This window comes from Pedobacter aquatilis (genome assembly GCF_030409415.1).
In the GTDB taxonomy this organism is placed as follows: Bacteria; Bacteroidota; Bacteroidia; order Sphingobacteriales; family Sphingobacteriaceae; genus Pedobacter; species Pedobacter aquatilis.
The window spans coordinates 1-386076 of sequence record NZ_JAUFPW010000036.1 but is presented as its reverse complement, the minus strand read 5'-3'; the positions used below and the strand labels follow the sequence as shown (position 1 = coordinate 386076).

At 35.4% G+C, this 386076-nt stretch carries 340 protein-coding genes, 7 tRNA genes, 1 other RNA gene and 1 pseudogene; 194 read left to right on the top strand and 155 right to left on the bottom strand.

From position 1 onward, the window contains the following. Positions 1–304: 304 nt before the first annotated feature. On the bottom strand, positions 305–703 hold the full coding sequence (locus tag QWY86_RS20030; protein ID WP_290244769.1) for an SRPBCC family protein: 399 nt from the start codon (positions 701–703) through the stop codon (positions 305–307). Positions 704–732: 29 nt separating this feature from the next. Then, positions 733–1398, bottom strand: coding sequence for an orotate phosphoribosyltransferase (gene pyrE / locus QWY86_RS20025; RefSeq protein ID WP_290244768.1), 666 nt, complete (start codon positions 1396–1398; stop codon positions 733–735). Between pyrE and QWY86_RS20020 the strand changes: the two genes are divergently transcribed. Further along, the gene (locus tag QWY86_RS20020; protein ID WP_290244767.1) at positions 1397–2008 is read left to right on the top strand and encodes an NUDIX hydrolase; all 612 of its coding nucleotides are present in this window, start codon (positions 1397–1399) and stop codon (positions 2006–2008) included. The genes pyrE and QWY86_RS20020 overlap by 2 nt on opposite strands. 107 nt (positions 2009–2115) lie before the next feature. On the opposite strand, the gene QWY86_RS20015 is transcribed toward QWY86_RS20020, so the two are convergent. The 5 genes from QWY86_RS20015 to QWY86_RS19995 all read right to left on the bottom strand — a co-directional run bounded on the left by QWY86_RS20015 (position 2116) and on the right by QWY86_RS19995 (position 5388). Further along, positions 2116–2730 (bottom strand): hypothetical protein, encoded by a 615-nt coding sequence (locus QWY86_RS20015; protein ID WP_290244765.1) that lies wholly within the window; start codon positions 2728–2730, stop codon positions 2116–2118. Next, a complete protein-coding gene (locus QWY86_RS20010) occupies positions 2711–3217 on the bottom strand; it encodes an RNA polymerase sigma factor (protein WP_290244763.1) in 507 nt (168 codons plus the stop codon). Before QWY86_RS20010 ends, QWY86_RS20015 begins: the two co-directional genes overlap by 20 nt. A 159-nt stretch (positions 3218–3376) precedes the next feature. Beyond that, the gene (gene coaD / locus QWY86_RS20005) at positions 3377–3838 is read right to left on the bottom strand and encodes a pantetheine-phosphate adenylyltransferase (RefSeq protein ID WP_290244761.1); all 462 of its coding nucleotides are present in this window, start codon (positions 3836–3838) and stop codon (positions 3377–3379) included. A 219-nt stretch (positions 3839–4057) separates the two neighbouring features. After that, on the bottom strand, positions 4058–4594 hold the full coding sequence (locus QWY86_RS20000) for an RsmD family RNA methyltransferase (protein WP_290244759.1): 537 nt from the start codon (positions 4592–4594) through the stop codon (positions 4058–4060). Then, positions 4585–5388, bottom strand: coding sequence for a DUF3822 family protein (locus tag QWY86_RS19995; RefSeq protein WP_290244757.1), 804 nt, complete (start codon positions 5386–5388; stop codon positions 4585–4587). The genes QWY86_RS20000 and QWY86_RS19995 overlap by 10 nt, the downstream gene beginning before the upstream one ends. A gap of 260 nt (positions 5389–5648) precedes the next feature. Between QWY86_RS19995 and QWY86_RS19990 the strand changes: the two genes are divergently transcribed. From QWY86_RS19990 to QWY86_RS19980, 3 genes are all read left to right on the top strand, one after another. Next, on the top strand, positions 5649–6794 hold the full coding sequence (locus QWY86_RS19990; protein WP_290244755.1) for a putative sensor domain DACNV-containing protein: 1146 nt from the start codon (positions 5649–5651) through the stop codon (positions 6792–6794). A 690-nt stretch (positions 6795–7484) separates the two neighbouring features. Continuing rightward, entirely contained in the window at positions 7485–8918 is a 1434-nt protein-coding gene (locus tag QWY86_RS19985; RefSeq protein ID WP_290244754.1) for an ATP-dependent DNA helicase, read from the top strand. Between the two features lie 362 nt (positions 8919–9280). Next, the gene (locus QWY86_RS19980; protein ID WP_290244752.1) at positions 9281–9946 is read left to right on the top strand and encodes an MCP four helix bundle domain-containing protein; all 666 of its coding nucleotides are present in this window, start codon (positions 9281–9283) and stop codon (positions 9944–9946) included. Between the two features lie 73 nt (positions 9947–10019). Here QWY86_RS19980 and QWY86_RS19975 read toward each other — a convergent pair whose 3' ends face one another. Then, complete coding sequence (locus QWY86_RS19975) at positions 10020–10865, bottom strand: CvfB family protein (protein WP_290244751.1); 846 nt, start codon at positions 10863–10865, stop codon at positions 10020–10022. 465 nt (positions 10866–11330) lie between these two features. On the opposite strand from QWY86_RS19975, the gene QWY86_RS19970 reads away from it, so the two are divergent. The 3 genes from QWY86_RS19970 (at position 11331) to QWY86_RS19960 (ending at position 15794) form a co-directional block, all read left to right on the top strand. Beyond that, a complete protein-coding gene (locus tag QWY86_RS19970) occupies positions 11331–13067 on the top strand; it encodes an ABC transporter ATP-binding protein (protein WP_290244749.1) in 1737 nt (578 codons plus the stop codon). Further along, positions 13051–14811 carry an ABC transporter ATP-binding protein gene (locus tag QWY86_RS19965; protein WP_290244747.1) on the top strand — a complete coding sequence of 587 codons (1761 nt, stop codon included), beginning with the start codon at positions 13051–13053 and terminating at the stop codon, positions 14809–14811. Before QWY86_RS19970 ends, QWY86_RS19965 begins: the two co-directional genes overlap by 17 nt. Before the next feature lie 92 nt (positions 14812–14903). Then, positions 14904–15794 carry an SMP-30/gluconolactonase/LRE family protein gene (locus QWY86_RS19960; protein WP_290244746.1) on the top strand — a complete coding sequence of 297 codons (891 nt, stop codon included), beginning with the start codon at positions 14904–14906 and terminating at the stop codon, positions 15792–15794. On the opposite strand, the gene QWY86_RS19955 is transcribed toward QWY86_RS19960, so the two are convergent. From QWY86_RS19955 to QWY86_RS19915, 9 genes are all read right to left on the bottom strand, one after another. Then, positions 15795–17396: a tetratricopeptide repeat-containing sensor histidine kinase gene (locus QWY86_RS19955; protein WP_290244745.1), complete on the bottom strand. Its 1602-nt coding sequence runs from the start codon at positions 17394–17396 to the stop codon at positions 15795–15797. 581 nt (positions 17397–17977) lie between these two features. Next, positions 17978–19618, bottom strand: coding sequence for a TldD/PmbA family protein (locus QWY86_RS19950; protein ID WP_290244744.1), 1641 nt, complete (start codon positions 19616–19618; stop codon positions 17978–17980). 156 nt (positions 19619–19774) lie between these two features. Beyond that, positions 19775–21091 (bottom strand): TldD/PmbA family protein, encoded by a 1317-nt coding sequence (locus tag QWY86_RS19945; protein WP_290244743.1) that lies wholly within the window; start codon positions 21089–21091, stop codon positions 19775–19777. A 2-nt stretch (positions 21092–21093) separates the two neighbouring features. Continuing rightward, on the bottom strand, positions 21094–22728 hold the full coding sequence (locus QWY86_RS19940; RefSeq protein ID WP_290244742.1) for a TldD/PmbA family protein: 1635 nt from the start codon (positions 22726–22728) through the stop codon (positions 21094–21096). 80 nt (positions 22729–22808) lie between these two features. Further along, the gene (locus tag QWY86_RS19935; protein ID WP_290244741.1) at positions 22809–24611 is read right to left on the bottom strand and encodes a hypothetical protein; all 1803 of its coding nucleotides are present in this window, start codon (positions 24609–24611) and stop codon (positions 22809–22811) included. A gap of 1 nt (position 24612) precedes the next feature. After that, positions 24613–26748, bottom strand: a complete 2136-nt coding sequence (locus QWY86_RS19930) for a DUF4175 family protein (protein ID WP_290244740.1) — start codon at positions 26746–26748, stop codon at positions 24613–24615. Then, complete coding sequence (locus QWY86_RS19925) at positions 26732–28099, bottom strand: BatA domain-containing protein (RefSeq protein ID WP_290244739.1); 1368 nt, start codon at positions 28097–28099, stop codon at positions 26732–26734. Before QWY86_RS19925 ends, QWY86_RS19930 begins: the two co-directional genes overlap by 17 nt. Next, positions 28099–28986, bottom strand: coding sequence for a DUF58 domain-containing protein (locus QWY86_RS19920; RefSeq protein WP_290244738.1), 888 nt, complete (start codon positions 28984–28986; stop codon positions 28099–28101). Before QWY86_RS19920 ends, QWY86_RS19925 begins: the two co-directional genes overlap by 1 nt. Beyond that, the gene (locus QWY86_RS19915) at positions 28986–29984 is read right to left on the bottom strand and encodes an AAA family ATPase (protein WP_290244737.1); all 999 of its coding nucleotides are present in this window, start codon (positions 29982–29984) and stop codon (positions 28986–28988) included. Before QWY86_RS19915 ends, QWY86_RS19920 begins: the two co-directional genes overlap by 1 nt. Positions 29985–30133: 149 nt before the next feature. Here QWY86_RS19915 and QWY86_RS19910 point away from each other — a divergent pair, with 149 nt between their 5' ends. From QWY86_RS19910 to ssrA, 4 genes are all read left to right on the top strand, one after another. Then, positions 30134–30763, top strand: a complete 630-nt coding sequence (locus QWY86_RS19910) for a DUF4159 domain-containing protein (protein WP_290244736.1) — start codon at positions 30134–30136, stop codon at positions 30761–30763. Between the two features lie 22 nt (positions 30764–30785). Further along, positions 30786–31559 carry an NIPSNAP family protein gene (locus tag QWY86_RS19905; RefSeq protein WP_290244735.1) on the top strand — a complete coding sequence of 258 codons (774 nt, stop codon included), beginning with the start codon at positions 30786–30788 and terminating at the stop codon, positions 31557–31559. 88 nt (positions 31560–31647) lie between these two features. Further along, positions 31648–32007, top strand: coding sequence for a response regulator transcription factor (locus QWY86_RS19900; RefSeq protein ID WP_290244734.1), 360 nt, complete (start codon positions 31648–31650; stop codon positions 32005–32007). 83 nt (positions 32008–32090) lie between these two features. Next, positions 32091–32459, top strand: a transfer-messenger RNA (tmRNA) gene (gene ssrA / locus QWY86_RS19895). Positions 32460–32960: 501 nt separating this feature from the next. On the opposite strand, the gene QWY86_RS19890 is transcribed toward ssrA, so the two are convergent. From QWY86_RS19890 to QWY86_RS19870, 5 genes are all read right to left on the bottom strand, one after another. Beyond that, the gene (locus QWY86_RS19890; RefSeq protein WP_290244732.1) at positions 32961–33485 is read right to left on the bottom strand and encodes a hypothetical protein; all 525 of its coding nucleotides are present in this window, start codon (positions 33483–33485) and stop codon (positions 32961–32963) included. Between the two features lie 52 nt (positions 33486–33537). Further along, positions 33538–34089, bottom strand: coding sequence for a hypothetical protein (locus QWY86_RS19885; RefSeq protein WP_290244731.1), 552 nt, complete (start codon positions 34087–34089; stop codon positions 33538–33540). A 93-nt stretch (positions 34090–34182) separates the two neighbouring features. Then, complete coding sequence (locus QWY86_RS19880) at positions 34183–35655, bottom strand: hypothetical protein (protein ID WP_290244729.1); 1473 nt, start codon at positions 35653–35655, stop codon at positions 34183–34185. Positions 35656–35689: 34 nt separating this feature from the next. Next, positions 35690–36247 carry a DUF4082 domain-containing protein gene (locus QWY86_RS19875; protein ID WP_290244728.1) on the bottom strand — a complete coding sequence of 186 codons (558 nt, stop codon included), beginning with the start codon at positions 36245–36247 and terminating at the stop codon, positions 35690–35692. Between the two features lie 139 nt (positions 36248–36386). Then, positions 36387–37487, bottom strand: a complete 1101-nt coding sequence (locus tag QWY86_RS19870; RefSeq protein ID WP_290244726.1) for an OmpA family protein — start codon at positions 37485–37487, stop codon at positions 36387–36389. Between the two features lie 261 nt (positions 37488–37748). Between QWY86_RS19870 and QWY86_RS19865 the strand changes: the two genes are divergently transcribed. From QWY86_RS19865 to cobA, 4 genes are all read left to right on the top strand, one after another. Continuing rightward, positions 37749–38543: a helix-turn-helix transcriptional regulator gene (locus QWY86_RS19865; RefSeq protein ID WP_290244724.1), complete on the top strand. Its 795-nt coding sequence runs from the start codon at positions 37749–37751 to the stop codon at positions 38541–38543. Between the two features lie 135 nt (positions 38544–38678). Next, positions 38679–39689 carry a bestrophin family protein gene (locus QWY86_RS19860; protein WP_290244722.1) on the top strand — a complete coding sequence of 337 codons (1011 nt, stop codon included), beginning with the start codon at positions 38679–38681 and terminating at the stop codon, positions 39687–39689. An 80-nt stretch (positions 39690–39769) separates the two neighbouring features. Continuing rightward, positions 39770–40231, top strand: a complete 462-nt coding sequence (locus QWY86_RS19855) for a hypothetical protein (RefSeq protein WP_290244720.1) — start codon at positions 39770–39772, stop codon at positions 40229–40231. Positions 40232–40418: 187 nt separating this feature from the next. Beyond that, the gene (gene cobA / locus QWY86_RS19850; RefSeq protein ID WP_290244718.1) at positions 40419–41213 is read left to right on the top strand and encodes a uroporphyrinogen-III C-methyltransferase; all 795 of its coding nucleotides are present in this window, start codon (positions 40419–40421) and stop codon (positions 41211–41213) included. A 62-nt stretch (positions 41214–41275) separates the two neighbouring features. On the opposite strand, the gene QWY86_RS19845 is transcribed toward cobA, so the two are convergent. Genes QWY86_RS19845 through QWY86_RS19810 form a run of 8 tightly spaced genes read right to left on the bottom strand, consistent with a single transcriptional unit; the run spans position 41276 to position 46829 of the window. Continuing rightward, positions 41276–41923, bottom strand: a complete 648-nt coding sequence (locus tag QWY86_RS19845; protein ID WP_290244717.1) for a 1-acyl-sn-glycerol-3-phosphate acyltransferase — start codon at positions 41921–41923, stop codon at positions 41276–41278. Next, positions 41920–42744 carry an alpha/beta fold hydrolase gene (locus tag QWY86_RS19840; protein ID WP_290244715.1) on the bottom strand — a complete coding sequence of 275 codons (825 nt, stop codon included), beginning with the start codon at positions 42742–42744 and terminating at the stop codon, positions 41920–41922. Before QWY86_RS19840 ends, QWY86_RS19845 begins: the two co-directional genes overlap by 4 nt. Continuing rightward, positions 42744–43136 (bottom strand): holo-ACP synthase, encoded by a 393-nt coding sequence (locus tag QWY86_RS19835; RefSeq protein WP_290244713.1) that lies wholly within the window; start codon positions 43134–43136, stop codon positions 42744–42746. The genes QWY86_RS19840 and QWY86_RS19835 overlap by 1 nt, the downstream gene beginning before the upstream one ends. Then, positions 43126–43938: an enoyl-ACP reductase FabI gene (locus QWY86_RS19830; RefSeq protein WP_290244711.1), complete on the bottom strand. Its 813-nt coding sequence runs from the start codon at positions 43936–43938 to the stop codon at positions 43126–43128. The genes QWY86_RS19835 and QWY86_RS19830 overlap by 11 nt, the downstream gene beginning before the upstream one ends. Next, on the bottom strand, positions 43939–45288 hold the full coding sequence (locus QWY86_RS19825) for a beta-ketoacyl-[acyl-carrier-protein] synthase family protein (protein ID WP_290244709.1): 1350 nt from the start codon (positions 45286–45288) through the stop codon (positions 43939–43941). It abuts the gene before it with no gap. Further along, positions 45288–45548: a phosphopantetheine-binding protein gene (locus QWY86_RS19820; protein WP_290244707.1), complete on the bottom strand. Its 261-nt coding sequence runs from the start codon at positions 45546–45548 to the stop codon at positions 45288–45290. The genes QWY86_RS19825 and QWY86_RS19820 overlap by 1 nt, the downstream gene beginning before the upstream one ends. Next, on the bottom strand, positions 45541–46107 hold the full coding sequence (locus tag QWY86_RS19815) for a hypothetical protein (protein ID WP_290244705.1): 567 nt from the start codon (positions 46105–46107) through the stop codon (positions 45541–45543). The genes QWY86_RS19820 and QWY86_RS19815 overlap by 8 nt, the downstream gene beginning before the upstream one ends. After that, positions 46107–46829 (bottom strand): SDR family oxidoreductase, encoded by a 723-nt coding sequence (locus QWY86_RS19810; protein ID WP_290244703.1) that lies wholly within the window; start codon positions 46827–46829, stop codon positions 46107–46109. Before QWY86_RS19810 ends, QWY86_RS19815 begins: the two co-directional genes overlap by 1 nt. A 165-nt stretch (positions 46830–46994) precedes the next feature. Between QWY86_RS19810 and QWY86_RS19805 the strand changes: the two genes are divergently transcribed. The 3 genes from QWY86_RS19805 to QWY86_RS19795 all read left to right on the top strand — a co-directional run bounded on the left by QWY86_RS19805 (position 46995) and on the right by QWY86_RS19795 (position 52158). Beyond that, positions 46995–48407: a glycogen synthase gene (locus QWY86_RS19805; RefSeq protein ID WP_290244701.1), complete on the top strand. Its 1413-nt coding sequence runs from the start codon at positions 46995–46997 to the stop codon at positions 48405–48407. An 8-nt stretch (positions 48408–48415) separates the two neighbouring features. After that, the gene (locus QWY86_RS19800) at positions 48416–49684 is read left to right on the top strand and encodes a glucose-1-phosphate adenylyltransferase (protein ID WP_290244699.1); all 1269 of its coding nucleotides are present in this window, start codon (positions 48416–48418) and stop codon (positions 49682–49684) included. Positions 49685–50373: 689 nt separating this feature from the next. After that, positions 50374–52158, top strand: coding sequence for a glycoside hydrolase family 15 protein (locus QWY86_RS19795; RefSeq protein ID WP_290244697.1), 1785 nt, complete (start codon positions 50374–50376; stop codon positions 52156–52158). A 209-nt stretch (positions 52159–52367) separates the two neighbouring features. Here QWY86_RS19795 and QWY86_RS19790 read toward each other — a convergent pair whose 3' ends face one another. The 3 genes from QWY86_RS19790 to QWY86_RS19780 form a co-directional block, all read right to left on the bottom strand. Beyond that, complete coding sequence (locus tag QWY86_RS19790) at positions 52368–54557, bottom strand: bifunctional alpha,alpha-trehalose-phosphate synthase (UDP-forming)/trehalose-phosphatase (RefSeq protein WP_290244695.1); 2190 nt, start codon at positions 54555–54557, stop codon at positions 52368–52370. Between the two features lie 483 nt (positions 54558–55040). Further along, positions 55041–56399, bottom strand: a complete 1359-nt coding sequence (locus QWY86_RS19785) for a sensor histidine kinase (RefSeq protein ID WP_290244693.1) — start codon at positions 56397–56399, stop codon at positions 55041–55043. A 132-nt stretch (positions 56400–56531) separates the two neighbouring features. Beyond that, positions 56532–57902: a sigma-54-dependent transcriptional regulator gene (locus QWY86_RS19780; RefSeq protein ID WP_290244691.1), complete on the bottom strand. Its 1371-nt coding sequence runs from the start codon at positions 57900–57902 to the stop codon at positions 56532–56534. 279 nt (positions 57903–58181) lie between these two features. Between QWY86_RS19780 and QWY86_RS19775 the strand changes: the two genes are divergently transcribed. The 14 genes from QWY86_RS19775 (at position 58182) to QWY86_RS19710 (ending at position 77267) form a co-directional block, all read left to right on the top strand. After that, entirely contained in the window at positions 58182–59453 is a 1272-nt protein-coding gene (locus QWY86_RS19775; RefSeq protein WP_290244689.1) for an efflux RND transporter periplasmic adaptor subunit, read from the top strand. Between the two features lie 161 nt (positions 59454–59614). After that, positions 59615–60313, top strand: a complete 699-nt coding sequence (locus tag QWY86_RS19770; protein WP_290244687.1) for an ABC transporter ATP-binding protein — start codon at positions 59615–59617, stop codon at positions 60311–60313. A gap of 227 nt (positions 60314–60540) precedes the next feature. Continuing rightward, on the top strand, positions 60541–62910 hold the full coding sequence (locus QWY86_RS19765; protein WP_290244685.1) for an ABC transporter permease: 2370 nt from the start codon (positions 60541–60543) through the stop codon (positions 62908–62910). A 77-nt stretch (positions 62911–62987) separates the two neighbouring features. Next, a complete protein-coding gene (locus QWY86_RS19760) occupies positions 62988–65378 on the top strand; it encodes an ABC transporter permease (protein ID WP_290244683.1) in 2391 nt (796 codons plus the stop codon). Between the two features lie 76 nt (positions 65379–65454). Further along, positions 65455–67836 (top strand): ABC transporter permease, encoded by a 2382-nt coding sequence (locus tag QWY86_RS19755; protein WP_290244682.1) that lies wholly within the window; start codon positions 65455–65457, stop codon positions 67834–67836. Between the two features lie 69 nt (positions 67837–67905). Continuing rightward, positions 67906–70296 carry an ABC transporter permease gene (locus QWY86_RS19750; protein WP_290244680.1) on the top strand — a complete coding sequence of 797 codons (2391 nt, stop codon included), beginning with the start codon at positions 67906–67908 and terminating at the stop codon, positions 70294–70296. A 74-nt stretch (positions 70297–70370) separates the two neighbouring features. Continuing rightward, positions 70371–71063: an ABC transporter ATP-binding protein gene (locus QWY86_RS19745; RefSeq protein WP_290244679.1), complete on the top strand. Its 693-nt coding sequence runs from the start codon at positions 70371–70373 to the stop codon at positions 71061–71063. 57 nt (positions 71064–71120) lie between these two features. Continuing rightward, positions 71121–71918 (top strand): helical backbone metal receptor, encoded by a 798-nt coding sequence (locus QWY86_RS19740; RefSeq protein WP_290244677.1) that lies wholly within the window; start codon positions 71121–71123, stop codon positions 71916–71918. Between the two features lie 60 nt (positions 71919–71978). Next, entirely contained in the window at positions 71979–72281 is a 303-nt protein-coding gene (locus QWY86_RS19735) for a hypothetical protein (RefSeq protein WP_290244674.1), read from the top strand. Between the two features lie 126 nt (positions 72282–72407). Then, positions 72408–72489, top strand: a tRNA-Leu gene (locus tag QWY86_RS19730). Positions 72490–72628: 139 nt separating this feature from the next. Continuing rightward, positions 72629–73978 carry a trigger factor gene (gene tig / locus QWY86_RS19725; RefSeq protein WP_290244672.1) on the top strand — a complete coding sequence of 450 codons (1350 nt, stop codon included), beginning with the start codon at positions 72629–72631 and terminating at the stop codon, positions 73976–73978. A gap of 346 nt (positions 73979–74324) precedes the next feature. Next, positions 74325–75032 (top strand): ATP-dependent Clp endopeptidase proteolytic subunit ClpP, encoded by a 708-nt coding sequence (gene clpP, locus QWY86_RS19720; protein WP_290244670.1) that lies wholly within the window; start codon positions 74325–74327, stop codon positions 75030–75032. Further along, on the top strand, positions 75016–76254 hold the full coding sequence (gene clpX / locus QWY86_RS19715; protein ID WP_290244669.1) for an ATP-dependent Clp protease ATP-binding subunit ClpX: 1239 nt from the start codon (positions 75016–75018) through the stop codon (positions 76252–76254). Before clpP ends, clpX begins: the two co-directional genes overlap by 17 nt. A 149-nt stretch (positions 76255–76403) precedes the next feature. Further along, a complete protein-coding gene (locus QWY86_RS19710) occupies positions 76404–77267 on the top strand; it encodes an AMP nucleosidase (protein ID WP_290244667.1) in 864 nt (287 codons plus the stop codon). An 85-nt stretch (positions 77268–77352) separates the two neighbouring features. Here the strand turns inward: QWY86_RS19710 and QWY86_RS19705 are convergent, their stop codons facing one another. After that, positions 77353–78012: an ATP-binding cassette domain-containing protein gene (locus QWY86_RS19705; protein WP_290244666.1), complete on the bottom strand. Its 660-nt coding sequence runs from the start codon at positions 78010–78012 to the stop codon at positions 77353–77355. A 401-nt stretch (positions 78013–78413) separates the two neighbouring features. Then, complete coding sequence (locus QWY86_RS19700; RefSeq protein WP_010601359.1) at positions 78414–79274, bottom strand: sigma-70 family RNA polymerase sigma factor; 861 nt, start codon at positions 79272–79274, stop codon at positions 78414–78416. Between the two features lie 306 nt (positions 79275–79580). On the opposite strand from QWY86_RS19700, the gene QWY86_RS19695 reads away from it, so the two are divergent. The 3 genes from QWY86_RS19695 to QWY86_RS19685 are packed head-to-tail and all read left to right on the top strand — an operon-like array spanning position 79581 to position 81133. Next, complete coding sequence (locus tag QWY86_RS19695; protein WP_290244652.1) at positions 79581–80096, top strand: DUF2975 domain-containing protein; 516 nt, start codon at positions 79581–79583, stop codon at positions 80094–80096. Between the two features lie 2 nt (positions 80097–80098). After that, positions 80099–80905 (top strand): DUF2975 domain-containing protein, encoded by an 807-nt coding sequence (locus tag QWY86_RS19690; RefSeq protein WP_290244650.1) that lies wholly within the window; start codon positions 80099–80101, stop codon positions 80903–80905. A gap of 21 nt (positions 80906–80926) precedes the next feature. Further along, entirely contained in the window at positions 80927–81133 is a 207-nt protein-coding gene (locus QWY86_RS19685) for a helix-turn-helix domain-containing protein (protein WP_290244648.1), read from the top strand. 511 nt (positions 81134–81644) lie between these two features. On the opposite strand, the gene sucC is transcribed toward QWY86_RS19685, so the two are convergent. The 5 genes from sucC to QWY86_RS19660 form a co-directional block, all read right to left on the bottom strand. After that, positions 81645–82844, bottom strand: coding sequence for an ADP-forming succinate--CoA ligase subunit beta (gene sucC, locus QWY86_RS19680; RefSeq protein ID WP_290244645.1), 1200 nt, complete (start codon positions 82842–82844; stop codon positions 81645–81647). Positions 82845–83185: 341 nt separating this feature from the next. Continuing rightward, complete coding sequence (locus QWY86_RS19675) at positions 83186–83494, bottom strand: hypothetical protein (protein WP_290244643.1); 309 nt, start codon at positions 83492–83494, stop codon at positions 83186–83188. Positions 83495–83538: 44 nt separating this feature from the next. Then, a complete protein-coding gene (locus QWY86_RS19670) occupies positions 83539–85113 on the bottom strand; it encodes a DUF4153 domain-containing protein (protein ID WP_290244641.1) in 1575 nt (524 codons plus the stop codon). A 54-nt stretch (positions 85114–85167) separates the two neighbouring features. Next, positions 85168–85464 (bottom strand): winged helix-turn-helix domain-containing protein, encoded by a 297-nt coding sequence (locus tag QWY86_RS19665; RefSeq protein ID WP_290244639.1) that lies wholly within the window; start codon positions 85462–85464, stop codon positions 85168–85170. 72 nt (positions 85465–85536) lie between these two features. Next, positions 85537–86187 carry a hypothetical protein gene (locus tag QWY86_RS19660; RefSeq protein ID WP_290244637.1) on the bottom strand — a complete coding sequence of 217 codons (651 nt, stop codon included), beginning with the start codon at positions 86185–86187 and terminating at the stop codon, positions 85537–85539. A 210-nt stretch (positions 86188–86397) separates the two neighbouring features. On the opposite strand from QWY86_RS19660, the gene QWY86_RS19655 reads away from it, so the two are divergent. The 7 genes from QWY86_RS19655 to QWY86_RS19625 all read left to right on the top strand — a co-directional run bounded on the left by QWY86_RS19655 (position 86398) and on the right by QWY86_RS19625 (position 93082). Further along, positions 86398–87048: an ABC transporter ATP-binding protein gene (locus QWY86_RS19655; RefSeq protein ID WP_290244635.1), complete on the top strand. Its 651-nt coding sequence runs from the start codon at positions 86398–86400 to the stop codon at positions 87046–87048. Positions 87049–87167: 119 nt separating this feature from the next. Then, entirely contained in the window at positions 87168–87644 is a 477-nt protein-coding gene (locus tag QWY86_RS19650) for an ATP-grasp domain-containing protein (RefSeq protein ID WP_290244633.1), read from the top strand. Next, positions 87644–88252: an HAD hydrolase-like protein gene (locus tag QWY86_RS19645; RefSeq protein WP_290244631.1), complete on the top strand. Its 609-nt coding sequence runs from the start codon at positions 87644–87646 to the stop codon at positions 88250–88252. The genes QWY86_RS19650 and QWY86_RS19645 overlap by 1 nt, the downstream gene beginning before the upstream one ends. A gap of 3 nt (positions 88253–88255) precedes the next feature. Further along, positions 88256–89761: a S41 family peptidase gene (locus tag QWY86_RS19640; RefSeq protein ID WP_290244629.1), complete on the top strand. Its 1506-nt coding sequence runs from the start codon at positions 88256–88258 to the stop codon at positions 89759–89761. Between the two features lie 146 nt (positions 89762–89907). Further along, positions 89908–90174 carry a hypothetical protein gene (locus QWY86_RS19635; RefSeq protein ID WP_290244627.1) on the top strand — a complete coding sequence of 89 codons (267 nt, stop codon included), beginning with the start codon at positions 89908–89910 and terminating at the stop codon, positions 90172–90174. A 57-nt stretch (positions 90175–90231) separates the two neighbouring features. After that, the gene (dprA, locus tag QWY86_RS19630; protein ID WP_290244625.1) at positions 90232–91326 is read left to right on the top strand and encodes a DNA-processing protein DprA; all 1095 of its coding nucleotides are present in this window, start codon (positions 90232–90234) and stop codon (positions 91324–91326) included. Between the two features lie 394 nt (positions 91327–91720). After that, positions 91721–93082, top strand: coding sequence for a pyridoxal-phosphate dependent enzyme (locus tag QWY86_RS19625; protein WP_290244624.1), 1362 nt, complete (start codon positions 91721–91723; stop codon positions 93080–93082). Positions 93083–93399: 317 nt separating this feature from the next. On the opposite strand, the gene murA is transcribed toward QWY86_RS19625, so the two are convergent. From murA to sppA, 7 genes are all read right to left on the bottom strand, one after another. Next, entirely contained in the window at positions 93400–94725 is a 1326-nt protein-coding gene (gene murA, locus QWY86_RS19620; RefSeq protein ID WP_290244621.1) for a UDP-N-acetylglucosamine 1-carboxyvinyltransferase, read from the bottom strand. 91 nt (positions 94726–94816) lie between these two features. After that, on the bottom strand, positions 94817–95494 hold the full coding sequence (locus QWY86_RS19615) for a DUF4290 domain-containing protein (RefSeq protein ID WP_290244619.1): 678 nt from the start codon (positions 95492–95494) through the stop codon (positions 94817–94819). Positions 95495–95947: 453 nt separating this feature from the next. Further along, positions 95948–96445 (bottom strand): SixA phosphatase family protein, encoded by a 498-nt coding sequence (locus QWY86_RS19610; RefSeq protein WP_290244617.1) that lies wholly within the window; start codon positions 96443–96445, stop codon positions 95948–95950. Further along, a complete protein-coding gene (locus tag QWY86_RS19605) occupies positions 96438–97469 on the bottom strand; it encodes a glycosyltransferase family 9 protein (protein ID WP_290244615.1) in 1032 nt (343 codons plus the stop codon). Before QWY86_RS19605 ends, QWY86_RS19610 begins: the two co-directional genes overlap by 8 nt. Positions 97470–97546: 77 nt before the next feature. Then, entirely contained in the window at positions 97547–98152 is a 606-nt protein-coding gene (locus QWY86_RS19600) for a DUF4254 domain-containing protein (protein ID WP_290244613.1), read from the bottom strand. 112 nt (positions 98153–98264) lie between these two features. Beyond that, complete coding sequence (locus tag QWY86_RS19595) at positions 98265–99950, bottom strand: DNA polymerase/3'-5' exonuclease PolX (RefSeq protein ID WP_290244611.1); 1686 nt, start codon at positions 99948–99950, stop codon at positions 98265–98267. Between the two features lie 139 nt (positions 99951–100089). After that, on the bottom strand, positions 100090–101856 hold the full coding sequence (sppA, locus tag QWY86_RS19590) for a signal peptide peptidase SppA (RefSeq protein ID WP_290244609.1): 1767 nt from the start codon (positions 101854–101856) through the stop codon (positions 100090–100092). Between the two features lie 50 nt (positions 101857–101906). Here sppA and folK point away from each other — a divergent pair, with 50 nt between their 5' ends. Both folK and QWY86_RS19580 read left to right on the top strand, forming a co-directional pair. Then, positions 101907–102401, top strand: a complete 495-nt coding sequence (gene folK, locus QWY86_RS19585) for a 2-amino-4-hydroxy-6-hydroxymethyldihydropteridine diphosphokinase (protein WP_290244608.1) — start codon at positions 101907–101909, stop codon at positions 102399–102401. A 17-nt stretch (positions 102402–102418) separates the two neighbouring features. Further along, positions 102419–102802, top strand: a complete 384-nt coding sequence (locus QWY86_RS19580) for an Hpt domain-containing protein (protein WP_290244606.1) — start codon at positions 102419–102421, stop codon at positions 102800–102802. 3 nt (positions 102803–102805) lie between these two features. On the opposite strand, the gene pssA is transcribed toward QWY86_RS19580, so the two are convergent. Both pssA and rho read right to left on the bottom strand, forming a co-directional pair. Continuing rightward, on the bottom strand, positions 102806–103492 hold the full coding sequence (pssA, locus tag QWY86_RS19575; protein ID WP_290244605.1) for a CDP-diacylglycerol--serine O-phosphatidyltransferase: 687 nt from the start codon (positions 103490–103492) through the stop codon (positions 102806–102808). 74 nt (positions 103493–103566) lie between these two features. Beyond that, entirely contained in the window at positions 103567–105288 is a 1722-nt protein-coding gene (gene rho, locus QWY86_RS19570; protein WP_290244604.1) for a transcription termination factor Rho, read from the bottom strand. A 425-nt stretch (positions 105289–105713) separates the two neighbouring features. Between rho and pyrF the strand changes: the two genes are divergently transcribed. From pyrF to QWY86_RS19545, 5 genes are all read left to right on the top strand, one after another. Next, entirely contained in the window at positions 105714–106544 is an 831-nt protein-coding gene (gene pyrF, locus QWY86_RS19565) for an orotidine-5'-phosphate decarboxylase (protein ID WP_290244603.1), read from the top strand. A 195-nt stretch (positions 106545–106739) separates the two neighbouring features. Next, positions 106740–107642, top strand: a complete 903-nt coding sequence (locus QWY86_RS19560) for a DMT family transporter (RefSeq protein WP_290244602.1) — start codon at positions 106740–106742, stop codon at positions 107640–107642. Positions 107643–107769: 127 nt separating this feature from the next. Further along, complete coding sequence (locus QWY86_RS19555; RefSeq protein WP_290244601.1) at positions 107770–109053, top strand: DUF2851 family protein; 1284 nt, start codon at positions 107770–107772, stop codon at positions 109051–109053. Between the two features lie 50 nt (positions 109054–109103). Continuing rightward, positions 109104–109319, top strand: coding sequence for a hypothetical protein (locus QWY86_RS19550; protein ID WP_290244600.1), 216 nt, complete (start codon positions 109104–109106; stop codon positions 109317–109319). A 115-nt stretch (positions 109320–109434) separates the two neighbouring features. Further along, entirely contained in the window at positions 109435–109653 is a 219-nt protein-coding gene (locus tag QWY86_RS19545; protein ID WP_290244599.1) for a PspC domain-containing protein, read from the top strand. A 132-nt stretch (positions 109654–109785) separates the two neighbouring features. Here QWY86_RS19545 and QWY86_RS19540 read toward each other — a convergent pair whose 3' ends face one another. Continuing rightward, the gene (locus tag QWY86_RS19540; protein WP_290244598.1) at positions 109786–110439 is read right to left on the bottom strand and encodes an ankyrin repeat domain-containing protein; all 654 of its coding nucleotides are present in this window, start codon (positions 110437–110439) and stop codon (positions 109786–109788) included. A gap of 508 nt (positions 110440–110947) precedes the next feature. Here QWY86_RS19540 and QWY86_RS19535 point away from each other — a divergent pair. The 5 genes from QWY86_RS19535 (at position 110948) to QWY86_RS19515 (ending at position 115698) form a co-directional block, all read left to right on the top strand. Continuing rightward, positions 110948–113539 (top strand): FtsK/SpoIIIE family DNA translocase, encoded by a 2592-nt coding sequence (locus QWY86_RS19535; RefSeq protein WP_290244597.1) that lies wholly within the window; start codon positions 110948–110950, stop codon positions 113537–113539. Between the two features lie 60 nt (positions 113540–113599). Further along, positions 113600–114250, top strand: coding sequence for an outer membrane lipoprotein periplasmic chaperone LolA1 (gene lolA1, locus QWY86_RS19530; protein WP_290244596.1), 651 nt, complete (start codon positions 113600–113602; stop codon positions 114248–114250). A gap of 232 nt (positions 114251–114482) precedes the next feature. Next, positions 114483–114755, top strand: coding sequence for a hypothetical protein (locus tag QWY86_RS19525; RefSeq protein WP_290244595.1), 273 nt, complete (start codon positions 114483–114485; stop codon positions 114753–114755). Between the two features lie 49 nt (positions 114756–114804). Further along, positions 114805–115569, top strand: coding sequence for an MBL fold metallo-hydrolase (locus tag QWY86_RS19520; protein WP_290244771.1), 765 nt, complete (start codon positions 114805–114807; stop codon positions 115567–115569). 45 nt (positions 115570–115614) lie between these two features. Beyond that, positions 115615–115698, top strand: a tRNA-Leu gene (locus QWY86_RS19515). Positions 115699–115766: 68 nt separating this feature from the next. Here the strand turns inward: QWY86_RS19515 and QWY86_RS19510 are convergent. After that, entirely contained in the window at positions 115767–116324 is a 558-nt protein-coding gene (locus tag QWY86_RS19510) for a hypothetical protein (RefSeq protein ID WP_290244594.1), read from the bottom strand. Between the two features lie 264 nt (positions 116325–116588). Between QWY86_RS19510 and QWY86_RS19505 the strand changes: the two genes are divergently transcribed. The 7 genes from QWY86_RS19505 to QWY86_RS19475 all read left to right on the top strand — a co-directional run bounded on the left by QWY86_RS19505 (position 116589) and on the right by QWY86_RS19475 (position 127130). Beyond that, positions 116589–116987 (top strand): hypothetical protein, encoded by a 399-nt coding sequence (locus QWY86_RS19505; RefSeq protein WP_290244593.1) that lies wholly within the window; start codon positions 116589–116591, stop codon positions 116985–116987. Positions 116988–117136: 149 nt separating this feature from the next. Next, positions 117137–121468, top strand: a complete 4332-nt coding sequence (locus QWY86_RS19500) for a CusA/CzcA family heavy metal efflux RND transporter (protein ID WP_290244592.1) — start codon at positions 117137–117139, stop codon at positions 121466–121468. Position 121469: 1 nt separating this feature from the next. After that, complete coding sequence (locus QWY86_RS19495) at positions 121470–122597, top strand: efflux RND transporter periplasmic adaptor subunit (protein WP_290244591.1); 1128 nt, start codon at positions 121470–121472, stop codon at positions 122595–122597. Positions 122598–122821: 224 nt separating this feature from the next. Beyond that, a complete protein-coding gene (locus QWY86_RS19490; RefSeq protein WP_290244590.1) occupies positions 122822–123133 on the top strand; it encodes a hypothetical protein in 312 nt (103 codons plus the stop codon). 163 nt (positions 123134–123296) lie between these two features. After that, complete coding sequence (locus QWY86_RS19485) at positions 123297–124301, top strand: ABC transporter transmembrane domain-containing protein (RefSeq protein WP_290244589.1); 1005 nt, start codon at positions 123297–123299, stop codon at positions 124299–124301. Beyond that, positions 124294–125655, top strand: coding sequence for an HlyD family secretion protein (locus QWY86_RS19480; protein WP_290244588.1), 1362 nt, complete (start codon positions 124294–124296; stop codon positions 125653–125655). Before QWY86_RS19485 ends, QWY86_RS19480 begins: the two co-directional genes overlap by 8 nt. A gap of 14 nt (positions 125656–125669) precedes the next feature. Then, positions 125670–127130, top strand: a complete 1461-nt coding sequence (locus tag QWY86_RS19475) for a TolC family protein (RefSeq protein ID WP_290244587.1) — start codon at positions 125670–125672, stop codon at positions 127128–127130. Between the two features lie 178 nt (positions 127131–127308). Here QWY86_RS19475 and katG read toward each other — a convergent pair whose 3' ends face one another. Both katG and QWY86_RS19465 read right to left on the bottom strand, forming a co-directional pair. Then, entirely contained in the window at positions 127309–129585 is a 2277-nt protein-coding gene (gene katG, locus QWY86_RS19470; protein WP_290244586.1) for a catalase/peroxidase HPI, read from the bottom strand. A 151-nt stretch (positions 129586–129736) separates the two neighbouring features. After that, positions 129737–130279 carry a GrpB family protein gene (locus QWY86_RS19465; protein WP_290244584.1) on the bottom strand — a complete coding sequence of 181 codons (543 nt, stop codon included), beginning with the start codon at positions 130277–130279 and terminating at the stop codon, positions 129737–129739. Positions 130280–130487: 208 nt separating this feature from the next. On the opposite strand from QWY86_RS19465, the gene QWY86_RS19460 reads away from it, so the two are divergent. Genes QWY86_RS19460 through QWY86_RS19450 form a run of 3 tightly spaced genes read left to right on the top strand, consistent with a single transcriptional unit; the run spans position 130488 to position 136185 of the window. Next, positions 130488–131570 (top strand): efflux RND transporter periplasmic adaptor subunit, encoded by a 1083-nt coding sequence (locus QWY86_RS19460; protein ID WP_290244582.1) that lies wholly within the window; start codon positions 130488–130490, stop codon positions 131568–131570. Between the two features lie 21 nt (positions 131571–131591). After that, on the top strand, positions 131592–134765 hold the full coding sequence (locus QWY86_RS19455) for an efflux RND transporter permease subunit (protein WP_290244580.1): 3174 nt from the start codon (positions 131592–131594) through the stop codon (positions 134763–134765). Then, entirely contained in the window at positions 134755–136185 is a 1431-nt protein-coding gene (locus QWY86_RS19450) for a TolC family protein (protein ID WP_290244579.1), read from the top strand. The genes QWY86_RS19455 and QWY86_RS19450 overlap by 11 nt, the downstream gene beginning before the upstream one ends. Positions 136186–137027: 842 nt before the next feature. Here the strand turns inward: QWY86_RS19450 and QWY86_RS19445 are convergent. Then, complete coding sequence (locus tag QWY86_RS19445; protein ID WP_290244578.1) at positions 137028–137990, bottom strand: GlxA family transcriptional regulator; 963 nt, start codon at positions 137988–137990, stop codon at positions 137028–137030. A gap of 132 nt (positions 137991–138122) precedes the next feature. Between QWY86_RS19445 and QWY86_RS19440 the strand changes: the two genes are divergently transcribed. The 5 genes from QWY86_RS19440 to QWY86_RS19420 all read left to right on the top strand — a co-directional run bounded on the left by QWY86_RS19440 (position 138123) and on the right by QWY86_RS19420 (position 141081). Beyond that, positions 138123–138617: a DinB family protein gene (locus QWY86_RS19440; protein ID WP_290244575.1), complete on the top strand. Its 495-nt coding sequence runs from the start codon at positions 138123–138125 to the stop codon at positions 138615–138617. Positions 138618–138680: 63 nt separating this feature from the next. After that, entirely contained in the window at positions 138681–139085 is a 405-nt protein-coding gene (locus tag QWY86_RS19435) for a hypothetical protein (RefSeq protein WP_290244573.1), read from the top strand. A 63-nt stretch (positions 139086–139148) separates the two neighbouring features. After that, positions 139149–139526, top strand: a complete 378-nt coding sequence (locus QWY86_RS19430; RefSeq protein WP_290244571.1) for a DoxX family membrane protein — start codon at positions 139149–139151, stop codon at positions 139524–139526. 100 nt (positions 139527–139626) lie between these two features. Further along, the gene (locus QWY86_RS19425) at positions 139627–140058 is read left to right on the top strand and encodes a DUF2147 domain-containing protein (RefSeq protein WP_290244569.1); all 432 of its coding nucleotides are present in this window, start codon (positions 139627–139629) and stop codon (positions 140056–140058) included. A gap of 6 nt (positions 140059–140064) precedes the next feature. Next, complete coding sequence (locus QWY86_RS19420; protein ID WP_290244568.1) at positions 140065–141081, top strand: WD40/YVTN/BNR-like repeat-containing protein; 1017 nt, start codon at positions 140065–140067, stop codon at positions 141079–141081. A 12-nt stretch (positions 141082–141093) separates the two neighbouring features. Here QWY86_RS19420 and QWY86_RS19415 read toward each other — a convergent pair whose 3' ends face one another. The 12 genes from QWY86_RS19415 to QWY86_RS19360 form a co-directional block, all read right to left on the bottom strand. Further along, positions 141094–142668 carry a hypothetical protein gene (locus QWY86_RS19415; RefSeq protein WP_290244566.1) on the bottom strand — a complete coding sequence of 525 codons (1575 nt, stop codon included), beginning with the start codon at positions 142666–142668 and terminating at the stop codon, positions 141094–141096. Positions 142669–142679: 11 nt separating this feature from the next. Further along, complete coding sequence (locus QWY86_RS19410; protein WP_290244565.1) at positions 142680–143531, bottom strand: dienelactone hydrolase family protein; 852 nt, start codon at positions 143529–143531, stop codon at positions 142680–142682. Between the two features lie 129 nt (positions 143532–143660). Continuing rightward, positions 143661–144071 (bottom strand): SRPBCC family protein, encoded by a 411-nt coding sequence (locus QWY86_RS19405; protein ID WP_290244563.1) that lies wholly within the window; start codon positions 144069–144071, stop codon positions 143661–143663. 98 nt (positions 144072–144169) lie between these two features. Continuing rightward, positions 144170–146749 carry a PAS domain S-box protein gene (locus QWY86_RS19400; protein WP_290244561.1) on the bottom strand — a complete coding sequence of 860 codons (2580 nt, stop codon included), beginning with the start codon at positions 146747–146749 and terminating at the stop codon, positions 144170–144172. 147 nt (positions 146750–146896) lie between these two features. Continuing rightward, positions 146897–146980 (bottom strand) — tRNA-Leu (locus QWY86_RS19395). 49 nt (positions 146981–147029) lie between these two features. After that, a tRNA-Gly gene (locus QWY86_RS19390) sits at positions 147030–147102 on the bottom strand. A 133-nt stretch (positions 147103–147235) separates the two neighbouring features. Further along, positions 147236–149866 carry a hypothetical protein gene (locus tag QWY86_RS19385; RefSeq protein ID WP_290244559.1) on the bottom strand — a complete coding sequence of 877 codons (2631 nt, stop codon included), beginning with the start codon at positions 149864–149866 and terminating at the stop codon, positions 147236–147238. Between the two features lie 47 nt (positions 149867–149913). Further along, positions 149914–150750: a GLPGLI family protein gene (locus QWY86_RS19380; RefSeq protein ID WP_290244558.1), complete on the bottom strand. Its 837-nt coding sequence runs from the start codon at positions 150748–150750 to the stop codon at positions 149914–149916. 50 nt (positions 150751–150800) lie between these two features. Continuing rightward, positions 150801–151118, bottom strand: a complete 318-nt coding sequence (locus tag QWY86_RS19375; RefSeq protein WP_290244556.1) for a hypothetical protein — start codon at positions 151116–151118, stop codon at positions 150801–150803. Between the two features lie 363 nt (positions 151119–151481). Beyond that, positions 151482–151565, bottom strand: a tRNA-Leu gene (locus QWY86_RS19370). Between the two features lie 68 nt (positions 151566–151633). Next, positions 151634–151709 (bottom strand) — tRNA-Gly (locus QWY86_RS19365). 93 nt (positions 151710–151802) lie between these two features. Next, positions 151803–152291, bottom strand: coding sequence for a regulatory protein RecX (locus QWY86_RS19360; protein WP_290244555.1), 489 nt, complete (start codon positions 152289–152291; stop codon positions 151803–151805). A 61-nt stretch (positions 152292–152352) separates the two neighbouring features. On the opposite strand from QWY86_RS19360, the gene QWY86_RS19355 reads away from it, so the two are divergent. The 3 genes from QWY86_RS19355 (at position 152353) to arsC (ending at position 155937) form a co-directional block, all read left to right on the top strand. Further along, a complete protein-coding gene (locus QWY86_RS19355; RefSeq protein ID WP_290244554.1) occupies positions 152353–154812 on the top strand; it encodes a bifunctional UDP-N-acetylmuramoyl-tripeptide:D-alanyl-D-alanine ligase/alanine racemase in 2460 nt (819 codons plus the stop codon). Positions 154813–154994: 182 nt separating this feature from the next. Continuing rightward, a complete protein-coding gene (locus QWY86_RS19350; protein WP_290244553.1) occupies positions 154995–155585 on the top strand; it encodes a DUF502 domain-containing protein in 591 nt (196 codons plus the stop codon). A 7-nt stretch (positions 155586–155592) separates the two neighbouring features. Then, positions 155593–155937, top strand: coding sequence for an arsenate reductase (glutaredoxin) (arsC, locus tag QWY86_RS19345; RefSeq protein WP_290244551.1), 345 nt, complete (start codon positions 155593–155595; stop codon positions 155935–155937). A gap of 32 nt (positions 155938–155969) precedes the next feature. Here the strand turns inward: arsC and QWY86_RS19340 are convergent, their stop codons facing one another. The 3 genes from QWY86_RS19340 to QWY86_RS19330 form a co-directional block, all read right to left on the bottom strand. Then, on the bottom strand, positions 155970–156464 hold the full coding sequence (locus QWY86_RS19340; RefSeq protein WP_290244550.1) for a hypothetical protein: 495 nt from the start codon (positions 156462–156464) through the stop codon (positions 155970–155972). A 246-nt stretch (positions 156465–156710) separates the two neighbouring features. After that, entirely contained in the window at positions 156711–157418 is a 708-nt protein-coding gene (locus tag QWY86_RS19335) for an LOG family protein (RefSeq protein ID WP_290244548.1), read from the bottom strand. Between the two features lie 17 nt (positions 157419–157435). After that, positions 157436–158944: a sodium:solute symporter gene (locus tag QWY86_RS19330; RefSeq protein ID WP_290244546.1), complete on the bottom strand. Its 1509-nt coding sequence runs from the start codon at positions 158942–158944 to the stop codon at positions 157436–157438. A 141-nt stretch (positions 158945–159085) separates the two neighbouring features. Here QWY86_RS19330 and recR point away from each other — a divergent pair, with 141 nt between their 5' ends. Both recR and QWY86_RS19320 read left to right on the top strand, forming a co-directional pair. Further along, positions 159086–159703 carry a recombination mediator RecR gene (gene recR, locus QWY86_RS19325; protein WP_290244545.1) on the top strand — a complete coding sequence of 206 codons (618 nt, stop codon included), beginning with the start codon at positions 159086–159088 and terminating at the stop codon, positions 159701–159703. Positions 159704–159838: 135 nt separating this feature from the next. Then, the gene (locus QWY86_RS19320; RefSeq protein ID WP_290244543.1) at positions 159839–160651 is read left to right on the top strand and encodes an SDR family oxidoreductase; all 813 of its coding nucleotides are present in this window, start codon (positions 159839–159841) and stop codon (positions 160649–160651) included. Positions 160652–161053: 402 nt separating this feature from the next. Here QWY86_RS19320 and QWY86_RS19315 read toward each other — a convergent pair whose 3' ends face one another. Further along, entirely contained in the window at positions 161054–163138 is a 2085-nt protein-coding gene (locus QWY86_RS19315; RefSeq protein ID WP_290244542.1) for an HRDC domain-containing protein, read from the bottom strand. A 311-nt stretch (positions 163139–163449) separates the two neighbouring features. On the opposite strand from QWY86_RS19315, the gene QWY86_RS19310 reads away from it, so the two are divergent. The 7 genes from QWY86_RS19310 (at position 163450) to QWY86_RS19280 (ending at position 169554) form a co-directional block, all read left to right on the top strand. Beyond that, positions 163450–163683 carry a hypothetical protein gene (locus tag QWY86_RS19310; protein ID WP_290244540.1) on the top strand — a complete coding sequence of 78 codons (234 nt, stop codon included), beginning with the start codon at positions 163450–163452 and terminating at the stop codon, positions 163681–163683. Between the two features lie 89 nt (positions 163684–163772). Further along, complete coding sequence (locus QWY86_RS19305; RefSeq protein ID WP_290244539.1) at positions 163773–163976, top strand: hypothetical protein; 204 nt, start codon at positions 163773–163775, stop codon at positions 163974–163976. A 100-nt stretch (positions 163977–164076) separates the two neighbouring features. Next, positions 164077–165282: an HlyD family secretion protein gene (locus tag QWY86_RS19300; RefSeq protein ID WP_290244537.1), complete on the top strand. Its 1206-nt coding sequence runs from the start codon at positions 164077–164079 to the stop codon at positions 165280–165282. Then, positions 165279–167495: a peptidase domain-containing ABC transporter gene (locus QWY86_RS19295; protein ID WP_290244535.1), complete on the top strand. Its 2217-nt coding sequence runs from the start codon at positions 165279–165281 to the stop codon at positions 167493–167495. The genes QWY86_RS19300 and QWY86_RS19295 overlap by 4 nt, the downstream gene beginning before the upstream one ends. Positions 167496–167571: 76 nt before the next feature. Next, positions 167572–168165, top strand: coding sequence for a DUF4142 domain-containing protein (locus QWY86_RS19290; RefSeq protein ID WP_290244534.1), 594 nt, complete (start codon positions 167572–167574; stop codon positions 168163–168165). Positions 168166–168300: 135 nt separating this feature from the next. Further along, complete coding sequence (locus tag QWY86_RS19285; RefSeq protein ID WP_290244533.1) at positions 168301–169068, top strand: SDR family NAD(P)-dependent oxidoreductase; 768 nt, start codon at positions 168301–168303, stop codon at positions 169066–169068. Between the two features lie 96 nt (positions 169069–169164). After that, entirely contained in the window at positions 169165–169554 is a 390-nt protein-coding gene (locus tag QWY86_RS19280; protein WP_290244531.1) for a LytR/AlgR family response regulator transcription factor, read from the top strand. A 41-nt stretch (positions 169555–169595) separates the two neighbouring features. Here the strand turns inward: QWY86_RS19280 and QWY86_RS19275 are convergent, their stop codons facing one another. Next, the gene (locus QWY86_RS19275) at positions 169596–170009 is read right to left on the bottom strand and encodes an HlyD family secretion protein (RefSeq protein ID WP_290244530.1); all 414 of its coding nucleotides are present in this window, start codon (positions 170007–170009) and stop codon (positions 169596–169598) included. 21 nt (positions 170010–170030) lie between these two features. Between QWY86_RS19275 and QWY86_RS19270 the strand changes: the two genes are divergently transcribed. From QWY86_RS19270 to QWY86_RS19255, 4 genes are all read left to right on the top strand, one after another. Next, complete coding sequence (locus QWY86_RS19270; protein ID WP_290244529.1) at positions 170031–170348, top strand: LytR/AlgR family response regulator transcription factor; 318 nt, start codon at positions 170031–170033, stop codon at positions 170346–170348. Positions 170349–170429: 81 nt separating this feature from the next. Beyond that, positions 170430–170618, top strand: a complete 189-nt coding sequence (locus QWY86_RS19265; protein WP_290244528.1) for a LytTR family transcriptional regulator DNA-binding domain-containing protein — start codon at positions 170430–170432, stop codon at positions 170616–170618. After that, complete coding sequence (locus QWY86_RS19260; protein WP_290244526.1) at positions 170590–170715, top strand: LytTR family transcriptional regulator DNA-binding domain-containing protein; 126 nt, start codon at positions 170590–170592, stop codon at positions 170713–170715. The genes QWY86_RS19265 and QWY86_RS19260 overlap by 29 nt, the downstream gene beginning before the upstream one ends. Positions 170716–170832: 117 nt before the next feature. Continuing rightward, positions 170833–171048, top strand: coding sequence for a hypothetical protein (locus QWY86_RS19255; RefSeq protein WP_290244525.1), 216 nt, complete (start codon positions 170833–170835; stop codon positions 171046–171048). 24 nt (positions 171049–171072) lie between these two features. Here QWY86_RS19255 and QWY86_RS19250 read toward each other — a convergent pair whose 3' ends face one another. Further along, complete coding sequence (locus QWY86_RS19250; protein WP_290244523.1) at positions 171073–171303, bottom strand: hypothetical protein; 231 nt, start codon at positions 171301–171303, stop codon at positions 171073–171075. Between the two features lie 193 nt (positions 171304–171496). Between QWY86_RS19250 and QWY86_RS19245 the strand changes: the two genes are divergently transcribed. From QWY86_RS19245 to QWY86_RS19215, 7 genes are all read left to right on the top strand, one after another. Beyond that, positions 171497–171841, top strand: coding sequence for a hypothetical protein (locus QWY86_RS19245; protein WP_290244521.1), 345 nt, complete (start codon positions 171497–171499; stop codon positions 171839–171841). Positions 171842–171943: 102 nt separating this feature from the next. Further along, entirely contained in the window at positions 171944–174358 is a 2415-nt protein-coding gene (locus tag QWY86_RS19240) for a TonB-dependent receptor (RefSeq protein WP_290244520.1), read from the top strand. Between the two features lie 16 nt (positions 174359–174374). Next, complete coding sequence (locus QWY86_RS19235) at positions 174375–175298, top strand: DUF4625 domain-containing protein (protein ID WP_290244519.1); 924 nt, start codon at positions 174375–174377, stop codon at positions 175296–175298. 57 nt (positions 175299–175355) lie between these two features. Further along, the gene (locus tag QWY86_RS19230) at positions 175356–175826 is read left to right on the top strand and encodes a DUF4625 domain-containing protein (RefSeq protein WP_290244517.1); all 471 of its coding nucleotides are present in this window, start codon (positions 175356–175358) and stop codon (positions 175824–175826) included. Between the two features lie 29 nt (positions 175827–175855). Then, entirely contained in the window at positions 175856–177094 is a 1239-nt protein-coding gene (locus QWY86_RS19225; protein WP_290244516.1) for a hypothetical protein, read from the top strand. A 97-nt stretch (positions 177095–177191) separates the two neighbouring features. Continuing rightward, the gene (locus QWY86_RS19220; RefSeq protein WP_290244514.1) at positions 177192–177344 is read left to right on the top strand and encodes a hypothetical protein; all 153 of its coding nucleotides are present in this window, start codon (positions 177192–177194) and stop codon (positions 177342–177344) included. A 280-nt stretch (positions 177345–177624) separates the two neighbouring features. Next, positions 177625–179712 carry an FUSC family protein gene (locus QWY86_RS19215; protein WP_290244513.1) on the top strand — a complete coding sequence of 696 codons (2088 nt, stop codon included), beginning with the start codon at positions 177625–177627 and terminating at the stop codon, positions 179710–179712. A gap of 20 nt (positions 179713–179732) precedes the next feature. On the opposite strand, the gene QWY86_RS19210 is transcribed toward QWY86_RS19215, so the two are convergent. Continuing rightward, entirely contained in the window at positions 179733–181409 is a 1677-nt protein-coding gene (locus QWY86_RS19210; protein WP_290244511.1) for a carboxylesterase/lipase family protein, read from the bottom strand. A 108-nt stretch (positions 181410–181517) separates the two neighbouring features. After that, on the bottom strand, positions 181518–181787 hold the full coding sequence (locus QWY86_RS19205) for a hypothetical protein (protein ID WP_290244510.1): 270 nt from the start codon (positions 181785–181787) through the stop codon (positions 181518–181520). Positions 181788–182280: 493 nt separating this feature from the next. Between QWY86_RS19205 and QWY86_RS19200 the strand changes: the two genes are divergently transcribed. The 7 genes from QWY86_RS19200 to QWY86_RS19170 all read left to right on the top strand — a co-directional run bounded on the left by QWY86_RS19200 (position 182281) and on the right by QWY86_RS19170 (position 192362). After that, on the top strand, positions 182281–183657 hold the full coding sequence (locus tag QWY86_RS19200; RefSeq protein WP_290244509.1) for a YeiH family protein: 1377 nt from the start codon (positions 182281–182283) through the stop codon (positions 183655–183657). Between the two features lie 53 nt (positions 183658–183710). Continuing rightward, positions 183711–184340 (top strand): class I SAM-dependent methyltransferase, encoded by a 630-nt coding sequence (locus QWY86_RS19195; protein WP_290244507.1) that lies wholly within the window; start codon positions 183711–183713, stop codon positions 184338–184340. Between the two features lie 8 nt (positions 184341–184348). Next, on the top strand, positions 184349–185047 hold the full coding sequence (locus QWY86_RS19190; RefSeq protein ID WP_290244505.1) for a DUF1826 domain-containing protein: 699 nt from the start codon (positions 184349–184351) through the stop codon (positions 185045–185047). A gap of 24 nt (positions 185048–185071) precedes the next feature. After that, complete coding sequence (locus QWY86_RS19185; RefSeq protein WP_290244503.1) at positions 185072–185860, top strand: SGNH/GDSL hydrolase family protein; 789 nt, start codon at positions 185072–185074, stop codon at positions 185858–185860. Between the two features lie 537 nt (positions 185861–186397). After that, positions 186398–189706, top strand: coding sequence for a SusC/RagA family TonB-linked outer membrane protein (locus tag QWY86_RS19180; protein WP_290244501.1), 3309 nt, complete (start codon positions 186398–186400; stop codon positions 189704–189706). A gap of 25 nt (positions 189707–189731) precedes the next feature. Then, entirely contained in the window at positions 189732–191510 is a 1779-nt protein-coding gene (locus tag QWY86_RS19175) for a RagB/SusD family nutrient uptake outer membrane protein (protein ID WP_290244500.1), read from the top strand. Positions 191511–191522: 12 nt separating this feature from the next. Then, the gene (locus QWY86_RS19170; protein ID WP_290244498.1) at positions 191523–192362 is read left to right on the top strand and encodes an endonuclease/exonuclease/phosphatase family protein; all 840 of its coding nucleotides are present in this window, start codon (positions 191523–191525) and stop codon (positions 192360–192362) included. Positions 192363–193683: 1321 nt separating this feature from the next. Here the strand turns inward: QWY86_RS19170 and QWY86_RS19165 are convergent. Then, on the bottom strand, positions 193684–194118 hold the full coding sequence (locus QWY86_RS19165) for an EamA family transporter (RefSeq protein WP_290244497.1): 435 nt from the start codon (positions 194116–194118) through the stop codon (positions 193684–193686). 662 nt (positions 194119–194780) lie between these two features. Between QWY86_RS19165 and QWY86_RS19160 the strand changes: the two genes are divergently transcribed. Further along, on the top strand, positions 194781–195383 hold the full coding sequence (locus QWY86_RS19160) for a hypothetical protein (protein WP_290244495.1): 603 nt from the start codon (positions 194781–194783) through the stop codon (positions 195381–195383). Between the two features lie 417 nt (positions 195384–195800). Here the strand turns inward: QWY86_RS19160 and treY are convergent, their stop codons facing one another. The 3 genes from treY to QWY86_RS19145 all read right to left on the bottom strand — a co-directional run bounded on the left by treY (position 195801) and on the right by QWY86_RS19145 (position 202919). Continuing rightward, positions 195801–199865: a malto-oligosyltrehalose synthase gene (gene treY / locus QWY86_RS19155; RefSeq protein ID WP_290244493.1), complete on the bottom strand. Its 4065-nt coding sequence runs from the start codon at positions 199863–199865 to the stop codon at positions 195801–195803. Next, entirely contained in the window at positions 199866–201722 is a 1857-nt protein-coding gene (gene treZ / locus QWY86_RS19150) for a malto-oligosyltrehalose trehalohydrolase (protein ID WP_290244492.1), read from the bottom strand. It abuts the gene before it with no gap. Positions 201723–201791: 69 nt separating this feature from the next. Then, positions 201792–202919, bottom strand: coding sequence for an AI-2E family transporter (locus QWY86_RS19145; RefSeq protein WP_290244491.1), 1128 nt, complete (start codon positions 202917–202919; stop codon positions 201792–201794). A 272-nt stretch (positions 202920–203191) separates the two neighbouring features. Between QWY86_RS19145 and QWY86_RS19140 the strand changes: the two genes are divergently transcribed. The 3 genes from QWY86_RS19140 (at position 203192) to QWY86_RS19130 (ending at position 206261) form a co-directional block, all read left to right on the top strand. Then, positions 203192–203983, top strand: coding sequence for a TspO-related membrane protein (locus QWY86_RS19140; RefSeq protein ID WP_290244490.1), 792 nt, complete (start codon positions 203192–203194; stop codon positions 203981–203983). A 212-nt stretch (positions 203984–204195) separates the two neighbouring features. Continuing rightward, complete coding sequence (locus QWY86_RS19135) at positions 204196–204729, top strand: PRC-barrel domain-containing protein (protein WP_290244489.1); 534 nt, start codon at positions 204196–204198, stop codon at positions 204727–204729. Positions 204730–204860: 131 nt separating this feature from the next. Beyond that, positions 204861–206261, top strand: coding sequence for an MFS transporter (locus QWY86_RS19130; RefSeq protein WP_290244487.1), 1401 nt, complete (start codon positions 204861–204863; stop codon positions 206259–206261). A 379-nt stretch (positions 206262–206640) separates the two neighbouring features. Here the strand turns inward: QWY86_RS19130 and QWY86_RS19125 are convergent, their stop codons facing one another. Then, positions 206641–207078, bottom strand: coding sequence for a DUF1810 domain-containing protein (locus tag QWY86_RS19125; protein WP_290244484.1), 438 nt, complete (start codon positions 207076–207078; stop codon positions 206641–206643). Between the two features lie 261 nt (positions 207079–207339). On the opposite strand from QWY86_RS19125, the gene QWY86_RS19120 reads away from it, so the two are divergent. Continuing rightward, positions 207340–208497 (top strand): zinc-dependent alcohol dehydrogenase, encoded by a 1158-nt coding sequence (locus QWY86_RS19120; RefSeq protein ID WP_290244482.1) that lies wholly within the window; start codon positions 207340–207342, stop codon positions 208495–208497. A gap of 456 nt (positions 208498–208953) precedes the next feature. Here QWY86_RS19120 and QWY86_RS19115 read toward each other — a convergent pair whose 3' ends face one another. Next, complete coding sequence (locus QWY86_RS19115) at positions 208954–209460, bottom strand: tetratricopeptide repeat protein (RefSeq protein WP_290244481.1); 507 nt, start codon at positions 209458–209460, stop codon at positions 208954–208956. A gap of 168 nt (positions 209461–209628) precedes the next feature. On the opposite strand from QWY86_RS19115, the gene QWY86_RS19110 reads away from it, so the two are divergent. Then, on the top strand, positions 209629–210405 hold the full coding sequence (locus QWY86_RS19110) for a DUF72 domain-containing protein (protein WP_290244480.1): 777 nt from the start codon (positions 209629–209631) through the stop codon (positions 210403–210405). A 343-nt stretch (positions 210406–210748) separates the two neighbouring features. Here the strand turns inward: QWY86_RS19110 and QWY86_RS19105 are convergent, their stop codons facing one another. After that, positions 210749–211018 carry a hypothetical protein gene (locus QWY86_RS19105; RefSeq protein ID WP_290244479.1) on the bottom strand — a complete coding sequence of 90 codons (270 nt, stop codon included), beginning with the start codon at positions 211016–211018 and terminating at the stop codon, positions 210749–210751. 198 nt (positions 211019–211216) lie between these two features. On the opposite strand from QWY86_RS19105, the gene QWY86_RS19100 reads away from it, so the two are divergent. From QWY86_RS19100 to QWY86_RS19070, 7 genes are all read left to right on the top strand, one after another. After that, positions 211217–212773 (top strand): PAS domain-containing protein, encoded by a 1557-nt coding sequence (locus tag QWY86_RS19100; protein ID WP_290244477.1) that lies wholly within the window; start codon positions 211217–211219, stop codon positions 212771–212773. Further along, the gene (locus QWY86_RS19095; protein WP_290244475.1) at positions 212763–213152 is read left to right on the top strand and encodes a response regulator; all 390 of its coding nucleotides are present in this window, start codon (positions 212763–212765) and stop codon (positions 213150–213152) included. Before QWY86_RS19100 ends, QWY86_RS19095 begins: the two co-directional genes overlap by 11 nt. 566 nt (positions 213153–213718) lie before the next feature. Then, positions 213719–214147, top strand: a complete 429-nt coding sequence (locus QWY86_RS19090) for a S24 family peptidase (RefSeq protein WP_290244474.1) — start codon at positions 213719–213721, stop codon at positions 214145–214147. After that, entirely contained in the window at positions 214131–215375 is a 1245-nt protein-coding gene (locus QWY86_RS19085; RefSeq protein WP_290244473.1) for a Y-family DNA polymerase, read from the top strand. The genes QWY86_RS19090 and QWY86_RS19085 overlap by 17 nt, the downstream gene beginning before the upstream one ends. Before the next feature lie 28 nt (positions 215376–215403). Next, the gene (locus QWY86_RS19080; RefSeq protein WP_290244472.1) at positions 215404–216084 is read left to right on the top strand and encodes an SOS response-associated peptidase; all 681 of its coding nucleotides are present in this window, start codon (positions 215404–215406) and stop codon (positions 216082–216084) included. Positions 216085–216088: 4 nt separating this feature from the next. Next, positions 216089–216712: an alpha-ketoglutarate-dependent dioxygenase AlkB family protein gene (locus QWY86_RS19075; protein WP_290244471.1), complete on the top strand. Its 624-nt coding sequence runs from the start codon at positions 216089–216091 to the stop codon at positions 216710–216712. Then, the gene (locus QWY86_RS19070; protein ID WP_290244470.1) at positions 216709–217206 is read left to right on the top strand and encodes a hypothetical protein; all 498 of its coding nucleotides are present in this window, start codon (positions 216709–216711) and stop codon (positions 217204–217206) included. The genes QWY86_RS19075 and QWY86_RS19070 overlap by 4 nt, the downstream gene beginning before the upstream one ends. 35 nt (positions 217207–217241) lie before the next feature. Here QWY86_RS19070 and QWY86_RS19065 read toward each other — a convergent pair whose 3' ends face one another. Further along, the gene (locus QWY86_RS19065; protein WP_290244469.1) at positions 217242–217748 is read right to left on the bottom strand and encodes an RNA polymerase sigma factor; all 507 of its coding nucleotides are present in this window, start codon (positions 217746–217748) and stop codon (positions 217242–217244) included. Positions 217749–217975: 227 nt separating this feature from the next. On the opposite strand from QWY86_RS19065, the gene QWY86_RS19060 reads away from it, so the two are divergent. Then, positions 217976–218647, top strand: coding sequence for a DUF4142 domain-containing protein (locus tag QWY86_RS19060; protein WP_290244468.1), 672 nt, complete (start codon positions 217976–217978; stop codon positions 218645–218647). 130 nt (positions 218648–218777) lie between these two features. Here QWY86_RS19060 and QWY86_RS19055 read toward each other — a convergent pair whose 3' ends face one another. Beyond that, positions 218778–219071 carry a hypothetical protein gene (locus QWY86_RS19055; protein WP_290244465.1) on the bottom strand — a complete coding sequence of 98 codons (294 nt, stop codon included), beginning with the start codon at positions 219069–219071 and terminating at the stop codon, positions 218778–218780. A gap of 411 nt (positions 219072–219482) precedes the next feature. Between QWY86_RS19055 and QWY86_RS19050 the strand changes: the two genes are divergently transcribed. Genes QWY86_RS19050 through QWY86_RS19030 form a run of 5 tightly spaced genes read left to right on the top strand, consistent with a single transcriptional unit; the run spans position 219483 to position 225517 of the window. After that, the gene (locus QWY86_RS19050; protein WP_290244463.1) at positions 219483–220868 is read left to right on the top strand and encodes a mercuric reductase; all 1386 of its coding nucleotides are present in this window, start codon (positions 219483–219485) and stop codon (positions 220866–220868) included. Continuing rightward, on the top strand, positions 220868–221827 hold the full coding sequence (locus tag QWY86_RS19045; RefSeq protein ID WP_290244460.1) for an ABC transporter ATP-binding protein: 960 nt from the start codon (positions 220868–220870) through the stop codon (positions 221825–221827). Before QWY86_RS19050 ends, QWY86_RS19045 begins: the two co-directional genes overlap by 1 nt. After that, the gene (locus QWY86_RS19040; RefSeq protein ID WP_290244459.1) at positions 221820–223388 is read left to right on the top strand and encodes an ABC transporter permease/substrate-binding protein; all 1569 of its coding nucleotides are present in this window, start codon (positions 221820–221822) and stop codon (positions 223386–223388) included. The genes QWY86_RS19045 and QWY86_RS19040 overlap by 8 nt, the downstream gene beginning before the upstream one ends. Further along, on the top strand, positions 223388–224539 hold the full coding sequence (gene egtB / locus QWY86_RS19035) for an ergothioneine biosynthesis protein EgtB (RefSeq protein WP_290244457.1): 1152 nt from the start codon (positions 223388–223390) through the stop codon (positions 224537–224539). Before QWY86_RS19040 ends, egtB begins: the two co-directional genes overlap by 1 nt. 9 nt (positions 224540–224548) lie before the next feature. Continuing rightward, positions 224549–225517, top strand: a complete 969-nt coding sequence (locus QWY86_RS19030) for an L-histidine N(alpha)-methyltransferase (protein ID WP_290244455.1) — start codon at positions 224549–224551, stop codon at positions 225515–225517. Here the strand turns inward: QWY86_RS19030 and QWY86_RS19025 are convergent. Further along, a complete protein-coding gene (locus QWY86_RS19025; RefSeq protein WP_290244453.1) occupies positions 225514–226584 on the bottom strand; it encodes an aminotransferase class V-fold PLP-dependent enzyme in 1071 nt (356 codons plus the stop codon). The genes QWY86_RS19030 and QWY86_RS19025 overlap by 4 nt on opposite strands. Before the next feature lie 113 nt (positions 226585–226697). Between QWY86_RS19025 and QWY86_RS19020 the strand changes: the two genes are divergently transcribed. Beyond that, complete coding sequence (locus tag QWY86_RS19020; protein ID WP_290244452.1) at positions 226698–227174, top strand: DinB family protein; 477 nt, start codon at positions 226698–226700, stop codon at positions 227172–227174. 16 nt (positions 227175–227190) lie between these two features. After that, positions 227191–227577, top strand: a complete 387-nt coding sequence (locus tag QWY86_RS19015) for a VOC family protein (protein ID WP_290244451.1) — start codon at positions 227191–227193, stop codon at positions 227575–227577. Between the two features lie 51 nt (positions 227578–227628). Here the strand turns inward: QWY86_RS19015 and QWY86_RS19010 are convergent. Then, a tRNA-Ile gene (locus QWY86_RS19010) sits at positions 227629–227702 on the bottom strand. Between the two features lie 304 nt (positions 227703–228006). Between QWY86_RS19010 and QWY86_RS19005 the strand changes: the two genes are divergently transcribed. The 5 genes from QWY86_RS19005 (at position 228007) to QWY86_RS18985 (ending at position 238718) form a co-directional block, all read left to right on the top strand. After that, on the top strand, positions 228007–229233 hold the full coding sequence (locus tag QWY86_RS19005) for a Pycsar system effector family protein (RefSeq protein ID WP_290244449.1): 1227 nt from the start codon (positions 228007–228009) through the stop codon (positions 229231–229233). Next, positions 229233–231275: a polyphosphate kinase 1 gene (gene ppk1 / locus QWY86_RS19000; RefSeq protein ID WP_290244447.1), complete on the top strand. Its 2043-nt coding sequence runs from the start codon at positions 229233–229235 to the stop codon at positions 231273–231275. Before QWY86_RS19005 ends, ppk1 begins: the two co-directional genes overlap by 1 nt. Positions 231276–231285: 10 nt before the next feature. Continuing rightward, positions 231286–232179, top strand: coding sequence for an SdiA-regulated domain-containing protein (locus QWY86_RS18995; protein WP_290244446.1), 894 nt, complete (start codon positions 231286–231288; stop codon positions 232177–232179). A gap of 72 nt (positions 232180–232251) precedes the next feature. Next, positions 232252–235857, top strand: a complete 3606-nt coding sequence (locus tag QWY86_RS18990) for a BamA/TamA family outer membrane protein (protein WP_290244444.1) — start codon at positions 232252–232254, stop codon at positions 235855–235857. 467 nt (positions 235858–236324) lie between these two features. Then, the gene (locus tag QWY86_RS18985) at positions 236325–238718 is read left to right on the top strand and encodes a GAF domain-containing protein (protein ID WP_290244442.1); all 2394 of its coding nucleotides are present in this window, start codon (positions 236325–236327) and stop codon (positions 238716–238718) included. 53 nt (positions 238719–238771) lie between these two features. On the opposite strand, the gene QWY86_RS18980 is transcribed toward QWY86_RS18985, so the two are convergent. Beyond that, positions 238772–239377, bottom strand: a complete 606-nt coding sequence (locus QWY86_RS18980; protein WP_290244440.1) for a GIN domain-containing protein — start codon at positions 239375–239377, stop codon at positions 238772–238774. Between the two features lie 253 nt (positions 239378–239630). On the opposite strand from QWY86_RS18980, the gene QWY86_RS18975 reads away from it, so the two are divergent. Further along, positions 239631–239987 carry a response regulator gene (locus QWY86_RS18975; protein WP_290244439.1) on the top strand — a complete coding sequence of 119 codons (357 nt, stop codon included), beginning with the start codon at positions 239631–239633 and terminating at the stop codon, positions 239985–239987. Here QWY86_RS18975 and QWY86_RS18970 read toward each other — a convergent pair. Continuing rightward, the gene (locus QWY86_RS18970) at positions 239984–241285 is read right to left on the bottom strand and encodes an ABC1 kinase family protein (RefSeq protein ID WP_290244437.1); all 1302 of its coding nucleotides are present in this window, start codon (positions 241283–241285) and stop codon (positions 239984–239986) included. The two genes, QWY86_RS18975 and QWY86_RS18970, sit on opposite strands and share 4 nt — an antisense overlap. After that, positions 241286–241945, bottom strand: coding sequence for a TetR/AcrR family transcriptional regulator (locus tag QWY86_RS18965; RefSeq protein ID WP_290244435.1), 660 nt, complete (start codon positions 241943–241945; stop codon positions 241286–241288). Positions 241946–242148: 203 nt separating this feature from the next. On the opposite strand from QWY86_RS18965, the gene QWY86_RS18960 reads away from it, so the two are divergent. Genes QWY86_RS18960 through QWY86_RS18950 form a run of 3 tightly spaced genes read left to right on the top strand, consistent with a single transcriptional unit; the run spans position 242149 to position 243416 of the window. After that, entirely contained in the window at positions 242149–243003 is an 855-nt protein-coding gene (locus QWY86_RS18960; protein ID WP_290244434.1) for an HD domain-containing protein, read from the top strand. 52 nt (positions 243004–243055) lie between these two features. Continuing rightward, the gene (gene tatA, locus QWY86_RS18955) at positions 243056–243196 is read left to right on the top strand and encodes a twin-arginine translocase TatA/TatE family subunit (protein WP_290244432.1); all 141 of its coding nucleotides are present in this window, start codon (positions 243056–243058) and stop codon (positions 243194–243196) included. Between the two features lie 46 nt (positions 243197–243242). Next, positions 243243–243416: a hypothetical protein gene (locus tag QWY86_RS18950; RefSeq protein WP_290244430.1), complete on the top strand. Its 174-nt coding sequence runs from the start codon at positions 243243–243245 to the stop codon at positions 243414–243416. 1 nt (position 243417) lies between these two features. Here QWY86_RS18950 and QWY86_RS18945 read toward each other — a convergent pair whose 3' ends face one another. Then, positions 243418–243828, bottom strand: a complete 411-nt coding sequence (locus QWY86_RS18945) for a hypothetical protein (protein WP_290244428.1) — start codon at positions 243826–243828, stop codon at positions 243418–243420. A gap of 288 nt (positions 243829–244116) precedes the next feature. Here QWY86_RS18945 and QWY86_RS18940 point away from each other — a divergent pair, with 288 nt between their 5' ends. Continuing rightward, the gene (locus QWY86_RS18940) at positions 244117–247644 is read left to right on the top strand and encodes a PKD domain-containing protein (protein ID WP_290244427.1); all 3528 of its coding nucleotides are present in this window, start codon (positions 244117–244119) and stop codon (positions 247642–247644) included. 2 nt (positions 247645–247646) lie between these two features. Then, the gene (locus QWY86_RS18935) at positions 247647–248660 is read left to right on the top strand and encodes a PorP/SprF family type IX secretion system membrane protein (protein ID WP_290244424.1); all 1014 of its coding nucleotides are present in this window, start codon (positions 247647–247649) and stop codon (positions 248658–248660) included. A gap of 85 nt (positions 248661–248745) precedes the next feature. Here the strand turns inward: QWY86_RS18935 and rpoN are convergent, their stop codons facing one another. After that, a complete protein-coding gene (rpoN, locus tag QWY86_RS18930) occupies positions 248746–250218 on the bottom strand; it encodes an RNA polymerase factor sigma-54 (RefSeq protein WP_290244423.1) in 1473 nt (490 codons plus the stop codon). Between the two features lie 169 nt (positions 250219–250387). Here rpoN and mscL point away from each other — a divergent pair, with 169 nt between their 5' ends. Continuing rightward, on the top strand, positions 250388–250777 hold the full coding sequence (mscL, locus tag QWY86_RS18925; protein WP_290244422.1) for a large-conductance mechanosensitive channel protein MscL: 390 nt from the start codon (positions 250388–250390) through the stop codon (positions 250775–250777). 40 nt (positions 250778–250817) lie between these two features. On the opposite strand, the gene QWY86_RS18920 is transcribed toward mscL, so the two are convergent. Further along, complete coding sequence (locus tag QWY86_RS18920) at positions 250818–251690, bottom strand: ChaN family lipoprotein (protein ID WP_290244420.1); 873 nt, start codon at positions 251688–251690, stop codon at positions 250818–250820. A gap of 131 nt (positions 251691–251821) precedes the next feature. On the opposite strand from QWY86_RS18920, the gene QWY86_RS18915 reads away from it, so the two are divergent. The 7 genes from QWY86_RS18915 (at position 251822) to tsaB (ending at position 256266) form a co-directional block, all read left to right on the top strand. After that, the gene (locus tag QWY86_RS18915; RefSeq protein ID WP_290244418.1) at positions 251822–252574 is read left to right on the top strand and encodes a LiaF transmembrane domain-containing protein; all 753 of its coding nucleotides are present in this window, start codon (positions 251822–251824) and stop codon (positions 252572–252574) included. A gap of 87 nt (positions 252575–252661) precedes the next feature. After that, positions 252662–253723, top strand: coding sequence for a sensor histidine kinase (locus QWY86_RS18910; protein ID WP_290244417.1), 1062 nt, complete (start codon positions 252662–252664; stop codon positions 253721–253723). Next, entirely contained in the window at positions 253701–254435 is a 735-nt protein-coding gene (locus QWY86_RS18905) for a LytR/AlgR family response regulator transcription factor (protein WP_290244415.1), read from the top strand. Before QWY86_RS18910 ends, QWY86_RS18905 begins: the two co-directional genes overlap by 23 nt. 227 nt (positions 254436–254662) lie before the next feature. After that, the gene (gene rpmH, locus QWY86_RS18900; RefSeq protein WP_010601723.1) at positions 254663–254821 is read left to right on the top strand and encodes a 50S ribosomal protein L34; all 159 of its coding nucleotides are present in this window, start codon (positions 254663–254665) and stop codon (positions 254819–254821) included. Positions 254822–254887: 66 nt separating this feature from the next. Beyond that, positions 254888–255286, top strand: coding sequence for a ribonuclease P protein component (locus QWY86_RS18895; RefSeq protein WP_290244410.1), 399 nt, complete (start codon positions 254888–254890; stop codon positions 255284–255286). Further along, positions 255270–255500, top strand: coding sequence for a membrane protein insertion efficiency factor YidD (yidD, locus tag QWY86_RS18890; protein WP_290244409.1), 231 nt, complete (start codon positions 255270–255272; stop codon positions 255498–255500). The genes QWY86_RS18895 and yidD overlap by 17 nt, the downstream gene beginning before the upstream one ends. Positions 255501–255579: 79 nt before the next feature. Then, positions 255580–256266 (top strand): tRNA (adenosine(37)-N6)-threonylcarbamoyltransferase complex dimerization subunit type 1 TsaB, encoded by a 687-nt coding sequence (tsaB, locus tag QWY86_RS18885; protein ID WP_290244408.1) that lies wholly within the window; start codon positions 255580–255582, stop codon positions 256264–256266. A 6-nt stretch (positions 256267–256272) separates the two neighbouring features. Here the strand turns inward: tsaB and QWY86_RS18880 are convergent, their stop codons facing one another. Together QWY86_RS18880 and QWY86_RS18875 are read right to left on the bottom strand one after the other, a co-directional pair. After that, entirely contained in the window at positions 256273–257679 is a 1407-nt protein-coding gene (locus tag QWY86_RS18880) for a DUF5723 family protein (protein ID WP_290244407.1), read from the bottom strand. Between the two features lie 27 nt (positions 257680–257706). Then, positions 257707–259275, bottom strand: a complete 1569-nt coding sequence (locus QWY86_RS18875) for a hypothetical protein (protein WP_290244405.1) — start codon at positions 259273–259275, stop codon at positions 257707–257709. 93 nt (positions 259276–259368) lie between these two features. Here QWY86_RS18875 and QWY86_RS18870 point away from each other — a divergent pair, with 93 nt between their 5' ends. Both QWY86_RS18870 and priA read left to right on the top strand, forming a co-directional pair. Next, positions 259369–259755, top strand: a complete 387-nt coding sequence (locus QWY86_RS18870; RefSeq protein ID WP_290244404.1) for a DUF423 domain-containing protein — start codon at positions 259369–259371, stop codon at positions 259753–259755. Continuing rightward, on the top strand, positions 259755–262235 hold the full coding sequence (gene priA / locus QWY86_RS18865; protein ID WP_290244403.1) for a replication restart helicase PriA: 2481 nt from the start codon (positions 259755–259757) through the stop codon (positions 262233–262235). The genes QWY86_RS18870 and priA overlap by 1 nt, the downstream gene beginning before the upstream one ends. On the opposite strand, the gene QWY86_RS18860 is transcribed toward priA, so the two are convergent. After that, complete coding sequence (locus QWY86_RS18860; RefSeq protein WP_290244400.1) at positions 262232–262912, bottom strand: hypothetical protein; 681 nt, start codon at positions 262910–262912, stop codon at positions 262232–262234. The two genes, priA and QWY86_RS18860, sit on opposite strands and share 4 nt — an antisense overlap. Before the next feature lie 211 nt (positions 262913–263123). Between QWY86_RS18860 and QWY86_RS18855 the strand changes: the two genes are divergently transcribed. Beyond that, positions 263124–263780, top strand: coding sequence for a protein-L-isoaspartate(D-aspartate) O-methyltransferase (locus QWY86_RS18855; RefSeq protein WP_290244398.1), 657 nt, complete (start codon positions 263124–263126; stop codon positions 263778–263780). Positions 263781–263888: 108 nt separating this feature from the next. On the opposite strand, the gene smpB is transcribed toward QWY86_RS18855, so the two are convergent. Beyond that, positions 263889–264338, bottom strand: coding sequence for an SsrA-binding protein SmpB (gene smpB / locus QWY86_RS18850; RefSeq protein WP_290244397.1), 450 nt, complete (start codon positions 264336–264338; stop codon positions 263889–263891). A gap of 180 nt (positions 264339–264518) precedes the next feature. On the opposite strand from smpB, the gene QWY86_RS18845 reads away from it, so the two are divergent. After that, positions 264519–264995 (top strand): TlpA family protein disulfide reductase, encoded by a 477-nt coding sequence (locus tag QWY86_RS18845; protein WP_290244395.1) that lies wholly within the window; start codon positions 264519–264521, stop codon positions 264993–264995. Here the strand turns inward: QWY86_RS18845 and QWY86_RS18840 are convergent. Both QWY86_RS18840 and QWY86_RS18835 read right to left on the bottom strand, forming a co-directional pair. After that, on the bottom strand, positions 264985–266847 hold the full coding sequence (locus QWY86_RS18840) for an Nramp family divalent metal transporter (RefSeq protein WP_290244393.1): 1863 nt from the start codon (positions 266845–266847) through the stop codon (positions 264985–264987). The genes QWY86_RS18845 and QWY86_RS18840 overlap by 11 nt on opposite strands. Beyond that, the gene (locus tag QWY86_RS18835; protein ID WP_290244391.1) at positions 266834–267496 is read right to left on the bottom strand and encodes a metal-dependent transcriptional regulator; all 663 of its coding nucleotides are present in this window, start codon (positions 267494–267496) and stop codon (positions 266834–266836) included. The genes QWY86_RS18840 and QWY86_RS18835 overlap by 14 nt, the downstream gene beginning before the upstream one ends. Positions 267497–267621: 125 nt before the next feature. On the opposite strand from QWY86_RS18835, the gene QWY86_RS18830 reads away from it, so the two are divergent. Next, positions 267622–268092, top strand: a complete 471-nt coding sequence (locus QWY86_RS18830; RefSeq protein WP_231459874.1) for an Lrp/AsnC family transcriptional regulator — start codon at positions 267622–267624, stop codon at positions 268090–268092. A gap of 118 nt (positions 268093–268210) precedes the next feature. Here the strand turns inward: QWY86_RS18830 and QWY86_RS18825 are convergent, their stop codons facing one another. The 3 genes from QWY86_RS18825 to QWY86_RS18815 form a co-directional block, all read right to left on the bottom strand. Further along, positions 268211–268474 carry a GxxExxY protein gene (locus QWY86_RS18825; RefSeq protein WP_290244386.1) on the bottom strand — a complete coding sequence of 88 codons (264 nt, stop codon included), beginning with the start codon at positions 268472–268474 and terminating at the stop codon, positions 268211–268213. Positions 268475–268637: 163 nt separating this feature from the next. Continuing rightward, complete coding sequence (ung, locus tag QWY86_RS18820) at positions 268638–269315, bottom strand: uracil-DNA glycosylase (protein WP_290244384.1); 678 nt, start codon at positions 269313–269315, stop codon at positions 268638–268640. A 27-nt stretch (positions 269316–269342) separates the two neighbouring features. Next, positions 269343–269861, bottom strand: coding sequence for a thioredoxin family protein (locus QWY86_RS18815; protein ID WP_290244383.1), 519 nt, complete (start codon positions 269859–269861; stop codon positions 269343–269345). Positions 269862–269975: 114 nt separating this feature from the next. Between QWY86_RS18815 and QWY86_RS18810 the strand changes: the two genes are divergently transcribed. Continuing rightward, positions 269976–270515, top strand: a complete 540-nt coding sequence (locus QWY86_RS18810; protein ID WP_290244381.1) for a DUF2892 domain-containing protein — start codon at positions 269976–269978, stop codon at positions 270513–270515. 307 nt (positions 270516–270822) lie between these two features. Then, positions 270823–271377, top strand: coding sequence for a pyridoxamine 5'-phosphate oxidase family protein (locus tag QWY86_RS18805; protein ID WP_290244380.1), 555 nt, complete (start codon positions 270823–270825; stop codon positions 271375–271377). Between the two features lie 28 nt (positions 271378–271405). Here the strand turns inward: QWY86_RS18805 and QWY86_RS18800 are convergent, their stop codons facing one another. From QWY86_RS18800 to QWY86_RS18770, 7 genes are all read right to left on the bottom strand, one after another. Continuing rightward, on the bottom strand, positions 271406–271618 hold the full coding sequence (locus QWY86_RS18800; protein WP_290244378.1) for a hypothetical protein: 213 nt from the start codon (positions 271616–271618) through the stop codon (positions 271406–271408). A 100-nt stretch (positions 271619–271718) separates the two neighbouring features. After that, positions 271719–273428, bottom strand: a complete 1710-nt coding sequence (gene lysS / locus QWY86_RS18795; protein WP_290244376.1) for a lysine--tRNA ligase — start codon at positions 273426–273428, stop codon at positions 271719–271721. A 288-nt stretch (positions 273429–273716) separates the two neighbouring features. Then, positions 273717–274172 (bottom strand): MaoC family dehydratase, encoded by a 456-nt coding sequence (locus tag QWY86_RS18790; protein WP_290244375.1) that lies wholly within the window; start codon positions 274170–274172, stop codon positions 273717–273719. A 122-nt stretch (positions 274173–274294) separates the two neighbouring features. After that, the gene (locus QWY86_RS18785) at positions 274295–276211 is read right to left on the bottom strand and encodes an AMP-dependent synthetase/ligase (RefSeq protein WP_290244372.1); all 1917 of its coding nucleotides are present in this window, start codon (positions 276209–276211) and stop codon (positions 274295–274297) included. 160 nt (positions 276212–276371) lie between these two features. Continuing rightward, complete coding sequence (locus tag QWY86_RS18780; RefSeq protein ID WP_290244370.1) at positions 276372–276698, bottom strand: HesB/IscA family protein; 327 nt, start codon at positions 276696–276698, stop codon at positions 276372–276374. Between the two features lie 99 nt (positions 276699–276797). Then, positions 276798–277211 carry a Fe-S cluster assembly scaffold IscU gene (gene iscU, locus QWY86_RS18775; protein ID WP_290244368.1) on the bottom strand — a complete coding sequence of 138 codons (414 nt, stop codon included), beginning with the start codon at positions 277209–277211 and terminating at the stop codon, positions 276798–276800. Between the two features lie 122 nt (positions 277212–277333). Continuing rightward, the gene (locus QWY86_RS18770; RefSeq protein ID WP_290244366.1) at positions 277334–278545 is read right to left on the bottom strand and encodes an IscS subfamily cysteine desulfurase; all 1212 of its coding nucleotides are present in this window, start codon (positions 278543–278545) and stop codon (positions 277334–277336) included. A 119-nt stretch (positions 278546–278664) separates the two neighbouring features. On the opposite strand from QWY86_RS18770, the gene mce reads away from it, so the two are divergent. From mce to QWY86_RS18710, 12 genes are all read left to right on the top strand, one after another. After that, entirely contained in the window at positions 278665–279072 is a 408-nt protein-coding gene (gene mce, locus QWY86_RS18765; RefSeq protein WP_290244364.1) for a methylmalonyl-CoA epimerase, read from the top strand. 218 nt (positions 279073–279290) lie between these two features. Then, on the top strand, positions 279291–279581 hold the full coding sequence (locus tag QWY86_RS18760; RefSeq protein WP_290244363.1) for a hypothetical protein: 291 nt from the start codon (positions 279291–279293) through the stop codon (positions 279579–279581). A gap of 38 nt (positions 279582–279619) precedes the next feature. Next, positions 279620–280633 carry a tetratricopeptide repeat protein gene (locus QWY86_RS18755; RefSeq protein WP_290244361.1) on the top strand — a complete coding sequence of 338 codons (1014 nt, stop codon included), beginning with the start codon at positions 279620–279622 and terminating at the stop codon, positions 280631–280633. 130 nt (positions 280634–280763) lie between these two features. Next, positions 280764–281375, top strand: a complete 612-nt coding sequence (locus tag QWY86_RS18750) for a sensor histidine kinase (RefSeq protein WP_290244360.1) — start codon at positions 280764–280766, stop codon at positions 281373–281375. Positions 281376–281428: 53 nt separating this feature from the next. After that, positions 281429–282076 (top strand): response regulator transcription factor, encoded by a 648-nt coding sequence (locus tag QWY86_RS18745; RefSeq protein ID WP_290244359.1) that lies wholly within the window; start codon positions 281429–281431, stop codon positions 282074–282076. Positions 282077–282297: 221 nt separating this feature from the next. Next, entirely contained in the window at positions 282298–282999 is a 702-nt protein-coding gene (locus QWY86_RS18740; protein ID WP_290244358.1) for a hypothetical protein, read from the top strand. Positions 283000–283235: 236 nt separating this feature from the next. Next, positions 283236–283484, top strand: coding sequence for a type B 50S ribosomal protein L31 (locus QWY86_RS18735; protein WP_025142617.1), 249 nt, complete (start codon positions 283236–283238; stop codon positions 283482–283484). 73 nt (positions 283485–283557) lie between these two features. Further along, complete coding sequence (locus tag QWY86_RS18730) at positions 283558–284730, top strand: putative sugar nucleotidyl transferase (RefSeq protein ID WP_290244356.1); 1173 nt, start codon at positions 283558–283560, stop codon at positions 284728–284730. A gap of 35 nt (positions 284731–284765) precedes the next feature. Further along, the gene (gene tpiA, locus QWY86_RS18725; RefSeq protein WP_290244355.1) at positions 284766–285527 is read left to right on the top strand and encodes a triose-phosphate isomerase; all 762 of its coding nucleotides are present in this window, start codon (positions 284766–284768) and stop codon (positions 285525–285527) included. Beyond that, complete coding sequence (gene prmA / locus QWY86_RS18720; protein WP_290244353.1) at positions 285528–286367, top strand: 50S ribosomal protein L11 methyltransferase; 840 nt, start codon at positions 285528–285530, stop codon at positions 286365–286367. It begins immediately after the preceding gene. 123 nt (positions 286368–286490) lie between these two features. Then, positions 286491–287843, top strand: coding sequence for a UDP-N-acetylmuramate--L-alanine ligase (locus tag QWY86_RS18715; protein ID WP_290244350.1), 1353 nt, complete (start codon positions 286491–286493; stop codon positions 287841–287843). Then, positions 287843–288163, top strand: a complete 321-nt coding sequence (locus QWY86_RS18710; protein ID WP_290244348.1) for a helix-turn-helix domain-containing protein — start codon at positions 287843–287845, stop codon at positions 288161–288163. Before QWY86_RS18715 ends, QWY86_RS18710 begins: the two co-directional genes overlap by 1 nt. Before the next feature lie 118 nt (positions 288164–288281). On the opposite strand, the gene QWY86_RS18705 is transcribed toward QWY86_RS18710, so the two are convergent. The 5 genes from QWY86_RS18705 to QWY86_RS18685 all read right to left on the bottom strand — a co-directional run bounded on the left by QWY86_RS18705 (position 288282) and on the right by QWY86_RS18685 (position 294325). After that, positions 288282–289400 carry a GNAT family N-acetyltransferase gene (locus QWY86_RS18705; RefSeq protein WP_290244346.1) on the bottom strand — a complete coding sequence of 373 codons (1119 nt, stop codon included), beginning with the start codon at positions 289398–289400 and terminating at the stop codon, positions 288282–288284. Positions 289401–289472: 72 nt separating this feature from the next. Beyond that, complete coding sequence (locus QWY86_RS18700) at positions 289473–289664, bottom strand: hypothetical protein (RefSeq protein ID WP_290244345.1); 192 nt, start codon at positions 289662–289664, stop codon at positions 289473–289475. An 89-nt stretch (positions 289665–289753) separates the two neighbouring features. Continuing rightward, positions 289754–290320 carry an SMC-Scp complex subunit ScpB gene (gene scpB, locus QWY86_RS18695; protein ID WP_290244344.1) on the bottom strand — a complete coding sequence of 189 codons (567 nt, stop codon included), beginning with the start codon at positions 290318–290320 and terminating at the stop codon, positions 289754–289756. 251 nt (positions 290321–290571) lie between these two features. Further along, positions 290572–293553 carry a sensor histidine kinase gene (locus QWY86_RS18690; RefSeq protein WP_290244342.1) on the bottom strand — a complete coding sequence of 994 codons (2982 nt, stop codon included), beginning with the start codon at positions 293551–293553 and terminating at the stop codon, positions 290572–290574. Next, a complete protein-coding gene (locus QWY86_RS18685; RefSeq protein WP_290244340.1) occupies positions 293540–294325 on the bottom strand; it encodes a LytR/AlgR family response regulator transcription factor in 786 nt (261 codons plus the stop codon). Before QWY86_RS18685 ends, QWY86_RS18690 begins: the two co-directional genes overlap by 14 nt. A gap of 128 nt (positions 294326–294453) precedes the next feature. Between QWY86_RS18685 and QWY86_RS18680 the strand changes: the two genes are divergently transcribed. Continuing rightward, a complete protein-coding gene (locus QWY86_RS18680) occupies positions 294454–295170 on the top strand; it encodes a ferritin-like domain-containing protein (protein ID WP_290244338.1) in 717 nt (238 codons plus the stop codon). 20 nt (positions 295171–295190) lie between these two features. Then, positions 295191–296048: a ferritin-like domain-containing protein gene (locus tag QWY86_RS18675; protein WP_290244336.1), complete on the top strand. Its 858-nt coding sequence runs from the start codon at positions 295191–295193 to the stop codon at positions 296046–296048. Positions 296049–296377: 329 nt separating this feature from the next. Here QWY86_RS18675 and QWY86_RS18670 read toward each other — a convergent pair whose 3' ends face one another. Next, complete coding sequence (locus QWY86_RS18670) at positions 296378–297502, bottom strand: CofH family radical SAM protein (protein ID WP_290244334.1); 1125 nt, start codon at positions 297500–297502, stop codon at positions 296378–296380. 162 nt (positions 297503–297664) lie between these two features. On the opposite strand from QWY86_RS18670, the gene QWY86_RS18665 reads away from it, so the two are divergent. Then, positions 297665–298909, top strand: a complete 1245-nt coding sequence (locus tag QWY86_RS18665; RefSeq protein ID WP_290244333.1) for a M16 family metallopeptidase — start codon at positions 297665–297667, stop codon at positions 298907–298909. Continuing rightward, on the top strand, positions 298902–300173 hold the full coding sequence (locus QWY86_RS18660; protein WP_290244331.1) for a M16 family metallopeptidase: 1272 nt from the start codon (positions 298902–298904) through the stop codon (positions 300171–300173). The genes QWY86_RS18665 and QWY86_RS18660 overlap by 8 nt, the downstream gene beginning before the upstream one ends. A gap of 34 nt (positions 300174–300207) precedes the next feature. Here QWY86_RS18660 and ppnP read toward each other — a convergent pair whose 3' ends face one another. After that, positions 300208–300489 (bottom strand): pyrimidine/purine nucleoside phosphorylase, encoded by a 282-nt coding sequence (gene ppnP, locus QWY86_RS18655; RefSeq protein ID WP_290244329.1) that lies wholly within the window; start codon positions 300487–300489, stop codon positions 300208–300210. Between the two features lie 182 nt (positions 300490–300671). Here ppnP and guaB point away from each other — a divergent pair, with 182 nt between their 5' ends. The 4 genes from guaB (at position 300672) to QWY86_RS18635 (ending at position 306826) form a co-directional block, all read left to right on the top strand. After that, positions 300672–302141, top strand: a complete 1470-nt coding sequence (guaB, locus tag QWY86_RS18650) for an IMP dehydrogenase (RefSeq protein WP_290244328.1) — start codon at positions 300672–300674, stop codon at positions 302139–302141. Between the two features lie 812 nt (positions 302142–302953). Beyond that, positions 302954–305530, top strand: a complete 2577-nt coding sequence (locus QWY86_RS18645) for a TonB-dependent receptor (protein WP_290244327.1) — start codon at positions 302954–302956, stop codon at positions 305528–305530. Positions 305531–305712: 182 nt separating this feature from the next. After that, on the top strand, positions 305713–306306 hold the full coding sequence (locus tag QWY86_RS18640) for an LOG family protein (RefSeq protein ID WP_290244326.1): 594 nt from the start codon (positions 305713–305715) through the stop codon (positions 306304–306306). Between the two features lie 55 nt (positions 306307–306361). Further along, positions 306362–306826, top strand: a complete 465-nt coding sequence (locus tag QWY86_RS18635; RefSeq protein ID WP_290244324.1) for a MaoC family dehydratase — start codon at positions 306362–306364, stop codon at positions 306824–306826. 41 nt (positions 306827–306867) lie between these two features. On the opposite strand, the gene QWY86_RS18630 is transcribed toward QWY86_RS18635, so the two are convergent. Next, entirely contained in the window at positions 306868–307311 is a 444-nt protein-coding gene (locus QWY86_RS18630; RefSeq protein ID WP_290244323.1) for a DUF2721 domain-containing protein, read from the bottom strand. Between the two features lie 331 nt (positions 307312–307642). Between QWY86_RS18630 and QWY86_RS18625 the strand changes: the two genes are divergently transcribed. From QWY86_RS18625 to QWY86_RS18605, 5 genes are all read left to right on the top strand, one after another. Continuing rightward, a complete protein-coding gene (locus QWY86_RS18625) occupies positions 307643–309271 on the top strand; it encodes an acyl-CoA carboxylase subunit beta (RefSeq protein ID WP_290244322.1) in 1629 nt (542 codons plus the stop codon). A gap of 238 nt (positions 309272–309509) precedes the next feature. Then, on the top strand, positions 309510–310466 hold the full coding sequence (gene trxB, locus QWY86_RS18620; protein WP_290244321.1) for a thioredoxin-disulfide reductase: 957 nt from the start codon (positions 309510–309512) through the stop codon (positions 310464–310466). Positions 310467–310804: 338 nt separating this feature from the next. Next, the gene (locus QWY86_RS18615; protein WP_290244320.1) at positions 310805–312715 is read left to right on the top strand and encodes a beta-N-acetylhexosaminidase; all 1911 of its coding nucleotides are present in this window, start codon (positions 310805–310807) and stop codon (positions 312713–312715) included. A gap of 63 nt (positions 312716–312778) precedes the next feature. Next, positions 312779–313384 carry a hypothetical protein gene (locus tag QWY86_RS18610; protein WP_290244319.1) on the top strand — a complete coding sequence of 202 codons (606 nt, stop codon included), beginning with the start codon at positions 312779–312781 and terminating at the stop codon, positions 313382–313384. 2 nt (positions 313385–313386) lie between these two features. Continuing rightward, positions 313387–313758 carry a diacylglycerol kinase family protein gene (locus tag QWY86_RS18605; RefSeq protein WP_290244318.1) on the top strand — a complete coding sequence of 124 codons (372 nt, stop codon included), beginning with the start codon at positions 313387–313389 and terminating at the stop codon, positions 313756–313758. On the opposite strand, the gene QWY86_RS18600 is transcribed toward QWY86_RS18605, so the two are convergent. From QWY86_RS18600 to QWY86_RS18590, 3 genes are read right to left on the bottom strand one after another with little or no spacing between them, the layout of a single operon-like run. Beyond that, positions 313747–314313 (bottom strand): DUF922 domain-containing protein, encoded by a 567-nt coding sequence (locus tag QWY86_RS18600; protein ID WP_290244316.1) that lies wholly within the window; start codon positions 314311–314313, stop codon positions 313747–313749. The genes QWY86_RS18605 and QWY86_RS18600 overlap by 12 nt on opposite strands. 39 nt (positions 314314–314352) lie before the next feature. Further along, a complete protein-coding gene (locus QWY86_RS18595; RefSeq protein ID WP_290244314.1) occupies positions 314353–314946 on the bottom strand; it encodes a hypothetical protein in 594 nt (197 codons plus the stop codon). Continuing rightward, a complete protein-coding gene (locus QWY86_RS18590) occupies positions 314933–315430 on the bottom strand; it encodes an RNA polymerase sigma factor (protein WP_138821654.1) in 498 nt (165 codons plus the stop codon). The genes QWY86_RS18595 and QWY86_RS18590 overlap by 14 nt, the downstream gene beginning before the upstream one ends. Positions 315431–315591: 161 nt before the next feature. Here QWY86_RS18590 and QWY86_RS18585 point away from each other — a divergent pair, with 161 nt between their 5' ends. The 4 genes from QWY86_RS18585 (at position 315592) to QWY86_RS18570 (ending at position 319454) form a co-directional block, all read left to right on the top strand. Next, complete coding sequence (locus QWY86_RS18585) at positions 315592–316968, top strand: dicarboxylate/amino acid:cation symporter (protein WP_290244312.1); 1377 nt, start codon at positions 315592–315594, stop codon at positions 316966–316968. 40 nt (positions 316969–317008) lie between these two features. Beyond that, positions 317009–317509 (top strand): hypothetical protein, encoded by a 501-nt coding sequence (locus QWY86_RS18580; RefSeq protein ID WP_290244310.1) that lies wholly within the window; start codon positions 317009–317011, stop codon positions 317507–317509. Between the two features lie 105 nt (positions 317510–317614). Then, positions 317615–317977: a BlaI/MecI/CopY family transcriptional regulator gene (locus QWY86_RS18575; protein ID WP_290244308.1), complete on the top strand. Its 363-nt coding sequence runs from the start codon at positions 317615–317617 to the stop codon at positions 317975–317977. A 118-nt stretch (positions 317978–318095) separates the two neighbouring features. Further along, positions 318096–319454, top strand: coding sequence for a M56 family metallopeptidase (locus tag QWY86_RS18570; RefSeq protein WP_290244307.1), 1359 nt, complete (start codon positions 318096–318098; stop codon positions 319452–319454). A gap of 36 nt (positions 319455–319490) precedes the next feature. Here QWY86_RS18570 and QWY86_RS18565 read toward each other — a convergent pair whose 3' ends face one another. After that, positions 319491–322154: a TonB-dependent receptor gene (locus tag QWY86_RS18565; protein WP_290244305.1), complete on the bottom strand. Its 2664-nt coding sequence runs from the start codon at positions 322152–322154 to the stop codon at positions 319491–319493. Next, complete coding sequence (locus QWY86_RS18560; protein WP_290244304.1) at positions 322151–323107, bottom strand: GLPGLI family protein; 957 nt, start codon at positions 323105–323107, stop codon at positions 322151–322153. The genes QWY86_RS18565 and QWY86_RS18560 overlap by 4 nt, the downstream gene beginning before the upstream one ends. Before the next feature lie 546 nt (positions 323108–323653). On the opposite strand from QWY86_RS18560, the gene rplU reads away from it, so the two are divergent. Then, a complete protein-coding gene (gene rplU / locus QWY86_RS18555; RefSeq protein ID WP_010601215.1) occupies positions 323654–323965 on the top strand; it encodes a 50S ribosomal protein L21 in 312 nt (103 codons plus the stop codon). A gap of 51 nt (positions 323966–324016) precedes the next feature. After that, positions 324017–324433 (top strand): 50S ribosomal protein L27, encoded by a 417-nt coding sequence (gene rpmA / locus QWY86_RS18550; protein ID WP_290244302.1) that lies wholly within the window; start codon positions 324017–324019, stop codon positions 324431–324433. Positions 324434–324551: 118 nt separating this feature from the next. On the opposite strand, the gene QWY86_RS18545 is transcribed toward rpmA, so the two are convergent. From QWY86_RS18545 to QWY86_RS18525, 5 genes and pseudogenes are all read right to left on the bottom strand, one after another. Then, positions 324552–325526 (bottom strand): polyprenyl synthetase family protein, encoded by a 975-nt coding sequence (locus QWY86_RS18545; protein ID WP_290244300.1) that lies wholly within the window; start codon positions 325524–325526, stop codon positions 324552–324554. Between the two features lie 48 nt (positions 325527–325574). Then, positions 325575–327707 carry a ribonuclease R gene (gene rnr / locus QWY86_RS18540; protein ID WP_290244298.1) on the bottom strand — a complete coding sequence of 711 codons (2133 nt, stop codon included), beginning with the start codon at positions 327705–327707 and terminating at the stop codon, positions 325575–325577. An 81-nt stretch (positions 327708–327788) separates the two neighbouring features. Further along, a pseudogene (locus QWY86_RS18535) lies at positions 327789–328619 on the bottom strand (sialidase family protein); the annotation flags it as partial. Positions 328620–328818: 199 nt separating this feature from the next. After that, on the bottom strand, positions 328819–330522 hold the full coding sequence (locus QWY86_RS18530; protein ID WP_290244297.1) for an ABC transporter ATP-binding protein: 1704 nt from the start codon (positions 330520–330522) through the stop codon (positions 328819–328821). Beyond that, the gene (locus QWY86_RS18525; RefSeq protein ID WP_290244296.1) at positions 330522–331235 is read right to left on the bottom strand and encodes a 3'-5' exonuclease; all 714 of its coding nucleotides are present in this window, start codon (positions 331233–331235) and stop codon (positions 330522–330524) included. Before QWY86_RS18525 ends, QWY86_RS18530 begins: the two co-directional genes overlap by 1 nt. An 82-nt stretch (positions 331236–331317) precedes the next feature. On the opposite strand from QWY86_RS18525, the gene QWY86_RS18520 reads away from it, so the two are divergent. Beyond that, entirely contained in the window at positions 331318–331815 is a 498-nt protein-coding gene (locus QWY86_RS18520; protein ID WP_290244295.1) for a DUF1579 domain-containing protein, read from the top strand. 69 nt (positions 331816–331884) lie between these two features. Here the strand turns inward: QWY86_RS18520 and QWY86_RS18515 are convergent, their stop codons facing one another. From QWY86_RS18515 to QWY86_RS18505, 3 genes are all read right to left on the bottom strand, one after another. After that, entirely contained in the window at positions 331885–332784 is a 900-nt protein-coding gene (locus tag QWY86_RS18515; RefSeq protein ID WP_290244293.1) for a DUF72 domain-containing protein, read from the bottom strand. 176 nt (positions 332785–332960) lie between these two features. Next, positions 332961–334349: an arginine decarboxylase gene (locus QWY86_RS18510; protein ID WP_290244291.1), complete on the bottom strand. Its 1389-nt coding sequence runs from the start codon at positions 334347–334349 to the stop codon at positions 332961–332963. Between the two features lie 473 nt (positions 334350–334822). Further along, positions 334823–335185 carry a hypothetical protein gene (locus QWY86_RS18505; RefSeq protein WP_290244290.1) on the bottom strand — a complete coding sequence of 121 codons (363 nt, stop codon included), beginning with the start codon at positions 335183–335185 and terminating at the stop codon, positions 334823–334825. 182 nt (positions 335186–335367) lie between these two features. Here QWY86_RS18505 and QWY86_RS18500 point away from each other — a divergent pair, with 182 nt between their 5' ends. Beyond that, a complete protein-coding gene (locus tag QWY86_RS18500; RefSeq protein WP_290244288.1) occupies positions 335368–335601 on the top strand; it encodes a hypothetical protein in 234 nt (77 codons plus the stop codon). Between the two features lie 104 nt (positions 335602–335705). On the opposite strand, the gene QWY86_RS18495 is transcribed toward QWY86_RS18500, so the two are convergent. From QWY86_RS18495 to QWY86_RS18485, 3 genes are all read right to left on the bottom strand, one after another. Further along, positions 335706–336284, bottom strand: a complete 579-nt coding sequence (locus tag QWY86_RS18495; RefSeq protein ID WP_290244287.1) for a PhnA domain-containing protein — start codon at positions 336282–336284, stop codon at positions 335706–335708. A gap of 112 nt (positions 336285–336396) precedes the next feature. Then, positions 336397–337308: a citrulline utilization hydrolase CtlX gene (gene ctlX / locus QWY86_RS18490; RefSeq protein WP_290244286.1), complete on the bottom strand. Its 912-nt coding sequence runs from the start codon at positions 337306–337308 to the stop codon at positions 336397–336399. Positions 337309–337379: 71 nt separating this feature from the next. After that, positions 337380–338825, bottom strand: coding sequence for an arginine deiminase family protein (locus QWY86_RS18485; RefSeq protein WP_290244284.1), 1446 nt, complete (start codon positions 338823–338825; stop codon positions 337380–337382). 310 nt (positions 338826–339135) lie between these two features. Between QWY86_RS18485 and argS the strand changes: the two genes are divergently transcribed. Both argS and QWY86_RS18475 read left to right on the top strand, forming a co-directional pair. Then, positions 339136–340908, top strand: a complete 1773-nt coding sequence (argS, locus tag QWY86_RS18480) for an arginine--tRNA ligase (RefSeq protein WP_290244283.1) — start codon at positions 339136–339138, stop codon at positions 340906–340908. 135 nt (positions 340909–341043) lie between these two features. Then, positions 341044–341808 carry a sulfite exporter TauE/SafE family protein gene (locus QWY86_RS18475; RefSeq protein WP_290244281.1) on the top strand — a complete coding sequence of 255 codons (765 nt, stop codon included), beginning with the start codon at positions 341044–341046 and terminating at the stop codon, positions 341806–341808. 70 nt (positions 341809–341878) lie between these two features. Here QWY86_RS18475 and QWY86_RS18470 read toward each other — a convergent pair whose 3' ends face one another. Continuing rightward, the gene (locus tag QWY86_RS18470; protein ID WP_290244280.1) at positions 341879–343003 is read right to left on the bottom strand and encodes an AI-2E family transporter; all 1125 of its coding nucleotides are present in this window, start codon (positions 343001–343003) and stop codon (positions 341879–341881) included. Between the two features lie 515 nt (positions 343004–343518). On the opposite strand from QWY86_RS18470, the gene mnmE reads away from it, so the two are divergent. Continuing rightward, entirely contained in the window at positions 343519–344877 is a 1359-nt protein-coding gene (gene mnmE / locus QWY86_RS18465; protein WP_290244278.1) for a tRNA uridine-5-carboxymethylaminomethyl(34) synthesis GTPase MnmE, read from the top strand. Positions 344878–345285: 408 nt separating this feature from the next. Beyond that, positions 345286–345660 carry a helix-turn-helix domain-containing protein gene (locus tag QWY86_RS18460; protein ID WP_290244276.1) on the top strand — a complete coding sequence of 125 codons (375 nt, stop codon included), beginning with the start codon at positions 345286–345288 and terminating at the stop codon, positions 345658–345660. Here QWY86_RS18460 and QWY86_RS18455 read toward each other — a convergent pair. After that, positions 345618–346286: an ion transporter gene (locus QWY86_RS18455; RefSeq protein WP_290244274.1), complete on the bottom strand. Its 669-nt coding sequence runs from the start codon at positions 346284–346286 to the stop codon at positions 345618–345620. The two genes, QWY86_RS18460 and QWY86_RS18455, sit on opposite strands and share 43 nt — an antisense overlap. 79 nt (positions 346287–346365) lie before the next feature. Here QWY86_RS18455 and nhaA point away from each other — a divergent pair, with 79 nt between their 5' ends. After that, positions 346366–347715, top strand: coding sequence for a Na+/H+ antiporter NhaA (gene nhaA, locus QWY86_RS18450; protein ID WP_290244273.1), 1350 nt, complete (start codon positions 346366–346368; stop codon positions 347713–347715). A gap of 656 nt (positions 347716–348371) precedes the next feature. Here the strand turns inward: nhaA and QWY86_RS18445 are convergent. Beyond that, a complete protein-coding gene (locus QWY86_RS18445) occupies positions 348372–348569 on the bottom strand; it encodes a hypothetical protein (protein WP_290244272.1) in 198 nt (65 codons plus the stop codon). A gap of 323 nt (positions 348570–348892) precedes the next feature. Between QWY86_RS18445 and QWY86_RS18440 the strand changes: the two genes are divergently transcribed. The 3 genes from QWY86_RS18440 to QWY86_RS18430 all read left to right on the top strand — a co-directional run bounded on the left by QWY86_RS18440 (position 348893) and on the right by QWY86_RS18430 (position 352885). Further along, entirely contained in the window at positions 348893–349120 is a 228-nt protein-coding gene (locus QWY86_RS18440; RefSeq protein ID WP_290244271.1) for a hypothetical protein, read from the top strand. Positions 349121–349761: 641 nt separating this feature from the next. Beyond that, positions 349762–350121 carry a helix-turn-helix domain-containing protein gene (locus tag QWY86_RS20180; RefSeq protein ID WP_353958928.1) on the top strand — a complete coding sequence of 120 codons (360 nt, stop codon included), beginning with the start codon at positions 349762–349764 and terminating at the stop codon, positions 350119–350121. A 463-nt stretch (positions 350122–350584) separates the two neighbouring features. Beyond that, positions 350585–352885 (top strand): histidine kinase dimerization/phosphoacceptor domain -containing protein, encoded by a 2301-nt coding sequence (locus QWY86_RS18430; protein ID WP_290244269.1) that lies wholly within the window; start codon positions 350585–350587, stop codon positions 352883–352885. Positions 352886–353180: 295 nt separating this feature from the next. Here QWY86_RS18430 and QWY86_RS18425 read toward each other — a convergent pair whose 3' ends face one another. Together QWY86_RS18425 and QWY86_RS18420 are read right to left on the bottom strand one after the other, a co-directional pair. Further along, positions 353181–355145 carry a sigma 54-interacting transcriptional regulator gene (locus QWY86_RS18425; RefSeq protein WP_290244267.1) on the bottom strand — a complete coding sequence of 655 codons (1965 nt, stop codon included), beginning with the start codon at positions 355143–355145 and terminating at the stop codon, positions 353181–353183. A gap of 16 nt (positions 355146–355161) precedes the next feature. Next, on the bottom strand, positions 355162–357420 hold the full coding sequence (locus QWY86_RS18420; protein WP_290244265.1) for a histidine kinase dimerization/phosphoacceptor domain -containing protein: 2259 nt from the start codon (positions 357418–357420) through the stop codon (positions 355162–355164). A gap of 209 nt (positions 357421–357629) precedes the next feature. Between QWY86_RS18420 and QWY86_RS18415 the strand changes: the two genes are divergently transcribed. The 3 genes from QWY86_RS18415 (at position 357630) to QWY86_RS18405 (ending at position 362136) form a co-directional block, all read left to right on the top strand. After that, positions 357630–360191 (top strand): BamA/TamA family outer membrane protein, encoded by a 2562-nt coding sequence (locus QWY86_RS18415; RefSeq protein WP_290244262.1) that lies wholly within the window; start codon positions 357630–357632, stop codon positions 360189–360191. A 318-nt stretch (positions 360192–360509) separates the two neighbouring features. After that, a complete protein-coding gene (locus QWY86_RS18410; RefSeq protein ID WP_290244261.1) occupies positions 360510–361493 on the top strand; it encodes a type I glyceraldehyde-3-phosphate dehydrogenase in 984 nt (327 codons plus the stop codon). A 25-nt stretch (positions 361494–361518) separates the two neighbouring features. Continuing rightward, positions 361519–362136: a pyridoxamine 5'-phosphate oxidase family protein gene (locus QWY86_RS18405; RefSeq protein ID WP_290244260.1), complete on the top strand. Its 618-nt coding sequence runs from the start codon at positions 361519–361521 to the stop codon at positions 362134–362136. A 114-nt stretch (positions 362137–362250) separates the two neighbouring features. Here QWY86_RS18405 and QWY86_RS18400 read toward each other — a convergent pair whose 3' ends face one another. The 5 genes from QWY86_RS18400 to QWY86_RS18380 all read right to left on the bottom strand — a co-directional run bounded on the left by QWY86_RS18400 (position 362251) and on the right by QWY86_RS18380 (position 366075). Then, positions 362251–363255: an alpha/beta fold hydrolase gene (locus tag QWY86_RS18400; RefSeq protein ID WP_290244258.1), complete on the bottom strand. Its 1005-nt coding sequence runs from the start codon at positions 363253–363255 to the stop codon at positions 362251–362253. A 99-nt stretch (positions 363256–363354) separates the two neighbouring features. Beyond that, positions 363355–363765, bottom strand: coding sequence for a nuclear transport factor 2 family protein (locus QWY86_RS18395; RefSeq protein ID WP_290244256.1), 411 nt, complete (start codon positions 363763–363765; stop codon positions 363355–363357). Between the two features lie 23 nt (positions 363766–363788). Next, on the bottom strand, positions 363789–364568 hold the full coding sequence (locus QWY86_RS18390) for an MBL fold metallo-hydrolase (protein WP_290244255.1): 780 nt from the start codon (positions 364566–364568) through the stop codon (positions 363789–363791). 96 nt (positions 364569–364664) lie between these two features. Beyond that, a complete protein-coding gene (locus QWY86_RS18385) occupies positions 364665–364883 on the bottom strand; it encodes a hypothetical protein (RefSeq protein WP_290244252.1) in 219 nt (72 codons plus the stop codon). A gap of 154 nt (positions 364884–365037) precedes the next feature. After that, positions 365038–366075: a proline iminopeptidase-family hydrolase gene (locus QWY86_RS18380; protein ID WP_290244250.1), complete on the bottom strand. Its 1038-nt coding sequence runs from the start codon at positions 366073–366075 to the stop codon at positions 365038–365040. A 771-nt stretch (positions 366076–366846) separates the two neighbouring features. Between QWY86_RS18380 and QWY86_RS18375 the strand changes: the two genes are divergently transcribed. Both QWY86_RS18375 and QWY86_RS18370 read left to right on the top strand, forming a co-directional pair. Further along, on the top strand, positions 366847–367446 hold the full coding sequence (locus QWY86_RS18375) for an FMN-dependent NADH-azoreductase (RefSeq protein WP_290244248.1): 600 nt from the start codon (positions 366847–366849) through the stop codon (positions 367444–367446). A 6-nt stretch (positions 367447–367452) separates the two neighbouring features. Then, on the top strand, positions 367453–368901 hold the full coding sequence (locus QWY86_RS18370; protein WP_290244246.1) for an alginate export family protein: 1449 nt from the start codon (positions 367453–367455) through the stop codon (positions 368899–368901). Between the two features lie 165 nt (positions 368902–369066). Here the strand turns inward: QWY86_RS18370 and QWY86_RS18365 are convergent, their stop codons facing one another. The 3 genes from QWY86_RS18365 to QWY86_RS18355 all read right to left on the bottom strand — a co-directional run bounded on the left by QWY86_RS18365 (position 369067) and on the right by QWY86_RS18355 (position 372624). Continuing rightward, the gene (locus QWY86_RS18365) at positions 369067–370851 is read right to left on the bottom strand and encodes an amidohydrolase (protein WP_290244244.1); all 1785 of its coding nucleotides are present in this window, start codon (positions 370849–370851) and stop codon (positions 369067–369069) included. A 54-nt stretch (positions 370852–370905) separates the two neighbouring features. After that, positions 370906–371595: a hydrolase gene (locus tag QWY86_RS18360; protein ID WP_290244243.1), complete on the bottom strand. Its 690-nt coding sequence runs from the start codon at positions 371593–371595 to the stop codon at positions 370906–370908. Between the two features lie 156 nt (positions 371596–371751). Next, positions 371752–372624, bottom strand: a complete 873-nt coding sequence (locus QWY86_RS18355; RefSeq protein ID WP_290244242.1) for an alpha/beta fold hydrolase — start codon at positions 372622–372624, stop codon at positions 371752–371754. A 444-nt stretch (positions 372625–373068) separates the two neighbouring features. On the opposite strand from QWY86_RS18355, the gene QWY86_RS18350 reads away from it, so the two are divergent. Both QWY86_RS18350 and QWY86_RS18345 read left to right on the top strand, forming a co-directional pair. Then, positions 373069–373905, top strand: a complete 837-nt coding sequence (locus QWY86_RS18350; RefSeq protein WP_290244240.1) for an alpha/beta hydrolase — start codon at positions 373069–373071, stop codon at positions 373903–373905. Positions 373906–373994: 89 nt separating this feature from the next. Beyond that, complete coding sequence (locus QWY86_RS18345; protein ID WP_290244238.1) at positions 373995–374921, top strand: LysR family transcriptional regulator; 927 nt, start codon at positions 373995–373997, stop codon at positions 374919–374921. A gap of 585 nt (positions 374922–375506) precedes the next feature. Here the strand turns inward: QWY86_RS18345 and QWY86_RS18340 are convergent. From QWY86_RS18340 to QWY86_RS18290, 11 genes are all read right to left on the bottom strand, one after another. Further along, entirely contained in the window at positions 375507–376700 is a 1194-nt protein-coding gene (locus tag QWY86_RS18340) for an MFS transporter (RefSeq protein ID WP_290244236.1), read from the bottom strand. A 66-nt stretch (positions 376701–376766) separates the two neighbouring features. Next, the gene (locus tag QWY86_RS18335; RefSeq protein ID WP_290244235.1) at positions 376767–377126 is read right to left on the bottom strand and encodes a cupin domain-containing protein; all 360 of its coding nucleotides are present in this window, start codon (positions 377124–377126) and stop codon (positions 376767–376769) included. Positions 377127–377135: 9 nt separating this feature from the next. Beyond that, complete coding sequence (locus QWY86_RS18330) at positions 377136–377771, bottom strand: alpha/beta hydrolase (RefSeq protein WP_290244233.1); 636 nt, start codon at positions 377769–377771, stop codon at positions 377136–377138. A 7-nt stretch (positions 377772–377778) separates the two neighbouring features. Further along, positions 377779–378714 (bottom strand): ring-cleaving dioxygenase, encoded by a 936-nt coding sequence (locus tag QWY86_RS18325; RefSeq protein WP_290244231.1) that lies wholly within the window; start codon positions 378712–378714, stop codon positions 377779–377781. Between the two features lie 25 nt (positions 378715–378739). Then, the gene (locus tag QWY86_RS18320; protein ID WP_290244230.1) at positions 378740–379300 is read right to left on the bottom strand and encodes a DsbA family protein; all 561 of its coding nucleotides are present in this window, start codon (positions 379298–379300) and stop codon (positions 378740–378742) included. A gap of 359 nt (positions 379301–379659) precedes the next feature. Beyond that, positions 379660–380022, bottom strand: a complete 363-nt coding sequence (locus tag QWY86_RS18315) for a response regulator (RefSeq protein WP_290244228.1) — start codon at positions 380020–380022, stop codon at positions 379660–379662. Between the two features lie 110 nt (positions 380023–380132). Continuing rightward, a complete protein-coding gene (locus QWY86_RS18310; protein WP_290244226.1) occupies positions 380133–380525 on the bottom strand; it encodes a Rid family hydrolase in 393 nt (130 codons plus the stop codon). 112 nt (positions 380526–380637) lie between these two features. Continuing rightward, a complete protein-coding gene (locus QWY86_RS18305; protein ID WP_290244224.1) occupies positions 380638–382299 on the bottom strand; it encodes an NAD(P)/FAD-dependent oxidoreductase in 1662 nt (553 codons plus the stop codon). Between the two features lie 29 nt (positions 382300–382328). Beyond that, positions 382329–383726 (bottom strand): ATP-binding protein, encoded by a 1398-nt coding sequence (locus tag QWY86_RS18300; RefSeq protein ID WP_290244221.1) that lies wholly within the window; start codon positions 383724–383726, stop codon positions 382329–382331. 35 nt (positions 383727–383761) lie between these two features. Then, positions 383762–384748 (bottom strand): alpha/beta hydrolase, encoded by a 987-nt coding sequence (locus QWY86_RS18295; RefSeq protein ID WP_290244220.1) that lies wholly within the window; start codon positions 384746–384748, stop codon positions 383762–383764. A gap of 169 nt (positions 384749–384917) precedes the next feature. Next, entirely contained in the window at positions 384918–385775 is an 858-nt protein-coding gene (locus QWY86_RS18290) for an alpha/beta hydrolase (RefSeq protein ID WP_290244218.1), read from the bottom strand. Positions 385776–386076 lie beyond the last annotated feature (301 nt).

Below are 386076 nucleotides of genomic sequence, written 5' to 3'. Positions count from 1 at the left end.
TTTCTCCTCGTCTAGATAACCTAAGATCGTTAAAAAGTTTACTGTAATCTGTTCCAAACATGAAACAAAAATAAAAATAAAGATGTGGGTACACGGTAGGCTGCAATCGGGTTTAGGTGGCGCAGCTTCTGCATCTATTTAAGAAAAACTATAACGCATAAAAAAAGCATCAGCGTTTTATTTGCAGATGCTTTTTTATCAGTTGTCTGTTTTCAGTTTTCTGTTGCCTGTTCAATTAACTAATTTAGCAAGTCAACAATTAACCAATTCAAAAAATTTAGCAATAAACCAATTAACCATCGTTCTATCCTAAAATCTCTTTTAGTTTTTCTGTCTGGTGGTCAGTTAACTTTTGCAGCGGAGCAGAAGCCAACATTTTCATCATCATATTCAAATCAGCAGAAATAATAAGCTTTGCTGTTGTAGAACCATTGCCGTTATCAGTTACTGTCCACTTTAATTCTAAGTCAAATGGTGGTTTTTCAGTTGGAATTGCAACAAGTTCTTGATTTTCGATACGACTAGAAATCTTGATGGCTAATTTTGCCATATTTTGAATGGTAAATTTCGCCTCATCTTCGGTCGATTCCCAATTGTAAATGTTTTCAGGCATTAACCCCTGGTGGTTGTTCATATTTGAGAGAAAGGCATAAACCTCATTTGTAGGTTTATTAATTTCTACTGCACTTTCAATAATTGTCATTAGTAGATATTTGGTTTTAAGGTTATTCTTTACAATTCTGAGTTTAGAATTTCATTTTGTCCCCATTCTGATGGGTTTAGGCGCCATTTACTTAACAATTCCATATCACTTTTTGCAATTATACTATGCTCTGCAGCATATTCGATTAATGCACCGTAATTAGATAATGTTAAATAACGGCATTTAGCTGCTGCAAAATTTTCGTCTGCCTGAGCAAAGCCATAAGTAAAAATTGCCGCCAAACCTGCAACAGATAAGCCTGCATTTCTTAAGGCTTCAACAGCTTGTAAACTGCTTTTTCCTGTAGAAATTAAATCTTCTATTACCACAACACGCTGTCCTTCTACAACTTCGCCTTCTATTAAGCTTCCGGTGCCATGTTCTTTGGCTTTTGCACGTACGTAAATAAATGGCAAACCTAATTCTTGCGCTACCAAAACACCTTGTGGAATGCCCGCGGTTGCAACTCCTGCAATAACATCAACCGAACCAAACTCTTCTTGAATGGCTTGCGCTAACTTTTGACGAATGTAAGTTCTTACCTGTGGGTGAGAGAGGGTAATTCTGTTATCGCAATAAATTGGCGATTTCCAACCAGATGCCCAAGTAAAAGGATTATTAGGTTGTAATTTAATTGCCTTTATTTGTAATAAAAATTCCGCTACCTTTAATTCAATATCACTTTTATTATACATGGCCCAAAATTACAGAATTTATATCAACGATAACACTTTGTTTATATCAGATGTTTTGCCTGAGCAAAAGGAAAAAATTCAACAGCTTGAAATTCAGGATTTTGATTTGCAAATATTTTACAAAAAATTAAAAAATGGGTCTAAAAAAAGCTACATTTTCTTAACAAAAAACCCCAAAGAAACCTTTAAAAAGCTGAAAAAGAATTGCGAAATTATAAAGGCAGCAGGTGGTTTGGTAGAAAGCAGTAATGGTAATTTTTTATTTATTTTTAGAAATAAGAAATGGGATTTACCCAAAGGGAAGCTTGAAGATGGAGAAAATATGAAAGAAACTGCTGTTAGGGAAGTCGAAGAAGAATGTGGAATTAAGGTTTTTAAACGCGAAGCGAAATTGTGCAGAACTTATCATGTTTACCCTAATGGCTCAAAAATGGTTATTAAAAAAACCAATTGGTATAGCATGAAGGTAAAAGGCGAACCGAAATTAGTTCCTCAAAAGGAAGAAGGTATAGATGAAGCGGTTTGGTTAGATAGAAACCATATTTCTCCAGTGGTAAAAAATACATTTCCATCAATTATGGATGTGCTTAGGGCAGGAGGGGTTTTGTAGGTTTTGCACTAACCGTCTTTCAACCGTAGTGGAGAAATCTTTGAGCATAAATTATAAGATTCCACTCCCAAAGTTCAGCCATGCTCCGATCGAAATGATGACAAAAATTAATTCTCGTAATCTAATTCATCAATCACTTTTTTGAGCCGTAGAAGATACCTTCCATAATAACGCCAAGCCCAAAGTTCAGTAATCGCACCAATAATCAGAATAGAAATAAAACAATTTAGCAGCAGGTAAATTGGAGAGATATTGCTCATAATTTTTGAATAGATAGAAGTTTTTTCTAAAACCAGATAAACTACAAAAAAGGATAAGCCTATGAATGTTATGATGTAAGTTAATGCTTTATAAAGTTCAATATTCATTTTCATTTCGTAATAAAACCAAAGAATATTTTTACGGCTATCCATACTCATGTCGTAAGAATTTTTATAGAATCGATAAAATTTAAAGAAATAATAAGCGGTAAAACCACATGAAATGGCATAAAAAATAAAATAGATAAATTTCATTTCTGTAGATAAACCAAAAATATATGGGAATAAACCCAAAATCACGAGTGCCAAAATTTGATAATTAAACTCATGTTTCATTTTTCTCCTTATGATATCTATAGGAGTATAGGCTTGCTTAATTTTAAGCATATCCTCAGATATATTAGCTTCCGATGCATTTTCAGCATTCCACTCGTTTTTTAAATCATCCAAATTCATAGCCATTTTCCTTTATGATTAATTGTAATTTCTCTTTTGTTCTGTTGAGTTTTACCCGGGCATTTACTTCGCTTATACCTAAATTTTGAGCAATTTCTCTATGCGATTGATTTTCCAGAAAAAGAAATATTAAAGCTTTTTCTACTGAATTTAATTGTTGAACTGCTTTATACAAATAGTCCAATTTTTCTTCCTTTGAATCGTTTTCATTGGTGTCAACTACATCAATATTTTCATCAAGTGGGGTTTTGTCGACCTTGCGACTATCTTTTTTAAAATAAACCAATGCTGTATTAAGCCCTACACGATACATCCAGGTTGAGAATTTGCTATTTCCCTTAAAAGTTGGGTATGCTTTCCAAAGCTGCATTACGATTTCCTGGAAAAGATCTTGCTGATCTTCAGCGCCATCCATATACATTTTAGAAATTTTATGTATAATCGCTTTGTGCTGATTAATCAGATAAAGGAATATCGATTCAGTTTCTTTCATCTAAGGCGTTTTTACAGACTTAATGAACTGAATTTTTTTGTGTGGATAAGAGGCCTATTCTGCTAAAAGTTTTTGAGATTCGAGTATTCATAAATTCATTTTATACTCTATAAGTAATCGATTTTTAGAAACGTTACATTTCAGAAAAGATTTTTTTTATTAAAGAAAACTTAAGGCTTCTTTTGGTACAAACGGACTTACATCGCCATGATTTCTTAAAATATCGCGAACAATTGTTGAGCTTATCGCAGAATATTCGGGTTTGCTTAAAAGCAATATGGTTTCTACTTCAGGCATCATGGTTTGATTAATTTGAGCGATAGCTCTTTCGTATTCAAAATCTGATGCTGAACGTATGCCACGAACCATATAGGTTGCATTAATTTTTCTGCAAAAATCAACGGTTAAACCCTCGTAAGTTTTAATTTCGATGTTTTTATAACCTTTAAAAACAGTTTCTAAAATCTGTAAACGCTGCTCTGCAGTTAGAAAATTTTGCTTTGAGCTATTTAATCCAATACCAATAACAATTTTATCAAAAAGTGGGGTAGCACGTTGTAAAATGTTAACGTGTGCAATCGTTATCGGGTCAAACGAACCTGGGAAAAGCGCTATCTTCATAATTCAAATATAGATTTTTAGGCTGAAAGGAGAAAGGTTAAATACGAAGTCATTGCGAGGCACGGCCTGTCTTGAAAGGTCGGGATAGGCTGTGTTTCGCAATAAAGACCGTTTATAGCAAGTTTTTTGGGTCGTTCGTAACCGTTAATTTAGTTCAGGGTCTTTTTTCTATGAAATGCTGATCCCGAATATTCGAGACAGCATGAAGAAATCCGAAAGCTAAGAAAATTCAAAAAAACTAAAAGAAGAATTTCCGTACTTACGGGTTTCAGTGTAGCCTGGCTGGCTATTTAATTTCATATTACTCTGATGTTCCACTATAAGCAAACCATCTGGCTTAAGCAATTTCTGCGTGGCAACCATTAACGGAATTTGAGGAATATTTGGCATGTTATACGGTGGGTCGGCAAAAATTAAATCGTAAGAACCCGTTATTTGTTTCAGCAATTTAAAAACATCACCCTTTCTAACATCTATCTGATTGAAGTTATGTTTTGCTGCAGTTGTTTTAACCCAATTGATGCAACCATAATCCATATCTACAGCGAGAATGCTTTCTGCATTTCTTGAAGCAAATTCAAAAGTTAAATTACCAGTACCACAAAATAAATCTAAAACAGTACAAGCTTCAAAATCGAACTTATTGTTTAAAATGTTAAATAAGGCTTCTTTGGCCATATCTGTTGTAGGGCGAACCGGTAAATTTGCGGGTGGCTGCAAGCGGATTCCCTTTAATCTACCTCCAATTATTCGCATAAATCTAAAGCAAGTAAACCGCTGAAATAATGTTGTGGCATATCCGACAGCAGCTCATTATTATCTTTTGCAGCAGGTAAAAAGAAATATAAATTATTAAAATATTTCAGCAAACAATTGTAATGTTCATCATCTTCATTAATAATTCCTTGTAGATAAACAGGAACATTATCGTTTAAATTAAGTTGCTCAATTATTAGTAACAAAAAGTAATTAAATTCTTCTGCAGTTTCAGATTGATAATGATTTTGGAAAATAACTTTTTTATCCTTTACGTATAGAACATTAAAAGAAAGTGCCGTGAAATCTATTAGTAATGATTCATCAGCCAAATGTTTAAACAAAGCAATTAAAGGTTCTGATTGAGGGAAAACTAAAGAATGTTTAGGTAAAACAACTTTAACTTCTTCATTAAGGCAATAAATTGTATTAAAACCTAAATCATTAGATTTGGCGTAAACCTGATTTTTTGAACCTAAATATTTAGCATAAACTGCCAGGTTTTCACAATCAAACCACTCATCCGGAATAAAAATGAAATTTGAAGTATGAATTGAGGCTTTTACAGCAGCATAATTTAAACTTAAATGAGCATCATTTGCAAAGGCACTTTTTACATCATTTTCTATAAAATCGCAGCCCTGTTTGTCAAATATCGCGTTAATTCTGCCAGAATTTTTATCTACCAAGGCATAAGAAAAGCTGTCGTTCGTTATTTTTAATAATAAATTACAGTTTACCGATGCATCAGTTTTAAAATTAGGGTCGACCAATAAAAGACTGTTTTCGCTCATTGAAACAAAAATAGAGTTTTTTGAGAATTAACCGCAAATGACACAAAGTTTTTTCGCAAAGGATATAAAGTTGTTTGTATAATTTTAAGATATGCCACTGAATCACGGATGAATGCGGAAGTTTATTTTTTTATTAATTATTCCCAGATTTCTGTGTTTCCGTGGTAAACTGGTTTATAGCTAAAGCATCACAAAATCTTTTTACTAAATACAAACTTTTTGGAAGCTGAAAATTTAAAAATTCAGCTTAAATTCGAAACATGAGCTACCAACCAACCTACAAAGCGGCAAATACAATTGCAGCAACAATTGAACAACATTTTATTAAGCTACATCAAAATGCAATTGCGCAAGGCGAGGTTGATTTGGCAACGCAGCCAGATAAATTTACGATTGAGGCTTTAATTGACGTAGCTTTTTGGAGCAGTTTGCGAAAGGAGGAAGGGCATTCGCCAAGAATTTCGATTGCTTTTTTACCCCCAGACCAAACTTCAAATCCATTATTGTTCGCCAAAAAACTTCCATTAAATGCAAACACATTAACTAAAATTGCTCCAGGTATAGAGCGTTCGGGCATACATTTAGGCGTTTGGATGGAAAATGGCGAACTTTACATTTGGGGCACAACTTTAAATATTCCTAATTTTTGCTTTGTGGTTGATGTTTCTGAGCCAGGTTTAATTGTTATAAAACATCGCCGAATTTACGGTATTGGCAAGTTTACCAACGTAGCTGTTTTAAAGGGCGAACAAATTAGAATAGTTGATGATACGAGTTGCTCTAATTCCAATAAAGATTGCCCGCCGATTTTAAAAGCATTGCTTGATTTAACTGTTTTAGCAAGTTGGAACGATCCTATAAATATTTTAATTCAGTTTTCGGTTTCTATGCGTGCTCATGGCCGTGGAGGTGCGCTTTTAATTGTACCAAAAGATGATATTAAATGGGAAGAATCTATAATTCATCCAATACAATATTTGATAGAGCCACCATTTTCAGGTTTATCAAATCTTGCGAAGCAAGGTGGTAACCAAACTGAAATATTCTCTCAAGGTGCATTAAGGCGTGAAGTTGAGCATTTGGCTGGCTTAACAGCTGTTGATGGCGCTACAATTATAAATGAAGACTTTGATTTGATTGCTTTTGGTGCCAAAATTGGTAGGGCAAAAGGTAAACCAACTGTTGAGCAAATTGCTTTTTCAGAACCTATTATTGGCGGAGAAGATAAGATTCTTTTCCCGGGGCAGTTGGGTGGAACAAGGCATTTTTCAGTTGCACAGTTTGTAAACGACCAACCTCAATCTATAGGTTTAGTCGCTTCTCAAGATGGTCATTTTACTATTTTTAGCTGGAGCAAAAAGCAAGATGTTGTTATGGCGCATCGTATTGAGACGTTGTTGTTGTAGGTGGTTAAAGTCACATTTATTTTTTTACGCGTGAGCCTCTAAGTTTTTTGTTTGTCCTGGTCGGACGGGCTTTTACTTTTTGACAACAAAAAGTAACAAAAATTGCTGGCTGAAAATTTTTCTATTGAAGTTGGTGGTTTGGCTTTTTCAGTGCTTCCCGAAAAATTTGTTAGGCCGGGTTTAAGTAGAACGGGGATTTTGTGGTGAGGCTTTGTTGGATGGCAACTGAAGATGGCTTTGCAAATGTTTTCAAGCCGTCATTCTCGCGTATGCGGGAACCTCGAAGTTTTTTTTGTTTTTTTTGTCCTGGCCGGACAGGCTTTTACTTTTTGACAACAAAAAGTAACAAAAATTGCCGGCTGAAAATTTTTCTATTGAAGTTGGTGGTTTGGCTTTTTCTGTGCCTCCAGAAAAATTTGTTAGGCCGGATTTAAGTAGAACGACGATTTTGTGGTAAGGCTTTATTGTATTGAATGCCAGGATGTTTATACATCTTGCTAAACAAACATTAAAAATAGCTTCTATCTTTGCAATCTAAACCGTATTGAAGCGGCATCCCCCGATTTTTCATCGGGGATATAGCGGAAAGACGGACTATCGGAACCGATTAGCATAGCAATTGCTTTCCAAAAAATCGTTTTCTATAAACAATTATACTATTGGGCAGTTAAAATAATTAAACATTAATACATGTACATCGATAAAAGTCAGGTAATTGCTCAAGCTTACACCCATTCGCCTACTACAGAACAGCTTCTTTTTTGCGAACGGATGTCGGTTTTTTTGCAAGATGATGATGAATACAAGTGTTTTGTTTTGAAAGGTTATGCCGGAACGGGTAAAACTACATCAGTTGCAGCATTAGTTAAGGTTTTGGCAAAGTTTAATTTGCGAAGCGAGCTTTTAGCACCAACAGGTAGAGCCGCGAAAGTAATGAGCCAATATTCGTATAGGAAAGCATTAACGATTCACAAAAGAATTTATAGGAAACGTTCTGCAGCATGGCCCGAAATGCAGTTTCAGTTAGCACCAAATTTATCAGAAAATACGCTTTTTATTATTGATGAAGCGTCGATGATTGCTGATGAATTTAATGAAACCGGTTCTTCTACATTAAAGGATTTACTTGAGTTTGTTTATAATTCTAAAAATTGTTTCTTACTTTTTGTAGGTGATACTGCGCAATTGCCGCCTGTTGGTAGTTTGGATAGTCCGGCGTTGAACGAACAATACTTGAAGGATAAATTTGCGCTAACTATTTCTTCTGTAGAGTTGAAGGAAGTAGTTAGACAAGAAAAAAAATCGGGAATTTTGGCTAATGCAACCATGCTTAGAAACCAGATTAGTAAAAATCCTGATAACCCATTGCCAAAATTTCTGACTAAAAATTACAAAGATATTTTCAATATGGCGGGTGCGAGATTGGTTGAAGGGCTGGAATATGCTTATCGCAAATTTGGCATGGAAAATACTTTGGTTGTTTGCCGGTCTAATAAATCTGCAAATATTTACAACCAGCAAATTAGGGCAAGATTACTTTACAGGGAAGAGGAACTTACCGGTGGCGACCAGATAATGGTGGTTCGTAATAATTATTTTTGGTTGCCAGATAATGATGAAACTGCTTTTATTGCGAATGGTGATATGGCAAAAGTTATTCGGGTTAGAGGCGAAGAGGAACGCTACGGTTTCCGTTTTGCTGATGCTACGCTTGAATTTATGGATTTCCCCGCTGCGGGCCAAGTTAGCTGTAAAGTAATGCTTGATACATTGAATTTGGAAACTGCAAATTTGCCATACGAGCAAAATAAAAAGCTTTTTGATGGATTAAATGAAGATTACGGACATATTGCAAATAAAAGACAACGGATGCTTGCGATAAAACAAGACCCATTTTATAATGCCTTACAGATTAAGTTTGCATATGCTGTAACTTGCCATAAAGCGCAGGGCGGTCAGTGGGAAGCTGTTTTTGCCGACCAGGGTTATTTAACGGAAGAAATGATTGATGTAGATTTTCTTCGCTGGCTTTACACCGCAGTTACCAGGGCAAAAAAGGAACTTTATCTGGTTAATTTTGCACCGCAACTGTTTGCTAAGACTGCACAGGAAGATTACTTTTAGTTTTTTTAGCCACAGATTAGCAGATTTTTTGAATGAGATTTTACCACCTAAGACACCTAAGTTCATCTTAGTTTATATTTTTTATATGATGAGGTAGTTGAAAGTTTAACCATGTAAGACATTTATGTTCATTTAAGCTTATATTTTCTTACATACCTTTGGTAAAGATTAAAACGAACTCACTAATAAAGTTTTATGGCTATGCTATTAAAAGCCATTAGCTTAAACTTTCTTAGGTGTCTCAGGTGGTAAAAAAATATCATATCTAATCTGTTAATCTGGGGCTAACTGTAAAAAAAAATCTATAATCAGCAGCTAAAACAGCTTAAATTCTTACCTTGATATTTTAACCAAATGATATTATGAAATTTGCTTTTTCACTTAAGAATAAGATAAAAATAGCTTTTTTGTTATTCTGCATAATGTGTTGCACTTTGCTCATCCGTTTTCTGGAAGATAAAAGCGTAAAAAAAATAAACGAATCATTTATATCAATGTATAAAGACAGGCTGGTTCCGGCTACGGATTTATATTTTATTGCTGAAAATTTATACCATAAAAGCTCGGTTATCCAAAATGTATTGAGTAAAGATATTCCATCAAATTCGGCTTTGGCATTGGTTAAAATACATAATTTAAAAATCGATTCGGTAATAAACAAGTACGAATTAACTATGTTGGTTAAGCAGGAAAAAAGTTTCTTGTCAGAATTAAAAAAAGCTTTATTGCATCAAAACAATATTGAAAATAAAATATTAATTGCTGCTGAAGAAGAAGGCTTAAAACTTTATGATTCGATTGGCAGAGTTGCATCAAATACAACATTAAATAAACTATCATCATTAATTAAAATTCAATCTGCCGTTGGCGATGAACTTATTAACGATTCAAAAATATTTGTATCAGGTACAAAAGTCTACTCTACATTTCAAATTATTCTGGCAATTGCGATTGGTGCGTTGATTGTCGGCATAGTTTCTGCCTCGAATGCAGTTAAAATTCAGCAAGATAAATTTAACCTGAATTAGAAGAAAGAAAACCACAGATTAACAGATTTTTTGAATTAAGTAATCTGTTAATCTATGGCTAAAATTTAATAAATTATTCTGCGTCCTCGTCGGTAATTAACCTTATCGAATCATCAGAAAGCATAATTTTACGCTCCTTATAAAGTGAGCCAATAGTCTTTTTGAAAGCACTTTTACTTATCTGAAAACGATGATAAATTTCTTCGGGCGTACTTTTATCACCCAATTCTATTACCCCACCGCTCTTTTTCAACTCAGCTAACATCATTTCTTTCGAATCAAGAATATGTCCATAACCGCTAGGTTGTAAAGTTAAATCAATTTTACCCTCAACGCGTATCTTTTTAATCCAGCCTTTACGCTGCTCTCCAACTTGTATATTATCAAAAACTTCGTTGTGGTAAAGCAAGCCAATATTTGTATTGTTTATAATCGCGTTGAAACCTAAATCTGTTTCTTCTGTAATTAATAAACTAACTTCATCTCCCTCCTCAAAATCAAAATCTTCTTCCTCTACAAAATCATACAATTTCGATGAAGCAAGTAAACGGTCGTTATTTTCATCCAAATAAATATAAACTACATATTTATAGCCTTTTTGCATTGGTCTTTTTTGTTCTCGCTGCGGTACATAAACATCTTTATCAATACCTAAATCCATAAAAACTCCATCTTCTCCATCAGATACTACCTTTAAGAAAGCAAAATCTCCAACTTCTGCAAAAGCCTTTTGGGTTGTTCCCGTTAAGCGACCATCTTTCTGTATAAAAACGAAAACATTCAAATTTTCGCCAATTTCGGCGTTACGTGGAACGTACTGGTAAGGTAGTAAAACTAACTTATCACCATCCGTTAAATTTAGTCCGGCTTCTGTTTTACTTAAAATTCTTAACTCGTTGTATTTACCTATTTCAATCATTCTATTTTGGGTTATACCATTTTCTTCAATGGCGCAATTACAAAGGTAGCAATGTTTATTAGTAAATGGTTTTTAATTGATTTGGAAAGGTACTGTTGCTTTCCATCGGAAAAAGCAATCGGGCTGTTCGCTAAATCCCCGATGAAAAATCGGGGGATACCGCTACCATCCCGTTTAATAACAACGGTTGTTTCATAAAACTACGGTCTGTTGAGTAAATTAATAGCATTACATAAAAATGTAAGCTACAAATTATCATATTTTGGTTTTAAAAATAATTTATAAAGCTTCACTAAATAAAATATAAAAGAAACTTCCGTGTCAATCTGTGTTTCCGTGGCAAAACAAAGCAATATGCGATAATCAGTAAATCTGTGGCTAACAAAATAAATCTAAAGGTCAAAAACTCAAATTAAAAATCACCTATTCAAATAAATGGGTTAAATTTGGCTAATATTCAAATGTATGAACAACCCCAAAAAAGCTAAAAAACCAAGTGTTTTTAGTCTGCTGGCTGATTATAAAGGACTGATTTTTTTACTGATTTTATTCGCCCTGTTAAGTAATGGTATTAATCTTTTAATACCTAAAATTATTGCCAATGGAATAGATTCTTATTCTGCCAAAAGCTTTAAGGTAGAAACAATTTTAGCGCAATTTGCATTGGCAATTGTGCTGGTTTTTATTTTTACTTACCTGCAAAGTATTGTACAAACTTATGCTTCTGAGCGAGTAGCAAGAGATTTAAGAACCAAACTTTCCGACCAAATTTCGAGGCAAAACCACGCCTATGTTTTGCAAGCTAATCCGGCAAGGCTACTAACCAATCTTACTGCCGATGCCGATTCTATTAAAACGTTTCTATCGCAGGCAATTGTTTCTATCGCTTCATCTTTATTTTTAATAATTGGTGCAAGTATTTTGCTATTAATTATAAACTGGAAACTTGCATTATGCGTAATCGTTATTGTACCAATAATTGGCGGCGCTTTTTTCTTTGTGTTAAGCAAGGTAAAAGTTTTATTTATAAAAAGTCGCGAGGTTATCGATTGGCTAAACAAGGTAATTAGCGAAAGCATTTTAGGTTCCGCACTTATCAGGGTAATTAATTCGCAGCAGCTCGAATACAATAAATTTTTAGATGCTAATGCAAAAGCTCGCGATTTGGGTTTGTCGATTTTGAAACTTTTTGCCGGTTTAATTCCAATAATTGTATTTACCGCTAATCTCTCAGGTTTAAGTATTTTGGTGCTCGGTGGTCATTTTGTAATTACCGATTCGATGACTTTGGGAGAATTTGCCGCTTTTAGCAGTTACCTTACGATGATAATTTTCCCGATTCTGGTAATTGGGTTTATGAGCAATGTAATTGCTCAGGCAACAGCATCTTATCAAAGAATTGAAACTGTCTTAAATGCGCCAAAGGTTGAACATTTGGGCAAAATAACCCAAAAATTAATTGGTGATGTTGAAGCTAAAGATATATCATTAAATTTTGGGCAAAAACTAATCCTCAAGAATATATCATTTAAGGTAGAAGCAGGCTCAAAAGTTGCAATTATTGGCCCTACCGCAGCTGGTAAATCTCAGTTACTACATATTTTAACTGGCTTAATTGCGCCTACCAGTGGAGATGTTTTTTACGATGGTGAAACCATCAACAGCTACAACCAGGAAAATTTTTATAAGCAAGTGGGCTTCGTTTTTCAAGACAGCATCATTTTTAATCTGAGCATCCGCGAAAACATTGCTTTTAGTGATACCGTAACCGATGAATATTTAGCCAAAGCAATTGAAACAGCTGAACTAAAAGATTTTATTGATGCTTTGCCAGAAAAGCTCAATACAATTGTTTCTGAAAGAGGCAGTAGTTTATCAGGCGGGCAAAAGCAAAGAATAATGCTTGCCAGGGCTTTGGCAATTAATCCGCAGATTTTACTACTCGATGATTTTACAGCCCGAGTTGATACCAATACCGAAACTCGCATTTTAAAGAACATTCAGAAAAATTATCCTGGGATTAGCTTAATTTCTGTAACGCAAAAAATTGCTTCAGTTAAACATTACGATAAAGTAATTTTATTAATGCAAGGCGAAAACATTGCCGAAGGGAAACATGCGGATTTGCTGGAAACAAGTCCGGAATATGTTCAAATTTTTAATTCACAACAGAGTACCAGCAATTATGAAATACAATCTTAATCAGCTTAGTCAGCAGCAGGAAAAGCAATCGACTTACAAGGCTTTAAAAAGATTGCTTAAATTAATTTCTGCGGAATGGAAGAACCTCTGGCTGGCTTTAATCGCAATTTTATTTAACTCAGGTTTGCTTTTACTTGGCCCGTTATTAATTGGCCATACTATTGATACTTACATCCGGACGAAACAATTTCACGGCGTTTTAATATTTGGGGCAATACTTTTGGGCATATACCTGGTTGCAATGGTAACTGGTTATCTGCAAACAAAATTAATGGGTAGTGTGGCGCAAAGAATGCTTTATACCTTGCGTAACGCCATTTTTAACAAGTTACAGGAATTACCAGTTTCCTTTTTTAATCAAAATAAGGCAGGTGATTTAATTTCAAGAGTAAATAACGATACAGACAAAATAAATCAGTTTTTTTCTCAATCATTAGTTCAGTTTATTGGAAGTATTGTAACCATGATTGGCGCTGGTGTTTTCTTACTTTCCATCAATTTAGAATTAGGTGCAGCAGCACTATTTCCTGCAATTTTAATTGTAGCATTTACTGTAGTTTTTTCTCCGTGGGTAAAAAGAAAAAATGCAGTTAATCTAAAAAGTGTTGGAGGGATGAGTGCCGAGATACAAGAAAGTTTAAACAATTTTAAAGTCATCATCGCTTTTAACCGAAGAGATTATTTTAGGAAAAAATTCGATGATGCGAATCAAGAAAACTATAAGACCGCAATTGGTGCAGGTTTGGCAAATAATATCTTTGTACCGGTATATGGTCTTTTCTCTAGCGCTGCTCAACTTATCGTTTTACTTTTTGGCATTTACTTAATTTCAAAAGGTAGTTTTACACTAGGATTATTGGTGAGTTATATTGCCTATACAACAAGTTTCTATAATCCACTCCGCCAATTAGCTGCGCTTTGGACAAGCTTTCAGGTTGCTATGGCAAGTTGGGATAGAATTTCGCAAATTTTGCTGATGAATAATGATTTGAAGCAAATTGAAGATTCTGTTGGTTTGAAATCTGATGCATTGCTGGAATTCAAGAACGTTTACTTTTCTTATGACGAAAGTAAAGAAATTCTCCACAATATTAATTTACGTTTCGAAAAAGGTAAAACTTACGCATTAATAGGACCGACAGGTGGTGGAAAAACTACAACTGCATCTTTAATTGCCCGGTTATACGATGCTACAAAAGGTCGTATTTTACTTGATGGAAAAGATATTAGAACGTTTTCTGCTGAGAAACGTACTCAAAAGATTGGTTTTATTTTGCAGGAACCATTTTTATTTAGTGGAACAGTTAAGGAAAATATTCTTTATGGCAACGGTAAACTTAAAAATTTAAGTGATATTGAGTTAGAACAAATCATTAAAAATGCAGGTTTGGATGAAATTTTGGACGTTTTTGATGAAGGATTGAATACAGCTATTACGTCTGCATCTGATGGAATTAGTTTAGGACAAAAGCAATTAATCGCTTTTATGCGTGCTGTTTTACGTAATCCTGAAATATTAATTCTGGATGAAGCAACAGCTAACATCGATACGATTACTGAACAGCTTCTCGGCAACATCCTGAACAAATTATCTAAAGAAACAACACTTGTTATTATTGCCCATCGCTTAAATACAATTGAAAATGCAGACGAAATATACTTTGTAAATGAAGGCAAAGTACAAAAAGCAGGAACATTAACTGATGCTTTGGATATGTTATTAAAAGGGAAAAGAGCAAGTTAAGTAGCGTTCCTTTTCTTGATAAAACACTACACAACAATTTTACTTGCAATCTAACAGATTAATCTACACATTGCTGAACCAAATATTCTGCCATGAAAAAGTATATGCTATTTTCCTTCATAGTGTCCGTTTATGCAATTTCATCTTATGCCCAATCAGCCAATCCCATTTTTGTTCAGGATAGTTTAAAACTTATATCATCCCAGTTTGAATTTACAGAAGGAGCATCTGTTGATAAGGAAGGCAATATTTTTTTTACAGACCAGCCAAACGATAAAATTTGGAAGTATGATATCAATGGAAAGCTAAGTTTATTTATGGAGAAATCTGGGCGTGCGAACGGAACATACTTTGATAAAAATGGTACTTTGATTGTTTGTGCTGATGAAAACAACCAAATCTGGTCAATCGATAAAAACAAAAAAGTAAAAGTGCTTTTCACCGATTTGAATGGTAAAAAGGTAAATGGTCCGAATGATATTTGGTTAGATTTAAAAGGTGGAATTTATTTTACAGATCCTTACTACCAACGAAGTTATTGGACGAGAAAAGCATCTCAACTTGATGGAGAAAAAGTTTATTATATTCCAAAGGGAAGTAAAAAGGCCATTCTGGTAGCAGATGGTTTTGCAAGACCAAATGGAATCATAGGTACTCCGGATGGAAAGTTTTTATATGTTGCGGATAGGGTTGCTGATGTTACTTATCGCTACGAAATTAATACTGATGGTTCGTTGAGCAATCGAAAGTTAATGTTTAGACAAGGTTCTGATGGAATGACCTTAGATAGCAGTGGAAATATTTACATTACTGGTAAAGGGGTTGATATTTACAATCCGCAAGGTGAAAAAATCGGGCACATTAATGTACCCGAAAGTTGGTGTGGCAATATTTGTTTTGGGGGGAAAAATCGAAATATTTTGTTTATTACAGCTTCAAAATCTCTGTATTCGATTGTAACGAGTGCAATGGGAGTTGAGTAGTTAATCTACAGGCAGCTCAACATAAAATATTGTTCCGATATTTGGGGCGCTTTCAAACCAAATCTTGCCGCCGTGGGCCTCAATAATTTGTTTGGATATAAATAAGCCCAAGCCATAAGATTTTTCACCCATTGTACCTTCTCGTTGAATTTCTACGCTTGAGCTAAAAATATTTGTTCGCATATGCTCAGGAATACCAATCCCATTATCGCTAACAGAAATGATAACAGAATGATTATTTTGCTTTGCCAAGATATTGATCAAACTATTTTTATCGCTAAACTTAATTGCATTGTTTATCAGATTACTAATCACACGCCAAATTTTTTCACGGTTAATTTTTATCACCACCGGATCGCAAACTAAGCTAATCTTTTGAAGTTTTTCTTCAATTTTATATTTAGATATGCTAATGCAGTATTTTAAAAGTGAGTGAAGTTCTACTGATTCCTTAATTACATGATTTTCAGCTCCTTCTTTATTTAAAAGGTCGTTAATTAATTTAATTGAATCAGTAGCTGATGATTTTATTAAGCGGACTGCGTGTTTGTCTTTTTCAGGGAATTCATCTTCATTAATTAATAACCCTGAGAGGCTTGCAATTGCTCCCAGTGGACTTCTTAAATCATGTGCAATAATTTTCATTATTTTTTTATTTTCCTGCTCGCTCTGCTCAAATGCCAAAATTGCCTCCTGTAAACCAAAATTTTGTTCAGTAATTTGTTTATTTAATGCATTTAACGATTTATTATTTCTCTTGGAATTTTGCCAATTTCGCCAAATTTGATACAATAAAACAAATAGCATTATAGAAAAAATGCCAATAAGCAATATATATAGAGACCTTAGTTGATTTTCTTTTTTTAAAAGATTGAGTTCATAGTCTTTCTGTAGATTATAGAATTGTTTACGCACATCTATTTTTGTTCTCTCGTTACTTTCTTCTTCATGCTTATTTTTTAAAATTAAATATGAAGGCAACATTAGGTTAGCCTGGTTATAGTTTCCAATTTGGTTAAAATAATCAATTTTAAGCTTAGCGAAATGAAGCCGATTGTCAAAATCAGAAATAGAATCAATTGATTTTTCTAAAAATGATATTGTCGATTTAACATCCTTGTACTTTCCTGTTGCTAGATATAATTTAGCTAATTTTATTGCGGCAGCCTGAGCATTAGTTACCTCTGAACTATTGCTTTTATTGATTTCAATACTTTTTTTGAAATAACCTTCAGCATTTAAATACTCTTCTTTAGCCAGATAAACTTCTGCAACATTTGAATAAATAACACCCTTCGTACTTATTGTATAACTTTTTCTTTGTGGGAAAAGATGTTCATTCTTATCAAGAAAATTTAAGGCTTCTTTAAAACAAACCATCGCACTATCGGTCATTTTTATTTTTAAATATGATATACCGGCATTACTTAATGCACCTTGAATCTGACCATACTTTCTGCTATCAAGAACACATTGTTTATTATTTTTATATTCCTGGACAAAATAATATGCAGCTTCCCTGTAATAGCCCTGACTATAATTTAAAGCAGCAAAACGACTGTTGAAAACGGCATTTTCGCAAGTATTGTAATTTTTTTCCATTAAGATTTTACCCTTATGAAACATTTGATACGCTTCCTGAAAATTTTGCAATTCTAACAAAACATCGCCTTTTGAGAAATACGAATTGGCTAATTCTCGAGAGTAATCGTATTTTGATGCCGTTGTGTTCATCAAATTTATCATGCTATCTGCATATTTAGCAGATGTATCCAAATCTGTATTATTTTTATTTAAACGTCCTTTCCAGTAATATCTTTTTTGTTTAAAATTTAAGATTTTCCATTTATCTCCAATTGTTTGATTTGGAAGGTTTTTGATAGAGGAGTCTAAAAAACGAAAAGCAGGTTTCAGGTTGTTATTTTCAGACAATATCTCTGCACTGTCAACTAATTTACTAACAATAGCATTATATTTTGCGGTCTCGTTATTAGATGATTTACAGGAAAGGAATATAAGAAACAGTAAAAGATATAATCTTCTATCCGTAACAGACATTGGGATGATTGTTGATTTGTTTAATAAAATTATAATTTTTTATGAAAACTTAAAATTATTTCATAAAAAAAAGCCACTCATATTGATGAGTGGCTTTTGTACAATAGGTAAAAAGTAATTTTAAATTACCCTAACTTTCTGCCGGTATTAATTACATTAACACCATTAAAACGTGTAGTAGGGCTACCGTGTGATACGGCGCTTGCTTGTCCGGGTTGTCCTTTTCCATCAGAAAAAGTTCCGCCTAAACGATAATCATTTTTATCGCAACGCTGAACACATGAATTCCAAAACTCTTGAGTATTGGCTTGGTAGGCAGCATCTTTAAACATTCCAACTATTTTACCATCCTTAATCTCATAAGCCAATTGCGCACTGAATTGGAAGTTGTAACGTTGCTGGTCGATAGAATAAGAATTTCTGCCGAACATGTAAATGCCTTTCTCTACATTTTTAACCATATCTGCTGCACTTAAGGCTGCATTTCCTGGTGCTAATGAAACATTTGGCATTCTTTGAAATTGTATGCTGTCCCAACTATCTGCATAACAACAGCCTTGTGATTCTTTCAAGCCTAGAATATGTGCCTGGTCTCTAATGGTTTGGTAATTTACCAAAATTCCATCCTTAATGATATCCCAATTTCCACATTTTACGCCTTCGTCATCATAACCTACAGCGCCCAAAGAACCTGTTTCGGTTTTATCAGCCAGAATATTTACTTCCTTGCTACCAAAATTAAATTTTTTAGATTCCCATTTATCTAAGGTAAGAAAACTTGTTCCGGCGTAGTTTGCTTCATAACCTAAAACACGGTCTAACTCAGTCGGGTGTCCAACAGATTCGTGTATGGTTAAGAATAGGTGAGAAGGGTCTAAAACCAAATCGTACTTGCCTGGAGGTATTGGTTTAGCTTTCAGTTTTTCATCAACATGAACTGCTGCCTCACGAACATCTTCCAGAATGTCATAACGTTTTTTGTACATTGTTACCGGACCGCCTTTAATTTTTTCTTCATCCTTTGGTTTTAGGTATTCAAATCCCATACCCATTGGTGCGCTTAAAGCATTTCTGGTTTCGAATTTACCACTTGCTGCATCCGTTTTGGTTAAGGTAAAAGTTGGCCAGATTCGGTGTATATCCTGGTCTATGTAAGAACCATCGGTAGAGGCGAAATACTTCTGTTCATTTATCATAAACAGATTAGAGTTAATGTATTTGGCACCACCTTTCAGGGCTTCGTTATTTACATTTAAAAGCAAATCGACTTTGTCTTTTATCGGTACTTCAAATGCGTTGATTTCTATTGGTGTTTTCCAACTTACTTCTCCATATCCTTTCTGAGCTGCAAGTTGAACAGGTTCTTCCATAAGTTTTGAATTACCTTTGGCAATTGCTACCGCGGCCTCGGCAGCTTTGGCAATGCTTGCGTTATCAAGGTTATTGGTTGCAGCGAAACCCCAGGCTCCGTTTGCAATAACACGAACACCTAAGCCATAAGATTCTGCGTTTGAAATGTTTTCTACGCGATTTTCGCGAGTGGCTACAACCTGATTTAAATACCTGCCAATTCTCACATCAGCATAAGTTGCACCCTTGCTTTTTGCTGCATTTAGCGCAACATCAGCCATTTTTTTCTTTAAAGCAACATCAACAGGCGTTAATGCTTCATCTACAGAAATAATTTTACCAAAGGCAGAAAGGTTCGGAAGCATCGTTGTCCCAACGCCAACGCCTGTCATGTATAGAAAATCTCTTCTTCTCAATTTTAGTGTTTTTAATATAATTAGCCACTACTTTGGTGGTCGTCATTGCGAAGTACGAAGCAATCTTTAACGGAAAGTAGATTGCTTCGACTCGCTCAGAACCAGTCTCGCAATGACGAGAACTGAGTCTAGGTAACTATGAATTAAAGAATATGATTAAATCGCATCTGATAAAGATGTAAATGTAAAATCACGAATTTTCATTGGTGGAATTAAACCGCTTCCTGTTCTCACAGGTTTACCTAATGCTTCCACATTGTTTAGCATAATAACCGGGCTTTCATTAAACCTAAAGTTTTTAATTGGGAATTTAATCTCACCGTTTTCAATGTAAAAAGTACCATCACGTGTTAATCCAGTTAATAATAATGTTTGTGGATCAACCGAACGGATGTACCAGAATCTGGTAACTAAAATGCCTTTTTCTGTGCTTTTGATTAAATCTTCAAGAGATTGTGTACCACCCTCCATAACAATACTACGGCTGAAAGGTAACGGTTGCGCATTTTTTTGAGCTGCCCAGTATCTTGAATATGAAAGGTTTTTAACCACACCTTTTTCTACCCATTGCGTTCTTTTCAATGGCAAGCCATCACCACTCCAGGTAGATGAGGGAACTTCAGAATTCAACGGGTCGGAATAAATATTTACATTTTCTGAGAAAAGTTGCTCACCTAAACGCGTACCGCCACCTTTTTTACTCATGAAACTTCTGCCTTCATCTGCACTGCGGGCATCAAATCCTCTGAACATATTGCCAAGCATATCGCTTGCCGCAAGTGGCTCTAAAATAACGGTATATTTTCCTGGCTCAATTGCTTTTGCGCCAGCCGAGCCATTAGCTTTACTCGCTGCAATTTTACTCAAAGCAAGTGTATCCATTTTGGATAAATCGTTAAAATCTTGCTCTACATAGCCAGAACCTGTTCCTTGCTTATTTCTAACCGTTACTGAAAAAGAAACACCCGTACCTTTATTGTATGCGAATAAACCTTTTGAATTCATTATTGCGCCAAAATTAGTCGAGTTTTCTAAGAAACCTGCTGCATCCAAGCCAGCTGCTTTTGATACACTTAAGCTTTTAGCAACCATTTCAGCCCTTGTATCTGGCGTCATTGCTGCGGTATTTGCATTGTAAGTTTTAGATTCTGCAAATGTTTGCGGACCTAAAAGTGGCATGAATTCCGGATTTTCTGGTGCCAACATGGCCAATTCTTCGGCACGTTTTACAACTTTTTGTAATGATGCATCATCGAACTCATTAATGGTTGCCGAACCTGTCTTTTTACCATAGGTTGAGCTTACCCCTAAACTCATTGTGCTTATTTGTCCTGCGGTTGATACCGCATTACGGGCATAACGAATATTTCCACCATCAGAACCTCGTAAACTGACCTCACAGAAATCGGCTTTAGAGAAACTGATTACCTTTTTTAATATCGCCTGGGCTTCTTCTTTACTTAATATGGCCATAATTATATTTTTCTTGCTGTATTAATAACATTAACTCCATTAAATCTTGTAGTTGAGCTTCCGTGAGAAACTGCGCTACTCTGGCTTGGTTGTCCTTTACCATCGTTAAATGAACCACCTAAACGATAATCACTTTCATCGCAAATTGCATTACAAGAATTCCAAAACTCTTGCGTATTTGCCTGATAAGCCACATCGTTTAACATGCCCACAATTTTCCCTTCCTTAATTTCGTAGAAAATTTGTCCGCCAAACTGGAAGTTATAACGTTGCTGATCGATTGAGAAACTACCATCGCCAATAATATAAATGCCTTTTTCAACATTTTTAATCATATCATCAACCGAAAGTTTTTCTTTACCTGGTTGAAGTGAAACATTTGGCATACGCTGGAATTGAACGTCATCCCAACCTTGCGAATAGCAGCAACCATTAGATTCGGTTAAGCCAATAATGTGTGCCTGATCTCGAATGGCTTGGTAACTTACCAAGGTACCATCCTTAATTAAATCCCATTTTTTACATTTTACACCTTCATCATCATAACCAACAGCACCTAAAGAGCCAACTTGTGTTTTATCAGCAACAATATTTACCTTATCGCTACCAAATTTGAATTTTTTCGATTCCCATTTATCAAGCGTTAGGAAACTAGTGCCTGCATAATTTGCTTCGTAACCCAAAACGCGGTCTAATTCTGTTGGGTGACCAACAGATTCATGAATGGTTAACCAAAGGTGAGAAGGGTCTAAAACCAAATCATATTTACCCGGTTCAACCGATTTAGCTTTAATCTTTTCAGAAGCAACACGAGCCGCTTCCTTAACATCTTCAAGCATATCGTAACGGCCTTTGTAGCGGGTTACAATGCCACTAACTTTATCTTCCGGGCGAGCATGCATATACTCGTAACCTTTACCCATTGGTGAGCTTAAGGAGTTACGAGTTTTAAATTGTCCTGAAGCCCTGTCGATTCTGGTTACATTAAAGTTGGGGTAAATTCTGTGTACATCCTGATCAATGTAAGAACCATCTGTTGAGGCAAAATACTTTTGCTCATTAACGGCAAAAATTACAGAGTTTACGAAGTTTGCACCATTTTGCATGGCCACATCGTTAACGTTTAAAAGCAAATCTACTTTTTCCTTAACAGGTACTTCAAAGGCATTAATTTCTATCGGCGTTTTCCAGCTAACTTCGCCAAAGCCCTTTTGCGGAGCTAGTTGAACAGGTTCGCCCTGAATTTTTGAATTGGCTTTTGCTACAGCAACCGCTTGCTCAGCAGCTTTTGCAATTGCATCTTTAGTTACGTTGTTTGTTGCAGCAAAACCCCAGCATCCATTAGCGAGTACACGAATACCAACACCGTAAGATTCGGTATTTGCAACGCCCTGCACACGTTTTTCTCTGGTGGCAACAAATTGATTTAAGTAACGGCCAATGCGAATATCGGCATAAGTGGCGCCTTTTGATTTTGCAGCATTAAGCGCAACATCGGCCAGTTCTTTTTTAATCTTTACATCAACACCATCAAGGGCTTGCAGCGGGTCGATTGGTGTTCCAAATGCGGAAAGATTGGGCAACAACAAGGCACCCATACCCATTCCGGATAAGTAGAGGAAATCTTTTCTTTTCAATTGGTTCAGTTTAGGTGATTACGATTACAAGATAGCTATTTATGCACTTGATTCCCTATTTTATGTATAACATTTTAGTTTCAAACGTAAATATTTTTAAGGATTCTCGATTCGACCCACAAAAATCCGGCAGATAATAAAAACAACGTAAAAAACCACCACTTTGAAACTTCATTTTCAGTGCTTTGCTCAGAAATGGTGTTTTTTATCGGTTGATTTTTGGTATTTTGTATAAATTGGATTGTCTGTTGTGTTTTCTTGTGATTTCTTAAAGTTTGCCAATCTTGCTTTGCAAAAATAAATAGTTCTTCGATTGCTTGGTTGATTTTTAGTGTATTCCAACCTTTAGTATTTGGCCAATCCGTAACCATCCATTGAAAAGGCAATTCCATATTTTGGATAGGAGGAAGCTTTAAATCATTCATTTTGATGGCTGGAATTTTATTGCTCTCAGGTAAATCGATTATAATATTCATTTTCTGCTCAACGATAGGAAAATCCGGCTGCGTCCTTAATGCTAAATTTTCTGCCTTTGTTTGGGCGGTTTTAGATAATAATGCAGACCAATAAGTTGCATAATCTAATTCTTTGCCACTAAGCATCCAGTTATAACTTGAGGCAAGTGTGGATGCTGTTAATTTACCTAAGCCATTTATTTTACTTGCAGCTAAAATTTTTCCAGTAGATTCAATAATTATAGATTGACTATTTTCAGATGGGTTGAGAAAAAGAGATTGGTCGACAGGTAATTTACTGAGTTTTGCTGCTTCATCTTTATAGGTTGATATTAAACCTTTGTCTTTTTGAATTGGCGACTCAAAACGGGCAAATTTATCACTCAAAAAACCGCTTGATTTTGAATTGGAAATTCTAATGATAACACCCAAACCGTTATTCATAGCTGTTTGAATTGATGCCTTTTCTCCAGCCGACAAAACAGAGAGTTCATCTTCATCAATTATCAATACATCAAACTGTTTTAAAGTAGAAGAGTTAATCGTATTTAAACTTAAGTTGCTCAAATTTAGATAATCGGTTGTGTATTTATCTTTGCTGATTTTGCCTCTGAAAGCCAAAGGGTAATGATTGTCAAAGAGCCATTTCTTTAAAAATTTATATTCAAAATCTGGAAACGAAGCTAGGATTAAAACCTTCATCTCTGGTTGCTCATTTACAACAAATGGAACCGGCTCATTGGAAATTGTATCTTTACCGTTTAGGGCAATTAGATTAAAAATGGCCTTGCCAATTTGCTTAGGCTGACTTTTGAACGAAAAGTTAGTTTCTGTATTTGGTTTTACATTAATCGAATCGATCGATTTGCCTAAACCTTTAAGAAGCAATTTGATACTGGCTTTTTCTGTATTTTTATAGATGCCCTGGATTTGGAATTTTTCAGTAACTTTTAATTTTGATGGCCAGTTTGCTGAAATAATTCCACTAATTCTTTCAGATTGATGAAAATCTATCTGTAAGCCTTTTATGTTTTCCAGTTCAGAGGCGCTAAAACCATAACCGTAAAGATTTATTTTATTAATCTCCGGATGCGATTTTAAGAAATAAGCTAAATCCGGTATTTGAACGGTCTTGATATTTTTTAACTCAAGATATTTGTAGCTCGCTAAACTATATCTGTTACCTTGAATTTTTAAGGCTGTGTCGATTTCTGTGCCTTCCGTTAGTAAGTTTATTTCATTTAAATTTTGCTTTACTACAGTTTTGTATTTTAGCGGAATGAGTAGAAAAAGAAATGAAGCAACAGCAAAAATGCTGGCTAAAATCCGCCAGGTTAAACGTGATTTATCTTTTCTGCTGATTTCTTTATACGATAAAAAAATCAGCATTAGCGAGCAAATTATGATGGCTATTAATTTAAAATCCATGTTATCTGCCCGATTTATTTAAGTTATTGAAATAGTTTTGATATAATGCTGATGCAGGCAAAGTTGTTTTATGTTGCGGCTTTAGTGGTTCAAACTTTATCATTTTTTGAATGCCACTTTGCACAGCATCAATATCTTTTGAATTTGGTTTAGAAGCTGATGAAACCCTTCTTAAGCTGGTTAACGCGGATAGGAATGAGGCTGGATTATCAGCTGCTGCGCCAATCATATATTTCTCAGTTTCGTTCAACATCAGCTTTTCATTGGCTGTGAATTTCTTACCATTTCTTCTGCCCTCTAAAATTGAAAGTGAGGTTTTTAAATGTATAGTTCGTAATTCTTTCTGCTCAAAACTCATTTTTTGAACAGGTTGAAGAATTTTATCCAATTCACCACTTAATCTTTTTTCGGGTTTTAATGATGCCGTTTTTACTGTGGTTTTGGCTACGTATGCCCTTGATTTTTGCTGTAAATCTTTCAGTAAGCGTAGAGCCTTGTATTCGTAGGGTAATGCTTCTTGCGGTTTATAAGTTCGTAAACGTAATTCTGAATTCCACATTTCAGTCAATACAGCTTTTAATTGAGCCTTCATTTCGGGTTCAAAAAATGTTGCATCTTCAGCAATATCGTGCTTGTGGGCATATTTATCCATAATGGCAGTTACATCGCCAAACTTTTCTTCCCCGCCCTTATGTTCCTCATGTTCATCGTGATCGTCATGGTCGCCACCAATTTCAGTTTCATTTTCCTCACCTAAAAACTGTCCGTAACGCAAACGAAGTAGTTTCTGGTCGATACCTAAGTTATTTGCCCGTGTTTTAAAAGTTTCTGCAGGAATCGAAGCTTGTTCTTTTAGCAATTTTTCAGTGTCGATAATAATTTGCCGCTGGCTTCTAAAATATTCAGGAACCAGATTAACACCATTTGTCATTCCAGATAAACTCATTAATTCGGTTGTATCTACTATCGAAACAAAATATACATCCGAGCGACTTGATTGCCCGTGGTTGTCCATTGCTTTGATGAAGAAATATAACTCATCACCAGGCTTCATACCAAGCGATTTCAAATCTATATTTTTGGTTAATGAAACATTTTTCTGGTTGCCAAAATTTGTTTCGAATGATAATTTTTTCTCGGTAAAACTAACGCCTTCACCTTTTCCGCTGGCCATGGTTGCAGATATAAATGCATCGCTAATGCCGTAATCATCAGTTAAGTTAGCTTTTAATGTGAATTTTTGTGGTTGGCCAATGTCAATTGTGGTGTGTTGTTTGGGTTGACTAATTTTAATCGATACTGGCAAATCGGCAATGATTTCTATTTGGTATAAATCAGATTTTTTACCATCAATTACCACTTGATAAAAACCAGATTTGTTAATCGCTTTTGAGAAGGCCCATGATTTATTCTTGCCATCAGTTGGTTTTAAATTGATGTATTCTTTATCATTAAAAACAAACTGAAGCTGTTTTATCGCAATATTTGTTTCGATTTGCCAGTTTGCTTTTGCGCCATTTTCTGCTTTAATCGTAAAAACGCTTTGTGTTCTGGTTCCTTTCCTTGTGTAAGCCGGTGGCGTAATGATAAGCGTGAAATCAGAAATTTCCGGTAAAATATTTTCCTTAACTACTGGAACGGTTGTTTCAGTATCCGGCGACTGAATTAATCTAGAGTTTATTCTTGGTATTTTGGTAATGCCATAACTAAGAATTAGCCCAATAGCCAAAATTGCAACGGAGCTGTAAATTTTGGCGTAAAGTTCTTTAGGTTGTGTTAATGATGGTATTATTGCCTCAATTTTATTCCTTTGGAACTGTTGAAGAAATGATAATTCTTCAGGATTTTGTAACAGTAAATCAGCACTTTCTTCAACTTCAGGATATTTGTTATTTACGAACCTCGAAACATCTGCATAGCTTGTTTTCCAAAATTGTTTAAAAAACAACAATAAAATTAATGCCGCTAAAAATAACAGTGTTACCAGCCACAATTCAACCTGAAAGAATTTGATCGCAATTGTACCAATTACAATTGAAATCGCTAAAGAAATGGCAATTATTCTTAAAAGTCGAACGCTTATCCACCTCGTTCTTAAGTTACGTATCCAATTAAATCCTTCAGTTTTTTGCATCATCTATTTTATTTCTGAATGATAAAATTCTTTCCGTAAGGAAAATTATTAAAGCCGCAATCCAAAAGTAGTTTATAATAGATTCCTTTATTACGATTTCTGTGTCTTTCTGCTTTAAATCATGATGCTCTTGAGTAAGCTGATTGGCTTGTAAAGTTCTTTGGTCGTTTAAATTATCTTCAAAACCGAAGGTTTTAGATTTTTCGCTCTGCAAAACGATTGGCATTAAGGCCTTTAAAAATGCTTCGTTCCAAACCAATTCATTCCATTGCGGATTCAACCTGGTGTAAAAGCTTAAAATTGTTAGTTTACCACTGTTTTCTTTTGATAAAAGTGAATTGCCAAATCCATCGACCCAAAGATTAGAAGATTGATTTTTTATGTTAATGCGTTTGGAAAGTGGAATGTCTTTCCCTTCAATTTGAATAAATGAATGTATTGATTCGGCTTTGCCAGAAGCATATTTAAACAAAGTTCCATTTTCAATTATTGAAGATTTAAAGTTGCTTGTAATAGGTTTATCTGAAAGCCAAAAACCAATTTGATTATTATTTCCTTTTGAATTTAGTACAATTTTTCGTTTACTAAAATCAGAAATAGCATTTAGTGCGGCATTAAGGTACTTGTCATCATTGTTACTTGCCTCATTATAAATCGCCACTGAAATGGGAGCAGGGTTTTGATTATTCAGTTTTTCGTAGGTTGTATATTCTGGTGTAGATTTAGCCTCTAATTTTTTACCTGCAAAATCTGTAACCCAGGTTTTCATGGAATCTGAGTTGTTTAAAAAATTCCAATGGATGTTAAATTGTGTTTTTGGTAATTCATCGCCAAAATTATTCTGTTGTAAATTTTGGTAAACGAAAACATTTGTGCCGCTAGGTAGCGTTTGATTAAGTTGATTGAATAAACTTGTGTAATTTGGATTTGTGTTAGTTTGGTTATTAGCGATAGTATCTTCCAAGTTTAAAGCAGCAAAACCATAATTAAAATCGTGTATTTGATAACGGATTTTAAGTAAAGAATCTATTGTTTTTTTATTCTGCTGATAAGCTGACTTAAAGTTTAATTTATCGACTAAAATCCAACCGCCCTTTTCTTTTGAGTTTAGCTTTTTGCTTAAATATGGCTCGGCAATGCAAAAACCAATTAAAATAATAAGCAGGCAACGAAGTACAAACAGAAGCCAATCTGCTATCTTAAAGCTTTTTGAACTTGCCCGAGAACTTTCTCCTAAAAGTGAAATACTTCCAATTTTTAAAGTTTTGCCTTGCTTAATATTCCACAAATGGATGATGAGCGGGATAATTAAGCCTGCAAGCGCCAGTAAACCGATGGGATAAAAAAACTGCACTAAATTTTTAATTTACTTCTTTGTTTTAAAAAATCTCTCAAAGCCTGGTCTAAAGGTTCTTCGGTAGATATTGTTCTGTATGCAATTCTTCTATCGAGCATTTTAACCCTAATGTCTTCGAGGTGAGCACTGAATTTAATCTTGTATTCTGCTCTGGCTTTCGCTTGGTCTATTTGGATGGTTTTGCCAGTTTCCAAATCCTCAAAAGTGGTATAGCCTTTAAAATCTAAATCAACTTCGTTTTTGGCTAACAGATGGAAAACCAAAATCTCATGTCTAAGTGTGTTTAAAGTTTCCAGCAGATTCAATATTTCATTATCAAGTTGATATAAATCGGTGACAAAAATTAAGAGTTCACGTTTTTGTGTACCTGAAAAAAGTTCCTTGTAGTGGGTTGGCTTTGTAAATATTCCTGTCGGATTGATATTTTCCAGCTGATAAAATAATCGGGCCAAGTGTTGGTAATCCTGTTTCGGGGTCATTGAAAAAATCCCCGAATTTTTAAATACGTATAAACCAATTGCATCGCCCTGCAAATTTGCCAAATAAGCCAAAGATGCGCCAAGGTAACGGGCATATTCGATTTTTGTGAAATCGCCATCGCTGTGGTTCATAGATGCGCTTGCATCAATTAAAATACGTACAGAAATATTTGTTTCCACTTCCGATTCGCGGATATAATACCTATCCGAACGTGCAAACATTTTCCAGTCCAGCGAACGTAAATCATCGCCCGGCTGGTAACTTCTGTATTGGCTAAACTCTAATCCGGCACCCTTTAAGGTACTTTTATTAATGCCGCTCATAAACCCATCTATCGTCATTTTAGCCGATAAATTCAGGTCTTTAATCGCCATTAATATTTTTGGATCTAAAAGCCTGCTCATTAAATATTTGCTGTCGGTTTCGAGATTGCTCTAATTAATTCATCAGTTACTTTATCTGAGGAAACATTTTCCGCTTCGGCTTTAAAATTCATTAAAACCCGATGGCGTAAAACCGGATAAGCCATGGTTTGCAAATCTTCGGTGATTACAGCATAACGACCATAAAATAAGGCTCTGGCTTTTGCCGTTAAAATTAAGGCTTGCCCAGCCCGCGGACCAGCGCCCCATCTTACCCATTCTTTTACAAAAGGAACCGTTGTAGTATCAGGTCTAGTGGCACGAATCAGCTCGCTTACGTAATTAATTAAATCATCGCTAATGCTTACCTCACGGGTTATTGCTTGTAATTCTTTAATCTCTTCAGCCCCAATAATCGGATTTATGGTTGCTTTTTTGGCACCCGTTGTACTGCTTAAAATTCTGGATTCTTCAGCAGCAGTTGGATAACCAATTTTTATGTAGAGCAAAAATCTGTCTAGTTGCGCTTCCGGAAGCGGATATGTTCCGGCTTGTTCTATCGGGTTTTGGGTTGCAAGAATAAAAAATGGTCTGTCTAAAGGGTAAGTCTGACCGCCATACGTTACTTCAAACTCCTGCATGGCTTCCAACAGTGCAGATTGTGTCTTTGGTGGCGTTCTGTTTACTTCATCAGCCAAAACAATATTTGCAAATAATGGTCCTTTATTAAACTTGAAAAAACGTTTACCGGTTACGTGGTCTTCCTCTAAAATTTCGGTTCCCACAATATCTGTTGGCATTAAATCGGGTGTAAATTGTATTCTTCTAAAAGATAAATCTAAAGCTTGTGACATTGTTCTAACCATTAAAGTTTTGGCCAGACCAGGTACACCTTCTAATAAACAATGTCCGCCAGCCATTAAGGCGATGAGCATTTCTTCTATAATTACATCCTGACCAACAATTATTTTTTGTATTTCGCTTTTTAATTGGGAGATTTTGCCAATCAATAATTTTAAGTTAGTTTCTGAACGCTCCAAAACAATTTTTTTTAGTTTGTATGAATTTTGTTGTTAATATAGGGCATTATGAGGCAAAATTTTAATCCACAGTAAAAGAATATCAAAAAATTTACAAGATTATCAACTCAAAAACCAGAATTAACGAAAATTGAAGCTAATTTAGGGCGATGCAAAGAACCAAATTCACATTTGCGAGATTAAAATACACTTCCGGCGATTGGGATACCGACCAGCGAATGCCATCCAATATCTTAAATTCATTGTTGGAATACACCACCATTCCGCTTGAAGAAGAAGAAAAAATAGTAGAATTAAGTAGTATGGATTTATTCAAATATCCATTTTGCTATATGAGCGGGCATAAATTGGTTCAATTTAATCAGCAAGAAGCAGCAAACTTTAAGGCTTATGTTAAAAATGGTGGTTTCGTTTTTGTAGATGATTGCAACCATGACATTGATGGCTTGTTTGCCCGGTCTTTTGAAACACAAATGAGCAACTTATTCGGCGCATCAGCATTGAAAAAAATCGCAAACAACCATCCGATTTACAATTCATTTTTCAAGTTTGAAAAAGGTCCGCCAACTACTTCTTTTGAGTTAAATGGTTGGGGCGATGATTTGGTACATGATTATTTAAAAGCCATTACCATAAACAACCGAATTGGTGTTTTATATAGCAATAAAGATTATGGTTGCGAATGGGATTACGATTTTCGAAATAAACGCTTTTTAGCCGAGGATAATACTAAATTTGGTGTTAATATTATTTTATACGCGATGGGCGTGAATAGTTAGTTCAATCTAAAACCAATATATTGTGAAATCTTTCCTAACCAAATTACTTTTTTTAGCGATTACTTTAATTGCTTTTTCGGCAACTGCATTTGCTGTGAAAACATCCTATTATTACCAAATCAAAGTTTATCATTTGAAGACAAAAGTACAAGAAGCTACTTTAGATGAATATTTGAAAAACGCTTTCATTCCGGCTTCTCACAGGGCAGGCGTGAAGGATATTGGTGTTTTTAAACCGATTGCTCAAGATACCTCAGAAAAACTGATTTATGTTTTTATTCCATTTAAAAAGCTTGCTGATTTAGATAAAATTAATGAGCTTGTTATTAAGGATAAACAATACATCGAAGCTGGAAAAAATTATTTAAATGCTACCTATAACGAAGCACCGTATACCAGAGTTGAATCAATAATACTAAAAGCTTTTTCGGCTATGCCTGAATATGCGTTGCCAAGTTTAACTTCTCCAAAAAGTGAGCGTGTATATGAATTGAGGAGTTATGAAGCGGCTACAGAAAACCTTTCTTTGAACAAAATTGGCATGTTTAACGATGCGGAAGTAGATATTTTTACAAAGCTGAATTTTAATGCTGTGTTTTATGGTCAGGTTATTTCTGGTAGTAAAATGCCAAATTTAATGTACCTAACAACCTTTAATAATAAGGCAGATAGAGATAATCACTGGGCCGCGTTTGGGCCTGAATATAAAAAAATTAGTGGCTTGCCGCAATATCAACACAATGTTTCTAAAAATGTAACCCTGTTTTTATATCCAACCGATTATTCTGATTTCTAAGCGACATAAACTACTCTGCTAAGTTTTATATACTAACATTCAAAACATTATCAGTGTTAATTAGTTAGTAATTAAATAATTATCAAATATGGGAAAGCGAATTTGTGTTTTAGAAGATAACGAAGATATCAGGGATATCATTGGATATATACTTAGTGAAGGGGAATACGAGGTTAAATACTTCGCGAATATAGCCGACTTTAAAAGCGGAGCGACTGAATTTAATGCAAATTTGTTTTTGCTGGATGTTATGTTGCCAGATGGAAATGGAATTGATTTATGTTGTGAACTCAAGGCAGACGAAAAAACGCAACACATGCCTATAGTGATGATGTCGGCTAACTTTTCGTCAGCTGAGATGAAAAGTAAATGCAAAGCCGATGATTTTATACCCAAACCCTTTGATATTGATGATTTTGTGCATAGGTTAGATGCTCAAATACATTAATGTTTTGTTTTCATCATTAAAAGAAGCGATAATATTCTTATATTTGTCGTCCTGTTTTGCAATGCCATTTGTAAAACGAAAATGGGGCCGTTCTTGGATTTGACAGGGTGGCGAAGGTTATGTTAGCATGCAGTGCGTTGTACGGAGAGCACTTTAAAGAGAACGTTCAAAACAATAGTTGGCGAAAATAACTACGCCTTAGCTGCCTAATTTAGAATTAGCATAGCTTTTGTTCCTCTAACTGCTGCATTGTTAGGTTAGAATCTGGAGCATCGAAATAACAGCGCTGGCCTTAAGAAGATATGGCTTAAGGTGAGATAAAGTATCTAAGGATTTAAACAAGGTCGGTTTTCAGCCCGTTTATTTCTCGAAAATTAATTGAAAAATAAGCATGTAGAAGGTATAAGTTATCTCACAACTGGACAAGGGTTCGACTCCCTTCGGCTCCACAAATCTTTAAAGAATCCGCGAAATTTTAATAATCTCGCGGATTTTTTTATGCCTAAAATCATAATTTTATTTAAAAACATAAAAGACAAATTGTTACTGCCCAATTTTATATCGTTGTTTTAAGGATTAGTTATTCTGGTAGTAAACTGAATAAATGTAGTATGTGGTTGGCCAATAAAATTATCAGGTTTTGTGGGTTGGCCTAAATAATTTTCACCTCTAAATGGACCCACTTGTATAAAATCTAATTTATACGGCACGGTCCTTTCTTTATATCCCGTTTGCACATCATAGGGCAAATCCATTTTTACTTAATCGGCAGTTTTCATCTCAACATCCCATGTTATATCTGTATAAGAAATACAATGTTTATGTGCTGAACCTATTTTAACGTAAGCAGTAAAGCGGTACTTATTCTTTAAAAGCATAAATTACTAAATGACTAACTAATTTCCTTCAGCTTCTCTTTTTTTTCTTCTTTCTTCGGCAGCACGTTCGCGAGCTCATCTTTGTCTTTCTTCTCTAGCGCTTTGTGCAGCTGCCTTTTGGGGGTCGTTCCTTTGTGGCGATGCTTCTCTTTGCAGCTGTCTGTTAATGTTTGCATCTCGTTGTCTGCGTCTTTCTTCTGCTCGCTTTTCTTTATCTATTTGCGCATTTAATGCATTTCGTTGTCGATCATCTTCTCTACGTACAGTTTCTCTACGTCTTTCTTCTGTTCTTTTTTCTTGGTCAATTTGCTTATTCCTCTCATTTTGCTTTCTTTGTTCTTCTTGCTGCTGCAATCTTTCTTGTCGTATTTTTTCGGCTTCTTGGGCACGCTCTTTTAGCCTCGCTTCTCGTTGTTTTTTGCATTCTACATACTTTCTCGTCTCTTCGTTCACTTGGGCAGAAGTTTGTCCTTTTTTAAACTCTGGAAGCGGACAAGGTGTATCAAATATTACTACATCTGGTTTCTTTTTTTCTTGCGCCATAGTTACTGTAGCCCATCCAAATAGAATAATCAGCGCTGATAATTTTAAAGTTTTCATAATAGTGAATTTTAAAAATGTTGATTTTTAGCCATATACTACAGTTTAATAATTATTGAACGCTCTTGTAAATGGTTACCTCTTCAGATTGGTTGTTTTTTAAAGAAAGTTCTGGCTGACTACCCGCACCAGTAGTTACAATGGTTAAACCAACTTTAATGTCTTTGCCAAAAGCTTGTTCTGGTGTGTTTTCAAAATAGAATGTAAGTTTAAATAACTCGTCTTTTCTGCTTTTAATTGCTGGTATAGGTAACTCTGCAGAATTGAAGTGCCTCATGGTTTGCACCATTTCTGTACCTACTCTTTGTGTACCTAAAAAGCTGTAAGTGGCATAAACTTTAGTAGGTTTTGAGTTAACCACGCCAATATTTTTTACAATAAAATTGATGTCCATTTTTACGGTGGCTTTGGTTCCCAAAACTCGCTCCAATGGGTCGCCACCAGCAAGTACCACAGGTATCAAATCGAAAGTTAAATCTGGTAATGCTTTAACAACAGCCGAATTTGGATTTGCCATTACACCAGTTTGTATTTTGCCTTTTTGGGCATTTGCACTTAAAACCATACTTGTTACAAGTGCAATTGTTATCACAATATTTTTCATCTGTATATAATTTGTTTTTTAATGTTGATGAAGCTATCAGATTTATTCATTCCACTTTGTGATTTGAAAAAATCATGATGGTTTCATAGCTTATTATCTTAAAATTTGAAGTGTTTTTGAGCGAAGTTCTCCGGTAAAGTAATGTATTGGCGCACCAACTTGGTCAACCAAAACTCTTGTTTCGCCGGCAATGGTTAGTGTAATTTTTAGTTTATCTAAATACCAATTATCGGCGCCAATGCCACCTCCGCCAGTGTGTCTAAGTGCAATTTCTTTAATATCATCAAAAGTAAAAGCAGGAGCGGTTATAGATTTAGTTACGATATGTTCTGTAAAATTATCCCACTTTTCACGGTTATTAAGGTTGCTTACGGTAATTGTTCTTGCAGGAGTTGTATTTAATCTAATCATTAGATTTACATTATCATTGCCACCACGTAAATCATCGCCTCCGGTTAAGGTTTCTATTTTTATTTTTGGCGGGGCATTTACAACATTGGGTGAGTTGCTGGTACTCGTGCCATTGCCTACATTACTTAAAAAACCCTTAAAAACCTGTCCTTCGTTCCTGCCATTACCACCTTCGTAAACAAACCTAAACATTGGGTTTGAGCCTGTTGAGCTTATAAAATCTGCAAAGCGATACATTTTTAGCACGCCATTAACTTTTATTCTTGCTGTAGATGTGATTTTATCAACATTCCAATTGTCTTTTTCGGCGATGTTAAAAACGGTTGTAGTTGGTGTACCACCCAGCTTTCTATTTCTGTAAACATGCAATTCTTTAATATCATCAACGGTAATATCGGCAGGTAATGGTACGGTAACTCGTTTGATAGAATTGTTTGGCCAGTTTTGGTCTTTATTGGCGTTTTGTAAAATGGCATCGGCTCTGTTTTTTAAAACCACATGTATTTCTACATTATCCTGAAAAGGTTTCATTTCCAAATTATCGGCACCTGTTTTAAAATCAACTTCTAGTTTATTATCTGAAGGTGGCTCTACAACAACTGATGGGCTAGCTTGTGGAGCTAACGGTGTAATAGGTGGCGTAAAAATCCAAGCGTCTTGTACGTTTCTAAACTCGGTTTCACCTTTTTTAAATAATCCTACAGCATTGTATGCACCAGGATGTACTGTCGCACTTAAAAAGAAATTGTTAGGTGTAGCATCATCAAATGCTGGTTGAATTTGATAACTTCCTTTATCATTAATAATGAAATTAAATAACTGATATTTTTCCTTCAGCCTTGGGTATCGTGGCTGTAACGATAACTGTAGCTTAATTGCGTTTTCGTTCGGGTCGTCCCATGTAAGGTACTTACCACTGCCCGTTAAAATTATTTTAAACGTAGTAGCATTAATACTTGTAGTTACAATTTGCCACACCTGTTTGCCACAGTTTGGAGTTCTATCTCTACAATCGTCTGCAACCCTTATAAAATTACTGTTGTTGAGTTCCATTTTTAGGTTCCCAGGAATTAGTTGGAATTTATACAATCCGGGCCTTACTTGTGCAAATACAATTGTTGGGAAAATCAGTAATAGGAAAATGAGCTTTTTCATTGTTTTATATTTTTTAGGTTGATGATGTTTTTGGTTAATCTATTTTAAACTCTGCATCTATATCAATTATGCCGTGGTAAACCGATGCTACATTTTGCCCGGGAAACCGCTGATATGGCGTTTCTTCATAAACGCTGTACAGCAAACTCACATCATTACTATGTAAAGGCAATGGGTTAAATGGCAATTTGTAGTAGTAATATTTTAGTACGTTGATAGAAATTGTATAGGTTTTATTGGCTATTAAAGGCATTTGGATATAAAAAAAGTTATAATCCACCGTGTCGCTAATGTTTACATTTGTGCTTTGTATGAGCTCACGCGTATCGGCATCCCAAATAGAAAGGCGAACGTAACCTTTTGTCGGGTTTTTAATTCTGATGCCTTTAATTCTTCCATCTTTGTGTGGTTTTATGGCAATACCCAACTCAACCGCCGATGCCCTGTAATCAACTTCTTTGTATTCGGTTTTAAAGGTTCGGTTAAAATGCTTGCCGAAAATTCTATCCTCACCTAAGTAAGAGGTGCCGTTTTTTAATACGGTGCAACTGCTAAGTGCAATCATCAGTAATAGAAATAGTCGGTTCATCATTTTAATTTTAGATTTTAGTCCTGATAGCTATCGGGATACGATTTTAGATTTTTTGCATGTATAAACTTGGTTGATTTAAGTATTTCGCTTTTAAACCTTTGAATTTCTGCCCGTCTACTGGCAGAAAACTGGCAACTACTTACATTTTTATAAACTCTACCCGTCGGTTTTTTGCTTTACCTTCGGCAGATGAATTGTCGGCAGCTGGTTTACTTTCGCCTAAACCTTCGGTAGTTAAGCGAGTGCTTTCAATACCCAAACTCATCATTTTAGCTTTTACGGCATTGGCTCTTTTTAAACTTAAAGCCATGTTTTTAGCATCATCGCCATCGCTATCTGTGTGACCAATAATTTTAACTTTTGCACTTGCATTTGCTTTCATAGCCACAACAAGCTCGTTAATTATAGCATTACTTTCTGGTAGTAAGGCATCGCTGTTTACTTTAAATTTTATAGCAGTTGTACTTGCTCTGCCCATTTCAAATAAATCTTTAACAACTTTACTACGAGCATCTTTACCGGTTTCGGCAAGTGTAAAATTACTGACGTAGAAATAACTGGTTTTGGTTTCTTGCCAACCATTAGTTGGGCTATTTAAATAAATATTTTTGCGGTAACTGTTTAAAAATTGCGTAGGTAAATCGAGCATTTTTACACCATCAATAAATAGGCGTAGGCGAGTACCGTTAATCATAAAACCGATGTGTATTTTTTTGTTGATTTCGGGTGTATAATCTATTTTGTTTAGCGTTGTACTTGTACTGTAATTGCCATACAATAATTTGTTACCATAACCCTTTCTGTCACTACGAATTAGGGAAAACTGTAATCCATTTCTACGAGTTATAATAATATCGAGCTTTTCTAGCTTTGCACCAAAGCAGATTGTTGGCACAACAGTTCTTTCATCAGCAGGCAAAACAATGTCGTAATCTAAAGTGAAATCTTGCGGAAGCGGTTTAGTTAATAAAAGGTTAATGATACTTCCTCCGGGTACTTTTAAAAATTTTTCTTCAAAACCATCAATATTATTTATTTCTCCACCTTGTGTACTACTCCATCTGGCAGGAAAATCGCCTATGGCATCCTTGCTAAAGTTGTCGGTAAAAATTAGTTTGTTGCCTCTTATAAAGTTGTTAGCTTCTTCGGTATTTTGGGCAAAGCCGATGTTTATATAAAATAAAAAAGCAGTAATCAATATGTAGGATTTATTAAATTCTGATCGACGGTTATTTTTCATGAGGTTAGTTTTATTTTAAATGATGTTACTTTTTTTAATTACCTGGAAAAAGAATAGATGAATTATGTGTAAAGGTTTACCTGTAAGTAAAATTATTTTATCTCTTGGGATGATAAAATGTTCCATTAATTCTATCAAATGGCTTTCTTGGTGATATAATAACTCAAATTTAATGTTTAACAAACGCTCAAAAAATAGTAGATATCTATCATTTTTAATTGATGATGTAAAAGATTATATTAGTTAAATCTAACCTACGCTATGAAAATTTTACAACCATTAACTACAGAACAGTTTACTAATAATGCCAAATCTGACAAGGAATTAGGTATTATTAATTACGAAGCGTTTTTCGAAACACAGATAAAAGAAGCGCATAATTTTGCCATCGGTCCGTATTATTGGTTTATTGGCGACAATGCAAACATGCTAATTACAGTGGCCAGCCAAAACATTGGCGAGCTTAGTCCGTTTAGCAAAGCCGATTGGGAAAATAAATCGGCCTTCTTTTTTGTAGAAAATATTCATCCTGATGATAGTTTTTATGTGCTTTCGGCCATACAATATGCCATGGATAGGATTATCGAATTGCCAACAGAGAAACAAGATAACATTCGCATTAACATATACGCCAGAATGTTAAACGCCCAAAAAGCTTACCGTTGGGTGCTGATACAAATGCCCGGTTTGTATGTAAACAGCCAAAATTTAACCACTTGTGGCTTAATGATGGTTACTGATTTAACACATTTTAATTTTAATGAAAGACCGATTTTAATGACATTGGTTAATGTGATAGATGGTAAAACAGAATATTACCATTTGGCCATGGGCGATATTGTGACGCTAAAAAATGTGAATTTACCAAGCATCACCAAACGGGAAAAGCAATTGCTAAATTTAATGTTAAGAGGTTTTAACAGTCCGAAAATTGCTGATGAGTTAAATATATCGTACTCAACGGTAGAAAACCACAAGAAAAATTTACGTACAAAAACCAATACCAAAACCTCTGCGGAGTTGGTACATTTTGTAATGAGTAATAATTTAGTATAGAGTAGATAATTATATATCTTGTTAAGAAAATATTTTTTCTGATTAATAAAATCAATAGTGATTTTGGTACTTACTCTCAAATTTTTATACCTTCGCCAACCCTCAGAGAACATCCCTAAATAAAATTTTAATCTCATGCACGCTGGAAAGAAATATTCTTTAAAAGAATTTATCCTTTGGACACGTAGGGATATTTTAAGGCTAAGTATTTTGGCTATTATACCAACTGTTCTTTATCATTTTTGTGGTTTTACATTTCTATCAATTTCCTGGGTTCCGGTAGCTCTATTAGGAACTGCTGTTTCCTTTATAATCGGATTTAAAAATAATGCAAGTTATGCAAGGCTTTGGGAAGCACGCCAAATTTATGGCGGCATTATAAATGCAAGTCGCTCTTTTGCTGTAATGGTTAGAGATTTTTTATCATCAAAAGATAAAAAGCAAGATGTGCAGATAATTTTTTACCGCCACTTTGCCTGGTTAACAGCTCTACGTTTTCAACTTAGAGAGCCTCGTGTTTGGGAAAACATGGATGACCCCAGAAATTTAGAATATGCGAAAAACTATCACATTGCAGAAAGAACGGATAAGCTTGAAGAAGTATTAACAAATTATCTATCTGATGAAGAATTGAAGTATGTTTTAACCAAAAAAAATAGAGCAACGCAGATAATGGCTTTACAATCTAGTCACATTAATAAATTGGCGGCTGAAAAAGTTTTTACTGATTTACAACTTCAATCTTTACAGGCTGGAATAACTAATTTTTACGATAATCAAGGTAAGACAGAGCGGATTAAAAATTTTCCATACCCACGGCATTTCTCTTCAATTGCCAATATAATGTTAAATCTTTTCGTTTTTCTTGTGCCTTACGGCCTATTAAACGATTTTAACAAGTTAGGTATTGGAACAGTAATAGAAGGATTCTCTATATGGTTAAATATTCCATTTGCGATACTTTTGACATGGGTTTTTAATACATTAGATGTTGTGGGCGATAGTTCTACAAATCCGTTTGAAGGCAGTGCGAATGATGTGCCAATAACAAACATATCTAGGACTATCGAAATTGATATGCGGGATATGCTCAATGAAATTGATTTGCCACCTGCGATCGTTCCAGAAAATAATATTTTACTGTAAAGATTAAATTGTGGAATTTAAACAAACATTTCATCCTTAATTTATATTTAGGTAATATCCTCAAACTTAAAATCTTTAATATGAATAAAAACATCCTTTATCTAGCACTTGCGGCAATTCCGTTTGTGTTTGCCTGTAATCAATCAGAAAAAAAAGCTGAGGCAAAAAAAGATTCTGTTCTAAGTGAAACCTGTTATGCTGCTGCTTTCGAAAAAGATAGTGCATCAATGATTATAAAAACAATGTCATCTGGAAAAATTACGGGTGCATTGTTGGTAAAATACGCTGAAAAACCACATAATAACGGTCAGCTTGATGGTAAGTTTAATGGTGATACTCTTTTAGTTGATTATCGTTTTAACACCGGCAAAGATTCAACCAAAACATTTACCAATCCTTTAGCTTTTCTTAAAAAAGATGGGAAATTGGTTATGGGAGTAGGGCAGATTGAAACCACTTTAGGTCGCTCTTATTTTGTAAAAGGCAAACCAATTAATTTCGAAAGGGGAAAATTTACCTTTGAGGAAGCGCCTTGTAAGTAGTTTATAGTTTTTATTCATGTCGTCATTGCGAGACAGGAAGCATTCTTATATACAAGAGATTGCTTCGTGCCTCGCAATGACGTTTAACCAAGTAGTGGAATTATTTTAAAATAAATTACTACAATTTCTATAGACTTTATATATTTGTATAATTAATAGGAATTATCACGAGCTAATTATTGTTGCTATGATTTTAAGTAAAGTAGAAAAAGCGAACATTGAACCAAAAATCACATTAATAGGTGCTGGTCCTGGCGACCCGGATTTATTTAGTTTAAAAGGTGTTAAAGCATTAAAAACCGCTGATGTTGTTTTATACGATGCAAATGTGAACGAAGCTTTACTTTGTTATGCTCCCGAAGGCATTCCGAAGGTTTATGTTGGCAAACGTAGCGATGATGAAGATTTCTCTCAGGATGCAGTAAATAAGTTAATTATTGATTATGCCTTAAACTATGGTCATGTTGTTCGTTTAAAAAGTGGCGACCCGTTTTTCTTTGCCAAAGGTTACGAAGAAATTGATGTAGCTGAATCCTACAGCATCCCAACAGAAATTATTCCAGGTATTTCAAGCGCTACAGGTGCGCCAAGTTTGCAGAAAATCCCAATGATATACAAAGACTTGAGCGAAAGTTTTTGGGCAGTAACTGGTACAAATTCGAAAGGAGAAATTTCTGAAGATTTATACATTGCCGCTAAAACCAAAGCAACAATTGTTGTTTTAAATGGAATTGAAAAGGTAAAAGAAATCGCTGCTATTTTTCAGGCTGAAAACAAAGGACTACTGCCTGTTGCAGTGATTCAAAATGGTTCTACAACTCAAGAGAAAATTGCGGTTGGCATTGTAGAAACGATTGCAGAGGTTGTAGAAGATAAAAAAATAACTGCACCAGCATTATTGGTTTTCGGAGATGTTGTGTCATTGCATCCGCAGTTTCAGCCGATTAGAGATTTCTACGAAATTATTGCTGAAGAATACTAATCAGATGGAATTTCATATTCATTTTGTTGTTAAAGCCGCGGGTTTACTTGCGGCTTTTATTTTTATGGCTCTTCTGTAAACCTGAAATTCTTTTTCATCGATGCCAGATGATGTAAATTCACTTCTTTTTTAAACTGTTCAAAATCGAAATCGTGGTTCGTGCCTGCATCCATTAGGTTGAAATAAACTCTGGGTTTTAAGCCTTCAAAAAACTCAATAAAGTTAGAACTCCAGATTAACTGGCAATTTGATTTTACCTTCGGAATGATTGAATTTATTCCATCCTTAAACTTAATATACCTGATAAACATCGATTCTAAATTTCCCTGCGGAAAAATGATTAAAACATTACCAGGTTCGTTTAAAACATCAACGGCATAATCTAAACTTTCTTTAGCCTTAATGCTTTTCGGCGCAATTGAAAAACAACCAATATATTTCAACCATTTATTCATTTGCATCTGTTTCTCCAAAACCATTATTTTCATGGCTTTTAACCGCTGTTTTTTGTCAATAGCATTAACGACAATAAAGCAAGCTAATAATCCATCCCAAAAACTGAAATGATTGCACATTAAAAGATAGGAGTTATTTGGCTTGATTTCTATCCCATCAAGTACTATTTTCTTGAATTTTCTGCTTATAAACCAGGAAAGCAATTGCCCGCCAAATCGTAAAAAAGCATCTGGAAGCGGTTTATCCTTTATCATAATAATCGTTTAGTTAATTCTTCTACAAAAGATTGGTTCAGCATTTCGTGGTTTTCGTTTAAAACTATCAATTGCGCATTCGGTAAATCTTTACAAAATATTTGCGCTATTGCAGGTGGGTACATTTTATCTCTGCTACCTGATATAAAAATAGCATTGATTGGATATGACTTTAACACCTGCAATAATTGATTTTTATCTGTATCTAAAAACCGTAAATACGTAAAACTTGCATATAAACTTAACCTTAAATCTGGCGTATTGATTTCTTTAAGCAGAATGTTATAGCCAACATCATCCACAAAATTAAATCGTTTGCTAAGTTTTAACAGATTAATCAACGCTTTTTCAGAAAGTATCAGTTTTTCCAGAATTTTATTTCCGATTTTATTTTTGGAGAAAAATTCAACTAATTTACCAGGTTTTAATGCAGCAGGCGCAATAATAATAAAATTATCAATTCGATTATATAGAATTTCAGTAAGGGCAACGGCATAATGTGTACCCATCGAATAACCAATTACTGAAAACTTATCGATTTGCTGATTTTTGCAGAAATCGGATATAAATTTTGCCAACATTGCTTTGCTTATGCCTTTTTTAATTGATGCTAAGTCATTGCTTTTTAAACGGGTTTCTTTATGGAAAAATAAATCCAAACCATAGAAAGTGTATTCGCTCCCCAAATTTTCTTCAAGCATTTTAAACTGCTTGCCATGCATGCCATATCCATGAAAACAAAGCATTACTTTAGTTCCCGATCCAAACTTGTAGTAGTTTAGATGTGCCAGTTCATGGTCAAAATGTTGCTGCGTAATCATTAATTAATGCTGATGATTGCAATTGCCCAAACGTAATCCCCATCGTGAGAAATGCTTAAACTGATGTTGGGTTGATTTAGCCACTTTAATAAATGGGCAATTGGCTTACCTGCAACTTTATTTCGGCTAATCTCAATGGTGTTGAAAGGTAATGGCTCAGTACTATTTTGTTTAACGGCTTTATAAACTGCTTCTTTTGCTGCCCAGGTAGAGGCATATCTCAAAAAAGAATTATCAAACTGATTACAATAACTTATTTCGTTTTCAGTATAAACCTTCTTTTTGAATAATTCTGAAAATGTTTTCTCGAAATCGGGCAGGAAAACAATATCGTTACCAACATAAAACTGTGTACTAGTTTCAATATCAATATTTCCGACTTTATTCTTCATCAACAGAAACACCCATAATATTAAAGCCACCATCAACATAATGGATGTTTCCGGTTACTTTCTTAGATAAATCAGAAAAATAATATAAAGCTGCATCGCCAACATCGTTTGAGGTGATATTGCCAAGTGGAGCAGTAATTTTGCCCATCTTGCGTAATTTCCGAACCCCATTTATTCCACCAGCTGAGGTTGTCATAACCAATCCAGCAGAAATTGCATTTACCCTGATTTGCTTATCACGTAAAACATTGGCCAGGTAAATCATTATATTTTCAAGCGCAGCTTTATTTATGCCCATGCCTGCATAACCCGGGAAAACTCTTTGCGAGGCATTATAAGTAAGTGTTAATATTGATGCATTTTTCGCCAGAAATGGCTCTGCAACCCGGCAAATTCTCAATAATGAATACGCACTAATGTTAAAGGCATCCATTAATTCATCAAATGGGATATCTAAATAACTTGGTGCGGGTTCATTGCTGTTTGGTAAACTGTAGCACATAACCTGCTGACTACCATAAGCCACGCCGTGTAATATGTAATGGATTTCGCCAAATTTTTCTGCTATACCTTTGGTAAATGCTGAAACCTGATCTTCCACGCGAACATCAACAAACATCGACAAAGAATTGTCCATCCCTGCTTTTTCCATTAAGTATAACACTTCATCTTTCGTATCGTCCAGGTAACTTAAGGCTACTTTGCAGCCCGATTGATGCAGTTTTAAGGCAATGCTCCAGGCAATCGAACTTTCGTTCCGAACGCCATAAATTAAGGCAACTTTATTTTCGTTATTGAGCATTTAGTTATCTTTTGAAATCATTATGGCACTGTTTGTGCCTCCAAAGCCATAGTTAAGGCAAGTAATCGTATTTATTTCTTTTTTAAAGCTTTGCTGAGGGATTAAATCCCTGAAAGCTGCCAAAGGTTGTTTTGGTCCAGCCCAATTTTCATTAACTTGAAAAACTTCTGGATTTTGGTTTAGCTCATCAGAATTTAAGCAAGGCAATACGGTTTGGTTTTCTAACATCAAAACAGAAGCAATAAATTCGACAGATCCGGCTGCACCAAGCATATGCCCGAATTGAGATTTGGGTGCCGAAATATGATAGCCACTATCACCCAAAGCATCCACTACACTTAAAAGCTCAATTGCATCTCCGGCAGGAGTGGAGGTTCCGTGTACTTTTACAACATCAGGTTTTTTCGATGTGTTTTTTAGCAAACCTTTCCATAAGCGTTGTTGACCAGAAAATGAAGGTGCAAACATATCACCATCGCCATCAGAATTGTTGAAATATTCATCAATTACGGCTAGTATTTTTGCGCCACGAGCCTTTGCCAAATCATAATCTTCTAAGGCGACAACACCACCGCCAAATGCGCATACAAAGCCATTTCTATTAACATCAAAAGGTCTCGAACTTTTATCAGGACTAAAACCCTTGCTTAAAACCTGCATCGAATCGAAGCCTAAAAATGTTTCGAATGAAGTGCCTTCTACGCCGCCAGCAATAACTCTGTCTTGTAAGCCAAATTTTATTAAGCGATAGGCATAACCAATGTTTCCCAAACCGGTTGCGCAGGCAGAACCTATTGATTCGCAAACCCCTTTGTTTTTTATCAGGCAGGATACGTTTGCCGCATCACGATAAACCATTGCTCTATCTACATTATGCGAACCAGCTAATCTGGATTTCTTTTTTAGCTCAAAAAAGTTGTGCCATGCCGATCTTAATATTTCATGCCCTGCACCGCCCGAACCAATAACTACTCCAGTTTCTTCCGATTGTGTTTCTTTATCAGTCCAGCCTGCCATTTTTATCGCATCGAGCGAACTAAGCATGGCCCAAATGCTGCCAACATCAGCAGTTGCAAGATTATTGGCTGATATTCGGTTAAGCTTATCAATATAAGTTTCCGGATAGTTTTCCATAATGGAAGATGGAACAATTTCAAGATTCATTTCATCTTCAGTTACGAAACCTGCAACCGTAGAGCGAATGTTTTTACCATGAATAGTGGCTTTTTCCCACTCTCTGATTAAACTTTTATTGGCAAATAGTTTATCCCTGAAATCATTTAAATCGGTACAGGTTGGAAAAACTCCAGCCATACCAACTACGGCAACTTTTTTGAGCGCATTTTGCATTAGGCTTTTTCCTTGGTAGCAATGATTAAATCCACAATATCTTTAACTTTTGAACCTAAATCGTCTATGTCATCATCTTCGAATTCAATGTCAAATTTTTGTTCAACCTTTGCAGCGATGTTTATCATTTCTGTAGATGGCGTATTCAAATCTGCAATAAAGTCGGTTTCTTCGGTAATGTTATTTAGTTTTTCTGGCTCTATCGTTCTAACAGTTTTTAATATTTCAACTATATCGGCAATTATTTCTTGTCTATCCATTTTTAATTTCTTGATTAATTTTTTCTTTTTTTATCGCTCTACCGGTTACATCAAATAATTCAGCAACAAGTTTAAAGTCCTCGCTAAGTTCGTATTTTAATAATTTATCTTCGTTAAAATCAGCAAAATATTCGTCTAAATTTAGGCTTTTTGTGGTGATTTTGTAAATTCTCCCATCGCAAACCATTTGCCTAAATTTATTAAACTTAATTATTCCTAAGCTTACAAATGTTTCTCCTTCTTCTATATAATGATGGAAATTAACATTGCCGATGCTAATAAATACGGGTAGAAATTTATTTTTAACATCTTCGAAGCTGTTGTTTTGTTTTTTGTATTCTAAAAAACCTGCGCAGGAAACAATTGATGCCTGTGCAAAAGCTTCTATTTGGTCTACACCTCTAAATAACCCAAAATGATCCTTAACATCGTGCTGATTTGGAGTATAACTGGCAACAATACCAACAGTTGGTTCGTGCCAATGGTATTTGTGTAATAGCTGTTTACTTGGTCCGTGAAGGAGAACGTTTTCTGGTGAAACGCCAATTAAATTATCCATTATAATATCCCACCATTAATTTGAATATTCGAACCATTGATGTATGAAGCCTCATCAGATATTAAAAACGATACTGCCGAGGCAATTTCATCGGCTTTACCAAAACGACCAGATGGAACCATCTTTAAGTAATTTGCCTTTTCAGCATTCGGAATTTTATCTGTCATATCTGATTCTATAAAACCTGGAGAAATACTCAGAACCCGAATATTGTGTTCCTGATTTAACAGTCCAATTTCTTTAGCTATTGATTTAGAAAAAGCAATTAAACCTGCCTTTGTTGCTGCATAAATAGATTGGAATGCATTACCACTTTCGCCAACACAAGAACTAACGTTTATAATTACACCGCTTTTATTCAATCCGAAAATTTTCATAGCCGTTTTGCAAATCAATATTGGCGTTTTCAAATTAACCTGTATCATTTTATCAATTTCTTCTTCAGGTTGGAAGATTAAAGATTTATCGAAAGTTACACCTGCATTATTTATAACTGCATATAATTCTTTCCCATGAAGTTTTTTTAAGGTTTTGCAGAAATTATTTACTTCATCGGGTTTAGAAAAATCGGCGCAGAGTAAGCTGCTGTTTGGTAAGATTTCGGTAAAACTTTGCTCAGTTGTGGCGTGTAAAATTAAATCATACTTGCCATGCAATTTTTTGGCAATAGCTAATCCAATTCCTCTGCTTGCCCCGGTTATCAAAACCTTACGTTTTTCCATAATTATACCTTTTCCGTTCGAAAATATAAAAAATAGATGAATCCTTAAATCATACAATTATTTGATCCTGATTTGATTGATTTTTTTTCTTATTAAAAAGCTCGCTTTATTTCTAAATAAGAAAACAATTACTAACTTAACAGAGTTATCTACACCAAATATTTGATGGAAATTATACATATAAGCGCCGAGTGTTACCCTGCTGCAAAAGTTGGCGGATTAGCTGATGTGGTTGGGGCTTTACCAAAATATCAAAACAGAATAGGCCACATTGCCAAAGTGGTTGTGCCTGCTTATGATACAAAATTTATCCGCGAAAGCGAGTTTGAAGTGGCTTACGATGCCTGGTCAAACTACGGCAATCATCATTTTCAATATAGAGTATTTAGGGAAAAGACTAATAAATTAGGCTTCGATTTATACATTATTCATATCCAAGGTTTAACCGATAGACCAAATGTTTATGGCTATCATGATGATACAGAACGTTTTGTTGCTTTTCAGATTGCTACTTTAGATTGGATTACGCAATGGGAACATCGCCCAGATATTATTCACTGCCACGATCATCATACTGGTTTAATTCCATTTATGGTCGCTAATTGCTTAAAATATCAGAATATTAGCAAAGTTCCTACTGTTTTAACCATTCATAATGCCCAATATCAGGGGCAGTTTGGCTGGGATAAATTATACTATCTACCCGCTTTCGATTTGTGGAAGGGCGGTTTATTAGGTTGGGAAGATGCTATTAATCCATTAGCCGCTGCCATAAAATGTGCATGGCGGGTAACCACGGTTTCACCGAGTTATTTAGATGAAATGATGGATAATGCACGTGGATTGGAAAGCTTGTTAAGGCAAGAAAGATGGAAATCGAGCGGAATTTTAAATGGAATTGATAGTGAAGTTTGGAACCCAGAAACCGACCCAATGCTTGGTAAAAGTTACAATTTAAAAACAGTCGAAGCTGGAAAAGCAGCAAACAAAAAGGCGCTTTGCGATGTTTTTCAACTAGATTCTTCTAAGCCACTTTTTACTTTTATTGGTAGATTAGTTGATGAGAAAGGTGCTGATTTGCTTCCTGATATTTTTTACACAGCTTTGCAACAGCATGGTGATAACATCAACGTATTGGTTTTAGGTTCTGGTGATAGCTGGGTGGAAGGGAGATTGAATCAACTTAAAGATATTTATGAAGGAAAGTACAACGCATATATTGGTTACAACGAACAAGTTTCGCACGAGATTTATGCAGGAGCAGATTTCCTTTTAATGCCTTCGAGGGTAGAGCCTTGCGGTTTAAATCAACTTTATGCATTGCGTTATGGCACTGTGCCAATTGTACGTAGAGTAGGTGGTTTAAGAGATACCGTAATTGATATTGGAGATGGTGGTTTTGGTTTATGCCACGATCAAACAAGCATCTGGGATGTTACCCATGCAATAAATCGAGCAGTAGAATTATTTAATGATAAAAAAGCGTTTAAAGCTGTTAGGAAAACGATGATGAAGATTGACCATTCTTGGGATAAAGCAGCAAAAAATTATATAGAATTATACCAAATATTAAAATAAGCTTAAACATGACTGACAAAGTTTTAGGCGTTATCCTTGGCGGTGGCCAGGGCTCTAGATTATCGCCACTCACACAAACACGTTCTAAGCCGGCAGTTCCAATTGCTGGTAAGTATCGGTTGGTAGACATCCCAATTTCTAATTGCCTAAATTCTGGCATCCACCGTATGTTTGTGCTGACACAGTTTAATTCGGCATCCCTAAATAAACACATTAAAAACACGTATCACTTTAGCCATTTTAGCACGGCTTTTGTTGATATTCTTGCGGCTGAGCAAACGGTACAAAACGCTGGTTGGTTTCAAGGAACTGCAGATGCGGTGCGTCAATGTATGCACCACATCGTTTCGCATGAGTTCGATTACATTTTAATTCTTTCTGGCGACCAATTGTACCAGATGGATTTTAAAGATATGATTGAAAAACACATCGAAGCCAATGCAGAAATTACCATTGCAACTATCCCGGTTACGGCTAAAGATGCAACCGATTTCGGTATTTTGAAAGCCGATGAGGAAAACATGATTACCTCTTTCATCGAAAAACCTAAAACAGGCTTGGAAGATTGGGTTTCAGATACCGGTGCAGAAATGCAGGGTGAAGGTCGTAACTTTTTGGCCTCGATGGGTATTTACGTTTTCAATCGCGACTACCTAATCAACATTTTAAACGAAAACGAAGAGGAGAAAGATTTTGGCAAAGAAATTTTGCCAAGAGCAATTACTGAAAGTAGAGTGTTGAGTTACCAATACGAAGGTTATTGGACAGATATCGGTAATATTTCATCATTTTTTGAGGCTAATTTAGGCTTAACCGATGAAATTCCGAAGTTTAACATGTTCGATAGCAATCATACTATTTTTACCAGAGCAAGGATGCTACCACCTTCGAAAATTTCGGGTACAACCCTAGAAAAGGCAATTATTGCTGAAGGTTGTATTGTGCAGGCGAGTAGGGTAGAACATGCTGTTTTAGGTATTCGTGCTCGCATTGGTAAGCACACCGTAGTTACAAATGCTTACATTATGGGTAGCGATCGTTATCAAACTTTAGAAGAAATTCAATCGGAAACGAGTAAAGGAAATTCCCTAATTGGTATTGGAGATAGATGTTACATCAATAATGCCATCATTGATAAAAATTGCAGAATTGGAAATGATGTTAAAATTAATGGGGGTCCACATTTAGAAGATGGCGACCACGAACTTTATGCCGTTAAAGATGGTATTGTAGTTATCAAAAAAGGTGCTGTTTTACCAAGCGGAACAGTAATTTAAAGTAATTATTATCATTAATTAAACCAGTTTCGATATTCGGGACTGGTTTTTTTTGGCCTACAATTCTCCATTGCGAAGTACGAAGCAATCTTTTAATAGACACTAAAAGGTTTTTTGAAAGTGAACTTTCTGTATTTCATTGCCGAATGCAGCCCTGCTTTCCGTTACAATCTTTTTTGTAAACTTCTAACACTACAAGTTATGAAGAATCTTTTCATCGGTTACAGTGTAACAGATATTCTAAGTTGCTGCAAACAAAAAATATTTCCACTTCAATCAGGCTTATTTAACAAAGTTTGTTCCCAGCAAAACGGTTAAGTAACCTTATTGAATATGATTTTTTATATCAATTTCAATATTCTATAATTAATTTGGGCATGAAAATTTTTTATTTTCATCTAGCTAAGCCTAAGCAGCAAATCTTCGTTTTACTTTAAACCGGCCCAACAAATTTTTGGGCAAGCACTGTCAGAGCCGAAACACTAACTTTAATACAAAAATTTTCAGCCGGCAATTTTGTTTCTTTTGTTGTCAAAAAAGCCCGTCTGGCTAAGACAAATAAACAAACTTCACTTCATTAGAAAAGACACCAAAACGGTCAAATTAACTTTATTAAATAGGGTTTTTCACATTCCCGCCAACATTTTCGGCATAGGCTTGTTAGTTCATAAACATATAAAAAATTGCTCATGGCCGAAAAACATCTGTATCAAACAGGAATAATTGGAAATTGTGCTTTTATGGCACACGTAAACAAAAACACTGATATATCTTGGCTTTGCTGGCCACGTTTCGATAGTTCCTTTGTATTTGGAAGTTTATTAGACAAGAAAGAAGGGGGTGAATTTTCAATTTTGCCAAAGGGTGAATTTTCGTCAAATCAATATTATATTGAAAATACCAATGTTTTAAGGACAGAAATTACTGCCGATGATGGGACATATCGTATTACAGATTTCGCACCACGTTTTCAACTTTACGATAGATATTTCAAGCCGCTAATGTTTATCAGAAAGATAGAACCGCTAGTGGGCAATCCTCGCATCACCATAAAATGCACACCAGTTTGCAACTATGGGAAAGATAAAATGAAACGTAGTCGCGGAAGCAATCACATAGATTATTTAGGCTGTGATGAGAATATACGCTTAAGTACCAATGTTTCTTTAAGTTATATTATTGATGAAAAGGCGTTCGTATTAAACGAATCGAAATACCTTATTATGACTTACGGACAAAATTTGGAAGCTCCGGTGGTAACTACTGCCGAAAATTTTCTCCGTGATACGGTTGCTTATTGGAGACGATGGATTAAGCACTCTTCAATTGCCGGATTTTATCAACCGTTCGTAATTCGTTCTGCTTTGGTTTTAAAAATACATCAATATGAAGATACAGGCGCTTTTATTGCAGCGAGTACAACCAGTTTACCAGAATCTCCAGGTAGTACAAGAAACTGGGATTATCGCTATTGTTGGTTAAGAGATTCGCATTATGTGCTTACATCTTTAAATCACATCGGTCATTTTGAGGAGATGGAAAAATATTTTAATTATCTATCAGATATTTCTCATGCCGAAGACGAACGTTACCAACCTTTATACGGTATTGCTGGCGAAAGAGGAATTGTTGAAACAACCTTAGATCATTTAGAAGGATATATGGGCGAACAACCCATTCGAATCGGGAATCAGGCTTATGAACATATTCAAAATGACATTTACGGTCAGGTTTTAATATCTATGTTACCACTTTACACTGATCATCGTTTTGTTTTTTCAGAACGCAGTGACTCAGTAAAATGGATTGAAAGCGTTTTATCTAAAATTGAAAGAACCATTGATGAAAAGGATGCCGGTATCTGGGAGTTTAGAAATATGGCAAATATGCATTGCTACAGTAATTTATTTCAGTGGGCAGGTGCGCAAGCTGCTCTAAAAATGGCGAAAACTATTGGAAGTAAAGATTTTGAAAATAGAGCACAGATTTTAATCGATAAGGCATCGGCTCATATTGAAGCCTGTTACGACCCGGAAAGAAAAGTTTATACTAACGCAGTCGGGAGCAATCATTTAGATGCGAGTACTTTGCAACTCATTATGATGGGGTATTTGGACCCAGCATCTCAAAAAGCTAAAGATCATTTAATCGCTTTAGAAAACGAATTGAAAACTGAAGATGGATTATTCTATCGCTATTTACACGCGGATGATTTTGGTAAACCAAAAACTACTTTCCTAATATGTGCTTTTTGGTATGTTGAAGCTTTGGCTTGCGTTGGCAGAATTGATGAAGCTATAAAGGAATTTGAAAATATCATTAAATATTGCAATCATTTGTTGCTTTTTAGCGAAGATGTAGATGCTAAAACTGGTAGTCAGTGGGGTAATTTTCCACAAGCGTATAGCCATGTTGGTTTAATGAATGCTGCTTATCGCATTGCGATTAAACTAGATAGGCCAGTGTTTTTATAATTTATTCCCCGAAGATTTTAAGAAGATTTATGCAGATTAAAATTTGCGTAAATCTTCTTAAATCTGAAGGATTTTTTTTCAAGATAACTTCTGTTGAGAAACAGACCTTGGCATTAGTTTTTTTATATTACTTATAAATGTTTTCACATTATAATTGTCTAAGTGTTTGCGTAAAAGTCTTCATCAAGCTTAATGTGTAACAATAAAAGCTATTTTCTTTCAACAAATTCTTCTTTAACCAAACTCCATAGCAGTTTTCTAACTTCTCTAAAATCATTTAAATAATATTTTGCTTCAGATAAGTTGTTGCCAACCTTCACGGTAATTGCATCTTCTGGTAACGCCCTGAAAATATCCTCATCTGTATGGTCGTCACCAAGAGCGATTATAAAATCCGGATGTTTTTCGTACAACCAATTCAGTGCTGCTTTTCCCTTATTAACTTCTATGTTTTTAAATTCTATAACTTTATTTCCGGGCATAAGTTGCAACCCCTTATCAGCAGCTAAAATTTTCATGTGACTCACAATTTCGTTTGCTCTCAATTCGCCTAAACCTTCTTCTGCCTTTCGGTAATGCCAAACCAAAGAGTAACTTTTTTCTTCAATAAAAGAACCAGGAGTTCTATCTGTATAGGTTTCTAAAAGCGATCTGATTTCGCTTTTCCATTGGTCTGTTAGTAAAGGCAAGCTATTCCATTTATCGCCATAAGTTTTTTGCCATGCGCCATGTTCTGCAATTAAATCAACCTTCATATGTCCAAACCAATTTTCGAGTGTTTCATTTCTTCTTCCACTAATAATTACCACAGTATTCTTGGTATCTAGTGTTAGATTTTCAATTAAATCGTATAATTCATCATCAGGCGATGCATCATCAATGTTTCCTGTAAAATCTACCAATGTTCCATCGTAATCGAGAAACAAAACCCGATTACTTGTATTTGCATATTGTGAAGCAATAATTTCGTTCACCGAATTTACCGCATGTTTTGTTTGTAATGATTTTTGTGAATCTTTCACTTCGTTAAGTCTTAAAATAAAATTATTAACCCAATGTTTTACATTAAATTTTTCTACTGTTGCTCGCATAGCTTTCATGCGTTGCTGTTGTTCTTCTAGAGGCATTTTTAAGGCAGTTAAAATTGCCTCCATAATATCGCCAAGGTTGTTCGGATTCACGACCAAAGCATCTGTTAATTCTTTTGATGCACCTGCCATTTCACTTAAAATCAGCACACCGTCTTCATTGTTTCTACTAGCCACATATTCTTTACTTACCAAATTCATTCCATCTCGCATTGGCGTAACCAGACAAACATCAGCAGATGAATAAAGTGCGGAAAGTACTTCAATTGGAAAAGAGCGGTAAAAATAATTTACCGGAATCCAGTCCATGGAGCGATATCTGGCATTCAAATTTCCAACAAATTGGTCAATTTGATCCCTTAAATCGCTGTATTGCGGTACACTATCTCTAGATGGTACCACAATCATGAACAATTCCAGTTTTCCAATAAATTCAGGATGCATTTGCAACAGTAATTCCAGCGCTTTTAATCGTTCTAAAATGCCCTTACTGTAATCCAATCTATCAATAGAAAGAATAATTTTCATGTCTTCCTTTCCATTTCTAAAATAGTCAATTTCCTTTTTCACCTCTGCTGTTGAGGTAAGGGATGCAAATTTTTCATAATCAATGCCCATGGGGAAAGCTTCAATCACAATTTGCCTTTCGTTACTGTTTAGTACGTTAGATGATGAGTTTACCGTTAGCAATCTTGTAGCCGTACTAATAAAATGGCGAACATCATCATAGGTATGGAAGCCAATTAAATCTGCACCAATTAAGCCGTTAAGCAATTCTTCACGCCAGGGAATTAATCTGAAAATTTCGTATGATGGAAAAGGAATATGCTGGAAAAAACCGATTGTTGAATTTGGAAATTTTTCTCTCAGAATCCCCGGTAATAAAAGTAGCTGATAATCCTGAATCCATATTTTATCTTGCCTATTAAGCACTTGCATCGCACTTTTTGCAAATTTCTCATTAACAGATTTATAGCAATCCCAATAGCTTTGTTCGTAATGTGCGTAGGTAACGAGGTAGTGAAAAACTGGCCATAAAACTTCGTTAGAAAACCCCTCGTAATATAAATTAATTTCTTCCTGCGTTAAAAAAACAGGGTATAGATTAAATTCACCTAATTTCTGAATCACCTCTTCTTGCCGTTCCTCCGGAACTTCAATTCCTGGCCAGCCAACCCAAATAGAATTGCCTGTTTTGTACACGTCGCCAAGGCCGGTAGCCAAGCCACCTTCGCTAGGAATAAACGTGTACTCGTTATTTTTTTCAATGATTTTAACGGGTAGTCTGTTCGATATTATAACTGTCTTCATGCTTGTATTTAATGTATCCACATAAATAAAAGCGCATTAAACGTTTTTTGTTTCAATTTTGTTTTAAAACAAACATTCAAATGATTTAACACTATCCCATTAAAATGCAATAAGGTGATGATGTAAGAACGGATTTTTTGGAAATCAGGTTTCTTTGTCTTCGGTTAAATCAGTCCTGCTTTCCGCTTTATTTCGCTGCGCTTCATGCTCGCTGCAATCAGGTTTATGAAACAAAAACTTGTGGTTCTTTTGAAAGTTTTACCGAGCAACATGTCGAGTTTTAAGCTTCCCGCCTGAGTGGGAATGACGACATTTTTTAGGCTTTCGTCATGCTCAACTTGACTTGGGCATATTAATACATTTGCTATTTCTTTAGGATTCCCGCCTGCGTGGGAATGATGGCAAGGGAGACAATTTGATTGGGGAACCTAAAATTCACGCTACCTCGCAATGACGGCCAAGGTGTTACTCCAAAAAAATCACTTAAACATAATTAAATAACAAAGAAAAAGTAGTTTTTTCATTAGGTAATGAAACCACCTCAATACTACCTCGGTGCATTTTCATAATATTACGACTAATGGTTAAACCAATTCCAGAACCATTTTTTCGGGTTGTGTAAAATGGAACAAAAATTTTTTCTAAATCATCGGGTTCAATTCCTTTTCCATTATCACTAACATCAATATAGAGTTTAGTATTTTCTAAGCGGTAATTTACGTAAATGTGTGGATTCGGAATTTCTTCTACAGAATAAATACTATTGGTAATGAGGTTAATCAATACCTGCTCAATTAATTTTAAATCGAGTTGAACCGTAATTTTTGATGAAGTTTGCTCTACATCTAAAACCACATTTTTAACTTTGGCGAAAGGTTGCATAAGTACCTTTATGTGTTTCAAAATTTCGCCAATAGTGTGTAATTGTAGGTTTGGCGTTGGCAATTCTGCTATTAAACGGTAATCTTTCACAAAATCTAATAGTCCGGCAGAGCGACGTTTAATAGTTTGCAAAGCCGTTTTTAAATCTTCCATCTCTTCAACATCCAAATTTTCCTTATCGGTTACCATGGTGTTAATGGTATCAGATAAAGAACTTATTGGCGTAATAGAATTTAAAATTTCATGAGAAATAACGCCGATTAAGCGATTCCAAGCTTCGGTTTCCTTTTGCTCAATTTCATCTTTAATATTCTGGAAACTGATAATTGTGTAGTTTTTTCCATAAAGATTAAGTGGAATCACTTCCATAGAAAGCTGTATCAGTTTATCCAGAATTTTTAATTCCAAAAACCTTTTCCCTCCATCTGCTATTTGTTCAATCTCTTTAGAAAAAGCAGGTAAATGTTGCTTTAACCGATGCCAGTATTTATAAGCCGGTACACCCAAAAGGTTAGATGCTGCCTGATTGAAAAAAGCGATTTCTTCGTTGTCTTGGGCCGTTTTGGTATTGTTAATCACCATTACACCAACAGGCACCTGCTCTAAAATAGTTTTTATCAATTGAAACATGGCATCTTGTTCCAGTCGAATTTGCTTATGTACCTGCAAAATTTCTCCAAAGGATTCATATAATTCCGGGAAACTTCCTTTTGTAGTTTTATTCTTGAAATTTAAAGTATGGTCGAGAGTTTTAACGGCCAATATAAAACGCTTAATGTCTGATCTGATTTCATTAATATAGAAATAAAGCGAGATAATTGAGCCAAACAGAATCAGGCTTACTCCAATAATTGTAAACCAAAGTTGTGTATTTCGTATTAAATAGAAAAGCAAATAACCCAGCAGATTAATAATTATCAATCTGAATATTAAACGAAAAGTAAAGCGTTTATAAAACATGTTTTGAAGGTGTAAGGAGCAATAAATAAGGAAAAGATAAAGATATGAAGCCTAAAAATATTTTGTAATAAAGTTTAAATCTCTAATCCGTTATGGTTTTAATCTTTGTTCTTTATTCCTTACTCTTTAATCTCAAATCCCAAATTTCTCAATTCTTCTATATAAAGCTGCACGGGTTAAACCTAATTCTGCGGCAGCTTTAGATATGTTTCCTTTGTGTTTATCTATGGCCTTTTGTATCATCAATTTTTCCATGTCGCCCAAAGCCATTTCTTCAGGGATAGTATTATTCTGGGCAAAACGTTGTGGACTTAATTGCAAATCCTGTTCAGTAATTTCATTTCCATCGCTCATAATCACCGCCCGTTCTAATACATGTTGCAACTCCCTAACATTTCCGGGCCAGCTGTAATTTAGTAATACATCTTTGGCTTGTGTAGCTAAACTTCGCAATTCTTTATGATATTTGGAACTGAAAACCTGCATAAAATGATTAGCCAAAAGCAAAATATCATTTCCGCGTTTGCGCAAAGCGGGTAATAATAATTCTACAGTGTTAATTCTAAAGAGTAAATCCTGGCGGAAGGTATTTTTAGAAACCATTTCGTTAAGCGGCATATTTGTAGCCGTTATTAAGCGAACATTCACTTTCCGTTCTTTACTTTCTCCTAAACGTGTTACAGTTCGATTCTGTAAAACACTTAACAACTTTGCCTGTAGCGGAAGGGTTAAATTTCCAATTTCATCTAAAAAAATAGTCCCACCGTCGGCCAGTTCAAATCTGCCTGGTTTATCTTCTTTTGCATCGGTAAAAGCACCTTTTGCGTAGCCAAATAGTTCGCTTTCAAATAAATTTTCATTAAGTGAGCCTAAATCTACATGCATAAAAACTTGATTTTTGCGCTGCGATTTTCCATGTATTTCATAAGCAAAAACTTGTTTTCCAGTACCATTTTCGCCCAATATTAAAACATTTGCATCTGTTGGCGCAACTTTTAGTAATGTACTTTGAAGGTTCTTAATAACATCAGCTTCACCAACAATATGTTCAAAGCCCCGAGTCAAATCTTTTTGTAAAGAAGTATGTATTTTCTCTAACTTTTTAACTTTCCTATTCGATTCACCTAGTTTAGATGCTGCAGAAATCGTAGCAAAAAGCTTCTCGTTTTCCCAAGGTTTAAGGATGAAATCTGTAGCGCCTTTTTTAATGGCTTTTACTGCCAATTCTACGTTTCCAAAGGCTGTCATTAAAATAACAACGTAATCTTTATCGATTGATAAAATGTGCTCTAGCCAATATAAGCCCTCTCTGCCATCACTTGCACCTTTCTGGTAATTCATATCAAGCAGAATAATATCTACCTCGTTTTTACTTAATAACACATTAATTTCTTTGGGCGATTTGCAGGTGATAACCTGTTTTACCTGTTGTTTCAGAAATAAACGGGCACTTAATAAGATGTCATCATCATCGTCGATTATTAAGACTGTGGCGTCAAGCATAATTTTTATTATAAGTTGTTAAAAGATGTGGTTATCAATGTTTAGCTATTTTCCGTCATTGCGAGGTACGAAGCAATCTTTTTTTAGGAAGAGAGATTGCTTCGTGCCTCGCAATGACGACTTATTAATTGATTTTTATCCGGGGTAAATTTACTCAAACTGTCCGCTCCCGCACATAAACTGTTCGATAATGAACATCGTAATTTTTTAAAAAATTATAAGTATCTGATTTATTGTGTTTTAAATTGTATTCTTTCTTTTGGCACAAGCTTGGTTATTATGGAAACCGAACAGTACAACCAAGCAATGGATAAGAAAATTGAGAAGAAAAGATTTAGCACAAAAACCATGATGATAATTGGTGGAACGATTGCTTTTATAGTTGTTGTGGTTTATGGCTACACCTTATCATTAAAAAAAACATATAGTGCAGATGCCGAAAAATTAACCATTAGTAAGGTAGAATATGGCGATTTCGAAGATGTTGTTTTGCTAAATGCAAGTGTTGTACCATTAACATCTGTAATTGTAAGTTCTTCAGAAGGTGGCACAGTTGCACAAATTTTTACAGAGAATGGTGCATCTGTTGTTAAAGGAACACCACTTTTGAGAATAGAAAATTCTAACGCTATGATGGGCTATACATCTCAACAAACTGCAGCTACTGAGCAAATCAATCAGTTGCGTAAATCGAGATTAGATTTAGAGCAAAATCAAAGAATTTTAAATCAGGATGTTTTGGATGTGGAAAATAACTTACGTACAGCAACCCGACAATATAAATTAGATAGTTCTCTGTTTGCTAAAAAAGTAATCACACTTCAAGAATTTAATAAATCGAGCCAGGATTACGAATACTATCAAGGCAAACTAAAAATTGTTAAGCAAGCAATCAAGCAAGAAAACCAGAGTCGTAAAATGCAGCTTGCGCAAATTGACCAATCAATGGGGCAGATGAACGAAAGCTTGGAAATGATTCGCCGAAACATCGAAAATATGACGATTAAAGCGCCGGTTTCTGGTAAGCTTTCTTCTTACGACCCCGTAATCGGAAAATCATACAATTCGAATGAAATGATTGGTAAAATCGATGTAATGCAAGGCTATAAATTACAAGCTGGCGTTGATGAATATTACATTAATCGGGTGAAAGAAGGGCAAACCGCAACTTGTGAATTTAATGGTAAAACCTATAATTTAACGGTTAGTAAGGTTATACCTGAGGTTACGACGGGGCAGTTTCAAGTTGAAATGGTTTTTAAGGGTAGTGCTCCTGATGGTTTACGTCGTGGTTTGTCGCTTCAAACAAAATTAACCTTATCTGATAACAGTAAATCATTATTACTTGCTCAGGGTCAGTTTTTTCAAAGCACAGGCGGCTCGTGGGTTTTTGTGGTAAACAATGGTAAAGCGACTAAGAAAAACGTTAAAATTGGCAGAAAAAATTACCTCTATTACGAAATATTAGAAGGATTAGCCAAAGGCGATGAAGTAATTACATCATCTTACGACCAATTTGATAAATACGACCAGGTGGAGATTAATAGGTAAGGATGGTTGATGCGAAAGGGATGATGGGAGATGGATGAAGGAAAGCGAATGACGAATAACGTTTAAAAATAAGAATACAAATAAGCAAAAATACACTCAGGTCTTGATACTTGATACTAAATACTTGATACTAAATATTAACACTCGATACATAAAAAGCTATGATTAAAATAGAAAATCTGGAAAAAGTTTACAAAACTGAAGAAGTAGAAACTACAGCGTTAAACGGAATTAATCTTCATGTTAAAGAAGGCGAATTTGTATCGATTATGGGGCCTTCCGGTTGTGGTAAATCTACCTTATTAAATGTAATGGGTTTGTTGGATAAACCTGAAAGTGGTAGTTATAAGTTTATTGATACCGAACTTTTAACATTAAATGATAGAGAACGCTCAAATTTCCGCAAACGAAATATGGGTTTCGTATTTCAAAATTTTAACCTAATTGATGAGTTGACTGTTTTCGAAAACATCGAATTGCCACTGATATATAATAAAATCCCTGCTGGAGAACGTAAAAAACTGGTTAACGAAATCATCGAGAGAATGAATATTGTAAACCGAAGTGGTCACTTCCCACAGCAACTTTCTGGCGGACAGCAGCAGCGTGTTGCTGTGGCAAGAGCCTTGGTTACCAAACCAAAATTAGTTTTAGCCGATGAGCCAACAGGTAATTTAGATAGTTCTCATGGTAATGAAGTAATGGAACTCCTTTGCGAATTAAATGAAACCGGGACTTCAATTGTAATGGTTACGCATTCTAGTCACGACGCAAGTTTTTCAAACAGAATTATCAACCTAAAAGATGGCCATGTAATTTCTGAAAAAATAAATAAAAGCAGAAGCGAGGAGTTGATATAAGAAAGGTTTAAGGTGAAAGGTATAAGGCGTAAGGTTGAGCGTTAGTACCTTAAACCCCATACCTTAAACCCTCAACCTCAAAGAAAATAGTTTTAGTTAATGATAAGCCGACCGAAATCTTCCTGGATGGGGAGATTCGGGTAAGGCGCTCAAAGGTTAAAAGTCATACGTAGTAAGTTTTACGTGCTGTACTTATAACCTAAAACGTACCACGTAAAACTCAAAAAATGTTCAAAATAAATTTAAAAATCGCATTGCGGAATCTTTGGAAAAACAAGGGGTTTTCTCTGATTAATATTGGTGGATTGGCCATTGGTTTGGCAAGTTGTATGCTTTTATTGCTATATGTTTCTTACGAATGGAGTTTTGATAAGCAATATACAAATAGCGATAAAACCTATGTTGTTTATCAAAATTCGCCAGCAAATGGTAAGATTTACAGCTGGGCATGGACACCGAACGCTATGGCAGATGAAGTTGCGGCTAAAATACCAGGCGTCAAATACACGTCGCATTCTAGTTATACAAGTTCAAAATTAATCTCCTTTGGAAACAATAGAATAAGTGCCAGATTAAATTTTGCAGACCACAATTTTATTAAAATATTCGATTATAAATTTATTAAGGGAAGTGTTGAGCAGGCTTTAAAGAATGTAAATTCAATCATCTTAACAAAATCATTAGCTGAAAAGCTTTTTGGAAATGATGATCCGATCAATAAAACTGTTAAGTTAGAAAACCATGATGTACTAAAGGTGGAGGGTGTAATTGAAGACGTTGAAACAAATAGTAGCCTCACATTTGAATGTTTAGCACCTTGGTCGCTGTTTTTACAGCGTGAATCTTGGGCCCGTGAACCGAATTGGGGCAATAACATGTGCCTAACAGTTGTTCAACTGAAGGACAATAAGTTTTTTGCGAATGCAAATGCCGATATAAAAGATATTTACAAACGCAATCAGCAAGGAAATACTGCCGAAGCACTATTGTTTCCATTAAATAAATGGCATTTGTACGATACTTTTGAAAATGGAAAATCTGTAGGGGGTAAAATAGAACAGTTAAAAATATTTCTGTTACTTGCTTTCTGTATTCTGTTAATTGCTTGTGTAAATTTCATGAATCTATCTACTGCCCGTTCTGAGCGTAGGGCAAAAGAAGTTGGTATTCGCAAAGCGATTGGTTCTACACGTAAATCACTTATCGGTCAGTTTTTGTTGGAGTCTGTTTTTATAACGGTGATGGCGGGCGTTTTTGCATTCATTTTAGTAGAAGTTAGCTTACCGTATTTTAATAACCTATTGAATATCAAACTCCAAATAGATTATAATAGCATTGCTTTTTGGGGAACTCTTTTTGGCTTGATGGTTTTTACAGGTTTCATGGCCGGAAGTTATCCGGCATTATACCTTTCCTCTTTCGAACCGATTAAAGTATTGAAAGGACTCAAGATTAAATCCGATTCATCGGTTTCAATCCGCAAAGTTTTAGTAGTTATACAGTTTGTTTTTGCGGCTTGTTTAATTGTTTGTACTTCAGTTATTTACCAGCAATTAAAGTATGTGAAAAATAAGCCGATAGGTTATGATAAATCCAATCTTATACAAATTGCTGTTGAAGGCAAAATGGCAAACAGCAGTAAACTTGATTTGCTAAAAAATCAGATGCTTAGTTCTGGCGCTGCAACAGGTGTAACATTTTTTAGTAAGGATATGACGGAAGGTGGTAATAATACTACAGATGTTCAGTGGCAGGGCAAAACCACAGGCGAATCTATTTTATTCAATAATAGAGGTGTTGGGGATGATTTCATTAAAACCATTGGTACAGAAATGATTGCAGGAAGGGAAATTTCAGTAAAAAATAAAGTAGATAGTAATAGCATCATGCTAAACGAATCAGCGGTGCGTATGATGGGGCTAAAAAATCCCGTAGGGGCCAAAATTAGATATTGGGGACAAGAGAAAACCAATATTGGGGTGGTTAAGGATTTTGTTGTAGAAAGTGCTTATCAAAGGGTTTCGCCGATGATTTTTTACCCGAGTTATATGGATGGAGTTCAGGTTATTATCGCCCGTTTAAATCCAAATCAGAACATCAGCTCTTCTCTTGAGAAAATTGATGAATTGGTGAAACAAATTGAGCCTGATTACCCGGTGAACAGAAAATTTGTTGATGAATCTTTTGAGTTAAAATTTGCGAATGAAAGACTTTTGGGCATTTTATCCAATTGGTTTGGTGGCTTCGCAATTTTCATTTCTTGTTTAGGTTTGCTGGGTTTGGCTTTGTTTATGGCCGAGCAGCGCAAAAAAGAGATTAGTATTCGTAAAGTATTAGGTGCAAGCACCAGTAACATACTTACGTTATTAAATAAAGATTTTATAAAGCTGGTGGCGATTGCAAACTTAATTGCCTTTCCGTTGGCTTATGTCATCATTAACAAATGGTTATCTGCTTTTGAGTATCGGATATCAATATCTGCGTTACCATTTATTGTGGCCATTTCATTATCTGTTTTAATCGCCATTTTAACAGTAAGTATTCAATCTATAAAAGTGGCAAAATCCAATCCTGTTGATGCGCTGAAATATGAATAAGGCTAAAGGTTTAGAGGTTGAGGGCGTAAGGTTAAAGCGTCCAAACCCTAAACCTTTTACCTCTAAACCTTAAACCTATGTTTAGATTAAACTTAAAAATCGCTTTGCGAAACCTTTGGAAAAATAAGGGCATTACTGCAATTAACATTGGTGGTTTGGCTATTGCTTTAGCTGCTTTTATTTTAGTGATGATGTTTTTTACTTATGAAACCAGTTTTGATAAGTCGAATCCTAATTATAAAAATATTTATGTTGTGGGAAGGATATATCCCGAATTTAAAACCAACTATACGCCCCCACCATTGGTTAAAGCCATTAAACAAAATTTTCCGGAAGTAGAAAATGGAGGAATCACCAAAGGTGGTTTTTTTGAACTGACTTTAAAAAACGGGAAAAACACGGTGTATGCAAAGAATTTTATGCAGGCTGATTTTAATGCTGCTAAAATATTAAATTTTAAACCAACTGGTGGTTTGCAAAAGCCAGCAGGCGATACAGAACGACTTTCATATTTGAGTGTAGAAAACATGAAAGCTTTATTTCCTGATAAAAAAGATAACAAACCTGAAATGGTTGGAATGGGCGCTAGTAACTCTGGTATAACAAGTTTATTTAATGGCTCTATTGTAAATGACCCACATTCTAATCTGAATTTTGATGGGATTTCGATAATGGCTGAATTAGGAAAGGATGAAAATTATGGTTACAATAATTATACAACTTACATCAAAGTAAAACCCGGTACAGATGTAGCACACCTTGAACAAAAAATTACAGAATTATATCGAAAAGAATTATTAAAAGGAGAAACTGATTTAAAAACTATTCAAGAAATTAAATCTGTATCAACATTTTTAGATCCCCTGGCTAATATGCATTTGAAGCCTAAAGCCGGGAACGATGCGCCATATAAAATTCTGGTTGCACTTTCGGTTTTAGGAGTTTTGATTTTAATAATTGCATCCATCAATTTTACTAATCTAAGTATTGCTCAAGCAACAAAAAGAGCAAAAGAAGTTGGTGTAAAAAAGGTAATGGGCGCTTTCAGAGCTCAACTAACTACTCAGTTTCTCACCGAAATATTTATTCAATGCTTAGCAGCAACAATATTCTCCTTAATTATTGCTGAGCTTTTATTGCCTTCTTTTAATAATTTATTTAAAGTGCCTTTATCTATCTGGCAATTTGAAAACAACTTGTTTTGGCAGTTACCCTTGGTTCTTTTAACAATCACATTAATTGCAGGTATTTATCCGGCATTGGTATTATCAGGTTTTAAGCCTGCACTAGTGCTAAAAGGCAATTTTTCTACAAGTAAGCAAAGTTCGTGGTTGAGGAATGGTTTGTTGGTTTTTCAGTTTAGCATTGCGGTAACATTTATTATCGGCTTACTAATTATTAATTCGCAGCTAAAATATATGCGCACTCAAGATTTAGGTTTTACTGCTAACCAAGTAGTTAGCATAAAAAACTTAACACTTTTTAATAATCCGGTAAAAATGGGTTCATTAAGTTTCGAAACGGTTAGAGAGCGACTTTTAAAAATCCCGGGCGTTAAATCTGCTACGGTAGCCAGTGATATTCCAAATGGAGCTGAAAATGGAAGTAATAACTACATAAGCAACGGAATAGATGCCAATATCGATTTTGTTGATGTAGAGTTTGATTATTTTGAAACTCTAAATATTAAACTTGAGAAAGGTCGATTCTTTTCAAAGGGTTATAAAACCGATACCGCCAATGCTGCAGTTATAAATGAAAGTGCTGTTGCAAAATATGGTTTAAAAAATCCGATAGGTAAAATAATCCGTGGTTGTAATATAGATTATAAAATTGTTGGAGTAGCTAAAGATTTCAAGGCTCAAGGTTTTGAAAATGCAGTTCAGCCAACTATCTATACCATTAAAAATCCTTGCGGAAATTATAAAACGCAAATTATGGTTAAAATTGAGGAGAACAAAATGGCTGATGCACTGGCTGCTATTAAAGCTCAGTGGCCGAAAATCAATCCTAAAGATGGCGAGGATTTTAGGTACGAGTTTTTGGATGAACTTTATGGCCGTTTATTCAAAAAGCAAGAGCAGCTTCAATCGGTGTTTTTTGCTGCGGCATTGCTAACCATTTTTATCGCGATTTTAGGCTTATTTGCGTTTGCAAAATACATCACCAGTGGTAGAATAAAAGAAATTGCTGTACGTAAAATATTGGGCGCAAGCGATATTCAGATTTTCAAGTTAATTAATTCATCATTTTTTATAATGGTACTTGTGGCCAATTTAATATCGTGGCCAATTGCCTACATTTTAACCAAGAAATGGCTCGAAACCTTTGCCTATCGAATCGATTTGCCTGTTTTACCATTTATAGGCAGTTCATTAATCACAATTTTATTAACAGTAATTACAGTAAGTGTGCAAGCCAGGAAAGCAGTAAAAGCAAATCCGGTTGATGCGCTAAAATATGAATAAGGCTAAAGGTTTATAGGTTGAGGGCGTGAGGTTAAAGCGTCCAACCCTAAACCCTTTACCTCTAAACCTTAAACCTATGTTTAGATTAAACTTAAAAATCGCTTTGCGAAACCTTTGGAAGAATAAAGGATTTACGCTTATAAATATTGGCGGACTTGCTATAGGCATGGCCTGTTGTTTAATGTTGTTGCTGTATGTTAATTACGAATTGAGTTACGACAGGCAATTTAAAAACATTCATAATACCTACATAACAGCTTTAAATTTAAAAATGAATGGAAAGATAGCCACAACAATGGCGCTTCCAAATAAATTATCAAAGGCAGCTTTAGAAGAGCTTCCAGGCTTTGAAAGAAGTGCTCGTTTATCTTTTGATAGAGCGCCGAAACTATATAGTAGTAACAGAGAAAATTTTAAGCTTGTACCGCACTATGTAGATTCTGATTTTATAAAAATTTTTGATTATAACTTTATTTATGGCGATGCAAAGAAAGCGCTTGATGAGCCAAACGCAGTTATTATTAATGAAAGCAGTGCAAAAAAATTATTTGGAAATACTAATCCCGTTGGGCAAAGAATAAGGTACGATGGAGTTAAAGAATTAAAAGTTACTGCAGTAATAGCAGATTTACCAAAAAATCAGAGCATGCAGTTTGATGTTCTTCACCCATGGTCATTTTTTGAGCAGTTAAATCCCGATAGTAAAAATTATGGTTGGGGCGCCATAACCTGTATGACGTATTTCCAATTGAAGGATAATGTTTCGATGGAAGCAACAAATAAATTGCTACAAAAATTCATTGTAAATAAAGAAGCAGATTTAAAAACGATGACTTATGAACCATTCCTATTTCCATATTCAAAAATGCATTTGTATGATAATTTTCAAAATGGAAAAAGTGCCGGTGGCAGAATAGATCAGATTAAACTTTTTATTTTTCTGGCTCTTTGTGTTCTTTTAATCGCTTGCATAAATTATATGAACCTTTCTACAGCACGTTCTGAAAAACGGGCCCGTGAAGTTGGTGTTCGTAAGGCACTGGGCTCTACAAGAAACGGAATAATGAGTCAATTTATGATAGAATCTCTACTCACCTCATTCGTTGCCATGTTAATTGCATTTACTTTATTAGAGCTTACATTGCCTTACTTTAATAATCTGCTTAATATAAAAATACTAATCAACTATGGCTCTGCAATGTATTGGATTACACTTTTTGCACTCGCCTTGCTTACCGGTGCGTTGGCTGGCAGCTATCCAGCGTTCTATCTTTCATCGTTTATTCCGATTAATGTTTTAAAAGGTTTCAAGAGTTCAGTAGGGTCGCTTTCCATTCGTAAAGTATTGGTTGTTTTCCAATTCACGTTATCAATATGTATGATTATTTCGGCTATTGTTATATACAACCAAATTCAGCATTTGAAAAATAAACCATTAAACTTTAATGAAAGTGCATTAGCTCAAATCGATTTAGAAGGCGAACTTGTTAAACCTGCAAGACTGGAGGCTTTTAAAAATAAATTAATAAGCACTGGTGCTGTAGAAGCTGCAACTGAATATGCTGGTTCATTTACACAAGGAGGCGATATTACCAGCGATTTTTCGTGGCCTAACAAACCTAAAAATGATGTTTCTATTGTAAGCTACAGAAGTACAGGTTTTAATTTTGCAAATACAGCTGGAGTAAAAATAGTTGCCGGTAGAGATTTTTCTCCAAAGTTTACATCCGATACGTCAACATCGTTATTAGTTAATGAAGAAGCTGTAAAATTAATGCAATTAAAGAATCCGGTTGGTACCATAATACATTGGGGCAGTAATCCGCCTTTAAAAATTGTTGGTGTTATACAGGATTTTTATAATGAATCTTTTGGAGCTAAAGTATCACCAACGATTTATTACTATAACGTAAAGCAAAGTACATCTTTATTATTACGCCTTAACACGCAACAATCGCTTACTAAATCAATTGAGAGTATTAAGTTAATAAGCAAACAATTAAATCCATCTTATCCATCAGAAATTAAACTGGTAAGTGATGGCCTGGCCGAAAAACTAAATAGCGAACGCCTGTTAAGTGTTTTGTCAAACATTTTTGGAGGTTTTGCAATATTTATTTCATGCCTCGGCCTTTTAGGATTAGCGCTTTACATGGCCGAACAACGCAGCAAAGAAATTAGTATACGTAAGGTTTTGGGTGCCAATTTATCAGATATTCTTGTGATTTTAAATAAGGATTTTATGAAGTTGGTTATCATCTCTAACCTCATTGCCATTCCTATAGCTTATATTCTACTAAATCAATGGCTCCAGAAGTACGATTATAAAATTAATATAAATGTTTGGCCTTTCATTTTGGCTCTGCTTACATCAATGATTATTGCCTTAGTAACAGTTAGCTTACAAACTTTTAAAGTTGCTAAAGCTAATCCGGTTGATGCACTTAAATATGAATAAAGCCGAAAACTTAAAGCAAAAAGCCTAAAGTTACTTGCAACGTCTTGATACTAAATACTTGATACTACAATGTTCAAACTTAACTTAAAAATCGCTTGGCGAAACCTTTGGAAAAACAAGGGTTATACTTTTATTAATGTACTTGGTTTATCTATCGGGATGGCGAGTTGTATTCTGATTTTTATTTTTATTCGTTATCAAATGAGTTTTGATAAGGGATTTAAAAATGAAGATAGAATTTATCGTGTGGTTTCTTCCTGGGATTATGCAGATGGTAATCAGTTCCATTCCCAAGGTGTTCCTTTACCACTTACTGCAGCCATGCGCAACGATTTTTCTCCTTACATAGAAAAAGTTGCAGCTATTGAAAATAGCGCAGGGATGATAAAAATTAAAAATGCTAATGGAAAAGAAAGGTTAAAAACGATTGAAAATGTTTTTTACGTTGAACCTGAGTTTTTTGAAATATTTAATTATAACTGGTTGTCAGGCAACTTCAGTTCACTTGCAGATCCAAATCATGTTGTACTTTCAAAAGAAATAGCAAATAAGTTTTTTGGAGATTGGAAGATAGCTTTAGGCAAAAGCTTAAGCTTTGATGATAAGGTGAACTATACGGTAAGTGGCGTAATTGATGATGTAGCCGAAAATAATTCGGTGCCATTAAAAATTATGCTTGCTTACAAATCTTTTAAAAACAGCAATTTAACAAATTGGGGTTCGGTAAGTTCCAGTTCTGAAAGTTATTTTAAGTTGAAATCAAACGTTAACATACAAACACTTAACGGACCGTTAACATCTTTCATCAAGAAATATTACGTAGAAAAAGCACCAGGTAAAGAGAGGCATTTATTCCAGCCACTTGCCGATATTCATTACAATGAAAAATTTGGTAATTTCTCAGGTCGCATTATGCCTAAAAAACAACTGTACGGATTAGTGATAATTGGCTTTTTTCTCATAATTACTGCATCAATTAACTTTATAAATTTAGCTACAGCCCAGGCGGTGAGTCGCTCAAAAGAAGTTGGAGTAAGGAAGGTAATGGGGAGCCAAAGAAGTCAGTTAGTTATTCAGTTTTTAACTGAAACTTTAACAATAGTATTCATATCACTGCTAATCGGAAGTGTATTAACGGAAATTGCCTTGCCGGGAATGCAAAATCTCTTCGACTCAAAAATATCATTCAGTATATTACAACATCCAATAATTTTCTTGTTTATGATATTACTTGTTGTTTTTGTGAGTCTGCTGGCAGGCTTTTATCCAGCAATGATAATGTCTGGCTTTAATCCTGCTTTAGCCATTAAAAACAAAGTTATTGCTAATAGGGGTGGTTTAGGATTAAGAAAAATTCTGGTTGTGGTACAATTTACATTAACCGTAACTTTAATTATTGGTACACTAGTAATTCTGCAACAAATGAAATATGTTCGGGAGCAGCCATTGGGTTTTAATCCATCGGCTATTGCAATGATAGATTTACCAAATGATAGTGCTACAGTATCTCGCTTTGCAACATTAAAGGCTCAATTAAAACAAATTTCTGGTGTTGAGGAAGTTAGTTTTTGCCGTACTGCTCCATCTTCGCAAAATAATAATGGCAGTACATTTTCTTATAATGGCGGAAAAGATGCTGATTTTCAGGTTAATACTAAAAATGCTGATGAAGATTATTTAAAAGCTTTTGACTTAAAATTAGTTGCTGGTAGGAATTTAGTTAAATCGGATACCATTAATGAATATATGGTTAACGAAACATTGCTTAAGAAACTTAATATTAGAAATCCAAACGAAGCCATTGGTAAAATAATTTCTATGGGTGGAATGAACGCACCAATTGTTGGTGTTATTAAGGACTTTAAAAACAAAAGTTTGCATGAAAATATCGACCCAATTTTAGTTGGTTCGCTAAGGGCAAGGCATTATTACGTTGCCATAAAATTAAATGCCAAACAAATCATGCCAACAATGAAAATGGTTTCTAAAATCTGGCAGCAAACTTTTCCCGAATCGGTTTACAATGAAAACTTTTTAGATGATCAAATTAAGAACTATTATGAAGGAGAGCGCATCATGGGCATACTTTTTAAAGTTTTTGCAGGTGTAATTATCTTCATCTCTTTTATAGGTTTATTCGGTTTAATTTCATTCGTTGCTACACAAAGAACAAAAGAAGTTGCTATTAGGAAAGTTTTAGGCGCATCAACTATTGAATTGGTTAAAATGCTTAATGGTTCGTTTTTGATAATGGTTTTTATTGCCAATCTGATAGCCTGGCCACTTGCTTACTTATTTGTTTCAAAATGGCTTTCTGGTTTTGCCTACCGAATAGATATTAGCTTATGGCCATTTCTTTTGGCAATGATAATTTCTATGGCAATAACCTTAATAACAGTTTCCTTACGGTCTTACAGAGCTGCAAAAGCAAATACTATAGATGCGTTGAAATATGAATAAGTAATAAGTTATATGTTTTAAGTTGTACGTTTTTAATATGTATAACTTAAAACTTACTACGTAAAACTCAAAAAATGATAGAACTAAAAAACATAGAAAAATACTATTCGAGCAAAGGCATTAAGCATTATGTTTTGCGCCATGTAAGTACAACCATTAAACAAGGCGAATTTGTTTCGATAATGGGACCATCAGGTGCAGGGAAATCTACACTGCTTAATATTCTAGGTATGTTAGAAGAGCCAACTTATGGTACTTACGAATTTTTGGGCGAGGATATTACCGGTTTAAATGAACGTAAACGCATTGAATTATATCGAAACCATATTGGTTTTGTTTTCCAGGCTTATCATTTAATTGATGAAATGACTGTTTATGAAAATATAGAAGCACCTTTGCTATATAAAAAAGTAGGAAGTTCAGAAAGGGCAAGCCGAATAGCTAACTTACTCGATAAATTTAACATTGTTGCTAAAAAGGATTTATTTCCAAACCAACTTTCTGGCGGACAACAACAATTGGTTGGAATTGCGAGAGCTTTAGCTGCACAACCGTCCATTATTCTTGCTGATGAGCCAACTGGCAACCTTCAATCTGCGCAAGCTGAAGAAATTATGCAGCTCTTTCAGAAATTAAATCGCGAAGAAGGTATAACGATTATTCAGGTAACACACTCAGAAAAAAATGCAGAATACGGTAGCAGAGTTTTACATATTGCGGATGGGGTGATCAAGGAAGATGTGGAGGTTCCAAAAAATAATTTGTAAGTCACAACTTTAACTAGAAACGTATTACTTACCACTTAAAACCTATAACTTCGTTCCATGCAAAAATCTTTTACCGATGGGATGGGGCGGGAGGTAACCATTAATTTCCCTCCGAAGCGGATTGTATCAATTGTTCCATCGCAAACAGAACTTCTTTTTGATTTGGGTTTAGATAGGGAAATTATCGGGTTGACTAAGTTTTGCATACATCCGATAGAAAAATTTGCAGAGCGGACAAAAGTTGGTGGAACAAAAAAACTCAATATCGATTTAATTAAGGATTTAAAGCCAGATCTAATCATCGGCAATAAAGAGGAAAATTCGCAAAGCGATATTGAAGAGCTTGCTGAGTTTTTTCCAATTTGGATGAGTGATATTTTTACGCTTGATGATGCAATGAAAACCATCACCGATATTGGCGACTTGATTGATAAAGCACCTGAAGCAGCTTATCTAAATCATTTAATTTCTGCTGGATTTAAAGATTTAAAAGCACTTGCACTCCAAAATAGCATTGATAAAAAGGTGGCTTATTTAATATGGCGTAAACCTTACATGGCTGCCGGGAAAAATACCTTTATTAATGATGTATTAATTACAAATGGGATGACCAATGTAATCGAGGCTGAACGTTATCCCGAAATTAACATTGATGGACTGGCAAAGTTAAACCCGCAATTGATATTACTTTCATCTGAACCATATCCATTTAGAGAAAAGCATATTGAAGAAATTGAAAAGGAATTACGGAATGCAAAAGTACTGTTAGTTGATGGTGAAATGTTTAGCTGGTATGGAAGTCGCTTAGTTAAAGCAGTACAATACTTTTTTGAATTCCAGAAACAACTTTATTAATCTTCTGCTGTTATTTCTTCTAAATTTGTTCCTTACCATTAATCAAACCTATATATTAACATGAAAAAATTAGTTTTAATATTTTCCTTAGTAATAATTGTGCTTTCTAGTTGTACATCAATGAAAGATTCAAACACCAAAACGCATGTTACTGCAACTGGTACAATCCAAAAGTTAGGCATGTCTACCTTTCAGTATGGCACCCATATTTTAAAAACTGCTGATAAAACATACGCATTGAAAAGCACATTTAGTTTAGATCCATATCTTGATAAAACGGTTACGATTAAAGGAAAAAAGGTTAAAGGTTATCCTTTGGATGGCGGACCAGAACTTGTGGACGTAACCCTGGTAAAATTGTAAAAAATTATTCTTGCTTATTCTTAGCTACTTAGCATTTATTGCAGGAAATAATTAAGAAATTATTTGAATTACTTTTTGAAAATTGATTCTAATTTCTATCTTTGCAGTCCTTAATAAATCCTAACTGCGGAAGTGGCGTAATTGGTAGCCGCACCAGACTTAGGATCTGGCGCTTCACGGCGTGGGGGTTCGAGTCCCTTCTTCCGCACAATAAGATAAAGGCCGTTTCGATTTAAACATCGGAACGGTTTTGTTTTTTAAAACATTGATTAAATAAAAATTGATGTGGCATTAAGGCGCTGAAAAGGTCTTGTATCTCACATCACAATACTCATATCTCACAAAAAATGAATATTACACAGGAAAAAACCGGCAACTTAAATGCTGTTGTAAAAATCAAGATTGCACCTGCAGATTACACCGGTAAAGTAGATAAAGCAATTAAAGAGCAAGCTAAGAAAGCGCAATTACCAGGCTTCCGTAAAGGAATGGTTCCAGCAGCTCATATCAAAAGAATGTATGGTAAAAGCATTTTGGTTGAAGAAATTAACAACTTACTTAACGATACACTTTCTAACTATATTGCTGAGCAAAAGTTAGAAATCTTAGGTCAGCCTTTGCCTGCAGTTAATGATGAAAAAGAATTCAAATGGGATAATACAGACGAATTTGAATTTGATTATGAGTTAGGTTTAGCGCCAGCTTTTGATGTAGCAATTTCATCTAAAGATAAATACACACTTTACAATGTTAAAGCTGATGAAGAAACATTAGAAAGCCGTGTTAAAAACATCCGTCGTAGTTATGGTAAAATGACTAATCCAGAAGTTTCTGAAGAGGGTGATGTTCTGTATGCAGATTTAGTTCAGTTAGGTAATGATGGTTCTGTTTTTGAAGGTGGAATTACCAATACAGCTACACTACGTTTAGATCAGATTACAGATAAAAAAATCCTTAAATCCTTAGTAGGTTTAAAAAAGGATGATGTTGTAACAATTGACATTCAAAAAGCGTTAGGTGATGCTGCTGCAATTGCTAAAGCTTTAAATATCTCAGAAGAAGATGCTGCTGAATTAAAATCTAACTTCCAATTAACTGTTAAAAATGTTAACCGTTTAGAAGAGTCTGATTTAAATCAGGAGTTTTTTGATAAATTATTTGGCGAAGGTACAGTAACTGATGAAGCTGGTTTCAGAGCTAAAATTACTGAAGAAGTAGAAGGCATGTTTAAACAAGATGCTGAACGTCAATTATCAAATGATATTTACGAAGATTTATTAAAGAAACATACTTTAGAATTACCTGATGAATTTTTACGTCGTTGGTTAAAAGCAACAAACGAAAAATTAACCGATGAAGAATTGGCAGAAGGTTATGATGATTTCGCTAAAAACCTTAAATGGACTTTAATAGAAAACAAAATCATTAAAGATAACAGCATCGAAATTAAATACGAAGATGTTGTTGCAGCTGCTAAAGCAAAGTTAGATGCGCAGTTCAGAATGTATAGCCCAAGTCCGCTTCCAGAAGATCAATTGGCACAATATGCTGTTCAGTTTTTACAGGATAAAGAAAATGCAAACCGTACATTTGAAGAAGTAAAAGCGTTAAAAACTTTTGACTACATTAAAACGGTTGTAACTTTAGAAGAAAAAGATATCGACTATAATAAGTTTACAGAGTTGAACAAGAAGTAATTTTAACTGATCAATTGTCAGTTAAATGGTATCAAAATCTAAGAGCAGCTCATTGAGCTGCTCTTTTTATATAAGGTAGCTAATTAGTTGTTTTTAATGTTATTAGTTCCTAATTTGTTCATTATTTGGATATTATAGAATATTATTGAGTCGTGCTCATTGTATTTCTAGTCGTTTAAGAAATTATATTGTCATTTGTTAAACAGAATAATTTTGCATGTGCCTTTAATTAGATAAATTGGCACGGAAATTAACCAACTTCAAGAAATATTTGTTAAAATTATAACTTTGTTTGGCAATACGCTAGTCGGCGTTTAACACCAAACTATAATCGTAAAACGAAACCATGAACATAGATTCACAAGAATTCAGAAAATTTGCCGTTAAACATCAGGGAATTGGCGGTTTACACGTAGATAAATTTATTGCACAGGCGAATCTGAACCCTCAGAATATGACGCCTTATATTATAGAAGAACGCCAGTTGAACGTAGCTCAAATGGATGTGTTTTCTAGATTAATGATGGATCGTATTATCTTTTTAGGTGATGCGATTTATGATCAAAACGCAAATATTATCCAGGCGCAGTTGTTGTTTTTGCAATCAACTGATGCTGAAAGAGACATTCAGATTTACATTAATTCTCCAGGAGGTTCTGTGTATGCAGGTTTAGGTATTTATGATACCATGCAATATATCCAACCAGATGTTGCAACAATCTGTACAGGTATGGCGGCATCAATGGGTGCAGTATTATTGGTTGCAGGTGCAGAAGGTAAGCGTTCAGCTCTACCACACTCAAGAGTAATGATTCACCAACCGTCAGGTGGTGCACAAGGTGTAGCTTCAGATATGGAGATTAACCTGAGAGAAATGTTAAAATTGAAAAAAGAATTATACGATATTATTGCAGAGCACTCTGGTCAAACTTATGATTGGGTAGAGAAAGCTTCAGATCGTGATTACTGGATGAGTGCTGAAGAAGCAAAAGGATTTGGTATGATTGATGAAGTATTATCGAGAAACGCAAGAAAAAATGGCGAAACAAAATAAAGAATCCCGTTGCTCATTCTGCCACTCTGGCAAGCATGAAACTTTAATGTTAATTGAAGGCATGGATGCATTTATCTGCGATAAGTGTGTAACCCAAGCTAATCAATTGCTTGCGCAAGAGCTAGGTACAAAAAGCAGCAAAGGTATTCAATCGGCACTTACTTTATTAAAGCCGTTAGAAATAAAGCAGCATTTAGATCAATATGTTATCGGTCAGGATGATGCAAAAAAAGTATTATCTGTTGCAGTTTACAATCACTATAAACGTTTAAATCAAAAAATTGATAAGGACGAAATTGAGATTGAAAAATCGAACATTATGCTGGTTGGAGAAACCGGAACGGGAAAAACCCTACTGGCTAAAACAATTGCAAAAATCTTGCATGTACCTTTTTGTATTTGCGATGCAACTGTATTAACCGAGGCTGGTTATGTAGGTGAAGATGTGGAAAGCATTTTAACACGTTTATTGCAAGCTGCTGATTATGATGTTGCTGCTGCTGAACGTGGTATAGTTTATATCGATGAAGTGGATAAAGTAGCACGTAAGAGCGATAATCCATCAATTACACGTGATGTATCTGGAGAGGGTGTACAACAAGCTTTATTAAAGATTTTGGAAGGTACAATTGTTAATGTTCCACCTCAGGGCGGACGTAAACATCCAGATCAAAAGATGATTCCGGTAAACACCAACAATATTTTATTTATTTGTGGTGGTGCTTTTGATGGTATAGAACGTAAAATAGCAAATCGTTTACGTACGCAAGCTGTAGGTTTTAAAACTAAGAAAGATGACACAGTTTTAGATTTGAAAAACCTTTACAAGTATATTACTCCTCAAGATTTAAAATCATTTGGTTTAATTCCGGAGTTAATCGGACGTATTCCGGTTCTTTCGCACTTAAATCCGCTGGATAAGGAAACACTTAGAAATATTCTTACAGCACCTAAGAACGCATTAACTAAGCAATACGAAAAGCTTTTCGAATACGAAGATGTAAAGTTAGTTTTTGATGAGGAAGTGTTAGATTTTATTGTAGATAAAGCAATGGAATACAAGCTTGGTGCACGTGGACTAAGGTCTATTTGCGAGGCAATTATGCTCGATGCCATGTTCGATACACCTACGCAAAATGATGTGAAAGAGCTACACATTAATCTCGATTATGCGATAGAGAAATTTGAAAAGGCCGACTTTAAAAAGTTGCAAGCCGCATAAAATTCAAATCCTTCCCAAACATCGGGAAGGATTTTTTTTAACAATAAGAATTTCTTAGCATATTGATTTTATGCTGGATTAATACAGTGCTAAAATTGAATTTGTTAGTTTGATAGAAATTTCTTATATTATTTAAAGAATAAAAATATATGAACGAAGAAAAAGACGTAAAAAAAGATGAAGCGATTGTAGAGAAATCTAAAAAAATTAAGGAAGTAGAATCTCCTGTAAAATCAGGTTTAAAATCAAAAGATGAAATTGTAAAAAACTGGTTGCCTCGTTATACGGGCCGGCCACTAGATCAGTTTGGCGATTATATTCTATTAACTAACTTTAGTAAATATGTGAGCATGTTTTCTGAATGGAATGATAATGCGCCAATTATGGGTTTAGATAAGCCGATGCAAAGTGTAACTGCAAATGGCATAACCATTATCAATTTTGGTATGGGTAGCCCACTTGCTGCTACGATGATGGATTTACTAACTGCTATAAAACCAAAATCAGTATTGTTTTTAGGTAAATGTGGTGGGTTGAAAAAGAAAAACCAGTTAGGTGATTTAATTTTACCAATCGCAGCAATTAGGGGAGAAGGTACATCAAACGATTACTTGCCCGCAGAAGTACCTGCATTACCTGCATTCGCTTTGCAAAAAGCGATCTCAACAACCATTCGCGATCATGGCAGAGATTACTGGACTGGAACTTGCTACACAACCAACAGACGTGTATGGGAGCACGATAAAGATTTTAAAAAATATCTAAAAACTTTAAGAGCAATGGCGGTAGATATGGAAACGGCAACCATTTTTACAACAGGTTTTGCCAATAAAATTCCAACTGGTGCTTTATTATTAGTTTCAGATCAACCGATGATACCAGAAGGTGTTAAAACAGCAGAAAGTGATAGCAGCGTAACAGAGAAATATGTGGAAACGCATTTGAGAATTGGTATAGATTCTTTAAAACAATTAATAAACAACGGACTAACTGTTAAGCACTTATTGTTTTAATTTTATTTTGTGAGGTATTAATCTCAAGGCTAAAAGTTTAATAATTTCGGATCAGCTAAAGCTGGTCTTTTTTTTGCCTTAAATTTTAATATTTATTTTCTGGTAAATAACCATAAAGAATTAAATCATTTCTATCTTTTATTTGATAATTACAACCATTGTGTAGTAATACAATTCTGTCGGCAATGTCTATGATAGAATTGTAATAATGGTCTGTAATAATTACTCCTTTATGCTTTTTTGCTAAATCGATGTGAAATTTTAATTCCTCAACCATTAATGGCGCTAATTGTGAAAATGGTTCATCTAAAAGAATAAACTCAGCATCACCGTAAATTATTACCAAAGCTTCTATTAACCTTTGGTTTCCACCAGAAAGTTCACAAAATCTGTAATTCAGATTATTTGCAATCAATTCTATTTTCAGTATTTCACTTTTATATTCGCTGCAAAATATTTCAACCGCTTTTTTAACTGTAAGTTTTAAAGGAATAAAATTATCTTGTGGAAGATAGGAGAGGTTTTGAGAAAGATATCCTTTATCGATTATGCTCTCGTTAATTTTCAGAAATTTGAAATCGGCTTTCACGCTACCGAATATTATTTTAAGTAAAGTAGATTTCCCGCTGCCATTTCTCCCCAGTAGGCCAACAATTTCCCCAATTTTGCAGTTAATGAAAACGCCATTTAATATTGCTTGTTTATTAAAGTTGTGGGTAACACTGTCAATAGTGAGTTCCTGCATAAAAGAAATATTATAATAATTAAAAACTGCATAAAAATATCATAAATAATGATGTTACCAAAAATTCTACGAAATCCTAACGCTTGATTTTTATAGAAGTATGAATGTTTAATCAAGAAAAAGCGTTCAATAAGAATTGAAAATATCCATCCGATGGGTTTCATTATAATTGTCATAACGTAAGGTCCAGGCTTTGAAAAACCATCAATAACAAAAAATAAACCTATGATGATGCTTATTAAAATATTCCAATATATTATTGGTTTATAAACTAAGATTGATTTTTTGAGTAGCACAACAGACATGCTTAAATTTATATAAAAACTCAGAAGCTTACTAAACAAAAAAGACCGGCAATTTTGTCGGTCTTTTTAAGTATTAAAATATTTTTAAGGATTAATTTATCCTAAGTAAGATTTTAAAATCTTACTTCTCGAAGTATGGCGTAAACGTTGTAATGCTTTATCTTTAATCTGACGAACACGTTCGCGAGTTAGGTTAAATTTTTCCCCAATTTCTTCTAATGATAAAGGGTGATTAGAACCTAAGCCAAAGAATAAAACGATAATTTCTCTTTCTCGCTCTGTTAGGGTTGATAAAGAACGTTTGATTTCTTCTGAAAGTGATTCGTTTATTAATGAACTATCTGTATTTGGTTCATGGTTTTCCAATACATCTAACAATGTATTTTCTTCACCTTGAACAAATGGTGCATCCATTGATACGTGACGGCCGGAGTTACTTAAAGTATCAGAGATTTTATCAACCGTAGTTTCTAAAATGTCTGCCAATTCTTCTGGAGATGGCTCACGCTCATATTCTTGCTCTAATTTAGAGAAAGCTTTACTGATTTTACTTAACGAACCTACCTGGTTTAAAGGTAAACGTACGATACGGCTTTGCTCAGCAATCGCTTGCAAAATCGATTGACGAATCCACCATACGGCATAAGAAATGAATTTGAAACCTTTAGTTTCATCAAAACGTTTTGCAGCTTTAATTAAACCCAAGTTACCTTCATTAATTAAATCTCCTAGTGTTAAACCTTGATTTTGATATTGTTTTGCAACAGATACAACGAAACGCAAGTTGGTTTTAGTTAATCGCTCTAAAGCAGCTTGGTCGCCTTCACGAATCTTTCTTGCTAAAATTACCTCTTCCTCTGCTGTTATTAAATCTACTTTACCAATTTCATGTAAGTACTTATCTAACGACTGACTTTCACGGTTGGTAATGGATTGCGTTATCTTGAGTTGTCTCATTTATACGTTTTGTGTGCTCTTTAATTATTGAAGTGTGCAAAGTTACGAAATTGTATGCCAATCCGAAAGGATAAAATGCTGAAAATGTTAGTGTTTGCACAAGTTTTTTACAGTTATACTTACAACAAAAATCATTCCAATTTAGTTTTAATGAATATTTGTCGGCCTTTATTGCTTATAGTTGATTTACGATTAGTATTTATTGTAAAACAATAAATATATTTTGATTTGTGGTAATTAATTTTTTATGTTTGTTATGCTAATAATTTAAAAAGCAAACTTATTACATATTAACTACAAGAATAGATGATAAAGACATACAATCAATTAGTGCTTGTTAAGGTGGGATATATTGTAATCCTAACTGTTATTATTTTATTGGGTTTGGAAGATGGGATAAGAGGATTTAATGATGGTTGGAATGGAGTTCCGTCGTTATCGATTCATTCTGAAGATGCTAAACCGCCTGTTTGGTATTTTGAATTTCTGTTTGGCAGTATATTATTTGTAATGGCTTATCTTGGGGTTATGATTATTGCATATTTATATGCATTTGTTAATTCTGCAAATTCTAAAGATGTTTTTATTGAAAAGAACTACGTTCGTTTATACAAAATTGGTGTTTACGCAGTAGTAACTTCGTTTTTAGTCTACACTTTCAATGTTTTGAAAATAACAAAATCTATAAATTTTAATATGGAGATTTTAAGAAATGCAGAATTTAATGTCTGGTTACTGATTTTTGGAATTACGATGCTAGCCGTTGCATTCGTTTTTAAGAAAGGAATTGCACTACAAGAACAAAACGATTTAACGATATAAATATGAGATATATCATTTTAGCTCGAACAATTAGAGGTTTTTTAATGCTTGGCATATTATTAATGTCGATTGGCATTATTCAAAATATTTATGGTGAAGTATTTAAGAAGAAGAAATATTGGCAGTTTGGTGATTTAACAGTTGGCGAAAAGGTAGATGGTTTTTCCTTGCCAATGGGATTACAAATTTCGATACCGGATACGATAATAACTTTTAAAGGGTCGAAACATAGCGGTGTAGTTAAAAGATTTGCCAGTAGTAGCCAAATTATCTCTTCGGAATATCATGAAGCAGAAATTACAGAAAGAGTTACCCAGCGATTGGTTACAAATGATAATAACCATCCAGTAACCATTTCTAATCAATTAATGATTAATAATCCAGTTGGCGTACATGTTAATACTAGTTATGTACCCTATAGAATTTTCTGGACTTTTTACTGCGTACTCAAAGCATTATTTATATTATGTATTTTCGTTTTAATTGTTAAGCTAATAAATGTTTACTTACGTGGAGATTTTTTAAATCGTAAAAGCTTTAAATTAATTTCGTTTATTGGGTTAATTTTAATAATTGCCGAAGTTTTTGAATTTGTTTGCGCAATTGTAAGCAGTAAAATTATTCCAGCTGTTTTTTTAGAAACTAATGGTTTAAGAGAAGAGTTTATAGAAAGTAAAATTCAACTAAACTTAAATTTTGGTAATTCTGTAAGTTACTCCAATATTGGCATAGGATTAATGGTTTTAATTCTTTCTAAAATTATTAAAGATGCTGTAGCGATAAAAAAAGAAAACGATTTAACGATTTAAAATGCTCATCCCAACAATTAAATGCCCATAATTATAAATTTAGATGTTATGCTTGCCCGACGTAAAATGTCGCTTACCGAATTAAGTGAACGTGTTGGGATTACAATGTCTAATTTATCAATATTAAAAACAGGCAAGGCGAAAGCAATTCGTTTAGAAACACTAGAATCTATTTGTAGCGTTTTGAATTGTCAACCTGGAGATATTTTAGAGTTTCGGCCGGAATAACTTGCAAAGTTTAACTTTGATAGAAGCTTGGCAAAACTTCGAAAGTTTAGTTGTAGCTTAAGTTAATGCGATTTGGCCATGGTTCGTGTCTTCACGAACCAATATTTTATACTTTCGTTTCGTGAATACACGAACCTAGGCAAAATAGAAACTAGGCAAAACTTTGTAAGTTTAGTTGTTAAGGGCTTCACTTTAAAGCGATTTACTTAAGTAAATTAAACCTGATAGAACGAAAATACTTTTTTTAGCACAGACCATAAATTTACTATGACAGTGAGTTTAAAAAAGATTGAAGTGATAGCGGGACTTTCGGAACCGAAGCACTACCGAACCTTGATTTTCAAAATAAAAAATATATCTATTTAATTAGATTACCATCCCGAAATTTCGGCAAAGAAAAATCGGCTTCGCAATGACGGTATTGTGCACAAAAAAAACCTTCCAGTTTGCACTGAAAGGTTTTATATATCATGACTTCCGCTTTAAGCTTTAGTCTTTCTGCTTTAGCTAATTAAGCCTGTTCAGCCAAAACTTTAGTTACTAAATCAGCAGCTTCTTTTAAAGCGATTGCCGAGTAAACTTTTAGTCCAGACTCATCGATTAATTTCTTAGCCTCTTCTGCGTTTGTACCTTGTAAACGGCAAATGATTGGCACAGGAATATTTCCGATTTCCTGGTAAGCATCGATAACACCTTGCGCAACACGGTCACAACGTACAATGCCACCAAATATGTTAATTAAAATAGCTTTAACATTCGGGTCTTTCAAAATAATGTTGAAAGCCGCTTTTACTGTTTGAGCATTTGCAGTTCCACCTACGTCTAAGAAGTTAGCAGGCTCGCCACCAGCTAATTTGATAATATCCATAGTTGCCATTGCCAAACCAGCACCGTTAACCATACAACCTACGTTACCATCAAGGTTAACAAAGTTTAAATTACTTGCACTTGCTTCAACCTCCATTGGGTCTTCCTCAGCGGTATCACGCATTGCTGCGTAATCAGCGTGGCGATATAATGCGTTCTCATCGATATCAACCTTAGCATCAACCGCGATAACTTTGTCATCAGAAGTTTTTAATACCGGGTTAATTTCGAACATCGAAGAATCTGTAGTATCGTAAGCTTTATATAAAGCAGTTACAAATTTAACCATTTCTTTAAAAGCTGCACCGCTTAAACCTAAGTTAAACGCAACTTTACGAGCCTGAAAACCTTGTAAGCCAACTTTCGGGTCAATTTCTTCTTTAAAGATTAAGTGTGGCGTATGTTCAGCAACTTCTTCAATATCCATACCGCCTTCGGTACTGTACATAATAATGTTGCGACCTTTTGCACGATCTAACAATACTGAAATGTAGAATTCTTTAGTTTCAGAAGCACCTGGATAATAAACATCTTGAGCAACCAAAATCTTATTCACTTTTTTACCTTCCGGACCGGTTTGAGGTGTAACCAACTGCATACCAATAATATCGGTAGCACGTTGCTTAACTTCATCAAGGTTTTTGGCTAATTTAACACCACCACCTTTACCGCGACCACCTGCGTGGATTTGCGCTTTAATTACAACCCAATCAGAGTTATAATCCGTTTTTAATTGCTTTGCAGCTTCTACAGCTTGCTCTGGAGTGTCGGCAACAATTCCTTCTTGAACGTTAACACCGAAACTTTTTAATATTTGTTTACCCTGGTATTCGTGAATATTCATCTGTTTATATTTTTGTGTTTACCTGTCAGATGGAGCCTTTACCATCAAAATAATTATTTTGATGGTATTCGGGTTCATTTGCTACAAAATTTGCCCAAAGCTACAATTCTAAAGCCTTTAAACAAATAGAAAATTAGGTTTTTTTTAGAAAATGAACGTTTTGTGTTAATCGGGAATTTCAGCCCCGCTTTCGTTGCAATCTTTTTGTTAATGTTAGTATATGCTTAATAAAAACCTGCTTGCCAAAAAGTATTTACACTCAATCTGGTTTATTTAACGAAGAGTATAGTTCTTGGCAAATTGAGCTTAGCGATTTTTATAAAATCTGTTTTGCAAAGGCTTTAACTTCCGGCAATCGGCGAGCCGAAAATACCGACAGCCAGTTCTGCCCAAACTAGGAACAACACTAGCAGAATTATAAAAAATAAAACAGCCCTTGTTGTGGTAGTCTTTACCTTACGTATCACAAGTTCTATAGCAAAACCAGTACATAAAAGTAAAACTGCGGCTACAACAAAGTCGAATAAGCTCCAATTTACTTCATTGGTAAATTGCATAGCAATTAATGGAATACTTAAAATAATTGCAGTACCGAATAGAATAACGTAGATTCTTAATTTTGATGAATTTGAAATTTCTTGATTTGTCATGATGTGTTGAATTTAATGTTTTGTTGTTTAATTATTTATTTGATTTATCTTTTTGAATTGAAATACTCAGCAACTTGCCAATCTGGCAAATTCCACGAAAGCCAGCTTGCTTTTGCATAGCGCTCTTTAAAAATATTAATTCGGGTGTCTAATCTATTTTGGTACGCTTCTATGCTTTCTGGTGTGGCTATCGTAGTTCCATATTCATATTTCGATTCAGTATAATGCAATTTTCTGCGGTTTTCATTTAAAACAGCTAAGGTTTTGTCCGATAAACCAAGCAAATAACTGGCATCTAAAGATATTTTATCACTTTGTGCCAAATTGTATTTAGCAATTAAAATATCCCAGTTTATGGTACTGAAAGCAAGTAGAAGTACAAACCAAATGTTTCCATTAACTTTAAGTAAATAGAAAAGTGTTTTTTGCTTTGCAACTTTTAAATAAACTGTTGCTAAACCAATGATGCAAAGAATTGCAAAAACTAAAACACCGATACGTTTATGTGTTAAACCGTAGAACTCGATGTAATGTGCATCTCTAACAAAAACAGAAACGATTAAAACGAAATTCTGAGCCATCCAGGCAATTGCCAATATTTTTAATGTTTTGTTTTTTGAGTAAAAATTTAAGTTTCCGCGGAAGAAATAAACAATAATTACCATTGCAAGTACAATGCTGAAAATTAATGTATTTGTGCCATCATGTAATTCTGCCGAATAATTGGTTTCTGCTAAATTTTTTCCATGCCCTAGCCATAACCACCAAATATCAATTCCGTTTAAAAAAAGCAGTAGTATATTTAGAGCGCTAAAAGAAATTAAGCCAATAATAAACTCAGTTTTTAGCGCAAGTTTTTTAATCAATAAATTGCCTGTAAAAATGCCTGATATTTCTTGGAGTAATGTTTTTTGATTTATGCCTCTTCTTATTCTAACCAACTGTTCGTTAAAGTTTAGTTCAGCTTTTTCAAATGTTTTATCAGAAAATGTGAGTATTAAACCTGCTGTAACAGCCAAACCAAAACAAAAGTGCATAAAGCGAGCAAAGCTTAAATCTTCGAATATAAACCCAAAGATGTTATCGAAGAAATAGCCAATGTTGATTAATATGGCTTCAGTGTAATGAGCAAATACGCTATTCGCAGCAGAGTATAATGAGGTAAAAATTATAACGACTATTAGAGGAATAATGATGTATTTAATAATTCTGAAAACAGGTTTTAGGTTAAAATTACCAATAGATACCTCACTTAAATTTCTTATAAAATTAAATGGGGTGGTAAGCATTTGCAATATTGTTGAAAGGAAAGCCATAAAAACAGTCCTTAATTGCTGGTGATGGGCAAAACCAATAAAAAAGATCAAACTAAAGTAATAACTCGCTAAGGTTAAATCGGAGTTATTTGTAACCACCAAAATTGCTGCAAAAAAGTGCGCAAACCCATAAATATGAAGTTTATTACTTTTTATTACTTCTGGGTTTATATAAGTGATTGCTAAGAGATAAATACTGTAAATCAGTAAGTTTAGCGCTAATCTTTCTTCCCAAAATAGGAAGCTGAACAACAAGCCGCCCAAAAGAGCCGACAGTAATAAGAGGTTGGATTTATTTTTCATTATGTTTATTTAAAAGTGCTTTGAATTTCAAAGTATATGGTCAAAAAAAATATTTTAAAGTTTTTTAATCATTTTTTCAAGTGCATCTAAATGCGCTTTGAAAGATTGTTTTCCTAATTCTGTGATAGAGTAGGTAGTGCTGGTTTTTCGGCCAATAAAACCTTTATGTACTTTAATAAATTCAGCTTGCTCTAAAGTATTCAAGTGCGAAGCTAAATTGCCATCGGTTAATTCGAGCATTTGCTTCAAATCGTTAAAACCAATTTCATCGTTAACTACTAGAACAGACATTACACCCAATCTAATCCTGCTGTCGAAAATCTTATTTAAATCTGCTATCGGGTTTTTCATTTTTTAGTACTAAATGTTTAGTATTAAGTTTCAGGTGTTTAGTATCTAGATGGATAACACATAACTTAAAACTTACAACTTTTCACCATTTTGCCCTTTCTCGTATTTAAAATACATTAAAAGCCCATAAATAATGTGTAATACACCAAAGCCAAATGCCCAAAAAATTAATCCATAACCTACATAAAACATGCATATTAAACCTAAAATAATCTCTAAAAAGCCTAAATATCTGATATCGCTGTAGGTAAACTTACTAGCATTAATTAAAGCTAAACCATAAAAAATTAAACAGGTTGGTGCGATGATGCTGTAAGTATTCGGGTGGTTTAATAATAACGCAATGATAAATAATCCGCCAGCAGCCAAGGGTACAAATAAATTAAATAGTAAAGATTTTGATGTTTTATCCCAAATTGGCAAATTATTACGCTGGCTTTTTCTATATGTAAACAATACACCACCAGCCAATGCAACCACCAAAATAATTAGAGCAAGCTTTATAAGGTTGTTTTTTAAGTCAATTTCGCCTTGAATCCCTGCGCTGTAACCTCTGTAATTAAAGAACTTTTCGATTTCATTATATGCAAAATATGAGCCTATTAATGCAATAAACCCTGCAAATACACCAGATAAACCGCTTAATGAAATAAATTTTGATGATCTATCCATCATTTGTCTGATGTCTTTTAATGCATTAAGTTGTTCCTCTGAAGTGCTCATTTTAAAAGTGCTTTGTTTTTCAAAGTTAAATAAGAAATTGATAACTGCAAATTTTATTTTTGATTTAATGATTTTTCCGTTGATGCGATTACACAAATTAAGTGATTGCACAGATTTTTTTCTGTTTATCAGTCGTCGGGTCTTTAGGCTTTGCTCTTTTATCCTTACTCTTTATTCTTTCAACTTTAAACTTTTAACTATTTTTACGCCATGTTAAAAGCCAATGGGGTTAGAAAATCGTACGGAAATTTACAAATATTAAAAGGCGTAAATTTTGAAGTTCAAAAAGGAGAAATTGTAAGTATAATTGGTCCATCTGGAGCAGGAAAGAGTACATTGCTACACATTTTAGGTACTCTAGATAAACCTGATGCGGGAACTGTTGAACTCAAAGGAACTGAAATAAGTAAACTTAGCGGAGAATTACTCAGTGCTTTTCGTAACCAGAATATTGGTTTCGTTTTTCAATTTCATCATCTACTACCAGAATTTAGCGCTATAGAAAATATTTGCATTCCTGCATTTATAGCAAAGAAAAATAAAAAGCAAGCCGAAACCAGAGCGCTTGAATTATTGGATATGTTTGGCTTAAAAGATAGAGCTCAACATAAACCCAATCAATTATCTGGCGGAGAACAACAACGTGTTGCCATTGCGAGAGCATTGATAAATGAGCCATCTATTATTTTAGCAGATGAACCTTCAGGTAATTTAGATTCTGAAAATGCCAAAGCATTGCATCAGCTTTTTGTTAGTTTACGAGATAACTTTCAACAAACGTTTGTAATTGTAACACATAATGAGGATTTGGCTAAAACCAGCGATAGGATAGTTACCATGAAAGATGGGCTAATTGTATAGTTATAATTAATGAATTACAGGATTTTCAAGGTATTTTCAACTAAAAAACTTGATTCTGGTCATTCTATCAACAAAAAGTCATTAACTCAAAATGTATTCATTTAAAATTTCTACTCAATTTGAAAATACTTATTACAGGCGGAAATAATGCTAAAGCACTAAAATTATTAAAAGCTTTTCCAAATCACTTTATATTACTGGCCGACTATGGTGATGTACCGGGAATGAGTACAGTCCATTACGCATTTAAAACATTGGGAATCCTTAATAAAGACAGTATTGCACATATTCTTCTTAATTTCTGTATAACAGAATCTATTGATGCAATTATTCCTTTAAATAGTTATGAAATTGAACCTATAGCTAAATCTGCTGTTTTATTTAATGAATATGGCATTGAGGTGTTAACTCCGGATGCAGACTCCTTAAATGTTTTTTTAGCAGAGGATAAAGCTTATTCGAATTTTGCTGTTTTTATAAAAGGTGAATGCATTTTTGCCAGCGGAGCCGAAATTTTCATCAAAAGAGATGATAATGTTAGTGGTGTTTTCGGTTATAATGCGCCTAATGATGATCTAAAACTTTTCACCATATAATGGATATCAGCGAGTTAATTAAGGATAAAAAACTGGTAATTTTTGAGTTGGATGATGTGTTGTTTCCATCGAAAGATTACTTATTGCAGGTTTATTATTTATTTGCACAATTTATTGAATACGCAGAACAAAAAAGTGCGCAGCATATTTTAGATTTTATGCGTAGCGAATATGAATCAATTGGTCCAGAAAATTTATTCGAAAAAACAGCTTCGAAATTTGAACTTCCAGAAACATATAAGCGTAACTTCGATTTGCTGCATGAAAACGCCAGACTTCCATTAAAGCTTTTGCTTTACAAAAACATGCTCGATTTTATGCAAAATCTTGTGATTGATAGAATAAGTATTAACATTGTAACCACAGGAAACCCTTTGCAGCAATTAAATAAAATAAAACAAACCGAGTGGAATGATTTAGAAAAATACCTTACCGTTTTCTTTACAGATGAGCTAAAACAACCAAAATCAGAAATTTTTAATAACATACTTACCAGCAACAATTTATCTACTGATGAAGCGTTAGTTGTTGGTGCAAATAATTTTGATCAGGAGCAATCTAAATTAATTAATTTGCCGTATATTGTGTCACTAGAAATTTACAAATAGACTATGATTAAAAACCTTTCTGCACAAAAATTATTTATGTGCACTTTATTGTCGGCTGTGGTGTTCGCAACTTCATGTAAAAAAAGCTCTAATGCACCTGCGGCTGAAGAGCCTTCTACTGAAACGAATGCGCTTCAAACTTCTACAACTAATCGTGATTTTTTAACAAAAGATTCGATTTTTCTTTATGCAAAACAAACGTATCTCTGGAATGTAGGAATGCCTAGTTACGATAACTTTAATCCACGTAAATACGCCTCTAACGATGCTGTAATTGCTGCGCTTAAAGCATTACCAAGCACTGGTGGAAAGGATAAATATTCTTTTATGGATAATGGAACTGTTGCTGGTCAGTTAGGTGGTGTGAGCGGCGATTTTGGATTTTCTGTGTTTTTTAACAGCACCAACGATTTAAGAATTAAGTATGTATATGCTACTTCGCCAGCTGCAGTACAGGGATTAAAAAGAGGGTATCAAATTACCAAGATAAATGGAAGTACAAATATTAATACTAGTGATGCAAGTATAAATGCCGTTGTTGATGCAATTTTTGGTTCAAATGCTTCGGTTTCATTAACGGTTCAAAAACCAGATGGAACTTCACAAGATGTAGTGGTCACTCGTGCAACATATAATATTAACCCAATTTTAGCAACAAATACTTTTACCGCCGGGACTAAAAAGGTTGGTTATATAAATTACAATAGTTTTACCACAAACTCAACTGCTTTACTTGATGCAGCTTTCGCTAAATTTGCAACTGATGGTATTACAGAATTGGTAGTAGATTTACGCTATAATGGTGGTGGTTCTGTGGCAACTTCAGAAGCTTTTACTAATTTAATAGCACCATCATCCCAAAACGGTAAAGTAATGTACACTACCTATTGGACTCAAACCATGCAAGATGGTAAAGCAACCATCCTTCAAAATCAAAAATTTTATGCCAAAGGGAACGATGGTGTTACAAGATTATATTCTATGTTCGATTATCCGTGGGTTCCAACTGCTGCAGCAGGAAATCAAGAGGTTTTTGCTAAGAGAGGTTCGGTAAATAATCTGACCAGAGTTTACTTTATTGTTACAGGTTCAACAGCATCGGCAAGTGAACTGCTAATTAACAATTTAAAGCCAGTAATGGATGTGAAACTAATTGGTTCTAAAACTTATGGTAAACCAGTAGGATTTTTTGCAATTAAAATTGATAAAAGCGATTTGTATATTCCTCAATTCCAAACTAAAAACCAATTAAATCAAGGCGATTATTTTGATGGTATGGCTGTAGATAAATCTTTAGCTGATGATGTAACTAAGGAATTTGGCGACCCAACGGAAAAACTTTTGGCTCAGGCGTTAAATTATTCTGCAACAGGTTCATTTACTTCGTTCTTAAAGGAAAATACTATTAGTGGTACAACACCACTTAATAACTCACAAATAATTGATTTGACAGGTAAAATGGATCATGAGTTTAAGGGGATGATTGAAACGAGAAAATTTAAATTCTAGTTATTAAAACAAACAACTATTTGAAGCCGGTATTTTTAAAATGTCGGCTTTTTTTATTTGATTTATTACATTAAAAGCATTTTAAACCTTGTTTTTGTTCTAAAATTTTAATATGCTTGTTTAAGATTAATCGTTAAAGAGATATTATGCCAATAGAGACTGTAGAGAAAGAACAAATAGGATACTTAAACATTATAAATGCTAATGAAGACAATTCAGGAGTTTTGCAAAAAAAACTCGATGAAGCCCAACGTTTAGGAAATGAATTTAAATCAAAAGCAGTAATTACATTTAATACAACAATTGGTCCTAAAAGAGTTGATACAACGGTTTGGGCTGTTACAGAGAAATATATTCAATTAAAAAATAACATACACATTCCACTTAAAAGCCTTATCGATATCGATTTTTAATATCTAAGGATTAAGGAAATAAATCATCCCGCGTTTATTAACCTTAGCCTTATTTTGATGAGTACACTCCATAAAATTGCCTTAACTTATATTAAATCTATCGGGCCGGTAAATGCCAAAAATTTACTGGCTTATTGTGGTAGTGCTGAAGCAGTTTTCTCAGCAAGTAGAAAACAATTACTTCAAATTCCTGGAATTGGGGAAAAAACTGTTGAAGCAATTTTAAAAACAGATGCGTTAGCACGTGCAAAGGAAGAACTTGACTTTGTAGAGAAACATGGCATTGAGGTTTTGTTCTGTTCTGATGAAAACTATCCTAAGCGTTTAAAAAATTGTTTTGATGCCCCAATTTTACTTTATTTTAAAGGAAATGCAGATTTAAATCACTCGCGGATAATTAGTATAGTTGGTACCAGAAATGCAACAGAATACGGTAAAATGCTGTGCAAACAACTTTGTGAAGTTTTATCGCCTTATAATGTTTTGATTGTTAGTGGTTTAGCCTACGGAATTGATGTTACTACTCACAAGGAATGTATTTCAAATAATATTGCAACGGTTGGCGTTTTAGGGCATGGTTTAGACAGATTATATCCTCAAATTCATAAACCGACAGCGCAGAAAATGGTGTTAAATGGCGGTTTACTTTCAGAGTTTCCGACTAAGACAAATCCTGATAGACAAAATTTTCCACAAAGAAACCGCATCATTGCTGGCATTGCTGATGTAACCGTCGTAATTGAAGCATCAATTAAAGGAGGTGCTTTAATAACTGCCGAAATTGCTAATTCCTATAATAAAGATGTTTATGCGTTTCCAGGTAGAACTAATGATGTTTTCTCTGAGGGATGCAATTTCCTTATCAAAACCAATAGAGCGGGTTTAATTAATAATGCAAACGATTTAATTTATTATCTCGGTTGGGATGATGAAGTGAAAAGGAAGGAAATAAAAAACCAAATATCCTTACAACTCAACCTAACGGGAAATGAGCAAAAAGTTATCGATGCTTTGCAAAGCAATCAGCTGGCCATTGATGAATTAGCCATTCATGTGAATATACAACAGAGTAAACTCGCCATCATTTTACTTACGCTAGAAATGCAGGGTATTATTATTTCCATGCCGGGTAAGGTTTACAAGTTAGCTTAATGCCAAAAACCGCTATTAATGTTCATGAACGGTTTTCATAGTGTTTTGTATTTTGTTATGAAAGTTTGACCTTTAATATTAAACCCGGTAGAGCCAAATAGCCCGGAATGAAGCGCAGCGAAATGAGGACTATAGGCGATAACGGGACTAAAGTACCTATGAAAACCGGACTGTTAATTTTCAAATAAAAATTGCGAGACATTAATTCTTTTACTGATATCTAATTTTCCAAATGGATAAAATCATAATTGTCTTACACCCAATTATCAATCTATAATGCCCATGTTATTGGTAGATTATGTAATTAAATTCTATTAAAATTCAATTTTCAAAATTATATTTCAAATAAAATATAGTTAATAAAATAGTTAATGCCTTTGCTTAATTTTGCTTCATGTGGTATAATAATATTCTCGAAACGATAGGCAATACGCCTTTAGTAAAATTAAATACGATTACAAAGAATGTTCCTGGTACAATCTTGGCTAAAATAGAAACGACTAATCCAGGTAACTCAATTAAAGACCGTATGGCGGTTAAAATGATTGAAGATGCTGAGAAAAGTGGCAAGCTAAAGCCAGGGGGAACAATTATCGAAGGTACATCTGGAAATACCGGAATGGGCTTGGCGATGGCTGCAATTATTAAGGGTTACAAATGTATTTTTACCACAACTGATAAACAATCAAAAGAAAAGGTTGATGCCTTACGAGCATTTGGGGCAGAAGTTATCGTTTGTCCTACCAACGTTGAGCCAGAAGATCCACGTTCATATTATTCGGTTTCATCACGTTTAGAGCGTGAAGTTCCAAATTCATGGAAGCCAAACCAGTATGATAATTTAGCAAATTCTGCTGCACACTATGAGCAAACTGGTCCTGAAATTTGGGAACAAACAGAAGGTAAAATTACACACTTGGTTGTTGGTGTAGGTACTGGCGGAACAATTTCTGGCACGGGTAAATATTTGAAAGAGAAAAACCCGAACATCCAAATTTGGGGAATAGATACTTACGGCTCGGTTTTTAAAAAATATAAGGAAACAGGTATTTTCGATAAGGATGAAATTTATCCTTACATCACTGAGGGCATTGGTGAAGATTTTTTACCAGCGAACGTAAATTTTGACGTTATAGATTTATTCGAAAAGGTAACGGATAAAGATGCTGCTTTGATGACCCGTGATATTGCCCGCAAAGAAGGTATTTTTGTAGGTAATTCTGCCGGAGCAGCCATTGGTGGTTTAATTCAGTTAAAAGATAAATTAAAACCTGAAGATGTGGTTGTTGTTATTTTCCACGACCACGGTAGCCGTTATATGGGTAAAATGTATAACGAAGATTGGTTGCGTGAACGTGGATTTTTACAAGACGAAAAATTAACGGCAAAATCGATTTTAGCTAAAAAGGAAGCAACTGAAATTGTAACGCTTGATGCTACAAAATCTGTTTTGGAGGCGATTAATACCATCAAATCGATGAATATTTCTCAAATTCCGGTTACACAACAAGGTATGATAGTTGGCAAAATTGCGGAGAGTGATATTTTGTCAGCTTTGCTTGAAAACCCAGGATTAAAGTCGGCACCAATTTCTGAAATCATGACCTCAACATTCCCTTTTGTAGATTTGAATACCTCGATAGATAAAATTTCATCGTTAATTAATAAAGAAAACTCTGCTGTTTTAGTAGAGGATGAATCAGGCAAAATTGAAATTATTACACAATACGATATTATAAACGCGATTTCGGGGTAGGGAGAATGGAAGATGTGTGAGGGAAGATGGATGAGGTAAAATTGGAAATAGACAATTAGACATAGGGGTTTCATTGTCCTCTAATCTGATCCTTCATAAACCCGTCGTCATTGCGAGGCACGAAGCAATCCTACAGCGGCCGTCACCCTGAATTTATTTCAGGGTCTTCATGTTAGAGATGCTGAAATAAATTCAACATGACGAATTTCCTAAACCTATTGAAACAAAAGAAGGCCCGGATAAGAAATTACCCGGGCCTTTTGCATTACGCTATTTAAGCTTTAGTCTTTACTTTCAATTTTTTTACTTTCAACTTTCTAGTGGCTTGGCGCATCAGCATTAACACGTTTAATTTGCGCACCTAAAGCACGTAAACGCGTATCAATATCCTGGTAACCACGTTCAATTTGTTCGATATTGTAAATGGTCGATTTGCCTTCTGCAGATAATGCAGCAATCAACAATGAAACACCAGCTCTAATATCTGGAGAAGTCATGCTAATACCGCGAAGTTTATATTTTTTATCGATACCATTAACCGTAGCACGATGTGGGTCGCAAAGAATAATTTGAGCACCCATATCAATCAATTTATCTACGAAGAACAAACGGCTTTCGAACATTTTCTGGTGAATTAAAACGTTTCCTTTAGCCTGCGTAGCCACAACTAAAACAATACTCAATAAATCAGGCGTAAAACCCGGCCAAGGAGAATCGGCAATTGTTAAAATCGAACCATCAATAAATGTATCAATTTCGTAATGCTTTTGCGATGGAACATAAATATCATCGCCTTTGCGCTCTAATTTAATGCCTAATTTTTTGAAAACTTCAGGAATTACACCAAGTTCATCGTAACAAACATTCTTGATGGTAATTTCAGATTCAGTCATTGCTGCCATACCGATGAAAGAACCAATTTCAATCATATCAGGCAACATTCTATGTTCTGTGCCGCCTAATACTTCTACACCTTCAATAGTCAATAAATTAGAACCAATGCCCGAAATTTTTGCGCCCATGCGGTTAAGCATTTTGCAAAGTTGTTGCAAATATGGTTCGCAAGCAGCATTATAAATAGTTGTAATGCCTTTAGCCAAAACAGCTGCCATCACAATATTTGCTGTTCCAGTTACCGAAGCTTCATCTAGAAGAATATAGGCACCTTTTAAGTTGGTTGCATCAACATTAAAAAAAGCTTTTTTGCTATCGTAAACAAACTTTGCACCTAATTTTTCGAAACCAATAAAGTGCGTATCTAATCTTCTTCTTCCAATTTTATCGCCACCTGGTTTTGGTATTGCAGCCTTACCAAAACGAGCCAACAACGGACCAACAATCATAATAGAACCGCGTAATCCGCCACCTTTAGCTTTAAAAGTTTCAGATTCAAAGAAGTTTAAATCAATATTTTTAGCTTCAAAAGTGTAAGTATCTTTATTAATACGCTCAACCGCCACACCTAAATCACCTAATAATTCAATCAGCTTATTTACATCCTTAATATCAGGAATGTTGCTGATGGTTACTTTCTTTTCGGTAAGCAAAACAGCTGATAAAATCTGTAAAGCCTCGTTTTTGGCGCCTTGTGGAGTGATTTCGCCTTTTAATTTAATTCCGCCTGTTATTTCAAATGCGTTCATATATCTTTCTTTTGCTAACTCTTTCGTTATGCTGAATTTATTTCAGCATCTATCTTTGAGATTCTGAATCAAGTTCAGAATGACGTTTTGGTTAATATTTAGGTTTATTGTTATTATTTCGTCCGCGATTGTTGTTATTATTCTGACGGTTTTTGCCGTTATTATTGTTATTATTTCGTCCGCGATTGTTGTTATTATTCTGACGAGGATTTTGCGATCTAAATTCAACTTTCGCCAGATTTACACCCTCATCAAGAGATAGTAAACCGCCAGAAAGGTATTTTAAATCTTTAATGATGGTATCATCGCTCACATTATCTTTATTCCAGGTAACATAAGCCATTTTCATAAAGTTTGCTATCCCTTGAACCATAGCTTTTTTATGCTCCGGATTCTCTTCACGCATGGCCTTTTCAATTAAATTCTCAACCGTTTTACCGTAATGTTTGTAGGTAATTCTTTGTTGAGGATAAGGCAGTGGCTCTGGTTTTTTAAATGCATTTTCGGGCAAAGGCTTCGGATATGGACTTTCCACATCAATCTGGTAGCCAGAAATAATATGTAAATGGTCCCAAAGTTTATGCTTAAAATCGGCAACATCACGCAAATGCGGTTGCAGAAATCCCATTAGGTCAATCACCGCCTGGGCATATTTATTTCGTTCTTCAATGGTGGGTAATTCGCAAATATATTTCACCATGTTTTGAACATTGCGGCCATATTCTGATAAAATCAAATGGCTACGCGTAGTATTATAATCAAAATTCATGTATAGATAATTAATGGGTAAATTTTCCGGCGATACGAATTATGAAATAACCAGAGGAGATGAGGTTAAGAATTCACCGAAATGTCTATTGCCGGACTTTCGTTATTTGTATTTCAAAGATAGTAAAATTATTTACGATTGCAGATTTATGATTTTAGATTTTTTTGGAAATGTACGTTCTGTGGTTCTTTTGATTTTTCAGCCCTGCTATCACTTCAAATCCTTGCTCGTATCTCGCTTGCGGGCTTTACGTTTTATCAGGTTTATTTAATAGAGTACTGTGATTTTGGGAAATATATAGGCAGCTAAATGGAATTAATTTTTAAATATCTATTATCAACAAATGGAAAAGATTTCTCCACTAAGGTCGAAATGACGGTTCAAAATATTTTCCGTGTCTTCCGTATTTCCGTGGCAAAAAATATTTTACAGCTTTTCAATCCGCCGCAAAAATTAAGTTTCATCCGTGTTCTTCGGATAATCAAAGAAAACCAAATCTCCTGTTCCTTTACTCACCATTTGCCATGAATCAAAAGGAAAAGAAATTAACACCATACCAGCAGTTGGGATATTGTATATATCTGCATCACTTAATTCATTGGCTAAATCCGTGAAACCCGGATTATGCCCAAGCATTAATACCGTGTTTGCACTATCATCCAAATTATTCACAACTTTTAAAAGTGTTGATGAAGAAGCTTCATAAATAGATTCCTCATACTGAATTTCTTCAACTTGATAAGCCTCTGCGAAAAATTTAGCGGTAGATTTTGCTCGCTTCGCCGGGCTACTTACTATCAAATCAAACTTAAAGCCTCTATTTATTAAACGTTCTGCCATTTCTGGTGCATTTTCTTTACCGCGTTTGTTAAGTGGGCGGTCAAAATCTTTTAAGCCTAAATTTCCCCAATCCGATTTTCCGTGTCGCACCAATAATAACTGCTTAGCCATTTAGTTTCTTTTTAATTTTATTAACGATTGTTTGAGGCTCAATTAAGTCCATACAACTTTCAACACCGCATAAGCAAGGTTTGTTTCCATAAATAGAATTTGGCCGTGCAGGGTTTTCAATTTGAATACAATCGCTTTCCAATTGACCATAACCCAAAAAGCCAGCGTAAGGATGTGTTGGGCCCCAAATAGAAACTGCAGGGACACCAACTAAAGAAGCCATGTGCATACCGGATGAATCCATACTTAGCATCAAATCAAGATTTGAAATAATGGCAAGTTCTTCAGTCAGGTTAAAATTGCCGATTAAATTATGAGTGTTTGAATAAGTTTTAGACCATTGCTCAGCGGTTGATTGTTCAGTTTTTCCGCCACCGAAAATGAAAAGTTCGTAACCCAGATTAGATAGATGAGCAACAACTTTTTCCATCTTTTCTAATGGGTAAACTTTATAAATATGCTGGGCAAAAGGAGAAATGCCCACCTTCTTTTTGTCACTATCTTCAAATAAACTTTTAGCTTTTGTAGGGATTTCATGTGGAGCAGGAACCAATTTATGATTTAAAGAAATTGGAAACCCAAGCATTCTGAAAACATCAGCGTAGCGTTCAACAGTTAACTTTAATTTTTTAAAAATTTTATTCTTGGAACGGGTAAGTGCTTTTTTTTCGCTTCTACCTTTATCAATTCTTCTTATTTTTAAACCTGATAACCTAAAAAAAGTAGAAAGTGCTCTGCTTCTTAAATTATCGTGTAAATCTGCAATTGCAGTTGCTTTGTAAGTGCTAAGCTCTTGAAATAACTTATATAAGCCAGAAATTCCCTTGTGAATAGTTTTAGGCTGGATTGCATGAAAGGTAAGGTTTTCAATTCCATCAAAAAATGGCTTAAAAGCCTCGCGACTAACAATTATAATTTCCGTTGATGGATTTTGAACTGAAAATTCCTTTAAAACAGAAGCTACCATCGCAACATCGCCCATGGCCGAAAAACGTAGAACGATAATTTTTTGGGTTGCTGCCATGGTTTTTGTAAGTCGGCCATCATTGTAAGGCACGAAGCAATCTTAATGACGACTTTTTATCTTTATTCTTTGCTCTTTTATCCTTTCTCTTTGTACAAAACCGGATTTAAACTCGGGTCGTTGTACATTTTCATTTGCTTGTACACTTTCATGAATTTTTTTCCCGCCTCAATATCAGCCAATAATTCATCAATACTTTGCGATAAATCATCGCGTTGCGATAACAAAACATTTAATTTGCTTTGGCAGGTATCACGATGCTCAGCAGTTGCGCTTTCGCGTTCAGCTTCTTCCTGCATATGGTAAATTTTCAATGCCAAAATCGAAAGTCTATCTATTGCCCAAGCCGGACTTTCCGTATTAATTTTCGCATCCGGTAAAGCCGAAATTCCCTGGTAAAGATTTAAGAAATAACCATCAATAAACTCCACCATATCCGTACGAACCTGGTTTTGTGCATCAATTCTTCTCTTCCAATTTAAACCTTCAGTTGGGTCGATTTGGGGGTTACGAACAACGTCTTCCATATGCCATTGAGCGGTGTCAATCCAGTTTTTAACATAAAATAAATGCTCCAAACTTTCTGCATCAAATGGGTTTTCAACCGGCTGGTCAATATTATCAAACTTGTGATAATCTATAATAACTTGATTAAATACGCGGTTGGCAATTTTACTTATCATGGGGCAAAGATATTAAAAGATCTTTTCCTTCGGATTGATTTTGAAGATTTAGATTCCAGATTGTTTTATCCTAAACCCTAAACCCTAAACCCTAAACCCTAAACCCTAAACCCTAAACCCTAAACCCTTTTTTACCTTCAAAATATTCCGTTATTTCTTCCAACGAAAACGCATTCAAACACTTTTCTGCACTTAAGCCACCTTTACGGGCAACCAAAATTCCATATTTCATATCATGAAAACCTTCAGTTCTGTGCGCATCTGGATTTATAGAAAGCAAAACGCCTTTTTCTAAAGCATAGCGATGCCAGCGCCAATCTAAATCTAAACGAAGCGGATTAGCGTTGATTTCGATAACGACATTATTTGCGGCACAAGCATCAATAATTTTTTTATAATCAATAGGATAACCAGCACGACTTAACAATAATCGCCCTGTTGGGTGACCTAAAATGGTAGTGTAAGGGTTTTCAATGGCCTTTAATAAACGAGCCGTAGCCTTTGCCTCATCCATTCGCAAATTGCTATGAACTGATGCTACAACAAAATCAAAAGTTTTCAAAATTTCATCAGCATAATCTAAAGAACCATCGCTTAAAATATCGCTCTCAATACCTTTAAAAATTTTGAATGGTGCTAACTTTTTGTTCAATTCATCAATTTCCCGGTGCTGACCAAAAACACGTTGCTCATTTAGTCCTTTTGCGTAAACTGCAGTTTTTGAGTGGTCGCAAATGCCAAGATATTGCAGATTTAGCATGTCCTTGCAGTAAACTGCCATTTGTTCGAGTGTATGCACACCATCGCTCCATGTAGAATGGTTATGTAAACTGCCTTTTAAATCATCATATTTGATTAGTGTAGGAAGTTGGTTAACTTTTGCCAGTTCAATTTCATCAAAATCCTCACGCAATTCTGGTTCAATAAAAGCTAATCCAGCTTTGCTGTAAATTTCTTGCTCATTTACAAAAGGACCATCACTGGCTAATGCCAAAACTTTTTGTACATGTTCTGCGTTCCCAGTTAGCTTAAACCACTCTAAGTAAAAATCAGCTTTCTCTACTACGATAATTTTAATTCTTAAACCGGCTTCGGTTGTGGTTATAAATGCTTCTTCGCCAGCAATGAGTGATAATTTTTCAAAATTTGGCAACTCAAAAATTACACGGTCTATATCCTCAGTGCAGATAACAATTTCGAGTTCATCAATAATTTCACAAGCTCTACGGTACTGACCAGCAAAAGCGATAGAAGCATGGTGGTCTACGCCAATTAACCATCTCGAAAGTTCATCTAAAATAGAATCGGCAAAACTTTCTACCTGGGCAAATAAAAACCTACCGTTGGCTGCCAACTTAAATTCGATGGCCTTTTTAATCTCTTCCTGCGTTTTTAAACCGAAGCCTTTAGCTTCAATTAATCTATTTTCATTACAGGCATAATATAATTCCCCTATACTTTCGATGTTTAAATCTCTCCAGATAATAAGAATTTTTTTTGGTCCGATTCCTTTAATACCCAGCATTTCTATAATGCCTTCTGGTGTTTGCTGAAGAATATCGGTTAACTCTTTAAGCTCGCCTGTTTGTAAAAGCTCAATTATTTTTGAAGCCAGACCTTTCCCAATTCCATCAATTTTATCTATTTCTTCAATTGGTGTATCTTTTAAGGCAAAAGGTAATTTATCAACCTTGAAATAGGCGTTTGCAATAGATTTAATTTTGAAAGGATTCTCTTCATGCAGTTCCATTAACTGCGACAAAAGACGTAGGGTACGGGCGATGGTTTTATTTTCCATAAGGAGGTAAAATTAACGAATAAAGTTAAGATGGAAAATGGAATGTGAAAGAGGGGAAGGTGATATTTAAGGTGTGAGATGTAATATGGAAAATGTGAGATGGCAAATTGCTTTTCCACCTCACATCTTACATGCTCAATTATTTTATAACAGCTTCAAAGGGCATTCTCATCTGAATACCTGAGCTCGCCATAACCTTTTTGATTTGATTGTAAAGCAAATAATTTTCTCCCAGTTCTTGCTTTGCGTAATAAGTTTTTATTCTATCTGTACCTTGATCCAGAAAGGATTTTAGCGGGTCAATTACATCAGGATATTCAACAACTTTAAAATCTTTCACTTTGGCCTTTTTAGCGGCAGCTTTAATTGCATCATTAAAACTACCAATTTTATCAGCTAAACCAATTTGAACGGCATCCGTTCCAATCCAAACATGACCGCCACCAATGCTATCAATGTAAGCTTTACTTTTCTTTCTCCCATCAGCAACACGGCTAACAAAACCGCTATAAATTCTATTTAATTCATTTTGTATGATGAATCTTTCGCCTTCAGTCATTGGGCGGTTTGTTGCCATAATATCTGCATACTTACCAGTTTTAACACCATCAAAAGTAATTCCCAATTTATTAGTCATTAGATTTTGAAAATTTGGTATTAAACCAAAAACACCGATAGAACCCGTGATGGTATTTGGTTGAACAAAAATACTATCAGCAGCACAGCCAATATAATAACCGCCAGATGCGGCCACATCACCAAAGGAAGCAATTACCGGTTTTTCTTTTTTGGTAAGCACAATTTCTCTCCAGATTACATCAGAAGCTAAAGCACTTCCACCTGGAGAATTTACTCGGATAACGATAGCTTTTACATCGTCGTCCAAGCGGGCTTTTCTGATTGCTCTTGAAATTCTTTCAGAACCAATTTGTGAATCTGAACCTTCTCCACCAATGATTTCTCCATTTGCGTAAACAATTGCAATTTTATTTTTGCTGCTCTCCGAAGAACTGCTATTTTTTGCATAATCATTTACGGAAACAGACGTGATATTTTGCTTTTTGGTCTTGCCTGAGATTGATTTAAGTTCTTCCAGAATTTCATCCTTATATTTCAATGCATCAACCATTTTATAATTCAACGCATCTTTTGGCTCTCTGATTTTATAATTATCAGCTATGCTGTATAAACTATCTTTTTGAATACTTCGTGTTAGAGCAATATCTGTTAAAAAAGTATTGTACAAGCCGCCAACATAAGCTGTAACTTGCTTACGATTATAATCGCTCATTTTATCTAAAATAAAAGGCTCAACAGCACTTTTGTAATTTCCTACACGGATAACCTGCATTTCTACGCCAACTTTTTCTAAAGTTCCTTTGAAAAAGGTAAGCTCAGAACTAAATCCTTTAAATTCTAAGGCGCCCTCAGGATTTAGATAAATTTTATCTGCGGCCGAAGCAATATAATATGCACCTTGAGTGTAAACTTCGCTGTAAGAAATAATTTTTTTATGAGATTTTTTAAAGTCAATCAAAGCATTTCTTACCTCACGCATGGTTGCAAACCCAGCATTAGGACTACTCACATTTAGGTAAATACATTTAATATTATCGTCTGTTTTAGCTTTTTTAATTGATTTTAAAAGGTCTTGTAAACCGATACCATCTTTCTCATCGCCGCCAACAATTGGAATATTACCAAAGGGATTTTTTGGTGTACGTTCTGTAATGGCTTGATCTAGGTTTAGGTATAAAACAGAGTTGCTACCAACTGCAACTGTTTTATCATCGTCTATAGATGAAATTGCAGCAACAATAACAACGAAGCAAATAATAAACACAATTATTATAGACAAGAAAAAGCCTAACATTGAAGCAAATAAATACTTAAAAAATTCTCTCATTTAAATGTTTTAATTTTGTGGTGTAAAGATATAAAATACACAGCGCATATATGGCATTAGAGCAAACAACTGCTTATTTGTTACTAGGTGGAAATTTAGGTGATAGAAAAAAGAATCTGGAAGATGCAATTGAGCATTTAGGCAAGGAGGTTGGAGAAATTCTACTAAAATCTTCTATTTACGAAACAGCTGCCTGGGGAAAAACGGACCAGCCGGCTTTTTTAAATCAAGCGATTAGCATATCGACAAAGCTAACTGCATTAGAGGTTTTAGAAAAAGCGTTATCAATTGAAGAAAAATTAGGTAGAATAAGAAAAGAAAAATGGGGAGAAAGGTTGATAGATATAGACTTAATTTTATTTGGTAGTGAGGTTATTAATATCGAAGGGAAATTGCAAATACCACATCCTCAAATGGCTAATAGAAAATTTGTAATGTTGCCCTTAGCTGAAATCGCCAGTGATGTTATGCATCCAGTCATATTCAAAACCATTTTTCAAATAGCATTAAAAATTTCAGACAATTTGGAGGTAAAAAGAATCTAATTTTATAGATTTACTTTATGGAAGAGCATTATGATAATCATCCCTTAGATTTATCATATCTTATCGAAATGGTTGGTCATGATCCAGAATTCATGATTGAGATTTTTGAAACCTTTATTGAGCAAACGCCTTTTTACTTAGCGGAGCTTGAAGATGCGCTTCTCCAGCAAAACTGGAAGAAGTTGGCAGATTGTGCCCATAAAATTAAACCCACATTTACCTATGTTGGCAGAACCGATGTAAGAGAATTTGTACATACAATTGAGCGCAGTGCTCGAGAACTTGTAGATTTGGATAAACTACCTGAAAAGGTTAAGGAGCTGCATACGATGCTTGAAAAGATTTATGTACAAATAGAGCATTCCAAACTGGATGTAAAAACTAAATATAATATGCTTTAGGTTTTATTGAACTAATTGGTTTGACCTAAAATGTAATATTGACATTGCTATATAAAGTATTAAAACAAAAGGTATTGCTGCGAATTGCAATACTGCAATTAGAATCGCCGATAGAATTAAGAAGATAAATTTTATTTTATTTTTTGCCCAGCTTAAATCACTAAATTTTAAAGAAAATATTTTTATCTCACTTACCAGTAAGAAACTTGTAATTGCTGTAATAGCTACGAGTAAAATTGTTGAACCAACCACTTGTGGATAATCAGTTGCGATAAATGGTAGAGAGCAGATAAAAAGTGTATTCATTGGCGTATTTAATCCAATAAAATCTTCTGTTTGCCTTTCATCATTATTAAATTTTGCTAATCTTAAAGCAGAGAATATGGTTATGGAAAAGCCTAGATACGGCAAATATTCTGAAGAATAATCACTTGATTTTAATAGCTGATACATGATTATTCCTGGCAAGAAACCAAAACTTACCATATCTGCAAGTGAATCTAAATCTTTACCTATCGCCGATTTAACATTTAGCAAACGAGCAACCATCCCATCGAAAAAATCAAAAATACCTGAAAGAATAACAAAATATGCTGCAGTTTCAAGGTCGCCTTTAAATGCAAAAACGATTCCAATACATCCAGAAAATAGGTTTGCACAGGTAATCGCATTGGGGATATGCCTTTTCATTAAGTTCTAAGTTATACGTTATAAGTTTTAAGTGGATAGTTACCTAAAACTTACCACTTAAAACTTATTACTTACTAGCTATTCATCGAAATTAAAAATTCTTCGTTGCTTTTGGTGCCTTTTATTTGTGCTTGTACAAATTCCATCGCTTCCTGGCTATTCATATCTGCAAGGTGGTTACGTAAAATCCAAACACGTTGTAATATATCTCTGTCTAATAATAAATCATCTCTACGAGTACTTGATGCTGTAATATCAATTGCAGGGAAGATACGTTTGTTAGATAATTTACGGTCTAACTGTAACTCCATGTTACCTGTACCTTTAAATTCTTCAAAGATAACCTCATCCATTTTAGAACCAGTATCGGTTAATGCAGTAGCTAAAATTGTTAATGAACCACCGTTTTCAATGTTACGAGCTGCACCAAAGAAACGCTTAGGTTTGTGTAATGCATTTGCATCAACACCACCCGATAAAATTTTACCCGATGCTGGAGCAGTCGTATTATAAGCTCTCGCTAAACGTGTAATTGAATCTAATAATATAACCACGTCGTGTCCGCTTTCAACCAAACGTTTAGATTTTTCTAAAACAATATTGGCAATTTTTACGTGGCGTTCTGCTGGCTCATCAAAAGTAGAGGCAATAACCTCAGCCCTTACACTACGAGCCATATCTGTAACCTCTTCCGGGCGCTCATCTATTAAAAGGATAATTAAATAAACTTCTGGATGATTTTTAGCAATTGCATTTGCAACTTCCTTAAGTAAATTGGTTTTACCTGTTTTTGGTTGCGCAACAATTAAACCACGTTGACCTTTACCGATTGGCGTAAATAAATCCATAATACGGGTAGAGTAGTTACTGTTATCCGTAAACAAATTTAATTTTTCGGTCGGAAAAAGTGGTGTTAAATAGTCGAAAGGAACACGATCTCGAACTTCAGCTGGGATTCTGCCGTTAATGGTTTCTACACGAACCAATGGAAAATATTTTTCGCCTTCTTTAGGTGGGCGAATGCTACCTTTTACAGTATCACCTGTTTTTAAACCAAAAAGTTTAATTTGAGACTGAGATACATAAATATCATCAGGAGATGTTAAGTAATTATAATCTGCAGAGCGCAAGAAACCATAGCCATCAGGCATAATTTCTAAAACGCCCTCGTTTGTAATAACGTTATCAAAATCTAGATTTGAATAACTGTTTTCATTTTTATGATGATTGCCACCTCCTGGTTGTTTTTGCTGGCGATTATCTTCGCGTTGAGGTTTTTCTTGCTTCTCTCTAGGCTCTGTTCTTTGTCTTGGAGCTGCAGGAATTACTTCTGCACTTTCCTCAATCAAAGCAGAAATAGGTTTGCTGCCACCATCTTCAGATTCAACAATTCTATCTGGCTGCGTTTCTGCTTTTTGTTGATGTTGCGGCTCATCAAATAAAGTGACAGAATCTCTTCTTCTTTCTACAGGAGCAGCAGATTCATCTTTGCTTAACCGAGCTCTCTTTTTAATAGGTTTTTCTGCCGTCAGATTTTCGGCTGCAGCAGCTACTACTTTTGGTGTTTTTTCAGCTTTTACAGCTTTCGCTTTTAAATGTGTGGCAACTTCAGCTTGCTCAGATTCGCCATAAGGATCTGTACCAGCTTTAGCTGCATTTATAATATCTTGCTGGTGTAAAAGTACTTCAACAAGGTCAATTTTTCTTAGGGATTCGGCACCTTCAATGCCATAAGACTTTGCTAACTCACGTAACTCTGGAGTAAGCTTCTCATTTAATTCTGTTTTGCTAAACATTCTAAATTTATATGTTTCAAGAAATTTTTCATTTGTTTATAACGGATGTTTCCCGTTATAACTCTGCTCAGGCTAAAATATTTGTGTTAGTGCTAAAGCCCTGGCGGTTTCATTGTGCATAAATTCTTTTGGTTACAAATCCTAAAATGAGTGGTTTTTGTTTACTCAAAATGGTTTTATAATTGTTTACGTGCTGAATAAAAACGAAGTTTCGTTTTTAGAAAATGGTAACAAAAAACAAGTCTTGATAAATTTTTTCTGGGATATTCAGATAAACGATTGAGAAATTATGTTGCAATTGTATGTATTTGAAACGTAATCCGCAAGAAAAAGTTTAAAATGTTTATAAAAATAATTAATGTGAAGATTATTTCTTCTTTACAAAAACTTAAAAAACCTCATATTTGCAGCAAATAAGCCATTATATGACTAAGCAACAACTTTTTGAGCAGATACAAAAAAAGCGTTCGTTTTTATGCGTTGGATTGGATTCTTCGTTGGATAAAATCCCTCAGCACTTATTAAAGTATGAAAATCCTATCCTAGAGTTTAATAAACAAATTATTGATGCTACTAAGGATTTATGTGTTGGTTATAAACCGAATACGGCGTTTTACGAGTGTTATGGCAAAAAAGGTTGGGAAACATTAATCGAAACCTGGAAATATCTTCCTAAAGATACTTTTTCAATTGCTGATGCAAAACGTGGTGATATTGGAAACACAGCAGCAATGTATGCAGAAACCTTTTTCAATGAAAAATCATCAGAAATGAGTTTCGATTCTGTTACCGTTGCTCCATATATGGGCAGCGATTCAGTAACACCATTTTTAACTTTCGAAAATAAATGGGTAATTCTGTTGGCTTTAACTTCAAATTCTGGTCATGCTGATTTTCAACTGCAAGAAATAGGAGCGGATAAGCTTTTTGAAAAGGTATTAAAAACCTCTCAAAATTGGGCAACAGATGAACAAATGATGTATGTCGTTGGTGCAACTCGCGGTTCTGCATTTGCCGATGTTCGCAAATTAGCACCAAATCATTTTCTTTTAGTTCCTGGTGTTGGTGCACAGGGAGGCGATTTACATGAAGTGTGTAAATATGGTTTAAATTCTCAATGCGGATTGTTAATAAATTCTTCGAGAGCAATTATATACGCTAGCCAGGGAGAAGATTTTGCAGAAAAGGCTAGGGAAGAGGCTCTAAAATTGCAGCAAGAAATGGAGCAGATTTTAGTTGACGCTGATTTAATTTAACCAAAAGTTTATCATTTTGTCACGAAAATATGTAATACATGGAAAAGGTATTCCATGAATCCAGTGTTTCTGTGGCAAGCTTTTTTATTTTAATGATTTGTGTTGACAAATTATCGCCACGTGAGCACGGAATACACGGAAAAGGTATTTTAAGTTCCATGATTTTAGTGTTTCCGTGGCAAGCTTTTTCGAATTATGAAATCAAAAATAGATTTAAAACTTATACTTTCATTATCAGGCGTAGCCTTAATCTGGGGGACAACCTATTTAGGCATTCGTGTTGCGGTAGAAAGTATTCCGGCTTGGTATGTAACAGCCATTCGCCAAACCATTGCATCTTTAATAATTCTATTTATTTTAATTAAGCAAAAGGAATTAAAATGGATTGGTTGGTCGGGTTTTAAACGTCAGATTTTGCTCTCTATATTAACGGTTGTTATCGCAAATGGAATGACAACCGTTGCAGAAAAAACCATACCAAGTGGCTTAACTTCTTTAATTAATGCAACATCACCATTATTAGTTTTTTTAGGCTGTGTATTTCTGGGGATTCAAAAACCAAGTTTGAAAGGTTTTATAGGTGTTTTTATAGGTTTTTTAGGTATAGTATTTATTTTTAGAGATGGAATAAGTGATTTACTTGAGCCTGGCTATCGCAATGGGATTTTATCATTAGTTATCGCGGTTTCAGGTTGGACTATCGGAACCATTTATTCCAAAAAACACAGTGGAAAACCTCAGTACATTTTCTTAAATCTATTTTATCAATTTGTATTCTCTGCAATTGTGCAATTTGGTTTGGCATTAATTTTTTCTGGCAAAGCCGATGTAAGCTCATGGAAAACTGAAAGCATACTTGCAGCAGTTTATCTGGCTATATTTGGCTCCGTTCTGGGCTATTTCTGCTATCACTATGCTTTGAAAAAAGTTTCAGCTTCTGAGGTTTCTATTTTAACTTATTTTAATACGATTATTGCGATATTTTTGGGTTGGTTAATCCTTAACGAGAAAGTGGATATAGATTTAATTGTGGCAACTATTTTAATTATTGCAGGGGTTTTTATTACTAATTATAAGAAGAAAGTTCAAGCTATTTAAAATTTCGAACCGTCATTTCGACCGAAAGTGGAGAAATCTTTTAAATATGTTATAAAGCTCATTTTATAAAAAATAGCAGGTACACAAAATGTTATAAAACTTTTAGGAATATTTTCTATCTTCAAAAATGAATTTTCTTGAAGATTTTCTTCATTATGTATGGCAATTTAGGTCGTTTGATAACAATGATCTAAAAATTGATACTGGAGAAAATTTAAAAATTATTCATCAAGGCTTATTAAATAAAAATTCTGGTCCAGATTTTAATAATGCTAAAATTCAGATTGGAGGAACCGTTTGGGCAGGTAACATTGAAATTCACATAAAATCTTCTGACTGGTTAAAGCACAATCACCAAACTGATGCCAGTTATGAAAATGTAATTCTGCATGTGGTTTATGATAATGATGTTCAAATTAAAAGAATTGATGGTTCGGTTCTGCCAGTGCTTGAACTTAAAAACCGAATTGCTGGTGATCTGATCGAAAAATATGAACATTTATTTTTATCACTAACAGATTTTCCCTGTGCAACGCAAATTGGAAATGTAAATAAGCTGATAATAGATTCCTTCTTATCTAGAACGCTGATAGAAAGATTTGAAGAGAAAACGGAATCGGTAATTAAAACATTAAAAGGATTAAATGGAAATTGGGATGAAACCTTTTATCGTTTTACGGCCAGAAATTTTGGATTTAAGGTAAACGCATTTCCATTTGAATTATTTGCAAAAGCAATTCCACAGCAAATTTACGGCAAGCATAAAGATAATGCTATGCAAATTGAAGCATTGGTTTTTGGTGCCGCCGGCTTTTTGAATGATGAATTTAAGGAAGAATATCCGGTAAAGTTGAAACAAGAATTTCTGTTTTTACAAAGAAAATACGCACTGAAACCTATCGAAGTTTCAATGTGGAAATTTATGCGAATGCGTCCACAAAATTTTCCAACTATTCGCTTAGCGCAATTTGCCGCATTAATTGTAAAAGCAAACCATTTGTTTTCTAAAATAATAGAGATTAAAGAGGTAAAAGATTTACGCAATTTATTTGATGAACTACCTGTTAACCCGTATTGGAAAACACATTATCATTTTAAAAAAGAGGCGGTTGGTGTAAAAACTCAGATTGGAAAAAAATCGATTGATAATATTTTATTAAACACAGTTGCATTGTTTTTATTTGCCTATGGTAAAAATACCGGTACTCAATTCTACATCAGCAGCGCTATTAAATTACTAGAAAGCTTACCTGCTGAAGAAAATGCGATTACTGATAAATTTCTTTCGGCAGGCGTTATGATAGAAAATGCCTTTGCTTCTCAAGGTATTTTGCAGTTGAAAAAGCAATATTGCGATCAGAAAAAATGTTTATCTTGTGGTATTGGAATTAAGATTTTAAAACAAGCTTAATTTCCTTCAATTTTTTTCAAACTTTCCACCTTTAAATCGGTTTATGAAATATGGAATTCCCACACGAACTTAGAGAGCTTTATCCCGATAAAATTATTGAGGTAAGGGGCAATGCTGATGCTCTGACAGTGATTTTACAGGCTGATGTAGATTTGGAAAAGTTCAAAAGCGAATTGAAGAGAAAGTATTCGGGTTTAGAAGAACAGCAAATTTTGTTTATAAAACATGAGAATAGACAAGATTTCGAGAAATTGATTTTAGACTAGCTTAATCTTCTGTTTTTACTTTAATCAAATATTATTATTAAATTAGGGTTTGATTAGCAATAATTTATTTCGCTATCGTTAATTGGTATAGAAATTAAAATTTAAACAAAATAAAATGTTCCAAAGGATTATAACTTATTTTGAGCAACAGAGTTTTGGGGTTTCTACTTATTTAGCGAATAAGTTGAATATGAGTACGGCAAAAGTGAGGCTGTTTTTCATATATTCGTCCTTTTTGGCAGTCGGTTTTCCAATTCTTTTTTATCTTTTGGCTGCAGTTGTTTTGGATATCCGAACATACATTAAGAAAATGAGGTTAAGAATTTGGGAGTAAAATGTTAATTTTTACGTTATACGTTTTAAGTAGTACATAACTTAAAACTTAACATAATACAATCAAAAAACAGCTTTATTTAATTTGAGAGTATGCATTACCTATCATATTTTAAGTAACGTAAAACTCATTTTAATCTTCCCTCAAAATATCCGCAATTTCATTAAATCCTTTTTCGGCTGCTAAATCTGCTGGTAATTTTCCGCCTTCCATGCGTAAGCGAACTTCAGCACCATGTTCTAAGAGTAAAATAATCAATTCTATATTACCTAATTGTGCAGCTGTATGCAAAGGTGCCAATCCAGCTTTTTGGCAAACATTAGGATAAGCGCCTGCATCTAAAAGCATTTTAGTAATGTTTATGTTATTTGCAGCCACGGCAGAATGTATCGGGAAAACATTAAAACCATTTTTAGAAGCCAAGTTAACATCAGCGCCTTTCAGCACTAGAAATTTCGATAATTCTTCATGCCCGAAATAACATGCCAAACCAAGGGGCGTGAATCCATCATCAGAAAATTGGTTTACACTCGCTGGATTTTGAAAAATTAGCATCGTGGCAGTATCAAATTTCCCAACAGCACAGGCTTCAAATAAAGTTAAGTTTTCTGTAAATTCTGTTATTAGATTAGCGATTTCTTGCTTTTTATAATAGCAAGCTAACAATAACGGCGATATATTATGTGAGGTATTCGCATTTGCTAACGATGGATTCTGAACTAATATTTCTTTAACAGCTTGTAAATCTCCAGCTTCAATTTGCGCTTCAAGTTGCCCTGTACTCATATAGATTTTTATTTAAAAGTTGATTTAAATTAACAAAAAATTAATAATGTGTCGAAATTTTTAACTGAACTAAATATTATTGCGTATTTGGTGAGCTCATTCTTAAAAAACTACGAGGGAAGCAGCTTCATGTGATTAGCATTAACCTGAGTTAAATAAACCTGATAGCAATGGAAATACTTTTTGTTTGCAGCAACCCTGAATATATACCTTTAGCAATTAACAAAAAGATTGGAATGAATAGCAGGACTACAGTACCTATGAAACACAAAACAATGATTTTTTAAAAAAAAATCCCGTTTAACCTATCCGGGCAAAACGGGATAAAACCTAAAACAAAATCCGTTTCATTTTTGACAAAACGTGCAACTTGTGTGTTGTAAAATAATAGACCGATTTTTCTGTTTAAGGTTTAACAAGCATTTAATAATTTTATTTAATTTGATGCAACATGTAAAACTCGTAACAGATATTTTATATTTGTTCTTTATAATTATTACGATAGAAAATGGCGTTAAGGGGAAACCAATTTAAATCCAATACATTCAGAGATAAAGGTGCGGAAAACGCGTCAGGCAGGTCGTCATCTGGTCGGCAGCCAAAAGAAAAAAGAGAATATTTACCAAATTTCGATTTGCAAGACGGCCGTGCTGTAAAAATTGTAGGCTTGTTTTTTGTTATACTTTCACTTTATTTTTTAATTGCATTTACATCTTATTTATTTACCTGGCAAGATGACCAGAGTTATGTAATTGATGCCAATGGTGGTTGGGGAAACTTATTCAAAACTTCTGAAGAATTAAAAGATTCAGGCGTAACTATTCCAATTGTGCAAAATTGGTTAGGTAAATTTGGGGCATTATTATCGCATCAATTTATTTACGAATGGTTCGGAATTGCATCATTCTTATTCGTTTTGGCCTTCTTTATAATTGGTTACCGTTTACTTTTTAAGGTTAAAATTTTATCAATTTCTAAAACACTAGCTTACAGTTTTTTCTTTCTGTTGTTTTTATCACTAACCTTTGGTTTTGCACATAGTTTTTGGTCGCAATCGCCGCATTTTGTTGAGGGTGAATTTGGTTATTGGAGCAATAAATTACTTGCGGCGCAAATTGGAGCGGCTGGTGTAGCCGGTTTAATTGCTTTTGCAGGCTTAACTATTTTGATTATTGCTTACAATATCGATTTTAAATTACCAGAGCGTAAGCAAAAAGAAGTTTACTTAGATAACGAAACGCCTGATTATGTAAATGAGGTTAGGGAAAAGTTTTCCAACAACCGAGAAGTTGAAGAGACGGTTGAGCCAATAGAGTTCCCTATTCGTGATAAATCAACAATTAATGAGCGCAGGCAACAAAATGTAGTTTTACAACCAAACAGATTTGAGCAAAAAGATGAGGAAGAAGTTGTTAAACCTGTTGTTTTATCTCCATCGGCAGCAAACTTACCTTTGGCAACCGCGGCTGCAGCAGCTATGCCCTTAACTGTTGAGCCAACAGTTGAAGAAGAAAAAGAGCCTGCATTTACAATTGAAAAAACCGAAGAGGAGAAGAAATCTGATGATTTGGTAGAACAGTTTGGAAATTATGATGAAAAACTAGATTTATCTGGTTATAAATACCCAACTGTAGATTTATTAGAGAATTATGGCACCAACAAAATTTCGGTCAATGCTGAAGAGTTAGAAGCCAACAAGAATAAAATTGTAGAAACGCTTAATCATTACAACATCGAGATTGATAAGATTAAAGCGACAATTGGTCCAACGGTTACACTTTATGAGATTATTCCTGCACCTGGCGTAAGGATTTCAAAAATCAAAAACCTTGAAGATGATATTGCGCTCTCATTAGCGGCTTTGGGTATTCGTATTATCGCACCAATGCCGGGTAAAGGCACAATCGGTATCGAAGTTCCAAACCAGCATCCAGAAATGGTGCCGATGCGTAGCATTTTAAACACAGAAAAATGGACTTCAAATGCCATGGATTTACCAATCGCATTAGGTAAAACCATAAGTAATGAGGTATTTATTGCTGATTTGGCTAAAATGCCGCACTTACTGGTTGCTGGTGCAACCGGACAAGGTAAATCGGTTGGTATAAATGCGATTCTGGTTTCTTTATTATTTAAGAAACACCCGGCACAATTAAAATTCGTATTGGTCGACCCGAAAAAAGTTGAGTTAACTTTATTTAATAGAATTGAGCGTCACTTTTTGGCTAAGCTTCCGGGAGAGGCTGATGCTATTATAACCGATACCAAAAAAGTTGTAAATACTTTGAACTCGCTTTGTATCGAAATGGATCAACGTTACGATTTATTAAAAGATGCTCAGGTTAGAAATTTAAAGGAATACAACGATAAATTCATTAAACGTAAGCTTAACCCAAATAACGGACATAGATTTTTACCATTTATTGTATTAGTGGTTGATGAGTTTGCCGATTTAATGATGACGGCCGGAAAAGAGGTTGAAGCGCCGATTGCCCGTTTAGCACAGTTAGCACGTGCCATTGGTATTCATTTGGTTTTAGCAACTCAGCGTCCATCGGTAAATATTATTACAGGAACCATTAAAGCCAATTTCCCGGCAAGGCTTGCCTTCAGGGTATTATCTAAAATCGATTCACGTACAATTCTAGACAGCGGTGGTGCAGACCAGTTAATTGGTCGTGGAGATATGCTTTTATCAACAGGTAGCGACTTAATCAGGCTACAGTGTGCTTTCGTTGATACACCAGAGGTTGATAGAATATCTGAATATATAGGTAACCAACGTGGTTATTCTGATGCATATCAATTACCAGAATATATTGATGAAGCAGGAGAGGGCAGCAAAGCAGATTTTGACCCGAACGAGCGTGATAAATTTTTTGAAGATGCAGCAAGGCTAATTGTATTACACCAACAAGGCTCAACATCTTTAATTCAGCGAAAACTAAAACTTGGTTATAATCGTGCAGGTAGAATTATCGACCAACTAGAGGCTGCAGGTATTGTTGGTCCGTTTGAGGGAAGCAAAGCCCGAGAAGTTTTATATCCTGATGAATATTCTTTGGAACAATTCTTGAATAGTATAGATAAGAAGGATTAGATTAAACCAATAGCGAATAATTTACTCCAACGTTTTAGTAGAAAATTTAAAAAACACAAGATGAAAAAAATAATTTCGGCATTAATGGTTGTTGTTGCTTTTACAACTTCAGCCTATGCTCAAACGGATGCGAAGGCAAAAGCAATTTTAGCAGAGGTGAGTAAAAAATACAAATCATATAATATTGTTAAAACTGATTTCTCTTTTACGCTAGATAACCCGAAAGCAAAAGTTAAAGAAACGCAACAAGGTACTTTATATGTTAAGGCAAACTCGAATAAATATAAAGTAGCCATGACAAATCAAGAGTTGTTTAGTGATGGTAAAAGCCAATGGACTTACTTAAAAAAGGACAAGGAAGTACAAGTTAGTAATGTAGATAACAGTGGAGATGCAATAAATCCGGCAAAAATTTTTACGGTTTACGAAAAAGGTTTTAAATACGTTTACACCGGAGAAGAAAAATCTGGTGCTAAAACCTATCAAATGATTGATTTAACACCAGTTGATGCGAAAAAATCTATTTTTAAAGTGCGTTTAAGTATCGATAAAGCTGCTAAACAAATTGCAAATGTTGTTTTATTCGATAAAAATGGAAATAAATACACTTACAATGTGAAAACTTTTTCCCCTAACGTAAACGTACCTGAAACAACTTTTGCTTTTGATGCAAAGAAATATCCAGGTGTTGAAGTAGTAGATTTAAGATAGTTATTTTTCCGCTTTGCGGGATAAGATTTATAAAGGTTCAGTTGGCAACAGCTGAACCTTTTTTATTTTATTTTTTTTTGCCACAAAAACACCTAATACACTGAACTTTTGTTCCTCAAGTCGTCATTAACATCCTAAGGAAAAACGCCAGACGAACAACGGACAACAGAAAACGCTAAAAAAATATTCTTGTTATATGAAATGCTGCATAGATTTCTCTAAGTTTGTTCTAATGTCTTTGCCACTAACAAATCATACTTTAGAAAAATTGGAGCAATTGCTGTTTGCAATGGGTTTTAAGGTTCGTTATGAAAAAGGAAATTTCAAAACTGGATCGTGCTTACTCGAACATAATAAGGTTATTGTTGTAAATAAGTTTTCCAACCTCGAAGGTAAAATAGCTGCTCTTATTAATTTAGTTAAACAAACTAATCCTGCCGAAAATCTGTTAGATGAAAAGCAACGTCAATTTTTCCATTCCTTACAGCAAACAGAATTATTTTAATGCAGGTACAAACAGAATATTACGTGTTAAGAAAGGAAGATTATTTACGATGAAGGTTACTTTTTTAGGTACAGGTACATCGCAAGGCGTTCCTGTAATTGGGTGCAATTGCGAAGTTTGTACATCAGTAGATAGCCATAATAATAGATTACGAACGTCTGTTTTAATAGAGACAGAAGATAAAAATATCATAATAGACAGCGGCCCAGATTTTCGCTACCAACTTTTAAGAGAACGAGTAAGGGATTTAGATGCTATTCTTTTTACGCATGAGCACAAAGACCATATTGCTGGTTTAGATGATATTCGCCCTTTTAATTATTTGCTGCATAAAGTAATAGATGTTTATGCAACAGAGCGTGTTCAGACTGCTTTAAAAAGGGAATTCTATTATATTTTTGCTGAAACTAAATACCACGGATTGCCCCAGATTAATCTTCATACCATTAACAATGGTGAAGCGTTTCAAGTTGGCACAAATGATATAATTCCTTTCGAAGTGATGCATCATTTACTGCCTATAACTGGTTATCGTATTGGCGATTTTACTTACATTACTGATGCTAAAACTATTTCGACTGAGAGTTTTTCTAAAATAAAAGGAACAAGAATTTTAGTACTTAATGCTTTGCAAAAAGATCCACATATTTCTCATTTTACTTTGAATGAAGCTATAGCTTTTGCTCAAAAAATTGGTGCAGAAACAACTTATTTAACTCATATAAGCCATAACTTAGGCTTGCATGATGCTGTAGAAAGAAATTTACCAGCAAACATTTGCTTAGCTTACGATGGCTTAAAAATCGAATTGTAATTAGCAGTTTCTTAAATCTAAAATTAAATTATATTTGCATCGCAAACTCAGGTGGCGAAATTGGTAGACGCACCAGCTTGAGGGGCTGGCGCCCGTACGGGTGTGGGAGTTCGAATCTCCTCTTGAGTACAATAAAAGGCCTGACATTTGTCAGGCTTTTTACTTTTGCTCTTTTCTAATTTTATAAAACGTAAATTTTAACAACCACCATTTTTATTAAATTCACGTTTAAAAAGTACTTTATTATTATGTTCAATATAATCGCCAGATACAATTAAATACAGATGATTTGGAGAATATCCAGCGCTGTGGCTTTTTACAATGACTTTATCGTTTACCTTAAGGCTCTTTAGCGATTCGAATTCTTTAGCATTAAATTGCATCATATATTCCTCGCCATCAATCTTAACAATAAGCCATTTTGGTGATGATGAATTCGCATTTGGACGACGATAAGTAACAGATGTAATAATGGCCTCCATATTACTGAAATCCTTGATGTACTTTCTTATTTTATCATAACTAGCATGCACTCTTTTACCATCAAGAGATAGTTCCCATTCTTTGTACTTTAAACCATCGGGAGAGGCTTCCCATTTTTTTCTATCTTCCATTGCACGGGCATTACGCTCGGCACTGGTTAGGATTGGAGATGGTTTAACGTCATTTTTAGTTTCACGGTTAGCGAAAACTAATCCGCTTACCACAACAAGCGGTAAGATTAATACATAGGTGATTCTTTTTAAATTTTTCATAATTTTCGAATTGATTCAGCAAATCTAGCTTGACGTTTTCCGAATCGAATCATTCGAATTGTAAATAAAAACGTAAACATTGTAAATAATTATTAAATAGTCGCTGAAACCTATGTTTGTACATTAAATACCTTTTATGTTAAGGTTTAATTAATTGGTGATTGTAATCCTGTAGTAACAATATTCTAAATCTTATTTCATAATTCATAGTAAAAATTACACCCATTTCTTGCTTTTAAAACTCAATTGGTTAATTTTGGGCTGTTGAAAAGATTAATACACATACTGCTAATAAGTTTTTACCTGTTCTCTACTACAGAATTGCAGGAATTGGCCAAATTGCCTGTGTTATTTCAGCATTTTTTTGAGCATAAAGGTATTGATGAAAATATAACTTTTGTAGGCTATCTTGTGCATCATTACGGAAACATTCCGCACACAGATAATGATGAAGCTAGGGATAATCAGTTGCCATTTAAAACACACAGCTTTTGTGCTGCGAATGCTTTAAGCCCTGCATTGCCACCTTCTTTTGGCATAATGCTAAAAAGAATTTCTAATCTTGTTCCCGAGCAAAAAATAATCTTAAATAACGATTGTGTTATTTACTCGGCTTACGCCGGAAAAATCTGGCAACCGCCAAAGTCTCTAATCCTTTCTTAATTTTTAGCTTTTTAGTTGATTAGTTTTTGATTTTCTTTTGTCAATTTTATTGACCGTTATAGAAATAATCAAATTAAATCTTGATTCAAAGGTTTTCAAAACCTAATCGCTACCAATTCTAGTTTAGAAACGATTAACCCTATTTTTTCATGTTGAATCGAATTATTGAGTTTTCCATTAGGAATAAACTCATTATCGGGCTATTCACTTTTAGTCTGATTATTTATGGTTGTTTCGAATTATCGAAATTACCGATTGATGCTGTACCCGATATTACAAACAATCAGGTACAAATTATTACAACTGCTCCATCTTATGGCGCAACTGATATTGAACGTTTGGTTACTTTTCCGGTAGAGCAAGCCAATAGCAATATTGCAGGGATAAAGGAAATCAGAAGTTACAGCCGTTTCGGCTTATCATTGGTTACCCTGGTTTTTAACGATGATGTGGACGTTTACTGGGCTCGACAGCAAGTTGCCGAAAGGTTATTGGTTGTTCAGGAACAAATTCCGCAAGGAATAGGCAAGCCAGAAATGGGACCAATTTCTACGGGGTTGGGAGAAGTTTATCAATATGCCATTAAACCCAAAAAAGGCTACGAACACCGTTACAATATTACAGAACTCCGTACCATTCAGGATTGGATTGTAAGGCGACAGCTTTTAGGTGTTAAGGGGGTAGCTGAAGTAAGTAGTTTTGGCGGCAAGCTTAAACAATATCAGGTAACGGTTAATCCGAGCAAACTTTTAGCACATAAAGTAACCATTAGTGATGTTTTTAATGCTTTAGAACGCAATAACCAAAATACCGGAGGGGCTTATATCGAGAAACAGGCTACTGTACAATACATCCGCACAGAGGGTTTGATTGGTAATAGGGAAGATATTGAAAATATTGTTGTTAAGAATAATCCTGAAAGTACACCACTACTTATTAGAGATGTTGCAAATGTTGAAATTGGCTTTGCAACAAGATACGGAGCATTGACTTTTAATAATGAGGGAGAAGTTTCTGGTGCAATTGTGATGATGCTGAAAGGTGCCAATAGTAATGTTGTTGTTAAGGATATCAAAGCCAAGATTAAGCAAATTACCGAAACCTTGCCTGAGGGTGTAGAAATCGTACCTTTCTTAGATCGGACAAGCATGGTAAATAATGCCATCAATACAGTCGAAACCAATCTTCTGGAGGGTGCATTAATTGTCGTTTTTGTATTGGTTGTTTTCCTTGGGAATTTAAGGGCAGGTTTAATTGTGGCCTCAGTTATTCCACTTTCAATGCTTTTTGCCATTATTATGATGAATATTTTCGGCGTAAGTGGCAATTTAATGAGTTTAGGTGCGCTAGATTTTGGTTTAATTGTAGATGGAGCAGTGATTATTGTAGAAGCTGTTATGCATCAGCTTGCGCATAGTAAAAAGTTTGGCGGTGTTTCTATTCTTAAGCAAAATCAAATGGATTCGGAGGTGAAAAGTGCCTCATCGAAAATGATGAATAGCGCAGTTTTTGGGCAAATTATTATCCTTATCGTTTACCTTCCAATTTTTAGTTTGCAAGGTATAGAAGGGAAAATGTTTAAGCCAATGGCACAAACTGTAGCCTTTGCTTTATTAGGTGCATTCATTTTGTCGCTAACCTACATCCCTATGATTAGCAGTTTGTTATTGAGTAAGAAAATTAAAACTAAAGCTAATCTTGCAGACCGTGGGATGGAGAAAATCGAAAACAGATATAGCATCTGGCTAAACAAAATATTAGCCTTCCCTAAAACAGTAATTACCATTGTGATTATACTTTTTACAATTTCAGTTTTTATCTTAACCAATTTAGGAGGAGAATTTATCCCATCCATCGAAGAAGGTGATTATGCGGTTGAAACACGAGTTTTATCTGGCAGTAACCTAAATACTTCCATAGAAAATATTCAGAAAGTAGCGGGAATTCTGAAATCCCGTTTTCCGGAGGTGAAGAATATTGTAACCAAAATAGGAAGTAGTGAAGTACCTACAGAACCATTACCAATGGACATGGGCGATATGATTATTAATCTCAAACCTAAAAAAGAGTGGACAACTGCTGATAATTTTAAGGATTTAACTAAAAAAATGGAGCAAGCAGCAAGTGACATTCCTGGGGTGACCACAAGCTTTCAGTTTCCGGTACAAATGAGGTTTAATGAGTTAATGACAGGTGCAAGGCAAGATGTAGTTTGTAAAATTTTTGGGGAGGATTTTGATACGTTGGCGATTTATGCAAAGCAGGTTGGTAATCTGCTTCGAAAAATTGATGGTACAACAGATATTTATGTAGAACAGATTTCGGGTACGCCACAAATTGTGATTCAATACAATAGGGCCGTAATTGCGCAATATGGTTTAAATATTTCTGATATCAATAGAAATGTAAATACAGCTTTTGCGGGGCAAAGTACAGGTTTGGTTTTTGAAGGAGAGAAAAGGTTCGATTTAATTGTAAAGCTTCAAAATGACCAGCGCAGAAGCATCCAGGATGTGCAGCGCTTGCTTATACCAGCTCCAAATGGCAATCAAATTCCATTGAGTCAACTTGCGAAGGTTTCATTAATTAATAGCCCAAGTCAAATACAAAGAGAAGATACAAAACGCCGTATTTTAGTTGGTTTTAATGTTAGTGACCGAGATGTAGAGAGTATTGTAAATGAATTACAACAGAAGGTAAAAGCTAATATTAAGTTACCTACAGGATACACGATTAACTATGGCGGTTCATTCCAAAATCTTAATGAGGCAAAATCGAGATTAATGATTGCCGTACCGGTATCGCTTATTTTAATTTTTCTATTGCTATATTTTGCATTCGGTTCAATTAAATATGGACTATTAATTTATACCGCAATACCATTATCTGCAATAGGCGGAATTTTTCTGCTCGCTTTAAGAGGCTTACCTTTTAGTATTAGTGCTGGTGTGGGCTTTATTGCGCTGTTTGGCATTGCCGTACTCAACGGAATTGTACTTGTATCGGAATTTAATAACATCAAAAAATCAGGAGAAAGTGATATGAAAAAAGTTGTTTTGAAAGGAACAAAAACACGATTGAGACCAGTATTAATGACTGCATTTGTGGCATCGCTGGGCTTCTTGCCAATGGCGCTAAGTAACGGTGCAGGAGCAGCTGTGCAAAGGCCTTTGGCCACAGTCGTAATAGGCGGGTTAATTATCGCCACATTCCTTACGCTTTTTGTGCTGCCAATATTATATGTAGCTTTTGAAAAGGGCATAAAAATAAGTAAAAAGACCATTCAGGTTTCTTCAATAATTGCCATTTGCTTGGGTTCGATATTTGTAAATGCACAGCAATCGATAACATTGCCACAGGCTTTAGATAGTTTGTATCAACATAACTTAGCGCTAAAAAGCAGCAGTTTGAGGGCAACACATAGTTTAGCACTTAGCAAAACGGCAACAACCATTGCGCCACTAAGTCTTAATGGCGAATACGGGAAATACAACAGCGATTTTACAGATAACAAAATTAGTGTTATCCAGGGGTTTAATTTGCCAAGTGTGTATGCCAGACAAAAGGATAAATTACTTTCTGAATGGAAAAGCGCAGTGCTACAGCAAGATTTAAACAAAGTTGAGTTGACCCGTTTATGCTCCAGGATTTTTTATGATTTATTGATTCTGAAGGAAATTAAAAAAACGTATAAACAAGCGGATAGTAATTACAGTAAATTACAGCAACTGGCTACATTGCGCTTAAAAAGCGGAGAAAGCAATATGCTGGAAAAAGCGAATGCAGATAATCAGTTAATGCAAATTTCGACAAAGCTTAAGCAATTAAATATTGAAGAAAATTTATTGCAGCAACAGTTTTCATTTTTATTAAATAGCAATAATATTTTTTTGCCAAAGGCTGATGATTTGATAGCTGGCTTGGAATTTTCGGATACGCTTGCAGTTAAAAATCATCCGGAAATAAAACTTCGATTGCAAGATGAGCAGACGGCAAGCGTGGTTACGAAAGTGGAGCAATCTAAACTTTTACCCGAAATAAATTTGGGTTATAACACTACAACCCTGCAAGATGGAATTAAATACGGAACCAATAACCGGTTTCAATCGATGCAATTGGGTTTAAGTATTCCATTACTTGGCGGTTCACAACGAAATCGTGTAAAATCAGCAAAGGTTTATGAAGAATTTGCTAAATCAGAAACTGCTTTGAAAAGTAAACAGTTATCAAGTCATTTAAAAGCTACTTATCAGCAATATCACCAACAGTTACAAATGGTTGATGAATTGGAAAGCAAAGGCTTAAAAACTGCTGCTGATATCAATAAAACTTTAGCCAGTCAGTTAAAAAATGGAGCAATTAATTATTTGGAATATACACTGCTGAATAATGAAACGATTAGCATTAAGGAAAAATATTTCGATGCCATTAAACAATTGAATACAACAATTATTGAATTAAATTATCTGTTAGGACAATAAAATGAAATTTAAAAAATACATGGTTATTCTAGCCATTTGCGCCACATATGCCTGCACAAGCGAGCCAGTAAAAGAAGAAGAAAAGAAACCAATTTCGGAAGATGAAGTTAGCCTAGCAGCAGCACAATTTGCAAATATTAAACTTCAGGTTGCTGAACCAAAATGGGGCGAAACCAGTGAAGTTTTGAAATTGCAAGGTAAAATTGATGTACCACCTCAAAACTTGATTTCGATTAGCGTTCCATTGGGTGGGTATTTGAAGCATACAAAGCTTTTACCTGGAATGCATGTTGCAAAAGGACAAGTAATTGCCATTATGGAAGACCCACAATACATCCAGTTGCAGCAAGATTTTTTAAGTATTACAAATAAACTTTATTATGCTGAAAAAGAACTCACGCGACAAAAAGAACTAAATGTAAATAAAGCGAACAGCGATAAAACCTTACAAGGTGCTGAAATTGAATACAAAAACTTAAAGGTTGAGCATAGCGCCTTGTTAGAAAAACTGAAGTTGATTAACATCAGCGGAAACACTTTAAAGAATGGTAAAATATCAAAGTCTATTAATTTGTATTCTCCAATTGATGGTTATGTTAGTAAGGTAAATGTGAATATTGGTAAATATGTTACACCATCTGATGTGCTGTTTGAACTAATTAACCCAACAGATATTCATTTAAACCTAACTGTTTTTGAAAAAGACTTAAGCAAGATAAGCATGGGTCAAAGTGTTATCACTTTTAACAATGTAAAACCAGATGTTAAATATGAAGCAGAAGTAATCCTAATCGGTCATAATGTTGAAGAGGGTGGAAGTAGTGAAGTTCATTGTCATTTCGAGAAATACGATAAAAGTCTGGTTCCGGGAATGTATATGAATGCAGAACTGAAGTTTAAAAATCAAAAAGTACAATTACTGCCAGAAGAATCTGTAGTTAGTTTTGAGAACAAGGATTTTGTATTTGAACAACTATCGAAAGAGAAATATAAAATGATTGCTGTGACAACAGGCGAAGCAAGTGATGGCAATATATCAATCCATACCGATTTAACTGGCAAAAAAATCGTATCAAAAGGTGCTTATTCTTTGCTAATGAAACTAAAAAACACTAGTGATGAAGAATAAATTCACTTAATTATCCAAATCTTTTCTAATCTTATTTTAATCTCGTAGGAAATATGCTTAGAAAGGATTTGTTTTTTGACATATTCTACATATTTATAAGAATCATCTGATATTCAAATGATAAAAGTATTATTTAGATAATAATTGTATTATTTTTCTCTGATATAACTCACTTCTGTACTATATTTGCAATTCTAGTGATGCAAAAGTTAAGAAATAATTTTTTGAAAAGTACTTTTGGCTTTATGCTTTTAAGCATACTAGCCTTTAAAGTTATAGCCTTTTCAATTTCTTGTTTTTCTCCGAATGAAAATGCGCTTGCTATCGAAAAATCAACAGAAGAAAATAAGGACAAGGAAGAAGAAGCTTGCGAAAAGAACAAAAAGAAATTAGTTCTGTACGAATTTTCTAGTCTTGTGCCACAATCTCTTATTTCGATTAATTTTTTGCCAATTAAAATTGATTCATTTAGAATCAAAATTAATGTTGAGCCGCCAAAAACGGTACCAACGCCGCCTCCTAACTACTTTAGCTAATCATTCCCTAAATTTTCTTTGCTTGAATAAAACTCAATCTCTGAAAAACATTAAATGCGGGTAAAACATTTAATTATATTCTAATGTTGGGTCTCGTAAATTTTAACTTCAATCTTTATATTAAGGTCGAAAATCAGGAAAATTGTTTATCAATATTGTTTAAATGAAAAATCATCAGATTGCCGCTGCGCCAACGCCTTGGCAAAGATTGGTGCGAATGCTTCATCTGGAGCGTAAAACCATCAATTACATTTTAATTTACGCCATGTTAATTGGCTTAATTGGCTTATCGCTGCCATTAGGCACAAGTGCTGTATTTAATCTATTATCAAACGGTGCAATGTATAGTTCAACCTATATACTTATTGCGGTAATATTAACAGGCATTGTTGTGGGTGGTACCTTGCTTATTGGCCAGCTTACTTTAGTTGAGTTTTTAGAGCAAAAAATATTCACAAAAGCAGCCTTAGAGTTTGCTTTCCGCTTACCGCGGATTAAGAAAAAGGCTTTGGAAGGTGAAAATCCTTCGGAACTTATTAATCGTTTTTTTGATATTTTAACTATACAAAAAGGGCTAACGAAGTTATTGGTAGACATTGTTGCGGCTGCGGTTCAAATATTTTTTAGCGTTATTTTGTTATCGTTTTATCACCCTGTGTTTATGGTATTTGGAATGTTTGTTCTTGCCGTTATTATTCTAATTTTGTTTTTATACTACCGTCAGGGTGTGCAAACCAGCATCGAAGAATCGAGCTATAAATATGAGGTTGTAGGTTACTTGGAAGAGATTGCGAGCGATTTGGACACTTATAGGCAAAGCAGCCAGAAACGAAAAGAAATTATCAATCGCACTGATGAAATAACGGCCAATTACATCCAGGCTCGTAATCAACATTTTGGTGTTTTAAAAAGATTTTTTATTACCGCCGTTGCAACAAGAACTGTATTAATGGGGGCTTTATTGCTTTTGGGTTCTTACTTTGTTTTCGAACGTCAGATGACTTTTGGTCAATTCGTTGCGGCCGAAGTAATAATTGTGCAGATAAGTTACGCAATAGAAAAGCTTATGACCAATTTAAATACTGTATTTGATATGGTTACAGGTAGTGAGAAACTTGCCGTTGTAACAGATCTTGAATTAGAGGAAGGAGATACTAATCATGGGTAGAATTAGCAACAATCTTGCTCAAATTAAAAATTGGGAAGAACTTTCGGTACATGCTAACAGCAAAATTATTGATGCAAAAGGCCCTAAAAGATTGGGTAGAATCATGCTTTTTATATTTGCATTTTTCTTTATCCTTTTGTTTTTGCCTTATCGCCAAACTATAGCTGGTAGAGGAACTGTTACGGCATTACGCCCAGAAGACAGACCGCAAACGGTACAAAATCAAATTGGTGGGCGAATTGAGCATTGGGCAGTTCGTGAAGGTCAGGAGGTTAAGAGAGGAGATACAATACTCGTAATTTCTGAAACCAGTCAATCTTATTTCGACCCGGAATTACCAAAACGTTTAAATGAACAACTTGATGCAAAACGGGGAAGTGAGACTGCTGCGGTTCAAAAAATTGATGCTACAAAAGCACAAATGACAGCTATGACAAGCGGCCTTCATTTTCAAATGAAAGCTGCCGAGAACAAAGTGCGTCAGGCTAAAAACTATGTAAGCATTGATAGTGCAGAACTTTTGGCCGTTCAAAAATTCTATGAAACGACAAAAGTTCGTTTAGAACGATATGAAACAGGTTACAAGAACGGACTTTTTTCACTAACGGATATTGAAACACGTAGATTAAAATTGCAGGAAGATAATGCCAAAGTAATTAGTCAGCAGAATAAACTTAGCAACTCCACACAAAACCTTTTAAATGCTTCTATCGAGTTGGATAACATCAGAGCCAAATATCAGGAATCCATGTCTAAAGCACAATCTGATATGAGTTCTGCGATTTCGAGCAGAGCTAGCGCTCAGGGTGATATTGCAAAATTAAGAAATGACATATCTAACATCAGCATAAGAAGGGGTTTGTATGTAGTTAGAGCACCACAGAGTGGATATGTAGTAAAAACGCTCAAAGCAGGTATTGGCGAAAATATTAAAGAAGGCGAATCTGTAGCAACATTACAACCAAAATCACCTATGGTTGCAGCAGAATTGTACGTTAGTGCAATGGATGTGCCCTTAATTTTGGATACAAGCGATGTGCGTTTGCAGTTTGAAGGTTGGCCTTCAGTACAGTTTTCTGGTTGGCCATCAGTAGCCGTTGGTACATTTGCCGGAAAAGTATTTTCTATTGATAAAGTGAGCAGTACTGGTGGTAATTATCGTTTATTAATCAGCCAAACTAATCCGGTTCCAACTAAGGATGACCCATGGCCACCACAGCTAAGGCAAGGTTCAGGTGTGTATGGACGCATAATTTTAAGGTCGGTTCCACTTTGGTATGAAATCTGGCGTCAACTTAACGGTTTTCCACCAAGTTTAGAAAAAGAACCTAGCGAAAGCAAGGATAAAAAATAATAGCGGAGGTATAAATGAAAATATTTTTTAAGAAATTTTTATTGTCTGCCTCAATGCTGATGCTATTATTTAATAACATAAGCGTAGCGCAAACAACAGTGAGCGTAGATACCGCTAAAATTTTTGCATTAGATGATTTGCAACTTTTGGTTTTTAGGTATCATCCAATAATCAAGCAGGCAGCACTTTTAAGCGAAACTGCAAGAGCAAGTGTTTTGCAATCATTAGGTTATTTCGACCCGGCATTAAAGGCAGGCTTCGCAAGAAAGCTTTTTGGTAATACAGAATACTACAACAAGTGGAATAGTGAATTGAAAATTCCGCTTTGGTTAGCAGGAGCTGATTTAAAAGTTGGTTACGACCGAAATGTTGGTACCTATGTAGATCCAGAAAACAGAACCAATAATCAAGGTTTATCTGCAATTGGTTTAAGTATTCCTTTAGGTCAGGGTTTTATTATTGATGCTCGCCGCAGTACTTTAAGGCAAGCTAAAGTAATGGTGCAATATGCAGAAGCGGAACAACTAAAACAAATTAATAGTGTTTGGTACGAAATTGTTAAAGATTACTGGAGCTGGTACTATGCTTATAAACAGTATCAATTAGTTAACGAAGGTGTCGATTTGGCACAACGCAGGTTTCAGGCTTTAAGTGCGCAAACTATAATTGGTGATAAGCCAGCAATTGATTCCGTGGAAGCATACATTACTGTACAAGAACGTATTATTCAAAAGGAAAAAACAGCGATTGAATTACAAAATGCAAGATTGGTGTTATCAAACCATTTATGGAATGAAGATGGAAATCCGTTAGAATTACCAATAGATGCCTTGCCGCAATTTGTATTAGAAACAATACCTCGTCCGAATCCTTTAATTTTAGATACACTTATCGGGCAAGCGGCTAATCAGCATCCAGAACTTGTAAAATTGAGAAGTAAAAGTGCCCAACTAGAAATTGAAAAAAGTTACAGGCAAGAATTGCTGAAACCCAAACTTAATATTATTGGAAATTTAATTTCGAGCCGAACTGATTTCAGTAATACCGTACCCGGATACTATGATTTTAACTGGAGTAATTATAAGCTTGGGGTAGAATTTGCGTTTCCGCTTTTTTTACGTTCTGAGCGTGGAAAACTGCGAGAAGTTAAAATAAAGCAATTAGAAAATAATTACGATTTGCAGCAATCTGGTCGAGAAATTAGAAATAATATAATGGCTTCTTATAACGATTTGTCTGCATATTCTGCACAGCTGAATGTGCAGATACAAAGCATTAAAAACCAGCAAATTTTGGTTAATGGCGAAAATCAAAAGTTTAATTTAGGAGAGAGTACTTTATTCTTAATTAATAGTCGGGAAACCAAGCTTATTGATATGAAAATAAAACAGGAAAGTATGGTAGCTGGTTACCAAAAAACACTTGCTGAATTGTACTACAAAGCTGGTACAAGGCAATTTGTGTTTCAGAATTAAATCTCTACCAATAATTTAATAAAAACACCTCCATTTAATAAAGTGCAGGTGTTTTTATTTTGGAAGAAATCCGAACCTAGCTTTTTCAAATCACTTTGACCAAACAGCTAAATAAATTAAATAAAAAAGGTGTTGCATTAACTGCAACACCTTAACTTTTTTATATATAATTGATTGATTATTTCAAATCAAACCTGTCTAAATTCATTACTTTGTTCCAAACCTGAACAAAATCGGTAACAAATTTTTCTCTTGCATCTGCACTTCCATATACTTCAGCAATTGCTCTCAATTCTGAGTTTGAACCAAATACTAAGTCGGCTCTTGTAGCTGTCCACTTCGGTTGGCCTGTTTTACGGTTGGTTCCAATGTACAATTCCTTATCGTCTGATGTTGATTTCCACTGTGTATTCATATCTAATAAGTTGATAAAGAAGTCGTTCGTTAGCTGACCAGGATTTTCTGTGAAAACACCGTTTTTAGAACCATCTGTATTAATATCCAACACTCTTAATCCGCCTAAAAGTACCGTTAATTCTGGAGCAGTTAGCGTTAAAAGTTGTGCTTTATCAATCAATAATTCCTCTGTAGTAACCTGATATTTAACATTTCTATAGTTTCTAAAACCATCCGCAACTGGTTCTAAATAGCCAAAAGATTCGATATCAGTTTGTTCTTGCGATGCGTCCATACGGCCAGCATTGAATGGAATTGTAACTGAATGACCAGCTTTGCTTGCAGCCTGCTCAACACCAACTAAACCCGCTAATACGATTAAATCGGCAAGCGAAACTTTTTTGCCATCAACAGAACTATTGTTAAAATCTTGTTGAATTCCTTCTAATTTAGATAATACTGTCTGCAATTGTGCAGGATTATTAACTTTCCAGTCTTTTTGCGGCATTAAGCGAATTCTCGCACCATTTGCACCGCCACGCTTATCAGAACCACGGAATGTTGAAGCCGAAGCCCAGGCCGTTGAAACTAATTGACTAATACTCAAACCTGATTGTGCAATTTTTGCTTTTAGTGCTGAAACATCATTTTCATCAACCAATGGATGATTTACTTCAGGAATAACATCTTGCCACAGTAAATCTTCTTGAGGAACATCTGCACCTTGATAACGAGCTTTTGGCCCCATATCGCGATGTGTTAATTTAAACCAGGCTCTTGCGAAAGCATCAGCAAATGCATCGGGATTTTCTAAAAAGCGTCTTGATATTTTTTCGTAAGCTGGGTCAAATCTTAAGGAAAGATCTGTTGTTAGCATGGTTGGTTTATGTTTTTTGCTACTGTCGAATGCATCTGGAATAATAGAATCGGCATCTTTTGCTACCCATTGGTGTGCACCAGCAGGGCTTTTTGTTAATTCCCATTCAAAACCAAAAAGATTTTCGAAGAAATTATTACTCCACTGCGTTGGGGTAGTTGTCCAGGTTACTTCTAAACCGCTTGTAATGGCATCAGCACCTACGCCAGAGCCATATTTATTGTTCCATCCAAATCCTTGCGAGGCTATATCTGCCGCCTCTGGTTCCTTACCAACATTATCTGCCGAAGCCGCACCATGCGTTTTACCAAAAGTATGTCCGCCGGCAATTAATGCAACAGTTTCTTCATCATCCATTGCCATTCTACCAAAGGTATCGCGGATGTCTTTAGCAGCTAAAATTGGGTCAGGGTTACCATCTGGTCCTTCTGGATTTACATAAATTAAACCCATTTGTACCGCCGCCAAAGGTTTTTCGAGGTTGCGTGAATGTACATCACCGTCCGCATCATCATCAGTAACCACAACGCCATGTTCTTTAGGTGCGCCATCAGAACCATGAGCATAACGAATATCACCGCCTAACCAGGTTTTTTCCGAACCCCAATAAACAGATTCATCAGCTTCCCAAACATCGGCTCTGCCGCCTGCAAATCCAAAGGTTTTAAAACCCATTGATTCCAAAGCAATATTTCCGGCTAAAATCATTAAATCGGCCCAGGAGATTTTCTGACCATATTTTTGTTTGATTGGCCAAAGTAACCTACGTGCTTTATCTAAACTAACGTTATCTGGCCAGCTGTTTAAAGGCGCAAATCTTTGTAAGCCTGCACCTGCACCACCACGACCATCGCCAACACGGTAAGTACCTGCGCTATGCCATGCCATACGAATAAACAAACCACCGTAATGGCCAAAATCTGCTGGCCACCAATCTTGAGAATCTGTCATTAATGCATGTAAATCATTTTTTACAGCTTCCAAATCCAAACTGTTAAAAGCTTCAACATAGTTGAAATCCTTATCCATCGGATTTGATAATGAGGATTGCTGACGAAGGATATTCAATTTTAGTTGATTAGGCCACCAGTTATGATTTCTGGTACCGCCGCCGCCAACATTTTGTTTCATAGCGCCGTTGTGGAATGGGCATTTGCTGATGTCGTTTGGATCTTTTTCCATATTATAAGATTTATATTTTGATAAGTTGGGTTGATTTATCGATTAATCAACTTTGATAAATTTAGGTTATTGTGCGGATTAATCACAATCATTAAATTCTATACATTAATAGTTAAAAGCTATAATTTGTTCTCTTATTATGAAGTTTGTTTCATAGGTTAAACTTATCTTTGTTTTTCGCTTTCGCGATTATCTGTTCTATAAAATCCTCGGCTTTAACTTCTTTTATGGCAGCATATTTCTTTCTGTCGTTTTTAGCTTCTTCAGCAATTACATATTTGAGTTTCTGATATTCTAACCTTTCAGAATCGTTGTTTCGTAAATAATCTCTAAACAAAAGATGTTTTTCAAGTTCTTCACTATTAACAGGGCAAACGTATAAATGATGGCTGATTGCGTCAAGTATTTTATGTTCTACAGTTTTGTGTCTTTTGAAAACTTCTCTCTCATTAATACCTTGATTGCCATTATGGAAGTATCCAAGTTCTGTTAAGCGATGTTTAATTTGCCCAAAGGATACTTTTTTATTATAAATTACATCTATATCGACTATTGGTTTTGCTGCTAAAAATGGGATAGCTGTACTTCCAATATGTTCAATTGTAATTTCTAATCCCGATAAAGTACGTTGCAATACATTTTTAATTTTTAAAAAATCTTCCGGCCAATTATTTCGATATTCTATTATTAACATTGGTTACTAAACTATAATACTTGCAATAGGCTTCCTTCATCAACTTCATTATAACTTCATAAATCTGTACTTATTTCGTACCAGTATTAAATCAATAGGGTACGTTAATTTATAAGTCGATTACTTCTTCACAGAAATTGTCTTGCAAATTGAATGCTCTTGAATTTAATGATAAATAATTAAATCAGATAAACTATTCGACAAAAAGATGAAAAGAAGTGTTATGTGTTTAGGCATTTGTGCCTTGCTTTACGTTACCAGTTGCACATCAAAAAAAGAAGAAAAAGAAGAAGTTGTTAATTATACAGCAACAGCTCCAGTTACAATGGATACATCCTTTACTAAGGAATATGTATCTCAAATCCGATCGGTTAGAAATATTGAAATCCGAGCTCAAGAAAAGGGTTATTTGCAAAATATTTACGTTGATGAAGGTCAGCATGTAAAAGCAGGTCAAATTTTGTTCAGGATTATGCCTAGAATGGCTCAGGCTGAATTATTGAAATCGCAAGCAGAAACTAAAGCTGCTGAAATCGAGCTTGAAAATACCAAATTACTTTCTGATAAAAATGTAGTATCTAAAAACGAATTGGCGATGGCGAAGGCAAAATTGCAACAAGCCAATGCGCAAACTTCTGTAGCAAAATTTCACTTATCAAATACCGAAATACGGGCGCCGTTTGATGGTACTATAGATCGTATTCCGCTAAAATTAGGAAGCTTGGTAGATGAAGGTGCTCTACTAACCAGCTTATCAGATAATAGCCAGATTTATGCTTATTTCAACGTTTCAGAGCCTGAATACTTAAATTATCAAAGTACCGAAAAAGGTAAAGGGCAACAAGAGGTAAGTTTGATGTTGGCGAATGGTCAGTTGTTAAGTTCCAAAGGAAAGGTTGAGGTAATAGAGAGTGAATTCGATTCTGAAACCGGAAACATTGCATTTAGGGCTAAGTTCCCAAATCCAAATCAATTATTAAGAAATGGTGAAACTGGCAAAATCCAGATGCTTGTACCGTTAAAAAATGCTTTAATCATTCCTCAAAAGGCAACTTACGAATTACAGGACAAGAAATTTGTGTTTGTAATCGACAGTAAAAATGTTGTACACTCCCGGGAAATCGGTATTGGTGGCGAACTTCCTGATATCTATATCGTATCAAAAGGCCTTGCTGCAGGGGATAAAATCTTACTAGAAGGTGTACAGAAAGTAAGGGACGATGATAAGGTGAAATATACTTTCGTTGCTCCAAAAGAAGCTTTAAAACAATTGCAATTAAAGGCTGAATAATTCTCTCAAAACAAGATTATTATGTTTAGTAAATTCATTAAAAGACCAGTATTATCAATTGTAATATCATTGGTCATCATATTTATTGGCGTTTTAGCCCTTGTCGGCTTGCCCGTAACACAGCTCCCAAATATTTCGCCACCAATGGTAAATATTACGGCAGAATATCCCGGAGCAAACAACGAACTGTTAATTAAGGCTGTAGTTATTCCTTTGGAAAGAGCCTTAAATGGTATCCCTGGAATGAAATATATGACATCTGATGCAGGTAACGACGGCGAAGCATCAGTGCAGTTGGTTTTCAATTTAGGTACCGACCCAGACCAGGCTACTATCAACGTACAAAATCGTGTGGCAGCAGTTACAAATAAATTACCGCCATTAGTTATTCGTGAGGGTATTAAAATCAGTCGCGAGCAGCCGAATATGCTGATGTACATTAACGTGTACAGTAAAGACCCGCACATGAATGAAAACTTCCTTTACAATTATTCGGATATTAATTTACTTCCCGAATTGAAAAGAGTAGATGGTGTAGGCTTTGCCGATATTTTGGGTAACCGGGAATATGCGATGCGTATTTGGTTAAAACCCGATAAGATGCTGGCCTACAAAATTTCTTCTGAAGAGGTATTGGAAGCCTTAAACAACCAGAGTTTAGAGGCATCTCCAGGTAAAACGGGTGAAAGTTCTGGTAAACGTTCAGAATCTTTTGAATATGTGCTAAAATATTCAGGTCGTTTTACAACCGAAGATGGTTATAAAAATATTATTCTTCGGGCTAGTGCAAACGGCGAACTGTTGCGATTAAAAGATGTTGCCGATGTAGAATTTGGCAGTTCCATGTACGATTTGTATTCGCACATTAACGGTAAGCCTTCTGCTGCTATCGTTTTAAAACAATCTTACGGTAGTAATGCTCAAGAGGTAATCAAGAATGTAAAAGCCAGAATGGAAGAAATTAAGGCTTCATCATTTCCCAAAGGGATGGATTACGAAATCAGTTATGACGTTTCTAAATTCTTGGATGCTTCAATTGAAAAGGTGGTACATACGCTCGTAGAGGCATTTATTTTAGTAGGCCTAGTGGTTTTTATTTTCTTGGGCGATTGGAGATCAACATTAATCCCGGCGATAGCAGTTCCGGTGTCATTAATTGGTTCGTTTATCTTTATGCAGTTTTTCGGCATCACCCTGAACTTAATTACCTTGTTTGCATTGGTTTTAGCAATTGGTATTGTGGTTGATGATGCCATTGTGGTAATCGAGGCCGTGCACGCCAAGATGGAAGCAGATAGGCAACTATCAGTTTTGAAAGCAACACAATTAGCTTTAAGTGAAATTGGAGGCGCAATTGTAGCAATTACATTCTTAATGGCTTCGGTGTTTATTCCGGTAGCATTTATGTCTGGTCCGGTAGGTGTATTTTATCGTCAGTTTTCGATAACGATGGCCACGGCAATCATTCTTTCTGGTATTGTAGCATTAACGCTAACACCTGCTTTGTGTGCCATAATGCTTAAAAAACATAACCCACACACGAAGAAAAAAGCGCTTATTGATAAAGGCTTAGATGCGTTTAATGCCTGGTTTTTCAGGTTAACTGGTCGTTACCAAAAGGTGATGGATAGAGTGGTAACCCGCAGGTTGCTTTTATTTGGAATTTTAGGTGCATTCTGTATAGGTACATACTTTTTAAGCAATACAGTTCCATCTGGCTTTATTCCTAATGAAGACCAGGGGATGATTTATGCCATTATTCAAACGCCTCCGGGTTCTACTTTGGAACGTACAAATCAAGTTTCAGAAAAACTGGAGAAAATTTGCGAGGAGATAGAAGGTGTTAAGTCTGTTTCAGCTTTAGCGGGATACGAGGTACTTACAGAAGGTACTGGTTCTAACTCAGGAACCTGTTTAATTAACCTTAAAGATTGGAAAGACCGTAAAAATTCAGCTCAGGATGTAATTAAAGAATTGGAAGAAAAATCGAAAGATTTGCCTGGCGCAACGGTAGAATTTTTCCAGCCGCCTGCTGTACCGGGTTATGGAGCTGCTGGTGGTTTTGAATTACGTTTGGTTGATAAAGCTGGTAACAATGACTATGTTCAAATGGAAAAAGTGAGCAAGGATTTTGTAAAAGAACTGAACAAGCGTCCGGAATTACAATCTGTATTTACATTTTACAGTGCTAGTTTTCCGCAATATATGGTGAATATAGATAACGATAAGGCACAGCAAAAAGGTGTTACACCCGAAAAAGCATTAGAAACTTTATCAGATTTAATCGGTAGTAACTACGAAACCAACTTTATTAAATTTGGTAGACAGTATAAAGTTATTGTACAGGCATTACCACAATATCGTGCACTTCCTCAGGATGTTATGAAGTTGTATGTTAAAAACAATAAAGACCAAATGGTACCATTCTCATCATTTATGACGATGGATAAGGTTTATGGACTATCTGAAATTACACGTCATAATATGTACAACTCAGCCGAGATTAATGGGTCTCAGGCGGTAGGTTATAGCTCAGGCGAAGCCTTGAAAGCGGTAGAAGAAGTAGCTAAAAAGACTTTACCTAGAGGATATGGTATCGATTGGGCAGGTATTTCAAAAGATCAGGCCACCAGAGGTAATGAGGCGATTTACATCTTCCTGATTTGTTTAGGTTTCGTTTACCTGGTGCTTTCTGCTCAATACGAGAGTTTCATTTTGCCTTTAGCGGTTATTGTTTCATTGCCTGCGGGTATCTTCGGCGCATTTTTATTCTTACAGCTTTTTGGCCTGGAGAATAATATTTATGCCCAGGTATCAATGGTAATGTTAATTGGTTTGCTTGGTAAAAATGCGGTATTGATAGTAGAATTTGCTGCCCTTAAACACGCCGAAGGTAAAACCATTCTCGCATCGGCGATGGAAGGTGCAGTAGTAAGGTTCCGCCCAATTTTAATGACTTCATTTGCCTTTATTGCAGGTTTAATTCCTTTGGTTTTTGCGACCGGACCTGGTGCCGTTGGAAACAGAACGATTGGAACGGCTGCTGCCGGTGGTATGTTGTTCGGAACTGTATTTGGGGTTATTGTAATTCCAGGGTTGTATTATGTGTTTGGTACAATTGCCGATAAACGTAAGCTTATCAAAATTGAAGAAGAATATCCGTTAACCGAAGATTTAGAAAACAATGCTGAATAATAGATATAAAATGGTTGGGTTGGCTTTTATGTGCGCTGTTTACAGCGCATGTAAAGTGCCAGATTTTGCTCAACGCGATGAAAATAAAAATGTTCCTTTAAGCTTTACTGCTTCGCAAGATACTTTAAGTAGCGGCAAAGTACAATGGCGCCAGTTTTTTACCGACCCGAATTTGGTGAGCTTAATTGATACGGCTTTGAAAAATAATCAGGAACTGAATATCACACTTCAAGAGATTGAAATTGCCAAAAATGAAATCAAAGCGAAAAAGGGTGAACTTTTACCAAGTGTAGGTTATCGTGTTGGGGCAGGTATTGATAAGGTTGGGCGTTATACAAGCGCTGGTGCAGGAGATGCTTCAACAGACATTACTCCAGGCAAAGGTGTGCCAGAGATACTACCTGATTATGCTTTTGGCTTGCAGGCAAATTGGGAAGCTGATATTTGGCACAAACTCCGCAATTCAAAAAAGGCAGCATTAACACGCTATCTGTCAACAGTTGAAGGCAAAAACTTTGTCGTAACGAATCTGGTTGCAGAAATTGCTAATACATATTACGAGTTACTGGCGCAAGACAATCAACTAGAAATTGTAAAGCAAAATATCGCTCTGCAAAGCAATGCGCTCGAGTTGATGAAAATTCAAAAGCAGGCAACGAGGGTTACAGAATTGGCGGTTCGTAAATTTGAAGCAGAGGTTTTAAGTTCAAAAAGTTTAGAGTTCGAAATTCAGCAGCAAATTACAGAATCAGAGAATAAAATTAATTTCTTAGTAGGCCGGTTTCCTCAGCCAATTGTTAGAGATAAAACCAGCTTTACTACGCTTGTTACAACAAATATTCAAGCAGGTCTTCCCTCTCAATTATTGGCAAACCGTCCGGATATTAAACAGGCAGAATATGATTTGGCTGCGGCAAAATTAGATGTTAAAGTGGCTAAAGCGCAGTTTTACCCTTCATTGGGTATATCAGCAACCTTAGGCTATCAGGCTTTTAACCCATCGTATTTAATAAGAACTCCAGAGTCGTTAATTTATTCTTTAGCAGGAGATTTAGCTGGTCCGCTAATTAATAGAAATGCCATAAAAGCTGAATATTTAACCGCCAATGCGAAACAATTACAAGCTGTTTTCAATTACGAAAAAACAATCTTAAATGGCTATATAGATGTTGCCAATCAATTATCCAACATCGGTAATCTGCAAAAAAGCTATGATTTGAAGGCACAACAAGTGCAGGCCCTTACACAATCAATTGATATTTCAAATGACCTGTTTAAAGCGGCCAGAGCAGATTATTTTGAGGTTTTAATGACACAAAGAGATGCATTACAATCAAAATTAGAGCTTATTGAAACCAAAAAACAACAACTTAATGCAGTGGTAAATGTTTACCACGCTTTAGGTGGCGGTTGGAATTAGTAAAACAACAACACACATAATAGTTTAAAGGCTTCCACTTTTTTGGAAGCCTTTTGCTTTAATAAATCTCCAGTAAATTCTCATAGAACTAATAAAATTGATATTCTTAAGATTTTGTTAGTAGTGAATTTGTTAAAAACCTGATTGTAAAAAAAAAGCTCGCAAAACATAGAAGTTTAATGTCTTTAGATACTGAATATATATTTTCCTCGTTATAATTATTCTAAACAAATATTAAAACTCGAATTGACAATTGTTAACTCAATGTACACTTGATGTTATTAAAACTTTTTTTGTAATATATTGTTGCTTAAATAGATAAAGGGGAGAACATAATGATAAATATTTCGAAGCATACCACAGCATCTGTATTAGATCGTGTAAAGAAAGGTGATATTATATGCTATGCCAAAAAAATCGGTGAGGTAATTGCTATTCAAGTGCTAAAGCATAATACACAGAAAGAATATTATTATAAGATAAAAAATGATGGCGTAGTATTAGTTATCAAGTAATTTAAAAAACCTGATATCAGTAAATTAAAGTGCGTATTCAACGCACGTATCCCACAGTTTCATTTTCTGTTGAAACTTATATTACATCATTTCGTAATCCTCTGGCATTGGTTCTGCAGAATAATAGCTGTAAACCGTTGAGAAAAGTGAAACAACATAGAAGGAACAAATAATTAAAAGAAATGTGCTCATAATTAGGGATAATTATCTGGTTAAATAACTATAACGTTAAGTTAAGAACAATTATTTTATTATTTAGATTTATTTTTAATTGTATTGAAGAGTTTTACTATAATTAACATTTCTTGATGATTTATATCATCAAAATTATCTAACCTGAAATTTATCCCTGTACTGAGAGGGTGTCATTCCAACTGTTTTTCTGAAAATTTTTCTAAAAGCTTTTGGGTCGTTATAGCCCGAATTATAAATAATTTCTGTCATTTGCTGAGTTGTTTGTTCCAATAATTTTTTTGCGGCTTCAATTCTAGTTTGTTGTAAGTATTCAATTGGTGTAATCCCTATAACTTGCTTAAATCGCCTAACAATATTTCTTCTACTCGATGGAATATCTTTAATCATTTCTTCAATTGTAGAAACATCCTGGTAATTACTTTCAATTTTGTCTTGAGCAGATGCTACGATATCATCATTATGATGTCTTGAAGGTTGAAAAGAGCTAAAATAAGATTGGTTGGATCTGTCCATATCAATTGCAAAAATCTTTGCAGTCTTTATCGCTAGTTCTTTACCACAGTGTATTTGTAGCAGATATAAAAGTAGGTGAAAGGTAGATGTTGCTCCGCCGCTTGTATATAATTGCCCATCTTGGGTAACTGTCTTATCAGGCTTAAGTCTTACGCGAGGGAAGGCAGCAGAGAATGCAGCACAAGCATCAACATGGGTTGTTGCAACCTTTCCATCAAGTAAACCCGTAGCTGCTAATAAAAATGCACCAGTACAAAAAGTGGCAATTTCGGTTTTGGTGTTATATTGTTTAATTAACCATGGAATAAATGCTTTATTTAATGAAATTGTGGCTTGTATATTTTCCGTTGTAAAAGAAGGTACTAGAATCAAATCGTATTTAATATCCGAATTTATGTTTTCAGTTCGGTAGCTTTTAAAAAATCCATCAATACAGTTATCTAACGTAATCAGTGTTATTTCAAATGATTTTTTATCCTGATTATCGAGTTGAAATTTGTTAGCAGTTTCTAAAACTTCTAAAATTGCTGCTACACTTAATAATTTATATTGTTCTGGAATTAAAATACCTATGTTATTCATTTGTGGTTAGATTTTGCCTTTAGTAAATATATGTAATTTGTCTTATATACACCCTAAAGTTGACATTTCTGACTGTTCTCTAAAGAATATTCAAATCGTAATTTTAGTTATTGTTTACCTAACAACATTATTATGAAAAAGAAGCCAATTGTAGAAAAACTGTATGGACTAATTGTTTTATATGAAATGCATACAGATTTCTTAAAACGAGCATTAGATGGAATCGCAGAAGAAGATGTTCAGAAACGATTAAATACCAATGCGAATCATATTGCCTGGATTACCGGAAGCATTGTTGATGGGAGATATTACTTAGCAAAATCTTTTGGTTTGGCTATAAAATCATCAACATTAGAACTTTTTAAAGATAACCATAGTATAATCGATGATGCGAAATACCCAAGCATAGCCGAATTTCTTGATGATTGGGATAATGTATCGCTTAAATTGCAAGAAGCTTTAACAAATGCTGTTGATGAGAAACTTAATGAACGAATCGAAATGCCCGGGATGGAAATGACTTTATTTGATATGATTTCGTTTACCATTTATCGCGAAGCAAATTGTATTGGCCAAATTGCATTGTGGCGCAGGTTGTTAGGTTACAAAGGTATGAATTACATGTAGTTAAGATTTTAAATCTTTTCAAACAATAAATGTTTTTTATGCTTTTTCTTTTAAAGATTTAACATGAATGAGCTTAGCCCTATTATTGGCAGATGGAAAACATCAGGCAAAACAATTGATGAAAAAGACATTAAAGGAACCGATATTTACGAATGGATGGATGGGTTTAAATTTATTATCCATACTGTTGATATTTTAATCGGCGATGAACGCTTAAAATCGATGGAAATAATAGGGCAGGGTGAGCATGAAAACGAATTTACTAGCTATTCTTTTGATAATAATGGTAGTGTAAATATTGCTGTGATGCATATTAAGAATAATCGAATCACCATTGTATCAGAAAGAGAACGTTTTAAAGGCGAAATTAGAGCAAAGGGTAACATAATTGAGGGTAAATGGGAACACTCTAATGATACAGATTGGAAATTTTTGATGGATATAAGGCTTTATAAACAAGTTCGATGAATAACTCATCCTCATTAATAAATTATTTTTTTCTTATTTTTAATAAACTAAACTAAAAACTATATGAAAATTGCAGTTATAATTATTAGAGTGCTATTAGGTGCGATGTATCTTTTTGCTTCTGTAAGTTATTTTTTAAAATTAATGCCTGAAGGGCAACAAATGTCAGCAGACCAAACAACGTTTATGACGGGTTTAATGGTTACCGGATATTTAATGCCATTAATTAAAGTTACAGAACTTATTGGTGGTATATTACTCATTTTTGGTAGAACGGCACCTTTAGCAGCAATTCTAGTTTTTCCGGTTACTTTAAATATATTTTTATATCACGCATATTTAGGCCCCAAAGAATTGCCAATGGTATCTGTAATGCTATTATTTAATTTGTTTCTATTCTTTGCTTATCGTCACAAATATTTACCTATCGTTTCAAAGTAATTTTATTCAAATTAAAACTTTCTCATACTTTTTTGCTTTATTATTTGTTTGGATCAAAAGGTCAAATTATTATCTTTAAAAACACTAAATAGAAATCGATATGAGAAAGTTCCCTATTTTAATGCTACTTTTTGTGGCGTTAGCAACCACTACATTTGCACAAAATAAAGATGCCGTGATTGGTAAATGGCTAAATCCTTCTGGAGAAGGACAAATTGAAATTTACAAAAAAGGTGATAAATACTTCGGTAAATTGGCTTGGTTAAAAGAGCCTAATATAAATGGTAAACCAAAAGTTGATGCGAAAAATCCGACAGCAAGTTTGCAAAACCGCCCATTGTTAAATTTAGAAATTCTAAAGGATTTCGTCTACGATGATGGTAAATGGACTAATGGAACTATTTACGACCCTAAAAGCGGAAAAACTTATAGCTGTAATATTTCCCTTAAAGGTGCAGATATAATGACGGTTAGAGGATACATAGGAATCTCATTACTAGGGCGTTCTGAAAGTTTTAAGCGAGTTAAATAATACTAAATGAAGAAATTAATTTGGTGCCTAATATTGGCACCTTTTTTTTGCGCTGCGCAGAATTATGCTGTTAAATCTTTAAATGAAAATACAAAAACCAGCATCCGTGGGTTAAGTGTTGTCGATGATAAAATTATTTGGACAAGTGGAAGTAATGGAACTATAGGGAAAAGTGTTGATGGAGGTTATAGCTGGGAATGGATAATTCCAAAAGGTTACGAAAAACTTGATTTTAGAGATATTGAAGCCTTTAATGAGTTAGAAGCTATTGTAGTTAATGCTGGTAGTCCGGCTTATGTTTTAAAAACAATTAATGGAGGTAAAACTTGGACTGAAACGTACAAAAACACCGATACAGCAATTTTTTTGGATGGCTTGGGAGTTTGGAGCAAAAACAAAGCAATAATTTTTGGTGACCCAATTGATAATAAAATGCAGCTATTAAAATCTATTAATGGAGGCAAGTCTTGGAAAAATATTTCTTCAAAAATGAATCCATCGCTTGTTAAAGGCGAAGCAGGATTTGCTGCTAGTGGTACAACTATTAAAACACTTCCCGGCGGACAGGTTTGGATTGCTACTGGTGGAATGATTTCTCACATTTATCACTCGAAAAATTACGGTTCAGACTGGCAAGTTTACAAATGCCCGATTTGGCAAGGTGAATCGACCACGGGGCCATTTTCTATTGATTTTTACGATGCAAATATTGGTGTAGCTGTTGGCGGCAATTATGTTAGAGATAAAGACAATTCCAACAACATCGTTTTAACTAATGATGGAGGTAAAACCTGGAGAAAACCTAAAACGCCAGTTTATGGCTATCGTTCTGCGGTTGCATATATAAATACTAAAACCTTAATTGCTACCGGAACTTCAGGTACAGATGTTTCTCTTGACGGAGGAGAAAACTGGAGCCATATTTCTGATATCAGTTTTAATTCTGTGCAAAAAGCAAAAAATGGGAAAGTTGTTATTTTGGCTGGGAATAAAGGATTTATTTATCAGTTAGAAGAAAAATAAGGCTAAATAAATCTATAATTTCTCAACAAAAATTGGCGTTTCTGTTACATTAACTATTAGTTTACCATTTTTAATATTAACTTTTTTGCTTAGCATTTCATTTTTACCAATTTGTAAGCTATGGATAATGGCTTGTTTTGAATTGCCTAAATTAAGTTGATAGCTGGCTGTTCTTCCTTGCTGGTCTGGAATTGTTAAAACGTAAATTTGTTTTGTCCCTTTTTTATATAAGTCAACAATCGGCTCGTTGCTTATTGTTGCAGTATAAAAATAATCTCCAATAAGCTTTTTTGTTTGGAGCATATAATCGGCAGATGGTCTAGGCTTAAACTCGTCATGAAAGCCCGATGAACTATATTGTATTTTGCTCTCTAGGCCACCAGCATCATCCAGCATATAAAACATGCAGCGTGAAATTCCATGCCTAGCATACAGCAGCGATGTACGCAAATTCCAATCGGCTTGAGTTATTAAAGAAGATTTTTCTTTAATAGGAATTGCATGTTGAGGCGTTTTGCCAATATCATATCCAGTTTCGGTAACCCAAACTTCTATGCCAGGAGCATGTTTTTTAGCAATTGATATAAATTTGTTTGCTACAGAGCCAATATCAGAAAGTTCAGGAGCAACACCAACTGTAGCCTCTTTACCTGTTAAAAAGCTATTGTTGGAATATAGATGATAATTAATAACATCAAAACATAAATTAATTGAACCATTTGCTTTTAAGCCTCTGTTGTTTTTACACCATTCAATCATTTTTTCAACAAATTTAGGTTCTGCTACGCCTAAGCCTCCCATTACAACCTGCATACTGGAATCAGCATTTTTTACGCCAACATTTTTACCCATTGTTCCTTTATGTCCGTCATAAAATGCAGACATATTTGCGGCATATTCTTCTGCTGTTTGTTGAGCCCTTTTTCCTTTCCACCATTTATCAGGTTCATTATTACATTCTACAAATTTTATCAAATCTAAGCCAACTAACAGTATGTTGGCATCATCACCATTACAACGTATAGATGTATCAACAGAAATTAATGATTTGTCGATGTTTTGGTTTGCGCCGTATCTTGCAGCAAACTGAAAAGCCATTTTAGCCTGAGTTATATATGATTTTGGATTGCTTTTATCATAACCATATTGAACCGGTGTATTATCATAGCCTTGCTCATCCTTCGGATAGCTGGTAACCAGCCACTTTGGTACATTTTTTATACAAGCAAGTGCTTCAATGTTATCATCTTTTAATCGCTTATAAATAACATCATAGTATGCTCCACCGTTATGTGTTGGGTTAAAAGTATATTTTCCAATTGCAGCCTCCATTCTGTCCCAATCTAAATAATGCCTTATTCCGCCAAAGGATTTTATCAATGCCATTCGTTTTTCATCAATAACACTCGATGAAACTTTTTCATCAACAAAATCCCACTCAAAAGCATTAACACCTAAATATTTTTTAAATGGAATAGCAGACGGCGTTTTGGAAGTATTTGAGATTTGTACTGTATCTGGAGTATAATTATCTTGGCAAGAGCAAAAAATTAATACGGTTAGTATTGCAAATAAAAAACGCTTCATTAAAATTGCAATTACGATAGTTTACTTTTAAATAAATCCATACTTCTTTGCCAGGCTAATTTTGCTGCAGCTTCATTATATCTTGTTGGTGATGTATTATTGTTGAAAGCATGATTTACACCATCATAAATGTAAATCTTGTAATCAATTTTGCTTTCCTTTAGTGCAGCTTCATAAGCAGGAATGCCCGCATTTATACGTTCATCCAAACCTCCATAGTGCATCATAACACTTGCTTTCATTTTAGCAACATCTGCAATATTTGGTTGAGCACCATAGTAAGCTACAGCGGCCTGTAATTTAGGGTCATTGACAGCTAATTTATTCGAAATTCCACCACCCCAGCAAAATCCCATACAGCCAACCTTACCATTACCGTCTTTATTTTTTCTTAAATATTCGAGTCCGTTTAAATAATTTTGTAGATTCTTAACCGGATCAAGTTTGCCTATCAATTCACGTCCTTTATCTTCATCAGCAGGTGTTCCACCAAATGGTGAAAGTGCATCAACACCTAAAGAGATATAACCTTCAGCGGCAACCCGCTTGGTAACATCAATTATATGTGGATTTAAACCTCTGTTTTCGTGAATAACCAACACAGACCCCAATTTTTTCTTGCCTTTAGGTTTGGCTAATATACCTTTCATATCGCCATCAACACCTGGGAAAGTAACTTCTTCGGAGGTAATATCATCACTTTCAAAACCTGAAGCAGCAACGTAATTATTTTCGAGTAAAGGTAAAACAGTTAAAGCTAAAGCAGTGCTACCGGTCAGAATCGCCAGTTTTTTCATGAATTCTTTTCTGCTTAGCTGGCTATGTGTGTATTTATCGTACAGGGTGATGATTTTTTGATTCATGATGTAATGTTTAAGTTATGAAGCTAATATAACATTCTGATGTTGAATTATAAAGCTCAAAGATGGGGGTGAGGTTTTTAACTAAAAGACTCTTAATGCTTCAATAAGAATCTTTTAATTAAATTTTGTTTAATTTTCTTCAGTGTATTTCTTAAAATTATCTAAAATAGACTGCCATCCTCCACGTTGCATTTCAATTGGATTTTGGTTTTCAGGATCAAATGTTTCGGTAATTTTAGTCGTATCGCCATCAGCTTCAAAAGCAATTTGTACCGTTCTTCCATCAGCCAATGCGTATTCAATTTTTTTATGAGTTTCTACATTTGTGTAAACGCCCTCGAAATCAAAACTCACACTACCATCTTTAGCTGCCATTGTTGTTTTAAATTTTCCATCAGTTTTTAAGTCATTTTCAGCATAAGGTGCATGCCAATCACTGGAAGCAAATGTCCATTTTGTAATGTGTTCAGGACTGCTCCAATATGCCCAAACTTTATCGACAGGGGCATTAATTTCAGATTTAACTGTTATCTTTTCCATATAGATTATTAAATTTATAGCATAAAGTTATACTAAGATTCCATATTTGAAAAAGGTTAAACAAGACAATTTTAGGGTGGAACTAGAAACTGCTAATTCTAAACTAATGGAATTTCAAAGTAAAATGTAGAACCTTTACCTATTTCACTATTTACACCTATTTTTCCGTTATGTCGCTCAATAATTTCTGAGCTAAGATAAAGTCCAATTCCAAAGCCAGAAATCGTATGGTGTTTGCCAACTCTATAATATCTGTTGAAAAGTTTATCAACATCTTCTTCATCTATACCAATTCCTTCATCTGTAATGCTTACTACTGCTTTATCAGCCAAAATTTCACACCGAATATCTATTTCTGTTCCAGACGGCGAATATTTAACTGCATTACTTAATAAATTAGATATCACACTTCCAATCTTATCTCTATCAGCATTAACAATAATTGGTTGTACTACAGATAGGTTAATTTTATGAGAAAACTGAACCAAATCACTTTCTTCTACTAGTTCTTTGATTAGTTCATCAAGTTGAAAATCACTTTTTTCTATTAATAATTTACCAGATTCTAAACGAGATACATTTAAGAAACCGTTTATCATCACTGTCATTTTCTTTACCTGATTATAAGTTCTATTGAGTGCTATTAATGCGTAGGAATCTTCATTTTTTTTGGCTCTTGATTGCAAAACCTGTACAAAACCACTAATTGCCGTTAAAGGTGTTTTAAGTTCATGGCTTACCATGCCAATGAAATCATTTTTCCTGATTTCATCTTTCTTTAATTCGGAAATATCTACGCTAGAGCTTATGTAACCAGCAAATTCTCCATTTTTATTAAACCGAGGATTACCTTTTGCCAAAAGCCAACTGTAATTGCCATCTTTATCCAAAATCCTAAATTCACCTGTAAATGGCGACTTATTTTTAAATGCTTCGAGGTAAATCTCAACATATCTATCTCGATCTTCCGGATGAATCAAATCTGCCCAGCCAAATTTTAATAAATCATTCATACTACGACCGGTTAGGGCAGTCCATGCTGTATTAAAATATGTGGCATTGTTTGTTCCATCACCAACAGCGATGAACACATCTGTTGCTTCTGCCATATTTCTAAACCGCGACTCACTTTCCTCAATTGCATGGCGGTATTCGGTTTCTGCAGTAATATCTAAAATAACACCAAGAAAGCGGGCAACTCTACTGTTTGATTTTGGAATGCTTTTTCCAACCACACGTACCCACTTTATTTTATTTGTAGTGCTTTGTAATATTGGGTATTGAACATCAAAAGGCTGTTTAGTTAAAAGGGCTTTACTACGGGCTTCCTCTATAACAGGCAAATATTCTGGCACAACCGTATTAGTTACATCGACCCATGTTATCTTTCCGCTTATTGGTAAACCATAAAATTCTCTTGCTTTTGGTGAGATATCAAACTTACCAGTTTCAGGTTCAATACTATAAATGCCCAAATTACCTGATGCTAATGCTAACCTAAGGCTTTCTTCAGTTTCTAATAATTCCTCATTTTTGAGAAAAAGGGTTTCCTGAGCTTCTTGTAACTCTTCGTTGGTAGTTGCTAACTCCTCATTTGTTGCAGAAAGCTCTTCATTGGATGCTGCAAGTTCTTCGGTTGTAGCCTGTAATTCTGATTCGTTTGCCTCTAATCTTTTCCTATTTAAAACATTATCGGTAATATCGTTAACGGTTGCCAATATATATTCTACATTACCATCCTTATCGAAAATTGGATCATACGAGAAATCGACATATATTAAGCCCATTTCGCTATTTTCGTAAGAGATATTAACTGGCACTTCAGGCATGGCTATGCTCTTACCACTTTCAAATACTTCTGCCAATAATTTTGGAAACCTCTGCGTTTCTAGTTCTGGAAATACATCTGTAATTCTTTTTCCAACAACATTTTCTGGCTTTCTTTGCCAGATTTTGATCATCGGTGGATTGGGATGTTCTATAATTAAATCTTTTCCCTTAAGCAGGGTCATTGCAACGTTTGTAGTTTGAATTATATTTTGCAAAAGCAACCTGCTAGATTGGAGATCTTCTGTGCGTTTCTCAATCCGAAGCTCTAATTGATCGTTTAATAGTTGGAGTTCTTTTCTGGATAAAGTAAGTTCTTCATTTGTGCTAATTAAATCTTCCAAATTTGCCTGAAGCTCCTCGTTGGAAGCCGCTAATTCTTCATGCGTATCGGCCAGCGCTATGTTGAGCCTATTTTCTCGTTCTATTGATTCACCAAGGGCATTTGTGCCTAAAACTTTATCGGTAATGTTGTGTACAGTAACTAGTAAATATTGTACATTACCATTATCTATTACAGGAAGAATTTCAGATTGCCACCAACTTACTTTGGTAGATTTTAAATCGGCAGAAGGCACATTGTATTGAAAAGCAGGAAGGCAAATAATTTCTTTCGTTTCTACAGCGGATATTAGTCCGTTAATTAAAATTTTACTTTCTTGATTATTCTCCTCAGTTGGGTAGGCTTCAATTATTTTGAGGCCTCTAACATTTCTGCTTGTGGTGTATGATGTTTTTTCAAATTCTTCATTGTAATCTACAATAGAAAAATCAGGAGCGTTAGCTTCAAGAATTATCTTTGCTACTGAATTATTAAAGATTGCTCTAAAGAGTGGAGAATTTAGGTTCATTAAGAGATGATTCTGCTTCTTATTTGCACGAATATAACATGTTGCAATCTTATTTGCTTGTGTTTTCGCGTTTAATTTATTGTTAAAATTTTTGAGCATTAAAAAAAGCCATCATTTCTGATGGCTTTAGTTTCGATTTTTTTGAAGTACTCGGGGCGGGAATCGAACCCGCACGCCTTTGAAAGCACAGGATTTTAAGTCCTGCGTGTCTACCAGTTCCACCACCCGAGCAGGCGATTAACCTTTTAAAATAAATGCTTTCTGGTAGGAAAACATTTAGAGCGAAAGACGAGATTCGAACTCGCGACCCCGACCTTGGCAAGGTCGTGCTCTACCAACTGAGCTACTTTCGCAAAATAATACAATATGTCGTATTCCTTTGGGGTTGCAAATATAGAAATATAATTTTTCTTTTAAAATAATATTTTAATTTTTTTATATAAATTGTTTTTCAAGGTGCTAATAGGGCGTGTGTTTTATGAACACTTAAAAAGTAAAAATATACTTTACTAAAATTGTACGTTTTCTTAATGGCATCTCATAAATAGATTGTTGGTTAGCTGAAGAGTTTACCTGACTGTACAGGTTTTTGTTCATCAAATTAATGCATTGCAATTCAAAAAAACTTTTCCATTTGCCAGGTGCATATTTCACATTCAAATCAAAAAACTGATTACTGATTTCTTGCCTTAAAGATTGCCTGTAATTATTGAAGTTATAAGTAAGGCTAAAAGAAATCTCCTCACTTAAATTTTGCTGCAATTCAGCTTTTAATTTTTTAGACTGTATTTTGTTAGAAAGATGGCCATTTGAAATCGTTTTCTGGTTATTTATTACTTCGTTAAGATCACCAAATATTGATATGTTAATGGTTGAAAGTAATTTCTTCCTAAAAGTTATACCAATATTTGTTTGATAAGCACGAAATGGCGTTATTTCATCATTATAAAAGCTAAATCCGGTTTGCAAATTGAAGCTACTCCGAGCAGAAAAGTTTATAGAAAGGGGGAATAAGTATTTTGAGAAATTACCATTAATAATGTACTGATTTCTCTTATTTTTAAAGTTTATGGCAATTGATTTTGTTAACGCACTATCAATTATGTAAGAATTGATGAAATTTTGTTCACTACCACTATAGCTGAAATTTAGATTAAAGAAAAGCATTTTTATAGGCTTCCGGTAAGAATATCTTGCATTAAACGAATTGATATCCGTTTTAGGAAGTGATGTGTCATTATAATTTAATTGCCTGTAATTTATTAAAATAGTTCCATCGTATATATCATTTAACTGCCCATAACTTGTTTGTTGCGCAATTCTTAAATTCAGTTCATTGTATTTGCCTAATCTTGTTTTAAAATCGACAACCGGGTTAACTCTAAAATAATTGTATACGTCTTTTCCAGGGTTTTCTGAATGACCATAGCTTATCATAGTAAATGTTGGAACAGCCTCTATAGAAATTGTTGCTTGTTTAATTGGGAAAATGGCTGCTATCTTTCCAAATGTTCCAAAATTATTAAAGTCTAATTTATTTTTAAATTTTAAGCCAACAGTACTCAATACATTTGCACTATCAGTTTTTATTAAGTCACTATTAAAATGATTTTCTTCATAACTAATACCAGCCGATATTGAAAGAACACACCAGTTTTTTTTGGTTTTAAATGTTACCGACTGATTGACGAAAATAGTTCTGTTAAATAAATCTTGGCCTAACATCACATAATCTAAGCCATCGTTAACCAAATTTTTGTAAATACCAGGTGTAATTTTTAAACTTTCATTTATTTTATAATATTGCAGCAAACTATTATACTGTAATAATTGATTTTGACCTATTGCCCTTACCAAATTTGTTTCATTGCTTAGTGATTTATAAAATGTTGGTTGACTTTGTTGAAAAAATGATAGATTTTGATAGGTATCGCCATTTCTTTCCCATTTTGGTAGTATTAATTTTGTTGTGGATTTTAAATATATGGACTTACTGTTCTTTTCAATTAGAGCTTCTCCATGCCAATGATTTAGTTTATAAATACTATTCTGAACTTCTTCGTAGATTATTGTATCAGTATTCCCAATAAAATAATTTATTCTGCTGTAATAATTATATTTGCGTTTAAGTTGAAGGGTAGATAAATTTAAGCGTATTGCCCAGTCCGAATTTAGTTTAAATAATGTATTTATACTTGCAGAATAATCATTATTCATCAAATAATATTTATCACCTAAAGTCGGAACTGTTTCACTTTCCATTGATAGCAAATTTGCTGGCTTCCTTATAGAAATTTCATCGTTAAAAGAAACGCCAACGTTAGCTTGCTCGGCTTGCAAATTTTCACCAACATTATTGGCTTTTACATTATTAATACTTTTTACCTTTTTTTTGAATAAAAGATTATTTAATTCTGCACTGTAAACTTTATTTCCAGAGCCAATATAACCTGTATTCAATGTCATCGTTCTTGCGCTATCAGTAAGTTTTAGGTTTAAAGAAATATTATCGCTGCTTATATATCCGTTTAGTGCCTTAATTGGCTGGTCTCTTTCAATTACCTGCACTTGTTCTACAGCATTAACAGGTATGTTGTTGGTAGCCATCTTATATCTTCCATCTAATAGGTTATCTCCATCTATATAAACATTGCTAATGTGTTTTCCATTGTAACTAATACCACCATTCTCATCAATTTGTATTCCGGGCAACCGACTAATTAAATCAGCAATTACGCTGTCATTCCTATCTTTAAATGCTTGTAGATTATATTTTAAGGTATCACTTGCTAAACTTATCTTAACTTGCGAATTAATAGTTACCTCCTGAAGTTTAAATGAATTAGATTTGAGTTTAATATTAAAAGATTGTTCGGCTTTTTTGTTAATAGGTAAAATGAGGGATTGATAACCTAACGCGGTAACTTTAAGGGATAAGTTTTCAGTTTGATTCTTAAAATTGAAACTGAATGCGCCATTTTCACTGGTTTTGCTAAATATTATGCCTGCTCCATGTTGGTTAATAAGAATAACCGATGCAGCAATAATTGGGTTGTCGATACTATCTTTAACAAATCCATTAACCAAAACCTCTTCTTGTGCGAGAAGTTTACCCATACAATAGAACAGGCAGATTAGTAAGAAGCAGATTTTTTTGCGCAAAATTATTTTATTAACTCAAGCGGAAAATTAACCTCAAACTTTTTTTTAGGTCCAACATCATTACTGTTAGCTAAAGTTACATTCTCAATTTTCATGTCTTCAGAACCGTATGGATCTAGATTAAGACTTTCATTAAATGCCTTTTCCATTCGATTATACTCTTCATGATTGGTAGAAATAACATCTTTGGGAGGTGTTAGATTTATTACTGATGGGAGCGAAGTACCAAAGGAAATCTTTGTGCAAGCGAAACTTATTCTGCCGCTTATATCTGTGGCTTCTAAAATTAATCCAGGCAAACCTTGTAATTTCCATGGGCCAAAACTTGCAGGTATATCAGTACTAAACCAAGCTGTATAGATTCTGCCACTATAAATTCCTGTAGCCTTTTGGCAGCTATAGCCTAAAATTGTTTTGGTTTCAATACCAATTTTCCAATCAATTTTTTGTAGAGGCTCAGTAATGAGATAATTGTTCTGCCTGAATTTTTTATTAACTAAAATATTCCTTTCATAAGAGTTAATGTAAATTTCATCAGCCGTTGTTTTGCGTAGAATCCCTAGGTCAATGCTGCTGTTGCCTAATTTCGTAGCATTTTGAACTTTCGAAATCTGAACAGAATCTTGAATGTATTTTGTATAACTTGTATATATGCTTTGATTTTTGTTAAAAGCTAATAAAAAATCTTCAGTCCATATACGGCCTATGTTTGTTGTATCACGTATGTGGAAGAAATGATATTCTGCAACTCCTGTCAATAGCTCCTGAGATTTTTTATATCTGAAAGAAAAACATATACAAGCAAGAATTACAAAGGTTAAAATTTTTAAATATCGCATAAGGTTTTTTTTAGTTTAGATAAGATTAAACCATCCTCTTGATTTAAAATTTATCTAGGAAAGCAACCTTGTGCATCCATAGTGCCTTGTGCAAATGTGTATGCTGTATACCAGAAATCTGCGTCATGTAACGAATTTCCGCCTGATACATACACTGTCATTTTTTTACCACAGCTATCGGTAAATGTAAAATTCATTTGTCTGCGGAATTGTCCCAATTCAATTTTTGCTGGATTTGACTCTACTTTTAAATTGTTAGGAACTGTTTTTTCTGTATTAATTACAGTTGGTTTTACTACAGTATTCTCATTAGCGTATGCTACAATACTAATTGTTGCGAATACGATTGCAATAAAAATTCTTTTCATTGTTAATAGATTAAAATTTGATACTTGATTAGTTTTTGTTTTTGGAGGATGGTTAAATCTTACTAATCGCTAATCTCTTATAAATAAATTTTCTAATAACGCATAACTATTATTTGCTTGCTGTTGATTATTATTTGCTTTGGCTACTTTATTATTTGTTTAAGGACTGGCTCTGTTTTGAAAGCCTTTAAGATTGTTTTTTTAAAGAAAATAGAACAAACAAATAATATTGCTTTGTTAGCTACTGAGATTTCAAACGGTTTAATGTAAAGGTTTAAGCAACTAATGAGATTTCTTTTTTGAAAAAAGGATCATAAAAAAAGCCATCATTTCTGATGGCTTTAGTTTCGATTTTTTTTTAAGTACTCGGGGCGGGAATCGAACCCGCACGCCTTTGAAAGCACAGGATTTTAAGTCCTGCGTGTCTACCAGTTCCACCACCCGAGCATTAGTCGATGCCGATAATTCGGAACGATTAACCTTTTAAAATAAATGCCTCCTGGTAAGAAGGCATTTGGAGCGAAAGACGAGATTCGAACTCGCGACCCCGACCTTGGCAAGGTCGTGCTCTACCAACTGAGCTACTTTCGCATTAACAAAACTGATACAGTGTTTCGTTTTGGTGATGCAAATATAGACAGATTTATATTTCTGTCAAGAGATTTTTTATTAAAAATTTAATATTTAGTTTAAATTGCTGGCTTTCAGCGCAAGTAAAATTAAATCATTTTCAAATCCTCTTCCTTGAAGATAGTTCATTAGCTTAATTTTTCTTTTTAGTGGATTAGATTCTGCAATTGTTCTGGCCTTTTTTATGGCTAAATTTTCCAAAGTTTGCATATAATCATCATCATCTAAACTATATAATGCTTTTTGTAAAATCCTATCGGGAACACCTTTTAATTTCAAACCTTGCTTAATTTTAATTCTTCCCCATTTTTTTATGTTAAATTTTCCTGAAGCATATTGCCTTGCAAAGCGTTCCTCGTTAAGAAAGTTGTTCGTTATTAGCTCAGATAAAATTTCTTCAAGTTCATCTCCTCTAATTCCCCATTCTACCAATTTATAACGAACTTCCTTTTGCGAACGTTCTTGATACACACAAAAATTTTCTGCTTTGGCTAATGCCTGTTTTTTATCTAATATTGCTCCCTCTTGTTTACCGCTTTTCATAATTATTTACTGAAATTCGTAAAAATAAAAACCATTATCACCTTTTTCTGAATTTAATATCATGCAGAATCCGATATATACAATTTCTACCATTGCCCAAATTTTAAATGCTAATGCGAAATTGCTTGATGAACAAACCGTTATCCAATATTTGATTTTAGATAGCCGCTCTGTTTCTGTTCCTGAAAATTCTTTGTTTTTTGCCTTGAAGTCTCATAGAAACGGACATGAATTTATTAAAGATGCTTACAGTAAAGGCATTCGAAATTTTGTGATAAGTGAAGAAAAATACGTTACTCAATACTCAGATTGTAATTTTATAATAGTTGCAGATGTTTTGAAATCGCTGCAAAAATTGGTTACCACACATCGTAATCATTTTGATTTAAAAACAATTGGCATAACAGGAAGCAACGGCAAAACAATTGTTAAAGAATGGTTGTATCAACTTTTAGCAGCTAATTATAATATTGTTCGGAGTCCTAAAAGCTACAATTCTCAGATTGGTGTTCCACTTTCTGTTTGGCAAATTAATACCGATAATACCCTGGGAATATTTGAAGCTGGTATCTCAGCAGAAAATGAAATGGAAATTATTGAAGAAATAATTAAACCTCAAATTGGAATTCTAACCAATATTGGCGAAGCACATGCTGAAGGTTTTAGCTCCAAAAGAGAAAAATTAACTGAAAAATTAAAGCTTTTTAAAAATTCTGAATTATTTATCTATTCACCAGATTATGTAAGTGAGGTACATTTTAAAGATTTACCTGGTAAAAAACACTTTACGTGGAGTAGTAACCAAGGTGCTGATTTACGCATTATCGCAGTTGAGGCTATGGAAAATAATTGTTACCTCAAGGCTATTTATCAAGACCATGAAATTGAATGTATGTTGCCTTTTAGTGATAAGGCTTCAATAGAAAATGGTATTATTTGCTGGGCAACTTTGCTTGCATTGGGTTATTCAGCAGAACAAGCAGATTCCAGATTGGAAAAACTGAGTCATGTTAGTATGCGTTTGGAACTCAAAAATGGTATTAATCAATGTTCTATAATTGATGATTCTTACAGCGCAGATATTTCATCTTTAGCAATTGCGTTAGATTTTTTGAACCAGCAAAATCAACATCCAAAGAAAACAGTAATCTTATCTGAATTATTTGAAACCGGTAAAGATGATTCAGAATTGTATGCCGAAATTGCGGAATTACTTTTACAAAAAAAGGTTAATCGATTAATCGCTATCGGACAAAATATAAAAAAAAATGGCAAACTATTTAAGTTAGAAACTCAGTTTTTCGAAAATACAAATGCATTTATTGAGGCATTTCCAGGTTTACAATTTAACCACGAAACGATATTAGTTAAAGGAGCAAGACGATTTGAATTTGGTAGGATTAGCAAACTGCTAACGCAGAAAATACATGATACTGTTTTAGAGGTTGATTTAAATGCACTAGTTGGAAATCTACAATTTTATCGCTCTAAAATTACCTCTGGTGTTAAAATAATGGCAATGGTTAAGGCTTTTTCTTATGGTAGCGGAAGTTTCGAAATTGCAAATTTACTTCAGTTTCACAAAGTAGATTATTTAGCTGTGGCTTATGCAGATGAAGGCATCGCTTTGCGTAAAGCTGGAATAACTTTGCCAATAATGGTAATGAGCCCTGAAGTTTCTGCATTTGAAGCCATTATTAAGCACAACCTCGAACCCGAAATTTACAGTTTAGAAATATTGAATAGTTTTTTGAATGTACTTTCTGATTACGACTTCAACTATCCCGTACATATTAAAATTGATAGTGGAATGCATCGTTTGGGTTTTGATAGCTCTGAAATTGAAGAACTATCTAAAATACTGGAAGATTCGCAACGCATTAAAGTTCAGAGTATATTCTCTCATTTGGTGGCAAGCGGAGAGGCAGAGCACGATGATTTTACTCAACAGCAAATTGATAAATTTAATGTAATTGCAAATAATTTGATTGAAATTATAGGTTATAAACCGTTATTGCATATGGTTAATACTTCAGGCATTAGTCGCTGGCCAAACGCTCAAATGGATATGGTACGTTTAGGAATAGGTTTATATGGTTTTGATGCTGCTTTGCTCGATAATAGGGGTTTACAAACTACTATGGTATTAAAAACAACTATAACACAAATTAAAACATTAAATGCAGGTGAAACAGTTGGTTACAGTAGAAAAGGTATTTTGCCCGTTGGAGGAAAAATAGCTACCGTTAAAATTGGCTACGCGGATGGTTACAATCGTGCTTTTGGAAATGGTGTTGGTAAAATGCTCGTTAATGGGAAGCTTGTGCCAACAATTGGTTCGATTTGTATGGATATGACGATGCTTGATATTACTGGCTTGGATGTCAAGGCTGGAGACGAAGCCATTGTTTTTAACCAACAGCACAGCATAATGGAACTTGCCAAACAAATTGGTACAATACCTTACGAGATTTTAACAAATATTTCTCAGCGGGTTAAAAGGGTTTATTTTTATGAATAGTTGGTTTAATAGTTCATTAGTTCATTTGTTCAATGAGAAATTAGTTTGGGTGCTGATAGACTTTGCTAACCAATGAACTAATGACAAATGAACTTTGTTAAACGACAAGCCAACAAATGCACTAATGACAAATGAACCATTGAACAAATAAATTATTGAACATTTTTAAATAAGTTTGCAGCATGAATAAAGTCGGGAAAGCTATTTTAAACTATTTAATTAAAGGTTTATTAATTGTTGTACCCATTGCTGTGAGTATTTTCATTGTATTTTGGGCAGTTACAACGGTTGATAGCTGGCTAAACGTAAATAATATTCTGGGTGTAAATCCACGTACTGGAGAAAGCAGAAACATACCTGGTTTAGGTTTACTTACCGTTTTAACTATTATTTTACTCGCCGGAATTTTTGTAACCAATCTGGTAACAGAACCAATGTACAATTGGTTTCACAGAATGATGCATCGCTTACCTTTGCTAAATTTCATCTATTCTTCCATAAAAGATTTAACTGAAGCTTTTGTAGGAGATGAAAAGAAATTCAATCACCCTGTTATTGTAGAAGTTGAAGGAGGTTTGAAAAAAATCGGTTTTTTAACGCAAAATGATTTGCATAGACTTGGTTTGGCTGATGATGTTGCTGTATATTTTCCGCTATCTTATTCATTTGCCGGGCAGCTTTGTATTGTAAACAGAGAAAAGGTTAAAGATTTAAATATGACTGCTGCTGATGCTATGAAATTAGTAGTTAGTGGCGGTGTAAGTGGTTTATAGTTAAGGAATGATTCAGATTTATCACAATAACAGATGCACAAAAAGCCGCCAGGCTTTGCAAGAATTGGAAAATAGTGGCAAACCCTTTGAAGTGATTTATTACTTAGATACGCCTCCAAGCAAAGCTAAATTAGAAGAATTGATTTCAATACTCAATATAAAACCTTCGGAATTGATTCGCAAAAGCGAGAAAATTTTTATCGGAAATTATAAAGGCAAAAACCTAACTGATGATGAATGGATTGATGCTATGGTTGAAAATCCAATTCTTATCGAAAGACCAATCATAGTTTCTGGAGATAAAGCTGTAATTGCCAGACCAATTGAACGAATTAAAGAGATTTTAAGTTAGGATTTGCTTTGAGTTAAAGCTTCTACAATCCATTAAAATATACTCCTTACACTCGACATAAAAATTACGAAAAGAATTAAGGCATATAGAATCCTTGAGTAATATTCGCGGATAAATAGCCCTGTGAAGAGCAATAAATCATCATCAATATTACTGTGAATTAACCCACTATTTGTGGTAGAGTTAAAAATAACCTGTTTATCAAGATGGTTGTTAATACTCCACCTACTTAACCAACTATTTTGGAAACTCCAGTCAAATTGTTCACCAGTAGGGAAAGAAATTTTAGCTTTAAAGGCAAACCAATCGTAACGTATTAATGCCAAAACTTCATTCTTATTGTTAAGTATTTTTGTTTCCGGAATAGAATATCCATCACTTTTTAATAAGAAAATTCCTTTTTCCGTAGTTGCAATTGCCGAATTTTTTAATGAACTAAAATTTAGCGAAAATTTTAAAGTCGCATGCTCATATACCTGATAATTGCTATCAAATAATCCTTTTCTCCAATTTAACATTTTCTCCATTAACAACAGATTTTTCTTATGACTATCCAATAAACCAATCGTTACAGATAATGTTTAAATAAAAAAAAGTGCTTGGGGTAACAAGCACTTTTTTACTTAATGATTAACTTTTAAAGTATGAATGATTGAATTTTCTATTCCGTCACCCTGAATTTATTTCAGGGTCTCCTCTAGTATAAGATGCTGAATTAAATTCAGCATGACGAATTAAGAAGCTAGTATCCCGAAAATTTTACTAATCCTACTCTAGAAGTTAGGTTTTAGAACATATTTATCATAGAATCTAAAAATGTGTTCTGCTGCTTCTTCAGCGGTATCAACCAATCTGAATAGGTTTAAATCTTCTTCGTGGATGTTATGTTCTTTTTCGAGCATCGTACCTTTAATCCAGTCGATTAATCCACCCCAATAATCCTTACCAATTAATACAATAGGGAAACGGGCAATTTTACCGGTTTGGATTAAAGTTAAGGCCTCGAAAAGTTCATCCATTGTGCCGAAGCCACCAGGTAAAACAATAAATCCTTGGCTGTATTTCATAAACATTACTTTACGTACAAAGAAATAATCAAACTCTAATAATTTATTATGGTCGATGTATTTATTGTGAAATTGCTCAAATGGCAATTCGATATTTAAACCAACTGATTTACCACCATTTGTATGTGCGCCTTTGTTACCAGCTTCCATAATACCTGGTCCGCCACCAGTAATTACACCATAACCACGGTCGGTTAGTAATTTACCGCATTGCTCAGCTAATTGATAATATCTATTTGTTTCTGCAGTACGGGCAGAACCGTAAATGGTTACGCATGGGCCAATTTTTGCTAATTTCTCAAAACCATCAACAAACTCAGCCATTATTTTAAAAATTTGCCAAGAATCTGTTACTTTAATTTCTTGCCAATCTTTATTTTCAAAGGCACTTCTAATTTTTTCTTCACTCGTCATATAAAAGTATTCTAATATTAAAATCTGGTTTGTGCATCAGTTTTTTTGCTGATGAAAAGCAAACCTATAAATGTAATTAAGCCATTAACTAAAATAAGCTCAACACTAAATACGTACCCACCCAATAATTGGGTTGAGTATGTTGAAAGCAAGTAACATAAAAAAGGCGATAAAATGCAAACTATCGGTACTAATTTATCATGTAAACCTCGTTTTTTTACAAACAATCCAAAACTATAAAGCCCAAGAAGTGGTCCGTATGTGTAAGATGCAATGGTGAAAATCAAACTTACAACCGATGAACTATTTAATGCGTTAATCACAATAATTACCAAAAACATCAAAATAGAAAAAGCGATGTGAACGGTATGACGTTTTTTAACTGCATCTTTAGCATCAATATTTTCTTTTTTCGCCATGCCTAAAAAATCTACGCAAAACGATGTTGTCAAGGCAGTAAGTGCAGAATCTGTAGTGGCGAATGTTGCAGCAGTTAAGCCCAACATAAATATAATTGCAGGTACAGCACCAAGGTTATTTAATGCAATTTCAGGAAATAGTAAATCCGTTCTTGGTTTTCCAGTTGCGTGATCTAATGGAATGTCGATTCCATTTTTAGCTGCATAAATATATAGTAGAGCGCCAACACTTAAGAAAAATACATTCAGAATTACAAATACGCCGGTAAAAGTAAACATGTTTTTTTGAGCTTCTTTTATTGTGCTCATACTCAGGTTTTTCTGCATTAAATCTTGGTCTAAACCAGTCATTGCAATGGTTACGAAAATCCCTCCAATAAACTGTTTGCTGAAATACCATTTATTGGTTAAAAAATCATCTAAAAAGAAAATTTTCGAATAACTGCTACTTTTTATGGTTTCAAAAGCTTGAGGGATACTGAAATCTAAACTGTTGCAAATGAAGTAAATCGTTAAAAAAACAGATAGAACCAGGAAAAATGTTTGTAAAGTATCGGTAATAATAATTGTTTTTAAACCGCCTTTAAAGGTGTAAGACCAAATCAGTGCCAGTGAAATTAATACCGTTAGCCAAAATGGAATGCCATAATTATCGAAGATAAAGCGTTGTAAAACAATTACTACCAAATACAATCTTGTAGCAGAACCTAGTGTACGGCTCAGTAAAAATATAGATGCTGCGGTTTTATAACTGTAATGCCCCAAGCGTTTTTCTATGTAGCTGTAAATTGAGGTTAAATTCATTCGATAATACAGCGGAAGTAACACAGTACATATTATAATAAAGCCAACTGCGTTACCTAAAACGAACTGAAAATATTGAAATTGATTACCTGCGGGTGCACCAACTTCTCCAGGAACGGAAATAAAAGTTACGCCCGAAAGTGCTGTTCCAATCATCCCAAAGGCAACTAAATACCATTTCGAATTTCTATTGGCAACAAAAAAGGAGTTATTATCGGATGAATCTTTTGAGGTAACGAATGAGATTATAATTAGCAGTAAAAAGTAGCCGATTAGGAAACAAAGTAGAATGGTTGGTGACATAATTTGGTTTTAAGCTGATAAATGTAAGAAATTAATATTAGTTGTATGGTTGGTTAGATTGTTAGTTTTTTCGTTCCCACACAAAATAACTAAAAACCCAAAGCACTAAAAAACCAAATAACAATTTCATATTTTTGTACCATGAATTTTTCATCCAAACTGCTGGAAGATGCGGTAAACGAATTTTCGAAATTACCTGGTGTGGGGCAGAAAACAGCTTTGAGATTGGTTTTACATCTGTTAAATAAAGAACAGGAAGAGGTAAATCAGTTTGGAAATACAATAATTAAACTAAAGCAGCAAATTAAAAACTGCAGCATCTGCTATAATATCTCAGACCACACTATTTGCGAAATTTGTACTTCGCACAAGCGTGATAAAGAAACGATTTGCGTTGTGGAAGATACCCGTGATGTTATGGCTATCGAAAATACAGGTCAATATTTTGGAGTTTACCACGTTTTAGGCGGCTTAATATCTCCTATGGATGGAATTGGTCCGGCAGATTTATACATTGATAGTTTGGTTCATCGCGTTGCTGCAGGAGGAATTACTGAAATCATTTTGGCGCTAAGCCCAAACATGGAAGGTGATACAACGCTATTTTATCTTTACAAACGTTTAAAGGAATTTAATGTTCCGGTTACAACAATTGCCAGAGGAATTGCTTTTGGTGGCGAGTTAGAATATACCGATGAAATTACCCTCGGACGTTCGATTATCACTCGTGTACCATATGAAACTGCGATGATGAAGTAGTTTTAAAGTCTGAGGTCGGGTGTCCGAAGATTAAAAAGCTAATAAATAATCATCAACATAATAATAATACTTAGTATCCACATGTCTTGATACTTGATACTAAATATTTGATACTACATACTTGCTAATAACTAAATGAAAGATAAAGTAATCATAATAACTGGTGCATCTAGCGGAATTGGAAAAGCTTGTGCAGAAGAATTTGCTAAACGCGGTGCAAATTTGGTTTTGGCTGCCCGTCAATACGTTACGCTTTGTGAAATAACGGCTGATTTAGAAAAAAAATACGGTATCAGAGCAGTTGCGGTTCAGGCTGATGTAAGTAAAGAAGCTGATTGTGAGTTGATTATTAAACAAACGCTAGTTTCATTTAGTAAGATTGATATTTTGGTTAATAATGCCGGTTTATCTATGCGTGCTTTATTTAACGATTTAGATTTATCAGTACTTAAAAATTTGATGGATGTAAACTTTTGGGGAACGGTTTATTGTACAAAATATGCTTTGCCCGAGATTTTAAAAACCAAAGGAACTATTGTTGGGGTTTCATCAATTGCAGGTTTCAGGGGTTTACCGGGCAGAACTGGTTATTCTGCATCGAAATTTGCAATGAATGGTTTTATAGAATCTTTACGTACAGAGCTTTTAAAAACAGGCGTAAATGTTTTGTTAGCTTGTCCGGGTTTTACAGCCTCAAATATTCGCGTTACAGCGTTAGCTAAAGATGGCGCTGCACATGGTGAAACCAGTATGGATGAAGGCAAAATGATGACATCTGAAGAGGTGGCAAGCATTATTGCTGATGGAATTGAACAACGTAAACGTACATTAATAATGACTGGCCAAGGAAAATTAGCTGTTTGGATGAATAAGCTTTTTCCGGCATTTGTAGATAAAAAGGTTTTTGATTTGTTTGCGAAGGAAAAAAATCCTTTGATAAAAGCATAGAAATATACTTTTTCCGTCATTGCGAGGCACGAAGCAATATTAATGCGATTGATAACAAACTTATAGTTGCAAGATTGCTTCGTGCCTCGCAATGACGATTGAGTTAGGCCTTTGTATCTATTTGAACACGGTTTGACTTTCTTGCAAAAGCCTAGATAAAATAGCCCCGACATAGCGTAAAGCCCGGAATGTAGCGTAGCGAAATGAGGACTTGAAGCGGTGGCGGGAGTATTGTAACCGATGAGCACAGGTTTTGCGCTTTTAAAAAGGAAAATTGTTTTTAACCTCAAAATAATTAATAGGCATAAAGCAATCTGATGATAAAGATTGCTTTTCCGAAGTATCAAAACAAGCTATGCCTTGAAATGACGCGTCTACTAAACTGAATCAGTTATATCCGTTTTAAAACAATTCAGAGGTTCCTAAATAACCATTAACCAATTTCAAAATATCTTTACCAATTTCTACTGCGTTACCAACGCCAATGCCTTTTATTGCAGCAAGTTGTTCAGTAGTTTTGGGTAATTTGGCGGCAACGGTTTGCAAAGTTTGCTCAGACAGCACATTATGTTCCGGTACATTTCTTCGTTCGCTTATCTTTTTCCTTAAAAAGATAAGTTCGTTATAGAGTTGCTGATTAACAATTTCTTTAGGTTGCTCTATTACTTTTTTAACTCTTCCGGTTTGAATAGGCTCATAATTGCTACCTGCCTTATGGTAAGCTTTGGCAAATTCATCCGCAGAAAAATTACTCCATGAGATTTTGAAGAGTGCTGATTTTACATTCAAATCGTTAATTAAATCGCTAATGCGAGCTAATATTTTCTCGGCTCTCTCATCCCGATAAACGTTCATGTCGTTAAACTTGTCTGCAAAATCGAGTACAGATTTCAATTTTGGGATAAAATAAAGCGAAGCTTTCGATAACCTATCAATCAAAGCAGAATTCTGTACAACAGGGCTTAATTTTGAAAACTCAGCCAATTCTTTTTTGATAAATCTATCTCCAATTGCAATAATCTCACTTTCTAAAGGTTTAGCTATCTGCTCGATAATATCATGAAATACGGTGTTTTCATGGTTATTCGGAAAGTAAGATTTTTTTAACAAAAGCCAGTTTTTTGCCAAAGCGCTAAAATCGAGTAAATCATGTATCAGATTCCACTCATAATTTATTGATGATTGCGCTAAAGTTTCTACACTAGGTTTGGTTAGAACGGCATTGTTAGTAAAACGGATTACCTTATCATCAGTAATAATATTTTCTTGTTTTAGGGGCGATTTTAAAATAAGTCCCTCCAAGCTTCTGCAACGACTTAAAGCCACGTAAGCTTGCCCATGGGTAAAGGATGAACTTACATCAACAATAGCTTTATCAAAAGTTAATCCCTGACTTTTATGAACCGTAATTGCCCAAGCCAATTTAAACGGAAATTGCGTAAATGAACCTGTATTTACTTCACTGATTTTATTCTCACCATCGAGATTATACTTTACATTCTGCCATTCCTCTCTATCAATTTCAAGCTCCACACTATCATTATCGAAAACAACCTTAATCGTATCGCCATCTATTGCCTTAACAATCGCGGCTTTTCCATTATAATATAATTTTTTGCCAGAAGAATCATTTTTGATGAACATTACCCTTGCACCAATTTTAAGTTCTAAAACTTCATCAACAGGATAAGCATCTTTGGGGAAATCGCCGGTTACTTTTGCCGTAAATTGGAAGGTTTCGCCATCTAACTTCTCAAGATACTCCTGATTAATTTGTGTTACCTGATTGTTGTGTGTGGTAAGCGTTATGTATTCTTCCTTGCGGATATCGGTTAGATTTTCATCATAACGCTCATTAAGCTTTGTTAACAATTCATCATTTAAAGTATTTTCCCTTATTCCATTTAATATATCAAGAAACGTTGGGTCTGATTGACGGTAAACTTTATCAAGCTGAAAAGTAATCAGTTGGGTTGAAAGTATCGCTCTGCTATCAAAAAAATACGGACTAGAATAATAATTTTTTAAAATATGCCAAGCGTCGTGAGCAATGGGAGAAAGTTGATAAAGGTCGCCAATCATTAAAACCTGCACACCACCAAATGGTCTGTTAATGGCTTTTGTTTTGCGCAAAGCGATGTCAATATAATCAAGCACATCTGCACGAACCATACTAATTTCATCAATTATTAATAGTTCTAAACATTTAAGGAGTTTTATTTTCTCTACAGAATATCGTACATCATCACTGGTTTCCATATCCGGAATAATTGGACCGAAAGGAATTTGGAAAAAGGAGTGAAGCGTAACACCACCAGCATTTATAGCTGCAACTGCTGTTGGCGCAACAATTGCGTAATTTTTATCGGTAGTTTCCTTTATGTATTTAAGTAAAGTGGTTTTCCCCGTACCAGCTTTACCAGTTAAAAAAATAGGTTGGTTTGTACTTTTAAGGAAATCTAAAATAAGCTGATGTTGATGTGCCAATATATTCTGATGATTAAGTTAACGCTGGAAACATGCGCACAATGCCAAAAATACAATGTTTCTGTGATTTCTGCTAATAATGTTAGTATTTATTAAATGTACCTACGCCCGCGAAAACGCTCCAGATTATAAAATATTGCGAAAGAAGGAACAACTAAACCGTTTAATGTATTCTGCTGAGTTGTTGCTAATCAGCCTTTTGCGAAAACCTAAATGAAGTTTACATCGTTTCTATATTAACATTGCGCAAGTGATGCAGGGTTAGCCGAAAACCTCAAATAGAGTAGGCATTATTAAAATTAGAAAACGTTATGAAACTTCAAGAGTTAAATTTAAACGAAATGAAAGAAATCAACGGTGGTGGTTTATTAGGTGGTAATGATTCAGCAAATTCAGGTGGATTATTAGGTTCAATTGGAATTGGTAATTTATTATCATTCTCTAACGAAACCCAAGACGGAGATGAATCGAGTAAAACCTCGTTCTCTTTAGGGAATAACATTGGTGGAAGCTTACAAGGATTATTCCAAAGCCTAACCAGCTAATTTGAATTAAAACCTCAATTATAAAAAGGTCCTGATATTTCAGGACCTTTTTTTGGATTCAAAAGTGAACAAAAGTAAAACTTCGAATTATGAAAAATTTATCAAATGCAGAATTACTCGAAATAAATGGTGGTGATAATTCCTATAATTCAGGGATATCTGCAAGCAGTTCTACTGAAAATTTATTAGCGCTAAAATTCGAGCGCTCTTATGGCAGTCATCACAACGTTACAGAAATATCAATTGGTAACGATATCAATCTCGATTCATCATTTTATGGATTTGGAAAATGATTATAACTTAATTATTTATAATTAAAAAGAGCCGTTATTTCGGTTCTTTTTTGTTTATACTAAAACTAAATACGCTCGTTTTCGTATATAATTTCTAGATATGGATAGCGAAAAATATATATTTCCGAAAGAAGTTATTGAAAATACAGCCGAATATCATTTTCATTCACATAACTCAAGAACTAAAATAATCTATCAGGTTTTACTGGTTACCCTAATGGTGGCGTTTCTTTCTATTTTTTTAATTAAGGTAGATGTAAATGTTAAAAGTACTGGTTTGTTTAGGCCAACTGCCGAGCGTAATGAGATTAAACCTTTGGTTGCGGGCAGGGTAGATTCTCTCTTTATCAAAGAAAACATGCATGTTAAGGCTGGTCAGGTTTTACTTACCATTAAAAAGGAGAACATAGAAAGCCAGGATGAGCTTAATCAGTTTCAACAAACAGATGTTGAAGACCAGCTTTATGATTTAGGTTTGCTAATAAATGCTTATAGAAGAAATGATTGGTCGAAAAAACTGCCGTTAAAGTCTGGCGTTTATGGACAGCAATACAGCTATTTTATGCAAAGAGTTAGCGAGGCGAAAGCACGTTACCAGCTTGCACTTAAAAACTTTGAACGTTTTGCTTACCTATATAAAAGGAAAGCGGTTTCTGCAGTAGAATATGATGAAGTTAAGCTTAAAAAAGACAATGTTTTTAACGAATTATCTTTAATTGGCGAAGAACAAGGAAGTAAGTGGCAAACTGAACTTAATCAGCTAAGAATTCAAAATCAACAACTTGATACAAAAGATAAACAATATACAGAGGAAAAGGAATTTTACACCATTAAGGCTCCACTAACTGGAACTGTGCAAGAATTAAAGGGTATTCAACCTGGAAGTTCTATCTCCGCAAATGAAATTCTTGGTGAAATTTCTCCCGATTCTGGCTTAATTGCAGAAACCTACGTTCAGCCGAAAGATATTGGATTGTTAAAGATTGGTACAAAAGCCAGATTTCAAATCGATGCATACAATTACAACGAATGGGGGATGGCCACTGGGAAAATCATTTCCATATCAAATGATATTTTTATGCAGAACGGTGTCCAGCCTTTCTTCAAGGTTCGTTGTCTGCTCGATAAAAATAGCTTGAACTTAAAAAATGGTTATGTAGGTAAAATTAAAAAAGGCATGACTTTGCAAGCCCGCTTTTTTGTAACCAGACGTACACTTTTCCAACTGCTTTATGATAAGGCTGATGATTGGCTGAATCCAAATGTTATTCCAGATGCTAAAGAGATACAGACAACCAGCTTATGAAACTAAATACATTTTTTAGCAGCCTAAAGGCTAAATTTTCTTCGGGCAAGCAAGCTAAAAGAACCATTATAAAACAGCACGATGTTACCGATTGTGGAGCAGCTTGTTTGGCTTCTATTGCCATTCATTATGGTTTAGATATGCCAATTGCCAGAATAAGGCAGTATGCATCTACAGATAAAAAAGGTACAAATGTTTTAGGTTTAATTGAAGCGGCCAGTAGGTTAGGTTTTTCGGCAAAAGGTGTTAAAGCCGATTACGATAACTTATTCAGCATTCCATTGCCTGTTATTGCACACGTTATTCAAAATAATTTACCGCACTACGTTGTGCTTTATGCCATCCATTCTGATTATATAGAGGTTATGGACCCAGCCTACGGAGAAATGCAAAAACTAACCCATAATGAATTTAGGCAAAAATGGACTGGCGTTTTATTAATGCTGTTGCCTGGTGATGATTTTACCGCTGGAACGGAAAGAATCTCGCTTGAAAAAAGGTTTTTATATTTGTTGATGCCCCATAAATCCATACTAATTCAGGTTTTAATAGGTGCAGTTTTTTATACAATTCTAGGTTTATCTTCCTCAATTTTTCTTCAAAAGATAGTTGATAACGTTTTACCCGAGGGTAACACAAACTTGCTTAATTTGATGGGAACAGTAATGATAATCATCATTCTATTACAAATTTTTATCAATTACGCCAAAACCTTACTTACCATTAAAACTGGTCAGCAGATTGATGCCCGATTAATTTTAGGCTATTATAAGCATTTGCTGAAACTTCCGCAACAGTTTTTTGATACGATGCGTGTGGGTGAAATTATTTCGAGAATGAACGATGCGGTAAAAATCAGGGCTTTTATAAATGATGTTTTAATCGGCTTTGCCGTAAACATATTTATCCTGATATTCTCTTTTGCGCTGATGTTTACCTATTACTGGAAACTGGCATTGATCATGCTGATTGTTATTCCATTATATGCGATAATTTATTATTTCTCAAATAAGTTAAACAGAAGCACACAGCGTAAATTGATGGAAAAAAGTGCCGATTTGGAAAACCAATTGGTAGAATCGGTAAACTCCGTTAGTACAATTAAGCGTTTCGGATTGGAAAATTTCTCCAACCTTAAAACTGAAATTCGGTTTGTAGAGTTGCTGAAAACCGTTTATACTTCAGGTACAAACTCTTTGATGATTGGTAATGCCAGTAGTTTTGTTTCAAGTATATTCTCGGTTATTTTATTGTGGGCGGGTGCAAGTTTTGTGCTTCAAAATTTAATTACACCAGGCGAGCTTTTATCATTTTATGCCATTATTGGATATTTTACCGGGCCAGTTATTGGATTAATCGGTATGAATAAAGTTTTCCAGGATGCAAGAATTGCTGCCGACAGGCTTTTCGAGATTATGGATTTGGAAAGGGAAAGTACCGAAAATCGTACCGAATTTACGCCAGATATGCTTGGCGATATCGAATTTAAGCATGTTAATTTCCGGTATGGAACTCGTGTAACCGTTTTCGAAGATTTTAACCTAAAGGTTGAAAAAGGCAAAATTACTGCAATAGTGGGCGAAAGTGGCTCAGGTAAAACTACTTTACTTTCTTTATTACAAAATATTTATCCGCTGCAATCGGGAAACATTATGATTGGTGAGTTTGATATCAATTATCTAACTAACGAAAGTTTAAGGAAATTGGTTGGCGTGGTTCCACAGGATGTTCATTTATTTGCCGGGAATGTGATTGATAACATTGCTGTAGGTGAGATGGAGCCTGATATGAAACGAATTGTTAAAATCTGTAGTCAGTTAAATATTTTGGATTTTATAGAAAATCTGCCTCAAGGTTTTCAAACTTATTTAGGTGAAAATGCCACAACACTTTCTGGCGGACAAAGGCAAAGATTAGCCATTGCGAGGGCCTTGTACCGAGAACCAGAGATTTTAATTTTGGATGAGGCCACTTCATCATTAGATTCTACATCAGAAGAATATATTCACAATGCAGTTTCAATTCTAAGAGAAAAAGGCAAAACCATTATCTTAATTGCGCATCGTTTAAGTACAGTTATTAATGCTGATAAAATTGTGGTTTTAAATAAAGGGGAGATGATTGAAGAAGGAAACCATAAATCATTGTTGAAAAAAAATGGTATTTATAAAGAAATGTGGATGAAGCAATTTCCGGTTATGGAACAGATTTAACTCAAACCTTCTTTCGATTTTGATGTTGTAATTTAAGTAATCCATTGATAATTAATTATATCCTAAAAAAATCTTTATGAGAAAGTTATTAAGTATTTCATGTTTGGCAGCTTCGCTGATTTTAATTCAGGCTTGTGGTAATGGCTCGAAAACAGAAAGTACAAAAATTGCCGATAGTGCTAACAATGCAAAAATAGATACCACAAAAAACAATCCGGATACGATAGCCATTGATGTAGATAAAAGTGATGCTGAATTTGTGGTGAAAGCAGCAAATGGCGGTATTGCCGAAGTTGATTTGGCTATAATTGCTCAGCAAAAAACTAAAAATAGTGAAGTTAATGAATTTGCAGCGATGATGATTGCAGACCACACGATGGCGAATGAAGAATTGAAAGCTTTAGCAGCGAAAAAGAATATTACTTTGCCTTCATCAGTAGGTAAAGATGAGTTAAAAATAAAAGACGAGTTAACCAGAAAAGAAGCAAAGGATTTTGATAGAGCTTATGTTGATGCGATGGTTAAAGACCATAAAAACGATATTAAGCTTTTTGAAGATGGAAGTAAAAAGCTTAAAGATAACGAGCTAAAAGCTTTTGTGGATAGAACTTTGCCAACCTTAAAAAAACATCTTGCTGATATTCAGGAACTCCAGAAAAAGGTAAAGTAACATTGCACTATATAAATTTGAGCACATTTGTTAAAATGCAGATGTGCTTTTTTATTTTAATTGATTACTAATCGATAAATTTTATTTAAAACAAAAAAGCTTTCTAAACCTTAAATAATAAACTCATTATTTAATATGAATCGATTTGAAAATAAAACAGTTTTAGTAACAGGAAGCAGTCAGGGAATTGGATCAGCATGTGCGTTAAGGTTTGCTCAGGAGGGTGCTAACGTAATATTTAACGGACATAAGTTTGATGAACGTGGTGAAAAACTTATTGCCGAAGTAAAGGAAATGGGTAGGGAAGCAGTTTTTATTGAAGCAGATATCAGCAGTAAAAAAGGCGTTGAAAAATTAATCTCAGAGGCTATCAAAGCATTTGGTAGCCTCGATGTTTTAGTTAATAATGCAGGCATGGAAATTAAAAATCCATTCTGGAAAATTACTGAAGAAGAATATGACGATGTAATGAATACAAATTTTAAAGGTTTGTTTTTTGGCATTCAGGCATTTACAAACTATTGCATCAATAAAAAAATTGCTGGAGTAATTGTAAATGTTAGTTCTGTTCACGAAGAAATACCTTTTCCAGGTTATGCGGCATATTGCGCAAGTAAAGGTGCAGTGAAGATGCTTTGCAGAAACTTGGCTATTGAACTTGCAGAGTTTAACATCAGAATTAATAACGTTTCTCCGGGAGCAATTGAAACGCCAATTAATAAATCTCTGCTAAACGATAAAGAAAAGCTAAAGAATGTATTAAATAATATTCCTTTAAAACGTTTAGGCAAGCCAGAAGATGTTGCCGGAATTGTTTCTTTTTTAGCTTCTGATGATGCTGCTTACGTAACTGGGTCGAGTTATTTTGTAGATGGTGGGTTAACTTGGCAATACGAAGAATAAGCAAACTAATTAATTTTAATCGTTTTGGTTGTATTATTTATTATACTTTTTTAATTATTTCTGAACAATTTATAACTTAGAGTGTTTCAATCTTCAATGAAAAACTCTAAATTATATCGCTGTGTAATCGTAGACGATGATAGGATGTCTATTGATATCCTTACAGGTTACATATCTAAAGTTCCAAAACTTAAGATTCTTAAAAGTTATGAGTCTGCTTTAACCGCTATCCATGAAATTGATGTAGATGATCATATAGACTTTTTGTTTTTAGATATCAGAATGGATATTTCTGGGATAGATGTTGCGAAAATTTTAAGAAACAAGGTTAAATTTATAATTTTTGTTACCGCTTACGATGAATTTGCACTTAATGCATTTAGTGTTGGTGGCGACCAATATTTAGTCAAACCTGTTTTCTTCCCTAAATTTTTAGAAACAATTAATCAGGTTTTAAGGAGAAATAATGCTGGTGTTATTTCTTAAAATCAATAGGAAAATGTTTATAAACGAGATTATTAATCCGTTTAAGAACCGGTTAGTTTTCTAATCTGGTAAAAAAATCGTTCGATTAACCTTAAATCTTGCGTTACAATTTCAGCATTGCCTTTAAGTTCCTTATCAAATGGTAAAACTTTGTTGTATGAAGTTTGTAATCCTTTTGGGAGCGAAACATCAACATAGTAAGTTCCTTTTTCATCAGGAGTGAAAGAAATATTCTGTACAAAACCCTCAACAATTCCATATTCCTGGTATCGATAGTTATCTAGTTTGATTAAAACTTTTTCTCCTTTAACAATCTTTCCAGAATTGACTGCCGGAACTAGCATTTTTCCAATAACCGCTTTTTTATCCATTGGTAAAATAGACAATATGGCTTCCCCTCGTTTTACAAACTGGTTTACTCCCCACAATTGCTGAAAACTTGCAATGCCATCCATAGAAGAAATAATCAGATAATTTTGTTCCCGCGCTCTCAGGGCTCGCTTCTCGATTACCTGGAAGTAATTGGTTCTTCGGCAGAGATTGCTTTAGCAGCGAAGGAAATTCCTGCTTTAAAACCAGATATAATTTTAGCTGATATTCGTTTAAGAGATGGGGATAGCTTTCATCTTTTCTATGAAGTTGGAATTAACGATTTTCAGGTTGTTTTCCTAACTGTATACGATCAATATGATATACAAGCCCTTAATTTAGGTGCATTTGGATATTTACTCAAACCAATTGATGAGGTATCACTCACCGCATTATTAAATAAATGTTTTCACCATCGCGAGTAGGCGAAATTCGAGCAGCAACAATTAGCCGTTGCAAGAGACTATTATCTGGCTCAGGGTTTAGATGCAACTAAACGCATAGCTTTGAAAAGTGTAGAATTTATTGAAGTGGTTCCTATTGAGGATATTACGTTTTGCAGAAGCGATAAAGGCTACACAACATTCTACTTAAATAATGGTCACGAAATTTTATTGTCGAAAGGCTTAAATGAATACGAGAGTTTATTAACACCCTTCGGATTTTTTGAGGTGTCACCAATCCTTTTTAGTTAAATTTAAATACGTTAAGAAGTATTACCGAGAAGGCTATTTACAAATGGAAAATAAAGAAAATATTTTAGTGTCGAGCAGGAAGAAAGATGAGGTTTAAGGTATTTAGAAAATATTGCCTAATCTGTAAAATAAAACCTACACCGGCTTGTTGTATCTTTTTATAAACTATAATTCAATAGCTACGTTTAATAAGTGTAAAAATTACACGAAGCCTATGAAAGACATAACAAAAACCGAAACCAGAATAATTAATTTTGATGGAACAATTATAATTTTAACCGGAGAAAAATCTAATGAAAAACTTTACAGAGTTAGAATAGATGGCGTTTTTAGCGGACACATAGAAAAAAAAGAGAGGGAGTTTGTTCCTACTTCGGGCAGCAACATCAAAGCAGTCTTTGTCGAAAAAATTTGCGAACTAATTAATTAGATAAAAAACTTCTGCAACTTTAAACTAAGCACTTTTTGCCGAAGCAACTGTTTCAGTTATTCTATATAGCAACTCATCATTAATGGAATGTTGTTCCGAAAGTTGCCAGTTTCCAGATATATGTTCAAGATATCCCCTAAAAGCACTATCAACCAGTATCCGAAACTTCATCGGGTTTTCCTTATCTCTATTGATGACAATCGTTTGATCGCCTATAATCAAAATTCTGGTTTCTGTGCCTTTATTGCTAAACATATTTAACTAGTTTGGGTGATTCTCTGTTTTGTGGAATAACAGCAACTTATAAATTATGTTCTTAATATTTTTGTTACTTAAAGCCTAATTAAACCTCGACAGGCAGTGTTTCTAACATATTTCAAGCCTTAATTTTCCTTTTAAAAAAAAATATTTTGGATACTTTAATATTTAAATGCAATTTTGTTGCGATTTGAAAACTAAGGGAACATCTATATCAGTTTTTGCAGGAAAAATAATTTCACTAACGCTTGTGATGGTTTTTTTCTGCATGATTGCACTTCAAAGTTTTCATCATCACCAAAATGCAAGTCGTAGTAACGATTTTCGTTATAAAACCTCGATAACAAAATCAGAACATTGTAAAGTCTGCGATCATTTTGTTCATCATAAAAGTCCGGCTTTAGTACAGCATTTTATTTTTTCCGAACTAAATGTCGATATTTCTCAACCTGTTAAAGGTGGATTGCATTTGCTCGGCAATTATTCAGCCTTAGTTCATTGCTTTACCAATAAAGGTCCGCCAGTAGCTGCATAACATTCTTTTGCCCCAAACCAGGGCTTTTAAATAATCATTTACTATCCGCTTGGCACCTTAATCTTTTGATTTTGATACCTTTTTGTCGGCCAATTTTTTACAATGAAGAAAATGTGCCTGCTGTTCATCAGCTTGTTAGGCTATTCTGCGCTTTTTGCGCAAAGCTTTCGTCTATCTGGGAAAACGATTGATACTTATGGAAATTCAATTCCGGATGTATCGATAACTATTATCGAAATCGGAAAGACAATTCAATCAGATAAGAGCGGAGATTTTTCTTTCCCAGATATTCCAGAGGGGAAATATGAACTTATTGTAACCCACACCAATCATCAAAAATTACACAAAATGATTACAGTTTCTAAAGATTCTGCATCGTTTACATTGGTGCTTAAGCCTAAAATTCTTCAACTGGCAGAGGTTGAGATAAAGGAGAATTTTGCCGAAAGGAGATCGCAAGAAGAATCTATGAATATTGAAACGATAAAGCGTGATTTCTTGTTGAAAAATTTGGGTGGAAGCTTGATGAAATCTTTAGAAAGACTTCCGGGTGTTAAAACCATTGGCATAGGCAGCGGGCAATCTAAACCACTAATTAGAGGGATGGGCTTTAACAGAGTTGTTGTAATAGATAAAGGAATGAAACACGAAGGGCAGCAATGGGGTGCAGATCATGGTTTGGAATTAGACCAGTATGCTGCCCGGGAAGTTGAAATTATAAAAGGTTCAGCATCTTTTGCTTATGGTTCTGATGCTATTGCCGGTATTATCGATACGAAACCGCCTTTACTTCCTCCGGCCAATTCACTTGGTGGAAGTGTTGATTTAACTGGTAAATCCAACAATGCATTTTATGGTACATCTGTCAATTTATATGGGCGAAACAAAAATTGGTTTTTCGATTCGAGGGTAACTTATCAAAAGTATAGTGATTATAAAGTGCCTACGGATTCTGTATATGTTTACGATTATGCCGTTGCGTTAAAAGATGGTTTCCTTAGAAATACTGCCGGGGGAGAAACAGACCTTAATTTGAGCGCAGGATACGTAAATGAGAAATTTCGTTCCGTTTTCTACTTCAGCAACATTAATAGTAAAAGCGGATTTTTTGCAAATGCACATGGTTTAGAACCAAGAAGGGTAGATGTTAACCTGCATGATGCATCATCAAATGATATTTTAACGCCAAGCCAACAGGTTAATCATTTTAAAATTATTAATCGAACTGATTTTCGGATTGGATTGCACCATTTTAAAATTGACTTAGGTTTTCAACACAATTTTCGTGAGGAATTTAGCCCTTACGTGAATCATGGGTATATGCCGCCAATTTATCCATCAAACCGTAATGTGCCATCATATTTAGAGCGAGAATTTGATAAAAGTGTTTTCGCAGCCAATTTTAAAGATTTAGTAAGCATTGGGAAACACGAATTAAATTTCGGTTTGAATACCGAATACCAAAACAATAAAATTAGCGGTTGGAGTTTTTTAGTTCCGGCTTTTAGGCAGTTTACCCTAGGTGCTTTTATTTATGATAAGTTCAAAATCACTGATGAAATTTTATTGCTTGGCGCTTTAAGATATGATTTTGGTCATATTTCGATGGATAAATACAACGATTGGTTTTTATCTCCGGTTGCAATTAACGGAATGGAAACTGACCAATATTTAACCAGAGCAAATGATTTGACAAGGAATTTCAACAGTTTTGTTTATTCAGTCGGAATGAATTTCAACAGAGGAAAATTCTCGCTTAAATGGAATTTGGGTAAAAGTTTTAGAATGCCAATAGCGAAAGAATTAGGTGCGAACGGCGTTAATTATCATTATTTCAGTTACGAAAAAGGAAATCCAAATTTATCACCAGAAATATCTTATCAGGCAGATTTTGGTTTAAGCTATAAAACTCAAAGTTTATCAATCAATTTTAGTCCATTCTATAATTATTTTCCTAATTACATCTATTTAAATCCAACGGCATTGCACGATTACGATTATGGTGCCGGAAACCAGGTTTTCGAATATGCGCAGAGCAAGGTGATGCGTTATGGAGCTGAGTTTCAGATTAAGGCAAATCTTATTAAAAATATCTCGGTTGAGGCTTTGGCAGAATATCTTTTTGCAAAACAACTTTCTGGAGATAAAAAAGGTTACGTGTTGCCGTTTTCTCCACCACCATCGGTTTTGATAAATCTATCATACAATAAGGATTTTGGTTCAAAATTTAAAGAAAGTTACTTATCAATAGATTATCGTTTAACATCACGACAGGATAATATTGTTCCGCCTGAGAAAAAAACAGATGGTTATGGCATTATTAATATTCAAGCTGGTACAAAAATCGATGTTGGCGGCAGAGCAATCTCGGTAAATCTTCAGGCTCAAAATCTTTTAGATAAAAAATACCTTAATCACACAAGCTTTTACAGGTTAATAGAATTGCCCGAGGCTGGTCATAATCTAATTCTCTCGCTAAACATTCCATTTTCCATCAGAGAAAACTCATCAAAATAATTTATCGAATACTCATATGAAAACAAAAAAAATACTAATCACAATTCTATTGACTACAAGTATAATGAGTGCTTGCAAAAAAGATAATCAGGATGATAAAATTGCCACAATTGAAAATCTGGAAATTGGTTTGAATAACAATGAAATCGGCATCCTTGGTAAGGATTTTCATTTTAATGCTGATGTTTTGGCTGGAGATAAACTTGAAACCATAGAGGTGAAAATTTTACCAAAAGGCAGCGAAACATATTTAAAACCCTGGAAGTATGAAGTAGTTTGGGACCAGTACAAAGGTGCGAAAAATGCTAGTGTGCACAAGCATTTTTCTATACCAAACGATGCTGTTGAAGGTAAGTATGATTTTGTAATTATAGTAAATGAGCAGGATGGTAAAAGATTTGAATTAAAAAAATCTATAACCATTTATAGCGAGGCAAATGCCCCTGTTAACCCTACAGCAAGTATTTTTAATGTATTTTCAAACAATGCTCGTTTTTATCGTACTGGTGCATTTATTGTTAACGGTTCAAAATTAAAAAAGGACGATTTAATACATGCTCAAGTTACCATATCAAATGTAAAAGGTGATGGTAAAATGTACATTTTGTTTATCAACAAAAAGCATAATCATCGCCCTGAATCAATAGATAAAATAGATTTTACTAAAGCTATTGTGTATGATGTTGTAGAACATAAAGGTTGGACAAAAACTGATTTTTTTTCAAACTCAACATTCGATGCTGTTACCAATATAACTACCCGAAACTGGCCTAATATGATTGTTGGTGGTACACAAGACAATAATTTCCCTACACCAAATGCAATTTCGGGTGCGAAAATCTGGGAATCGGGCACATATTATTTTGGCGTTGTTTACAAAAATTCCACTTATAATATCAGTTTTTATCAATATATCGAAATACCTGTAGAAATTAATTAATTCAAATCGGTCGGGCGTAAAAATCTGACATTAAATCACTTATCAAATCATTTATTTATGAAAAAACAATTCGCAATTTTTTGCCTGGGCTTTGCCTTGCTCATTTCTTCCTGTAAAAAGGAAACCGAAGAAGTAGATACAACTTACCCAGTAATTGATGTAAGCACAGCTGCCGCATTCCCGAAACAATGTAGTGTGATAAAAAGGGGGGAGAAGTTTTTGTTCAAAGCGGCTTTCAGTGATAACGTTGAGTTGGGTTCATCAAGCATTGATATTCACCATAATTTCGATCATCATTCGCATAGTACAGAAGTTAGTGAATGTAACATGGAACCGATTAAAAGTCCGGTAAAGCCCTATTTGCTAATCAAAACATTGAATATTCCAGCGGGACAAAAAGCTTATAGTATAAGTGAAGAAATTACCGTCCCGGCCGATGTTGACCCAGGCGATTATCATTTTCTAATTCGCCTTACAGACAAAGCCGGATGGCAAAGTATTAAAGGCATCAGTATAAAAGTTCAATAATTAATCATTCATATTATAAAAATCAAATCATGTTAAACAACTATTTTAAAAAAGCCACACTTCTTTTTGTAATCGCAGCAGCTTTTGCAGCTTGTAAAAAAGATAACAACGAACCACAACCCGAAACACCGGATGCCAAAAAAGAATTTAAATTTGTTCGCGTTCTCGTGGCTGATGAGCTGTCGAGCAAATTAACTCAAATCGATCCTTTTAATGCAGCTATTACTTTTTATGATGCTAAATTTCCATTAGCAAACCTTTATGGAACTGCGGGTGGTAGATACGCGAATGTTTTGTATCAAAGCCAAAACCTTGTAGAAGTTTTTGATAGCGGTTTAGCTAGCCACACCGACCATGTAGATGTTGCAGGTTTACCAAAATGGGCTTCGATTACATCAACAGGATTAAAACCTACACACTTTAAAAGTTCAAAAGATGAATCCCTAATTTTTAACGATGCGGATGGAACTTTAAGTTTAGGTAAAGAAGCTGATTTTAATACTGCGAATGCAAAATTTAAAACCATAAACGCAGGCTTGTTAGCGCATCATGGTGCTATGGCTAATTTTGATAATGGTACTATTGCGGTTACAACAGCTGCTACAGCAAGCGCATCGCCTACTAAAGCAATAATTATTGATAAGGATGGTAGAACAATTCACCAATCAAAAGTAGATTTTGGTAATATTCATGGTAATGCAAGTGATGGTATAAACGCAGTTTTTGGTGGTTTTACAAATGCTGCCGCAACAGCAGGGGGCGTTCTGGTTGTAAATTCTTCTGGTACACAAAAGGTAATTGCAAATCCTGACGGTTTTGGCGCATTTCGCTTAGCAACTATTTTGTATGCAGATGCAGCTGATAAATTTATCGGTTATGTTGCCACTAAGGGTGCTTATTCGATTGATATCGTTAATAACAAAATTGCTCCGATTTACACAGGTGCTGATGCTTTCCAGTGTAAAGTTGATTATGCTGGTAAAAATTTGTTGATTTTAACTTTAGACGGTAAATTAAGAATTTACGAATTATCGACAGGTAAACTTATTAAGGAAGGAACAGTAATTTCGGCTGTAATTGCTACCGATACTTACAAGCCAGTTTTAGAGGCAACTGCTAAATTTGCTTACATCGCTTTGCCTGCAAGTGGAGAAGTTGCCCAAATTAGTTTAACTGATTTTAGTGCTGTTATAAAACATAAAGTTTCTGCCCGCCCGGTTAAATTAGCACTTTTTGGCTTTGAAACCAGTGCAGGACATAATGATTAATTTCAGTATTAATGACTAAAAAAGCTACTGAAAATATTTCAGTGGCTTTTTTAAAACATTTTTGCCTAAATGTGGTTATGATATAAATTCTCTAGATATGTCAAAGCGTAACTCACAATTTCAAAGGTTAACTATCGATACGCCAAAAGATAAATTATCATTTATCTGGCCTATAAGCTTAATTATTGCATTAATTACGTTAACTTATTTTTTAGGTCCTGATAACTATTCTTTTTGGCTGGCGCAGTAATTCGCTTATGGCTAATCATCAATAGCATTACCCAATTTTACTTTATTTCTTTGCTACAGTTTATGCATTCATGAGCATTTAATCTTAATATTCTTGTTTTGATTAACCGTGATAAGTTTACTGGCCCAGTTATTCACTTAAATTTTAAGCGTTTCAGATATTTCTTTTGAGTATTGCTAATTATGATGCGAAATTAAATAATTAACGCGTAAAAAAATCATTCTATTAAAATTTAATGAGAGTTTAGTCTTACTTTTGCTGCCTTAATAATCATTCGTTTTTGGATTCTAGCCAGCAAAAATCTTTCGGTCTTAATATAATTTATTTCTTCTTAGGCGAATACTTTTCTGATGCACTGAGAAATACAATTACAATCGTTCTGCCAATAGTAATATTTTATTGGCTTAAGCAACCAGAATTAGCATCTGGAATAGGAGTAGGCGCTTTATTGGTAAGCTTAACGGATTTTCCAGATAATAAATTTAACAAATTTAGAACTGCACTTTATGGTATTGTTGTGTTTTTCCTTACAACAATAATTATCTCGCTTTCTTTGTCCTCTACATTATTGCTTGCCACCGTTATGACGTTGGCTGCATTTGGTTTTTCTATGTTTGCGGTGTATGGCAATCGAATTAGTATAATTGGTACAATGGCACTTGTAGTGTGCTGTTTTGTAATGGGACTTCACCCTAAAAACCCGGTTAATTTTAGCTTTTATATGCTTATTGGTGGTGTTTGGTACTACTTAATAAGCTTGCTGCAAATCTTAGTTTTTCCCTATCGCTCTTTAAATCATGCAATTTTTGAATGCATAATGAGTAGCGCTGTTTTTTTAAAGGCAAAAGCCAGTAATTATGATGTTCAAATTCCTTTTGATGCATCTCAGAAAGAAATTATTAAGCTACACATAAAAGTAAATCAAAAACACGAACTTATTCGGAATTTGCTGTTAACGGATAGGCAAGCTATGTCTCCAGACAATAAAAACGGACAGATTTTATTAGGTAGAGCTTTATTATTAATCGATTTGTATGAGCAATTAAATGCTGTGCATTACGATTATGGGCTTGTACGAGAGGTTTTAAAAAAGTCTTCGCTTGATTTAATGACGAGGCTTTTAAATTTACTAGCCTTTGAATTAGAAGATTTGGCAAGAAATGTACACACTGTTAAATCTGATTTTGCTGGCTACAGCAATCATAAATACAATAATTTAATTGATTTAATAAGAATAGAAGAAGAAAACGCTTCGCCAAACCAAAAGGATATTTTATCTCAATTTGTGGCTAATACTGATGCTGTAGTTCATATTTTGGAGTTAATAAGAACACATACAACTGCAAGAAATTTACAGGCAGAAAACTTAGGTATAATGCCCAATTATCCAGCTTTTGTTACTGTTGATAAATCAACATTAAAGCATCATTTATCTTTTAAATCACCTTTTTTTAGATTTTCTATAAGGCTTGCGTTATGCTTTCTTTTTGGTTTCTTGCTAATCAGCCAATTATCACTTAGCAAATACAGTTATTGGCTATTTTTAACATTGGTAATTGTAGCAAGGCCAAAATTTACAGTTACATGGCGTAGGAATTTGCAGCGCTTATCGGGTAGTTTGGGTGGTATAATTGTCGGTTTGGCCTTAATTTATTTCATAAAAAATCCTGCAATATTGTTGTCATTGTCAGTATTTTTATTGCTCGGTTTCTTCTCTTTTAATAGGATAAACTATACAATAAGTGTTTTATTCATTACTCCGGCGGTTATTTTAACTTTAGGGAGTTACCATGGGCATTTCGATCACATTATTCAAGAGCGTATTCTTTTTACAATTTTAGGTTGTTTAATTGCTGTTTTAGCATCAATATTATTCCCGATATGGGATAGTAAGCAGCTTCGTGATAAAATCAATCAGGCAATAAATTTTACTAAAACTTATTTATTAAGCACAGCTGATATTTCTGAAATTGAGAATAAAGAAACATTGTTGAGGATGTCTCGAAAAGATGCTAACATGAGCTTATCTGCATTGTCTGAAGGAATTGATTCTGCAAGTCAGGAACCGTTTAGAAAAAGGGGAGACCTGAATTCTTTTTATAATATTCAATTGATTATTTATCAGATAAATGCACTAATCACTTCATTAAATATTTTCGATAAGGGCATATCAATTTATGAGCAGGAAATTATCTCCAGAATATTAGAAAATTTGAATGTTAATGATGATGTTAAAGCAAATAAGAAGCTTGATACCGATGATGTTGAACTTTATCAGCCGAAGCCAATACCAAAGAAAAAGCTTGAGCACATTCTATTACTATCAGAAAAATTTAAAGTAAGCTGTATTGGTTTATTGGTTAAATAAGATAATAGTCTATAATGGAACTAATCGGCGACGCCAATTTTTTGCAGCAGAAGATAACGAGCTCTGTTTGAATCAATTTCTACCTCGGCTCCACTTTTTACTCCAATTTTCATGAATTTTGTTGCACTTCCGGATTTAATTTCAGGCCATTTTTCTAAAGTTAATCCATTCTTTGTTTTGCCATTCGGATTAGCATTTTTTATAAAATTTACGAAATAGCCCTGCATTTGATTAGAAACAACATGATCATCAGTCGTCCAGGCGTAATTATCCTGAACATCTAAATTTCCTAATGCGTATTCTATTTCTGCCGCATGAAATGCAGATCCTGTAATAGCGCTATTAATTAATCTCTTTAAAATTTTCTGAAAAAAACTACCATCGTTTATAGCTCTCGATGTTAAGCCTGGATGAGGTTGTGCAAAAAGATAACGATATACCGGCGCTGTTTTTTTCTTTGCATGCAATTCTGCAAGTTGCCAAGAGCCATAATTTATAAGCCAATCACTACCAAGTTTCGAGCCTGCAATTTTTGCTTCAGCTTTTGTATTAACCGGATAATATTGTAAAAGCATATCTGCTTTATCTCCATAAATTTTTCTTACCCTTTTCTCGAAATTTTCAGGCGTAGCCCGTTTTAATCTGTAAAAAGCTAAAGATGGCACTTCATCTGCATTCCAGCCAACCAACAACGGCACATTAGCCTGATTACCATTTTCAAAAGTTTTTAAAGGAAATTCTTTAAGAAAATATCCATCAACTGTGGGTTTAAATCTCCTTGGGTCGTTTTTTGATGCGATTTTTAGAAGCTTTTTCTCATCAATTAGCCTCATTTCTTTAATTGATGATGTTTTGGTTAATTCAGAAAATTCTACACCTAATTTTTCTGCTGATGCTTTTGATTTAATTAAACCTCTCGAATCGAGGAGTGAACTGCTTTGTGCGATTGCAGCCGAAAAAAGATTCCTAGATAATGGCGATGTCATGTGTGCACTAATAGATTGAGCACCTACCGATTCTCCGCCAATGGTTACATTATCTGGGTCTCCACCAAAAGCAGAAATATTCTTTTTAATCCATTTTAGTGCAGCAACTTGGTCCAAAAGTCCATAGTTTCCTGATGCACCATTTTCTGATTCCTTACTTAAATCAGGGTGTGCTAAAAATCCAAAAACACCTAATCTATAATTGATGGAAATGTAAACCACACCTTGCTTAGCCATGCTCTCGCCATCGTATGCAGGTTGTGAACCATCTCCATGTATAAAGGAGCCACCGTGTATAAAAACATAAACGGGTCTACGCTCTTCAGATGAATTTGCTGCGGTCCAAATATTTAGATATAAGCAATCTTCGCTCATTTGCTCAGAGCGGAACTCGTACAAAATACCTGATTTTTGAACCGGGCGAGGACCAAAGTTGATGGCTTTTTTAACGCCACTCCAATTAGTTAATGCTTGCGGAGCTTTCCACCTTAAATCTCCAACAGGCGGAACGGCATACGGAACGCCTTTAAAAGTATGTACACCACTTTGTAATGTTCTACCTTCTAACTTTCCACTCGCGGTGGTAACAATGATTCCATGAATTTTCTCTTTAGAAGATTGAGCAATTGCAGTTTTAGATAAAGAAAAAAAGAAAATTAGAAATAGAGTTTTAACCGTATTACGAAACATAATTTTTTTGAGGAACTTCATATTATGTTTCAAATATAAGCAAACTAACATCTTAGCTTTAAGAAGCTTAAATTATGGTTAAAATTTTACAAAAAGCTAAGTTCAAATAAGATACGTGTGATTTACACTCTAGTTACAAACCCGCTTAGTATTCTTTGTGATAACATCATATATTTCTTTTGCAATATCCGTTTCTGCGAGCTTTGTAATTATTGCATAAACTGGATTTATAATTATTGAAACCAGATTTTCGTGTTCTGTTTTGATGTTTAAAGTTTTTTTATCAGCACTGAAAACTGTTTTTACATGAAATAAATCTGCCGAAATTAATTCCATTTCGTGTAAATAATTATTAACTGAACGGTTAAAAGGGATGTATATATATTCTTTGCTTGCCATAATTTTTTAGAGGTAAAACTATTTAACAATTGTTTTTAGAAAAGGTTGCAATTATTTATTTTATCGTAATCTTTTCAGTTGTATCTTCACCTTGATTACGTCAAAACCATCAATGCAATTACAATGAGGAAAGAAATAAAAGAAAATTATTCTATTTATATTGATGGAAAATTGACTCAAGTTACTACAAATCAAAAATCTATTATTGGCTTCTCTTCCGGAAAGTAGGATTTAGTAAAAGATTATATTAAAGAGAAGAAGCTTGATCTTAATAATGAAAAGATATAATTGTGCTTTTATTAAAATTTTAATTTTTCCAGAAAAAAACTTGATTTAAAAAATTATTCCATCTTGCATTTATTTGTGTAACAAAATATAATCAAAAGACATTATTTGTTGTTTTACAAGTATTTTTATTTTTTGATCAAATCAATCAGTTTCTTTCCAATAGAAATTGATAAACACTATTTAGATTAAGCAAGCTTTAGATAAAATGCCGACAGAAAAACAAGATTTAGAAAACAGCAGCGCTTTAACAGATTCTGGCATTACGCCAAATAAAAAAACATTTTTACAATCCATTACCGAAGATTGGTGGGCATTAATTTTAGGCGCTTTTATTATTGGCATTGTACTTTTGCTGAATGCAAATGCTTCAAGTTTCAGTTTGCCTGTTTACAAATGGAGTAGCAAGGCAGATTTATTTGAAAAAATTCTATCCGTAGGTAATCTATTATCAATTGTTAAAACAGGTTTTGCTTTTTTAGCATTAGCCGGAATTTCTATTTTCTTGTCAGGAGGGAATATCCGCCGGTTTGCTGCGGGTTTTCTATTTATCTACATTTTGGCCACGCTATCTTTCATCATCGGCGGAAATAAGAATGTAGCCTATTATGGCTTAGAATACGTTGTGTTTGCTTTATTAATCGGTATACTGTTGGGTAATCTTCTTAAGCTACCACCTTGGCTAAAAGAAGCTGTTCGCTCAGAATTCTATATAAAAACTGGTCTTGTTATACTAGGCACAACTATACTTTCAGCAGACTTAATAAAAGCTGGTTTACCGGGAATTATTCAAGCTATAATCGTTGTTAGTGCGGTCTGGTTTTTTTCTTTGTGGTTAAGCAGAAAGCTAAAAGTTGATGATGAATTTGGAATTATATTAGCCTCAGCAGTATCCATTTGTGGAGTTTCGGCAGCAATAGTTGCAGCAGGTGCAATAAATGGCGATAAGAGAAAACTGTCTTACGTTACTACGCTTGTATTGATAATGGCCATCCCAATGATGATAATATTGCCCTGGGTGGTTAAGTATTTCGAAATCCCGGAAGTAATTGGTGGCGCATGGTTAGGCGGCACATTAGATACAACTGCAACTGTAACGGCTGCGGGTGATTTGATTGGACCTGTAGCTGTTAAAGCTGGTGTAATCGCTAAATTCTCCCAGAATGTATTTATTGGGGTTGCTGCTTTTTTTATTGCTATTTGGTGGGCTTACCAAAAGCCAAAAACTGATGGAACCGAAGTAGAAAATATAAAGGTCGAAAGTCCGGGTTTAAAAATTGTTTGGGAACGTTTCCCTAAATTTGTTTTGGGCTTTATTGGTGCATCGCTTGTATTTTCTTTTCTCCTCTCTGTAGAAACTGCAAAAAGCGTTGCACCGGTTTTAAATGGCATCCGAACCATTTGGTTTGCACTCGCTTTTATTGCAATTGGTATGGAAGCTAAATTTTCATCACTGGTAAAATTACAAGGTGGAAAACCTGCACTTACATTTGTTACTGCCCAAATTTTTAACATCATCTGGACACTTTTATGGTCGTACATTTTATTTGGTGGTTATTTATTCCCAGTTCCAGATTTTAAATAACGCATCAATAAAGAACTAATATGCCTGATAAATAAAATCTTTTATATTTATCGATGATGAAGAACACAGCGAGGCAAATTCGAGAAATTTATGGAAACATAGATATCTATCTTTTCGACCAGCTGATGAAAGGTACTTATGCTGATTGCAACACCATCCTTGATGCGGGTTGTGGCAGTGGTAGAAATTTAGAATTCTTTTTACGCCAGGGATGTGATGTTTATGGAATTGATAAAAGTGCCGAAGCAATTAATGCTGTTCAACAGTTGGCTTCAAATTTCTGCTCTGAACCATTGCATGAGCATTTCATGGTTGCCGATGTAGAATCATTACCTTTTGCTAATGAATCTTTTGATTTAGTTATCAGCAGTGCAGTTTTGCATTTTGCAAATAACCTAAAGCATTTCGAAGCAATGGTTCACTCCATGTGGCGTGTGTTAAATTCTGGCGGTTTTCTTTTTGTTAGACTTGCTTCCGATATCGGAATAGAATCTGGGATTAAATCTCTTGGAGATGGGCGTTATGTTCTTCCGGATGAAACGGAAAGATTTTTAGTTAGTGAAGAAATGCTTTTAGAGCTAACCAATAATCTTGGTGGTGCGCTTTACGAACCAATCAAAACGACTAACGTTCAAGGTTTAAGGTGTATGACAACTTGGTGCATTCAAAAGCTAAATTCTTAATTCAAATTATGGATGATAAAAACTTTGGGAATAGACAAGTAAAAATAGTTTCATCTTTTGAAGCGCTTGCAAGTACAAAATTTCAGAATGAAATAAATGCAATATGCTGGCAAAGGCATTTAATTGGCGATTTTAAGGAAATCAGTTTAAAACTTCAGCTAAAAGAAAACATAACCGAAATCTCCATTGATGAACTCCATGACTTACAACTATCAGAAAAAGGTAAATTGGCAAGAGATATTATCCTAAACGACATAAAATCTTTAACGGATTTTGGCTCATCACCAAGCCTAAACCTGCTTAAGCATTACCAAAGAGATGAAGAATTCGATTTTATATCAACAGATGTGTATTCCTATCACGTCGATCGTTCACCCATTGATACAGATACTTTTTTATGTACTTATTATGGAGCTTCAAGCGATATTATAGCCAATAATCAGGTTGAACAGAAGATTCTTATCCCTGAAATAAGACAAAAACTTAAAGAGTTACATGGTGGAGCAGAAATAGAATTTGAAGATTTTTTAAAGGAATACTTTTTTGATTTGCATTATCAGCCTAAACCCGAAGCCAAACCGACCAATTTGGGTATTGGTCATCTTTGGAAACTTGCCGTAGATTATCCTGGTCAACAGGTGCTGCCATGTGTTCATCGGGCACCAAAAGAAAATGATGGCGAATACAGGTTGCTCCTAATTTGTTAAATTCGATACATTAATCCACATAAAATGAAACATAACTCATCCAGACGTACTTTTCTTGTGTCTGCAACGCTCACCGCTGCATCGCTTAGCTTATTTAATAAAAGTGCGAAAGCTCATTTAAGCTCAACCTTTTTTCAATCTGAAGATAAGAAGGACATGACCGTTTTATTTCAGGGAGATTCTATAACTGATGGGCTCCGGGGTAGAAATGCAGACCCAAATCATATTATGGGGCATGGCTACGCATTTTCAATAGCCAGTCGTTGGGGTGCAGATTTTCCTTCAACAAGTCTTTTGTTTTACAACAGGGGGATAAGTGGTAATCGGGTAAGTCAGCTTCAAGCCCGTTGGCAAACCGATTGCTTAGATCTCCATCCAAACTTACTTAGTATTTTGGTTGGCATTAATAATGCAGCAAAGCTGATGGAAAAGCCCGAATCAGACATTAAGGACATTGATGCATTTGAGCTTACCTATCGTGATATATTAGCACAAGCTCGTAAACAAAATCCTCAAATACTCCTCGTTCTTTGTCTACCTTTTTTAGCGCCAGTTGGTAAAGTAAAAGAAAAGTGGGAGCGTTATCAATCAATTGTTAATGAACTTGCTTCACGAGTGAAAAAGCTCGCTGTAGAATTTGACGCTGTTGTAGTCGATTTCCAAAAAGTGTTTAAAGAAGCTTCCAAAAAGGCTCCGGATTCTTACTGGATATGGGATGGGATTCATCCAACAGTACCAGGTCATGAATTAATGGCCCGTGAATGGCTAAAACAGGTGAGCAGCCGTTTGAAATTCTTAAAAACATATCGATAAATTGAAGAAGAAACGTTTGAAATTTTTATCAATTAAAAGCTTTTCAAACTGTTCTATTACGTTAATTTTATAACGATAGATCACTGTAATCTTTCTCGAAATTTAAGTATTTATTTGGTTTTCTTACAACATTAATTACAAAACATATATAAGCCCTTAGCCTCAATTATCGCCACCCGGTCTCAGTTAGCATGAAAAATCCAGCTTAATAATTATTAATTTAATGAGTACTGTAAAGATTTTACTGCTCCAATCTTAAGGTGCAATTACAGCAATCGAAATCAATAATCTTATTCATAACCATCTTAATATCTCCGTACATTATTTGCTAGATATTTTACTTGCATAGATACTAGCAGATATCGATTTTCATTGGTGAAGTATGGACCACAATTTCTTTTGATTAACAAAAAAAACAAAAGTTAAGATGTTAAACTAGCTTAACATTAGCTTCATATTCTCGGAATAACTTTGGGAATAAATCCATAGGGGATAAAACTAAAACCTTTTAGTTAAACTAAACAAATTAATTAACTAATGAAAAAACCTTTACTGCAAGTGAGGCGAATTTTGCTATTTTCATCTATAGCCTGCTTGCTTACAAATGCGATTGCGGTGCCTGTGCTAGCGGCCTCGTATTCAAGAAATACATTTCTGGAAAATGCTAAACAGGGATCGGGAACGATATCCGGTAAAGTTGTGGATGAGAAAGGCGAACCACTTCCTGGGGCCAGTATTTTAATCAAGGAAATCAATAAGGTTGTCCAGAGTAATCCAGATGGTACATTCACAGTTCCTGTACCTTCAGGTAGCTATAACATCACGGTTACCTTTATTTCTTATGCTACAGTTTCTTTGAGTAAAATCGTGGTAAAAGCGAATGAAAATACACCGCTTAATATTACCATGAAGGGCGAGTCAGGTACTTTGAATGAGGTACTTGTAGTGGGATATGGAACGCAAAAAAGGGAAAATGCAACTGGAGCAGTTGATCAGATAACTTCCAAAAATATCGAGAACCGCCCGATTACCAATTTGACTCAAGGTTTACAAGGTTTACTTCCTAACTTGAACTTAAAAATGCTCGATGGTAAGCCCACGCAATCACCTAGTTACAACATTCGTGGTACAACCTCAATCGGTCAGGGTGGCAGTGCATTAATTTTAATTGATGGCTTTGAAGGAGATCCAAGCCTACTAAACCCAAATGATGTTGAAACAGTTTCAATTTTGAAAGATGCGGCATCAGCAGCAATTTACGGTGCTAGAGGTGCATTTGGGGTAATTTTAATTACAACTAAAAAAGCGGAAAAAGGACGCACTAACGTTGCCTTCTCTTCTAACTATTCGATTAAAAGTCCATTACAGGTTCCTGATTTTGTAACTGATGGATATACCTGGGCAAAAATGTTTGCGGAGGCATTTGTAAATGGTGACGGTGCTTTTCCACAGAATGCCAACAAAACCCAGAAATTCTCTCAGGCTTATTTAGACGAATTCAAGCGCAGGGCTGAATCCGGCCAGCCGTATAATCAAATTGAAGTTAACCCAACAACCGGAGAGTATACCTATTATGGCAGCACAGATTATTATGCTGAATTATATAAAAAGAATACCGCTGCAATAGAAAACAATCTTTCTGTAAGCGGCGCAAGTGATAAAGCCTCTTACCTGGTTTCAGGTCGTTTTTTAAATCAGGATGGTTTATTCAAGTACAATAGTGATGATTATGATATGAAAAACATAAGAGCCAGAGGTTCTGTTCAGGTATTTCCATGGCTTAGCATCGAAAATAACGCAGATTACTCTATCATGAACTACCACAATCCAATAAATGTTGGTGAAGGTGGCGGTATCTGGAGAAACATTGCAGATGAAGGTAAACCTAGTATGCCAATTTTCAATCCTGATGGTTCATTGACTTTTGCAGCGGCTTACACTGTTGGTGATTTTATTTACGGTAAGAATGGTATAGATACCCGTCGCCAGGTATTTAGGAACATTACTGGATTACGAAGTAATTTCTTTGACAATAAGTTTCGTGTGAACGCCGACTTCACTTTCAGAAACACAAATAATAATGTCGAACAGAAAAGAGTTCAGGTTCCATATAGCAACTCGCGTGGCGTAACTTCTTATATCGGTACCACAACAAACGACTTATCATTCGATTTAAGGGAAACCAATTATTTGGCAACTAATATTTTTGCTGAATATGAAAATCGTTTCGGAACTGACCATTACCTGAAGGCGATGGTAGGCTACAACTATGAGCAATCAACTTACAATAGAACCGCTGTGCAGCGTAACGGGATTATTTTTGAAGATGCTACAGATTTAAATCTGGCATTGGGTCAATCCATAGTTACTGGTGGTGGTTATGAGCAATGGGTAATACTGGGTGGTTTTTCAAGATTAAATTATAGTTTCAAGGACCGTTATCTATTAGAAGTTAACGCCCGCTATGATGGCTCATCAAAATTCCCATCTAATCAGCGTTATGGTTTCTTTCCATCTGTTTCGGGGGGGTGGAGAATCAATAAGGAGTCTTTCTGGAATGTATCAGATAAGGTTATTTCTGATTTAAAAGTAAGGGCATCTTATGGCTCATTAGGTAATGGCAATATTGCATCATACGCTTTTCAGGAAATTTTTAATGTTAGCCAGTCTGGCGTTATTTTAAATGGTTCGCGTCCACAAACAACACGCAACCCTGCTGTATTGCCTGATGGGTTGACCTGGGAAACTTCCACAACCACAAACGTTGGTTTGGATTTAACTATGTTATCCGGCCGTTTAAGTTTTACCGGAGATGCCTACAGCAGAAAAACTACGGATATGTTTACCACCGGACTTACACCTCCGGCTGTATTTGGGGCTGATGTACCTAAGGGTAACTACGCCAACTTAACTACACGCGGATGGGAGGCTTCGGTGAGCTGGAACGACAAAATTGGGAGAGGGGATAAGCCAGTAAGGTATAATGTAAGGTTAACCCTTGCGGATAATAAAACCAAAATCGATAAGTATAACAACCCGGATAAGCTATTGAGCGATTATTATGAGGGACAGACCTTGGGCGAAATATGGGGTTATGAAACAGAAGGCTTCTTTATAGATGAAGCGGATATTGCTGCTCATGCCAAGCAAGACCCGCAGATGAGGGCTTCTCCGACCGGAAGATGGTTTCCTGGTGATATTAAATTAAGGGATTTAAACGGCGATGGTTTAATCAATGTTGGCGAAAATAAAGTCGGAAAATCTGGAGATAGACGTATTATAGGCAATTCGGCACCAAGGTATATGTATGGCATTAACCTTGGAGCAGACTGGAATAACTTCTCTTTCGCTGTTTTCTTTCAAGGCGTGGGTAAGCAACAATGGTATCCTAGTACAGAAACAGAAATGTTCTGGGGTCAGTATAACAGGCCATACAATAACGTGCCTACATTCCATTTAGGTAACATGTGGACGCCGCAAAATACAGACGCTTATTTTCCAAGGACGATGTCGAGAGCCGCCTCTAGTAACACCAATCGTACCCTTGGGGTAGCACAAACCCGTTATTTGCAAAATGTGGCTTATTTAAGAATGAAGAATATTCAGGTAGGTTATAATTTGCCAAGTAAGTGGATTAACCGGATTGGTGGCAGAACTGCGAAAGTATTCTTCTCAGGAGAGAACCTGTTTTCTTACTCGCCGATGTATAAGATCGTAAAAAATACCATTGACGTTGAAAATGCAGTGCCTGCAGACCGGGATTTGAATCCTGGTAGTACAAACGGAGATGGCTATAATTATCCATTAATGAAGAGCTTCTCGTTTGGTTTAAATGTTGGATTCTAAGCTATTGGCTTATAAAAATTTAAAAATGAAAAAATATTACATATTGATTTTATTAGGTTGCCTTGGTTTTGCAGCCTGTAAAAAGCTTGATCAGCAGCCACAGTCTACAGCTTCCAAACAGGCTATTTTTGGTACAGAGAATGGTCTAAAGCTTTATACCAATTCATTTTATGGAATGGATTTCCTTCCTAAGAACTCGACAAGTCAGGATGCAATGTCTGATTATCTGGCGGTACGTTCCGTACAAGATTTTATTCGGGACGGTGCATTCGGCGCTAATAATAGTTCAGGGTGGAGCTGGAGAGATTTGAGGAACATTAATTATTTTATCGTCAATTGTAATGACCCTGCTGTCCCTGCTTCAGTTAGGAATAACTACCTCGGCATAGCCCGTTATTTCAGAGCCTATTTTTACTTAGATAAAGTAAAGCGCTTCGGTGATGTGCCCTGGATTGGTAAACCGCTAGATATTGATGACCAGGCTTTAATTGGGGGGCGTGATAAAAGGGAATCGGTGATGGATTCTGTATTGGCAGATATTAATTTTGCCTGCGCAAATATTCAAACCACTACTGACCCGAGCCGTACAACCATTACCAAATGGGTGGCACATGCTTTTAAATCGAGGTTATGTCTTTTTGAAGGAACATTTAGGAAATACCATACTAATTTGAATTTGACTGGCACGGCAAATCGCTGGTTACAGGAATCTGCATCTGCTTCAGAGGAAATTATTAAGAATGGCGGGTTTTCGCTAAATACGGCTGGTGGACCAGGTGTATCTTATCGACAGGTATTTACCAGTAATACCCCTGTCGCCAACGAAGTTCTGCAGGCAGCAGTTGCCGATGTTAATCTGGGTGTTCTGAATGAGGCCAATTGGTGGTGGACGAGTGGAACCTATGGTGCAAAGGCAAGTTTCACCAGAACATTCATTAACACTTATTTAAAATTGGATGGGACCCCTTATACCAACGACCCGGCTTACCGTACAATGGTTTTCAAGGATGAGGTGAAGAACCGTGATTTAAGGTTAAAGCAAACCATCCGTTTAGGAGATTATAAGCGAATCAGTAACGGACAGCAGGTTCCCGCTCCTCCAGTCTTCTCTTACACTTTTACCGGTTATCAGCCTATAAAATGGACTTTGGATGATTTATATTATGATGCAGGCGCTCTGAATACAAACGCAGTTGCTTTGTACAGGTATGCTGAAGTTTTATTAAATTTTGCCGAAGCTAAGGCAGAACTGGGAACTTTAACCGATGCAGACTGGGCACTCACCATTGGTGCATTAAGGGCAAGAGCAGGAATAACTGGTGGTTTAAATGCAAAACCTACAGTTGCTGATCCTTACTTAATAGCAAATTATTTCCCTGGTATTTCTGATGCCACCTTGCTAGAAATCAGGAGGGAAAGAGGAATTGAATTAAGTCTCGAAGGTTTGCGCTTTGCGGATATCCTGAGGTGGAAGAGAGGTACACTTATGGAGCAGGAGTGGAACGGATTTTATGTGCCATCTTTAGTAGCGCCTATGGATTTAAATGAAGATGGTATACTGGATGTGGCTTTTTATCAGGGCACGAGACCAACACCTGCTGTTGCTGGGGTAACTTATGTAGATGTTTCAGCAAGTATTGGTACGGCTGTTAATTCTCAATTATTAAGAAATGGCACCTCGGGTGAATTAACCTGGATGAAAGAAATTCCAAGAAAATGGAATGAACGTAATTACTATTATCCTATTCCGTTGAATGACCTCCAACGAAATCCAAATCTGAAACAAAACCCGGGTTGGGAATAAACGATATTAAATATGAAAATAAAATTAATAGTGGCTAATACCATGCTTTTCTTCGCAACACTAACAGTAGAAGCGCAGCAGATTACAATTGGTACATTTAATATTCGCTATGACAATCCAATGGATAGCGGAAATCTATGGGTAGAAAGGGCACCTGTGGTATCCAATCTTATCCGGTTCCATAAGTTTGATATTTTAGGTGTTCAGGAAGCATTAAAAAATCAACTAAAAGATATTGGCAGCAGATTACCTGAATATGATGTTTATGGAAAAGGGCGTGATGATGGCAAGGATGGGGGAGAGCATTCTGCTATTTTATTTAAAAAAGACCGTTTCAAATTAATTAAAAGCGGAGATTTCTGGTTATCTGAAACTCCTGATAAGCCTAGTAAAGGTTGGGATGTGACCTGCTGTAACCGGATTTGTTCATGGGTTTACCTGCAGGATTTGAAAACAAACAAGCAGCTTTATGTTTTTAATGTTCATTATGATCACCAGGGTAAAGTTGCCCGCCAGGAAAGCAGTAAATTAATTTTGCTAAAGATTGCAGAAATTGCTGGATCGATCCCAACACTTCTAACCGGTGATTTTAATGGTGGTAGAGATAGTGAATGGTATCAGCGTTTGGCCACTTCAGGGAAGGTAACGGATGTGTATTCAAAAGTCAAATTTCCTTATGCGAATAACTCATCTGCCAATGGTTTCAAAATGCCTAAAGGACAAACTGTAATCGATCATATCTTTATGACCAATCAGTTTTCAGCCAGCAGGTGGGGAATTTTAACAGATACATATTATGGTAAATTTCCTTCTGATCATTTCCCGGTTTTAGCGGAGGTGGAGCTTAAATAAGCTAGATTCTTAATGTGTAAAAGCAAAGGGGATGCTTAGGCAACCCTTTTGTTGTTTAAGGCTTTATGACAACTAAAATTTTACACCGATGGGGAGCCATGTAGGTACTTTTCTCTAACAGCTAAAGATGATTTAAAGTAAAGTGCACAATTGACTTTCATGCAAATTTAATAAAGGCATCGGTTATTGTCCTTATTCAACGATACAATCCATACGGTCGCGATCAAGCTTAGTAGCGCAGTTGATATGCCTAGTTCGGGTGCGGCCAAGGTGAAGGAAGAAAGTATTGCAATGGTGGAAATGGCTGCGGCAAACAAAAATGGGATAACTTTTTTCATCAATTAAATTTGAAAGAAGTAGGCCAAAAACTGAACCAATTTTGATGATATTTTATACTTAATTTTTAATATTTCTTTATCCTGACAATTCTACTCAAAAAGTCAGTTTTAGGAATTGGATTTAGCTGATTTGTTGACTAACACTATTTTGGTAGTGTTAATTCTGAGCAACCTTTTAAAAGAAATAATTTCAATACTAGGAGACGATAGACCCAAGCGCATGCCCTAATTTAAGGTCAAAAAAGTTGGCTGGACATTTTAGAATGAATTGGCTCAGCTAATATCCCAAGTTTTAAAATATTTTTCAGTGTCCGATTTTACTTAACTATCCTGTCACAAATAATTTTTATGATTTCCAAAATTGGGTGGCCCAAAATCATACCTGCAACACCCCATATAAATTTGCCCAAAACAATTGATAGTATTATAAACAGTGAATTTATATTTACCTGCTCACGCTACAATCAGCAGTTCCAATATATAAGTTTGCAAAAACTGGACTAAGACATATATAATTAGAACGCCTAGTAAAATCTTTGAATTTCCTTATTCCATATTGCCAGCAAGGTCATACAGATACCAATAAGGGTTCCGACGAAATGGATAATTTCCAGCAAGCCGCAAAGCACAGCAAAACAACTCAGTATTTTTTAAATTTGATTTTAATTTTAGCCATTCAACCAATGCAAAATCTGAAGCTTTGGACCACAGTAAACTATTGAAAATTCTACTTTTTTAAAAATGTTTTGCCGACTAGCTCGTAAAATATTCTCGGAAAAAGCGGCGACTCAAATACTTAGTTGCGTCAAGTTTTTTTTTCGAAAGAAGGTTTGGTTAGTCTGCCGCTTAGTTCTGCTGACAAGGTATTTAGCAGTAATTTTTCCTTTGCAATAATTTTCTAATTGCTTTGATTTATTTTTCATACTCATCCTTCCAAAATTTATAGGTTTTCATATGTTCTCTTCTGTTTTTAAATTACAATCTTAAGTTTTGCCGCCCTCATCCGAGAGTGCAATCAAGACTGCTCCAGCAACCATGACCAATCCGCCAACAACAAGTTGCCAGGTAAGTTTTTCTTTAAGGAAAATTACCGACAGCACTATTGCTACAACCAGCGACAATCTTTCGATACTAACCACATAAGAAGCCGGCCCAGAAGACAGCGCCTTATAAGAGAATAAGGTAGAGAGGGTAGTAAATATGCCTGCTGCAATTAAAAATACCCATGCATTTTTCTCAATGGTTCTCCAGTCACTGAAATTTCCCTGAATGAGCACAATCATCCAGGTAATTGCCAAAATCAAAACGGACTGAATAGCAAATGCGAGGCTCGAATCCACATTTTTTAATCCGGCCTTTGTCAAAACGACAACGAGTGCAGCAGATATTGCTGCTAGTAGAGCCCATACTATCCACATAAGCAAAGAGCATTAAGACTAAGATGGGTTAACCTAATGACAGAATCAATTTTGTAGATGACCATGAATTGTTTAACGTAATTATGTTTTCTCATAGCACATCAACATCGTGCTACGCTCAAAAGTTTTCTGGAATTTCAAATCAGCTTTAACCGTTTCACTCAAAAAAAGTTGAGCACCGACATGCGATTTGCGAATACTATACTGTGAGTTAGATCCGGATGCGTTACACAACGTAAATAAAGACGAGATTCTCAAAACTAATTTCTATAGAATCAGGTTTAAATTTTCTTTATATCAACTAAATCAAATTCACAAAGTAACCGCCCCCGGATTTTAACCGAATAAGAAATTACAGTAACAGCAAGTCAGTGGCAAATCCTAGACATTGCCTTATTTATATTGATGGAATGGTTCACAAATCAAACACCTAATTCCCTTTTCCCAACTTTTTAAGATTCAGGATATTTCCGATTATCAATATCAGCTCTCCGTGCAATGATTTTGGTTGCGAAAATTTAATTAAAAAGGTTTCGTTTATTTTAAATTCTTTTAACTAAAGTGCTAAAACACGTTTGGTTTTTGAACTATCACTGGCATTAAATTTCGTCTGTTAAAACTAAGCTGATAAAGTTGGGTTATCTATATATATACTAAATATTATGAAAGCTGAAAATCCTGCATTGGTACCAGTTCAAATCAGCGGCAGTTGTTTATCCGTAGAGTCGAGCAGAGAAGTAAGCGATGAGACAAAAGCCATTTTATTATACAAGCAAAGTGTCGGAAGATTATTAAATGTGAATGAATGGGGAAATTACAGCAGACCATCAGCTTTTCAGTTATTTAATAGTGATGGAAAGGAAATGGACCGAATTGTAATGGAAGGAGATTATATCAGGATCGACATTCCTGGACCAGGAACCAATGTAGGAAATGGTTACGATTGGGTAAAGGTTGAATTGGTGCAGAGTGGAAAAAGTTCGCAAGAGGAATGGACCGCCATCCGTGTACGCCCATCAGCAATGCCGAATTCATTATCCCCATCAATAGCACATTTTCTGCGTAAGGAAGCCACTTCCACATTCATAGTCAGCCGTAAAGATTTAGTTGTGACAGCCAACGAATTTGCAAGAAATGAAATGACTAATAAAGAAGGTTTGGGAATTTTCGATATAGCTAGAAATTTACTCGTAGGAACAGCGGCAAAACTCGGTTTTTCTCAACCTCAATGGAAAACTCTTATGGATGGTCTATTGAATCCTTAATTTAAAATTCTAAGTCTTACTTTCGGTTTATCTCAATTAAAATATTGTTGAGTTCTGGCCAGATGTTTTCAGCAGCCCTTACATAACCTGCTTTAATAGTATTTACACCATAAAATATTTTTATTAAACTTTCGCTCGTAATAAGTTCTAAAAAGTTATCAACTAGTTTTCAATAATCTTTTACGGCAATCTGAGAAAAAAATTGCAAGTGTTCAAATTCTTTATATCTGGCGGCTCGGATAGGTAAACGAATACAAGCAACGATATCATCACATTCAGGATTTTGGATTTTACCTAACTAAGAAACAGGCCTAAATTAGTAGCTATTTCAATTGGTGTTATGCTTCGAAGGAAATTATTTGCGCCAAGTTCAATTACGAATAAGGCAAAAACCACCTAAGGATGTTGTTCAGGCGGTTACGTGGTATTTGTGGCTGCCCGCCCATAGCACTCACATTCATTAGCAAGTTTGGCAGCCAACTCCTTGTCCAATACATCTGGTTTCAACCGCCAATCCCAATTGCCCTTTTCTTTACCGGGGACATTCATTCTGGCCGATTCATCAAGAAATAAAATATCCTGAACGGGCAAGATCGCCAGAGCAGCGACGGAGCTGTAACACATCCGGAGCATTAGTGCCTGCAAATTTTCTTCGCTGACATTTTGATCAAAATACCTGTTCAGCCGCTTTTTCATATGCGCATCGGCTTCAGAGCGAAACCACCCTCTAAGGGTATTATTGTCATGGGTACCTGTATAAACGGCGGTATTAGTCGGATAATTATGTGGTGCGTGGATGGATACGGGAAGTTCTTCACCAAAGGCAAACTGGAGCACCCTCATGCCAGGCAGATTAAATGCTTCCATAAGCGCTTCTACTTCAGGTGCATGCTCGCCCAAATCCTCAGCAATAAAAGGAAGGGTTGGAAATTCTTTTTCCAATAGCTTGAAAAACGTCACACCCGGTCCTTTCTTCCATTCTCCACTTATTGCGTTTGTTGCGTTAGCTGGCACCTGCCAGTAATAGGCAAATGCCCTAAAATGATCTAATCTGAGGCTGTCATAAAGCTTTAAGTTTTGCTTTAGACGGTCTACCCACCAACGATAGTTGTCTTTTTTCATAACTGCCCAATTGAAGATGGGCATGCCCCATAACTGTCCGGAACTGTTAAAATAATCGGGAGGCACGCCAGCGACCTTAATTGCCCTCAATGTTTTATCAAGCAAAAAATATTCAGGCATCGTCCAAACTTCAACAGAATCCATGTCCACATAAAAAGGTAGGTCACCGATAAATCCAATACCCTTTGAATTGCAGTAATCTTTTAATGCATGCCATTGCCTGAAAAAAATAAATTGCTGCCAGCATATTTCTTCAATTTCACGGGCATATTTTGTTTTAAATTTATTTAAGGCTGGCGTTTTGCGATATTTAAAATCATCTGGCCAGTGGTACCATTCCTTTCCATTCTGGTGATTTTTTATTGCCGCATATAAGGCATAATCATCCAGCCATTTCCGTTCTGTATCCTTAAATTTTTCAAAAGCATCATTCAGTAAGACATTCACAGACCGCTTAAAAACTTTAAAAGCTTTACTGAGTAAAGCGCATTTCTTCGCCTCGACTTGTTCAAAATCGACATAACTCCCTTTGGGCAAGCGGGCCTCTTCAAGGTCAGATTGGTTAATTAATCCTCCTTCCAGAAGCGCTAATGGATCAATAAGCAAAGTATTACCGGCCATAGCCGAAGCACTTGAATAGGGGGAATGGCCATTTGCGGATTTCGTCGGATTTAATGGTAGTATCTGCCAGTAGCGCTGTTTAGCCTGGACAAGAAAATCAGCAAATGCTCTGGCGTTATGGCCTAAATCTCCAATGCCAAAGTCAGTACTTAATGAACTAATGTGCATGAGGATACCGGCTTTACGGACAGGTTTTGCGGGCTGCATTTCCAATAGTGCTATCGGAAAATCCTTAAACAGCTGCGAGGCTAAAATTCCATCATTTAAAATATCTTTGTGTCCCTGCGTTTTATTGAGTAAATCTTTCCAGCCAAATGGCGCCCCATCGGGTAATATGATCTGACTATCCGCCCAATCAAAATCTTCAACCAAAACACCTGAAGGGATAATTTTTGCAAGTCCAAGGGACAAAACTATAACTATCCATTGCTCGTTTCTTTGCCTTGCGAAAGCTAATAAATGATTGGCATATTTTCCGGTAGTCTTTAAAGGAATGTATTGGCCCTTACTGAAAAGTTCATGATGCGTTTTTCGAAGGTTTAAAAGAATCTTAGTGAGATGGGTTTTGATGTTTCCATTTTGCCGCTTCGGCCACAGGTTTGACAATGGCGGATTTTTTCCGAGGGATTTTAGAACTGTCCGAAGCGATTTGAAATCCACAGGCCGGCGATTGTCAGGGTCTACAAGGGATAAATCCCAGTGTTCGCTACCCTGATAAAAATCGGGTATACCTGGAGCGCAACACTTCAGCACGGTCTGTGCTAAACTATTAATTATAGCAAAGTCTTTGATTTTGGAGACAAAGTCCCGCATCAAGTTGAAACTTTTACTTCCATTTGCAAGGATTGCCCTGCTTATGGCCTTTAATTGTTTCTCATAATCCTCATCAGGCGATGCCCAGTCTGAACGTCTTTTGCCTTCGCGAAGCGCCTTATCAATGAATGCATCAATTCTACTTTTAAAATTTTCATCCACCTCTCCATCAAAGGGCATGATGCCAATGAGTGTTTGTAACAAAAGATAAAGATCATTAAGATGGATCTCCTTAAAGGATGGAAATTGTAACTGGTCATCTTCTATCACACTTTTTAATTCGAAAACAAATTTGCTCCACGCTGCGGGAATATCAGCCAATACATTAAGTCTTGCCCTAAAATCTTCCCCCCGTTTGGTATCATGGGTAGAGCTGGCATTTAAGCTATGAGGCCATTGTCGTCCGCGTTTCTGCATTTGTAAGTGGAAATCTTGTATATCAGTGCCAAAGTTTAGCAAAGAATCACCTACTTCATTGTGCGCAGTGAATCGATTATAGGTAAACATCAGCGTATCCTCTACACCTTTAGCCATTAACGGACCACTAAATTGCATGCATCGCTGGTAGAACTTACTAATCGATTTACAGTAGTCCTGACCGGATTGAGATGGAATTTTAACAAATATTTTTTCCAATAAGCTGGCTGATTGTCTTTTGTTAAGATTTTTATGTAACCCATTAATTATTTTATTGAGCTGTTCAAGACTTTCGCCTTGCAATGGGAAATTGTAATCGTAAAACCGATAAACCGGCATTGCAATTAAAAATTCTGCGATTGCACTTTTTAGCATTGATTCGTCTAGAGATAATTCTTCATCAAGTTTAAGTTCATAAAACAGGCGGCACAAGTTATCAAGTTCGCCCTGCATCTGGTCAGAAAGGATGGCACGTTTTTTTTCTGGAAGCATATCCTCCGGTATTTGCTTTTTTCTGGTGAAGCTCAAATAGGTTTCATCAAACTGATGCTCGGCCGCTTTGTTGGTTAGTACGTTGTTAACCTGCGATAGGAAATCATAGCCAGTCGTTCCTGCTACCGGCCAACTTTCCGGCAGTTCTTCCCCAGGTTCCAGAATCTTTTCTACCACCAGGAAAATTTCTGCTCCAACACGTATTCTCAACTGTTTCAAATATGCTTCAATATCATATAAACCATCAATATGGTCAATCCTTAGTCCCTGGAATATTCCTTTTTCACATAAGCTAAAGATGTATTGATGGTAATGTTCGAAAACTTCGGCTATGTGTATGTTTGTGCATATAAGTGCGTTAACCGTGAAGAATCGGCGATAATTAATTCTATCTTCTGTTTCCTGCCAGTGGCAAAGCCGATAAAATTGTTGTTCAGTAATTTTTAGAAGCTCTTCGGCAGATTCATTGATATCTGGTAACTTTGATTTAGCGAGGTATTTAGACGTGACATCATTTACAGGCCAACGGTCTTCTCCATAATGAATAAAAAAATCTCCCTGCTTACCTTTAATTTGCAGGGTTTTGTTTTCGATCGCTTCTTCGATTGATTCACCTAAGAAGGGCACCATCAATCGTCCGGCTGTACTGCTAAAATCAATATCAAAATAGCTTGCGTAGGCACTTTTTTTCCCAAACTTTAATACATCCATCAGCCACTCGTTGTCAGAATCGAATGACATATGATTGGGCACAATATCCTGAATCCATTTTATTCCTAGTTCCTTTAGCTTTGCGGAAAGTTCAAAGAGTTGTTTTTCTGTGCCAATTTCAGGATTAATTTCCAAAGGGGAAGTGACATCATAGCCATGCGTTGAGCCGGTCTTTGCTCTAAAAATCGGGGCAGCATAAATGGTATCAACACCAAGATTTTTTAAATAGGGTAGAATTTGCTCAAAATCAGCAAAATTAAATTCCTTGTGAAATTGTATGCGGTAGGTGGAGCTGGGTATGATCATTTATTTTATAAAAATTAGTAAGGATTCGGATTGGATAAACCCAGGGATTTCGGGTGTGCCGGATATTGTATCAGGGCCGCCATAGCTGGTGGAAGCTGAATTCAGGGCGAGCCTGTAATCGGATAGATCGCCTGCCGGTATTAAATCTGCAACTTTGTCTGAAAAATTAAATATGCAAATAACCTGCTGGCTTTCGGTTTCCCGGTGAAGCACCAGTAAATTATGCTCAGAATAGGCTATTGCCCGAGTATTTTGCCTGCCCGATTGCAATGCAGGGGAAGATTTTCTTAAACTGATTATGGCTTTGTAGTAATTCAGCATTTTCTGATGTTTGGCTTGGCTCACATTTTCCCAGTCCAGTTTTGAGCGCTCAAATGTTTCCGAAGCTGCAGGGTCTGGAACATTATCAATAGCATGAAAAGCTGCAAATTCATTTTGCCTGCCTTTACGCACGCTATCAGTGAGTTTTGCATCTGTGTGACTGATAAAATACTGGAAAGGTGAAACTGAGGCCCATTCTTCGCCCATAAACAGCAAAGGCAGGAAAGGTGAACAACATACTGCCCCGGCCAATACCTTCGAAAGTTCGTAACTTATTAGCTGACTACTGCGTTCGCCAAGCATCCGGTTACCGATCTGATCATGGTTCTGCGAAAAAACGATAAACTGCTTTCCAGGGTTATCGGCAGGTGCCCCGAATTTTTTTTTCCGGTGTTCAGAGTAAGCACCTGTGTAAACATAGGCATCATTGAAGGCTTTGGCAAGGTCTGCAATACCATTAAAATCAGCATAATAACCAAGGGGAGCCTGGCCTGCACTTACGCGAAGGGCATGATGGAACTCATCTGACCATTGTGCATCCAATTCATAGCCACCCTTATCTGCTGGATTAAGGTAGCGGTTGTCATTCAGATCTAGTTCGGCAAGTAAATAATATGTCTGCCCGGTATAGTCAGAAAGTTGGGAAACCCATTGCCTTAGTTCGCTAAGGATATGCTTGCTTCCAAAATCCTTGATGGCATGTACTGCATCAAGACGTAATGCGTCGATGCGGAAATCACGTAACCACATCAACGCATTTTCAATGAAAAAATTCCGTACGCCATCGCTCCACGCGTCATCAAAATTCATCGCCTCACCCCATGGGGTTTTGTATTTATCTGTTGCATAAGGGCCAAACGATTCTGCATAATTGCCTTCAGGTCCGAAATGATTGAACACCACATCTAGAATTACCGCCAACCCTTTTTCATGGCAACTATCCACCAGGGCTTTTAAAGCATGAGGTCCGCCATATGAGTTTTGCACGGCAAAGGCGCATACACCATCATACCCCCAGTTCCTGTTGCCGGGAAACTGTGCCACAGGCATAATTTCAATGGCTGTAATGCCCAAATCAACGAGGTGATCTAATTTTTCTTCGATTCCATTAAAATCTCCCTTTTCCGTAAAAGTTCCGGTATGTAGCTCGTATATAATGTAATCTTCAAGAACGATTCCCTTCCAGAGAGAAGAGTCCGACGCAAATGCGTTCAGGTCGATAGCACGTGAAGGACCATGTACGCCATTTGGTTGATACAAAGATGCAGGGTCTGGATAAACTTTAGTTAAACGCTCGGCTGATTTTTCTTCAGCTTTGGCGTCCGTTAGTAAAATCTGGTAATCATCGCCATCACGAATTTCTTCGGTACGAAGAAACCAGTAGCCCATTTCCTGCTTATTTAGAGGCAAGGTTAATGCATTGGCAGTAATATGAAGGCTGACACCCGAAGCCCTTGGTGCCCAGACCCATATGGTTGCCTGCCCGTCGTTGCAAAAATTCAGTCCGATTGTTCTTTGTTGTATGTTGATTTCCATGGGTTAATGTTTTGGGAAAGCAAAATGCTGATCTAACATTTCTATTCTTGATTTCTCAGCAAAATTTGATTAATCAGCCCGTGTCTGATGCCCTTCGGCGGTCACAATCCTCAGTTCATTATATAAAATCTCATCAGTACGTTCTTCAACAGATTCATCCTTATCAAACTGGCTTAGGTAAAATTCCTCATAGTAGGCCTTTATAATTGCTGCCAGTGGGGTAGCGAGCAGTGCACCGGTAAGTCCGAAGGCTGTACCCATTGCCAAAAGCAGAAATAACGAGGAAACCGGATGGATGTTCATGGTTGACGATCGCAGTTTAGGCATCAAAAAGTCGGAAACCAGTTCATTAAGCACTAAAAAAAATATTAAACACCAAAATGCTGTGGCCGGACTAACCGACAAGGCAACAAGTGTTGGCGGGATAGCCATTATATAAAAACCTATTTTAGGAATTAGTTCGGAGAAGAAAGCGAGTGCAGCCCAAACCAAGGCACCTGGCACATTCATCAAGGTAAGAAAACCATAAACCACAATCGCTTCCAGTGCACCACCAATCAGGTTTGATTTCATCCAGCCGACCAACATGACTGAAGTATGTTTTAATGCATGTTCTGCTTTTGAACGCTGTTCTGGTGGAAAAACGGTTAGGTACAATCCAATTATCGGACGGGGATTGCCGACAAAAAAAACCACCATACAGAGGAAAACAATAAATACAAAAATACCGCCCAATACCGAAAAGGAAAAATTCCCGATCCCAAGCACTGTGCTTCCGATGGAAGGCATCGCAGAAGAAACTGAAATTCCACCTTGGTTAACTTCCCGACTTAGTTCAGGGAATTTTTTGAGCAGGGTTTGTAGATAACCCATTACGCTGGAATAGTATTTAGGTAAGTTGCCGATTAATACATCAAGCTGATCGCTTAAGTGCGGAACAACCATCCAGCCAAGTAGAGCGCAAACCCCAAATATTATTGCGAACACGATCAGGCTGGCCAGCCATCGCTTCATTCCTTTCTTTTCTAATTTGCTGACCGGGGCATTTATGATTAACCCCAGCACCATTGCAAACAGGCCCAGCAGTACAACGCTCAGAATTTTGAACAAAAACCAAAGGAGGATGATCAGGCCTGCGGTATACAGGACAATTGAAGTAACGGTACGGTAAATATTTGAAGTAGATTTAAGGTTCATACCATAGCTAACCCACTTTGTAAGGAAATGTTTCTAAATTTTATTTTAATTGGCAACATGTATTTAGTTAAGCATATTTAAGAACAATTGGCTAAAGTTTTTATGGAATGACTAGGCGCACTCGTAAATGAGAAGTTAGATCCCGAAAATACACATATTACGAAGACTACATTTGGATCATATAGTAGCTGGGTTTTATATTTCAAACAAACAATCTCAATTTAGTGTTGTTCGGCATTATATTAAAAGTAGATTTCAAACAGCTCCTAAAAATGAACAACCCTAAAAGATTATTCCCAATTGTAAATGGGCTTGCCCTAATCTTAACAATTGCAGTTAACTACCTGTCAAATGCCGGTTTTCTGAATGGGGAAACGATGAAGACCATTTCCGACCGTTATTTCAATCACTTCACTCCGGCAGGGTTTACTTTTTCAATTTGGGGACTTATTTACCTTGGCCTTTTTGGTTTTGTGATTTTCACATCCACTAATCCTGTAAATGATAAATTTAAAGAAGGCATACTGACAAAAGTAGGTTGGTGGTTCGTTGTTTCTTGCCTTGCGAATTCATTATGGGTGGTCGCCTGGTTATCAGATTATACAGGTGTTTCAGTATTAATCATGACGGTTTTGCTATTCTCCCTACTAAAAATTGTTATCAATACCCGAATGGAGCTTGATGCACATCCTTTAAAACACTACTTATTTGTATTCTGGCCATTTGCTTTATATTCTGGCTGGGTTAGCGTTGCGCTTATAGCGAATGTTTCCGCTTATTTAACTAAGGTAGGCTGGAATGGATTGGGCCTTTCATCATTAACCTGGGCAATCGTAATGGTTTGTGTAGCGGGGATGGTTAATGTTTTTATGATTTACACCCGAAACTTACGGGAATTTGCTGCCGTTGGCGTTTGGGCATTGTTTGGTATTTCGGTATCTAATAAAAATAATGATGGTGGGGAAATTGTCACATATGCCTGCTATACGATTATGAGTGTAATCTTGGTTTGTATTATTTTACATGGCCTTAAAAACAAGTCAAAATCTATTCATAATATGTAGCTGGCAATATAAAATTTAATGAAGCATATTAAGATGGCTTTATGTAGTTTCAATTAGCAGGTATTCAGTATTTATTTTTTTGTTATAGTCTGATATTATCAGCCAATTTTATTATTCTATCAGTATTATACCGTTATGAACTTAAAGCAAACCATTTTTGTTGTGCGTTGTTTTCTGTTTATGCCTTTAAATGGTAAAAAAAACATTGAAATATGAATACCACACCGATACATTACAGCAATCTTGAAGCGCTTTCCAAATCCGATTATATCTTAACCAATGGCGGAACTGACATCACTGGATGGCAAGTAGTTAATGAGAGTGAGCATACTATAGGTAGGGTTCAAGACTTGCTGTTTGATACAATAAACAACACCATCAGGTACCTCGTTATTGAATTATTAACTGAAATTACAGGTTCGGAAAAGACAGTTATTTTGCCGATTGGTCTGGCTAATCTCTCAGAGAATACTGATGCAGTTGTGCTGCCGGATATACACAAGGAGCAGTTTTCGGCCATGCCAATATACATAAGTGGTGAGGTTACACATGATATGGAAGACCATATACGCTCCATTATAGGCAGTCCGGTAGCACTAAGACTTGAAGAAGATATCACAGAACTGGATCGCAGTGATTTTTATAAACATCACCACTTTGATAGAGGAAATGTAGCTCGTGATATCCGATCTCATTCTGGCAGCACATTCAGATTACCACCAGATTCATCAGAAAGCCCCGGATAATTTCAGATATAAGTATAAATACTCTTTCTTGCTGAACACCTTTTAAACTTTTATTTCTTTCTGCCTCAGATAGTATGTTTAAAATACCGATTTTAGTTTAATTTGCGTAGGTCAGTCTTTTTGAAAAATAAATGAATAGCGCAGAACCCGATACGAATTCCGCTTCCACAAAAAGGATGCTCCCAGTTATTCTTGCAACATCTATTTTCATGCAGATGCTGGATTCTACAATTCTCAATACTTCCTTGACAGCGATTGCTGCAGATTTGAAAGAATCCCCTTTAAACATGCAGAATGCAATTATTGGCTATGTGCTTACACTCGCCGTGTTCATGCCAATCAGCGGATTTCTGGCAGATAAGTTTGGTACCAAGAAGGTTTTCATATGTGCTTTAATTATCTTTGGTCTGGGTTCGCTTTTTTGCTCACTTTCTACCAACCTTACGCAACTCGTATTGGCCAGAATGCTTCAAGGCGTTGGCGGAAGCCTCATGACCCCGGTAGGAAAGTTGGCGCTCATACGCACGTTTGCCCGTAAGGATTTATTAAAAGCCATGAATTTTGCAATTATCCCTGCACTGATAGGTCCGGTACTGGGGCCACTGGTTGGTGGTTATATGGTTGATTATTTTAGCTGGCACTGGATTTTCCTCATCAATATACCAATGAGCATACTTGGTATAATATTGAGTATTAATTATATGCCTGATTATCGTTCCGCGGTTATTGATTTCGATTTGCGAGGTTTTCTGATATTTGCATCTGCTTCTCTGGCGCTGTCTATAGCGCTGGAATTATTTGGGAGTGAGGTGTATGTAACCCCTGCACTGTTCGCATTACTAACCGGTTTTATGCTTATGTTTTTTTATTACAAACATGCAAAGAAAGATAACAATCCTATATTTCCCCTAAACTTATTCAAAGTGAGGACTTTCAGGGTTGGTATTTTAGGGAATCTAGTGACCAGACTCGGCATTAGTTCAATACCATTACTTTTGCCCATGTTAGTACAAATTGCATATAATCAGTCCGCAGTCGTTTCCGGATGGATGGTTGCACCTATGGCTTTAACTGCCATGTTTGGCAAATCAAAAGTAATTAAAATTTTGGGGAAATTTGGATACCGGGCTACCTTGATGGTTAATACTTTTATTATTGGCATACTGATTTGTATCATGGGGTTGACTTTCATGCGGGAGTCGCTCTTTTATTATCTGCCTGTCATCGCATTACTAGGATTCTTCAACTCCATCCAATTTACGGCCATGAACACCATCTCAATTGCAGATTTGCGACTATACCATACCAGCAGTGGAAATTCACTGGTGTCGGTAAACCAACAACTTGCAATCGGGTTCGGAGTTGCTTTTGGATTGATCGTGCTCAAGATTTTCCAGGGAGATGCTAAAACAATCAATAATGATGTCCATCAGGCTTTCAGTTATACATTCCTGGTTATAGGCAGTTTGACCATACTTTCAGGATTGATTTTCCGTCGGCTGCATGTAAAGGATGGTAAAAACATGAGCTAGCGATTATTCGATGGACTTTTTCCAATACCTTGACAGCTGCTTTTAAGCAATTCCATTGCTTGATGGATCCGGATCTTGACCGTACAAAGTGGGATGGAAAGCTTTAAGTTATCTCCTCCTATTTATAGCCTTCCACTTAACAGAAAAATGGAGTGCGATAAGTATCAAGCCAATTTCAAGGGCTTTATCTAATGGTAATTCATCAAATCTGCATTGGATAAAAAGGTTGTCACATATGAAGAAATTTAGGCTGAAATCAGGAAGTACCGCCTTCATCGTATGGAGGATGTGCAGGCTTATGCAATGAAACTAAATGTTACACTCACCGAAGTGAAGAAATCTCTTCCTGGAAATCAAAGTTTGCAAAATGATATTGACATCAAAGTTTAGCTCTGTTGTTTTTCAGGATATTTATGGTAACCTCATCTGGTATGCCATTGAAGTATTTATCGATAACTGCCTGAAAGACTTTTGTACCATCATTTAATTGAGCAAATAAGCTCATGCAGGAATGAAGTTTTAAATAATCAGGATTTCCAAAAATCTGGAGAGCTGAGCGGTTGTTTATATTCAATACGGTTTCGGAAATTTCTATCAGGTGCTTGCCAAGTATCGGATGTCTCATAAAGGTCTCTGCCTCATCGATATCTCTGATTCCGTAGAATTGTGCGTTTTCACTATTTCCGATTCCCTTAAGCTGCGGAAATACATACCACATCCAGTGGCTCTCTTTCTTACCATTCTTCAATTCTTCAAGTGCCTGGGTGTAGGTTTCATTTTGTGCTAACACAAACCTGTAAACATCATCATTATTCATATTGCTGATAAATTCTAAATACTTGCAATATGTAATTAAATCTTAAACATGCGCTCATTTAAATGTATATTTTGCTAAATAGGGAATGCGGAATAGTTTTCGAGAACATCTTATATTCATTTCATTATAGCAATTTATACGTATCAAAAGAACAATTAGGGCATTAATACTGTATTTCATCTTTTCTTTATCAAATCTGATATTTTACTGTTATTAAATAGAGTCTAGGAATTGACTCATTAAACTTAAATTATATAGATTATGAAAGCAGCAGTTTTTCACAAGCCTGGAGATATTCAGGTAGATACAGTACCTGATCCGAAAATCCTTGACCCTAGAGATGTCATTTTGAAGGTTACCTCAACAGCGATTTGTGGTTCTGATTTACATATTCTTAGCGGCGCCGTTCCACAAAAAGATCCTTTGGTGATGGGACACGAATTTATGGGCATCGTAGAGGAAGTAGGCGCTGCAATTACCAATCTAAAGCGAGGCGATAGGGTCGTGGTACCCTTTCCAATTTCATGCGGCAAATGCTTTTTCTGCACACACGAAGCAAGTCCGGCTTGCGAAGAGTCTAATTATAAGAATTATGGTCCTAATGGCGACTTAGCAAGCCAGAAAGGAGGGGCACTCTTTGGATATACCGATTTATATGGAGGATATAGTGGCGGACAAGCACAATATGTTAGGGTGCCCTATGCAGATATCAGCCCAAGGGTAATTACTGAGAACCTGTCAGATGAACAAGCCTTATTTCTTACCGATATTTTCCCAACCGGTTGGTCGGCTATTGATTGGGCGCAGCTTAAGGGAGGAGAAGTTGTTGCAATATTTGGGTGCGGACCGGTAGGCTTGATGGCCCAGAAAGCTGCCTGGCTCAATGGTGCCAGCAGGGTAATTGCCATTGATCCTTTGGATTACCGTTTAGAAAAAGCAAAGGCCGTTAATAACGTAGATGTATTAAACCCGAACAAGGTGGATGTTGTAGAAGCTATTCGGGCAATGACTGGCGGAAGAGGGGCTGATGTATGTGTAGATGCCGTAGGTTTTGAACCAGAAAGAAGTTTTATGGACAAGGTTAAGGCCACTATAAATTTTGAAAAAGGTTCCATGAAGGTACTCGACATGTGCTTTGAGGCTGTACGTCGTATGGGTACAGTTTCAATTGTCGGCGTTTACGGTTCACCCTATGATAATTTCCCCTTATTCAGGATTTTTGATAAAGGCATTACAATTAAGCAGGGGCAGGCGCCAGTTTTAAATTATGTTGACAAGCTTATTGATTTGGTAAACGATGGCAAGGTAATACTAGATGATATTATTACTCATACCTTGCCATTGGAAGAAGCTGCGCATGGTTACAAAATCTTTAATGAGAAGGAAGAAGACTGTGTTAAAGTAATTTTAAAACCTTAGCGCTTAAGTTATTGCACTCAAAGTAAGTCACCTAAAAGATATTGATTGCATATATGCGGCATAGATTTGTAATCCATCAAAAATTCACCTAGTGGACTTTTGATGGATTACATCAGTTATGAGGGAAAAGAGCTCACTAAATTAACATCCATTTTACGGGTTCTATTTACAAGTGGATGCTGATGATTTGTTATACAAATTATATTCATGATGGTGGTGCTAACTAATATGCTGCAGACTGAAGTAAGTTTCACTTAAGACCTAAAGATTTGAATCCTGAACCATTTTTCTAAATCATGGGATAGATTATATAAAAAATTAAAGCGCAGTTAGGGTTATTATTAATTGATTATTAAGAAATGTTTACCAAAATTGCTATGTAAAATAAGTTATTCAATGGTATTATACATTGGCATTTATCTCTGTCTTTGGGCAGTATTGCAGCGCATCTGAACACTAAGTTCGTTGATGTTTTGAGGCTACCGTCACAATCATTTTTCTGGCTTTCTTCGCTTTCTTTTTTCCCTCAAGTTTAGCTTTGGTTGCTTTGCTTTTGCTGATACGCGACTGAAGCAACATTAAGCGATTCTTCCAGCCGGAGAGTATTTCGTTTTCGTAAACTGGCTTACCCTTAATATCAATGAGCCCCATTGTTTCAGCTAACTTGGAACTGGCTGCTGCTTTGGCCTTATTTTCCTTAATCCATTCATTCCTGTCTTTATCAATATTATCCTGATAAGATTTGATTGCGCTCTTTATTATTTTGACTTCTTTTGTGCTTTCACCCAGTTTTCTGTAAACGACCATTAGCCTATTATTTGCATCAATGTGCAGTGGATTTAATTTAATCAGTTTTTCATAAAAACTTGCAACCCGTGGCAGATCGTTTAAATCCTTGGTCGATTCAAGTGCCTTTGCCTCCTTGAAAAGTTTGTGTTCATTAATCTGCTTGCGGGTTGCCATGGTCTCGGTTTGTTTTTTGAATTTTTCTAATAAACGTTATCAGCAGTTAAAGGTTTGTCATAAAATAAAACCTGGGCATGGTTAAGCGGTTTTCAGCTTTGGGCGATTCAATGCCATGCGATAATCTGGAGATATAACAATTTGTTATTTTTTATTGTTACCACCAATATGGAATACGAAGTAAAAAACTATTTTTCAGGCACAAGTGGCCTTCTTCTACCTGTACCCAATAAGTCTTATTATCCTAAGGCTTACCGAGAAAAAACGCGACTCTGCTATTATTCTTCACTCAAGAATAGTATTGAGATAAACAGCTCATTTTATAAAATTCCGCAAGGTTCGACTTTAGAGCGATGGCGTGAAGAAGTGCCGCAGAATTTCAGGTTTACCTTTAAACTTTTTAAGGGGATTACCCATGCGCCTAATTTAGCGTTCAGAGATGATGATGTAGTCAGGTTTTTCGAAGCCGTCGATTCCATTAGTGATAAAAAAGGTTGCATTCTGGTGCAATTTCCACAGAGCATTAAATCTGGGAATAATGCATCTATTTTCGGGCTTTTAGAGTGCCTCTCTAAGCATAATAGTAATGATGCCTGGAAAATCGCTTTCGAATTTAGACATGCTTCATTATATACAGAAGAAATATATAAACGGTTAAGGACGCATAAATTCGGAATGGTTATTCATGATAAAGCGATGGTGCCAAGTGCTTTCGATGTTGTTCAGAATGATTTCAGATACCTCAGGTTTCATGGACCCAATGGTAATTACCGGGGCAGTTACAGCGATGATGTATTGTCGGAATATGCCACTTATATCGCAGCATGGTTAAAAGATAATAAGCAGGTTTATGTGTACTTTAATAACACTATGAGTGATGCTTATGGAAATCTAAATACATTAAACCGATATGTATGGGGCTTCATGCAGGCTGAAATTGTATAAGTCAACCCTTCATTAATTTTAAAGTCTAATATTAGGGCCGCTGCTTAGCATTCCATAGCTATCAGAAAAGCTCTACAGAAAGTTCTCGGTTAGTTTCGACCGAAGGATAACGTTCAAGAAATTCAGAATTTAGTGGTAATAACTAAAACTTGAAAAGAAGATTATAAATAATACTTAGCTGATTGCTTGCGAATTTACCAGGACCTGAATTGCCGGTTTATTAGAATGCAGCTAGAACCTTTATATGTCCTGAGTTCTTATTTGAGAGGTGTAGATATTCTTTCAATTTGAATTATTTATTGTAATTCATGCTTTATGATGAAAGGACTAATTCCAGACTGGATTAATCTTCTTTTGTTTTCTCAGTAACATCGTTTCTACCTTCTTCATACCTATCATCCCCGCTTTTATTCTCGTGAATAATCAGCGAGTTTGGTGTCGAAGAAGGGGAATTAGTGCCTGTTCCCGAAGTTTTGGGCATGCTGACTTCCGGTTGATTTTCTTTTGCACCATCCTTTAAAGTTGTGTTGCCAAGAGCTATTTGAGCAAGTTTTTCTTTTGCATCTATTTCACTGCGATCTTTATCCTGATTACCAATTTCCATTTGTGACATAATTTCTTTTTTAATGATTTAACATTAAGCACAAACAAAAGTTTTAACCAAAGGTGTATGAAATACGATTAATAAAAATTCTGCCCGATAGAATCTCTTTAAATAATTATTATTTCTTTCTGTTTTTATTTTTTAATTTAAAAACTATTTTAGCTATTCATTGTTAATGATGAATTAATTAAATTATAGATAATACGTTTGAATACTTTTACTAACGGAAAATTCAGCCTTTCAGGCGAAACTCTTACTGAAAATTTTGAACTGCTTACTCAGGCATTAGATGCTTCAATTTCTGGGATAATCATTACAGATCATACCCAGCCCGATAATCCAATTGTTTACTGTAATCGAGCCTTTGAAAACATCAGTGGTTATGACCGTTCCGATATCATTGGGCACAATTGCCGCTTTCTGCAAGCAGACGATCGCGGACAGCCGGAACGGCAAATACTACGTGATGCGGTAATTAATGGATCGGCATGTCAGGTCGATATTCGGAATTACCGCAAAAATGGTGAGCTTTTTTGGAACGAACTTTACATGTCGCCCGTTAAAAACAAATTAGGCGAAGTAACCCATTTCATTGGAGTACAAAACGATGTAACGGCCAGAAAAAAGGCGGAGCATGATTTGCGCCAGCAAAAACAACTTATTGAACGCAAAATTGAAGAGCGTACTGCAGAGCTTCGCACCAGTGAGGCCTTCCTGTCCAGTATTATCCATACGGTAAGAGAAGGGTTATTAGTATTAGATCCGAAATTTAATGTATTAAGTGCCAACGACCATTTTCTACGCACTTTTAAGGTAAGTGCCGAAGATACCTTAGGAAAAGAACTCTATGAATTAGGAAATCATCAATGGGACATTCCATTATTAAGGGAACTTCTGGTAAAAATCCTTCCAACCAACAACCCTGTAATTGATTTTCAGGTAGAGCATGATTTCCCATATATCGGCAAGAAAACCATGTTACTAAATGCTTATCGGGTAGAATTGGAAGGTCAATTTAAGGATCAAATTCTATTGGCGATTGAAGATATTACTGAAAGAAAAGAAATTGAGCGTCGTAAGGATGATTTTTTGTCTATTGCCAGCCATGAACTAAAAACACCGCTTACAACCATTAAGGGGTTTTTACAGGTATTACAGAAAACCACACCTCCAGGTGCATCTGAAAAATATAACAGTACATTGGATAAGGTGGCTACCTATGTAGATCGCTTAAATAACCTGATCTCAGAGTTGCTGGATGTATCCAGAATCCAAACAGGTAATATTGAGTTGCACAAGGCGAGTATAGATTTTGATAAACTTGTTCATGAAGCCATTGAGGGTATTAGGGCAACTTCCATTGAACATGAGATTGTTGTAACCGGAAAAACTGGAACAACAATTATGGGTGATGAATCTCATATTATTCAGGTTATCAATAATTTGCTTTCCAATGCTATCAAGTATGCTCCAGAGGTTAAAAAGGTAGAGGTTCACATCGCGAAACTAAGTGAATATGTAAAGTTTTCGGTACGTGATTTTGGTGTGGGCATCAGTCCCGCAGATCAGAAGAAAGTATTTGACCGTTTTTTCAGAGGTGGCGAACTTCAAAAACGTTTTCCAGGTATGGGTATAGGTTTATATATCTGCGATCAGATAATTAAAAATCATGGCGGCACGCTATGGGTTGAAAGTGAAAAAGGCAAAGGTTCTACATTTAGTTTTACGCTGCCACAAAACGGAAAGGCAAAAAATGAGCAATAAAAAAATACTAATATGCGACGATGATGAGGGAATTATAGATTTGCTCGAAGTAATGCTGGATGATTCACCGTTTGAGGTAATAACTGAATTGAACAGTTTGAACATGCAACAGCTTATTAAAAAGGAAAAGCCAAATTTGATAATTCTCGATTTGTGGATGCCAGTTATATCAGGTGACCAGATATTGGGAATGATTCGCTCAAATCCGGAAACCGAAAATTTGCCGGTTATTGCCATTTCAGCTAGCCGAGATGGGGAACAGATAGCGATGGCAGCTGGTGCAACTGCCTATCTAGCCAAGCCATTTGATATCAATGTATTAACGAATTTAATTAATCTTTATCTTGAAGCAAAAAATCAGGAACAGTTAAGTGCTTAAAGGCTTCAGCTAATTATTATAACTTGTATTTGGTACTGCCATGGTACTACATTTATGTTTGAATAATGACTTAGCTACAGTGAAGGGTAGCATGTAGCTTATCTAAAAGGTCATTATTTTGCAGATTAGAAATCTACTTTAGTATTTATTTAAAATGTGTAGCGCTTAACATTTTGAATAGCTAGATTATTTTCTTGTATAAGCTGTTCAAATCCAGTAAATCATTCGGCTTAATATCTAAATCTTTGCACTAATGCAATTAACGTTATGCTAAATAGGACAGATGCTTCTTTTTCCGTTTGGTATATCCAGGTGACATCAATCTGTTATAATTGTTAAGCGTTCATAATTTTATGAACGATTTTTAATATTTTATTAGCATAGCGCTCAATAATTATTTTATAAATAATGATTACTTCTTTTAATGATCTTAAACATTAATCAATATTAGCAAAGTACATATTATTTATTCTTTACAGTTGTCTTTTTTTCTAATAAATTTAGTTTTATATTTATTATACTAAAATATTTAGTATATTTTTGTTGTACTTTTATAATACAGCAATATGATTAGGTCGTTTGAGAAAAGAGCAGAGCAAAAGATTTCGGGGTTTCAATCCCCGGCGGCTGATTATTTAGAAGGCCGCTTGGACATTGTCGAAAAATTGGTGGTAGATCCGCATGTAACCTTTTACTTTAAAATGGAGGGTGATGCCATGAATGCATATGGTCTGCAAGATGGTGACTTGCTTATCGTTGATAAATCACTTCATGCTGTACACGGGGCAATGGTTGTGGCATTTATATCAGGTGCTTATACCTGTCGAATTTACATAGATAATCAGGGTATCATTGGCTTACAAAATGGGTTGGATGTTTTGAAAACATTTCCAGAAAATGATGCACTGATTTGGGGAGTAATAACTGCTGTATGTAGAGGTGTTTTGCCTAGCGCATTAAAGCAAGGGAGGTATCGGGATGTTTGCGCTTTGTGATTGTAATAACTTTTATGCATCAGCCGAAAGGCTTTTCCGGCCCGAATTGAATGATTTGCCAATTGTAGTGTTGAGCAATAATGATGGTTGTGTAATTGCTCGAAGTGAAGAAGCAAAGGCTTGTGGCATAAAAATGGGCGACCCTGAATTTTTGGTACGCGACCTGATTAAAAAATTCAACATACAGGTGTTTTCCAGTAATTATGTGCTGTATGGAGATATGAGCGAGAGGGTTATGCATAACTTAAGTCGGTGGTTTCCACGTTTGGATGTTTACAGTATAGATGAAGCCTTTGGCTGGCTGGGTGGTGTTAAAGATTTGGTTAATTATATACCAAAGATCAGACAGTCTGTGGTTCAAAATTCAGGCATTCCGGTTTCCATTGGTGTTGCGCCAAGCAAAACACTGGCTAAACTGGCTAATAAGCTTGCCAAGAAAAACGGCGGCGTGATGGTTTTAGATACAGATGAAAAGATAACAGAAGCCATAGCCAAATTTCCGGTGCATGATTTATGGGGTGTTGGGAGGCAATATTATAAAAAGTTTGAGGAACTAAAAATAGAGACAGTTGGGCAATTACGGGAAATGCCTGAAATGTGGTTTAAGCAAAACATGACGATTATGGGGCAAAGGATGTGGAATGAGTTATGGGGCAGATCGTCCATTCCGATTGATGCAGTTAGGGAAACTAAAAAAGGTATTACAGTGAGTCGTTCCTTTCGCAATTACATTGAAGACCCTGGTATACTTGCCGAAGCCGTTACGCTATATGCTTCCAGACTTGCTGAAAAACTTAGGGCAGAAAACTTACGCTGTTTATATTTGCAGGTTTTCTTATATACCAATAAAAATCGTGAAGACCATCCGCAACATTTTCCTACACATACCCATAAGCTTTTAATTGCAAGTAACAACACGTCAGATTTGGTGAAAATTGCTGTAACGGTTTCAGAGAAATTGTTCAAATATGGCGTTAAGTACCGTAAGGCAGGTGTTATTGCCACAGGATTAGTACCCGAATCAGAATTGCAGCTTAACATATTTAGTAATCATGATGGCGGAAAGAAAGATAAGGTTTCTGAAACATTAGATAAGCTAAACCTTGCCTATGGACGTGGAACGATTCGAATGGCAACAGAGGGGTATGAAAAAAAGTGGCGTTTAAAACATGAGTATTTATCCAAAGGTTACACAACCCGTTGGGCAGATATTATCAAGGTGAAATAGATTAATAAATTCAATTTAAGGAAAGATTATGTGTGGCAGAACATTAATTGGAGAAAGTAAGGCGATGGCTGCAAAGGCCGGCGTTATACTGGGAGGCGAAGCAAAAGAGAAAGATACAAATCGTCCGCCGGGTACTGATATGCCCATTATATTGGATGCAAGGCCAGGTAAATTACATTATATAAAGTGGGGCCTAATTCCGTCAAATTCAAGAGAAATTCCCAAATTCTCTACCACTTATTGCAGGATAGAAACCATGCAAAGTTTACCAACTTATAAAAGCCTGGTGGGTAAACGTCACTGTGTTTTTGTTGTTGAGGGTTTTTACGAGTGGGATAGGAACAGTAAGGATAAACAACCTTATTTTTTCGAAAGAATGGATAAGCGGATTATGTTGCTTGCGGGTTTTTGGGACAGTTGGAAAGATCCTAAAACAGGCATCGTAATTCCATCTTGTACCATGATTATGCAACCAGCCAATAGCTATATGTCAAAAATCCACAATCGTATGCCTTGTTTGCTTTCAGAAGCCGAGAGTGCCATTTGGCTTGACCGGGAATTACCTGCATCGGAGCGTTTAAAGGTATTGCATCCGGTAGATAATTATATTTTGAAAGGCTGGCAAGTGGATGCGAAATTAAATAATGCCCGGAATAAGGATGATGATAATAACAAACCATCCGGACCTGACTTAACCTTATTTAATTAATATTTTGGAACAGCTGAGTTTTTTTGCCTTATCTGGTCAGAGTGTTGGTCTGCCAAGTGATGTATTGGAATATCACGGCGGTTTCATTGATGCTGTAAAAAGTGATGCAATATTACAAGAGTTGATTGCAATTACACCCTGGAAACAAAAGGTGGTCCGTTATTATGATAAGGAAGTGATAACGCCCCGCTTATCGGCTTTTTATGGTGATGCTACCCAGGTTGATTATACCGCTATAGGTAAATCTAAACCTTTTGAATGGACACCGCTATTGTTAACCCTAAAGAGAAAAGTTGAACCGATTGCTGGTATGGCTTTCAATAGTGTTTTGCTTAATTATTACAGAGATGGGCAGGATTCCGTAGCCTGGCATAGTGATAATGAAACTGTAATGGGTTCACATCCAATCATCGCTTCACTTTCTTTTGGTCAGGTCAGAACCTTCGACATCCGCCTGAAAGCAAATCATTCGGTAAAATATGGTGTAAGGTTAGAACATGGTTCGCTTCTGATAATGAAAGGGGATTTGCAGCAGAATTGGGATCATCGGATTGCCAAATCCAAAAGTTTTATGCAGCCCAGGGTTAACCTTACTTTTAGACGTATTATTCATCCATTAAATGTATGATTCAACTAATGTATTTACATGCTGATGCCAACGAGGAATTAGGTTATCAAAGCTATCTGATTGTTCAGCAGGAAAACAATAAGCCTTATATGATTTTGAAAGATGATGAAATTATTGGAGAATTGGAATTTGTTAAAGACACCTGGACAGGTTCTGTACTATCGCCCTTAAAGCAGTCATATATACAGGATATTGGTAAATTCATTAGTCAGCAAGCCTTTTATAGATTACCTTCACAAATCTTGGCCAGAGGTAGTGAATATGTTAAGGATATTGTTGTGGTTTCGGAAGCTGAAATCATGGTGATTTGTCTGCCTGATGTAGACTTCAATGCTTTTAGAAGGCTTTTTAACATATTTGTTAAGAATATAATGCAGCAAAATGATATAATGAACTTTAAAGTATTTGATTCAAACTTTGAGCATGATTTTAGCCTTGAAATCCAAATCACAGCAACAATTATGAAAAACTTTAGTCTAAAAAATTGGAGTTAAGGCTATTATACTAAGTGTCAATGCCATTCAGGACCTTATGGTTTGTGTACTTTCAGGTATTTTTTTAGGCGTATTCTTGCTTCATGTATCCGGGTTTTGACCGTGCCAATTGGTATATCTAATTTTTCTGCGATTTCTTCATATTTATAACCCTCGAAATATAGCGTAAAAGGAACACGATAAGATTCAGGGATAGAATTTAAAGCTTTACTAATATCAGTTAAAGCAAAACTGGTGATGGAGCTGTTGGTGCTAGCACTGTTGAGCAAGTGATTATACGTAATATCTTCTGCTGTAGTGATGAGGTTATCCTTCCTCTTCTTATTTCTGTAATCGTTAACAAAAGTATTACGCATGATAACGTAGAGCCAGCTTTTTAGGTTAGTATTGCTTTCAAACCTGTGACTAAAGCGGATGGCTTTTACTAAAGTATCTTGTACCAAATCTTTGGCATCATCTTCATCTTTAGTAAACTTTAGCGCATGTACAAATAGCTTTTCACTGGCCTTATTAACTTGGATTGCAAATTCTGCTTGATTCATGGATATGTTTTTAAGGTTTAATAAAGACAATCAAGATTCAAAATTGTTGTTCATGGAGCTCATTACAGTACATAATGCGTATTTATAACCAATAATTGTATTTGTATAGAAAAAGTGCATGGTAGGATTGTGGTTTATACGCTCTACCACTCAACTTTGCATGAATTAGCTGCATTCGACAAAACTTTATTGTGTCATGTGCGGTTATTAAATGAAAAGCCATTGCCATGAAAAGATACCTCCTTACCGGTTTCATTGCCCTCAGTGGGTTATCGACCATAGTTTATACCCCTAATGTTTTTGCGAATAAATCATTAATTGCAATGCAGAAGGATAGCTTAGCTGCTGCTGATGAACGCATTTTACAAGATGCTTACATTTATAGTAATCAAAGTTTATTAAGCGCCAAGCTGGCTATGCAACAGGGAAGCAGTAGAGATGTTAAGGCAATTAGTGCCGAATTGTTGCAGAAGCATATGCAGCTTACAGAAGCACTAAGAATGTTTGCGAAAAGTAAGCAGGTTAATTTGCCATTAACATTACCACAGGGTGGACAAAGACCGGATGGGCGGATTGATGCCGCACCAGAAAATCTAAGGGATACTTCTAGAATACAGGTTGCCGGTGGCGAGGCATTGGGTGGTAAGAAACAAGGCAATGCTAGTGCTGTTGATGGGGTTGAGGTTGGTGAAGAAGTATTGCGTCTAAAAAAATTAAGTGGAGATGCGTTTGATAAAGCCTATATTAAGAGTGCATTGAGTGCTCAGAATAATTTGTTGCGATTGTTTAAAAATGCTTCGGCTTCTGGTGATCAGCAAATTAAAAGTTTCGCATCTAAGTTTCAGTCTGTTGCAAAACAGATGGTAAGAAAGCTAGAGAAGTTAAATAAGTATCCTTAGGGTGAACCAGCTTAAAATTTAAAAATCAGTAAGGAAACTTTAAGCCTCCTAATTTATTTAAGAATTTTGAATACAAATTAACCCTGAGCTTTATTTTATACAATTTAAAACTCAGGGTTAATTTTATGGGTTAAATATCATTTGCTTCAGGCTGTAACCCTTCCGATTTACCGAAATTATTATCTTCAGGGGAGTCATCGGTTTTTTTCTTTAACTCATCCATATTAGTTTCGGCTCCATTAATTGCTTCATTGAGCCTGGTACCTTCACCATCTGCAAACTCCGTTTCTTGTGGCGTATAAGATGTGTCCTCATTTGCAGTTTCTCCCTGGTCGCCTTGCTTGTCTTCCTGTGGCGTTCTTCCTATCTGAAACTGTTCAGGGTTATTAATTTCTTCCTGCTTGTTTTCGCTGTTGTTTTCCATGATTATAGATTTAATTGTAAATGATAATTATACAACCCTGCGTATCTTTAAAAGGTTTTCCTTAATTTGATATCCTTCTGTCTTGGAATAATTAACCCACAGAAAATTGATACAATACGAAATGATTATCGAAATTAATCTATACATTCAGGTGATTCTCTTATTCCTAAATCAAACATTCTACCATCAAACTATTAATACCGAGCAGATTTTGGGATTTCTTAACCATATGTAGAAAATGATTTTACAATCAATGGCTATGGTAAATACCAAACACATTGCAGAAAGTGATAATGATAAAGCAAACCCAATCAAATATTCCAATACTATTTGATGGTTGTTCAATTCTGCATATGAACATAAATGGCCTTCACTTGTTATAAGTGAACTGATAGAAATAAATTAAAATACATGACACATTTTGATGCAATAATCATTGGCGCAGGGCAAGCAGGCGTTCCATTGGCAAAAAAACTTGCTTTGGCAGGCAAAAAAACGGCAATTATCGAGAAGCGCCTTGTTGGTGGAACTTGCATTAACGATGGCTGTACGCCTACAAAAGCCATGATAGCGTCTGCTAAGCAGGCTTATCAAGCAAATAAATCTTCGTCCCTTGGCGTTGAAATTGGTCCGGTCAAAATTAATTTCAAGAAAATAAAAAAGAGGAAAGATGATATTGTTGAGCAATTCCGAGGTTCAGCAGAAAAGGGCATTAAAGAAACCAAAGGTTTAAAACTTTTTATGGGTGAGGCCAGGTTTAGCGCTGAACAAGAATTAACCATTTTACTGAATGATGGAACTGAAAGTGTATTAACGGCCGATTGGATTTTTATCAATACAGGTGCTAAAACATTTATTCCAGATATTGAAGGCCTATCAGAAACAGATTTCTTAACCTCAACCTCAATTCTCGAATTAGAAAAAGTGCCCGAACATCTTGTTGTAATTGGCGGTAACTACATTGGGTTGGAATTTGGGCAAATGTTCAGTCGGTTTGGTAGCCAGGTAACCATTCTCGAAAAATCTGCTTCTATATTGGCTAAGGAAGATGAGGATGTTTCAAAAACAATGACAGAAATACTTGAAGCAGAAAAAATTGAAATTATAACAAAGGCTCAAATCAATAGCGTTTCCTCAAAGAATAAAAAGGAAATTAATGTCCATGTTACATCGGGGAAGAATACAAAGCATCTCAAGGCAAGTCATATTTTAGTTGCTGCAGGCAGGAGGCCTCAGACTGAAAACCTGAACCTTGCACTTAGCGGTATCAAAACTGATGAAAAAGGTTATATCGTGGTTAATGATAAATTGGAAACCAACGTTAAGGGTGTGTATGCACTTGGTGATGTTAAAGCCGGGCCTGCATTTACGCACATTGCATACAATGATTATACAATTGTTTATCGAAATTTAATGGAGGGCGAAAACTACAATGTAAAAGATAGGCCAATTCCGTATTGCATGTTTACTGATCCTCAATTGGGTAGGATAGGAATCTCGGAGCAGGAGGCTAAAGATGCAAAGTTGGATTACAAGGTAGCCGTGTTGCCAATGTCTTCAGTTGCAAGAGGAATTGAAACCGGAGATATACTTGGGATGATGAAAGCAGTTGTAGATGTTAAAAGCAAAAAAATACTCGGCGCAGCTATTATGGCTTCAGAAGGTGGGGAGATAATGTCTGTACTGCAAATGGCAATGGAGGGCGGTATAACTTATGATCGGATACGGTATTGTGTTTTCGCACATCCAACTTATTCCGAGTCGTTAAATAATCTTTTTATGAAGATTGAAGATTAATGATTGAGCTGATAAAGGTTAGTAAAAGTTATGGCGACAAAGTTGCTGTAAATGAGGTTTCATTTAAGGTAGAGAAAGGAGAAACCTTGATTTTACTTGGTACAAGTGGCTGCGGCAAAACCACTACACTTAAAATGATTAACCGATTGATTGAGCCAGATGCTGGACAAATTATCATTAATGGAGCAAAAATAACACAACAACAACCCGAAAAGCTAAGGAGAGGCATTGGCTATGTCATGCAAAATATCGGGCTGTTTCCGCATTATTCCATTGAAGAAAATATGGCCGTTGTGCCAAAATTATTAGGCTGGACTAAACAAAAAACTAAAAAACGTATCCATGAAATAATAGAGAAACTGCATTTACCTTCCAATATCTTAAATCGGTTTCCGGATGAGCTTAGTGGCGGGCAGCAGCAAAGGGTAGGACTTGCAAGAGCATTAATGGCAGACCCATCAATTCTATTGATGGATGAACCTTTTGGGGCACTTGATAATGTTACCAGAACCAGCATTCAACGCGAATTCAAAAATCTTGAAGCACTTAAGAAAAAAACAATTGTAATGGTAACGCATGATGTGTTGGAAGCCTTCGTACTAGCCGACAGAATTTGTTTAATGGATAAGGGGAAGGTTATGCAAATTGGCACGCCAAAGGAATTACTTTTTAATCCGGCGAACGATTTCTCCAGAAAGTTTTTGGATGGTCAGCGTTTGGCCTTAGCATTTCAGGTTATTCAATTTAGAGATTTTTGGTCTGTTTTGCCTGATGGTGATAAAAGTGATGGTAAAAGTTTAGCTGCAGACCTGAGCATTTGGGAAGCAATGGAAAAACTTAGCTCGGCGGACGGACAAACCATAAGTTTTCATAATGAATCGGGAGCAAAAAAAGTGGTCAGCTTTGAGGATCTAACCAAAGCCTTTAATCAGTATAAAATATCCAATAACTATGAATGAGCAACAAACTTTGTGGCAGTTCATGTCGATGGAGTCGGATAAATTGCTAAATCAAACCTTTCAACATATTGGATTAACCTTTATTTCCTTAATCTTGGCAATTGCGATTGGGCTACCGCTGGGTATTCTTATCGCAAGAAAACGCAAGCTATCTGGTACAATATTAGGAGTTGCAGGTGTTTTGCAAACTGTGCCAAGCATTGCATTATTAGGTTTTATGATTCCGGTTTTGGGTATTGGTGCAAAACCAGCAATTGTAGCTTTGCTCATTTATGCTTTGCTACCCATTATCCGTAACACTTATACTGGCATTATTGGTATCGATAAATATGTTACTGAAGCTGCAAAGGCTTTAGGCATGAGTAAAGCCCAGATATTATTTAAAGTTGAGCTGCCATTAGCGATGCCTGTTATCCTGGCCGGAATTCGTACAGCAACTGTAATTAACGTGGGTGTTGCAACCCTAGCTTCCTACATCGCCGCAGGCGGTTTAGGCGAATTTATTTTTGGTGGGATTTCCTTAAATAATACCAACATGATTTTAGCTGGTGCTATCCCTGCAGCTTTACTGGCCATTATATTGGATGCATTATTGTCCATCATCCAAAAATTAAACTTTAAAAAACTAAGAAAAGCTTTAGTTATATTTCCGCTGCTAATTATCATAGCGGCTGCTTTTTATATTTTGCCAACTTCAAATGGCTCTGATTTGAAAGCAGGTTTTACGCCAGAGTTTATGGGGCGGCAGGATGGAGATTTAGGGCTTAAATCTGCCTATGGATTGAAGATAAATACCGTCGTAATTAGCGATGCAGTTATGTATAAAGCTGCTTTTTCAAAAGAATTGGATGTAATCAGCGGTTATTCCACAGACGGACGCTTAAAAGCTTTCGGATTAAAGATATTGAAAGACGATAAAGGGATCTTTCCTCCATATTATGCAGCACCAATCGTATCGCTTTCATCATTAGAAAAGTTTCCTGGACTGGAAAAAACACTAAACCTTTTGGCTGGAAAAATTACAGATACTGTGATGACGGATTTAAATTACCGAACCGATTATCTGCACCAAACACCCGTAAGGGTTGCAAAGGATTTTCTGGTTAAACATGGTTTGTACAAAAGTGCAAAAAATGGTAGTGCTGGAACTATCAAAATTGGCTCAAAGATTTTCGGAGAACAATATATCCTTGCAGAAATCTATGCCATGCTGATCAAGGGAAATACAGATTATGCGGTAGAAACCAAAACCGGATTGGGCGGTACAAAAATCTGCTTCGATGCCTTGGTGAATAAACAAATTGATTTTTATCCTGAATACACCGGAACGGGTTTACTGGCCATTTTAAAACCTGATGCTAAATTAATTTCCAGAATTTCGACTGATAAAGAACAGACTTACAGGTATGTTAGTGATGAATTTATCCGTAAATATAAAATAAAATGGTTGAAGCCAATAGGTTTTAATAATTCTTATGCTTTAATGATGAGGGAAAAACAATCTGCCGAACTAAATGTTAATACCATAACAGACCTTAAGCACCATCTCGATAAAAATTAATGAATCTTGCTGAAAAATACCTGAGCATCCGCAAATACTCTGAGCAACTTTGTGAGCCTTTACAAACCGAAGATTATGTCGTTCAGCCTGTTGCAGATGTAAGTCCACCAAAATGGCATTTGGGCCATACCACCTGGTTTTACGAAACTTTTATTTTAAAACCTTTTGCTTTTGATTATCAGCTTTTCAACGAAGAATATAATTTCGTTTTCAATAGTTATTATGAAACTGTAGGCAATCGGGTCATTCGTACTGACAGGGGCAATTTAAGCAGACCAAGTGTTAAAGATATTTACCAGTACCGGGCTTATGTGGATGAAGCTATGGTTAAATTTTTATCCGCAGAAATAAAGGCAGAAGTTTATGATTTACTGGTACTTGGGTTTAACCACGAACAACAGCATCAGGAACTTTTGCAAACCGATATCAAATACATATTGGGCAATAATCCCTTATTTCCTGTCTATAGTGGTAGCAAATCAGAAATTTTAGATGGTATAAAATCTGGTGCCGAAATGATTAATATAGCGGGAGGTATTTATGATATAGGCCATAACGGGGAGGGTTTCAGTTTTGATAATGAGATTGGTAGGCATAAAGTTTACCTGAACGATTACACCATTAGCAATACGCTCGTGTCCAATCAAGAATTTTTGGAATTTGTATCTGATGGAGGCTATAAAAACTTTAATTTCTGGCATGCGGAAGGATGGGATTGGGTAAAAACAAATTCTATTACCGCACCAATGTATTGGCATAAAGTTGATGGAACATGGTTCAATTATACATTGCAGGGTTTAAAGCAAATAGACCCAAATCAACCTGTTACACACATAAGTTATTACGAGGCTTATGCTTATGCGGCCTGGAAGGGATTGCGTTTACCTACCGAATTTGAGTGGGAGGTTGCCGCAGAAAAATTCAAATGGGGCGAGCGTTGGGAATGGACGGAAAGTGCCTACCTGCCGTATCCCGGATTTAGTAAGGCACCAGGTGCCATTGGCGAGTACAATGGTAAATTTATGGTTAACCAAAAAGTATTGCGTGGCGCATCGGTTGCTACACCAAAGGCGCATAGCCGCATAACTTACCGAAATTTTTTTCATCCCCATTTAAGGTGGCAATACACTGGTATTCGCCTGGCTAAGTAAAATTTTACGATGATTTTAACTGAAAAAGTAAGCATAAAAAATGCACAGTTTCTTTACGAAACACTCCAAGGATTAAGCGAAACACCTAAGCGCATGCATTCTAAATATTTCTATGATGAAGCTGGCGACCAGATATTTCAGCAAATTATGGATATGGAAGAATATTACCTGACCGATTCGGAAATGGAAATTATGAAACTTCAGTCCAATGAAATTGCGGATACCATTGCGGGTGACGGGAGCGGATTCGATTTGATTGAACTAGGTGCTGGTGATGCTACAAAATCTATTCATTTGCTTAGCGCCTTAATGCAAAAAGATTGGAACTTTAAGTATTATCCAATCGATATATCTGCCCATGTAATTTCTGAACTGGAATTGAATTTACCAATTAGCTTACCAAATCTTGAGTTTGATGGCTTAAATGGTGATTATTTCGAAATGCTGAAAAGAGCGGCAGAAATTTCAAAAAGGAGGAAAGTCGTACTTTTTATGGGGGCTAATATTGGGAATATGACCGTTAACGAAGCTCAGCATTTCTGCATTAGTTTGAAACAACTTTTAGCTCCGCAGGATATTTTGATTATTGGTTTTGATTTAAAGAAAAACCCGAAGAAAATTCTTAATGCTTATAATGATAAAGCTGGTATTACCAAGTCATTTAACCTAAATTTATTGAATAGAATAAACCGTGAGCTTGACGGTGACTTCAATTTAGATGCTTTTGAACATTATGCCAGTTATAATCCAGAAACGGGTGAATGCAAAAGCTATATTATAAGTTTGAAAAATCAAAGTGTATCCATCGGAGATTCAATATTTCACTTTGAAAAGGATGAATACATTTTGATGGAGATTTCGCAGAAATATGCAAAACCAGAAATTGAAGAACTTGCAACAAGTTCTGGCTTTAAGGTTGCACAATATTTTACTGATACAAATCAGTATTTTGTAGATTCAGTATGGACGGTGAGCTAATCCAAAACTTTGAGTAAATGGTTTAAATCATCTTCAGTATTGTAAAAATGAAATGATATTCTGGTGCCTGCACCTCTTGGCGAAACCAGAATATTAGCTTGGTTCAAACGATTAACAAGCTCATGTTCGAGTGGTAAACTGATAATAGACGAATGTTCATTTCGTTCTACCATCCAATCCAAAAGCAAGCCTCTCTTATGTAATTCGATTCTTGCTTTCATAGTCAATTCTCCAATTTTTTTTTCAATATTTTCAAAGCCTACGGTATTTAAATAGTTTATGCCTTGATTCAGCGTCCCAAAGTTTAGGCTATCTAAATGACCAGGCTCTAAGCTAAGAGATAAATATTCACGTCCGGTTAATAAAGGCGAAATTGCTGCATTTGAATTCTTTCTGTTTTGATAAATGCTTTCTTTAGCGGCATCAGATAGGAAAATATAACCATTTCCATACCCGCCCAAAAGCCATTTGTAACCACTACCAATTAAAACATCCAGTCCTGATTCTTCGAAATTAAAAGCGGTAGTACCCAGAAATTGAGTGGCATCACCAACTAATAACAATTCAGGAAAATCTGACTTTAGTAACTTGATAAAATCACTCTGCATTCTGAGTCCGCTGATGTATTGAACCATGCTGAATGCAAAAATCGTCGGCTTAAATTTTTCAATAGATTCCAGAATATTTGCCTCCAGATTAGCGTCAATTTGTATCTCAAAGGTTTCAAATCCATGACTCATTATTGGATAGGTTAGGGATGGATAATCTTCCTTTAATAGCAGAATGCGATGGTTTCTATCCAGGCCATTTAAAATTGAATTAAATCCGCTTGAGAAATTCGTACTTAAAAAGGTGCATTCCTTTTTAACTTGGAAAAAATAAGATAGGTTTTTCCTGAGTGTTTCCATTACACTTAAGCTATCTGCCCTGAAAAGACTGCCGCCTTGTAAAAATTTTTCATCGTGTTTGCGACGCCATCCTGCAATTTCTAAGGAAAGCAAACCGGAGTTTGCAGTATTCAGATAAGTGTAGTTATTCAGGATAGGAAATTGCTCCTTGTAAGTCATGTTCAAAAATAATTAAATCCCGATACAAGTAGAATTACACCCAGAAGTTTCATGTCATTTTTTACAAACCTAAATACTCTTGGTTTGTTGTATGCTTATTTATCAGCTATAATATGGAAAGTAGAGACTTACTGATTGCCGAACTTAAGAAGTTGTTGGATGGTGGCACTGCACACGCGGGATTGAAGGATGCGGTGGCAGATATACCTTTTGAATTACTCGGGCAAAAACCACATGGTTTGCCTTATAGCATTTGGCAACTTACAGATCATATCAGAATAGCGCAATGGGATATGCTGGAATTTAGTAAGGATGGCAACCATGTTTCTCCTAAATGGCCTGATGAATATTGGGCGAAAGATGCTGCCCCAAGAAGCCAGGCGGAATGGGATGATTGTTTAAAGCAGATAAGGCATGATTTGGAAGCCTTTATCGAATTGCTTGAATCTAAAGATTTATTCGAGCGCATCCCTCACGGAAGCGGGCAAACCATTCTGCGGGAGGCTTTGCAAATTGCAGATCATAATGCTTATCATACTGCTGAAATTGTAGTTATCCGACGTTTGTTGGGCATCTGGAGATCATCATAACCCTAAATATATTATTATGTTAAAAGAATCACAAGTCTTTAGCTCTTTCGCCGTACAAGATATCGGGAAAGCAGCAGATTTTTATCGCAACGTTTTAGGATTAAGCGTTAAGGATAATCCAATGGGAATTATAGAGCTCGAAATTTCGGGCACATCAAATGTGGTGGTCTACCCAAAACCAGATCACCAGCCAGCTACATTTACTGTATTAAACTTTCCTGTTGAAAATCTTGAAAAAACGGTTGATGAGTTAATTGCCAAGGGTGTAGAATTTGAACAATACCATACTGAATATATAAAAACCGATGAAAAGGGTATTTCTCGCGGTAATGAAGGACCAAGTATTGCCTGGTTTACTGACCCTTCTGGAAATATCTTATCAGTTTTAGAGTATAATTCCTGACAATACATTAAAAAGCCCCTTGAGAGTGTTTCAAGGGGCGATTTTTATTAGTGGGCCCAGCTGGGCTCGAACCAGCGACCAAAAGATTATGAGTCTTCTACTCTAACCAACTGAGCTATAGGCCCTGAAAAAACGTGTTGTTTTTTGCGAGTGCAATGTTACAAATTTGCATTCAATTTTCGAAAAAGTTTTTCACTAATTTTTAGCCAAATAATTTTTGTAATTCATTTTCAGCCAATTGCTGTTTTTAAAAAAACAATAATGCCACAAAAATGATTATGCATATTGTAAAATAAATGTACATTTTTTATGGTTCTTAATTGCAAAACTAATTATTGTGAAAATTAGCTTAATTTTATACCAATAATGGAATTTTAATTGAGAATTTAAGCGCTCTTAATTTCAGATTTAATTTTTAGCATTACCCTCATGGATTATAAGCAACTACAAATTGATGTAGAAAAGCATATTAACGATTATTTCAATACTCATCACGATGATAGATTGGTTTATCACAATCTTGAACATACACATAGTGTTGTAAAGGCCGCACAACAAATCGCCAACCATTATCAGCTAAATGATGAAGATTTTTTCATTGTAACAGCTGCAGCTTGGTTTCATGATGCTGGTTATTTTGAAGATAATCTGCATCATGAAGTAAAGGGCGCAGAACTGGCAAATATTTTCCTCGAAAACGAAAATGTGAGCGAAGAGATTAGGCTCAAGGTCTCAAACGCAATCTTAAGTACAAAAATTCCTCAAAAGCCAACTAATTTAATTGAGGATATTTTATGTGATGCAGATTTGTTTCACCTTGGTTCTGAAGATTTTAGACAAAAAGGAAAGCTAATGCACAAAGAAGCCGAACTAATCTATAATAAAGATATTAGTAAAAAGGATTGGCGTGTAGACGACATTCGGTTTTTAGAATCTCATCAATACCAAACAGATTATGCGAAATTGCTTTTGAACGATCAGAAACAGCGTAACATCGATAAAATAAAAAGTAAACTATCAGCACAATCTACTCAAGTAAATTTTGTAGCGCCGGCTTTGCACACACATTTATCAGAAGAAATAGTTCAACCTAAAGATAAAAAGAAAGACAAAAAGGATGATAAGCCCGATAAAGGCATTGAAACTATGTTTAGGATAACCTCAGCAAATAACCAAAGACTAAGTGATATGGCCGATAATAAAGCTCATATATTAATCACTGTTAATTCGATTATGCTATCCTTGATTGTGAGTTTATTGCTTAACAAGTTAGATAACCATAGTAACTTAATTATCCCAACTTTTATATTGCTAATTGTAAGCTTAACCTGTGTTGTGGTCTCAATATTATCTACGCGTCCATCAATACCTCCTGGTGTTTTTACGCCCGAAGAAATGGATCAGAAAAAAGTGAATCTGCTCTTCTTTGGTAACTTCTATAAAATGTCATTACCAGATTATACTGACGGTATGGTTAAAGTTATGAACGATAAGGATTTCTTGTACGGAACATTAATAACAGATGTATATTCGCAAGGAGTTGTTTTAGGCAGAAAATATAAACTGATTCGCCTGGCTTACAATATTTTTATGTTTGGCTTAATTGCTGCGGTTCTTGCTTTTGTTGTTGCTTACGCTGCATACGGTAAACTTTAATGGATACAATAATTAAAAGCGAATTGTTTAACAGAGATTTAAGCTGGCTTAAGTTTAACGAACGGATTTTGATGGAAGCTGAACGCGAAAGCGTTCCCTTATTGGAAAGGATTAAATTTTTATCCATTTTTTCTTCAAATTTAGATGAATTTTACCGGGTGAGAATGCCTGTCTTATTGGCCTTCGAAAAATTAAGCAATAAAGAAGATAATGATATTCATATTAAGGCTGGTTTGGTTAAAACTGCCAATAAGTTAATTTCAGACCAACAGCAAAGATATGGTAAGGTTTTACAATTAGATATTATTCCGAAGCTTCAGGAACATAAAATCGAACTCATTTACGGTCATAATTTTCCAGGTGAGATTGAAAAGGAAATCAGAAGGTATTTTTTAAGTCAGGTTCTCGCATTTTTACAGCCTGTTTCTGTGCATGATGAAACAAGCTTTTTTCCATCAAATAACGATTTATATTTTTTAGTAACCACTCAAGAAGGCAATGTTCATAAAGCCTACATTTTAAATATACCTTCGGACGAGTTGCCTCGTTTTTATAAAATCGATAAAGAAGATAAAACATTTATTGTTTTTTTAGATGATATTGTTCGTTTTCATCTCGATGTAGTATTCAAAGATGTTGAAGTTACTGGATGTTTCAGCTTTAAAATTACCCGCGATGCAGAAATCGATTTAAAAGATGAATATTCTGGCAGTTTATCTGAGCAGTTGGAAATTCAACTTTCCAAACGCGATAATGGTTTAGCAACACGTTTCCTTCATCAACCTGGTATTCCGAAACATGTTATTAAGCTGCTTAAAAAAATTTTCAATTTAAAAAAAGCTAATCTTGTAGAAGGTGGGCAATACCACAATCTTAAAGATTTAATGTCCTTTCCGGTTAAAAGTGCAGAATTATCGAATAAGAACTGGTCAAAAATCTGCAATTCTGATTTAGTAGCAGGTTCGTTGATAGATGCAATTAATAAAAAAGACATTATCATTCACACTCCATATCAAAGCTACGATACAGTTTTAAGGTTTTTTAACGAAGCTGCAATTGATAAAGGCGTTAAGGAAATTTACCTAACGATATATCGGGTTGCTACAGATTCTAAAATTATCAACGCACTTATCAGCGCAGCTAAAAACGGCAAAAAGGTTTTTGTTTTGGTTGAATTAAAAGCCCGTTTTGATGAAGCGAATAATATAAAATGGGCCAAAGAAATGAAGGCTCAGGGTGTAGAAATTGTTTATAGTGTTACCGCCTTAAAAGTGCATGCAAAAGTAGCGCTTGTTAAAAAACAAATTGGCGATAGGATGCAATATACCGGTTTACTGGCCACAGGAAATTTTAACGAAAGTACAGCCGCATTTTATACCGATCATATTTTAATGACGGCTAATAAAGATATTTTACGAGAAATTGAACTCCTGTTTATTTTTTTAGCCAAAAGAGTTAAACCAGAAAAAAATGATTTTATAAATTTTAAGCACATTTTGGTCGCTCAATTTAATCTTCAACAGCAATTTTTAAATCTAATTAACAGGGAAATTGAATACGCAAAGGCTGGAAAAGATGCTCATATAACAATTAAGCTTAATAATTTAGAAGAGAAGACCTTAATTAATAAATTGTATGAAGCATCGCAAGCAGGGGTGAAGATTACATTGTTAGTTAGGAGTATTTGCAGATTAATTGCCGGTATTGTAGGCATGAGTGAAAATATTAAAGTGACCAGAATTGTAGATAGATATTTAGAACACGGTCGCGTATTTATTTTTAACAATTTAGGTAAACAAGATGTGTACTTAGGTTCTGCCGATTGGATGAACAGAAACATCTACAGACGAATTGAAGTTTGTTTTCCGGTTTATGATGAGGCAATCAAAGCAGAAATTATTGAAATCATCAGCATTCAAATACAAGATAATTTGCAGGCTGTTCATATTGATGATGAAATGAACAATATTCCAGTTAAAAAGGATGGAACGCTTATTGCGTCTCAATTCGAAATCTATAAATTTTTACAAAATCAATCTTAATTTTTATCTGATGAGAAATTATAAATATACCTTATTATCATTTTTTGCAGCATTATCAGTTGCCTTTTTTTGCATTTCATGTGTTAACGAAAAACATAAAGATGCCGAAACTGCCTCGGAAACTGAACAAACAAAAACGGATTTTCCTTACGATTTAAGTAATCCGATAAAACATAATATGCCGCAAAGTTTGTTTGAGATTTCTGGTATTGCGTTTAATAATGGTGACTCAAAACAGGTTTATGCCATTCAGGATGAGTATGGAGATTTATTTTATTTGAGCTTAGACGATAAGGAAGCAAAATCTACAAAATTTGGTGGTAAAGGCGATTATGAAGATTTAACGATATTAAAAAATCATTTTATCATATTAAAAAGTAATGGTGAGTTACATATTTTCCCTCAGTCAGAAATTGGTAAACCAGAAGTTGCTAATGTAAAAAAGGTTAAAGATTTATTACCAAAAGCCGAATATGAAGGTATTGCCGCCGATGGAGATAAAATTTATGTTTTAACGAAAGACAGCAAAAATGATGATAAAAATAAGGCAACCAGCATTTATGTATTTACGATGGCAGATGACGGTTCTTTAAAGGCCGATGGAGAATTTGGTTTACCTTACACTGAAATTGCAAAATTATCTGGTGCAAAAAAGGCAAATTTTAAACCTTCAGCATTGGCTAAAAATAAAAATACTAACGAATGGTATATTTTATCTTCTGTAAATAAAATGATTGTGATTACAGATGCCAATTTCAAAATAAAAAACACTGCTTCACTAAAAGGTGGCAACTTTAATCAACCAGAAGGAATTGCATTTGATAAGAATAATACTTTATATATTTCTAATGAGGGCGGAACATTATCAGCAGGAAATATCCTTGAATTTCAATTAAAGAAATAATTATAAAGTCGCTTCCTAACTAAAAAGCGGCTTATTATTTTTTATGTTATAGTTTTATAACAAACAAACTTTATGATCAGAAATCTTACCCTAAGCATATTATTCATTTTTACTGGGCTTATTTCATTTGCACAAAATGAAGTAAAGCATCGCATTATACTTTTTGGTGATGCTGGAGAAATGAATTCAGCGCAAACGCAGGATTTAAAGAATGCTGCCAAACAAATTATCCCAAAAAAAACGACTGTTTTATATTTAGGTGATAACATTTACCCGACCGGAATGGGCTTGCCAGGTAGTATAGAAGAAGAAGATACTAAGAAAATATTGCAATCGCAATTTATACCAATGCGAGAAAAAGGCGCTACAGTTTATTTTATTCCCGGTAACCACGATTGGGATAAATCTGGGCCAAAGGGCTTGGCAAAAATTAAGGCACAGGATGATTATTTGAAATTGCAGAATGATCCATTATTAAAGCTTATTCCGCAGAATGGCTGCCCAGATCCGGTTGCAATTAACTTAACTGATAAACTAACAATTATTGCTTATGATAGCGAATGGTGGCTTTTTCCATACAATAAATCAAACCCAAGCGGAGAGTGTGAATGTAGGACGAAAGATGAGGTAATCGTTAGAATGGAGGAATTGTTAGAGCGTAATAAAGATAAGGTGATTATTTTGGCCTCGCATCATCCATTTCAAAGTTACGGTCCGCACGGTGGCTACTTTAATTTAAGAAATCACTTATTTCCACTAACCTCTTTAAATAAAAACCTCTACATCCCAATGCCTGTTTTGGGTTCTGTTTATCCATTTTTGCGCTCAACTTTATTAAGTCCCGAAGATTTAAATCACCCGGCATATAAGGAAATGATAAAATCGGTAAACGGCGTATTTGGTGATTATAAAAATGTAACTTATGTTGCCGGCCACGAACATGGCTTGCAGTTAATAAAAAGCAAACAACTACAAATTGTCAGTGGTTCGGGTTCGAAAGTATCTCCAAATAAACAAGGAAAAAATTCATTATTTCATGAGATGCAGCAAGGCTATGTTGTTGCCGACCAGCTGATGAATAATGATATGCGGTACGAGTATTATATTTACGCTGATACTGGAGTTAAACGTGTTTACAGCTATACTAAAAAGTTTGAGGTGCTTACCGCCAAAGAGCGAAACAGGCTGAAGCCAATTATTGCAGATAGTATTACAATACGCATTAAACCTGAATACGATAGTGTTGGTCGTTTTCATCGATGGCTTTTTGGAGAGAATTTTCGTAAAGAATATGCAGCTAAAACTAAGGTTCCGGTTTTACGGATTTCTAAAATTGCAGGCGGTTTAAAAGCGACCCAAAGAGGTGGCGGAAATCAAAGCCGCTCGCTAAGGCTAGAGGATAAGAATGGCAAAGAATATGTATTACGAAGCGTAGAGAAATATCCAGAAGTTTTACTTCCAGCTGGCTTAAGAGAAACTTTCGCAAAAGATATCATTAAAGATAATATGTCGGCACAGCATCCATTTTCGGCTTTGGTTGTGCCTGAGTTGGCTAAAGCAGGTGGTATTTATCATACTAATCCTATTATTGGCTGGGTTTCACCCGATGATAATTTAGGCGAATACGAGTCTGTTTTTGCCAATACACTTTGTTTGCTGGAAGAAAGAGAACCAGTTGGCGAATCAGATAGCTCGCCAAAAATGGATAAGAAACTTACCGATGATAATGATAATAAGTTAAATGGTCCGGCTTGGGTAAAAGCAAGAGCGCTTGATGTACTTTTAGGCGATTGGGATAGACACGAAGACCAGTGGCGATGGAAAGAAACGAAAAAAGATGGTGATTCTTATTACACTCCAGTTCCAAGAGATAGAGACCAGGTTTTCTTCATGTCTGATGGAATAATACAGCGATTTACGCAAAGTTCTTCTTTGTTACCTATGATGCAGGGCTACGAAAGAGAGATAAAAGATATTAATTGGTTTTTATGGGAGGGCAGGGAAATTAGCAGCAGGTGGACAGCAAACATTGATGAAAAGGAATGGGATAAAATTGTAGCTGATTTCTGCGCTAATTATAACGATGATGTTTTCGAAAAAGCACTGAAAAAACTTCCTGAACCAAGTTATACATTACATCATGATGCTTTTTTAAATCAGCTGAGAGCACGAGTAAAAGCACTACCAAAATTGATGAATGATTATTACCATTTCTTTAATCGCATTGTTGATATTGAGGTAACCAATAAAAATGAAAAAATTGTAATTACTGATAATGGTGAAAAAGGTTTAAGGGTAAAAATCAATAAGATATCTAAAGAAGGTAATATTAAGGGCGAACTTTACGATAGAAAATTCGATCCGAAAGTTACAAAAGAGCTTCGCATTTATATGCATAATGGTCATGATAGTTTGTATTTGGATAACAAAACATCAGATATAAAGTTGCGTATAATTGGTGGCAAAGGCGATAAATTTTATGATTTTGCAAATAGTAATGGTCCTGTAAAATTGTATGGTCGTACCACAAAAGCAACTTATAGTGGTGGGGCTGAAAAAAAAATCAGTAAAATAATTTCAAATGATACATCAAATTTCAGTTACGTACCCAAAGATATGTACCGCAGAAGTTCGATAAACTTAAATGCAGGTTACAATAATGATGATGGTATTTTACTTGGTTTAATTTACAAACAAACCAACCCCGGTTTTAGGAAACAGCCTTACGGCAATTCTCAAACAATTTCTTTTCTGCATTCTTTTTCTACCAGAGCGTTTAGGTTTAATTACCGCGGAGAATGGATAAAAGCTTTAGGAGAAGGTGATTTTATTTTAAAGGCCGATGCTTTTGCGCCAAATAATACTCAAAACTTTTTCGGTTTAGGAAATGATACACACTTTGATGAACGTGGCGATGACATTCGTTATTACCGTTCGAGGTTTAATCTCTATCAAGTTGATCCATCCATCAGGTGGCGACGACCAAAATCTACTTTTAGCATTGGTCCATCATTTCAATACTATAAATTAGACCATGATGATAATATCGGACGATTTATAGAAAACACTGCCCAGCTGCATTCTTCTGATAGCTTGACGATTAAAAACGAAAAAATGTTTGCAGGGGCAATTGTAAACTTTACAAATAATACCAGGGATAATGATTTACTGCCAACCTTAGGTAGTTTTGTCGATTTTAAGCTAACGGGCTACAAGGGAATAAACAAATACTCTAATTCTTTCGGACAGTTTACGGCAAGTATTGCACTCTACAAAAATTTGGATGGAAGAAAGAATTTCATTCTTGCAGATAGATTTGGTGGCGGCATAACTGTTGGTAAACCTGCATTTTATCAGGCTCAATTTCTCGGCGGACAAGGGAATTTATTGGGTTTCCGTCAGTTTAGGTTTGCTGGCGAACACAGCTTCTACAACAATTTAGAATTAAGAGCCAAACTTGGCGATTTAGTAAGTTATATATTGCCGGGGCAAGTTGGCTTAATTGGTTTCTATGATGTTGGTCGCGTTTGGAAAAGGGGCGAAGCATCTCAAACCTGGCACCACGGTGTTGGAGGCGGAGCATATTTTGCACCTGCATCCTTAACTGTTTTGCGCTTTGTTATGGGGCATTCGGTTGATGGTTGGTATCCGTACGTTTCAATAAACTTTAGGTATTAATTTTTACAAAAACTGATTTTAAATATTTTGAAAAGCAGGTTTCTTCCGAGAATTTACGTTAGCCCTGCCTTTCCTACAATCTTTTTGTTGGCGGTTTTTACTTATTAAAGTTACTGCGGCAAAAAGTATTTTCGTACAGTCAGGTTTAAGTAGGGAAATTCTTCTAAAATATTTAAGTTTTCTGTTAAAGCGCCTTATTATGGTGTATTTTTTTTGCCAAAAGCTACACAAGTTCAAAATATTGAATTATTGGCAGTACTACAGCAAACAATGAATTACTGTATTTGTGCTTCTTGTAAAATTAAATTTTAAACTAAACTTTAATTTTATTCGTATATTAATATAAGTAAATGTAAAAATAGTATTACGTTTTGCAGACTATTTGTGGCTCAGGCTATTCGTATATTTGTAAAAGTTAATAAAAGTTTTACTCCAATTAAATTTACGTCTATAACAAACATATACTCATGAATACCAATGTAATTAAAATACATAAAAACGAATGCATTAATTGCCAGGTTAAATCCAACCTGTCGTTTAGGCCATTGGTAACCTATTTAAAAAACAGGCTTAAAACAGAAAAAACCGTTAAGTCGGAATTTTACAGGTTTTTGCTCGAAAAAATTGAAAAAGAAGATACCTTATTGAGCAATATTAGCGCTCAAGAGTTATCGAAACATAAAGAAACACTCGAATTAATTTTTACCATTTTAACACCGTTAATGGCTAATGAAAACGAGATGTTTTGGGCATTGAGTACGCCAGTTCCTGATGAAATATTCTTTAGCACCAATGCTTTTTATCAATTTTTCAAGGATCACGATCCAGCAAAAAAGGTTAGTAAAGATTCTGAATCATCAGAGAAAAAGCATTTAAAATTTGTTTACAATTTAATTTTAAACAGGTTTTATAATTTTTCTTCTGTATTAAAGAACGAGATTATTTATGCGCATGTAAATCCAGAAAATAATTTAACTTCTTACTACAATATTCAAAATGATACGCAATTTATCGATATCCAGTTTAAAGGTTCATTGCCAGAACTAAATTTTGAAGAATTGGCTCAGCACTTTCAGGAAGGTACTGAAATGGAATACCTTATTGATGCGCTTCCGTTAAAGAAATTTATTTTTGAAGGTTTCAGTGTAATTTCTATTACTGATGTTACCTTACACCACGCAATTGATGGTATCAGAGATGCTTTAGTTAATCATAATTACCAAACTGAATCTTACAACCACGTAATACAAGCCTTAAAAACGCTTAGTGGTAATGGAGATTTAGAATTTGGCTTAATGCCATTTCTGACCGTTAACAATAAGCTTGTTTTTGATGATCAGGAATTTTCTCAAAGTATGCTTATTAATTCTGCGAAGGCATCAAACTTAGAAGAAGAAGTTTTTTACTCACTTGTAGATAAGTATAAGGAAGATCCACGGCCAATTTTTGTGAGTTCGATTAATGAAAAACAAATGGAAAAAGACCCATTTTTGCGGGTTTTAAAGGAAGCAGGCGTTTGTTCTTATTCGGTTTTACCAGTTTACTATAACACGCAATTAGCTGGCGTTTTAGAAGTTTATTCTAGCAAAGAGGTTGCTTTAGATGATAAATTGTTATCAAGATTGCGCCCGGCGATGCCGTTAATTGGTCAACTTTTCCAATACAGTATAGAAGAATTTAATTCGAAGATGGATGCGGTTTTGATGGATAAATTTACTGCTTTACAACCATCCGTTCAGTGGAAGTTTAATGAGGCTGTTTGGGATTTCCTAAAGCAAAGTAAAGAGAATAAAAAGCTTAAACAGATGGAAACGGTTACGTTTAAAAATATGTATCCGTTATTTGGTGCTATTGATATTCGAAACTCGACCAACGAACGCAATGAAGCTTTAAAAGAAGACATGCATGTTCATTTATTGAACATTATAAAGACTTTGAAGAGCTTACGCAAATTTGTTTTCTTAGAATTAATTGATAAACTTATTTTTAACTGTAACGATTGGATTGTAAGAATCAGTAATGTTGCATCTAGCAACGAAGAGATGCTTTTAAATGAGTTTTTAGGCGTTGAAGTTTATCCATTCTTTACGGTAATAAAGCTAAATCACCCAGAAGCTGCCGAAATTGTTGACGATTATTTTGCAGAAATTCTTCCTGAAACGGGATTGGCATTTGAAAACAGAAGGAAATTAGAAACTTCTATGCAACGCATAAATATGGAAGTTAGCCAGTATTTAGAAACTGCACAACAAAACTTGCAAGCTTCATATCCTTGTTATTTTGCAAAATTCCGTACCGATGGTGTTGAATACGACATTTATATCGGTCAGGAGATTGCTCCAAATAAACCATTCGATTTACTTTATTTAAAAAATATTCGCTTATGGCAATTAACATCAATGGTAGAAATTGCCCGCCTTTCTAAAAGTTTAATTGGCGATATGCCTAGACCTTTAGAAACTACTCAGTTGTTGTTTATTCACTCAAATGCAATAGACATTAGTTTTAGAAACGATGAGCGTAGGTTTGACGTAGAGGGTGCGTATAACATTAGATATGAGGTTGTTAAGAAACGTATTGATAAAGTTTTGATTAAGGGAACTTCCGAGCGTTTAACACAGCCAAATAAAATTGCAATGGTGTATTTTAATGCCGATGAAGCTAAAGAATATGTAGAATACATTAAGTATCTACAAGATCAAGGTTATTTAAATGATGACTTAGAGAAACTTAATTTAGAAGAATTACAAGGTGTATCTGGTTTAAAAGCTTTAAGGGTTGGTGTTAAATATATTAGTAAAACCAAGCGCAAAGAAGCGGAAGATTCTAAAGCAAAAGATTTAAGCTTAAACTTAAATTAACAAAAAAGGCGAAGAGATAATCTCTTCGCCTTTTTGTGTTGTGTGTTTTTTGATTATTTGATAACTGCTACAGTTTCAGTAATTGCATTAGTTTCTTCTGCAGAACTGATATTCGTTTTTAATGCAGCAAATCTATCCATGGTTAATTTTTGTGTATCGCCCATAACTACGGTGTGATTATCGGTTGCACCGCTTAATTTTAAATCTGCATTATCTTTAATTACAGTATATAATCCTTCAGTATTAGAGTTAATTTCAGCGTGTGCATTTCCTTTTAAGAAAACCTGTAAAAATTTAACTTTAACTTTGCCTTCTGTTTTTACAATAACATTATCAGCAGCTTCAATTCTATAAATATCAGATACGTAAATTGTAATCTTACTAACATTTTTGTCTAGGGATATAATTCTTAAAAGATCACCTTCTTGTGTGATTTTGGCTGTGCCCAAATTATCTTCAGCATAGGCTACAGATTCATTTTGTCTTTGCACAATTTTAACTTCTACATTTCCTTTAATAGAAATTCTTTTAAACTTGATTGGTGCTGATACAGTTGTTGGTTTTTTTTCTGCTGCTGATACACTTGTAGAAAATGCTGCAGTTGTTAAAGTGATGGCCGATAATGAAACTGCGATTAGGGTTTTGATTGAGGTTTTCATAATGCTGTTATTTATAAATGATTATTATTTAGTGATTTATGTTTTCTAATGGTTTTGTAGATAAGACGCCACCAAGTGAAAAACGTTGCAGACAATGTTGCAGTTTTATACAAGCACTTGTAACTAATCGACCAACAGGTTAAAAAAACAGACGAACGACTAACAGATTAGTTAATTAGCAAACCGCAAAAGTTTTGCTTTACTAATTATTGTTTTTTATTTATATTTAAAACAAATTTATTCCAAACGATTTATGAAGAAAAAGGTTGTTCTGGTTCAGGATAATAAAGACATTCTAGATATAATGGATCAGGTTTTAGATGAAGAAGGCTTTGATGTCACTGCTTCATTAACAACCGAACCAATTGATAAAATAGAAGAAATAAAACCTGATATTGTGGTTATTGATGATCACATTAAAGGCACTAAAAAGGGTTCTAAAATAATTAAGGAGCTAAAATCAGACCCGGAAACGGAAGATATTTCTGCTGTATTAACTTCAACTTCTGAAAAACTACCTGAAATTGCAAAGGAAAGCAAGGCTGATGATTATATTCAAAAGCCTTTCGAAATTGATGACATGATTGAAGTGGTTAAAAAGAATGTTTAGTAAAGCTTTGGTTGGTATGTATTTGTATTAACCGTTGCTTTTAATTCATGTAATATTGTGTACAAACCAAAATTTGTGCGATTAACATAAATGAAATGTTTTACGCCGCGAGCTTGCTTAAATTCCGGCATTTTCGAAATCTTCTCGCCATAATTGTATAGTTTTTCAAAAAAATCATTTTGGCTAAAATCAAACACTGTATTGATGTATGGTTTAGCAAAAAGCTCAATCATTTCCTTATACGATTTATAGTAAAACTCAATTTGTGCTTCTGTATCCTCAGCATGAATCATATCCAACTTTCTAAAAGCATCTATTGTTTTAGCTTTATCGAGAATCACATCTGTTGAGATAAGCGAGAAAAAAGGAATATAAAAATCCAGTGGCATTTCCTTAATGCATCCAAAGTCAATTACACCAAGTTTTTCATCAGATGTAATAAGAAAGTTTCCTGGATGCGGATCTGCATGAACAGCTTTTAGTTCATGTTGTTGGAAATTATAGAAATCCCATAAAGCCTGACCGATTTTATTTTTTAATTCTTGAGATGGATTGGTTTTCAAAAACTCTTTTAAGTGCAAACCATCAATCCAATCCATAGAAATGATTCGTTTTCCAGATAATTCTGGGTAATATTTTGGAAATATAACATTATCTAAGTTTCTGCAAGCTTCAGAAAATTCAATAGAACGTTTAACTTCTAATTCATAGTCGGTTTCTTCCAATAAACGCTCTTCAACCTCTTTTATATAGATGTTTAGCTCTTTTTCCGACATTCCTAAAAGCCTGAAGGCAAAAGGCTTAACCAATTTTAAATCTGATGAAATGCTATCGCCAACACCAGGATATTGAATTTTAACAGCAAGTTTTTTTCCGTTTAATTTAGCCTGATGAACTTGGCCTATAGAAGCCGCATTTGTAGAAGTTAAATTAAAACTATCGTAAATTTTTTCTGGTGTTTTCCCGAAATTTTTAGTGAATGTTCTAACAATAAGCGGCCCAGAAAGTGGTGGAGCATTATATTGAGATTGCGTGAATTTATCTACATAAGATTTTGGCAGTATGTTTTTATCCATACTTAGCATTTGCGCAATCTTTAAAGCGCTCCCTTTCAGTTCGCTTAACGATTTATAGATATCTGTAGCATTATCTTCATTAAGCTCATCTCTATCCATTTCTGGATTAAAAAGCTTTTTTGAATAATGTTTAATGTAATTTCCACCAATTTGAAAACCTGTTTTAACAAATTTTGCAGAACGCTCTACCTTAGTTACCGGAATACTCTTTTGCTCTTTCATTTAAATATTAAAACCCATACGCTCTTTAAACTTCCCATTTCTACTCAAAAACTTTCCATACTCAAATAAATTATCAATAGGAGAGTGCTGAAAAAGATCGAAAGTTACATTAATGCCTTTTTCAATTGCTTCATCTGTTTTTTCAAAACTTTCGCTATCATCATTAATCCAAAAATTTAAAATAAACGCAAACTGAACCCATAGGGCATCTTTATAGCGTTTGCTGAAGAATTTACGTTCAGCTAGCTCTCCGTTTTCTAATCCTTCATTTATAATATCTTCGGCGAAATTCTCAAAAATTGGTCTAACACCAGCTAAAACGTTAGGTGTTCCTAGCTGTATCCCATAATTTTTTAAACTGTAGATTATAAAGCTTCTCTCATTCTTTAATTTTTCAACATAACTGTAGAAAAATGACAGCATTTTCTCTCTTGAAGAGTATTGATGCCAAACTTCCTGTTCCTTAATCTTACTAATGGTTTCAAAAGTTAATTCAAACCAAATATTCTTCTCAATACTTTCAAAAGAAGAATAAAACTGATAAAAATCAGCTTCTGTTATTTTTAACTTTTTTGCAAAAATGTAAACCGATTTTGGTTTTTCGTTGTTGCTTAAAACGTAATCTAAATATGCTTTTCGGATTTGCTCAGCAGTTGCCATATACCTGTTTTTTATAAATATAACGTTTAAAGTTTAATGATGTTTCTGTTCAATAGTATTTAAAAATCATGTTTTTGTAATAAATGCTTTCAAATATTTTGAAAGTTAATATTTAACTAAAATATTTAGTTTTTGTTAGTAATTAATTTTTATTTAAACTAAAAAATGTAGTATAATTGTGTGGTGTTAATTAAATTTAAGGTATGATTCAGGTAAACGATTTTTTGTATGGTAAGATAGATTTACCAGAAATTTTTGATAATTTATTGAATACCGAAGCTTTAAAACGATTGGCAGGTGTACATCAAAGTGGGGCTATCTATTTGGTTAACCCAGATATTTGTCATTCTAGGCTGGAGCATGCAATCGGGGTAATGATGTTAATTAGAAAGTTAGGTGGTTCGGAATTGGAGCAAATTGCGGGGCTTTTACATGATATTTCTCATACTGCATTTTCTCATGTTGGCGATTATGTTTTTGACAACACTGATGAAGATTATCACGAAAAGGTTTTTGCTGAAATTCTCTATAATTCAGAAATTCCTGACGTTTTACTTAAGTATGGCTACAATGCTAATCAGATTATTTATGGTGAGTTTAATATTTTAGAACAGCCATTACCATCACTTTGTGCAGATAGATTAGATTATACTTTAAGGGATAGTTTCTACGCTGGATTGATTTCCCGACAAAGAATTTTAACATTTTTAAAATCAATTGAATTAAAGGACGGTAAAATTGCAATAAACTCTGAAGATGAAGTTTTGTGGATAAATCAAATATTTAAAAGACTTAATGATGAAGTTTTTAACCTTCCGCTTTATTTATTTGCGAATGGAAAAATGGCAGAGCTTATTAAGTTTTTTTTAAAGAAAGGCATTTTAACTGAAAAAGATTTATTTAAAACCGATACACTTTTGCTAAATAAAATTAGAAGTAATTATTTCGGTTACGAAACTATAAAATCAATCAAGCAGCTAAAAGGATTTTCAGAATTTATTAGACATGGTGCCGTTCCAAAAGTAAAAACCAGGACATTAAATGCATTGCTTGTTTAATTGCTATTAATCAGCTTTGTTAATTTAAGTGTATATTCATTAAAAAATTAATATGTCGGCAATTGAAATTATACTAATCGGAGTTATTATTTTATTAATTTTCGGAGGAAAAAAAATCCCAGAACTTATGCGTGGGATTGGTAAAAGTGTTAAAGAATTTAAAAATGCCAAAGATGAACCTCCTGTAAAATAACAAAAACTTATTTTAGTAGATTATGTTTTATTAACAAACTTCAATCATGGTAAATCCTAAAAACGATTCTGCTAAAAATGAGCCTAATGATGGTTTAGATAAATGGAATAATAGGCTAGAAGAAAATTTAGAGCAACCAAACCATAACGATACATCCGCTGATGAAAATGCAAAAGAATTTTCGGAAAAGTTTAAAAACAAATCTCAAGATGATGAATAACTTAAGCTGACACTTTGAGTTTTAGTTCTTCAACTTCGACTATGTTTTCCAAATAATTTTTGCTTAAATCATAGCATGATAATAGTTTATTGACGTTTTCAATTATAGCATCCAGTTCTACTTTATCGTAAAGTTGCGAGTTTAATTTGTTTTGGAAATACATTAAACATTGCCTATCTAACTCGTTTAAACTATAGTGAATTTTTCTCATTGCATCATTCACTGCATTGTAAATGTGTTTTCTTAAAAAGAAAAAAGCGATTCTGTAATTGTATAATGTCTTTTCCGTTATGATTTTTTCTAATTGCATTGTCGAATAAGCAATATACATTTCATTATAAAGCAAAATATCAGATTTTTCACCATTTCTAGCTGGATATATTTGTTCAATTAATTTTAAATAAGCATTCATAAATTATCCTTTAAGGTTAATTAATTATTAAAAAATTACTTTTCGGGATGTTGCTTGTTCAATCAATATTAGTGAGTTTATTAATTGATTCGAATAGAAATAATGCAATTAATTTGCAAATCCTATATGAGAATTGTTGTTTTTTTTACACCAACCAGTTAGTTTATTACACGAAAAGGAAAATTACTACTTAAAATATGTTATTTTTTTTTCTTGTATATCCAATAATAGTATATTGCATTCTATAAACAAACCAATGCAAACTACTTCTTAACCAAACTAATAGAAATGAAACGAGCATTCTTATTAGTTTTTTGTGTAGCTTTTTTATTATTTAAAAGGGGTTACAGCCAAAGTATTTCCAATGAAGGAACAGATTTTTGGACTGTATTTCCTACGCATGTTCCTAGCGGTGGCTCTTTGGCAAGTTTGGTTGTTTTTGTAACATCCAAGTATGATACTGAAGTTACGGTTACTTGCGGCGCTTATTCTTCGGGAATTACTGCAATTCCTGCGAATACTTCTGTTGGTATTCAGGTTAATAGAAACGATTCTTATATAGATTTGAATGATGCAAATATGGTTTTAACAAACCGCGGAATTCATATCGTTGTTACACCCGGAAAACCCAAAGTTGCCGCTTATGCACATGTTTTTGCCGGACATAGGTCTGCTGCATCACTCATATTACCTTTTGAAACATTGGGTCAGAAATATTTTTCAGTTAACTATACTCAGAACATTGCATCCAATAATAACAACAACAATAATAATAATAATTCCACTCAGCAGGGCTATAATTATTTAACACTCATTGCAGTAGAGGACAATACAGTTTTATTATTAAAGGAAAAAAACAACGTAAACAGAACAATTACCTTACCCAAAGCAGGCGATGTTTACGAATATACTTCTGGCCTTGATGATTTAACTGGCATATCTGTAGAGACAGATCCTGGCACATCATCTTGTAAGCGATTTGCGGCATTTTCTGGTACTTCTAACATTGTTATAGGGAATTGTACGAGTTCTGATCCGCTTTATCAGCAAATTTATCCAGTTTCAAGTTTAGGTAAAACGTATGGTATTATTCCATTTATTAATCAATCATATATTTATCGGGCAATAGCAGTAGAAGATAATACAAAAATTTATGAGAATGGGACATTGATTGCGACTTTAAACAAGGGTAATTTTTACAGTTCTCCAAGACTTTCAACACCAAATTATATAACAGGAGATAAAAATTTCCTATTAAGCCAGTACATGTATTCAGTAGGTTGTGCAACTCCAAATGGTACCAATGCTGGTTTTGGCGACCCGGATATGGTTATTTTAAATCCTGTTGAATTTAGTGTCAATAACATCACCGTGTTTTCAGCTACAGAACAAGATATCAGGCAGCGATATTTAAATGTTTTAATCAAAACGAATAAAACAGCATCTTTTAAGATAAATGGAATCGTTCCAAACATATCATGGACAACTCTTTCGGGTAATTTGTCTTTTGCCCAGGTTCCGGTTACTGATAGAAGCTTAACGCTTACCGCAGACGATGGATTTAATGTTATTGCTTATGGTTATGGCGATACAGAATCCTATGCTTACTCTGCCGGTACAAATTTGGCCTCAAACAATTACCTTACAGTAGTTAATAATGTAAAACAGGAGGAATATCAAAACGGCTGCGTTAATACTGAAATCAGTTTCAAAATAAACTTGCCATATAAGCCAGATAAGATTACTTGGACACTTGATAATGAGGTTACAATAATTACAACAAATGAACCTGAAGTTAAACTTATCAACGGACAAACTTTTTATATTTACAGTTATCCTGATAAGAGAAATTACATTACAGCTGGAGAACACAAGCTTAACGTTGTTGCGCATGTGCCTAATAATGCAACGAATTGCCAAAGTGGAGATTTAGAAACAAACTATGTTTTTTCTATATACGATTTACCGACTTCAAGTTTTGAAGCTGATGCTTCTGGTTGTGCTAAAACAGATATTTCTTTTACAGATAAAAGTATATCAAACTCTACCGAATTTCAAGTAACAAACTGGCTCTGGGATTTTGGAGATGGTGCAAAATCAGAAGAAAAAAATCCTAAACACCAATACGCGTCAGAAGGAAATTATACGGTAACATTATCTGTAAAAGCTGGTTCCGGTTGCTATTCTGATGTTTATAGCAAAACAATAACAGTTTATCCTCTGCCAGTTTCTAAGTTTTCATCAACATTAAATACTTGTATAAATACCGATTATTTTGTTACGGATGAATCCACAATAAGTTCTGCTAAAACTGTAAATAAAATCGTTAATTGGCATTGGGATTTCGGCGATAATACAGTTATTGATAAAACAGATAAGACCCCATTTGCACATAAATATACATCAATCGGCACATATAAAATAACGCTTATAACTACATCTTCAAATGGTTGTGTTAGCGATGTTTTTTCAAAAGATGTTATTGTTACTAACTTACCTGTTGCAGATTTTACAATGCCTGATGTTTGTTTGAAAGATGCTTTTGCATTATTTACAAATAAGACTATAGATGCCGATGGCATTACTGGTCCGATAAAATATGAATGGGATTTTGGAGATGCATCGTCTACGTTGACAAATCCAAATACCTCAACAGAAAAGGATGGTAAGCATACTTATTCAAATTTCGGGCTATACACCGTTACGCTGAAAATTACCAATGTAAATGGCTGTGTTAATTCACAATCAAAAAGCTTTACAGTAAATGGGGCTGTAGAAAAAGCGGATTTTTCAGTTCAGAATTCAAATAATCTGTGTAGTAATAGCCCAGTAGTAATCAATAATTTATCAAAAGCATTTTTTGGCAAGATTACGAAAATTGATATTTACAAGAATTTGGATGGAGCTCCAGAAGAATTTTTAACTTATGATTATCCAACGGGAGAAAATATTAACCTGGTTTATGCTGCATTTGGTGGCAACAGCAATAAAGATTTCAAAATTAAATTAAAAGCTTATTCTGGTACAGACTGTTTCGAGGAAGTTGTAAAACAAATTACATTAAAGCCAGCGCCAATCTTAGAGTTTGCTGATATTCCTTCCGCTTGTCAAAACGATGGTTCCATAATCGTAAATCAAGCGAGAGAAATTTCAGGTATAACCGGAAATGGCACTTATTCTGGCGACGGAATTGATACTGAAGGAAACTTTAATCCAAAAAAAGTTCAGCCTGGAGTACATGTAATAACCTATACTTTTATTGCCGCTAATGGTTGTACAAGTGTTATAAAAAAAGATATTAACGTTCATCAATCTCCAACCGCAGATATTGGTGTTTCTACAATGTATATATTAGCTGGTGGTCAGGTTACCATTCCAACAATTGCCGATGGCAAAGCGTTAACTTACAACTGGACACCCTCTTTAGGATTAAATCGCGATGATGTTTTGAATCCAATCGCATCGCCTGATAAAGATACACAGTATGAACTTACAGCAACAACAAGTGAAGGTTGTAAAGTGATAACTTCGGTTTTGGTAAAAGTTTTGCAAGCACTTATTCCACCAAGTTCCTTTACACCAAATGGTGATGGGATTAATGATATTTGGGATGTTAAATATTTAGATACATATCCAAATTCAACCATCGAAGTTTTTAACAGAAACGGAAACAAAGTATTTTACAGTGTAGGTTACAAGTCTCCATTTGACGGGAATTATCAAAATCAGCCTCTACCTGTCGGCGTTTATTACTATCTTATCAACCCAAGAAACGGGCGTAAAACAATTACCGGACCTCTCACCATAATCAGATAAAGTTGAAAAAATATATACTAATAATAGCCGTTTTTATAAGTTTTAATGGGTTTTCTCAACAAAAGCCTCAATATACTCAGTATATTTTTAATCAATATCTTTTAAATCCTGCCTTATCAGGAATAGAAAATTATATTGATTTTAAGGCTGGTTTTAGGAAACAATGGGCAGGAATTAACGATGCACCTCAAACTTCTTTCGTTTCTGCACATTGGGCTTTGGGCGATAATCAACTTTGGAGCAATGCCTTAACATCTTTTCCTGAGCAAACCGGTAACCCGATGGATAGAAACTATATGCAAAATTATACTTCCTCGCCTGCGCATCACGGCATGGGGTTTACAGTTGTGCAGGATAAGGCCGGTCCACTTTCTAGGCTTGATGCTAATGTTACTTATGCTTACCACTTGCAATTAAATAACGCTTTTAATCTCTCATTAGGCGCCGCTGCTGGTTTATCAAATATTAGATTGGATATTAACTCCTTAACGTTTCCAGATAGCCAAAGCGACCCTGCATTATCAAATACAATCGTTAGTCAGTTAAGACCGGATTTAAGTGTAGGTTTGTGGTTATATGGTGCGAGACTTTTTGCCGGGGTATCTGCACAACAGGTTTTATCACAAAAATTAAGCTTTACAAATTCTGATAATTACAATACTGGCAAGGAGGTACCGCATTTCTTTGCAACTGCCGGTTATAAGTTTTTTATGGACGACCAAATTGCAGCTATCCCTTCTATAATGGTAAAATATGTACAGCCGGCGCCAGTTTCTGTAGACATAAATATGAAGATTGCTTTTAAAGATAAAGTATGGTTAGGCGGAAGCTACCGAAAAAATGATTCATTCGCCGCAATGGCTGGATTTAATATAGGCAAGATGGTAAATCTTACTTATTCTTATGATTTTACTACTTCTGATTTGAATACAGTAAGTAATGGTAGCCATGAAATTGTACTTGGCTTAATGCTGAATAACATTTACAAAGTACCTTCTTATATTAAAATGTGGTAATTGGTTTTTGTTGGCTTGATTGTTTAGTAATCAAGGTGCTTTGGAATAACCCAAAAAACTAAACAACCAAAAAATCAGGCAACTACTAAAGCTCTTTTCTAAGTCTGGCAACCGGAATATTCATTTGTTCACGATATTTAGCAACAGTTCTGCGGGCAATATTATAACCGCGTTCTTTTAAAATATCGGTAAGTTTTTCATCGGCAAGAGGCTTGCGCTTGTCTTCATTGCCAATACAATCTTCAAGAATTTTTTTAACTTCTTTATTCGAAACTTCTTCGCCATTTTCAGTTTGAATTGCTTCCGAGAAGAAAGATTTTAGCAGAAATGTACCAAACTCTGTTTGAACGTATTTAGAATTTGCAACCCTCGAAACGGTTGAAATGTCCATATCGATTTTATCAGCAATATCCTTTAAAATCATTGGACGCATTTTGCGTTCATCAGCGGTTAAAAAATATTCGTATTGATAATGCATAATCGCATTCATGGTTTTCAATAAAGTTTGCTGTCTTTGCTTAATCGCATCGATAAACCATTTAGCCGAATCTAACTTTTGTTTCACAAACTGAACAGCTTCTTTCAGTTTTTTATCTTTAGCTGAGGCTTTATCGTAATGCTCAAACATTTCCTGATAGGAGCGACTTACCTTTAATTCAGGAGCATTTTTTGAATTTAAAGTTAAAATTAAAATGCCATCATTATTACTGATGTGAAAATCAGGAATAATTTGCATTTGTTTTGTTGTAACTTGGTTTGCGTCACCAGGTTTTGGATTTAAACGAAGAATTTCATTAACAACTTCTTTTAACTCCTCACTATCAAGATTTAAGCTTTTTTCAAGCTTATCGTAATGTTTTCTTGTAAATTCATCAAGATAATTTTCTACCACATTCATTGCTTTAACAATTATGGGGTTACTTGTATCTTTTCTTTTTAGTTGAATAAGAAGGCATTCCTTTAAATCTCTGGCCCCAATTCCCGGAGGGTCGAAGCTTTGAATTAAACGAAGCATTTCTAAAACATCTTCTTCCTCAACCATTACATTTTGAGAGAAAGCAAGGTCATCAATCATAGAACTTAAAGGCCGACGTAAATAACCATCATCATCTAAACTTCCAATAATTTGCTTACCTACAATAAAATCCTGATCTGAAAGCGGAATTAAATCTAATTGTTCTTGTAAACTTTCAAAAAATGTACTTTCTATAGCAATTGGCGTTTCTTTTTTCTCTTCATCATCATCGCCATTGTTGTAATTAGTACTGTAATCATTGGCAGAATCGTCTTGCAGATAATCATCAACATTAAATTCGTCCATGCTATTATCTTCTGATGAACTTTCATAGTCTTCAGGACCATCATTTAAATCATCATATTCGCCTTTAGGTTCATCAGCTGTCATTAAACTGGGGTCTTCCAAAGCCGGATTTTCTTCTAATTCCTCTTTTACCCTGGTATCTAAAGCAACAGTTGGCACCTGTAGCAGCTTAATAAATTGAATTTGCTGAGGTGATAACTTTTGTAATAATTTTTGTTGTAAATGTTGCTTTAGCATGTTATTCTTTAGTATTCGGCAAAAATAAGGAATTGTTGGCAGATAATCTTTAGGATGTATTTATAACTTAACAATTTTTTAATTTATTGTTAGTTAAAGTTGGTCCAATCGTTTTTAAGTTTATATTATAATTGTTACTTTCGTTAAAAAACAAACTAAAACTAAAATTATGGGAATTGTTAAAGAATTCAAGGATTTTGCAGTTAAAGGAAATGTTCTTGATTTAGCTGTTGGTGTAATCATAGGTGCGGCTTTTGGAAAAATTGTAAGCTCACTTGTTGAAGATATTATTACGCCTGCCGTTTTAGGTCCGGCTTTGAAAGCTGCAGGCTTAGAAGATTTAAGTAAACTGGTTATTCCTGGTACAGCAATTAAATATGGTAATTTCTTATCGCAGGTTATTGCATTTATTATCGTTGCGTTTGTTTTATTCTTAATTATTAAAGGTGCTAACAATCTTAAAAAGAAAGAAGTTGCTGCACCAGCAGCGCCTCCTGCACCAACTAAAGAAGAGATTCTTCTTACAGAAATTAGAGATGTTTTAAAAGCAAAAGCATAAAACCTTAAAAGGTTTGCAAGTAATTGCGAGCCTTTTTGCTTTAATAACTTCTTCTAACTTTTGGGTTTGTGATAATTACATAATCAGCAAGATTCTTGTATTTATTCCAATCTGGATTTTCAAAACCTACATCAGAAAAAGCTGAAATATTAAGTATTTTAAGTTTTGGTGCATAAGCGTTAAGTTTTGCCAAAGTCCCTAACTTTTCATCGCTATGAAAACGACCATTTAATTGAAGAATTTTACTCCCTTTATTTGCTTTGGCATATTTAGCTATAGTCCATGCCATCGTTGCATCCCAAAGATTTTGGGTTTGATAAATTTTCATAGGCCCCATGCTGTGTCCGCCAAGTGTTTCCATAAATTTATCGTTATACCTTCCGGTAGCAGTATCAATTGGTAAAGTTGGTAAAAATATAATTGAACTTTTTGGGAAATTTTTTAATGCCTCAAGTCCACCGTTAGTTACCGCATTACTATATCTCGTTGCGGCATTTGCAGCAATAACATCAATTTTATTCGTCTTTGCATACTCAATTAATGGTCTGTAATCTTTGTAATTATTCCAGGCTCGCCCTTCTTTAATAAAATTCTTTTCTGATATTAAATCTGCAAGGTATTCGTTAACAACTTGTTGTATATCGGTGTGGAACATTTCAAGGCTCAATGCTGCTTTCTTTGGATATTTTTCATTTAATTTTTTAAATATTGTAGCTTCTAAATAATGTCCAATTGAATCATTGTGCTCTTCACCAAAAAAAAGCACATCAGCTTTGCTCATATCATTAATAATATCATCAACTGATATTGTTTTTTGTTTTCTGGCATCATAAATTTTGTAGTTTGATTCAATTTGCTGGCCGAAACATGCAAAGGAACATAATAATGCTGTGATAAATAGTGGAAATTTCATGCCTTCAAAATACTAAAATATTTTTCACCGATAAAATGAGGTTATTTACCTCTATTTTTTGCTTTTCTACAGATATGAGTTATCTGGCTTAATTTCTTATAAATACATTTGGTTATTAATAATTACACAAAATGGAAACTTCAAATAACAACAATATAAATAATAACTATTCTGGTAGAATGCTTAGCGGCCTTATTATCATTTTAGTTGGATTAGGTTTTTTGGTTAGAACAATGGATTTAGATATCCCAAGGTGGATATTTAGCGGCTCGAACCTTTTAATTCTTTTAGGTGTGTTTATCGGTCTTAGAAATAATTTTAAGGGAATAGGTTGGTTAGTGTTGGTTCTGATTGGCGCTTATAATACTATTGATAATATGCATCTTGGTTTTGATGCTTCTAAATATGCTTTGGGTGTTGGTTTGGTTATCGTTGGTTCCTATCTAATCTTTAAGCCTAAAAATGGTAAAACAACATTTGGTTTCGGAAATCCTAAAAGTGAAAGTTTAGAATCAACAGATAAATCTTCCGACAAAAAAATGGATAACGATTTTATTGAGGCCATTGCCGTATTCGGAGGAAGTCATCAAACCGTATTTTCGAAAAACTTTAAAGGTGGAGATGTGACCGCAGTTTTTGGCGGAGCCGATATAAACCTTACACAAGCCGATTTTAATGAAACAGTAAAATTAGATGTTACAGCAGTTTTTGGCGGGATTAAACTTATCATCCCTCAAAATTGGGCAGTACGCTCGAACGTGACTGCAATTTTTGGTAGCGTTGAAGATAAAAGAGGAAGCCTAATGCCAAATTCGGAAATTCAGAAAACTTTGATTTTAGAAGGAACAGCAATGTTTGGAGGGATTGAAATTAAAAGCTTTTAAACTTTTGCGAAATATGAGGCAAAATAATCTGCCTAATATTTTTATAAAACCACAATGAACTAATCCACTAAACTAAACCTATAAATTTTGACAACAAGACCGCTTTCAGTTCCTCAAATACAGAAAATATCTCTTGGTATTGCACTGTGCTGGACTATTTTGTGTGCCATTGGGATACACTATGTTGTAAATTTTTCGTGGATTATTGCGATAACGGATAGTGCTATAAATAATTTTTTACTCGCCATTGCTTGCATTAGCATTAGTAATATGCTTGGTTACTATCAGCCAAAAAATGAAAGAATAATGTATGTGCTTATTATAACGCTTGCATTAACTTTTGTAATTGTTTATCTGTCTAAATATGGTTTGTTTTACATTTTTACCGATTTTAAAGACTATAAAGATTTCTATAATTTTTCGTTTGCTTTTAGAGGGTTAATTTCTTTTATGTGTTTGGGGTGGTGTGCATTGGCAAATATTTTGTGGTATCGGTTAGAGGAACAATCAGAAACACAATCGAGGTTACTTGCAGCACAAAATTTAGCCAAAGAGGCCGAATTAAATAAATTGAGGCACCAACTGCAACCACACTTTCTTTTCAATAGTTTGAATTCTGTTTTTGCATTAACAATGGTTAATCCAAAAGAAGCCGGAGTAATGATTACCAAGCTCGCATCTTTTTTACGTGGTACACTTAAAAGGGATGATGAATTGTGGGTTTCGGTAGAGGATGAAATGGAATATATTCAACTTTACCTTGATATTGAAAAGGTTAGGTTTAGTCATCGTTTAAATATTGAAGTTAATGTTGATGAAGACACACATAGATTATGTTTGCCAGGCACATTGTTGCAGCCAATTGTAGAAAATGCCATTAAATTTGGTCTTTATAATACATCAACTGCAATAACTATTAAGGTTGATGTAACTGTTAACGATAATATTTTGCAACTGCGTGTGCAAAATCCATTTGATCCTGAAATGAAAGCAACTGGTGGAACTGGGTTCGGTTTAACTGCAATTAAAAGGAGATTGTACCTGCTTTTTGCAAATCCTGAACTTTTAAGAACCGAAATTGAGGCAAATAATTTATATATTACAACCTTAAAAATTCCTCAAAAAAATGATCAGGACCATATTAATTGATGATGAGCCTTTAGCCAGAGATATTGTTAAATTCTACCTTTCAGAACATAAAGAAATTGAGGTAGTTGCAGAATGCTGCGATGGTTTTGAAGGTTTGAAAGCAATTACGCAGCATAAGCCTGATTTGATTTTCTTAGATATACAAATGCCAAAAATTAGTGGCTTTGAAATGTTGGAGCTTGTAGAAGATAAACCAGCCGTAATTTTTACAACTGCTTTTGATGAATACGCAATTAAGGCTTTTGAGGTTAATGCTGTAGATTATTTATTAAAGCCGATTGATAAAACAAGATTTGATGCAGCAATCAAGAAATTACCTGCAAGGTTAAATCAAACAGAGAATACGGAGGCCGTTTTAGATGCTGCAGCGCTTAGTCCGAGCCAGAATAATAGAGTTGTGGTTAAAAAAGATGGCGTAATCAAAATTATTCCAGTTGCCGAAATTAATTACTTCGAAGCTGATGATGATTATGTTAAACTAAGTACAACTGAAGGTTCTTTTTACAAGAACAAAACGATGGCTTATTTTGAGAAAACACTTGATGCGGAAGTGTTTATTCGTATTCACCGTTCATACATTATAAATTTAGCTCAGGTAACTAAAATAGAATTGAAAGAGAAAGATAGCTATGTGGTTTTGCTTAAATCGGATATTTGGTTACCGGTTAGCAAAACTGGTTATGTAAAATTGAAAGCGGCTTTAGGTTTATAGGCTTTTTGCACATTAATAGGAGCAGAGACAGTTTTAATTTAAACCCGACTCTAGCGAGAAAGCCCCGATTTTCTCGGGCTTGAAGCGAAGGGGGGACCAATTTTGAAAAGAATTACTACATTTGCTTTTCGATTAGAAAAATAATAATTAAACAGACTTGCATTTATAAATGAATACTTTTATATTTGCACCTCTTAATTTTGAAATTAATAAGATAATATACAGTCATGAAAAGAACATACCAACCTTCGCAAAGAAAGAGAAGAAACAAACACGGCTTCCGCGAAAGAATGGCAACAGCTAACGGCAGACGAGTATTAGCATCACGTCGTGCTAAAGGAAGAAAAAGATTAACAGTTTCAGACGAGCGTAAGCATAAAGCATAATTTTTGATTGCTTTTCTGTAATTTCAGAAAAGGCAGATCAAATCTGCAATTATCAGTCAAAAAAACATGTACACATTCAGAAAAGAAGAACGGTTATGCAGCAGGAAATATTTAGAACTGCTGTTTAGAAACGGTTCTTCTTTTTTATTATATCCATTTCGAGTTTCATACATTTTTATCGAAGATAAAATTGAAGTTCCCGTTCAGGTGGTAATTAATGTGCCAAAAAAGCGGTACAAAAAGGCGGTAGACCGTAATCTTTTAAAACGTCGCATTCGCGAAGCTTATCGATTAAATAAAGCACAAAAATTTTATGCTCTTTTACCAGAAAATAAGGGTTTGCTATTATTTTCAATTCAATTTGTTGGTAAGGATAAATATGATTTTGCCTTGATTGAGAAAAAACTGATTTCTACATTTAAGCGTTTTCAAAATTTAATTAATCCGGATGAAGCTAGTAAATAAAGTATTTGGCTGGTTTTTTTTAGGTTTGATAAAAGTTTATCAATATGCAATTTCGCCAATGCTAGGTGCTAATTGTAGGTTTACGCCAACATGTTCGCAATATGGCATCGAGGCAATCAAAAAATATGGACCATTTAAAGGCGGTTGGATGGCTTTAAAACGAATTGGTAGGTGTCATCCTTGGGGTGCTCATGGCCATGACCCGGTGCCTTAAATCAACCCTACCTTAGGTTTATATCATGGTGTAAACATTTACCATCTCACATTTTCCATTTCTTTAATATCTTTGCGTTATGGCTAAAATACTTCAAATCGAAACGGCAACTTCTGTTTGCTCTGTTGCTTTATCTATCGATGGAAAAACAATTTTTGTTAAAGAAGAAATTGGTCAAAATTTGCACGCAAGCAAGCTAACGTTATTTATTGATGAGGTTATAAAGTCAGCTGGACTAAGCTACGGTGATTTGGATGCTGTAGCAATTAGCAAGGGTCCAGGCTCTTACACTGGTTTAAGGATTGGTGTATCTACCGCTAAAGGATTGTGTTATGCTTTGGATAAACCCCTAATTGGAATTGAAACGCTTAAGATGATGGCTGCCGGATTTGTGGAGCAAAACCCAAATTATAATGGTTTAATTTGCCCAATGATTGATGCCAGAAGGATGGAAGTGTATACTTCTGTTTTCGATAATCAATTAAATGTTTTAGAAGAAACTTCCGCCAAAATTATTGATGAAAACAGTTTCGAAAACTTCCTATCTAACCAAACTGTAACATTTATTGGAGATGGTTCTAATAAATGTGCCGAAGTTTTAAATCAACAAACTGCAAAATTCAATAACAATAATTTTAACTCAGGCAATAATATGTCGACTTTAGCCTATCAAAATTATCAAATCGGTAATTTTGAAGATGTTGCTTATTTCGAGCCGTTTTATCTTAAAGATTTTGTTTTAACACAACCAAAGAAAAGGGTTTAAAACAGATTATTTCCTCTTGAAAATTGAAAATAGATTTTTAAAGAAACTACCACCTTCGTTATCATTTATTCCTGGCATAACATCACTAAATTGTGGGTGGTTTACAGTATTTCCGAATTTTATTCCCAAACCCATATAAAATGAAGCTCCATTTGCGCCACTGCCAATTGTTCCATCTCGTTTAATCAGTCCGGATGCTGTACTTGCAGAAGAAAGCAAATTATCAGTTCCCATAAAAAACTCAAAATTTGGAGTTTGATATTTACCCTGCAATCCAACCATAAATACACTATTTAAGTTATAGAGCGGTATTACGCTTCCAGATAAATTATTATAATTGAAAGTGTTTATGAAAGCAATATCGCCACCACGATAAAATAAATTCTTTGAAACAGCTATTCCAGGTTTGTAAAAGCCATACGTTTTTGATAGGTAAATATCTGCCTTGGCATTTGTTAGCGCTGTGAATTTTTCCGGTTGTTCATTAAGTTGGAAAATATCTCTAATTTCTTCGTTAGTATTGCTTTGTCCTTCTTCTAAATTAATCTGTTTATTTGTGGATACGGTAGTTTTGTGTGTATTATTTCGCCACCAAATAAAGCCTAGATCCTTAACGTTCGCCATTAAAAACAAGCCTTTTTTGGTTGTGTAATTTGTACTAAAGCCCACTGAAATTCCTGGATTTTTAAATTTAGGAATAAATGTATTTCTGTTAATTTTATTTTGGTCGTTAAAATTGGCGGAGTAGGTTCCGGTCAGGCCAATATCTAAAGTATTAGTTTCTGGATTTATATATAAATATGAATCAGAAATATTTAAATCATTATAAACAATACCACTTAATAAGCTGGCTTTGACCCCAAAAGCTAAACGCTTGTTATAGTTTTCGCGGTAAGTAAAACTAAATTGATGGTAAGATTGCTGATATCCGTTGGTGTTAAAAATATCATTTAAAGCTTGTTGTTGAGGGAATCTTCTATACGAATCAAAAATGGCTAATGTTTCATTGGTGTAATTAATTTGCGCATCCGAACGGATTTGCCATGCAAAGCCCATTTCTTTTTGATATTTATATGATTTGAATACTCTTAATGTGAGTACGTACATATTGCTATTTTCGTATAACCGATTTATCTCTCCTGTATTAATCGGTAACGAGCGAGTATCGTTTACACCTTCGTTAATCAATTTTCTAACTACATCCTCAGAACTGCCTGTATTTGCAGCATTTACGCCAAAGTATGGTAAGAAAAAATTCGAAGAAAATTTCCTGGAAGAATCTAAAACAAATGATTTTTGAGATGGATTTTCAAAGGCATCAAACATAGTTTTAGTGCCAAATAATGCATATTGCTGGCTAAAAGATGTTTGATAAAATAAGATAATAAGTGCGGCAAGTAAAAGTTTCTTCATTAAATATAATTCTTGGCTACGATTGTATTAACGGTTGCTTGTTGTATCTGGTATTTCAGACTTTAAATATTTGTTTAATAATAAGTTAGTTATGAACTTGTTTCCATCAGCACTCATTTGATAATAAAATGTATCGAACCTTTTTAATCCACTATCTGCCCTTAAGTGTTTGTAGTAGGGTAACAGTACATTAGAACGAAATATATCTTTAGAGTTATTGCCGTTCACATAAAAGCTAACATTTGATTGTGAGGATACCAAATTTAAGGCCTCAAGATAAGATTGTTCGTTTATTAATAACTTATTGTTCTTGTAGCTATTTAAAAATGATTCAATTGTACTTGCATTATTAGCAAAAACTAAGTTGTTATCAATAATTGTGTAATAAGGTCGGCTGAATTTTTTTAGTGGCGCACCAAAAAAAGCGTATAATATTTCCGGTTGTTTAAATACTTTAATCTCGTCGTTATAATCTGTACTAACATCCAGTAGAAGTTGTTTAACTTTTTCTCCATTGGATAAGGATATTGCGCCAAGCTTTTCAGCAGTGCTTAATTGAAAGCAGATAAATTGATTTTTAGTATAAGTATTAAATATGGAACTCAAGTCAACCCTGTAATCATTTTTTACACTATTTATTACGTTTTCAGTTTTTTTAATATCATTTAAGGATGCTTGCCAAGCACTTAATTTATTTCTCCAATTTTCATATTTATCAAAAGCATAAACAGTATAATTAGCTGTATTGTAAGGTAATATATTGGTTATAGAAATATCTTGATTAGGTATTTGTTCAAAAAGTTTTAAGTAATTATCAGCGTCTTTTAATTCTGTAGTTCCATTAAAAAGAATCTTTTCCTTGCTAAAATTATAACTCAATGATGCGAAGCTATTTTGCTTATCAAGAACTGATATTTCTCCACTTATATTACCTGCAAGAATATTTTTTAAAAGTAAGGGTGCCTTATTGTAGTTAATATAAATTTGCCCTAAAACATTTTTGTTTTGAGTATTATTTAGTTTAATATATTCTGTGAAAGGGTTTTCAGTTAACCGAACCGCTGCATCAATTATTAGTTTTTTTGATGTAGATGCTGTAATAACCTGATTTTGTATGCCGATGAATAAAGCTAAGCTATCATTAAGGCTAACCTTGTAAATGTTATTGCCTTCGTTATTAACTGGATATTTATTCTTTAAAAGGTTAAAAATGTTTCTAAATGTCTTGTCTGGTTGTATTTGAACTGTAATCAAGAAATTAAGTGTTTTTTCTTCATCTGGCAATACACTCAAATAAATTTCTTGGTTAGAAATAGAACCATTAAGCGATGGATCTTGTACGAAGTATGATTTTAAACTTTTAAGTAGGTTATTTTTTTGTGCTCCTAAAACTTGCTGAATTAGGTTTTGACCTTCAATAATCTGATAAAAACTTTTATCGTTTTGGAATGCAAATATCAATGCTGCATTATTTGTAGCAGATTGAAGTGCAAGGTCTTTAGCATTATTTTCATTGCTCAATTTCGAAAAGTACAGGTATGTCATAAAGGCAACTCCTGTTACTAATACAATTAAAATAACTAAAATTTTTTTCATGTGTTTATGCAACAAATTTAAATTATTACATCCACTTGTGCTAAGTTCTTACTCATTTTATTAATTTAGCAATCGCTTTAAGCTAAAATTTATATGAACAAACGTATTATACTTACTGCATCTTTTTTTGGCGCAATTGCTGTTTTGCTTGGTGCTTTTGGTGCACATGGTTTAAAAGCAACAATTGATGCTCCATCATTAGAAATTTGGCAGAAAGGTGTTGAATACCAATTTTACCATACGTTTGCACTTTTGTATTTATCAACCTTTGCAAGATATAGAAACAAGCTTATTAACATCGCATATTTTTGTTTTACCTTTGGAATAATTCTTTTTTCAGGTTCTTTATACTTGTTAGCTAGCCGAACCATTTTAAATATTTCTTTTGTTGATTTTATTGGTCCTATTACCCCGATAGGAGGTTTGCTTTTTGTTTTAGGCTGGATAATGTTATTCTTCGCCGCTTTAAAGGATAAATAATGATTGCTTTCGAACCTGATATTTTTGCAGAAAGAGAAACGCTTTTTGTAGAGGTAATCTTGCCTTTATCTTTGGCAAAAAACTACACTTACCGCATTCCTTTTGATTTAAATAGCCAAGTTGAGATTGGTAAAAGAGTAGTAGTGCAGTTTGGTAAGCATAAAATTTATACAGCCTTAATTAGTAACATTACGACCATTCCGCCAACGGTTTATGAAGCAAAATATATAATTGATATTATAGATGCAGAACCTGTGGTGACACCATTACAGCTAAAGTTTTGGCAGTGGATGACTGATTATTACATGTGTAATGAAGGTGATGTAATGGCTGCCGCTTTGCCGGCAAGTTTAAAATTAGCAAGTGAAACAATATTAATACTTCGGGATGATTATGATGAAACTACTTCAGTTACAGAAAAGGAAGAAATTATAATCTCCACTTTAAAAAAGCAACAACGATTAACAGTTAACGATGTATCTAAACTTCTCGGACAGAAAAGTATTTACCCAATAATTAATCAGCTATTAGCAAAAGAACTTATTCTTGTTGCCGAAGAAGTTATTCAAAAATATAAACCATTGTTAAAATCATTTATAATTCTTAACGATTTTTATAATGATGAAGAGAATTTAAAGCAACTTTTTGCGCTATTAGAAAGAGCGCCGAAACAATTAGATGCATTATTGGGCTACTTAAAATTAAACAAAGCTGGTTTACCAATTTCTAAAGAAGACCTTTTAGAGGAAAGTAATTGTGGAGCCGGCGCTTTAAAGGCATTAACTGATAAAGAAGTTTTTACTGTTTTAAAAAGACCTGTAAGTAGATTGAGTGCTAATGACGATGATTTCAGCATCAACTTCAATTTGAATGATAGTCAGCAAAATGCGTTAAGTAAAATTAACGAATCCTTTCTTGAGAAAGATGTTGTGCTATTACATGGTGTAACTGCATCGGGGAAAACACAAGTTTATATCAAATTAATAGAAAATATTATTAATAATAGTGATGGTCAGGTTCTTTTCCTTTTACCTGAAATTGCTCTAACTACGCAAATTGTTGAGCGTATTAAGAAATATTTTGGCAATTCAATTGGTGTTTATCACTCAAAATTTAATAATAGCGAAAGAGTAGAAATTTGGAACAAGGTTAAGCAAAACGCTTTTAAAGTTGTTTTGGGTGCAAGGTCGGCTGTATTTTTACCATTTCAAGATTTAAAGCTAATTGTGATTGATGAAGAACATGAGCCATCCTACAAACAATACGACCCCGCACCTCGCTATCAGGCACGAGATTCTGCAATATATTTATCGCATTTGCATAAAGCAAAGGTTGTTTTAGGTTCCGCTACGCCATCTTTAGAAAGTTATTATAATGCTTTGAATGGAAAATATGGCTTGGTAGAGATGCATGAGCGTTTTGGTGGCGTTAAACTTCCAAATCAGCAAGTTGTAAGTATTTCTGAAGAAACTAAACGAAAAACAATGGTTTCTTACTTCTCGAGTGTGCTTATTAAGGATATTGATTTGGCACTGAGTAAAAAGGAACAAATTGTACTTTTCCAGAATAGAAGAGGATACGCAACAATTTTAATTTGCGCAACCTGCGGTTACACGCCGAAGTGTGTGAATTGTGATGTAAGTTTAACCTATCACAAAAGCAGTGGTAAATTACATTGTCATTATTGCGGCTATCAGCAAAGTAGCGTAAATATTTGCCCGGCTTGTGGTTCTGTCCACGTTGAGCAGAAAGGTTTCGGTACAGAACGCATCGAAGAAGAATTGCGTTTATTGTATCCGGAAATTACCATTGCCCGTTTGGATATGGATACTACACGAACTAAAAATGGTCTGCAGCAAATCTTGTCTGATTTTCAAGATAAAAAAACTGACATTTTAATTGGTACTCAAATGGTTGCCAAAGGGTTAGATTTTGATAATTTGAGTTTAATCGGCGTAATAAATGCCGATACTTTACTTGGCTATCCTGATTTTAGAGCATACGAAAGAAGCTATCAATTATTAGCACAAGTGGCAGGTAGGGCAGGTAGACGAGCAGAACAGGGAAATGTTTGTATTCAAACTTACGATGCTGATAACCGAATCATTAAGCAGGTGGTTGAGAATGATTATCATGGAATGTATAATGATGAGATTTTGGAACGTGAAAAATTTCTATATCCACCATTTTCAAGAATGATTTTTCTTTACATTAAGCATAAAGATTCAAATGTTCTGGATAATGCTTCACTTGCACTCGCTCAAACACTTAAAGCAAAATTTGGTCCACGAGTTTTAGGCCCAGAACAGCCTCTGGTAAGCCGGGTAAGAAACCTCTACATTAAGCAAATAATTATTAAAGCTGATAAACATACCGCAATTAATAAAGTGAAAGCTGTATTAAGAGAAACCCTTACCCAGTTTAATGCAACAAAAGATTTTAAAAGTGTGATTACTCAGATCGATGTAGATCCTTATTAGTTTTTGCTGTTAAAATTAAATTGTATTCCAGCTGATACAGGATTTAATAAAAACTCCCATTTGTTATAGGTGTTAATCGTTCGCCCTGTTAGGTTAGGTTGTGTAATATCTTGCTTTTCGTAAGAGTAATTAAAATCCAAGCTGCTCTCAGCAAAAATAGAAAGATTAGGAATAATATTAATCTTAAGGCCCAATGAAGGACTCATTACTAAACCATTTTTAGTAGCATCTGCAGATTGATTGCTTGTAGCCACACTTGAATTAGCAGGATTTAACATACCCGTAAAACGATTTGAACGATAGCCAACATCAAAAGCAAAATAAGGTTGCACACGAGAATAATTGAAATTCTTTTCAAACCCAATTTTGAATGAATAATCTGTTACTTTTCCTCTTGCAATTTCACAGGTTTCGCAGGTATTCTGAAAACTTACATCTTTATCTCTAAAATAATTTGCACTAATTCTATAACTAATCTGGTTATCATTAAATTTTAACATTAAACCATTACCTGCCATTTTGGTGTAATCTTGAGCATTAGTTTGGTTTAATATTTTTGGTAATTGCATTAAACTATAGCCCCTTACTGCAAGTGAATAGTTGAAATCTGCACTTGTTTGTGCATAAGTTGTAGCGGCTGCAAATAAAGATAGAATACTTAAAATTATTTTTTTCATTTAAGAGAGGATAGATTATTATTACATTTTGTAAATTCAAAAGTAGAAATAATTATTAATTAACAACGAATATTCTGATTTAACATATATAATTACATAATTTAATATTGATAATTATCTGAAAAAATTAACTTTTGATTTACTGGGACTTATAAAATGTTAGAAAATATTAGAACGTATCCCGACAGAAAAACGCTACTTTTGAAACTTCATGGCCTATAAATTTGTTGATAACTACCGGGAAAGAGGTGCGAGAAAGAAACTTGTAGAATTGTTAAAATCTCGCGGTATTGAAGATGAAAATGTACTTAAAGCAATAGGTAAAGTTCCTCGTCATTTTTTTTTCGATGAAACATTTTGGAATCAAGCATACAAGGATATTGCCTTTCCAATAGGGGATGGTCAAACTATTTCTCAGCCATATACTGTAGCGTATCAAAGCGAATTACTTTACATCAGAAAAGGTGATAAAGTCTTGGAGATTGGCACGGGTTCTGGTTACCAAACCTGTATTTTGTTAGAACTTGGCGCAAATGTATTTACAATAGAGCGCCAGGAAAATATATATAATCGAACTATCCAAATTTTACCTGGAATGGGTTATCGACCAAAATTCTATTGTGGCGATGGTTCGAAAGGTATTGCTGAGGAAGCGCCTTACGACAAAATAATTGTTACTGCTGGTGCACCTTTGGTGCCTGAAATTTTATTGAAACAGCTAAAAGTTGGCGGTATTTTAGTTATTCCGGTAGGAGATGAGCATACCCAAAAAATGGTTACTGTAATTAGGGTTAGCGAAACCGATTACGAAAAAATTGTGCTTGATACCTTTAGATTTGTGCCATTGGTAGGCGACCAAGCGTGGTAGGTTAGTTCATTAGTTATTAGTTATCGGGTTTTATAAATTAAAAAGCAAAATCCTTGAAATATTGAAGCTTAAACTACTTACGAATGAACAAGTGAAACAATGTAATAACTAAATTTTCATTGCTCTATCTAGTTCCCTTTTCGAATCTCGTTCTTTAATACTATCTCTTTTATCGAATTCCTTTTTACCTTGAGCAAGTGCAATTTCAATTTTTGCAAAACCTCTTTCATTTACAAAAATCCTCAGCGGAACAATGGTATAGCCCTTTTCTTCACCTTTGACTTTTAATTTTCTAATTTCTTTCTTTTGCAAAAGAAGCACCCTATCTCTTTTAATATCGTGATGATAGAAAGAACTGTGGCTATATTCAGAGATATGAAGATTTCTTATATAAAGGTTTCCACCGATGAACATACAGAAAGCATCAGTCATATTAGCCTTGCCCTGTCTAATCGCTTTAATTTCAGTGCCTAAAAGTGCTAATCCGGCAACATATTTATCAATGATATTATAATCAAAATAGGCTCTTTTATTTTTTATATTGATGTCGTTTTTCAAAATTTATTGTATTAAAACTGCTTTCAAATCTTTTTATATAAAAACAGTGGGATGCAAATATCCAAAAAATTGCGTTATTATTTTGTTTAAAATTATTTCTAATGTTCTGTTAGTGTAAAACTCAAATTATAATTGTATTGTTCGCAAATAAAAAATTATGTTTGAGTTTATTTATTCAATATGAAGTTTAGAAACCTTTTTTTTGTTTGTTTAATTATATTCGCTTTTGGAGCTAGTGCACAACAGCCTGCCTATTTACCTCAATTTAAATTTTTTAAGCTAGATGGTAAGCCATTCTCTAATGTAAATGTAAATCAGGCTAAAAAAACTTTGTTTATTCTTTTTGATGCTACTTGCGAGCATTGCCAGAGAGAAGCTGCAGAATTAAATAAATCTTACGCAAAATTCAAAAATGTAAACATTTACATGGTTACTCTGGATGAATCTATTTCTATTCAAAAGTTTTTTGGAACTTATGCGCCCGGTTTAAACTTAAAACCCAATGTTGTGGTTTTACAAGATAAAAACCGGACTTTTATTCCAACTTTCTTACCAACCAAATACCCGGCAATGTATCTTTATTCTACCAATGGTAAATTATTGGTATTTGGCGATGGCGATGGCGGCATCAAAAAGATTATGAGATCTATCGGATAATCAATACCGGTATATTTACACGGTGTCTTACGGCATCAACGGTTGTTCCGAAGATTAAGTCTTTCAACCCTTTATGTCCGTGAGCACCCATTACCAAAAGTTCTAATTCATTCTTATTACTGATGTTTGCAATGGCCTTTGCAGTACCTCCAAATCCAATAAAGGTTGTAGAATCGTAACCTAAATCTGCAAGGTTAACTTTGTATTTCTCCAAATTTTCAGCATCACTTTTAGTTTCATGGTCCATAACTTTATCTCCGTGATAACGGGCAGCAGCAGTTTCAACAACGTGAATAAGGAAGTATTGGGCGTCTTTACCACCCTGAATTAATGCATGCCTAATGGTGTTTCTATCATTCTTTGAGAAATCTACTGCAATACCAATTCTTTTATAACTGATTTTATCAATTTTCCCAATATCTAAAGCCTCACCATGAGGAACCATTTGTTTTTCATGATTTCTCTTATCCAATAATGGATGGAAGAAAACATACAAAAGCAACAAAACAGTTAATGTTACAGCCGGAATAATTATTGCATAAACCCACCATTCATTATTATCTTTTGTCCAGCCACTAATTTCTTCAATTACCAATTTTACGTTTAGCGCAATAATAACTGCTGCGCTGGTCCATGCTAAAATTTTTACCCAAGTTTTAATGGCGAAATCTTTCATCAGCTTTTTATCCGATGTAAAGTGGATTAAAGGAATTATGGCAAAACCCAATTGCAAACTCAAAACTACCTGGCTTAATACTAATAATCCGCCTAAGGCATCATCTCCATAATGTAAAATGGTAAAGAATGCAGGTATTATTGCTAAAAGTCTGGTAATTAATCTTCGTAACCAAGGTTGAATACGCAGGTTGATGTGGCCTTCCATTACAATTTGCCCAGCCAACGTACCAGTTACCGTAGAGCTTTGTCCGGCTGCAATTAATGCAATAGCAAATAAGGTTGGTGCAATGTTTCCGAAAATGTTGGATAGTAATTTATGAGCATCCTGAATTTCGGCAACTTCGTGTAAACCATTTTTATAAAATGCCGCTGCTGCCAGAATTAATATAGCTGCATTTACAAAAAAGGCAAGGTTTAATGCAACCGTTGTATCAATTAAGTTAAATTTAAGTGCTTCTTTAATGCCTTTATTTGTTCGCTCAATTTTTCGGGTTTGTACCAATGATGAGTGGAGATAAAGATTATGAGGCATAACCGTAGCGCCAATAATTCCAATTGCGATATAAAGTGCATCGCCACCTAAAACTGATGGCTCAAAACCCTTTACAACTTCTTTTAAAGATGGCTCAACAATAAACATCTCTACTAGAAAGGAAATACCAACAATGAAAACCATGGATACGATAAAACCTTCCATTGCCCTCATGCCTTTATTAAGTAGAAATAATAATAATATTGTATCAAAGATAGTTATAGAGATTCCCCATATTAGGGGTAAATCGAAAAGTAGCTGCAAACCTATAGCCATGCCGATAATTTCAGCTAAATCGCACGCTACAATTGCAGTTTGTGCTAGCATGAATAGCGGAATGTTTGCCCATCTTGGATATGCATGCTTTGACGCTTGTGCCAAATCCAATCCTCTCACAATGCCCAATCTTGCACTTAGGGATTGCAGGAGCAGGGCAATTAAGTTAGACATCAACAATACCCAGATTAATTGGTAGCCAAATTTGCTTCCGCCTGCTAAATCAGTTGCCCAGTTTCCAGGGTCCATATAGCCCACACTAATTAAATATGCCGGACCAATAAAAGATAATATTCTACGCCAGCCTTTTCTTTTATTGGTATCAACGCTTTGGTGTACTTCGCTAAGCGATTCAGATTTTGCCATTATTGCTAATTAGGATATGTTTAGCCACTTCTCTGCTAATATTAATTTGTTTCTCGTTTACCAATATTTCAACCGATCCATCAAAATCTGTTATATCGGTAATTTGTATTCGTTTGCCCAGGGTTAGTCCTGATTTCTCCAAATACTTCAAAAACGGAGAACTATGCTGACTAACTCCAGTTATTGTTCCAGATTCCCCAATTTTAAGCTCTATTAGTTTAATAAATTGAGTTTTAGCAAATGTTCCATTCTTATCAGGAATAGGGTCGCCATGCGGGTCAGATTTTGGAAAACCTAAAAACTCATCTAATCTTTCAATTAAATCTACTGATTTTATATGTTCAAGTTCTTCTGCAACGTCATGAACTTCATCCCATTTAAAGTTTAATTTATCGACCAAAAAAACTTCCCAAAGCCGATGTTTTCTAACAATGCTAATGGCAGCATGTTTTCCTTTTTCAGTTAAAGTTACGCCTTGGTATTTTACATAATCAACCAGCTCTTTCTCTGCAAGCTTTTTAATCATATCGGTTACCGATGCTGGTTTAGTTTGAATTTGCTCTGCAATAGCATTTGTTTGAACGTTGGTTGTTTTTTGCGCTAAATGATAAATTACTTTTAGATAATTTTCTTCCGTAAAACTTTGCATTTATGTTTATCTAATTATATTTTTAGGTAAATCTAAAAAAAATATTTTAAAATATATATGATAAATTATGTTAAAATTTAGAATATAATTTGGTTATGTTTGTGTTCTCATTACCTTTAACACATATGGCATCAGAATTAGACAAAATTGATTTTAGAATTTTAAAGATTTTACAAGAAAACGGTAGAATCACAAATCTCTTGTTATCTCAAGAAATCGGACTTTCTCCTGCACCAACATTAGAAAGGGTGCGCAAATTAGAAATGGCTGGTTTCATCAAAAGCTATCATGCTTTGGTTGATGAGGAAAAGCTTGGTTTGGGTATCAAAACTTTCATCCAAATTCAATTAGATTTTCATAAGAATAATACGATTCAAATCTTTTTGGATGAAGTAAACCAGATTAAGGAAATTACGGAATGCCACCACGTTACCGGACAAGCAGATTTCTTGCTGAAGGTTTATGTTAAGGATATTAAGGCTTACGAACGTTTAATTATGGATAAAATCAGTAAAATTTCGGTTGTGAAAACTTTCCAAACGATGATGATTATGTCTACAACTAAAAAAGAACCAATCGTGCCGTTGGAGTATTAATATTAGTATTTTTACCATCTTAGAAATCTAAGAACATCTAAGTTTGGAGATAGTTAATCTTATGAAATTCTTCTATACAAATCATTAATAAAGGATTTTTTACCCTCAGCAACTATGTTCAAACAGTTGAATTAATGAGTAAACCGCAGGGTGCGTTCAAAAGTTTCATATATATTAGAATCTGTGCCTGGTGTATGGGTAATATTTTCTCTACAGATTTTAGTTCTAAAATCAAGCAATTCTCTATTAATAAGTCGGCTCTAATTATAGTATCCATTAATAGATCTTTATACTCAACAACAATAGGTTGTTCATTAATGAAATTTATATTTTGAAGTTGAAGTTCTCTTATTAAGCATTTATGGTAAATACTTTCTAACAAACCTGGACCAAGTGCTTTATGAACTTCTATGCAAGCCCCTGTAACTTTGTATTCTAATTATCAAGAAATTTTTTATCAATCATTATAATCCAATTAAGTATAAACTTCGGGATGATTATATGATTATTCTAAGCTGAGTCAGCTGTACTAAGATGTTGAAAAATTATTGCAACTTCCAATCTACAGGAGTTAAATTATTTTGGATTAACAATTGATTTGCTTTCGAGAAATGTTTTGAACCAAAAAAACCATTGTATGCAGAGAAAGGTGAGGGGTGTGCTGCAGTTAAAACATAGTGTTTCTTTTGGTCGATAAGTGATGCTTTTTGTTGTGCATACTTGCCCCAAAGTAAAAACACGATATGCTCTTTTTTATCAGATAGTGATTTTATAATTTCATCAGTGAAAAATTCCCATCCTCGATTTTGATGTGAACCAGCTTCTGATGCCCGCACAGTAAGTGTAGCGTTAAGTAATAAGACACCTTGCTCTGCCCAACTGGTCAAATGTCCATGTGTGGGCGTTTTAAATCCGTCAATATCGGTTTCTAATTCTTTATAAATGTTTTTTAATGATGGTGGAATGGCAACTCCCTTTTGAACCGAAAACGATAATCCGTGGGCCTGGCCAATTCCATGATATGGATCTTGGCCCAGTATTACAACCTTAACTTTCTCAAAAGGAGTTGTATTTAAAGCATTAAAAATGTCTGCTCCTTTAGGATAAACATTATTTCCTTTTTCCTTTTCTTCTAACAGAAAGGCTTTAAGGCTTTTCATGTAATCTTTTTCAAACTCATCATTCAAAACAGCTAACCAACCAGGTTCTAAAGCAGCAGACATATATTTAATAAATTTATTTTAGTTGAATTACTTTTTTGATTTAAGTATTGCTAACAAATCGCCTTCTAAAGTTGTTTTTGGATGTTCGACAATTCTGCCAATCTCATTACCTTTTTTATCGAGTACAATAAATGTAGGAACATTCGTGATGTTTAATCCATCTATAATTCCATTTTCAGCTTTTTTACTGCCGTCTACAGCAATTATTTCTGTGCTTTTCTCTTTAAATTGTAACGCATCCAAAATTTTAAAAAAGTTAGGCACATTTACTTTGCTATCTCCACACCAGGTTCCTAAAATAACTTTAATACGTTCTTTACCAATAAGCTTTTTAAGTTCTATTATTGTTGCGGCATCCGGAACGTACGCTTCATATAATGGATCGTACATTTCTTTAAATTCTGGAAAGGAAACCAATCCCTCACGAGTACATGAATTTATCAAGATATCTTTGTTGTGAACTTTATCGTGTATTTTTTTATTTACTTCTTGTGCAGAAACATTCATTGCAATAATTATTAGGGTAATTGATAAGAAAATTTTCATGTTAATTTGATGGTTTAAGGTAGTTGTAAAATTTTATTGAAATTATTGTTTTAATATCTAAATTCTGCCATTTAAAAACGATATTTGCAAAAATAAATACTTAGAATAAATTTTATGCCAAATTTTATTAGATTGATAGCAGGGTTTGCATTATTAGGCGGCGCAGTTGCATTATTCATATTCGGTTTATGGCCATGGGGAATTATTGCAATCTTGCTTGGAATAATTGTTTTAGTGACCTTTTTCTTTAATGAAAATATGCTTTTAGCGCAATGGTTTCTGCGCAAGGATAACATGCCAAAAGCACAACAATTTTTAAATCGTATTACTAATTACGAAAGCCAATTAATAAAAGCGCAACATGGTTATTATAACTTACTTGTAGGCTTAATTGAGAGCAGAACAGCACCTTTAAAATCGGAAAAATATTTTAAAGCGGCATTAAGCTTGGGTATGCAAATGGACCACAATGTTGCCCTGGCAAAATTAAGTTTAGCAGGAATTGCAATGGCTAAACGTAATAAACGTGAAGCAACAATGTATTTAGCAGATGCAAAAAAAGCCGACAAGAATAAATTACTTGCCGACCAGATTAAGCAGATGAAAGACCAGATGGGAATGATGGACAAGCAACAGCAAGTTAGATACAGATAAAAAAATATAGAAGCCGTTTCTTTTAAAAAGCGGCTTTTTTGTTTAGGTTATTTGCAGTAGAAGGTTTCTGATTCCTAGATGGACAAAAGTTTTTAAACCTGATTGGTGCGGAAATACTTTTGGCTTACCACATTACAGTGTATGTAAAGTTTAATTGAGCAGGAACGCTGTAAGGTTAGCCAAAAGATTGAAGCGAAAGCAGGACTACCATTAATCTGGCTAATGCCATTGCTTTTCAAAAATTATCTGTTTAAGAAAATATAAAACTTATTGATTTGCTAAATGTAGTATTATAAAACATTTACTTATGGCAACATCACAAGAAGGAAGTACTAATAATACTCAGGAAGAAGATAATATTAAAGATTTAGACGGCAAGGAAGCTGTAGAAAAACTACGCAGTTTGGCTGAGAAAGCAGAAAGCTGTTTCTTTTGTACAAATATCAAAACCGGAGTGCCTTTATCTGTCAGACCAATGGCAATACAGCAGGTTGACGACGAAGGTAATATTTGGTTTATGAGCATGAAGGATAGTCACAAAAATGATGAAATTTCCGCTGACCCTTTTACCCATTTATTATTTCAGGCAGGCGCACATTCTGGTTTTGTAAACATTTATGGAATTTCGGAAATTAGCCGCGACCAGGCAAAAATTGATGAACTTTGGAGTCCATTTATTAAAACGTGGTTTCAAGGTGGAAAAGAAGATCCAAATATTACCTTGATAAAAGTTATTCCATCAGAAGGTTATTATTGGGATACAAAACACGGAACAGCAGTTGCATTTTTGAAAATGGCTGCTTCGGTTGTTACGGGTAAGACGATGGATGATTCGGTTGAAGGAACTTTGGATATTGACTAAAGTTTAAAGTGAAAAGTTTAGAGTTTGATTATTTATCACCTAAATAATCAAAACCTTCTAATTCTTCTCTTTGATTCCTTTTACTCAAAATATCGTCTTCTTCGGCTTCGGCTCTTTTAAAGAAAAATGCTTCTGCTTGAATTCTTTTAATTAGCTGATGAACAAGGGATAAATCGAAAGCATCCTTACTTAATTTGATGCAATATTCTCTTTCGGTAATTTCTAAGCTTGAAGTATTCATACGGCAATGATTTAATATTATCGATTGCTGTAAATATAGAAAAGGCTTGCTAAATAATTGTTAGCAAGCCTTTTAAGTTTATGTTATTTTTATGTTAACCTTATCTGTGCGATAAAAATAAACCCTCGTCGGTTTTAGCAACTTTAAGTATATTTTTAGCGGTAAGTGCTTTTAAGGTAGTATCCCACTTTTTGTTGCTCCAATCAGCAAGTTTTGCTTTAACATCAGTTAAAAGCATATTTTCGCCTTCTGCTACCAGTGAGAATAATTCTGTTTCTTCTGCCGATAATTCAATTTTCTTTTTCTCCGGACGCATTTGAGGGAAGAATAATACTTCTTGAATGGTACTTTGATTGGTCATTAGCATAACAATTCTATCGATGCCAAATCCTAAACCAGAAGTTGGAGGCATACCATATTCTAAAGCACGAACGAAATCATCATCCATTGCCATTGCTTCTGCATCGCCACGATCTGCTAATTTCAGCTGGTCTTCGAAACGCTCTTTTTGGTCAATCGGATCATTCAATTCTGAATATGCATTACCAATCTCTTTTCCGTTTACAAAAATTTCAAAACGCTCAACTAAACCTTCAGCCGTACGGTGCTTTTTAGCAAGCGGTGTCATTTCAATCGGATAATCAGTAATAAAGGTTGGCTGAATTAAATTCGCCTCAACTTTATCACTGAAAATTTCATCAACCAATTTACCACGTCCCATCGTAGAATCAGTCTCAATGCCTAAATCTGCACAAGTTTGAAGTAATTGTTCTTCAGTCATTGCAGAAACATCTATACCTGTGTATTTCTGTATAGATTCGTACATGGTTAACTTTTCGTACGGACCTTCGAAGTTAATTTCGTTTTCACCAACTTTAACAACAGCCGAACCATTAGTTGCAATGGCAACTTTCTCCAAACATTCTTCAACCATAGCCATCATCCAGATATAATCTTTATAGGCGACATAAATCTCCATTGAAGTATATTCCGGATTGTGCGTTCTATCCATACCCTCATTACGAAACATTTTACCGAACTCGTAAACACCGTCGAAACCAGCAACAATTAAGCGTTTTAAATATAGCTCATTTGCAATACGCAAATAAAGTGGCATATCTAAAGTGTTGTGGTGCGTAGCAAACGGACGAGCAGCAGCACCGCCATGAATAGGCTGAAGAATTGGCGTTTCAACTTCCATCCAGCCTTGGTTGTCAAAGTAATTACGCATACTGTTAATTACTTTACTACGTTTGATGAAAATTTGTTTATAATCTGGATTAACAGTTAAATCAACATAACGCATTCTGTAACGTAATTCTGGATTAGTGAATCCATCGTAAACATTCCCTTCATCATCACGTTTTACAATTGGTAACGGGCGAATAGATTTTGACAGAACTTTAAATTCTGAAACGTGAATTGAAATCTCTCCGGTTTGGGTTGTGAATACATAACCCTTAACTCCGATGAAATCGCCAATATCCAATAGTTTTTTAAAAACTGTATTGTATAAGGTTTTGTCTTCGCCTGGGCAAAGTTCATCTCTTTTTAAATATACCTGAATGCGGCCAGTAGAATCTTGAATTTCTGCAAATGAAGCGGCGCCCATTATGTTTCTACCCATAATACGACCGGCTAAACTTACCGTCTTATAAGCAGTTTTATCCTTTTCGTAGTTTGCTAAAATATCTGCAGCAGTTACATTAATATCGTAAGATTCGGCAGGATATGGCTCAATACCTAGTTCGCGTAATTGTTTTAACGACTCACGTCGTAATATTTCTTGTTCTGATAATCCTAAACTCATTTCGGGTATTTTTTGCAAAAGTAACGATTTTGCAAGATTTATAATAATAGTAAATGTTGTTCTTTATACAATTTTTCGTATCCAGATAATATGAAAATGAATGGTTTGGTAATGCTTTGCCGATTCCTGTCCTTCTTTTCGCTAAATCCCCGATAAAGCTGTGCAGTAAGAAACCATACTACGAAAAATCAAAATTCGGATGGTTAAATCGGGGGATATCGCTTCAATAAGGTTTATAATGAGCAGTGTGTACCTGCAATAATTCAAAAAATATTTTAGCGAAAAATTCTAATTAAAGTGATACAAGAAAACCACATTACCTGTATATGCCGTTTTGGTTTGGCCTTTAATATCTAAATTTGCTTCAATAACAACTTTTGTTATGCCCCTTAAATCACAAATATTAATAAGTTTAGCCCTTAATTGAATTTCATCATTAACTAACACCGGTTTGTTAAATTTAAAAGATTCAATACCATAATTTACCTCCATTTTAACATTTTGAATGTCGGCAATTTGTTTCCATAAATATGGAATTAATGATAGTGTCAAATAACCATGGGCAATAGTAGAGCCGAATGGGCTATCTTTCGCTTTCTCAGGCTCTGTATGAATCCACTGAAAATCTAATGTAGCCGCAGCAAATTTATTAATTTGTTCTTGGTCTATTTTATGCCATTGTGAAGAACCAATTTCACTTCCCAAAAACGATTTGTACTCTTCAAAACTATTAATTATAACCATAAAAAGAAAATATTGGGTGTTATGCCTTCGATTTCTGCTGCTCAAAATCTATTAGTTTCGAAAGGTAATTATAATTCGCAATAAAGAACTACAATTAATGAACTTTGTATATAAAGGTCCAGTTAATGCTCTGCTTCTACGCCTTCCTCGTACATTTCATCTATAACATCAGCATATTTCTTTTCAACAACCCGGCGTTTTACTTTCATGGTTGGCGTAATCTCACCTTCATCAATATTGAATGGATTACGTTTGATTTTGAAATTTTTTATCCGCTCGAATTTGGCTAACTCGTTTGAGATTTTTTTAATGTCTTGCTCAATCCAATCTATAATTTCCTGATTTTTAATGAAAGGGTCAGCTTCCTCAAAAAATGAAGGTTTCAGTTTAAATGTTTCTTCTAAAGTTTCACGATTTGGAATAATGATAGCTGTTATAAACTCACGCTTATCACCAATTAAAAATAATTGGTCAATCTTCGGACTTTTTAAATAGATATTTTCTACTGGAGTAGGGTACACATTTTTGCCATAAGCGTTTACAATCATATTTTTGAGACGATCGGTAATTTGTAGGTTTCCTTTATAAAATCGACCAATATCTCCAGTATGGAACCACATTTCTCGATCAATAGCTTCTGCGGTTTCTGCAGGTTTGTTGAAATAACCTTTCATTACGCAATGGCCTCGTACAATTACTTCCCCCTCTTCACATTCAAATTCTTCGCTAAAACTATCGTGTGTTTGAATATTGATTATATTTTTTGTGTCTACATCTTGAATACCAACTTCTATTCCTGGAATAATTCTTCCAACAGTTCCATAAACCTGTCTGTGATATTCTGTTACCGACATAACCGGAGAGGTTTCCGTTAAACCAAAACCTTCTAGTATTTTAATGCCTAAATCTCCAAAAAATTCGCCAACGTTTTTTGGTAGTGCTGCTCCACCAGAAATCATGAATTTTAATCTTCCACCAGTTTTCTCCTTAATTTTACTAAAAACTAATTTTTCTGCTATTCCTTTTTTTGCGGATAAAATTAAGCCAGGATTTTTTCCTGCTTCTTTCGCTACGCGATAATTTTTTCCAGTTTCCAAAGCCCAGGTAAAAATTTTAGCTTTTGTTCCACCTGTCGCAGTGCCAGATTTTATAGCCTTATCATGAATTCGTTCCAGTAATCTTGGTACGCAACTCATTACGGTGGGGCGAACCTCACCCATGTTTTTAGCTAATAGTTCTAAACTTTGTGCAAAAGCAATTTTACAACCTTGTGTACAACATACATGGTAAGTTGCTGTTCGTTCAAAAACGTGTGATAGTGGTAAAAAAGATAAGAAAGTTTCAGTTTTATCAATTACCGGGATTTGTTGCAAACAAACTTCAACATTTTTAACAAAGTTATAATGCGTTAGCATTACACCTTTTGGTGTTCCGGTTGTACCTGATGTATAAATTAATGATGAGACATCTTCGGGTAAAACTAAACTTCTACATTGTTCTATTTCTGCTTTTTCAGCTGCAGTAACTTGATGTTTTAATGAAAGTATATCTGAAAATGCAATAACTTCAACATCCACATTCGCAGGAATGGTTACTTTTTCAAAATCTTTAAAAGCTGGTATTATGTATTTTAATTCTTTACAGTTCCCAGCAACCTTTAACACTTTTCTATACAAGAAATTATTTCCAACTAATATTGATTTTATTCCAGAATCATTAATAATATATGCAACTTCCTGCTCAGAAAGCGTTGGGTATATTGATACATTTATTGCACCGATTTGTTGAATGCCTTGGTCGTAGTAAACATATTCAGGAGAATTTTCAATCATCAAACCTAAACGGTCGCCCTTTTTAATGCCTTTTTCTAAAAAATAAGCCGAAACTGCATCCGCTCTTTTTAAAGTATCTTCAAAAGAAATCTCTACCCATTCTGAGCCTTGTTTACTTATCAAAAAGGTTTCTTGTGGTTTATGAATGTTTTTTACAACATTTCTTAACAGGGTAGGGACGGTTGAAAATTCGTTAATTAATGGCATTGCTCTTTATTTGGTGTTCGTTATAATTAACAATAATAATGCTTTTTGGTTTAAAATGTAAATTGATGGCATAATTCTATGCCTCGCAATGACGATGGATTTTAAAATAAAAAAAAAGGCTCCGAAATTTCGGAGCCCTTTTAAAAAATTTATAAAAATTTTAAACAGAAAAACTTTCGCCACAACCGCAAGTACGACTAGCATTCGGGTTTACAAAGTTAAATCCCTTACCATTTAAACCGTCAGTAAAATCTAATTCAGTTCCGGCTAAATAAAGGAACGATTTCATATCTAAAGCAATTTTAATTCCTTTATCCTGAAAATATTGATCGCCTTTTTGTTCTTCATTATCGAAATCTAAATTATACGATAAACCAGAACAACCACCACCTTTTACAGAAACACGTAAAAAGTAATCAGAACCCATTTCCGAATCCTGCATTAAATGGTCTATTTTTTCTTTTGCTTTATCTGTTATAGTAATCATAGTAATAAGATTTTAGTATCAAGTGTCAAGACTGGATATCGAAAATAAAGCTTAAAAATCTAAACTTTATGCTTAATACTTTTGTCTTGCTACTAATGCTTAGTGGTGAGATTTTTCCAATACAATTGCCTTTAAGCCATTTTTAACGCGATAATCGTTAATAGCCGATTTAATTGCATCTTCTGCTAACACCGAGCAGTGAATTTTAACTGGAGGTAAAGCTAATTCTTCAACAATATCCATGTTATCGATAGATAATGCCTCATCAATTGTTTTTCCTTTTAACCATTCTGTAGCTAAAGAAGAAGAAGCGATAGCCGAACCGCAACCAAATGTTTTGAATTTAGCATCAGTGATTACGTTATCTTCGCTAACCTCAATTTGTAAACGCATTACGTCGCCACACTCAGGTGCGCCAACTAAACCAGTGCCTACAAATTTACTGTCTTTATTTAATGTACCTACATTACGTGGGTTATTGTAATGGTCAATTACTTTTTCTGAATATGCCATGATATTTAAGATTTTTGATTTACGATTTCAGATTCCCCTTCCATCGTAAATTATTAATTTTTATGTTTTATTTAATTTTAGCTTGCAAATCGTAATTCGTCAATCTAAAATCGTCAATCAATCTAGTGTTCTGCCCACTCAATTTTGCTCAAGTCAATACCTTCTTTGAACATTTCCCAAAGTGGAGAAAGTTCTCGTAAGTGATTAACCGCTTTTTCAGTAATTGCAATAGCGTGGTCAATATCTTCTTCAGTGGTAAATCTTCCTAAACCGTAACGGATAGAAGAGTGTGCTAAATCATCAGATAAACCTAAGCTTTTTAATACGTAAGATGGTTCTAAAGAAGCCGATGTACAAGCTGAACCAGAAGATACCGCTAAATCGCTCATTGCCATCATTAAACCTTCACCTTCAACATATTTGAATGAGATATTTGCTACGTGTGGTAAACGATATTGCGTATTGCCATTTACATAACTCTCTTCCATTTTGTTTAAAGTCGATTCTAAACGGTCGCGTAAGCCAGATAAACGGATAGCTTCGCTTTCCATTTCTAAACGACAAAGCTCACAAGCTTTACCTAAACCAACAATACCCGGAACATTTAAAGTACCAGAACGCATTCCACGCTCGTGGCCACCGCCATCCATTTGTGAGGTTACTTTTACTCTTGGGTTTTTTCTACGTACATAAAGTGCACCAACACCTTTCGGGCCATACATTTTGTGTGCAGAAAAAGCCATTAAGTCAATTCCATCAGTATTTACATCAACCGGAATTTTACCAACTGCCTGCGTAGCATCAGTCATAAATAAAGCACCATGTTTATGTGCAATTGCCGAAATTTCTTTAACCGGTTGTACAACACCAATTTCGTTGTTTCCATACATAATAGAAACTAAAATCGTTTCTGGTGTCATTGCTGCTTCAAGTTCAGCTAAGTCAATTAAACCATCTTCCTTAACGCCTAAGTAAGTTACTCTTGCACCATTTTTTTCAAGGTGTTTGCAAGTATCTAAAACGGCTTTATGTTCAGTAACCGCAGTAATGATGTGATTACCTTTATCTCTATACATTTCAAACACACCTTTAATTGCTAAGTTATCAGCTTCAGTTGCGCCTGATGTAAAAATGATTTCTTTTTCAGTACAGCCGATTAATTTGGCTACCTGTTCACGAGCATAATCTACTCCTTCTTCAGCCACCCATCCAAAAGCGTGATTACGGCTTGCGGCATTTCCAAATTTCTCAGTAAAGTAAGGTAGCATCGCCTCCAACACTCTAGGGTCTAAGGGTGTTGTTGCGTTATTATCTAAATATATCGGCTGTTTCATCTCTATTCTGTTAATTATGATTACAAAGATACAAAAAAAGTTTCCTAACAATTATAATTAATAGCTATGAGGTTATAGAGAAAAGCCGCATTTTTACATTCAACCAACCTTTTAAAACGATGAATAAGATAGAACATATTGGTATCGCCGTAAACAACCTCCATAAATCGGTTCCACTTTATGAACTTTTACTAAATACATCGTGCTACAAAACCGAAATTGTAGCTTCAGAGCATGTTAACACTGCGTTTCTTAAAGCTGGCGAAAATAAAATTGAACTTTTAGAAGCTACTTCTGATGATAGCGCCATTGCAAAGTTTTTAGCTAAAAAAGGAGAGGGCATTCATCATGTCGCCTTTGCTGTAGATAATATTTTAGAAGAAATGGAGCGATTAAAGGCGAATGGTTTCACGCTTTTAAATGAAACGCCCAAAAAAGGAGCTGATAATAAAATGGTTTGTTTTGTGCATCCCAAAGAAACAAATGGCGTATTGATAGAGCTTTGCCAGGAAATTAAATGGGTATAGAGGATGGATGATGTGGATGGAAAATTGAGAATGTAAGAATTGCTAATTTTGTACTGATTCATTTTATTAGAAAATGAAGGGTTCTGTATTTTATCTCAGTCTGCAGTCCTGCTATACACTTTATCCCGAGAAATTAGGGATGTTCGTTTCTATCAGGTTTAAATAACTTCGCTTGGTGTTTCATGGCAAAACAGCAAATTTTATTAAAATTAATATGTGTGAATAATATAAAATCTCTAGTCAGAATCATCAGCAATGATTTCGACATTCCAAATGAAATTAACGAAAACCAATTAAGAGATAATTTAATTGATGCTTTTGCATATCTGGTAGATAATGATTTCCCTAAGCTTATTCAAATCCTTTACAAAGCCGATGTTGACCAGTATAAACTGAAAGAATTACTGGAAACAACCGAAGGAAAAAGTTCTGCAGAAGTTATTGTTGATGCGTACATCAGCAGGCAAATGAAAAAGATTGAAACCTGGGCAAAGTATTCTAAACCATAAGCTTATAAGTTAGAACGGATAATTTATATCTTTAAATAATGAATTATCGCCTATTAATATTTTTGTTATTTCCAATCCTTGCGCTCGCACAAGAAAATTCTGTTGCTGATATAAGCAAATCTGATAAAGATTTTGTTCTAAAAGCTTTTAATCATGCAGATGATTACATGAATTCTGATCATTACGATTCTACACAACTATGGCTTAATAAAATCTACGCTAAAGTAAGTTATCGTAAGCCCTTGTTATTTTCTTACTTTCTAACTTCCAGGCAAGCGGAGGTTTATTATTATAATAACCTCCACGAATTAGGGTTACAAGAAGCTTTTAAAGCTGAAAATATCGCCATAGTTTTAAAAGATAGTTTGCTTACAGCAGATGCATACAATTTTATTGGCTTGTTTTATTTGAATAGTAATAAAACCGCTAATGCTATTCGCTATTTTAAAAAGGGATTGCAGTTCTGTAAGCAACCACCTTACAATTCTAAATACATCGAGCTTTCAAAACCTCATCATATATATGGTAATCTTTCAGAAGCATTCGAAAAAATACAACAACTGGATAGTGCCATTTTTTATAGCAGAGCATCCTTGCAAAAAGCTCAGGAAATTAGTTCTGAACGCGGCGTTGCAACTGCTAATTTAAATCTTGGTTTGTCATTTATCCCAAAACAACAAATAGATAGTGCTAAGAAATACTTTGAGCAAACCAAACTAACCTCCATAAAAAGCAGTGATTTTGACGTAGAATTAAACAGTTATGGCGGCTTGGCACATTGTGCTTCAGAAATTGGAGATAAATCCACCGCCTTTAAGCAGCTATCTGTTGGCTTTAATTTATTAAAAAAGTATCCGCAGTTAAATGATTTTTATAGTTTAATGTTTTTAGAAACTGCATTGAAAATTTATCGCAAGTATGGAAATAATGAAGAGCTGATTAAAACACTTGAACTTAAAACGCAAATTCAAACAGCCACTTACGAGCGTAATAACACGCAAATACAAACCATTTTATTAACAGGTATAAAAAAACGAAAAGCTTATTTTTAATCTGGAATTAGCTGAATCTCAAAGTAAACAAAGCTTAGCGATAACAAGAACGTATATTTTACTGCTCATTTTATTAGTTATTGTTATTGCATTTATTGCCTATCGTTATTATAGTTTACAACGCTTGCGTTTGGCAAATCTAAGAACTAAAATAAGTCAGGATTTACATGATGAAGTTGGTGCAACTTTAAGTGGAATAGCAATGTACAGCTACATTACACAAGAACAAATAAAAAATAGCCAGTACGAAGAAGTAAACAAATCGCTCGAGTTAATTAAAGAAAACGCAAGCGAAATGACTTCAAAGTTAAATGATATCGTTTGGACTGTTAATCCATTGCAAGATAACCTCTACGAACTTTTAGAGCGTTTGAAAGATTTTGCTTTGCAGATTTCGGCAATAAAGGATATAAAATTGTCTTTTGATATCCCCGAACTACTTATTGCCGCAAAACTGCCAATGGAGCGAAGGAAAAATATTTACCTGATTTGTAAAGAGGCAATTAATAATGCTGTAAAATATAGCGAATGCAATCACCTTAAAATAAACGTTAATGTTGAGCAAAAGAATATTAATATCATTATTTATGATGATGGGAAAGGCTTTTTAAATGATAAATTAACAAAAGGTAATGGATTGATAAATATGGAAAATAGGGCTAAAGAAATTGGTTCGAAAATATCTGTCGAAAGTGTGAAAGGCGAAGGAACAAAAATTCAGCTCACCATTAAAATCACCTAATGGGTGATTTTTTGTTACTTGACAGATACGCAAATTTGAATAGTTAGAATAATATGGAAATTAAAGTTGCCATTTTTGAAGATAATAAATTAATCCGGGAAGGATTAAAAACCATTATAAATGGAACTGATGGTTTTGTTTGTACAGGTGCGTTTATTAATGTAAATCAAATTGAAGCAGATGTTGTTTTTAGCAGACCAGATATAGTATTAATGGATATTGAAATGCCTGGTCGAAATGGAATTGAAGCAACTAAAATCATAAAATCAAAGTTTCCCGAAGTGAAAGTGCTTATTCAAACTGTTTTTAATGATAGCAATAAAATTTTCAATGCTCTGTGTGCGGGTGCCTCGGGTTATATTTTAAAAACAGATTCGCCTTTAAAGCAAATGCAGGCACTTGAAGAGGTTTATAACGGAGGTGCTTCCATGTCATCAGCCATTGCTCATAAAGTTATGCAGTTTTTTGTGCGGCAAAATGTAATCCTGATACAACCCAATGATGCAGATTTTGATTTAAGCAATCGAGAAAGGGAAATATTAAGCTTGATGATTGAGGGTGATAATTACAGGAGGATTGCCGAAAAGGCCTTCATTAGTTACGAAACTGTACGCACACACATAAAACATATTTACAAAAAGCTCCATGTGGCTTGTCGCTCGGAAGCGATTCTAAAAGCAAGGCAGCAGGGTTTGTTGTAGCATGGCTCTCAAATATATTTAAAGCATCATAACAGAAATGATATGATGCTTTTTTGTTGTGATATTTTTTGTAAGCAATTCATTTCTATGAATTTATTTAAGTGAAATATCACCCATTGCGGTATTTATTGGCTACTGAGGACTAATTACTTTTGGTTTATAATTAATCAAAAACAAATTAGCGCTCTTTTAAACTAAAATCTAAATTAAAAATCGTAATCATGAAAAAACACATCATTTATATGCTAATCATTAGCATCGGATTATTTATTTCTGCCTGTAAAAAAGACAATTCGTTGGTAGATGAAATCAATAAAACAGAAATTCAAAAGAAACAAATTCAACAAATTATACCGGATAAATATTTGGATTCTTTGAAAAAACTAGGACTTACAATAAATACGGGAATTACACCTGCAAATGTTGAGGGTAATTATGCAATAAATCCACTATTGTTAGAGTCGACTAATATTCCAAAGGATTTTAAAATTGGCTATAGATTTAATGATGCACGTGTAAATCTTACAAAACAGGATGCTGATTTTAATATTTTCTTGCTAGGGAAAAATTTTCTGGCAGAAAGAGATACAAGTATTGTTACGGCAATTTCTGGTTCGGGGAATGATATTACTATTTATGGTAAAGTAAAATCTACCAAAGCAGGGAAAGTGGCAGAATTCGCAATCATTTTAACGGCAAAGCTAGAAAATAAAACATTTAAAGGATTTAAATATGGTTTAATTTGTATTTCAAACAAAAATGGTGAAACTGATAATACGTTTATTAAAGAAGGGCAGGGTAGAGTAGTTTACGAGAGTGATGAAATTTCTACTGCAATTACGTTAGGTGACTTTTTAGCCACCACACCCCAAAAACAATTGATTCAAAATTCCGGCGCATCAAAGTTTGAATTTATAAACTAATGGCAATATTAAAATATTTATTTTACACTCTTGTTTATCACAAATAAAATTTGGATATTTGCAACCTCTAAAATAGAGATAAAAAAGAGTAATAGAAATTGACATAAGCGTTTTTGCCAGCAAATTGCAAAATTGTTCTTGGAGGTTTCGCACAGATAACTAAAATAATATTAAAATGAAACCATCGAAGCATTAGCGAGATAGCTTCATCACAATTAAAAGAAAATAAAAACACGATGAAAAAAGATTTGCACCCTACAAGCTACAGACCAGTTGTTTTCAAAGATATGTCTAACGAATATGCTTTCTTAACAAAATCTTGTGTAGATACCAAAGAAACTATTAAATGGGAAGATGGTAATGAATATCCTCTTTATAAATTAGAGATTTCTCATACTTCACACCCTTTTTATACTGGTAAAATGAAATTGGTTGATACTGCAGGACGTATCGATAAATTCAAAAACCGTTACGCTAAGAAATAATTTTAGCTTAAAAAAAGCATTTTTTAGAGTCCCTTTGCCAAAAGCATCGGGACTTTTTTTATTTTTGTGGCTTATGACAATCAATCTTTTCGATGATTCCAGTTGGGATTCATTACGTCCTTTAACATTTACCAGACCCGTTGCCGATTTACGCGTAGGAATTTTAACTATCGCAGAAAAATGGGCAAAACATTTAAAAGCTGATTTCGGATTCATAACTCAAGAATATCTTTCAATAAAATATCCTGCTAAGCAAAATGCTACATTATTAATTAATGGCTCAATCTGTCCTGATTATGATTTATTAAATGCAATTTCAGGTCTTAAAGTGGGAGAATTTCTTCAATCTGGTGATTCTGTTTTAGCTTTTAAATGTGCTGATACGCTATCATTTGAACAAGCTAAACAACAATTAAGACCTGTTGATTATACCTTGAAAGTAACCAAGATTACTTATCCAGAAGAAATATTTGCAAATAATCCTACAGAAATAAGAAAGGATTTTGAACTCTTAACTAAGGGACGTACCTCTGCTAACATTAGCAGTACAAACCAGTTATTAGGTAACGATATCTTTTTTGAAGAAGGAGCAAAAGCAGAATGCAGTGTGCTAAACAGTGGATACGGGCCAATTTATGTAGGTAAGAATGCAGAAATCTGGGAAGGAAGTTTAATAAGAGGCTCTTTTGCACTTTGCGAAAATTCATCTATAAAAATGGGTGCTAAAATTTATTCAGGCACAACCATTGGTCCAAACAGTCGTGCTGGTGGCGAAATTAACAACTCAGTAATTTGGGGTAATTCGGCTAAAGGGCATGATGGTTATTTAGGTAATTCGGTGTTAGGAGAATGGTGTAATATTGGAGCAGACACAAATAATTCTAATTTGAAAAATAACTACGCAGAAGTAAAGCTTTATAATTATGAAGATAAAAAGATGCGAAATACCAATTTGCAATTTTGTGGTTTAATTATGGCCGATCATGCTAAATCTGGCATTAATACAATGTTTAATACAGGTACAATTGTTGGTGTTGGTGCAAATACTTTTGGTGGTGGTTTACCTCCCAATCATATTGCCGATTTCAGTTGGGGTGGTGCAGAAGGTTTTGAAAACTATAAATTAGATAAAATGTTCGAAACGACGGAGAAAGTATTTGGAAGGAAAAACGTAGTCTTTAATGATGCTGAAAAAGCTATCTTGACCAAAGTTTATGAACTGACCGCAGGTCACAGAAATTTTTAATATAATCATCTTTAAAAAATCAAAACTAAAATATAATGAGAAAACAAATAGTAGCAGGAAACTGGAAAATGAATTTAGATTATAACGAAGGTGTTTCGTTATTTAGTGAGATTGTAAATATGGTTAAGGATGAACGCAAAGGCGAGCAGATAGCTATTATTTGTTCTCCGTTTATTCATTTAAACTCTTTGGCAAAGTTAGGTGGCAATGATGTTAAAATCGGCGCACAAAATATCAGCGACAAAGAAAGTGGCGCTTTTACCGGCGAAACCTCTGCTAAAATGGTAAAATCTGTTGGTGCTGAATATGTTATTTTAGGTCATTCAGAGCGTAGACAATATTTTGCTGAAAGCAATGAGTTACTTGCTGAAAAAACCAAGATTGCTTTAGCAAATGGGTTAACCCCAATATTTTGCATTGGCGAAACTTTAGATGAGCGTAACAATGGTAGCTATTATGAGGTTTTGAAAAAACAGTTGGTTGAAGCTGTTTTTAGCTTAAGTAATGCTGATTTTTCTAAAATTGTAATCGCTTACGAGCCAGTTTGGGCTATTGGAACAGGTTTAACGGCATCTCCAGAGCAAGCACAAGATATTCACGCATTTATCCGTTCAGAAATTGAAGCGAATTATGGTTTTAATATTGCAGATGATACTACAATTTTATATGGCGGTAGCTGTAATCCGGGTAATGCTGCAAGTTTATTCTCTCAAAAGGATATTGATGGTGGGTTAATTGGAGGCGCATCATTAAAATCGCGTGATTTTACAGATATTATTAAAGCATTAAATAGCTAAATGCAATACATAAAAGCAATTTTTAAATTCAATAACATAGAAGATTATCAGCAAGATTTGTTAATCAGTGATTTGGCAGATTTAGGTTTTGATACTTTTGAAGATAGCGAAGCCGGGTTTACCGCTTTTGTAATTAAAGAAAATTTTATTGAGCAGGAATTAGAAAACCTGCTTAATAATTACAGCAGCGATTTCGAAACTGAATATCGTTTGGAAGATGTAGCGGATGAAAACTGGAATGCAGAGTGGGAAAAGAATTTTAGTCCGCTGATTATAGATGATGTTTGTTATGTAAGGGCAACCTTTCACGAGCCACAGCCATCGTTCCCGTACGAAATTATCATCGACCCAAAAATGTCTTTTGGTACAGGTCACCATCAAACCACAACAATGATGATGCAATATATCTTGGGAACGGATGTTAAGGATAAAAATGTGCTTGATATGGGTTGCGGTACAGCAATTCTGGCAATTTTAGCAGCAAAACTTGGTGCTAAAAAACTTACTGCAATTGATTATGATGATATTTGTTATCAGAGCACAATTGAAAATGCTGGATTAAATCAGGTTACGAACTTAACCGCACTTTGCGGAAGTAAGGAAGTTATTCCGGATGATAGCTACGATATTATTTTGGCAAACATTAATCGTAATATTCTTTTAGATCAGATTGGAAGATATGCCGAGGTTTTAAAACCTCAAGGTAAAATATTTTTTAGTGGTTTTTACTTAGATCCAGATTTAAGTATGATTACTGCTGAATGTGCTAAATATGGCATAAAATATTTTGATCACAAACAAAATGGAGATTGGGTTGCGGCTCAATTTGAGAAAAAATAATAGGAGCAAGGATAAAGGAACAAGGAAAAAGGATTTAAAAAAGGGCAAGCGAGAAAGAAAAGAGCAATTGCATTGAATTTTAGCTCTTGGTTCTTTGCTCATTGTTCTTTAAAAAAAAAAAATATGCGCATACATTTTATTGCAATTGGCGGTAGTGCCATGCACAATTTAGCCATTGCATTACATAAAAAAGGTTACCAAATTACCGGTTCTGACGATGTGATTTTTGAACCGGCAAAATCCAGATTAGATAATTACGGTTTATTACCAGCAGAAATGGGTTGGAATGATAACCGAATTTCTTCCGATTTGGATGCCGTTATTTTAGGCATGCATGCCAGAATTGATAATCCGGAATTGTTAAAAGCGCAAGAATTGGGCGTAAAAATTTATTCGTACCCTGAATACATTTACGAGCAAAGCAAAAATAAACTCAGGGTTGTGATAGGGGGCAGTCATGGTAAAACGACTATTACCAGCATGATTTTACATGTACTTAATTATTATAATCGCGATTTCGATTATTTAGTAGGTGCACAACTTGCGGGTTTCGAAACCATGGTTAAAGTAACTGAAGAAGCGCCTGTTATGATAATTGAAGGAGATGAATATTTATCATCTCCAATTGATAGAAGACCAAAATTTCATTTGTATAAAGCAAATGTGGCTGTAATTAGCGGTATTGCGTGGGATCATATTAATGTTTTTCCAACTTACGAAGATTATACCTCACAATTCGACAAATTTATAAATACCATTGAATCTGGTGGAACTTTAATTTATTGCAAAGCCGATAAAGATTTAAATGATATTGTTGAGCAAGCCTCAGCAGCGGTAAAAAAGATTGGCTACGCCGTTCCGGAGCATGAAATTATCAATGGAGTTACCTATTTATTACCAGAACAAAAAGCTTTAAAAGTTTTCGGTGATCATAATTTAATGAATCTGAATGCTGCTAAATTGGTTTGTAGTGAGCTCGACATCAACAAAAAGGAGTTTAATGATGCTATTGCCTCTTTTACTGGTGCAGCTAAGCGTTTGGAAGTAATTTCTGCTGATGAATTGACAAATGTCTATAAAGATTTTGCACATTCTCCCTCAAAATTAAAGGCTACTATCCAAGCTGTAAAATCACAATTTACAGATAGAAAACTAGTTGCTTGTATAGAATTGCATACCTTTAGTAGCTTGAATAAAGATTTTCTAAAAGAGTACGCTGGTTCTATGGACAAGGCTGATGAAGCAATCGTATTTATAGATTTAAAGAGCTTTGAACAAAAAAGAATGGAGCCTTTTTCAGAAGCTGATGTTCGGGAAGCTTTTGCAAATGCTAATTTAAAATTTTTTAATGATGCTTCAGCATTAAAAGCTTATTTGCTTAGCTTGAATTATAAAAACGCCAATTTGTTAATGATGAGTTCAGGGAATTATGCAGGTTTTGATCTACCAGAATTAGCTTCGTCATTAAATAAATAATGAAAAGCATAGGGGAGAATATTAAAAAGTGTAGAGTAGAATCAGGCTTAAGTCAGGCTGATGTAGCTAGACTTCTTAAAATTTCTACGCCTGCTTTTTGTAAAATTGAAACCGGACAAACCGATTTAAATATTTCTCGATTACTTCAAATTTCGAAACTATTTAAAGTACCTGCTTCAGAACTGATAACGGGAGAAACTTATGATTCTGAATCTATCGTTGATTTATCAGATTTAAAGCAACAACTTGTAGATAAAGATGAAGAGCTCAATAAACTTCGAAAAAAGGTTATTGAGCTTTATGATAAGTTGGGGATGTAATTTTTTTGGATTAAGGATAAAGGAACAAAGAATAAAGATTTAATCAATAATACTTGCTCTTTCATCCTTGCTTTCTTATACTTTATCATTGTTCTTTGCTCTTTCATCCTTGCTCTTCTTAAAAAACCTTTCGCATTGTTAAATGCTTTTTACCAAATGTTGCGCCTGTAGCTTTGTGTATGGCAATCATTTGCTCGTTAAAATCACCAACCCAACTTAATTCTAATTCCTTGTATTGATTTTTTGGTAATACGTATTCGCCCAATCTGATAAATAAAACAGATTCTAAACCATGTTTTTGAAATTTAGGCTTAGTACCCATAACAATTGCCCTCATTCTATTTACACCAACCCAACGGCGGTAAGCAAATTTCAATTTCTCAATTAATCCTAATTTGCCATCAAAACCCTTAATCATTTGGTTGGCATCAGGAATTAAAACCACAAATGATGCTGGCTCTCCATTGAAATAAGCAAACTGAATTAAATGCTCATCCATAATGGGTTCCATACTTTTGAAACTTTCTTCTAAAGTCTCTTTTTTTATCGGAACAAAGTTTTCGAAATCCTGCCATCCATCATTGTAAATCTCCATCAAGTCGTTTATGTATTTTTCTGAATTCTTCTTGCTGAAATATTCAAAGGTATAGCCTGGTTTATTACGTACCCAATTTGCAATTTTGGTAAAACGTTCTGGAAATGGAATGGTTAAATTTATGTGGTTGGTTAATTGCTCATATTCTGTTTTAAAACCATATGCATCAAAAAACTTCTGGTAATAAGGGAAGTTATAATTCATCCCGAATGAAGGAGGCGTAAAGCCTTCAACGAGCAAACCCCAGAATGAATCGTTTTCACCAAAGTTAATTGGTCCGTCCATCGCTTTCATTCCATTTTCGAGTAGCCAATTCTTTGCGGTATCAAACAATAAAAATGCAGCTTCTTGATTATCTACTGATTCGAAAAAACCAATTCCGCCTGTAGGCTGTTCGTAGTTAAAAGCTTTCTTTTCGTTAATAAAGGCTGAAATCCTACCAATAAGATGTCCTGAACTATCTTTCAAAATCCATCGTGTGCATTTTCCATGATTAAAAAAGTTATTCTTATCAGGATTAAAAACATTTTTAACTTCAGTATCTAAGGGGCAAATCCAATTTTTGTCTTCTTTGTATAAGATTTTAGGAACTTTTAAAAAATCTTCTTCTAGCGACGAATTATTTACAGGTAATATTTGCATGAGGTAGTTTTAAAAATAAAAAGCATCCAACCAAGCGGCAGGATGCTTTTTCAAATATATAATTTTTAAATATTAATAATCGTCATCGTCATCATCAAAACTGTCGAAATTATCAATGTCATCTAATGGCATATCAAAATCATCTTCATCTTCATCTTGAGACTTTTTTTTCGTAGTTTGAATGTCGTCATCTTCAAGTTTATCATCTTCATCTACCTGTTTTTTGGTAGTTGGCTTAGTAGGGAGTTTCTTCGGCGCTTTCATAACTCAAAAATAAAAAATGCTTTTATAGTTTAAAAATACGAAAAAACTTTTTTTTATAACAAGCTGTTTTTTAATAAAATAAAAATTATTTATTCTAATGGCTCGCCAATGGCATTTTCATCCTTACTAATATCTTTTAATTGGGGTAGCTGAGATAGATTATTTAACCCAAAATAATCCATAAATAATCCACTGGTTTTGTACAAAATTGGTCTTCCTGGAGTTTCGGCCTTCCCATCGATACTAATTAGTTCCTTTTCCAATAGTCTTTGTACAGAATAATCAGAGTTTACACCACGAATTTGTTCAATTTCTAATTTGGTTATTGGTTGGCGATAAGCAATTATAGCCAGCGTTTCCATGGCTGCCTGACTCAATTTCTTTTTAGAACGATGTAACTGCAGCTGGTTAACAGTTTCATGGTAATGTTTTTTTGTTAGAAATTGATAGCCATTGTTTAAGCATACTAACTCCATCACCATATCTTTTTTGCTATACTTTTCTTCGATTGCTTTAATTTCCTGTTGAATTAATTTATCTGGAAATTCTTCATTAAAAACACTATTTAAAGCAAAAACTATTTCTTGTAAACTGATACTTTGTACAGATGAGAAAATAAGTGCTTCTATGTGGTAAGCAATATCATTTTGGGGCATAAACAAAAATAGAATTTTTGGGCAAAAAAAAGCGGTCTCGCTTTTTAAAAAACAAGACCGCTTTTAACACACAAATGAAACCTGAATTAAGATATAGTTTTAGGTTAGGTTATTAAATATCTATATCAATTCTATAAGAACGTCTTTGATAAACACTATCGTTTATTTCTAATACAAGTTTAAGGCTAAACCACATCTAATGGTATTCTTATTTAGTGAGTGGTATTAAAAATTGAGTAAACGGTAATTTTTTATTTCATTGGTATAGAAATAAATACAGATGTACCATTTGTAGTGTTTTGATAAACGTTTAATTGTATAGGTTTTGCTTCAATTTGCCCTAAAAGGTTTAACCTTTCCTTAGTTAATTGCATGCCTTTACTTATATGTTTATCTTTTTTTGCTTTTAATGAATTTTCTATACCAACCCCATCATCAATAATTTCGATATTTAGGCTGTTACTTGCTGTTTTAATGTTAATTTGGATTTCTCCACCACTTTCTTTCGGCATAATGCCATGCCATATTGCGTTTTCAACATACGGTTGAAGTAGCATTGAAGGAATAAGCGTTTCATCCTTATCAATGCTTTCATCTACATAAATTATATATTTTAGTTTATCACCAAACCTGTTTTTTTCCAGTTTTAAATATAAGTTGAGATACTCTAATTCTTCATCGATGGTGATGTAACTTTTTGTACAAATCTCTAGGTTTTTGCGAATTAATCTTGCAAAACCAGTTAAAATTTTATTGGCTGAAGTTGTATTTTGTGTATTAATAAAGTGTTGGATAGAATTCATCACATTAAACACAAAATGAGGATTCATCATTGCTTGTAAAGCTTGCTGCTCCAACATCAATATTCTGTTCTTTAACAAAAGTTGCTCTTGCTCCTTGTCTTTTTGTCTGCGGGTAATGTAAACGGCCAATCGGTAAAATACATAACCAACGAGTAAAATGACTAAGGATAAAAACCAGAAACTCTGCCAAAAATGAGCCTTTATAGTAAAAGCTATTTTAGCTGATGGCCCCCATGCATTATTCTGAGTTTTAGCGCTTACTTCAAAATGGTATTCTCCAGCTTGTAGCGCCGAAAAATCGAGCCTACGTGTGCGGGTTTCAACCCAAGTAGAATTTTCGTTTAACCTATACCGATAAGTAATATCACTTGTAGTAAAATCTACTGCACCAAATGTAAAAAGGATTGTGTTATTGCCACTTTCGAATGTGAAATTATCTTTGTCGATTGATAAACGTTCTTTATCTTTTATAATTGAGGTAATGTAAACTTTTGGCAGACTTTTAGGTAGGTTTTGGTTATTGTACTTAAAAAGAATTAAGCCTTTATTAGTTGCGAAATATGCCGTGCTATCATCAATATAAAGGTTGTTTACATCTTCAGTTAGTAAATCTTTACCGTAATCAAAATTGGTAACACTCGATTTTTCATAATTTGAAATTTTGTTTACACCTTTATTAGTTATCGCCCAAATCTCGTTGTTTTTGATGAATAGCTTGGTGCATATATCATTTGTTAAGCCATCTTTAATGGTTAATTGTTTAACAATCTTGTTATTTCTGTAAAAAAGGATTCCATAGCCATCAGTAGCTAAAACCAGAGTTCCATCTGCTAATTGCTGTATATCATTAATTCTTTTTGTTAAAAGTGGATTGTTTTTATAGTGATGAATTAAAACACCTTTGCTAAATTCGAACAAGCCATTGATGTTAGAAAACCACAAGCTTCCCGATTTGTCGTAGAAAACATGATAAGATCTGTTTTTGAAAAAATCTTCTTTCTCTTTATATTTTAACGAATTAAATTCGAGTTCATTTATTCTATCAGACAAAAATACAACGCCGGAAGATAATGCAATTGCCAGATGATTATCCTGATTGCACAAACTAAAATGTTTAATTACAAACATCGAATTGTTAGTTTCTTTTAGGTATTTTACATCATCCTTGGTTTTGTAAATATTGTTGAAAACGCCTAAGCCATAATCAGAAGCAAAATATACCGATTGATTTTTAGGATCGTAAGTTATCTGTTTAATGGTTTTATATTTTTTGTAATCATCCATTCCAACTTCATCAATTTCGAAGTTGTTTATGTTTAGGATATCAATAACTGCATCATCTGTTCCAAGCCATAATCTGTTTTTGGAATCTTTTGCTATACTTTTAATAACATTACTACTCAAGCCAGATTCTGCATCGATAATTGATAATCTGGAATTTACATTGGGTAACATGTAAATGCCTTGGTTTGTAGCAAACCACATGTTATTGCTATTATCTTTTATAGATTGATTGACAGAAATGCCCTGTAAATACATAACCGTCTTGCCACTTTTATTTAAAACCAAAGCGCCATTACTACTTGCTAACCAAACTTCATTTTCTGCAACATCATAATAGAAATAACCCGACATGTTTTTAAGTAAATTATCAGGGATTCTTATAATAGATTTTATTTTGCCATTTTGGTATTGATTTAAACCAGAATCATTTAAATAATAAAGCGAGCGGTTTGGGGCGTTAAAGGCCGTCATGTACGACAACGGATTAACATTATTATTGGTTATTGCAAATGAATTTCCACTAAATTTTTGTGTACTCTCATCACTGTAAGAATATATATCTCCAGCTTCATCCTCATGCAAGAATGCATTTGTAAATTGTTGTTTTTTATTAGGTGATACAAACTTTTTAATTGATTTTCCATCCCATAAAACAATAAGATTGGAATTTGTTCCTAACCATATTCTGCCTTTTTTATCTTCCAGAAAGGAAACAATTACAGTATTAAAATTTAGTTTATTTAGGAGGTTACTATTATTTCGATTATAAAATTTTCCGTCCTTTAAATAACTTAGTTGACCATTTAATGCAAGAAACCATAACTTCCCTTTACTATCTTCTTTAATCTGTAGAATTTGGGTGTCTGGTAATCCATCTTCAATGGTAAAGTTTTGGAAATTTGTTCCATCAAATCTGCTTAAACCAGCATCTGTTGCAATCCATATAAAGCCTTTTTTATCTTGATGGATATAATAACAATTGTTACTTGACAAACCATTTTTTGAAGTGTAATGGGGTAGGTAAGTGGTTTGGGCAGCTATTTTAACTGGTGTAGCAAAAATTGTAATTGCACAAAAAAACAGCAATACTGTTTGTAAAACATTTCTTCTAAAAAAAGCCGATATTTTGTTACTAATGCTCTCCATTAGATTTTGTGAAATGTTTAATTTTTTCAAAAAAATCACTTGCTCTGCGGCGAGATACATTTATGCTTTCCCCGTTTTTAAGGTGAACCTGCAATCCATTTTTAGAATTATATTCTTTTAAATGATTTAGGTTTATAATACTTGATTTATGGATTCGTACGAATTGGTCTGACGGAAGCAATTCTTCAAATTCTCTTAAAACCTTCGAAACTGTTATTTTATCATGATTATTTAAATGGAAAACTGAGTAATTACTGTCAGCTTCTATATAGATGATGTCATCAATATCAATCATTTTAAAGCCCTGGCCGTAGGGTAATGTTAGCTTTCTAATTTCAGAACGGTTTGATAAGCTTGAGGCAAGATTCGTAACACGCTCATCTTTGTTTTCGCTCGCTTGATGAAGTTTTGTGTATAAGCTTACCTTTTCTACAGCTGTTTTAAGCTCATCAATATCTATCGGCTTTAATAAATAATCTAAAGCATTTGCTTTTATCGCTTTTAGTGCATACTGATCGTAAGCGGTGGTAAATATTACTGCTGCATTATGCAACTGAGCATCAGGAATTAATTCAAAGCCATTTCCACCTGGCATCGCTATATCCAAAAAGATTAAATCAATAGAATGATGCGCCAAAATATCCTTTGCTTCGGCTACAGAACGAGCAATGCCGGTAATTTCTACTTCTGGACAATTTTGTTGCAAAAGAAAGAAAATAGATGAACGTGCAAACTCCTCATCATCAACAATAATGGCTTTTAGTATAGTCATATTTACAGGTTTGTGAATGTATTAAAATCACTTAATAAAAAAAAATGTAAAATCAAAAAACCGTGGTTGCAATTGTCACGTATGTATCATCAAACTGGAACATATTAAACCCCTAAACTCATAAAAATATGAAAAACAATGAACTAAAAACAAAAGACGAACTAGTAGACGATAGTTTGTTACAAAGTAGAGTAGGCCGTAGGTCTTTTCTACAATATGCTGGTGCGAGTGCAGCTGGTATAGCTTTAGTTGCAGCAGGTTGTAAAAAAGACCGCAATTTTGTTATTGATGGCGCAACACTAGATTTTAAAGATGATTTTGGTGTATTAAATTATGCTTATGCTTTAGAGCAATTAGAGGCAGCGTTTTACATTCAGGTTGCTAATTCAAATCCATCAGGATTTACCGCAACTCAAAAGGCATACTTCCAGGATGTTCAGTTTCATGAAATTGCACACAGAGAGTTTTTGAAAAAAGCATTAGGTACTGCTGCTATTGGTAATTTAGATGTTAACTTCTCATCAGTAGATTTTAATAGTGGCGCAAGTGTTTTAGCAACAGCGAAAACTTTCGAAGATTTAGGCGTTGCAGCATATAATGGTGCTGGTGTTAGATTAACAAATACTACGTATTTAGTTTTAGCAGGACAAATCGTTTCTGTAGAGGCTCGTCACGCTGCTTATGTAAGAGATCAAATTTCTTATGGCTCTTTTGCAGATTTAGGAACCCTTTCTGCTTTTGGTGCTGTTGATGCGAACGGTTTAGACGGAGCATTAACTCCAGATAAAGTTTTGGCATTGGCTGGTCCATTCATTAAAACTAAAATTAACGTTACTAACCTTTAATCTTTTAAAACTCAGAAATCATGAATATCTTAAATATATTAGACGAAATTGAAAAAGTTGATGGAGAGATCTATGAAAGATTAAACCCTCGCAGAGCTGCAATGAAAAGTTTTTTCAATGCCAGCAAAAAAATATCATTAGCTGCTTTACCATTAGCATTAGGTTCAATGTTTCAAAAAGCGTATGGACAATCTAACCCTGCTAATGTTGTAGAAGTATTAAACTTTGCCCTCGCTTTAGAGCATTTAGAATACAATTTTTATAACCGTGCTTTGTTATCTCCAGGTTTAATCCCTGCCGGTGCAGCAACCACAGCTATTACAACAATTCGTACCCACGAGCTTGCTCACGTTAACTTATTAAGAGGTGCAATTACAGCAGCAAATGCTACTCCAATTAACTTAGTTGAAGCAAATTTCGACTTTACAGCTGGTGGTGGTTTTGCTGATGTTTTTACAAACTATCAAACTTTCTTAAAGGTAGCTACAGCTTTTGAAGATACAGGTGTTAGAGCTTATAAAGGTCAGGCGCCGGTATTAAAAGGTATGCCAGTATTAACAACTGCTTTACAAATTCACGCAGTTGAGGCTCGTCACGCATCGCATTTACGTCAAATGACGGCTGCAGCTTTAGGTGTTGCTTTAAAACCTTGGATTAGCTTAGGTGCAGGTGGTGTTTCTAATGATACAGGAATTGCAGCAGTTGATGCAGTTTACGCAGGTGAAAACAATACTATTCAGGCAAACATAGAAGTTACTGGTATTGCAACTGGCGTTACAAGAGCAGCAGCAGCAGAATCTTTTGATGAGTTTTTAACTGGCGCAGCTGTTAAAAATATTGCAAACTTATTTATAAGAACAGGCTTCAAATTATCGTAAGCCAAAAAAATCTACATTATTGAATTAGGTAATGTTTAGTTTAAGGTAGGGAGGCAGAACTGGGTTCTGTTTCCCTTTATTTATTTGAAATAAGTTAGTTTTTAAACTTAAAGGATAATTTTTTTGAAAAGCAAACTTTTGATTTAAAATTTTCGGCAGCCCTTCTTGCCGCTTTATCTTTTTTGCGGAAAATGCAAAAAAGGATGCCGCTCCAATAAGGTTTATCTTACATTGGGTATTGCAAGAAAGTTGGGCTTTTATAGCAAAATGTGAAAAACTAAACACAATGATTTTATTTAAATTCAATCACTCATTTCTATTTCAATCTATTAATAGGTAATTACCTGTTCTTCTAAATGTTCAGGCAAATCGCGGTAATTGTATTTTTGTCCACGTAGCTGAGGTTCAAAACCTGCCACTTTTATAGATTGTTGAATGCCGTTTGCCGTAAAACGATGCGGTGCACCAGCAGCAGAAACTACATTTTCTTCAATCATAATCGAACCAAAATCATTTGCACCCGCATGTAAGCAAAGCTGGGCAGTAGTTTTGCCAACCGTTAACCAACTTGCCTGTATGTTTTTGATGTTAGGTAACATGATGCGACTCAAAGCAATCATGCGAATATATTCATCGGCAGTAACAGTATTGCTGATGCCTCTTAAACGCTTTAGCAAAGTGCCATCATCCTGAAAAGGCCATGGAATAAAGGCTAAAAATCCATTTGCATCAACAGGTTTTTCACTTTGAACCTGACGAATCCACACTAAATGTTCAAAGCGCTCTTCGATGGTTTCAACATGGCCAAACATCATGGTCGCCGATGTAGTAATGTCTAATTGATGGCAAGCACGCATAACATCAAGCCATTCTTGTCCGCCACATTTTCCTTTAGATATTAATCTTCTAACCCTGTCGTTTAAAATTTCTGCTCCGGCGCCTGGCAAAGAATCCATTCCGGCTTCTTTTAAAGTTTTTAAAACTTCAGTATGTGAAATGCCTTCTAATTTTGCTACGTGTGCAATCTCCGGCGGACCTAAAGCATGTAATTTTAAATCAGGATATAATTCTTTTAATTTTTTGAATAAATCAGCATAGAAAGCTAAACCTAAATCAGGGTGGTGCCCACCTTGCAGTAAAAGCTGGTCGCCGCCTAATCTAAAAGTTTCTTCAATTTTTACTTTATAGGTTTCGATATCTGTAATGTAACTTTCATCGTGGCCAGGGCGACGGAAGAAATTACAAAATTTACAGTTTGCGATACATACATTTGTGGTATTTACATTTCTATCAATTTGCCAGGTTACTTTGCCACTTGGTACCTGAATTTTTCTTAATTCATTCGCCACAAACATTAAAGATGCTGTATCGGCATGATGATATAAATGAACGCCTTCTTCAAGACTTAAAAAATCAAAGTGTAATGCCCTATGTAGTAAATCGGCTGTATTCATACTGCAAAGATAAAGAAATGGTTTGTTGGTTTATTGGTGTTTTAGTTTTTTAGATGTCAAATTGGCTCGTTATGGTTTTTTAAAAGCAATAATTCAGAAAACTATCTAGCCAATACAACAAAAGAATTTAGCAATTCAACAATTCAATTATCTTTGTTCCTTATGGTAGATTTTAATCGTTTTACACTAGCCAACGGATTAAAAGTTTTGGTACATGAAGATCCAACAACTCCGATGGCGGTTTTAAATATTTTATATGATGTGGGTGCTCGTGATGAGAACCCTGAACAAACAGGTTTTGCCCACTTATTCGAACATTTAATGTTTGGCGGTTCAGTAAATATTCCAAGTTATGATGAACCATTACAAAGAGTAGGTGGCGAAAATAACGCTTTCACAAGTAACGATATTACAAACTATTACATCACTTTACCTGCAGAAAATATAGAGACTGCTTTTTGGTTGGAGAGCGATAGAATGTTGAACTTAGCTTTTTCTGAAAAAAGTTTGGAAACACAAATAAATGTGGTTAGCGAAGAATTTAAACAACGTTATTTAAATCAGCCTTATGGCGATGTTTGGTTGAAATTACGTCCTTTGGCTTATAAAAAACATTCCTATCGTTGGGCTACTATCGGCAAAGAGTTGGCACATATCGAAAATGCAAAAATGGATGATGTTAAAGCGTTTTTTAATAAACATTATAATCCTACAAATGCAATTCTTGTTGTTGGCGGTAATGTAAAAACCGAAGATGTAAAAAAGTTAGCCGAAAAATGGTTTGAACCAATTCCATCTGGAGCTAAATACGAACGTAATTTAATTCAGGAAGATAAGCAGGAAGCGGCAAGGACAGAAACCATTAAAGCTGCTGTTCCGCTAAATGCAATTTATGTAGCCTTTAAAATGCCAGGTAGATTGGATAAAGATTATTACGCATTTGATTTGGTGTCTGATATCCTTTCGGGTGGTAAATCATCTCGTTTGCACAATAGCTTGTTAAAGGAGCAGCAATTGTTCAGCGACATTAATGCTTATATATCAAGCAGTTTAGATCCAGGTTTATTTATTGTTGAAGGAAAACTTGTTGAAGGTGTTTCAGTTGAAAGGGCAGAAGCTGCAATTTGGAAAGAACTGGAGAAAATTAAAAATGAATTGGTTACCGGAGATGAGCTAACGAAAGTTAAAAATAAGGTAGAGTCGGTTTTGGTGTTTTCTGAAATGAGTTTGCTAGATAAAGCGATGAATCTAGCCTATTACGAATTGCTTGGCGATGCCGATATTTTAAATCAGGAAGCTTCTAAATATTTAAAAGTTCAGGCAGAAGACATTCAGAGAATCTCAAACGAAACTTTTAACAAAGATTTATCATCAACATTATATTACTTAACAGAAGAACATGCTTAATCGTACTCAAGCGCCTGATTTTAAGCAGGTAAATAAAATTGAATTTATAAAACCGGTAAAGCAAGTTTTAAATAATAGTGTTCCTGTTTTTACCATTTTTTCTGGCGAGCAGGATTTAGTTCGTATCGAATTTATTTTCAATAATGTAAACTGGAATCCAGAAAAACCTTTGCAAGCCATTGCTGTAAATGCGTTACTTAATAATGGAACAAACAAACTTTCTGCGAAAGAAATTGCTGAGAAAATAGATTTTTACGGTGCTTTTTTTCAAACGGAATATAATCAAGACCAATCGACAGTAACGCTTTATACTTTAAACAAACACCTTAAATCGGTTTTACCAATAGTTAAAGATGTTATTTCTGAAAGTCAGTTTCCTCAAAAGGAATTGGATATTTATATTCAGAATCAAAAACAAAAACTACAAGTAAATCTTCAGAAGAATGATGTGTTGGCTAGAAAAGAGTTTTCTAATGCCTTATTTGGAGATACTGCTTACGGTGTAGATATAAAATTGAAACATTATGATGCTTTAAAGCGTGATGATTTGGTTGACTATTTTAAAAATGCATATGCACCAAATAACTGTACAATTATTGTTTCTGGCAAGTTTGATGAACAAGGTTTTGAGTTATTAAACACAGAATTTGGACAGAACTGGGATAATGGAAATGCAGTTAAAAATATTTTTAGTTTTCAATCGCCAGTAAAAAATATTGTTTATAAAGAGAAATCAGAATCTTTACAGTCGGCAATTAGAATTGGTCAGTTATCTATCAACAGAAAACATGAAGACTTTGCCGGGGTTCAAATTCTAAATACCGTTTTAGGTGGATATTTTGGCTCCCGTTTAATGGCTAATATTCGTGAGGATAAAGGTTACACTTATGGAATTGGTTCAGGCATCGTTTCGCTGCACAATTCTGGCTATTTCTTTATCGGTACCGAAGTTGGTGCTGATGTTTGTGCCGATGCTCTGAAAGAAATTTACAAAGAAATTGAGATTTTAAAAGCAGAAGAAGTTACTGAAGAGGAACTGAGCCTGGTTAAAAATTATATGCTCGGCTCTATGCTCGGGAGTTTAGAAAATGTTTTTTCTCATGCCGATAAGTTTAAAAATATTTACTTCTCTGGTTTAGATTACACTTACTATGAAAACTACATTGCCAAAGTAAAATCAATCACAGCTAAGGAATTGCAAGCATTGGCAAATAAATATTTAACTATAGAAAGCTTTACCGAAATCGTAGTAGGGAAGAAATAATTGTAAAAATAGAGCAGGATTAATTCTGCTCTATTTATTTATACTCACAAAGGTAAGCCGTCTGAATATCAGTTTTAACTTTAAATGAGGCATTAGCTTCAACTTCAAAGCTAGCTCCAGCTGCATAAATTTTCCAATCATGTTCATTCGGCAGCAAAGCTGATAATTCGCCGCTAACAATATTCATGATTTCTTTTTGTGAGGTTCCAAATTCGTATTCACCAGGATTTATAACACCAACGGTTACTTTGCCATCTTTTGTTTCAAAACCTAACGATTTTACATTACCATCGAAATATTGATTTTCAGTTATCATAATTTTATCATCGTTTTATATAAAACAATGATACCTAAGCTTTACTTAAAATAAGAATCTACAGCATAATATTTTAATTTGTCAGCCAAGCTTAATATTTATGCAATTTTATATTCTGGCTTTTATTTTGATTTGATTTTTGTATCTTTGCCCCGCATATAATAAATCCTAATTTATTTTCTATGCAACTCGATTCCACAAAATTTATTGCTACAGGTTTAACTTATGACGACGTACTTTTAGTACCTGCATATTCTGAAATTCTGCCTCGCGATGTAAATACAGCCACTTTCTTAACTAAAAAAATTAAGCTTAATGTTCCATTAATATCCGCTGCAATGGATACCGTAACAGAAGCTGAACTTGCTATTGCAATTGCGCAAAATGGCGGAATTGGTATGTTACATAAAAACATGACCATCGAAAGACAAGCTAATGAAGTACGTAAGGTTAAACGTTCGGAGAGTGGAATGATTCAAGACCCGGTAACTTTACTAGAAACTGCAGTTGTGGCCGATGCTTTCAAAATTATGAAAGAGCATAAAATTGGTGGTATTCCGGTTGTAAGCAGCGATAATAAGTTAGTTGGTATTATTACAAATCGTGATTTGCGCTTCCAAAAAAACATGGCAAGACCAATTGCGGAAGTAATGACCAAAGAAAATTTAATAACCGCTCCAGAAGGTACCAATCTTATTCAAGCTGAAGAAATTCTTCAAAATCATAAAATTGAAAAACTTCCTGTTGTTACTAAAGATGGCTTTTTAAGTGGTTTAATCACTTTCAAAGATATCTCAAAAGTTAAAAATTACCCGGTTGCTTGTAAAGATGAGCGTGGCCGTTTACGTGTAGGTGCAGCCGTTGGTGTAACTGCCGATACCATTCAACGTGTTGATGCTTTGGTTAATGCCGGAGTAGATGTAATTACTATTGATACCGCTCACGGACATTCGAAAGGGGTTGTAGATAAATTAAAAGAAGTTAAAGCTAAATATCCTGATTTACAGGTTATCGTTGGTAATATTGCAACTGGTGCAGCTGCTAAATTTTTAGCTGATGCAGGTGCTGATGCGGTTAAAGTTGGTATCGGTCCGGGTTCTATTTGTACAACCAGAATTATTGCTGGTGTTGGTGTTCCTCAATTATATGCAGTTTACGAATGTGCGAAGGCACTAAAAGGCACTGGTGTTCCGGTTATTGCCGATGGTGGCATTAAACACACCGGAGATATTGCAAAGGCAATTGCATCTGGTGCAAGCACAGTAATGGCAGGTTCATTATTTGCAGGAGTGGAAGAATCTCCAGGCGAAACCATTATCTACGAAGGACGTAAATTCAAATCTTACCGCGGAATGGGTTCTATCGAAGCGATGGAGCAAGGTTCAAAAGACCGTTACTTCCAGGATGTAGAAGATGATATTAAAAAACTAGTTCCTGAAGGAATTGTAGGTCGTGTGCCATTTAAAGGCACTTTAGCCGAAGTAATGTATCAATACATTGGTGGTTTACGTGCAAGTATGGGTTACTGCGGAGCAGCAAGCATTGAAGCATTACAAGAAGCACAATTTGTTCAAATAACTGCTGCTGGTATGCGTGAGAGTCATCCACACGATATTACGATTACCAAGGAAGCACCAAATTATACTAGGTAAGCTGAAAGGTAAAAGCTTAAAGTTTCTTATGCTATCGTCATTTCGAGCGCAGTGTAGAAAACTTTTTAATTGCTTTAAAAATTAAAATAAACGAGGCGTCAAAAATGATAGCCTCGTTTTTGTTTTTAAGCACAAAATTTTATTTTTTGGAAATGAGCGGTCTACAATATCGGCCAGTGCAGTCCTGCCATTCGCTGTAGCCCTCGTAGAAAAAACTTGGGGCTGCCGCTGCTGTCAGGTTTAGAGTTAAGGGATAGTTCAAGAACGCCTTGCAACTGTAAATAGTTGTACTTTCCAAGCCACCTAAACGGGATTGAAACGATATCCTTTTTGGCGCTGTTCACTTAATCTAAGAAGTTTCATAACAATCGCTCCATTAGACTTCGTAAGTTTCTTTTCAAGCCAAAAAGATGTAGTGTAAAGCCCGACTTACTTACAATATTTATTGAGGCATTGCTTTTCTAAATTTTTGGAAAAAACCATTTATTCCGTGTTAATCTGTGTTTCCGTGGCAATAAAATCATTCTAAAGTACCACAATAAGATTATTTCAAAATCTGAATCTGTGGCTAATACAAAAATATTTCGTGTAATCCGTGTTTCCGTGGCAAACGTAATTTTACAAAATAAAATTTGGCAAATGCTTTTTTTTAATATATTTGTCGACTAAATCTATAGATTTAATATAATAATTATGAAAACTCACTCAAATCAGCCAACTAATTGCTGTTGTTGCGCTTTAAACAAACTTGAAAAAGCATTTCGAACGCAGTAGTAATCCACAAAATCTAACCCAAACACATTAAACTAATCATGAAAAAAAGTTTATTAATAATCTTTTCAATAATACTTTACACGAGTTATTCTTTTGCTCAAAATCCAATAACTGGTAAAATAAAAGGACCAAATGGTTCAATAATCCCAAATGCAACAATTAAAGTAAGAGGCACAAATTTAACGGCAAAGGCAAATGAGCAAGGTATTTTTACTATTGATGCAAAACAAGAGCCGCCATTTTACATCCAGGTAAGTTCCGTTGGTTATAAACCTCAGGATTTTCAGATATTAAAACTTCAAGACACAATTGAACTCGTTTTAGTAGAAAATACTCAATTAGATGAAATTGTAGTAACATCAAGAAGAAGATCAGAAGTTTTGCAAGATGTGCCAATTCCAATTACTGTAATTGGTGGCCAAGCAGCTGAAAACGCCGGAGCATTTAATGTTAATCGTTTAAAAGAATTGGTTCCATCTGTGCAACTTTATGCATCTAATGCTCGTAACACAACTTTAAACATCCGTGGATTAGGTTCTACTTTCGGTTTAACAAATGATGGTATAGACCCAGGTGTTGGTTTTTACGTAGATGGAGTTTATCATGCTCGTCCGGCCGCGACCTCAACAGATTTCCTTGATATTGAAAGAATAGAAGTTATTCGCGGTCCGCAGGGAACATTATTTGGTAAAAATACAACGGCTGGTGCATTTAACATAACTACTACAAAACCAACGCAAACGCCATCTGCAAAGGCAGAAATTAGTGTTGGTAATTATAATTTTATACAAGCTAAAGCATCTGTTTCGGGTGGCTTAACAAAAAATCTTTCGGCTAAAATATCAATCTCTGGTACGCAACGCGATGGAACAATTTGGAACACAAGAGAAGAAAGATTGTATAGCGGACAAAATAACCTGGGTTTTAAAGGTCAACTATACTTTACGCCTTCAGATAAATTACAAGTTTTGTTAAGTGGTGATGTAAGTATTCAGCATCCGGCTGGTTATCCTTTGGTTATTGCTGGTGTAACTCAAACAGAGCGAAGTGCTTATCGTCAATATGCCAGAATTATTTCTGATTTAGGCTATCAACAGCCAAAAATTGATCCTTTTTCAAGAGAAATTAATACCAATACGCCTTGGAGACATAACCAATCAATTGGCGGATTATCAGTAAACGTTGATTATAAAATTGGCGGCGGAACCTTAACTTCAACTACTGCCTGGAGATTTTGGAACTGGGATCCAACAAATGATAGAGATTTCTCAGAAGTTTCAGCGCTTACAAAATCTCAGGGCAATTCTCGTCACGATCAATATTCGCAAGAAATTAGATATGCCGGAAACATTACAGATAAATTAAGTGGTGTAATTGGCGTTTTTGCATTAGGTCAAAATCTACAAGGCTTAGGTCAAACTGAAGAAACAGGAAAAGACCAATGGAGATTTGTTCAAACAGCAAATACTGGTGCTCAAGCGTTATATTCAACTCCAGGTTTATTAGATGGTTTTGGTATTAGAACAAATTCAACAATTAAATCGCTAAGTGCTGCGGTTTTCGGTCAGGTAGATTGGGAAGTTTTAGAGCATTTGCATGTTCTACCAGGTTTAAGGTTTACGTATGATAAAAAAGATGTAGACTATGACAGAAACACTTATGGCGGTTTGCAAACAACAGATGCCGCCTTATTAGCATTAAAGGCAGCAGTTTATAGCAACCAACAATTTAATACCAGCACGCAAAACAATAATCTATCTGGAAATATTACTGTTTCTTACAGACCAACAACCAGATTAAATATTTATGGAACTTTCTCCACCGCTTACAAACCTGTTGGGGTTAATGTTGGTGGATTACCAACTACATCAAATGGTCAGGCAGATTTAAGTTTAGCTGTTGTTAAACCAGAATATGTTGAACACTACGAATTAGGTGTTAAAACAAAACCTTTTAAAGGCGCAATACTTAATGTAACGGCTTTCAATACCGATATTAAAGATTATCAGACAAATGTTCAATCACCACAATTGGGTGTTAACAGAGGTTATTTAGCTAACGCTGAAAAAGTAAATGTTAAAGGTTTAGAAATTGACGGAACTTATCAATTAGAAAGATTTTTATCTCTAAATGCAGCTTTATCTTACCTTGATGGTAAATATGAAACATTTACAAATGCACCACTTCCGTTAGAAGAAACAGGGCATACTGAAGTTATAAACGGTGTAGCAACACAAGTTGCTTTCAAAGATGCTTCTGGTGGTAGATTACCAGGGATTTCTAAATGGAATGTTTCAGGTGGGGCAGAATTAAGTACTGCAGGTAATTTAACAACTCAAGCCGGAAGATATTTTGTTGCTGGTGATGTAAGTTACCGTTCAGATTATTCATCTAATGCAACGCCTTCAAGTGTGTTAAATGTTGCAGGTTATTCATTGTTTAATGCTCGTTTAGGATTCAGATCAGACAAATTTTCGTTTTTTGTTTGGAGTAGAAATATCGGAAACAAAAATTATTATGAACAGCTACAAGCGGCGGCTGGAAACTCTGGCTTATACGCAGGCGTTCTCGGCGACCCAAGAACGTATGGCGCAACCTTGCGCTTTAATTTTTAAGCAAATCTTTTCTCTCATATACTTGGTTAAAAGGCGTCGATTTATCGGCGCTTTTTGTTTTAACGAAAATAAACTACCGTAATTGAGCGCTAAACCATAAAAAGTATAACTGTAACAGCTTTGTGCAGAATTAAAATTTATTGAGCAATTTGAAAATCTTAACTTCGTTAAATTTTTGATAAATGAATAAATTAAAAGCCGTTTGTGTTTATTGTGGCTCAAATTTTAACGGCGATGAAAAATTAAGAAGCGCAATTAAAGAATTAGCTCAAAGTTTAGTAGAACAGCAAATCAGATTGGTTTACGGTGGTGGAAGTGTTGGGGTAATGGGTGTTTTAGCTAATGATGTTCTTGAGCTTGGTGGACAGGTAACTGGTGTAATTCCTCAATTTTTAATGGATAAAGAGGTTGGGCATAAGGGCGTTACGGAGATGATTCTTACTGAAAATATGCATCAACGTAAACAAAAAATGGCCGATTTGAGCGATGGTTTTATTATATTACCTGGAGGTTTTGGCACATTAGAAGAATTTTTTGAGGTATTAACATGGTTGCAGTTAGGTTTGCACAATAAACCAATTGGAGTTTTAAATGTTAATGGCTTTTACGACCCGCTATTTGCGCAAATGGAGGTAATGGTTCAACATAAGTTTCTTAAGCCTGCAAATCGAGATTTGGTATTTAATGAAGAAAGCGCAAAATCATTAATTGATAAAATGGATAACTTTTCTGCTACACCAGATGAGGTTTGGTTTAGGGAGCGAAATCTGATATAAAATACAATAAATAATAAATTGCTTTGAACTAAAAAGCATCACAAAATATATAAAAATGCAAATCATTTCATCACACGCAGAATTTGAACAACATTTAGGTAAAGCGTTAGGCGTATCTTCATGGCATAAAATTACTCAAGAACAAATAAATAAATTTGCCGATGCTACTTTGGATCATCAATGGATACACACCGATGAGGATAGAGCTAAAAATGAAGGACCATTTAAGGCAACTATTGCACACGGCTATTTAACACTTGCTTTAATTCCTTATCTATGGAAAGAAATTGTTGAAATTCGTAACTTGAAAATGGAAATTAATTACGGTATCGAAAGCTTACGCTTTGCACAACCTGTAATTGTTGATAGTAAAATTAGGTTAAAGGCAAAATTGGCATCAATTGTAAATCTTCGTGGCGTTACAAAAGTACACATGGGTATAGAAATGGAAATTGAAGACCAGAAGAAACCTGCCTTTACTGGCGAAGTTGTTTTCTTATATCATTTTATTACAGAATAAAAATATTTGAGTTACCACATCATTATTTTGTGTGGTAACTTCTAATCTTTATTAAATTTCTTTTTAATAAATCCACTAAGAGATTCTTCCTCTAATTCTTCTAAGCCACTTAGTTCCAGCTCTAAAGCTTTGGTACTTATCTGAATTTCAATTAGTGAGATTACCAGCGAAATCATAAAGAATATCAAACTCAAGGCAAAAAGAATTTCTGCAATTGTATTCCACCTTAAATAAATAAAAAACATACAAAATAAGCAACTGGCGAAGCTTAAAACACCAAAAGCTTGCATGTTTTTTATCAGCTTTAAGCGATAACGAAGATTTCCAATTTGCTTGTGTAATGCAATGTTTTTATCCTCCGATTCGTATTTTGATTTCAAACTTCTAACCAAACTTGCTAAAGCTAAAAATCGATTGGTGTAAGCCAGCATAATTAAACTTATCGCCGGAAATAGTAGTGCAGGGATATTTATTGTTAACTCCATTTAGCTTTATTTAACCAAAAATATTATTTTAAATGGATATTGAGATGTTTTTGCCGCAAAGAACGCTAGGTTTTCGCAAAAAAAGCAAAGTTGGATGCTTGAAATGATTACAGTTACCACAGAAAAAACAGAGGTCTTCACAGCGTAACACAAAGTGATGAAGATTATTTCTTTATTGCATGATTAGAATTTTTCACTTTTATTCTCTGTATTTTTCTTTTTGCCGTTAATGGTTAAAAATAATCTGCGCACATTAGGGTTAAAAACCGAGATAGACCGGAAACCAAATCAGTCGCAACGCATTTTGTAAAAATAAATTTAAATTGCCGCCATGAATATCGAATTTAACAAGAACGAAGATGTAAACAAGCAATTGGTTTACGAGTTAAAAGTTAAACTAAAAAAAATCTACCAAGGAGGTGGCGAAAAAAATGCTGCCAAGCAGAAGGAAAAAGGTAAACTGCTTGCCAGAGAGCGTGTAAATTATTTAATTGATAAAGATTCAGCATTTCTAGAGGTTGGTGCATTCACTGCCGATGGAATGTATACAGAACAAGGTGGTTGTCCTTCGGCTGGCGTGGTTTGCGGTATAGGCTATGTGAGTGGGAGGCAATGTATGATTGTTGCTAACGATGCCACTGTTAAGGCGGGTGCCTGGTTCCCAATGACTGCTAAGAAAAACCTCAGGGCACAAGAAATTGCAATGGAAAACCGATTACCAGTAATTTATTTGGTTGATAGTGCGGGTGTTTATCTGCCAATGCAAGACGAAATATTTCCTGATAAAGAGCATTTTGGGAGAATGTTTCGTAATAACGCAATTATGTCATCAGAAGGAATTGTTCAAATATCGGCTATAATGGGTGCATGTGTAGCCGGTGGCGCCTATTTGCCAATTATGAGCGATGAAGCAATGATTGTAGATAAGACTGGCTCAGTGTTTTTAGCAGGTTCTTATTTGGTAAAATCAGCCATAGGTGAAGAAGTAGATAATGAAACTTTGGGTGGTGCGACTACACATTGCGAAATTTCTGGCGTAACGGACTATAAGCATCCTAACGATGAAGCTTGTTTAGATAGTATTCGCAATATAATAAGCAAACTAGGTGCTCCGGAAAATGCAGGTTTCGATAGAATTAAGTCAGCCAAACCTAAACAAAAGGAGGAAGAGCTTTATGGTATAATTCCAGAAAACAGGGATATACAATACCAGATAATGGATATTATTAACCGCTTGGTTGATGATTCTGAATTTGAGGAATATAAAAAGGGTTACGGACAAAGCATTGTTTGTGGTTTAGGCAGAATTGATGGATGGGCAGTTGGTATTGTTGCTAACCAAAGAAAAGTAGTGAAATCTAAAAAAGGCGAATTGCAGTTTGGTGGTGTTATTTATTCTGATAGTGCCGATAAAGCCTCACGTTTTATTATGAACTGTAATCAAAAGAAAATTCCATTGGTTTTTTTACAAGATGTAACGGGTTTTATGGTTGGAAGCCGTTCAGAGCATGGCGGAATTATTAAAGATGGTGCCAAAATGGTAAATGCCGTTGCAAATTCTGTAGTGCCAAAATTTACTATTGTTATCGGTAATTCTTATGGTGCTGGTAATTACGCCATGTGCGGCAAAGCTTACGACCCACGATTAATTTACGCCTGGCCAACTGCAAAAATTGCAGTTATGGGTGGCGCACAAGCAGCAAAAACTTTATTGCAAATTCAGGAAGCATCTTTAAAAGCAAAAGGCGAAGTTATTACGCCAGAAAAAAAGGCAGAACTACTCAAAGAAATCACCGATAAATACGATAGTCAAACTACCCCATATTATGCTGCATCAAGACTTTGGGTAGATGGAATTATTGATCCAATGGAAACTAGAAAAGTCATCTCCATGGGTATCGAGGCTGCAAATCAATCGCCAATTAAGAAAAGATTTAACGTTGGTATAATTCAAACCTAATAGGTTGTTTAACAACTAAACCTAAAAAAAATGGCTACTCAGAAACTGACATTAAGAAAATTTTTGGTGAATACTTTATACGATTCATCAATCAGAACAAGGCGTGTTGATTAGAATGATAACATTTATCTAAAGTTCATTGTTAATAAGTAAACTATGTTGACAATGCCCACTTGTTAACAATTATTTAAAGCACTAAATTTGCTTTTCGATTATTGAATTTCAAACACGCAATATAATGTCACAAGAAAACGAGCACGTTCAGTGTTTAATTATTGGTTCTGGTCCGGCTGGTTATACAGCTGCAATTTACGCAGCCAGAGCAGATTTAAAACCAATTATGTACACCGGAATGCAAGCTGGTGGTCAGTTAACGCAAACAACTGATGTAGAAAATTTCCCGGGTTATCCGCAAGGAATCATGGGGCCTGAGATGATGGAAGATTTCCGTAAACAAGCAGAACGTTTTGGTACTGATATTCGTTTTGGTTACGTAAGCTCTGTCGATTTTTCTTCTACGCCGCATAAGGTAGTGGTTGATGAAATTAAAACCATTACTGCCGATACCGTAATTATTGCTACAGGCGCAACTGCAAAATGGTTGGGCTTACCAAGTGAGCAACAATACAATGGTTTTGGCGTTTCTGCTTGTGCAGTTTGTGATGGTTTCTTTTTTAAAGGACAAGATGTAGCAATTGTTGGGGCAGGAGATACCGCTGCCGAAGAAGCAACTTACTTAGCAAAACTTTGCAAAACCGTTCATTTACTGGTTCGTAGGGACGAGTTCAGAGCTTCGAAAGCAATGGTTAGCCGCGTTCTAGCTACGCCGAATATTATTGTGCATTACAATACCGAAACTGAGGAAATTTTAGGGAATGGTAAAAATGTAACTGCAGTAAAGGTTATAAATAATCAAACTAACATTACTTCAGAAATTCCTGTCGAAGGTTTCTTCGTCGCAATTGGTCACAAGCCGAATACAGATATATTCAAGGGACAATTAGATATGGATGAAACAGGTTATTTGAGCACCAAACCAGGCTCAACCTTAACAAATATCGAAGGTGTTTTTGCCTGTGGCGATGTTCAGGATATGTATTACAGACAAGCTGTAACGGCTGCGGGTTCTGGCTGTATGGCTGCTTTAGATGCTGAAAGGTATTTGGCTGCTAAAGAACATCCTATAGAAGCATAAATAACTATTGTTATAATAAAAAAGAGAGAAATCAGTATTGGTTTCTCTTTTTTTGTAAAGCAATTTTAGGTTTTCCATAGCTTATTACAGCCCGGCTTTCCGTTAAATCTTTTTGGCATCGTTCTGCAAAAATCAATGCAACTGCAACAAAAAGTATATCACTTCAATCCGGTTTAATTAGTTTAAAGCAGTAACACTTCTGAAACTTTCCCGGCAAAATTTTTAATGCTTGTTGAATGGTAAATCAAACGTTTGATGTTGATTGTAACGAAAATGTGCTAATTATAATATTCACATAATCTATATCTTGGGGTATATAACAAAACCAAATCTATATTATGAACAAAGTATTTTCGATTTTCATTGGCGTGTTAATCAGTACATCTGTTTTTGCCCAATCAGACCCAAATTTGGGCATTATTCCGGCTCCGGTATCAATCAAAAAAAGCAGTGGTAATTTTGTATTAGATAAAACCGCAGTTTTAATAAATCAAAGTATTGATGGTGCAAAATCAGCAGATTTACTAAACGCATTTATAGTAAGTAATGCGGGTTTTGCATTGAGAGAGGTTAAACTTTCACAGCAGAATCAAAAATCAATTATTTTAACATCCGTTGGTGCTGATAAATTACCTGTAGAAGGCTATAACATAATTGTAACACCTAATCAAATCAAACTGGTTGGTAAAGGTGCAGGATTGTTTTACGCAGTACAATCTTTTATGCAAATGCTGCCTGCAAAAGGTTCAGGTGCAATAAATATTCCTGCAGTAACAATTAACGATTATCCTCGTTTCAGTTACCGAGGTACAATGCTAGACGTATGCCGTCATTATTTCCCGATTTCGTTTATCAAAAAATATATCGACCAGCTAGCATACTATAAAATCAATACTTTTCATTGGCATTTAACTGATGACCAAGGATGGAGATTAGAGATAAAAAAATATCCAAAATTAACTACCGTTGGCTCTGTAAGAAATGGCTCTGTAATAGGTCATTATCCTGGCAACGGAAATTATTTAACAGAAGTTAAAGGATTTTATACTCAAGATGAAGCAAAAGAAATTGTTCGCTATGCCGCAGAAAAATTCATTACCGTAATACCCGAAATCGAATTGCCTGGACATGCATCAGCAGCAATTGCGGCTTACCCAGAATTAAGTTGTTTTCCAGATAGAAATACTTTTGTAAGTGATAAAACGCCATGGGCTGGAAGCAGAAAAGGTAAACAGGTACAGCAAACCTGGGGGGTATTTGACGATATTTTTGTTCCATCAGAAAACACATTTACTTTTTTAAACAATGTATTAGATGAAGTTATTGCAATATTTCCATCGAAATATATTCATATCGGTGGCGACGAAGCACCGAAAACCTATTGGAAAGAATCTCCTTTTTGCCAGCAATTAATGAAGCAAAAAGGGTTAAAAGATGAGCACGAATTACAAAGTTATTTCATCCAAACAATTGAGAAACATGTGAATGGAAAAGGTCGTTCTATAATCGGTTGGGATGAAATCTTAGAAGGCGGTTTAGCACCTAATGCAACGGTAATGAGTTGGAGAGGAGAGGATGGCGGTATCGCTGCTGCGCAACAAAACCACGATGTAATTATGACACCAGGCTCAATGGGTTTGTACATCGACCATAAACAATCAAACTCTCCAGATGAACCTGTTACAATTGGTGGTTATGCTCCTTATCAAAAAATATATGCTTACGATCCGATTCCGAAAGTATTAACTGCCGACCAAAGAAAACACATTAAAGGTGTGCAGGCAAATATGTGGAGTGAGTACATTAAAACACCTGAAAAGGCTGAAAATCATGCTTTCCCACGTATATTAGCATTGTCAGAAATTGCGTGGAGCCCGGTTGAACGTAAAGATTTAAAGAATTTTAGTGAAGAACGTTTGCCAAACCATTTGGCTAACTTGGATAAAAAAGGCTGGAATTTGTGGGTGCCTACACCAATCGGGCAAAGTGATAAACCGCTTACTGGAAGTGACTTTACAATTGATTTAAAGGTTCCGATAAAAGGTGGTAAAATTTATTATTCACTTGATGAATCAAGACCTTCGGAAAACGCATTTTTATATACAAAACCAATTTCAGTAAAAGTTCCACAAGGTGAAAAAAGAACTTTAAAAACGATTGTAATCGCTCCAAGCGGTAAGAGAAGCGTTACAACTGAAACCATTTTAGATAACGGCGCACCAGTTGCTAAAACTGAAGCGAAGAAATAAAAATATCTTGTTTAAAAAATCTAATTTTCTTAATTTGGTGAATAGAATAAACGTCCCAAAGAAATGAAAATAAGAACTTTAAGAAAACAGCATCTTTTGCTTTTAGTGGGGATGCTGTTTTGCTTATCATGCACTGAAACCGAAGAAGTAAAGGAAACTAAAATTGAAACTCCAGCTGTTAGAAAAAATCCATTTCCATTTTATACAGATATTGAAGTTAAACCTGGGCTAAACTTTGAAGTTTTTAGTTGGGGAAAAGGCAAAGATTCTATCGGAGGTTATCAAATACTGATGTCGGATTCTGTAAAAAACATTTATCGTTCAACATCAGTAGAACGCAGTGGAATTTTAAACGATGCATGGAATATGGATTTGGATAATGATGGTAATCCAGAAATTTATATTCAGCTTTTGAGAGAAAAAACAGTTTTAGATTTGAATGTATTTGAATATTCATCAGGTAATTTTAATAAAATTAATTTCCCTTCATTAACTTCAAATCAAAAAAAAGGATATAATGGCAACGATAAGTTTTTTATAAAAAATGGAGAATTGTATCGTTCGTTTCCGGCTAAAGATGTTGAAGATAGCACTAAGACAATTACCAAAACCTACCAATATAAATTAAGAGGAAATATTTTTTCTACAGATGAAGTTAAACCTGAATAATTTTGAGTAACAAAAAGTTTTCATTAAAAGATAGAATTAAGAGTTTTGGATACGCTTTTAATGGATTGAAGTTGTTTTTCTACACAGAACACAACGCAAGAATACACTTGTTAGCAGCAATTTTAGCTTTAGCTATTTCTTTTTGGCTGAAAATATCTTCATTAGAATGGGTTGCAATTATTGGTATAATTATTTTAGTTTTTATTGCTGAGATTTTTAATTCGTCAATAGAAAAGCTGGCAGATGTAGTGTCTCCAGAAATCAATCCTAAAATAAAAATTGTTAAAGATTTAGCAGCAGGAGCAGTATTGATTGCTGCTATATTCGCCGTGATTGTTGGTTTAATTATATTTTACCCAAAGTTATTTCCTTGAATCGGCTAAAGTAGCTGCTTTAGCCTCTGCAATTTTATCTTCGATTATTTTGTCCCAGCGTGCCTGCATCTTACGATTTATTCCATGTTCGGTTTCGTCATCGTAATTCCGTTGCATGGTATCATAATATTTGCTGATTTGGTTGGCTAAATCTGAAATTTGATTCTTAAAGTTTTTGACGGAGTAATTTCTGTTTTTCAATACTCTATCAGATTCTAACTGAAGGATATAATGAATATTTACATGGCCTTGTTCGTGATGTAGTAAGTTAGCTTTAGTTTCTTCGTTATTAATTTTATCCCATTTTACCCAAGAACGGTTTTTATCAATAGCAACCTCATTTTTTAAATTTATTACGACCCGATTGCGGTATATCGTTGATTCATAACTGTATTTCCAAGTCATTGAAGTAAGGGCAAAGTATGGTGAGTTTTCATCGGGTTTGCCTTTGAAATAAGTTTCGAAGTTTAATTGTACAGGTTCTGGAAAATCCTGCTTAAAAGAAATTAATGGTAAGGAAACGGCAATTATAATAAATAAGACAAGGTTTTTCATAGCAAAAAACTAATTGAAAAAACCGTGCCTAACTATTTTCTATTCTGAGATTTGTATACTAATTCGTTCAAATTTTTCTATTAGTAATGAAATTCGTTCTTTTTCACGTTTTATAACTGCTTTTCTTAAAATAGTAGAGCAGAATAGAATCCATAATGCAGTTAAAGCAATGGCAATAACTTTTTGAACCATGCTTAAATATGCTAGTACTTCAATAAAATAAAACAATATACCAAGCGATAAGGCTACCGTGTAAAACCAATAAAGTGTGTTGTAAAGTTTATAACGGTTTAATTGATAGGTTTTTAAATTGTTTAAGTATTGGTTAGGGTGTACGGTAAAATCTGTTTTAGAAATTAATCTGTAATCACGATAAAGAATTAATGTGTAAACTCCAATTGCTACAATTGTAATGCTTATACCTACATGTGTAGTCCACGATTCGAAGTGGAAAAATATCCAAAGCGCTGCGATTGCTATAAAAGATGCTAGCATACCTAAAATATTCAAAGCAGATTTTAGCTTCAATCCATTCACTTCTTTCTTTGCCTGTTGCAACATTTCATCTGCAGAAACTCTAAGTTCTACATCATGCTTTTGCCACAACTCCTGTATTTGATCAAACGCTTGCATATTGGTTGTATAATTCTGTTAATTTCTGTTTAATACGATGAATTTTTACTCTTAAATTGCCTTCACTAATTCCTGAAATATCTGCTATTTCGTGGTATGGTAGTTCATCTAATACCATGGTAATAATCAAGCGATCGTTTTCTTCGAGCTTAGAAATACAAGTATAAAGCAATGCAACTTGTTCATTTTTTTCAGAAAATTCTTCGATTTTATTTTCAATAATATTATCGGTTAACTCGTCTTTTGCCTGTCGTTTTTCAGAGCGTAAATAAGTTAAACAGGTGTTAACTGCTATTCTGTATATCCAGGTAGATATTAATGATTTGTTTCTGAATTTATCAAGATTTTGCCAAACTTTTAAAAATGTTTCCTGTAAGAGATCGTTAGCTGCATCGGTATCGCCTGTGTAACCATAACATAAATGGAATATTTTTTTGGAATTCGAATCGAAGATTTGCTTAAATAACTTGTCTTTTTGCTCCATTTAGTAGGATGTAATTGCTTTTTAGATGGTTGGTTGTATCTTTTGTTACAGCCTTAGTGTAAAAAATCTACGGATTTGATAACGTTGAAAAATCAAAGTTTGTTACACGGCGTAAATATCGTAGTTTTACCAAATTAACAAAGCCACAAACTTTATTATTTATGAAGAAAAACAGACTCACTATTTTTATTTTCATTGCGCTGATAGCGGGTATTGCCTTAGGATATATTTTGAATGTTAACTCCATAGATGTATACAATCAGAATATTCTTAATGCCGATGCTAAAGTTAAGAGCATTGAGGTTAGTATTGCAAAATCTACAGATACTACAACTGCTGCCTTTACACAACTAAAAGCCGATAAAAAGATAAATGCTAAAATCAAAAAGGAAAATGAAGAAATACGAGAAAAAAAACTGGAGTATTTTACGCTTCTTAGTGATATCTTTTTAAGATTAATAAAGATGATTGTAGCGCCATTAGTATTCACTACACTTGTAGTTGGCGTTGCTAAGGTTGGTGATATTAAGGCTGTAGGTCGAATAGGTGGGAAAACCTTAGGTTGGTTTGTTGCAATGTCACTTATGTCGCTCGTATTGGGCTTAATTTTAGTAAACATTTTTGAACCTGGGAGACATATGAAGTTAACCCTGCCAGATCAATTGGTTAATACAGGAATTCAAAAGACTGCAATGAGTGTTAAAGATTTTATCGCTCACGTTTTTCCAAAGAGTATTGCCGAATCAATGGCAACCAATGAAATCCTTCAGATTGTAGTGTTTTCACTATTTTTCGGAGTTGCAACTGCTGCAATTGGTGATTTAGGTCAGGTTGTAATTAAAGCCTTTGATGCTATTGCCCATGTTATTTTAAAAATGACTGGTTATGTAATGAATTTTGCACCACTGGCCGTTTTCGGTGCCATGACGGCGATTGTTGCAAAACAGGGTTTATCCGTATTAAATACTTATGCAATATTTATAGGCGAGTTTTATTTTGGCCTAGCCATTTTGTGGTGCGTTTTAATTTTCTTAGGTTTTCTAATCCTGAAAAAACGAGTATTTAAACTTGTAAACGATATGAAAGAACCTGCAATACTGGCGTTTAGTACAGCGAGCAGTGAGGCTGCTTATCCAAAAACGATGATGCTTTTAGAGCGTTTTGGTTGTAAAGATAAAATTGTGAGTTTTGTATTGCCGCTTGGTTATTCCTTTAACCTTGATGGCTCCATGATGTACATGACCTTTGCTTCCTTATTTATTGCGCAGGCTTATGGCATCCATTTAGGCTTTGAACAGCAAATTTCAATGCTGTTAATTTTAATGTTAACCAGTAAAGGTATTGCCGGTGTACCAAGAGCTTCATTAGTAGTTATTGCAGGTACAATTGCCAGTTTTAATATTCCCGAAGCCGGTTTGGCACTATTAATTGGTATAGATCCATTATTGGATATGGGCCGTTCGGCTACTAATGTTGTTGGTAATAGTATCGCCACTGCTGTAGTAAGTAAGTGGGAAGGCGAACTGAAAGACGCCTAAATTTAATCATACAAAATTTAATCATTCAAAATTCAAGCAAGTGTCAAGTAGAGGAAAAAAGATATTTTTAGCACTCACCATTATCGTACCAATGATAATTTATTGTTACATATATTATAAACCAATTATAAAAAATGCACCATTCAGAAAGAACGATTTTGTTTCTTTAGATTATAAATGGGGGATAAACGATACGTTAGAAAATGAGTACAATTCTGCCGATAGCTCATACCGATATCTAAATAGTCGTGATTCTGTTATCGTTAAAAAAGTTGGGTTAAAAAGCGATGATATTCTTTTCATCCATAGTAAAGCTAATGAGCTGGGTTTATGGAATTTTCCTGATACAATTGGTGTGCAGAGCGCTAAGTCAAAATTAGTTCCGCGTTACGATATGTTTTTTAAATACAAGGAGAAAGATAAACATGTTGTAATTTATGGCGATTTTGATGGTAATCCAAAACTTTTAGATGCTGCGATGCAAATGAGAAAAATTATAGAAGAAACCATAAACCAAGCCGAAAAGCGAAGCGGTAAATAGTTTCTTATTAATATTTTTGAAAGCCTGATTAAAGAACATTTAATGTTTTAATCAGGCTTTTTTGTTTTAAAGCTATTTCGTATATTTACGATTATTTCGTAATAAATGGAGAAGTTAACGATACAAGAAGAAGAAGCAATGCTTGCGGTTTGGCAATTGGGCAAAGGCTTTATAAAAGATTTTATGGATGTTTTACCAGAGCCAAAACCGCCATACACTACGCTGGCATCAACAATAAAAAATCTCGAACGCAAAGGATATTTAGCAAGTGAAAGATTTGCAAATGCAAACCAATATAAGGCAAAAGTTAAAGAAGCCGATTATAAAAAACGATTTATGAATGGTTTTGTAGATTCTTATTTTAAAAGCTCATACAAGGAACTTGTTGCTTTCTTCGCAAAAGATAAAAAGATTAGTGCTGAGGAATTAAAAGAGATAATTAATCTAATCGAAAACCCAGAAAAATAGTGTTATGCCTTATTTGTTTTTGGTTTTATTGAAAATAAATTTAGTGCTCGTTTTGTTTGCGCTGACCTATTATCTAGTGCTCCGTAAATTAACGTTTTACATCTTAAATCGTATTTTCTTGATTTTTGGGATTGTATTTTCAACTGCCTACCCATTAATAAACTTAACGGAAATTTTTAATAACCATAATGCTTTGCCCGCATTTGTTCCAGGTTTAAACCAGAATGTTAGCCAGCTTATTCAGGTAGAATCTATCTCGGCTTTATGGCAAATAATCACGATGGTGTTTTATTTGGGTGTATTGTTTATGGCCTCAAGGTTAATCATTCAATTTATTTCGCTTTATCGGGTGCACAAAAACTCAAGCGCAGGAATGTTAAATGATTTGAAGATTAGAATTTTGAGTGATAAAATCAGCCCATTTTCTTTTTGGCAAAATATTTATGTAAATCCAAACCTGCATAAACCACAAGATTTGAATAACATCATCGAACACGAAAAAATACACGTTGATGAACTACACACTTTAGATATTATATTGGCAGAAATTAGCCTGGTTTTTTATTGGTTCAATCCCGGTGTTTGGTTAATGAAAAAAGCAGTTAAAGAAAATATAGAATTTATAACAGATAATAAAATACTTAAAAAAGGTGTAAATAAAAAGGCTTATCAATATAGTTTACTGGATGTTGGAACTTTACAAAATCCGGTATCAATCATTAATAATTTTAACCTTTCTGATTTAAAAAAGCGGATAGTAATGATGAATGTTAAACCTTCATCAAGTGTTAATTTAACAAGGTATGTGTTTGTTTTGCCAATAATTCTTTGTGTGAGTTTGGCTTTTACAATTGATAAAAAGGATATTGAAAAACAAATTGTTTTGGTTAATAATCATTTAAGTCAAAGTCAAGAACCTCAAAAAACAATTGCTATTGAAAAAGTTGCTTCTGTAAAAGGGAAAAATAAATCAAAAATTGTTAAGAAGAAAAATATAATTTCAGATTCTATTCAGAAATTTTCCTTTGTATTTAAAACGAATTTTAAAACTGCCAATTCCTCAAATCAATCTATAACGGATGAATTAAATAAATTGGTTGGTAAAGTAATCCATGTCGTTCCAATGAAGAATGCAGAAGCCAAAACTGTTTTTTATCACACCGCTTTTAAGGATACGGTGAAAACAAATCCGTCTGCAATTAGCATGTTTTTTCAAGATTCAAATACTAACCAATCAGATAAACCTTTGAAAGGGACTATTAATAAGGTTGTATTGATAAAAGCAGTTACTAAATCATCCCATCGTAATAATGGAATTAGTTTTAGTTCCACTGGCTCAATTGGAGAAATTGATTACTTTATTGATGGTAAAAAGGCGACGAAAGATGATTTTAAAAATTTAGATATGAATAATGTGCAAGATATCAAGATGCAGAAAAGTTCATCTGGTGAAATTCATATTACAACCAAACCATAAAGCAAAAGCATCCGCAATTATCTGGATGCTTTTGTTCTAGAAATTAAAAGTTGCTTTTAGCATAGCTACTCTTCCAGGTATTAAGTAAGTACCTGTAGTTAATGAATTTGCATAAATATAAATTGCATCGAAGCGTTTAATGTTTGCAAGGTTTGTTATTCCGAATTCGAGGTCGGTTTTAAATTTTAAAATTTTGTACTTCACATTTGCATCTGCAAATAAATATTTCAAATTCGGTTGGTTTGATTGGTTCGTAAATAAATGCTCTGCTGATAAATTAAGGTACACATTTTGCAAAGTTGTAATTGCGAGTGTAGATTGTTGCCTCAGCTGCCTGAAATTGGTTTGAATTGCATTTGCAATTTCAGCTTTATTTTTAGTAACGGAATAGGTAGCACTATAAGACCAATTCATAAATTTTGTCAGTTTAGCCTCAAAACCGCCTTTGTAAGAAATATTATCAGTTTTAAAGGGCAGCAGATTACTGTTTTGTAACTGGCTGTATTTGCTTTCAGTATAACTTATTCCAAAATTAACAGTACTCTTCAAAGCAAAAATATATTTGCTTGCATTTGCATTAAAATTTAGATTTTTTATCTCATTTTCTAATGGCAAAACAACCCGCTGCTGAATATTATTACTCAAACTATAGGATGAAATTGTATTTAATTCAGTTTCATTGTAACCAACTGAAGCATTGAAGAAAAACATTTGCATTGCTTTTCTAAAGTTAAATCCGCCGTTAATTCCATGCATTTTTGATTCTGAAATTGGTGCATCATTCGCAAACAACGATCTATAGTTCTTTAAAACCATACCTCTGTAAATATCATCTATTCCGCCTAAATCATTCTTATAGTAATAATTGGCGGTAATATAATTTTCGATGCCTGTTTGATATTTTAAATTTAAAGAAGGATTGAAGAAAACTTTATTCAGTTTATTAGTTAAATCATTAACCGGGTCAATATAACGAATGCTATTATAGCTTGCTGGAAGGCTTATCCCAGCTTTAATTTTATCGTTTGTATATTCGTACGTTGCATCGATATAAAACCTGTTTTTATTCCAATTCAAATCATTTACAGCATTTTGAGAAACTAATTCCAAAGTTCCATTGTTCTGGGTGCGGTAAAGTTCTGAATTTAAATTTTGCTTTTGGATATTGAATCCCGCTTTATAAGTCTGGGCAAAGCCACCTTTTACAAATGCAAAAGAAACGTAATTATTTGTATACCAGGTTGGTAATTTAACGTATTGATTTAGTGCAAGGTAATTATTGCCATTGTTTAAAATATCGGCATTCAATCCGGGTGTAACATTTAATTGTTCTGGTTGGGCACTATGGTTAAGGTATGAGTAAAAATTTACAACATTCTCCGACTTCATTTTTTTCCGATAATTAAACTCGTTCGAAACCTCAATATTTTTCTGGTTTAGCTGTTGATTGGCGTTAATATTATTAATTAAAAACGCAGATGTTGTTTTGAATGGTGCATAATCTACAACCAAATTGTTATTAAAGTATTCTAACTCCCTATTGTTGTTCAAATTAAATTGCGCCCTTATTTTTTGTGGATTGATGTTGTTGTTTTGATATTCAGAAAAACTGATGGTTTGATTAGCCAGATAAGTTTGAGAAAATTTGCTGTATTCTTGCTTACGATCATCGTACAGATAAGATAAATTTGCCCTTAACTGTAAGTCCTGACTAAACTTATATAAGTTGTTTAGATTTACTACTGCTGCTTTATTAAATAAATATCTGCTTTGCGGTAATGATGGTACCCCAGCTGCGCCTGTAGATAAAAATCCACCAGGTTTACTGTTGTCTACACGTTTCAAGTAATCAGCTAAATTATGCGACGTTAAATCTATGCCCGGATCATTTCCTATGTTATTCCCCTTCAAATTGTTAATAAACTTAAGTTTTTTATTAAACAACATTGCCGTAAGGTTTTCATCAAAACGATTTGGCGTTCCGGCACCCACAGTAGCATCACCCATAACCTTTAGTTTAGCTTCATCTTTAATCACCAAATTTAAAGCAACATCATCGCTGGTATTATTCTTTCGCATCATTTTAATTGGCTGATCATTCTGAATTACCTGAACCTTATCAACTGCACCTTGTGGGATGCTCTTGGTGCCAATGTTGTATTTATCATCCAGCAAGTTATCGCCATCTATGTATAAATTTGATATCGATTTCCCATTGTAACTAACTTTTCCATTTTCAGCAACTTCAATACCTGGCATTTTCTTCAACACATCACCAATGGTTCGGTCCTGCTTATCTGCAAAATCTGCCGTTCTATAATTTAATGTATCGCCATTTGCTGTAAGCGATGGGCGATTTTTTACAACAACAGTTTCCAGGTTGGTTTCGCTAACCTGTAAAGTAAAATTATAGTCTTTATTAATATCTGCAATAAGCATAGATTGTTTTTTATAGCCAATGCTCGAAAGCTCAATTTTGTAACCTGTAATTTGATTGTTTTTTACAGATAGGTTAAATGCTCCACTTTTATTTGTTCTGGTAAAACTGATAATGTTGCCTTCCAAATCTTTTAGGTTAACATTTACAGATTCTATTCCAACTCCGGCTACATCTTTTGCTGTACCTTTTATTGTATTTTGCGCAAAAGCTGTTGTTAGTGAAATCAAAGCTAGAATTAATATATAGAAAGCCTTTCTCATTTTTTTTCAGCAATTTCTATCGGATTATTTATTTCACGCTTTACAGCCGGGTTTCCAGGAGTGGGAGTAGAGGTACTTCTTTTAAATGTTCCCTGAATTCCATTTGCAGCCATCTGTGCTTGCATAAATCCCTGAGGGTCTTTATCTCTTGCCGCTTTCAGTTTATCTAACTCTTTTCTTGATGTTTTAATAGCATCAACAGGAAGCTTTATTTCCGAACCTAAATATGAAGTGCTTGTTTCTATGCCTGTTATTTTTATTGTACCTGGCGTGCCATTCGGCATAGTAATTTTTTGGTCCCCGTCAGATGCGTTTTTTTCGTCAGCAACACTTACATTTTCTAATCCTGCAAATTCAAATTTAACTTCTTTTTTATCATCATAAGCTTCTACAATTAAGCCAGGTAAGCCGTTTAGTTTCCACGGGCCGCTTTGAAAAGGCATATCAGTAGCAAACCAAGCAATCCAATTTCTGCCTTTAAATTTTGCGACAGCCTTTTGGCAAGCAATACCAGAAAAACTCATCGTATCCTTACTTATTTTCCAATCAATTTTTTGTACAGTTTCTTCAATTAAGTAGTTGTTTACTAGCCTTTCTTTGCTAAAGATTTTTTGCTCATTGGCGAAAAAGAAATAATCAATCTGTGTAACTGGAGATTTCATTTCACTCTTGATTTCGATTTTCATATTGTTACTGCCAGCTTGATTTTTAATTTGTTCTTCAATTTGCTTTTTAGCATTTATGGCTTGGTTTAGTTTATCATAACTGGTGTAAACAGATGCATTTTTTCCAACCACCAAAAGCATATTTTCTTTATGTGGCTTGTCTTTTTGTGTAGTATCTTGAATGTGGGTAAAAGTATATCTTACCCTGGCAAGCGCTTTATCTGCGTTTTGACCGAAAGTTGATGCAACAATTAATGTTGCGATGGAGGTAATTAAAATGCGTTTCATAATTTTTTAATGTTTATTTGTTATTTACTTTTCGTAAAACTACGAAATATTCGTAATAATAAAAGGTTTTAACAATTTTTAACTTTCATAAAAAATGATTTGATTTGGAAATGAATGTTCGGTAATACTTAGGAGGAGCAAGTCGTGCTTTTCGTTGCAACAAAAGCAGAAAAAGCTTTTGGTTTCTACTGCAATCGGTTTCAAGAACAACAGTAATACTAAACCAATGCAATTTGCCAAGCGCTAACAATAATATAGTTGCTAACCTGTGTAAATTAAACCTGACAGCAGCGAGCACGAAGCCGAATTTTTTATGAGGCAAGTAAAGCGTATGGCAGGGCAGGAGCAACCCAAACATTACTATAATTTGCTTTTCGAATAATAATGACACCTCACATTGTAATTAACTTAAAATACTTAAATCTTAAAAATTTTGATTTGAGAGTATTTCGATAAAATTATTTTTGATATGTGTTTGTGTGTTAAATGAAATTGTTCTATATTTGCACCTCGTTAAATAAAAATTATAAAACAAATATTTAAACAATGTACGCAATAGTAAATATAGCAGGCCAGCAATTTAAGGTTGCTAAAGACCAGCACCTTTTTGTACACAGATTGCAAGGAGATGAAGGCGCTAGTATTGAATTTGATAATGTATTGTTGGTTGATAATGGTGGTGCAATCACTGTAGGAGCTCCTGCAGTTAAAGGTGCTAAAGTTTCGGCAACTATCGTATCTCATTTAAAAGGTGATAAAGTAATCGTTTTCCACAAAAAACGTAGAAAAGGTTACAAAAAGAAAAATGGTCACCGCCAGTTTTTCACCAAGATTCAGATTTCTGACATCACTCTATAATTAATTGTTAACCTAATAATTCGCTTTTAGCGAGTTACAAAATATAAGAAAATGGCACACAAAAAAGGAGCCGGTAGTTCGAAAAACGGACGTGAATCGCATAGTAAGCGTTTAGGTATTAAAATTTTCGGTGGTCAGTTAGCTATCGCAGGAAACATTTTAGTACGTCAACGTGGTACAAAACACCATCCAGATAAAAATGTTGGTTTAGGTAAAGATCATACTTTATTTGCTTTAGTTGATGGAACTGTAGTTTTCAGAAAAAAAGCTGATAACAAATCTTACGTTTCTATTCTTCCTATTACTGATGCTGAAATTGAAGCAGCATTAGCAGTAAAAGCGCCAGTTGCAAAAAAAGCAGCAGTAGCTAAAGAAGTTGTAGAGGAAGCACCAGTTGCAAAAAAAGCGCCAGCTAAAAAAGCTGCTAAAAAAGAAGATACTGCTGAAGAAGCTGCACCAGCAGAATAATTAGTAATCGCCTTATAAAAAAAACCATTCTGTTTTCAGAATGGTTTTTTTGGTTTAAAGGTTTTGCAAAAAAAAAATCGCTACAAAATGCAGCGATTTTTAAGCATCGTATGTTATTTTAGTGCTGTCTCTCCATTAAGCCGGTGGTTAAATTTAAAATTGCTTCTTTTGCACTATCATCAACACTGATTTGATTCATATAATTTAATGCCTTGTTTAGGTAACTTTCCATGGCTTGCTTTGCAATTTCTGGGATATTTAATGAGTTGTAGATGTTTGTAATTGCCTCGACTTTTTCTACATTATTAAACTTTTCTAAACTGATCCAGGCTTTTAAGTTTTCGAGTGTTTGACCATCAGCTAACTCCAGTGCTTTTAATAGTAAGAAAGTTTTCTTATTTGATATAATATCTCCACCAACTTGTTTTCCGAATTTATCCGGGTCGGCGTAAACATCTAAAATATCATCTTGCAATTGAAAAGCAATACCAATATTTTCCCCGAATTGGTAAATCAGTTCCGCATCAGCTTCTGAAGCGTTTGCAATTATTGCACCCAGTTTTAGCGCACCACCCAATAATACAGCAGTTTTTAGTCTTATCATGTTGATGTACTCCACTATAGTTACATCATCACGGGTTTCGAACTCCATATCTAAAGTCTGTCCTTCGCAAACGCCTTGGGCCGTAGTATTAAATGTATCTAAAACATCTTTTAAGTAAATTGGATTAACTTTTGCCAGATTTTTGTTAGCTTCAACCATCATCACATCGCCACTTAAAATTGCAATGTTAGTGCTCCATTTTTCGTGAACGGTAGCTTTACCTCTGCGTAGCGGTGCATTATCCATTATGTCATCATGTACAAGCGTAAAATTGTGAAAAACTTCAACCGCCATTGCAGCATGGATTGATTCTTTTGCATTTTCTCCGAATAATTCGGTCGCCATTAAAACCAATAGTGGTCTGATTCTTTTGCCACCTAAATTAATTATGTAAGTTATTGGATCGTAAAGTTGTTTAGGGCTTTCAGGAAATTTTAGGTTTTGTATTGCATTTTCTAAAATTTGCTGTAATTCTATTGTAGTATGCATTTTGCTATTTTAATTAAGCGATATTTAATCGCTTATTATTCTATAAATTTAATCCTGAATTAAAGTAAAATCTATCTGACGTTTAGATAAATCTACTTTTTTAACCCTTATCATAACTTCATCTCCCAACTGGTACTTCTTCTTTTTGCGCTGTCCGACAATACAATAATTTTTTTCATCTAAAACGTAAAAATCATCAGATATGTCACGAAGCCTAATCATGCCTTCACATTTGTTTTCTTCAATTTCTACATACATGCCCCACTCGGTAACGCCAGAAATAACACCTTTGTAAATAGTACCAATATTTTCTTCCAGATATTCGGCTTGTTTATACTTGATTGAGGCTCTTTCTGCTTCTGCAGCACGCTTCTCCATTGCTGATGAATGTGCGCTTGCCACCTCGTAAAATTCTACATCGGCTGATTTTCCTCCATCTAAATAGGTTTGCAATAAACGGTGCACCATTACATCCGGATATCTACGGATTGGCGATGTGAAATGTGTGTAATATTCAAAAGCCAGACCATAATGACTTGTTTTTTTAGTGGTATAAATTGCTTTTGCCATAGAGCGAATAGCTAAAGAAGTTAAAATATTCTGCTCTTTTTTACCTTCAACATCAGCCATTAAATGGTTTAATGATTTGGCAATTTCCTTATCAGATTTGGTGTTGATTTTATAACCAAAACGCGATGCAAAATTTGCAAAAGTATTCAAGGTTTCCATGTTTGGAGAATCGTGAACACGATATACAAAGGTAAGTCTCTTTTCCCCTTTTTGTTTTTTGGCAATGAATTCGGCTACTTTTCGGTTAGCCAAAAGCATGTAGTCTTCAATCAGTTTATGTGCATCTTTACGTTCCTTAACGTAAACTCCAATTGGCTTGCCATTTTCGTCGAGTTTAAATTTAACTTCGGTGCTCTCAAAACTTATTGCGCCATCTTTAAATTTTCTGTCTCTTAAAATATAGGCAAGTTCGTTTAATTTTAAAATTTCTTTTGCATAATCTCCCGCTTTGTTTTCGATTACTTCTTGGGCTTCCTCGTACGTAAACCGTCTATCAGAATGAATAACCGTTCTGCCATACCATTCAGATTGAATATTTGCTTGTTCATCTAACTCAAAAACAGCTGCAAAACAAAGTTTATCTTCATTAGGGCGAAGCGAACAAACGCCATTACTTAACCGCTCAGGCAACATTGGTATCACTCTATCAACCAGATAAACAGATGTAGCTCGGCTGTAAGCTTCTTTGTCTAACTCACTACCTTGCTCAACATAGTGTGAAACATCGGCAATGTGAACGCCGATTTCATAATTTCCATTAGGTAATTTTTGATAGGAGATGGCATCGTCAAAATCCTTTGCATCAGCCGGGTCAATTGTAAATGTTAATATGTTTCGGTAATCTTTTCGTTTAGCAATTTCTGCTGATGGTATTTCTTCGGGGATAGCATTTGCTTCTTTTTCAACCTGCGGAGGAAAAGATAATGGAAAACCATACTGCGCAAGAATCGCATTCATTTCAGTATTGTTTTCGCCTTGGTCGCCAAGTACGTGTTTAACCATCCCGATTGGATTTTTTGCACCTTCTGGCCAATCCGTTAAGCTTACTAATACCCGCTGACCATTTTTTGCGCCTAAAATATCGCTTAATGGAACAAAAATATCGTGAAGCATTTTTTTATCATCGGCAATAACAAAAGCAAACCTGTCAGAGATTTTAATTACTCCGGTAAAATCAGATTTAGCTCGTTTTATAATCTCAATAACCTCACCATCATTCTTGCGTCCATTTTTCTTGGCAAAAACATAAGCTTTAACCGTATCGCCATGAAGTGCATTTTTTAATTTACGTGGGGCAACAAAAACATCTTTCTCAAATTCATCTTCAGGTACAATATATGCAGAGCCATCGGCTGTCATATCAACAGTTCCAATAATAAAGCTTTGTAAATCTTTTAGTTTAAATTTTCCTTTCTCAGGTTCTAGATAAATGCCTGCGGCTTTACCTTCTTTTAAAATTTCGAGAATCGTTTCTCGAGACTCGTGATCGTTAAGGTTTAATTTGGCAGAAACCTGTTTATAGTTGAGTGGTTTATTGCTGTCTTTTTCAAAAACATCACTAACCAACTGATTCAGAACTAATTTTATATTTGCAGATTTTTTCTTTGCCATTTGTTAATTGTATTTTACCGAAGATACAGAAAAGATGCAAAAAAGGCTGTTTATTGATGTAAAATGTCAGATTGATGATGGTCAAATAATCATTAATTTAATATATTTTATCTTTTTTCTTAATGAAGTATAGCTTAGATGAATTGACCCATCTTTTGCCTGAATTATTGCAGGATAACTATATTCTCCCGTAGGATGATCTTCTAAAGTGTAAATATTTTTCCAGTTTTTACCATCACTCGATATGGCTAATTTTAAAACCGAACGACCTTCCCACCAATTCTTTCCAGCTTCTAATGGGTTATAAATAAGTAGTTGTCCGCCATCTTTCAAAGTTACGGCATCACTACCCGAATTAGGATTAGGCAATGTTGTTGGCTTTAATTTTGACCAATTTTTTCCGTTATCTGCCGACCAGCTTTCTACTATCACATTTTGCCTGCTCCGGCATAAAAGCTGTAATTTGCCATCGGGATAAGTTAGGATGGATGGCTGAATAACGCCGAAGGTATCACAATCGATGTTGATTTTTCGCCAATTTTTTCCATTTGCATCAGATTTTTCGATATGGATAAGCCATTTTTTTTCATCCAAACTTTCGGTGCTCGACGGATATAAAATATCGCCATTTGCAATTTGGATAGATTTATTTTTTATCGGTCCTAAAAACCCATCAGGAAGTTTTTGTGCTTTCGACCAGGTTTTTCCATCATCGGTAGATTTTTTAAATTCTGCCCACCATGATCTTGGGTTCGGTCCAACTTTATAGTGAAGATATAATACTCCATTCTTAGCTTTAAACAGAACCGGATTCCAACATGGAAGACGTAGCTTGTCGTTCTGTATGCCATTTGCAACTTCAACAGGTGCACTCCACTTACCATTTTTGTTAATTGCCATGTAGATGGAAACATCTTTACTGCCTTAGTGTTTTCCACCGAACCATGCACTCATTATTGCATTGTTTTTAAGCTCGACTAGCGTAGAAGCGTGGCAAGCTTCAAATGGCGCATTTTCAAATATATAAGCCGATGAAATGATTCTGATATCATTATTTTGAGCGTTTGAATGTTGCCAAAAGAGTAAGCAGATTATTATTGGTATTAGACTTTTAATTCCCTGGAATGGCATCTATTAATTTTTTAGTGTAAGCGGCCTTTGGTGCGAAGAAAATTTCCTCTGGAAAACCTTCTTCTTCAATTTTACCTTTATTCATCACCAAAATACGGTCTGAGATGTGTTTTACAACCGCTAAATCATGAGAAATAAAAATATAAGTTAAACCAAATTCGTTTTGTAAATCCTTTAGTAAATTTAAAACCTGTGCCTGTACCGAAACATCTAAGGCAGAAACAGATTCATCACAAATTATAAATTTTGGTTTTAGAGCCAAAGCACGGGCAATAACAACTCTTTGTCTTTGTCCACCACTAAATTCATGCGGATAACGATTGTAATGCTCTTCTTTTAAACCGACTTTAATTAGCAATTCTATAACTTTTTGTTTTCGCTCGCTATCGTTATTAAAAAGTTTGTGTACAATTAAAGGTTCCAAAATGGATTGACCAACGGTAAGTTTTGGATTTAGCGAAGCATAAGGATCTTGGAAAATGATTTGGATATCTTTTCTAAGTTTTCTCAATGATGATTTATCAATATTTGTAATTTCTTTTCCATCAAAAAAAATCTCGCCTGAGGTGGGTTGAATTAACCTTAAAATTGTTCTTCCAAGAGTTGTTTTACCACAGCCTGATTCTCCAACTAAACCCAAAGTTTCACCAGGAAAAACTTTAAAACTTATGGAGTCAACGGCTTTTACGTAATCCTTATTTTTAGAGAAAAAACCATTTTTAATTGGGTACCATGTACAAAGCTGGTTCACTTTTAATAATGCAGGTTTTGAATATAATACATTTCTTCTGATTATAATTTCTTCGTCAGAAATTTGATTGCCTTTGTTTAAATGTGCATTTGCATCTTCAATTTTACCAGTCAGGAAATCGGTAACAACCGGAAGCTTTTTTAATTTTAAAGCAGGTGAAGGGCGACAAGCTAACAATCCTTTAGTGTATGGATGTTGAGGATTGTTAAAAATTTCTTTTGCCAAACCCTGCTCAACAATTTCTCCTTTGTACATCACCGCAATTTCATCAGCAATTTCATTTATCACACCTAAATCGTGAGAAATAAATATCATTGCCATATTTCGTTCTTCTTTAAGCTTTAATAGAAGTTGTAGAATTGTTTTTTGAACGGTAACATCCAAAGCAGTGGTTGGTTCATCTGCAATTAATAATTTCGGATTACAACTTAAAGCCATTGCAATCATTACACGCTGTTTTTGTCCACCAGAAATTTGGTGTGGATAACTATCAAATATATTTTCAGGGCGTGGTAGTTGAACTTCATTAAATAGAGCTATAGTTCTTTCCCTTGCAGTTTTTTTATCAGTTTTTTGATGTAATATAATGGCTTCTGCAACTTGCTCCCCACAGGTAAAAACAGGATTTAAAGATGTCATAGGCTCCTGAAAAATCATAGAAATCTGGTTGCCTCTGATTTGACGAATTTCGTTTGCGCTCAAATTTAACAAGCTGATGTCTTCAAAATCTATGCTTCCTGTTATTTTTGCAGAATACTCATCATGCAAGCGCATAATTGAAAAGGAGGTTACAGATTTTCCAGAACCAGATTCTCCAACAATACCTAAAACTGTTCCTCTTTTAACATTAAAACTAATTGTTTTTACGGCATTAAACCACGTTTTTTCTTCTTGATTGTAGAAATCTATTTTTAAATTACTTACGTTTAGCATCAGGATACAATGGTAATGTTTTCTGACGAAATTATTCTATCACCCTTCAATTTTAACAAGACCTTTGCGGTGGTTATCACATCTTTCTGACAGTAGGTAACAATTCTTGGTAAATTTTGCTCTTCGTAATAAACCTGTCTGACCATGCTGCCGTCAATATCATCTTTGGGAGTTGGTACATCTAAAATTGCCGCCAATAGATTCAAAGAAGTGTAGTGTTTATAATCACCAAATTTCCACAATTCCATCGTATCGATATGGTTTACTTCCCATGGTTTCTTGCCAGATAATTCGAGTTGCTTTGGAATTTTCATTCCGTTGATTAAAAATCTTCTGCATAGATATGGAAAATCGAATTCCTTGCCGTTATGTGCACAAAACATCAATGATGCAGGCTGTTTCTCTAGAAGTGAATTGAAATCCTTCAAAATATCAGCTTCATTATTTCCATAAAATGATTTTATCCTTAAATGCTGAAACTTATCTTGTTGAAAAAATATGCCCAAACTTACACAAACAATTTTGCCAAACTCAGCCATAATGCCCGCCTTTTCATAAAAATCTTCCGGACTTTGTTCTGCCGACCGCTGGTAATGCGTTTTCTGCTCCCAAAGATCTTGCAGGTGCTGTGGAACATCGTTAAAATTTGCATACTGAGGAACGGTTTCTATATCGATAACCATTATTTGATTAAGATCTAGTGTTTTTAGCATGTAACAAGATAGTGAATTAATAATTATCAAAAAACAATTATCAATCCTCAAAACTGATAGATTATTTTTCTAAGTTTGGTATATGGCTAAAAGTAAATTAGAATTATCGCTAGAGGATGGCAAGCATAAAGTTTTAGAAAACTTAATTGGCGAATGGCGGGGAAGCACTAAAACCTGGTTTGAAAAAGATATACTTGCAGATGAATCTGCTACAACTGGTAAAATCTCATCCTTATTAGAAAATAGATTTATTTCTTACGATTATCAAAGCAGTTTAAACGGAAAGCCTTTAACTGGTAAAATGATTATTGGTTTCGATATTCCTTATCAGAAATTTACGTTCAGCTGGATTGATAGCTTCCACATGGGTACACAAATTATGCAGGCTACTGGTGAAGCGACTGAAAAAGGTTTTTCTATCTTAGGCTCTTGGGGTAATCCAGAATATGGCGACCAGTTATTTGGGTGGCGTACCGAACTCGAAATTGTTGGTGAAGATGAAATTGTAATTACGGCTTACAATATTATGCCGGGAGAGGATGAAGCCAAAGCAACTGAAACAATATTGAAAAGAATTTAGATTCTTAATCTGTCATATTGAGCTTGTCGAAATATATAATTTTGACAAGCCCAAATTATAACAATATTTTTAAAACAAGGTCGGTGCTGGCGTTGAGCCATTACCCATGATTGGTATTTTTAAATCCGTTCCTATTTCTTTATTTAATTTCTCGATAAAATAAGCTGATAATAGTGGAGAGGCCAACTCAATATTTTGGTGAACAAAGAAATAAAGATTTTCCAATCCTTTCGCTTTCCACTCGCCAATACGCTCAACCCATTCATCTAAACGAGAATAATCGCTTTCGTGGTTGGCGCCGACATAACGTACAAAAGCAGTTGGTGTAGTTAATCGCATGTGCAACATATCTCTTCTTCCGGCGGTATCTACAATGATATTCGTGATACCGTTATCTTCAAATAATTTCTCAAACTCAGAAGCAATTGCGGCATTCGAAAACCACTCACCATTTCTTACTTCAACACCCAAAGGAATCACTTTTGGAAATTCATTTATCACAGTTTTTAAGCGGTCAAAATCCTTTGGCTTAAAGTTATCATGCAATTGCAGAAAAGCCATACCCAACTTGTCTTCGAAATTACTAATCGCATCGCAATATTGCTCAACAGGTTCTTTAACGTTAATTAATCTTTTGAAATGACTAATGGTGTTGGTTAGCTTTGGAAAAAACTTAAAATCTGCAGGGGTTTTTTGTGTCCATGTAATTACCTGTTCGCTGCTTGGCATTCCGTAGAATGTTGCATTCAACTCAATCGAATTAAATTGCGTGGAGTAATAGGTCAACTCATCTTTTGTTCCTTTCGGATAAAAGCCTTTCAAATCTGCCTTATTCCATTTGGCACAACCCACATAAGCCTCGAATTTTTGTTTTGGCTTGTTTGCCGCTAAAATTGCTGCCGTTTCCGGCGCATCAGCAGGAAGTTTAAAATCTATAATTGATGGGTCGTCTACTTTACCGAATTGCATATAAATGGATTAATTGAATTGCTAAGTTAATAAAGAAAACTAAGTTTACCATCTTTGCGAGGCACGAAGCAATCTATTTCAACAGAGATTGCTTCGTGCCTCGCAATGACGCCAGTACAAAAAAAAGCGCCAAGTAAATACTTAGCGCTCTTTGAAAAAAAAACTTTCGATTAAATCTAATAACCCAGTATCTTCAAAACTTGTTTACTATTTTGTTCCTCACCAAAAACCTCAAAGTTGAAACTCTCATCACGGTTTCTGCGGATTAGAACATGTTTCGGACTAGGCAATAAACAATGATGAATACCGCCATAACCACTTAAAACTTCCTGATAAGCACCTGTATGGAAGAACCCTAAATATTGTACCTTACGGGTTTTAGGCATAAATACACTATTCATATGCGCTTCCTGGTTATAATAATCCTGACCATCGCAGGTTATACCACCAAGATTTACACGCTCGTATTCAGCATCCCAATTGTTAATTGGCAATAAAATATACTTTTGATTTAATGCCCAAACATCAGGTAAATTCGTAATAAAAGAACCATCCAACATTAACCAACGTTCGCGGTCGTTTTGTTGCTTTCTACCTAAAACCTTGTATAAAATACCCGAAGCTTCAGCAACCGTATATTTACCAAATTCGGTAATAATATCTGGCTCCATCACATCATGGATGGCGCAAATTTCTTTAATCCTTTTAACAATTTCATTCACCATGTATTCGTAATCGAAATCGAAAACCAACGAATCTTTAAATGGCATACCACCACCAATATCCAGGGTATCTAAATCAGGATTAATCTTTTTGAATTTGCAATAAAGCGTTACATATTTCTCCAACTCATTCCAATAATATGGCGAATCGGTAATACCAGAGTTGATAAAGAAGTGTAATAATTTAACACGGAAATTTGGGTTGTGAACGATTTTATTGTTATAAAATTCAATAATATCTTCCATACGAACACCCAAACGAGAGGTATAGAATTGCGAATCTGGCTGTTCCTCAGCTGCGATGCGGATACCTAAATTACATGGTGTATCAATATCAACTTCGTCATCAAAGAGATTAAATTCCTCTTTATTATCCAACACCGGAATGATGTTTTTATAGCCATCATGCAACATATCAATAATATATTGCTTATACTGATAGGTTTTAAAACCGTTGCAAATAATAGTTGTATCTTTTGTTAAATGCCCTTTTTTCTCCAAAGCATCAACCATTGGCATATCAAAAGCCGATGATGTTTCTAAGTGGATATTATTCTTCAAAGCCTCCTCCACGATATGGCGAAAATGGGAACTTTTAGTGCAATAACAATATTTATAATCGCCACGATAATTGTTCTTTAAAATGGCAGTTTGGAAAAGAATCTTCGCTTGTTGAATCTTTTTACTCACCATCGGTAAGTACGTGAAACGTAGGGGAGTACCATAAGTTTCAATCATTTCCATCAGGTTTAAATCCTGAAAATATAATTCATCGTCTATAACATCAAAGCCATCCTGCGGAAAGCCAACACTTAGATCGAGAAATTCTGAGTAACTCTGCATTTACTTTTAAATAATTTCTGCAAAAATGTAATTTTAATTCGAGAATTAATCGGTATTGATAATATTTTTACTGTATAAAAACGCTTTAATTCTATACAGATTATTTCCGGTTCTTTTTATAAAACACATCAGGGCCAATTGTGTTTAATTTATCCTCTATTTTATAGCGAATGGACACAAGTTTCCTGCAGATTTCGCTGACTTTCGCAGCATATGCTAGATGCAAATTCTGCGACAATCCTTTTTAATTCGCTGGAGATATTTTGGAAAGCAATTACAGTGCTTATCGGTTTCGAAAGTCCTGCCATTTGCTGCAATCTTTTTGCTTAACTTTTTTTATGCTGAGATATGAGTTCATTGTTTCATCGGTTGCAAATAAAAGTTTATTTAAGTCTGCAAGCAAGCAAAAAGTATTTTCGCTGCTGTCAGGTTTAGCTTAGCAAAGTTTTGCTACTGATTAGCTCCTGAGAACTTTAAGGGTTTAACCTTAAAATTGTACCGTATTGTTTTTCTTTGATTTCGGTTTCCGATAGGATATCAAATTTGAATGTGGTATGGTCGGTAGTTACCGTTAAATTTTTTCCACTGATTTTGTAATTACCACGATAATATATATCTCCTCCTGGAATAATATCTGCCACGCCATTAGGCTTAAGCGTTAATCCCCAACCGCCATCATAAGGAAATGTTGGATCGAATTTGAAATCTACTTGCGAAAACTTTTTTTCTTGATCGATTTTTAATTGTTCCTTTTTGCAAGAATTCATAAGCAGGATTATCACAATCAGAGAAATGTTAAAAATAGCTGTTTTTAAAATGATGGATTTTGATTTCATGTGTTGAGGGTTGGTTATCTTCCAAAACGATACTGACTATATAAATGCTACACGCTATTTTAAATTTATAATAATGCAAGGAAAATTCTTAATCGAAAATATTTTAAATTTTTTAAAGTAATTCTAGATTTCAATCGTCTTCAGCATAAACCTTAACAATTACATTAATAATTATCCTCAATATGATTTCGATATTTAAAACCAATATTCAATCAGGAATTGAATTAAAACAAATTGCGCAACATTTAAACAATTTGCTTTCTGGGGCAACCTGGAGTATAGATTTAGCCGACTCAGATAAAATTTTAAGAATAGATTCTAGTGTTGATAAAATAGGTGATGCGGTTTCGCTGTTAACTAAATTTGGTTATGATTGCGAAAATTTGCAGAATTTTTATGCACCACCGGTTTGGTAAATAATACTTATTTTGAACTATCGTCATGCTGAATTTATTTCAGCATCTAATTGTTAAAATACACCCTGAAATTAATTTAGTGTGACGACAGTGTGAAAAGTAAATTATCCCTTTCTTAAATATTTCGTTAAAATCACAATGGTTTGGCCTTCTACCTTTCCTTCAATCTGTTCGGTATTATCGTGTACCAAACGAATGTTTTTTACAACGGTGCCTAATTTGGCGCTTAAGGTAGAGCCTTTAACATCCAAAGTTTTTACCAAAACAACGGTGTCGCCTTCGTACAATCGTGTGCCATTGCTATCTTGATGAAATTCTACAGTACCATCACCTTCATGGTCGCCGGTTTTTTTAGCCCATTCCAAAACATCATCTTCAAGGTATAAAATATCTAAAGCATCAGCAGCCCAGCCTTCGTTTCTTAACCGGCTTAACATCCTCCAAGCTACAACCTGTACAGGTGTAAATTCCGACCACATGGTTTCAGGCAATATTCTCCAATGGTTTGCATCAAGTTGTTCAGTTTTCTCAATCTGGTCTAAGCAAGTTTTACAAACCAAAATGGTGTTATCTGCATTTGCATTATCTGTCGGCGGAACTTCATATACAGATAAGTTATTTTCTGAAGTGCATAATTCGCATTTAGTATCTGAACGTGCTTGTAACTCTTGGATTAATGACATTTGATGTAGATTTTCGGCGAAAGTAGTAAATTATTTCAAATACATTATTGCTTTGTGCCTCGCAATGACGAAAGGTTTATTTGATGAAACGTAAGAGAAGATTACTCAATATTTATCTTTTTTGCAAATGAATTTCAGCCAACATACACCTCGCACTGCCACCGCCATTTTGCTCAATAGTATAAAGTGGTGCGTAAATGATTTTACTGTATTTTTTTAAGGCAGCTATTTGAACTTCATCAAGTGATTTATAGGCTTGTTCTGACATCACCAACAAACTTTCTCCATTCTTGTTGGAAATCTGCAGCATATTGCCTGCAAAATGATTCATCTGGTCTAGCGTAATTTTGATAATTTCTTTGCCTGAAAGACTCAAGGCTTTCTGTAAAAAATCACGTTCATGTATATTAGGAACGGAGTCAAGGCATACTACTGCAAATTTATCTCCGATGCACATCATCACATTGGTATGATAAATTGGGAAACCACTTGCATCAACTGCATTGAATATAACCGATTTATAGCCTGCCAACTGACAGAAATTATTTAATGCCTCGGCTTCTGTACGGATGCTTAAACAAGCGTAAGCAATTTTATTTGTCCTGTCTAAAACCATACTTCCGGTACCTTCCAGAAACATATTTACATTTTCATAAAAACTTAAATCGTTAATATGACTCACTTCAAAATTTGTTTTGAGTTCGTCTATAATCTCGCTCCTACGTTCTTGTCTTCTGTTTTCTGAAAACATTGGGTACAAATAAACCGTGCCATCCTCATGGAAAGAAACCCAATTATTCGGGAAAATAGAATCTGGTGTTTCAGGTTTGATGGTATCATCTATCACCGTAACATCTACCTGGTTGTTTCTTAATAATGTAACAAATTCATCAAATTCCTTTAAGGCTTGGGCTTGTACATCACTTTCATCAGAAGCAACCTGAAATTTATTATTGCCCGCAGTTTGCTTGTTGAATTTAAAATCAACCGGGCGTATCATTAAAATGTGTGAAGTTGATTGCATGTTAGTAACAAGTATTTAGTATCAAGATAGGGTTGCAGTTATAAGTCCATTATCCATCAACCATTTTACATTTATAAATCGTCTCTTAAAATTGGTAAACTCATACAATGGAAACCGCCACGGGCACGAGATAATTCTGCCGATGGCATTAAAATCAAAGTATCGGTTATGGTTTCTACATCAGCTTTGCCACTTTCCAAATCCTGTATTAAATCTTTCACATCTACTACTTTAAAGCCAGCAGCTTCAAAAGCTTCAATGGTTTTGTCATTTCTATCATAACCCAATACTACACCTTCTTTAATCGCCAGAAGATTACAAGAATCCGTCCATTGCTCTCTCGAATCGTAAGGGAAAGTATTATTTCCGCTATAAATGATTTTAGTGGGTTCGCTGCTTTTTAAATCGTTTTGACTAATATCATTTAACAAAGCCTCCACATGTTCGAAAACTTTTGGCTCACCGGGGTTGGCTTTGGTAAACTGAATGGCGGTTGTTGCTTCAAGCTGTTCTGGTTCCTTTAAGAAGTTTATCGGCTCATGCGGATTGTATTTTGGAGAATGTGCAATCGAATTCAGAATTACCCAAGTATTGCGTTTCACTTGTGTAAAAACAGTATCTAAATGCATGTAATCGCGTTTGCTTGGTATTTTAACCACTGTAACTTTCTCAACCACATCATTATCGAACAACAATTTAATGGCTTCATTTGCACCATGTTCTGACGTTCGCTCACTGCAACCAATTAATACATGTTTTTCGCTTACCATCATTACATCACCGCCTTCTAAGGTTGTGCTAAAGGCTGGTTCATCCCCTGGGCGCAAGAAATGCATGGTAACATCAGGGATCTCAAGAACATTTTTATGGTAATCTGCAAATAGTGGATGGTTAAAAAAAATATAGCGCATTAAAAGCGTTTCCCGGACGCGGGCTTTTTTTGCAGGTTTGTTTAATAAAATATGGTTGTTGATAGTTGTACCGACATCTCTGGTGAAAATCAAATTTGGTATTGGCGCAAAAATCATGGTGTCGTTTGCCAAAGTTCCGGATATGAAAATCTCTGCCAATTCCTTTGGATCGGTATTGGTGAGCTCCATCTGTACCTTGTACGTGCAACCCTCAATAGCCGAAACAGCGGCTACTAATTTCTTGCGGATGGATTCATTTTCCAGCACTTCGCTCAATAAATTCTGAACTTCGATTACTGATTTGGAGTTGTGAAAATCCGGATGATTTGGTTTATAGAAGTTACGATTTCCTTCTTCCGAATCAATATGGTCAAGCTTTCCTTTAATCTTTTCAGAGTCGAGGAAATACATTAATAATTTGATGTAATAATCATATTCGCCCTTACGGATGGTATCTAAATGCACAATGTCTTCAAAAAGCCAATCCTGCGCCTTTGAGGGCACAACCTTGCCTAAGCCGCTATCAGGACTATGGATCAACAACTTACGCAAACGGCCGATTTCGGTTTTTACGTTAACTTTAAAATTTGGGTTTTGCTCGCTCATAAAATAAGTTAGTTATTGCAAATCTATTAGAATTTTTGAAAAGTCGGAGGTTGGAAATTTAGATGCAGTCGCTTTTCCTATGGGGATTGATACCATTTTTTCTAATTCTTTGCCGTTTTAGGATTCCCAATCAAGTTGGGAATGACGAATAGTCTGAAATATTCCGTTATTCTCGCGTATGCGGGAATCTTAAAGCTATATATTTTTACAGCTTTAAGATTCTCATACAATTTTGAGATACCCTTTTTAGATCGGATATCACTTAAGACTTCGGACTCCCGACTTCGGACTTTTTTCTTATTTTTACGCCATGAATTTTATTATTACCGCAACGCTTGATGCTATTAAAGAACTCTACAACGAAGAAGTAGCTGAAAGTGTTATCAATATACAAGAAACCCGTAAAGAGTTTGAGGGGCAGGTGACTATTGTTGTATTTCCGATTACCAAAATTTCTAAGAAATCTCCGGAGCAAACAGCAAATGAAATTGGCGAGTATTTGGTTGCAAATGTTGCCGATATAATCGCTTTTAATGTGGTAAAAGGTTTCTTAAACCTGAGCATCTCTGAAAGTTATTTTCTTAATCAGTTTAATACAGAAATATTAGTTGATGATTTCGGTGCTTTCAAACCGAATGGCAAAAAGGTAATGGTAGAATATTCTTCGCCAAATACCAATAAACCACTTCACTTGGGTCACGTTCGTAATAACTTATTGGGATATTCAGTTTCTGAACTATTAAAGGCTTATGGTTACGATGTTGTAAAGGTAAATTTGGTTAATGATAGGGGTATCCATATTTGTAAATCGATGTTGGCCTGGCAGAAATGGGGTAATGGCGAAACACCTGAAAGTGCTGGCTTAAAGGGCGACCACCTGGTTGGAAAATACTACGTAATTTTTGATAAAGAATACAAAAAAGAAATTGATGCGCTAAAGGCTGAAGGACAAACTGAAGAAGACGCCAAAAAGAATGCACCATTAATTAAAGAAGCACAACAAATGCTTTTGAAATGGGAGCAAGGCGATGAAGCAGTAGTTTCCCTTTGGAAAACAATGAACGAATGGGTTTATGCAGGTTTTAATGTTACCTATAAAAATCTGGGTGTAGATTTCGATAAGTTTTACTACGAAAGCAATACCTATTTATTAGGAAAAGATACGGTTGATGAGGGTCTGACGAAAGGTGTTTTCTTTAAAAAAGAAGATGGTTCGGTTTGGATTGATTTAACTGCCGATGGTTTAGATCAAAAGCTGGTTTTGCGTGCTGATGGAACTTCGGTTTACATTACCCAGGATTTAGGTACTGCTGCTATGAAATATGATGATTTCCAGATGGATGAATCTATCTATGTGGTGGGAAATGAGCAGGATTACCATTTCAAGGTATTATTTTTAATCTTGGAGAAACTTGGCAAGAGTTGGGCTAAAGGTTTATATCATTTATCTTACGGGATGGTTGATTTACCAAACGGTAAAATGAAAAGCCGTGAGGGAACAGTAGTTGATGCTGATGAATTAATTGCAGATATGATTGCAACTGCTCAGGAAAAGACCGAAGAACTTGGTAAAATCAACGATTTCTCTGAAGACTATAAAACGGAACTTTATAAAAATATTGGTTTAGGTGCCTTAAAATATTTCTTACTTAAAGTGGAGCCTAAAAAGCGTTTGCTTTTCGACCCGAATGAAAGTATTGATTTTCAAGGAAATACCGGGCCGTTTATTCAATATACCCATGCCAGGATAAAATCTTTATTAAGCAAGGCGGAATACAAGTTTGAAGTTAGTAGCCCGAAATCTGGTGGATTGCTGCCTGTAGAATTAGAAATGATTATGCAATTGGCTAAATACCCTGCCGAAATTGAAATTGCGGCTAAGGCGCATAGTCCGGCGAGTTTGGCAAACTACTTGTATGAACTGGCTAAACTTTTCAATAAATTCTACCATGAGATTCCTCCAATTGTGAAAACAGAAGATGGTGAGGCTAAGCAATTACGTTTAAATCTGAGCAAGAAAACAGCTGATATTATTTATAAAGGTATGTTGATTTTAGGCATTACTTCGCCAGAGAGAATGTAGTTAGAATTGATGATTTAAGAGTGAGAGATGGATAATGGGGTTTTTACGATTTGTTAAAAACCAATAACCAAATTTCAATTACCATTGATTATACGCAAATTGAGACTATGCTGTTAAATTCTCAAATCCTGTTCAATGATTAATGAACTGATTTTACTTTGTATTGCTGCTTTTTCAGCAGGCTTTACTGATGCTATTGTTGGTGGCGGAGGGTTATTACAAACACCTGCCACCTTGTTAATATTGCCTCATTATCCTGTTGCCACCTTGCTTGGCACTACTAAAATTCCATCAATCGCTGGTACTTCGCTGGCTGCTTATAAATATTCAAGGCATGTTAAATTTAATTATAAAATCTTGGCTGCTTGTGCTTTCACTGCGTTTTTTGCCGCTTTATCTGGTGCCTTTTTGGTCAGCAGGATTGATAATGCTGTAATCAAGCCTATTATTTTAGTCGTATTAGTTTTAGTTGCCATCTATACCTATTTCAATAAACAGTTTGGCATCCATCAGGAGAAAAATCATACAGTTAAGAAGCAGGTTCTTATCGCTGCGTTATTTGGCTTAGTGCTTGGTTTTTACGATGGTTTGATTGGTCCAGGGACAGGTTCTTTTTTAATACTGGTATTTATTGCGGTATTGGGCTTCGATTTTGTCGGGGCAAGTGCCCATGCTAAAATCGTAAATCTTGCCACAAATTTAGCAGCCATACTTTATTTTAGCTCAACCGGGCATATCCTCTTCCAATATGCCATTCCTATGGCTATTTTTAATACCACAGGCGCCTATTTCGGTACAAAACTCGCTTTGCTTAAAGGCAATAAATTTATCCGAATCTTTTTTCTACTGGTTGTTTTCGGTACGATATTAAGGTTTGCTTATGATGTAATCTTTCGTTGATCGTTTTTCGTCAACGGTTTATCATTACCTAAAATGATGAACAATCAACGAAAAATGACCAACGAAACTATTATCCCTTTTCAATCCCAGACTTCACCGCCACAGGTTTCTTCTTTCTAAAGGTTGGAAAACTCATCGGACTTCTTGCAGGTCTTTCATCGCCAAGTAAAGCGCCCCATTGTTTGAACATTTCAGTACGGTCGAAAATAACTTTTAAAACGGCCACGATAGGTAAGGCGAGGAACATTCCGGAGACGCCGGCTACACTGCCACCAATAAATACCCCTAAAATTGCAAAGAGCGCATTGATTTTTACTTTTGAACCAACAATACGTGGCATTAAAATATTATTATCCAGGAACTGTACAAAAGCTATAACACCTAAAACGGTAAGCACTGGCCATAATTCTTGCGAAGAAGTAAGCGTAAGCAATACACCAATTACATTTCCAATTAATGCACCAACATAAGGTATCAGATTTAAGATTGCGAAGATAACACCTATTAATAAAGCATGTTTAATACCGATAAGCATTAAAATTCCACCCAATAAAACGGTCATATAAGTAATCTGTATCAATAAACCTATTAGGTAACTTTTAATGATTGATTCTGTTTCGTAAATGGCATCTTTGACCTTTGGGTGGTGTTCTGTATTAAACCACATGAATATAAACCTTAACAGGATATCCTTGTAAAAAAGCATTAAATAAATATAAATTGGCAACAAACCAATAAATACAAAAACACCACTTAACGTAACTGCAGCACCACCCGCCAATGATGTTCCCATGTTCATTAGATCGTCGCTCTTATCTTGTATGAATGCCTTTTGCTGATTAGTATCATATTTTGAAATTCGACTAATCCAATTGCTAAGCGAATTAATATGCTGATTTACATTTTCCTTGATCTGCGGGAAATCTTTAACTAAAATGCCAATCTGGTTGGAAAAAAACCATATAATTAAGCCCACAAAAAGGGCTACCAAAAGAATAGGTAATATAATCGCCAAGCTTTCTGGTACCTTTTTCTTTTTGAGAAATCGATACACGGGTAAGAGCATAATACTGATGAAGAATGCCATTAATATAGGCATGATAATATCGCGACCGACCACCATCACCGCAACTAGTGCAATTAAGCCTAACAATTCAATTGAACGCTTAACAGTAAGTGGTAAATTATTTGTCATAGTTTTTAGGTTTTTCTGATAAACAGGATTTGTTTGTAAATGTTTTGAGATAGTGATAAATATTGGTGATGTTTCATTTCTGTCTACATGGCGCTGTAACTTTAGTTGACTTTTGACTCCGCTCAGAATAATAATGTTTTAGGACTATCAAGGTTATTCTTCGGTATCCTTAATAAAATGTCTATCCACGTTCTAAAGGATGAAACTCGCTTGCAACTTCTTTCTCGTGGCATAGAATATCATTGGAGCGTGGTGCTTAGATACAGGGATTACAGTAGGTTTATGGTACTAGCCAACACGCATTGTACACGGACTTGATATGGATTTGAGTCTGTATTATTGTAAGAAAAAAATATGGAAGTATATGCTGGATCAGCGTTATCCGGTGTAGTTCGTAAAGATAAGATAGTGTTCTGAATTTCGTCCGAAACAAAAAGTATTCTTATAAAAAATTACGCTGTACTCATACAAATCACCACAGATTAAATTATTTTTGCGTTTTGTATTAAGAAAACATGGACAATCAAGATACCATAATTGCCTTATCAACTCCTCCCGGTTCGGGTGCCATTGGTGTTATACGCTTATCTGGCCCTGATGCCATCAGCTTAACTAATTCTGTTTTTGCCGGAAAAGATTTGGAGAAGCAGCATACTCATACTTTACATTTTGGGTTAATTAAGGATGGGGAGAGCATAGTTGATGAAGTAGTTGCGGGTTTATACGTGGCACCAAGATCTTATACAAAAGAAAATGTTGTTGAAATTTCTTGCCATGGCTCAAACTACATCATCCAACAGATAATTAATTTATTGATTAGCAAAGGTGCAAGAGCAGCTAAACCGGGAGAGTTTACTTTAAGAGCATTTTTAAATGGTGCTTTTGATTTAAGTCAGGCAGAGGCTGTTGCAGATTTAATAGCATCTAATTCAAAAGCTTCTCATGATGTAGCCATGCAGCAAATGCGTGGTGGTTTTGCCAACGAATTAAAAGCTTTGCGTGAGCGATTGATTCACTTTGCTTCGATGATAGAACTTGAACTTGATTTTGCAGAAGAAGATGTAGAATTTGCTAACCGTGAACAGTTAAAAGATTTGGTTAATAAGATTAACCAGGTTTTACGACGCTTGATTTCATCATTCGAGATGGGTAACGTAATTAAAAATGGTGTACCCGTGGTGATAGCAGGCAAACCAAATGTTGGCAAATCGACGCTATTAAATGCTTTATTAAACGAGGAACGTGCCATCGTATCAGACATTGCCGGAACGACCAGAGATACTATTGAAGACGAACTAACTATTGGCGGTGTGGTTTTTAGGTTTATAGATACTGCAGGAATACGCGATACCGCCGATATTATTGAGGCCTTGGGTGTGGAACGTACACTTGAAAAAATGAAGCAAGCCAAGCTGATTATTTACATGGCTGATGCTAAGCAAAGTTTAAGTGAGTTGGAAGAACAAATCAGAGGTTTGGCTCAATTGGCTATACCTTACCTTGTTTTGCTTAATAAATCAGATTTAATCGATGAAACACAGCGTAAAGCGTTTGAAAGCTTAAACGTTGTGTTTATCTCTGCAAAAGAAAAGATAGGCATCGAAGCACTTAAAGATACCTTATTGGAGCAAGTTAATTTGCACCACATTAACACCAGTGAAACTTTGGTTACCAATATTCGTCACGTAGAAGCTTTAAAACAAACGGAACATGCCTTGAAACGTGTACTGGATAATGCAGATAATCCGGTAACCTCCGATTTTCTTGCCATGGATATTAAACAGGCTTTACATTATCTGGGTGAGATCACTGGAACGGTTACGACAGATGATTTACTAGAAAATATATTTACTAAGTTCTGTATCGGTAAATAGATAGGACAATTCAAGCATAGTAACGACAAGTTACCACAATTAAATCGCTAATTATAAAATAGTTAGCGATTTTTTTATTTTCTCATTTCTTGTAATTAACCATTGTTTTGCATAATTTTGGTACATAGTTGGTTACATTTTCGAATTAGCTGCTACAAATCTGCGTGGCGTGTTTAACTTGAGAAATTAGTAAACAAAACGATACAAAACGATATAATTTAATACGAAAAAACAAGGTTTTTAAATATTATGTCTAGCAATATTAAACTAAATAGGGTTTGTGTATACTGTCACAAAAATTTCGTTGCGAGAACTACAGTCACAAAGTTCTGTAGCCTAGACTGTAATCGACGGCATTATAAGGCGAAAAAAAGGGAATTTAATATTGAAAACAGCGATCTAGAGACTTTGAAAAAAGTAAATGATCACCGTGTAGTTAATCAGACCAAAAATCTCTTAAGTATTATTGAAGCGGCAAATCTGCTGGGATGTTCACGAGCGACAATATATAAAATGATAAAAATGAGAAGACTTAATGCTGTAAACTTTCTTGGAAAGCTCACTAGAGTCCGGCGGGAGGATATTTTAGCTAAATTTGACGCTAACTTTCAGGAACTTTCAATAGCAGAGCCATTAAAAACTACAAAGACTTCTACTAATATTACAGAGGACCAGAGCATTAAAAACTATTATAGCATTGATGAACTAGTGATTATCTTCAATAAAAGCAGGACAGCTCTTTATACTGCTTTTGCAAGGGCTGGTGTGCTGGCCAATGCCTGACCTAATGGGCTTTGAGGGGAGATATCCCCATATCCAACAGTGGTAATGGTGACGATTGCCCAGTATATCGACATGGGTATGCTGGTGAATCCACTACTGTCACCTTCAATAATATACATTAAGGTTCCAATAATGGTGACCAGAGTAATTACGCTGGAGAGGAACATGACAATCTTATAAAGGCTTGCCTTCAACGCTTTTTTTAGAATATCCCCCTCGTAAAGAAATTGGGTAAGCTTGAGTATCCGGAAAACCCGAAGCAGTCGAAATGCCCTTACCACAACCAGGTATTGGGTTCCCACAAAAAAAAGGCTGAGATAGGTCGGAAGAAAGGCAACAAGATCTACAAGACCATAAAAGCTAAAGATGTACCTCATTGGCTTATGACTGCTGTATACCCGGAGGGCATACTCCAGGGTGAAAACGATTGTAAACAGCCATTCGAGGATGTGGATAAGCAAAGAATGACGGTCCCTGACCGAGGCCACGCTTTCCAAAAAAACCGATAGGATGCTCAAAACGATAAGTATCAAAAGGCATACATCAAACAACTTGCCCATCTGGGTGTCTGATCTAAATATGATGATATAAATCTTTTTTCTCAGGATATCGTTCGCCCTTTTCATTCTTCTGATTTTTTTGATCGATGTAAATTACCATTATATACCCGGAATTAAAATTCGCGAAAAATTTAAAAATGTATATTTGGATTTTTTAGTGGACAATATGGAAAAAACAACGATTGAAAAAATAATGGCACCGGTGAGCCGATTTATCCATCTGGAATATACCAGCGGAATCGTACTCATGATCAGCGTGTCAATCGCTATCGTATGGGCAAATTCTCCTTTTCACGATTTTTATGAGCACCTGTGGCACATCAATTTTTCAATTGGTTTTGATGAATTCATGCTGAGCCATCCTTTGCATATCTGGATCAACGATGGGCTAATGGCGATATTCTTCTTTGTGATTGGCCTCGAGCTCAAGCGTGAGTTTATGGAGGGCGAGCTTTCCTCACTCAATAAGGCATCTCTTCCTATGACAGCCGCACTTGGGGGAATGGTAGTACCTGCAGCCATTTATTTTTTTATTAATAAGGAAACGGATGCTGCCCATGGGTGGGGGATTCCCATGGCCACGGACATCGCGTTTGCGCTTGCGCTGCTTTCGATGGCAAGTAAACATATTCCGGTTTCGGTCAAGGTTTTTCTTTCAGCTCTTGCGGTAGCTGATGATTTGGGCGCAGTATTGGTAATCGCTTTTTTCTATACCGAACAAATCAATTTTATTTCGCTTGCCATCGGGTGTGGCTTACTTCTGCTGTTGATGATAGGGAATTTTATGGGTATCAGGAGCAGTTTGTTTTACCTCATGCTGGGTATTGGGGTTTGGATAGGCTTTCTACTTTCGGGCGTACATGCCACGATTGCAGGGGTACTTGTCGCTTTTACCATTCCGGCAGTGACTAGAATCAATGAAGAGATTTATTCTTCCAACCTTCGAAAGCTGTCTTACGATTTCGAAGCTGATATACCGGAACGGGGAAGCCTGATTACGCCCAAACAGAATAAGACGATACAAAAAGTGAAGTCACTAAGCATGGCTGCAGAAACTCCTTTACAAACCATAGAACATGCTTTGCACCCTTGGGTGGCGTTCGGTATCATGCCGTTGTTTGCCTTGGCCAATGCCGGCATTGTTATCACTTCGGACTTTTTCACATCAGTGGCCAATCCGGTATCCATTGGGGTTGCCGCCGGACTTATCATTGGAAAATTTACAGGTATACTGCTATTTTGCTGGATAATGGTCAGGTTTGGGTTATCCAAATTACCCCAAGGGGCCAACTGGAAGCACATTTCCGGAGTGGCACTACTTGCTGGAATAGGATTCACAATGTCACTTTTCATCAGCGGGCTTGCTTTCAAAAACCCGGTTTTCATTGAGCAGGCTAAATATGGAATTCTGGTTGCATCAGTGCTCGCGGGTATTTTTGGGTCAATCATTTTGAACCGTATAGGCAAAACTACCGTTGTTGGAACCCAAGAATAGGTTTTGAGAGGTTTCCAATTCGGTTTGAACGCCACAACGAAGATGAATTCTTCAGATGAGTAGTAATACGTCGATAAGGTAGGTCCGTTATGGATAATTTAAAATTAGGGAATGAAGTATTTTCCCGCTCAGCCAATGGTTTTTTGCTGTTCAATAATCTATATAAACCTTCACTAATCCCTTGTTTGGATAAGCTATATTAAAAGAAAAGCTGATTTACTCCCTTCGTTAATAATAAATTATTTTCTACTTTATTATTTCAGGAATTTCCAGACAATAACCAAGTTTTATAGTCTGAAGTTTTTTAAGCTGATACCTTTGGTGTACAAAATAGTAAAACATCCCGCCAGTAAAATAACAAACTGCATCAACGGGATCTGCAGTGAATCGACCGGAAAAACCAGGCAGTATAAGCTCAAATAATATTGATGCATATAAAGCAATTAACAATGTATACCATAATGGGTAGGATTGGTAATGTTTTACAGAAAGCAACATGGAGGAAAATATGTTGGTAAGGTGAAGTGTGAAGGGAATGAATACCAGGTCGGTCAAGTAATCATTGAACAATGGTATAATTATCCTAAAATATCTGCAGATGTGGACAGATAACCAGCTTAAGATGTAAAATATGTAAAAGCCATTAAAGAGTCTCATCAAAGTGCCAGAAACGCAACTCCTAGAAAAATGATGCTCACCACTATCCCCCCGATAATCATTCCTGTATTTCTCAGAAACTTGGTTTCCCCATCCTCAATTTCTTTTCTGCCATAAAGTTTATTTTTGGTTTTCTGATAAAAGTTTTCATTTTTCTTTGCTTCTTTTTCCTGCGTGGGTGCTTTTCTTTCTTCCATATTCATTATATCTACAACTGGTTAGATTAAATGTTTGTTTATCAGCACGGAATTAACTTGGTTGTGTGATTATATCCGGCTAATATAACCTCAACAGAGATAGAATTGTATTTGCATGGTTCCAGTAACAGTTTTTCTTATTTTACTTCTGTTATGCATGTTTGATAGGTTTATGAAAATTATAATTTACCTGCTTTTGGCTAAAAACAATTGAATCATGAACCAGTAAAAAATTAAATTGAACTTAATTATTAAATGCCTCTCTTTTTGAGGATGATAAAACAATTCCCGACTAGATCGCATTATTATAGAAATTAAAAAAAATGAACGAGCAGAAAGTGATCTCCAAAGACCTCCAGAAATTCATAGAGCGTTTCCAGCCCAATAAATTTAAAATTATCTCCTCCGGGATCGAAGTGAGGGGAATGATGAATATCCATCAAGCCATCGAGTTGGCCAGGAAGGTTATTGAAAAATTTAAGCTCGACCTGGTGATCAGGCACGATGCCGATATGGTTGGCTACGGAGGATTCGAAGTCAAAAGCCTTTAGCTCTATCAAACGCTATGTGGGGTGAAATTCCTTTATTATGAGTATGGTGCCCGCGAAAAAGGATAAATGTAAAGCGCATAGGTTTGCGGCTTTATTAACGGAAATTATTCCTTAATACCTGTTTATGGATTTGGTTCAGCGATGAAAAATCTAACTTCTTTCATTCCTAACCGGGAATAGGGCGTCAAAGCAAAAAAACATCCGTCTTTTGGACGGATGTTCTTAACAATGTATGAAAGTTATTATTCTTATCCTATCTTAACGTTGATTGCGTTCAGGCCTTTTCCGCCCTCTTCTACATCATAGTGGGTAAACCTAAATAGATGACCCCGTTCCAACAGAAATAAATTTGATGTAAATTATTGCTATTCTTTCTACTAGCATTTTGGCGAAAAGGGGTCAGTGAGATTGGTTTTTCCAGCTATGAGCTCGCAAAGAAAATTAAAGCGTATGGATTTTTCTCCTATGCTATCAATGAAGCGCTGCACTTATCTGAAAAAGAAAAAATAAAGATCATTTCTGTTTTTCAAAGCATCGAAGAAGAATTAAAAGGAAGGATCGATAATTTCAGCTAGGACCTAGTTATTTCCCAGATAGAACTGCTGCTGAATTATGCGAATCGGTTCTAAAATAGGCAATTCATCACCCGTAAAGTAGTAAGCAGCGATCTTCTTCAAAAGGTAGAAGATATTTTACAGCTTTACTTCCGGCCAGCAAATCCTCAAAAGCAGGGGCTGCCGACTGTACAATTTCTCTCCTCGCAATTAAACGTCAGTTCCGGTTATTTAAGTGATATGTTGCGGTCACTGACAGGACAAAATGCACAACAGCACATACACAACCATCTGATCGAAACAGCAAAGGAACAGTTATCGACAACACAGGCTTCGATAAGCGAAATCGGCTATGAGTTAGGTTTTGAGCATCCCCAGTCTTTTAGTAAACTTTTTAAGCTTAAAACCAGTCTCTCGTCCTTGGATTTCAAGCGTTCTTTCAATTGACATAGGTAAAATATCAGTAAATTAGTTCAGTCATTTCGTTGCGATGATGGGGCCAAATAAACTGAACTAGTAAATATGGGAGATTTAGCCCGGAATGATTTAACTCATTTCGGAATATAGAGTCGGTGTATTTGGAATAAACTAACCATCTCAACAGATTAATAAAGATTAATCATTTCTTATTTTAGACTGGTCAATCCGGCAAGGCATCACTTTATCAAATGAACCCGAAATCTCCGCCTCATTAACACCTATATTCAATCATTGGAACATTCCTCTTTTTGTGATTCTGATTGTTGCGTCCGAAAGAGTTTTTCAATCATATACAAAGGAAATGTTGAATTTGAACCAAATTTTTTGGTTTTATTTCAAACGACATCGACTGAATAAATGCGTACCTATAAATCTTGGCGCTTATTTAATATCTTTATGGTTTAAATTTAAAATGTTCGAGTTGAATTATATGAAACGAGCGATTTTATATATTATTCTGTTTTTTGGGGCCACATTGGCTAATGCTCAAACAAGTGAGCTGGACGAACTTCCCATGCCTGTATTGCGGCAAAAACTTGCTACCGCCAAGGAGGATACGACTAAAGTGAAATTACAGCTAGCCTCCGGACATTTGATGCTATTGATGCCTACCAAGGGACAACGAGATGTTGATTCGGCAATCAACTTTGCTAATCAAGCCCAAACACTCAGCCGTCGGCTCAATTACCATTATGGAATTATTAATGCAATGCTATTGGAGGTGGAAACCTTGTATGATCGTGGGAAGTATAAGGAAGGAGTAAAACTCGCTGAGCGTGCCCTTTCCTTTTCCCGTCAGAATCAGAATAGCGATGGAGAGGCGAGGTCATACCATTTGCTATCAAAGCAGTATAACACGAATTCACCAGCCGAGCTACGTACCCGAATATGGGTTAATGATAAAGCCATTGCCATATTCAGGAAAAATAAGAATATCCATTCCCTTGCAGATATGTTAACGGTTAATGCCGACATGCTCTTCCAGGCTGACCGGACTACAGAAGCCCTGAGATTTCTTTTTGAAGCATTAAATTTGGGAAAAGGAGTGAGCTTAAGAACTGTAGAAGGGATTTACTGGAATATCGGTAGAAATTCCTTTAGATTAGGAGACTATGATAATGCCCTAAAATACAGCTTGAGAGCCCTAGAAACCGCCAGAAAGGTTAATGACACCACTGCCCAGGTATGTGTAATCAATTTAACCATTGCATCCAGTTACATTAAGAAACAGGATTATTACCGTTCGTTACCTTATTCTAAAGAAGTAATCAGAATTGCCAAAAAGTATAATCATGAGGGCTTCGTACGTGAAGGGGGCTACCAACTTGCATCGGCCTATACACACACCAAGCAAATTTCCAAAGCTTTAGCTGTACTGGATGAAATTAATGGCCGTCCAGGTGGTTTTTTAAAAAATATAGCGCTAAAGATAGAGTATATCAATACACTGACTTATGCTAAACAGTTTCAGCGCGCCACAGTATATGTAAATGAACTGGAGCGTTTATTGCCAAAAATCTTCCCTGAGAACATTCAGCACATTATGAACGTTCATAATGTGCTCGCCTATTTCTACACCGAGACAGGGAAAGTTAATAAGGCTTATCAACATACAGAGTTACATGCTCAATTAGCACACAAATTAAATTATGCCAGAGGTGTTCAGACTGCCGAATATAGGTATTATCAGCTGGTCTCAATAAAAGGAGATAAAAAGTCTGCCCTGGCGCATTTTCAAAAAGAAAAAGCGATTAAGGATTCCATTGATAATGTTTCAAAAGCATATCAGATATCTCTTCTTAGCATAGAAAATGAGGCAATGGAGAGAAACCGGCATATCGAACTGCTTACAAAGGATGCACTGATCAAAGATATCAAAATGAAGCGAGTGGAGCTTATGCAACGTGTGGCGGTTGGAGGCATAATTGTGCTGTTTGTTGTAACAGCCCTAATTTTTAGCAGGTACCGGCTGAAGCAGAAAAACAATGCCATGTTATTAACACAAAAGTTGGAAATTGATAAGCAGAATGATGCCCTTAAGCATCTGGTATCCTACAAAAACCAGCTTTTAGGTGAAAAAGATCTACTTTTGAAGGAAGTAAATCATAGGGTTAAAAATAATTTGCAGATTGTAATGAATCTGCTGGCCTCCAAATCTGTCTATTTGTCCAGTGAAAGCGCCCAGCAGGCAATTTTAGATAGCCAGAGCAGGGTTCGCTCGATTGCCCTTATCCATGATCAATTGTATAAAACAGATAATATTACTCAGATCAGTATCTTTTTATACATCAATGAACTAGTCGATTCCTTCTACGACTTTTTAGGTAATGATATCAATAACATTGAGATACTGTGCGAGGTTGACGATTTTATGCTTGATGTTTCACAGGCCATACCCATAGGTATAATTTTAAACGAAATGGTGACCAATGCTTTAAAATATGCATTCCCTAATCACCAACAAGGCACGATAACGATTTGTGTTAAAAAAGTAAATCAGTTTGTAGAGGTAGAAATCAGTGATGACGGTGTAGGAATGCCCATGAATTTTGACATGTCGAACGTGAATACGCTTGGGATCAATCTTTTAGAAGGATTAACGGCGCAGCTCGGCGGATCACTTCAGCTTAAAAATAAAAACGGGTTGACCATATCCCTTAGATTTCCATTAAAATCGGCATCCCAGCTTGAATATGGTGGTTTAGCTAACGAGTTGGCGGGTACACAATAAAAGCTGGAAATGCAATACTAATGGATTTCCGAACAATGGTGTTGGCGGCTTTTTTTATTAGGGAAGTTAATGCGGCTAACCAAAACCGCTAAGTCGAATTTACAGGCCGTTGAGGTTATTATTAATACAGATTTCAAAATTCATTAGTATTTCAAAGCCAGATATACTTTTGAGATAAGTGGGATATAACAACATTTTGATTCAAGTTTACAACCCTCCGGCCCGGCCATTTCTATCAATTGGGGTCTATAAAATTTTTCAAAGATCATTTACTGAATTTCTTAGCGTGTTGACTTTACGAATCCTGGGATGGAAGATAATCCTGCCGCCGGATGTTCAATTTCAATAATTTCGATTCCAGTGTTGTAGGTTTAATTTTGAGTAATTCTGCAGCACCATTCTGCCCCCTTATTCTGCCTTTCGCTATCTTGAGTACCGCTATCAAATGGGACCGTTCTGTTTCCATCTGCATCTGCTTAACATCATCCAATGTTTCAATTGAACTTTTAGGAGGATTGCTGATTGAGTTGTCCGTCAGTGGCTGCTTTAAAGTTAATTTATTTTTTCCCTCATTCAATATAACAGAACGCTCAATTATATTTTCCAGTTCCCGAACATTACCAGGCCATTGGTACCCCAACAATTGTTGCATCATTGACTCATCAACTTCAGGAATGGGCCTATTGAACTCTCTACAGAATTTATTAACAAAGAAACTCACCAAAGCCGGAATATCACTTTTTCGCTCCCTCAAAGGAGCAATTGTAATTGGAAATATGTTCAGCCTATAATATAAGTCCAGTCTAAATTTTCCCTCAGCAACTTCTTTTTCCAGATTTCGGTTCGTAGCTGCCACTATTCGTACATCCACTTTAAAAGGTATATTACCGCCAACAGCACTTATTTCTTTTTCCTGTAGTACCCTGAGTAATTTAACCTGCATATCCAGCGGCAGCTCTCCAATCTCGTCTAAAAATATGGTTCCCCCGCTGGCAAGTTCAAACTTTCCTTTTCTTTTTTCGGTTGCACCTGTAAATGCACCCATTTCATGTCCAAAAAGTTCCGATTCTATAAGAGATGAAGGTATTGCCCCGCAGTTCACTTGAATAAAGGGCTGGTCTCTTCGTGGTGATAGTTGATGAACGGCCCTTGCAATTTTTTCTTTACCCGTCCCACTTTCGCCCAGTATCAAAACTGATGTGTTGTAAGGCGCAACCTGGATGGTTAGATCCAGGGCGGCAAGTAATAAGGAGTCGCGGCCAATTATACCATTGAATTCAGGACGCTCAGGATATTCTGATCCAGTATTGGCGTATTCCTTCAAAGTTTCGCTGGCAAAAGGTATTTCGGGATGGAACATTTTCTCGGTAACGTTAGTCAGGCATTTGGTGAAGAGTTTCAATACACCTGCGTGTTTCTCGGTATATAATTCCCTTTGCCGACTGTAGAAATTGTAGGAGAATTCTGTTCCGGTAACGATCTTTAACCTGAAGTTCAGGCTAGATTCCATTTTGAAATAATCCATCCAAATCTTTTTATTAGCTACCGTCGAATTTCGGATGAACTCCAGGTTGTCTGCATTAGGCTGAAAGCTATCTGGCTTTTTTACTGTGCTGCCTGTTTTTTTTCCCAGAGGCGCTTTCGGGCTCGCAGAGTCCATTAAATCAGCTTCAGTAATAAATTCGTATTCGCTGAAACCCGTTCTCAGATAGCCACAATTTACATAGCCACTGTCTGAGTCAGCTCGGGTAACAATTAAATCGAAAGGAATAAACGTTCTTATCGCCTGACTAACTTCCAATAATTTTTGCTTTGCCTCAGATTTGCCATTACTAATATCCAATAGTTGTTTTTGTAAAGATACTTCTTGTAAAAGCCTGGCCTCGACACTGTTTTTCTGCCGGTACCAGGCAATATCCAGTGTGACAATTAGGTCTTTTTCCCGAAATGGTTTAACCAAAAAACCATATGGGTCTGTTTTTTTTGCTTCTTCTAATATCGTCTGGTTGGAATTAGCCGAAAGATAAACGAAAGCGATATGCTGTGCAGTTAAAGTTTTTGCTAAATCAATTCCAGAACGTTCACCATTAAGCATGATGTCAAGTACGACAATATCAGGCTTCTGCTTCTCCATATGTTCCAGCGCATCCTCAACAGATATTGCAATGCCGACTATGCTATAACCTGCTTTTGCTAATATTAAACGAAGATTATTCGCAACGACATATTCATCCTCAACGATAAGCACTTTCTTTGCCATATAAATATAAATTTAACTAAATAGTTTTTTTTGGGTGTAAAAATCTGATTTTTATTTGGACGCCATTGTTATTTTTAATCTCAAATGTACCTTTCAACTGTCTGGCAAGTCCTTGCATTAAATCTAAACCTAGGGAATTCAAGGGGGATTTGTCTATGCCTTCGGGTAATCCGCTTCCGTTGTCGGCGATGAAGAGCAATAGATGGTCAGTTCCGTCTTGTCCTAATGAAATATCGACAATTCCTGCTTTGCTGTTCAGGAATGCGTATTTTATGGAATTTACTATACTCTCCGTTAAGATAAGACCCAAAGGAATTGCCTGCGTGACATCCAAATTCAAGCTTTCGATATTCTGATTAAAAATAATCCTGTGCTTATCATCAAAACTGTCACGAAGGTAATGAATAAGTTCATCAATATATTCTGGCATAAATATCGTTGATACGTTATCATCCTGATACAACTTCTGGTGAATCATTGACATAGCCTGCATCCTGCGTAAACTGTCATTTACAGCTAAAATCGCCGCATCATTATCAAGATATGTGGTTTGCGAACTTAGTAAGCTTGTTACCATCTGGAGATTATTCTTGACCCGGTGATGCACTTCTTTGATTAACCACTCTTTCTCTTTCAACAACTTCTCATGTTCGGTATTCAGCCTTTCCAGATAGCTATTTTTCTGATCCAATTCGCGCTGATTTTCTTCAAGTTTCTGGTTGGTTCTTTGTTTAAGTTGATATCGGCTAAAGATAAGTGCAGTAATTATGGCCAGTAAAACTGCGCCGCTAATGATGCCTTTCTGGATTAATTTCGTACGTTTCAATGCAGCGTCCTTAAGCTGTCCCGCTTTGGTAAGTGTATCAATATCATTATTCTTTTTCTCCGTATCGTTTTCAATCTGCAAAAGCGATACCTGATAGGCTTTAGTCACATTATCTATCGAATCCTTGATTCCCTGGGCTAGTAGGTGATGTTTAATAGCGGATTGGTAGTTGCCTTGTAACGAATCAAGCTTAAAATACATGTTTTCAACTGACCTGACGCCTATAGGGAAATTGAAAGACCTGACAACAGCTTCGTAGGCCTCTGCATATTCGTAGGCTCGCTTTATCTGCCGGGTGTCAATATAATAGGAGGCAAGAAAATTATATGCTGTAATTCTATTATTAAAATTATCCGGAGGTAACTTTTTTAGCAGCCGCGTCACTTCATCCGCATATAATGCCGCCTGCTTATATTTTTTTGCATGGTTAAGGCTTCCCAGAAAGTAGGTCATAATGTGAAGTGAATCGGCATCATTTTTTGCAAGCGGCCAAATATTCCGCAATAACTTCAGCGACTCTTGCAGTTTATTCACCCTAGAATAGTTGAAAGCAGCAGAAACAGATATGGTAAATATATAGTCAGAATCATTATAATGCCGGGCAATTTCCAGGGCTTTCATAGCATAGGGAATCGCCTGCTTATAATCTTTCATATAAGTATAGACGCTTGAAGTAGTAAAATTTATACTGGCAACTGTCAAGGTTGTATCCTTAACCATCTTTGCATGTTTAAGGGCAAGAAGAGAGTACTTCAATGCGCTGGGAAGATCGCCAAGTTCATTTAATGTCCGGCCGATAAGCCAGTATATTCCCTGAATAGACTTATTTCCGATTGTCTTATTAACGTTGATTGCCTCAAAAAGTATTTTTATTGCTTCCATGTGCTGTCTGTTTAATAGCAACATTTCTGCATCACCCTGCAGGGAAGAGGCAAGACGGTACAAGTTCCGGGTTTTTCTGAAAATCGAACTCGCTTTTCGATAGTAGTTCATTCTTATAATCAGTTCCTCTGGTTTGGATATTGAATAGTGCTGGCCGATTACGATATAAGATTCTGCAATCCCGGTTAAATCCTGTACTTTAGTGGAATACGCTAGCGCCTCTCGCGCCAGGCTCAAACCGGCATCCGGTTCATTTCGTTTGTTCAATGCAAGTGCGTTGAGCAAAATTGAGTTAATGAACCCTCTTCTATAACCGATTCTGCTACTGGTTGCGCCGGCATCCGCGCAAAGCCTTATGGCTGAATCTATCTCAGCACTTCCACTACCTGGTTTCAGCAATAGCACCCTGCCCAAGGCAATTTTTAAATTTATTGCCGTCGTGTCTGTGTTTTGCCTTGCCAGCTTCAGTTTTAACTGTGATATGGAAAGTTCTTCCAGTCGGCTGTTTTGCGCAGCTACAGTAATGCTTGAGAAAATAAACAGCATCAGCAGATTAAAAATTTTCATAAACATAGTTCGGCGCTTTGGTTTTTCAAATTAAGGAATAGCCAGAGGAAACCTGGCAAAACACCAGTAATAGCATTTATCAGAATTATAATAAATAGCGTGTAGTCTGTCTGGATCTATAAATAAAATGATAGCATTTATGAAAATCATTATTTCATATTATTCCGCTATAGTCTGAACTTCATTTACTCGAAAATAACCTTTATAGAATGATAAAGTTAACCATCAATATCAGATTACATGTCCTCTATATTCTCGCTATTCTTTCAACCTCACCCATAGTGAAAGGCCAGAATCTGGAGCTGGATTCAGTTACGATAATCCCTCTTAAAAAATATGATAGTGTGGGCAGGCTGCACCGAAAAGTTTTTGGCGAGAACTATCGGAAAGATTATGCCCGTCCTGTCAGTGTGCCTGTAATCCGGCTGTCCCAAATATCCGGTGGACTTACCGCTATTCAAGCCGGTGGGGGAAATCAGTCCAGGACGCTAAGGTTGAAGGACACCGCAGGTAAGGAATGGACCCTGAGATCGGTACAGAAGTTTCCTGCAGTCTTACTTCCAGTTCAACTCAGGGAAACATTTCTATTGGGAATTTTAGAAGATAACATGTCCGCTCAGCATCCTTTCGGAGCCCTTGTTGTACCCGTCTTGGCGCAAGCCGCGGGCATACCCCATAGTAATCCCGTGATCGGCATTGTCGCCCAAGAAGCTGGGTTAGGCATTTACGAAAAGGATTTTGCCAATACATTATGTCTTCTGGAAGAGCGGGAACCCATAGGTAAATCAGATAATACAGCGAAAATGCTAAAGCAGGTAGCCAAAAGCTATCGCAACCGGGTAGACTGGGAAACCTATTTAAAGGCCAAGGCGTTGGATGTGTTAATCGGTGACTGGGATAGGCACGAGGATCAATGGCGATGGGCCATACACATAGATGCGGGTGGCACAATGTACTCGCCGGTACCACGTGACCGGGATCAGGTATTTTACCGTTCGGATGGTATTGTGCAACGGCTCGCCCAGTCCAGCTGGTTATTGCCAATGATGCAGGGTTATGAACGAGATATTAAAGATATTAACTGGTTTTTATGGGAAGGCAGAAATCTAAACTCGCAGATATTTTCAGGAGTCAGTCAGGCGGATTGGAAAAATACCGTTAGGGAATTTTGTTCAACCATGACAGACTCATTACTTGCAAAGGCATTACTCAGGCTTCCCGATTCGAGCGACCCGGAAAGCATCTCGCAGATACTATCGCAGATGAAGAAGCGGCGAGAATCTCTGCCTGGTTTAATGGATCAATATTATCTATTCTTAAACAGGATCGTGGATGTGCCGCTCAGTGATAAGGACGAATTGGTCTCTCTGGTAGAGAAAAGTAATGGAAATATACAGCTAAAGGTGTCTGGCCATGGCATGGGGGGACTTCAATCAGTGCCAATCCTACAACGAGAATTTAAGCCGGAAATTACTAAGGAATTGCGCATCTTTCTACGGGAAGGAAAGGACAGTGTTTTTCTGATGTCTGATCATTCAAAGATTAAGGTCCGTTTGGTTGGTGGATCCGATACAAAAACCTTGAATGTTCGATGGAATGGTAAGTCTTTAGTCTATTATGGAAATCCTCAGGATCGCATAATTGGTACCCGCAATGATCTGACCGCCAGATTATCAAAGGATACGGCTAATTTTACCTATCTCGCTACTGATCTTTATTCTCGAAAACTGACCCTGGCCAACTTTGGTTTTAACATAGACGATGGTACAATGATCGGTATCATTCACAGATTTACAGTCCCTGGTTTTAGGAAACAGCCCTTCTCAAGCACCCATTCACTTTCAGCATTATATGCATGGAATACTTCAGCTTTTAGCCTGCAATATTTGGGTGAGTGGCTGCACGCTATTAAAAACAATGATCTACTTATCGATTTGAAACTAAATGCCCCGAATAATACACGTAATTATTTTGGCTCCGGGAATGAAAGTATGTTTAACCGGAATGAGGCACCCATCAGCTTCTATCGTGCGCGATTCGACTTATATACCTTAAAGGTTTCGATGAGGAAGCGTTGGGCTAATCATCACTTTTTATTCGGGCCGATGTTTCAATATTTTTATTATTCAGATTCAAAAAACAATGAAAAATTCATAAATGGTTATTTAACGCAGAATAATTCCGATTTACTTTTCAATCCACGTAAATTTCAGATCGGCGCCTCATTCCAACTGCATATCGATAACAGGGACAGGGCAGTTCTGACCCGGTCGGGAACACTCTTTAAGTCAACGCTCGAATTATTGACCGGACTCGGACAATCCACCAGGCGAGCCGGAATACTGAATTTAGATTTTACATTTTTTACCAAACTGGATAATAACGGTACCGTTGTCTTTAGCAATCGCATAGGCGCGGGGCTTAGTGCAGGACGACCATTATTTTTTCAGTTGCCGTATCTTGGGGGGAATGAGAATTTAACCGGCTATAGAAACTTCCGTTTTGCAGGTGATTACAGCGCATTCAACAATGCAGCGATCAGGATAAAAATGGGAGAGTTTTTGAGCTACATTCTCCCGGGAGAATTTGGGTTCCATGCACAATATGATCTTGGCAGGGTTTGGGTAAGAGGGGAACATAGCGACCGCATGCACCATGGAGTTGGAGCTGGACTTTATTTCGCCCCGGCATCTTCTGCGCTAATTAATTTGACGGCTGGATATTCAAATGAAGGCTTTTATCCGACATTGTCCTTGAAAACCCGTTTGTAATTTTCGCTCAAATTAACGAGATAGTGTACTGATGATGTTCAGCTTAATGCTATTTTTTATACAGTGTCGCTATAGCACAACTCGAAGATATGACCAGGAAAAATATACCTAAATCATTTGTTCAACATCTAAACCAGTGGCGTCACTCTGCTTCTCCATAATAATATTCTGAAACCTGGTATGATACCCATTCATCACCTCGATAGTATTTGCTATCATTTTTCTGATTGATGAATTCACTTTCAGGCACAATTAATTTAATAGGTTTACACTAATAGGAAAAAATCCATCCACAACAGAAAGAATAATCAAAATCATATGAAAAAAATTGGAATAAACGGTCTGGGCCGTATAGGCAGGGCATCATTGAAATTAATAATGGAAGCTGAGCATTTAGAACTTGTTGCTGTAAATGATCTTATGAGCATAGAAAATGCAGTCTATCTACTTAAGTATGATAGCATTTACGGTCGCTACGACCACGAAATCACTCACAGTGAAAATAGGATTTACATTGGGGATAAATCTTTTCATTACAGCTCCCTGCGTGAAATTTCAGATTTACCCTGGAGCGAATTCCAAGTGGAGGTCGTAATCGAAAGTACAGGACTCTTCACAAACAGGGCCGATGCTGAAAAGCACCTGATTTCGGGAGCAAAATTTGTCGTCATATCAGGCCCGACAAAGGATACCCCGACAATTGTCCATGGTGTAAATACCGGGGAAGGAAAAGTTAATATATTCTCCTGTGCAAGTTGCACCACAAATAATATAAGTCCGATCATCGAAATCCTGGGACGCAGAATCGGGATAAAAAAAGCAATCTTGAATACAACTCATGCATACACTGCGTCTCAAACCCTAATGGACGCTCCCTCAAAGAAAGAACCAAGAATGGGAAGGACCGCGGGAATTAACCTTGCGCCTGCCGCTACCGGCGCAGCAATAGCAACTACCATAGCACTCCCGCAATATGCTGGTAAATTTGACGGTGTTGCGGTAAGGGTGCCGGTTTCTGTAGGATCGATTTCTGATGTAACATTCATCTCGGAACGAGTGACAAGCGTGGAGGAAATAAATGCGATTTTGATCGAGGAGTCCAACTCCTCAAGGTATCAAGAAGTCGTTGGTACCACAGATGAACCACTGGTCTCAACGGATATTATAAAAAGCCCTTTCGCCTCAATTGTCGATTTGGCCATGACTAGAGTCGTTGACGGGGATCTGGTAAAGGTTATGTCCTGGTATGACAATGAGTGGGGATTCACTAATCAAATGATCAGGCAGATTGGTACGCTGTAAAGAAGATAAAGCTTAAATTTAATCTATGAATTACGCACAGTTGGCATTTACGGATGCCGTGAAAGATCTTCAGGACAGGCTTGGTAGCCGACTGAGTTATGATCGCATGGAAAAAAGAAACTTCGTAGACGGGCTAACTGATTCGGAAATTGACTTTATCGGCGAGATAGATAGCTTTTATATTGCCTCTTTTGGCGAAAATCAATACCCTTACATACAGCATAGAGGAGGCCCCAAAGGTTTTATCAAAGTCATCGATGAGGCTACCATTGGTATAGTTGATTTTACAGGTAACCGGCAATATATAACTGCAGCCAACATTTCCAAAAATCCAAATGTATCACTTATACTTCTTTCCTACCCGCTAAAAGCGCGGTTGAAGATATACGCAAAAGCTGAAGTGGTGGAAATCGATAAAAATCCTGGTCTTTATGACCTGTTAAAACCCGATGCCTATAAATATAAGCCGGAATGGATGTTGATCTTTAAAATATCTGCTTACGACTGGAATTGTCCACAACATATCGTACCAAAATATACAATTGAGGAGATTGAGGAACTATTGAAACCGCAAAAAGAATATATCGGTAGATTGGAAGAGGAAATAAAAAGATTAAAAGAAAAAGGTAGTATAGAACAATAAGTTTAACAGGCTTTCAAGGGAAGTGATACAGCGGCAAAGAAATTTGCCGCTGTTTTTTGTATTGATTAAATGGAGCATAAGCACTCAAGCATTGAGAGCTTGGTATATGGCGCTTTAATGTTGCTGTATTATTTTTTTCAAAAATCTTTGTATTAAAGCTGCAACCTCCTCGCCGTTTTCCTCTAAAAGGAAATGGCCACCGTTGAAAAGATGTACCTCGGCTTGGGGCAGGTCTTTCTTATAAGCAGTTGCTCCAGCGCCGGGGAATATTTTATCATTCTTTCCCCAGACTAATAGCGCTGGCGGCTGATGTTTACGCAAATAATCCTGCCATTCGGGATATTTGGTGAAATTATTCTCGTAATCCCTGAAAAGCGCTTTCTGGATTTCCTTAATACCCGGCCTTTCAAAAAAGAAATGATCCATATTATAACTATCCGGACTGATGCGATTGGGTTGGGATGCACCATATAGGTACTGCTCTTTTATTCCATCAAATGACATCATGAAATTCGTAGCTGCCTGAAGGCCTGCAACGTCTTTTGCCGCACTCAATGCACCAATTTTTTGAACGTCCGGCCCGATACCCTCCAGATACATATTTGCGTTTTGAATAATTAATCCCTTAACTAATTCTGGCCTGCGCTTAGCGATTCGAAATCCTATCGGTCCACCATAATCCTGAAGGTAAAAGGTGAGAGAGGTTAGCTTAAGATTATCAATGAATTTCTCCATGATCTCAGACAGGTGGTCAAAGGTGTAACTGAAGGTTTCGGGCGATGGACTGCTGCTCATTCCAAAACCAGGATAATCAGGTGCGATCAAATGGTATTCCGAGCCTAGTTTCGTAATTAGATTCCTGTACATATGGGAGGATGATGGAAATCCGTGCAAGAGCAATATCACCGGTTTCCCAGGGTCACCAGCCTCTCGATAAAGTATTTCAGTGTCCTCTACCTTAGCTCTTCGGTATTCCGTAAAAGTGGATTTTGAGGATGGATTTTTCATGGCTTGTACGTTCATCTGCTTTTTAATGCCCTTGAGCGTTTGTCCATGCGTGGCAGTCAGGCCGGAAGCTGCGACCAAAACGGTAATAATCAGAATGCTGAATCTTTTCATTTTTTCATTTTTATAGTTTTTTTCTTAAGGCCCACCTTGTGGCTGATATAGTTTATGCTTATGGAAGGTTAGAACGCGTATGTTAATCAACTAACTTTGCTAAAGACGTCTTTCTGATTCATGGATGGAAAGGTCATTTATGCTTGCATATCTCTTAGTCATCAGCCCGTTCTCATCGAACTCCCAGTTTTCATTGCCATAGGCCCTAAACCACTGGGACTGTACATTTTGATATTCGTATTCAAATCTAACAGCGATCCGGTTTGCAGTAAATGACCACAGTTCCTTTTTAAGACGATAGTCTAGCTCTTTTGACCATTTTTTACTTAAAAATTTTACGATTTCTTCTCTTCCATTTATGAAGGTATCCCGGTTGCGCCATTCACTATTTACCGAATAGGCTAGGGAAACGCTTACAGGATCCTTTGAGTTCCAGGCATCTTCAGCAATTTGAACTTTTTGTAGTGCCGTTTCCAGATTGAAAGGGGGCAAGGGTAGTTTTGTTTCCATTATATTAACATATTTCAAATGTTTTAATTGAATAGTTTGGTAGGTATTCCAGGTTCGAGCACTTTCAGGCGCTTACCTATACCCAGAATATCGAAAGCTTCATGTAAATTATCATTGTTTTCGGTGTAATGTGACCAGCCATCGGAATGGATAGGTACGATCATGGCGCTCTTAAAGGCAAAAGCAGTATCCAGCGCATCATTGGTGCTCATTGTCAGATTGAATGGCCCTCTGGGACGTGCTGCTCCGGCAAAAATAAAAACATAGGCAGGATTAATCCGCGCTGCCAGCTTTTCGATCTCATTATAGTAAACTGTATCACCGGTTATGTAAATACTCTGCGAGGTTTCTTGCAGGATGCTAAGGTGAAAACCAATGACTTCGCCCGTAATTGGTTCAATACCCGCTGGTCCATGTCTGGCAGGTGTGGCTTCAATAATTAATTTTCCTCCGGTAGGAAGCTCAAATTCCCGGAAATCCCCGGGCTTTAGCCCGATGCTATTCGCTCCCAGTCGTTCTGCGCCGGATTTGGTTGTCAACACCAAACCTGCCTTGCTCAAGTAGGACCGACCGGCATTATCGAGATTGTCAAAATGATGATCATGGCTTAGCAAAACGATATCCACAAATCCTTCCGGATTTATCGCTGGTCCCTTGAGTTTCTTTTCAGTCATACGCTCATTGAGCCGGATGAAGCTTCCGGCCTCGTCCAGGGTAGGATCTGTCATTAACCTTAATGCTCCTATCTCAAAAATCACTGTCGGCCCACCGATGTAGGTTACTGACAAAGGCTGATTGTTCATATTATAATTTATTTAATGATGACCGGATATTTTATAGCGACTTACTCGCTCCCAAAAATTGATTTTGATGATTTAGTTTGAGATTGTAACATTCATCTAATCAGAGGTGTTAGACAATAATTCAAATTCTGATTGTATTGACTTGTTTTGTTTCTCTGTTAAGCCCTTCTCGCTCAATAATTTGCTTCTGTGCGCACTTGAGATTTGCAGGCGAACCAAAATACGCTCACCAGGAGGTAAAAAGCTTATCCGGCCGAAAAAGAATATACTGAAATATGCGAGTGCCACTCCGGCAAAACAAGCTATTTTTTTCATTTTAACATTCATGGCTTAAATTTTTGTAATGGTTTAAGTTGTATTTCTTGCATCCATTTTTCTACCAACCCGACGCTATCAGGATCTGTACCTTTATTTCAAGAATATACCCCCCTGCTTATATAAATCAATTGCTGTTGGATCGTAGCCTCGCCTACAATTTTTTATCCGCTACAAAACGATCCGCATCCACATCTTTTAAAAATCCAACAAGTGAATTGAAGTAATTGCTCTGATCATCATACATAGACATATGACTGCCTTCCGGACAGAGGTACAGCCTGCTGTTGGGAATAAGCTGCGCTTCTCTTTTCATACTTTCCGGGTCCATCTCATCATACACTCCTCCAAGTACCAATGTTGGTACTTTTATTCTGGGCATTTTATCCCAAAAATCCCAGTTCAGCAAGTTGCCGGTTACATGAAACTCATCTATTCCCTGCATTTGCAGATATACGCTCTGGTTTGGCTTTTTAAACGCCCTCATTAATGGTTCCGGCCATTGCTCCAATGGCATCCTGCAAATTACTTTCGTATAAAGTTTTTCATTTAATAGCGAAGTGTATCGTGGTGATGAATAAGCTTTTGCCCTATCTAGGGAGTCGAACAATTGTTTTTCCATGCTCGTGAATAGCTTCGACTTCAGCACTGCACTATAGTTGATAAAGTCATCTATGCTTCCTGTCATGTTTGACAGAACTGCTCCCTTAACATGTTTCTGGTATTTGTTCAGATATTCCATAGCCAGCAAACTTCCCCAGGAGTGGCCTAAAATGTAAAAATTCTCCAGCCCCAGACCTTTTCTGACCTGCTCGACTTCTTCAACAAAACGTGCGGTGTTCCACAGCGTGGTATCTGTAGGAACATCGGAATTTCCACTGCCCAGCTGATCATAGTAATAGAATTCAATATTTTCTTTCGGGAGAAAGTCTTCGAAACATTCAAAATAATCATGTGAAAATCCTGGCCCCCCATGTAGCAGCAAAACTTTGATCTTACCTTCTCCAACCTTTTTAGTCCACACCTTATATTTCCCGTCAATGGAGATAAGTTTACTGCCACCTGTTTTTATTTTCCCAACATTTTGGTGATGAGATTCCCTTCTGTTTTCGGTAGGACCGCAGGCAACCATTAATGACAGGGATGCAATAATTAACATTGTTTTAGAATAGGATTGTTGTAGTGTTTTCATCTTTTTGGGTGTTGGGAATTATATTAAATTGTGCAATGTATTTTAAAGTCGATAGGGGTATGCGGTTATTCCTCAAGGGGGTATTTTATATTTAGTTTCTAATGTTCTCAATTCTCAATTATCGCAATGGAGCAGGAAATCTTACAAAACAAATTTAACCCACGACCGATTATCATTTATATAATGCAAATCATATGACTTATCAGCATTTTGATAATGAAATATTGGCAGTCACTTTTTATCCCGCATAAGTATTTTTTTTTATTCCATGCGATTTTCTGCTCACATAGATCGCGCTTTTGATTCTGCTCCCACTGAATTTTTGCCCGACAAATATGGAAATAGCCACCGCAAACTTCCAGAGGATAAATCCGTTGCGCATCAGGCGAAACCAATAAATTTTTTTGTTTGGATGGAAGCGTTGACCGTAATATGGTTGGATAATAATGTTACTTCAACAGGTTTTTTCCGGGTTAATCTACGCCCTTTCCAATAGAATTGCTGAAGAATAATTCTTTAATAAGCTGATGAGACCAAAGAGGCTAGGGGAATCCTGATTTTTATTTTAGCTTTTTACTCTTCTGGATTCGCCTGTAATCAAAAAACTGATATATCATATCATTAAAATGAGAACAATTATATGGCTATCCGCAGTAATTTTAAGTGACAATCAATGATTCAATCTTCTTATCCCTGATGAATATTATTCGGATAAGTGTTTCTTATTGATCGAAAGTCAGTTATATAAATTTTCACTTAAAATTATCGATTATGTCCAAAATTCTGCACATCATTTCAAGCCCGCGAGGAGAAGCTTCAAACAGCATAAAACTCGCAGAAGCAATTATTGAAAGGCTTCAGCTAAACCATCCATCTGCTGCCCTTCACACCAAGGACCTGACTAAAGCGCCCTTTCCCCACTTAGAGGAAGTTCATCTCAATGCCTTTTTGACGCCTGTAGAACAGCATAGTGAGGAGCACCGGGAAGCCATAAGACATTCCAACTTAGCAATTGAAGAGTTGATGAATTCAGATTTTATAGTTATAGGCGCACCGATGTACAACTTCGGAATCTCCTCAACGCTTAAAGCCTGGTTTGACCACATAGCGCGTGCAGGAATTACTTTCAAATATACCCAACAAGGACCTGTAGGGCTGCTTACCGGAAAGAAGGTTTTTCTTGCGATAACCACCGGAGGGATATATAGCTCCGGGGAGGGAGTTGGAAATGACTTTTTGACTCCATATTTAAAGTTTATGCTGGCTTTTATCGGTATGACTGATATTACAGTATGCAGGGCAGAAGGATTCGCCATAGCAGAAATGCGTGACAATGCTTTAGAAAAAGCGATAGGGAAAATCCAAATTTGATCCATAGTGCAAATCCTGTGGCAGAAAATTACCGTTAAGGAATTAAAAATTACACAGCTAGTCTGGCAGACTATGAACGGCATTATGTGTTTATGCCGTTTATCAGCTGTTGCGCTGGTTTGGGTGTTTATTCCTGAAGAAACACTGGCACAGGATTTCAGGCTGCTCCGGTTTGAAGAGGATTATCGCCTTTCCCCGGATTCAGCCGGAAGTTTTTATAATGGTCTGAAACATATGCAGATTAACTCACCTCTTACGCTGGAACTATCTATCGGTGGTGAAATACGCTCGGAGTGGGCGGTCAAGGTAAATGAAAACTGGATGGCTAACCAAGGATTCAATCACTCTTTTCTTAACCGTTATTCCCTGCACGCAGGCCTGCGTTCGGGTAAAAAAGCAAGGGTTTTTCTCCAGTTGAACAGTAGCCTTGAAAACGGCAGCCGTTTCGCAGTTTCAACTTCAGATGAGGATAAACTCAACGTTCAGAACCTTTTCCTGGATTACGATTTTTCTTCAACTCCGGCATTGCAGCTTTTGCTCAGGATTGGTCGGCAGGAACTGGATTACGGTTCGGGAAGGTTAATTTCCGTTAAAGATGGCAATAACAGTCGGCAGTATTTTACAGGCTTTAAATTCTCCTACGCTAAACCTCGGTTGAAAATTGATGCATTTATTTTAGCCGCAGATAAAATCCATCCCGGCTTCTTCGATAACCAGACCAGACCAAAGGCAAATCTCTGGGGGACATATTCTGATATTAGATTTGACAACACGGGTAACTTTGATATCTACTATCTGGGGGTGATGCGCGAACAGTCTCAATTTGAATCGGGAATAGAAAAGGAACTTCGGCACACGTTAGCCATTCGTTACTGGAAGGATAGTAATACTTTTAAATATAATCTGGAGATGGCCTACCAGTTTGGAAGTTTTGGTCCTAACGCCATTAGTGCATGGACTATGGCAATTGAACTCGGCTATAGATTCAAAGGGCTAAAATTTACACCCACATTAGCGCTGCGGAATGATTACATCTCGGGAGATGAGAACGTAAAGGATAAAAATTTGAACAGTTTCAATCCTTTATACCCAAGGGGCGGCTACTTCGGATTTAATCCGTTAATAGGGCCATCCAACCTCATAGATATTCATCCATATCTAACACTTAATCTGAGCAACAAACTTTTATTCCAGATTGACCTTGTCTGCAATTGGAGGTATTCTCTCCAGGACGGGATTTTTCATCCAAGTGGTAGCTTCAACCTCGGGGGAGCTGATTCCCGGGAGCGTTATATTGGCACAACTTATTTGCTGAGTGCCGATTACCGCCTGAACAGATATCTGAGCATCAGTCTGGGCTACCAGTATTTTAAGGTCGGTTATTTTATAAAAGATATTATACCCAATACCGCAAACTCTAAATTTTTCAACGCACAGTTTTCACTCAAATTCTAACGCATATTAATTTACAGCAGAAATTGGAGATGGTCAGTTCTGAGCATCTAAGAACTGAATTATGAAAACACCTTGTTTTTTGAAAGCATCAGGTGGGCTAAAAAGGCAAAGGGCAAAACTCCGCTAAAAGTTTTGCCCTTTGTCTCAGAGAGGGTTGGTTGTATTTTATTGACTTTGATTTCCACCATAATAGTTAACCGGACTCCAATCAGGCAGAGCCCTTGGCATTTGGGGTGCAAGTTTACGATATTCCTGAGCACCGTATACAATTCTGCCATCCATAATGGTCAGCAATGAATGGATATCTTTGATTTCCTCCTCCTGGACACCAAGGTAATCCTTATTTAAAATAACAAGGTCTGCCAGGTAATTTTGTTTAAGTTTCCCGCGTTCATTTTCCTGATGTATTAATGATGCGCTCCCTAAAGTATATATTTTCAGTGCCGATATTCTGTCCAGCAGATTTTCAGCGGAAGCAAACTTCAAACCTCCTAATGACTTTCCTGAAACAAATTGATAGACACCAATCCATGGATTAAAGCTCGATACCCTTGTGCCATCTGTCCCTCCTCCAACATTTATGCCTTTAGCCAGCATCCTGCGGACAGGAGGGGTATGTTGCGCGGCATTTTTTCCATATCTGGAAATGAATCCCTCCGCCTGGAACGCCATTCGATCCTGAATAGCTAAACCGCCGCCCAATGCTTTTATCCGGTCCAGATTTGCATCACTCACCGTTTCCGCATGGTCGAAAAACCAGGTCAGCCCGTTAAAGGGCGTTTCACGGTTTATTTCTTCCATGACGTTTAGAAACCTGCTGATACTCTCATCATAAGTTGCATGCAGTCGGAAAGGCCATCGATTTTTTACCAGCTCACCCAACACCGCTTTTAGTTGTGTTTCCATTGTCAGGGGAAGTTCTGGTCGTGGCTTGAGAAAATTCTCGAAATCTCCACCCGAAGATACTAGGTTTTCTCCAGCTCCCCGGACCTGATATTCAGTGGTATGGTTTCCTGGCAGATCACTATGATGTTCGGTGATGTCGACCATACCGATCCATTTTAAATAATCCTCCAGTTCTTTCCCTGGTTTCTGTGCAAATAAATAGTAGGGTAGCCGTATATTCAGCTCCCGCTTCTTGGATAACAGGTCGGTGATCTGATAGTCGTCCGGGAAATTCTGAAATCCGCCCCCCGCATCCATTACACTTGTCACACCCAGTGAATTTAAATCGTATATAAACCGCTTTGTTGAATTGAGTTTTTCTTCAATTGATAGTTCAGGAAGCTTTGATAGCATAGAATACAATATGAATGCATTTGGCTCGGCGATGAGAAGTCCGGTAGGTTCTCCATCCGGGTTTTTCTGTATTAGCCCTCCCGTAGGATTGGGCGTATCTCCTGTAATACCAAGCGCACGAAGACCGGCTTTATTTAAAAAGGCCTGTCCATATAGATGCAGGATAAAGGCTGGCGTATCACCTGTTGCAGCATTTATTTCATCCAGGGATGGCAGACGTTTTTCTTTGAACTGAAACTCACTCCACCCGCCGACAACTCTTACCCATTGTCCTTTCGGGGTGCGCAGCGCCTGTTCTTTAAGTATTGACAGTGCACCTGAAAGTGTAGTCAATCCATCCCATCTCAATTCCGCATTATAAAATCGCCCACCGCGGATGACATGGAGGTGCGAATCATAAATTCCCGGAATAACGGTCTTTCCCCCGGCATCTATAACCTGCACATTTTTGCCAATGTATTTTCTTATTTTCTGGTTACTGCCCAGTTCAATAATTTTATTCCCGGATATAGCGATTGCTTCGGCAGTCGGTTCATGGTCATCCAGCGTAATAATTTTACCGTTCAGGATGACCTTGTCAGCTTTTTGCTGCGAAAATATATTTCCTGAAAAGGCGATAATCAAAAATATAATTGTCTTAATCAGTTTCATGGCTCTCAAATCAAAAGGGACAACCATTTAATGTTGTCCCTGTGAAGCTTATAATTAATGTGTGATTACCTCCCTGGCATATTGAATACCGATTCCATATGCTCCTCCATACTGTTTTATCAGGTCTGTCGTCGCTTTATAAGTTTCTGACCTCGCCCAGTCTCGCTGTAGCTCCAATAGATACTGAAGCGATGTAATCGGTTGAACACCTGCTTTAACCATTCTTGTAATGGCCTGCTCATGTGCTTCAGTAGAAACATCACCACTGGCATCAGTAATTACGTAAACCGTGTAGCCTTCATTGATGGCTGACAATGCAGGACCAACTATACATACACTGGTCCAGAGACCACCTAAAACTAATATTTTCTTGCCCTTGCCGGTAATTGCTTTATGCGCATTTATATCTTCCCAGCAATTCATTGTTGTTCTGTCTAAAATAGTGGTCGAGGCAACCGGGTAAAATGAACTGACTTCAGGAAATACAGGTCCGCTGAATGATTTTGCTGCCACCGTTGTAACCACCGTTGGTATATTGAAAATTTTGGATGCTCCTGCACTCAACGCCGCGTTGTTTCTCAACACTTCGATGGGCTGATTCTTGACAGCGAAAGCCATCTGGCTCTGGTAGTCTATCAAAACCAGAGTGTGGTTAGTAGGGTTAAGTAATTGCGGGCTTGGCTTTTGCGCAAATCCGCAAACAGAAGCGATAAGACCAGCTGATAAAAGAATTAATTTTTTCATCTTGATTTGATTTTATACATAATTGTTGAATTTTAGCGCAGATATACATGAAGATATCACTACGGATTTTCGCAATAAATGCGAAAGAACATTCTAAGGGATATTAATCGAAGCGCCAATTGGGGTTCTGTTGACTAATATCCCTCGTCTTTTTGATTACCTTTTTATTTTACGATCTAAAAAATCTTCAATTGCGGCGGCTATTTCATCACCCTTGCTTTCCAGTGCAAAATGCCCGGCATCAAACAAGTGGTATTCAAGGTTTTTCACATCCTTCTTGTATGCTTCGGCTCCGCTTACCGGAAAAATATAGTCGTTTTTCCCGTAAACAATAAGCATCTCAGGGTTATAATCCCTGAAGTATTGTTGCCATTTTGGATAATTTGGTGGATTGGTCCCGTAGTCATAAAATAAGTTAAGCTGGATCTGGTTATTTTCCGGTCTTTCCAAATGGCGCAGATCTATCTCCCAATTATCAGGGCTGATCAGTGAGGTGTCATGCACACCGTGGGTATATTGCCATTTCAATCCATCCGGCTGATGGAAGGTTTGAAGTGTGCCTTCTGCCTCTTTATCGTTTCTGTCTTTCCAATATGCCTTGAAGGGATCCCAGAAAGTTTCAAGGCCTTCCTCGTATGCGCAACCGTTCTGAACAATTAATGTGTCAATTTTTTCAGGCTGAGCCGAAGCGATTCTCCAGCCCACGGGCGCCCCGTAATCCATCAGGTAAAGGCTATACTTTGATATTTCAAGTTTTTCAAGCAAAGTGCCTATAATTTTCGCAAAGTTATCGAAGGTGTACTCAAAGTTTGCCACAGGAGGCTGCTCGCTTCTGCCATAACCAGGATAGTCTGGAGCAATTAAATGATATTTTCCAGATAAGCTGTCAATCAGGTTACGGAACATGTGAGAGGATGTCGGGTAACCGTGCAAGAATACCAGTGTTGGAGCTGTTTTCAGTCCAGCTTCCCTGTAAAAAATATTGACACCATCGATGTCAATGTAGTGATAAGAAGTTTGATTTTTCATAATTTTCCGATTAAGTTTAACGTGAATATTAAGTGTAAACCGCAGCATTGAATTCCAGTTAGCGGCACTTCAAAACTACATGTCAAGGCAAAAATTTGTATATAAGCCTATTTATACCAGGTATTATTAAAATTATAAATTCCTGAAATCGTGTTTTATAAATGGAATGACCACCGGTTTGACGTGGGTTGAGCTCGCCTGGATTTCAGCCCTGGCAGACTTTACTGATCTTCCTTCGCGTATAGGTTCGATTTGGTTCCAAACTCCGAAATTTTCAGAGTGAAAACTCCCTTAAACTCCGAAAAGATTGGAGTTTATATGATATTTCAATAAAAATCAATTTTTATGATAATTTTATATAGCTGATAATCAGTTTTTTGTGATGATGTTGGGATATATCTTTCATTTTTTAATTTATGGCACATAATTGACTATAGTACGGTCATGAAGCCAACAAATGAACAAACCGCAACCTTTGAGAACCACAAAGGTCAGCTCATTTTTTACCGGAACTGGAAAAGTCAGGGCCAGCCCCGGGGAATATTAACAATTGTTCACGGGCTTAATTCTCATAGCGGGTATTATAATGATTTCGCGTATCAGCTTAATGAAAATGGATTCGAGGTTTTTGCATTGGATCTTGTCGGTCGTGGCTATTCAGAAGGTGAAAGGTATTACATACCCGATTTTTACGAAGTAATAACTGATATAGACACCCTGGTAAGTATTGCTGCCTCAAAGTATCCACAACTTCCGGTTTTTTTGCTCGGACATAGTGCGGGAGGCGTCTTCTCTGCCGCATATGCAGTTGAGCATCAGCATAAACTTCAGGGTTTGATTATCGAAAGTTTTGCATTCCAGATTCCAGCCCCGGCACCTGCTTTGGCAACGATCAAATTTCTAGCCCGTATCATTCCTCACGTTAGGTTGGTCAGATTAAATAATGAAGATTTCTCCCGTAATGCTGCCCATGTATTTCGTCTGAATAATGATCCACTTTTAGAAAACGAAAAGCAGCCTGCAAAAACTATGCAGCAGCTATTGTTGGCTTCAGAATACCTCAAAAAGCACATGAGTTTAATCACACTTCCATTACTGATCCTACATGGCACCGCCGACAAAGCAACTTTGCCTTCGGGAAGCGAGTACTTCGAAAAACATGTATCCTCTGCGGACAGGCAACTCAAATTATACGAAGGTCATTATCATGATCTCCTAAATGACAAGTATAATGGGCTTATCCTCCGGGATATTCTCCATTGGTTAACACAGGCAATATGATACAGGGTGTAAACCCCCGGGGAAACGCGCTGAGTGTATAGTCCCGAAGAGTTTAGCATAAAAATTATTACAACTTAAACCACCAAACAATGATTAATCTAGAATGGTTCAGAACCTTTAAAGTCATTTATGAAGCCGGTACGCTATCGGCAGCAGCCAAAGACTTATTTATCTCCCAGCCAGGGGTAAGCCTTCACCTAAGCTCACTCGAATCTTTTGCCGGCCACCGACTTTTTGATCGGGATACCCGGAAAATGGTTGCTACAGAAAGAGGAACGATGTTGTACAATTTTATAATTGACCACATGAATAAGCTTGAGGAAGCGGAACATATTTTTCGCAGAAAGTCAAAGGCTGAAAAACCGACCATAAGCGTGGGTATGTCAATGGAAATATTTCAGCATGTACTGGAGGCCAATATCACCGAACTTCCCTTCAACCTAATTACCAGGTTTGGGGACTGTCCACAAATGCTTCAGGATTTGAACAACGGTACCCTGGATCTGATTCTTACCAATCAAAAGGGCACCCAGCACAACCTGGATTATAAACCGTTCAAGCAGGAAAAGATAATACTCATTTGTGGCAGCCAGACGGACACACTTGAGTTTGAAAAGCTGCTTTCACAGGATAACCGCAAGGGACTTAAAATGTGGCTCGATAGCCAGGTCTGGTATACAACCGCATCGGATATGGAATATCTTAAAAGTTTCTGGTCAGCAAGTTTCGACGCCTTACCAAGTTTCAGACCTAAATATGTAGTGCCTTCTTTCGCTTCGATTTTAAGATGTATGTCCAATAATAAGGGTTTCGCCGTGGTACCTGATTTCCTGTGCGGTGAAGAACTTGCCCAACAAGTTATAAAATTGGCATGGGAGGGAAGCCCGCCTGTAGAGAATACCCTTTATTTCGCTAAGCGCAAAAACACCGCATATCCGGATGAAATTAAATGCCTTGAAGAAATTTTAAATAAAAATTGGCCAGCTGAGAAAGAAGTTTTCACATTTGTCAATTAGTTTAATTGATTAAAATGAAATATCCATATTTCATTTTAAGTTTTAAGAATAAGATTCTAAATGCATTTATTTAGTTGACCCTCATCGCTCAATCTTTTGACCTAGCAATAATGATCCCTGGTTGGCCTGAGGCCACGGATCTTCATTGGTAGACACGACCCAAAAAAAATCATCTCGGAGCGCGTCAGGAGGTCATCCACTTTTTTTATTTTGTCGGTAAATTAACACTCCAGGCTGACAGATATCGTTTTCAATCTGCATGGATTTTAATGAGGAGAGAAAATAAACCGCCATTAGTCAGGGAGTCAGAGAACCGCTTACATTATAATTACGGTGTATCAACAAACCCTTATGATGATCCGGTAGGATGGCAATCCTAGAATCCCTTCCCTTCAAAGCGCATGATTACTTGCCCTCGTAATTTGAAAATAGCAATTTGGCATTTGTTGGAAGATAATCAGCGACAGCGGTCTGCGTAGGTTATCTTTGGTGAATGTCTGTATCGGAGTTGAATGATTTCTGTTTAGCGATTACTTCCTAAAATTAGAAAGTGCTGAATAACAGTTTTCTTTTGAACCAGTTGAATCATTCGCCGCTTAATAGAACTGAACGGTCTGTTTCGCTACTTTTCTTCCAGACGCGCCGGGAGATATAGGCAAGTGCAATTACAGTTAAAATTAAAAACAATAGTCCGCTCGAGATATCAAAGGCGAGCAGGGCAAACATGATAACCGGTCCAGACCCATAGCCACCAAACAGAAAACCTGCGCCAAGAGCCGCAGGCGTCAAAAGGGATTCCCCAGCCTGAGGAATTTTTATCAGCCCTACAAACAAGGGCTGGCTACAGCCAAATCCCATTGAAATAATGGCTAGCAGGCATTCCGCCATTCCTAAGGGCAAATTTACCCAAAGTAACATAAGACCTGAAATGGTCACGCCCATAGCAGCATACAATATAGTTGTCGTTTTCTTATCCAGCTCAAAGTAATGCATCGTGAATGATAAGGCGAAACCAGGGACACCAAAAATGAATAACTCCGTTGCAATCTCAAATTCACTCAGGCCATATTGAAGTGTGAAATAATGACTAATCCAGACAAAGACCCCGGAATGAAATATCCCAGTCAAAAAAGTAAAGCAATAAATATATCCCGCTGTGCGATCCTCGGCTTTTACGTTGTTAGATTTATTTTGAGGTAAATAAACTGACCTAAAATTTCTTGATTTACTTAACAAGCATATCACAAACAGCGTAGCGCATAGCATACTCAGATACTGGTAGAGTACACGCCAGCCAAATATTCCATTTAACCACCCTCCAAAACTTGGTGAAAACGTCATGCCAATGGCGATCGCGAAAATGACCGGGACAATTCGCTCGAGGGACTTTGACTTTTGGGTGTGGCAGACATAGTTTAAAATAACCATGGGTAGTAGAGCGCCCGTGCCAAAACCTATCATTGTCCGGATAAGCAGGAAAGTTCCAGCTGAATGGACATGGCTCAGCAAGTAATTGCCCAGCGCCATAGCCCCGAATCCCATTAATAAATACACACGTATCCGGAGATTTAGCTTTATATAGGCTACGCTTACGGCTGCGATGGAAAACGCTATGGCAAATCCAGGAATGCCAAAGTCAGTTGATGTAGAATTTAATTCCTTTGACAAAGTGAGACCCAGAGGTGCTATTAAGTATGCCTGAAACATAATAATCATGCAAGCTATTAAAGGAATGTATTCCTGGATGATATGCCTTAACCTTATTGAAATGTGTTTCATTTGATGAATCATCGGTTAAAATTCTATACTTACTTTTAAATTATAAATCGTGTTATAACTTGTTGATTACCCAAGGATAATGAATAGTGAATTTCTGGGCTTATATTCAAGATTTCGGCTACGGTGTCCTTTTCCATAAGTATCCTCCATCAGCAGGATCTGCCCGGGGTTGAATCGCCGTTTCTCTCCCAGGGAACTTTCTATCTCTACACCCTGGTCCAAGAGTACTACAAATTGCCGCTGCGGGGCATTGTGGAAATCATCATAATCCGCGCTGACAGCTCTAAAGATAAGTTCCCGGACGGAGAAGCGTTCCGAAAGAAAACCTATGGGTCCGGAATCCAAAAGTGGATATTCAACATCCTGAAAATGGCTCTCTCCATCCGCGTCCGCAAAAATGCGCGTGACTTTAAACGTTTTTTTCATCTGACTGTATTATTTTTTAGCTCTCCCTAAAGAAAATATCCAGTCATTGGCAATATCAATTTCTGAGGAAAGAATGCTATGAGTCTTATCCGGAAAGATTTCCATTCTGAGCCTAGCCTGCTGTATTTCAAGCTGGGTTGCCGTATCTTTGACTCTACTGAGTGGAACATGTGGATCTGAATCTCCTGTTGTAATCAACACCCTGGTCCCTGAAAAATCACCCTGATATTTACTGGTTATCAACTTTTCCCCAATCAGACCACCTGTAAAAGCCACGGCACCGCCGTATTTTCTCGCATTTCTGCATATGTATTCCAGCATCAGGCAAGCGCCCTGAGAAAATCCCAGGAAATAAATGCGCTCATGGCTTATCCCATAACTTAGTATTTTACCGATTAGTTCATCTATTATTTTTAGCGAGGAATCCAGTGCTGGTTGATTAGATTCATCCGGTGCCATAAAGCTGTTCGGATACCAGCTGTTGTGTGGCGCCTGAGGAGCGAAGACCCCCATTCCTTCGATATCAAGCGCACTGGATAGCTCCATTATATCTGCAGCAGTGCTCCCTCGTCCGTGAATCATGATGAGTATGCCCTTAGCTGAATCGATAGACGAACCATATGAGATATATTGTTTTACTTTCATACTCATTTTAGGATAGTTGAGGAAGTGTGATTTCAAGAGTTTCCCGGAGCTGCTCATACTGTTCAGGTAACATCAGCTTCTCGCCAAGATGCTCCAATGATTCATCAACCATGAAGCCGGGATTTTCAGTGGCCAGTTCGAACAAGATACCGCCCGGTTCGCGGAAATATAACGAATAGAAATAGTTTCTGTCGATCTTCTCGGTAATTCGCAGGCCGAGCCCAACAATTATGTCCCGAAAATGCATCAAAACGTCTTCATTTTCTACCCTGAAAGCCACATGGTGCACCGAGCCCATAGAAACATGTCCGGGAAGTTCAGCCTTTGAAACCAAAACGTCAACGATTGCTGCAGTTCCAACTGAATTGGTTCTAAAACGGTAAAGATTATCTTTTTGTTCTAATAGATGGTATCCGAATATTTTAGTTAGAATATCTGCAGTTGGTTCCAATTCGTTGATTGACAGTGTTATATTGTGAAAACCTTTTAAGGCGTAAGCATCGGGAATATCTTCAGTAGTCCAAGGCAAGCGATTATCTTCACCGGTAGATGCAATTAGTTCCAGACGAAGTCCGTCAGGATCAAAAACAGTTAAATAGGATTCGTTGAACTTTTCGGAAACCTCGATGTATCTAACGGCATTTTGTTTAAAACGTTCTTTCCAGAAATCAAAAGCTGACCTGTTCACGGAATATCCGATAGCAGTGGCCTGACGAGTTCCGGGTCTTCCATTCGGGATTCCCTCATTGGGGAAAAATGTTAAAATGCTGCCCGGTGTTCCCGCCTGGTCTCCATAATACAGGTGATAGGTTTCCGGATCATCGAAATTTACTGTTTTTTTAATGAGACGAAGACCTAATATCCGGGTGTAGAAGTCATAGTTTCTTTTGGCATTACCCGCGATAGCGGTAATATGATGAATGCCTTTAATTGTTTTTTCCATATGTTTTATCGTTAAATAATTCAATCTAGTTCGACATCACTGTTTTTGCCGTTTGTTTTTGTTCAGCAAGTTCATCCAGGATCTGCACGGCGATTCCAAACAAAGCTCTTGGGCTTCCGTGAAAAAACTTCCCATTTATCAAAAAAGAAGGGGTTCTGCTTACACCGTCCAAATGGCCCGATCGTAGATCCAGATGTATTTTATTATGCACTTTGTTGCTAATGCTGTCCTGAACAAACTGGCGTTGATCAAGACCTAAGGATTTTGCCAGGTCCAAAAATAGGTCATCCCCAGCCAAAGCCTGATCATTAAATACCGCATCGTGCATTTCCCAATACCTGCCTTGCTTTCCCGCAGCTTCTACCGCACATGCGGCATCAAAGGCATATCTGTTTTTTTGGGTACATGGATAATTGCGGAAGGTAAAAGCGCACCAGCGATCATATTTTTTTGGTAGTAGCCTGATAAGTCTGCTCCCGGAACGAGATAATCTACACTGAAAATCCCCATATCCGATAATATGCAAAACCGGATTATCCGACCCTAAAGTATGTTCATTGAATAACTTGGATTTATTTATCGCCATTTCTTATAATATCATTTAACCTGTATATACCTGATTGTTGATCTAAAGCATCCATGCTCATCAATTTTCATTTTGTTTACTGAAGAAGAATCGATAACTGCTTGACTAATTAAATATTCAATTACTGGAAAAGGTGGTAATCGATATTTTTCATAAATTTCAGGTGAAAATCAGGAAATGGAAAATAATTGAGGTTATACCTGTTATCATTATTTTGATAGCCTGATGGGGTAATTTCTGTCACTGAAATTTCATTGAATTGCCCGGATCCTTATTTAGGAAGGTAACCCGAAATGAAATTAACTAACACTGGCGTGTAAATTAATTTTATGCTCAATATGTATGCAGTTCCCTGTTTCTCAATAAGTTGTCTGAACATGCTTTTCAACCAGTTTCAACAGGGTATCAAGGTCAAATGGTTTGTCAATAGTGTCGTCAAAAATGGTATGTTTATTTTTTGTGAAAACCTTTTGATTACAACTCATAGCGGCAATAGCGAGGTGTGGATATAAAGACTTTATTCTGCAACACCACCTGATGGCCGCATCCAACGGAAAAGATAGGTCAATGATAATCAGTGAAGGGCTCAATTGTTGAATCAAACCATAAAGGTCAAGCTCATGTCCCGAATATCCGACAGCTTCGTAGTCTTTTATCTTTAATGCATGACAAAGGATTTCCAGCAGGCCAAGGTTCTGGTCAATAATTATTATCGTTTTCATTCTTACAAATGATAAGTTAATTCTGGAAAGTATGAAGCAAATCCAAATATAATTGCCATTCTCGCAAGCCAGTGATGGCAGATGTTAAAGGAAAAATCTATTCATTTTTGCTATTTCATTGCCACTATTTTTATCTCAACATATTGCCCAGGTAAAGCCAGTTCTTTTACGCCCAGGATTGTACTGGCAATTCTTTTAGGATCCGGATAGAACTTAGCGCCAATAGCCTTTCTGGCCTGGAAACCAGCCTGCATATCAGTTACATAAATAACTTCCTCAATTACATCATCTTCAATATAATCGAAGCCCTTCAAAAGCCTGAGGATATTTGCATAGGCGAATTCCATTTGCTTATCCATACCCTGTGCTAAAACACCCTCCTGGTCATGGCCCAGCTGACCTGAAATGTAAACCATGTTTCCGTTTTTTATGGCTTGAACGTAACCGTAGTCGTCTTCCCATTGCATATGAAAAGTGTTAAATTTTTTGTTTTCGTTAATCATATCTTATCTATTTTATTGTCAATTGATTTTCTTTTAAGCCAATTTTAATTAACCTCATTTCACTGATGTGTTTAGAATCTGTATGGTGCTCTGCTTTAGATATAATTTATAACTAATTTTCTCCCAGATATTTATGGACAAAAGAGATAGCCATTGAGCCTTCGCCAACTGCAGATGCAATCCGGCTCATTGCGCCCGAGCGGACGTCTCCTGCGGCAAACACGCCGGGAATGCTGGTTTCCAGTAAGTAAGGCTCTCTTTTGAGTTTCCAGAATTCTATAAAACTGCTGTCCAGACGTAAGTTTTGGCCTGTTCTGATAAAGCCGTTGACATCCCTGCTCACAGCATTTCCAAGCCAGTCCGTGAAAGGTTTTGCGCCTATAAAAATGTACAATGCAGCTGCTTTGTGTTTGTTCAGGCTTTTATTCTTTATATTCTCAATCAATAAATCCTCAAGATGGTTTTCGCCCAGGGCTTCTTTAATCTTACAGGTAAACATCACCTCAATGTTTGGCAGGCTTTCAATCTGTTTTATCAAGTATGCGGACATCGTAGCTGACAGACTCTCTCTTCTGAGAATAATATGCACCTTTTTGGCGAATTTAGAAAGGTAGACTGCAGACTGACCCGCTGAATTACCTCCTCCGACGATGAATACATCTTGTCCTTTGCATGAGGCAGCTTCACTTACAGCCGCACCATAATATATTCCGGCACCCGTAAAGTCATTAATCCCTTTGGTTTCGAGTTTTCTATAGTCGACGCCTGTTGTTATAATAATCGCCCGGCATCTTATTAAACGCTCATCGTTGAGGGTTATGGTTTTATAGCCGTCCATCTCACTGATGGATAGTACCTCTTTAGGAGCAAGTATCTCCGCGCCAAGTCTTATAGCCTGACTGATTGCTCTTCTGGAAAGGTCAGCGCCCGTCAGACCGGAAGGAAAGCCGAGATAATTTTCTATCCTTGAACTCGTTCCTGCCTGTCCGCCCGGGGCTTTGCGCTCTATTAGCAGAGTTTTCAGACCTTCAGAAGCCCCATACACCGCTGCAGCAAGACCGGCAGGACCTGCGCCAATAATTACGACGTCATACATGTCTGCTTTCAGGCGTACATCTGCTCCGATTCCGTAAGCCAGTGAGGACACCTCGGGCTGGATAAAAACCTTTCCTTCCTCCGAAATCACTACAGGTAGCTCTTCCAGGCTTAAGCGGTTAAGTTCAAGCAGGGTGCTCGCCTGCGGATCTTTCTCAATATCCAGCCACCGGTAAGGAATCAAATTGCCCGCCAAAAAATCCTTCAGTTTATGCGAATGAGGTGAATACTGAAATCCTATTAATTGTATGCCCTGAAATTCCGGGCTATAGTTCGCCTGCCAGTCTGAAAGTAGTTCATCAAGAACCGGATATAAGCGTTCCGCAGCCGGATACCAAGGCTTCATAAGGTAGTAATCCAGCTGTATTTGATTAATCGCATCTATCGCAGCCTGGGTGTCGCTGTATGCTGTAAGCAATACGCGTTTAGCCTCAGGAAAAATTGCTATTGCTTCTTTCAAAAACGCTACGCCGGCCATTTCCGGCATGCGCTGGTCGCTGACAATCATAGCAATAGCTTTCGACTGATTTTTTAATTCAAGAATCCTTTCCAAACCCTGGTAGGCAGAGCTCGTGCCGATGATTTTATACCCTTTTCCATACCGGGATTTCAAATCACGCGTAATCGCGTTGAGTACCTGATGATCATCATCTACCAAAAAAATTACAGGTTTTTCCATTTCATTTTAATTTGTGAATCCTACCTTTCTTATTGAACTCCCTTGGGTAGGCACACTGTAAAAACAGTATTTCCGGGAATTGAACTCACTTTAACTGACCCCCCGTGCTTTATTACAATTCTTCTAACGGTTTCCAATCCCATGCCCGTGCCTTTGCCAATAGCTTTAGTCGTAAAAAATGGATCGAAGATGTTATTGAGGATTTCTGCAGGAATACCAGGCCCGTCATCGCTTAGGGTGATCTTAAGGTGATCACCCTCAATTCCTGTCACAATCGTCAGTGATCCATGGTTATGCTCAAGCATGCTGTCCAGCGCATTATCAATAAGATTGGTCCAGACCTGGTTAAGGTCTCCCGGATAGGCATTAATGAGCGGAACCGTTTTGCCGAAGCGCTCGGTAATATGGACATTGCCCGCCCGTATTTTGTGTCCCAGCATACGGATGGTATTTCTCAAACCTTCATGAATATCCGAAGAAACTTTGTCCTGACCCCGATCCAAATGGGTATAGACTTTAACTGACCCAATCAATTCCGCAATTCTTAAAGCAGCTATCTGTATATCGAAAACGATTTTTTCGATTATCAAAGTGTATGATAGATGATCAAGGAATGCTTTCAGTCCTATTTCGGGAAGCTGCTGTTTGAAAAAGTCAAGCAACTGATTTTCAATATTAAAATCCGCAAAGACCTCAATCATTTCTTCAGTATAGCTGATTGAATTTCCATCCATCCAGTCTGTGATTTTTTCCTCTGTTTTATACCGTTCTTTAAAGGGTAGCCTGCCATCCTTATAACTCGAAGATATTTCAGCAATTCGGTCGGCTATTACATTTCGGGTGACCTCTTCCAAACATTCCGCATAAAAACTGTTCTTTAACACATCTGCACTCAGATGAGATCTCAGTGAGGTGGCATTACTGACTAATGCGGAAACCGGGTTGTTTAATTCATGAGCTAATCCGGCTGCTAATTTTCCAAGCGCCGCCATCTTATCATTTTGCTGGTGGAGGGTGGTGTAGTTTTTAACCCTGTTATTCATGATATGCACCAGGGATTGGGTTAGTTCAAAATGCAAACTGATCATTTCTCTTACCCTCGGGGTCTCGAAAGATAAAACCTCGACCGGATTGATCGCAACCGCATTTAAAGGTGCGATATCGCTTCTTGAATAGGGAAGGTACCCGAAGATGTCACCTTTCTCTAACAATAAAAGATCCTGCTTTTCAACTCCGCGATAGATAAACATTTGAATATTCCCTTTCAGTAAAAAATGTGGTCCATCGATTTTTTTCCCCTGTACACCTACAAAATCACCGCTTTTGAACTTCCTGATCTTGCTGTTTTTGATCAGCCAATCCAACTGTTCACAGGGAACAGTTGATAGGCTTTCAAAATTCATCAGCCTTTGAAGGATCGTTACCATGAGCGGTTAATCTATATTAATAAGTATAAGCTCAATTAAGCATTGAGATATTTTTTTAATTCTGCCGATGCGTGTCTCAACAGAGACTTTGCCTGCGGCAGCTTGGCTAATGCATTAAGCAGAGCGAAGTCATGTATCATTCCATTATACCGCACGGTGGTTACCTTAACACCGGCTTGATCCAGCCTTCGACCGAATTTTTCTCCCTGATCTCTCAGGATATCAGCCTCGGCTACCTGAATTAAAGTCGGAGGCAACTTTTTAAGTTGGTCACTGTCTGCAAGAACAGGAGATATATAGATGCTATTGAGCGCCTGCTCATCTGAAGTATAATTATCAAACATCCACTTCATTTTCGCTGCTGTCAAAAACCGTTCATCGCCGAATTTCTCATAGGACTTCCAGTTTGTGGTATGGCTTGTCAGCGGGCATATTAATATCTGCAATCTGATCTCAAGCCCATTTTGCTCATGAGCACGGAATGTACTGGCTACTGCCAAGTTCGCTCCGGAACTGTTGCCAACCAAGGCGATGCGCGTACCGTCAAGGTTATGTTTATGGCCATTTTTTGATAACCAGTCCAGGGTAGCTGATATTTCATTGAGTGCCTGTGGATATTTCGCTTCCGGGGACAGGCTGTAATTCACAAAAATACCTGCTGTCCCTGACTGAACCACCAAATCTCTAACCATACGCTTATGGCTCGGATAGTCGCCCAGAACCCAGCCACCACCGTGGATAAAAACAAAAAAAGGTAATGAATCCGTATTGTTTTCAGGCCTAAGGATAATTAGTTTTATGGTGTTCCCTTCTAATTCAAGATCCAGTTCAGATTCCTCGATTCCGGAGCAGTCAACCTGAATCGAAGCCTGAAGGTCGCTAAAAGCCTGTCTTGCGTCCGTAACGGATAAATTTTCGTCCTTGACTAACGGCCGCGCATTATACCCTTCAAGGAATTTTTTGGTTTTTTTTGACAGCGCTTTATCTTTTTTTAACGGGGATTTTTTTTCAATTTCTTGCATGACGGATAATTTTCAGTTTCGATACGATGTTATAATCGAAAGCCTGGGAAAACTGACTGAATAATATGGATAAAAAGTTAAGTATGCCCAGCAAAGATGCTGTTTCACAGGGCATGCTCAATTTAGGGTTAATCTGGTGTTTCACCTGGTTAACCACCTATATTTCAACTTACTTAACTGCGTTTGCCGCCTCAATGATCACTTTGGCAACTTGTTCAGGCTGAGAGATGAATACCGCATGACTTCCTTTTACCTCTGTAATTTTAGTGTTCGAGCGTTTGTACATTGCTTTTTGAATCGATGGAACAAGTGTTTTATCTTCCGTGGAAACTACCGCATAACTTGGTTTGGTTTTCCAGGCTGCGCTTGTCAGCGGAGTTACAAAACCCTTTACATTGAAAGCGCCTTGTGAGGCCGCCATAAATTCAGCCTGAGCTTTGGGAATATCCGCACCAAAACCAGCATGGAACTTTGCAAGGTCATAGTAAACCATTCCCTTGTCATCAGGGTTAAGTATCCCGCTCTCTGGCGCCGGTGGGGCTGTCATCACCCATTGCAAGACCGTTTCTCCTTTGTCTGGCTGAAAGGCAGCTACATATACCAAGGCTGCGACATTCGGATGATCGCCTGCCTGACTGATGACCGCACCTCCATAGGAGTGTCCTACCAGAATTGTTGGTCCATCCTGCCTGTCCAGTGCAAGTTTAGTAGTAGCAGCATCATCCTCGAGGGAAGTCATTGGATTCTGTACAACTGTTACTTTATATCCCTTCTTTGTCAGGATGGAATAGACAGCACTCCATCCCGAGCCATCTGCAAAGGCGCCATGCACCAGAACAATATTTTTGACTTTCGGAGCCTGCGCAGTTACTTTCTCCGGGGTTATGATGACCGCTAGTAATAACATAGCCAAAGTTCCTACTCTGGCCGGTTTTTGAATTGATAATTTTGTTTTCATATTTAATGGTTTTATAATTTGCTTTGGTGAATTGTTATTTTCAAACGGACTACTTGCCGATATATTCATTACAAAGTTGGCGGTTTTTCAAGCGTGGCAAAATCATTTAAATTTTAGCAGTTATTAAAAATATGATGTAAGCAGTGGGCATACCGTCATGGTCTTTTAATTACAGATTTAGATTGTTGCAAACTAAAACCTAAAGTCAATGGCTTAGCGGTATTTCCCATAAATTAGCTTAGCTTTTTCTAGGAAAATTCAAAAATGGAATTGCAATAGTATACTAGAGATTTTTTCTCGTCAGATATTTTTTTTGAGATGCATTAATTTAGATTCCTTTTGGATGCAAATTATGCGGCTCTTTTTTTGT

Excerpts from the sequence above, each read along its gene's own strand:
- QWY86_RS20030 (WP_290244769.1), bottom strand. The coding sequence starts at position 703 with ATGACAATTATTGAAAGTGCAGTAGAAATTAATAAACCTACAAATGAG.
- QWY86_RS20020 (WP_290244767.1), top strand. The coding sequence starts at position 1,397 with ATGGCCCAAAATTACAGAATTTATATCAACGATAACACTTTGTTTATA.
- pyrE (WP_290244768.1), bottom strand. The coding sequence starts at position 1,398 with ATGTATAATAAAAGTGATATTGAATTAAAGGTAGCGGAATTTTTATTA.
- QWY86_RS20015 (WP_290244765.1), bottom strand. The coding sequence starts at position 2,730 with ATGGCTATGAATTTGGATGATTTAAAAAACGAGTGGAATGCTGAAAAT.
- QWY86_RS20010 (WP_290244763.1), bottom strand. The coding sequence starts at position 3,217 with ATGAAAGAAACTGAATCGATATTCCTTTATCTGATTAATCAGCACAAA.
- coaD (WP_290244761.1), bottom strand. The coding sequence starts at position 3,838 with ATGAAGATAGCGCTTTTCCCAGGTTCGTTTGACCCGATAACGATTGCA.
- QWY86_RS20000 (WP_290244759.1), bottom strand. The coding sequence starts at position 4,594 with ATGCGAATAATTGGAGGTAGATTAAAGGGAATCCGCTTGCAGCCACCC.
- QWY86_RS19995 (WP_290244757.1), bottom strand. The coding sequence starts at position 5,388 with ATGAGCGAAAACAGTCTTTTATTGGTCGACCCTAATTTTAAAACTGAT.
- QWY86_RS19990 (WP_290244755.1), top strand. The coding sequence starts at position 5,649 with ATGAGCTACCAACCAACCTACAAAGCGGCAAATACAATTGCAGCAACA.
- QWY86_RS19985 (WP_290244754.1), top strand. The coding sequence starts at position 7,485 with ATGTACATCGATAAAAGTCAGGTAATTGCTCAAGCTTACACCCATTCG.
- QWY86_RS19980 (WP_290244752.1), top strand. The coding sequence starts at position 9,281 with ATGAAATTTGCTTTTTCACTTAAGAATAAGATAAAAATAGCTTTTTTG.
- QWY86_RS19975 (WP_290244751.1), bottom strand. The coding sequence starts at position 10,865 with ATGATTGAAATAGGTAAATACAACGAGTTAAGAATTTTAAGTAAAACA.
- QWY86_RS19970 (WP_290244749.1), top strand. The coding sequence starts at position 11,331 with ATGAACAACCCCAAAAAAGCTAAAAAACCAAGTGTTTTTAGTCTGCTG.
- QWY86_RS19965 (WP_290244747.1), top strand. The coding sequence starts at position 13,051 with ATGAAATACAATCTTAATCAGCTTAGTCAGCAGCAGGAAAAGCAATCG.
- QWY86_RS19960 (WP_290244746.1), top strand. The coding sequence starts at position 14,904 with ATGAAAAAGTATATGCTATTTTCCTTCATAGTGTCCGTTTATGCAATT.
- QWY86_RS19955 (WP_290244745.1), bottom strand. The coding sequence starts at position 17,396 with ATGGAAAAAAATTACAATACTTGCGAAAATGCCGTTTTCAACAGTCGT.
- QWY86_RS19945 (WP_290244743.1), bottom strand. The coding sequence starts at position 21,091 with ATGGCCATATTAAGTAAAGAAGAAGCCCAGGCGATATTAAAAAAGGTA.
- QWY86_RS19935 (WP_290244741.1), bottom strand. The coding sequence starts at position 24,611 with ATGGATTTTAAATTAATAGCCATCATAATTTGCTCGCTAATGCTGATT.
- QWY86_RS19930 (WP_290244740.1), bottom strand. The coding sequence starts at position 26,748 with ATGATGCAAAAAACTGAAGGATTTAATTGGATACGTAACTTAAGAACG.
- QWY86_RS19920 (WP_290244738.1), bottom strand. The coding sequence starts at position 28,986 with ATGAGCAGGCTTTTAGATCCAAAAATATTAATGGCGATTAAAGACCTG.
- QWY86_RS19910 (WP_290244736.1), top strand. The coding sequence starts at position 30,134 with ATGCAAAGAACCAAATTCACATTTGCGAGATTAAAATACACTTCCGGC.
- QWY86_RS19900 (WP_290244734.1), top strand. The coding sequence starts at position 31,648 with ATGGGAAAGCGAATTTGTGTTTTAGAAGATAACGAAGATATCAGGGAT.
- QWY86_RS19890 (WP_290244732.1), bottom strand. The coding sequence starts at position 33,485 with ATGAAAACTTTAAAATTATCAGCGCTGATTATTCTATTTGGATGGGCT.
- QWY86_RS19885 (WP_290244731.1), bottom strand. The coding sequence starts at position 34,089 with ATGAAAAATATTGTGATAACAATTGCACTTGTAACAAGTATGGTTTTA.
- QWY86_RS19880 (WP_290244729.1), bottom strand. The coding sequence starts at position 35,655 with ATGAAAAAGCTCATTTTCCTATTACTGATTTTCCCAACAATTGTATTT.
- QWY86_RS19875 (WP_290244728.1), bottom strand. The coding sequence starts at position 36,247 with ATGATGAACCGACTATTTCTATTACTGATGATTGCACTTAGCAGTTGC.
- QWY86_RS19870 (WP_290244726.1), bottom strand. The coding sequence starts at position 37,487 with ATGAAAAATAACCGTCGATCAGAATTTAATAAATCCTACATATTGATT.
- QWY86_RS19865 (WP_290244724.1), top strand. The coding sequence starts at position 37,749 with ATGAAAATTTTACAACCATTAACTACAGAACAGTTTACTAATAATGCC.
- QWY86_RS19860 (WP_290244722.1), top strand. The coding sequence starts at position 38,679 with ATGCACGCTGGAAAGAAATATTCTTTAAAAGAATTTATCCTTTGGACA.
- QWY86_RS19855 (WP_290244720.1), top strand. The coding sequence starts at position 39,770 with ATGAATAAAAACATCCTTTATCTAGCACTTGCGGCAATTCCGTTTGTG.
- cobA (WP_290244718.1), top strand. The coding sequence starts at position 40,419 with ATGATTTTAAGTAAAGTAGAAAAAGCGAACATTGAACCAAAAATCACA.
- QWY86_RS19845 (WP_290244717.1), bottom strand. The coding sequence starts at position 41,923 with ATGATAAAGGATAAACCGCTTCCAGATGCTTTTTTACGATTTGGCGGG.
- QWY86_RS19840 (WP_290244715.1), bottom strand. The coding sequence starts at position 42,744 with ATGATTACGCAGCAACATTTTGACCATGAACTGGCACATCTAAACTAC.
- QWY86_RS19835 (WP_290244713.1), bottom strand. The coding sequence starts at position 43,136 with ATGAAGAATAAAGTCGGAAATATTGATATTGAAACTAGTACACAGTTT.
- QWY86_RS19830 (WP_290244711.1), bottom strand. The coding sequence starts at position 43,938 with ATGCTCAATAACGAAAATAAAGTTGCCTTAATTTATGGCGTTCGGAAC.
- QWY86_RS19825 (WP_290244709.1), bottom strand. The coding sequence starts at position 45,288 with ATGCAAAATGCGCTCAAAAAAGTTGCCGTAGTTGGTATGGCTGGAGTT.
- QWY86_RS19820 (WP_290244707.1), bottom strand. The coding sequence starts at position 45,548 with ATGGATAGACAAGAAATAATTGCCGATATAGTTGAAATATTAAAAACT.
- QWY86_RS19815 (WP_290244705.1), bottom strand. The coding sequence starts at position 46,107 with ATGGATAATTTAATTGGCGTTTCACCAGAAAACGTTCTCCTTCACGGA.
- QWY86_RS19810 (WP_290244703.1), bottom strand. The coding sequence starts at position 46,829 with ATGGAAAAACGTAAGGTTTTGATAACCGGGGCAAGCAGAGGAATTGGA.
- QWY86_RS19805 (WP_290244701.1), top strand. The coding sequence starts at position 46,995 with ATGGAAATTATACATATAAGCGCCGAGTGTTACCCTGCTGCAAAAGTT.
- QWY86_RS19800 (WP_290244699.1), top strand. The coding sequence starts at position 48,416 with ATGACTGACAAAGTTTTAGGCGTTATCCTTGGCGGTGGCCAGGGCTCT.
- QWY86_RS19795 (WP_290244697.1), top strand. The coding sequence starts at position 50,374 with ATGGCCGAAAAACATCTGTATCAAACAGGAATAATTGGAAATTGTGCT.
- QWY86_RS19790 (WP_290244695.1), bottom strand. The coding sequence starts at position 54,557 with ATGAAGACAGTTATAATATCGAACAGACTACCCGTTAAAATCATTGAA.
- QWY86_RS19785 (WP_290244693.1), bottom strand. The coding sequence starts at position 56,399 with ATGTTTTATAAACGCTTTACTTTTCGTTTAATATTCAGATTGATAATT.
- QWY86_RS19780 (WP_290244691.1), bottom strand. The coding sequence starts at position 57,902 with ATGCTTGACGCCACAGTCTTAATAATCGACGATGATGATGACATCTTA.
- QWY86_RS19775 (WP_290244689.1), top strand. The coding sequence starts at position 58,182 with ATGGAAACCGAACAGTACAACCAAGCAATGGATAAGAAAATTGAGAAG.
- QWY86_RS19770 (WP_290244687.1), top strand. The coding sequence starts at position 59,615 with ATGATTAAAATAGAAAATCTGGAAAAAGTTTACAAAACTGAAGAAGTA.
- QWY86_RS19765 (WP_290244685.1), top strand. The coding sequence starts at position 60,541 with ATGTTCAAAATAAATTTAAAAATCGCATTGCGGAATCTTTGGAAAAAC.
- QWY86_RS19760 (WP_290244683.1), top strand. The coding sequence starts at position 62,988 with ATGTTTAGATTAAACTTAAAAATCGCTTTGCGAAACCTTTGGAAAAAT.
- QWY86_RS19755 (WP_290244682.1), top strand. The coding sequence starts at position 65,455 with ATGTTTAGATTAAACTTAAAAATCGCTTTGCGAAACCTTTGGAAGAAT.
- QWY86_RS19750 (WP_290244680.1), top strand. The coding sequence starts at position 67,906 with ATGTTCAAACTTAACTTAAAAATCGCTTGGCGAAACCTTTGGAAAAAC.
- QWY86_RS19745 (WP_290244679.1), top strand. The coding sequence starts at position 70,371 with ATGATAGAACTAAAAAACATAGAAAAATACTATTCGAGCAAAGGCATT.
- QWY86_RS19740 (WP_290244677.1), top strand. The coding sequence starts at position 71,121 with ATGCAAAAATCTTTTACCGATGGGATGGGGCGGGAGGTAACCATTAAT.
- QWY86_RS19735 (WP_290244674.1), top strand. The coding sequence starts at position 71,979 with ATGAAAAAATTAGTTTTAATATTTTCCTTAGTAATAATTGTGCTTTCT.
- tig (WP_290244672.1), top strand. The coding sequence starts at position 72,629 with ATGAATATTACACAGGAAAAAACCGGCAACTTAAATGCTGTTGTAAAA.
- clpP (WP_290244670.1), top strand. The coding sequence starts at position 74,325 with ATGAACATAGATTCACAAGAATTCAGAAAATTTGCCGTTAAACATCAG.
- clpX (WP_290244669.1), top strand. The coding sequence starts at position 75,016 with ATGGCGAAACAAAATAAAGAATCCCGTTGCTCATTCTGCCACTCTGGC.
- QWY86_RS19710 (WP_290244667.1), top strand. The coding sequence starts at position 76,404 with ATGAACGAAGAAAAAGACGTAAAAAAAGATGAAGCGATTGTAGAGAAA.
- QWY86_RS19705 (WP_290244666.1), bottom strand. The coding sequence starts at position 78,012 with ATGCAGGAACTCACTATTGACAGTGTTACCCACAACTTTAATAAACAA.
- QWY86_RS19700 (WP_010601359.1), bottom strand. The coding sequence starts at position 79,274 with ATGAGACAACTCAAGATAACGCAATCCATTACCAACCGTGAAAGTCAG.
- QWY86_RS19695 (WP_290244652.1), top strand. The coding sequence starts at position 79,581 with ATGATAAAGACATACAATCAATTAGTGCTTGTTAAGGTGGGATATATT.
- QWY86_RS19690 (WP_290244650.1), top strand. The coding sequence starts at position 80,099 with ATGAGATATATCATTTTAGCTCGAACAATTAGAGGTTTTTTAATGCTT.
- QWY86_RS19685 (WP_290244648.1), top strand. The coding sequence starts at position 80,927 with ATGCCCATAATTATAAATTTAGATGTTATGCTTGCCCGACGTAAAATG.
- sucC (WP_290244645.1), bottom strand. The coding sequence starts at position 82,844 with ATGAATATTCACGAATACCAGGGTAAACAAATATTAAAAAGTTTCGGT.
- QWY86_RS19675 (WP_290244643.1), bottom strand. The coding sequence starts at position 83,494 with ATGACAAATCAAGAAATTTCAAATTCATCAAAATTAAGAATCTACGTT.
- QWY86_RS19670 (WP_290244641.1), bottom strand. The coding sequence starts at position 85,113 with ATGAAAAATAAATCCAACCTCTTATTACTGTCGGCTCTTTTGGGCGGC.
- QWY86_RS19665 (WP_290244639.1), bottom strand. The coding sequence starts at position 85,464 with ATGAAAAACCCGATAGCAGATTTAAATAAGATTTTCGACAGCAGGATT.
- QWY86_RS19660 (WP_290244637.1), bottom strand. The coding sequence starts at position 86,187 with ATGAGCACTTCAGAGGAACAACTTAATGCATTAAAAGACATCAGACAA.
- QWY86_RS19655 (WP_290244635.1), top strand. The coding sequence starts at position 86,398 with ATGTTAAAAGCCAATGGGGTTAGAAAATCGTACGGAAATTTACAAATA.
- QWY86_RS19645 (WP_290244631.1), top strand. The coding sequence starts at position 87,644 with ATGGATATCAGCGAGTTAATTAAGGATAAAAAACTGGTAATTTTTGAG.
- QWY86_RS19640 (WP_290244629.1), top strand. The coding sequence starts at position 88,256 with ATGATTAAAAACCTTTCTGCACAAAAATTATTTATGTGCACTTTATTG.
- QWY86_RS19635 (WP_290244627.1), top strand. The coding sequence starts at position 89,908 with ATGCCAATAGAGACTGTAGAGAAAGAACAAATAGGATACTTAAACATT.
- dprA (WP_290244625.1), top strand. The coding sequence starts at position 90,232 with ATGAGTACACTCCATAAAATTGCCTTAACTTATATTAAATCTATCGGG.
- QWY86_RS19625 (WP_290244624.1), top strand. The coding sequence starts at position 91,721 with ATGTGGTATAATAATATTCTCGAAACGATAGGCAATACGCCTTTAGTA.
- murA (WP_290244621.1), bottom strand. The coding sequence starts at position 94,725 with ATGAACGCATTTGAAATAACAGGCGGAATTAAATTAAAAGGCGAAATC.
- QWY86_RS19615 (WP_290244619.1), bottom strand. The coding sequence starts at position 95,494 with ATGAATTTTGATTATAATACTACGCGTAGCCATTTGATTTTATCAGAA.
- QWY86_RS19610 (WP_290244617.1), bottom strand. The coding sequence starts at position 96,445 with ATGGCTAAGCAGTTATTATTGGTGCGACACGGAAAATCGGATTGGGGA.
- QWY86_RS19605 (WP_290244615.1), bottom strand. The coding sequence starts at position 97,469 with ATGGCAGCAACCCAAAAAATTATCGTTCTACGTTTTTCGGCCATGGGC.
- QWY86_RS19600 (WP_290244613.1), bottom strand. The coding sequence starts at position 98,152 with ATGATAAGTAAAATTGCCAACCGCGTATTTAATCAAGTTATTATAGAT.
- QWY86_RS19595 (WP_290244611.1), bottom strand. The coding sequence starts at position 99,950 with ATGGAAAATAAAACCATCGCCCGTACCCTACGTCTTTTGTCGCAGTTA.
- sppA (WP_290244609.1), bottom strand. The coding sequence starts at position 101,856 with ATGAGAGAATTTTTTAAGTATTTATTTGCTTCAATGTTAGGCTTTTTC.
- folK (WP_290244608.1), top strand. The coding sequence starts at position 101,907 with ATGGCATTAGAGCAAACAACTGCTTATTTGTTACTAGGTGGAAATTTA.
- QWY86_RS19580 (WP_290244606.1), top strand. The coding sequence starts at position 102,419 with ATGGAAGAGCATTATGATAATCATCCCTTAGATTTATCATATCTTATC.
- pssA (WP_290244605.1), bottom strand. The coding sequence starts at position 103,492 with ATGAAAAGGCATATCCCCAATGCGATTACCTGTGCAAACCTATTTTCT.
- rho (WP_290244604.1), bottom strand. The coding sequence starts at position 105,288 with ATGTTTAGCAAAACAGAATTAAATGAGAAGCTTACTCCAGAGTTACGT.
- pyrF (WP_290244603.1), top strand. The coding sequence starts at position 105,714 with ATGACTAAGCAACAACTTTTTGAGCAGATACAAAAAAAGCGTTCGTTT.
- QWY86_RS19560 (WP_290244602.1), top strand. The coding sequence starts at position 106,740 with ATGAAATCAAAAATAGATTTAAAACTTATACTTTCATTATCAGGCGTA.
- QWY86_RS19555 (WP_290244601.1), top strand. The coding sequence starts at position 107,770 with ATGAATTTTCTTGAAGATTTTCTTCATTATGTATGGCAATTTAGGTCG.
- QWY86_RS19550 (WP_290244600.1), top strand. The coding sequence starts at position 109,104 with ATGGAATTCCCACACGAACTTAGAGAGCTTTATCCCGATAAAATTATT.
- QWY86_RS19545 (WP_290244599.1), top strand. The coding sequence starts at position 109,435 with ATGTTCCAAAGGATTATAACTTATTTTGAGCAACAGAGTTTTGGGGTT.
- QWY86_RS19540 (WP_290244598.1), bottom strand. The coding sequence starts at position 110,439 with ATGAGTACAGGGCAACTTGAAGCGCAAATTGAAGCTGGAGATTTACAA.
- QWY86_RS19535 (WP_290244597.1), top strand. The coding sequence starts at position 110,948 with ATGGCGTTAAGGGGAAACCAATTTAAATCCAATACATTCAGAGATAAA.
- lolA1 (WP_290244596.1), top strand. The coding sequence starts at position 113,600 with ATGAAAAAAATAATTTCGGCATTAATGGTTGTTGTTGCTTTTACAACT.
- QWY86_RS19525 (WP_290244595.1), top strand. The coding sequence starts at position 114,483 with ATGTCTTTGCCACTAACAAATCATACTTTAGAAAAATTGGAGCAATTG.
- QWY86_RS19520 (WP_290244771.1), top strand. The coding sequence starts at position 114,805 with ATGAAGGTTACTTTTTTAGGTACAGGTACATCGCAAGGCGTTCCTGTA.
- QWY86_RS19510 (WP_290244594.1), bottom strand. The coding sequence starts at position 116,324 with ATGAAAAATTTAAAAAGAATCACCTATGTATTAATCTTACCGCTTGTT.
- QWY86_RS19500 (WP_290244592.1), top strand. The coding sequence starts at position 117,137 with ATGTTGAATCGAATTATTGAGTTTTCCATTAGGAATAAACTCATTATC.
- QWY86_RS19495 (WP_290244591.1), top strand. The coding sequence starts at position 121,470 with ATGAAATTTAAAAAATACATGGTTATTCTAGCCATTTGCGCCACATAT.
- QWY86_RS19485 (WP_290244589.1), top strand. The coding sequence starts at position 123,297 with ATGAAAAATCATCAGATTGCCGCTGCGCCAACGCCTTGGCAAAGATTG.
- QWY86_RS19480 (WP_290244588.1), top strand. The coding sequence starts at position 124,294 with ATGGGTAGAATTAGCAACAATCTTGCTCAAATTAAAAATTGGGAAGAA.
- QWY86_RS19475 (WP_290244587.1), top strand. The coding sequence starts at position 125,670 with ATGAAAATATTTTTTAAGAAATTTTTATTGTCTGCCTCAATGCTGATG.
- katG (WP_290244586.1), bottom strand. The coding sequence starts at position 129,585 with ATGGAAAAAGATCCAAACGACATCAGCAAATGCCCATTCCACAACGGC.
- QWY86_RS19465 (WP_290244584.1), bottom strand. The coding sequence starts at position 130,279 with ATGTTAATAATAGAATATCGAAATAATTGGCCGGAAGATTTTTTAAAA.
- QWY86_RS19460 (WP_290244582.1), top strand. The coding sequence starts at position 130,488 with ATGAAAAGAAGTGTTATGTGTTTAGGCATTTGTGCCTTGCTTTACGTT.
- QWY86_RS19455 (WP_290244580.1), top strand. The coding sequence starts at position 131,592 with ATGTTTAGTAAATTCATTAAAAGACCAGTATTATCAATTGTAATATCA.
- QWY86_RS19450 (WP_290244579.1), top strand. The coding sequence starts at position 134,755 with ATGCTGAATAATAGATATAAAATGGTTGGGTTGGCTTTTATGTGCGCT.
- QWY86_RS19445 (WP_290244578.1), bottom strand. The coding sequence starts at position 137,990 with ATGAATAACATAGGTATTTTAATTCCAGAACAATATAAATTATTAAGT.
- QWY86_RS19440 (WP_290244575.1), top strand. The coding sequence starts at position 138,123 with ATGAAAAAGAAGCCAATTGTAGAAAAACTGTATGGACTAATTGTTTTA.
- QWY86_RS19435 (WP_290244573.1), top strand. The coding sequence starts at position 138,681 with ATGAATGAGCTTAGCCCTATTATTGGCAGATGGAAAACATCAGGCAAA.
- QWY86_RS19430 (WP_290244571.1), top strand. The coding sequence starts at position 139,149 with ATGAAAATTGCAGTTATAATTATTAGAGTGCTATTAGGTGCGATGTAT.
- QWY86_RS19425 (WP_290244569.1), top strand. The coding sequence starts at position 139,627 with ATGAGAAAGTTCCCTATTTTAATGCTACTTTTTGTGGCGTTAGCAACC.
- QWY86_RS19420 (WP_290244568.1), top strand. The coding sequence starts at position 140,065 with ATGAAGAAATTAATTTGGTGCCTAATATTGGCACCTTTTTTTTGCGCT.
- QWY86_RS19415 (WP_290244566.1), bottom strand. The coding sequence starts at position 142,668 with ATGAAGCGTTTTTTATTTGCAATACTAACCGTATTAATTTTTTGCTCT.
- QWY86_RS19410 (WP_290244565.1), bottom strand. The coding sequence starts at position 143,531 with ATGAATCAAAAAATCATCACCCTGTACGATAAATACACACATAGCCAG.
- QWY86_RS19405 (WP_290244563.1), bottom strand. The coding sequence starts at position 144,071 with ATGGAAAAGATAACAGTTAAATCTGAAATTAATGCCCCTGTCGATAAA.
- QWY86_RS19400 (WP_290244561.1), bottom strand. The coding sequence starts at position 146,749 with ATGAACCTAAATTCTCCACTCTTTAGAGCAATCTTTAATAATTCAGTA.
- QWY86_RS19385 (WP_290244559.1), bottom strand. The coding sequence starts at position 149,866 with ATGGGTAAACTTCTCGCACAAGAAGAGGTTTTGGTTAATGGATTTGTT.
- QWY86_RS19380 (WP_290244558.1), bottom strand. The coding sequence starts at position 150,750 with ATGCGATATTTAAAAATTTTAACCTTTGTAATTCTTGCTTGTATATGT.
- QWY86_RS19375 (WP_290244556.1), bottom strand. The coding sequence starts at position 151,118 with ATGAAAAGAATTTTTATTGCAATCGTATTCGCAACAATTAGTATTGTA.
- QWY86_RS19360 (WP_290244555.1), bottom strand. The coding sequence starts at position 152,291 with ATGAAAAGCGGTAAACAAGAGGGAGCAATATTAGATAAAAAACAGGCA.
- QWY86_RS19355 (WP_290244554.1), top strand. The coding sequence starts at position 152,353 with ATGCAGAATCCGATATATACAATTTCTACCATTGCCCAAATTTTAAAT.
- QWY86_RS19350 (WP_290244553.1), top strand. The coding sequence starts at position 154,995 with ATGAATAAAGTCGGGAAAGCTATTTTAAACTATTTAATTAAAGGTTTA.
- arsC (WP_290244551.1), top strand. The coding sequence starts at position 155,593 with ATGATTCAGATTTATCACAATAACAGATGCACAAAAAGCCGCCAGGCT.
- QWY86_RS19340 (WP_290244550.1), bottom strand. The coding sequence starts at position 156,464 with ATGGAGAAAATGTTAAATTGGAGAAAAGGATTATTTGATAGCAATTAT.
- QWY86_RS19335 (WP_290244548.1), bottom strand. The coding sequence starts at position 157,418 with ATGACGAGTGAAGAAAAAATTAGAAGTGCCTTTGAAAATAAAGATTGG.
- QWY86_RS19330 (WP_290244546.1), bottom strand. The coding sequence starts at position 158,944 with ATGTCACCAACCATTCTACTTTGTTTCCTAATCGGCTACTTTTTACTG.
- recR (WP_290244545.1), top strand. The coding sequence starts at position 159,086 with ATGAATTTTTCATCCAAACTGCTGGAAGATGCGGTAAACGAATTTTCG.
- QWY86_RS19320 (WP_290244543.1), top strand. The coding sequence starts at position 159,839 with ATGAAAGATAAAGTAATCATAATAACTGGTGCATCTAGCGGAATTGGA.
- QWY86_RS19310 (WP_290244540.1), top strand. The coding sequence starts at position 163,450 with ATGAAACTTCAAGAGTTAAATTTAAACGAAATGAAAGAAATCAACGGT.
- QWY86_RS19305 (WP_290244539.1), top strand. The coding sequence starts at position 163,773 with ATGAAAAATTTATCAAATGCAGAATTACTCGAAATAAATGGTGGTGAT.
- QWY86_RS19300 (WP_290244537.1), top strand. The coding sequence starts at position 164,077 with ATGGATAGCGAAAAATATATATTTCCGAAAGAAGTTATTGAAAATACA.
- QWY86_RS19295 (WP_290244535.1), top strand. The coding sequence starts at position 165,279 with ATGAAACTAAATACATTTTTTAGCAGCCTAAAGGCTAAATTTTCTTCG.
- QWY86_RS19290 (WP_290244534.1), top strand. The coding sequence starts at position 167,572 with ATGAGAAAGTTATTAAGTATTTCATGTTTGGCAGCTTCGCTGATTTTA.
- QWY86_RS19285 (WP_290244533.1), top strand. The coding sequence starts at position 168,301 with ATGAATCGATTTGAAAATAAAACAGTTTTAGTAACAGGAAGCAGTCAG.
- QWY86_RS19280 (WP_290244531.1), top strand. The coding sequence starts at position 169,165 with ATGAAAAACTCTAAATTATATCGCTGTGTAATCGTAGACGATGATAGG.
- QWY86_RS19275 (WP_290244530.1), bottom strand. The coding sequence starts at position 170,009 with ATGGATGGCATTGCAAGTTTTCAGCAATTGTGGGGAGTAAACCAGTTT.
- QWY86_RS19255 (WP_290244525.1), top strand. The coding sequence starts at position 170,833 with ATGAAAGACATAACAAAAACCGAAACCAGAATAATTAATTTTGATGGA.
- QWY86_RS19250 (WP_290244523.1), bottom strand. The coding sequence starts at position 171,303 with ATGTTTAGCAATAAAGGCACAGAAACCAGAATTTTGATTATAGGCGAT.
- QWY86_RS19240 (WP_290244520.1), top strand. The coding sequence starts at position 171,944 with ATGAAGAAAATGTGCCTGCTGTTCATCAGCTTGTTAGGCTATTCTGCG.
- QWY86_RS19235 (WP_290244519.1), top strand. The coding sequence starts at position 174,375 with ATGAAAACAAAAAAAATACTAATCACAATTCTATTGACTACAAGTATA.
- QWY86_RS19230 (WP_290244517.1), top strand. The coding sequence starts at position 175,356 with ATGAAAAAACAATTCGCAATTTTTTGCCTGGGCTTTGCCTTGCTCATT.
- QWY86_RS19225 (WP_290244516.1), top strand. The coding sequence starts at position 175,856 with ATGTTAAACAACTATTTTAAAAAAGCCACACTTCTTTTTGTAATCGCA.
- QWY86_RS19220 (WP_290244514.1), top strand. The coding sequence starts at position 177,192 with ATGTCAAAGCGTAACTCACAATTTCAAAGGTTAACTATCGATACGCCA.
- QWY86_RS19210 (WP_290244511.1), bottom strand. The coding sequence starts at position 181,409 with ATGAAGTTCCTCAAAAAAATTATGTTTCGTAATACGGTTAAAACTCTA.
- QWY86_RS19205 (WP_290244510.1), bottom strand. The coding sequence starts at position 181,787 with ATGGCAAGCAAAGAATATATATACATCCCTTTTAACCGTTCAGTTAAT.
- QWY86_RS19200 (WP_290244509.1), top strand. The coding sequence starts at position 182,281 with ATGCCGACAGAAAAACAAGATTTAGAAAACAGCAGCGCTTTAACAGAT.
- QWY86_RS19195 (WP_290244507.1), top strand. The coding sequence starts at position 183,711 with ATGATGAAGAACACAGCGAGGCAAATTCGAGAAATTTATGGAAACATA.
- QWY86_RS19190 (WP_290244505.1), top strand. The coding sequence starts at position 184,349 with ATGGATGATAAAAACTTTGGGAATAGACAAGTAAAAATAGTTTCATCT.
- QWY86_RS19185 (WP_290244503.1), top strand. The coding sequence starts at position 185,072 with ATGAAACATAACTCATCCAGACGTACTTTTCTTGTGTCTGCAACGCTC.
- QWY86_RS19180 (WP_290244501.1), top strand. The coding sequence starts at position 186,398 with ATGAAAAAACCTTTACTGCAAGTGAGGCGAATTTTGCTATTTTCATCT.
- QWY86_RS19175 (WP_290244500.1), top strand. The coding sequence starts at position 189,732 with ATGAAAAAATATTACATATTGATTTTATTAGGTTGCCTTGGTTTTGCA.
- QWY86_RS19170 (WP_290244498.1), top strand. The coding sequence starts at position 191,523 with ATGAAAATAAAATTAATAGTGGCTAATACCATGCTTTTCTTCGCAACA.
- QWY86_RS19165 (WP_290244497.1), bottom strand. The coding sequence starts at position 194,118 with ATGTGGATAGTATGGGCTCTACTAGCAGCAATATCTGCTGCACTCGTT.
- QWY86_RS19160 (WP_290244495.1), top strand. The coding sequence starts at position 194,781 with ATGAAAGCTGAAAATCCTGCATTGGTACCAGTTCAAATCAGCGGCAGT.
- treY (WP_290244493.1), bottom strand. The coding sequence starts at position 199,865 with ATGATCATACCCAGCTCCACCTACCGCATACAATTTCACAAGGAATTT.
- treZ (WP_290244492.1), bottom strand. The coding sequence starts at position 201,722 with ATGGAAATCAACATACAACAAAGAACAATCGGACTGAATTTTTGCAAC.
- QWY86_RS19145 (WP_290244491.1), bottom strand. The coding sequence starts at position 202,919 with ATGAACCTTAAATCTACTTCAAATATTTACCGTACCGTTACTTCAATT.
- QWY86_RS19140 (WP_290244490.1), top strand. The coding sequence starts at position 203,192 with ATGAACAACCCTAAAAGATTATTCCCAATTGTAAATGGGCTTGCCCTA.
- QWY86_RS19135 (WP_290244489.1), top strand. The coding sequence starts at position 204,196 with ATGAATACCACACCGATACATTACAGCAATCTTGAAGCGCTTTCCAAA.
- QWY86_RS19130 (WP_290244487.1), top strand. The coding sequence starts at position 204,861 with ATGAATAGCGCAGAACCCGATACGAATTCCGCTTCCACAAAAAGGATG.
- QWY86_RS19125 (WP_290244484.1), bottom strand. The coding sequence starts at position 207,078 with ATGAATAATGATGATGTTTACAGGTTTGTGTTAGCACAAAATGAAACC.
- QWY86_RS19120 (WP_290244482.1), top strand. The coding sequence starts at position 207,340 with ATGAAAGCAGCAGTTTTTCACAAGCCTGGAGATATTCAGGTAGATACA.
- QWY86_RS19115 (WP_290244481.1), bottom strand. The coding sequence starts at position 209,460 with ATGGCAACCCGCAAGCAGATTAATGAACACAAACTTTTCAAGGAGGCA.
- QWY86_RS19110 (WP_290244480.1), top strand. The coding sequence starts at position 209,629 with ATGGAATACGAAGTAAAAAACTATTTTTCAGGCACAAGTGGCCTTCTT.
- QWY86_RS19105 (WP_290244479.1), bottom strand. The coding sequence starts at position 211,018 with ATGTCACAAATGGAAATTGGTAATCAGGATAAAGATCGCAGTGAAATA.
- QWY86_RS19095 (WP_290244475.1), top strand. The coding sequence starts at position 212,763 with ATGAGCAATAAAAAAATACTAATATGCGACGATGATGAGGGAATTATA.
- QWY86_RS19090 (WP_290244474.1), top strand. The coding sequence starts at position 213,719 with ATGATTAGGTCGTTTGAGAAAAGAGCAGAGCAAAAGATTTCGGGGTTT.
- QWY86_RS19085 (WP_290244473.1), top strand. The coding sequence starts at position 214,131 with ATGTTTGCGCTTTGTGATTGTAATAACTTTTATGCATCAGCCGAAAGG.
- QWY86_RS19080 (WP_290244472.1), top strand. The coding sequence starts at position 215,404 with ATGTGTGGCAGAACATTAATTGGAGAAAGTAAGGCGATGGCTGCAAAG.
- QWY86_RS19070 (WP_290244470.1), top strand. The coding sequence starts at position 216,709 with ATGATTCAACTAATGTATTTACATGCTGATGCCAACGAGGAATTAGGT.
- QWY86_RS19065 (WP_290244469.1), bottom strand. The coding sequence starts at position 217,748 with ATGAATCAAGCAGAATTTGCAATCCAAGTTAATAAGGCCAGTGAAAAG.
- QWY86_RS19060 (WP_290244468.1), top strand. The coding sequence starts at position 217,976 with ATGAAAAGATACCTCCTTACCGGTTTCATTGCCCTCAGTGGGTTATCG.
- QWY86_RS19055 (WP_290244465.1), bottom strand. The coding sequence starts at position 219,071 with ATGGAAAACAACAGCGAAAACAAGCAGGAAGAAATTAATAACCCTGAA.
- QWY86_RS19050 (WP_290244463.1), top strand. The coding sequence starts at position 219,483 with ATGACACATTTTGATGCAATAATCATTGGCGCAGGGCAAGCAGGCGTT.
- QWY86_RS19045 (WP_290244460.1), top strand. The coding sequence starts at position 220,868 with ATGATTGAGCTGATAAAGGTTAGTAAAAGTTATGGCGACAAAGTTGCT.
- QWY86_RS19040 (WP_290244459.1), top strand. The coding sequence starts at position 221,820 with ATGAATGAGCAACAAACTTTGTGGCAGTTCATGTCGATGGAGTCGGAT.
- egtB (WP_290244457.1), top strand. The coding sequence starts at position 223,388 with ATGAATCTTGCTGAAAAATACCTGAGCATCCGCAAATACTCTGAGCAA.
- QWY86_RS19030 (WP_290244455.1), top strand. The coding sequence starts at position 224,549 with ATGATTTTAACTGAAAAAGTAAGCATAAAAAATGCACAGTTTCTTTAC.
- QWY86_RS19025 (WP_290244453.1), bottom strand. The coding sequence starts at position 226,584 with ATGACTTACAAGGAGCAATTTCCTATCCTGAATAACTACACTTATCTG.
- QWY86_RS19020 (WP_290244452.1), top strand. The coding sequence starts at position 226,698 with ATGGAAAGTAGAGACTTACTGATTGCCGAACTTAAGAAGTTGTTGGAT.
- QWY86_RS19015 (WP_290244451.1), top strand. The coding sequence starts at position 227,191 with ATGTTAAAAGAATCACAAGTCTTTAGCTCTTTCGCCGTACAAGATATC.
- QWY86_RS19005 (WP_290244449.1), top strand. The coding sequence starts at position 228,007 with ATGGATTATAAGCAACTACAAATTGATGTAGAAAAGCATATTAACGAT.
- ppk1 (WP_290244447.1), top strand. The coding sequence starts at position 229,233 with ATGGATACAATAATTAAAAGCGAATTGTTTAACAGAGATTTAAGCTGG.
- QWY86_RS18995 (WP_290244446.1), top strand. The coding sequence starts at position 231,286 with ATGAGAAATTATAAATATACCTTATTATCATTTTTTGCAGCATTATCA.
- QWY86_RS18990 (WP_290244444.1), top strand. The coding sequence starts at position 232,252 with ATGATCAGAAATCTTACCCTAAGCATATTATTCATTTTTACTGGGCTT.
- QWY86_RS18985 (WP_290244442.1), top strand. The coding sequence starts at position 236,325 with ATGAATACCAATGTAATTAAAATACATAAAAACGAATGCATTAATTGC.
- QWY86_RS18980 (WP_290244440.1), bottom strand. The coding sequence starts at position 239,377 with ATGAAAACCTCAATCAAAACCCTAATCGCAGTTTCATTATCGGCCATC.
- QWY86_RS18975 (WP_290244439.1), top strand. The coding sequence starts at position 239,631 with ATGAAGAAAAAGGTTGTTCTGGTTCAGGATAATAAAGACATTCTAGAT.
- QWY86_RS18970 (WP_290244437.1), bottom strand. The coding sequence starts at position 241,285 with ATGAAAGAGCAAAAGAGTATTCCGGTAACTAAGGTAGAGCGTTCTGCA.
- QWY86_RS18965 (WP_290244435.1), bottom strand. The coding sequence starts at position 241,945 with ATGGCAACTGCTGAGCAAATCCGAAAAGCATATTTAGATTACGTTTTA.
- QWY86_RS18960 (WP_290244434.1), top strand. The coding sequence starts at position 242,149 with ATGATTCAGGTAAACGATTTTTTGTATGGTAAGATAGATTTACCAGAA.
- tatA (WP_290244432.1), top strand. The coding sequence starts at position 243,056 with ATGTCGGCAATTGAAATTATACTAATCGGAGTTATTATTTTATTAATT.
- QWY86_RS18950 (WP_290244430.1), top strand. The coding sequence starts at position 243,243 with ATGGTAAATCCTAAAAACGATTCTGCTAAAAATGAGCCTAATGATGGT.
- QWY86_RS18945 (WP_290244428.1), bottom strand. The coding sequence starts at position 243,828 with ATGAATGCTTATTTAAAATTAATTGAACAAATATATCCAGCTAGAAAT.
- QWY86_RS18940 (WP_290244427.1), top strand. The coding sequence starts at position 244,117 with ATGAAACGAGCATTCTTATTAGTTTTTTGTGTAGCTTTTTTATTATTT.
- rpoN (WP_290244423.1), bottom strand. The coding sequence starts at position 250,218 with ATGCTAAAGCAACATTTACAACAAAAATTATTACAAAAGTTATCACCT.
- mscL (WP_290244422.1), top strand. The coding sequence starts at position 250,388 with ATGGGAATTGTTAAAGAATTCAAGGATTTTGCAGTTAAAGGAAATGTT.
- QWY86_RS18920 (WP_290244420.1), bottom strand. The coding sequence starts at position 251,690 with ATGAAATTTCCACTATTTATCACAGCATTATTATGTTCCTTTGCATGT.
- QWY86_RS18915 (WP_290244418.1), top strand. The coding sequence starts at position 251,822 with ATGGAAACTTCAAATAACAACAATATAAATAATAACTATTCTGGTAGA.
- QWY86_RS18905 (WP_290244415.1), top strand. The coding sequence starts at position 253,701 with ATGATCAGGACCATATTAATTGATGATGAGCCTTTAGCCAGAGATATT.
- rpmH (WP_010601723.1), top strand. The coding sequence starts at position 254,663 with ATGAAAAGAACATACCAACCTTCGCAAAGAAAGAGAAGAAACAAACAC.
- QWY86_RS18895 (WP_290244410.1), top strand. The coding sequence starts at position 254,888 with ATGTACACATTCAGAAAAGAAGAACGGTTATGCAGCAGGAAATATTTA.
- yidD (WP_290244409.1), top strand. The coding sequence starts at position 255,270 with ATGAAGCTAGTAAATAAAGTATTTGGCTGGTTTTTTTTAGGTTTGATA.
- tsaB (WP_290244408.1), top strand. The coding sequence starts at position 255,580 with ATGGCTAAAATACTTCAAATCGAAACGGCAACTTCTGTTTGCTCTGTT.
- QWY86_RS18880 (WP_290244407.1), bottom strand. The coding sequence starts at position 257,679 with ATGAAGAAACTTTTACTTGCCGCACTTATTATCTTATTTTATCAAACA.
- QWY86_RS18875 (WP_290244405.1), bottom strand. The coding sequence starts at position 259,275 with ATGAAAAAAATTTTAGTTATTTTAATTGTATTAGTAACAGGAGTTGCC.
- QWY86_RS18870 (WP_290244404.1), top strand. The coding sequence starts at position 259,369 with ATGAACAAACGTATTATACTTACTGCATCTTTTTTTGGCGCAATTGCT.
- priA (WP_290244403.1), top strand. The coding sequence starts at position 259,755 with ATGATTGCTTTCGAACCTGATATTTTTGCAGAAAGAGAAACGCTTTTT.
- QWY86_RS18860 (WP_290244400.1), bottom strand. The coding sequence starts at position 262,912 with ATGAAAAAAATAATTTTAAGTATTCTATCTTTATTTGCAGCCGCTACA.
- QWY86_RS18855 (WP_290244398.1), top strand. The coding sequence starts at position 263,124 with ATGGCCTATAAATTTGTTGATAACTACCGGGAAAGAGGTGCGAGAAAG.
- QWY86_RS18845 (WP_290244395.1), top strand. The coding sequence starts at position 264,519 with ATGAAGTTTAGAAACCTTTTTTTTGTTTGTTTAATTATATTCGCTTTT.
- QWY86_RS18840 (WP_290244393.1), bottom strand. The coding sequence starts at position 266,847 with ATGGCAAAATCTGAATCGCTTAGCGAAGTACACCAAAGCGTTGATACC.
- QWY86_RS18835 (WP_290244391.1), bottom strand. The coding sequence starts at position 267,496 with ATGCAAAGTTTTACGGAAGAAAATTATCTAAAAGTAATTTATCATTTA.
- QWY86_RS18830 (WP_231459874.1), top strand. The coding sequence starts at position 267,622 with ATGGCATCAGAATTAGACAAAATTGATTTTAGAATTTTAAAGATTTTA.
- ung (WP_290244384.1), bottom strand. The coding sequence starts at position 269,315 with ATGTCTGCTGCTTTAGAACCTGGTTGGTTAGCTGTTTTGAATGATGAG.
- QWY86_RS18815 (WP_290244383.1), bottom strand. The coding sequence starts at position 269,861 with ATGAAAATTTTCTTATCAATTACCCTAATAATTATTGCAATGAATGTT.
- QWY86_RS18810 (WP_290244381.1), top strand. The coding sequence starts at position 269,976 with ATGCCAAATTTTATTAGATTGATAGCAGGGTTTGCATTATTAGGCGGC.
- QWY86_RS18805 (WP_290244380.1), top strand. The coding sequence starts at position 270,823 with ATGGCAACATCACAAGAAGGAAGTACTAATAATACTCAGGAAGAAGAT.
- QWY86_RS18800 (WP_290244378.1), bottom strand. The coding sequence starts at position 271,618 with ATGAATACTTCAAGCTTAGAAATTACCGAAAGAGAATATTGCATCAAA.
- lysS (WP_290244376.1), bottom strand. The coding sequence starts at position 273,428 with ATGAGTTTAGGATTATCAGAACAAGAAATATTACGACGTGAGTCGTTA.
- QWY86_RS18790 (WP_290244375.1), bottom strand. The coding sequence starts at position 274,172 with ATGGTTATAATTAATAGTTTTGAAGAGTACAAATCGTTTTTGGGAAGT.
- QWY86_RS18785 (WP_290244372.1), bottom strand. The coding sequence starts at position 276,211 with ATGCCATTAATTAACGAATTTTCAACCGTCCCTACCCTGTTAAGAAAT.
- QWY86_RS18780 (WP_290244370.1), bottom strand. The coding sequence starts at position 276,698 with ATGATTACTATAACAGATAAAGCAAAAGAAAAAATAGACCATTTAATG.
- iscU (WP_290244368.1), bottom strand. The coding sequence starts at position 277,211 with ATGGCATATTCAGAAAAAGTAATTGACCATTACAATAACCCACGTAAT.
- QWY86_RS18770 (WP_290244366.1), bottom strand. The coding sequence starts at position 278,545 with ATGAAACAGCCGATATATTTAGATAATAACGCAACAACACCCTTAGAC.
- mce (WP_290244364.1), top strand. The coding sequence starts at position 278,665 with ATGAATAAGATAGAACATATTGGTATCGCCGTAAACAACCTCCATAAA.
- QWY86_RS18755 (WP_290244361.1), top strand. The coding sequence starts at position 279,620 with ATGAATTATCGCCTATTAATATTTTTGTTATTTCCAATCCTTGCGCTC.
- QWY86_RS18745 (WP_290244359.1), top strand. The coding sequence starts at position 281,429 with ATGGAAATTAAAGTTGCCATTTTTGAAGATAATAAATTAATCCGGGAA.
- QWY86_RS18740 (WP_290244358.1), top strand. The coding sequence starts at position 282,298 with ATGAAAAAACACATCATTTATATGCTAATCATTAGCATCGGATTATTT.
- QWY86_RS18735 (WP_025142617.1), top strand. The coding sequence starts at position 283,236 with ATGAAAAAAGATTTGCACCCTACAAGCTACAGACCAGTTGTTTTCAAA.
- QWY86_RS18730 (WP_290244356.1), top strand. The coding sequence starts at position 283,558 with ATGACAATCAATCTTTTCGATGATTCCAGTTGGGATTCATTACGTCCT.
- tpiA (WP_290244355.1), top strand. The coding sequence starts at position 284,766 with ATGAGAAAACAAATAGTAGCAGGAAACTGGAAAATGAATTTAGATTAT.
- prmA (WP_290244353.1), top strand. The coding sequence starts at position 285,528 with ATGCAATACATAAAAGCAATTTTTAAATTCAATAACATAGAAGATTAT.
- QWY86_RS18715 (WP_290244350.1), top strand. The coding sequence starts at position 286,491 with ATGCGCATACATTTTATTGCAATTGGCGGTAGTGCCATGCACAATTTA.
- QWY86_RS18710 (WP_290244348.1), top strand. The coding sequence starts at position 287,843 with ATGAAAAGCATAGGGGAGAATATTAAAAAGTGTAGAGTAGAATCAGGC.
- QWY86_RS18705 (WP_290244346.1), bottom strand. The coding sequence starts at position 289,400 with ATGCAAATATTACCTGTAAATAATTCGTCGCTAGAAGAAGATTTTTTA.
- QWY86_RS18700 (WP_290244345.1), bottom strand. The coding sequence starts at position 289,664 with ATGAAAGCGCCGAAGAAACTCCCTACTAAGCCAACTACCAAAAAACAG.
- scpB (WP_290244344.1), bottom strand. The coding sequence starts at position 290,320 with ATGCCCCAAAATGATATTGCTTACCACATAGAAGCACTTATTTTCTCA.
- QWY86_RS18690 (WP_290244342.1), bottom strand. The coding sequence starts at position 293,553 with ATGGAGAGCATTAGTAACAAAATATCGGCTTTTTTTAGAAGAAATGTT.
- QWY86_RS18685 (WP_290244340.1), bottom strand. The coding sequence starts at position 294,325 with ATGACTATACTAAAAGCCATTATTGTTGATGATGAGGAGTTTGCACGT.
- QWY86_RS18680 (WP_290244338.1), top strand. The coding sequence starts at position 294,454 with ATGAAAAACAATGAACTAAAAACAAAAGACGAACTAGTAGACGATAGT.
- QWY86_RS18675 (WP_290244336.1), top strand. The coding sequence starts at position 295,191 with ATGAATATCTTAAATATATTAGACGAAATTGAAAAAGTTGATGGAGAG.
- QWY86_RS18670 (WP_290244334.1), bottom strand. The coding sequence starts at position 297,502 with ATGAATACAGCCGATTTACTACATAGGGCATTACACTTTGATTTTTTA.
- QWY86_RS18665 (WP_290244333.1), top strand. The coding sequence starts at position 297,665 with ATGGTAGATTTTAATCGTTTTACACTAGCCAACGGATTAAAAGTTTTG.
- QWY86_RS18660 (WP_290244331.1), top strand. The coding sequence starts at position 298,902 with ATGCTTAATCGTACTCAAGCGCCTGATTTTAAGCAGGTAAATAAAATT.
- ppnP (WP_290244329.1), bottom strand. The coding sequence starts at position 300,489 with ATGATAACTGAAAATCAATATTTCGATGGTAATGTAAAATCGTTAGGT.
- guaB (WP_290244328.1), top strand. The coding sequence starts at position 300,672 with ATGCAACTCGATTCCACAAAATTTATTGCTACAGGTTTAACTTATGAC.
- QWY86_RS18645 (WP_290244327.1), top strand. The coding sequence starts at position 302,954 with ATGAAAAAAAGTTTATTAATAATCTTTTCAATAATACTTTACACGAGT.
- QWY86_RS18640 (WP_290244326.1), top strand. The coding sequence starts at position 305,713 with ATGAATAAATTAAAAGCCGTTTGTGTTTATTGTGGCTCAAATTTTAAC.
- QWY86_RS18635 (WP_290244324.1), top strand. The coding sequence starts at position 306,362 with ATGCAAATCATTTCATCACACGCAGAATTTGAACAACATTTAGGTAAA.
- QWY86_RS18630 (WP_290244323.1), bottom strand. The coding sequence starts at position 307,311 with ATGGAGTTAACAATAAATATCCCTGCACTACTATTTCCGGCGATAAGT.
- QWY86_RS18625 (WP_290244322.1), top strand. The coding sequence starts at position 307,643 with ATGAATATCGAATTTAACAAGAACGAAGATGTAAACAAGCAATTGGTT.
- trxB (WP_290244321.1), top strand. The coding sequence starts at position 309,510 with ATGTCACAAGAAAACGAGCACGTTCAGTGTTTAATTATTGGTTCTGGT.
- QWY86_RS18615 (WP_290244320.1), top strand. The coding sequence starts at position 310,805 with ATGAACAAAGTATTTTCGATTTTCATTGGCGTGTTAATCAGTACATCT.
- QWY86_RS18610 (WP_290244319.1), top strand. The coding sequence starts at position 312,779 with ATGAAAATAAGAACTTTAAGAAAACAGCATCTTTTGCTTTTAGTGGGG.
- QWY86_RS18600 (WP_290244316.1), bottom strand. The coding sequence starts at position 314,313 with ATGAAAAACCTTGTCTTATTTATTATAATTGCCGTTTCCTTACCATTA.
- QWY86_RS18595 (WP_290244314.1), bottom strand. The coding sequence starts at position 314,946 with ATGCAAGCGTTTGATCAAATACAGGAGTTGTGGCAAAAGCATGATGTA.
- QWY86_RS18590 (WP_138821654.1), bottom strand. The coding sequence starts at position 315,430 with ATGGAGCAAAAAGACAAGTTATTTAAGCAAATCTTCGATTCGAATTCC.
- QWY86_RS18585 (WP_290244312.1), top strand. The coding sequence starts at position 315,592 with ATGAAGAAAAACAGACTCACTATTTTTATTTTCATTGCGCTGATAGCG.
- QWY86_RS18575 (WP_290244308.1), top strand. The coding sequence starts at position 317,615 with ATGGAGAAGTTAACGATACAAGAAGAAGAAGCAATGCTTGCGGTTTGG.
- QWY86_RS18565 (WP_290244305.1), bottom strand. The coding sequence starts at position 322,154 with ATGAGAAAGGCTTTCTATATATTAATTCTAGCTTTGATTTCACTAACA.
- QWY86_RS18560 (WP_290244304.1), bottom strand. The coding sequence starts at position 323,107 with ATGAAACGCATTTTAATTACCTCCATCGCAACATTAATTGTTGCATCA.
- rplU (WP_010601215.1), top strand. The coding sequence starts at position 323,654 with ATGTACGCAATAGTAAATATAGCAGGCCAGCAATTTAAGGTTGCTAAA.
- rpmA (WP_290244302.1), top strand. The coding sequence starts at position 324,017 with ATGGCACACAAAAAAGGAGCCGGTAGTTCGAAAAACGGACGTGAATCG.
- QWY86_RS18545 (WP_290244300.1), bottom strand. The coding sequence starts at position 325,526 with ATGCATACTACAATAGAATTACAGCAAATTTTAGAAAATGCAATACAA.
- rnr (WP_290244298.1), bottom strand. The coding sequence starts at position 327,707 with ATGGCAAAGAAAAAATCTGCAAATATAAAATTAGTTCTGAATCAGTTG.
- QWY86_RS18530 (WP_290244297.1), bottom strand. The coding sequence starts at position 330,522 with ATGCTAAACGTAAGTAATTTAAAAATAGATTTCTACAATCAAGAAGAA.
- QWY86_RS18525 (WP_290244296.1), bottom strand. The coding sequence starts at position 331,235 with ATGCTAAAAACACTAGATCTTAATCAAATAATGGTTATCGATATAGAA.
- QWY86_RS18520 (WP_290244295.1), top strand. The coding sequence starts at position 331,318 with ATGGCTAAAAGTAAATTAGAATTATCGCTAGAGGATGGCAAGCATAAA.
- QWY86_RS18515 (WP_290244293.1), bottom strand. The coding sequence starts at position 332,784 with ATGCAATTCGGTAAAGTAGACGACCCATCAATTATAGATTTTAAACTT.
- QWY86_RS18510 (WP_290244291.1), bottom strand. The coding sequence starts at position 334,349 with ATGCAGAGTTACTCAGAATTTCTCGATCTAAGTGTTGGCTTTCCGCAG.
- QWY86_RS18505 (WP_290244290.1), bottom strand. The coding sequence starts at position 335,185 with ATGAAATCAAAATCCATCATTTTAAAAACAGCTATTTTTAACATTTCT.
- QWY86_RS18500 (WP_290244288.1), top strand. The coding sequence starts at position 335,368 with ATGATTTCGATATTTAAAACCAATATTCAATCAGGAATTGAATTAAAA.
- QWY86_RS18495 (WP_290244287.1), bottom strand. The coding sequence starts at position 336,284 with ATGTCATTAATCCAAGAGTTACAAGCACGTTCAGATACTAAATGCGAA.
- ctlX (WP_290244286.1), bottom strand. The coding sequence starts at position 337,308 with ATGCAATCAACTTCACACATTTTAATGATACGCCCGGTTGATTTTAAA.
- QWY86_RS18485 (WP_290244284.1), bottom strand. The coding sequence starts at position 338,825 with ATGAGCGAGCAAAACCCAAATTTTAAAGTTAACGTAAAAACCGAAATC.
- argS (WP_290244283.1), top strand. The coding sequence starts at position 339,136 with ATGAATTTTATTATTACCGCAACGCTTGATGCTATTAAAGAACTCTAC.
- QWY86_RS18475 (WP_290244281.1), top strand. The coding sequence starts at position 341,044 with ATGATTAATGAACTGATTTTACTTTGTATTGCTGCTTTTTCAGCAGGC.
- QWY86_RS18470 (WP_290244280.1), bottom strand. The coding sequence starts at position 343,003 with ATGACAAATAATTTACCACTTACTGTTAAGCGTTCAATTGAATTGTTA.
- mnmE (WP_290244278.1), top strand. The coding sequence starts at position 343,519 with ATGGACAATCAAGATACCATAATTGCCTTATCAACTCCTCCCGGTTCG.
- QWY86_RS18455 (WP_290244274.1), bottom strand. The coding sequence starts at position 346,286 with ATGAAAAGGGCGAACGATATCCTGAGAAAAAAGATTTATATCATCATA.
- QWY86_RS18445 (WP_290244272.1), bottom strand. The coding sequence starts at position 348,569 with ATGGAAGAAAGAAAAGCACCCACGCAGGAAAAAGAAGCAAAGAAAAAT.
- QWY86_RS18440 (WP_290244271.1), top strand. The coding sequence starts at position 348,893 with ATGAACGAGCAGAAAGTGATCTCCAAAGACCTCCAGAAATTCATAGAG.
- QWY86_RS18430 (WP_290244269.1), top strand. The coding sequence starts at position 350,585 with ATGAAACGAGCGATTTTATATATTATTCTGTTTTTTGGGGCCACATTG.
- QWY86_RS18425 (WP_290244267.1), bottom strand. The coding sequence starts at position 355,145 with ATGGCAAAGAAAGTGCTTATCGTTGAGGATGAATATGTCGTTGCGAAT.
- QWY86_RS18420 (WP_290244265.1), bottom strand. The coding sequence starts at position 357,420 with ATGAAAATTTTTAATCTGCTGATGCTGTTTATTTTCTCAAGCATTACT.
- QWY86_RS18415 (WP_290244262.1), top strand. The coding sequence starts at position 357,630 with ATGATAAAGTTAACCATCAATATCAGATTACATGTCCTCTATATTCTC.
- QWY86_RS18410 (WP_290244261.1), top strand. The coding sequence starts at position 360,510 with ATGAAAAAAATTGGAATAAACGGTCTGGGCCGTATAGGCAGGGCATCA.
- QWY86_RS18405 (WP_290244260.1), top strand. The coding sequence starts at position 361,519 with ATGAATTACGCACAGTTGGCATTTACGGATGCCGTGAAAGATCTTCAG.
- QWY86_RS18400 (WP_290244258.1), bottom strand. The coding sequence starts at position 363,255 with ATGAAAAGATTCAGCATTCTGATTATTACCGTTTTGGTCGCAGCTTCC.
- QWY86_RS18395 (WP_290244256.1), bottom strand. The coding sequence starts at position 363,765 with ATGGAAACAAAACTACCCTTGCCCCCTTTCAATCTGGAAACGGCACTA.
- QWY86_RS18390 (WP_290244255.1), bottom strand. The coding sequence starts at position 364,568 with ATGAACAATCAGCCTTTGTCAGTAACCTACATCGGTGGGCCGACAGTG.
- QWY86_RS18385 (WP_290244252.1), bottom strand. The coding sequence starts at position 364,883 with ATGAAAAAAATAGCTTGTTTTGCCGGAGTGGCACTCGCATATTTCAGT.
- QWY86_RS18380 (WP_290244250.1), bottom strand. The coding sequence starts at position 366,075 with ATGAAAACACTACAACAATCCTATTCTAAAACAATGTTAATTATTGCA.
- QWY86_RS18375 (WP_290244248.1), top strand. The coding sequence starts at position 366,847 with ATGTCCAAAATTCTGCACATCATTTCAAGCCCGCGAGGAGAAGCTTCA.
- QWY86_RS18365 (WP_290244244.1), bottom strand. The coding sequence starts at position 370,851 with ATGAAACTGATTAAGACAATTATATTTTTGATTATCGCCTTTTCAGGA.
- QWY86_RS18360 (WP_290244243.1), bottom strand. The coding sequence starts at position 371,595 with ATGAAAAAATTAATTCTTTTATCAGCTGGTCTTATCGCTTCTGTTTGC.
- QWY86_RS18355 (WP_290244242.1), bottom strand. The coding sequence starts at position 372,624 with ATGAAAAATCAAACTTCTTATCACTACATTGACATCGATGGTGTCAAT.
- QWY86_RS18350 (WP_290244240.1), top strand. The coding sequence starts at position 373,069 with ATGAAGCCAACAAATGAACAAACCGCAACCTTTGAGAACCACAAAGGT.
- QWY86_RS18345 (WP_290244238.1), top strand. The coding sequence starts at position 373,995 with ATGATTAATCTAGAATGGTTCAGAACCTTTAAAGTCATTTATGAAGCC.
- QWY86_RS18340 (WP_290244236.1), bottom strand. The coding sequence starts at position 376,700 with ATGAAACACATTTCAATAAGGTTAAGGCATATCATCCAGGAATACATT.
- QWY86_RS18335 (WP_290244235.1), bottom strand. The coding sequence starts at position 377,126 with ATGAAAAAAACGTTTAAAGTCACGCGCATTTTTGCGGACGCGGATGGA.
- QWY86_RS18330 (WP_290244233.1), bottom strand. The coding sequence starts at position 377,771 with ATGAAAGTAAAACAATATATCTCATATGGTTCGTCTATCGATTCAGCT.
- QWY86_RS18325 (WP_290244231.1), bottom strand. The coding sequence starts at position 378,714 with ATGGAAAAAACAATTAAAGGCATTCATCATATTACCGCTATCGCGGGT.
- QWY86_RS18320 (WP_290244230.1), bottom strand. The coding sequence starts at position 379,300 with ATGGCGATAAATAAATCCAAGTTATTCAATGAACATACTTTAGGGTCG.
- QWY86_RS18315 (WP_290244228.1), bottom strand. The coding sequence starts at position 380,022 with ATGAAAACGATAATAATTATTGACCAGAACCTTGGCCTGCTGGAAATC.
- QWY86_RS18310 (WP_290244226.1), bottom strand. The coding sequence starts at position 380,525 with ATGATTAACGAAAACAAAAAATTTAACACTTTTCATATGCAATGGGAA.
- QWY86_RS18305 (WP_290244224.1), bottom strand. The coding sequence starts at position 382,299 with ATGGAAAAACCTGTAATTTTTTTGGTAGATGATGATCATCAGGTACTC.
- QWY86_RS18300 (WP_290244221.1), bottom strand. The coding sequence starts at position 383,726 with ATGGTAACGATCCTTCAAAGGCTGATGAATTTTGAAAGCCTATCAACT.
- QWY86_RS18295 (WP_290244220.1), bottom strand. The coding sequence starts at position 384,748 with ATGCAAGAAATTGAAAAAAAATCCCCGTTAAAAAAAGATAAAGCGCTG.
- QWY86_RS18290 (WP_290244218.1), bottom strand. The coding sequence starts at position 385,775 with ATGAATATATCGGCAAGTAGTCCGTTTGAAAATAACAATTCACCAAAG.